Origin of the sequence: Maribacter thermophilus (assembly GCF_001020565.1) — a bacterium.
Classification (GTDB): domain Bacteria; phylum Bacteroidota; class Bacteroidia; order Flavobacteriales; family Flavobacteriaceae; genus Maribacter; species Maribacter thermophilus.
Genome location: NZ_LDAS01000001.1, coordinates 3,166,278 through 3,627,650, shown reverse-complemented (window position 1 = coordinate 3,627,650; position 461,373 = coordinate 3,166,278). Strand labels below are relative to the sequence as shown.

At 39.3% G+C, this 461,373-nt stretch carries 402 protein-coding genes and 2 tRNA genes (2 of these 404 running past the window's edge); 199 read left to right on the top strand and 205 right to left on the bottom strand.

The window, feature by feature from the left end; genetic code table 11:
* The 12 genes from AB657_RS15700 to AB657_RS15640 form a co-directional block, all read left to right on the top strand.
* A protein-coding gene (locus AB657_RS15700; protein ID WP_047247367.1) for a sensor histidine kinase crosses the window boundary here: on the top strand, positions 1-791 show its 3' portion. 142 nt of this gene lie to the left of the window's left edge; 791 of the gene's 933 nt are visible here — the last part of the coding sequence; its start codon lies off the left edge, out of view; its stop codon occupies positions 789-791.
* Between the two features lie 67 nt (positions 792-858).
* Entirely contained in the window at positions 859-1,377 is a 519-nt protein-coding gene (locus AB657_RS15695; RefSeq protein ID WP_047247366.1) for a DUF4442 domain-containing protein, read from the top strand.
* 152 nt (positions 1,378-1,529) lie between these two features.
* Positions 1,530-2,531, top strand: coding sequence for a succinylglutamate desuccinylase/aspartoacylase family protein (locus AB657_RS15690; protein ID WP_232304896.1), 1,002 nt, complete (start codon positions 1,530-1,532; stop codon positions 2,529-2,531).
* A gap of 123 nt (positions 2,532-2,654) precedes the next feature.
* A complete protein-coding gene (locus AB657_RS15685) occupies positions 2,655-3,203 on the top strand; it encodes a TetR/AcrR family transcriptional regulator (RefSeq protein ID WP_047247365.1) in 549 nt (182 codons plus the stop codon).
* Positions 3,204-3,253: 50 nt separating this feature from the next.
* Positions 3,254-4,114: an SDR family oxidoreductase gene (locus tag AB657_RS15680; protein WP_047247364.1), complete on the top strand. Its 861-nt coding sequence runs from the start codon at positions 3,254-3,256 to the stop codon at positions 4,112-4,114.
* A gap of 525 nt (positions 4,115-4,639) precedes the next feature.
* Complete coding sequence (locus tag AB657_RS15670) at positions 4,640-6,526, top strand: CocE/NonD family hydrolase (protein ID WP_047247362.1); 1,887 nt, start codon at positions 4,640-4,642, stop codon at positions 6,524-6,526.
* Between the two features lie 88 nt (positions 6,527-6,614).
* Complete coding sequence (locus AB657_RS15665) at positions 6,615-8,228, top strand: sulfatase (RefSeq protein ID WP_198146910.1); 1,614 nt, start codon at positions 6,615-6,617, stop codon at positions 8,226-8,228.
* A gap of 248 nt (positions 8,229-8,476) precedes the next feature.
* On the top strand, positions 8,477-10,846 hold the full coding sequence (locus AB657_RS15660; protein ID WP_047247361.1) for a TonB-dependent receptor: 2,370 nt from the start codon (positions 8,477-8,479) through the stop codon (positions 10,844-10,846).
* 50 nt (positions 10,847-10,896) lie between these two features.
* Positions 10,897-12,048 carry a PepSY-associated TM helix domain-containing protein gene (locus AB657_RS15655; protein ID WP_047248034.1) on the top strand — a complete coding sequence of 384 codons (1,152 nt, stop codon included), beginning with the start codon at positions 10,897-10,899 and terminating at the stop codon, positions 12,046-12,048.
* Positions 12,049-12,155: 107 nt separating this feature from the next.
* Positions 12,156-13,094: a carbon-nitrogen hydrolase family protein gene (locus AB657_RS15650; protein WP_047247360.1), complete on the top strand. Its 939-nt coding sequence runs from the start codon at positions 12,156-12,158 to the stop codon at positions 13,092-13,094.
* Positions 13,095-13,330: 236 nt separating this feature from the next.
* Positions 13,331-14,218, top strand: a complete 888-nt coding sequence (locus tag AB657_RS15645; protein WP_047247359.1) for a Shedu anti-phage system protein SduA domain-containing protein — start codon at positions 13,331-13,333, stop codon at positions 14,216-14,218.
* A gap of 139 nt (positions 14,219-14,357) precedes the next feature.
* A complete protein-coding gene (locus tag AB657_RS15640; RefSeq protein WP_047247358.1) occupies positions 14,358-15,023 on the top strand; it encodes a hypothetical protein in 666 nt (221 codons plus the stop codon).
* 79 nt (positions 15,024-15,102) lie between these two features.
* On the opposite strand, the gene AB657_RS15635 is transcribed toward AB657_RS15640, so the two are convergent.
* From AB657_RS15635 to AB657_RS15625, 3 genes are all read right to left on the bottom strand, one after another.
* A complete protein-coding gene (locus tag AB657_RS15635; RefSeq protein ID WP_047247357.1) occupies positions 15,103-15,693 on the bottom strand; it encodes a hypothetical protein in 591 nt (196 codons plus the stop codon).
* Between the two features lie 111 nt (positions 15,694-15,804).
* Positions 15,805-17,073, bottom strand: coding sequence for a hypothetical protein (locus AB657_RS15630; RefSeq protein WP_047247356.1), 1,269 nt, complete (start codon positions 17,071-17,073; stop codon positions 15,805-15,807).
* Positions 17,074-17,104: 31 nt separating this feature from the next.
* Positions 17,105-17,689, bottom strand: coding sequence for a YceI family protein (locus AB657_RS15625; RefSeq protein ID WP_047247355.1), 585 nt, complete (start codon positions 17,687-17,689; stop codon positions 17,105-17,107).
* Between the two features lie 647 nt (positions 17,690-18,336).
* Between AB657_RS15625 and AB657_RS15620 the strand changes: the two genes are divergently transcribed.
* From AB657_RS15620 to AB657_RS15550, 14 genes are all read left to right on the top strand, one after another.
* The gene (locus tag AB657_RS15620) at positions 18,337-21,243 is read left to right on the top strand and encodes an AsmA family protein (RefSeq protein ID WP_047247354.1); all 2,907 of its coding nucleotides are present in this window, start codon (positions 18,337-18,339) and stop codon (positions 21,241-21,243) included.
* A 94-nt stretch (positions 21,244-21,337) separates the two neighbouring features.
* Positions 21,338-22,306 carry a bile acid:sodium symporter family protein gene (locus AB657_RS15615; RefSeq protein ID WP_047247353.1) on the top strand — a complete coding sequence of 323 codons (969 nt, stop codon included), beginning with the start codon at positions 21,338-21,340 and terminating at the stop codon, positions 22,304-22,306.
* A gap of 152 nt (positions 22,307-22,458) precedes the next feature.
* A complete protein-coding gene (locus tag AB657_RS15610) occupies positions 22,459-24,162 on the top strand; it encodes a hypothetical protein (protein ID WP_047247352.1) in 1,704 nt (567 codons plus the stop codon).
* A 474-nt stretch (positions 24,163-24,636) separates the two neighbouring features.
* Positions 24,637-27,042: a T9SS type B sorting domain-containing protein gene (locus AB657_RS17745; RefSeq protein WP_052958721.1), complete on the top strand. Its 2,406-nt coding sequence runs from the start codon at positions 24,637-24,639 to the stop codon at positions 27,040-27,042.
* Positions 27,043-27,256: 214 nt separating this feature from the next.
* Positions 27,257-27,562, top strand: coding sequence for an ArsR/SmtB family transcription factor (locus tag AB657_RS15595; protein WP_047247350.1), 306 nt, complete (start codon positions 27,257-27,259; stop codon positions 27,560-27,562).
* 48 nt (positions 27,563-27,610) lie between these two features.
* Positions 27,611-27,847 carry a thioredoxin family protein gene (locus tag AB657_RS15590; RefSeq protein ID WP_013995769.1) on the top strand — a complete coding sequence of 79 codons (237 nt, stop codon included), beginning with the start codon at positions 27,611-27,613 and terminating at the stop codon, positions 27,845-27,847.
* Positions 27,848-27,857: 10 nt separating this feature from the next.
* Entirely contained in the window at positions 27,858-28,265 is a 408-nt protein-coding gene (locus AB657_RS15585) for an OsmC family protein (protein WP_047247349.1), read from the top strand.
* Positions 28,258-29,232, top strand: a complete 975-nt coding sequence (locus AB657_RS15580; RefSeq protein ID WP_047247348.1) for a permease — start codon at positions 28,258-28,260, stop codon at positions 29,230-29,232. Before AB657_RS15585 ends, AB657_RS15580 begins: the two co-directional genes overlap by 8 nt.
* Positions 29,233-29,244: 12 nt before the next feature.
* Entirely contained in the window at positions 29,245-30,570 is a 1,326-nt protein-coding gene (locus AB657_RS15575) for an FmdE family protein (protein ID WP_047247347.1), read from the top strand.
* A 322-nt stretch (positions 30,571-30,892) separates the two neighbouring features.
* A complete protein-coding gene (locus AB657_RS15570) occupies positions 30,893-31,429 on the top strand; it encodes a DUF4269 domain-containing protein (RefSeq protein WP_052958764.1) in 537 nt (178 codons plus the stop codon).
* Between the two features lie 90 nt (positions 31,430-31,519).
* Positions 31,520-32,920, top strand: a complete 1,401-nt coding sequence (locus tag AB657_RS15565; protein WP_047247345.1) for a pyridoxal phosphate-dependent decarboxylase family protein — start codon at positions 31,520-31,522, stop codon at positions 32,918-32,920.
* 189 nt (positions 32,921-33,109) lie between these two features.
* The gene (locus AB657_RS15560; RefSeq protein ID WP_047247344.1) at positions 33,110-34,162 is read left to right on the top strand and encodes an alpha/beta hydrolase; all 1,053 of its coding nucleotides are present in this window, start codon (positions 33,110-33,112) and stop codon (positions 34,160-34,162) included.
* Positions 34,163-34,250: 88 nt separating this feature from the next.
* Positions 34,251-35,018: an AraC family transcriptional regulator gene (locus AB657_RS15555; protein WP_198146909.1), complete on the top strand. Its 768-nt coding sequence runs from the start codon at positions 34,251-34,253 to the stop codon at positions 35,016-35,018.
* Between the two features lie 64 nt (positions 35,019-35,082).
* Positions 35,083-36,603, top strand: coding sequence for a S41 family peptidase (locus AB657_RS15550; RefSeq protein ID WP_047247342.1), 1,521 nt, complete (start codon positions 35,083-35,085; stop codon positions 36,601-36,603).
* Between the two features lie 23 nt (positions 36,604-36,626).
* Here the strand turns inward: AB657_RS15550 and AB657_RS15545 are convergent, their stop codons facing one another.
* Positions 36,627-36,905, bottom strand: coding sequence for a winged helix-turn-helix transcriptional regulator (locus tag AB657_RS15545; protein ID WP_047247341.1), 279 nt, complete (start codon positions 36,903-36,905; stop codon positions 36,627-36,629).
* Between the two features lie 156 nt (positions 36,906-37,061).
* Between AB657_RS15545 and AB657_RS15540 the strand changes: the two genes are divergently transcribed.
* A complete protein-coding gene (locus tag AB657_RS15540; RefSeq protein WP_047247340.1) occupies positions 37,062-37,574 on the top strand; it encodes a VOC family protein in 513 nt (170 codons plus the stop codon).
* 195 nt (positions 37,575-37,769) lie between these two features.
* Positions 37,770-38,771: an alpha/beta fold hydrolase gene (locus tag AB657_RS15535; protein ID WP_047247339.1), complete on the top strand. Its 1,002-nt coding sequence runs from the start codon at positions 37,770-37,772 to the stop codon at positions 38,769-38,771.
* A 43-nt stretch (positions 38,772-38,814) separates the two neighbouring features.
* Here AB657_RS15535 and AB657_RS15530 read toward each other — a convergent pair whose 3' ends face one another.
* From AB657_RS15530 to AB657_RS15515, 4 genes are read right to left on the bottom strand one after another with little or no spacing between them, the layout of a single operon-like run.
* Positions 38,815-40,068 (bottom strand): NAD(P)/FAD-dependent oxidoreductase, encoded by a 1,254-nt coding sequence (locus AB657_RS15530; RefSeq protein ID WP_047247338.1) that lies wholly within the window; start codon positions 40,066-40,068, stop codon positions 38,815-38,817.
* A gap of 5 nt (positions 40,069-40,073) precedes the next feature.
* On the bottom strand, positions 40,074-41,081 hold the full coding sequence (locus AB657_RS15525) for a 4-hydroxyproline epimerase (RefSeq protein ID WP_047247337.1): 1,008 nt from the start codon (positions 41,079-41,081) through the stop codon (positions 40,074-40,076).
* A 5-nt stretch (positions 41,082-41,086) separates the two neighbouring features.
* Positions 41,087-42,817, bottom strand: a complete 1,731-nt coding sequence (locus tag AB657_RS15520) for a DUF885 domain-containing protein (protein ID WP_047247336.1) — start codon at positions 42,815-42,817, stop codon at positions 41,087-41,089.
* A gap of 22 nt (positions 42,818-42,839) precedes the next feature.
* A complete protein-coding gene (locus tag AB657_RS15515; RefSeq protein WP_047247335.1) occupies positions 42,840-43,769 on the bottom strand; it encodes a dihydrodipicolinate synthase family protein in 930 nt (309 codons plus the stop codon).
* A gap of 395 nt (positions 43,770-44,164) precedes the next feature.
* Between AB657_RS15515 and AB657_RS15510 the strand changes: the two genes are divergently transcribed.
* Positions 44,165-44,845, top strand: a complete 681-nt coding sequence (locus AB657_RS15510) for a head GIN domain-containing protein (protein WP_047247334.1) — start codon at positions 44,165-44,167, stop codon at positions 44,843-44,845.
* Here the strand turns inward: AB657_RS15510 and AB657_RS17885 are convergent, their stop codons facing one another.
* From AB657_RS17885 to AB657_RS15480, 7 genes are all read right to left on the bottom strand, one after another.
* The gene (locus tag AB657_RS17885; protein WP_084696442.1) at positions 44,846-45,028 is read right to left on the bottom strand and encodes a CPXCG motif-containing cysteine-rich protein; all 183 of its coding nucleotides are present in this window, start codon (positions 45,026-45,028) and stop codon (positions 44,846-44,848) included.
* A gap of 15 nt (positions 45,029-45,043) precedes the next feature.
* The gene (locus AB657_RS15505) at positions 45,044-45,718 is read right to left on the bottom strand and encodes a hypothetical protein (protein ID WP_157491766.1); all 675 of its coding nucleotides are present in this window, start codon (positions 45,716-45,718) and stop codon (positions 45,044-45,046) included.
* A 28-nt stretch (positions 45,719-45,746) separates the two neighbouring features.
* Complete coding sequence (locus AB657_RS15500; protein WP_047247332.1) at positions 45,747-47,108, bottom strand: TolC family protein; 1,362 nt, start codon at positions 47,106-47,108, stop codon at positions 45,747-45,749.
* A 31-nt stretch (positions 47,109-47,139) separates the two neighbouring features.
* Complete coding sequence (locus AB657_RS15495; RefSeq protein WP_047247331.1) at positions 47,140-50,355, bottom strand: efflux RND transporter permease subunit; 3,216 nt, start codon at positions 50,353-50,355, stop codon at positions 47,140-47,142.
* A complete protein-coding gene (locus tag AB657_RS15490; protein ID WP_047247330.1) occupies positions 50,355-51,485 on the bottom strand; it encodes an efflux RND transporter periplasmic adaptor subunit in 1,131 nt (376 codons plus the stop codon). Before AB657_RS15490 ends, AB657_RS15495 begins: the two co-directional genes overlap by 1 nt.
* 491 nt (positions 51,486-51,976) lie before the next feature.
* A complete protein-coding gene (locus AB657_RS15485) occupies positions 51,977-52,852 on the bottom strand; it encodes a leucine-rich repeat domain-containing protein (RefSeq protein ID WP_047247329.1) in 876 nt (291 codons plus the stop codon).
* Between the two features lie 159 nt (positions 52,853-53,011).
* Positions 53,012-54,922, bottom strand: a complete 1,911-nt coding sequence (locus tag AB657_RS15480) for an ABC-F family ATP-binding cassette domain-containing protein (RefSeq protein ID WP_047247328.1) — start codon at positions 54,920-54,922, stop codon at positions 53,012-53,014.
* A gap of 117 nt (positions 54,923-55,039) precedes the next feature.
* Between AB657_RS15480 and AB657_RS15475 the strand changes: the two genes are divergently transcribed.
* Positions 55,040-55,420, top strand: a complete 381-nt coding sequence (locus AB657_RS15475) for a DUF983 domain-containing protein (RefSeq protein WP_047247327.1) — start codon at positions 55,040-55,042, stop codon at positions 55,418-55,420.
* Here AB657_RS15475 and AB657_RS15470 read toward each other — a convergent pair.
* From AB657_RS15470 to AB657_RS15435, 8 genes are all read right to left on the bottom strand, one after another.
* Complete coding sequence (locus tag AB657_RS15470) at positions 55,417-56,472, bottom strand: NAD(P)/FAD-dependent oxidoreductase (RefSeq protein WP_047247326.1); 1,056 nt, start codon at positions 56,470-56,472, stop codon at positions 55,417-55,419. The two genes, AB657_RS15475 and AB657_RS15470, sit on opposite strands and share 4 nt — an antisense overlap.
* A gap of 81 nt (positions 56,473-56,553) precedes the next feature.
* On the bottom strand, positions 56,554-57,441 hold the full coding sequence (porN, locus tag AB657_RS15465; RefSeq protein WP_047247325.1) for a type IX secretion system ring subunit PorN/GldN: 888 nt from the start codon (positions 57,439-57,441) through the stop codon (positions 56,554-56,556).
* A gap of 63 nt (positions 57,442-57,504) precedes the next feature.
* Complete coding sequence (gene porM / locus AB657_RS15460; RefSeq protein WP_047247324.1) at positions 57,505-59,061, bottom strand: type IX secretion system motor protein PorM/GldM; 1,557 nt, start codon at positions 59,059-59,061, stop codon at positions 57,505-57,507.
* 58 nt (positions 59,062-59,119) lie between these two features.
* Positions 59,120-59,773: a type IX secretion system motor protein PorL/GldL gene (gene porL / locus AB657_RS15455; RefSeq protein WP_047247323.1), complete on the bottom strand. Its 654-nt coding sequence runs from the start codon at positions 59,771-59,773 to the stop codon at positions 59,120-59,122.
* Positions 59,774-59,857: 84 nt separating this feature from the next.
* Complete coding sequence (gene porK / locus AB657_RS15450; protein ID WP_047247322.1) at positions 59,858-61,222, bottom strand: T9SS ring complex lipoprotein PorK/GldK; 1,365 nt, start codon at positions 61,220-61,222, stop codon at positions 59,858-59,860.
* A gap of 121 nt (positions 61,223-61,343) precedes the next feature.
* On the bottom strand, positions 61,344-62,501 hold the full coding sequence (locus tag AB657_RS15445) for a formimidoylglutamase (protein ID WP_047247321.1): 1,158 nt from the start codon (positions 62,499-62,501) through the stop codon (positions 61,344-61,346).
* A gap of 74 nt (positions 62,502-62,575) precedes the next feature.
* On the bottom strand, positions 62,576-65,065 hold the full coding sequence (gene topA / locus AB657_RS15440) for a type I DNA topoisomerase (protein ID WP_047247320.1): 2,490 nt from the start codon (positions 65,063-65,065) through the stop codon (positions 62,576-62,578).
* A 304-nt stretch (positions 65,066-65,369) separates the two neighbouring features.
* Positions 65,370-66,098 carry a hypothetical protein gene (locus tag AB657_RS15435; protein WP_047247319.1) on the bottom strand — a complete coding sequence of 243 codons (729 nt, stop codon included), beginning with the start codon at positions 66,096-66,098 and terminating at the stop codon, positions 65,370-65,372.
* A gap of 140 nt (positions 66,099-66,238) precedes the next feature.
* On the opposite strand from AB657_RS15435, the gene miaB reads away from it, so the two are divergent.
* The 7 genes from miaB to groL all read left to right on the top strand — a co-directional run bounded on the left by miaB (position 66,239) and on the right by groL (position 72,874).
* On the top strand, positions 66,239-67,684 hold the full coding sequence (miaB, locus tag AB657_RS15430; protein WP_047248032.1) for a tRNA (N6-isopentenyl adenosine(37)-C2)-methylthiotransferase MiaB: 1,446 nt from the start codon (positions 66,239-66,241) through the stop codon (positions 67,682-67,684).
* Between the two features lie 21 nt (positions 67,685-67,705).
* Positions 67,706-68,974, top strand: a complete 1,269-nt coding sequence (locus AB657_RS15425) for a sigma-54 interaction domain-containing protein (RefSeq protein ID WP_047247318.1) — start codon at positions 67,706-67,708, stop codon at positions 68,972-68,974.
* 20 nt (positions 68,975-68,994) lie between these two features.
* Complete coding sequence (locus tag AB657_RS15420; RefSeq protein ID WP_047247317.1) at positions 68,995-69,522, top strand: LptE family protein; 528 nt, start codon at positions 68,995-68,997, stop codon at positions 69,520-69,522.
* A 6-nt stretch (positions 69,523-69,528) separates the two neighbouring features.
* Positions 69,529-70,398: a hypothetical protein gene (locus tag AB657_RS15415; protein WP_047247316.1), complete on the top strand. Its 870-nt coding sequence runs from the start codon at positions 69,529-69,531 to the stop codon at positions 70,396-70,398.
* 5 nt (positions 70,399-70,403) lie between these two features.
* On the top strand, positions 70,404-70,763 hold the full coding sequence (gene secG, locus AB657_RS15410; RefSeq protein ID WP_047247315.1) for a preprotein translocase subunit SecG: 360 nt from the start codon (positions 70,404-70,406) through the stop codon (positions 70,761-70,763).
* Between the two features lie 142 nt (positions 70,764-70,905).
* Positions 70,906-71,184 carry a co-chaperone GroES gene (locus AB657_RS15405; protein ID WP_047247314.1) on the top strand — a complete coding sequence of 93 codons (279 nt, stop codon included), beginning with the start codon at positions 70,906-70,908 and terminating at the stop codon, positions 71,182-71,184.
* Between the two features lie 58 nt (positions 71,185-71,242).
* Entirely contained in the window at positions 71,243-72,874 is a 1,632-nt protein-coding gene (gene groL, locus AB657_RS15400) for a chaperonin GroEL (RefSeq protein WP_047247313.1), read from the top strand.
* A gap of 401 nt (positions 72,875-73,275) precedes the next feature.
* On the opposite strand, the gene AB657_RS15395 is transcribed toward groL, so the two are convergent.
* From AB657_RS15395 to AB657_RS15375, 5 genes are all read right to left on the bottom strand, one after another.
* Positions 73,276-73,638, bottom strand: a complete 363-nt coding sequence (locus AB657_RS15395) for a heavy-metal-associated domain-containing protein (RefSeq protein WP_047247312.1) — start codon at positions 73,636-73,638, stop codon at positions 73,276-73,278.
* 24 nt (positions 73,639-73,662) lie between these two features.
* Positions 73,663-75,900, bottom strand: coding sequence for a TonB-dependent receptor (locus AB657_RS15390; protein ID WP_047247311.1), 2,238 nt, complete (start codon positions 75,898-75,900; stop codon positions 73,663-73,665).
* A 21-nt stretch (positions 75,901-75,921) separates the two neighbouring features.
* The gene (locus tag AB657_RS15385; protein WP_047247310.1) at positions 75,922-78,414 is read right to left on the bottom strand and encodes a heavy metal translocating P-type ATPase; all 2,493 of its coding nucleotides are present in this window, start codon (positions 78,412-78,414) and stop codon (positions 75,922-75,924) included.
* A 73-nt stretch (positions 78,415-78,487) separates the two neighbouring features.
* A complete protein-coding gene (locus tag AB657_RS15380; RefSeq protein WP_047248031.1) occupies positions 78,488-79,054 on the bottom strand; it encodes an AraC family transcriptional regulator in 567 nt (188 codons plus the stop codon).
* A gap of 99 nt (positions 79,055-79,153) precedes the next feature.
* Positions 79,154-79,567 carry an HYC_CC_PP family protein gene (locus tag AB657_RS15375; protein WP_052958720.1) on the bottom strand — a complete coding sequence of 138 codons (414 nt, stop codon included), beginning with the start codon at positions 79,565-79,567 and terminating at the stop codon, positions 79,154-79,156.
* Positions 79,568-79,697: 130 nt separating this feature from the next.
* Between AB657_RS15375 and AB657_RS15370 the strand changes: the two genes are divergently transcribed.
* The 6 genes from AB657_RS15370 (at position 79,698) to rodA (ending at position 87,363) form a co-directional block, all read left to right on the top strand.
* Entirely contained in the window at positions 79,698-80,147 is a 450-nt protein-coding gene (locus tag AB657_RS15370) for a GAF domain-containing protein (protein WP_047247309.1), read from the top strand.
* A gap of 93 nt (positions 80,148-80,240) precedes the next feature.
* Positions 80,241-81,773 carry a bifunctional phosphoribosylaminoimidazolecarboxamide formyltransferase/IMP cyclohydrolase gene (purH, locus tag AB657_RS15365; protein ID WP_047247308.1) on the top strand — a complete coding sequence of 511 codons (1,533 nt, stop codon included), beginning with the start codon at positions 80,241-80,243 and terminating at the stop codon, positions 81,771-81,773.
* 55 nt (positions 81,774-81,828) lie between these two features.
* A complete protein-coding gene (locus AB657_RS15360) occupies positions 81,829-82,857 on the top strand; it encodes a rod shape-determining protein (protein ID WP_047247307.1) in 1,029 nt (342 codons plus the stop codon).
* A 41-nt stretch (positions 82,858-82,898) separates the two neighbouring features.
* Positions 82,899-83,729: a rod shape-determining protein MreC gene (gene mreC / locus AB657_RS15355; RefSeq protein WP_047247306.1), complete on the top strand. Its 831-nt coding sequence runs from the start codon at positions 82,899-82,901 to the stop codon at positions 83,727-83,729.
* A gap of 495 nt (positions 83,730-84,224) precedes the next feature.
* Complete coding sequence (mrdA, locus tag AB657_RS15345; protein ID WP_047247304.1) at positions 84,225-86,093, top strand: penicillin-binding protein 2; 1,869 nt, start codon at positions 84,225-84,227, stop codon at positions 86,091-86,093.
* Positions 86,083-87,363 (top strand): rod shape-determining protein RodA, encoded by a 1,281-nt coding sequence (gene rodA, locus AB657_RS15340; protein ID WP_047247303.1) that lies wholly within the window; start codon positions 86,083-86,085, stop codon positions 87,361-87,363. Before mrdA ends, rodA begins: the two co-directional genes overlap by 11 nt.
* Here rodA and AB657_RS15335 read toward each other — a convergent pair.
* The gene (locus AB657_RS15335; RefSeq protein ID WP_047247302.1) at positions 87,360-88,172 is read right to left on the bottom strand and encodes a DNA/RNA non-specific endonuclease; all 813 of its coding nucleotides are present in this window, start codon (positions 88,170-88,172) and stop codon (positions 87,360-87,362) included. The two genes, rodA and AB657_RS15335, sit on opposite strands and share 4 nt — an antisense overlap.
* 87 nt (positions 88,173-88,259) lie before the next feature.
* Between AB657_RS15335 and msrB the strand changes: the two genes are divergently transcribed.
* Together msrB and msrA are read left to right on the top strand one after the other, a co-directional pair.
* Positions 88,260-88,724, top strand: coding sequence for a peptide-methionine (R)-S-oxide reductase MsrB (gene msrB / locus AB657_RS15330; protein WP_047247301.1), 465 nt, complete (start codon positions 88,260-88,262; stop codon positions 88,722-88,724).
* Positions 88,714-89,253 carry a peptide-methionine (S)-S-oxide reductase MsrA gene (msrA, locus tag AB657_RS15325; protein WP_047247300.1) on the top strand — a complete coding sequence of 180 codons (540 nt, stop codon included), beginning with the start codon at positions 88,714-88,716 and terminating at the stop codon, positions 89,251-89,253. Before msrB ends, msrA begins: the two co-directional genes overlap by 11 nt.
* Positions 89,254-89,381: 128 nt before the next feature.
* Here the strand turns inward: msrA and AB657_RS15320 are convergent, their stop codons facing one another.
* Positions 89,382-91,523, bottom strand: coding sequence for a carboxy terminal-processing peptidase (locus tag AB657_RS15320; protein WP_047248029.1), 2,142 nt, complete (start codon positions 91,521-91,523; stop codon positions 89,382-89,384).
* A gap of 188 nt (positions 91,524-91,711) precedes the next feature.
* Here AB657_RS15320 and surE point away from each other — a divergent pair, with 188 nt between their 5' ends.
* From surE to AB657_RS15295, 5 genes are all read left to right on the top strand, one after another.
* Positions 91,712-92,494 carry a 5'/3'-nucleotidase SurE gene (surE, locus tag AB657_RS15315; RefSeq protein WP_047247299.1) on the top strand — a complete coding sequence of 261 codons (783 nt, stop codon included), beginning with the start codon at positions 91,712-91,714 and terminating at the stop codon, positions 92,492-92,494.
* Positions 92,484-92,768, top strand: coding sequence for a hypothetical protein (locus AB657_RS15310; protein ID WP_047247298.1), 285 nt, complete (start codon positions 92,484-92,486; stop codon positions 92,766-92,768). Before surE ends, AB657_RS15310 begins: the two co-directional genes overlap by 11 nt.
* 1 nt (position 92,769) lies before the next feature.
* Positions 92,770-93,888, top strand: a complete 1,119-nt coding sequence (gene lpxB / locus AB657_RS15305; protein ID WP_047247297.1) for a lipid-A-disaccharide synthase — start codon at positions 92,770-92,772, stop codon at positions 93,886-93,888.
* 69 nt (positions 93,889-93,957) lie between these two features.
* On the top strand, positions 93,958-94,521 hold the full coding sequence (locus tag AB657_RS15300) for a C40 family peptidase (RefSeq protein ID WP_047247296.1): 564 nt from the start codon (positions 93,958-93,960) through the stop codon (positions 94,519-94,521).
* A 1-nt stretch (position 94,522) separates the two neighbouring features.
* Entirely contained in the window at positions 94,523-96,541 is a 2,019-nt protein-coding gene (locus AB657_RS15295) for a ComEC/Rec2 family competence protein (protein ID WP_047247295.1), read from the top strand.
* Positions 96,542-96,585: 44 nt separating this feature from the next.
* Here the strand turns inward: AB657_RS15295 and AB657_RS15290 are convergent, their stop codons facing one another.
* Together AB657_RS15290 and AB657_RS15285 are read right to left on the bottom strand one after the other, a co-directional pair.
* Entirely contained in the window at positions 96,586-97,938 is a 1,353-nt protein-coding gene (locus tag AB657_RS15290) for a peptide MFS transporter (protein WP_047247294.1), read from the bottom strand.
* Positions 97,939-97,971: 33 nt separating this feature from the next.
* Entirely contained in the window at positions 97,972-100,137 is a 2,166-nt protein-coding gene (locus AB657_RS15285) for a S9 family peptidase (protein WP_047247293.1), read from the bottom strand.
* 207 nt (positions 100,138-100,344) lie between these two features.
* Here AB657_RS15285 and AB657_RS15280 point away from each other — a divergent pair, with 207 nt between their 5' ends.
* Positions 100,345-101,667, top strand: coding sequence for a hydroxymethylglutaryl-CoA reductase, degradative (locus AB657_RS15280; RefSeq protein ID WP_047247292.1), 1,323 nt, complete (start codon positions 100,345-100,347; stop codon positions 101,665-101,667).
* The gene (locus AB657_RS15275) at positions 101,664-102,569 is read left to right on the top strand and encodes a GYDIA family GHMP kinase (protein WP_047247291.1); all 906 of its coding nucleotides are present in this window, start codon (positions 101,664-101,666) and stop codon (positions 102,567-102,569) included. The genes AB657_RS15280 and AB657_RS15275 overlap by 4 nt, the downstream gene beginning before the upstream one ends.
* 50 nt (positions 102,570-102,619) lie before the next feature.
* On the opposite strand, the gene AB657_RS15270 is transcribed toward AB657_RS15275, so the two are convergent.
* The 14 genes from AB657_RS15270 to AB657_RS15200 form a co-directional block, all read right to left on the bottom strand.
* Entirely contained in the window at positions 102,620-104,740 is a 2,121-nt protein-coding gene (locus AB657_RS15270; protein ID WP_047247290.1) for a peptidylprolyl isomerase, read from the bottom strand.
* Positions 104,741-104,834: 94 nt separating this feature from the next.
* Positions 104,835-106,121 (bottom strand): hemolysin family protein, encoded by a 1,287-nt coding sequence (locus AB657_RS15265; protein WP_084696441.1) that lies wholly within the window; start codon positions 106,119-106,121, stop codon positions 104,835-104,837.
* 198 nt (positions 106,122-106,319) lie between these two features.
* Entirely contained in the window at positions 106,320-106,928 is a 609-nt protein-coding gene (lptC, locus tag AB657_RS15255; protein WP_047247287.1) for an LPS export ABC transporter periplasmic protein LptC, read from the bottom strand.
* 1 nt (position 106,929) lies between these two features.
* Positions 106,930-108,300 (bottom strand): tetratricopeptide repeat protein, encoded by a 1,371-nt coding sequence (locus AB657_RS15250; RefSeq protein ID WP_047247286.1) that lies wholly within the window; start codon positions 108,298-108,300, stop codon positions 106,930-106,932.
* 38 nt (positions 108,301-108,338) lie between these two features.
* Positions 108,339-109,625 carry a membrane protein gene (locus tag AB657_RS15245; protein WP_047247285.1) on the bottom strand — a complete coding sequence of 429 codons (1,287 nt, stop codon included), beginning with the start codon at positions 109,623-109,625 and terminating at the stop codon, positions 108,339-108,341.
* Positions 109,626-110,354, bottom strand: a complete 729-nt coding sequence (locus AB657_RS15240) for a type III pantothenate kinase (protein WP_047247284.1) — start codon at positions 110,352-110,354, stop codon at positions 109,626-109,628.
* Between the two features lie 48 nt (positions 110,355-110,402).
* On the bottom strand, positions 110,403-112,145 hold the full coding sequence (locus AB657_RS15235; protein WP_157491763.1) for a hypothetical protein: 1,743 nt from the start codon (positions 112,143-112,145) through the stop codon (positions 110,403-110,405).
* Positions 112,135-114,366 carry a hypothetical protein gene (locus AB657_RS15230; RefSeq protein ID WP_047247282.1) on the bottom strand — a complete coding sequence of 744 codons (2,232 nt, stop codon included), beginning with the start codon at positions 114,364-114,366 and terminating at the stop codon, positions 112,135-112,137. Before AB657_RS15230 ends, AB657_RS15235 begins: the two co-directional genes overlap by 11 nt.
* Positions 114,363-115,649 (bottom strand): BatA domain-containing protein, encoded by a 1,287-nt coding sequence (locus tag AB657_RS15225; protein WP_047247281.1) that lies wholly within the window; start codon positions 115,647-115,649, stop codon positions 114,363-114,365. The genes AB657_RS15230 and AB657_RS15225 overlap by 4 nt, the downstream gene beginning before the upstream one ends.
* A gap of 1 nt (position 115,650) precedes the next feature.
* The gene (locus AB657_RS15220; RefSeq protein WP_047247280.1) at positions 115,651-116,547 is read right to left on the bottom strand and encodes a DUF58 domain-containing protein; all 897 of its coding nucleotides are present in this window, start codon (positions 116,545-116,547) and stop codon (positions 115,651-115,653) included.
* A 4-nt stretch (positions 116,548-116,551) separates the two neighbouring features.
* On the bottom strand, positions 116,552-117,559 hold the full coding sequence (locus tag AB657_RS15215; RefSeq protein WP_047247279.1) for an AAA family ATPase: 1,008 nt from the start codon (positions 117,557-117,559) through the stop codon (positions 116,552-116,554).
* 9 nt (positions 117,560-117,568) lie between these two features.
* The gene (locus AB657_RS15210) at positions 117,569-118,189 is read right to left on the bottom strand and encodes a DUF4159 domain-containing protein (protein WP_047247278.1); all 621 of its coding nucleotides are present in this window, start codon (positions 118,187-118,189) and stop codon (positions 117,569-117,571) included.
* Between the two features lie 81 nt (positions 118,190-118,270).
* The gene (locus tag AB657_RS15205) at positions 118,271-119,587 is read right to left on the bottom strand and encodes a TldD/PmbA family protein (RefSeq protein WP_047247277.1); all 1,317 of its coding nucleotides are present in this window, start codon (positions 119,585-119,587) and stop codon (positions 118,271-118,273) included.
* Between the two features lie 27 nt (positions 119,588-119,614).
* Entirely contained in the window at positions 119,615-121,255 is a 1,641-nt protein-coding gene (locus tag AB657_RS15200; protein ID WP_047247276.1) for a TldD/PmbA family protein, read from the bottom strand.
* A gap of 413 nt (positions 121,256-121,668) precedes the next feature.
* Between AB657_RS15200 and AB657_RS15195 the strand changes: the two genes are divergently transcribed.
* Positions 121,669-121,741, top strand: a tRNA-Phe gene (locus AB657_RS15195).
* 90 nt (positions 121,742-121,831) lie between these two features.
* Here AB657_RS15195 and AB657_RS15190 read toward each other — a convergent pair.
* A complete protein-coding gene (locus AB657_RS15190) occupies positions 121,832-123,400 on the bottom strand; it encodes a glycoside hydrolase family 32 protein (RefSeq protein ID WP_047247275.1) in 1,569 nt (522 codons plus the stop codon).
* 64 nt (positions 123,401-123,464) lie between these two features.
* Here AB657_RS15190 and AB657_RS15185 point away from each other — a divergent pair, with 64 nt between their 5' ends.
* The 4 genes from AB657_RS15185 (at position 123,465) to AB657_RS15170 (ending at position 126,268) form a co-directional block, all read left to right on the top strand.
* A complete protein-coding gene (locus tag AB657_RS15185; protein WP_047247274.1) occupies positions 123,465-123,971 on the top strand; it encodes a rhodanese-like domain-containing protein in 507 nt (168 codons plus the stop codon).
* A gap of 74 nt (positions 123,972-124,045) precedes the next feature.
* A complete protein-coding gene (locus AB657_RS15180; protein ID WP_047247273.1) occupies positions 124,046-124,723 on the top strand; it encodes a TIGR04282 family arsenosugar biosynthesis glycosyltransferase in 678 nt (225 codons plus the stop codon).
* Complete coding sequence (locus AB657_RS15175) at positions 124,720-125,535, top strand: purine-nucleoside phosphorylase (protein ID WP_047247272.1); 816 nt, start codon at positions 124,720-124,722, stop codon at positions 125,533-125,535. The genes AB657_RS15180 and AB657_RS15175 overlap by 4 nt, the downstream gene beginning before the upstream one ends.
* A 40-nt stretch (positions 125,536-125,575) precedes the next feature.
* Positions 125,576-126,268, top strand: coding sequence for a TIGR04283 family arsenosugar biosynthesis glycosyltransferase (locus AB657_RS15170; protein WP_047247271.1), 693 nt, complete (start codon positions 125,576-125,578; stop codon positions 126,266-126,268).
* A 1-nt stretch (position 126,269) separates the two neighbouring features.
* On the opposite strand, the gene AB657_RS15165 is transcribed toward AB657_RS15170, so the two are convergent.
* The 4 genes from AB657_RS15165 to AB657_RS15150 form a co-directional block, all read right to left on the bottom strand.
* Positions 126,270-127,304 (bottom strand): N-acetylmuramoyl-L-alanine amidase family protein, encoded by a 1,035-nt coding sequence (locus tag AB657_RS15165; protein WP_047247270.1) that lies wholly within the window; start codon positions 127,302-127,304, stop codon positions 126,270-126,272.
* A gap of 51 nt (positions 127,305-127,355) precedes the next feature.
* The gene (locus AB657_RS15160) at positions 127,356-128,303 is read right to left on the bottom strand and encodes a hypothetical protein (RefSeq protein ID WP_047247269.1); all 948 of its coding nucleotides are present in this window, start codon (positions 128,301-128,303) and stop codon (positions 127,356-127,358) included.
* A gap of 97 nt (positions 128,304-128,400) precedes the next feature.
* Positions 128,401-129,408 carry a glycoside hydrolase family 113 gene (locus tag AB657_RS15155; protein ID WP_047247268.1) on the bottom strand — a complete coding sequence of 336 codons (1,008 nt, stop codon included), beginning with the start codon at positions 129,406-129,408 and terminating at the stop codon, positions 128,401-128,403.
* Between the two features lie 97 nt (positions 129,409-129,505).
* Positions 129,506-130,225, bottom strand: coding sequence for a DUF547 domain-containing protein (locus AB657_RS15150; RefSeq protein WP_047247267.1), 720 nt, complete (start codon positions 130,223-130,225; stop codon positions 129,506-129,508).
* A 166-nt stretch (positions 130,226-130,391) separates the two neighbouring features.
* On the opposite strand from AB657_RS15150, the gene AB657_RS15145 reads away from it, so the two are divergent.
* From AB657_RS15145 to AB657_RS15060, 18 genes are all read left to right on the top strand, one after another.
* Positions 130,392-131,738, top strand: a complete 1,347-nt coding sequence (locus AB657_RS15145; protein WP_047247266.1) for an NAD(P)/FAD-dependent oxidoreductase — start codon at positions 130,392-130,394, stop codon at positions 131,736-131,738.
* An 11-nt stretch (positions 131,739-131,749) separates the two neighbouring features.
* Positions 131,750-133,330 (top strand): 4Fe-4S binding protein, encoded by a 1,581-nt coding sequence (locus AB657_RS15140; protein WP_047247265.1) that lies wholly within the window; start codon positions 131,750-131,752, stop codon positions 133,328-133,330.
* Positions 133,331-133,435: 105 nt separating this feature from the next.
* Complete coding sequence (locus tag AB657_RS15135; protein ID WP_047247264.1) at positions 133,436-134,125, top strand: glycosyltransferase family 2 protein; 690 nt, start codon at positions 133,436-133,438, stop codon at positions 134,123-134,125.
* Between the two features lies 1 nt (position 134,126).
* On the top strand, positions 134,127-135,611 hold the full coding sequence (locus tag AB657_RS15130) for a cellulose synthase family protein (RefSeq protein ID WP_047247263.1): 1,485 nt from the start codon (positions 134,127-134,129) through the stop codon (positions 135,609-135,611).
* 375 nt (positions 135,612-135,986) lie between these two features.
* Positions 135,987-137,168, top strand: a complete 1,182-nt coding sequence (locus AB657_RS15125) for a mannosyltransferase (RefSeq protein WP_316933225.1) — start codon at positions 135,987-135,989, stop codon at positions 137,166-137,168.
* Between the two features lie 241 nt (positions 137,169-137,409).
* Positions 137,410-138,021, top strand: coding sequence for a GNAT family N-acetyltransferase (locus AB657_RS15120; RefSeq protein WP_047247261.1), 612 nt, complete (start codon positions 137,410-137,412; stop codon positions 138,019-138,021).
* 73 nt (positions 138,022-138,094) lie between these two features.
* Positions 138,095-139,285, top strand: coding sequence for an argininosuccinate synthase (argG, locus tag AB657_RS15115; RefSeq protein ID WP_047247260.1), 1,191 nt, complete (start codon positions 138,095-138,097; stop codon positions 139,283-139,285).
* A complete protein-coding gene (argC, locus tag AB657_RS15110; RefSeq protein ID WP_047247259.1) occupies positions 139,278-140,252 on the top strand; it encodes an N-acetyl-gamma-glutamyl-phosphate reductase in 975 nt (324 codons plus the stop codon). The genes argG and argC overlap by 8 nt, the downstream gene beginning before the upstream one ends.
* A 31-nt stretch (positions 140,253-140,283) precedes the next feature.
* Positions 140,284-141,078, top strand: coding sequence for a pyrroline-5-carboxylate reductase (gene proC / locus AB657_RS15105; protein WP_047247258.1), 795 nt, complete (start codon positions 140,284-140,286; stop codon positions 141,076-141,078).
* Complete coding sequence (locus tag AB657_RS15100) at positions 141,075-142,202, top strand: aspartate aminotransferase family protein (protein WP_047247257.1); 1,128 nt, start codon at positions 141,075-141,077, stop codon at positions 142,200-142,202. Before proC ends, AB657_RS15100 begins: the two co-directional genes overlap by 4 nt.
* Positions 142,199-143,398, top strand: a complete 1,200-nt coding sequence (locus AB657_RS15095) for a glutamate-5-semialdehyde dehydrogenase (protein WP_084696440.1) — start codon at positions 142,199-142,201, stop codon at positions 143,396-143,398. Before AB657_RS15100 ends, AB657_RS15095 begins: the two co-directional genes overlap by 4 nt.
* A gap of 28 nt (positions 143,399-143,426) precedes the next feature.
* Positions 143,427-144,203: a glutamate 5-kinase gene (gene proB / locus AB657_RS15090; RefSeq protein ID WP_047247256.1), complete on the top strand. Its 777-nt coding sequence runs from the start codon at positions 143,427-143,429 to the stop codon at positions 144,201-144,203.
* A gap of 55 nt (positions 144,204-144,258) precedes the next feature.
* The gene (locus AB657_RS15085; protein WP_047247255.1) at positions 144,259-145,197 is read left to right on the top strand and encodes a Rossmann-fold NAD(P)-binding domain-containing protein; all 939 of its coding nucleotides are present in this window, start codon (positions 144,259-144,261) and stop codon (positions 145,195-145,197) included.
* A gap of 12 nt (positions 145,198-145,209) precedes the next feature.
* Positions 145,210-145,956 carry an SDR family NAD(P)-dependent oxidoreductase gene (locus tag AB657_RS15080; protein WP_047247254.1) on the top strand — a complete coding sequence of 249 codons (747 nt, stop codon included), beginning with the start codon at positions 145,210-145,212 and terminating at the stop codon, positions 145,954-145,956.
* Between the two features lies 1 nt (position 145,957).
* On the top strand, positions 145,958-146,737 hold the full coding sequence (gene argB, locus AB657_RS15075) for an acetylglutamate kinase (protein ID WP_047247253.1): 780 nt from the start codon (positions 145,958-145,960) through the stop codon (positions 146,735-146,737).
* A 2-nt stretch (positions 146,738-146,739) separates the two neighbouring features.
* Complete coding sequence (locus tag AB657_RS15070; RefSeq protein WP_047247252.1) at positions 146,740-147,804, top strand: M20 family metallo-hydrolase; 1,065 nt, start codon at positions 146,740-146,742, stop codon at positions 147,802-147,804.
* Between the two features lie 62 nt (positions 147,805-147,866).
* Entirely contained in the window at positions 147,867-149,147 is a 1,281-nt protein-coding gene (gene argH, locus AB657_RS15065) for an argininosuccinate lyase (protein WP_047247251.1), read from the top strand.
* A gap of 31 nt (positions 149,148-149,178) precedes the next feature.
* On the top strand, positions 149,179-150,774 hold the full coding sequence (locus tag AB657_RS15060) for a M1 family metallopeptidase (RefSeq protein WP_084696439.1): 1,596 nt from the start codon (positions 149,179-149,181) through the stop codon (positions 150,772-150,774).
* A gap of 57 nt (positions 150,775-150,831) precedes the next feature.
* Here AB657_RS15060 and AB657_RS15055 read toward each other — a convergent pair whose 3' ends face one another.
* From AB657_RS15055 to AB657_RS15035, 5 genes are all read right to left on the bottom strand, one after another.
* Positions 150,832-151,674 carry a pseudouridine synthase gene (locus tag AB657_RS15055; RefSeq protein ID WP_047247249.1) on the bottom strand — a complete coding sequence of 281 codons (843 nt, stop codon included), beginning with the start codon at positions 151,672-151,674 and terminating at the stop codon, positions 150,832-150,834.
* 28 nt (positions 151,675-151,702) lie between these two features.
* Positions 151,703-152,653, bottom strand: coding sequence for a carbon-nitrogen hydrolase family protein (locus AB657_RS15050; protein WP_047247248.1), 951 nt, complete (start codon positions 152,651-152,653; stop codon positions 151,703-151,705).
* Positions 152,653-153,558 (bottom strand): geranylgeranylglycerol-phosphate geranylgeranyltransferase, encoded by a 906-nt coding sequence (locus tag AB657_RS15045; protein WP_047247247.1) that lies wholly within the window; start codon positions 153,556-153,558, stop codon positions 152,653-152,655. Before AB657_RS15045 ends, AB657_RS15050 begins: the two co-directional genes overlap by 1 nt.
* A gap of 12 nt (positions 153,559-153,570) precedes the next feature.
* A complete protein-coding gene (locus AB657_RS15040; protein WP_047247246.1) occupies positions 153,571-154,509 on the bottom strand; it encodes a mevalonate kinase family protein in 939 nt (312 codons plus the stop codon).
* A gap of 144 nt (positions 154,510-154,653) precedes the next feature.
* Entirely contained in the window at positions 154,654-155,742 is a 1,089-nt protein-coding gene (locus tag AB657_RS15035) for a diphosphomevalonate/mevalonate 3,5-bisphosphate decarboxylase family protein (RefSeq protein WP_047247245.1), read from the bottom strand.
* Between the two features lie 82 nt (positions 155,743-155,824).
* Here AB657_RS15035 and AB657_RS15030 point away from each other — a divergent pair, with 82 nt between their 5' ends.
* A complete protein-coding gene (locus AB657_RS15030; protein WP_047247244.1) occupies positions 155,825-156,298 on the top strand; it encodes a TspO/MBR family protein in 474 nt (157 codons plus the stop codon).
* Here AB657_RS15030 and AB657_RS15025 read toward each other — a convergent pair.
* From AB657_RS15025 to pgmB, 6 genes are read right to left on the bottom strand one after another with little or no spacing between them, the layout of a single operon-like run.
* Positions 156,295-156,840, bottom strand: coding sequence for a DUF1697 domain-containing protein (locus tag AB657_RS15025; RefSeq protein ID WP_047247243.1), 546 nt, complete (start codon positions 156,838-156,840; stop codon positions 156,295-156,297). The genes AB657_RS15030 and AB657_RS15025 overlap by 4 nt on opposite strands.
* Complete coding sequence (locus tag AB657_RS15020; RefSeq protein WP_047247242.1) at positions 156,841-158,121, bottom strand: BaiN/RdsA family NAD(P)/FAD-dependent oxidoreductase; 1,281 nt, start codon at positions 158,119-158,121, stop codon at positions 156,841-156,843.
* A complete protein-coding gene (locus tag AB657_RS15015; RefSeq protein WP_232304895.1) occupies positions 158,121-158,810 on the bottom strand; it encodes a glycerophosphodiester phosphodiesterase in 690 nt (229 codons plus the stop codon). The genes AB657_RS15020 and AB657_RS15015 overlap by 1 nt, the downstream gene beginning before the upstream one ends.
* Positions 158,811-158,866: 56 nt before the next feature.
* The gene (locus tag AB657_RS15010) at positions 158,867-160,636 is read right to left on the bottom strand and encodes an alpha-amylase family glycosyl hydrolase (protein WP_047247240.1); all 1,770 of its coding nucleotides are present in this window, start codon (positions 160,634-160,636) and stop codon (positions 158,867-158,869) included.
* Between the two features lie 47 nt (positions 160,637-160,683).
* Positions 160,684-162,999: a glycoside hydrolase family 65 protein gene (locus AB657_RS15005; protein WP_047247239.1), complete on the bottom strand. Its 2,316-nt coding sequence runs from the start codon at positions 162,997-162,999 to the stop codon at positions 160,684-160,686.
* Between the two features lie 56 nt (positions 163,000-163,055).
* Positions 163,056-163,706 (bottom strand): beta-phosphoglucomutase, encoded by a 651-nt coding sequence (gene pgmB, locus AB657_RS15000; RefSeq protein WP_047247238.1) that lies wholly within the window; start codon positions 163,704-163,706, stop codon positions 163,056-163,058.
* A 272-nt stretch (positions 163,707-163,978) separates the two neighbouring features.
* Between pgmB and AB657_RS14995 the strand changes: the two genes are divergently transcribed.
* Positions 163,979-165,337 (top strand): vanadium-dependent haloperoxidase, encoded by a 1,359-nt coding sequence (locus AB657_RS14995; RefSeq protein ID WP_084696485.1) that lies wholly within the window; start codon positions 163,979-163,981, stop codon positions 165,335-165,337.
* Positions 165,338-165,379: 42 nt separating this feature from the next.
* Positions 165,380-166,261: a hypothetical protein gene (locus AB657_RS14990; protein ID WP_047247236.1), complete on the top strand. Its 882-nt coding sequence runs from the start codon at positions 165,380-165,382 to the stop codon at positions 166,259-166,261.
* Here the strand turns inward: AB657_RS14990 and AB657_RS14985 are convergent.
* Positions 166,258-169,971 (bottom strand): metallophosphoesterase, encoded by a 3,714-nt coding sequence (locus tag AB657_RS14985; RefSeq protein ID WP_047247235.1) that lies wholly within the window; start codon positions 169,969-169,971, stop codon positions 166,258-166,260. The genes AB657_RS14990 and AB657_RS14985 overlap by 4 nt on opposite strands.
* A gap of 55 nt (positions 169,972-170,026) precedes the next feature.
* On the opposite strand from AB657_RS14985, the gene AB657_RS14980 reads away from it, so the two are divergent.
* The gene (locus tag AB657_RS14980; RefSeq protein WP_047247234.1) at positions 170,027-171,247 is read left to right on the top strand and encodes a Pycsar system effector family protein; all 1,221 of its coding nucleotides are present in this window, start codon (positions 170,027-170,029) and stop codon (positions 171,245-171,247) included.
* Here the strand turns inward: AB657_RS14980 and AB657_RS14975 are convergent.
* Positions 171,236-173,611, bottom strand: coding sequence for a GAF domain-containing protein (locus AB657_RS14975; protein WP_047247233.1), 2,376 nt, complete (start codon positions 173,609-173,611; stop codon positions 171,236-171,238). The two genes, AB657_RS14980 and AB657_RS14975, sit on opposite strands and share 12 nt — an antisense overlap.
* Positions 173,612-173,826: 215 nt before the next feature.
* On the opposite strand from AB657_RS14975, the gene AB657_RS14970 reads away from it, so the two are divergent.
* The 6 genes from AB657_RS14970 to AB657_RS14945 all read left to right on the top strand — a co-directional run bounded on the left by AB657_RS14970 (position 173,827) and on the right by AB657_RS14945 (position 179,606).
* Positions 173,827-174,729 (top strand): metallophosphoesterase, encoded by a 903-nt coding sequence (locus AB657_RS14970; RefSeq protein WP_047247232.1) that lies wholly within the window; start codon positions 173,827-173,829, stop codon positions 174,727-174,729.
* Between the two features lie 164 nt (positions 174,730-174,893).
* Complete coding sequence (locus AB657_RS14965) at positions 174,894-176,210, top strand: gluconate:H+ symporter (RefSeq protein WP_047247231.1); 1,317 nt, start codon at positions 174,894-174,896, stop codon at positions 176,208-176,210.
* Between the two features lie 9 nt (positions 176,211-176,219).
* Entirely contained in the window at positions 176,220-176,681 is a 462-nt protein-coding gene (locus AB657_RS14960; protein ID WP_047247230.1) for a RidA family protein, read from the top strand.
* A 5-nt stretch (positions 176,682-176,686) separates the two neighbouring features.
* Positions 176,687-177,796 (top strand): D-TA family PLP-dependent enzyme, encoded by a 1,110-nt coding sequence (locus AB657_RS14955; RefSeq protein ID WP_047247229.1) that lies wholly within the window; start codon positions 176,687-176,689, stop codon positions 177,794-177,796.
* Position 177,797: 1 nt separating this feature from the next.
* On the top strand, positions 177,798-178,865 hold the full coding sequence (locus AB657_RS14950) for a dipeptidase (protein ID WP_047247228.1): 1,068 nt from the start codon (positions 177,798-177,800) through the stop codon (positions 178,863-178,865).
* 93 nt (positions 178,866-178,958) lie between these two features.
* Complete coding sequence (locus AB657_RS14945) at positions 178,959-179,606, top strand: hypothetical protein (protein WP_047247227.1); 648 nt, start codon at positions 178,959-178,961, stop codon at positions 179,604-179,606.
* 6 nt (positions 179,607-179,612) lie between these two features.
* On the opposite strand, the gene AB657_RS14940 is transcribed toward AB657_RS14945, so the two are convergent.
* Positions 179,613-181,793 (bottom strand): acylase, encoded by a 2,181-nt coding sequence (locus AB657_RS14940; RefSeq protein WP_047247226.1) that lies wholly within the window; start codon positions 181,791-181,793, stop codon positions 179,613-179,615.
* Between the two features lie 45 nt (positions 181,794-181,838).
* Positions 181,839-182,897, bottom strand: a complete 1,059-nt coding sequence (locus AB657_RS14935) for a TPM domain-containing protein (RefSeq protein WP_047247225.1) — start codon at positions 182,895-182,897, stop codon at positions 181,839-181,841.
* 135 nt (positions 182,898-183,032) lie between these two features.
* Between AB657_RS14935 and AB657_RS14930 the strand changes: the two genes are divergently transcribed.
* Positions 183,033-184,772, top strand: a complete 1,740-nt coding sequence (locus AB657_RS14930; RefSeq protein WP_047247224.1) for an ABC transporter ATP-binding protein — start codon at positions 183,033-183,035, stop codon at positions 184,770-184,772.
* Between the two features lie 80 nt (positions 184,773-184,852).
* Here the strand turns inward: AB657_RS14930 and AB657_RS14925 are convergent, their stop codons facing one another.
* The 4 genes from AB657_RS14925 to AB657_RS14910 all read right to left on the bottom strand — a co-directional run bounded on the left by AB657_RS14925 (position 184,853) and on the right by AB657_RS14910 (position 187,712).
* Positions 184,853-185,185 (bottom strand): 2Fe-2S iron-sulfur cluster-binding family protein, encoded by a 333-nt coding sequence (locus tag AB657_RS14925; RefSeq protein ID WP_047247223.1) that lies wholly within the window; start codon positions 185,183-185,185, stop codon positions 184,853-184,855.
* A 1-nt stretch (position 185,186) separates the two neighbouring features.
* Positions 185,187-186,245, bottom strand: a complete 1,059-nt coding sequence (locus AB657_RS14920; protein ID WP_047247222.1) for an NAD(P)/FAD-dependent oxidoreductase — start codon at positions 186,243-186,245, stop codon at positions 185,187-185,189.
* Positions 186,246-186,315: 70 nt separating this feature from the next.
* A complete protein-coding gene (locus tag AB657_RS14915; protein ID WP_047247221.1) occupies positions 186,316-186,558 on the bottom strand; it encodes a NifU family protein in 243 nt (80 codons plus the stop codon).
* Between the two features lie 11 nt (positions 186,559-186,569).
* The gene (locus AB657_RS14910; protein ID WP_047247220.1) at positions 186,570-187,712 is read right to left on the bottom strand and encodes an Mrp/NBP35 family ATP-binding protein; all 1,143 of its coding nucleotides are present in this window, start codon (positions 187,710-187,712) and stop codon (positions 186,570-186,572) included.
* A 200-nt stretch (positions 187,713-187,912) separates the two neighbouring features.
* On the opposite strand from AB657_RS14910, the gene AB657_RS14905 reads away from it, so the two are divergent.
* On the top strand, positions 187,913-189,586 hold the full coding sequence (locus tag AB657_RS14905) for an amidase (RefSeq protein ID WP_047247219.1): 1,674 nt from the start codon (positions 187,913-187,915) through the stop codon (positions 189,584-189,586).
* On the opposite strand, the gene AB657_RS14900 is transcribed toward AB657_RS14905, so the two are convergent.
* The 11 genes from AB657_RS14900 to AB657_RS14850 all read right to left on the bottom strand — a co-directional run bounded on the left by AB657_RS14900 (position 189,583) and on the right by AB657_RS14850 (position 210,690).
* Positions 189,583-190,248: an ABC transporter ATP-binding protein gene (locus AB657_RS14900; RefSeq protein ID WP_047247218.1), complete on the bottom strand. Its 666-nt coding sequence runs from the start codon at positions 190,246-190,248 to the stop codon at positions 189,583-189,585. The two genes, AB657_RS14905 and AB657_RS14900, sit on opposite strands and share 4 nt — an antisense overlap.
* A 10-nt stretch (positions 190,249-190,258) precedes the next feature.
* Entirely contained in the window at positions 190,259-192,709 is a 2,451-nt protein-coding gene (locus AB657_RS14895) for an ABC transporter permease (protein ID WP_047247217.1), read from the bottom strand.
* Between the two features lie 11 nt (positions 192,710-192,720).
* Positions 192,721-195,129 carry an ABC transporter permease gene (locus AB657_RS14890; RefSeq protein ID WP_047247216.1) on the bottom strand — a complete coding sequence of 803 codons (2,409 nt, stop codon included), beginning with the start codon at positions 195,127-195,129 and terminating at the stop codon, positions 192,721-192,723.
* Between the two features lie 31 nt (positions 195,130-195,160).
* A complete protein-coding gene (locus tag AB657_RS14885) occupies positions 195,161-197,536 on the bottom strand; it encodes an ABC transporter permease (RefSeq protein ID WP_047247215.1) in 2,376 nt (791 codons plus the stop codon).
* A gap of 19 nt (positions 197,537-197,555) precedes the next feature.
* On the bottom strand, positions 197,556-199,955 hold the full coding sequence (locus AB657_RS14880; RefSeq protein ID WP_047247214.1) for an ABC transporter permease: 2,400 nt from the start codon (positions 199,953-199,955) through the stop codon (positions 197,556-197,558).
* A gap of 26 nt (positions 199,956-199,981) precedes the next feature.
* Positions 199,982-202,414, bottom strand: coding sequence for an ABC transporter permease (locus AB657_RS14875; RefSeq protein ID WP_047247213.1), 2,433 nt, complete (start codon positions 202,412-202,414; stop codon positions 199,982-199,984).
* 24 nt (positions 202,415-202,438) lie between these two features.
* Positions 202,439-204,787, bottom strand: a complete 2,349-nt coding sequence (locus AB657_RS14870; RefSeq protein ID WP_047247212.1) for an ABC transporter permease — start codon at positions 204,785-204,787, stop codon at positions 202,439-202,441.
* A 26-nt stretch (positions 204,788-204,813) separates the two neighbouring features.
* The gene (locus tag AB657_RS14865) at positions 204,814-207,195 is read right to left on the bottom strand and encodes an ABC transporter permease (protein ID WP_047247211.1); all 2,382 of its coding nucleotides are present in this window, start codon (positions 207,193-207,195) and stop codon (positions 204,814-204,816) included.
* Between the two features lie 114 nt (positions 207,196-207,309).
* Complete coding sequence (locus AB657_RS14860) at positions 207,310-208,005, bottom strand: ABC transporter ATP-binding protein (RefSeq protein WP_047247210.1); 696 nt, start codon at positions 208,003-208,005, stop codon at positions 207,310-207,312.
* A 68-nt stretch (positions 208,006-208,073) separates the two neighbouring features.
* On the bottom strand, positions 208,074-209,324 hold the full coding sequence (locus tag AB657_RS14855; RefSeq protein WP_047247209.1) for an efflux RND transporter periplasmic adaptor subunit: 1,251 nt from the start codon (positions 209,322-209,324) through the stop codon (positions 208,074-208,076).
* A 19-nt stretch (positions 209,325-209,343) separates the two neighbouring features.
* On the bottom strand, positions 209,344-210,690 hold the full coding sequence (locus tag AB657_RS14850; RefSeq protein ID WP_047247208.1) for a TolC family protein: 1,347 nt from the start codon (positions 210,688-210,690) through the stop codon (positions 209,344-209,346).
* Between the two features lie 210 nt (positions 210,691-210,900).
* Between AB657_RS14850 and AB657_RS14845 the strand changes: the two genes are divergently transcribed.
* Both AB657_RS14845 and AB657_RS14840 read left to right on the top strand, forming a co-directional pair.
* Complete coding sequence (locus AB657_RS14845; protein ID WP_047247207.1) at positions 210,901-212,265, top strand: sigma-54-dependent transcriptional regulator; 1,365 nt, start codon at positions 210,901-210,903, stop codon at positions 212,263-212,265.
* Positions 212,265-213,611, top strand: a complete 1,347-nt coding sequence (locus AB657_RS14840; protein ID WP_047247206.1) for a sensor histidine kinase — start codon at positions 212,265-212,267, stop codon at positions 213,609-213,611. Before AB657_RS14845 ends, AB657_RS14840 begins: the two co-directional genes overlap by 1 nt.
* Before the next feature lie 20 nt (positions 213,612-213,631).
* On the opposite strand, the gene AB657_RS14835 is transcribed toward AB657_RS14840, so the two are convergent.
* From AB657_RS14835 to AB657_RS14815, 5 genes are read right to left on the bottom strand one after another with little or no spacing between them, the layout of a single operon-like run.
* The gene (locus tag AB657_RS14835) at positions 213,632-213,970 is read right to left on the bottom strand and encodes an MGMT family protein (RefSeq protein ID WP_047247205.1); all 339 of its coding nucleotides are present in this window, start codon (positions 213,968-213,970) and stop codon (positions 213,632-213,634) included.
* Between the two features lie 11 nt (positions 213,971-213,981).
* Positions 213,982-214,611, bottom strand: coding sequence for a LysE family transporter (locus AB657_RS14830; RefSeq protein WP_047247204.1), 630 nt, complete (start codon positions 214,609-214,611; stop codon positions 213,982-213,984).
* A gap of 4 nt (positions 214,612-214,615) precedes the next feature.
* Positions 214,616-215,284: a tRNA (guanosine(46)-N7)-methyltransferase TrmB gene (trmB, locus tag AB657_RS14825; protein ID WP_047247203.1), complete on the bottom strand. Its 669-nt coding sequence runs from the start codon at positions 215,282-215,284 to the stop codon at positions 214,616-214,618.
* A gap of 54 nt (positions 215,285-215,338) precedes the next feature.
* The gene (locus AB657_RS14820) at positions 215,339-216,400 is read right to left on the bottom strand and encodes a sensor histidine kinase (RefSeq protein ID WP_047247202.1); all 1,062 of its coding nucleotides are present in this window, start codon (positions 216,398-216,400) and stop codon (positions 215,339-215,341) included.
* Entirely contained in the window at positions 216,400-217,086 is a 687-nt protein-coding gene (locus AB657_RS14815; RefSeq protein WP_047247201.1) for a response regulator transcription factor, read from the bottom strand. Before AB657_RS14815 ends, AB657_RS14820 begins: the two co-directional genes overlap by 1 nt.
* A 226-nt stretch (positions 217,087-217,312) precedes the next feature.
* Between AB657_RS14815 and AB657_RS14810 the strand changes: the two genes are divergently transcribed.
* The 5 genes from AB657_RS14810 to AB657_RS14790 all read left to right on the top strand — a co-directional run bounded on the left by AB657_RS14810 (position 217,313) and on the right by AB657_RS14790 (position 224,628).
* Positions 217,313-219,685 (top strand): autotransporter outer membrane beta-barrel domain-containing protein, encoded by a 2,373-nt coding sequence (locus AB657_RS14810; RefSeq protein WP_047247200.1) that lies wholly within the window; start codon positions 217,313-217,315, stop codon positions 219,683-219,685.
* Positions 219,686-219,787: 102 nt separating this feature from the next.
* On the top strand, positions 219,788-222,610 hold the full coding sequence (locus AB657_RS14805; protein WP_047247199.1) for a TonB-dependent receptor: 2,823 nt from the start codon (positions 219,788-219,790) through the stop codon (positions 222,608-222,610).
* A gap of 147 nt (positions 222,611-222,757) precedes the next feature.
* The gene (locus tag AB657_RS14800) at positions 222,758-223,066 is read left to right on the top strand and encodes a T9SS type A sorting domain-containing protein (RefSeq protein WP_047247198.1); all 309 of its coding nucleotides are present in this window, start codon (positions 222,758-222,760) and stop codon (positions 223,064-223,066) included.
* Positions 223,067-223,231: 165 nt separating this feature from the next.
* Positions 223,232-223,555, top strand: coding sequence for a T9SS type A sorting domain-containing protein (locus AB657_RS14795; protein WP_047248027.1), 324 nt, complete (start codon positions 223,232-223,234; stop codon positions 223,553-223,555).
* A 95-nt stretch (positions 223,556-223,650) separates the two neighbouring features.
* Positions 223,651-224,628 carry a LuxE/PaaK family acyltransferase gene (locus AB657_RS14790; protein WP_047247197.1) on the top strand — a complete coding sequence of 326 codons (978 nt, stop codon included), beginning with the start codon at positions 223,651-223,653 and terminating at the stop codon, positions 224,626-224,628.
* On the opposite strand, the gene AB657_RS14785 is transcribed toward AB657_RS14790, so the two are convergent.
* The 4 genes from AB657_RS14785 to tyrS all read right to left on the bottom strand — a co-directional run bounded on the left by AB657_RS14785 (position 224,625) and on the right by tyrS (position 227,468).
* On the bottom strand, positions 224,625-225,071 hold the full coding sequence (locus tag AB657_RS14785; protein WP_052958718.1) for a hypothetical protein: 447 nt from the start codon (positions 225,069-225,071) through the stop codon (positions 224,625-224,627). The two genes, AB657_RS14790 and AB657_RS14785, sit on opposite strands and share 4 nt — an antisense overlap.
* Positions 225,072-225,142: 71 nt before the next feature.
* Positions 225,143-225,676 carry a hypothetical protein gene (locus AB657_RS14780; protein ID WP_047247196.1) on the bottom strand — a complete coding sequence of 178 codons (534 nt, stop codon included), beginning with the start codon at positions 225,674-225,676 and terminating at the stop codon, positions 225,143-225,145.
* Positions 225,677-225,738: 62 nt separating this feature from the next.
* Positions 225,739-226,128: a hypothetical protein gene (locus AB657_RS14775; RefSeq protein ID WP_047247195.1), complete on the bottom strand. Its 390-nt coding sequence runs from the start codon at positions 226,126-226,128 to the stop codon at positions 225,739-225,741.
* A gap of 41 nt (positions 226,129-226,169) precedes the next feature.
* On the bottom strand, positions 226,170-227,468 hold the full coding sequence (gene tyrS / locus AB657_RS14770; RefSeq protein ID WP_047247194.1) for a tyrosine--tRNA ligase: 1,299 nt from the start codon (positions 227,466-227,468) through the stop codon (positions 226,170-226,172).
* 106 nt (positions 227,469-227,574) lie between these two features.
* Between tyrS and AB657_RS14765 the strand changes: the two genes are divergently transcribed.
* On the top strand, positions 227,575-228,591 hold the full coding sequence (locus AB657_RS14765; protein ID WP_047247193.1) for an NAD-dependent epimerase/dehydratase family protein: 1,017 nt from the start codon (positions 227,575-227,577) through the stop codon (positions 228,589-228,591).
* Here AB657_RS14765 and AB657_RS14760 read toward each other — a convergent pair.
* From AB657_RS14760 to AB657_RS14750, 3 genes are read right to left on the bottom strand one after another with little or no spacing between them, the layout of a single operon-like run.
* Positions 228,563-229,006 carry a DUF4296 domain-containing protein gene (locus AB657_RS14760; RefSeq protein WP_047247192.1) on the bottom strand — a complete coding sequence of 148 codons (444 nt, stop codon included), beginning with the start codon at positions 229,004-229,006 and terminating at the stop codon, positions 228,563-228,565. The genes AB657_RS14765 and AB657_RS14760 overlap by 29 nt on opposite strands.
* Positions 229,003-230,337 carry a dihydroorotase gene (locus AB657_RS14755; RefSeq protein ID WP_047247191.1) on the bottom strand — a complete coding sequence of 445 codons (1,335 nt, stop codon included), beginning with the start codon at positions 230,335-230,337 and terminating at the stop codon, positions 229,003-229,005. Before AB657_RS14755 ends, AB657_RS14760 begins: the two co-directional genes overlap by 4 nt.
* Before the next feature lie 2 nt (positions 230,338-230,339).
* Positions 230,340-231,068: a polyprenol monophosphomannose synthase gene (locus tag AB657_RS14750; RefSeq protein WP_047247190.1), complete on the bottom strand. Its 729-nt coding sequence runs from the start codon at positions 231,066-231,068 to the stop codon at positions 230,340-230,342.
* A 131-nt stretch (positions 231,069-231,199) separates the two neighbouring features.
* Here AB657_RS14750 and AB657_RS14745 point away from each other — a divergent pair, with 131 nt between their 5' ends.
* The 3 genes from AB657_RS14745 to AB657_RS14735 are packed head-to-tail and all read left to right on the top strand — an operon-like array spanning position 231,200 to position 234,278.
* Positions 231,200-232,870 (top strand): ArnT family glycosyltransferase, encoded by a 1,671-nt coding sequence (locus AB657_RS14745; protein WP_047247189.1) that lies wholly within the window; start codon positions 231,200-231,202, stop codon positions 232,868-232,870.
* Positions 232,870-233,523: a DUF4271 domain-containing protein gene (locus tag AB657_RS14740; RefSeq protein ID WP_047247188.1), complete on the top strand. Its 654-nt coding sequence runs from the start codon at positions 232,870-232,872 to the stop codon at positions 233,521-233,523. The genes AB657_RS14745 and AB657_RS14740 overlap by 1 nt, the downstream gene beginning before the upstream one ends.
* A gap of 8 nt (positions 233,524-233,531) precedes the next feature.
* Positions 233,532-234,278 carry a uroporphyrinogen-III synthase gene (locus AB657_RS14735; protein WP_047247187.1) on the top strand — a complete coding sequence of 249 codons (747 nt, stop codon included), beginning with the start codon at positions 233,532-233,534 and terminating at the stop codon, positions 234,276-234,278.
* 56 nt (positions 234,279-234,334) lie between these two features.
* On the opposite strand, the gene pckA is transcribed toward AB657_RS14735, so the two are convergent.
* The 3 genes from pckA to AB657_RS14720 form a co-directional block, all read right to left on the bottom strand.
* On the bottom strand, positions 234,335-235,951 hold the full coding sequence (gene pckA / locus AB657_RS14730) for a phosphoenolpyruvate carboxykinase (ATP) (RefSeq protein ID WP_047247186.1): 1,617 nt from the start codon (positions 235,949-235,951) through the stop codon (positions 234,335-234,337).
* A 396-nt stretch (positions 235,952-236,347) separates the two neighbouring features.
* Entirely contained in the window at positions 236,348-237,817 is a 1,470-nt protein-coding gene (locus AB657_RS14725; protein WP_047247185.1) for an SLC13 family permease, read from the bottom strand.
* 3 nt (positions 237,818-237,820) lie between these two features.
* A complete protein-coding gene (locus AB657_RS14720; RefSeq protein ID WP_047248025.1) occupies positions 237,821-238,204 on the bottom strand; it encodes a DUF423 domain-containing protein in 384 nt (127 codons plus the stop codon).
* Between the two features lie 81 nt (positions 238,205-238,285).
* Here AB657_RS14720 and AB657_RS14715 point away from each other — a divergent pair, with 81 nt between their 5' ends.
* From AB657_RS14715 to AB657_RS14700, 4 genes are all read left to right on the top strand, one after another.
* Complete coding sequence (locus AB657_RS14715) at positions 238,286-239,659, top strand: saccharopine dehydrogenase family protein (RefSeq protein ID WP_047247184.1); 1,374 nt, start codon at positions 238,286-238,288, stop codon at positions 239,657-239,659.
* Positions 239,660-239,712: 53 nt separating this feature from the next.
* Positions 239,713-240,183, top strand: a complete 471-nt coding sequence (locus AB657_RS14710) for an Lrp/AsnC ligand binding domain-containing protein (RefSeq protein ID WP_047247183.1) — start codon at positions 239,713-239,715, stop codon at positions 240,181-240,183.
* Positions 240,184-240,223: 40 nt separating this feature from the next.
* The gene (locus AB657_RS14705; protein WP_047247182.1) at positions 240,224-240,547 is read left to right on the top strand and encodes a hypothetical protein; all 324 of its coding nucleotides are present in this window, start codon (positions 240,224-240,226) and stop codon (positions 240,545-240,547) included.
* 101 nt (positions 240,548-240,648) lie between these two features.
* The gene (locus tag AB657_RS14700; RefSeq protein WP_047247181.1) at positions 240,649-241,161 is read left to right on the top strand and encodes a ferritin; all 513 of its coding nucleotides are present in this window, start codon (positions 240,649-240,651) and stop codon (positions 241,159-241,161) included.
* Positions 241,162-241,244: 83 nt separating this feature from the next.
* On the opposite strand, the gene AB657_RS14695 is transcribed toward AB657_RS14700, so the two are convergent.
* From AB657_RS14695 to AB657_RS14685, 3 genes are all read right to left on the bottom strand, one after another.
* Positions 241,245-241,940: a zinc metallopeptidase gene (locus tag AB657_RS14695; RefSeq protein ID WP_047247180.1), complete on the bottom strand. Its 696-nt coding sequence runs from the start codon at positions 241,938-241,940 to the stop codon at positions 241,245-241,247.
* A 143-nt stretch (positions 241,941-242,083) separates the two neighbouring features.
* Positions 242,084-243,184: an alanine dehydrogenase gene (gene ald, locus AB657_RS14690; RefSeq protein ID WP_047247179.1), complete on the bottom strand. Its 1,101-nt coding sequence runs from the start codon at positions 243,182-243,184 to the stop codon at positions 242,084-242,086.
* Positions 243,185-243,348: 164 nt separating this feature from the next.
* The gene (locus AB657_RS14685) at positions 243,349-246,309 is read right to left on the bottom strand and encodes a leucine--tRNA ligase (RefSeq protein WP_047247178.1); all 2,961 of its coding nucleotides are present in this window, start codon (positions 246,307-246,309) and stop codon (positions 243,349-243,351) included.
* A 265-nt stretch (positions 246,310-246,574) separates the two neighbouring features.
* On the opposite strand from AB657_RS14685, the gene AB657_RS14675 reads away from it, so the two are divergent.
* From AB657_RS14675 to AB657_RS14655, 5 genes are all read left to right on the top strand, one after another.
* Positions 246,575-247,453, top strand: a complete 879-nt coding sequence (locus tag AB657_RS14675) for a cell division protein FtsX (RefSeq protein ID WP_047247176.1) — start codon at positions 246,575-246,577, stop codon at positions 247,451-247,453.
* A gap of 10 nt (positions 247,454-247,463) precedes the next feature.
* Positions 247,464-247,724, top strand: coding sequence for a DUF3098 domain-containing protein (locus AB657_RS14670; protein ID WP_047247175.1), 261 nt, complete (start codon positions 247,464-247,466; stop codon positions 247,722-247,724).
* On the top strand, positions 247,725-248,522 hold the full coding sequence (locus tag AB657_RS14665; RefSeq protein ID WP_047247174.1) for an undecaprenyl-diphosphate phosphatase: 798 nt from the start codon (positions 247,725-247,727) through the stop codon (positions 248,520-248,522). It begins immediately after the preceding gene.
* Between the two features lie 26 nt (positions 248,523-248,548).
* Positions 248,549-249,250 (top strand): tRNA pseudouridine(55) synthase TruB, encoded by a 702-nt coding sequence (truB, locus tag AB657_RS14660; RefSeq protein WP_047247173.1) that lies wholly within the window; start codon positions 248,549-248,551, stop codon positions 249,248-249,250.
* Positions 249,251-249,327: 77 nt separating this feature from the next.
* On the top strand, positions 249,328-250,059 hold the full coding sequence (locus AB657_RS14655) for an energy transducer TonB (protein WP_047247172.1): 732 nt from the start codon (positions 249,328-249,330) through the stop codon (positions 250,057-250,059).
* Here the strand turns inward: AB657_RS14655 and AB657_RS14650 are convergent.
* A complete protein-coding gene (locus AB657_RS14650; protein WP_316933224.1) occupies positions 250,042-250,569 on the bottom strand; it encodes a thioredoxin family protein in 528 nt (175 codons plus the stop codon). The two genes, AB657_RS14655 and AB657_RS14650, sit on opposite strands and share 18 nt — an antisense overlap.
* Before the next feature lie 294 nt (positions 250,570-250,863).
* On the opposite strand from AB657_RS14650, the gene AB657_RS14645 reads away from it, so the two are divergent.
* A complete protein-coding gene (locus AB657_RS14645) occupies positions 250,864-251,427 on the top strand; it encodes a DNA-3-methyladenine glycosylase I (protein ID WP_047247171.1) in 564 nt (187 codons plus the stop codon).
* Positions 251,414-252,001 (top strand): hypothetical protein, encoded by a 588-nt coding sequence (locus AB657_RS14640; protein ID WP_232304894.1) that lies wholly within the window; start codon positions 251,414-251,416, stop codon positions 251,999-252,001. The genes AB657_RS14645 and AB657_RS14640 overlap by 14 nt, the downstream gene beginning before the upstream one ends.
* A gap of 78 nt (positions 252,002-252,079) precedes the next feature.
* Here AB657_RS14640 and aat read toward each other — a convergent pair whose 3' ends face one another.
* Positions 252,080-252,757 carry a leucyl/phenylalanyl-tRNA--protein transferase gene (gene aat / locus AB657_RS14635; RefSeq protein ID WP_232304893.1) on the bottom strand — a complete coding sequence of 226 codons (678 nt, stop codon included), beginning with the start codon at positions 252,755-252,757 and terminating at the stop codon, positions 252,080-252,082.
* Positions 252,758-252,882: 125 nt separating this feature from the next.
* On the bottom strand, positions 252,883-253,260 hold the full coding sequence (locus AB657_RS14630) for a DUF3127 domain-containing protein (protein WP_047247169.1): 378 nt from the start codon (positions 253,258-253,260) through the stop codon (positions 252,883-252,885).
* A 127-nt stretch (positions 253,261-253,387) separates the two neighbouring features.
* Here AB657_RS14630 and AB657_RS14625 point away from each other — a divergent pair, with 127 nt between their 5' ends.
* Positions 253,388-254,536 carry a sensor histidine kinase gene (locus tag AB657_RS14625; protein WP_047247168.1) on the top strand — a complete coding sequence of 383 codons (1,149 nt, stop codon included), beginning with the start codon at positions 253,388-253,390 and terminating at the stop codon, positions 254,534-254,536.
* A 2-nt stretch (positions 254,537-254,538) separates the two neighbouring features.
* Complete coding sequence (locus tag AB657_RS14620; RefSeq protein WP_047247167.1) at positions 254,539-254,895, top strand: hypothetical protein; 357 nt, start codon at positions 254,539-254,541, stop codon at positions 254,893-254,895.
* Here the strand turns inward: AB657_RS14620 and AB657_RS14615 are convergent.
* Together AB657_RS14615 and greA are read right to left on the bottom strand one after the other, a co-directional pair.
* Complete coding sequence (locus AB657_RS14615) at positions 254,885-255,274, bottom strand: HIT family protein (protein ID WP_047247166.1); 390 nt, start codon at positions 255,272-255,274, stop codon at positions 254,885-254,887. The two genes, AB657_RS14620 and AB657_RS14615, sit on opposite strands and share 11 nt — an antisense overlap.
* Before the next feature lie 75 nt (positions 255,275-255,349).
* Complete coding sequence (greA, locus tag AB657_RS14610; protein WP_047247165.1) at positions 255,350-255,826, bottom strand: transcription elongation factor GreA; 477 nt, start codon at positions 255,824-255,826, stop codon at positions 255,350-255,352.
* Between the two features lie 135 nt (positions 255,827-255,961).
* Here greA and AB657_RS14605 point away from each other — a divergent pair, with 135 nt between their 5' ends.
* On the top strand, positions 255,962-256,408 hold the full coding sequence (locus AB657_RS14605) for a Rieske (2Fe-2S) protein (protein ID WP_047247164.1): 447 nt from the start codon (positions 255,962-255,964) through the stop codon (positions 256,406-256,408).
* Between the two features lie 166 nt (positions 256,409-256,574).
* On the opposite strand, the gene AB657_RS14600 is transcribed toward AB657_RS14605, so the two are convergent.
* Entirely contained in the window at positions 256,575-258,785 is a 2,211-nt protein-coding gene (locus AB657_RS14600; protein WP_047247163.1) for a TonB-dependent receptor, read from the bottom strand.
* Between the two features lie 312 nt (positions 258,786-259,097).
* Here AB657_RS14600 and AB657_RS14595 point away from each other — a divergent pair, with 312 nt between their 5' ends.
* A complete protein-coding gene (locus AB657_RS14595; RefSeq protein ID WP_052958717.1) occupies positions 259,098-261,554 on the top strand; it encodes a hybrid sensor histidine kinase/response regulator in 2,457 nt (818 codons plus the stop codon).
* On the opposite strand, the gene AB657_RS14590 is transcribed toward AB657_RS14595, so the two are convergent.
* The 10 genes from AB657_RS14590 to AB657_RS14545 all read right to left on the bottom strand — a co-directional run bounded on the left by AB657_RS14590 (position 261,551) and on the right by AB657_RS14545 (position 268,619).
* On the bottom strand, positions 261,551-262,906 hold the full coding sequence (locus AB657_RS14590) for a sigma-54-dependent transcriptional regulator (RefSeq protein WP_047247162.1): 1,356 nt from the start codon (positions 262,904-262,906) through the stop codon (positions 261,551-261,553). The genes AB657_RS14595 and AB657_RS14590 overlap by 4 nt on opposite strands.
* A 177-nt stretch (positions 262,907-263,083) precedes the next feature.
* On the bottom strand, positions 263,084-263,383 hold the full coding sequence (locus AB657_RS14585) for a hypothetical protein (protein WP_047247161.1): 300 nt from the start codon (positions 263,381-263,383) through the stop codon (positions 263,084-263,086).
* A 326-nt stretch (positions 263,384-263,709) separates the two neighbouring features.
* Positions 263,710-263,919, bottom strand: a complete 210-nt coding sequence (locus AB657_RS14580) for a hypothetical protein (protein ID WP_157491761.1) — start codon at positions 263,917-263,919, stop codon at positions 263,710-263,712.
* Between the two features lie 159 nt (positions 263,920-264,078).
* Positions 264,079-264,384, bottom strand: coding sequence for a hypothetical protein (locus tag AB657_RS14575; RefSeq protein WP_047247159.1), 306 nt, complete (start codon positions 264,382-264,384; stop codon positions 264,079-264,081).
* A gap of 158 nt (positions 264,385-264,542) precedes the next feature.
* The gene (locus AB657_RS14570; protein ID WP_047247158.1) at positions 264,543-264,845 is read right to left on the bottom strand and encodes a hypothetical protein; all 303 of its coding nucleotides are present in this window, start codon (positions 264,843-264,845) and stop codon (positions 264,543-264,545) included.
* Between the two features lie 205 nt (positions 264,846-265,050).
* Positions 265,051-266,589 (bottom strand): DUF4301 family protein, encoded by a 1,539-nt coding sequence (locus tag AB657_RS14565; protein ID WP_047247157.1) that lies wholly within the window; start codon positions 266,587-266,589, stop codon positions 265,051-265,053.
* Positions 266,586-267,149 carry an AAA family ATPase gene (locus tag AB657_RS14560; RefSeq protein ID WP_047247156.1) on the bottom strand — a complete coding sequence of 188 codons (564 nt, stop codon included), beginning with the start codon at positions 267,147-267,149 and terminating at the stop codon, positions 266,586-266,588. Before AB657_RS14560 ends, AB657_RS14565 begins: the two co-directional genes overlap by 4 nt.
* On the bottom strand, positions 267,110-267,742 hold the full coding sequence (gene pnuC / locus AB657_RS14555; RefSeq protein ID WP_047248022.1) for a nicotinamide riboside transporter PnuC: 633 nt from the start codon (positions 267,740-267,742) through the stop codon (positions 267,110-267,112). The genes AB657_RS14560 and pnuC overlap by 40 nt, the downstream gene beginning before the upstream one ends.
* Before the next feature lie 8 nt (positions 267,743-267,750).
* The gene (locus AB657_RS14550) at positions 267,751-267,930 is read right to left on the bottom strand and encodes a hypothetical protein (RefSeq protein ID WP_047247155.1); all 180 of its coding nucleotides are present in this window, start codon (positions 267,928-267,930) and stop codon (positions 267,751-267,753) included.
* A 41-nt stretch (positions 267,931-267,971) separates the two neighbouring features.
* Positions 267,972-268,619: a 4'-phosphopantetheinyl transferase family protein gene (locus tag AB657_RS14545; protein ID WP_047247154.1), complete on the bottom strand. Its 648-nt coding sequence runs from the start codon at positions 268,617-268,619 to the stop codon at positions 267,972-267,974.
* Between the two features lie 81 nt (positions 268,620-268,700).
* Here AB657_RS14545 and ahcY point away from each other — a divergent pair, with 81 nt between their 5' ends.
* From ahcY to AB657_RS14530, 3 genes are all read left to right on the top strand, one after another.
* On the top strand, positions 268,701-270,017 hold the full coding sequence (gene ahcY, locus AB657_RS14540) for an adenosylhomocysteinase (RefSeq protein ID WP_047247153.1): 1,317 nt from the start codon (positions 268,701-268,703) through the stop codon (positions 270,015-270,017).
* Between the two features lie 126 nt (positions 270,018-270,143).
* Positions 270,144-271,448: a M20/M25/M40 family metallo-hydrolase gene (locus tag AB657_RS14535; RefSeq protein ID WP_047247152.1), complete on the top strand. Its 1,305-nt coding sequence runs from the start codon at positions 270,144-270,146 to the stop codon at positions 271,446-271,448.
* 167 nt (positions 271,449-271,615) lie between these two features.
* Positions 271,616-272,137 carry a 5' nucleotidase, NT5C type gene (locus tag AB657_RS14530; RefSeq protein ID WP_047247151.1) on the top strand — a complete coding sequence of 174 codons (522 nt, stop codon included), beginning with the start codon at positions 271,616-271,618 and terminating at the stop codon, positions 272,135-272,137.
* Here AB657_RS14530 and AB657_RS14525 read toward each other — a convergent pair.
* The 5 genes from AB657_RS14525 to AB657_RS14505 form a co-directional block, all read right to left on the bottom strand.
* Positions 272,129-273,142, bottom strand: coding sequence for a phytase (locus tag AB657_RS14525; protein WP_084696438.1), 1,014 nt, complete (start codon positions 273,140-273,142; stop codon positions 272,129-272,131). The two genes, AB657_RS14530 and AB657_RS14525, sit on opposite strands and share 9 nt — an antisense overlap.
* 56 nt (positions 273,143-273,198) lie before the next feature.
* Positions 273,199-276,084, bottom strand: coding sequence for a TonB-dependent receptor (locus AB657_RS14520; RefSeq protein ID WP_084696437.1), 2,886 nt, complete (start codon positions 276,082-276,084; stop codon positions 273,199-273,201).
* A 194-nt stretch (positions 276,085-276,278) separates the two neighbouring features.
* Complete coding sequence (gene rpmA, locus AB657_RS14515; protein ID WP_047247149.1) at positions 276,279-276,539, bottom strand: 50S ribosomal protein L27; 261 nt, start codon at positions 276,537-276,539, stop codon at positions 276,279-276,281.
* Between the two features lie 42 nt (positions 276,540-276,581).
* On the bottom strand, positions 276,582-277,241 hold the full coding sequence (gene rplU / locus AB657_RS14510; RefSeq protein ID WP_047247148.1) for a 50S ribosomal protein L21: 660 nt from the start codon (positions 277,239-277,241) through the stop codon (positions 276,582-276,584).
* A gap of 99 nt (positions 277,242-277,340) precedes the next feature.
* Positions 277,341-277,793 carry a DUF4199 domain-containing protein gene (locus tag AB657_RS14505; RefSeq protein ID WP_047247147.1) on the bottom strand — a complete coding sequence of 151 codons (453 nt, stop codon included), beginning with the start codon at positions 277,791-277,793 and terminating at the stop codon, positions 277,341-277,343.
* A gap of 170 nt (positions 277,794-277,963) precedes the next feature.
* On the opposite strand from AB657_RS14505, the gene AB657_RS14500 reads away from it, so the two are divergent.
* From AB657_RS14500 to AB657_RS14490, 3 genes are all read left to right on the top strand, one after another.
* Positions 277,964-279,286, top strand: a complete 1,323-nt coding sequence (locus AB657_RS14500; RefSeq protein WP_047247146.1) for a M16 family metallopeptidase — start codon at positions 277,964-277,966, stop codon at positions 279,284-279,286.
* Between the two features lie 8 nt (positions 279,287-279,294).
* Positions 279,295-281,367: a M16 family metallopeptidase gene (locus AB657_RS14495; RefSeq protein WP_047247145.1), complete on the top strand. Its 2,073-nt coding sequence runs from the start codon at positions 279,295-279,297 to the stop codon at positions 281,365-281,367.
* A 204-nt stretch (positions 281,368-281,571) separates the two neighbouring features.
* A complete protein-coding gene (locus tag AB657_RS14490; protein WP_047248020.1) occupies positions 281,572-282,012 on the top strand; it encodes a hypothetical protein in 441 nt (146 codons plus the stop codon).
* On the opposite strand, the gene AB657_RS14485 is transcribed toward AB657_RS14490, so the two are convergent.
* The 6 genes from AB657_RS14485 to mutY are packed head-to-tail and all read right to left on the bottom strand — an operon-like array spanning position 282,005 to position 287,532.
* On the bottom strand, positions 282,005-283,144 hold the full coding sequence (locus tag AB657_RS14485) for an MBL fold metallo-hydrolase (protein WP_232304892.1): 1,140 nt from the start codon (positions 283,142-283,144) through the stop codon (positions 282,005-282,007). The two genes, AB657_RS14490 and AB657_RS14485, sit on opposite strands and share 8 nt — an antisense overlap.
* Complete coding sequence (locus AB657_RS14480; RefSeq protein WP_047247144.1) at positions 283,145-284,092, bottom strand: pyridoxal-phosphate dependent enzyme; 948 nt, start codon at positions 284,090-284,092, stop codon at positions 283,145-283,147. It abuts the gene before it with no gap.
* Between the two features lie 13 nt (positions 284,093-284,105).
* On the bottom strand, positions 284,106-284,660 hold the full coding sequence (gene gldD / locus AB657_RS14475; protein WP_047247143.1) for a gliding motility lipoprotein GldD: 555 nt from the start codon (positions 284,658-284,660) through the stop codon (positions 284,106-284,108).
* Complete coding sequence (locus AB657_RS14470) at positions 284,650-285,978, bottom strand: gliding motility-associated protein GldE (protein ID WP_047247142.1); 1,329 nt, start codon at positions 285,976-285,978, stop codon at positions 284,650-284,652. The genes gldD and AB657_RS14470 overlap by 11 nt, the downstream gene beginning before the upstream one ends.
* Positions 285,979-285,998: 20 nt before the next feature.
* Complete coding sequence (locus tag AB657_RS14465) at positions 285,999-286,457, bottom strand: single-stranded DNA-binding protein (protein ID WP_047247141.1); 459 nt, start codon at positions 286,455-286,457, stop codon at positions 285,999-286,001.
* Between the two features lie 25 nt (positions 286,458-286,482).
* Positions 286,483-287,532 carry an A/G-specific adenine glycosylase gene (gene mutY, locus AB657_RS14460; RefSeq protein WP_047247140.1) on the bottom strand — a complete coding sequence of 350 codons (1,050 nt, stop codon included), beginning with the start codon at positions 287,530-287,532 and terminating at the stop codon, positions 286,483-286,485.
* A 126-nt stretch (positions 287,533-287,658) separates the two neighbouring features.
* Here mutY and AB657_RS14455 point away from each other — a divergent pair, with 126 nt between their 5' ends.
* From AB657_RS14455 to AB657_RS14440, 4 genes are all read left to right on the top strand, one after another.
* Complete coding sequence (locus tag AB657_RS14455) at positions 287,659-287,949, top strand: HU family DNA-binding protein (protein ID WP_013306152.1); 291 nt, start codon at positions 287,659-287,661, stop codon at positions 287,947-287,949.
* 259 nt (positions 287,950-288,208) lie between these two features.
* Positions 288,209-289,756 carry an Rne/Rng family ribonuclease gene (locus tag AB657_RS14450; protein ID WP_047247139.1) on the top strand — a complete coding sequence of 516 codons (1,548 nt, stop codon included), beginning with the start codon at positions 288,209-288,211 and terminating at the stop codon, positions 289,754-289,756.
* Between the two features lie 203 nt (positions 289,757-289,959).
* A complete protein-coding gene (locus AB657_RS14445; RefSeq protein ID WP_047247138.1) occupies positions 289,960-290,538 on the top strand; it encodes a PepSY-associated TM helix domain-containing protein in 579 nt (192 codons plus the stop codon).
* 2 nt (positions 290,539-290,540) lie between these two features.
* Positions 290,541-291,011, top strand: a complete 471-nt coding sequence (locus AB657_RS14440; RefSeq protein WP_394332525.1) for a regulatory protein RecX — start codon at positions 290,541-290,543, stop codon at positions 291,009-291,011.
* A 23-nt stretch (positions 291,012-291,034) separates the two neighbouring features.
* Here the strand turns inward: AB657_RS14440 and AB657_RS14435 are convergent, their stop codons facing one another.
* From AB657_RS14435 to bioA, 4 genes are all read right to left on the bottom strand, one after another.
* On the bottom strand, positions 291,035-291,892 hold the full coding sequence (locus AB657_RS14435; RefSeq protein WP_047247137.1) for a cupin-like domain-containing protein: 858 nt from the start codon (positions 291,890-291,892) through the stop codon (positions 291,035-291,037).
* A 76-nt stretch (positions 291,893-291,968) separates the two neighbouring features.
* A complete protein-coding gene (bioB, locus tag AB657_RS14430; RefSeq protein WP_047247136.1) occupies positions 291,969-293,063 on the bottom strand; it encodes a biotin synthase BioB in 1,095 nt (364 codons plus the stop codon).
* Positions 293,064-293,207: 144 nt separating this feature from the next.
* Positions 293,208-294,383, bottom strand: a complete 1,176-nt coding sequence (locus tag AB657_RS14425) for a beta-ketoacyl synthase N-terminal-like domain-containing protein (protein ID WP_047248017.1) — start codon at positions 294,381-294,383, stop codon at positions 293,208-293,210.
* 8 nt (positions 294,384-294,391) lie between these two features.
* On the bottom strand, positions 294,392-295,666 hold the full coding sequence (gene bioA, locus AB657_RS14420; RefSeq protein WP_047247135.1) for an adenosylmethionine--8-amino-7-oxononanoate transaminase: 1,275 nt from the start codon (positions 295,664-295,666) through the stop codon (positions 294,392-294,394).
* Positions 295,667-295,788: 122 nt separating this feature from the next.
* Here bioA and AB657_RS14415 point away from each other — a divergent pair, with 122 nt between their 5' ends.
* The gene (locus AB657_RS14415; protein WP_232304891.1) at positions 295,789-297,210 is read left to right on the top strand and encodes an ArnT family glycosyltransferase; all 1,422 of its coding nucleotides are present in this window, start codon (positions 295,789-295,791) and stop codon (positions 297,208-297,210) included.
* Here AB657_RS14415 and bioD read toward each other — a convergent pair.
* Genes bioD through AB657_RS14400 form a run of 3 tightly spaced genes read right to left on the bottom strand, consistent with a single transcriptional unit; the run spans position 297,205 to position 299,373 of the window.
* On the bottom strand, positions 297,205-297,822 hold the full coding sequence (gene bioD, locus AB657_RS14410) for a dethiobiotin synthase (RefSeq protein ID WP_047247133.1): 618 nt from the start codon (positions 297,820-297,822) through the stop codon (positions 297,205-297,207). The genes AB657_RS14415 and bioD overlap by 6 nt on opposite strands.
* The gene (locus AB657_RS14405; RefSeq protein WP_047247132.1) at positions 297,822-298,208 is read right to left on the bottom strand and encodes a putative signal transducing protein; all 387 of its coding nucleotides are present in this window, start codon (positions 298,206-298,208) and stop codon (positions 297,822-297,824) included. Before AB657_RS14405 ends, bioD begins: the two co-directional genes overlap by 1 nt.
* 4 nt (positions 298,209-298,212) lie before the next feature.
* Positions 298,213-299,373, bottom strand: a complete 1,161-nt coding sequence (locus tag AB657_RS14400) for an aminotransferase class I/II-fold pyridoxal phosphate-dependent enzyme (RefSeq protein ID WP_047248016.1) — start codon at positions 299,371-299,373, stop codon at positions 298,213-298,215.
* 194 nt (positions 299,374-299,567) lie between these two features.
* Here AB657_RS14400 and AB657_RS14395 point away from each other — a divergent pair, with 194 nt between their 5' ends.
* Complete coding sequence (locus tag AB657_RS14395) at positions 299,568-301,367, top strand: M61 family metallopeptidase (protein ID WP_047247131.1); 1,800 nt, start codon at positions 299,568-299,570, stop codon at positions 301,365-301,367.
* Positions 301,368-301,381: 14 nt separating this feature from the next.
* Here AB657_RS14395 and AB657_RS14390 read toward each other — a convergent pair whose 3' ends face one another.
* The 8 genes from AB657_RS14390 to AB657_RS14355 all read right to left on the bottom strand — a co-directional run bounded on the left by AB657_RS14390 (position 301,382) and on the right by AB657_RS14355 (position 313,599).
* Positions 301,382-302,074 carry a hypothetical protein gene (locus tag AB657_RS14390; protein ID WP_047247130.1) on the bottom strand — a complete coding sequence of 231 codons (693 nt, stop codon included), beginning with the start codon at positions 302,072-302,074 and terminating at the stop codon, positions 301,382-301,384.
* A gap of 171 nt (positions 302,075-302,245) precedes the next feature.
* Entirely contained in the window at positions 302,246-302,524 is a 279-nt protein-coding gene (locus AB657_RS14385) for a F0F1 ATP synthase subunit epsilon (protein ID WP_047247129.1), read from the bottom strand.
* 51 nt (positions 302,525-302,575) lie between these two features.
* Positions 302,576-304,084, bottom strand: a complete 1,509-nt coding sequence (atpD, locus tag AB657_RS14380; protein WP_047247128.1) for a F0F1 ATP synthase subunit beta — start codon at positions 304,082-304,084, stop codon at positions 302,576-302,578.
* A 168-nt stretch (positions 304,085-304,252) separates the two neighbouring features.
* Positions 304,253-305,893 (bottom strand): SGNH/GDSL hydrolase family protein, encoded by a 1,641-nt coding sequence (locus tag AB657_RS14375; RefSeq protein ID WP_047247127.1) that lies wholly within the window; start codon positions 305,891-305,893, stop codon positions 304,253-304,255.
* A gap of 24 nt (positions 305,894-305,917) precedes the next feature.
* On the bottom strand, positions 305,918-308,701 hold the full coding sequence (locus AB657_RS14370) for a TonB-dependent receptor (RefSeq protein WP_047247126.1): 2,784 nt from the start codon (positions 308,699-308,701) through the stop codon (positions 305,918-305,920).
* 200 nt (positions 308,702-308,901) lie between these two features.
* Positions 308,902-310,746 carry a glutamine--fructose-6-phosphate transaminase (isomerizing) gene (gene glmS, locus AB657_RS14365; protein WP_047247125.1) on the bottom strand — a complete coding sequence of 615 codons (1,845 nt, stop codon included), beginning with the start codon at positions 310,744-310,746 and terminating at the stop codon, positions 308,902-308,904.
* 148 nt (positions 310,747-310,894) lie between these two features.
* Positions 310,895-312,784, bottom strand: coding sequence for a DUF4270 family protein (locus AB657_RS14360; protein WP_047247124.1), 1,890 nt, complete (start codon positions 312,782-312,784; stop codon positions 310,895-310,897).
* A gap of 5 nt (positions 312,785-312,789) precedes the next feature.
* On the bottom strand, positions 312,790-313,599 hold the full coding sequence (locus tag AB657_RS14355) for a glycogen/starch synthase (RefSeq protein WP_047247123.1): 810 nt from the start codon (positions 313,597-313,599) through the stop codon (positions 312,790-312,792).
* Between the two features lie 103 nt (positions 313,600-313,702).
* Here AB657_RS14355 and panC point away from each other — a divergent pair, with 103 nt between their 5' ends.
* The 6 genes from panC (at position 313,703) to radA (ending at position 318,794) form a co-directional block, all read left to right on the top strand.
* The gene (panC, locus tag AB657_RS14350; RefSeq protein WP_047247122.1) at positions 313,703-314,548 is read left to right on the top strand and encodes a pantoate--beta-alanine ligase; all 846 of its coding nucleotides are present in this window, start codon (positions 313,703-313,705) and stop codon (positions 314,546-314,548) included.
* Between the two features lie 13 nt (positions 314,549-314,561).
* The gene (gene panD / locus AB657_RS14345) at positions 314,562-314,912 is read left to right on the top strand and encodes an aspartate 1-decarboxylase (RefSeq protein WP_047247121.1); all 351 of its coding nucleotides are present in this window, start codon (positions 314,562-314,564) and stop codon (positions 314,910-314,912) included.
* A 91-nt stretch (positions 314,913-315,003) separates the two neighbouring features.
* Positions 315,004-315,969 (top strand): lysylphosphatidylglycerol synthase transmembrane domain-containing protein, encoded by a 966-nt coding sequence (locus AB657_RS14340; RefSeq protein ID WP_047247120.1) that lies wholly within the window; start codon positions 315,004-315,006, stop codon positions 315,967-315,969.
* A gap of 26 nt (positions 315,970-315,995) precedes the next feature.
* A complete protein-coding gene (locus AB657_RS14335) occupies positions 315,996-317,138 on the top strand; it encodes an alpha/beta hydrolase (protein ID WP_047247119.1) in 1,143 nt (380 codons plus the stop codon).
* Between the two features lie 50 nt (positions 317,139-317,188).
* Positions 317,189-317,353, top strand: a complete 165-nt coding sequence (locus AB657_RS18020; RefSeq protein WP_157491759.1) for a hypothetical protein — start codon at positions 317,189-317,191, stop codon at positions 317,351-317,353.
* Positions 317,354-317,432: 79 nt separating this feature from the next.
* The gene (radA, locus tag AB657_RS14330; protein ID WP_047247118.1) at positions 317,433-318,794 is read left to right on the top strand and encodes a DNA repair protein RadA; all 1,362 of its coding nucleotides are present in this window, start codon (positions 317,433-317,435) and stop codon (positions 318,792-318,794) included.
* Positions 318,795-318,900: 106 nt separating this feature from the next.
* Here the strand turns inward: radA and AB657_RS14325 are convergent, their stop codons facing one another.
* Together AB657_RS14325 and AB657_RS14320 are read right to left on the bottom strand one after the other, a co-directional pair.
* A complete protein-coding gene (locus AB657_RS14325; RefSeq protein ID WP_047247117.1) occupies positions 318,901-319,941 on the bottom strand; it encodes an NADP(H)-dependent aldo-keto reductase in 1,041 nt (346 codons plus the stop codon).
* A 57-nt stretch (positions 319,942-319,998) separates the two neighbouring features.
* Positions 319,999-320,763 carry an exodeoxyribonuclease III gene (locus tag AB657_RS14320; RefSeq protein ID WP_047247116.1) on the bottom strand — a complete coding sequence of 255 codons (765 nt, stop codon included), beginning with the start codon at positions 320,761-320,763 and terminating at the stop codon, positions 319,999-320,001.
* Between the two features lie 129 nt (positions 320,764-320,892).
* On the opposite strand from AB657_RS14320, the gene AB657_RS14315 reads away from it, so the two are divergent.
* On the top strand, positions 320,893-321,414 hold the full coding sequence (locus AB657_RS14315) for a hypothetical protein (protein ID WP_047247115.1): 522 nt from the start codon (positions 320,893-320,895) through the stop codon (positions 321,412-321,414).
* A 30-nt stretch (positions 321,415-321,444) separates the two neighbouring features.
* Positions 321,445-323,526: a TonB-dependent receptor family protein gene (locus AB657_RS14310; protein WP_047247114.1), complete on the top strand. Its 2,082-nt coding sequence runs from the start codon at positions 321,445-321,447 to the stop codon at positions 323,524-323,526.
* 10 nt (positions 323,527-323,536) lie between these two features.
* Here the strand turns inward: AB657_RS14310 and AB657_RS14305 are convergent, their stop codons facing one another.
* Together AB657_RS14305 and AB657_RS14300 are read right to left on the bottom strand one after the other, a co-directional pair.
* Positions 323,537-325,078, bottom strand: coding sequence for a glycine--tRNA ligase (locus AB657_RS14305; protein ID WP_047247113.1), 1,542 nt, complete (start codon positions 325,076-325,078; stop codon positions 323,537-323,539).
* A gap of 37 nt (positions 325,079-325,115) precedes the next feature.
* Entirely contained in the window at positions 325,116-326,012 is an 897-nt protein-coding gene (locus AB657_RS14300; protein WP_047247112.1) for a hypothetical protein, read from the bottom strand.
* 173 nt (positions 326,013-326,185) lie between these two features.
* On the opposite strand from AB657_RS14300, the gene AB657_RS14295 reads away from it, so the two are divergent.
* Together AB657_RS14295 and AB657_RS14290 are read left to right on the top strand one after the other, a co-directional pair.
* Positions 326,186-326,770, top strand: coding sequence for a ComF family protein (locus AB657_RS14295; protein WP_232304890.1), 585 nt, complete (start codon positions 326,186-326,188; stop codon positions 326,768-326,770).
* A gap of 34 nt (positions 326,771-326,804) precedes the next feature.
* Entirely contained in the window at positions 326,805-328,421 is a 1,617-nt protein-coding gene (locus AB657_RS14290; RefSeq protein ID WP_047247111.1) for an Ig-like domain-containing protein, read from the top strand.
* Here the strand turns inward: AB657_RS14290 and AB657_RS14285 are convergent.
* Entirely contained in the window at positions 328,405-329,181 is a 777-nt protein-coding gene (locus tag AB657_RS14285) for an amidohydrolase (RefSeq protein WP_047247110.1), read from the bottom strand. The two genes, AB657_RS14290 and AB657_RS14285, sit on opposite strands and share 17 nt — an antisense overlap.
* A 37-nt stretch (positions 329,182-329,218) precedes the next feature.
* Positions 329,219-329,683 (bottom strand): ankyrin repeat domain-containing protein, encoded by a 465-nt coding sequence (locus AB657_RS14280; RefSeq protein WP_047247109.1) that lies wholly within the window; start codon positions 329,681-329,683, stop codon positions 329,219-329,221.
* Positions 329,684-329,822: 139 nt separating this feature from the next.
* Between AB657_RS14280 and AB657_RS17740 the strand changes: the two genes are divergently transcribed.
* The 3 genes from AB657_RS17740 (at position 329,823) to AB657_RS14265 (ending at position 333,807) form a co-directional block, all read left to right on the top strand.
* Complete coding sequence (locus tag AB657_RS17740) at positions 329,823-332,765, top strand: sensor histidine kinase (RefSeq protein ID WP_052958716.1); 2,943 nt, start codon at positions 329,823-329,825, stop codon at positions 332,763-332,765.
* 4 nt (positions 332,766-332,769) lie between these two features.
* Positions 332,770-333,180 carry a response regulator gene (locus AB657_RS14270; RefSeq protein WP_047247108.1) on the top strand — a complete coding sequence of 137 codons (411 nt, stop codon included), beginning with the start codon at positions 332,770-332,772 and terminating at the stop codon, positions 333,178-333,180.
* A 219-nt stretch (positions 333,181-333,399) separates the two neighbouring features.
* Complete coding sequence (locus AB657_RS14265; RefSeq protein WP_047247107.1) at positions 333,400-333,807, top strand: response regulator; 408 nt, start codon at positions 333,400-333,402, stop codon at positions 333,805-333,807.
* A 3-nt stretch (positions 333,808-333,810) separates the two neighbouring features.
* Here AB657_RS14265 and AB657_RS14260 read toward each other — a convergent pair whose 3' ends face one another.
* Positions 333,811-335,187, bottom strand: coding sequence for a DUF5689 domain-containing protein (locus AB657_RS14260; RefSeq protein WP_047247106.1), 1,377 nt, complete (start codon positions 335,185-335,187; stop codon positions 333,811-333,813).
* A gap of 12 nt (positions 335,188-335,199) precedes the next feature.
* A complete protein-coding gene (locus AB657_RS14255; RefSeq protein ID WP_047247105.1) occupies positions 335,200-337,941 on the bottom strand; it encodes a carboxypeptidase-like regulatory domain-containing protein in 2,742 nt (913 codons plus the stop codon).
* Positions 337,942-338,038: 97 nt separating this feature from the next.
* On the opposite strand from AB657_RS14255, the gene AB657_RS14250 reads away from it, so the two are divergent.
* Positions 338,039-339,079: an endonuclease/exonuclease/phosphatase family protein gene (locus AB657_RS14250; RefSeq protein ID WP_157491831.1), complete on the top strand. Its 1,041-nt coding sequence runs from the start codon at positions 338,039-338,041 to the stop codon at positions 339,077-339,079.
* 9 nt (positions 339,080-339,088) lie between these two features.
* On the opposite strand, the gene AB657_RS14245 is transcribed toward AB657_RS14250, so the two are convergent.
* From AB657_RS14245 to uvrC, 9 genes are all read right to left on the bottom strand, one after another.
* A complete protein-coding gene (locus AB657_RS14245; protein ID WP_047247103.1) occupies positions 339,089-339,646 on the bottom strand; it encodes a 3-keto-disaccharide hydrolase in 558 nt (185 codons plus the stop codon).
* A gap of 49 nt (positions 339,647-339,695) precedes the next feature.
* Positions 339,696-340,133 carry a hypothetical protein gene (locus AB657_RS14240; RefSeq protein WP_047247102.1) on the bottom strand — a complete coding sequence of 146 codons (438 nt, stop codon included), beginning with the start codon at positions 340,131-340,133 and terminating at the stop codon, positions 339,696-339,698.
* A 96-nt stretch (positions 340,134-340,229) separates the two neighbouring features.
* Positions 340,230-342,827: a TonB-dependent receptor gene (locus tag AB657_RS14235; protein WP_047247101.1), complete on the bottom strand. Its 2,598-nt coding sequence runs from the start codon at positions 342,825-342,827 to the stop codon at positions 340,230-340,232.
* 172 nt (positions 342,828-342,999) lie between these two features.
* Positions 343,000-344,637, bottom strand: coding sequence for a glucose-6-phosphate isomerase (gene pgi / locus AB657_RS14230; protein WP_047247100.1), 1,638 nt, complete (start codon positions 344,635-344,637; stop codon positions 343,000-343,002).
* Positions 344,624-345,913 carry a peptidoglycan DD-metalloendopeptidase family protein gene (locus AB657_RS14225; protein WP_047247099.1) on the bottom strand — a complete coding sequence of 430 codons (1,290 nt, stop codon included), beginning with the start codon at positions 345,911-345,913 and terminating at the stop codon, positions 344,624-344,626. The genes pgi and AB657_RS14225 overlap by 14 nt, the downstream gene beginning before the upstream one ends.
* Positions 345,914-345,915: 2 nt before the next feature.
* Positions 345,916-346,887, bottom strand: coding sequence for a tryptophan 2,3-dioxygenase family protein (locus tag AB657_RS14220; protein WP_047247098.1), 972 nt, complete (start codon positions 346,885-346,887; stop codon positions 345,916-345,918).
* A gap of 5 nt (positions 346,888-346,892) precedes the next feature.
* A complete protein-coding gene (locus AB657_RS14215) occupies positions 346,893-347,672 on the bottom strand; it encodes a DUF3108 domain-containing protein (RefSeq protein ID WP_047247097.1) in 780 nt (259 codons plus the stop codon).
* A gap of 333 nt (positions 347,673-348,005) precedes the next feature.
* Positions 348,006-350,309 carry a patatin-like phospholipase family protein gene (locus AB657_RS14210; protein WP_232304889.1) on the bottom strand — a complete coding sequence of 768 codons (2,304 nt, stop codon included), beginning with the start codon at positions 350,307-350,309 and terminating at the stop codon, positions 348,006-348,008.
* The gene (gene uvrC, locus AB657_RS14205) at positions 350,293-352,080 is read right to left on the bottom strand and encodes an excinuclease ABC subunit UvrC (RefSeq protein ID WP_047247096.1); all 1,788 of its coding nucleotides are present in this window, start codon (positions 352,078-352,080) and stop codon (positions 350,293-350,295) included. The genes AB657_RS14210 and uvrC overlap by 17 nt, the downstream gene beginning before the upstream one ends.
* 476 nt (positions 352,081-352,556) lie before the next feature.
* Between uvrC and AB657_RS14200 the strand changes: the two genes are divergently transcribed.
* Entirely contained in the window at positions 352,557-353,123 is a 567-nt protein-coding gene (locus tag AB657_RS14200) for a 5-formyltetrahydrofolate cyclo-ligase (RefSeq protein ID WP_047247095.1), read from the top strand.
* Here the strand turns inward: AB657_RS14200 and AB657_RS14195 are convergent.
* The 4 genes from AB657_RS14195 to ileS form a co-directional block, all read right to left on the bottom strand.
* Positions 353,102-353,773 carry a lipoprotein signal peptidase gene (locus tag AB657_RS14195; RefSeq protein WP_047247094.1) on the bottom strand — a complete coding sequence of 224 codons (672 nt, stop codon included), beginning with the start codon at positions 353,771-353,773 and terminating at the stop codon, positions 353,102-353,104. The two genes, AB657_RS14200 and AB657_RS14195, sit on opposite strands and share 22 nt — an antisense overlap.
* Positions 353,774-353,804: 31 nt before the next feature.
* Positions 353,805-354,401, bottom strand: a complete 597-nt coding sequence (locus AB657_RS14190) for a hypothetical protein (RefSeq protein WP_052958715.1) — start codon at positions 354,399-354,401, stop codon at positions 353,805-353,807.
* Positions 354,402-354,462: 61 nt separating this feature from the next.
* Complete coding sequence (locus tag AB657_RS14185; RefSeq protein ID WP_047247092.1) at positions 354,463-354,846, bottom strand: TraR/DksA family transcriptional regulator; 384 nt, start codon at positions 354,844-354,846, stop codon at positions 354,463-354,465.
* 4 nt (positions 354,847-354,850) lie between these two features.
* A complete protein-coding gene (ileS, locus tag AB657_RS14180) occupies positions 354,851-358,255 on the bottom strand; it encodes an isoleucine--tRNA ligase (RefSeq protein WP_047247091.1) in 3,405 nt (1,134 codons plus the stop codon).
* Positions 358,256-358,443: 188 nt separating this feature from the next.
* On the opposite strand from ileS, the gene AB657_RS14175 reads away from it, so the two are divergent.
* Positions 358,444-358,830, top strand: coding sequence for a hypothetical protein (locus AB657_RS14175; RefSeq protein ID WP_047247090.1), 387 nt, complete (start codon positions 358,444-358,446; stop codon positions 358,828-358,830).
* Between the two features lie 63 nt (positions 358,831-358,893).
* On the opposite strand, the gene AB657_RS14170 is transcribed toward AB657_RS14175, so the two are convergent.
* From AB657_RS14170 to AB657_RS14155, 4 genes are all read right to left on the bottom strand, one after another.
* Positions 358,894-361,323: a TonB-dependent receptor gene (locus AB657_RS14170; RefSeq protein WP_047247089.1), complete on the bottom strand. Its 2,430-nt coding sequence runs from the start codon at positions 361,321-361,323 to the stop codon at positions 358,894-358,896.
* Entirely contained in the window at positions 361,307-362,026 is a 720-nt protein-coding gene (recO, locus tag AB657_RS14165) for a DNA repair protein RecO (RefSeq protein WP_047247088.1), read from the bottom strand. Before recO ends, AB657_RS14170 begins: the two co-directional genes overlap by 17 nt.
* A gap of 127 nt (positions 362,027-362,153) precedes the next feature.
* Complete coding sequence (gene gdhA, locus AB657_RS14160; RefSeq protein WP_047247087.1) at positions 362,154-363,497, bottom strand: NADP-specific glutamate dehydrogenase; 1,344 nt, start codon at positions 363,495-363,497, stop codon at positions 362,154-362,156.
* Between the two features lie 180 nt (positions 363,498-363,677).
* The gene (locus AB657_RS14155; RefSeq protein ID WP_047247086.1) at positions 363,678-364,835 is read right to left on the bottom strand and encodes a cystathionine gamma-synthase; all 1,158 of its coding nucleotides are present in this window, start codon (positions 364,833-364,835) and stop codon (positions 363,678-363,680) included.
* Positions 364,836-364,920: 85 nt separating this feature from the next.
* Here AB657_RS14155 and AB657_RS14150 point away from each other — a divergent pair, with 85 nt between their 5' ends.
* The gene (locus tag AB657_RS14150; protein ID WP_047247085.1) at positions 364,921-365,664 is read left to right on the top strand and encodes a DUF3298 and DUF4163 domain-containing protein; all 744 of its coding nucleotides are present in this window, start codon (positions 364,921-364,923) and stop codon (positions 365,662-365,664) included.
* A gap of 2 nt (positions 365,665-365,666) precedes the next feature.
* Here AB657_RS14150 and AB657_RS14145 read toward each other — a convergent pair whose 3' ends face one another.
* The gene (locus AB657_RS14145; RefSeq protein WP_047247084.1) at positions 365,667-366,128 is read right to left on the bottom strand and encodes a DinB family protein; all 462 of its coding nucleotides are present in this window, start codon (positions 366,126-366,128) and stop codon (positions 365,667-365,669) included.
* An 84-nt stretch (positions 366,129-366,212) separates the two neighbouring features.
* Between AB657_RS14145 and AB657_RS14140 the strand changes: the two genes are divergently transcribed.
* Both AB657_RS14140 and AB657_RS14135 read left to right on the top strand, forming a co-directional pair.
* On the top strand, positions 366,213-366,566 hold the full coding sequence (locus AB657_RS14140; RefSeq protein ID WP_047247083.1) for an arsenate reductase family protein: 354 nt from the start codon (positions 366,213-366,215) through the stop codon (positions 366,564-366,566).
* On the top strand, positions 366,563-367,468 hold the full coding sequence (locus AB657_RS14135) for a DMT family transporter (RefSeq protein ID WP_047247082.1): 906 nt from the start codon (positions 366,563-366,565) through the stop codon (positions 367,466-367,468). Before AB657_RS14140 ends, AB657_RS14135 begins: the two co-directional genes overlap by 4 nt.
* A gap of 21 nt (positions 367,469-367,489) precedes the next feature.
* Here AB657_RS14135 and AB657_RS14130 read toward each other — a convergent pair whose 3' ends face one another.
* Positions 367,490-368,116: a GntR family transcriptional regulator gene (locus AB657_RS14130; protein ID WP_047247081.1), complete on the bottom strand. Its 627-nt coding sequence runs from the start codon at positions 368,114-368,116 to the stop codon at positions 367,490-367,492.
* A 53-nt stretch (positions 368,117-368,169) separates the two neighbouring features.
* Complete coding sequence (locus AB657_RS14125; RefSeq protein WP_047247080.1) at positions 368,170-368,643, bottom strand: acyl-CoA thioesterase; 474 nt, start codon at positions 368,641-368,643, stop codon at positions 368,170-368,172.
* 118 nt (positions 368,644-368,761) lie between these two features.
* On the opposite strand from AB657_RS14125, the gene AB657_RS14120 reads away from it, so the two are divergent.
* The 3 genes from AB657_RS14120 to AB657_RS14110 all read left to right on the top strand — a co-directional run bounded on the left by AB657_RS14120 (position 368,762) and on the right by AB657_RS14110 (position 371,274).
* Positions 368,762-369,736, top strand: a complete 975-nt coding sequence (locus AB657_RS14120; RefSeq protein WP_047247079.1) for an NAD(P)H-dependent flavin oxidoreductase — start codon at positions 368,762-368,764, stop codon at positions 369,734-369,736.
* A gap of 9 nt (positions 369,737-369,745) precedes the next feature.
* Positions 369,746-370,708, top strand: a complete 963-nt coding sequence (locus tag AB657_RS14115; protein ID WP_047247078.1) for a YheT family hydrolase — start codon at positions 369,746-369,748, stop codon at positions 370,706-370,708.
* A gap of 86 nt (positions 370,709-370,794) precedes the next feature.
* Positions 370,795-371,274, top strand: coding sequence for a c-type cytochrome (locus tag AB657_RS14110; RefSeq protein WP_047247077.1), 480 nt, complete (start codon positions 370,795-370,797; stop codon positions 371,272-371,274).
* Positions 371,275-371,329: 55 nt separating this feature from the next.
* On the opposite strand, the gene AB657_RS14105 is transcribed toward AB657_RS14110, so the two are convergent.
* The 3 genes from AB657_RS14105 to AB657_RS14095 form a co-directional block, all read right to left on the bottom strand.
* Complete coding sequence (locus tag AB657_RS14105; protein WP_047247076.1) at positions 371,330-371,914, bottom strand: TlpA family protein disulfide reductase; 585 nt, start codon at positions 371,912-371,914, stop codon at positions 371,330-371,332.
* Between the two features lie 64 nt (positions 371,915-371,978).
* Positions 371,979-373,556 carry a SulP family inorganic anion transporter gene (locus AB657_RS14100; protein WP_047247075.1) on the bottom strand — a complete coding sequence of 526 codons (1,578 nt, stop codon included), beginning with the start codon at positions 373,554-373,556 and terminating at the stop codon, positions 371,979-371,981.
* Between the two features lie 83 nt (positions 373,557-373,639).
* Entirely contained in the window at positions 373,640-374,614 is a 975-nt protein-coding gene (locus tag AB657_RS14095; RefSeq protein WP_047247074.1) for a phytanoyl-CoA dioxygenase family protein, read from the bottom strand.
* Positions 374,615-374,804: 190 nt separating this feature from the next.
* On the opposite strand from AB657_RS14095, the gene AB657_RS14090 reads away from it, so the two are divergent.
* Positions 374,805-375,653: an AraC family transcriptional regulator gene (locus AB657_RS14090; protein WP_047247073.1), complete on the top strand. Its 849-nt coding sequence runs from the start codon at positions 374,805-374,807 to the stop codon at positions 375,651-375,653.
* 129 nt (positions 375,654-375,782) lie between these two features.
* Here the strand turns inward: AB657_RS14090 and AB657_RS14085 are convergent, their stop codons facing one another.
* Positions 375,783-376,697 (bottom strand): hypothetical protein, encoded by a 915-nt coding sequence (locus tag AB657_RS14085; protein ID WP_047248012.1) that lies wholly within the window; start codon positions 376,695-376,697, stop codon positions 375,783-375,785.
* 124 nt (positions 376,698-376,821) lie between these two features.
* On the opposite strand from AB657_RS14085, the gene AB657_RS14080 reads away from it, so the two are divergent.
* Positions 376,822-377,823, top strand: a complete 1,002-nt coding sequence (locus tag AB657_RS14080; protein ID WP_047247072.1) for an NAD(P)H-dependent glycerol-3-phosphate dehydrogenase — start codon at positions 376,822-376,824, stop codon at positions 377,821-377,823.
* Here the strand turns inward: AB657_RS14080 and AB657_RS14075 are convergent.
* From AB657_RS14075 to AB657_RS14060, 4 genes are all read right to left on the bottom strand, one after another.
* On the bottom strand, positions 377,820-379,487 hold the full coding sequence (locus tag AB657_RS14075) for a glycerol-3-phosphate dehydrogenase/oxidase (protein WP_047247071.1): 1,668 nt from the start codon (positions 379,485-379,487) through the stop codon (positions 377,820-377,822). The genes AB657_RS14080 and AB657_RS14075 overlap by 4 nt on opposite strands.
* A gap of 85 nt (positions 379,488-379,572) precedes the next feature.
* Positions 379,573-381,057 (bottom strand): glycerol kinase GlpK, encoded by a 1,485-nt coding sequence (gene glpK / locus AB657_RS14070; RefSeq protein ID WP_047247070.1) that lies wholly within the window; start codon positions 381,055-381,057, stop codon positions 379,573-379,575.
* A gap of 120 nt (positions 381,058-381,177) precedes the next feature.
* Positions 381,178-381,483: an antibiotic biosynthesis monooxygenase family protein gene (locus AB657_RS14065; RefSeq protein WP_047247069.1), complete on the bottom strand. Its 306-nt coding sequence runs from the start codon at positions 381,481-381,483 to the stop codon at positions 381,178-381,180.
* Position 381,484: 1 nt separating this feature from the next.
* The gene (locus AB657_RS14060) at positions 381,485-381,841 is read right to left on the bottom strand and encodes a hypothetical protein (RefSeq protein WP_047247068.1); all 357 of its coding nucleotides are present in this window, start codon (positions 381,839-381,841) and stop codon (positions 381,485-381,487) included.
* An 84-nt stretch (positions 381,842-381,925) separates the two neighbouring features.
* Between AB657_RS14060 and AB657_RS14055 the strand changes: the two genes are divergently transcribed.
* The 7 genes from AB657_RS14055 (at position 381,926) to AB657_RS14025 (ending at position 387,880) form a co-directional block, all read left to right on the top strand.
* On the top strand, positions 381,926-382,432 hold the full coding sequence (locus tag AB657_RS14055) for a CvpA family protein (RefSeq protein ID WP_047248011.1): 507 nt from the start codon (positions 381,926-381,928) through the stop codon (positions 382,430-382,432).
* A 213-nt stretch (positions 382,433-382,645) separates the two neighbouring features.
* Entirely contained in the window at positions 382,646-383,125 is a 480-nt protein-coding gene (locus AB657_RS14050) for a CAP domain-containing protein (RefSeq protein ID WP_047247067.1), read from the top strand.
* Positions 383,126-383,239: 114 nt separating this feature from the next.
* Positions 383,240-383,782, top strand: coding sequence for a 3-hydroxyanthranilate 3,4-dioxygenase (locus AB657_RS14045; RefSeq protein ID WP_047247066.1), 543 nt, complete (start codon positions 383,240-383,242; stop codon positions 383,780-383,782).
* Entirely contained in the window at positions 383,779-384,156 is a 378-nt protein-coding gene (locus AB657_RS14040) for a DUF1304 domain-containing protein (protein WP_394332524.1), read from the top strand. Before AB657_RS14045 ends, AB657_RS14040 begins: the two co-directional genes overlap by 4 nt.
* A 79-nt stretch (positions 384,157-384,235) precedes the next feature.
* On the top strand, positions 384,236-385,789 hold the full coding sequence (gene amaB, locus AB657_RS14035; protein ID WP_047247065.1) for an L-piperidine-6-carboxylate dehydrogenase: 1,554 nt from the start codon (positions 384,236-384,238) through the stop codon (positions 385,787-385,789).
* 601 nt (positions 385,790-386,390) lie between these two features.
* Complete coding sequence (locus AB657_RS14030) at positions 386,391-387,296, top strand: OmpA family protein (RefSeq protein WP_047247064.1); 906 nt, start codon at positions 386,391-386,393, stop codon at positions 387,294-387,296.
* A 29-nt stretch (positions 387,297-387,325) separates the two neighbouring features.
* Positions 387,326-387,880 (top strand): hypothetical protein, encoded by a 555-nt coding sequence (locus tag AB657_RS14025; protein ID WP_047247063.1) that lies wholly within the window; start codon positions 387,326-387,328, stop codon positions 387,878-387,880.
* 79 nt (positions 387,881-387,959) lie between these two features.
* Here AB657_RS14025 and AB657_RS14020 read toward each other — a convergent pair whose 3' ends face one another.
* The 4 genes from AB657_RS14020 to AB657_RS14005 form a co-directional block, all read right to left on the bottom strand.
* The gene (locus AB657_RS14020; RefSeq protein ID WP_047247062.1) at positions 387,960-388,958 is read right to left on the bottom strand and encodes an acyl-ACP desaturase; all 999 of its coding nucleotides are present in this window, start codon (positions 388,956-388,958) and stop codon (positions 387,960-387,962) included.
* A gap of 64 nt (positions 388,959-389,022) precedes the next feature.
* Positions 389,023-389,757, bottom strand: coding sequence for a metallophosphoesterase family protein (locus AB657_RS14015; protein WP_047247061.1), 735 nt, complete (start codon positions 389,755-389,757; stop codon positions 389,023-389,025).
* The gene (locus AB657_RS14010; RefSeq protein WP_047247060.1) at positions 389,754-390,836 is read right to left on the bottom strand and encodes a hypothetical protein; all 1,083 of its coding nucleotides are present in this window, start codon (positions 390,834-390,836) and stop codon (positions 389,754-389,756) included. The genes AB657_RS14015 and AB657_RS14010 overlap by 4 nt, the downstream gene beginning before the upstream one ends.
* A 54-nt stretch (positions 390,837-390,890) precedes the next feature.
* Entirely contained in the window at positions 390,891-392,024 is a 1,134-nt protein-coding gene (locus AB657_RS14005; protein WP_047248009.1) for an SPFH domain-containing protein, read from the bottom strand.
* A 189-nt stretch (positions 392,025-392,213) separates the two neighbouring features.
* On the opposite strand from AB657_RS14005, the gene AB657_RS14000 reads away from it, so the two are divergent.
* Positions 392,214-393,158, top strand: a complete 945-nt coding sequence (locus tag AB657_RS14000; RefSeq protein WP_047247059.1) for a carbohydrate kinase family protein — start codon at positions 392,214-392,216, stop codon at positions 393,156-393,158.
* A 34-nt stretch (positions 393,159-393,192) separates the two neighbouring features.
* Here AB657_RS14000 and AB657_RS13995 read toward each other — a convergent pair whose 3' ends face one another.
* The 3 genes from AB657_RS13995 to AB657_RS13985 are packed head-to-tail and all read right to left on the bottom strand — an operon-like array spanning position 393,193 to position 395,969.
* Positions 393,193-394,329 carry an ATP-binding protein gene (locus AB657_RS13995; protein ID WP_047247058.1) on the bottom strand — a complete coding sequence of 379 codons (1,137 nt, stop codon included), beginning with the start codon at positions 394,327-394,329 and terminating at the stop codon, positions 393,193-393,195.
* Positions 394,326-395,081: an SDR family NAD(P)-dependent oxidoreductase gene (locus AB657_RS13990; RefSeq protein WP_047247057.1), complete on the bottom strand. Its 756-nt coding sequence runs from the start codon at positions 395,079-395,081 to the stop codon at positions 394,326-394,328. Before AB657_RS13990 ends, AB657_RS13995 begins: the two co-directional genes overlap by 4 nt.
* 12 nt (positions 395,082-395,093) lie before the next feature.
* On the bottom strand, positions 395,094-395,969 hold the full coding sequence (locus tag AB657_RS13985; RefSeq protein ID WP_047247056.1) for an aldo/keto reductase: 876 nt from the start codon (positions 395,967-395,969) through the stop codon (positions 395,094-395,096).
* A gap of 158 nt (positions 395,970-396,127) precedes the next feature.
* Here AB657_RS13985 and AB657_RS13980 point away from each other — a divergent pair, with 158 nt between their 5' ends.
* From AB657_RS13980 to AB657_RS13875, 22 genes are all read left to right on the top strand, one after another.
* The gene (locus AB657_RS13980; RefSeq protein ID WP_047247055.1) at positions 396,128-397,129 is read left to right on the top strand and encodes an AAA family ATPase; all 1,002 of its coding nucleotides are present in this window, start codon (positions 396,128-396,130) and stop codon (positions 397,127-397,129) included.
* Positions 397,130-397,229: 100 nt separating this feature from the next.
* A complete protein-coding gene (locus AB657_RS13975) occupies positions 397,230-398,096 on the top strand; it encodes a DUF58 domain-containing protein (protein WP_047247054.1) in 867 nt (288 codons plus the stop codon).
* A 62-nt stretch (positions 398,097-398,158) separates the two neighbouring features.
* Positions 398,159-399,757 (top strand): hypothetical protein, encoded by a 1,599-nt coding sequence (locus AB657_RS13970; protein WP_232304888.1) that lies wholly within the window; start codon positions 398,159-398,161, stop codon positions 399,755-399,757.
* Positions 399,758-400,756: a vWA domain-containing protein gene (locus AB657_RS13965; protein ID WP_047247052.1), complete on the top strand. Its 999-nt coding sequence runs from the start codon at positions 399,758-399,760 to the stop codon at positions 400,754-400,756.
* Positions 400,757-400,758: 2 nt separating this feature from the next.
* The gene (locus tag AB657_RS13960) at positions 400,759-401,805 is read left to right on the top strand and encodes a VWA domain-containing protein (RefSeq protein ID WP_047247051.1); all 1,047 of its coding nucleotides are present in this window, start codon (positions 400,759-400,761) and stop codon (positions 401,803-401,805) included.
* Positions 401,806-402,663 (top strand): tetratricopeptide repeat protein, encoded by an 858-nt coding sequence (locus tag AB657_RS13955; protein WP_047247050.1) that lies wholly within the window; start codon positions 401,806-401,808, stop codon positions 402,661-402,663.
* The gene (locus AB657_RS13950) at positions 402,647-404,452 is read left to right on the top strand and encodes a BatD family protein (RefSeq protein ID WP_157491756.1); all 1,806 of its coding nucleotides are present in this window, start codon (positions 402,647-402,649) and stop codon (positions 404,450-404,452) included. Before AB657_RS13955 ends, AB657_RS13950 begins: the two co-directional genes overlap by 17 nt.
* A gap of 2 nt (positions 404,453-404,454) precedes the next feature.
* Entirely contained in the window at positions 404,455-405,216 is a 762-nt protein-coding gene (locus tag AB657_RS13945; RefSeq protein WP_232304887.1) for a tetratricopeptide repeat protein, read from the top strand.
* Between the two features lie 57 nt (positions 405,217-405,273).
* Complete coding sequence (locus tag AB657_RS13940; protein ID WP_047247049.1) at positions 405,274-405,570, top strand: hypothetical protein; 297 nt, start codon at positions 405,274-405,276, stop codon at positions 405,568-405,570.
* 74 nt (positions 405,571-405,644) lie between these two features.
* Positions 405,645-407,237: a SulP family inorganic anion transporter gene (locus tag AB657_RS13935; RefSeq protein ID WP_047247048.1), complete on the top strand. Its 1,593-nt coding sequence runs from the start codon at positions 405,645-405,647 to the stop codon at positions 407,235-407,237.
* A gap of 39 nt (positions 407,238-407,276) precedes the next feature.
* Positions 407,277-408,104 carry a hypothetical protein gene (locus AB657_RS13930; RefSeq protein WP_047247047.1) on the top strand — a complete coding sequence of 276 codons (828 nt, stop codon included), beginning with the start codon at positions 407,277-407,279 and terminating at the stop codon, positions 408,102-408,104.
* Positions 408,105-408,131: 27 nt separating this feature from the next.
* The gene (locus tag AB657_RS13925; RefSeq protein ID WP_047247046.1) at positions 408,132-408,761 is read left to right on the top strand and encodes a carbonic anhydrase family protein; all 630 of its coding nucleotides are present in this window, start codon (positions 408,132-408,134) and stop codon (positions 408,759-408,761) included.
* A gap of 165 nt (positions 408,762-408,926) precedes the next feature.
* Complete coding sequence (locus AB657_RS13920; protein ID WP_047247045.1) at positions 408,927-410,792, top strand: SulP family inorganic anion transporter; 1,866 nt, start codon at positions 408,927-408,929, stop codon at positions 410,790-410,792.
* An 81-nt stretch (positions 410,793-410,873) separates the two neighbouring features.
* Positions 410,874-411,893: a phenylalanine--tRNA ligase subunit alpha gene (gene pheS, locus AB657_RS13915; RefSeq protein WP_047247044.1), complete on the top strand. Its 1,020-nt coding sequence runs from the start codon at positions 410,874-410,876 to the stop codon at positions 411,891-411,893.
* 30 nt (positions 411,894-411,923) lie between these two features.
* Positions 411,924-412,319 carry a hypothetical protein gene (locus AB657_RS13910; protein WP_047247043.1) on the top strand — a complete coding sequence of 132 codons (396 nt, stop codon included), beginning with the start codon at positions 411,924-411,926 and terminating at the stop codon, positions 412,317-412,319.
* Positions 412,320-412,477: 158 nt separating this feature from the next.
* On the top strand, positions 412,478-413,671 hold the full coding sequence (locus AB657_RS13905) for a pyridoxal phosphate-dependent aminotransferase (protein WP_047247042.1): 1,194 nt from the start codon (positions 412,478-412,480) through the stop codon (positions 413,669-413,671).
* Position 413,672: 1 nt separating this feature from the next.
* Positions 413,673-414,815, top strand: coding sequence for an AEC family transporter (locus AB657_RS13900; protein ID WP_047247041.1), 1,143 nt, complete (start codon positions 413,673-413,675; stop codon positions 414,813-414,815).
* A 211-nt stretch (positions 414,816-415,026) separates the two neighbouring features.
* Positions 415,027-415,509 carry a GbsR/MarR family transcriptional regulator gene (locus AB657_RS13895; RefSeq protein ID WP_047247040.1) on the top strand — a complete coding sequence of 161 codons (483 nt, stop codon included), beginning with the start codon at positions 415,027-415,029 and terminating at the stop codon, positions 415,507-415,509.
* Between the two features lie 96 nt (positions 415,510-415,605).
* A complete protein-coding gene (locus AB657_RS13890; protein ID WP_047247039.1) occupies positions 415,606-416,691 on the top strand; it encodes an efflux RND transporter periplasmic adaptor subunit in 1,086 nt (361 codons plus the stop codon).
* Between the two features lie 40 nt (positions 416,692-416,731).
* A complete protein-coding gene (locus tag AB657_RS13885; RefSeq protein WP_047247038.1) occupies positions 416,732-419,881 on the top strand; it encodes an efflux RND transporter permease subunit in 3,150 nt (1,049 codons plus the stop codon).
* 7 nt (positions 419,882-419,888) lie between these two features.
* Entirely contained in the window at positions 419,889-421,292 is a 1,404-nt protein-coding gene (locus AB657_RS13880) for a TolC family protein (RefSeq protein WP_047247037.1), read from the top strand.
* Positions 421,293-421,303: 11 nt separating this feature from the next.
* Positions 421,304-421,912 (top strand): TetR/AcrR family transcriptional regulator, encoded by a 609-nt coding sequence (locus AB657_RS13875; RefSeq protein WP_047247036.1) that lies wholly within the window; start codon positions 421,304-421,306, stop codon positions 421,910-421,912.
* Position 421,913: 1 nt separating this feature from the next.
* Here AB657_RS13875 and AB657_RS13870 read toward each other — a convergent pair whose 3' ends face one another.
* On the bottom strand, positions 421,914-422,381 hold the full coding sequence (locus AB657_RS13870; RefSeq protein ID WP_047247035.1) for a CYTH domain-containing protein: 468 nt from the start codon (positions 422,379-422,381) through the stop codon (positions 421,914-421,916).
* Entirely contained in the window at positions 422,368-423,045 is a 678-nt protein-coding gene (locus AB657_RS13865; RefSeq protein ID WP_047247034.1) for an NAD(P)H-binding protein, read from the bottom strand. Before AB657_RS13865 ends, AB657_RS13870 begins: the two co-directional genes overlap by 14 nt.
* Before the next feature lie 28 nt (positions 423,046-423,073).
* Here AB657_RS13865 and dinB point away from each other — a divergent pair, with 28 nt between their 5' ends.
* The gene (gene dinB, locus AB657_RS13860) at positions 423,074-424,174 is read left to right on the top strand and encodes a DNA polymerase IV (RefSeq protein ID WP_047247033.1); all 1,101 of its coding nucleotides are present in this window, start codon (positions 423,074-423,076) and stop codon (positions 424,172-424,174) included.
* Positions 424,175-424,236: 62 nt separating this feature from the next.
* Here dinB and AB657_RS13855 read toward each other — a convergent pair whose 3' ends face one another.
* The 4 genes from AB657_RS13855 to AB657_RS13845 form a co-directional block, all read right to left on the bottom strand.
* The gene (locus AB657_RS13855; RefSeq protein ID WP_047247032.1) at positions 424,237-424,626 is read right to left on the bottom strand and encodes a plastocyanin/azurin family copper-binding protein; all 390 of its coding nucleotides are present in this window, start codon (positions 424,624-424,626) and stop codon (positions 424,237-424,239) included.
* Between the two features lie 65 nt (positions 424,627-424,691).
* Positions 424,692-425,243 carry a carboxymuconolactone decarboxylase family protein gene (locus AB657_RS13850; protein WP_047247031.1) on the bottom strand — a complete coding sequence of 184 codons (552 nt, stop codon included), beginning with the start codon at positions 425,241-425,243 and terminating at the stop codon, positions 424,692-424,694.
* Positions 425,244-425,257: 14 nt separating this feature from the next.
* Positions 425,258-425,413, bottom strand: a complete 156-nt coding sequence (locus tag AB657_RS18015; protein WP_157491755.1) for a hypothetical protein — start codon at positions 425,411-425,413, stop codon at positions 425,258-425,260.
* 91 nt (positions 425,414-425,504) lie between these two features.
* Positions 425,505-426,353 (bottom strand): helix-turn-helix domain-containing protein, encoded by an 849-nt coding sequence (locus AB657_RS13845; protein WP_047247030.1) that lies wholly within the window; start codon positions 426,351-426,353, stop codon positions 425,505-425,507.
* Positions 426,354-426,534: 181 nt separating this feature from the next.
* On the opposite strand from AB657_RS13845, the gene AB657_RS13840 reads away from it, so the two are divergent.
* Positions 426,535-427,059, top strand: a complete 525-nt coding sequence (locus AB657_RS13840) for a PAS domain-containing protein (protein WP_047247029.1) — start codon at positions 426,535-426,537, stop codon at positions 427,057-427,059.
* A 73-nt stretch (positions 427,060-427,132) separates the two neighbouring features.
* Here the strand turns inward: AB657_RS13840 and pyk are convergent, their stop codons facing one another.
* The 5 genes from pyk to AB657_RS13815 form a co-directional block, all read right to left on the bottom strand.
* Positions 427,133-428,575, bottom strand: coding sequence for a pyruvate kinase (pyk, locus tag AB657_RS13835; protein ID WP_047247028.1), 1,443 nt, complete (start codon positions 428,573-428,575; stop codon positions 427,133-427,135).
* Between the two features lie 2 nt (positions 428,576-428,577).
* On the bottom strand, positions 428,578-429,045 hold the full coding sequence (locus tag AB657_RS13830; protein ID WP_047247027.1) for an IPExxxVDY family protein: 468 nt from the start codon (positions 429,043-429,045) through the stop codon (positions 428,578-428,580).
* A gap of 119 nt (positions 429,046-429,164) precedes the next feature.
* Positions 429,165-429,896, bottom strand: a complete 732-nt coding sequence (gene rnc, locus AB657_RS13825) for a ribonuclease III (RefSeq protein ID WP_047247026.1) — start codon at positions 429,894-429,896, stop codon at positions 429,165-429,167.
* A 7-nt stretch (positions 429,897-429,903) separates the two neighbouring features.
* The gene (fabF, locus tag AB657_RS13820) at positions 429,904-431,154 is read right to left on the bottom strand and encodes a beta-ketoacyl-ACP synthase II (RefSeq protein WP_047247025.1); all 1,251 of its coding nucleotides are present in this window, start codon (positions 431,152-431,154) and stop codon (positions 429,904-429,906) included.
* Between the two features lie 108 nt (positions 431,155-431,262).
* Positions 431,263-431,496, bottom strand: a complete 234-nt coding sequence (locus AB657_RS13815) for an acyl carrier protein (RefSeq protein ID WP_047247024.1) — start codon at positions 431,494-431,496, stop codon at positions 431,263-431,265.
* A gap of 261 nt (positions 431,497-431,757) precedes the next feature.
* Between AB657_RS13815 and purN the strand changes: the two genes are divergently transcribed.
* The 4 genes from purN to AB657_RS13795 all read left to right on the top strand — a co-directional run bounded on the left by purN (position 431,758) and on the right by AB657_RS13795 (position 436,003).
* On the top strand, positions 431,758-432,327 hold the full coding sequence (purN, locus tag AB657_RS13810; protein WP_047247023.1) for a phosphoribosylglycinamide formyltransferase: 570 nt from the start codon (positions 431,758-431,760) through the stop codon (positions 432,325-432,327).
* A 4-nt stretch (positions 432,328-432,331) separates the two neighbouring features.
* Positions 432,332-432,967: a ribonuclease H1 domain-containing protein gene (locus AB657_RS13805; protein WP_047247022.1), complete on the top strand. Its 636-nt coding sequence runs from the start codon at positions 432,332-432,334 to the stop codon at positions 432,965-432,967.
* Positions 432,968-433,136: 169 nt separating this feature from the next.
* The gene (locus AB657_RS13800; protein ID WP_047247021.1) at positions 433,137-434,063 is read left to right on the top strand and encodes a PfkB family carbohydrate kinase; all 927 of its coding nucleotides are present in this window, start codon (positions 433,137-433,139) and stop codon (positions 434,061-434,063) included.
* A gap of 41 nt (positions 434,064-434,104) precedes the next feature.
* Positions 434,105-436,003, top strand: coding sequence for an amidophosphoribosyltransferase (locus tag AB657_RS13795; RefSeq protein ID WP_047247020.1), 1,899 nt, complete (start codon positions 434,105-434,107; stop codon positions 436,001-436,003).
* Between the two features lie 673 nt (positions 436,004-436,676).
* Here the strand turns inward: AB657_RS13795 and AB657_RS13790 are convergent.
* Positions 436,677-437,285, bottom strand: a complete 609-nt coding sequence (locus AB657_RS13790) for a superoxide dismutase (RefSeq protein ID WP_047247019.1) — start codon at positions 437,283-437,285, stop codon at positions 436,677-436,679.
* Positions 437,286-437,405: 120 nt separating this feature from the next.
* On the opposite strand from AB657_RS13790, the gene AB657_RS13785 reads away from it, so the two are divergent.
* The 4 genes from AB657_RS13785 (at position 437,406) to AB657_RS13770 (ending at position 445,963) form a co-directional block, all read left to right on the top strand.
* Positions 437,406-440,501, top strand: coding sequence for a UvrD-helicase domain-containing protein (locus tag AB657_RS13785; protein WP_047247018.1), 3,096 nt, complete (start codon positions 437,406-437,408; stop codon positions 440,499-440,501).
* Position 440,502: 1 nt separating this feature from the next.
* Positions 440,503-441,696, top strand: coding sequence for a glycine C-acetyltransferase (gene kbl / locus AB657_RS13780; protein ID WP_047247017.1), 1,194 nt, complete (start codon positions 440,503-440,505; stop codon positions 441,694-441,696).
* A 113-nt stretch (positions 441,697-441,809) separates the two neighbouring features.
* Positions 441,810-443,153, top strand: coding sequence for an OmpA family protein (locus AB657_RS13775; RefSeq protein WP_047247016.1), 1,344 nt, complete (start codon positions 441,810-441,812; stop codon positions 443,151-443,153).
* 71 nt (positions 443,154-443,224) lie between these two features.
* Positions 443,225-445,963, top strand: a complete 2,739-nt coding sequence (locus AB657_RS13770; RefSeq protein ID WP_047247015.1) for a PD-(D/E)XK nuclease family protein — start codon at positions 443,225-443,227, stop codon at positions 445,961-445,963.
* A 1-nt stretch (position 445,964) separates the two neighbouring features.
* Here the strand turns inward: AB657_RS13770 and AB657_RS13765 are convergent, their stop codons facing one another.
* Positions 445,965-446,675 (bottom strand): SDR family oxidoreductase, encoded by a 711-nt coding sequence (locus tag AB657_RS13765; protein ID WP_047247014.1) that lies wholly within the window; start codon positions 446,673-446,675, stop codon positions 445,965-445,967.
* A 117-nt stretch (positions 446,676-446,792) separates the two neighbouring features.
* On the opposite strand from AB657_RS13765, the gene AB657_RS13760 reads away from it, so the two are divergent.
* The gene (locus AB657_RS13760; protein ID WP_047247013.1) at positions 446,793-448,109 is read left to right on the top strand and encodes a sugar porter family MFS transporter; all 1,317 of its coding nucleotides are present in this window, start codon (positions 446,793-446,795) and stop codon (positions 448,107-448,109) included.
* Between the two features lie 14 nt (positions 448,110-448,123).
* Here AB657_RS13760 and AB657_RS13755 read toward each other — a convergent pair whose 3' ends face one another.
* Positions 448,124-448,555 (bottom strand): RrF2 family transcriptional regulator, encoded by a 432-nt coding sequence (locus AB657_RS13755; RefSeq protein WP_047247012.1) that lies wholly within the window; start codon positions 448,553-448,555, stop codon positions 448,124-448,126.
* Between the two features lie 147 nt (positions 448,556-448,702).
* On the opposite strand from AB657_RS13755, the gene AB657_RS13750 reads away from it, so the two are divergent.
* The 9 genes from AB657_RS13750 (at position 448,703) to AB657_RS13710 (ending at position 457,958) form a co-directional block, all read left to right on the top strand.
* Positions 448,703-449,218, top strand: coding sequence for a c-type cytochrome (locus tag AB657_RS13750; RefSeq protein ID WP_047247011.1), 516 nt, complete (start codon positions 448,703-448,705; stop codon positions 449,216-449,218).
* Between the two features lie 63 nt (positions 449,219-449,281).
* Positions 449,282-451,243, top strand: a complete 1,962-nt coding sequence (gene nosZ / locus AB657_RS13745) for a Sec-dependent nitrous-oxide reductase (RefSeq protein WP_047247010.1) — start codon at positions 449,282-449,284, stop codon at positions 451,241-451,243.
* Between the two features lie 111 nt (positions 451,244-451,354).
* Positions 451,355-451,999, top strand: coding sequence for a hypothetical protein (locus AB657_RS13740; RefSeq protein ID WP_047247009.1), 645 nt, complete (start codon positions 451,355-451,357; stop codon positions 451,997-451,999).
* The gene (locus tag AB657_RS13735) at positions 451,996-452,439 is read left to right on the top strand and encodes a nitrous oxide reductase accessory protein NosL (RefSeq protein ID WP_047247008.1); all 444 of its coding nucleotides are present in this window, start codon (positions 451,996-451,998) and stop codon (positions 452,437-452,439) included. The genes AB657_RS13740 and AB657_RS13735 overlap by 4 nt, the downstream gene beginning before the upstream one ends.
* Positions 452,440-452,588: 149 nt before the next feature.
* Positions 452,589-453,977, top strand: coding sequence for a nitrous oxide reductase accessory protein NosL (locus tag AB657_RS13730; RefSeq protein WP_084696435.1), 1,389 nt, complete (start codon positions 452,589-452,591; stop codon positions 453,975-453,977).
* 12 nt (positions 453,978-453,989) lie between these two features.
* Positions 453,990-455,231: a nitrous oxide reductase family maturation protein NosD gene (locus AB657_RS13725; protein WP_084696434.1), complete on the top strand. Its 1,242-nt coding sequence runs from the start codon at positions 453,990-453,992 to the stop codon at positions 455,229-455,231.
* Entirely contained in the window at positions 455,228-455,938 is a 711-nt protein-coding gene (locus tag AB657_RS13720) for an ABC transporter ATP-binding protein (protein ID WP_047247007.1), read from the top strand. Before AB657_RS13725 ends, AB657_RS13720 begins: the two co-directional genes overlap by 4 nt.
* Complete coding sequence (locus AB657_RS13715) at positions 455,931-456,713, top strand: ABC transporter permease (protein WP_047247006.1); 783 nt, start codon at positions 455,931-455,933, stop codon at positions 456,711-456,713. The genes AB657_RS13720 and AB657_RS13715 overlap by 8 nt, the downstream gene beginning before the upstream one ends.
* A 27-nt stretch (positions 456,714-456,740) precedes the next feature.
* Positions 456,741-457,958 carry a hypothetical protein gene (locus tag AB657_RS13710; RefSeq protein ID WP_047247005.1) on the top strand — a complete coding sequence of 406 codons (1,218 nt, stop codon included), beginning with the start codon at positions 456,741-456,743 and terminating at the stop codon, positions 457,956-457,958.
* A 79-nt stretch (positions 457,959-458,037) separates the two neighbouring features.
* Here the strand turns inward: AB657_RS13710 and AB657_RS13705 are convergent, their stop codons facing one another.
* The 7 genes from AB657_RS13705 to AB657_RS13675 all read right to left on the bottom strand — a co-directional run.
* Complete coding sequence (locus AB657_RS13705; RefSeq protein WP_052958712.1) at positions 458,038-458,385, bottom strand: hypothetical protein; 348 nt, start codon at positions 458,383-458,385, stop codon at positions 458,038-458,040.
* A 52-nt stretch (positions 458,386-458,437) separates the two neighbouring features.
* Positions 458,438-459,163: an iron-sulfur cluster repair di-iron protein gene (ric, locus tag AB657_RS13700; protein ID WP_047247004.1), complete on the bottom strand. Its 726-nt coding sequence runs from the start codon at positions 459,161-459,163 to the stop codon at positions 458,438-458,440.
* A 66-nt stretch (positions 459,164-459,229) separates the two neighbouring features.
* A complete protein-coding gene (locus AB657_RS13695) occupies positions 459,230-459,664 on the bottom strand; it encodes an RrF2 family transcriptional regulator (protein WP_047247003.1) in 435 nt (144 codons plus the stop codon).
* Positions 459,665-459,822: 158 nt separating this feature from the next.
* Entirely contained in the window at positions 459,823-460,302 is a 480-nt protein-coding gene (locus AB657_RS13690) for a GNAT family N-acetyltransferase (protein WP_047248003.1), read from the bottom strand.
* Between the two features lie 195 nt (positions 460,303-460,497).
* A complete protein-coding gene (locus AB657_RS13685) occupies positions 460,498-460,968 on the bottom strand; it encodes a MarR family winged helix-turn-helix transcriptional regulator (protein WP_047247002.1) in 471 nt (156 codons plus the stop codon).
* Between the two features lie 260 nt (positions 460,969-461,228).
* Positions 461,229-461,302 (bottom strand) — tRNA-Ala (locus tag AB657_RS13680).
* Between the two features lie 52 nt (positions 461,303-461,354).
* On the bottom strand, positions 461,355-461,373 hold the 3' end of the coding sequence (locus AB657_RS13675; RefSeq protein WP_047247001.1) for a universal stress protein. 779 nt of this gene lie beyond the right edge of the window; only the last 19 of its 798 coding nucleotides appear in the window; its start codon lies beyond the right edge, outside the window; the stop codon is at positions 461,355-461,357.

Here is a 461,373-nt window from a genome sequence, read left to right as displayed (position 1 = left end):
TGGCCCTGGTAATGCCCATTATTATATCGTACCCAATATCTAAGATCGTTTTTGGATACACGCAAAAAATAAAAAAACAAAAACAGGAACTTGTCAAGTTGGACACCATCAATAAAAAACTTTTTACATTAATATCGCACGATATAAGAAGTCCCATCGCAACCCTACAGAGTTTGGTGTATTCGATGGCCTTCAACGATTTTGATGAAAAAACAGAGAAAGAATATTTAGGGCGGTTATCTAAACACATTGCCAACCTAGATATATTCTTAACAGATTTACTGCAATGGTCACAAGACCAGATTCAAGACAAACCGGTTAATTTCACCCTATTCAAGTGCAATGATATCTTAACGCAAATTGGAGGCTTGTTCGAAGGTTTGTTATTGGAAAAACAAATAGATTTTACCATTGGCGATTTAGACAGTACCATCTATGCCGATCAACAGAACTATGCTTTTATTGTTAGAAACGTTTTGCACAATGCCATCAAATTCACTCCTAAAAATGGTAAAATACATATTTGCCTAAAGGTAGATGGTGATGAAGTGCATACGATCATCAAAGATTCGGGTGTGGGTCTGTCCAAAGAGGAAATAGATACCATATTCGGAGGCGAACAACTCTTTACCCAACTGGGTACCTCCGAAGAAAAAGGTACTGGTTTTGGTCTAAAGGCCTGTATAGACTATCTAAAGAAAAACAACGGAAGATTGGCTATAGAAAGCACTCCAGAAAAGGGAACGAAAGTGGCCATAATACTACCCAACTCTTCTCTTAAAACCAAATAGGCATAAATACGGATTGCAAGTACATTCCCCTTGATGAGCGATATAAACCCCATAATAAAAACATAAAATGTCTGTTTATAAAAAAATTGCAAAAATAGGTTCAAAGCTATTTTCAGAGCACAAGCTATTTAAGTACGGGTTCAATTATTCTCCGATGTACAAAAGAAGTACAGCCAAAATAATTGAAGTATCACCTAATTTATTACATATAAGAATTAAGCTACCCATTAGTTACAAAAACAGAAATTACGTTAGTTCCATATTCGGTGGCAGCATGTTTTCGGCCGTAGACCCGATTCCGATGGTTCAGTTAATGAATTTGATCGGGGATGACTATGTAGTTTGGGACAAATCGGCCCAAATATTTTTCAAAAGGCCGGCAAAAGAAAACCTATATGCCGATTTTGATTATTCCGAAAAAGAACTGAAAGACATAAAGAACCAGGTTTCCGAAAAGAAAGAAATAGAAATAGTGAAAACAACGCAACTCACCAATAAGAATAGAAGCGTGATATATTGCGAAGTAAAAAAAACAATTTACGTAGCCGATAAAAAATTCTATAAACAGAAGCGTAAAAACAAATAAATTTGTTCTTTATCTCAAAAACATTACGGACCCAACAATATTGACCGTATAAGTTGGTATCCATGTTTCATGTACGAATCCATCGCAAAACCTATATCGCCATGTCAAAAACTTTGTTTTCGCTTTTATTCTTTTTCATAACAAACCTAATAGTGTCCCAAAACAGCTTTGAAAGTATTTACAAGGCCAGTGCAAGGCCACACAAAGAGAACATCCAGGTATATCTGAACGATGATGCCGGAAATTCAGGTTATATACCCATATCTATTATAAAAGGCAAAAACGAAGGTCCGGTATTTACCATTATTGCCGGGGTTCACGGTTTTGAATACCCGCCGATCGTGGCTACGCAAAAGCTAATGAAAGACATTGATGCGGACAAGCTTAGAGGTACATTGGTCATTATTCCGGTGGCCAATACGGCCTCCTTTTTTACCCGTACCCCCTTTATAAACCCTCAAGACCAAAAGAATCTGAACAATGCCTTCCCCGGAAAGGTCGATGGCACCATTACAGAACAAATAGCCCATTACATAACCACCAACATTATTCCCGTTAGCGATGTTCTTTTAGATGTACATGGGGGCGATGCCTGCGAGGACCTGATTCCGTTTGTTTGCTATTACGACAACAAACAAAAACCCGATCAAACGGCATTGGCAAAAAAACTTTCGGAAAATAGTGGTTTTGAACTTGTGGTTTCCTACGGTTACTCGCTATCCGATACCGACCCGGCAAAGTATGCCTTTAAACAAGCAGTACAAGATGGAAAAACGGCCTTGAGCATCGAATGTGGCAAAATGGGGAATGTACAGGAAGAGAACGTAGAGCTCATCTTAAAAGGAGTGTATAACATGTTGGCCACCATGAATATGTACGACCTTGGCAGTGGACCACACGAAAATATAATCTATGGTACCGACCAAGTATATATCAATGCCGGTGTACAAGGTATTTTTTACAGCGAGTACAAAGCTGGGGACCAAGTTAAAAAAGATGCCGTTGTCGGTTACACCACCGATGAGTTCGGTAAAGTCTTAGAAGAATACAAATCCCCAAAGGATGGCATTATTTTGTACAAACTGGCAACACCTCCCATTAATATAGATGATACGGTAATGTGCATCAGTTCTATTATAGAAAACAAAGAATAAAAAGACAAAGACCTTTACCGAGCATGTTTTAACAACGGAGCAATATGCAAAATATAAAGCCCTTCGAAAAAAATATTTAGTTATAGACTGGAATGATCATTCCATTTGTTCTATATTTGCAACGTGAACAAAAAAGAATCCATATTAGTATCGGCTTTACATCTTCTTGTAAACAATGGCGTACACAACACACCTATGTCCGCCATCGCCAAAGAAGCCGGTACCGGTATGGGGACCATTTATAATTATTTTAAAAACAAGGATGAACTGATCAATGAATTATACTTGTATATAAAAGAAAAGGAGAAAACGGTATTTGTACCCTTTGACGAAAATGAGCCGGTAAAAACCCAGTTCGAAAAATACTATTCCAATTTTATAGATTTTTTCGTGCAAAACCCCTCGTATTATGGGCTAATCGTACAGTTACAAGCTTCACCCATTATTACGGAAAACAGCAAGGAAGAAGGTAACAAATCGGTACAGCCGTTTATAGAATTACTGCTACACGGACAAAAAAATAGAATTATCAAAAACATTCCGGCAGACGAGCTTATCTTTTTTATAGGTGGAGCGGTACTCTCTTACCTAAGATGGTATTTTGACCGAAATGAAAAACAGATTTCCATCTCAAATCAATTGCAATTGGTATGGGATGCCATAAAGGAATAAAAAATTTATCAATAAACTGGAATGAACATTCGTTCCATAAATAAATTAAAATGAAACAAAATGTATTAATTACCGGCACATCTACCGGCGTAGGGTTCGAAAGCGCCCTACTATTGGCCAGAAACAATTACAAGGTGTATGCCACCATGCGTAACCTTAAAAAAGCAGATGCATTAAAACAGCGAATAAAAGAGGAGCACCTGGACATTGCGATTCTTCCGCTCGACGTAACCAAAATAGAATCCATTACATCTGCCGTGGACCACATTATTCAAAAAGACGGAAAAATAGATGTGCTCATCAATAATGCCGGAGCAGGCTTTGCAAAAACGACCGAGCAGGCAAGCGAAGAAGAAATACGCTGGGTAACCGAAGTCAACTATCATGGCGTGGTATTTTGTACAAAGGCCGTGCTACCACATATGAGAAAACAAAAATCGGGACAAATAATTAGCATAACATCGGTGGGTGGCCTTGTCGGACAGCCCTTTAACGAATTGTATTGTGGAGCCAAATTTGCCGTGGAAGGTTTTATGGAGTCCTTGGTGACCTATGTAAGCGACGCCTTCAACATTAAGATCAGCAACATTGAACCTGGTGGCATCAGCACCGAGTTTATGGCATCCGCTATTGGTAAGACGGCTGTAAACGGAACATTTGCCACCGGAGAATACGCCCCTATTTTTGAACAATATATGGCCGGAAATCAAAAAAGGGCCAGCGAAAGTACCGAGCAGGTATATCAAACCGGTGTCGAAGTGGCACAAGTGGTACTAGAAGTGGCACAGAGCAACAACCCTCCGTTAAGAATACGCACATCACAATGGGCAGAGAATTTTTGCGCCCTAAAGACAAAGGCCGACCCCGATGGCACCAAATTGATCCATCAAATAAGGGAGAGTTTTCTATAGAAAATGAAAACATATCTATAGCGCATTGATCCCGACCATCATGGTCTTTCTTAATCTTTGCCCCACCTCTTATATATTTGGCAAAAGCATTGACCCATCCTAATTAATTCGGTATTAATGCTTTTGCCTTTTGTTTTGCGAAGAACACTTACAAACGGCAACTACCAATATTTTGGTGTTGCCAATCAGAAAAAAAAGTCCCCTGTTACACCAATTTTGACAACCATCAAAAAATCTTTAAAGAGGTCGCTGGCAGACTTACTTTCTTCATCTAAACTTAAACACAAGAAACATCTTGATACAAACTGGTGCCCCGCAACTATATTTTTTTATAATGAAAACCCATAATTCATGGCAGATCGTCTATTTTTAGGGTACTTATCGCTTTATATATGATAATGAACAATGGTGCTACCGTTAAAAGCATAACACCTAGTACCAAGGATCAAGTGAGATACACTTTTCAAAAACGAACTATTAAAAAAACGACCGAACCTTATATACCAACCACAAACCAAAATTAAAATGACACAGCAGTCCATTAGAACCATCCTAACAGCAATCGTTTTTTTTATGAGCGGCCTAAGCCTTCTGGCACAGGACAATGTACTCGAAGAGCTGAAAGAAATTGCAATTATCGACCAGAAAATAATGATGCCAATGCGAGACGGCATACGTTTGGCCACGGACATTTATCGTCCTAAAACGGACAAAAAAGTACCCATTATTTTTTCTAGAACCCCATATAACTTTAATTCTTGGGGAGACGGCAAGCAAAGAACACGTACGGCCTCTAGGGCCCTTGAAGCGGTCAAAAGAGGGTATGCCTATGTGGTTCAAAATGAACGCGGAAGGTATTTCTCGGAAGGTGAATGGGATATTTTAGGTGTACCGTTGACCGATGGGTACGATGCCTTTACATGGATGAAGAACCAACCTTGGTCCAATGGCAAAATCGGTACTCTAGGATGTTCATCTACCGCAGAGTGGCAAATGGCGGTTGCCGCCTTAGACCACCCATCACATGCCGCCATGGTACCCCAAGGTTTCGGAGCAGGTGTTGGACGGGTCGGGGATATTAACGAGCAAGGCAACTGGTACCGGGGCGGAGCCGAACAGATGCTGTTTTTTTCTTGGCTATATGGTGTAGAGCACGATAAATTTAAACCTCGTATTCCGGCAGGTGCAACACAAGAAGACCTCATCAGAATTTCAAGGTTTTATGATTTGGCGCCAGAAAACCCACCAGTGGATATGGCCCAGGCACTAAAACACCTGCCTATTCAAGATATTTTAAAGAACATAAACGGTAAGCATGAGATTTTTGACAAAATGATCCGCCGTAAACCCAACGACGAAGATTGGTTCAAAGGTGGGCTGTACCATGACAATATGGATATAGGGGTTCCCAGTTTTTGGTTCGCCTCATGGTACGATGTCTCCATTACCCCAAATATTGCCCTTTTCAATCATGTTAGAAATAACGCAAAAGACAAAGAAATCAGGGACAATCAGTATTTGGTGATCGCACCAACCTTGCACTGTGCCTATACGCGTGCAACGGAAAACACCATTGTAGGCGAACGCAGCGTTGGCGATGCACGACTTAATTACGACGAGCAGATCTATGCCTGGTTCGATATGTGGCTAAAAGGTGAGAAAAATGATTTTAAGGAAAAGACACCAAGGGTGCAATATTATACTATGGGAAGCAACAAATGGCAGGCTTCGGAAACCTGGCCTCCCGAAAATGCAAAACCAACCACTTTTTATTTAAATAGTGGGGGTCATGCCAACAGTGCTTATGGCGACGGAGTTTTATCAACTAAAAAAGCTGGTTCCGACAACCCCGATAGCTTCACCTACGACCCAATGGTACCCGTACCCTCTTATGGCGGTAATGTATGTTGCACCGGTAATGCCGTCAAAGGCGGAGCCTATGACCAGCAGCAAATGGAAACCAGAAATGATATTTTGGTCTACACTTCCGATGTTTTAGACGAAGGTGTAGAGGTTTCCGGGTTTATAGAATCTACGTTATACGTATCTTCAGATGCAAAAGACACCGACTTTACCATTAAACTTATTGATGTATATCCTGATGGGCGAGCCTATAACCTAGACGAAACCATACAACGTGTAAGATATCGCGAAGGCTATGACAAAGAAGTTTTTATGGAAAAGGGGAAAGTCTACAAAGTAGACCTGACACCAATGTCTACCAGTAATTATTTTGAAAAAGGACACCGTATCCGCATAGAGGTTTCGAGCAGCAATTTTCCACGTTTTGCAAGAAATTTGAACACAGGCGGCAATAACTATGACGAAAAGGTCGGTGTGGTCGCGCATAACAAGGTGCACCATTCCAAAGAACATCCTTCACAGATTAAATTGCCTATTGTTTCTAAATAAGACCAAAGTAGATAAAAACACTGAAATTACTTTTTTCAGCTGTTTCATAACACTTAACATCTATCTAATTTCAATATTTAAAAATCTTATGAAATCTGAAACGGTTTTAAACAAAGAAACAAAAAGACCAATATTCAAACCTATAATATATCTGTTGACCTCTATCTTCCTAATCTTGGTAAGTTGCAAAGAAAAGGAAGGAAAAATTAAAAAACCGGCCAATGTATTATTTGTCTCGATTGATGATTTACGGCCCAATATAGGCGTATATGGTGATACTGTTGCCATTACCCCCCACTTGGACAAGTTAGCTTCAGAAGGTATTACTTTTATGGAGGCCTTCAGTCAAGTTGCTGTGTGCGCACCGTCTAGAGCTAGTGTTATGACTGGCGTTAGACCCGATTCTACAAGGGTGTGGCACCTTGGAGACAAATTCAGGAACATAAACCCCGATGCAGTTACCATGCCACAGTACTTTTCAAAATTTGGCTATCATACGGTCAATATTGGAAAAATCTTCCATAATTATATGCCAGATTCAGTTTCTTGGGACGAACCGGACCTTAGGCCATCTCAATACTTAAAAAAAGATTGGATAAATAGGGATGGGGAAACTTTTTATATCAGCGAGGAGATAAATAAATCTCAGGCTAGAAAAAGAGATTCACTCTTAAAATTAAAACCCATAAGATATGCCGACGGCTGGAACACTGGTCCTGCATGGGAAGCGGCGGATGTACATGATACTATGTACTACGATGGCGCACAGACCGAATTGGCCAAGAGAACATTGGATAGATTATCTAAAATGAACAAACCGTTTTATATGGGCCTTGGGTATTTTAGACCACACCTACCTTTTGCAGTCCCAAAAAAGTATTGGGATCTATACGACCGCAATGATATACCACTCCCCAACAATCCTAACATCCCCGAAGGCGCTCCCTTACATACAATGAACTCTATGTACGAACTAAGGCACTATGATGGTTTTGGACATATTGCACACCCTACGCAACCCTCTAACATAAGTGAGGATACCACCCGTATCTTAAGACAAGGGTACTATGCCAGTGTCAGCTATGTAGACGCCTTATTAGGTGATTTGGTTTCCCATTTAAAAAAATTAGATATCTACGATAATACGATTATCGTGATTTGGGGAGACCACGGTTGGAAATTGGGTGACCATAATAGTTGGGGAAAAATGACCAATTACAACATTGATTTAAAAGTACCTGTAATAGTCAGATACCCGAACCAAGAAAAAAGAGGCATCAAATCTAATGAAATTATAGAACTGGTAGATTTATTTCCATCGCTCTGCGAACTAGCAGGAATAGATGTTCCCGACTATATGCAAGGAACAAGTTTTGTTCCACTTACCAAAAATCCCAAGTTACCATGGAAAAATGCCGCCTTTAGCCAATTTCACCGCAGACCAAAAGTTTCTGCAGACGGCAAAAGATATATGGGCTACTCTATTAACACCGTAGAGTATCACTATATAGAATGGTACGATTGGAATTCTGAAATCGGTAAAAGGGGAGAACTAAAAGGCATTGAACTGTACGATAGGATCAATGACCCAAATGAAACCGTGAACCTTTCCAAAAAGAATGATATGACCCAAGTTATAGACGATTTATCTGTACAACTGGCCAGAGGATGGAAAAACGCCCGGCCCAAATTCAAAACATAAGAACCAATAAATTTGCTTCCCGGTTTTATTTACAAATCCACAGGCCCAAAATCATTTGATCAGTACCTTTCACATAAAAGACAATGCTACCACTACATATTTCTTTATTTAAAACCTTCTATTCTATGCACCCCACCCTCTCCTAAAATTTCTTATTTAGATTTAATACAAATAATTTGGATTACTTGTGATTGGGAAATACATTTGCCCAAAATTTACACTATTCATATTAAGTCTAAATAAATCTAATGAAATATTTTATATCTAGTTTCGCATTACTATTGCTGTCGCATGTTGTTTTTTCGCAAAGCGCTCAGGTAAGTGGAAAAGTAACAGACAACTACGGAAACCCCTTAATGGGCGTAAACATTCTTGTAAAAAAGACTACAAAAGGAACACAGACCAATGACATAGGTGCGTTTACGATTACCGGCCTGGCCAACGGAGACCATGTATTATCGCTCTCTTATCTAGGTTTTAAGACCCGCGAAGTATCTTTTACCGTTGCCAATGGCCAAAATGTAGATCTTGCCGAGATTATACTGTACGAGGGCAACGAAATATTGAGCGAAGTGATCGTAGAGGCAGAACGCCGCAATAAGTTCTCTAGAAAAGAGACCGCCTACGTGTCTAAAATGCCCTTAAAGAATATAGAGAACTCCCAAGTTTACAACACTATTACCAACCAGTTGTTGGTTTCACAGTCGGTAAATACCTTTAAAGATGCCTTGTCAAATGCAGCGGGTATTACGCAGTTGTGGTCCTCTACCGGTAGAAGTGGCGATGGCGCGGGTTATTACTCTAGCCGTGGTTTTGCGGTGCAACCACAATTGGTAAACGGCGTAGCCGGTATTACAAATGGTTTTATAAACCCTTCTAACGTAGAACGTGTAGAGGTGATCAAAGGGCCTTCGGGAACCTTGTTCGGTAGCGCGGTGACCTCTTATGGTGGTCTCATCAATATTGTTACAAAAAAACCATATAGCGGCACCGGGGGAGAAATTACGGTGTCTGGCGGATCGTACGATTTTGCAAAATTGAACGCCGATGTAAACGTGAGCCCTAACGACCAATTGTCGTTACGTTTTAATACAGGGTTTCAACAAGAACACAGTTTTCAGGATGCCGGTATAAAAAAATCGGTCTTTGTAGCGCCTTCTATTTCATACAAGGTAAATAACGACTTAACCCTTAACTTTTCGTACGAGGCCTCAGAAAACGAACAGACCAACGAAACCTTTTTGTTCTTAAACAGATATGCGCCCCTTACTTTTAACTCTATCGATGAGTTGGGCTATGACACCGATCTCTCTTTTACCAGCAACGATGTTACCATAGAGAACATTACCCAGAATTACCGTGGTGAAGTGGCCTGGAAAATTTCAGACCAATGGTCTTCACAAACATTGGTATCTGGAGGTATAGCAAAATCTTTAGGCTACTACACATACTTGTGGAACGGTGCCGAAGACACCTTTAGCCTATACGCACAAGATACCGACTCTAAGACCAAGACCCTTAATCTACAGCAAAACTTTACAGGAACCTTTAAAATAGGTAGCGTACAGAACAAATTGTTGGTAGGCGCCGATTATTTGGATTACAACATCATAGACAATAGCTCTAACTGGGGTTATTTACATACCATCGATATTACTGGAGACCTCATCTATGGCGAACCGGAAATCAATGCGGAAAACTTAAGTGCCGCCTTATCGGGGCTTGGATATTTAGATAGCGATATCCGTCAGAATATATTCGGGGCCTACGTATCGGATGTCATCAATATATTACCTTCCTTATCGGTTATGGGAAGCATTCGTTACGACCGATTTGATTATCAAGGCGATAGAAAAACCGATACCGATGACGATACCGAATACACAGAATCTACCCTATCCCCAAAATTCGGCATTGTTTTTCAGCCTATCCTTAACCAGCTATCTATTTTCGCCAACTACCAAAACGGATTTTCGTATGTAAATCCGCAGTACATTACAAATTACGAAACTGGTGAGGTTACCCTACAGGCGTATGACGTTGAAAAAGCAAATCAGTTAGAAATAGGGGCAAAATCTAACTTGTTCAACAGTAAGTTAGAAGCCACCTTAAGCTACTACAACATTAATGTGGACAATAAATATTACTGGGCCACACAGACCCAAGACCTTGAGATCAATAGCCAAGGTATAGAGCTAGAGGTAAACGCCAATCCGATAGAAGGCTTAAACATTCACTCTGGCTTTAGCTATAATGATTCTGAAATTACCGATTCTCCTTCAGCGGAACAATTGGAAGGAAACAGGTACGGTGAATCAGGACCAGAGATTACCTATAACTTTTGGACGGACTACAGGTTTTTGAAAAACTTTGGCGCCGGTGCCGGCTTTAACGGTCAAACGGAATACGATACTATGGTAGATTACAAGGCTACCACCGGAAGTTTTATGATTCCCGGGTACACCATTTTTAATGCATCGCTTTATTACGAAACCAATAAATTTAGAATTAGCATCAAAGGCAATAACCTGGCCGACAAAACCTATTACTCAGGATGGAGCACGGTTACGCCACAACAAAAAAGAACCATATTGGGTACTTTTACCTTTAAGTTTTAAAATGCATTTCACAAAGGCAACCCCTATGGGTTGCCTTTAAAATTATGGGCATGACTTTTAAAAAATTCGTATTTCAATTACATAAAATACTAGGCCTTAGCACGGGCCTTGTAGTCTTTATTGTGGCCATTACCGGTTGCTGTTGGTCTTTTAAGGAAGAGATTGAAAGTACGTACGATCACTATAAAAAAGTAGAGCCCCAGAGCACCCCGATTCTAACCCCTTCACAAGCAAAGGAAATTGCCAAGAACATTTTCCCCGAACACCATATACACGGCACCCTCTATAAAAAAGCGGACGATGCCATAGAGGTTATTTTTTATGACCCCGAACCCGAGTTTTACCAAAGCGTGTTCTTAAATCCCTATTCTGGTGAGGTGATACAGGTAGACGACCATCTTAGCGGATTTTTTGCCTTTATTTTAAAGGGACATATGCGATTATGGTTACCGGCAGGTATCGGCGAACAAGTAGTGGGCGTCTCCATCCTAGTTTTTATAGTCATTATTATTTCAGGTTTTATCATCTGGCTGCCCAAAAAACGAAAAAACCTAAAACAGCGTCTTAAGTTTGATTGGAAAAAGACCACCCGATGGAAAAGAAAGAACTTTGACCTACATACCGTAATCGGTTTTTACATCTGCTCCCTAGCATTAATATTAGCCTTTACCGGCTCTTTAATGTCTTACAATTGGCTGATGTACGGGGTATATAAATCTATAGGCGGCAAAAAGGAAGTGGCTTTTACCATTCCGCAAAACATAAGCGGCCCCTTAACCGACCCAAACGCACAACCTATGGATAAATTACTTTCCAAGTTGATGCAAGAATCCCCGAACGCCGAAGCCTACGAACTGCACTACCCTACTTACGAAAACGAAAGTATCTACGTAGAAATCTCTAATAGTAAAAGTCTATTTTACGATGCCGATTATCGGTTTTTCGACCAAAACACGTTAGAAGAAATAGAAACCCCCAGTGTGTACGGCAAATACAAAGATGGTAAAGTAGCAGATAAGATCATTCGTATGAACTACGATATCCATATCGGTGCCATTGGCGGTATCGCCGGTAAGATTATAGCCTTTCTGGTAAGTCTTTTGACCGCATCTTTACCCGTTACCGGTATGTTGTTGTGGTATGGCAGAACCTACAAGAAAAAGCCCGAAAGCGTTAAAATAACCTCTAAAAGAACTGTCTGATCAATTGTTCCAACAGAAAAATTCTTACTGTTTCTTAATCGGTACGTATTTACTACATTAGTTGCTTATCTCCGAACCACCGGAAAGAGAATTTGAAACCGAAACAGATGAAAATAAAAACATGCCTGATCCAAGACAGTCCCGTTTTTTTTGATAAGGACAAAACATTGGATAAAGTAGAACAACTGACCAAAAAGTACGCACAACAAGGTTGCGAACTCATAGTTTTTCCGGAGTCTTTTATACCGGGCTATCCCAGAGGATTTTCGTTTGGCGCCACTATAGGCAGTAGAACCGACGAAGGCAGAAAACTGTATTCGGAGTTTTACAAAAACAGCATAGACATAGAAAGTGACGATATAAAAAAGTTGGAAAAGCTCTCGAGGTCAGAACAGGTATATTTGGTTATCGGCGTCACCGAAAAACAACAGGTAAACGGAAGCCTATACTGCTCTATGCTGTACATTTCACCTTCCAACGGTTTGCTGGGCGTACACAGAAAAATAAAACCTACGGGCACCGAAAGGATCGTTTGGGGCGAGGCCGACGGTGAATCTTTGGTCACCTTCCATACCGAAATAGGCAAATTGGGCGGACTTATTTGTTGGGAAAATTTAATGCCCTTGGCAAGAATGGCCATGTATAAAAAAGGTGTGGAGATCTACATTGCACCCACGGCCGATTCTAGAAAGGAATGGACCGCCACCATGCAGCACATTGCCCTAGAGGGCCGCTGTTTTGTACTGGGCTGCAACCAGTTTTTTACAAAATCTATGTACCCCGAAAAATACCGTTCTTTGGTAGCGGACCAACCAGAAAACATGTGCCCCGGTGGCAGCGTGATCGTTTCGCCCATGGGCAAGATAATCGCAGGCCCCTTGTTTGGTGAAGCCGGTGCCTTGGTGGCCGAGTTGAATTTAGAAGAGATCGGCCTAAGCAAATTAGATTTTGACGTCATAGGCCATTATGCCAGAAACGATATTTTTGACTTTAACGTGGCCAAACAACCAGAAATGGTCAAAGAAAACCCTACACCAAAAAGATAACATACAAATTTGGTGTACGGCAGCTGGCCTTGGCGGGCACAAAAACCACACCCCTTCTTCCAATAACTTTTTGTTTTTCTACCAGTTACGCTTTTCTGTAAGAAAAAATCGTAAGAATTTTTAAATTGCAAATACGGACCTTGGTCCGCTTTCCCCGCAACGCATATTAGAGCTTGATACCTAGTATAAATATAGGTGTTAATGAGATAACAATTATAGTTTTTAACACTCAAAAAATGACCTACGAATTCACGAAAAACGCACCTAAAACTCTTTCGAATGAAGAATATATTTCTAAAGCAGAAAAAGAATTTCAGTATCTTTTACACAATTCTTCTCATGACGAAACTACCTTTCAAAAATTCTTCGAACGAAACCCCTGCTTTATGCCAGGAGCAAGAGATGAATTTTCCATATTGGGACAATCTGGTCACAACCCTCACTTAAATTGTCTAATTACACAACCTCAAATAACTGGTTTAATTAAAAGAGTTCCTGATTTTATGTGGTTAGCAAACGATAGCGTTTATTTTTCTCCAATAATTATAGAAATTGAAGCTCCTTCCAAGAAATATTTTAAAAAAGATGGTAATCCAACAAGTCATTTTTCACAAGCAAGAAACCAATTAGAAGAATGGCAAACAATATTAAAAAGGCCTGAAAATATTTTAAGTTTTTATCGAGACTTTTCAATCCCTCAAGATTTAACATCTTTAACATTTAAACCTAGATTTGTATTAATTTATGGCCGTCGGGAAGAATTTACAAATGATAGAATACTTACACAAAAACGTGGTTCATTATTTGACAATGACAAAATTCTAATGTCCTATGATAGGATTAAACCAAAGTTATTTAACAACTATGTTACTTGTAAAGTGAAAAATGGAAAATATTTTGCAAAATATTTAAATCCAACATTTAAAATTGGGCCCTTCGCCGATGAAATATTGGAATTGCAAAATTTAATACAAGCTGTTGATAATACAAGTTATTTAACAGACCAACGTAAAGCTTTTTTAAAAGATAAAATTCCATATTGCTTAGAGTATTTTAAAGTAGAAAAAAATGGGAAAACCGTTAAAATAAAGAACAATGGAACTAACTATCAAACAGAAGAATAATAAAAAATCACCCCTCCACAACCCCTAAACTATCCCCCATACAAAACCAAATACCCAACCTTGCACCTATTTTTCCGTAAGCACTTTCTCAATTTTATTTACCTTGGCAAAAAAACACTAACAAACCATACCGTACTTTATGAAATACCTATTCTTTTTGGTGGCCGTACTATCTACTGCCACCTCTTTTGGGCAAGCACCGCAAAAGGTAAACCTCACCGAATACATTAGGGAAATTCAAATCTGGGAAAAAGATAATAGCCAAATGACCCTTGCCTTCTGGATCCCAAAAAGTTATTGGAAAATTTCGTTGCAAGACAATCCACAAATACCCGCAGAAACGGTAGATCAACTAGTGGCTACTTTCGAAGATTACATCTTTGTATGTGGTCTGGATGTAGCGATCCATAACAACGGCACGGCATCTTTTACAGATGAGGCCGTTTTAAGAGAATCACTTTCGCTGGTAGATGACAAAGGCGACACCTACCTGCCGTTAGAGAACGATCAGATCGCACCCGACGCCGTAGCGCTCATGGAATCTATAAAACCCATGTTCCGCCAAATGTTGGGCCAAATGGGCGATGGTATGCATTTTTATCTTTTTAAGGTACAGGACGAAAACGGAAACAATACCATAGACGAATACAAAGAGGGTAGTTTTACCGTAAAACATTCCGATAAGGAGTTCAATTACACCTTGCCATTGGTAGCCCTTTTGCCGAGCAAAAAATGCCCTGTGGACAATGCCGAAATGAAAGGAAACTGGAAATACTGTCCGTTTCATGGCAACATACTTAAATAATAACAGGTAGAAAACGGTCTTTTACGGTTATAATGCAGGTAGCAAAATGTACCAATAACCCATACGAAGGACAGGCCAGCTAATTTCTAATCTCCTGGATCCCCAATTTAAAGGCGATCTCAACATTCTCGTGTATGTTTATAAGGCCGAACAGCTTGCTCGGAGCCTCTATATTATGATCGGGCAAACGCACGTTGAGGTCTCCTTGTATTAACAGGCTATTATCTTTTTCGACCTTTACGGGCACTTTGTACATATTGGTCTCACCTGCTATCTCTATATCCAACAGGGCCTCATAGGCCTCATGATCGGCAATAGGCCTGATCTCTTTTAAAGATAAAAGTATATGGGGCTCTTCTTCTGATTTTAATATTTCTCGAAAGTCCTTATTGATACCTCTTCCGCCGCAATCAAAACAATCCACGCTCAAGACCAGCACGGTTTCATCGAACTTTATTCGATCTCCCTCCATATGATAGTCCACACGCACCGGGTTATCTATATTTTCAACATCAAAAAGACAAGAAAAGGTGTTTACATTGGTAGTTCCCTTGATGTACAGAGAACTATCGGGAGTAATGGCTACATAGGTGCTTCTAATGGTTGCACCCGTTGTAAACGCCATGATGGCCATAACAGAAAAAAACAGTGTTACTTTTTTTAATATCATAGTACCAAATGATTTAATGTTATGATAAATAAAGCAAGTCTCAAAGTAACATCCAAAAATACGAGGAAAAGAACCGGGTACAATGAGACTTGCTTTTAACCCTATTAATAATTAAAAGCTTATGACTGCTTCTAGAATAAACCCGTCAAACTGACCGTCTTCAAAGAGGTCTCCGGTAGGGTAATCGTTATATTGTTGGTTTACATATTCCGCTTTTACAAGCACGTTCTTGGTCATAAACCAACCGCCTCCTAATTGAAACCTATCTATACTTACATCATCGCCACTGGCCAACTCTGCACTTACGGTATTGTAACGCCCACCTACAAAAAGGTTTTCATCTTTACCGAACCTATAAATAACTTCACCGGCGTATTGCTCTGCATTTCTTCTATCGGTTTCGGCCAAGCTTCTTCCCGAAGTAAGTTCTACGGTTCCGAAAAACTCAAGTCCTCCATATTTTACGAACGGGTTGATCATAACCGCTGTAATCTTATTGGTAAAGCCTGGATCAAAACGGCCCGCCCTAAAGTTATCGCTGGTAGCGGAAGCATCTTGCATAACATCGTAGTACCTAGCTCCGGCCCTATCGGCAGAGTATAGATATACATTGGGTGCATACCCAGTGTTGTACAAAGATCCCGTTAACCTAAATCTTAGGTCGTCTGAAAGTTGTTTGTCGTACCCCAATTTTGCCAAGAGGGCGGCACCTCCGGTAGACCCGTTATTTTTGGTGACACTTTGGTTTAATTTACCATTGGTAAACCCTAGCATACCAAAGAAGCCACTATTGGTTCTGTAATAGAGTTCGGCCCCTACCTCGGTAGTAAAAGAATCCATGATCAGGTTACCTACGAACGGATTATAAATAGCTTGCGCATTGTCGCTTCTTCTAAAATGAGCATCACCATAGTTGTTCTCCATATGCCCGATCTTAATGGTGGCGTGGTTCATAAAATCGCCCAAGAAACCTTCACTGATAAAATCTAACTTGTCTATTTGAAAATAACCTCCCTTTACATAAGGCTCATTGTGGTGCCTAGAGGACAAGTAAGTTCTCAAGTGCATGTTTACCCCATCGTAAAGTGCTACATCCAAATCCAAATTAGCAGTCGCCAAGTTAAAATTGCTTCCTACTTCCGCCAAGGGCACCACACCTGAATTTTCGTTGTCCAAAGACTGATATTGCAAGGCAAAAGACCCCCCGATCCTTACTTTTACATGATCAAAAGTGGTAATGGTGTCCTTTGGACTCTCAAATACGTTTACACCTCTCTTATCCGGTTGCCGATAATTGTCCAGTTGCCTGTTTTGGGCCGATAAACCAACACCCGCCAAAAGGGCTCCGAACAATATGACGTTTTTAAAAATTGATCTCATAATCTACTGTTTTAATAGTTGTTTTTATTTGTTATTGAAATATGGTATTGAATTTTATGGTCACCTCGTCACCGGTGGTAATGGTGCCCAACAATGCCTTTGGTGGCTCAATATTATAATCGGTCATATTGAACGATGTTTCTCCGGTAAGCGTAATTTTATCACCACTTATCTTTAGCGAAAATTGCAAGGGTATTCTCTTTTTTACTCCGGCAATAGTTAAGTCGCCTATTACGCTAACAGCATAGTTTCCGTTACCTTTATCGCTAGTTTTGGTAACTTCTGCCAAAACAAAGGAAATGTCTTTGTACTTGCTTGTTTTAAGGGCCTTATAAGTGTTTTTATCCATACCGGATTTACCACTTTTTAAACTTTCGGCCACAACCGTTACTTGGAGTTGACCAATTTCTGCCGCCTCTAAATCGCTGAACACGATCTTTCCGTTTTGCTCTTCGGCATCTATTTCCCAATCGTGTAAGCTAGAGGTTCCCAAAACGGTCAACGAAGAGGTGTTGTTCTTTAAATCGAACTCTTGGGCCAAGGCTATATTCGATATTATCAATAAAAAAATCAGTAACCCAAAGGTTGTTCTGTACGTGTTTTTATTTGCTGTCATACTGCAGGTTTTTGTTAGGTTATGGGGCAAAACTATGACCCAATTTTTTTCTTACTTATGACTTTTATCATAAGAAAAAATGGTTTTTATTAAGTTTTTCTTAGTAGTACCAACAAGAATAGAATCCAAACCGAATGGTTTATAGAATACGGGAAAAAGGCATATTACCTAACTGGGGCCACTCGTTATAAAAACCTTTGGATATGCAAAAAACATCCTTCGCATTGTTCTATTTAAGGTTTCCTTTCATAGGTGACGCGCTACTTTTTGCAGCATCCCAAAAATTTTGTTAGATAAAACTTGGGGCTTGGTCGATACAATTGCCATGACGGTTGATTTCGTTTTATATAGATTACATTTTTTAATATCTATGTAGCGATAAATGAATACCGCTACCGGTATTATCACTAACTACAATGATCAAACAAAGTGCTTAACGGAATGTTCTGTTTTTCATATTTCAAGTATTCTTTATCCCCCATTACTTTTTACCCGTTATATGAAGACTGAGCTTCCGTTGCACTTTTATACAACTTTAAGAGTAAAAATCCATTGATGTTAAAAAATCTTTCTATCACAAAGAGGTACGAAAGCAAAACATTTTAATTTAGCCAACCCCAAATCTTGGTAAAGAACCGATCGTATTCATGAAAAAAGAAAATACCCCTAAAAATAAAATGGTCAAATTGCTCAAATGGAGTTTGCTGGTCATAGGTATCTTACTTGTTTGTTTGTTCTGTATCCCTTCCATTTTTAGCGATACCATTTCCAACGAAATCAAAAAGGGCATCAACGCCAATTTAAAGACAGAACTGCAGTTCGAGAATTCCTCCATTTCATTCTTTAGGCATTTCCCTTCTCTTACTTTTTCTTTTGAAGAGGTAAACTTGGCCAGTCCGGAACCCTTTGAAAAGGAAACATTGGTCACTGCCCAAGAATTGGGATTCGGCATCAATGTTTTTAAACTCATTTTTTCTGATAAAGTGGTGGTCGAAGGAACTTATTTGACAGATGGCAACATTAAGCTTATAAAAGACAAGTTGGGCCGAAACAACTATGATGTATACAAGGCTACCGACACTGTGACTTCTTCTGAAAAAGACAGTAGTGACCAAGGGTTAAACTTAAATCTAAGGCGATTAAAAATAAAAAACGCGACCATCTTGTATAAAGATGAAGAAATAGGCATTTCCGTAAGTTCCAACGGCCTGGATTACAATGGCCGCGGCGGATTGGTGGACGGTAAACTGGAATTGGGTTCGCGATTGGATATCGATAATGTAAATGTTGTTTTTGATAATGTAGATTACCTGAACGGAAAAAAACTAAAGGCCCGGTCTTTTACGATCTATGACACGGAAAACTTATCCATAGAACTGGACAAGAACACCATTTCATTAAACGACCTAGAGGTGAACTTCCACGGCAATCTTGATATTTTTGATGAGGGAGTGGCCTATAACCTGATCGTTAACACCGAAAACGGAACCTTGGAAGATGTGGTCAGTGCCCTACCCCCAAAATACGTGGAATGGTCCAAAGAAATGAGCCTCAAGGGCGATATGGATGCTACCCTACGTTTGGCAGGTTACGCTGGTACAGTGCCCGATGACAAGAAAATAGACCAAACGGACCTGGAGGTCGATATCCGCGATGGAGCCATAAAGCACATCAATGCCAGTCAACCTATAGAGGACCTCTATATGCAACTAAAGGGCAGTCTAAATGGTGATGAAATAAGCTTTCGTTTAGACAGCCTCAACTTTACCCATAACAATGAAATTACCCAAGGACACTTGTTTGCTCAGGGCTTTTTGGATTCGCTTTACGTGAAGTCAAAAATAAAATCGAACATAAACCTCAGTCTTCTTAACGAAACCCTTAGTCTGCCAGACCTTGCGTTTAACGGCGTTTTGGAGACCGATCTGGATATTGACGGTATCTACAGACCGGAAACATCCAAACTGCCAAAAACCAAAAGTGTTTTTAAGCTGACCAATGGGTATTTGCAGACCTCCGGCCACCCCGAACCCATTAAAAACATAGAGCTTAACGCAGTACTGGAAAATGAGGGACAGACCTATGAGGCTTCTTCACTGACCATCAATGCCCTTAATTTCTCTTTTTTGGACAACCAGTTCACGAGCAAGGCCTCTTTTAAAAATTTTGATAATCCACAATACGATATACAGGCCAAGGGAAGCATCGACTTTACCGCCCTTAACCAAGTAGTAGACCTCCCGTTTTTGATCAAGGATGGGCAACTCAATGCCGATGCCGACCTAAAAGGACGTTTGGACAATGCCCTGGGAGAAAACAAGAACAGCGGTACCTTGGGCATTAAGAACATCAAGATAAAGACCGACCTGCTGCCGTACGAGGTATGGGTAAAAGAGGGGCAGTTTTTGTTCTTGAACGATAAGATGGCTTTTTCCAAATTGGACATTGAGCACCGTTCATCACAGATAAATATGGACGGTTATTTTACCGACTATTTAGATTATGCCCTTTCTTCCGAAGGTACCTTGCGTGGCGATGTAAATTTACGCTCGCCCAATATTGACATTACCGAATTTTTCCCTACCCAAGAAATACAACAACCGATGGACAGTTTGGGCAACGGCACCACCGAAGAAGTAGTAAGCGGGGTAATACAGGTGCCCGAAAATATAGATCTGGCACTAAAATTACATATAGATACCCTTACCTATGATAAATTGGACATTACGGACCTTTTAGGAAATTTGGGACTTAACAAAGAGGGACTTTTTCTAAAAAACGGACATCTAAAAATGGTGGACGGTACCGCTTCATTGTCCGGTGTTTACAAGCCGGTATCCACAAAAAAGGCCTTGTTTACCATGGACATTAAGGCGCAAGACCTGAACATAGAAAAAGGATACAACAGTATCGACCTTTTTCAGGAACTGGCGCCTGCGGCGGCACAGGCATCCGGTATAATGTCGGTAGATTATAATTTGGCCGGCACCCTCGACGACCAAATGCTACCGGTACTTCCGGAATTATCGGGCAAGGGAACCCTAAAAGTGCACAGCGTACAATTTAACGGCTATAAATTAATGGGCAAAGTGTCTGAAAAATCAGGATTTGAGGCCCTGAACGACCCCAAGGTATCGGAAATTACCATCAACTCCAGCCTAAGCAACAATGTCTTGGACATGGAACGTTTTAAGTTTAAGGTATCACCTTTTAAACTAAGGGCCGAAGGCCAAACCACCTTGGACGGAGAGCTAAGTCTTAAAATGCGGATAGGCCTACCTCCGTTCGGACTTTTGGGCATTCCCGTGGTCATAAAGGGAAACAGTGACGATTTTGACGTAAAACTCGGTACAAAATCGCCCGATCTTGATGCTTTGGAAGATACCGAAGGCAGTTTATCCGAAGAAGATATCCAACGAATGTCAATGCTCAAGGATTCCATTCGAGAAGGTATGTCCATAGACGACATAAATAAGCTTCAGTCGCAGATCCAAAATATACAACTAGATTCTATAAAGACCCAACCTGTAGACTCCCTCAACCTACTTCATTAAATAGGTAGGAAAAACTTTCGCACCGTCCCTATAAAATTATGGTCCGACAATCGAATGCCGTCCTTGTCATATACTATCTTTGCGCTGAAAAAATATGAAACTAAAGATAGATCGGTTTGTACTCTCGGTGATAGGGGTCATTGGCCTGGCCTACCTATTTCCCCAATGGGGACTGCCGGAAAGCAAATTTCCCGTAGATAGTATAAGTGGCATAGGTATTTCGCTTATATTCTTCTTCTACGGCCTTAAATTGAGTCCGACGAAATTAAGGGACGGGATTAAAAATTGGCGGTTGCACCTTTTGGTACAGGCTTCCACCTTTCTCATTTTTCCGTTGTTGGTATTGTTGTTCCACCCCCTCGTGCAAAATGAAGAACAGGAAATTATATGGCTGGCCTTTTTTTTCTTGGCGGCCCTACCGTCTACCGTTTCCTCTTCGGTGGTCATGGTATCCATTGCCAAGGGCAATATACCCGCCGCCATTTTCAATGCCAGTATTTCGGGCATTATCGGTGTGGTGCTTACCCCTTTATGGATGGGGCTCTTTGTTAAGAACGCGCAAACCGATTTTAACTTTGCTGATATTTACATTCAATTGATTGTACAGATCATTCTACCGGTCATGTTTGGGGTTGTCCTTCAACGATTTTTGGGAGATTATGCCCAGAAATACTCCAAACAACTGACCTTGTTCGACAAATCCATCATTCTATTGATCATCTACAAAAGTTTTGCAAGGTCTTTTGAAGAGAACATATTCAGTACTATCTCTGTGGTAGATATGCTCATCCTCTTTGTGGCCGTTTTAATCCTGTTCTGGCTGCTCTATTTTTTAACGGGTTTCTTGGCCAAGAAAATGAAGTTCAATACCGAAGACCAGATTACCGCCCAGTTTTGCGGAACCAAAAAATCGTTGGTGCACGGTACGGTGTTCGCTAAGATCATTTTTGGCAATGCGGCTACGATCGGTATTATTCTATTGCCCCTTATGCTCTTCCACGCCATACAGCTCTTGATCATAAGCGTAATGGCATCAAAAATGGGCGTTAGAAACCAAGGGTAAAACACCTATCTGTACAATCGTAAATTTCAATACCCGCTACGAATCCAAAAAGTCTTTTATACTGGTTTTCCGGTATTTACTCACGAGGTTCTATTCGATACATTTATCCGTAGAAAAAATACAGCCTGTATTTTCCGTAAAACGATAAAAAGATGAACTGGAGCCCCGTAGTTACAAACCGTATTTTCTTAGGTATACTAGTTTTTTGCACCGCCATTGTAAGCGGTCAGGAAAGCCTAAAGTCCAAAGTACGTGAAATACAACTTTCGACCCCGGCTACCGTGGCCTCCAGTAAACTGACCTTTGAACAAGACATGAAGGTAATCTCCCCTAGTTATTTACAGTTTTCGGTTACGGAGACCGACGATAAGGGGCGCGCCGAAAAAAGGGAGTACGCCTTTGGACTTTCCGATATAGACCAACGCAGTGTCCACTCCTACACCTATAAAGACCGGATCTTGGTGGAAATACGTACCAAGGGAAGGCAAAAATTGATCCAACGCTCCTTGGACGGGGGCAACAAAGTAGATTATGTGGGCGACCTTACCCTATTGGCCCGTAATGCCGCCAATGGACACAGTTTAAAGGAAGCTTTGGAAGAGGCTATTCCCGTGGCCGAGGAATACGATAAGAATGCCCTAAACCTACACACCTACACCGATCATTTGGATTGGTTGGAAAACAACATCGAAAGTGTATCCCTGCCCAAGGAAAGAATAGGACAAGAACTCATGGCCGATAAAGACCGGCCGGCCTATGTGCGTTTTGAACGTATGCGCGGTACCCGAGAAGAAAGCGCGGTTTTTAACCTTTCGCTCCTCAACCCTTCTTCGTTACGATATGAAATGTCGGGTAGCGAACTGTTTTTGGAAATTTGGACCAAAAACAACGTAAACGCCATCAAATATTTTGAAGGAGATAACCCTACCGGATTTAGGGACAAGCTGGTCATTTATGCCAAGAACATGCCCCACGCCAAAAAAATACACCAAGTACTAGAGGGAGTGGTTCCCTTGGCCGAAGTACACTTTGGGCACTATAGCCCCGACATCGGCACCATACCAAAGGCGGTGGACTATATAAACCCTAGAATTGGAAACGTGGTGATGCCCGAGGGCAACACCCGTCAAAAATTAGTATTGGAAGACAACCGGGCCATTCTTGAACGAAACGAGACCCGTGTAAAGGAGGCCATAAACAATGAATATATTTTTGATATCAATGATATTGACCCTAGAAAACTAATTCTCGACAACGACAAAACCCGTTTTATTCTAGAATTACATGTAAAAAACGGGCAACCCTTTATCCGACATATAGAAAATGGAAGGGCCCTGAATTTTAGAAAATACGTGCGCCTATTCTTTAACACCATAGACGATGCCCTGTTCTCTAAAGAGGCCCTGCAAACGATCTTGGACAAGAACGAGAACAAGCTACAGGTAAAACAGAACATCGACCGGATACCTTTTTACCAAGGCCTGGAAGCATTGGGCAATACCATAGGCAAAGTAGATAGGGACGATATTTCGTATCATCAAGAAGTAAAATTGTTCAATAGGGAAATGAGTGGCATTACCTTTAAAAAGGGGATTGACGAGCCTAAAAAAACAAGGGAGCTTGTGTACGAATTCAGCACCAGGGACCTGAACCGAAACCAGATGAACATAGAAGTTTCCGGAAATCGCATTTGGGTGGAACTATTTACCAAGAACAAGCAAAAATTGGTGAAGTTGTACGAAGACGGACAAGTACAAAACTACCAATACCGCATTGACATAGAGGCTACCGATGCCGTAAACGCAAAGGATATCATCGCTCTATTCAGAAAAATCGAAGACTTGGATACCGAATAAGGGAAAAGAAAGGGAAATATCCTGAGTGGTTTAAAAAAAAGGGACCAAGTAACCCTATAAAGATTCCATAACCATATATAAAAGCGGTTCGAGCGCAGGCTCGGACCGCTTTTTGTTTGCACCTATTCCAAGCCTGTTTCCAACCATCATCTTATCCCTTTCCTAAAAAATTTGGCTTTATGTGACTTTGGTGACATTATAGGTCATAGGCCCATTGTAATCTTACAAGAAGAAAAACAACGTAAGCTGAACCTATGTACAACTTTCTATAAAAAGCAAGTACTAAAAGATGAAAATAAACGCGGAACATATAGCGTATGCAACCCTATCCACAAAATCGAAGACCTGGATACCGAAAAGGAAGAAGAAGGGTTTATGTTCTTCGTCGTTTTTTTCATTATAACGAATTCATACGGGTTAAAATGATTTCCAAGCTATTTTACATTACTTTGTAATTCTTGTTAATTTTCGTTCATGAAAAACCCCCTATTATTCATAATCTTGTTTTTTTTAGGCAATTTTGTTTCATTGGCTCAAATTCCCGTATCCGAAATACAAGCTCTAAAGGCTTTTTATGATGCGACCGGGGGACCTGATTGGTTCAGCGAAACGGATGGTGACCCTACAAACGATTGGAATTTTGTGGTCCCCATAGAAAATACAATAGTAAACAATGATTGGTATGGGCTGACCTTATCACCAAATAACGTTACACGAATTAATATGAACATTACCGGTGATATAGCCGGGAGGAACAACCTGGTAGGAGTATTACCAGAAGAAATTGCAGATTTACCTTTTCTAGAGTATTTAAATGTAGAGCTTGGAGAGCTGTCAGGGTCCATACCCGCCAGTATAACCACATTAACGAATTTGACATCGCTTGACCTACGAGGAAATAATTTTACCGGAGGCATCCCTAACAATATTGGAGATTTGTCAAATCTTACAATGCTTGACCTAAGCCAGAACCAATTAACGGGCGAGATACCGCCCTCATTGCTTTTATTGAACAATTTGACTACTCTCTCATTACGTTTCAATGAGCTGACGGGCGAGATTCCCATTGGTATAACCAACTTAATAAATCTTCGTATTCTCTATTTGGGCACAAACAATTTTACGGGTTTTATCTACCCGGAATATGCCAATCTTATTAATTTGACGCACTTTGAGCTTGAGAATAATGAGCTAACAGGAGATATACCGGAAGAATTGGGAAATCTGGTGAACATGGTGGACTTTAGGATTGGCAGTCAAGAACTGACGGGAACGCTGCCTGCATCTTTAGGTAATTTTGAAAATATTCATACTTTTAATATCAGCAGTACCCTTATAGAAGGACCTATACCGCTTAGTTACGAAAATTGGTCCGACCCCAAATTAATTGTACTTGACCGCAATAATTTAACAGGTCAGGTTCCGCCACAGTTTACAAACTTCAATAATTTAGAATGGCTTGCTTTAAATGGTAATGAACTAGAGGGGGCCATACCTGATTTTAGTGGCATATCAACACTATGGAATTTTACTATAGCAAATAATCGTTTTCAATTTGGGGATTTCGAGGATCAGTTCTATAGCTATAGCTCCAATATTTTATATTTTGTGGACAACCCCCAGGCAAAGGTCGACGAGGTAGAGAACATTACCACCTGTACGGGAAACACAGTTACCCTCGAAACTACGGTAAGCGGTTCCGCCAATACCTATGAATGGTTTAAGGACGGCGTTGCCATCCCAGGTTCCGACAGTGCCAATTTGGAACTGGACAACCTCCAACCTTCAGATTCCGGGGTCTATACCTGTGTGATAACCAGTGGTATCGTTACCGATCTGGTATTGGAAAGAAACCCGATAACGCTTACCGTAAGTGACGAAGGCCCAACCGCCAACCCCATTGAGGATTTTTATGCATGTGACACGGACGGGGACGGTATTGCAACCTTTACCTTGGACCTGGCCCAGATGGAATCCCAAGTGATCGGCTCACAGACCGGGGTCACCGTGTCCTATTTCGACGACATGGGAAACCCCTTAAACTTAACGGCATCATATACCAATACCACTACCGTCCAACAGGATATTACGGTTAGGGTGACCAGTTCCTCGGGTTGTTACAACGAGACCGTTTTTACCCTTTTTGCCCAAGAAGCTCCAGTAGCGGATACCTTCGGGGATGTAGAGCGGTGCGATAATTTCACATTGCCGTCGTTGAGCACGAACAACTTTTATTATACGGGACCTAATAAAACGGGAACACAACTATATCCCGGGGATGTCATATCGGAAACGACCACCGTGTACGTATATGCAGAAAACGGTTCGGGATTGGATACCTGTACTGACGAAAGTAGCTTTACGGTTACCATCGATAGGGTGAACGACGTTACCCTGCTGGAAGATGTGACCGAATGCAAGGGCTATATTCTACCTATCCTACCTACAAGCGAAGGCTATTTTACAGAGAGCAATGGTGAAGGCCTGCAATTGTATCCTGGAGATGAAATCGTTGAAACGCAATTGATCTATATTCGCGCGGAATCCAATGGATGTGCCCGAGAAACTAGTTTTACCGTGACCATTGACACTGCCGCCTGCGACGATTCGGAATCTTTGGGGCTTCCAAAGTTCTTCACACCCAACAATGACGGAACCAACGATTATTGGGACACTTCCATTCTTGCGAGGGGAAACAGAACCTATATTTATGTGTTCGACCGCTACGGAAAATTGTTGGTGCAATTGGACCCCAAGAACAATGCCACTTGGGACGGCACCTATAATGGTCGACCAATGCCCCCCAGCGACTATTGGTTTAAATATGTAGATCAAGATACAGGAAAAACATGGTCCGGTCACTTTACTTTAAAAAGATAGGAATAGCGCATACTTAAAAAAGAGCCACGTAATTACAAAAAATCGTAACCGGTATATAAAAGCGGTTCGAGCGCAGGCTCGGACCGCTTTTTGTTTGCACCTATTCCAAGCCTGTTTCCAACCATCATCTTATCCCTTTCCTAAAAAATTTGGCTTTATGTGACTTTGGTGACATTATAGGTCAATCTTCCATCGTAATTTTACGATTAGAAAAATGAAAAGAAGCTTAGAACATATCGAATACAAGGATGATACCGAAACCTTGGCGAAATTTGCCAAAGCACTGGGGCATCCTACACGCATTGCCATTTTAAAGCATCTTGAAAGTCAGTCTTGCTGTTTTACAGGCGATTTGGTGGACGTGTTTCCCTTGGCGCAATCGACCATTTCCCAACATCTGAAAGAATTGAAAAATGCGGGACTTATCCAAGGAGAATTGAAACCGCCCAAAATAAAATACTGTATCAACCAAGAAAACTGGAAGATTGCAAAATCCTTGTTTCAGGATTTTTTTAAATAATTTTTTTAATAATCAAATCGTCTATTGGCGATAAACAAAGAAGTTGTCATGAGTAAAACAATTAAAATTTTAGGAACCGGTTGTCCCAAATGTCAATCATTGACAGGAGTTGTCAAAGACGTTGTATCCGAAAACAACATAGACGCCACTATTGAAAAAGTAGAGGATATCATGGAAATCATGAAATACAACGTAATGACCACCCCGGCATTGGTCATTGACGATGTGATCACGATAAAAGGCCGGGTGCCCTCAAAAGACGAAGTATTGGCATTGTTAAACTAATCTTGATACGATGGACTACCAAATCAAAGCTTCCTCGATGGCCAATGACGATGCCACTATCCATATCAAGGAATCGAACATCGATTTTGAAACTACTTCAAAAACCGCTGACAGTCTGCCCAATCCGGCCGAGTTGTTCCTAGGAGCCTTTGCTGCCTGTATGCTAAAAAACGTAGAGCGTTTTTCTACCATGATGCGATTCTCCTATACCAAAACCACATTGGAGGTACAGGCCACGCGTCTTGAGAGTCCTCCTAGAATGGATGCCATCGAATACAGCTTAACGATCTACAGCGATGATGACAAGTTGAACACGGCCCTATTGAAAAAGAACATCGAAAAGTTCGGCACCATTTACAACACCGTAAAGCTTTCATGTTCCATTTCGGGGACCATAAACACTGTTACAAATGTTTGATTGGTTGCAACATTTTGCCGATTGGTTGATCTATTCGGTGTTTGGAATAGGTGCGGATACCCATTTGGGTATCGCCTTGAATTTTTTTGTCTTCGACACCTTGAAAATTCTTATCCTCCTATTCTTTATTGTTTTCATCATGGGGATAGTGAACGCCTACTTCCCAATAGAGCGATTAAAAGACTACCTGAACAAGAAAAAGCTCTACGGGCTAGAGTACTTTTTTGCCTCTATTTTTGGTGCCATCACCCCTTTTTGTTCCTGTTCGTCCGTTCCGCTTTTTATCGGCTTTGTACAGGGAGGCATTCCCTTGGGGGTCACCTTTGCCTTTCTGATTACCTCCCCGCTGGTCAACGAAGTGGCCGTTGCCATGTTTCTGGGGATGTTCGGGGTAAAGGCCACCTTGATCTACGCCCTTTCGGGAATTCTCTTGGGCTCCCTTGGGGGCTGGCTCTTGGGCAAATTGAACTTGGAACATTTATTGTCCGATTGGGTCAAGGAAATACTTGAAAACAAAATGCAACAGGCCGAATTCCAAGGGGAGAAACGAAGCTTTCGCGATCGTTTGCCTGAGATTACCCGTGGCGCCTGGGATATTGTCAAGGGCGTGCTGCTGTACGTAATCATAGGTATTGCCATTGGCGCCGCCATGCACGGTTATGCGCCCGAGAACTTTTTTAACCAATACTTGGGCGGTGGCCAATGGTGGACCGTACCCCTAGCGGTGTTGGTGGCCGTACCCATGTACGCCAATGCCGCCGGTATTGTTCCCGTTATTCAGGTCTTTGTGGCCAAGGGAGTACCCCTAGGGACTGCCATTGCCTTTATGATGGCCACGGTAGGCCTTTCCATTCCCGAAGCTACCTTGCTCAAAAAAGTGATGTCACTAAAGCTAATCGCTATTTTCTTTGGGATCGTAACGCTGTGCATCATCCTATCGGGATATCTGTTTAACCTCATCTTGTAATTTTTAGCATCCATGAAAAAAGTCATTTTTATTCTCTCTATCATCGTTTTTACATCGCAGTCTCTCTTAGGGCAGACCGTACCCACCGTACATTCCGTTGGGGCGATGAAGGATATGGGCAACACCTACGACCTTAAGGTCTGGCTGGATACCCTTCCCCAGAAATCGCACCTATACGGCATGGGACCCTATGACCGTATGAAGGGTGAAATAACCGTTGTGGACGGCAAGCCCTTCCATGCCTCGGCTTTTGAGGATGGAAAAGCCGCTGTGGGTCAGGGTTGGGATATCCGTTCCCCTTTTTTTGTGTATAGCAATGTGCCCGAATGGGAGGTGTACCATGTTGACGGACCATTGAACAGCGTTGAGGACATTCAGCACAAAGTAGCATCCCTGGCCAAAGAAAAGGGCTACGACCTGAAGGAACCTTTTGCCTTTAAGGTCGCTGGAGAATATAACGAGCTTACCGTACATATCGTTACGCCGAGAAATCCGGAAGTGGAAGGATATAAACCTGATGTAAAATCACAAAAATTCACATCCGAAAACGAGAAAGGCCAATTGATAGGCTTTTATTCGGAACAACACCAAGGAATCTTTACAGGTTCCAAAAGCTTTGTGCATGTCCATTATTTAAGGAACGACCAAACCTTTATGGGCCATTTGGATAAAATTACCTCAGGTGACCGTTCTTTTAAGCTCTACCTTCCTAAAAAGAAAAATCGCCTAAAAACGGGAATGCGGGTCAATGATACCGATTTTTCCAAGGGGCGTATAGGCCATTTTCAAGATATAGACCTTGACGACCTTGTAAAATTTCACGGTCACCTTTGCGACGGCTTGGTAGTGGGCCATCTTGCCCTGCAAGAGGCCCTGAACGAACTGTATCCCGACGGACCCATAGACCGTACCAATACCCGTATCGTAAGCCAACCCTCACCCTGCTTGACCGATGCGGCCATATACACCACGGGGGGAAGGTATCAGTTCAACACCTTTTATGTTTCCAAGGATATTGACGGCCTTTTTACCGTGCAGCGTATGGATACGAAAAAGACCGTAACCGTGCATATGAACAAAGGGGTGAAACCCGAAGAAATAGACAAGCTGGGTGCCCTTGCCATAAAAGGGGAACTGCCGGCCTGCGACTTGGACAAGCTCAAAAAAATGGAAGACGATTTTACCGAAACCCTATTGTCTACCAACCCTAAGAACAATTTTACCGTTACAGAAGCCACCAATTTTAAATGGAAGCCTGTTTTAAGGAACGATTTTATAAAGACCGACATTCTTAACAAGGACAAAGAAAAATGCCTGGAAGGCGATCAGGGCAAGTAAATAAACCGATCACCTCCCGTTTTAAACCCGGTACAATGGAAAAGGCCATGAAGCTTATTCTCGATGTTAACTAACACTAGCGGCAAGAAGAGAGGGCCCGGTATACAAACCGGGCCTTTTTTTATAGGGCAATTTTCGAATGATTAAGTCCCAATACCCCTATATTGGAGCCGCCCCACTTATTTCATGTAAACGTATTCCTAAATAAAACCATCCTCTCTTTCTGTAGGACGCAGCTAAAGGATTGAAGGGCAATTAGTTCCCTTAGGCGTTGCTTAACCGAATGTAGTTAGCTCTATATTTGTATGAAAAAGAGTACGATTTGACCCATAGCTTTAAACATATAGACTACCTAAAACATGGCAATAAACGGCAAAAAATCGCCTATTACGAGATCAAGAAATACCAAGTCTATGACAAACTAAAAAATTATGACCCCATTGTAACGGGCACCATTCCCATAGCTATCGATTTACCAGAAAGTGATTTGGATATCATCTGTCAATGCCAAGACCACAAAGCCTTCTCAAAGCACCTACAGGAACAGTTTGGTGACCAGAATGAATTTAAGTTGGCCACTATTTCCCAAAACGGTGTTCTGGCGACCATCGCAAGTTTTAGCACGCCCCATTTTGAGTTCGAGATCTTTGGACAAAACGTTCCCGTCGAAAAACAAAATGCCTATCGCCATATGCTAATTGAGCACCTTATTCTACAACAAAAGGGAAGTGAATTTAGAAAAGCGATCGTGGAGCTAAAGGCTTCGGGACTCAAAACCGAGCCTGCCTTTGCCAAACTGTTGGGCCTCCCCGGAAATGCATACGAAGAGTTACTTAAACTGAACCTCGCCTCTTTTTAACCAAACCATGATTTTCTTCCTAAAATACCGGCCTCTAGAATAAGGATATACTTATTTACTATTTTAGCCGTGACCGAAAAAACTTCCTTTATGAACGAACAATTGAAATACGACCTGGAACATCTGAAAACCCTTCTTGAAGCTGTAAAACATCAAGGACTGGACTATTTAAACCACCTTAACGATCGGCCAACATCAAAAAAAGATTCAGAACTAGAATTTTCGGAACTAAGGGAAGCAGGGATAGGTGGATTGGAGGCCCTTAACCTGTTCAATAAGAAATTCGAAAACCTGATTGTTGGTGCGCCGGGACCAAGGTATTTGGGCTATGTCATCGGAGGAACCACTCCTGCCTCGATCATGGGAGACTGGTTGGCAACCGTCTACGACCAAAACCCACAAACCATTAATGCCCAAGGCGACATCTCTATGCTTATCGAAAAAGAGACTATCCGTTTGCTTTTAAACTTATTCAGGCTTCCCGATACATTTTTAGGAGGGTTCGTTACCGGAGCGACCATGTCCAATTTTACCTGCCTTGGTGTCGCCAGACAGTGGGTCGGAAAGGAAAAAGGCCTCGATTTTGCCAAAAATGGACTCTCCGGGGATATAAAAATACTTTCGGCCGTACCCCACTCTTCTTCCTTAAAAACATTGTCGATGTTGGGAATGGGAAGCACTAATTTTGAAAAGGTCAAAGTTGAAACAGGAAACAGGGAATCGATTTGTATGGAAGACCTATTGCTGAAAATGGAACAATTGAACGGACAGCCCTTTATACTGATTTCTAGTGCCGGGACCGTGAATACCGCCGATTATGATGATTTTAAGGCAATATCAAAATTGAGGAAAAAGCATAATTTCTGGTGGCATATCGATGGGGCCTTTGGTGCTTTTGCCGCCTGCTCCCCCAAATACCAACACTTGGTAAAAGGCTGGGAACACGCCGACAGTATAACCATTGACTGTCACAAATGGCTGAACGTACCTTATGACAGTGCCGTTTTTCTAATAAAGGAGCATCATAATGTGTTGCAAATGGAAACCTTTCAAAATTCGAATGCGCCCTATTTGGGAAATCCGAAGGAAGATTTTAATTATTTGAACTTTTTGCCCGAAAACTCAAGACGCCTTCGGGCCTTACCGGCATGGTTTTCCTTAACGGCCTATGGCAAAAACGGCTACCGAGACATCGTTGAAAATTCGGTAACCTTGGCCAAGCGTTTGGGCGAAGCCATTGACAAAAGTGAAGTGTTTGAACTATTGGCCCCGGTAAGGCTGAACAATGTTTGCTTCACCCTTAACGGAAAGGAAAAAAATGAGGTAGTCGGTTTTTTGAAACGATTGAACCAAGCTGGAAAAGTATATATGACACCGACCATGTACAACAATAGACATGCCATCAGGGCTTCATTTGTCAATTGGAGGACCACTTCGGAGGATGTTGAAATCATCATCGATGAATTGCAAAAAGCCCTTACGAATGATTAGATACCTTTTACCATTAGGAGCATTTTACTTACGATGCTTAAAAATGTTCCTGAATGGAGCTATTTCCCTTTGAAGAGCGTTGGACGTATTCTCGGTCACACTAATCACCTTTTATTACAACCGCTATCATATAATAAATACCCCAATCAAAACGTTCACACTAACCCAACCCCTTTAATAAAATTAGATATGAAAGCCCTAGCCCGTATGATTTTGGCTTTGCTCATCTTAAGCGCTTGTTCCGACGATGCCAAGGAAGACGATGACCCGACCCTACCTTCTGTTGTAGATGATCTGGAAGGCCCCATTAACAAACCCACAGAAGGTTATGGTAGCGATGGCACCTACACCGTGGCGAAAATCGCATTTGAAAGTCCCACCTACGAAGGAAAAGACGTGGAAGTCTTCTACCCCGAGGAAGCAACGGGCCCCCTACCTACCATTTTCTATTCGCACCCTTATGGCGGCGAGGAAAGTGAATACAACATTGGACTTTACGAATTTATCGCCAAGAAAGGCTACGCCGTGGTCTTTGCACCCTATCCGACCACAGGGGTTTCGGTAGAGGAACGCTACGAAACCTTATGGGAAAGTTTTAAAAAGGCGGTAAGCGATTACCCCGAAGTGGTAGCTACGGAAAAAGTGGGTTTTATGGGACATTCTTTTGGAGGAGGCGCTACCTTTTCTTTGGCCTATAAAGGCTTTGTGGAAGAAGGCTGGGGCGAAAACGGTCGCTTTATCTTTACCATGGCACAGTGGTTTTCATACGACCTGACCGATACGCAATTGCAAAATTTCCCCTCTAATACCAAACTCATTACCCAGGTCTATGATGATGATGTGACCAATGACCACCGTATGGCCATCGATATTTTTAAGAACATCAATATAGCGGACTCGGAGAAGGACTTTATTTTGATCAAAAGCAGCACGGTGGACGGCTATACCTATTCGGCCGAACATAACCTTCCCAATACACAGACGGCCTATGATGCCTACGACTATTATGGCATTTACCGCCTTTTGGATGCCCTGATCGATTATAGCTTTAACGGAAATTCCGCTGCAAAAAATGTGGCTCTGGGCAATGGTTCCGTGGAACAGATAACTATGCCCAGCTACGATGGCGAGGCTTTAGAGCCTTTGGTGGTCACGGACGACCCCACCCCCTTGTATGCACAATCGAACTACTTGTTCAAGTGCGGGGCGGCAAGCAACCCGAGAAGCGCCTATTGCGAATAGGGGGACGGTCACGTAGTAAAATTCGCTATCTTCACCCTACCATAGAAGGGGCTACTATGGGGTATGAAATAGAGAAACAACCATGTTTTTGGATAATTTAGAATATATCAACATCGATGGGCAAACGGCCGATTTCCCCATGCATTTTCATGAAACTTTTTGTATTTCGTTGATCCATCAAGGTATTGAACAGATCGAGTTTGAAGACCAAAGTTTTTTTAGTGAAAAGGGCAGCATATCTATTACCAACCCATATGAGATACACGCCAATCCCTTAAGCGAATCAAAGGTTGCCTTAAAATTCGACACCATCTATCTGTCAGGCGACCTGATGAAATACCTGTTCGAAGGAAAAAACATCACATTCGAAAACCGAAAGATCAATAACGAAAAGGCCAACCTATTATTCGTACAACTGACCAAAGCCATGGATACCGGCAATGCAAAAACAATCGAACTTGCTTTGCATCGGTTTGCAAATGCCATAAAATATCATTCACAGGAAAATATGGGGACCCACGGGAAGCCGCATTTTAGCGATTTCAATGAGATCGATCTCTATATTGAAAACAACATCCATGAAAAATTCAATTTGGACGACCTATCAAGAATGGCCAACATCAACAAATATGGTTTTGTCAAAAAATTCAAGGCCACAACGGGTATGACCCCAATGAACTATATTTTGATGAAAAAGGTTTTTTCGTGCAAAGAGCTCATAGACGCACATACCGAACTTACGGATGTTGCCTATCGATACAATTTTACCGATATGGCCCATTTTTCAAAAACCTTTAAACGCTTTGTCGGTGTTTCCCCAAAAAAATACCAAACACATCTTATCGAAATTTTATAATTGCCAATATCTTACAAGTGTCTGGACGGACAGAGATTTACTTTTGGAAAAAAATAATTTCCGAATGAAGAAAACCGTCTTTTTCCCGCTTCTTTTTTTTATGGTTTCATGTATCGGCCTTGCACAATCCGTTGACGACCCTTTTTCGCAAAAAAGGATGCGCAAAGACCTTGAAGTGTTTAAAAACATACGCCTGAAGGCCAATTCGGGACTGTACAAATACCGCACCAAGGAACAAATCGACAGCATCTACACCTGGGCGGACCGGGCAATCGACCGAGCGAATACTTATGGCGATTTTTACAACATCATTTGCCAACTGACCGATTTTGAGGGCAGTTTGCACAACGATACAAGGTTACCGGAGAGATATAACCAATCGATGAAAAAGGAACAAAACGGTTATTTCCCCTATCCCGTCAAATGGATAGAGGGTAAGTGGATCATAAATTTTGACAAGGGAGAAATACCGCTTGGGGCCGAAATTATATCGATCAACACTATAAAAATGTCCGATATCATAAAAAACCTATACAAATATTACACTACCGATGGTGTAAATACCACTGGAAAACGCATAGGAATAACATACAATTTTAGTAAATATTACCGATTGCACTATGGCCTATCTCCTGTATTTGAGGTTGCGTACAGGCCCCATAATTCAAATGAGGTCCAAAACGCTACCCTAAAGGGAATCGCCTATACGGATTATTACAAAAATGTAAGGCAAAGGCACTCCATAGCCTTTGATGAGGTCGATTACAAAGATTGGGAAGAAGGGGAAACCTACAGTTACAAGGACATAGATGGAGATACCGGCATACTAACGGTAAACAGTTTTTCTTTGGGAAACAAACAATCTTCGTCACATGGCAGGTACCTCACCTTTTTAGACAGTGTGTTTACCCATATAAAAAACAAGAGGATTAAAAACCTCATCGTTGATGTTCGTTACAATGGCGGTGGTACCGACCCCAACGACCTAGTAACCTATTCTTACCTTACCCAAAGGGATTTTAAGGAAAACAAACAAGCCTGGGTCAGCTTTAAAAAGCTCCCTTATCTTAAATATGCCTTTACAAAAATCCCCCGTTTTTTAAGGCCACTGGGCGCAGGCAAGTACAATAAAATGTTTAAAAATAATTTTCCGGAAGAGATAGATGGAAAGTTCTACCAAGACGAAAACAACGAAGACCACCAGATTAGAAAACCAAGGCCACATGCCTTTACCGGAAATATCTATTTATTGATAGGTCCGAGGGTGGCATCGGCAGGAAGTCTTTTTGCCGCAATGGTCGCCGGAAACGACAACACAACCGTAATAGGAGAGGAAACCATGGGCGGTTATTATGGGCACAACGGACATACCCCGATGGGATACATTTTGCCAAAATCAGGAATGGCCGTTTTCTTTTCGGTCGTAAATTTGGAACAGGATGTACCCCAGAAGTCGAACCAGTGGTACGACAGGGGCATTATTCCTGATTATGATGTACCGCAATCGTATAATGACTTTCTGCAAAACAGGGATACTCAAATGGATTTTACAATCGATCTTATAAGGAAGAACAAAAACCGGTAAAACCGCCGAAACAGACAAAAGGCTTACCGCCCCCGAACATCCTTGGAACCCCATTGGTCCAAGCTACGTAAAATGGGCCCCAAGGATTTTCCCCGTTCCGTAAGGCCGTACTCCACTTTTGGTGGAACCACGGGAAAGACCTTTCGCGATAGGAGTCCGTCTTTCTCCAACTCCCGTACGGTCTGCGTAAACATTTTGTTGGAAATGCCCGGGACTTTCTTTTGCAATACGCCCGACCGCAAAGGCCCCTCCAACAAATGAAACAAAACCAGAGGTTTCCATTTGGTACCGATCAAATTCATCGTGTAATGTAAGGGGCAACTATTATCTTTATTCAATTATAGTTTTTATTTTATTAATATTCAATATTTTACTCGTTTTGGTAACTATACTACTTTTTGGTAAGTTATTGCCTATGAAGCAAATATAAGCTAATCTTGCCCTCTAAAAAGAAACATATGGCAAGGAATACCAATTATCCTAAATCATTTTCACATATCGGAATAACGGTACCCGATATACACAAAGCCGTTAGCTTCTATTCGGAAGTAATGGGCTGGTACATTATTATGGAACCTTCCATGATCAAAAAGGAGAGAGAGACGGCCATTGGCCAAATGTGTATCGACGTATTTGGTGAGAATTGGACAGAGTTTGAAATTGCCCATTTGTCCACCTCCGACGGCATTGGGGTAGAGCTGTTCTCCTTTCCGAACGGTATCAAGGAAGCTCCTGAATTTAATCCCTTCAATACCGGTCTTTTCCATTTTTGCGTACAAGATCCCGATATTGAAAAACTCATTGACCAAATTGTGGCCCACGGCGGCAAACAAAGAATGCCGATCAGGGAATACTATCCAGAAGACAAACCTTTTAAAATGTGTTATGTGGAAGACCCCTTCGGAATCGTTTTTGAAATCTACACCCATAGTTACGAACTTACCTATTCCTCTGGGGCCTACGCAAAATAAGGTTTCGGGGTGCGAGTAAAGTCGGATATTTTGTTTTTGGGGATGGGTACGATTTTGAAGACCTTATAAAGATTGTTAACCATAAACGATTTTAACATCCCGTTAGAACAAAAAACAAGGAAAACACCCTAAAATTGGGGACTGAATACCACTACCGGTTCTGTGAACGAGTAGTCGTAACATTAAACAGAAAGCATGAAAAAAGTACTATGGGCCTTTTTATTGATTTTAGGTACCTTTCAACAGTCAAAAGCACAATCGGATAATTTACAATGGCTAGATATTGAATTGGCCAACTACCCCTACCCATATCCGGTCTCGGTTTTGGAGCTGCGTATTCAGAACCAAGATTTAAAAATGGCTTACATGGATGTGATACCAAAGAATTACAATGGCAAGAACATTGTATTGTTCCATGGCAAAAATTTTAATGGAGCCTACTGGAAAACAACCATAGAAGCGCTGTCAAACGAAGGGTTTCGTGTAATCGTACCCGACCAGATCGGCTTTGGAAAATCGTCCAAGCCCCATCATTTTCATTACACCTTTCAGCAGCTTGCCCAAAACACCAAAACATTACTCGACTCTTTAGACATAAAAAAGACGGCCATTTTAGGGCATTCTATGGGAGGTATGTTGGCCACACGTTTTGCCTTGATGTATCCAGACACTACAGAGAAACTTATTTTAGAAAACCCCATTGGTCTGGAAGATTGGAAATTAAAAGTGCCCTATAAACCGGTAGAATGGTGGTATAATAACGAACTTAAAAAGAACTACGAAAGCATTAAAAAGTATCAATTGGTAAGTTATTACGACAACCAATGGAAAGCGGAGTATGACCCATGGGTAAATTTATTGGCAGGGTGGACGCTAAACTCCGATTACAAAACCATTGCCTGGAATGCCGCATTGACCTACGACATGATCTTTACCCAGCCCGTCGTATACGAGTTTAAGCACGTTACCGCACCTACACTTTTAATAATCGGCACAAGGGACCGTACGGCCTTGGGAAAACCATTAGTTACTCCAGAAGTAAGAAAAACAATGGGTCTGTACAACGAACTGGGAAAAAGAACCCAAAAAGAAATACCCAATGCGCGCTTGGTAGAACTGGAAAATGTGGGCCATTTACCCCATATCGAAAAATTTAACGGTTTTATAAAACCTTTGATACAGTTTATGAAAGAGTAATCGATAAGTGTCTCTTTGTGAACCAAGATCTTCCTTGGCCTCACTATTTAAACGATCGGTGGGGGTCAAAGGCATCAATATTCATAGACGTCTCTTTATCATCAACAATCTCTGAAATCAATTTTCCGGTTGCAGGCCCCAAGCTCCATCCCATCATGGCATGCCCTGTAGCAACATAAAGATTGTTCAATGAATTGCTTCTGCCAATATACGGAAGCCCATCTGGCGATACCGGTCTCAGACCACATTCGGCATTGTTTATTTCCTCTTCGGTAATTCTAATCTGAGGATAGTATTTATGGACAGCATCGGCTATGGCCTGTACCCTGCCCTTATCAATTTTATAATCGACCCCAGAAAATTCCATAGTACCCGCAAAACGTGTAAATCCGTCCATTGGTGTTACCGCCACTTTGGCTTCCATTAAAATAGCCGGATACTCAATTCCCGTAGGTCTGTGTACATTGATACAATATCCTTTCCCCCCTTGTACCTGTAAATTGATTCCTAATTTTTTGGCTAAATTACCACTCCAAGAACCGGATGCAAGTACTACATTATCTGCCTTATAGGTATGGTTCTTTGTACGGACTGCATTTATTTTGCCATCTGTAATATCGAAACCGTCTACCTCTTCCTCATATATGATATTTACCCCGGCATGTTTTAGATATTCGTACATCTTTTTCATAAAAACGTTGGGTGTACTATGTGCATCGCAATGATAATGAACAGCACCATTGGCCACAACTTCAGTATTTCCGTGCAATGCCTTTAATTGGTCCTTATCCAACGTCCCTACCTCTAAACCCAATTGTTTGGCTTTATTGGCTACGCCCTTTTCCTCTTCTTCGGAAACCTCTGTTTGATATAACATTAATAGGCCCTTCTTCTCCAAATGAAATTCTCCCAGATCGCCAGAATTTCTGATCTCGTCATACAGACCACTACTTAGAAGGTTAATGTCTTTGAGGACCGGGGCCGCCTTTACCACTTTTTCTTTGGTCGAGGATGTATAAAAAGACCATGCCCATTTAAAAAAATCAAAATCCCATCGGGGTTTTATATAAAAAGGACTCTTACTATCCATCATCATAGATAGCCCTTTGGTAATAACGCCGGGGGCGGCCAACGGAATTATATGACTTGGGGTAAGATAGCCCGCATTTACAAAGGAAGCTCCCATTCCTCCTTTTGTTTTTTCGAGAACCGTTACCTCATGTCCGTTCTTATGAAGGTAGTACGCGGAACAAAGTCCTATAACACCACCTCCCACAACTACTATCTTTTTTCCCATAACAACTATATCACTTGAAAACCAAAAGCATAAGGGTCGTCTTCATGAATCGAAATTTCATTATAACCATATTGTCTTGCCCATCCCTTTATACTTGGTATAATACCGTTAAAATCACCTATTTTACATGTTGCTTCCGGTACTCCTACAAATTTGGAACCGATAAAACTCTCATGCACGAACTCATCACCCAACCCCAATTTTCCTTTGGCAAACCATTGCGCCATTCTTGCCGAGGTTCCCGTACCGCAAGGCGAACGGTCAATAGCCTTATCACCATAAAAAACGGCATTTCTGGCCGTGGCATCGGAAGAAATGGTTTTACCTGTCCATAAAATGTGGCTAACATCTTTGATAGAAGTATTTTCTGGGTGTATGAATTTGTTCGGATAGGTTTCGTTTATTTTTTGTCGAAGTTCCCTAGCCATTTCAATCAACTGCGAAGCGGTATAATCTTGTAAGCCCGAAAAATTTTCTTGGGGGTCTACTATGGCATAATAATTTCCTCCGTAGGAAACATCAATGGTCAGTTCCCCTAAAAACTTGGACGTGACCTTTAAATCGGAAGCAGCCAAGTAAGAACCTACGTTCATCAGCTTCACCCATTCTACCTTATGGCCGTTTTGATGATAGGTAACCTCCACCAATCCCGCAGGTGTTTCCATCCTAATTTTACCAGGCACTTTTGGCGTCACCACACCCTCTTCTATAGCCATGGTAACGGTTCCTATGCTACCATGTCCGCACATGGGCAGGCACCCACTGGTCTCTATAAAGAGAATTCCAAAATCATTATTGGGATCACTAGGCGGATACAAAAACGATCCGCTCATCATATCATGTCCGCGAGGTTCGAACATTAGTCCTTTTCGGATCCAATCGTACTCCTTCAGAAAATGGAGTCTTTTTTCGCTCATATTGGCCCCTTCTAGTTTAGGGGCTCCTTCGACTATTAACCTGACAGGATTGCCACAGGTATGGCCATCAACACACTTAAAGACATGTTTCTTCATTCAAATCAGCTCTTTTTAGCATTTTCAATATAGTTATGGACCCGTCTTTCAAGAATGGGCAAAGTAACCGTTCCCTGTCCTAAAATAACGTCATGAAATTTACGAATATCAAAATCGGGCCCCAATACCTTTTCTGCCTTTTTTCTTAGTTCCCTTATCTTTAATTCTCCCATCTTATAAGATAATGCCTGTCCGGGCCATGCAATGTACCGATCCGTTTCGGTATTGATCTCATGCAACGACAAGGCCGTGTTATTTTTCATAAAATCCAACACTTGTTGCTTTGTCCATCCTTTTGCATGAATACCCGTATCTACCACCAACCGGGCTGCACGCCACATCTCGTAGGTTAACTTACCAAACTTTTCATAAGGCGTTTTGTACATGCCCATTTCGTCACCCAAAAATTCGGTGTACAATGCCCAACCTTCACCAAAGGCAGACAAATACATATTTCTTCTAAACCTTGGAATACTATCGGACATTTCTTGATTTAGGCTCATTTGTAGATGATGGCCCGGTACCGCTTCATGTAAGGTAAGCGATGGCAACACATACAAGGGCCTGCTTTCCAGTTTATAGGTATTCACCAAATAATAACCAGGCTCTGTTGCACTTCGGGAACCGGAATACCTACCACCTGTATATTTGGGGGCAAGCGCATCTGGAACCTTCTTTACCCCATATGGCTTTCTGGGCAAGGTTGAGAAATAAGCGGGCAATTTTGCATCTATTTGCTTGGCAATATTTCTAGCTTCTTTTAAAAGATCTTCTCCTTCCGTTACATAAAATTGGGAGTCGGTTCTTAAAAACTCTAGAAAATCTACAAACTCCCCTTTAAACCCAACAGATGTTATAATCTCTTGCATCTCTTTTTTGATCCGGGCCACTTCCTTCAATCCTATTTCATGAATATCATTTGCCGTATATGAATGGGTGGTGGTGAAGTAATCAATCCGGTTCTGATAGGCCTCTTTACCACCAGGTGTATCGGAAATACCCAGAGTACTTCTTGTTTGGGGAAGATATTCCTTCTCAAAAAAAGTTTTGATCTTCTTAAAAGTTGGTACTACCGATTTTTCAATAGCAACCTTCGCCGCTTCCATAATAGAATCTTTCTGCGCACCGGTAAGCGTATTTGGCAAATTTTTGAAAGGTTCATAAAACTGGTTGTCTTCTATCCTATCCGTAATATGCTGGTTATAGGTAGACTCGTAGCCATCGAAAATAACCTTGGGTTGAGATACCCCTTTTTTCAAAGAACTTCTTAAAACAACAAAATGTTCATCTGCAAAACGGGGTATATCATTAAGAACACTCAGGTATCTTTTTGCATCCTCATAACTCCGTATAGGTCTTATGCGGTAATTGAGGCTTAAATGAAATCCCTGATCCGCCTGTATCGGATTTAAATATAGGCCATGTTTAAACCTGTCTACCCTATTGGTAAGACTAAAACGAAGCAATTCTAGTGAAATACCATCTGTTTCGGACAGGTGATTTACCTGAATTTCTTCTAGCTCCTTTAGCTTCTTTTCAGCAAATACAGCATCTTTCTTGTAAATTTCCGGTAGGTACCTGCCCAAAGGATATTTACTGGAATCGTACAATTTAAATTCCTCTACCTCTGCAATAATCTTATTTAAAAGTGCCGCACTGTTTTTGCTGTCTTGCGCAGAGACATGTACCGTTATAGGCAACAGCCATAGCAAGATAAGAAGCTTTCTAATGGTCATAATTATATATTCAGGTCTTTGATTAGGCTAATACTTCGGTTAAATTAAGGTACTCGGGCAAAACCGGCCTTGATGCAACACCTTCTTTTATTATTTTCAATACTCTTTCGCGTTCCGCTCCCTGCAATGGTAATCTTGGGGCACGTACGGTTTCTGTTCCTATCCCGGTAGCAACTTCGGCCAGCTTAATATTTTGTACCAACTGCGGGTTTATATCGAGTTCTAGCAACGGCAAGAACCATCTATAAATATCCAATGCTTCTTTAATTCTACCTGCCTTGGCAAGTTTATAGATAGCAACCGTTTCTGCAGGAAAAGCACATACCAAACCTGCTACCCAACCATCTGCACCCATGAGGATACTCTCTAACCCTAAGGTATCTACCCCGGTCAAGACCTTAAGGCGATCACCGAATCTATTTCTTATTCTGGTAACATTGGAAATATCCCTAGTACTCTCTTTTACTGCCTGTATATTCTCTTCTTTGATCAGGGTCTCGAACATATCCAAAGTAACCTCTATACCATAATCTATAGGGTTATTGTAAATCATGATCGGTAATTTGGTACTTCTGGCGATTTCTTGAAAATACGTTACGGTTTCGTAGTCATTTGCCTTGTACCTCATCGGGGGCAACACCATGAGGCCATTTGCACCGTTTGCCTCCGCTGTTTGCGCCACTTTAATGGCATCTTGTGTGGTTTGCTCCGCTATGTTCAAGATTACGGACACCTTACCTTCCACAATCTCTAAAGTCTTTTTAAGCAATGTTTCCTTTTCTTCAGTGGTAAGCGTGCTGGCCTCACCTAAAGTTCCTCCAAGAATAATTCCACTTACCCCTGCTGAAACCTGCGCTTCAATATTAACCTGAAACATTTCTAAATCTAATTTACCGTCTTTTGTAAATTTTGTAGTAACCGCAGGCATAACCCCGCTCCATGAAACTGCCATATTTTATATATTTTGTTTTGATAAAATTATGTAGAAGATAGAATACCTTGGTAATGATATTTTATCATTTACCTATACTATATTGCCCTATAAAGCAATCAAAAAAGCAATTACCTATCATTATATGCTAATCAGTAGACAAATACAGAATATCTACACCCTGTTAGCGACGCTAATACATTTTTACAATGACCATACAATGTAAGGGTTCTTAAAAACAGTTATAAGCATAAGCATAACCATCTTATCGATATCAATTAAATCACACAACATTTAAGTCCAGTAAAAACCACAGATAAACAAGGCATATTCCCCCAAATATTGTATAAATGGCCTAAAAATTGAATGATTTGTATTAATTTTCCCCTTTTAACCGCACTAAAGAATACTATAAAATGAAAAATATCCTTTCTGTCTTTGTCCTCATATTTATAAGCACCACCTGTCTTTCACAAAAAGTGAATACCAAAATGCTTGAAGGGTTTTCTGAACTTAAAGTGTACGACCGTATAACCGTATCCCTAAAAAAAAGTAACGAAAACAAACTTGTAATTACCGGGGACGACAAGGATGAAGTAAGTATTTCCAATAAGAACGGACTGCTTAAAATTAGGATGGAATTCGACAATTTTATGGACGGCGACGAAGCCCATGCTACTTTATATTACAATGGAGATATAACTCTTTTGGACGTAAACGAGAATGCCAAAATAATTTCGGACGAAACCTTTAAAGCCGATAAAGTGGATATAAGGGGCCAAGAGGGCGGTGTCATCAATTTAAAAGTTGACCTGAACGAGGTTTTTGTAAAGGCCGTATCGGGCAGTGAAATTACCCTTACAGGATCAAGTAAAAAGCAAGAAATCTCATTAAATACGGGCGGAAAAGCCTATAATGAAGAACTGGACACCTTAGAGACCATGGTAACCGTAATGGCAGGCGGAAGAGCGGATGTAAAAGCTTCTGAAGAGGTAAACGCAAAAGTTAAGGCAGGTGGGTCTATCTATATATATGGAAATCCAAAAAATATTACACGTGATAAGGTCTTTGGTGGAAAAATCAAGGAAATGAATTAGTTATTGACCTAATTCACGGGCTTCAAAAGAAATTAATTCATTGTTCAGAAAGCTTGAAACAACCTCTATGGGGTTGCAACATACTTCGCAATCCTCTACATATGTTTGTTCGGATACGGACGGATCCATGAGCATAGAAATATCTTCCCAACAGTAGGGACATTGAAAAAAATGCTCATACATATAATTATCCAGAATTTAGTTTGTCCTTAATTTTTTGACAAGTTCTTCCAAAGTCATTCTTTGGACAAGGTTATCGGCATTTGAAGTAAATATTGTTCTATCTCTAAGTTTCAATCCCAAATTATCTTCTTGTTGCTCCAATAACAACTCTGAAGCACTGCCCTTCATTTCTTCCAATTGTACATCAAAACGTTTCTTTAAGGTGATTACCCCTTCTAGATTTGACAGCTCAAACCCCCAATAATCCAACAAACGCCTTACACCGCTAAAAAAACTTATGGCTATAAAAATAAGTGAGGCCACGGCAAGTTTCATCGCTAGGGTAAATACATCTAGCTCATCTCCATTTATAAACGTAAAAACTAAGTCTATAACCCCATTTATACCAATAAAAAATAGTACCAATCCCAGAATTACCGAAAATATATCGGTTAATACAGCATTCTTTGATCTTTTGACTACAACACTCTCACCATTCGATGACGCATTAAAACCAAGATCTTTAAGATATTCTAAGTTCTTGATCCTTTGAAGCTTTTCGGATATGGCCCTTTCCAATCCGGACACATCCGCTTCGGACAGCTTTCTCTTTTCTATTTCAGTTTTTAAGATTAACTGCGATTCGAAAGTTAGCATAGAATACTGCTCCAACAACTCTAAAAGCTCCTTATCCGTTTTACTACTGTACATATCTAATACTTTTAAGTTGACCTCTATATTACAATTCAACATTTAACAACTGGCCCGTAAGTTGCAACAACTGTAGCTCGGCCAATTTAGCATCATACTTTGCCAAATTCTTGTTTGTTTGGGCATTCAACAGATTTATCTGCGCCTGTCTAAACTCTATAGAAGTAATTCTACCTAATTCAAATTGTTCTTTTGACCTTTCAAAATTGTTCTGGTTGGTTACTACGTTTTGCTCCTGTATTCTGTAAATCTTCAACATGTTCTCATAAATGGCCATAGCGTTTTGCATGTCCCTATTTACTTCAAGTGCCACTTGTTTTTTTAGCAGTTCTTGGTTTTCATAGGCAATTTTAGCATTTTTCACCCTTACCGTGGTACCGCCACCATCGAACAAATTCCATGTTAAGCTAGCTCCCAATGCCAAACTATAGCTGGTTCGGTTGCTACCGGGAATTATCTGCCCCGGAAGAAAAGAAGATGGCGCACTCTGGTTTAGGTTCCACCCATACGAACCGGTAAGCCCTATAGTCGGTAAATAGCCCGATTTGCTGACCTTAATATCATACTCATTTATCTGAAGGTTCTTCTCTGTCTGTAAAATCGCCACGTTATTAGACATGGCCTCCTCCATATATTCCACCAGCTTTATTCTTGGAATGAAATTTATCAACGTATCTACCGAAAAATTCTCATTAAGGTTTTGGTTCAATACCACATTGAGGTCTCTTTTGGCATTTGCCAATTGCTGTTCCGTATTCAATAAATTGATACTATCATTGGTGACATCTACCTGTGCGTTTAAAATATCCAACTTGGTATTCTGCCCGTATTCAAAAGAATACTCGGCCCTGGTTATTCGCTGTTTTGATATCTCCAAAGCCTGCATCTGTACGTTTCTATTTTCCGTTAAGCGCGCAACTTCAAAGTAAACACTAAACAATTGAAGCATGGTATTCTCTATAGTCTCACGTGCCTGTAGTTCACTTAAACGATATTGCTCTTTCAACTTTTTATAGTTGTACAGTCTTCCCAAACCATCGAACAATGTATAGTTTAATTGCACTGCCGAACTATATGTTTGCGACTCTGCATCGTCTATTACAATATCTGCCCTTGGTTCGCCGCTTTCTTCGAACTGGCCGGGATATTCTGTGGTGCTGTTCAAATTATTGTAGTTTGCCCCGGCAGTACCCGTAAGTGTGGGTAAATACCCTGAGTTTAAAATACCCGCATTGTTCTTTGCTATATCTATTTCGTTTTTGGCTATTTCTATTCCAAAATTACCTTCTAGCGCCTTGGCCACCGCTTCTTCTTTAGAAAGTACGTTTTCTTGAGCAATGACTAGAGCAGAAAACGCTAAAAGGAAACAGGTTAATCTAAACTTTATCATTATGATTTTTCTTCTAGTTCTTTATAATTCATCAATGGTGTTGTTCGCCTTCTAAATGAGCCGATTCCCTTTTTTCTATAATGGCACGTTCCACTTCTTCTTTGGTTATTTTATGCCCAGATGCCAACATCCTGTTTTTTGATTTTAGGGTATTGCTAAAAGACAAAAACAAGGGCAACATCAACAAAGTAAGTACGGTCGCTATTCCTATACCATAAGCTATAGAAATTGCCATCGGTTTTAAGAACTGGGCCTGTCTACTTGTTTCTGCCATCAACGGAGCCAAACCGGCTATAGTGGTAATAGAAGTTAGAAAAATAGCCCTGAACCTAGATTTTCCGGCTTCGAGAATGGCATTGTCAAAGGTCATACCTTCCCTTAAGTTGGTATTAAACTTACCAATGAGCACCAGACCATCGTTCACCATAATACCTATTAAGGCTATAATACCTAAAAGTGAAATTACATTTATAGGAAAGTCATGTATCCAATGCCCCCAAGCCACGGCCGTAAAACTAAATGGCACCAAAAGCAACAACATTAATGGTTGACTAAAGCTTCTAAATGTAAATGCTATGGTAATGTAAATAAGCATTAAAATAGATAACCCTACCAGTTTTAAGGACCCTGTTAACTTGTCAAGTTCCCTGTTCTGTCCCTCGTAAGATGGTGACACCGTTGGGTATCTAGATTGGATGTCGGGCATAATCACATTTTGAATCTCGGTCATTATTTCCGTAGGACTATCCTTTGCATCCTTCAAATCTGCCGAAACCTGAATTTCCCTACGCCCTTCCAGCCTATTAATGGCCACATCACCGCGTTCTATGGTATATTCGGCAATTTCCTTTAAAGGCACTCTTTCTCCTGTAGGGGTAATGATCCGCATATCGTCTAGATTTGTAATAGAAGACCTATTCTCGCGATCATATCGCACCCAAACCCTGATCTCATCTTGTGATCGCTGAAAACGCTGTGCCTGTACCCCAAAGAAACCGGCCCTCACCTGGCTCATTACCGTACTGAGGTCCAAGCCCAACAAATAGGCATTTTCTTTAAGTTGTAAACGTATTTCCTTAATACCTGCAGGGTCGTTATCGGAAATATCCTTTAACCTGCTATTGTTCTTTAATACCGTTTTCAGCTCTTCCTTGGCCGCCTTAAGTTCTTCTATATTATTACCTAACAGGGATACCGAAACCGGAGACCCTCCAAAATTGCCCCCAGATCCATAGATCAGACTTTCTACCCCAACAACTGGCCCTACCAGCTCTTCTAATCTACTGGTAATCATATCGGCAACGATTTCGTCGGGCCTTTCCTCTCCGGGCAATAGGTTAATAGAAAGTTGTGCTGTAGAAGAACCAGGACCAATGCGCCTGATCATATTTTCGAAAAGCACTTTATCGGTACCTTTCAAGTATTTCTCCGTTAGCTCTTGATTAACTATTTCAGCTTTTTCCTCGATAAAAGTGATGATTGAATCTGTAATCTTCTCGTTTGTACCATTAGGCATCTCTAGCTCTATACTTACCTGATCACTGGCCACTCTAGGAAAAAAGGCCGTTCTTATTATTCCACCCCCGACAGAGGCAAATGTCAATATCAACGCAACGGCGAAAAAACTAAAGGTCAGTATCTTATATTTCATGGCAAAATGAAGGGCGGGCGCATATAGTTTATCTCGCATCCACGACATAAACCTGTCTCCCGTTTCATTGATTACCCTAAGTTTGGCAAAAGCATTTGCCACCCCTTCTTTGGGTTTATCATCTATTGGCTGCAATGCTTTTGAATGCGCCAAGTGCGCCGGCAGAATTATCAAAGCCTCTACAAGTGAAACTACCAATGTTAAGATAACGATTACCGAAACCTCACCAAAGAACTCCCCAATTCTACTATCCAGAAAAAGGAAGATAGAGAAAGCCAGCAGGGTAGTTATAATGGCAGATATAATGGGAGGCAACACCTCCATAGTACCATCTACGGCGGCTTGTACAGGAGATTTCCCCTTCTCGTAATGCTGGTAAATATTTTCGGCGATCACAATACCATCATCTACCAAAATACCTATAACGATAATCATCCCGAACAAAGAAAGTACGTTGATGGTTACATTAAAAAATCCGGCAAAGACGAACATCCCCAAAAATGCGACCGGCAGGCCAAAAGCAACCCAAAACGCAAGTCTTGTATTTAAGAATAGGGAAAGAAACACCAATACCAAGATCATACCCATTATGGCATTTTCTGTCAATAATTGTGTTCTTTGAACCAATGTTTTGGATTGGTCCGAAACTATGTCCAGCTTAACGTTATTATGTTTTTGGTTGAACTCTTCTATGTATTCCTTTACATTTTCAGCGGACTGTATTAGGTCTTCCGTATTTGTACTTGTTATCGATGTATTTACGGATAGCTCCCCGTCAAAATAAGTGGCATTGGGGGTTTCCGAAAAACGGTCCCTAACAACGGCCACATCTTTTAAGCGAACGGTACTCCCCGAAGCATCTGCCCTAACGATCAAGTTAGAAAGCTCATCGCCATAATAAGAACGGTTGTTGGCCCTTATCAAATATTCCTCTGCCTCGGTCTTAATATTACCACCTGTAACCAAAATATTGGCATTCCCCACTGCGGCAGCCACCTCAGTAAACGAAATGCCGTAGGCAAGTAGGCTATTTTCATTTACCGCTATTTCTATTTCCTCGTCCGGAAAACCCGAAATCTCTATTTGAGAAATACCTTCGATGGCCCTTAGGTCATTTTCTATTTCCCTACCTACACTCTTTAAAGTCGCCAATGGTATATGATTTCCACTAATGGCAAAAGAGATGGTTTGACGCACCGCTTCCAACTTTGACACTATCAACGGTTCCATACCGGTAGGAAAGCTAGGTACACGATCCACAGCATTTTTAACCTCTAAGAGCATAAAATCGATATCTCTGCCCTTCTCTATCTCTACGTTAATAGTACCGCTATTTTCCCTTGAAGTAGAGGTAACCCTATCTACACCTTCCAACCCCTTAAGGTTGTCCTCTATTTTAAGCACAATACCTTCTTCCACCTCTAACGGAGAAGCTCCGGGATAGGTAATGGCAATGGAAATATTTTTAGAATCGGTTAACGGAAAGAAAGATGACTTAAGTGATTTTGCACCAACTATTCCAAAAAGCGCAAAAGAAATTACCACCACGTTTACTGCAACATGGTACCTGATAAAATATTCTATGATCTTACGCATTATTCCTCTGAGTTATCTGGTTGGTCCTTATACACTTTTACCGCCATTCCTTTATATGCCCCTACCAAAGGCTTGGACAATATGACCTCTCCGTCGGGAACGTTTTTTAGCACCACACTTTTTTCTGAAAAGTATACCGGTCTAACATCTATAAGATCTAATACAGAATCTCTTACAACAAATATTTTATTGCCCTCAAGTAATAAGCTTCTATCTATTTCTATGGCATTTTCTTCTTTTTTGGCATCCAAATCGGCCTCTAGGTACATACCCTCCCTAAGGTTTTTGTCTTTCACCTCGATATAGGCCTTAATGGTCTGGGAAGCTTGGTCCACCCTACCATTGATCCTGGCCACTTTGCCTTTATAAACGGTGTTGTCATCCAAATTGGTCAACGCTACTGACTCTCCCAACTTTAACAGATCTGAATATGATTTGCTTATGGACACTTCCAGTTCGTAAACATCGGGATTGATGAACTCTCCTAATTTTTGACCAGACCTAACCAATGTACCTTCTGTTACCAATGCTTCTGTAAGCACACCCGTAAATGGTGCCACTATACGATACTTAGAAAGGCGTTGTTCTAGATTTTTTACACTGTAGTAACTTGTTAATATGCCCCTTCCCGTAATAAAAAAACGTTCACTTTCAGAAGACATTTCCGGTAATGGAGGTACGTTTTTGGTCATATCAAAATTATTTAGATATGCCTGCCATTTGGGATAAAAATCAGGATAATCCAAACGCAAATCGGGCATTATGGAGGTTAACTCATTATATAAATTACTTTTGGCAGACTGTACACTGGCCGCATACTCGTCCGCATCGATACTTATTATAGTTTCTCCTTTACGATAGGTCTGCCCTTCTTTGAACAACTTACTACCTCTTTTGAACACACCTTGTACCTCGGCGTATAGTTCAACTCTTTGCTTGGCAGACAGATTACCGTTGGCGGTAACGACTATAGGTACGCTTTGGTTCTTAACTTCTTCGGTAAATACAGTCTTTACTACCTTCTCAACTTTTGGCTTAAAAGTTTTTTTGCTATCAATAATGATTTGGGCAAGAAAGAAGGAAACTACAATTAATACAATACCTAGTCCGGTAAAGATGATTTTTCGCATTTTAGTTTTGGTTTTTAAACTTAGTTTTTGCCTGAAAGGAACAAATATATTTGAATGGTTATTTGGATATTTTTATAATAAAGCGAAACGTCTTATTTAATATGTGAAACGACTTTCATTTTACTTTAACTTTTCTACAACAATAGCTTTTACAAGAGCTTAATCTGCAAACTTAAGACAACAAAGCTCAAACGAAAAAAATAGATCGACACAACTAATTATCTACCAAATAGATACATTGCACCAACGGTTATAACTGGGGCGAATCTACAAAAAAACAAGGTCTGCAAAAGGTGTCCCCAAGGTTAAAAATTTCATAAAAAAACTTTTTGATTTTGAAAAAAAAAGAAAAATATAAACAAATCATATTTACCCCTTTTTACAATGTAAAAGGCTTTTACATCGACTACCCCCTATTCAAAAAACAAAAAAGAGGCGCCTAACAACACCTCTTTTTTCACCAAACTAACTAAAAGTGTAAACTACTACTCTTATTCTTCAATATCCTCAAATTTTGTATCGGCCATTCTAGTCTTACTAAACTTAAGATCTTTGTACTCAAAATCTCTTTTATCACCGTCAAAATCAAAAACCAAAAACTCTCTATTTTCAAACATTTCCAAATTCTTAAAAGAATCGAACTTGTTATTCTGTATCTGAAATACTTCTAAACTGGCCAATTGACCAAATTCTTTTGGTATTTCTCCCTTAAAGCTATTATTCGCCAAGACCAACTCTTTAAGTTTTCTTAGGTTACCCATTTCTCCTGGGATCGCCCCTTCTAACGCATTCTCGAACAAACCCAATGTTTCCAATTCTGTTAACTCACCTAACGATTCGGGTATGGTTCCTTTTAGGGCATTACTCGATAGGTTTAAGACCTTAAGTTTTTTTATTTCACCAATACTCTCGGGTATACTACCTGAAATAAAATTATTAAAAGCAGTGAGCTCCTCTAAATTGGCAAGACTGCCTATGTTAGAAGGCAGACCACCCTTTATTCTGTTCATTTCCAACTTTAGCACCTTAAGATTGGGCAAATAGGCTATTTCTTCTGGTAACTGCCCCGTTATAGAATTAAAAGCCAAGTTCAATACCTTTAAATGCTCCAATTTGGAAAGATCTGCCGGTAAAGGACCCATTAAATTATTTCTGAACAAATTTATTTCTACAACCTTATCGTCTTCTACCTTTACACCATACCACTCTGAAACGGGCTGATTTAAATTCCACTTTTTTATCCAATGCGCGCCGTTGGTACTTGTATATAGGGATAAAAGTGCCTTTTTTTCCTTTTTTGAAACTTCGGCCATAGCAAAACTTGAAGTTAGCAGGGCAACGAATAAAAGAGTGTAAAGCTTTTTCATAACTATGTTAGTTTAAATTATGGACCTGGTGTATTTTTAAGAATTCTCCTACAAATTTGCATTAATAACGCCACAATGTCAAAATTTATCGTTGAAGTGATCTATTTTGTTGTAAAAACCTGAATAATTGTGGTGAAAACAAGGAAAAAGTGGGTTCTTCTACTTTAAACCCTCAATTTCTAATGTAAGGGTCTCCCATTTTTCCATATACTTTTCCAATTGAGATTTTTTAGCCTGATAATTATCAAAGAAATTAGGTTTGGCGATAGTGGCGTCATAATCTATTAACAAATCATGGTCTATTTCCTTTATCTTCTTCTCCAGGGACGATATCTTACTTTCTAAATTGCTCAACTGATTCTTAAGGCTTTTTAATCTTTTTTGCTCTTCAAAAGTATTATTGGTTTTCTCTGTCGGCTTTTCTACAACCACCTCCTGCTTTTTCTCTATACTCCTAAAGTTTTCTACCTTTCTTTGCTCTAAATAGAAATCAATGTCCCCTAAATATTCCTTTATTTTATGATCCTTGAATTCATACACCTTATTGGTTAAGCCTTGCAAGAAATCCCTGTCGTGTGATACCAATATAAGCGTACCTTCAAAATTAAGGCAAGCTTGTTTTAAAACATTCTTCGATTTTATGTCCAAATGGTTGGTTGGCTCATCCATTACCAACACGTTAAAAGGCTGAAGCAACATTTTGGCCAGGGCCAAACGGTTACGCTCCCCGCCCGAAAGCACCTTAACATACTTTTCTACATCATCTCCCCTAAACAAGAAAGACCCCAGAATATCACGAACCTTACTTCTATTAGATTCATTGGCCGCATCTATCATGGTATCCAAAATAGTTTTGTTTCCATCCAAATACTCGGCCTGGTTTTGGGCAAAATACCCTATCTGTACATTGTGCCCCAGTTTTAAATGACCTTCATACTCCAATTCTCCGACAATAATCTTGGCCAAGGTAGATTTTCCTTGTCCATTTTGACCTACAAATGCAGTTTTACTGTTTCTTTCCACTAACAGATTTATATCCTTCAGTACCTGCTTTTCGCCATAGGCCTTAGAAAGGTTCTCTATCTCTACAACAACCTTACCCGGTGTTACCGATACCGGAAACTTAAGGTTCATAACACTATTGTCATCTTCATCTACCTCTATACGTTCAATTTTATCCAATTTCTTAATAAGCGACTGGGCCATGGATGCCTTGGTAGATTTGGCCCTGAACTTTTCTATTAAACGTTCGGCCTGTTGAATTTCTTTCTCTTGGTTTTTCTGTGCGTTCAATTGTTGCTGGCGTATCTCGTCCCTAAGAACCAAATATTGCGAGTATGGTTTGTTATAATCATAAATTCGCCCCAAAGAAATTTCTATGGTTCTATTGGTTACATTATCCAAGAACATTTTATCGTGCGAAACAATTACCACCGCACCGGTATAGTTGTTCAGAAACTGCTCGAACCAAATAATAGATTCTATATCCAAGTGGTTGGTTGGCTCATCTAAAAGCAGCACGTCGTTGCTCTGCAAGAGCAATTTTGCCAATTCTATACGCATACGCCAACCACCGGAAAAAGTTTCGGTTTTTCTATTGAAATCTTCTCTGGTAAACCCGAGCCCCTGAAGAATTTTTTCAGTTTCCCCTTGATAGTTGTACCCTCCCAATATTTCGTAATGACTAGAAAGATCGCTTAAATCAACGATCAACTGATGGTAAGATTCGCTTTCATAATCCGTTCGTTCGGCTAACTGCTTATTTATGGCATCTATTTTTGCCTCTAAGGCCTTTATTTCCTCAAAGGCTTGGTACGCCTCTTCTAAAACGGTTCTGCCTAGTTCAAAATCTATATCTTGGCGCAAAAAACCAATCTTTATATCCTTCTCTATAGCAATAGTGCCAGAATCTATAGGCATATCTTTTGCCAATAGTTTTAGTAAGGTAGACTTACCAGCCCCATTTTTACCTACAAGGCCCACCCTGTTTCCGGCATTTAACCTAAATGATATTTCCTCAAATAAATATTCGCCCCCAAAAGAGACGGAAAGATTATGAATGTTCAGCATTGTTATAATCCAAATTTAAGAACCAATGGTAAAAAATAATATGGAAGCACCATTAATCCTAACTAAATTTACAGGCAAAATCACCTACATTATTTACTTTTGCACAAAGTTTTGCAAATGTTAAAAAAAGGAAACAAACTCTACAGCATTTTAACAGGAAGTTGCCCTAAATGCCATCAAGAGAATATGTACCTGGACAAAAACCCTTATCATATTTCAAAAATTTTTGACATGCACGAGCGGTGCAGCCATTGTAACACAAAATATAAAATAGAGCCTTCCTTTTTTTACGGAGCCATGTACGTAAGTTATGCCGTAGGTGTAGCTTTTGCCGTTGCGGCGTTTGTAATAAGCAAATTGTTTATAGGAGCCAGCCTTGTTAACACCTTTATTGCCATAGTGGTTACCTTGGTAGTATTCATGCCCATAATTATTCGGTTATCGAGAAACATCTGGATCAACTTTTTTATACACTACGATAAGGACAAAGCCTCTTAAACTTTTGGCAGCATTGCCGAAAACCTATTGATATCCAATTCCGGATCCAATGGTTTTCTTTCCTCTATGTGCCTATACAATTGCTCGGCAGCCCACGGAGCAACCATTATGCCATGTGACCCAAAACCATTTAAAAGGTTTATTCTCGTATGTTTCGGATGCCCGCCCACCAAAGGCCTTCTGTCTCTTACAGTTGGTCTAACACCGGCCACATGACCTTCTATATGGTAGTCTGCCAACAGTATGGCATCCAGTTTTTTTACAAGTTCATCTCTCGCGGACATCGAGGGCTCGTTATCTTTGTTCTTATTACTATACGTGGCCCCCACTTTATACAGGTCGTCACCAAGGGGAATTATAAATATGGAAGACTTTAAGGCCCTAAATTCTTTTAGTCCAGCAGATCTGATAATCAGATATTCTCCCTTTGAACCTTGCATTGGCAAATAATTAAAAAAGGGATTTTTAGTGAGCCCGTAACCTTCCGCAAAAACAATATGTTTGGCTTTTATGTCCTTATAGGAAACAGTATCGGATTGTTCCGCTAGACCCGAATACTCAAAAGTTTCGGTTCTTATCTTGTTTTCAGCCGATAAAAATTCTGCATACGAATTGATCATTAACCTGGCATCTAACCTAAAAGCCTTTAATACTTCACCAAAATCATATGGTGCGTTAATACTATTAGTGCTATTACGAACCAATTTGGGTGACAGATAGTCCTTTAACAGATTCTTGTCCGATGCCTCGAACCATAGGTTTTGTTCCTCTATAGAGCTTAGTATGCGCAAAACCGGTTGATCGTGTAGCAAGTCGACCTGCAATTCTTTGCCTAAACCTTCATAAAACTCTTTCGCCAGCGACATCAACTCATTGGCCTTCCAAGCCATGGTAAACCGCTTTAATATAACAGGGTTGGATAAGCCGCCCGCAACTACCGAAGACCTTTGGGAGGCATCGTTAAAAACAACGAAGGTTTTATTGTTTTTTCTAAGTTTTTCGCAAAAGGCGGTTCCGGCAAGGCCTAGACCTACAACAATATAATCTAACATGTTGCAAAAATAACCATAAACAAAAGCTCCGATATAATATATCGGAGCTTTAATACTTTTGAATTGGAATTTTCTAAGGCTCTAGTAAGCCCACATATCTTGCTCTCTGTCTCGAATAGTTTCTTTGATACGTTGAGCTTCTAGCAATTGAAACAGGGCATTGTCGGCAATATAATCGCTAACCTTCCTATCTCCATGTACATTATCTTCTTTATAGATAACAGCATTAAACCTTCTTGCATTCAACAGCATATCAAAAGAGATGGGTTGTGCGGAATTACGCTGATTAAAAACTTTTGCCTCGTGTAAAATTTCACGTGCATCGGGATACCAGATCCAGAACAATTCTACTTTATCGGGATTTTCGTCGTCGATAAAGTTTACATCTGGAGCAACAGGGGCAATACCTAATAAACGATATTTTAATTCTCCCTGTCTTTTATCAAAATACCACATGCCTTTAATATGATACTCTTCTATTTCCGCAGCGGTGATATTTCTACGGGTAATATACTCTTCAGAAACTTGCTCACCGGCATTCATTTGTTCGTATCCATAGTCCAAGGTATCAACAGTTTGCAAAGCACCTGAAAGGTCTTCGTACGTTCTTTTTTCCGTAAAATAGGAATCGGCGTAGGCCTCTAAATTTCCATTTTTAAGGTTTTTCAACAATACATGGTACAAAGATCTTCTGTTCTGACCTATATCCATTGTATCTGTTGGGTAATAAAGAGGAAAGTTCACCCTTTCATCCAAATCTATGGTCTCCCAAAGGGTTTTGGACCAAAGAATATCCCTATCGTCTACATAACCATATTCTAAAGGCGCATCGTTGTCCGCCTTTTTTTGGGCTTCTGTACGAACTCCAATTTCCTCAGGTTTTTTAGCGTTCAAGATATTGGCCTGTGCCATCATGGATACTGGTAACAATGTTACCGCTCCCATTACTAAAACATTTTTCCAATTCATTCTTATTAACTTTAAAATTAACCGGGCAACACTGTACGGTTACCCGGTATCATTCTATTTGTATTAATTTGTTAGCTCCACAACTACTGGAGATACTTTTTTCAACTTGTAACTTTTGTTATTGGTAATGTAAGCCTCGATATCGAATATCTGAACCACATCGCCTCTTTTGGCACGTTTAAGAGCAGACTTAGCTTTCGCATCTAGTTTACTACCTCTTACGCTAACCGTTGGTTGACCAGGTACTTTGAATTTGAAACCGCTAACCGCAAGGTTCAAGTCAAAATCAAAATCATCCAATTGAGCACTAATAGTACCGATCTCAACATTTCTTCTTGGTAATTTAACACTACCCGCTTGCTTGCTTATAGTACCTTCTGGTCTTGGAATATCTTTAATTCTGAACTCAGATTTAGAAGATATTGGCTGACCATCTGGCAAGGTTCCAGAAGCTGTAATAGTAACAGTTCTACCTTTTCCAGGGTTCATAACATATTTACTACCGCTAACCTGCTTAAGACCCGGTGCAGATGCACGTACCTTATTGTTTGGTATACCAGGAATAGAGATAGACATTGGGTTAGGTACCCCACGATAAACAACGTTCATCTTGTCTGCAGCGATCAAAGCCGAGTTTGGTTTAGAAATGGTGGCAAAAGAGTTCTTTACAGGAACTTCAATTTCTTCACCATCTTGCTTAAAGTAGATAGTACCGGCAACTTCATGGTCACCTGCCCCACCTGCTCCAATAAGCATTTTAACTCCACCGGCCTCTAACTTATAATCTTTGCCTTCTGTAAGTTTTCTTCCGTCAAGGGTCAATTCTGCCCTAACAGGAGTAGAAGAATTATCCGTTTTACTGATAATGATCTTACCATCATACTTTTCACCTGCATAGTACGCAGATTTTGAAGCTGACAAAGATGTTGCAAAGTTCTTTAAAGATACTTGGCTTGTTAACTCACCTTCCAACATAGATTTTAGAGCAGCTTCTTCGGTAGCCTTAACATCGGCTTGCAAAGAAGTCAATTTAGCTAAAGATGCTACTAAAGGATACCCTTCATAATGGTAGTTTATCCAGTCTTGCATACCGTCTTTTGCCTTTACCTTACCTTCTTCGTTACCTGTTTCAAATCTATCGATAACAGACTGTTTCAAAGAAGCAGGTACAATTGCAGCTACTTGATCTCTATACTCGGTAAGTCTTCTCATGAACTCTTCACCGCCTTCAGACAGCTTGTCGCCTTGAAAGAACTTTTGATCCAAGAAATCCGAATTATCCATACGTGCATAATCCTTTGGATCTTCTATACCTTCCATCATACCAGCCTTAAGAGTTTCTAGGTAATCATAATACTCTTGAGACATCGATTTAATTTTCTGTGCATTCTGGTACAGCTTTTCATATTTAGCTGCATCTTCAGATGCCTTGGTTTCTAGACTACTCAAGAACGCTTCGTTACTTGCGGTCGTCTTTGCGTTAGAAGTCTCTAGCTTTTCATTCATTATACCGAATGCCGCTAGCACCTCTTTACTCATGTTTAACGCCAGCATTGCGATGAAGATCAAATACATAAGGTTGATCATCTTCTGACGTGGTGTTGCTTTTCCTCCTGCCATGGTTTTTCTTTAAATTAGATTTTAATTAATACTTAAATTCGATTTGATTAAAATCCAATTAATTTCTTGTCATTGCAGATAACATTCCACCATATACACCATTCAAAGAAGAAAGGTTGGTAGAAAGAGAGGCCATTTGCTCTTTAAGCGCACTAGCATTTTGTACTACCTCTTCGTTAACGGAAGCTTGTCTGCTAGCACTTTCCAATTGTACTTTATAAAGACTGTTCAAAGACTCCATCTGAGCTGCTGCCTGAACCATTTCCTCAGAATATTTTCTGGTAGATTCCATTGCGTCAACTGTAGGGGCAATACCTTTGGCCGCACCTTCGAAGTTTTTGATACTTGTACCTAAGCTCTCCATAAGATTTGCATCTACGCCAGCTTCTTTTAATAAATCGTCTAATTTTTTAGACAAAGAAGTCTCTGCTTCTGCAACTTCGGCAGCCTGGGTTTTTCTAGAAGCACTAGCTTCTCCACCTGCTAATTCTGGGTATACCAAGGCCCAATCGTACTCATCGTCTACCGGTTCGAATGCACTAATTGCGAAGATAAGTGCCTCTGTAATAAGACCGATAGATAATAATAGACCACCTGTTAAAGGGCCGATTTCCCAGTGAAGGATCTTAAATAGAGCACCTATGATTACTACTGATGCTCCCAGCCCATAGGCCATGTTAAATAATTTCTTTGTTGATTTTGACTGTGCCATGATTTAATTTTAATTTAAGGTTTAATACTAAAGATTTGGTTAATAATTAATTTGTTAATGATATTTAATAGTTTGATGTAATTATTACTGTGTTGAATCTTCCTCACCCATATAATCCTGTACCGTTCTGAATCCTATATAACTTCTAGCAGAATCTGCATACTCATAATCCCTTGTACTTACTTGTAAGAAATAAGCAACATCTTTCCAAGAACCTCCTCTGATAACTTTTCTGTTATTAGATTGGTCGCCACCGTTAGGGTTCATTGTTGATACATATTCATAGGCGCTAGGATCATAACTGGAGTTTGTCCATTCAGATACGTTACCCGCCATGTTATACAGGTTAAAGTCGTTTGGCTCGTAAGATTTGGCCTCTACCGTATAGAGTGCCGCATCGGCCGCGTAATCTCCACGTTGTGGCTTAAAGTTGGCCATAAAACAACCTGTGTCGCTTATGACATAAGGGCCACCCCAAGGGTACGTTCCTCCTTCAATACCTCCTCTTGCTGCATATTCCCATTCTGCTTCGGTAGGCAACCTAAACTGGTTCACAAATTGTTTGCCACGACTTTTTTGATCATCGTTCTTGAACTTTGTTCTCCAGTTACAAAAAGCTTTTGCTTGTTGCCAAGTAATACCAACTACCGGATAATCGCTGTAAGCATCGTGCCAGAAATAATCGTTGTGCATTGGCTCGTTGTACGAGTATTCAAAATCTCTGATCCATACCGTGGTATCTGGATAAATCTCCAATTCTTCGTGACGGATAAAGTCTTTTCTACTTCCCTTACCTTTTTTAGCGGCGCGAGCGGCAGCCTCGATATCCATCCAGCTATATTTATATTTTAGTTTCGTAACATCTATGCTACGCTGACCATTATACGACTCTTCCTCTGGAATGTATAGGGAATCCATAACCTCTGCATAATATTCATCTGGATATTCGGAAGTATCCCAAATAAGGTCTTCATCTTTGTTAAGGGCACGACCTTCATAACCGGTCTCTCCCATACCAGAGTAGTTGTCCAGCATATATTTGTCATATACCGAAGCCCTTGTGGTATCCGCATCTTTAAATGCATAATCTCCAATACCACCATCTTCAGGTCCTATACCCAACTCGTCCGCCAAAATGGCCAACCTGGTTCTAACTATAGAATCCTTTACCCATTCGACAAATTGGCGATATTCGCTGTTCGTAATTTCCGTGTCGTCCATATAGAAAGAACGAACGGTTACTGTTTTCGTTGGAGCGTTGGATATTTTGGCTTGATCCTCTTCACTTTTACCCATAATGAAAGAACCTCTGGGTATAAGTTCCATTCCATATGGTTTTTCCGGATACCATTTCTTGCCCTGGACTCCGACTAGCTCTCCTTTAGTCTTTGACCCACAACTTGTGAGTAAAAAAACAAACGCTATAGATGATAACAATAGCTTCTTCATACTTTAGGTTAAATTTCGATTATGGTTATAAATGCAATACAATCTAATATTCTAACTTCTAAAACTAAGTTTTGATTAAAATATTGTATTGAAGTGTTTTATGCTTTAATTATTTTTTCAATTAATTAAAACCTTTCTTATAGGCTTTAAACCACCTTTCAGGAATGTTTTGATTACAAGCATCCAAATAATCCTTCTCGGTGCAAGGTAATAACGCAGGTGTTTCGTCTTTAGTATGTGAAGTGAAAATAGATGGTACCTCAACCCACCATCTTTCTGTTAAAAGACTCTTGTAGAAAACAAGTTCCCCTTCTTCATTGGGAACATTATATTTGGTAAAGTCTTCTGTTTTATTGTAGGGATCTTCTTTTATACGATAATTTATCCCCTCTATAAAGTACCATATTATCTGAGCAACCAATTGTTGTGATTGCATATTATTTTCCATCTCAAAAATTCCGAACGCGGCTACTTTCTCACTTATACCGGCATATCTGGCAATGGCACAAATCTCCCTTCCATCAAATCCGTTCGGAGAAAAATTTGGAGAAAGTCCCATCTCACTTGCTTTTATGGCCCTGGTATCCAAACTGACCATATGGGCGTTTCTAAGCACAGGCTCTGCCAAAGTTAGATCGTTTGCTATTTCACCTAGACGATAGGCATCAAAAAACAAACGTTCCATAAGATCCATTTCTTCTTGGGCATTAAAATAACTTTGGTAACCTATATTGGAAAAATTAAAAAGATTATTGGGCTTGTCGGTAATAATCTTGCTCATGTATGAATGAGAGGAGATAAGTTCGTCGTGTATGCCAAAATCAAATCGGCTATCTACCGCAACCAGATTGATCATATCCTTAATACCGTCAAAAGCCCTATACGCAGGATAGGTAATATCTTGGGTAGCACCCAAAATAAGGGGAATGATATTTTCTTCAAGAAGACCGGCCGCCACTTCTTTTACTACAAAGTAAGTGTCCTCTACTGTTTCACCTTCTTCTAAATCTCCCAAATCCACCAAGGTAACGTTCCAGTTACCCAACATTAATTTATATAGCTGCAGCCTTATCGCAGAAACATCTAACTTTTCGTTCTTTTTCTCGAATGCATTTCTAGATTCTCTCACCCCAAATATGGCCACCGTTGCGTTCGCCAAAACTGGCAGGCCGTCATTGGCCGTATGTATATATGTATTTCTGCCTATTGCCTGAGCCGGCAATAATTCGCAATGCGCAAGGACTTTATCTTCTACAGGAACTAAAAAGTCAAATGCCATATTGGTCTAGTGATGTTAATTTTGAAAATATGCAGCGAAAATTACTACTAAAATATCCTTATTTCAAAATTATACTACTTTTTTGATTTTGATTTTGCTTTTGTCTTTTTTTTGGGTGTCTTTTTTTCTATCAATGCCGAAGCTTCCTCGAGCGTCATTTTTGCGGCATCAACCGTTTTGGCCAATTCTACCTTAACCTTACCCTTTATAATGTTGTGTCTTCCCCATCGGGCTTTTTCTATTCGAATACCTTCTTCTGGCCAATTTTGAACTACTTTCTCGATCTCTTTTTGTTTCTTGGTTTCGATCAACTCAACAATATCTTCTTGTGAAAGGTTATCAAAATCATACTTCTTGTTCACGTTTATGAACATACCGTTCCATTTGATAAAGGGACCGAACCTTCCTACGCCCTTGGTAACATCTTTACCTTCATATGTGGTTATTGGGGCATCCGCTTTTTGTTTCTCCTTTATAAGCTCAATGGCCCGTTCCATCTCTACATCCATGGCACTCTCCCCTTTTGGCAACGAGATAAACTTTTTACCAAAACGCACATAGGGCCCAAAACGACCTACATTGGCCTCTACTTCTTCCCCTTCGTACACCCCTAGTTTACGAGGCAATTTAAACAACTCCATCGCCTCTTCATAGGTAATCGTATTTAAAGACTGATCGGGCAACAGACTTGCGAACAAAGGCTTGTCCTCATCATCTACAGTACCAATCTGTACCATAGGCCCGAACCTGCCCAAACGAACGGACACTTGTCTTCCTGTTTTTGGATCCGTACCCAGAATACGCTCACCACTTGCACGATCGGCATTCTCTTGCACGTCTAACACCGTAGGATGAAAATCTTTGTAAAAATTCTTCATCATTTTCTGCCAGTCTTCCTCTCCTGCAGCGATCTCATCAAAATCTTCTTCTACCTGTGCCGTAAAATTGTAATCCAGAATATTACCGAAATTGGCCACCAAGAAATCTGTTACGATCGTACCAATATCCGTCGGAACCATTTTACCTTTATCGGAACCAACATTTTCCGTTAGGCTCCTTTCTTTAATGGCATCGGCTTCCAATACCAATTGCGCATACTTTCTTTCTGTACCTTCTATAGTACCCTTTTCTACGTAACCTCTATTTAATATTGTAGAAATTGTAGGGGCATAGGTAGAAGGTCTTCCAATACCCAACTCTTCCAATTTTTTCACCAGTGAAGCTTCTGTGAAACGATATGGAGGTCTGGTAAAGCGTTCTGTGGCCGTTATATAGTTATTATACAATGTTTCGCCAACCTTCATTGCCGGCAACATTCCTTCCTGTTCCTCCGCTAGATCCTCATCGTCTACACCTTCCATGTACACTTTTAAAAAGCCATCAAAAGTGATAACTTCTCCGTTTGCAGTGAACTCCTCATTATGCTTATTGGACTTTATCCTCACATTGGTACGCTCTAATTGCGCATCGCTCATTTGTGATGCCACTGTACGTTTCCATATTAGGTCGTATAATTTGGCCTGGTCTCTTTCTAAAGAAGGAGACTGGTTGCCCATATCGGTAGGCCTTATGGCCTCATGTGCTTCTTGCGCTCCTTTAGACTTTCCGGTAAAGTTACGTACCTTACTATATTTCTCCCCATAGTTCTTTATTATCGCTTCTTTTGCAGCATTGATAGCTTCACCAGAAAGATTTACGCTATCTGTTCTCATATATGTTATAAGACCGGCCTCATACAAGCGTTGTGCTACCTGCATTGTTCTACCTACGGAGAAATACAATTTTCTTGATGCCTCTTGTTGCAGGGTAGAGGTCGTAAATGGTGCCGAAGGTGATTTTTTCGCAGGTTTTTTATCTAACTTGGCAACAGAAAAATCTGCCCCAATATTCTTTTGCAAGAAATCATTTGCCTCTTTCTTGGAAGCAAAGGCCTTATTCAATTTCGCTGTAAAAACACTTCCTGTAGTTGTTTTAAATTCAGCACTTATCTTAAAAGAGGCTTCTGGTGTAAATGCTTCGATTTCCCTTTCTCGCTCTACGATCAATCGTACCGCTACAGATTGTACACGACCCGCAGAAAGGCCGGGTTTTATCTTTTTCCATAATACCGGTGAGAGTTGATACCCCACCAACCGATCTAAAATCCTTCTGGCCTGCTGGGCATTTACCAGATTGTAGTTTATTTCTCTTGGATTCTCTATAGCCTTTTGTATCGCCCCTTTGGTTACCGAGTTAAAAACGATTCTTTTGGTCTTGTTTTTATCTAACCCCAATTCTTCTGCCAAATGCCATGAAATAGCCTCTCCTTCTCGGTCCTCATCACTTGCCAACCATATGGTTTCCGCTTTTTTGGCAAGATCCTTCAGTTTTTTCACCAAGGCTTTCTTTTCCTTGTCAACGATATACTTAGGCTCAAAACCATTCTCTACATCTACCCCTAATTCTTTGGACGGCAAATCTGCGATATGTCCAAAACTGGACTCCACCTTAAAATCTTTTCCTAGAAATTTTTCAATGGTCTTAGCTTTTGCCGGGGACTCAACTATTACTAAATTTTTGGCCATGCATTGGTTTTTATAAGCAACAAAAGTAGTCGATTTTTTTAATTTGCCTTTATTAAACGGTATATACCCCCAAAAAACACCTCTTTAAACAGAGATCTTTTCACGACAAAAAAGACATTTCCTATTCAAAACTCCTGTATTGTACCCATATTCCCTGTAGTACAGAAATCTATTTATAGGACCTACCGTTGTGCCCGGCCCATCAAACAATGACCTCACAAGACCAACTACCATCACAACTTAAAATAATACATATTAAAGCAATTGTACCTCGGTATTGTTCACCAACAGTACAAAACAGCTATTACTCGTCGTCTTCAAAACCTACCCCATACTTATACATAAAGTACATTGGCACCTTGGACAACATGGCCGTAAACAGTATCCCCACACAACATAACAGAATACCCAATTCGGCTATTAATGACACTATTATTATAAGACCGAATATGACCAACCAATTTTTATTGCCCAATGCAAAACCCGCCTTTACCACCTCTATGGCCGACAATTCTTCTTTGAACGCCAAAAATGCCGGAAACAATGACATCGGCACCACAAAATAAAGAAGCCCTATCCCACATGTCATTACTCCCACAAGGGAAAGCCCCAACATGACCAACGACACTACCAACACCTTACCAAGCCTGCCTTGTTTAAAGAAATAAAAATAGTCGCCATCCCCTGTACGACCCTGATCCTTCTGCCTACATATTCTTAAAAATGCGGCATTTAACGCCATAATAAAAGTCAGTACCCCCATGTACACTATAGGCATAATGATAGACATACTTATAACGACCATAATTGGCGGGTCTTCATTTCGCAACATATCCGGATCGGTTACCCCCATTGCTATCATCGGAATATAGATCATCACATAAAAGGGTAAAATAGTAGCAAAACCCAACAATAATATTACAAACCCCTGCAACCAAACTTTTTTAAACAGTTCTATTGTCTCCGAGAATATTGTTCCGAAATTCAAAGGAGGTCTATCCGCTATTTTTCTAAGTATGATTTCTAAGCCCATGGTCGATTTTTGATTTTTGGCAGTAAAGATAATTTATTTGAATGCTTAAAATTACGCTAAATTAAACTGTCAACTTGTCATATTTTTGAATATAATCCTATCTTTGCAAACCCGATATTTAAAGGCTAAATGGGATGAACATGGAGAAAACTATCGATGAGAGCATACAGGGATCTACCTTGAAAACCGAGGGCAAGACTCAAAACAAACGAAACTTATACATAGAAAGTTACGGCTGCGCCATGAATTTTTCTGACAGTGAAATCGTGGCATCCATCTTGGCAACAGAAGGCTTTAACACCACCCAACAACTGGCCGATGCAGATTTGGTACTGGTCAACACCTGCTCAATAAGGGACAAGGCTGAGCAGACTATCCGCAAACGCCTAAACGAATACAACAAGGTAAAGAAAACAAGGCCACATTTAAAAGTAGGTGTTTTAGGATGTATGGCAGAACGTCTTAAGGACAAATTGTTAGATGAGGAAAAAATCGTGGATATGGTTGTTGGCCCCGATGCCTATAAAGATCTTCCAAATCTAATAAAAGAAGTGGACTCGGGCAGAGACGCCGTTAATGTCATCTTATCGAAAGATGAAACTTATGGCGACATTGCACCTGTTAGGCTAAACACCAATGGCGTTACGGCATTTGTTTCCATTACCAGAGGCTGTGACAATATGTGTACCTTTTGCGTAGTACCTTTTACTAGAGGAAGAGAACGCAGTAGAGACCCACAGTCTATTTTGGAAGAAGTGAACGAACTATGGAACAACGGGTTCAAGGAAATTACACTTTTAGGACAAAATGTGGATAGTTACCTATGGTATGGAGGTGGCCTAAAAAAAGATTTCGAAAAGGCTTCGGATATGCAAAAGGCCACTGCCGTTAATTTTGCGAACTTATTGGAAATGGTTGCCTTGGCGCAACCCAAAATGCGTATTCGTTTCTCTACATCCAACCCTCAGGACATGACTTTGGATGTTATCAGAACCATGGCCAAATATGACAATATATGTAACCACATCCATCTCCCACTACAGAGCGGTAGCAACCGTATTCTAAAAAAAATGAACAGGTTACATACCATCGAAGAATATTTTAAGTTGATCGATGATATTAGAGATATCCTTCCTGAATGTGCCATTTCGCAAGATATTATTGCTGGATTTCCTACGGAAACCGAAGAAGACCATAAAGACACCCTAAAAGCTCTAGAATATGTAAAGTACGATTTTGGGTATATGTATGCTTATTCGGAAAGGCCAGGGACCCTCGCAGGAAGAAAAATGGAAGACGACATACCCGAACCCATAAAAAAAAGAAGGCTATCGGAAATTATAGCCCTTCAACGCGAACACTGCCAATATAGAACCGAACAGCATTTAGGGAAAGTTCAAGAAGTATTGATCGAAGGAACCTCTAAAAAATCTGAAAATGAATGGATGGGAAGAAACTCACAAAGTTCAGTAGTCGTTTTCCCCAAAGAACATTATAAGATCGGAGATTTTGTAAACGTACAAATAAACGATTGTACCTCTGCCACCCTAATCGGAAAAGCAATAGGGTACTCCGAAAACAACTAAGGCCTAAAGCATAGATTACAGATGGAAAGTATACAAAGTATAAAACAACGGTTTGAGATTATTGGTCAAGACCCAAAGCTCAATAGGGCTATAGAAAAAGCGATGCAAGTTGCGCCCACCGACATATCTGTATTGGTTACGGGGGAAAGTGGGGTAGGTAAAGAATCCATTCCTAAAATAATACATTCGCTATCGCACCGAAAACACTCAAAATATATCGCGGTAAACTGTGGAGCCATTCCTGAAGGAACCATAGACAGTGAACTTTTCGGCCACGAAAAAGGCGCCTTTACAGGAGCCACCCAGACCCGAAGCGGTTATTTTGAAGTAGCGGACGGAGGTACCATTTTTTTAGACGAAGTTGGCGAACTGCCACTTACGACCCAAGTAAGGCTTTTAAGGGTTTTGGAAAACGGCGAATTTCTAAAAGTAGGTTCTTCGCAGGTCCAAAAGACCAATGTACGGATCGTAGCGGCAACAAACGTAAACATGTTCGAGGCCATTAAGAAAGAAAAGTTTAGGGAAGACCTTTACTACCGCTTAAGCACGGTAGAAATAAACATTCCACCTTTACGGGAAAGACGTGAAGATATTCATTTGTTGTTTCGCAAATTCGCATCCGACTTTGGCCAAAAATATAAGATGCCCACAATACGTTTAGATGAGGATGCCGTAGAACTACTTGTAAAATATCGATGGCCCGGAAACATAAGACAGCTGCGCAACATTGCCGAACAAATCTCGGTACTGGAAGAGAACAGGTCTATTTCCGCCAGTACACTAAACAGCTACCTGCCCCATAACGTGGGCAATAATCTTCCGGCGGTCGTTAATGCGAAAAAAACTGAAGGTGATTTTAGTAACGAACGTGAAATTCTTTATAAAGTTCTTTTTGACATGAAGGGAGACCTGAACGACCTTAAAAAGTTGACTATGGAACTTTTAAAAAACAACGATTCGCAAAAGGTACAGGAAGAAAACAAAAACTTGATCCGCAAAATATATGGCGATAAAGATGAAGATATCGAAGATCACGACAGCTCTCCTTTAGAAGTCTTGCACCTACCGGAACCAACGGTAGAAAGAACCTTTACTCCCGCACCACCTGAAGACAAATATCATTTCGCCGAAGAAATTGAAGAAGAGGAAACGTTATCTTTACAAGAAAAAGAAATTGAACTGATCAAAAAATCGTTGGAAAGAAACAAAGGAAAGAGAAAAGCCGCTGCGTCCGAACTAGGAATATCGGAACGCACCCTTTACAGAAAAATAAAACAATACGATTTATAGACCCAAATAAAATTCTTAAATTGAAAACAAGGAAAGTTCTTATAGGTTTTGTCTTTTTGGCGATTACATTTTCGCTAAACGGTTGTGGCATATACAACTTTACGGGTGGTAACGTGGGGGATGCAAAAACATTCCAAGTAAATTACTTCCAGAACTATGCAACCCAAAGCCCAGGATCTACATTTGAACCTGGTATGGATCGCGATTTCACTATTGCACTGCAAGAAAGAATACGTGACCAAACTAGTTTAGATTTGGTAAACAACAACAACGCAGACCTATTGTACGAAGGTGAAATTACGGAATACAAAATATCCCCGATGTCCGCCACGGCCAATCAGACTGCTGCCCAAAACAGGCTTTCAGTAAGGGTAAAAGTGAGGTTTTACAATAAAACGGACCCGGACTCTGACTTTGACCAAAGCTTTTCTTTCTTTTATGACTATGATGCGGACACCGCTTTCTCCTCAATAAAGAGTGAAGCTCACGAGGTTATTTTTGAACGTATTACACAAGATATTTTTAATGCATCATTGGCAGATTGGTAAACTAAAATGACAGTAGCGGATTTTACATATTTTCTAGAACACCCTACCAAAGTGGTAGACCCGTTACAGACCAAACAGTTAGAGGATATTCTGGACGAGTACCCCTATTTTCAGGCTGCAAGGGCCCTTCATCTAAAAGGCTTAAAAAACCTAAACAGCTACAAATACAACAAGGCACTAAAAACCACGGCCGCCTACACAACGGATAGGGACGTACTTTTTGATTTTATAACATCAAAAGATTTTCTTCAGTACAACCCTCCCCATCCGTCAAAAGAGATCAACACCCCCACCCCTTCTATAGCTCCAGAGCCCCAAGAAGAGAAACCGTTGATAGAGAAATCGGAAGACGAACCCTTGCCACAAGACACCAAGGATGCAGAAAACATTTTAGACCCCAAACTCTTTATCTCAAAAGAACCCGAGAAGGACGAAACGGATGAACTGCAATTGGGAACCCCTCTTACCTTTGACAAAAAAGAAAAATATTCTTTTTCCGAATGGCTTCAACTAACCTCTAAAAAACCCATCCACAGAGAAAAAGAACCAGGAAAAGAAAAAGATTCCAAAAATACTTCGGCAGATAAAACCCTTCTTAAGAAAAAGAAATTTGACCGAATCGATGAGTTTATAGCCAAAAACCCTAAAATAGTCCCCAAAGAAAGCACAGCGTCACCGGTCAACATCAAAGACTCCATCAAAATCGATAAAAAAGAGTTGATGACAGAGACTTTGGCCAAAGTCTATTTAGAACAGAAAAAGTATAAAAAGGCGATACAAGCCTACAAAATTTTAAGTTTGAAATATCCGGAAAAAAGTGGTTTCTTTGCAGACCGAATTAAAGCGGTACAAAAAATTCAACAAGAAAACAAGTAAGTAAAATGAGTACATTTTCAATATTCCTGATACTGATCATCATCGTTTGTTTTTTATTGGTATTGGTAATCATGGTACAAAACCCAAAAGGTGGCGGACTTTCTTCTTCATTTGGTGGAGGAGGCAACCAAGTAGTAGGTGGTGTTAAGAAGACAGGTGACTTTTTGGATAAGAGTACTTGGACCTTAGCAGGATTATTGGTTATTCTAATTTTAGCTTCCAACATTGCACTAAAAGGTAATTTTGGAGATGCGGATTCAAAATTATTACAAGGTGACGATATAGAAACCACCGTTCCGGAAACACTTCCAGTGGAGACTACTCCACCTGCCACGAACGAAGCCACACCTTCCGACAGTTTATAATTGGAAGTTCAAAACAATATAAGAAATGCCAGCTTAGTGACAAGCTGGCATTTTTGTTTTACAATGTGTCAGTTTTTAGGCAATGGCATAATTTCTGCCCATAAAAAGCGAAACTTAAAAATCAATTTAAAATTTTAATATTATGGCTAAAGTTAACATCAAACCATTGGCTGACCGAGTTCTTATTGAGCCAATGGCCGCTGAAACAAAAACTGCGTCAGGAATTTATATTCCAGATACGGCTAAAGAAAAACCACAAAAAGGAAAAGTTGTTGCCGTAGGCCCTGGAACAAAAGACGAAGAGGTAACTGTTAAAGTTGGCGATACTGTTCTTTATGGAAAATATGCCGGTACGGAATTAAAGTTAGAAGGCACTGATTACTTGATGATGCGCGAAAGTGACATTTTAGCAATTATCTAAGTAAACCTATAGTCATTAGCACAAAACAACAAAGTTCAAAAAACAAAAAATAACAGAAATGGCAAAAGATATAAAATTTGATATTGATGCAAGAGATGGCCTTAAAAGAGGTGTCGATGCATTGGCAAACGCCGTAAAAGTAACCTTAGGACCAAAAGGAAGAAACGTTATCATCAGCAAATCTTTCGGTGCTCCACAAGTAACCAAAGACGGTGTTACCGTTGCAAAAGAGATAGAGTTGGAAAACGCCCTTGAAAACATGGGCGCCCAAATGGTAAAAGAAGTAGCTTCTAAAACCAATGACTTGGCCGGTGACGGTACTACTACCGCTACTGTTTTGGCACAAGCGATCGTAAAAGAAGGTCTAAAGAACGTTGCCGCAGGTGCCAACCCAATGGACCTAAAAAGAGGTATCGACAAAGCTGTTGACGCTATCGTTGAAAACCTTGCCAAACAATCTAAAAAAGTTGGTGACTCTTCTGAAAAAATTAAACAAGTTGCTTCTATATCGGCAAATAACGACGATACGATCGGTGATTTGATCGCACAGGCGTTTGACAAAGTGGGCAAAGAAGGTGTTATTACCGTTGAGGAAGCAAAAGGTACCGATACTTATGTAGACGTTGTAGAAGGTATGCAGTTCGACAGAGGTTACCTTTCTCCTTATTTTGTTACCGATTCGGAAAAAATGGTTACCGAACTGGACAACCCATACATCTTGTTGTTCGACAAGAAAATATCTTCCATGAAAGATTTGCTTCCTGTATTGGAACCAGTGGCACAATCAGGAAAACCTCTTTTGATCATTGCCGAGGATGTTGATGGTGAAGCATTGGCTACTTTAGTTGTAAACAAACTAAGAGGCTCTTTAAAAATTGCCGCCGTTAAAGCACCAGGTTTCGGTGATCGTAGAAAAGCAATGTTGGAAGACATCGCTATCTTAACAGGTGGTACGGTCATTTCTGAAGAAAGAGGTTTCTCTTTGGACAATACCACTATAGATATGCTAGGTACTTGTGAAAAAGTACAAATAGACAAAGACAATACAACTATCGTAAACGGTGGTGGTGTTGCAAAAGACATTAAAACAAGGGTTAATCAGATCAAATCTCAAATTGAGACCACTACATCTGATTATGACAAAGAAAAACTTCAAGAGCGTTTGGCCAAATTGGCCGGTGGTGTTGCCGTACTTTACGTAGGTGCCGCCTCTGAAGTTGAAATGAAAGAGAAAAAAGACCGTGTTGACGATGCTTTACACGCAACAAGAGCCGCAGTTGAAGAAGGTATCGTAGCTGGTGGTGGTGTTGCCTTGGTCAGAGCAAAATCTGTTCTTGCCAAAGTTTCTACCGAAAATGAGGACGAAGCTACAGGTCTACAAATTGTAGCTCGTGCCATAGAAGCACCATTAAGAACTATCGTTTCCAACGCTGGTGGCGAAGGCTCTGTTGTAATCGCCAAAATACTTGAAGGCAAAGGTGATTACGGATATGATGCCAAATCTGACCAGTATGTTGAAATGATGAAAGCAGGTATTATAGATCCTAAGAAAGTAACAAGGGTAGCATTAGAAAATGCAGCCTCTGTTTCTGGAATGATATTGACTACAGAATGTGCATTAACGGACATTAAAGAAGATGCTCCAGCTGCTCCTCCAATGGGTGGCGGCGGAATGCCAGGCATGATGTAAGACAGGCAGCGCCGACAAGCTATTATTAGCTTGTTTGCCCTACTAAAAATAAAACCGCTCTTGGAAAAATATCAAGAGCGGTTTTTTATGTTCGTACATCAACAAAAAAACCACCTTCTTTATTTACAGAAGATGGTTTCATTGTCCAAAAACGCCGGATCTATCTTATAGATCTATGCTACTACTTCTTTCTAGGAGCAGCTTTTGGAGCAGCCTTTTTTCCAGCTTTTGCCGGAGCGGGCTTCGCAGCTGGTTTCCCTGCTGATTTTGCTTGTGCCATTGATATCGAATTAAAATAAATCTACGCTAATGTATTTCAGATTTTGATCCGTGATAATTATATTGGCAAAAAATTAACTAAAATTTTTGAGCGCCCGTAAAAACCCTAACCAACTCACAGACTACATCTTATGCGTCGCGCCATCATCGGAATTATCCTCTCTGTACCTACAGCAAGGATGAACACTGTTATACGCTTCTTCCGTAGCCTTTAATTCTTTAGTGTCGTGGCCAACGGCAACAATTGCCGTTTTGATCTTCATGGCATCGGTCTTGCGTTCGTCCATAATTACGGACAATTGATGGCTAGGAATATCCCAATTGGCATATTTTACCCCCTTTACGTTCAAGGCAGCTTTTTCTATCCTCTCTTTACACATGGCACACTTGCCGTTTACATCAAATGTCAGTTTTTTATTCTTATCCTGAGCATATGTCAATACCGCAATAAACACCATCGCAATAGATAAAATCGTAGTTTTCATAGTTATTGTATTATTTATTGTTTGTTAAATTTTAATTCTGAACCCACCATAAAACATTCTTCCCATTATTGGCGCATACACGATTGCTGTATCAAAATTAGGGCCAAAAGGGTTATCCGCACCTATAACAGGGGTATTTTGTTGTACTTCACTAAGGTTTTCCCCTCCTATATATATTTCAAACTTCTCAGAAAACACCTTTGTTATCTGGGCATTCATGTGATTGTAAGGCGATGAATATTCTCCTAATTGGTATTGCACAGGGTTAGAGCTGGTATTCGGCAATCTCTTTTTACCCATACTGTGCAAGGTATAATCAAATTTCCACTGTGCCCCGTTATCCTTGGCCTTGGTTTCATACCCTAAGTTAACAAAAAATCGATGTTGCGCCAATAACGGCTTTTGCAAGTTTCCGCTTTTGTAATCGGTCGTGACATCGTAAAACTTGTAGGCAGTCCTGAGATGTAAACGAGCCAAAAGTTCATAGTTGAGTTCTACTTGAAAACTCTTGGCACTACTATCCCCTTCTAGATTATAAAAAGAGACTTCTAGCGGGTTCTCCCAATCTACCACTACCTGATTTCTGAAATCTGTAATATAATAATCCAACGAAATATCCCCTTTTTTGTTCAGAAAGGTAAACCCCTGTAAAAAGCTCACTCCGTAGTTCCATGCATCCTCAGGCTCCAAACCGTATACACTACCACCGGTATCGGCGATATTAATTACCCTTGCCGACGCAAACAACTGTTGGTTCTCCGCAAAAATATTGGCTGCTCTTTTACCTCTTCCGAAAGAACCTCGCAAACTCCCTCTTTCCCAAGGGGTATATCTAATATGAAACCTTGGCGTAACGAAAGTCCCTAACCTATTATGGTTATCCACACGAAGACCTGCCGTTAAACTTACCTTTTCAAGGTTTTCATAACTATACTCAAAAAAAGCGCCAACAGAAGCATCTTCCCTAGAATAGTCCGTCGCCGTTACCCTTTCATCATAACCATCATAGGCAAATGTAATACCCGTCTTAAACTTATTTCTGGTATCACCAATGATAGAATTAAAAATAAGGTTACTGTACAGGCTCTCATGATCAATATCGTACGTTCTAAAACCGAAGTACGAATCTTGCTTATGCAAACTATAAGAAGTCTGAAATCCGACGCTTTGAAACGGAAGTTCAGGAAAAACATATCCTAACTTTACCGATGTATCAAAACGGCGGGTATTTATTTCACTGCCCCATGCATTGGTCGTAAACTTATCGGTATCGGGGTTAAAATTTACCTGCCCTACCTGCTTCTCGTCATTTAAAAAGCGTACATTGAAGAAACTTACCCAGCCCTTTTCGGGATCTTGATACTGCCAACGATTCATGACATTGATCTGATCTGCCAACGGAGCATCTAAAAACCCATCATTATTACCATCCTCTTTTTGGGTTCTTTTGTTGCCATGAACATATAGTCCGGTACTCCACTTTTCGGTAAGCTTCTTGTTCAAATGTACATTTAGCTCATAACGTCCATTTTGATTTGCATATCCATTTACAAAAACAGCCTTATCCGTCAACGGTTTTACAAGTTCAGTGTTTATTTGTCCGGATATACTTTCGTACCCGTTCACCACACTACCCGCACCTTTGCTGATCTGAATGCTCTCTATCCAAGTACCCGGGGTAAAAGTTAAGCCATAGGCTTGGGAAGCACCCCGCACCATAGGAATATTCTCTTGGGTTATTAATAGGTACGGACTGGTCAACCCTAACATTTGTATTTGCTTGGTACCGGTTAACCCATCGGACATATTTACATCTATCGCCGGATTGGTCTCAAAACTTTCTGCCAGATTACAGCAGGCCGCCTTCAGCAATTCATCACTATTCACAGAGACTACGTTCTGCGGACTAAAATATGTTTTCTGGATAGCGTCCCGTTCTTGCTGTACCACTACCTCCTCCAACTCATTTGACGGTCTTAGACTAATGCGTAACTTCTTAGGGCCATTTACAACAAGCGTGTCGGGCTCAAAACCAACATAACTAATTATCAGCTTATTGAATTCCTTTAAATACGGTATAGAAAATTTACCATCAAAATCGGTCACCACGCCCGTCTGGGAATCTTGCCAATACACATTTGCGCCGGACAGCGGTAAGGCGTTACCTCCTTCAGAATCCAAAACCACCCCTTCTACTTTTTCCTGGGAAGAAGCAAACCAAGGCAGCGCCGTCACTATTAGTAATACTATATATTTATTCATCTATTTATTTCTTCAATTTTATTAATCAATTTTTGCAGCCCGTAACCGTAATGCATTTGCTATCACGGAAACCGAACTAAAACTCATGGCCAATGCTGCTATCATCGGCGATAACAACAACCCAAAAAAGGGAAACAGCACTCCTGCCGCAACCGGAATACCGACCGTATTATAGATCAAGGCAAAGAACAAATTCTGCTTAATATTTTTCATAACGGCATTGCTTAGGCGGTATGCCTTTACAATACCATGCAAATCACCCTTTACCAAAGTAATAGCCGCACTTTCGATGGCCACATCGGTACCAGTACCCATAGCAATGCCCACATCGCTTTTGGCCAATGCAGGGGCATCGTTAATTCCGTCGCCGGCAACAGCTACCTTTTTACCTTCCTCTTGTAAACGCCCTACCACTTCTAACTTGTCTTGAGGAAGCATTTCTGCCTTAAAACTGGATAGGTTCAGTTGCTCGGCCACTGCCTTGGCCGTATCATAATTATCACCTGTCAGCATTATCACCGATATGCCATATTTCTGAAGGTCCGCTATTGCCTTTTTACTGGTATCCTTGATCTTGTCAACTATAACCACATAACCTACCGCCATTTCACCAATTGCCAAATAGGATACTGTTTTTCCTTGTTTTTGATAGGAAACAACTTCTGATCTTAACGTATCCGGTACTGTGGCTTTCATCCGAGACATCATGTTTTCGTTACCAAGCGCAACAGAATTTCCATTGATATACCCCTTAACCCCCATACCGGTCACAGAATCAAAATCGTCTACCTTTATAAAGGCCACGTTCTTCTCTTTGCCATATTTCACCGTAGCGTCGGCCAAGGGATGTTCACTATACTGGTTCAAAGAAACAATGTACTGCAACACCTTTTTCGAATCAACATCGCCCACATTCCCAACCATTTCCACAGACGGCCTACCTTCGGTTATGGTGCCCGTTTTGTCTACAACCAAGGTGTTTATCTTATCCATACGTTCTAGAGCTTCGGCATTTTTGACCAAGACCCCCGATTGCGCCCCTTTACCTACACCGACCATTACCGACATTGGAGTTGCCAGACCTAAAGCACACGGGCATGCAATGATCAACACGGCAATAGCGTTCACCAAGGCGTACACATAAGCCGGTTCTGGCCCAAAAACAACCCAAACAATGAACGTAACTATCGCTATAAAAACCACAGCAGGCACAAAATAGCCAGAAATCTTATCTGCCAATTTTTGAATAGGAGCCTGACTTCTATTGGCCTTGTTTACCATATCCACAATCTGGGACAATAAAGTCTCGGCACCTACTTTTTCGGCTTTCATTACAAACGAACGTTTTCCGTTTATGGTTCCCGAACTCACATGGTCACCAACTACTTTATAAACCGGAACAGGCTCCCCGGTAATCATAGATTCGTCCACCGTACTTTCACCTTCCTCAATAACCCCATCTACCGGAATTTTATCTCCAGGTTTTACACGAAGTAAATCCCCTTTCGAAATTTTATCGATCGCAATGGTCTCTTCTCTACCGTCTATAATCCGCACAGCCCTGTTAGGCGCTAGTTTTAATAGCTCTTTTACGGCAGTATTTGTTTTACTATGGGCACGGGCCTCCAGCAACTGCCCAAAAAGCACCAACGTAAGAATCACGGTAGCGGCCTCAAAATACACATGTACCGTCCCCTGATCGGTTTTAAATTGAGAAGGAAAAAAATCGGGAACCAAAATAGCGAATACACTGAACAACCATGCAACTCCCGCCCCAATACCGATCAAGGTAAACATGTTCAAATTCCATGTTTTTACAGAACGGTAAGCCCTCTCAAAGAACATCCAAGTAGCATAAAATATGACAGGAACAGACAATACGAACTGCACCCAGTTCCAATGCTTTAAGCTTAAAATACCTTGAAGTGGCTTACCAGGTATCATCTCGGACATTGCAATAATGAAAATTGGCAAGGTAAAAGCAACGGCTATCTTAAACTTGCCCAATAACCTTCTATAGCTTTTCTCCTCTGCGGATACATCGGCCTGTTTAGCCACCAAATCCATACCACAAATAGGACAATCACCAGGTTCTTCGCTTACAACCTCAGGATGCATGGGGCATGTATATTCTTGGGGGCCACCGACCACCGAACCTACCTCTTCCACCAGATCCATACCGCAAACCGGACAGTCTCCGGGCTCTGTATACGTCTTATCACCTTCGCAGTGCATGGGGCAATAAAAAGTGCCGTTGCCATTTTCCGCTTTTTTAGGTTTGATAACTTCATGTTTATGTTCACCCAATTTATGAATGGAATAATGTCCGCCATCCGCTTTCATCGCTTCTTGCAAATCACCCAAAGACAACCGCTCATCCATCTCCAAAACTGCCTCGGCCTTTTCTAAATCTACCGAAACACCCTTCACTCCTTCAATATTGGACAAAGTCTGCTCCACATGCGTCCTACAGCCGTTACAGCTCATTCCGTGTATATGATATGTTTTCTTCATTACTACAATCTTTAAATACACTGCAAAATTACACCCCTAATACCCAGGGCTTTTGACTAGTTATGGTTAAGACTTATATAATTTGGTCCAAAGGTTTTCGATCCGGTTTCCGTAAACCTTTGTACTCGGTCATGGACAAACCGGTAACCGCCTTAAATTGCCTTGCCAAATGACTACTGCTTTTGTACCCCATAGTATAGGCCATCTCAGAAAAACTTAAGACATTCATCTGTATAAGCTCCTTCACCTTTTCTATTCTTAGGCCTATGACATATTTTTCTATAGAAACACCTTTCTTTTTACTAAATAGCTTACTCAAAAAAGAGTAATCCCGGTTCAGTCTTTTTGAAAGATAGACAGATACATTCTCCTCGTTGTCCTTCATTTGGGCATCTACAAAAGATAACAGTTCCGATTTTATCCTTTCTACGATAATTTCTTCCTTGTCGGTAATCAATTCAAAACCTTTACTTTCTAAAACAGTACGTACCCGCCCAAGATCCCAAGAAGGCTCGGAGGCAAGGGTAACAACACCCAAGTCCACATCCAGAAAAGAAACGCCGAGTTCCTGTAACGACTGGGAAACGATCATCTTACATCGGTCGCAGACCATATTTTTAACATGGAATTTAGTTGTCATTTGATGGTTTTTAGAAAATTGAAAACTATTAAAATACCATGGCATATAAACGCCAAAAGCACTTCAAAAAAGTGTAACAAGAACGAAACTAAAAACAAATCAAATTAGAAACACTTGGTGAAGAATATTTAGATCCTTATCCAGAAGAGGAGGAGGATAAGACCTAAAAACGGTATTCTTCAAAATAGGCTCTCTAAACAAACCTACGTAAGAACTGGTAAAGGATACCAAGAACACCTGTTGTGAAAAACTTACATCTGAAAAATTATGGGTCAAATTATCTTGACCCTGCATGGTAAAGGCCTCGTTATGGCAACAATGTTCTTTTTTTATGCCTTCGTCTTTCAAGGAAACAAAACCTATATCCGGACAACAGCTCTCCGCTTGATCGAACAAGGCGATGTCCATAATCCGCCCCATACACATATGTTTTTCTACCGTCCAAGATATAGTGGACAACAACAGCAACAATGCCATTGATACAGAAAACAATTTGTGAAGCAAATTTTTCATCGCTGCAAAGTTACAAAATATAAAAATTGGATTTTTAACCAAACCGCAATTCTTAACGAATATTTATACGCAAGGTATTGTAGATATAGGTTTTAAGCACCATTTTTGCATCAAATATAAATTTATTGCCATGTTTGATGCCTTACGCCCTCGCATAAGTTCTATTATAGAATCGAATAACGACCCAAAAACCATAATGCAGAAAATCTGTGACCTATTAAAATCTGAAGTACCACATTATGACTGGGTAGGCTTTTATTTTAAAAATGGCGACAAGCGCGAATTGAATCTAGGGCCTTATGCCGGTGAACCTACAGACCATACTACCATTCCATTCGGAAAAGGAATTTGCGGACAGGTAGCCGAAAGCAACCAAAACTTTGTAGTGCCCGATGTTAAGGCCCAAGACAATTATATAGCCTGCAGTATTACCGTTAAAGCCGAAATTGTTGTCCCTTTATTTGTAAATGGAGAAAACATTGGTCAAATAGACATTGACTCGAACACTCCAAACCCTTTTACGGAAGAAGACGAAAGCTTTTTAGAATTCGTAAACGAGGAGGTTGCCAAAATTCTTTAAAACTTTATTGTTTTTGTTGATAAACTCAGTGTTCTGCTACTTTTAAAAAAATTACTTTTGTTGCCTTAATAGTAAACTTTAAGCACCTTTAAAATGAGCAGCTCAAAAAAAGCCACTTCGGCTCTTATTTCCGTATTTCATAAAGATGGCCTAGAACCCATTGTCAAGAAGTTTCAAGAACTTGGTATCACCATATACTCTACGGGTGGTACAGAGAAATTCATCAAAGACCTGGGGATAGACGTGGTTCCGGTAGAAGAGGTGACCAGCTACCCTTCTATTTTAGGCGGAAGAGTAAAAACATTACACCCAAAGGTGTTTGGAGGTATTTTGAACAGACAGGACAATGAAAGTGATATGGCGCAGTTGACCGAGTTTGAAATTCCACAGATAGATATAGTCATCGTAGACCTTTATCCTTTTGAGAAAACAGTTGCAAGCGGAGCTTCGGAACAAGAGATCATAGAAAAAATAGATATCGGAGGAATATCATTGATACGCGCTGCAGCCAAAAACTTTAAAGATGTACTCTGCGTTTCTTCCATGGAAGATTATGCCGAGTTTTTAGAGATCATCTCTAACGGAAACGGTACTACCACTTTAGAAGAACGCAAACGTTTTGCCGCAAAGTCTTTTAACGTTTCATCTCACTATGACACGGCTATCTTCAATTATTTTAATCAAGACCATGATTTGGCCGCACTAAAAATAAGTGAGACCAACGGGAAGGTACTTCGATACGGGGAAAACCCTCACCAAAAAGGATTTTTCTTTGGGGATTTTGATGCCATGTTCTCAAAATTACACGGTAAGGAACTCTCATACAACAATCTATTGGATGTTGATGCTGCCGTAAACTTAATGAGTGAGTTTAAAAACGACGCCCCTACTTTCGCGATCCTAAAACACAACAATGCGTGCGGATTGGCTCAACGAGATACGCTACACCAAGCTTATATAGATGCCCTTGCAGGTGACCCTGTATCGGCTTTTGGGGGAGTACTCATTAGCAACAAAGAGATAGACAAGGCCACTGCCGAGGAAATTCACAAATTATTTTGCGAGGTAGTTATTGCGCCTAGCTATTCAGAAGAGGCCCTTGAGCTATTAAAAGGCAAAAAGAACAGGATTATCTTGATCCAAAACGATATCGAACTGCCTCACAACCAAGTACGCACATGCCTAAACGGTATATTGTTACAAGAAAAAGACGCAAAAACCGATACTCGCGAAGATTTAAAAACAGCGACCAAGCTTACGCCCTCGGATCAGGAAATAGAAGATTTGTTGTTTGCTTCCAAACTTTGCAAGCACACAAAATCAAACACGATCGTCTTGGCAAAGAACAAACAACTTTGTGCCAGTGGAACCGGACAAACCTCTAGGGTAGATGCCTTAAACCAAGCAATCCATAAAGCACAATCCTTTAATTTTGACCTAAAAGGAGCCGTAATGGCCAGTGACGCGTTTTTCCCTTTCCCCGATTGTGTAGAAATTGCGCATAAAGCAGGTATTACCAGCGTTATACAACCTGGAGGATCTATAAAAGATCAATTGAGTGTAGATTATTGCAATGAAAACGAAATTTCTATGGTGATGACGGGCACACGTCATTTTAAGCATTAATTTTACTACTTTTGTCGATGAATTACACCCCCTAATCCATAACCAAAATTATTATATGGGATTTTTTGATTTCTTAACCGAGGAGATAGCCATTGATTTAGGTACCGCTAACACGTTAATCATTCACATGGACAAAGTGGTTGTCGATAGCCCTTCCATTGTTGCCAGAGATAGAATTAGCGGAAAAATTATTGCAGTTGGCAAAGAGGCCAACATGATGCAAGGAAAGACCCATGAGAACATAAAAACCATTAGACCGCTAAAGGACGGTGTAATTGCCGATTTTGATGCATCTGAAAAGATGTTGATGATGTTCATCAAAAACATTCCGGCATTAAAGAAAAAATGGTTTCCACCAGCATTGCGCTTGGTAATATGCATTCCTAGCGGTATTACAGAAGTGGAAATGCGCGCGGTTAAAGAATCTGCAGAACGTGTAAACGGCAAAGAAGTATACTTGATCCACGAGCCTATGGCCGCGGCCATAGGTATTGGTTTGGATATTATGCAACCCAAGGGGAACATGATCGTAGATATAGGCGGTGGTACTACCGAAATAGCGGTAATTGCCCTTGGTGGTATCGTTTGTGATAAATCGGTGAAAATTGCGGGTGATGTATTTACCAACGATATTATCTACTACATGCGTACCCAACACAACCTTTATGTAGGGGAAAGCACGGCAGAAGCCATTAAGATCGAAATAGGATCTGCGACAGAAGATTTACAGTCTCCTCCGGACGAGAAATCCGTTCAAGGACGAGATCTTTTGACAGGAAAGCCAAAACAGGTACAGATTTCTTACAGAGAAATAGCCAAGGCCTTGGACAAATCCATTCTTCGTGTAGAGGATGCAGTAATGGAAACCCTATCACAAACTCCTCCAGAATTGGCTGCGGACATATACAATACAGGAATCTACTTGGCGGGCGGAGGATCTATGCTTCGTGGATTGGACAGAAGACTTTCACAAAAAACGGATTTACCCGTTTATATTGCCGAAGACCCCCTTAGAGCGGTTGTTCGAGGCACCGGAATAGCGTTAAAAAACTTGGAAAGGTATAAGAGCATCTTGATAAAGTAATTGCCCATTAGGAATTACCTACAATGAAAATTTAAAAGTGAATGCAACAGATTATCAATTTCCTTATTAGGTATAAAATCTTCTTGCTATATCTCTTTTTGCTTTTCGTTTCATTTATCTTCACTTTTCAATCACACTCGTACCACCAGTCTAAATTCCTAAATTCTGCCAACTATTTTTCTGGCAATATTTATGAATTTTTTGACAATACCACTTCTTATTTTGGTCTAAGGGAAGAAAACGAGAGTTTACTACAGGAAAACGAAAGGTTAAGGCATCAACTATATAACAAAAAAACAAACTTATCAGATATACCCGCGCCAATAGACTCGCTGGAAAAAAATTACTCCTTGGTAAGGGGAAGGGTTATAAAGAACAGCTTTTCGGACCTACGCAATTACATCACCATTAACAAAGGCCGTAAAGATAGCATAGAGCAAGATATGGGGGTGATAACGGCCAAAGGCATTCTTGGTATCATAGAAAATACTTCAGAAGGTTTTGCCACCGTTCAAAGCATTCTCAACGAGAAATCCAATATCAACGCCAAAATAAAAAACTCGAACCACTTTGGTTCTTTGGTCTGGGACACAAAAAACTACAACACGGTACAACTTGTAGATATCCCCAGATTAGTACCTCTTACCATAGGGGACACTATTGTTACCGGCGCCATGAGCAGTATCTTTCCTGAAAACATCCCCATAGGAACCATCAAAAAATTCGATCTGGACAAATCAAAAAGTTTTTATTATATAGACGTTTCTCTTTTTAATGACATGACAAACCTTAAGAATGTCTATATTATAAAGAACTTACACCGTCAAGAAATATTAGAACTACAAGAAGAAACCTTATCCAATGATCAATAGTTCTTTTTTTATAAATATCTTAAGGTTTACCTTGCTTATCCTGGTCCAGGTTCTTGTATTCAATAGACTAAATTTCTTTGGTTACATAAACCCTATGGTCTATGTACTTTTTATTTATTGGTACCCTATTAAAGAAAATAGGACCTCCTTTATTTTAACAAGCTTTTTATTGGGCTTTTTTATCGACATATTCTCTGACACCCTGGCCTTAAATGCTGCTGCAACGGTATCTATCGCCTATTTAAGACCTGCTATCATGAGATTCGTTTTCGGTGTAAACTATGAATTTCAAAGTTTTAAACTAAATAGCACCACCAAAGCACAACAATTCACCTTTTTAGCGTTATTAATTGTAATCCATCATGTTATTTATTTTACGCTAGAAATTTTTAGCATCGCGAATATCCTGTTAATTATTCAAAAAACTTTAACTATTGGACTCGCATCTATAATTTTGTGCTTATTGTTTAGTTCTTTATTCAGTACCAAGAAAGAATGAGAAAAATTCTTCTGTCATCTATAATAATAACCATAGGCATTACTTTTTTAAGTAGGTTGTCGTACCTTCAAATATTTAGCTTCTCACCGGACCAAGTTTTAGAGGACCCAAGTATTAAAAGGGTATATAGCTACCCTGAGAGAGGTTATATTTATGATAGAAACGGAAAATTACTTGTAGGCAACGACCCAGCCTACGATGTCATGGTAATACCACGAGAGGTTCAGCCATTGGACACCTTGGAGTTTTGCACATTGCTAGGAATAGAGAAAGAAAAGTTTATAGAGAAGTTAAGAAAGGCAAAAGTCTACTCCCCTAGGCTTCCTTCCGTTCTTGTGCCCCAATTATCGAAGACCGATTATGCTCGGTTACAAGAAAAGATGCGTAAATACAAAGGGTTCTACATCCAAAAACGTTCATTACGATATTACGACACCAAAAGTGCGGCAAATGTCTTAGGCTACATTAGCGAAGTAAACGAAGGAGACTTGGCCAAAAACAAGTACTATGTTCAAGGAGAATTAAAAGGAAGAACGGGCGTAGAGCGTTATTATGAAGATTTACTAAGAGGCAGAAAAGGTGTAAAATACATACAAAAAGACCGTTTTAACAGAGATATCGGTCCTTATAAAAATGGATCATTGGACACCTTGCCCGAACCTGGAAAACAGATAAGCATCACCCTAGACAAAACATTGCAAGAATATGGAGAGCGCCTAATGGTAGGAAAAAGAGGAGGCATTGTTGCAATAGAACCCAAAACCGGAGAAATTTTGACCATGATATCCGGCCCTACCTACGACCCCTCATTACTAGTAGGAAGACAAAGATCAAAAAACTATACCGCTCTTTATAACGACACCATAGCCAACCCAACTTGGGACCGCTCTATACATGCACAGCAACCACCAGGCTCCCCTTTTAAGACCTTAAATGCCCTTGTAGCCCTGCAAGAAGGGGTAATAGACGAAAATACCACAATAAGGTGCTATAATGGCTTCTATGTCGGAAAAACAAAAAGAGGTTGTCATTGTGGTGGTGGCCTTCGTAAATTGAACGATGGCATCTACAAATCCTGTAACGCTTATTTTGCCGGTGCCTTTCGAAAGATATTCGAAAAGTTCGACACCACCGACGAAGGAATGGATGTCTGGGAAAAGCATATAAAAAGTTTTGGATTGGGAGACTACCTTGGATACGATCTTCCTTTTGGACAAAAAGGAAGAATACCCAACAAAGAATATTACGATAAGTGGTACGGGGATAATAGATGGAGTTCCAGCTTTATTATTTCTAACTCTATTGGGCAAGGGGAAATATTGGCCACTCCCGTTCAATTGGCAAACATGACCGCCGCCATTGCCAACAGAGGGTACTACTACACCCCACATATCTTAAAAAAAGTCGAAGGAAAAGATATAACAAACCCAAAATACACAGAACCAAAACACACCACGATAGATCCCAAATATTTTGAACCAGTAATTGAGGGAATGGCCAATGTATATACCAAAGGAACCGCTAGATGGTTACAGATACCAGGTATCGAAATTGCAGGTAAAACAGGAACTGCCGAAAATTTCACCAGAATAAACGGCGTACGAACCCAACTTACCGACCATTCGGTCTTTGTAGCCTTTGCACCGGTGGAAGACCCTAAAATTGCAATTGCCGTTTATATAGAAAACGGTTACTTTGGATCAAGGTACGCAGGCCATATTGCATCTTTAATGATAGAAAAGTATTTAAAGGGCGAAATTACCAGAACAGACCTTGAAAAAAGGATGTTAGAAAAGACCTTGGAAGATGAATATGCCAAACCTTATAGCGGTAAAGAATTTAAAATAAACGAGCGTGTTTGGTAAGATTCTAAAAAGAATAGATTGGCTTACAATATTTATATACCTATCTCTTGTCACTATAGGATGGGTCAGCATCTATTCTACCACTTTTACCGAAGAAAATGCCTCTATTTTTGATTTTGGCACACTTCACGGCAAACAGCTCTTCTTCATTATAACAAGTCTGATCTCCATTTTTATAGTTTTAGGACTCGAAGCCAACTTTTACGAGCGGTTTGCTAGCCTATTTTACCTAATTTCGATTGCGCTGCTCCTGGGACTTTTTGCTTTTGGAAAAACAATTGCAGGGGCTACCTCATGGTACAGCCTTGGTTTTTTTAACCTACAGCCTTCAGAACTTGCCAAAGTGACAACGGCTTTGGCATTGGCAAAATACCTTAGCGATATACAAACAGACCTACGCAGAAGAAAAGATCAATTATATGCCTTATTAATAATTTTGCTACCTGCAATACTAATTATACCTCAACCCGACCCCGGAAGTGCCCTGGTGTTCTTTGCTTTGGTATTCGTGATTTTTAGGGAAGGTTTACCTTTATTTTATCTGGGTATAGGTTTTTCTTTAATCCTTATTTTTATCATTACCCTTATGTTCGGCACCACATGGCTCATCATAGGCCTTGCCCTGCTCATAGCCCTATTTTATCTATTAAAAAGAAAGTCGTTCAAATTACCGGTTATACCCCTTGTTCTAGGGGTTATCGCCATCATATTATTCTCTCTGTCGGTTGATTTTGTTTTTAACAACGTTTTTGAACAAAGGCATAGAGACCGTTTTAGTTTATGGTTACGTCTAGAAAAAGATCCGGACAAATTGGAAGAGATTCGCAAAACCATAGGCTACAACACCTACCAATCGGAAAAGGCCATTGAATCCGGTGGCTTTTTTGGTAAGGGTTTCTTGGAAGGAACAAGAACAAAAGGGAATTTTGTACCCGAACAACACACAGATTACATATTTAGCTCTGTAGGCGAAGAATGGGGCTTTATTGGTACGGCTACCGTTGTCTTCCTTTTTTCGATACTTTTTTTAAGGTTGATATATCTTGCAGAACGACAAAAAAATGCATTCTCCAGAATGTACGGTTATGGCGTAATTTCAATTTTATTGATTCATTATTTCATTAATATCGGAATGGTTATAGGTGTTCTACCTACCATCGGCATTCCGTTGCCCTTTTTTAGCTATGGGGGATCTGGGCTTCTTTTCTTTACCGTCTTATTGTTTATCTTTCTAAAGCTTGACACCAACAGGTTAAAAGAAAGTTTTTAGAATTTCCAATTATCAAGTGCTACACCAGACTCAAGAATCGCCTGTTTCTCTTTGTCCAATTTTTGAAAAAAATCGATTCCCGTCAATTGTTCTAAATGGTCTATCGATACTACAAATTTTTGCATGGGGGTATTTTGCTCCTTATTGGGCATTAAAAAAGCTATTGCTTTAACGGTCCCTTTATTTTTACGGGCCACTATCTTGTAAAAATAATCGGGAACGGCTACATCTTCACTCCCTATTTCTTTTAGGCCGGGCTGCAGTACACCGCCAGTAACCACATATAAAACACCATGTTTTTTTGCCCATTGCCGGGTCTTCTTCTCCAGCCTGTTCCAAAGACCGGCATTAAACTCCCTATTTTGAGGACTCACATTACTAGTATAGAAGGTTTCATTATATGCCTGTTCAGAAAACCTACGGTCGCCCGCCGGCACCAAATGCCCGCGATCATAACCAGAACCTTTATAATTTCTCCAGTCAGCAGATTTTGTCCTTACCCACGGATCTTCTATAAAATAAGGTCGCTTTCTATCGTCATAGGTCAAATGTTCTTTTTTAAGAATATATGCCACCCACTCTGCCTGCTCATAATCCTCATTATAAGAAAGTGTATAATAAGAATGGTTTACAACTTCTCCCGTAGTGGTATTCGGCAAGAAGACTGCCGGAAACTCGTTATTGGTACTTTCCTTATCAGATTCAGAATAAGTACTAGGGGTATAAAAATTATCGAATAACCAAAATCCAATAATACAAAACAGTATTAAAATGGAATAAATTGTTCTATTTTTACTAGGTATGCGCATTGTTCAAATTTAGTTCAAATTTGTAAGATTTAGACGCTTATATCGACTAAGGACTAATTCTGAAAACACTTTAAGAAAGACAAAAACATGGCTATAACTTGGAAAGATATTATTCATTATACGGTGAACGGCAATCCCGTTCCCGATAAAAGAGTTGAAAAAAGTGAAGTGGAATGGCAAGAGATATTAACTCCAGAGCAATATGGAATTACCCGAAAAAAGGGAACCGAAGCTCCACATTCAGGAGCCCTATGTAGTGCCCACGATGCAGGAAAATACGAATGTGTTTGTTGCGGTACACCTTTATTCGATTCGACCATAAAGTTTGAGTCGGGCACCGGTTGGCCCAGTTTTACACAACCCATAAAGGACAATGCCATAAAATACATTAAAGATTCCTCATTTGGAATGATCAGGGTAGAAGTACTTTGCAATACTTGTGACGCCCATTTGGGACATGTGTTCCCCGACGGCCCTCCCCCAAGTGGATTACGCTATTGTATCAACTCAGAATCTTTAAAAATGCAAAAAGAGACCACTAATGAACACTAACAACCCGGAAACCATCACCTTGGGTGGAGGATGCTTCTGGTGTACAGAAGCTGTATTCCAAAAGGTCAAGGGAGTCTCCTCGGTAATCTCTGGTTATACCGGGGGCACGGCACCTGGCAAACCCACCTATAGAGAAATATGCTCGGGACTAACCGGGCATGCCGAAGTGGTACAAATTACTTTTGACCCAAGCATAATCTCGTTAACCGACATATTGGAAATATTTATGACCACACACGACCCTACCACACTTAACAGGCAAGGGGCCGATGTTGGAACCCAATACCGTTCCGTAATCTATCACAACAACGAAGATCAACGGAAGACCGCAATAGAGGTCGTGAATAAAATGGCTTCTTTCTATCAAGACCCCATTGTTACTGAAATTAGTCCCTTAGGACCCTTTTACGAAGCTGAGGACTATCACCAAGATTATTACAAAAACAATTCGGAACAGGGTTATTGCCAAGTAGTAATCAATCCTAAATTGGCCAAATTAAGAAAACTTCATTACGAGAAATTGGCGTAAAACAATTATCGGCAACCGCTTATTGCGATCACACAAAAAACAACTTATTCCATAAGCCTAAAATTCATAGGTCATAAAAACAAAAAACCGCTCTTTCGAGCGGTTTTTTTATACGGTAACAACACTGTTTAGTTTTTAGCCCTACTGGCCAACTTAATGTTTTTAATGTTGTTCATTTTTAAATCCTCCAATACGTTCACAGCTTCCTCTACATAAATATCCTTCGCCAAATTCTTATGCCAACGATCTCTTTTCTCTCTTAACACAGAATCTTTGGTAAATAGCTCTTGCTCGTATTTCAATGACCCAAAAGTCAATTTAGAATCATATTCCGATAATTTCTTGTAATAATCCGATTGTTTTTTATCCTTTTCTTTTTCCTCTTTATAAGCGGTATAGTTTAAAGGAATCTCTGTTTCGTCTTGTTCAGATTTTATCCACTTGGCATTTTCTTCGATGAGTTTGATCTGTGGATTGTTCGCCATTCTCTTTTTACTGTTCTCTATAGTTTGCTCATAATCTATATAACCGTCCCAAGCTTCATACTCGGCAGGGGTAATCTTATCCCATTTTAAAGGGTTGGCTTGATCCTTTTCTCCTAAATCAATGTAACTGTACTTATCTGGTACAACAACATCACTCTTTACACCTTCTAACTGTGTAGAACCACCGTTGATTCGGTAAAATTTCTGAGTTGTCAATTTAATAGCTCCCAAATCACCATGCTCGTTACTTCTGAGCATATTTGCCAAGGGAATTACATTTTGTACCGTACCCTTACCAAAGGTCTGCTTACTACCAATAACTATGGCCCTTTTATAATCTTGCATTGCAGCTGCCAAAATCTCGGACGCCGAGGCCGAAAGCTCGTTCACCAATATTACCAAAGGTCCGTCCCATTGTATTCTTTCATCCTTATCATCATAGATCTCTTTTTCCTTGTTACCAGATCTTACCTGCACGATAGGTCCTTCTTTTATAAACAGACCCGCCATTTCCACGACTGTTTTCAATGATCCACCACCATTGTCCCTTAAATCCAAGATCAAACCTTCCGCACCTTCTTGTTTTAAACGCTCTACTTCCTTGGCAACATCGGTAGCGGCATTTCTTTCACTATAATCTTCAAAATCAACATAAAACTTAGGTAGGTTGATCAACCCAAATTTTTCATCGCCTTTAAGAATATAAGCCGATTTTGCATAAGATTCTTCTAGCTCCACTACATCCCTTACCAAAGAAATTTCCTCAAAGGAACCATCCACTTTTCTAACTGTCAAATCTACAACAGTACCTTGTGCTCCCTTTATTAATTTAATGGCATCGTCTAAACGCATACCAACAATGTCTATAGGTTCTTGTCCGTTTTGGCCTACTTTAACGATTTCATCCCCAACTTCCAATCTACCATCTCTCCATACAGGTCCCCCAGATATAATTTCTACTATCTTGGCCCCTTCAGGTTTCTTTTGAAGCCTTGCCCCTATACCCTCAAATTTACCCGACATACTAACATCGAATCTTTCTTTGTCTTCTGGAGCAAAATAAAATGTATGTGGATCAAACTCATCAACAATGGTATTAATGTACTGTACAAACCAATCTTTACGTTCTAGATCTTCTATAAAATCAAAGAATTCATCCAAAGTGGTCTCCGTAGATTTTCGGGCTTCCATTTCCGCCTCTTCAGGAGTGTGGGCCTCATGGTCATGGTCATCCGAAAAGTCCGATGCGGATTTTTCCAAATGGGACAATTTAGAGTCGTAAGTACCCAAGGTCGCATATTTTAACTGCTTTCGCCATCTTTCCTTCAACTCTTCCTTGTTACCGGCAAAAGGCTGTTCGTCGTACTTTATATTGATACTTTCGTTTTCATTGTAATCAAAGGGCCTTTCCAGAATTTCTTTATAAATAGACTTAACCTCGTCCATTCTTTGCATCAATCTTTCATAGACCACATTAAAGAAAGTAATATCGGTATTCTTGATCTGATCATCTATTTGAAACTTATACTGTTCAAATTCTTCGATATCAGATGCCAGAAAATAACGTTTTGTAGGATCAATGACATCTATAAAATCCTCAAAAACACTTACCGAAAAATCGTCATCTATGTCTTTGGGTTCGTAATGCCCCTTTTCTAATACATAGGTAATCAGATCTAGAAGTAACTTGTCCTTGTCGTCATTTTCAAAAGTTTTATTGGTGAAGCTACATGAGGCGACCGCTATAAGCATCACCGTTAAAACGTAGGCTAAATTTCTTTTCATAAAAATCATTTTAAATCTATTTTTCAAAATCTTGGAATTTGAAATTTCGAGGCCTTTTTACAAGCCATAATCCTCTAAGATAAAGAAAAAACCATGCCAACAGGGACACAGGAGATTAATTTTTTGTTAAACGCCGAAATCGTTCAATCCTATTTAAAAACGTATTTTTACCCTAGAAAGTATATCTGATGAAAAAACCTTTGATATTGGTCACCAATGATGACGGAATTACCGCTCCGGGAGTTCGGGCATTGGTATCGTATATGAAAGACTTGGGAGATGTAGTTGTCGTTGCCCCTGACAGTCCACAATCCGGTATGGGACATGCCATTACTCTCGACAGCACCATTTATTCAAAAAAAATGCTTGTTGACCTAAGCCATACGGGAACAGAAGAATATAGCTGTAGCGGCACGCCTGCCGATTGTGTAAAACTTGCCCTGCAAGAGCTGTTGGACAGAAAACCAGATATATGTGTCAGCGGCATAAACCATGGATCCAACTCATCAATCAACGTTATTTACTCAGGCACAATGAGCGCGGCAATAGAGGCCGGAATAGAAGGAGTGCCCGCCATCGGTTTTTCTTTGTGCGACTATAATTGGGATGCAGATTTTTCACAAGCGGAACAACATATTAAAAGTATTGTGAGAGAAGCTTTGAACAATGGCATGCCAAAAGGTGTAGTCTTGAACGTAAATATTCCCAACTTGGATAAATCACAAATCAAGGGAATTAAAATCTGTAGACAGGCAAAGGCGAATTGGAAAGAGAAATTCGACAAACGAACCAATCCAATGGGCAAAGATTACTATTGGCTCACGGGCGAGTTCGAACTACTGGACAAAGGTGAGGATACCGACGAATGGGCACTGGCCAACGGCTATGTTTCGGTTGTTCCCACTCAATTCGACCTTACGGCCCACCATGTTATACCTGATATTAATAATTGGAAACTAAATGAACACTAAAAAAGAATTGGCCATCGGCTTCATAGTAGGCGTCATCGCCAATACCATTGGCACATTGGCATATATATTGTTGTTCTCTGACATGAACATTCCAGAAACTTTTAGTGCTGCCATCGCCCAAGGTCATGTTGGAAGTCTTTTGGCTTTGGGGGCCATTTTAAACCTCGTAGCTTTTTTTGGTTTTTTAAGAATAAAAAGAGACCAAAGGGCCAAGGGGGTTCTTATTGCCACTATTTTGACCGCTTTTATAATTCTTTACTACAAGGTTTTTTAAGATGAAATATTACATCATCGCAGGTGAAGCTTCTGGAGACCTTCATGGTTCGAACCTTATAAAAGCATTAAAACTGCAAGACCCCGAAGCAAATATTAGATGTTGGGGAGGTGATTTAATGCAACAAGCAGGTGGCGACCTGGTCAAGCATTATAAAGAAATGGCCTTTATGGGATTCATAGAGGTATTGATGAACCTTAATGCCATTTTTAAGAATATAAGTTTTTGCAAGACTGACATTGCGAACTTTGACCCCGATATCATTGTTTTTATAGACTATTCCGGCTTTAATTTACGAATTGCCAAATGGGCCAAAGAAAACGGTTACAAGACAAATTACTACATCTCTCCACAAATATGGGCCTCTCGTGAGGGCCGAATCGAAAAAATTAAGAGAGACATCGATGCCATGCATGTAATTCTCCCCTTCGAAAAAGAATTCTATGAAGAAAAGCATGGTTTTCCCGTCAATTTTGTAGGGCATCCGTTAATAGATGCTATTTCCAATAGACCTACATTGGACGATGACAAGTTTAGGTCTACACATAACCTTGATCCGAACAAACCCATAATAGCACTTTTACCAGGAAGCAGAAAGCAAGAGGTACAGAAAATGTTGTCCATTATGCTTTCCATTACCTCTGATTTTTCCGATTATGAATTTGTAATTGCGGGTGCCCCAAGTTTGGATCTTGATTTTTACACTCCTTTTTTAAAGGACCAGAACGTAAAAATTGTATACAATTGTACCTACGACCTACTTACCCTAGCAAAAGCAGCCTTGGTAACAAGTGGTACCGCAACTCTGGAAACTGCCCTGTTCGAAGTGCCACAGGTTGTTTGCTACAAAGCCAATTGGATTTCATATCAAATTGCAAAACGCATTATTACATTGGAATACATTTCTTTGGTCAATTTAATCATGAAAAAAGAAGTAGTCAAAGAATTGATACAATCGGACCTGAACCATCATATGCTAAAACAAGAACTTTCTTCCATTTTAGAAGGTCCAAAAAGAGAAGAAATACTAAAAAATTACACCCTCTTAAAAACAAAATTGGGAGGGGAAGGAGCCAGTAAAAAAGCAGCTGCACACATTATAGAAAATGCCAAATCATAAACGAAATGAACAGGTTATAAAATAATTCTATAATTTTGATGTTCAAGTATAAGATACTACTTGATATACATGCGTACATTAACAGTTATTATTCTTCTTACTTTGGTTGCCAGTTGCGGAACCTCTAAAAAAAGTGTTTCAATAAAAGATCGCACGGTGTCGGTGGCTGCGGCCGACAAAGAACGCAGGGGAATAGATACGCCACCCAAAGAGAATACCAACCGAACAAAACCAAGATCCCCCAAGAAGACAAAGGCCGATGAAGTTATTAATACCGCCCTTACATTTTCTGGCGTGCGCTATAAGTTTGGGGGCACCACCAAAAAGGGAATGGACTGCTCTGGATTACTTTATGTTTCATTCGGTGAACATGACATACAATTGCCCAGAACTTCGGCTAGTATGGCACAGCAAGGCAAAAAAATAAGGATCAAAGATGTAGAAAAGGGCGATTTACTTTTCTTTAAAACCAGTAAAGGCGCCAAGCGCATCAACCATGTGGGTATGGTCGTAAAAGTAGAAAAGGACGAAATCAAATTTATTCATGCATCCACTTCAAGAGGTGTAACCATTTCTTCTCTAAGAGAAGGTTTTTGGAACCAAGCTTTTGTAAAAGCAACCAGAATACTATAAAATGAAACTACTGGCGTTCGTTCCGATCAAACTAACGCTATTACTCATTTTTGGAATATTAATAGGACACTTTTTTACAATACCCTTAAACCTATTGTTGGTCTTAACATTGGCCTTCCTTTGTTGTCTAGGAATCTTATTTAGGTTCTACGACCACAACAACAAATCTATACTGTTTGGTGCCATAGCTGCATGCACCACCATTTCTTTAGGAGCTTTTATCGGTACTTATGCACAACCTATAAACCACTCCTCTCACTACCGGCATCTAAATATTGAACAAGAAGCTACCTGGAAATTAACAATAACCGATGTTCTTAAACCCAATCAATTTTCACAAAACTATATTGCCTCTGTTATAAGTGTAAACGAACAACATGTTACCGGCAAAATTCTTCTTAGCGAAAAACCCGCTCCCGATTCTACAAGATTAAAGATCGATGACCAAGTCTTGGTCCATTCAAAATATATACCCATAAAACCCGCATTGAACCCACATCAGTTCAATTTTAAAAATTATATGAAAAAGTTGGGGGTTTACGACCAAATAAAACTTAACAACGCAAACCACTTTAAATCTGAGAATGGAACCAGAACCATTTTTGGATATGCCCAAAAAGCAAGAAATCATATTATTAAAAAGTTAAAATCGGCAGATTTCGAAAAAGAACAATTATCGATCATTCAAGCATTAATACTAGGACAAAGATCAGATATTTCCGAAGTTACCTATTCCGATTATAAAAATGCCGGTGCCGTACACATACTAGCTGTCTCCGGGCTACACGTGGGCGTTTTGTTATTATTAATTCAGTTTCTGTTGCGCCCGTTAAGAAATATGCCCAATGGTCGTACCATTATTCTGTGCTGTACGGTTCTCTTGCTTTGGGGATTCGCTTTCTTGGCAGGTTTTTCTCCCTCCATTATCCGCGCTTGCGCTATGTTTACATTCGTTGCCTACGCCCTATATCTAAACAGGCCGAGCAATACCTTTAACATTTTGGCCTTATCCATGTTCTTTTTATTGCTTTTTGTTGACCCCAACCTACTATTTCAAGTAGGGTTTCAAATGAGCTATGCGGCAGTTTTTGCCATTGTTTGGTGTTACCCCTTATTACAAAAACTTTGGACCCCAAAGAACAAGATTGTTCGTTATATATGGCAACTTTTATCGGTAAGCATTGCGGCGCAATTGGGTGTATTGCCCATAAGCCTGTTTTACTTTCATCAATTTCCAGGTCTTTTCTTTATATCCAACCTACTTATTGTACCCTTCTTAGGTTTGGTTTTAGGTACAGGTATACTGGTCATCTCATTATCACTTATTGATATGTTGCCCAAACCACTTGTATGGATATATAATGAAATGATAGGAATCATGAACAGTATAGTGGCTTGGGTAGCCGAACAAGAAGCCTTCCTTTTTACATCTATATCTTTTGACGGCGTACAACTTGTATTGAGCTATATCGCTATCGGGGCAATGATAGTTATGCTAACGAGCATAAGTTTTAAAAGAACAGTGCATTTTTTAGTGGCCGTGCTTTGTTTTCAGTCATGGACCATTTATTCAAACTACAAGGCAAGCACCACCAATGGTCTATTGATTTTTCATCAGACCAAAAATTCTATCGTCGCACATAAAGCAGGTAAACAACTGTATGTATATACTTCCAAACCTGAGCGTTCTGCTAAATTAATAGAAAACTACGCTGTTAAGGAAAGAATAGATATTATAAAATACGACGCACTTCAAAACAGCTATCATATCAACGATATATTATTTTCTAGAATAGACAGCTCTGGGTTATACCTAAAAGAAAATAAAGGGCACATTGTGCTGCTAACAGATTCTCCTAAAATAAACCTTGATCGTTTAATAACGGACACCATGCCACAAATAATAATTGCGGATGGCAGTAATTACCACAGTTATGTTCAAAGCTGGAAAGCAACCTGCCAAAAAAACAACATCCCTTTTCACCACACGGGCGAAAAGGGAGTTTATACTTTATATTGATTTTAAAAAAATAGAATCCTGTTACTTTAAGGACCTATGCTCTATTAGGCAATCTTAGTCTCGCCATCTTCCGCCCCGTGCGACAAACGTTTTAAAGGTTTTAGCAATAAAATAACCAAAATACCTATCAAGGACCATATTACGGCAATACCTGTGAATATTTCGAATTCTCCCATCTCTTGGGAAGCTTGCCCAATTAGACCGGCCACCTTATTACCTAGACCTGTTGCCGCCCAATAAAGTCCCATAATAATTGAAGCGTATTTCAACGGCGCCAACTTGGTTATGTAGGACAATGAAACGGGAGAGGCGCACAGTTCACCAATAGTATGGAGCAAATATGCCAAAATTAGCCAATACATGGCCGATGAGCCGTTTGCCTCATATTGTAATGACGCCGCACTCATAAACCCAAAACCTAATGCCATAATGATCATACCTACCGCAATTTTAAACATCGAGGACGATTCTTTCCCTTTTTTACGCCATTTTAACCAAAACGCGCCAACAGCTGTTGCAAGGGTTATAATAAAAAATGAGTTGACAGATTGAAATACCGAAGCAGGAATTTCAAACAGCCCGAAGAAATTACGATCTGTTTTTTGAGAAGCATACAGATTCATTAAACCACCGGCCTGTTCAAAAGCGGCCCAAAAAAGAATTATCAATAAAAAGGAGATCAGCAGAACTTTTATACGGTCTTTTTCTATTTTTGATAATGGTCTATCCAACAACTCCCTATCTTTTTCATTTTTACGGCTAATCAAGTTTCCTACGTGAACCAAATATTTTTGCCCCCACATATACACTGCCTGACCTATAAACATTCCAATGGCGGCAAGTCCAAATCCATAGTGCCAACTAATATTCTCACCTACATAACCACATAAGATAGGGGCTAAAAAACCACCAATATTAATACCCATATAAAAAATATAAAACCCTAAATCACGTCTTTCATCCTTAGGTTGGTAAAGTCCCCCGACCATAGACGAAATATTGGGCTTTAGGCACCCTACACCTAAAATGATAAAGAGACAACCAATATAAAAAGAAGTCTCAGAATTTAAGGCCAATACTGCGTGCCCTATACACAAGAGCGCCCCTCCAAGCATTACGGTTTTCTTTTGCCCCAATAATTTATCGGCCACCCATCCGCCAGGGATAGAAGACACATAAACCAACATGGTGTACCAACCGTACAATGCCAAGGCTTCATCGTTTGACCACCCAAAACCGGCGTTACTCGAAGTAGTTTCAGCAACCAAAAACAAGGTAAACAATGCACGCATTCCATAGTAAGAAAAGCGCTCCCACATTTCGGTAAAAAATAGTATATAAAGCCCTACAGGATGTCCAAAAAGTTGTTTTTGATTAGCTGGTATTGAATTTGTCATTATATATTTAGTTTGATTATCTAAAGATTTTTGTTACAGATTATCCTTTACAAAGTTTGTCATTTTATTAAAGAGGTGTACTCTGGTGTTACCACCATAAATACCATGGTTCTTATCTGGATAAATGGCCCATTCAAATTGTTTGTTCGCCTGTATCAAGGCTTCTACCATTCTCATTGTATTTTGCACATGTACATTATCATCTCCAGAACCATGTATCAACAAATACTTTCCTTTTAACATTTCAGGATAATTAAAGGGCGAATTGTCATCGTAACCACTTGGGTTTTCTTGTGGTGTCTGCATATAGCGTTCTGTATAGATCGTATCATAAAAAGCCCACGATGTTACCGGTGCTACCGCAATGGCCATTTCAAAGGTATCGTTTCCTTTTAATATACAGTTGGTAGACATAAAGCCTCCATAGCTCCAACCCCATATACCGGTTCTTTCCTCGTCGATATAGGGCAATTCACTTAATTTTTGGGCAGCGGCAATCTGGTCTTCCACTTCAAATTTACCCAACTCCTTTTGAGTGACTTTCTTGAAATCCCTTCCTTTAAATCCGGTTCCACGGCCATCTACGCAAGCAACAATATACCCTTGGGCCACTAAACTTTGGTGCCAGTAATCATTGGTGCCCATCCAACTATTCGAAACATTCTGAGAACCGGGACCACTGTACTGGTACATGAACAAGGGATATTTTTTTGAGGGGTCAAAATCTACAGGTTTGATCATATACATGTTTAGATCATTACCATTAACGGAAATCGTGGAGAATTCCTTAGCACTTATGGCGTAGCCCTTTAACTTATCCAATAAAGCAGAATTATCTTTGATATCCTTCACTTTTTTACCGCTCAATGCTTTGTGCAAAGTAAAAACGGGTGGTGTATCGGCACTGGAAAAAGTATTTATAAAATAGGTGAAATCTGAACTAAAAGAAGCTGAATTGGTTCCTGCGGATACCGCTAAGGCCTTTTTGTTCTCCCCATTGCTCTCTATACTATAGATACCACGGTTAATAGACCCGTTTTCGGTAGATTGATAGTATATCTTGTCTTCATTTTGATCATAACCATAGTACTTGGTCACCTCCCAATCACCTTTCGTAATCTGGTTCATTAATTTACCGTCCGAACCGTACAGGTATATATGGTTCCAACCATCCTTTTCACTCGTCCAGATAAAACTGTCATCTGCCAAAAAGGTAAGGTTATCGGTTACATCTACATAGGCCGCATCATTCTCTTCCAACAAAAGCTTTACAGCGTTTGTTTTCGCGTTCACCATATGAAGCTTTAAATGATTTTGATGCCTATTGATCGTCTGTACACTTAAAGAATTTGGATCGTTCATCCATTTGATTCGTGGCACATAATAAGCATCTCCCAAATCTATGTTCGAGATATTACCGGTCGCTACATCTAACATATGCAATGTTACCACCGCATTGTTCTCTCCAGCTTTTGGGTATTTAAAAACATGTTGTTGAGGGTACAGTTCGGTACCATATACATCCATCGAAAACTCGGGCACATCTGTTTCATCGAACCTTAAAAAGGCAATTTTAGTACCGTTGGAATTCCATTGAAAAGCTCTTACAAAAGCAAACTCTTCTTCGTACACCCAGTCGGTAATACCATTGATTATTTTATTTTTTTCACCATCGGTGGTTACTTGTTTTGTGCTATTACTTTTTAAGTCCATCACATGAAGGTTGTTATCCTTTACATACGCCACTTTTTCTCCATTGGGAGACAATGTAGGCTCTTGGATCTTTTCGTCACTGATCTTGGTCAATTTTTTAGACGCAATATCATACACATAGAAAATACCTAAGGTAGACCTTCTAAAAATAGGTTCTACTTCAGTGGATAAAATTATCTGCGATTCATCGTCACTAAACTGGTACGACATAAAATTATCTATGGCATCCAGATCTTCGGAAGAAACAATGGTCTCCACCTTTTTTAAGGTGCGATAATCGTACTTGTCAATAGATGTAGCCCTGGTCGCCCTATCAAAATTTAACACCGTATACTGCTTTCCATTGTTCATAGAACGTAGGGCTTCCATCCCTTCTGTCCTGAAGGCCCCTGCATAAATATCTTCAACGGTAACCTGCTTCTGTTGTGCAACCACTACAGGTTGAATAATCAAGAAAAATATTGCTAAAATGTATAATTTTCGCATAAATGAATGAAATTTGTTAAACCTGTCAAGTTTACCACTATTTCTGTAAAAAACCTCAATTCAGCGTAAAAAAGAGGGCAATTTTAACGATGCTTTCACGTTGATTTAGATTCTGCACAATATCCTTTATCTTTACCACTTGATACTTGTACGCTTAAATTTACAAGTACTAAAACATACCAACTTAAATTCGGAAACCTAATATAAATGACAAAGCCGATCAGTGGTTTTTCAAAACTTTCCAAAGAAGAAAAAATAGATTGGATAGTTAACAACTACACCCATAATCCCGAGCAGTCGAAACACGTTATCGAAGCCTATTGGAACTCCGATTCTCAATTACAAAAATTGCATGACGAGTTTATAGAAAATACCATCTCAAATCTTTATATGCCATTGGGGATCGCTCCAAATTTCTTGATAGACGAAAAACTTTATGCCATCCCAATGGCCATAGAAGAGAGTTCTGTAGTCGCGGCAGCAAGTAAGGCCGCTAAATTTTGGCTTAAAAAAGGAGGGTTTAAAACTACAGTGCTGGGTACTGAAAAAGTAGGACAAGTACATTTTATCTTTAAAGGATCTTATACAAGTCTATCCCAATTTTTCGACTTCGTAAAACCCAAATTATTATTGGAGACCGAAAGCTTGACAAAAAGCATGTCTGAACGAGGTGGAGGCATTCTGAATATAGAATTAAGGGACAAAACGGCCGATCTGGAAAACTATTTTCAATTGCACTGTACTTTTGACACGCAAGATGCCATGGGAGCGAATTTTATAAATAGTTGCCTAGAACAATTTGCGACCACTCTTAAAAGCGAAGCTCTCAAATATGCTTCTTTTACGGAAGAAGAACGAAACATAGAACTGATAATGAGCATATTATCAAATTATGTTCCCAATTGCCTAGTTCGTGCCGAAGTAAGTTGCCCTATAGAGGAGTTAAACATATCTACCGAGGTTTCGCCGAAAACCTTTGCGGAAAAAATGGTAAGGGCCATCGAAATAGCTAAAGTAGAACCCTACCGTGCCGTAACACATAACAAAGGCATCATGAATGGTATAGACGCTGTTGTTTTGGCCACAGGCAACGACTTTAGGGCCGTGGAAGCAGGTGTACATGCCTATGCATCCAAAAACGGTCGTTATAGTAGTCTCACACATGCAGAGATAACCAACGGTATTTTTAAATTTTGGATAGAGATCCCTCTTGCCCTGGGCACTGTAGGAGGACTCACCAAACTGCACCCTTTGGTAAAAATGAACTTAGAGATACTTCGTAACCCTTCTGCCAAAGAGTTAATGAGAATCATGGCCGTTGCCGGACTCGCCCAAAACTTTGCCGCAGTTAGTTCTTTAGTGACTACCGGTATACAAAAAGGCCACATGAAAATGCATTTAATGAACATCTTGAACCAGAACGGGGCCACCGAAGAAGAAAAAGCTAAGATCATTTCAATATTTAAAACACAAACGGTCACCCATAGAGGGGTTCTTAATGCTCTGGAAGATTTAAGAAAACAGCCATGAAAAAATTCTATAGCAATGGCAAACTATTACTATCTGGTGAATACGCCATTTTAGATGGCGCAGAAGGCTTGGCATTACCCACAAAATTTGGCCAATATCTTTCTATTAGAGATTCTGGCACAGGGGCTGTTAACTGGAGGAGTATAGACGAAACCAACACGGTCTGGTTTACTGCCGATTTTGACCTGCAAACCTTTAAAATTATAGAAACTTCCGATACAGCCATTGCACATAGATTGAGTGAAATTTTAAACGAGGCGAAAACGGCAAACCCAAAGTTTTTAGAAAAGTCAAAAGGGGTGTTCGCCGACAGCACATTAACGTTTCCAAAAAACTGGGGGCTAGGCTCTTCTTCTACCTTGATCAATAATATTTCTAAATGGGCCAACATTGACCCCTATAGGTTATTGGACGCCACTTTTGGCGGAAGTGGCTACGATATTGCATGCGCGCAGCATAATTCTGCAATAGTCTATAGCAAAAAACAAAACCAACCGTACATTCGGGAAGTAACGTTCAATCCTAAATTCAAGAATAGTATTTTCTTTATTTATCTAAACCAGAAAAAAAACAGTAGAGATGCCATTGATGCCTATCGGAAGCTTGCGCTAGACAAAGTGGATTTAATTTCGCAGATAAACCGGATCACTACCTCCATGCTCAACTGTAACAATCTTCCTGAATTTGAAAAGCTCATAGACACCCACGAATCATTGATTTCAGAAACATTGGGCATTGCCACGATCAAAGAAGAACTATTCCACCATTACCCTAATAGCATAAAAAGCTTGGGGGCATGGGGCGGAGATTTTGTAATGACAACCGGTAATATTGATAAGATGTCATATTTTAAGAACAAAGGATACACCACCATATTACCTTTTAGTGAAATGATACTATAAAAAAAGCCTCCTAAAAAAGGAGGCTTTTTTTTATATCTATCTTCTATATTTTAATAAAATACAGCTCTTTTATCCTCAATTTCAGAAGATTCCTTTAATGCATTGTACACCTCTATATTTACCCTATTAGCGGCATTGTTCTTTAAAGTATTGGCATAAGTACTATAGTTCTGCAATTTAGGCGCTTCTGTTCTTTTTGTAAGTTGGATCATGAACACACCCGTATTTCCTTCTATTAAATCTGATGTTTCCCCCTCTTTCATACCGCAAGCAGTACCTACTACAACAGGCTCACTACCCGCACCAGGAATGGTCGGTGATTTCACGGTTAACGCACTGGCAGTAGAAACGGAAACATTATTGCTTGAAGCAATGGCATCCATTGCCTTGCCCTTATTGGCCGCCATAATTTGAGCTGCCTTACGTTCTTTTCTAATTATTGGAAGTACGGTTGCCGATGCATCTTCAGGACTCATTAACCCTTCTTCATAGCTTCCCGTTACCTGAACCACGGCATAACCGTTGTTTACATTGAACCTTTTAATATCACCTACTTCGGTATCTTCGTTAAAGGCCCACTGAACAATACTACGTTGTGCACCAAGACCCGGAAGGTTTTCGTCCAACGCCTTGATCTTATTCACAGGTCTTACCAAGTAATCGCTCTTTTCTGCAATTTCAGAAAACGCACTTTCATTCTCCATGGTTTCCATTTCAAATTTAGTGGCATCGGTAAATAACTTGTTCGTAGTTTCCTCAGAAGCAATAATCTCTCTTGATAAGGTAGCAATTTGAACAATATCCTCTTTATCGTCAATTTTAATTACATGAAACCCAAAATCGGTTTCTACCATACCAATTGTTCCTACAGGATTTCCAAAAGCAAAATCATTGAACTTAGGAACCATTGTACCTTCCTGGAAATACCCAAGGTCTCCACCGTTTGGAGCAGATGGGCCATCTGAATTATCTCTTGCAAGTTCGGCAAAAACAACATCTGATTTTTTTGCTTCCCTCAACAACCTGTTCGCCTCTTCCCTCGCTTCTTCTTTTGTTCTTTTAACATCTGCACTAGCCCTTGTAGCCCCTTCGTAAGAGATAAGGATATGACTGGCCTTAACCGACCCGTTCGCTTTTCTTCCCATCATTTTAGAAATCTTATACGAACCGGCATCTTTATAGGGCCCATAAAATTCACCAACTTTCAAATTCATTAATGAATCTGCAACGCTAGATGGCAAGTTCTTTTTCGCTTTATAGATAGTATCAAATTTTACATCTGAATTTCTGTCTAAAAATGCAGCTACGTCCTTTGTATTCCTAAATCCTAGTATAGTATCGTTACGATCTGTTTGTGCATTGTACTCAACAGTATCGTCCAACAAATCGGTGATCGCTTTTTTAATGGCCAACTCATCGGCCTCAGAAGGTTTCTCATCAAAATAAACAAACCTAATATCCCTAGCGGGCTCTTGCTTGTAATCTTCTTTGTGCTTGCTTATATAATCGGCAATTTCACTTTTTGTAACCGTAATGGTGCTGTCTGGTATAGAAGAATAAGGTACGCGCACGTATTTAATATCCATCTTCTCATTGGCAAGTTTATAGTCCAATTCCCCTTCTTTTAAAGTAGCCCCTACACCTGCTTTTACAAGATTGAAATAAGTTTGCTCCTTGGCCAATTCAATTATCTCTTTTTCGGTTTCCAACCAAGCTTCATATTGCAATGGATTGTTTGTTTTCCAGTCCAGAACGGTCTGTCTAAACTTGTTAGCATCGAAAACACCGTTTTCATTTTGAAATTCAGGACTTTGAGCATACCCTGTAGTTCTTAGAAAATCGACTATTTGATCCTGTTCTATTCCTATTCCCAAATCTTCGAACTGTTCTCCTAAAATGGTATTTCTAACTTCATTTTCCCACACCTGATTCATTACTTGCATAGAAGATACCGTAGGACCTACTCTTCTAGAGGCAGTTTCTACCTTTTGCCTAAACTCATCAATGGAAATCTCATGTCCATTAATTTCCGCAACGGTAGTACCCACTTTACCTCCCGCTCCAAAATTACTACTGGTAAATACTCCGGAGATTACGAACGCAAAAAGGGCCAAACCTATAATCAGTATTAAAACCGTAGTACGTTTTCTTATATTTTCTAAAACTGCCATTCTATCAAAAAATTAAAATCAGTTGGCGAAATTACCATTTTTAATTGAAATAATAAAAACTAAAAACACTTGTAAATAATAGATAACAATGTAGTTAGTCTTCATCTAAAAGCTCTAATGAAACCAAATCTATTTTGGTGTTGGACACTTCTAAAACCATAAACTTAAAACGACCTATTACAATCTCTGAATCGCGTTCGGGTATCTCCCCTACGGTCTGTACCAGCAACCCTCCCAATGTTTCGTATTCATCACCACTAGGTAGGTTCAGTTTATAGTTTTCGTTAATATAATCTACCTCTAAACGGGCCGAGAACAAGAAATGGGTTTCGTCTATTTGTTCTTCTTTAAGGTCGGTGGTGTCATGTTCGTCCTCTATCTCCCCGAACAACTCCTCTACAATATCCTCGACCGTCATAAGGCCAGAAGTACCTCCGTATTCATCCAACACTACAGCCATACTTTTTCTTTTCTTTATAAGCACATTAAGTATATCCTGTATCAACATGGTCTCGGGCACAAACTCGACGGGCAACAGAATACTTTTAATCGTTTTTGGCTTTTTAAAAAGTTCGTAAGAGTGCACATACCCGATTATATTGTCTACCGTTTCTTTGTACACCAATATCTTGGAATACCCAGTCTCCGTAAATAGCTTTGCAAGGTTCTTTGGTGTCTCGTGCATTTCTACCGCCATAATCTCGGTTCTGGGCACCATAACCTCCCTCGCCTTAACCTCGGCAAATTCCAGAGCATTCTGAAAAATCTGAATTTCCGAATCCACTTCATCTTCTTCCTCTACGGTCTCCATCTGCTCACTTATATAATCGCCCAACTCAATTTTGGAAAAGGCCAACTGAACCTCGTCTCCCGAGGTTCTGAATATATATTTTAAAATAAAATCGGACACATAGATCACAAAATCGGAAATCAGGGAAAAAACCAAATAAAAGAAATAGGCCGGTATAGCTAAAAGTTTCAATAAACTATTGGCATAAATCTGAAAAAGGACCTTGGGCAAAAATTCTGCGGAGATTAGAATTACCAAGGTAGATATTATGGTTTGGGTAAGCAGACTAAAGTCTGTCAACAACATTCTAAACACATTGTTCTCGGGAGACAGACCAGAAAACCAGTTCATGAGCAACTCCCCCATAAAAAGACCATATACTACCAACGCTATATTGTTACCTATTAGCATGGTAGCAATAAACTTGGATGGTTTTTTGGTAAGCCTTGTCAAAACTTTCGCCAAAAAACCTATTTGTTTTTTTTCTATTTCGATATGGATCTTGTTCGCGGAAACAAAGGCTATTTCCATCCCTGAGAAAAAGGCTGAAAAGACAAGGGAGAGAACAATAATTAATACACTATGATCCACAACTAATTTTGATTATCCTTAACCCGTTGTTCAAATTTTTTACGATATTTTCTTCGAAAGAAAAACATACCCACCGAAATAACCGCAAAAAACACAAAAAGATATGCCATGTTCCTATCTGTATTCCAATCCGTAAAAATTCTATAAATAGAAAAAACAGCTACGATTAGGTATAGGTACTCGGTATATTTTAAAATTTTAATCATCTTTACTTTCTTTAATTAGCATTAAGCCATACGTTTTACGTGCATTTAAAAAGCTAAGGTCTTTTTTTATGTCCATTCCTTCACCATCCATCACCGTACCATCCTCAGGATTTGTAAACTTAAACTTTTCTTCGGTAAATGCCCATTCGTTTTCTCTATCGTAATATAATTGCGGGGCCTCTAATTTTTTTCCATCGTGCCCTTTAATTATAACATTGCCCTGTAGATCTATCAATGCCGTCGAGGCATAATAAATACCATAATCGGCCTCAATGGTCGTTTTTTTACTTTCTTCGTCAAAAATTTCAACCAACAGCCCTTCTGGAAAAGTTTGATACGGAAAATCGAGATTTTCAAAATCTTTACGCAAAGGTCCGGAAAGAACGGCCAATATTTTAGAATCAGATTCACCATCGGTCACTACCTTCTCCGGTGTTTCGGTATAGGTAAGCACAAAATTTTTAGCCACTCCCTGGGGAAAAACCTCTCTCTTTGCCTCTTCTCCGACTCTTTTATAATTGTCCTTACAAGAAAAAAAAAGCATTGCGATGGAAAAAACCATGGCAATGCCTTTTAATATTTCTAAAAAACGTTTGTTCATCTTATAAACTAGGAACCTTTACGCTACCACCTACCCAGCATGAAAAGGATACAGTTTTACCTGCCATTCCAGAACTAAAGATCATTTCTTTAGTAGGTGCTTTAGCTGAATAACTTGCCGCAGCCTGACTTGCCCTACTGCTCAATGCAGGATCAACCCTACCAGCTTGCCTTGCCAAGTTTTCAGCTTTCCAGTAAATAGCTCTCTTTTCAAAAGGAGTACTACCACAAGCATTGGCACTACTTGCATACAAACTGGCAATCAGCAAATAAGCTTTTCCGTTTGCAGGATTGGCATCTATCGCTTTTTGAGCAAAACTTCTAGCGCTTGATTTGCTTGTTTTAGCATAACTGGTCGCAATCTTATAAGCAATATTGGATTTCTTTTTAGGATCGGTCTCCAACTCCAAAGCTTTGTTGAAATCTTCAACGGCCCCTTTGGTATCACCAGCCTTTTTCTTTAAGGTACCGCCATAAACATACGCATCCGCGGATGGGTCTAAAGCTAACTGGGCTTCGAATAATTTTTTGAACATGGGGTCGTCCGTACATTCTTTGCTGAACATTCTTCCTACCGCTCTTTTTACCCAATTAACATCGTTCTTTTTCTCCTCAAAATTCTTTTCGTATAAAGGAATAAGGTTACTACAATCTGCCAAGGCCCCTAACTTAGAGTCTATACTACTGGATATTTTACCGTAGTTGACAGAATAAGAATTGTAAACCTTTAATGACCTTTTCTCTTTAGAGGTTAAAGTACCTGCCTCTTCTTTTGGAAGCAACTTGGCAATTTTATCGGTCAACTTATCATTCTCTTCCTCAATTTTACCGGTTACGTCATCATATACGTCAAACACCTCTTGCAAATCTTTTTTCCCGGCGTTGTGTAAATCTACCAAGCTCGAAAAATAGATATATAATGCCTTAGGATTGGTAAAGTTTTCTTTGTCCTTGGCAAAAGCCTCCGATAGCATTTCATACATTTCCGCATCATCGGCCATTTTATTGTCATACTTAACCAAAGCCTTGTCCACTATTGTTTCACCAAGGCTGGTTTTAGAAGAAAAGTACTTTAATTTATTATCGTACAGCCCCATTAGCTCATTAGCGTAACTTTCCTTTTCGCCTGCTCCAGCCTTCTCTATCTTATCCTTCAATATTCTTTCACCATATACATAGATGGCATTGTTAAGCTGAGGACAAGTCTCATAAGTCTTTTTCCATGGCTCATAAGCCGCATCATAGTTTTTAACTTTTGCATGTTCCGAGAAGATGGACAGATTGGTCATACATTCAGGGTTCTGTGCCTGTGCATTACTTACCCCCATCATTCCAAGGAACATTATTGCCGTGAAGTAAAGTTTCGTTTTCATTTTGCTATTTTTAAAGTGGTTAAAGTACTAAAATTTTATTAATCTACTTTTCGTTTTCGGAACCATCTGTCATTTAAAGACAAACCAAGGTTGATCTTATAGTAACTCTCCTCTATCAAATCTGCTTTGGTAGTACCTCTTCTTCCCATTTCAAAACCAATATTAAGATTTGAGAAACTACGTCCCAGTGGCAACCCTAGTCCAAAAGTTATGCCAAAGTTATTTATATCAACATCGTTAACGACCATTCCTGTCTTGTCCAAACGTAGGCCAGCCCTATAGGTAATTCTATTAAAATAACTATTAAAAGAGTTATAATTTGGCGTATAAAAACCTCCTAAAGCAAAAGAGCTTGCATCTTTATATTGCACGTTATCGACCCCCATAAAAGAGTTCTCAAAAGAGCTTAGGCCCTGATAACTGTATTCTGCACCTAAAAACCACTTTAAATCTTTACCGTACCCAAGACCAACAGTGGTAGTCGTAGGTATCTTAAGCTCGGTATTTGCAAGGTTTTGAGCATATAAATCCACTTCTATTTCTTCAATATTCACCCCGTTGACATTAGAAAAGGAACCTATTTTTCTTTCATTTTCAGAAACAAGGTTTCCTTGTGTGTTTACCCTTACCGAAGCATGCAACGTATAACCTTCTTTTATGGTAGGGGTATAATTAAGGGCATAGTTAAAATCGAAACCGTGAATTTCAGAACTTCTTCTATCAAAAGCACCAAATTGCACGTCGTCCGCTTGTTGAAGTCTTTCACTATTCAGAGTACCATAATTAAAATTGACAGTAGCCCCGATACTTAAATTTTCGATTATTTCATATCCAATGGAATAATAGACTCTATTTAACCCTCCATCACCGTTAAAATTGTTTGTAACCGTCTGACCATCAACCTCCCTTTCACTCAAAAAATTATAACCTACAGAAGAATAGGGCATAACACCAAAACCCATTCCCAGTCCTTTTCCCAAACTAAAGCCTAGTGACAAATAATCTAGTGTAGTAACTGAAGGGCTTTCTTCTTCGGTATAACTTTTTAACCTGTAATTGTTACGCGATATACCTGCAGTATACACTACCGTACCCACTTTATTTAAAACATCCATACCAAGTTCCCCATACGCGGCCGGGTTTTTTAAATTTACATGGATACTATCGGCATACATACCGATGCCCCCCATCATCTGATTTTCAACCGTGCCAGAGGCCCTAATGTCACCGATACCAAAAAAGGAATAGGGAGATATGGTGCCATTTTGAGCGCTCAAACCTAATGAGGCCATGAACACTAGTGCAATTACAATTTTTTTGATCATTTAGTGCTTGTTGTATTCCAGCAAATAATTAAGTCCTTTTAGAAGGAATTTGGAATCCGCAAAGATGGTATTTTTTAGCCGTTTAGACAAAAATTGTGTATCACCCCCTGTTAAAATAACTGTTAAATCTTCAAATCTGCTAGCATATTGTTCAATAACTCCGTTTATTTCACTGCACACACCATTGACAACACCACTGTGTATACAATTTTCTGTAGAGTTGCCAATAAGGTCTAATGGGTCTTGTTTTTTTAACAGTGGCAACCGAGCAGTTTGATCATGCATGGCATTGTACCTCATCTGTATACCAGGTGAAATGGCACCTCCTAAATATTCATCAAAATCATTGAGCATATCATATGTGATACAGGTACCGGCATCTATGACCAAGGTATTCTTATGTGGTCTACGATAGAAAGCAGCGGTTGCCAAAGCAATCCTATCATTCCCTAGGGTTTGGGGCGTTGCATAACTGTTCTTAAAAGGCACTTTAGAATCGGCGGACAATAAATGAACTTTGCAAAATAACGAAAGCACTGCCATTTCCGTTCTTTTTAATTCCCCAACGGAAGACACAATGGCCCTCTCTATTTTTGGATAGAGACCAAAAAACTCCTTTATTTTGACAACAAACAAGTCTTTTGAGAAACTATCATCAAAAACTATCTTGTTTTTTTCAAAAACCGCAGTCTTGACCAGTGTATTACCAATATCTATTACGAGATTCATACCGTAAAGTTATAAAACCAAACCTGTTTTTGCATCTATTTATCACCCTTAGTTTAAACTTCTTAGCTTTGGCGTTAACCATAAATACCCCATGCCCAAGATAAAAGCAACAAAAAACCATAGGGGATTTAATTCTTGGGAAAACTTTTTTATGGGTGCCTGCCCCGTAATATCATTAAAAAACAATTTATTATGCCTTAGCATCTTATTGTATGCCAGTGACTTCCATTCTGTAGTATCCAATACAAAATAATTCAACATCACCGTACTATCTTTGCTCGAATAGAGGGTTTGCCAACCCTTTTCTCTCGGATACGTGATGCCTTCCCAATCCTCTTTCATAATCAAACTTCTTTTTAAAGTAATTTGATACCCTTTAGAATGAATCGTCCCGGGATTTTCCGCATCCGTATTCAAGATAAATTTATAGGGTTCGTTCACATACACTGTGTAGTCTGGAGAACTAAAAGATGACGATTCTTTATATTTTTTGCCCATTTTATCTATTATAGTAGACCACACCCTTTCATACACATTGCTCTTGCCCTCTAAGACCAACTGATATGTATTCTTCAACAAACTGGTACCGAACTTACCTTTACCGTTCAACAAAACATACGCATAATTCTCTACCGGAACACCCCTTAACCGGCTATTATTAAAACGGTAGGGGTATTTTTCGAGATTACGGTCAGACCAAACTATAAACAACTCCCCCTTATTTTCTTTTTTAACATCAAAATCTACCATCGAATTTGATGAAGAAAACAATTGATCCCCTGGTTGCACAAAAACCCCCAAGCCATCTTCACTTACACTTTTTGATATCTCATTTTTTTCGGCCCTAGATAAGTTAAACAATGTAAGGTCATCCAAGACGAGTACATCGAACTTCTTTAAATTCTCTTGATTAAGCGATGCTACCGGTAAACGGTCGGTATTAAAATATTCGAACTTGTACTTTTGCTTGGTAAGTTTGCTTCTGACTACGATTTCATGTCCGTTCTCCGCCAAAAAGTTCTTTAAATACTTGGTCTCAAAAGAAGGGAACTCATTAACCATTAGTATTTTCATGACATCAACCCCTTTAACCGAGATTGGCAAAGGCTCTACATTGATTATTTTTCCGGTACTATCCTTTTCGGCAAGACTATAAACATACTTACCCTCTACTTTTAGGTTGGCCTTAAGTTGAAAAGTCTCAAATTTATTGTTCTCAAAAACAAGGGAGTCCAATCCCGATCCGCCCGAATTCCGCAACACCAATCTATTTTTTGGGGTAGGGCTTTCAAAGCGCCCTTGCACTACCAGTTCATTGCCTACCCTATTTTCCACTACATAATTTAACCTTGTAATACCTTTGGGTACTTTTGCAGCCTTGAACACCACTTCTTTGTTTCTTAATTGCCAAAGGTCATATCCCTTAAGTCCATAACCCAATACGACCACATTTGAGACGGAATCCAATGGAGCGGACAAATCCATACCGGGAAAGTATTTTATAAACTTTCGTCCCTTATTTAATTTTTTTACACTATCGAGCTGCTCTTTCTCAAAACCTTGGGTAATTAAAACGGCTTCCCCATTAATTTCTTTCTGTAAAGTAGGCTTCAAAAACAGACACAACAAAGAAACAAGTGCCACAAACCCAACTACAACGTTCACCATAAATCTTTTACCGAAACTACCGGACCACTCTTTCCAGATAAAAACAACAAAAACCAATATAGCCCCCGTTAATAGAGGCACAAGCCAATGGATATTTAAAAAATTCAAATCGCTAATCATCATTCAAGGCTTCTATAAAAAGTTCATTGATCTTATCGACCCCACTCTTTTTTGCACTGGGCAAAGGCTTTTGATCCGGCAAAACATTGTTTAACCCCCTTAATACGAGATTTATTTGCTCTACAGAAACCTTCCCCGACTCTGAAAGCCATTTAAGTTCTTGTAATGTACCAAGGTATTTTCCGGGCTGTGCAATGGCCTTTACTGCCAACTCGGACCCGGCTTTTGCAAAAAGCTCCCTATCACCGCTCACCAATACATCTGGGGAAAGACGCAATATTTCTAATCTGGCTATCGCCTTCTTTATATATGGATATGCCACATCACTTTTTAAGCTCTCGTTCTTGGTATAATTGTTTATCTCTTTTAAATCGCCCGTTAAACGTTTATCTTCCTTAATTGGAGGAGGGTCAAAACCGATGCGATGCACATATATACGAGCACTGTTCTTTATTTCCTGAATCAGTTTAAGTGCTTTGTATTGATACGGAAGTGATTTTTCTGGCTGAAAAAGTCTCAGATATAATTCGGCTTCCCACATTTCTGCCATCGCCTGCTTCAATTTACTTTTCAAAGAATTGGCAAACAGGGTAGAAGCTTCGGGGTCTTCATGATTATGTACATACGCCTCAAGAGGATCTTCTTGTTCTTCCGTATCACTATCACCTTCATGTTCATGCTCATGCTCATGGCCGTGATCTTCATCTGCCACCAGATTGTGTTCATTGTCACCATCATGATCGTGTGCATACCCGGCCAAAAGATTCCCTTCTTCCGATGACGTTTCGTTTATTTGGGCCGGCGCGGGCGCGGACTCTGACTCATCCCCCATAAATTCGCCATATTTTAACCGTAGCGCTTTTTGATCAAACCCCAGTTCGTTACTTCTAAAGTTAAATTCTTTCTTATCTATCTTAGATTTCTCGGATATCAGTTTTTCGGTATCTATTATCAATTGACGTTGACTGCGAAAATAATCGGGCATCAAATCGGCCCCCAATGTTCCTTCTACCGCAAAGAGATCGGTCACCGTATCTTTGATGACCGAGAAATAGGTTTCGGTTCTGGCGATATTTGGCTCGGGCCGTTTCGTATCGGTCGCTTCAATGTAAAAATAGAGCTCATCCCCAGGTTCCATCTTTAAATCGTGCAAGTCTAACTTTTTATACAACTCTTGGTTTTTCGAGTTCTTTTTAAAAGATGTGTCGAAACCTAACCTTTCTTCCCTAAACTTTACCGATTCTCCCGTACCCTTGCTAACCGTAGCCACAATAGCAACCTCAGACACCCCAAAATCGTCATTTAGCCCAGTACTAAACTCCAACAATTGCGGACCATCAAAATCAAAGGAGCTAAACTGCGGAAGTTCTTCTACCCTAATAATAGGGGGTTCATCTTTATAAACTTCCAACACATATAAATCGGATACATATTTATTTTCAACGGAGTCAAAAAATGTGAAGGTGTAAAAATCGGAATAATCGGGTGTTATAGAAACTGAATAAGTATTGCCATTTGAAACCATGGGCAAAGAATCACCTCCTTTTTGAAGCAACACTTGGTTTACCGTTTTATCGAACTGAATTTTCCAGTTGACCCGAGACCCTTCTAAAACCTCTATATTCATTTTAGAAGTCACCAAAGTTGATTTATTGGTATAATCGGGATATTGTACACTTACCTTTTGCTCTATAATTTTAGGAACTGTAACGGTCGAAGCAACCGAATCCAGCAATTGAAAATTGATCACCTCATCTTCTGGAATACCGTTGTTCTGAGAATTTGGCACTACAAGGCCCAATGAATACAAAAACACTCCAACAGCCGTACACCCCAAAGCAAAAAGAAACCATGAACCCAAATTATTTTTGAAGCGTACCTCCCCTTTATAATTGCCTAGTTCTTTACTTATTTTGGACTGTTGAATTTTGGCCAGGATACTAAGATCTTCTTTATTTTTAAGCAAAAGACCTGTACTGTTTTCCATCTGTGAGATATGTGCATCTACATAACCACACACGTCTTTTAAAGACATACGCCATGGTTTTGCTAGCACTAGACCAACCGCCAACAAGGTCAGTAAGACTGTAAAAGCCCCCCAAAAATTAAAAAAGATAAAATAGGACAATACGGACAGCCCTATACCAAACAAGAGTATCTCGGAGATTTTAATAGCCCTCCACTTCACTAAAAGTCGATATAGTATCTTCTTTGCCTCTGTCATTGTTTTTTCATTTTTGACAACATTCTTTCGAACAACAGCAGCAGCGCTATAAACGACCACAACCAAGGAGAAACATCCATAGTACCCATACGGACCGATGATCTATTTATATCTTCAAAGACGGGAACTATCTCTTCTTCGGCCAAAACCCTTAGATCGTATGAATCCACTAGGTTTTGAATACTATCATTTTTTAACAAGATATGAGCCAAATCCTTGGTCAGCCCCATGTCTATAGCAGATTCTATATTCAACCTTTGTGTAAGCGAGTATAAATTTTTTCTTTCTGTCGGCACTAGTAATTTGCCCGCTAAAGAATCGGGATTAAAAATAATGGTAACAGGGGTTTCTAAATGGGGGTCCACCCCCAACCACACCGAAAGGTCCATTACAGAATCAAAAGCCCTCACACTTTCCCCTTTTCTATAACTAACGATGTTTACCGCATGTCCACCATATGCCTCTACCGCTTTAAGAGCCGCTTCCATAAAGAACTTTTCTTTCTCAAAATCGGTATCAAAAAAGATACCTGCCCCAATGGTATCTTTTTTCCAAACAGGAATATTAAAGTGTCCTTTTTCCGAAGAAAAAAACAGACTATCATTATCCAATCTTTTAATTTCCTCATCAGCTTTAGAAATATTCCGTTTAGCTATATCCGTTAATCTATTATCGCTATTGACCTGAAGTAATTCCACAGAATCATTAACTACCCATGCCCCAACATATTTACTTTGTGCTTCCCCATCATCCAAGACCATCCAATTAATATGCTCAGAAATGGTAGGCCTTTTTCCTTTAACACCTCTGACCAGCCCTTTTGAGAAGACTACGATACTATCTGACCCCAACACGGGCATCTCTTGTGCCAATTTCCAATAATTTGTCTCTTCATTACCCCCACCATAATCTTCAATATCGGGAAAACCGTCGGCCAATAATTTTAAATCGGAAGACGGCAAAGAATCCAATAAAGACTTTATTTGTGCATTTTGAAGTAAAGAAGGCTCTATTAAATAAGTTATAGATGTATTATTCGACGGCGTTTTCCATTTTGGTCCGGCCATCACCAATACCACAAGTACTAGCAAAAGCAAACGAAGAATCAACAATAAAATCTCATTGATCTTTATTTTTCTAGATTGCTTTGTATCATGCTCAGAAAGATATTTGATACTACCAACTTTGAGCGTTATTACATCGCCTTGGTTTAAAAGGTGAATTATTATTGGCAACAATAACGAAAATAACCCCCAGAGATATGTTGGATGTGTAAATGTCATATCAACTTAAACGTGCTCTTTTCTTTAAAAAAAACTGCAATGCCTCTTCTATGGGGCGGTCCAATCTAAAGAGTTCATACCCGACATCTTTGGTCAAAAAAGCTTCTTTAATTTCCTTTAAGCTGCCTTGCATAGCCTTAAGGTAGGCTTCCTTTGCATTTTTTGCATTTACTTTTACCTTCTCCCCGGTTTCCAGGTCCTCAAAAACAATGGCTCCCTTATAATCGAACGCTATTTCATTTTTACCTAACACATGTAACACACAAACTTCGTTTTTTGAAGTCTTTAGGCTAAGCACCCAATTGGTCAACTCCGCATTGTTCTCGTGCATATCGGTCACAAGAAACAATAGCTCTTTTTGGGTTCTTTGATGAATTTTATCCAAATCGTTCTGATCGGAAGGCCACACCCCCCCCACCTTCATATGGATAAGTTCATGCAATAAACGATTGTAATGCTTTCTATTTGAAGAAGGAAAAAGGCTTTGCAAATTAATATTATTCAATGCAAAAAGACCCACCGAATCCCCTTGATTTTGCGATAAGTAAGCCAGCGACGCCACCAGTACACGCACATAATCCATTTTCTTAAGACCATCTTCTTCATGTAACATTGAGGCGCTGGTATCTACAATAAACTTAACAGTGACATGGGTGTCTATATCGGACTCTTTTATGTAGTACCTACCGGATCGCGCCAACATTTTCCAATCCAACAGCCTCATGTCATCCCCTGGCTGATACCCTCTATATTGGCTAAATTCCAATCCGGTACCGATCCTTCTACTTTGATGCGACCCGGCCAGAAAAGTATCTACGACCACACGGGCAATCAATGCCAAACCAGACACACTATTGATAATTTGAGGTTGTAGTAATTGCCTATAATCGTTTTTCAATGGGTCAGCGCTTAATGTTCACTTTTATATTTTCTAATAAGTTTTCCGTTACCTTATCGGAAGTTATGCCCTCTGCCTCGGCTCTAAAATTGACTATAATTCGATGTCTTAATACGGGGTAAGCCACTCTTTTTATGTCCTCTAGGGTAACTGAAAAACGTCCTTCTTGCAAAGCCCTGGCCTTTGCCGTTAATATCATTGCCTGTCCGGCTCTTGGCCCTGCTCCCCAACTCACCCAATTCTTCACAAATTCATTTGTAGAAGTTTCTGGTCTAGTAGCTCTTACTATATCACTTACATAAGCGATAAGATCATCGCTGATAGGTACATCGCGCACCAATGTTTGTAGCTTTATAATTTCCGGGCCACCGATTATCTTTTCTATTTTTGGTTTATTGGAGCCTGTAGTACTTTTTAAAATAGTGACTTCTTCCGATGCGGAAGGATAGGATATTTTTATGTAAAACAGAAAACGGTCTTGTTGTGCCTCTGGTAATGGAAAAGTGCCCGATTGCTCAATGGGGTTTTGGGTCGCCAAAATAAAAAACGGCCTGTCCATCTTATATGTTTTACCAGAGTACGTTACCTCAAATTCTTGCATTGCCTCCAATAGTGCGGCTTGGGTCTTGGGCGGCGTTCTATTGATCTCATCGGCCAGTACTATGTTCGCAAATATGGGCCCCTTGTTAAATTTAAAATACTTATTGCCAGTAGTATGGTCTTCTTCCAATATCTCGGTACCCACAATATCAGAAGGCATTAGGTCCGGGGTAAATTGAATTCTATTGAACTTTAGGTCAATAGCTTGCGAAATTGTCTTTATCAATAAGGTTTTTGCCAGACCGGGCACACCTTCCAAAAGCGCATGGCCACCTGCCAAGAAAGTAATCAACAAATGTTCAATGGTCTCTTCTTGCCCAATGATCACCTTGCCTATTTCCTTTTTTAATAACGGTAGTTTATCCGTTAATGCCTTTATCTCCTTTTCGGCCGTTGCCAAATTATTATCCATTTTATGTATTTAAGAAGTTAATGCGTACATCACAATATTTACTCCAAATCTTGTATTATCTATCTTATACCATCTTTTGTTTCTAAAGTCATAGTCCCATTCACAACCATAATCCTTATTACTGTACAAAACACCAATTCTACCCTTTACTTCAATAGCTTTCAAATATTCGTGCACCAAATCATCGCCCCAACCATTGAGTTCTTGTGAGGTCGTAGGCGGACCATCTTCAAAATCGAAGAAAACAGAATACAATTCGTGATCGTTAGGTATTTTTTTAAGAGCTTCACTACCGAACAACTCTTCCATTTGCCGCTCAAAAGACTTTGCAAAAAGACCGTCTATATCGTGGTTACAATCATCTACAAAAACAAACCCACCGTTATCCACATATTTTTTAAAATTCTCTTTTTCCTTTTTTGAAAACTGCACCAGCTTATGGCCCGACAAATAACAAAAAGGACATTTAAAAATATCGTCACTGGCCAGTGGCACTATATTCTCAACAGTGTTCACTTGCAACGTGGTATACTCTACCAAAGAGTTCAGCAGATTAGAGGGCATTCGCTGATCTACATCCCAATCGCCGGATTCGTATTGAAGACGGGTAAAAAAAAAGGCATTGCTCAACGGTATACTATTCTATTATGTTAAAAGAAAAACTGGTTACAACCATCTTCAATTGCAACCAGTTTATAAAATTACTATCCTTTAAACTGCATCAGACAAACTGGTGAATGTAAAGTCCCTGATTTTCATGTACGGTATTAGGTTACCATTGATCCTTACTTGCTTACCTAGGGTTTCCAAATTATTCAACATGATAATAGGACTTTCGTTAAAGCGGAAATTTTTAACAGGGTGTTTAATTTTTCCGTTTTCGATATAGAAAGTTCCATCCCTTGTTAAACCTGTGTAGAGCAATGTTTGGGGATCTACCGAGCGTATGTACCATAATCTGGTCACTAAAATCCCCTTTTTGGTGCCCTTGATCAAATCTTCCAATGAAGCATCTCCACCGCTCATGATCAGGTTACTTGGAAAAGGAACAGGCTCTACTCCTTTCTGCTCTGCCCAATATCTACTGTACGCCAAATTTTTGACTACACCGTTCTCTATCCAAGTAGTTTTTTTAAGAGGCTGCCCTGCACCGTTCCATGTGGAGGTCGGCACTTCGGGATGTAATGGATCGGACCAAATATTGACCCTCTCATCTAAAATCTTCTCTCCCATTTTTGTACCACCGCCTTCTTTGGACATAAAGCTACGACCTTCATCCGCTGTACGTGCATTTAAAGACCGCCCCATGTTTCTTATAAGATTTTCGGCAGCCGCAGGCTCTAAAATAACTGTATATTTACCTGGCTCTATTGCCTTTGCCTCTCTGGACATTACGGCTTTGTCTATTGCTATCTTAGAAGCTTCCGCGGCATTAAATTTGGTAACATCGTTATAATCACGGGATACCCAACCAGATCCGGTACCATCGTTGGTTCTCATGGTCACCGTAAAATCAACATTTGAAAACTTGTTATAGGCAAACAACCCTTTAGAGTTAAGCATGGCACTAAAACCATACGAATCATCTAAAAACCCTGCTGCGGTAACATCTTGTTTGGTAGCCGGCTCAATACTGTCATTGGCCACAGACGCTCTGTATTCAGGTGTAATATTTGCCGTTGCCTCCACATAATTTATTGCCTTGTCATAGGTTTGCGGACCTAAGGGATCCATAAATTCGGGGTTTTCGGGCGATAACTTTGCCAACTCCTCTGCCCTTTTTACCACTTTTTCCAAAGAGGCATCGTCAAACTCGTCAATTGTTGCCGTTCCCGATTTTTTTCCAAAACTGGACTGTACTGCCAATGTCTGGTTTGATCTATGACCCGATGTGGAAACGGAATTTCTTGCATAACGGATATTACCACTTTCACTACCGCTCAAATTTATTTCGCAGATGTCGGCTGTGGAAAAGCTTAGGGCTTTTTCCATTATTTTTCTAGCTTCTTCTTCTGTATATATTGCCATTTTCGAATTTTTTGAATTGCGTATCCTTTAAATGGAACGACCAGTATTAATTACATTAATATCATTGAATCTTGAAGTAGCACTACCGTGTGATACCGCACTTACCTGAGAAGGCTGCCCCTTTCCATCAAAGAAAGAACCAAACAAACGATAGTCGTTCTCGTCACATATTTTTACACAAGAATTCCAAAACTCTTGGGTATTGGATTGATATGCAACATCGTTCAACATACCTACGATCTCGCCATTCTTTATCTCATAAAAAATAGTTCCCCCAAATTGGAAGTTATAACGCTGCTGATCTATGGAGTAGGATCCACGACCTGCAATATATATCCCTTTTTCAACATCTTTGATCATCTCGGCAATGGAGTATTTCTCTTTACCCGGTTCTAACGAAACGTTAGGCATACGCTGAAACTGAACGTCGTTCCAGCTTTGAGCATAACAACAGCCATGCGATTCATTTTGGCCAAGAATATTCACTTGATCTCTAATTGCTTGGTAGTTTACCAAGGTTCCGTTCCTTACCAAGTCCCATTTCTTACATTTAACCCCTTCATCGTCATAACCAACCGCACCTAAACTACCTACTTGGGTCTTATCGGCCACTAGGTTAACAATCTCACTACCGTAGTTAAAGTTACCCGATTTCCATTTATCAAGGGTTGCAAAACTTGTTCCTGCATAATTAGCTTCATAGCCCAATACACGATCCAGTTCTAATGGATGACCAACAGATTCATGAATGGTAAGCCCCAAATGATTAGGTTCTAATACCAAGTCATATTTGCCTGGATCTACAGATTTTGCGGTCAGCATTTCTTTTGCCTGTTTGGCCGCTTGCACGGCATCCTCGACAATATCATAACTTTTGCTGTAAAGGGTTATTCCGGCCGGACCTTCCTTTTTTTCAGAGGCAAGACCGTCCATATACTCATACCCCATTCCCATGGGGGCACTCATGGCCTGTCGGGTCTTAAACTTACCAGCACCCCTATCTACGGCCGTAACGCTAAACGTTGGCCAGATACGATGCACATCTTGATCTATATACGAACCGTCGGTAGAAGCAAAGTATTTTTGCTCATTTACCATAAACAGGGCAGAATTCACAAAATTGGCACCACTTTCCATTGCAGCGGCATTGGCACTCAATAATAAATCTACCTTTTCTGAAACGGGTACTTCCTTAAAGTCTTTTTTAATGGGTGTTTTCCAAGATACTTCACCGTACGATGGAACAGGCGCAAGTTTCACCGGTTCTTTTTGAATTTTAGAGTTTGCCTTTGCTATTGCCACTGCCTGTTGAGTGGCTTTTTTGATTCCGTCTTCGGTAACACTGTTGGTAGAGGCAAATCCCCAAGTGCCATTGGCTATAACCCGTATACCAATACCAAAAGATTCGGTATTAACCACGTTTTGCACTTTGTCTTCCCTTGTAAAGACATATTGGTTCAAATACCTTCCAATACGGGCGTCTGCGTAGGTGGCCCCTAAAGATTTGGCTGTGTTCAAGGCAACATCGGCCATTCGTTTTTTTACAACAACATCCATCCCTGGAGCTAACAGGGCTTCTGTCGGAATCGTATTCCCCATCATGCTCGCAGGCACCAACAAGGATGCTGCACCCATTCCGGATAATTGTACAAAGTCTCTTCTTTTCATGTATTAGTATTTATATTTTGGTCAGTATTATCTAGCTTAAAACACTTTTACCAAGGTTTTCACTAGACTTTAAAATTTATGCACACTATTAATCACATGTTTCAAACAAAAAATATGATGGACATATTTCACCCGTGATGCTCTTAAAAATACAGAATTATACACATACATCATATCCGTATTTAGATTTTATTAAGAAGATTTTATGATATTCACAATTTAGAAACACTTTTAATCCGAAAAAGAAAAATAATTCCTCGAAAAAAGAACATAACCTTCTATTTTTTAAACCTCTACAACCATATACCTTAGTCTAACCCTATCTGTAAGGAACAAAAAAACATGCTTTTTTTAAATTTTAGTTGGTATATCTCAAATTTGAAATTATATTTGCAGCCGCTTACAGAGCATCTGGTACCTTAGCTCAGTTGGTAGAGCAACGGACTGAAAATCCGTGTGTCCCTGGTTCGATTCCTGGAGGTACCACAAAAAATCCTTACCTAACGGTAAGGATTTTTTTGTTCTACGGTATTCGCAAACACTATTGCTTAACTTATTACATGTTTAAAAAGAGCATCAATCCCAAATTCGTTCTACTTCGCCTTCGGTAAAACTCTTTATTTCAAGTACCCCGTCCGACAAATTTTCTATGGTCAATTTGGTATACGCACTGGTAGGAAAAATTTGATTGGTCATTACATATTGTCCTTTATTAAAAAACAGCTCTAAAGACGAGTGATCGAGTATCATGCGCACTTCTATATTACCATCTTTAAGGTTTGGAATATTCATCTCTTGTAAGCCGTCGCTAAATTTCGGACTAAAATCTGTAAGGCCGGACTTAGAACGATCCAATAACACCTTTTTATTTTTAATATCCACTGAGACCTTTAAGCTATCACCCTGTTCATTACTAAAAACCCAATTGGCATTATGTGCTCCCATATTGAATTTTATTTCCGATCTATTTCCAAATTGCAGGTCTAGCTGTTTTAGTTCATTTTTCTTTAGTGAGATGAGAGGCTGTTCATAAGACTTACCAACAATCTTATCAAAGTTTTCCAATGGATAATTGTACAGCTCCAATTGCCCATTATTTCTATGTAAAGATAATTTTCTGGGCAAGGTCATAGCACTTCTCCAAACTTTTGTAGGTGTATCGGCAGCATAATCCCAGTTGCTCATCCAACCAATAAAAATTCTATCTTGGTTCGGTACATTGTTATACGTTACCCCGGCATAATTGTCCCTTCCCAGATCTATCCATTTTGTCTCCTCTTGGTCTGTAGTAAAAGTATCCCCATCAAACTCTCCAATAAAATATTGGGTACCACTACCCCCGTTTGGGGCACCTGGATTTATACTGATAAGTAATACCCACTTCTCCTCATCATGCCCTTCTACTTTTAGTTTAAATAAATCGGGGCATTCCCAAACACCCCCATGGGCACCCTTGTCACGGCCAAATTCACTTACTTTTTCCCACTTCTTCAAATCATCGGATTCCCATATTTGCAAATGGTCTCCGGCCACCAATAACATGGTCCAATTATTTTTAATATCGTTCCAAAAAACCTTTGGATCCCTAAAATCCTTGATTCCCGTGTTTCCCACTACCGGGTTCCCCTCATATACCGTCCAACTATCGCCATTATCCAAACTATATGCAATACCCTGGGTCTGAAAATTATTTTCGCCCTTCTTCAGAAGTGTATCGTCATGGTATGTAAAAACGGCCACCATAGCCGGATTTTCCGCTGTTCCAAAACCAGAAGTATTTTCTGTATCCACAACCGCACTTCCCGAAAAAATGTACCCGTGCCGGTCCGGATATAGCGCAATAGGTTTATGTTGCCAATGTATCATATCTTCACTTACCGCGTGCCCCCAATGCATTGGCCCCCAAACAATATCTTCAGGATAATGTTGATAAAACAAATGATACTTTCCTCCGTGATATACCAACCCATTGGGATCGTTCATCCATTTCTCTTTAGGCGAAAAATGAAACTGGGGCCTATATTCTTCTGTATAATAGACCACCTCATTTTTTTTATCCATTGCCTTTTCCGTCGATTTTTCTTTGCATCCAATACTGCCCAACACAATAAAAACAATTACACTTCTTACTATATGTTTTAACATTTTATAACTTTTATCAAGGTTTTACATAAAGAGCTTCCTCTTTAAAAATACTACATTTACACCTATGTTTCGTTTTTCTTTACCCATTATTTACCTCATAGCTAGCACAGTACTATTTACGCAACCCACAGTAGCACAACGTAGTATAGAAAAAACCCTAAAAAAATGGAACAAAGAATCGGTACCCTATGTGTATCCACAAAATTTAAAAATGAATGGGCTATTAATACTATTGGACACCAGAAAAAAGGAAGAATTTGAAGTAAGCCATTTAAAAGGGGCCATATGGGTGGGGCACAAAAAATTTGACGAACAAAGGGTCCTTGATACTATTATGAACAAGGCAACGCCCATCGTTGTTTATTGCTCTATAGGGGTGCGTTCAGAGCATATTGGAGAAAAACTCTTAAAACTGGGCTACACCAATGTAAAAAACCTTTTTGGTGGTATTTTTGAATGGAAAAATCTAGACGGGGAGGTTTACAACCTCAAAGGCGTTGCCACCGATAGTGTACACGCGTATAACAAACATTGGAGCAAATTTTTGAAAAAAGGGATTATAGTATATTAAGGACACCTAATTATATACGACCAATAAAAGCATTGAACCTTTCGCAAGAAACAATAAACTAAACTTCTTTTACCTTGGGAATATTACAGACCAATAAGACAGAAAAAGACGAAAAAACGATAGATTTTACATTGGCAAGTTCTAAAAACCTATTGCTCATCTTTACCCGAAACCCAGAATTGGGTAAAGGGAAAAGACGTTTGGCGGCAACCGTTGGTGATGAATGTGCCCTGAACATCTACAAATTTCTGTTAGAGCATACGGTCAGTATAACCTCAAAACTCTATGCTGAGAAAACAGTATATTATTCTGAAGAAATTTGGGAGAACGATATTTGGAAAAATACCATATACGACAAGAAAGTACAACAGGGCAAAGATCTAGGCCAACGTATGGCCAATGCTTTTAAGGATGGTTTTGAAAGAGGATTTGAAAAAATCATTATTATTGGCAGCGACATGTACGACCTAGATCAAGAGGATTTGGAAAACGCCTTTAAACAGCTCACCCAAAACGATTTTGTAATAGGCCCCGCAGAAGATGGCGGGTATTATTTACTTGGCATGAAGAAATTAAAGCCCGAGCTTTTTGAAAACAAAAATTGGGGCACCGACAGTGTGCTAAAAGACACTCTTGCCGACCTAAAAAACGAAAAGACGGAGTTATTGGAAACTAGAAACGATATAGATTATTATGAGGACATCAAAGACGTACCCGTTTTTGCTCCTTTTTTAAAACATATAACAAAATGATAAAAGAACAACTTGAAGAATCAGTAGCATATTTAGTATCAAAAGGATTTGATAAACCTGAAATAGGAATTGTACTTGGCACCGGCCTGGGGAGATTGGTAGACGAAATCAAAAACCCCATAGATGCATATTACAACCATATTCCTTTCTTTCCATTGGCCACGGTAGAATTTCACACCGGTAAATTGGTCTTCGGTACCATAGAGGACAAAAAGGTGGTGGTAATGCAGGGCCGTTTTCATTTGTACGAAGGATACGATTTTCTAGATATTACCTACCCCATTAGAGTAATGCACATGCTGGGCATTACCAAATTATTCATATCCAACGCCGCAGGGGCCATCAACACCAATTTTAAAAAAGGTGATATGATGTTGATAGAGGACCACATTAACCTTCAAGGTGGGTCTCCATTGGCATTTAAAAATGTCTCCGAATTTGGTGAGCGGTTTGTAGACATGTCGGAGCCTTACGACCAAAACATGAGAAACAAGCTTATTGAGATAGCTAAAGATAATGGCATTTCATTAAAATCGGGAATCTATGCCTCTGTCGTAGGGCCACAATTAGAAACAAAAGCTGAATACCGTATGCTAAAGATATTGGGTGCAGATGCGGTAGGAATGAGCACCGTACCCGAAGTAATTGTGGCAAATCACCTGAACCTTCCCATGATAGCGGTATCCGTTTTAACGGACGAGTGCGACCCGGCCAATCTTAAGCCGGTAGATATTAACGAAATTATCTCCATTGCAGAGAAAACAGAACCAAAAATGGTAAAATTGTTCAAAGAATTGATAAAACAGATATAAATCAATATTGGTAACAACAATAGGTTCTAGTAGTTTTTCAATGGCCAGCATTAGCATTATTATCCCCGTACTAAATGAAGAAGCATACATTGAAAAGCTACTTAGAACCATCTTGAAACATTCAACCTCAAACCAAATAAAGGAAATATTGGTAGTGGATGGTGGCAGTACCGACAACACTTTGTCCATTGCCAAAAAGTTTGGTGTCAAAACAATATCATGCCCCTCGGGCAGGGCCAAACAAATGAATATAGGCACCCAAAAAGCTACGGGTGAAATTCTTTATTTTTTACATGTTGACAGCCTTCCTCCTTTGGGTTTTGACCAAAAGATCGTTCAATCTTATAATGAAGGGTATAAAACAGGATGCTTCCGGCTTAAATTTGACACCCAAAGCTATTTTCTAGGGTTCTTTGCTTGGTTCACAAAGATCAACCAACCTATATGCCGTGGTGGAGACCAGTCCTTGTTCATAACAAAAGAACTTTTTAAAAAATTGAAAGGATTTAATGAGGAGTTCGTAATTTATGAGGACAATGAGTTTATTCGACGTATCTATAAAGTGACCTCTTTCAAGGTCATAGACGACTTTATCGAAACTTCCACTAGAAGATATAAAAAGCACGGAAATGTAAGGTTACAGTACCATTTTGCAATGATACACCTAAAGTATTATTTGGGCAGTGGACCACAAACCTTGTTCAACTATTACAAAAAGCATATCGCCCTTTAACCTACCTTTCTTCATAATCCAGTATTACCCCTTCAGATATCCATTTGGCCAATGCCTGCCTATTGTCAGGTTCCAAAATTCTGCGTTGATCTTTCTTGTTGCGTATGTTGCCTATTTCTATAAAGGTCATGGCAGGATGTGTTTTTTTAACCAAGTACAAAGAGGTACGATCTTCAAAAGTACCCGAATAGGTCCGGTTGGGCTGATACTTTTTATATTTGGACTGAAAGGTCTTGTGAATGTTCTCGGCCAACCGTTTTCCATTTTTACTTTTTTCGTGGTGGTAGAAAAACACATCTATATTTTGCCCCTTGCTTCTACTATCTACATGGGTTACGATCAACCGTTGGTAAGCTCCTTTGTTCTTTTTATAAAGATTATTAACGATATCTACCCTTTGTCGCAATCTGGCCAATTGGTTTAAGGGTATGGTCTTGTCAGGGTAAGCAACCTCATCGTTATCCAAATCCAAAATCCGTTCTTCTCGGATACCATCGTTTTCATCCCTTATAATGATGTATACCTTAGCACCATGGGCCAACAGCTCTTTTGCCAAACGCAACGTTATATCATAGGCGTACTCGTCTTCGGCAATAGGTTTACCTTTATACACTGCCATAGCACCGGGGTCGGGACCTCCGTGACCCGAAACCAGATAATAAACGGCCTCTTTTAACCGCTCACTTTTTGGTAAGACCGTCTTATGGTCCTCTCCAAAAATATCATAGGTCTTGCCTTCTATTTTCTTTATTTCCTTAGACTGTTCTTGCAAAGAACTTTCAATGGGCACGGTATCCAATGTTACTTTCGGAATCGCATAGGTTTGCCCTTCGTACAGGTGGACACTATCTCTAAGGTTATCTATATTAACATTTACAAACTCATCATAATATTGGTAAGGGTCCACACCATGTTTTCTTAACAGCGATAAAATACCGTCTCCCTTTTCTGCCGTTACGGTAGCCAATGTATCTTGAGAGCATACCACATGGATCTGCCCTAAACACAAAAAACAAATTATAAAAAGTTTATACATCACAAAAAATTGAAAACAAAGTTCATGCCGAACAAAAGGGCAAAAAATATATTATTTTTCAAAATTTAAACTCGCATGGTCTTGCAGAATACCATCTTTTAAAATATCTACCAACGACTTCTTGTCGGTCTTTACCTTAATGCCCTTTTCAGACGGGTTAGAAGACTCTTTAAAACCTAAAGTTATAACCGGAGGAAGTACATTCTTAGCAAAAAAAACACGTACCCCATCATTAAAAGAAGAGATGCCGTCTTTGGCCTCCGAACTTTTCATGGCATTTTTTCTTATCACCTTTTGAAGGTTCTTGGCCAGTTTCTCCCCTTGTTCGCTTTCATTGAAATAGTGCACCGAAACGTTCATGTTCTTTTCATTTTTAAGTTGATCTTCGAACAACAACAAGCGCTGATAACTACCATTATGCTTTATATATTTTTTATTTACGATGCTGGAATACTCCCCATACATGGTCTTTTTACTATTAGGGTCCATACTATCCCCTTCAATACTTTCTTCTAAAGGATCGTTCTCTAACACATATACCCTTGCCCCTCTCTCTAACAGATCTTTTGACAAATGTTGCACCAGACCCTCAAAACTATCTTCACCCTCTCTTTTACTAGAGTTTACCAAGTAATAAACTGTGTTTTTTAAGCTACTGTCCTTAACTTTCATCAACATTAGCCTGTTTTTATCGAATATTGGCTCTTCTTGCAAGTTATTGACCGATATTTTTATACCCATATTTTTGAACGAATCTGGGGCGGAAGGCAATAAGTACTTTTTACCAACAATCAATTCACTACCATTTTTAATATTGTCTTCGTTTAGCAGCAAGAATTTTTCGTAATACTTTACGGGGTCCATACCAGATTTCCTCAGGATAGAGAAAATACCGTCTCCTTTTTCGGCCACAATAGTATCATTAGAAAATTGGGCAGAAATGGAGTTTAAAACAAATAGAAAAATAAAAAAAGGGTGGCGAAAAATTTTAATGTACATAGTATAGTGTTCCTTATACAAATATTACCAAAAATTATATCGTCAACAAAAAAGAAACCACACTTTAAACAAATGGCAACGACCAAATACGACCATATTAATTCATGTAAGAACCATAATGTTCCTGTATTACCTGTTGTGCCGGTTTGTTCTGGGGCGTAAACCTATTATCGGAAGCACCACCGGACTTCTCATGTTTTATGAACCATTTCCACACATAACCACCAGCAAACCATTCTTCGCCCCAAAATTCTTCGAAAATCGCCTTTTTGGCATTGGTCTGCCCTTTTAGGTTAACCCCTTCCTCTTTCCTATCTACCAACCACGGTTTTTTCGCCGTATAGTCCATACTGCGATAACCGTATTCGGTAAACAAAACCGGCCTTTCAAACTTTGTAGAAATCGCTATAATCTTCTTTTTCCACGGTTGCCAACCCTCTTTCAACTCATTAACAGAGGGTGTTTTTGACTCCGATAAAGGAAAATAAGCATCTATACCAATATAATCCAGTTCTTTCCAGAACGGTGTTTTTCCGAACTCGTCCCAGTTAGAGGCATAGGTTAATTTTCCTTTATACATCTTTCGAATCTTTTTTATCAACGATTGCCAATATTCAGGTCTATTGGCAATAAAGGTTTCCAATTCGGTACCAATACAAAAAATGGGCACTGCCGTTTCATGGGCAAGCTCCGCATAACTCAATATAAATTTGCTATATGAAGACTCCAATTGCCTCCAACTTTCTTCCGATTCTATTTTTATAGCACCTGTGAATTGACCATGACCTATCCATATTTGAGGCTTTAACATCACATTTACTCCATTTTTCTGAAGCATTTTTATATACTGTTCGGCACCCTTTCTTGTTTCTCCAAACCACTGCCGTTCTGTATCAAAAATGATTTCTGGGGAATCTAGGTCTCTTATAAAACCAAAGGGCATAACGGCGGCACTGTTCGCATTTATCTTTATAATCTCATCTACATGGGACTGTGCCACTTCTTCTCTTGATGCCACAAAACTTACCCCGTTTATTTTTTTCTGTGCCTTTCCTGAACAACAAAATTGGATACAGCATAAAAAAAGAAGTCCTAACCTTTTCATACTAAAACATTATGCCTTCTAAAATAGCCTTTTTTCAAATGCCTTTTTACGACAAAAAAGAGAATACTATGTTAAACTTGCCACAAGACATAAAGGTTCAATGCAGTTCGTTTAGACTCCAATCGTACGTATAGTAAGACAGTACGCTATTTTCTGGAAGCTGTTCTTTTCTATAGAGATTGATAAAGTCTTTTAAAGAAAAGGCGTTTTTAACAAAATCATCATGGTACCATTCAAAAATTTGTGATACCTGCACTTGGTTATTATCCACTTTTATAAAATTGGGGTCATTGAGCGCCTTTACCGTTTGTTCTTGCAATTGTTCTTTTAATAATAATGGCTTGTACGCCCCACTCTTTATAGGTGGGCAACCCAACCCGGCACATACCAGAACAAAATGAAATCTTGCTTCGTCCGGAAAATTGTCTCTAAGCATTGTGTTTTCTATATCGTTCAAGGTAAAGTATGTTCCTCCCGCATTATATATTATCTTATCAAAAAAACCAGGAACGTCCAAAGGGGATTTTAGAGGGTAATTTTTTACAATACCATCAATAACCAATAAGTTATAGGTATTGATCCAGAATGCCTGATAATTGTACTTCTCCGATTTTGAAACAGAAATTACACTTGCCATTTCCAATAAGTTTAGTAACTCCCTAGGATCTTTTTTAATGTCGGCATACTTCACCCTACCGTCCTTTACATGTGTTTTTAAGAATTTATCGGCATGGTCAATATAGTCCGTTAGTTCTTGCCCCCTAACAATACAACCGATCATGAACACGCAAATACTACTACATAAAAATTTAACCATGCCCTTTAATTTAAGTTACCATTTAATTCTAGGTCGCAAATAGCCTTCCAAACCTACTTTAGGAACAAAAAAATTAAACGGTAACGTATTTAAAATCATTCTAAATAAACTATGATTGTTAAGTAACTACCTTTATAATCGACACATGATGTATTAAAATTAATCTATGGAGCACGTTCTAATAATTGGAAATGGTATATCTGGCATTACTCTGGCAAGACACGTAAGAAAGTTATCCGACAAACAAATTACGGTCATATCATCAGAAACCGATTACTTTTTCTCCCGTACGGCACTAATGTATGTCTACATGGGCCATATGAAATTTGAACATACACAACCTTACGAAAACTGGTTTTGGAAAAAAAATAGGATCCATTTGGTTAAGGGATTTGTGCAAAAGGTACATACTTCCGATAAAAAGGTGGAACTCTCCAACGGAACATTCGTTGCCTATGACAAATTAGTAATCGCAACAGGTTCCAAACCCAATAAGTTTGGTTGGCCCGGTCAAGACCTAAAAGCAGTACAAGGTCTATATTCGAAGCAAGACCTAGATAACTTAGAGAAATACGCCCCAAACAACAAGCAGTGCAAAAGAGCGGTTATCGTAGGTGGTGGACTTATAGGTATAGAAATGGCCGAAATGTTGAGAAGCCGAAAAATTCCGGTTACGTTTCTAGTGCGTGAAACCAGTTTTTGGAATGGCGTTTTACCGGCCGGCGAATCTCAAATGATCAACGAGCATATTGCCGAACACCATATAGATCTTCGATTAAACACCAATTTAAAAGAAATATTGGCTGATGAAAACGGGCAGGCCAAAGCCGTTGTTACGGACAAGGGAGACACTATACCATGCAATGTAGTAGGCTTAACCGCAGGTGTAACCCCAAATGTCGATTTTTTAAAAGATTCGAGCATCGAGATAGGCAGAGGTGTCAAGGTCAATAGATTTTTAGAAACCAATATTTCTGATGTATACGCTATTGGAGATTGTGCGGAACAGCATGAGGCAATTGGTAATCGCAGGCCTATAGAAGCGGTATGGTACACCGGAAGAATGATGGGGGAAACCTTGGCGCAGACCCTATGTGGAAACCCTATGGAATACAACCCCGGACATTGGTTCAACTCCGCAAAGTTTCTTGATATTGAATATCAAACCTACGGTTGGGTCTTTAGTGAACGTAACAAAAAAGATTATGAAGAACATTTTCATTGGCGCCACGCAAAGGAAAATATCTGTATTACGGTAGCCTATCATAAAGACACCAAGAAATTCCTCGGTATCAATACCTTCGGTGTTCGTATGCGACATGCGATATTTGATCGCTGGCTGACAGAAGAACGTGATGTAGATTATGTGATGCAACACCTTAAAGACGCCAATTTTGATCCCGAATTCTATTCGCACTACGAAAAACAGATTATTTCAAAATACAACTCGGTTATGCATACCAGCTTATCCGTTAAGAAAAAAAGTTGGAAACGAATTTTTAGCAAAGCTTAACCAAATACAAAATGAAAGCAATAAAAAATATAGGACTGGTCATCTTCTTAATAGGACTGGCTACTTTTACGGTCATTCCGGTTATAGGCACTTACCAATTAGACCAAAACACATTCGAAGAAATAATTAAGGAGAAAAACATTAAAAGTGATGCTTTTATCCAAGCTGTTGAGCAAAATGTAGTGGACAAAGAATTCAATGGCATGTTAAGTTTATCCCCTGCCATTACTACGGCCTTGGAAAACGCCAACGCCCAACACAAAAAAAACAAGGAATACAAAAAGGTAATTTACACCAGTGGTCATGATATGGCCGCCTTGGTCGGAAAAAAGTCGGGCACAGGTTTTATAGCCCAAAACAAAGGCCTAATGTGGTTCTTTACCTTTGGCCTTGGTATCATTGGAGCATTAATGTTTATTCTGCCCAATGTTATCCTACTGGGCAAAAAAGGCATCAAAAATGACGGCATCTATCATGAGAGTACCACCAATAGGGGTTGGATCGCCTGGTTGGTATTCATATTTCTGGTTTCTTTTTATTTGGTCTTATACTTTAGCCCCGAATATGCCGTAAACTGGACATTCCTGGTCGACCCCATAAGCGAAAGTCTTAGCGGCAACCCCGCCGGCCACTGGTTTGTATATGGTTTTATGTACTGTGTAGTAATGACTGTAATGGCCATACGTATGTATATTAAATACCGCCATAACGCATACCAAATGGTACGTACCACATCGGTACTGTTCTTCCAGATAGTGTTTGCCTTCTTAATTCCTGAAATAATGGTGCGCTTACAAATGCCCTATTATGATTTTAAGAACGCGTTTCCTTTAGACTATGATTTCTTTTTTCAGTGGAATCTAAAATCATTGCTCAACAGTGGCGGAATAGGATTGTTTATTCTCGTATGGGGTATTGTTCTTACCTTGGTAATTGTGCCGGTTATGGTCTATTTCTTTGGAAAAAGATGGTACTGTTCATGGGTTTGTGGTTGTGGAGGTCTGGCCGAAACACTTGGCGACCCCTACCGTCAACACTCAAGCAAATCATTATTCTCTTGGAAAGTAGAACGTTGGTTAATACATGGGGTACTGCTTTTTGCCGTGATTATGACAAGCATGACCTTATACAGTTTCTTTACCGAATCCGGTACGGTATTGGGCATCAAGACTCAAAGTGTTCAAAACACCTATAGTTTACTAATTGGCGCCGTCTTTGCAGGCGTAATCGGAACTGGGTTCTATCCTATTTTCGGTAACCGGGTATGGTGTAGATTTGGGTGCCCATTGGCTGCTTACCTTGGTTTTGTGCAACGTTTCAAATCTCGATTTAGAATTACTACCAATGGCGGACAATGTATTTCTTGCGGTAACTGCTCTACCTATTGTGAGCAAGGTATTGATGTTCGTGCGTATGCCCAAAAAGGAGAGAACATTATACGATCCAGCTGCGTTGGTTGCGGTGTATGTTCTGCCGTGTGCCCAAGAGGGGTTCTTAAGCTAGAGAACGGCCCTGAGGAAGGAAGAATTAACCCTACCGAAGTTTTGTTAGGAAACGATGTTGACCTTATGCAACTGATGAACAAAAAGTAGATTGTCATAAAAACAGAGATACGTTCTCATTTAAATTCATAAACTTTGCCCACAATTTTGCTATGGATATTCTCATGGTAAAAGGTATTACCCCTTATCAGGATTATGGTAGATATTATAGTTATTATTCCCGCTTACAACGAGGCAGATTCTATTGCCCACGTCATAAACGAACTCCCTAAAACGGTTTCCGAGATTATTGTAGTAAACAATAATTCTTCCGACGAAACGGCAAAGAACGCCCGATTAGCAGGGGCAACCGTATTAACAGAAAACAGAAAAGGGTATGGCTATGCCTGTCTTTGTGGTATGGATTATGTCGCCAAACAATCCAAACAACCCGATATTATCGTATTTATCGACGGAGATTATTCCGATTATCCAGAAGAATTAGACAAAGTAGTCGCCCCTATTACAGAAAATGACTTTGATTTTGTTGTGGGCGCCAGAAAAAAAAGTTTGCGAGAAGAAGGATCCATGACCCCGCAACAAGTTTTTGGCAACTGGTTGGCCACTTTCTTAATGCGATTGTTTTTTAGGGCAAATTTTACGGATTTAGGACCTTTTAGAGCCATAAAATACGAAAAGCTCAAAGAATTGGAAATGGAGGACAAAACTTATGGATGGACGGTAGAAATGCAATTGAAAATTTTACGAAAAAAAATGACATATACCGAAGTACCAGTGCGTTACAAAAAAAGAATTGGAGTCTCCAAAGTGTCTGGTACGGTAAAAGGTAGTATCTTTGCGGGTATCAAAATATTGGGTTGGATCTTTAAATACAGTATAAAATAATATGACATTGATAATATCTTACATCATTATTGCCATTTACAGTATTTCCCTATTGTTGATCTTTTTTTACAGCTTGGCCCAATTGAACTTATTGATCAATTACCTAAGCCAAAAAAGAAAGAATCAAACAGCTCCCAAATTCAATCTAATGGACCCAAAGGAGATTCCGTTCGTCACCATTCAACTTCCGGTATACAACGAACAATATGTAATGGAACGTCTTTTGGACAATATTGCCAAAATAGAGTACCCAAAAAGCAAATTGGAAATTCAAGTTTTAGACGATTCTACAGATGACTCCGTTGAGTTAACAGCAAAACGAATCGCGGAACTACAAGAAACCGGCCTAGATATACAACATATTAGAAGAGAGGACAGAACCGGTTTTAAGGCGGGTGCCTTAAAAGAAGGCCTCAAAATAGCCAAAGGAGAGTTCATAGCTATCTTTGATGCGGATTTCATGCCTGCATCGGACTGGTTGAAAAAAACGGTCATCTACTTTAAAGACGAAGAAATCGGAGTGGTACAGACCCGTTGGGGCCACCTAAACCGTGATTATTCTACCTTGACCAAAATACAGGCCTTTGCCTTGGATGCCCACTTTACACTGGAACAAGTAGGCAGAAACAGTAAAGGACATTTTATCAACTTTAACGGCACCGCAGGTATCTGGCGTAAAGAATGTATCATAGATGCAGGCAACTGGGAAGGCGATACATTGACAGAAGATTTGGATCTAAGCTATAGGGCCCAATTAAAGAATTGGAAATTTAAATACTTGGAAGACGTAGAAACGCCTGCCGAACTTCCTGTTGTAATCAGTGCCGCACGCTCACAACAATTTAGATGGAACAAAGGAGGGGCCGAAAACTTTAGAAAAACTGTTTGGAGCGTTATTACCGCAAAGAACATTCCTTTTAGAACAAAATTTCATGGTGTAATGCACTTATTGAACAGCTCTATGTTCCTATGTGTCTTCTTGGTCGCACTACTAAGTATCCCATCGTTATACATAAAGAATACATATGGCCACTTAGACTGGGTCTTTTCTTTACTGAGCCTCTTTACGATCAGTACGGTCATCTTGTTCATCTGTTATTGGTTTACCTATAAGAGCATTCAAGGAAGTAGCTTTGATAATTTTGTGGATTATATAAAACTCTTTTTTACCTTCTTCTCCGTAGCCCTAGGGTTTTCATTACACAATTCTATTGCCGTATTAGAAGGTCATATGGGAAAAAGGAGTGAATTTGTACGTACCCCAAAATTCAACATCAACAATTTGACCGAAAGTTGGAAAGGCAACAAATACCTAGCAAAGAAATTGTCACCGAACATGATACTTGAGTTTGCCTTGATGTTATACTTCTTGTTTGGAATGTACAGTGCGGTACCCCTAAACGATTTCGGATTGTTCCCGTTTCACTTTATGCTGTTCTTGGGCTTTAGTTTCGTTTTCTTTAAATCGTTAACCTCCAGAGCATAAATATTCTTAAAAAACCTATTAAAAAAGGATGGCACAAATGCCATCCTTTTTTTGTACATTAATTTACACCGCCCTCACAAGCAACTTACTATCACTAAGTTCTAACAGGTTGATAAAAAAGAATTCTTTCATAAAACACCAATTAAGCCCCCTCTTCAAATCAATGCCATAAAAATCGCTTAAATTCGCACACTTACATATGTAAACTATAAAATGTCTACCAGGTTAACAACGTACCTTAAACTTCATAAATTCTCCATACTATTTGTGTTGCTATCACTGGTGTTTTACTACACCCTTGCATACCGGACAGAGCGCACAGATTTTATTAAACTACTAACCTTATTTCTTGCTCTTTTTTTCTTTTACCTAAAATTGATACAATTCGAAAAATGGAATTTTAGGTTTCTCTTGGCAGCAGGTATTTTGGCCAGATTCGTGTTCTTGCCTTTAGAACCTCACTTATCGCAAGATTTTTATCGTTTTATTTGGGATGGCGAATTGGTGCGCAATTTCATAAACCCGTATGTAGAAGTACCAAACATACTGATCCAACAATCCGACCACATAATACCCAATGCCCAAGAACTATATATGGGTATGGGAGAACTAAGCGCCAAGCATTATAGTAACTATCCACCTTTGAACCAATTGATTTTTGCCATGGCAGCCCTATGGGGCGGAAAAACGATTTTAGGTTCTATAATTGCGATGAGAAGTTTTATTATTCTCGCAGATATCGGAATTTTTTATTTTGGAAGAAAGTTCTTAAAAAAACTGAACTGTTCTCCCCATCTCATCTTTTGGTATTTTCTAAACCCACTGGTTATAGTGGAACTAACGGGCAATCTTCATTTTGAAGGTGTAATGTTGTTCTTTTTCGTGTGGTCCATGTATTTACTATCCGTTAAAAAATGGCAATGGGCCGCAGTAATGCTGGGGTGTTCCATTTCTATCAAATTGGTGCCTTTGTTATTTTTACCTCTTTTTTTAAAATACTTCGGACTTAAAAGAAGTATCCTGTTTTACATGATCGTCTTAAGTACCCTGGCGCTGTCTTTTGCCCCATTTTATACTTTAGAGTTTGTTTCAAATTATTCACAAACCCTTAGTTTGTGGTTTTCTAATTTTGAGTTCAATGCCAGCCTCTACAACCTTATTAAACAAATAGCTGTTTATTTAGATCAAAAACCATGGGAGTTCATTAAGATCTATGGTAAAATAACACCCATTATTACTGTTTCTGTGATATTGCTACTAACTTTTTTTGGAAAAAACAGCACCCTTTTAGGACTCTTAAAATCCATGATGTGGGCATTGACCATTTATTATTTGATCTCTACCACCGTTCACCCATGGTATATAATTTTCTTGGTTTTGTTATCCTCTTTTACCACATATAGATATGCGATCATATGGTCCGCAGCCATCGTTTTAAGTTATTTCGCCTATTCTCAGGTAGATTTTAAAGAAAATCTCGTACTACTGGCCATTGAATATATTTCAGTGATAGGTTTTATGAGTTACGATTTTTTTGTACATCCTAACAAAAATTAAAGTTTTTGTAAAAAAAATTCCATCTATTAGGTCGGTCCAATATTATTTGTACATTTACCCCCACAATGAACGAACAAAACTACATATCAACTACTATGGGCATTTCTACTCCCGTACGTCGTCCGTTCGCACTTCGCCGCCGTCGCCCGTAAGGGTAGGGTATATTTTATGGAATTAGGTGAGTCCATTTCCGCACAAGCAAAATCAATTATTTCTTTATTTTCTTAAAATCTAAATAGCAATGAAGCTAGTTGTTGCTAACGAATCACATTTTAAATACGCACAGATTATTTGCAATACCATCGCGGAATCGGCAAAAGTACGTGGAACAGGAATCGCAAAGCGTACTCCTGAATATATTCAGAAAAAGTTATCTAACGGTAATGCCATAATTGCCTTGGACGGGGATACTTTTGCCGGCTTCTGTTATATAGAAGTTTGGGGACACGAAAAATTTGTAGCCAATTCGGGTTTAATCGTACATCCGGATTATAGAGGGCAAGGCTTGGCAAAAAAAATCAAAAAAAGAATCTTTGAACTGAGCAAAGAGAAATTTCCAGGTGCCAAGATATTTGGTATCACCACAGGCCTAGCCGTCATGAAAATAAATTATGAACTAGGCTACCAACCCGTAACCTTTTCTGAACTAACCGATGACCCAGAGTTTTGGAAGGGTTGCCAAACCTGTAAAAATTTCGATATCCTAACTAGAACCGAACGTAAAATGTGCCTATGTACCGGTATGTTACATGATCCCGAAAGAGAGAGAAAAGAAAAAAAGAGCATCGACAAGAAGTCGTTTAGAAGATTAAAAAGCATAAAAGAATCTTTGTTCTTAAAAAAGAAAAAATAGAAAAATAATCATTCTAAGGGGCATGACAACCTGCCCTATAAACCATATTCCGATTAGGAAAACAAAATAAAGCATCATGAAATTAGTATTAGCATACAGTGGAGGATTGGACACCTCATATTGCGCCAAATATTTATCAAAAGAAAAAGGATTTGAAGTACATGCAGTAAGTGTAAACACCGGCGGTTTTTCTCCTGAAGAAATTAAGACCATCGAGGAAAAAGCCTTAGAACTGGGAGCTTCTTCGTATACCTCTATAGATGCGGTGCAGACTTTTTACGACAAGGTGGTAAAATACCTGATCTTTGGAAACGTACTTAAAAACAACACTTACCCCCTTTCTGTAAGTGCCGAAAGAATTGTACAGGCAATTGAAATTGTAAACTACGCAAAAAAGATTGGCGCCAAATACATTGCCCATGGTAGTACCGGAGCAGGAAACGACCAAGTACGGTTCGATATGATCTTCCAAATCATAGCTCCTGAAATAGAAATCATAACCCCTATCAGGGACAACAAACTTGCCCGGGAAACAGAAATCGAATATCTAAAAGAAAACGGTATCGAATATTCTTGGGAAAAGGCAAAATACTCTATCAACAGAGGTCTTTGGGGAACATCTGTTGGTGGCGACGAAACATTGACTTCCGACAAACCATTGCCAGACAGTGCATACCCCAGCCAGTTAGAAGAAAAAAATCCAACGGATGTAAAACTTACCTTTAACCAAGGGGAGTTGATTGCCATAAATGGCGTAAAGGACACACCGGTAAACAACATTGAAAAATTGGAAGCCATGGCCTCTAAATACGCCATAGGTAGAGATATTCACGTAGGTGACACCATTATCGGCATAAAGGGCAGGGTAGGTTTTGAAGCGGCCGCGGCACTGATCATTATCAAAGCACACCACTTATTGGAAAAACATACTTTGACAAAATGGCAACAGTTTCAAAAAGAACAACAGGCAAATTTCTACGGTATGCTTTTACATGAAGGCAATTATCTAGATGCTGTAATGAGAAATATAGAGGCCTTTTTGACCGACACCCAAAAAACAGTATCCGGTGATGTATTCGTTACACTGTATCCATTTCAGTTTAGGTTAAACGGTATATCGTCTCCGCATGACCTAATGAACGCCGCCTTTGGAAGTTATGGTGAAATGAACAAAGGTTGGACGGCCGATGAAGCCAAAGGCTTTATAAAAATACAGTCAAATGCAGGTAAAATATATAACCATGTAAACAATAGCGATGATTAAAGCAGGAATTATTGGAGGCTCTGGCTATACCGGGGGAGAACTTATCAGAATTCTATTGAACCATCCTGGTATGCAAATCGATTTTGTATATTCCACCACCAGGGCAGGCAAACCTTTGACCTCTGCACACCCCGACTTGTTGGGCATTACAGATCTACAGTTTACAGGGGAAGTACATTTGAATGTTGATATTGTTTTTTTGTGCCTAGGTCATGGCAACTCGTCCAAATTCTTAAAAGAACACGATTTTTCATCGAACACTAAAATTATTGATCTTAGCAATGATTTTAGACTAGAGGCCGACGCCAATTTCAACGGCAAAGAATTTGTGTACGGACTGCCAGAGCTTAATAAACCACAAATTGAAAATGCCGAATTTATAGCGAATCCGGGGTGCTTCGCCACAGCGATACAATTGGCCCTGTTGCCTCTGGCCAAAGCAGGCAAACTTAATTCGGCCGTACACATCAACGCGGTAACTGGAAGTACCGGGGCCGGTGTTAGTCCGTCTGCCACATCACATTTTAGTTGGAGAAACAACAATGTAAGCTGGTACAAGCCATTTACCCACCAGCATCTTGGTGAAATAAACGAAAGCTTACACAGATTGCAACCAGATACGGGAGAACTATTTTTTCTTCCTAACCGAGGAAATTTCACAAGGGGTATTCTAGCAACTGCCTATACCCATTTTGAAGGTAGTTTAGAAAATGCGCAAAAATTGTACAGCGATTTTTACACCGACGCCGTCTTTACACAAGTCTCGGAAGACCCCGTTAATTTAAAGCAAGTGGTAAACACCAATCAATGTCATATTCACTTGCACAAACATGAGGACACCCTTTTAATAACATCGGCAATAGATAATTTATTAAAAGGAGCTTCAGGACAAGCAGTACAGAACATGAACTTGATTTTTGGATTCGAGGAAGATCTTGGACTAAACCTCAAGGCAAGTGTATTTTAACAAAAACCATTATTAACCAATACTATAAGATATGAAAATCGCAATAATAGGAGCCGGTAATTTGGGACTTTCCATTGCCAAAGGTATTTTAAATACCAATGGAGCCACCAAAATGTTCCTCACCAAAAGAAATACGGAAGCTATCTCCAAATACGAAAACTATGGTAATGTTACCGTTACTTCCGATAACCGTGAGGCCGTTTCTAACTCCGACATTCTAATCTTTGCGGTACAACCTGGCCATTTTTCGAAAATTTTGGAAGATGTTAAAGATTTGTTGAACGACAACCATGTGATTATTTCGACCATTACGGGATTTGAGATTTATAAAATCGAAAACATTATAGGGCCAGACAACTATATTATTAGAAGTATGCCCAATACTGCTATTTCGGTAGAAGCATCCATGACTTGTTTATGCAGTAACAAAAAAGGCCAAAAAAGAATTGAATTGGCAAAATCCATTTTTAATAGAATGGGACATTCCATGGAAATACCCGAAGCTCAAATGCAAGCAGCAACAGTAATCTGCGCAAGTGGCATTGCTTTCTGGATGCGACTTATAAGAGCTACTACACAAGGGGCCATACAATTAGGTTTCGATGCCAAAGAAGCCCAAGAATTGGCCATGCACACCTGCAATGGTGCCGCTAAACTCTTGATTCAATCCGGCAATCATCCCGAAGAAGAAATAGACAGGGTGACCACTCCTATGGGCTGTACCATACAAGGTTTAAACGAAATGGAACATCAAGGACTCAGCTCTTCCCTTATTCAAGGCATAGTGGCTTCGTATGATAAAATAACAGAATTCAAAAAGAAATGAAACTATTCGATGTATACCCCTTATATGACGTAACACCTGTTTCCGCCAAAGGAATCATAGTAATAGATGATAAAGGTCAAGAATATCTTGATTTTTATGGAGGCCATGCCGTCATATCAATCGGACACTCCCATCCACATTATATTAAAAGAATCTCTGACCAGTTGAACAAAATTGGTTTCTATAGCAATGCAGTCCAAAACCCTTTACAAAAAGAACTTGCTACAAAATTAGGCACTCTATCGGGCTGTGAAAACTATAACCTCTTTCTCTGTAACTCTGGTGCCGAAGCCAACGAAAACGCCTTAAAAATGGCTTCCTTCGTGACCGGAAAATCTAGAGTGATCGCTTTTAAAAACAGTTTTCACGGAAGAACTTCCGCCGCTGTTGCCGCAACGGACAATGCGACCATTAATGCTCCCATAAACAAGCAACAAGCCGTTACTTTCCTAGATTTTAACGATATCAATAACCTTCAAAAAGAATTGGAGAAAGGCGATGTATGTGCCGTAATAATAGAACCGATACAAGGTGTAGGTGGTCTGGATGAACCGACCAAGGATTTTTTTAAAGAAACGGAAACCCTGTGCAAACAAAACAACACCCTGCTCATTGCAGACGAAGTACAATCCGGTTTTGGAAGAAGCGGTAAGTTTTTCGCATTTCAACACCATAACATTTTACCAGATATCATAAGTGTTGCCAAAGGAATGGGAAACGGCTTTCCGATCGGAGGTATTTTAATTCATGAAGATATAAAGGCAAGTTATGGCCTATTGGGAACTACCTTTGGAGGAAACCACTTGGCTTGTGCAGCTTCTTTGGCTGTTTTAGAGGTACTGGAAAAAGAAAACCTTATTGAGAACGCTGCCAAAATAGGTGCCTATTTCAAAGAAAAAGCAAAAGAAATTCCACAGGTAAAAAAAGTAAAAGGCCAAGGGTTAATGCTAGGTCTTGAATTTGATTTCGAAGTAGCCGAACTTAGAAAAAAACTAATATATGACCAGCATTTGTTTACCGGTGGGGCAAAAAACAAAAAGTTATTAAGAATATTACCCGCCCTAAATATTACCGAAAAACACATCGATATATTCTTTAATGCACTAAAAGCACAACTACCGTGAACAAGCAACTCAACATAAAAGTGCGCAATGCTGTTTTAATGACCATGGCCGAACTAATCGCCGAAAAAAAACAAGCCTTAATGGTCGCAAACCATATGGACCTTGAAAAATATGAGGGTGATGACTTGGCCATGAGAGATCGCCTAAAGGTCGACCAAGCAAAAATAGAGGGCATGGTCTTGAGCTTGCAACAACTTGCGACACAAAAAGACCCATTGAGCGTGGAACGTTTTAGCTTTACCCATGACAATGGTATTCAGGTAAGCAATAAAACGGCACCTTTCGGAACCATTCTTATCATATATGAATCTAGGCCCGATGTAACTATCGAAGCGGCCGGTATCGCTTTTAAATCAGGCAACAAAATACTTTTAAAAGGCGGTAAGGAATCATTGCACAGTAATTTGTTCCTGGTGGATCTATGGCACAAGGCTCTAGAAGCAAACGAAGCCGACACGAATTGGGTCACCTACCTACAATTTAGTAGAACTGAAACACAGGCTTTTCTTGAAAAACCCTCGCAGAAAATAGATCTAATTGTACCTAGGGGAGGAGAAAGGCTAATTGCCTTTGTAAAACAACATGCCTCATGTCCGGTAATTGTTAGTGGACGAGGAAACAATTTTTTATACATAGACGATGAGGCAGATTTAGAAATGGCCGCGGATATTATTATTAACGGCAAAACCTCAAAAATATCAGCATGCAATGCTTTGGATAAAGTTCTTGTTTCAAGAAACTTACCTAGAAAACAAGAATTTTTGCAACATCTTGTAAAAGCATTGAAAAGACATAATGTCGAAATTTTAACGGATAAAAAATTGGAAGGCCTAGAAGGCACATCACTTATGGGCAGTAATGCGGTTTGGTTCGAAGAATTCTTGGATTATAAAATTCTGTTAGGCCAAGTGCCCGATTTAAAAGAAGCGATACAATTGATAAATACCTATGGAGGCGGTCATTCTGCAGCTATCATTACCAACAATAATGAAAAAGCGGATGAATTTATGACCTCTATAGACGCTGCGGCCGTATATCATAACGCATCAACGCGTTTTACCGATGGAGGCCAATTTGGCCTAGGTGGAGAACTGGCCATCAGCACCGATAAATTGCACCAACGAGGCCCTATAGGCTTACAACATTTGGTAACCAATAAATGGTACGTAAAAGGGAACGGGCAAACAAGAAATTAAAACCTTCTTTAGCTTAGATCAAAATACTATGTCTAAAAAAAGAATATTACTAAAAATTGGCTCCAATACACTTACCAAGGAAACAAATCAGATTTCTCGGGGAAAGATAGAGGATATCGGTAGGCAGATTGCCTCCCTTAAAGACGACTATGAGTTTATCATCGTAAGCTCAGGTGCCATAGCCGCTGCCAAGCAGTTTGTAAAATTGGAGCACAATGGTGAGGACATTAACGTAAAACAAGCCTTAGCAGCCATTGGACAGCCCCATTTAATGCGAATGTTTCAAGAAAGTTTTCGTGAACTTGGCCTGTTTGCGGCCCAGTGTCTTTTGTCTTACTCCGATTTTGAGAATCAGAAATCAAAGGCCAACATTAAGAACACGATAGATATTTTGATCAGCAATAACTTTATTCCCATCATCAACGAAAATGATACGGTAGCTGCAGATGAGATCCAGTTTGGTGACAATGATAAGTTGGCCGCATTAACAGCTACCTTGCTCAACGCCGACCTGTTGATGATTGCCACCAATACCGATGGTATATACACCAAAATCTCTATCGAAAAAGGACAACCGGAAACTATTTATGAAGTTCTGGGGGTCCATGACCTACAACACCAGATCAGTTCACAAAAATCATCGCACGGTACCGGGGGCATGCAATCAAAAGTTGAAGCGGCCACTATTGCCCAGCAAGCGAACATTGAAACATGGATCGTAAACGGTCTTAACGACAGCTTTATCACCGATGCTTTTAAAGGGTTGGGAAAACACACTAAGATCAAGACCAAAGACAGCCTTTAAAAAACGATTAGGACATCTAAATTAAAACAAAAATAGCCAGAGAAATAAAACAGCAATGAAGCATTACCTCTCCGTACAGGACATAGACTCATTACCTAATTGGGTAGAAGAAGCCCGAGACCTAAAAAAGAACCCTAAAAAACACAGGAACCTAGGTACCGACAAAACCATTGGGCTGTTGTTTTTCAACAACAGTCTCCGTACCCGCCTAAGCACCCAAAAGGCAGCCATGAACCTAGGCCTAGAGGTTATCGTCATGAATTTTGGTAGTGAAGGTTGGGCCTTGGAATACGCTGACGGAACCATTATGGACCAAGGCACCTCGGAACACATCAAAGAGGCCGCCCAGGTTATTTCGCAATACTGTGATATTATCGCCATTAGGGCTTTCGCCGGATTAAAGGACAAGGAGGAGGATGAATCGGAAAAAGTATTGAACGGATTTAAAAAGTACGCCTCCGTACCCATCGTAAACATGGAAAGTTCGGTAGGTCACCCTTTACAGGCCCTTGCAGATGCCATTACCCTGGCCGAACAAAACACAAAGAAACGGCCCAAAGTGGTACTGTCATGGGCCCCGCATCCGAAGGCCCTGCCGCATGCCGTAGCCAATTCATTCGTAGAAATGATGCAGTTGCAGGATGCCGACTTTGTGATCACCCACCCCGAAGGCTATGAGCTCAATGCCGAGATCACCCGAGGAACGCCCATTGAATACGACCAGAAAAAGGCATGTGAAAATGCCGATTTCATCTATGTAAAGAACTGGAGCAGTTATACCGACTACGGAAAAGTACTGAACCAAGATAAAAGCTGGACCATGACCCCGGAAAAAGTAGGCAAGGCCAAATTTATGCACTGCCTACCGGTACGAAGAAACGTGGTGGTTTCAGATGATGTGTTGGACAGCGACCAATCCCTCGTCATAGAGCAGGCCAACAACCGAACCTATGCGGCGCAGGTGGTACTCAAGAAAATTCTGGAAAACAATTAAAAACAACTAGCCATCAAAAAACTAGGGAACAAGGTATGCATTATTACGGGGGCCACGAGTGGAATGGGCAAGGCCATAGCCGAGCAGTTTTCTGCCGAAGGGGCCCAATTGGTGCTTTCGGGTAGAAACCAAGAACGGGGCATCGCACTGTCCGAACAATTGCCCCACTCCATATTCGTAGCAGGCGATGTTAAGGATGCCTCCTATAACGAAAGCTTGGTCTCCAGCGCCCTAGAAAATTTTGGAAAGCTAGATATCGTATCACTTAATGCCGGTATACTCGGATTGGGCAATGTTGTCAATCTCTCGGATGCACTTTGGAACGAAACCCTGGCAACCAATTTGACGAGTATTTTTTCACTCTCCAAGTTTGCCCTTCCCCATTTACAAAAAGAAAAAGGAAGTATATTGATCAACGCATCCATTGCGGCCTTCAAGAGCTTCCCCAACCACCCTGCCTACTGTGCCTCAAAAGCAGGGGCCGTGGCACTGATGAAGCAAATGGCCGTAGAGTACGCACCCGACATCAGGGTGAACGCCATGTGTCCGGGCCCGGTGGACACCCCTTTGCTATGGAATTCGGCACAAGCCTTCAAAAACCCGGACAAGGCCGTTGAAAATGCAGCCGAATCCACCTTGTTAAATCGATTGGGCACGCCCGAAGATATCGCCAAACTGGCCCTTTTTCTGGTGTCCGAAGATGCGTCATGGATCACCGGTACGGCTATGACCATTGACGGAGGAATCATAAATTCGTAACATGAAAAAGAAATTATCCATCATAAAGATCGGCGGCAACGTCATCGAAAACAAAGAAGAACTTTCTAAGTTCCTAAAGGCGTTTTCCGAACTGGAAGGCCCAAAAATATTGGTCCACGGCGGCGGAAAACTGGCCACCCAACTGGGCAAAAAACTCGGAATAGAATCAAAACTCATCGGCGGACGCCGCATTACCGACGCCCAAAGCCTCGAACTCATTACCATGGTCTATGGCGGACTCGTAAACAAGAACATCGTGGCCGAACTGCAGTCGCTCAACTGTAATGCGATTGGACTCAGTGGTGCCGACGGCAATACCATTCAGGCCCATAAACGACCGGTAAAGGAGATCGATTACGGCTTTGCCGGGGATGTTGACGGCGTAAGCGCCCCAACGGTATCCAAACTCTTAGAAGCCGGCCTTACCCCCGTTTTCTGTGCCATGACGCATGACGGCAAAGGACAATTACTGAACACCAATGCCGACACCATTGCCTCGGAACTCGCCATAGGTATGAGCAAAAATTACGAGACCACCCTCTACTATTGTTTTGAGAAAAAGGGGGTTTTGATGGATGTAAACGATGACACATCGGTGGTAAAACATATCGATAGCCAATCGTACCAAAGCCTACTTGAGCAAAAGATCATCGCCGACGGCATGCTTCCCAAAATGGAGAATTGTTTTCATGCCCTTCACAAAAACGTACACCAGGTACGCATTGGGGATATTGGCATGCTCGACCCCAAAGCTACCTTATTCACGACCCTTACCCTATAAAAATGGAACAAGCAGCATTAACGCAAAAAGCAATAGAATTACTAAAGGAACTGATCTCGATCCAGTCGTTCTCATCGGAGGAGGACAAGACCGCCGATGCCATTGAAAACTGGTTCAAGGCTTTCGGCATTCCGTGCAAACGCCACATCAACAACGTATATGCGGTGAACAAGCATTTTGACGAAAACAAGCCCACGCTTCTTCTCAATTCGCACCACGATACCGTAAAACCGAATTCGGCCTATACAAGAGATCCCTTTCTCCCCCATATCGAAGATGGTAAACTGTATGGTTTGGGAAGCAACGATGCCGGCGGAGCCTTGGTTTCCCTCATGGCTACCTTTACCCATTACTACGCCGAACAGAACCTCAACCACAATATTTTGATGGTGGCCTCTATGGAAGAAGAAAGTGCCGGCCCCAATAGTTTAAGGGGACTTTTACCCTTGCTTCCCAAAATTGATGTGGCCATCGTCGGGGAACCTACCCTACTCGATTTGGCCATTGCCGAAAAGGGCCTCATTGTTTTCGATGCCGTGGTAAAAGGTATGCCTTCACACGCCGCACACCCGAACGACAACAACTCCATTTACAACACCATTGAGGTTTTAGAGTGGTTTAAAAACTATAAATTCCCGAAAGTATCAGACGTTCTGGGACCTGTGAAAATGACCGTTACGCAAATAAACGCGGGAACCCAACATAATGTGGTACCTGCCAAGGTAGAATTGGTCGTAGACGTTCGGGTAAACGACAAATACACCAATGCCGAAATTGCCGAACTGTTAAAAAAGGAAGCTCCCTGTGAATTAAAGGAACGTTCGCTACGGTTAAACTCCTCGTCCATATCCAAAGACCATCCCCTTGTGCAGTCGGGGATCGCATTGGGAAGAAAGACCTACGGTTCGCCCACCTTGTCGGACCAAGCGGCCTTAAACTGCCAATCGTTGAAATTGGGCCCTGGCGACAGTACCCGTTCGCATTCTGCAGATGAGTATATTTACATTCACGAAATTGAAGAGGGAATTGACCTGTACATTAACTTATTAAAAGGATTTTTACAATAAACAATAATCAGTAAACAAAAATCGATGGATAATTGTTTATTGATCAATGCAAACTTACAATTATGAAACTCTGGGACAAAGGCTTTAGCACAGACAAAAAAATAGACCATTTCACTGTAGGTAACGACCGCGAACTGGATCTGCACTTGGCGAAATACGACGTAATCGCCTCGCAGGCCCATGCCAAGATGCTGGGCAAAATAGGATTGTTGACCGAAGAGGAAACTTCTGCCTTGGTGACAGAACTGGATGCCATTGCCGAAACCATTGAAAAAGGAGAATTTACCATCGAGGATTCCTTTGAGGACATGCACTCGAAAATCGAATACGTACTCACGGAAAAATTGGGCGATACCGGAAAAAAAATACACACCGCACGGTCAAGAAACGACCAGGTTTTGGTCGCCATGCACCTATACTTGAAAAACGAACTTTCAGAAATAAAATCAGGTACCAAAGAACTTTTTGATCTGCTATTGCAACTGGCCGAAAAATATAAAGATGTTCTGTTGCCCGGATATACGCACTTACAAATTGCCATGCCGTCCTCATTTGGCCTGTGGTTATCGGCCTATGCCGAAAGCCTTATCGACGATTTGTATTTTGTCGATGCCGCCTATAAAGTAGCGGACCAGAATCCGTTGGGGAGTGCCGCAGGTTATGGAAGCTCCTTTCCAATAGACCGAAGTTTCACGACCCAAGAAATGGGCTTTAAGACCTTAAAATATAATGTAGTGGCCGCACAAATGGGCCGTGGCAAGGTAGAGAAAGCCACTGCATTTGGAATGGCGAACATTGCCGCTACCCTATCAAAACTGTCCATGGATATTTGCCTGTACATGAGCCAGAATTTCAACTTTGTATCCTTCCCGGACGAATTGACTACCGGCAGCAGTATTATGCCACATAAAAAGAACCCCGATGTTTTTGAATTGGTACGGGGCAAATGCAACAAGCTACAAGGCATTCCCAATCAGTTGACCTTGGTCATCAACAACCTTCCCAGTGGCTACCATAGGGACCTGCAATTGGTGAAGGAAATTATTGTTCCCGCTATTCAAGATATGAAAGCGTGTTTGGAAATATTGACTTTTAGCCTTAAGGAAATGCAGGTAAACAAGGGTATACTGGAAGACCCCAAATACGACTACCTTTTTAGTGTCGACACCCTAAACGAGCTGGTACAGAGCGGCATGCCCTTTAGGGACGCCTATAAAAAAATGGGAATGGAGATTCAGGAAGGCACCTTTACCCCTAAACGCGACATCCACCATACCCACGAAGGCAGTCTGGGAAATTTATGCCTAGAGGAAATCAGGGCCAAGATGGAGAAGATTTCATAAATTAGCACAACTACCGCCGAAAAACCGATTCATGAAAAAACAAGCGCATTACCAACATTTCATTTTCTTTCTTTTTTTAATGATCGGGTTATGCTTAAAAGCCCAAGACACTTACCTAAGAAATACGTCTGCCGACGTACAGAACTATGTCTTTGGTCTTACTTTAAACGATGAATCGAACAAGATAAAAGGCGAGGCCGAAATTACGGTCGACTTTAAAAACGGTACCACCCCATTTGCCCTGGATCTCATTGCCAAATCGGGTACCTATGGTATGAACGTTTCCGGTGTTTTTGAGGGAGACCAACCTGCAAACTATAGTTATGAAGGCAATAAAATAAAAATTGTACCCACTCCATCCGAAGAAAAAAATCGGACTTACAAAGTGGTTTATGAGGGTATACCCGAGAGGGGACTCGTTATCGATACCACCAAATTCGGACAACGTTCTTTCTTTGGCGATAACTGGCCCAACTTGGCAAGGCATTGGCTTCCTTCGGTAGACCACCCGTACGACAAGGCAACAATTGAATTCCGGATTAAGGCTCCAGCCCATTACGACGTGGTGGCTACTGGCGAAAAAATAGAGGAAAGCTACTTAGGCAACGGATTAAAGCTTACCACGTACAAAGAGCCGGCCCCTGTGGCCATGAAAGTGGTGACCATCGGTGTTACGAAATTCGCCAGTAAACTGCTTGACGAGGTCTACGATATTCCTGTTTCGGCCTGGGTATACCCCGAAAACCGACTCGAGGGCTTTTCCGATTACGGGGTGGCCACCAAAGTATTAAAATATTTTATAGACAACATTGGTCCGTATTCATACGCCAAACTGGCGAATATGCAGGCCAAGACCCAATGGGGCGGACTGGAAAATGCGGGCACTATTGCTTATTTTGAAAATTCGGTCAACGGAAAAAATGAGGTAGAAGGACTGATCGCCCACGAAATTGCCCACCAGTGGTTTGGAAACTCCGCCAGTGAAAACGACTGGAACCACGTGTGGCTCAGCGAAGGTTTTGCTACCTACTTCGCTATACTCTATCAGGAAAGTGTATACGGCAATGAGAAGCGAAAAGAGGAATTAGAGCTAGACCGTAAGCAGATTATCGACTATTATCTAAAGAACCCCTCACCCATTGTAGACCCAAGCATTACAGATCCTATGAATGTCTTAAGTGTCAACACCTACCAAAAAGGCGGTTGGGTCTTGAACATGCTACGCCATGAAATAGGGGATGAAAAATTCTGGGAAGGTATACGAGCCTATTACAAAGCCTTCCGAAACTCGAACGCCCTTACCTTTGATTTTCGAAAAATCATGGAAGAGGTCTCCGGCGAAGATTTAAAAGCCTTTTTCCAACAATGGATCTTTACCAAAGGGCATCCGGAGATCAAATGGAACTGGAGCTACAACAAGAAGCGACTACAGATCAATCTAGAGCAGCTTCAAAAACACCACATATTTAAGTTTCCCTTGGAAATAGGGGTCAAAAAAGATGGAAAAATCACCATCTACCAAACGGAAATGGATGCTGCCTTAAAAAACTTTACGATCAAACTCGACGATAAACCCGATGATGTGGTACTGGACCCCGAATCTTGGCTATTGTTCGAAGAAAAATAAGATACCTAGCACCTATGGTACATAAATTTTATGTATCATATGACCGTTGGAGCCTATTTACTTGATCATCTTAAAATTGATGATTTCTTGCTCCGTTAAATAGCGCCAATGACCTCTGGGTAAATCTTTTTTTGTGAGTCCACCATACACAACGCGGTCCAATTTTACGACTTTGTAGCCCAAATGTTCGAACAACCGTTGTACAATTTTGTTTCTAGAGCTATAGATTTCTATACCTACTTCCCTTTTTGGTGCATTATCAATATAACTGATGTCGTGGACCCTCACCACTTTTTCATCAACGATGACTCCTTCTTCTATTTTTTTGAGATCGGCACTGCTCAAATCTTGGTCCAAGACCAAGTGATATATTTTTCGCAATCCGTTTATAGGGCTCTTTAGGCGCTTGGTCAAATCACCATCATTGGTAAAAACCAATAATCCGGTATCTTCTTTATCTAACTTATCTACGGGTAACAGCTTTGATTTGGACGCATTGGAAATTAAGCCCGAAACATGTCTTTTTCCTTTTTCATCCCTAATGGTGGTCGTAAAATCTTTTGGTTTGTTGAGTACAACGTATTCCTTTTTGACCGGATTCAATATTTGTCCGTCAAACTTCACCTCATCGGTCAATTTTACCTTGTACCCCATTTCGGTAACAGGTTTTCCATTTACGGTAACACTGCCTGCCGCAATATATATATCTGCATCTCGCCTAGAACAAACTCCTGAGTTGGCGACATACTTGTTCAAGCGAATTGAGTTGGGGTCGCTAGGTTGCTTTGGGGCCGTATTCTTCTTTATGGGAGCATTGCCACGCGCATAGCTCTTCTTTCTGAAATTACCTCCTTGCCTACCTGATACTCTTTTATCCTTCTTGGAATCATCCCTGCTCATAACTTCCTGATTTTATACAAAGGTAGCTTTAATCTTTGATCTCTATAGTAGATTGTCTTTCTCTATTTACGATTAACTTGGTAACATCGGGTCTTGAATAGTGACCTACAGGATCAAAATTTTGGCGTTCTGCATAAACCCGGTTAAAATCGAGGTTATGGTACAGCAAGCCTTCCTTATCTATCACAGGCTCTACCAACCATTCCCCATCCGGACCCGCTATACAGGATCCTCCATTGGCCATTACTGCCGGTGCTTTTTTTAATATTTCGTCTAAATGCGGCGTTGTTTCAGGAAAATCATCTCTCTTCATCAACGAGGAAACCGAAATTACAAAACTCCGAGACTCGCGAGCAATAAAACGTGTAATATCCTTTGTATTGTAATCGCTGCCGGGCCAAACGGCAATATGTAGATTCTCACCTTGACCATACAAGGCAGTTCTGGGCAAAGGCATCCAATTTTCCCAACAGTTGAGCCCGCCAACGGTGAACTTTTTAAGGCTATGCACTTGAAGTCCGTTTCCATCACCGGGAGCCCACGTTAAACGCTCATCATAAGTAGGCTGTAACTTACGGTGTACGGACTTGATTTTTCCATTGGCATCAATATATACCAAAGAACAGTATAAACTGTGCCCTCCACGATTTTGGGCCCTTTCTATAATTCCTAAATAAATAGCGATTTTGTTCTTTTGTGCAAGTTTACACACCGAATCCAGTTCGCCCATTTCAATCTGTATGGCATTACGGGCGTAGTGAGCGTGTAATTCTTTATTGACCTTAGTGTTCCAAGCAGCACCATCGGTCAATGACAACCAAAATGGATAACCTGGCAAAAGGGCCTCACCAAAAACCAAAAGCTCTGCATTCTCTTGCCCCGCTTCTTTAATAGCAGTTTCTATCTTTTTTAAAGTAGCATCCTTATTCAACCATACCGGTGAAATTTGAGCCATGGCCACTTTCAATATATTCTCCATTATAAAATTCTATTCAACACTAAATTTACATTAATCAATAAAATACTAAAGACGCCTACCACTATAATCAATTTTATAATATTATGTAGCCAAACGTATTGCTTCTTTGTATTGGACTTAAATAATATAAACAAGAATAAGATCAACAAAACAATACAACCTGCAAAGTAGTAATGCATATAACCTATATCGAACTTAAAAATCAACAACAAAGAGGGTATAAGAGTCAACAATATTAAAATGGTTATCAGTATTTTAGACACCCCGACCCCATAGATAATAGGAATGGTTCTATAATTCTGTGCCATATCGCCGGACATATTTTCCAAATCCTTTATTATTTCCCTCGACAAAATAAGCAAGAAGAGAAATACGGCATGCACAAAGATTACGGTCTCGAAATTTTTATAATAAACGAAAACGGCAAAAAAAGGTGTAATAGCCAAGGTCGCCGAAACAAAATTACCCACAAAGGGTATTTTCTTTAGTTTATGTGAATAAAACCAAATACCGAATATATAGGCAGAAAAAAATAATACCGCCTTAAAGGACACATAACTAGCGGCAAAAACAGCAAAAAAATTCAACACAAAATAGGTGGTCAACTTAAAACGTTGGCTCACCAAGCGATCCAACATACTTTTTGTGGGTTTGTTAATCAGGTCTTTTTCGGCATCGTAGAAGTTATTTATTATATATCCTCCGGCAATAACCAATATTGAAGCAAATACGATTACAAAAAGATCCACATCGAAAATTACCTTTCTTAGCGGTAAATGTGGTGCAAGAATATAGATAGACGCCAAATACTGGGCCAAAACGATGATCAAAAGATTGTAACCTCTTACTACAGAAAATAGACTCAATACCTTTAATAGTAAGAGTTTATTTTTTCTGTTGAGCATTGTTGGAAGATCCTAGAAGTTATACACCACCTCTAATTTATAATCTTTAAGAGCTTCTTTTGCTTTTTCAAAATCTTCGGTAAACCCTAAAAAATAGCCACCACCACCAGAACCACATAGTTTTAGATAATACTCGTTGGTTTCTATACCTTTTTTCCATAGATCGTGGAACTTTACGGGTATCATCGGCTTAAAGTTGTCCAGTACCACATGCGATAACTGTTTTAAATTTCTGAACAACGATTTTACATTACCATTCACAAAATCTTCTACACAGGCATCTGTATGTTTAATAAACTGATCTTTTATCATTTTTCTGAATCCTTCATTCTTCATTTGATCCATAAAAATCTGTATCATGGGGGCGGTTTCACCTGTAGAACCGCTATCCAGTAAAAATACGGCTCCTTTTCCTTCCATGTTTTGAGATGGAATACTGGTAGACTCTATGTTATCTTTTGAATTGATCAGAATAGGCAAGCTCAAATAACTGTTCAAAGGATCCAAACCAGAAGATTTACCATGAAAAAAGGATTCCATGTGACCAAAAATGGTCTTAAGCCTTAATAACTTTTCACGGGTAAGGTTCTCTAAGACCGTAATCTTATCTTCGGCATACTTATCATAGATGGCGGCCACCAAAGCACCACTACTACCTACACCATAGCCCTGTGGAATAGAACTGTCAAAATACATACCATTAGCAACATCTTCCTTTAAACGCTCTAGATCAAAAGAAACCAAAGTAGGTTCTTTCTCCGTTAATTCTTCTAAATATTCTGCAAAACCGGCCAATGCCCTATTAGATTCCTTTGCTTCCGGTGAGTTGTTTTTATTGCGCTTTAACGCACCCTTAAAAAAATTATAGGGTATAGAGAGCCCCTTGGAATCTTTAATGATCCCGTATTCTCCAAACAGAAGAATCTTAGAGTAAAATAATGGTCCTTTCATCTGCAAATATCAATGGATAATGATGTTTAGTACTTTAAAGATAACCAACAAAGGTGCAAATTTTACAATTTTTACCTTAAATAGTTATGCTTTTTGATTAAAAGATTACTTCAAAAACGTAATATACAAGTCTTAAGTATATAATTATACCGTTAACTTTTTTGCTCCAAATCCAATTCGGTCGCAAATATACTGTTGGTTTTGACAGTATACAACCAACTCATCCTTAATAAATTGATGAACTATTTCCTTTTCATTTTCCGGATATAGCACGTGTACGTTGGCCCCTGCATCCAAAGTAAAGCACACATGTGTCTTCGAGGTTTCCCTAAAAGCCCATATTTTATTAATAATCTCCAAAGTATTCGGCTTCATCAATATAAAATAGGGCATGCTCGTCATCATCATGGCGTGCAATGTCAAGGCTTCACTTTCTACTATTTTGACAAACCCATCCAAGTCTCCTATCTTAAAGGCATTCATCAGTTGTTCTAAATTACGATGCGCTTGCTCAAAACGTTGGGCCGCAAACGGATGGTCGTGCATTAAATTATGCCCTACCGTACTACTCACCTGTTTTTCTCCTTTATCTACCAGTAATATAGTGTCATGATAGTTGTTAAAAACTGGGTGTACTTCACGGGAGTATTTTATACCGTACAAATCTGTACTATCGGCAATACCCTTATGTTCTCCCCATTGCACTATACTACCTTCAATGCTTCTACAAGCACTACCAGAACCCAAACGGGCTAAAAAAGAAGCTTTTTTAAGAAAAAAATCATCGTCCATTTCTGGATGATGCTCCCTTTCTATCTCCATTATGCACAAGGCCAAAGCAGACATTCCACTAGCGGAAGACGCTATACCGCTACTATGGGGAAATGAATTACCGGTATTGATCACGAAATGATATTCTTTAAGAAAAGGCACATACAGAGATATTCTATTAAAAAAGGTTTCGATCTTGGGTTTAAAATCCGGTTTGGGCTCTCCTTCAAAATATAGTTCGAACGAGAATTTTTCGGTTGGTTTTCCAAGCCGTTCAAACGACATGGTAGTTTGAGTCGCACATGCATCCAATGTAAAACTGACCGAAGGATTGGCCGGAATCTGATCTGCACGCTTTCCCCAATATTTTATCAAAGCAATATTACTTGGAGATTTATAACCTACCTTTCCTTCTTTCTTTAAATCTTGATATCCTGAAAGGATAAAATCTTTCTCGGTCATTCATACATTGTTTGGTACAAAGATAGTTTTTAGCAACACCAATTAAAATAAATCGTTATTTTAGAGAATAAACAATAAAGCATTGAAAAAGAAAATAACCTATATTTCCGTATGTGTTATTACCTGCCTAATTATTGGCTTTCTATCTAGTATTGTTACCCAAAGTTCTGTCAACGACTGGTATCTAACCTTGAACAAACCCAACTTTAACCCTCCAAACTGGTTATTTGCACCTGTATGGACCATGCTTTATATTCTCATGGGTATTTCTGCAGGTTTGGTATGGGCAAAAGGATTTCACCATAAATGGGTAAAAACGGCCCTCTATCATTTTGGATTTCAACTTCTTTTAAATGCCCTATGGAGTATTGTTTTCTTTGGCCTTAAATCTCCATTTTGGGCATTATTGGTCATACTTGGGCTATTGACCATGCTTTTGTTAACTATAAAATGGTTTAAAGTAGTAAGCAAATTAGCGGCCCTTCTTTTAATTCCCTATTTAATATGGGTGTGCTTTGCGACACTTCTGAACTATAAAATTTGGGAACTAAATTAAAGCTCCTCAGCTAGGCCCGCCATTTTGGCCATAGTTCTATAATTTCTTGTAGTGGCTTTTACCTGTAGTTTACGCTCCACTAAATTATTGTTCAATTTTGCCTTTCCATATCCCTGTCCACAACACAGATAAACACAGTTTTTTGCAACCTTAAATTCTTCGTTGCCATACTCTCCTTTTTCCAATACAATCATAGCCTCTTTTGTGGGTTCTGCAAAAAGCAGCACAAAATACACCTTATTGGCACTTATATCTTCTTGATCATTATAAGGATTCTGCGCCAAGATATCCACAACCTCTGAAACCGATTTTAACAGTACCGGAACCTTAAACCCATACCTATCAAATATAGATTTGCCCATTAAAGCATTCAGTTCCTCAATGGAGCCAGCATTGCTGTCAAAAACAACATTACCGCTCTGAATGTATGTTTTTACATTTTGTAGGCCAACCCCCATTAATAGTGTTCGCAGCTCGGACATCGGAACTTTTTTCTGCCCTCCCACATTTATTCCCCTCAAAAAACCGATATACCTTTTCATCTACAACGAAGTATTGTTCAAACTATTTACGATACCCCTTGCCGATAGGTAGCCACTGGTCCATGCATTTTGAAAATTGAACCCCCCGGTAATGGCATCTACATTAATAATTTCACCCGCTAAATATAGGCCACCTAGAATTTTGCTTTCAAAAGTCTTAAAATTGATTTCCTTTAAATCAACACCGCCCGCGGTAACAAATTCTTCCTTAAAGGTGCTTTTTCCGTTTACAATAAAAACACAATTGGTCAACTCCGAAGCCAACCTTATTAGCTGATCCTTACTTGCTTCTGGCCAAGTAAGGGTGTCATTTATATCAGCAGCCCTCACTAAATTACCCCATAACCTTTTTGGAAGGTCTACGGCCTTTGTTCTTAGAATGGTTTTTTTTTCTTCCTGCTTTATTTTTAAAAATAATTGCAAAAGCCCTTCTTGGTGGTACTCTGGTACCCAATTCACTTTAATTTTAAATTGATAGTTATATGACTCCAACAGCCTAGCTCCCCAAGCCGACAATTTTAATATGGCCGGTCCGCTCATACCCCAGTGGGTTATTAAAAGTGGCCCATCGGAGAAAAGAACTCCTTGGACATTTGACCCGTTCTTAAAATTTCTTCGGGATTTATTTTTGTCCAAGATAGAAACTTCGGCATATGTACTTATACCTGGAATCTTATTGATTCTTTCGTCATTTATATTAAAAGTAAACAAGGAGGGTACGGGCGGTACAATCGTATGCCCCATTTGGCCCAACATTTCCCATATTTTAGGGTTACTGCCCGTTGCCAACAATAGTTTTTTGGAACTAAAAACATCTTTAGTCGTTTTTATCTGCCAAATATTGTTGCCATTGTTGTTCGAACGTTCTATACCGGTGACGGAACACAACTTAAAAACCTGTACTCCTAAACGTTCGGCCTCGTCGGTAAAACAATCTATAATTGTTTGTGAGGAATCGGTAACGGGAAACATTCTACCATCCTCTTCGATTTTTAGGCTTACTCCCTTTTTTTCAAAAAAATCTACGGTATCGCCACTACTAAACTGGTGAAAAGGCCCTAAGAGCTCTTTTTCTCCACGTGGATAATTGGACACCAACGCCTTTGGGTCGAATTCTGCATGGGTTACATTACATCTTCCGCCCCCCGAAACCTTTACTTTTGTAAGAACTTCTTTGCCCCTTTCTAGAATTGCAATTTTTGACGATGGTCTTTGGGCCGCAATCTGGATGGCCGAGAAAAAGCCTGCAGCGCCCCCGCCAACAACAATAACGTCGTACATTAATTTACTCTTTCGGGATAATTGGTAATAATACCGTCTACCCCAATATCTTTCATCGCTTCAATGTCTTCAGGTTCATTTACCGTCCAAACATAAATTTTTAATCCTTCCTTTTTTATTTGGTCGGCCGTTTCCAAATCAAGTTTTTTGAAATAGGGATTAATGGCCACGGCGTTCAATTCTTTAGCTATGGGTATGGCATCTATTGGATCGTCTTCTGTAAGGACCGCTATTTTAACATCAGAATTGATTTTTCTCATTTCTTTGAGCTCATCCCAATCAAAGCTGGATATTACAAAATTATCTTTCGACCATCCCTTTTTTTCTATATAATAATTCATGGCGTGGTTTACCCTGTCGGCCGTACCGCCCCCCTTTAGTTCAATATTTAGGGCCACTTTGTTGTCTATGAGCTTTAAGACTTCTTGGAGCATAGGTATCTTATGTCCTCCATCAAGGGTCAGTTGTAGCAAGTCTACATAATTATATTCTTCAATCTTTCCCGGACCATTGGTGAGCCTATCAACTGTTTCATCATGAAAAACCACAATTTCACCACTTTTCACCTTAAAAACATCAATTTCTATCATATCTACCCCTAAATCCATTGCCTTTTGAACAGATGCCAATGTATTTTCCGTTTCGTGCCCCATGGCTCCTCGGTGTCCTATAACTAATGGTTGTTTCATATTACATGAGATTAACAATATGGTGATACCCAATACTAATAAAGTTTTTTTCATATTCAATAAATTTCAAAAATATACGATTGTAACGGGGCTAGGTCAACCGCCACATGACCTTCCCTATTTATTATGTTCAACTCATTTTCTGCACCGTAAAGAGCATCTAACAACTTATATGGACCTTCCTTCATTCTCCATTCTTCTATAAGGTCTACCGGTAATTTTAGATCAAAAGAGAAAGACTCATGCACATCAAAATTAACGACAATTATCAATTTTTGATCTTTGGACCAACGCACAAACGACAGTACCCTGTGATTATAGTTCTCGGTAAGTTCTTTATTATAAAAATGGATTTCACGATAATGGCCCATCAAGGCTTTACTGTTATTGGTAAAGTTCAACAATTTTTTGTAAAAATGCCTTAAGGACTTCTCTTCCTTGCTTAATTGGCCCCCATCAAACTTTTTATTGTTTACCCATCTTTGAAAATGGGGTACTCCTATATAATCGAAGATAGATGTTCTAGAAGCACTTCCAAATCCCGCATCTTCAGCTGCGGGCTCCCCTACTTCCTGACCAAAATATATCATGGTAGGAGACGTGCTTATGGTCGCCGACACCACCATCGCAGGTTTTGCAATTTCGGCATTGCCCACAAACTCGGGACTGGCAATACGCTGCTCGTCATGATTTTCTAAAAAATGGAGCATATGGTGTTCTATATCTTGCAGTCCTTTTTGTACTACAGGAATATGATCGGACCAGCCATAGCCCTTCATAATATGTTTTAACCCGTCGTAAAAATCCACTTTATCATATAGATAATCCATCTTACCCTTATGAATATAGGTTCTATACAAATCTGGGTTATACACCTCTGCCATTAGAAAGGCTTCCTTATTTTTCATTTTGATGGAAGAGTTCATATAACTCCAAAACTCTACAGGCACCATCTCTGCCATATCATACCTAAATCCATCAACTCCAAAATCTAACCAGTACAGGGCAATGTTCTTAAACTTGACCCAAGAATCCGGTACGTCTTTGTGTTTCCAAAATTTAAAATGTTCTTCATAATCCCTTTCTCCAAAATCATGCGGAAGCAAGTCAAAATCGACACTACCATCTGGTCTTACGCCATAATTTACCCGCACGGTCTCGTACCAATCGTTCATATTGGGCTTGGGGCTTCTAGATCCATTACCGGTCCATTTGGCAGGTTTTTCTATGAAAGTGCCAATGGTTTCATTTTCTTCTCCCCCTAAAGGCTTATAACCTTCTTGCCAGTCCGGCACTTCAAAATCGGATCCAGGTATATAATAAAAGTTATTGTTTTTTTTATAGGTAACGGTAACATCATCGTCAGCACCAAAACTTTTGCCTCCTTTTGGATTTGTAATACTCTCATAGGCCCTTGACACATGATTGGGAACAATATCTATAATAACTTTCATGCCTTGTTCATGAGTTCTATCTATCAAGGCCTTGAACTCTTCCAACCTGTTGGCCGGATCGATGGCCAAATCAGGATTTACGTTGTAATAATCTTTAACGGCATAGGGAGAACCCGCCCTGCCCTTCACTATATTTGGATCGTCATTAGAAATACCATATGCCGTATAATCCCTTATTACCGCATGATGGAGCACCCCTGTATACCAAATATGGGTTACTCCCAAATCCTTTATTTCCGACAAAGCCTTATCAGAAAAATCGGCAAATTTACCTACTCCGTTTTCCTCAATGGTCCCCCAAGGTTTATTGGAGGTATTCGTGTTACCAAAAAGTCTTGTAAAGACATGGTAAACAACTATTTTACTGTTCATATTCCATTAATCCTAATTCGTAAAAAACACGATTATCTTTTGTTAATTTAATGTTTTACCTCTATACCCACTGGCTTATTCGGTGTCAATTTCACCTCTTTGCCTACTACTCTTATATCGATTTCCTCTTTTCCGGTCAACTCGAACATTAGTTCATTGGACGACACCGTAACCTTAATTATCCTGTTTCTGAAGTTTACCTTAAATGAATATAGCTCCCATTGTTTTGGAATGCGTGGTTCAAATGACAACATGCCCTTAATGACCCGCATACCTCCAAAACCTTCGACAATGCTCATCCAAGTACCGACCATAGACGTTATATGCAACCCCTCTTCCACTTCTTTGTTATAATCATCTAGATCCAATCTAGATGTTCTTAAATAAAATTGGTACGCTTGTTCCATCCTACCCAATTTTGCAGCCAAAATACTATGCACACAAGGTGATAACGAAGACTCATGCACCGTAAAAGGCTCATAAAAATCAAAGTGTTTTTCTAAATCTTCGGTAGAAAAATTTTCCTCGAAGAAATAAAAGCCTTGAAGAACATCGGCCTGCTTAATGTAGGGCGACCGTAATATGCGGTCCCAGCTCCATTTTTGGTTTATGGGACGTTGGTCTTTTTTCAAATCACTAACACGAACCAACTCTTTATCCAAAAATCCGTCTTGTTGCAAAAAGACTCCGTGCTCCTCTGAATAAGGAAAATACATATTGTCCGCTACTTTTTCCCATTCGTCACATTCTTTATGGGTAAGATTTGTTTTCCCCAATACCCTGTTATAATCTTTTGGATACCCTTCTTTAACTTTTTTAATCTGTTCTATCGTAAAACGAATACACCATTGGGCCAAATAATTAGTGTACCAGTTATTATTTACATTGTTCTCGTATTCATTAGGGCCCGTAACGCCCAGTATCATATATTTACCCTTACTGGTAGAGAAATTGGCCCGTTGATACCAAAATCTTGCTATACCGATCAATACTTCCAACCCCATCTCAGGTATATAGCTATAATCACCGGTATATCTATAATAATTATAGATAGCAAAGACAATAGCTCCGTTTCTATGGATTTCCTCAAAGGTAATTTCCCACTCATTATGGCACTCCTCCCCGTTCATGGTTACCATAGGATATAATGCCGCACCATTTGAAAATCCTAATTTTTCAGCATTTTCAATAGCTTTACCCAGATGATTGTACCTGTACTTTAACAGATTTCTGGCAACCTTCTCGTCTTTGGTCGCCATGTAAAATGGAATGCAATAGGCCTCCGTATCCCAATAGGTACTACCGCCATACTTTTCTCCCGTAAAACCTTTGGGACCAATATTTAATCGAGAATCGGTACCCAAATACGTTTGGTTGAGCTGAAAAATATTAAATCGGATACCTTGCTGGGCCTTTATATCGCCTTCAATGACGATATCGCTCATTTCCCATATAGATGCCCATGCTTCTTTTTGTTTCTGCAACAATTGTTCAAAACCCATGGTCGATGCCTTATCCAAAGCTTTATTGGCGGCATCTATCAACTTATTTTCCGGATGGTTTCTAGATACGGTATACCCTCCGAATTTTGTTAATGTAAGCTCTTCTCCGGCCTTGACCTTTTGAGAAAAGCTCATTGAAACATATGTTTCAGAACCTGTACCGAAAGTACCTTTTATACTTTGTCCGTTATAATCCAAAGAAGCCTGCATAAAGGTACATGTGCTAAAATTGGTCTTCATGGTATGGGCCTCTATAAAAGCACGGTTTTCTGCTGTAGCCATATGGGTCGTATTCCAAAATTTATCGTCCCAATTACTATCCTCATTGGTAATACCACTATCCAGATAGGGCTCAAAAACCACCGTAGCATCCGTATTTAATACATGTACTTTATAAGAAATGGCCCCAACCTCGTCTAAATATAGGCTCAAGAACCTTACTACTTCTACAGATATTTCCACGTTGTTAGGAAGCAAGGCATTGAAACTACGTTTATACCAACCTTCTTTCATATCGAGTTCACGTCTAAAATCCGATACCTTTTTACAGGTAGCCAAATCTAACTCGGTATCGTTCACAAAAAGCTTTATACCGATCCAATTAGGTGCGTTCAAAACTTTGGCAAAGTACTCGGGGTATCCGTTTTTCCACCACCCTACCCGGGTTTTATCGGGATAATAGACCCCGGCTATATAACTACCTTGAAATGACGGCCCCGTATATGTTTCCTCAAAATTGGCGCGTTGCCCCATGGCACCGTTTCCTAGACTAAAAAGGCTTTCGGAAGATTTTACCCTATCGGTATCAAAGCCTTCTTCTATAATGGACCATTTGTTCGCTTTTATATAGTCTTGATTCATTTATTATCTGATGTTCAAATTTAATCGGTCCCTTAAAGTAATGCCTTTGGGCATTATTACAGAAGTGATTCTAAAAAATCATCTCCAATTTCGGTAAAATCATTGAAATTATATTTGGCTTCGTTAAGAATATCACTATCGCCGATTCCAATACTTACCATTTTTGCATTATTTGCCGCTTGAATACCGGCCACAGCATCCTCAAAAACCACGCAATCCATAGGATCTACATGTAAGTTCTTGGCCGCTATCAAAAATACTTGGGGGTCGGGCTTCGCCTTTGACACATCGTTGCCATCAACAATGCTGTCAAAATAAGGGAGCAATTCTACTTTTTCTAAAATTGTACGGGCATTTTTACTGGCAGAGCCTAAAGCGATCTTAACGTTCCTATTCTTAAGAAATGAAAGCACCCTTGGTACATCGGGCAAAATTTCCGATTTGCCCATCTTTTCTATGTAGGCCAAGTAATCTTCATTTTTCTCCTTCATCCATTTATCGAATTGTTCTTGGTTGGCCTTTATGTTTCCGATCTCTAGTAAAATTTCAAGACATCTTTTTCTACTTACACCCTTAAACAGTTCATTTTGCTCTTCGGTAAACACAAACCCCAATTCACCGGCCAATTTTTTCCAAGCCAGATAATGGTACTTGGCCGTATCTACTATTACCCCGTCTAAATCAAATACAAATCCTTTTTTTCCCATACCAACAAAAGTACTAATTGATAGTGGATCTATATACCACCCGAATAGCTGAAATACTTGGCATAACTTACACCTTATCGCCCTTTTACGTTAACGGCTTGCCAAACGCCCAAAATTCCCCAAGAAAACATTAATGAAACTTAACGAAAGTTTAATATGTTTAAGTTAATTCCATATTTAACGGTAAAGCCTTGAATCGCAGGTAAAATAATGTAATTTTGTTTCTTCTGTTATAATTCCAACCACCTAGGATGAAAATAAAACCACAAGATATGTTTAAACGAATTTCAGTTTTAATACTTCTGTTTATTGTATTTTCATGTGCCGAAACGACAACGAAAGAAGAACCGATCATTGTAACCCCCGAAGACCTGCATACCTCTATTGATAAGGTCGTGGATATTATGGTCCATGATATATTCTCTCCACCAGTGGCAAGTAGAATATTTGCCTATCCAAATATTGCGGCTTACGAAATTGTGGCACAGGTGAATCCTGAATACCAATCTTTGGCCGGACAAGTGAATGAACTTACCCCGATTCCAAAACTAGATTCGATTGCAGGTGTAAACCCAAATTTAGCGGCCATCATAGCCCATATGAACATTAGTAAGCAACTTATTTTCTCTGAGGACAAGTTTAACGTATTTCAAGATAGCCTTTTTAATAAGTGGAAATCTACCAACGAAAAAGAATTTGAAGCATCCATGGCTTACGGTACAAAGGTTGCCGAACACATAAAAAAATGGATGAACAACGATAAATATAACGAGACCCGCACCATGCCCAAATTTACGGTGGACACCAATGACCCAGCTAGATGGCAACCCACACCACCGGCATACATGGACGGCATTGAACCCCATTGGGACAAGATCAGACCTTTTTTCTTGGATTCGGCATCTCAATTTAAACCTGTTCCCCCTCCTCCTTTTTCTATGGAAGAAGGTTCCGACTTTTACAAAGAGGTCAAAGAAATCTATGACATTAGTAACAGAATTACCGCTAATGGCGATGAATCGGAAGAAGTGGCAATGGCCAAATTCTGGGACTGTAACCCTTATGTGTCCGTAACGAGGGGACATCTAATGTTCGCTACCAAAAAAATTACACCGGGTGCCCATTGGATCGGTATTACAAAAATAGCTTGTAAAAAAACCGGTAGCGATTTTGCAAAAACCGTATTTGCCTATACAAAAACATCGATGGCCATTGCAGATGCTTTTATTAGCTGTTGGGACGAAAAATATAGAAGCAACCTTATTAGACCAGAAACGTTGATCAATTTACATATTGATGAAGACTGGGTACCCATATTACAAACCCCTCCTTTTCCAGAATACACAAGTGGTCATAGTGTAGTATCAGGTGCCGCCAGTACAGCATTGACAGATATTTTTGGTGACGGATTTGCTTTTGACGACGATACCGAATTACCATATGGGCTTCCGGTACGATCTTTCCCATCTTTTAACGAAGCTGCCAAAGAAGCTGCTTTTAGTAGAATGTATGGAGGAATCCATTACCGCTCCGCAGTAGAAGTAGGTGTTGACCAAGGCAAAAATGTTGGCGCCTACCTAAACAAAAAAATTAAAATGTTGAAAAATGACCAAGTAGTTACCACCGAGTAAATATTATCTTCTTGTTCATAACATTAAGCACATGGCACTTGTATGATCTTAAAAACCAATTTATGGCTCAAAACCTATTTGTTCCTATTCATTACAACGGCGATATCTTGTAACAACTATGGGCAACTTAAGGTAATTACGGACCTACCCAAGAGTTTAAAGGAGAATTCTGGCATGGTAAGCCTCAAGGACTCTACAGTTTGGCTTATTGAAGATAGTGGAAACAAAGACGAAATTTACAAGGTTGATTTCCATGGAAAAATCGTTAAGACCTTAAAAGTAAAAAACGCAAAAAACAAGGATTGGGAAGATTTAGCGAAAGACGACCAAGGCAATGTTTATATAGGCGATATAGGAAACAACGCTAATGAACGGAAGCGCCTTACCATTTATAAGGTCCCCAATCCTGAAATTGAACCGGGAGACAAAATAGATGCAGAGAAAATAACCTTCAGCTACCCGGAACAAACAGAGTTTCCTCCCCACAAAGCTGAAAGACTTTATGATGCAGAAGCTCTTTTTCATCATGGCAGCCAACTTTATATTATTACAAAAAACCGTTCAAACCCTTTTACGGGCGAGGCATTGGTATACACCGTGCCTGATTCTGAAGGGTCTTACGAAGCCAAATTGATATCTCGCCTAAAACTATGCAACACATGGAAAACATGCCAGATCACAGGTATGGACATTTCTCCAAAAGGTGACAGAATTGTGGCTCTCAGCTATGGAAAGCTTTTTGTTTTTTCAGAATTTTCATGGGACGATTTCACCAAAGGAAAAATTGAAGAAATTGACCTAGGCACTAGAACACAACTAGAATCGGTATTCTTTATGAACGAAAACACTTTATTGTTATCCGATGAACGCTCGCACGGCAGAGGTGGCAATCTCTATTATTATAACCTCCCTAAAGAGAACTAAAAAGCAAAGCCCAGACCAAAAGTGAATCTTGCTCCGTCCACACTGTTGAACAAGGCAAGATTAACAGACAAAATATCAGAACCGTTTATAAAGAACCCTCCCCCATATGAGGTATGCCACTCATTCGATTCGATTAACGGAGACCATACCTTACCATAATCGAAACCGGCAAAAAGCCCCATTGATGTTGGCAAGATCCTAGTTTTCATTCTTCTTAGGCTATATCTTATATCCGTGTTCTGATAGTAAGCGGTTTTACCTGTAAACCTTTGGTTTCTAAATCCTCTTAATCCATCTATCCCCCCTATACTTGCAGCTTGGTAAAATTCATACCCATTTCCTATGTTCAAATGCCCTTTCCATTTGGTAGCCAATACCAGACGTCCGTTAGGTATCAACTTATAATTAAAAGATAGACTGGGAACAAGGTAACCAAAACTTTTACCATCGCCGTTGGTATTATTTTTATAACCTACCTCAATGGCAGTAGCCATTCCCATCGTCGGAAAACCGGTATTATCATAGTTTTCGTACGTATACTCACCATGTACCCCAATGAAACTGTTTACCGTTTCTGCCCCATTTTCTTGGTAAAAAGTGTTTATAAACCTGTTATCCGTTTCCTCTACCTCGATAGTTTCATATGAAATTCCTGTTCTGAACTTTGCTCCCATTTGGCTTCTCCAAACCAATGACGGGGATACTTCAAAATTTTGAATACGGACCCTATTGTAATCCATGCCCAGTTCATCGTCATTGTTTTCGGTATTATTTCCATATCCAAAAAAATTGATCGCAAAATTCGGAGTGGTAAATCTGGTTTTTAACTCTAGGTTCCAGTTTTCGAACAAATTGGCCAACTCTCCCTTATACTCGAGTTCTACACCACTGGTCGCAAAATAATAAGAAGCCTTCAATGTATGTTGTTGGGTAAAAGGATTTTGCCTAAAACCATTATAAGTATAGGTATCCATAAAACCTATCTTAATACCATCGTCGGGGTTAAACCCTATGGTAGGCAAGGCTTGGTTTGTACTGCTTCTAATGTTCAACGGATCATACGTGTTTACACCATAGTCATCCGTTAGCCTTACCTTGGCCCCCTCAACCTTATCAAAGGTGTTTTTCTTGCTCTTATAATCATAAACCACCACGCCTTTACCATTTTCAATGGTATACACATCGTTATTTTGTCCTCCTATGATGCGTACTTTCATCCCCTTATGGCCTGCTTCATTTTTAACTTCGAAAACATCATCATCGTCCAAACCGTAAATCCAGATTTCCTTTGTAATGGATCGGTAAAAAATCTTGCTAAAAAACAGCCTCTTCTTTTCCCCTTTTATAATTCTATAGACCTTCACCTCTGTCCTTTCATCATCTAAACGTGTAACCTCGAACCAGTCGTCCTTATCAGTACCTATTACCGTGGCAAATTTGTTTAAAATATCAAAGTACTCGTTCGCGGTCTCCTCTATATGGCTGGCCCTGGCAAGCAAAATCTTTTTTATTTCCCCTATACCTTCTTCATCCCTTACTTCTTCCGGAAACATTTTTAAGGCTTCGTCTATTGCCTTCTCGTCCAAATTTTCCCTTAAGAAAGAGGCTTGTTCCATCCATTCCTCCTTTGCGGTCTGGGACAGCAAGGCCAAATCTAACGCATATGTCTTTGGTGATGAATTAAATCCTTTTACACTCCTTATTTCTTCTTTAAACCCCTCCATTAAACGTAGGCCCGGAATTATTCTCGTTGCCAGCCCCATAAGTAGGCCATCTCCCATTTTAGAAAATACCTGATCACGATCCCTTGGCACCGGTCTATATATGACCTTTTTATTTTCTTTGAACTCCGCCCAACGCCATTGATCTACATGGCGGTCCCAATCACCAATTATCATATCGAACAACCTGGCTCTTATGTAGGCTTGGGCGTCTACCGCATATTTTTCATCGTCCCTTAAATTTTCTAGCATGGCATCGGAACTCTTCAACTCATTGGAATAACCAAAACTCTTTAAATCTCCATGACCATCACCTGCATGTTCCTCTATCATATATAGCTCATCTCCAAAAACATCGTTATACTTACCAAGAGCCTTTTGCTTGGGAACATAGTAAAGTACTGGATTGGTGTGGTAGATTCCGACCGCATCGGAAAGTTTACCGACCGTAAACGGGGCGTACGGATGCGAACCTGTATAAAAATCTTCCAACAACTCTTGTGTATAGGTTTCCTGTAGGTCTTCTAGAACGTATTGATCCTTAAAGGCCATTGACTGCAAATAGAGCTCCGCGCTCTTTTTCAGTGCCCTCATAACATACTCTTTTCCACTGGCATCTCGCAACCTCAACGATTTTGATTGATGCCCTCCCCCTTTTTTTACAGGAGTAAGCCCACCATACAAAGTATCTAACAATACAACTGGTGCCGTTACTTCCTTACCGTAATATTTTCTATAACGATCTCCCCAAATGGCCTTAAAAAAACCTGTTTTATCCACTGCTTCCTTGGAGTAAACAGATGCCTTTACTTTATCTGGAAAGGTATTGGTATAAACCCCATCGGGTTCTTGCGCATCTGGCGACAAAACTTCGGATGTAAAAAGAAAAACCTCTTCTCCTTTTTCATCTATTCCATAAAACCGCACTCTTGAAGAACCGTCTTTGTATACTTCTAAGGTAGCGTACCCTCTTCTTCCTGTAGAAAAACGGGAACCGTTCAACAGCCTCGTACTTCCCTCTTTTGATCCGGCCCCACTAACAATTTGAGGTATATTGTTCTCTTCTATATACTGCAACGTATGTTCGTGCCCCGAAGCAAAAACTATCTTATCTGAAGATTGGGACAAAGTGGTTACCCTTTTTATCAATTCCAAATATCTTTTGTTCTGCAAATCTTCGGTCGATGCCCCGGTGGTTTTTCTAAGAACATTTATAAACGTTCCCAATACTGGTAACGGTATCGGCAACTCTTTCGGATACAATTGTTTTCTTAAAGAATATTGCCCGCCATGAATGCCATAACTGCTCATAGGATGGTGCATGGCTATAATCGTCGTTTTTTCGCGATGGTCCTTTATGGCATCTTCCAGTTCCAAAAAAAACTTTTCCCTACTTTTTATATCACATTTATCGTTGATACCCGGTTTTTTGTTCCAATTGGTCAAATACCATTCTGTATCCAAAACAATAATAGCTATATCGTCGTTAACCTCCACCACATCAATGGGGCAGCCATTTTTAGGCAAAAAGGCATCTTTATCGTCCAGTATTTTCTGTATATATTTCTGCTCTCGCTTAAGACCTTGTAAACCATCGGTATACCAATCGTGATTACCTGGAATAAATAACTTAGATCCTTTAAAGCCCGTCAATGTATTCAATTGAGCATCTAAATGGTTCTTGGCCGTTAAATAGGCAACGGTAGAATCTTTGGGATCTGGAAAACCTGCCGGGTAAATATTATCCCCAAGAAATATAGCGGTGCTATTTTTATCGGCCTCATCAAGTCTTCTCTTAAAGCTCTTTAAAACAGGGTTCATATCTCCTATAGGGGAAAGACCAGCGTCGCCGATAAGGTAAAAGGTATGCAACACCTCTTTTTTGTTAGCGACATCAACGGCATCGCCATCATCCGCATATTTACTTTTATACGTTGCACACCCGCTAAAAAATAAAATTAATAAAATATAGGAGTAATATTTTTTCATGTAAATGCCCTAATATTCAAAATTTCGTAATTTGGCCTTTCTAACCCATTTTCCTATGCCTGATATTCTTCAGAAAACCGAGAACTACGTAGTAGCACTTTTATCGGAAAAACTCAGTCCCGATTATTTATACCATAACCTAAGGCATACTCAGCGGGTTGTCAAAAGTACTAAAGAATTATCTAATGCATATGAGTTGTCGGAACAAGAGTCAGAAGTCTTACAACTTGCTGCTTGGCTGCACGATACGGGCTATACCATGGGCTCTAAAAACCATGAAAAAAACAGTTGTAAAATTGCCACTTCTTTTTTAAATGAACAAAAATACGACCCCAAGTTAATTGCCAAGGTGAACGAATGTATTATGGCAACGGCCAAAGATGCCCAACCCGATACACTACAAGAGAAAATACTTAGAGATGCCGACGCATCGCACTTTGCCCAAAAAAGTTATTTAGAAACCTCCGATTTCTTGCGGGAAGAGCTGCGTTTATTGAATATAGCCGATTACAGCTTAAAAGAATGGATCAACATCAACATTAAAATGTTGGGATCCCAACATAGATATTATACAGATTATGCAAAGGAAAATTGGCAAAAAGAAAAGGAAAAGAATATTAAAAGGCTGATCAAGGAGAAAAAAAACATTAAGGAAATAGAAAAAAAGGAAGCCCTTAAGGCCAAGTACAAAAGTGAAAGTCCCGATAGAGGTATTCAAACGCTGTTTCGGGTAACCCTTAAAAACCATATTACCTTAAGTGATATTGCCGACACCAAGGCAAACATCCTTTTGTCCGTTAATGCCATTATCATCTCTTTGGCCTTGTCAAATCTGATTCCAAAATTGGACAACCCGTCAAATGACTATTTAATTTACCCTACTGTAATTTTTGTAATGTTCAGTGTAATATCTATGGTCTTGGCCGTATTGGCCACCAGACCTAACGTAACCAGTGGGGAGTTTACAAAAGAGGATGTAAAGCAAAAAAAGGTCAACTTACTCTTTTTCGGCAATTTTCATAAAATGAGCTTATCGGATTACCAATGGGCGATCGACGAGTTGATTTCCGACAAAGATTACATATACAGTTCGTTAACCAAAGACCTTTATTATCTGGGCCTTGTACTCAATAGAAAATATCGGTTGTTACGATGGACCTATACCATTTTCATGATAGGGATGGTACTTTCTGTAATCGCCTTCGCCGTGTCTTTTAAACTTTACGGTGCCGACAGGCAAGCAGAATCATTGATATCACAGTTGCTACTCTTTTAAGGTTTCCATAAGGTCATCAAAGGTATAGGTCTTTTCCTCCGCCTTATCAACCTTTTTATACAGAATATCGGCACGTATGGCCTTAAGACCAGACACGCCCTGTAAGCCCTCTAGCTCAACAATTTCTACCTTACCGGTAAAATACCCTTTTGACTTTAAGAACTTGATATAGCGCAGATACTCTAACTCGTCCTTTTTCTGAGAATAAACAATTGTCATTTTACCCGGTTGGGTAAGCCTTTCATTGGTACCCTTGATAAATGATTTGTCTATTCGTTTTTTGATAACCTCGTAACGGGCATTATAGGTGCCGTCCACATCGAACCGTTTCTCGTCCATTCGAAAACGAATCGACAGAGAGGTATTATAGACCAGTATCAATGAGGCCACATCAAGAGGCACCAGTAATTCGGGCTTAAGTTTATAGTGTGCATTTTCCATTTCGCACATTACCTGTAACTGCCATAAACGTAGGTTGTTCAAGTAAATAGGTTCAAACTCCAAATCACCAGCTATTGAGTCCCCTATATACATATTGTGTTCTACGCCATCGGTCTTATATCGCTCAAAATAATGTGGAAACATGGCCTGCGCATCTCGCTGTTTTCTATCGATAAGTGCCGCCAACCGTTTGTTGATCAGCATTACACTTTCATCATAATTTCTTCTATGATCGTAATAGGAGTCCGTTCCCTTGTCTATAGAAGATTCATACTCCATTATCAGATTTCGCATTTCGGGATCTATCTTTTTCAAATGCGAAAATATAGGATGGACCTCATCGGCCATAAAATCAAAAATAGATTGTTCACTATTTGCGTGGAGTATGTCTTTAATACTCTCTATATGATCATTTACCCTAAACATTAACTCTTCGTAAATGGGCAACTTTCTTTTTTGCCAAGCATGGCCCAAGACCTTGTTAGCCGCAGAGAGCTGAATCATCAAATCTCGCTGAATGGCCGCGTTTCGGGCATTAGAAGAATTTTTGATATCTATTTGCCCATACAAGGGATATACTTCTTTAAAAACAATTTCTTTAAAGGTGGGTTGTATCCCATCAAGTTCATCTTTTATAAAACGTTTGGCCTCTTCTTGAAAACGCCAATAAACAGATTCGTGCACCGAAGTACATTCATTCTGTATAATTGCATCTATAAGATTTTCCTCTTCTGTTTTTGAACGTAGCACGGCAGATACGATGTAAGGCATAATATCTTCCAACTTATTGGCATTGACACTGTTCAGAGCGTTCTTTTTGGTAGACACCAGTTCTAAGATACCCAACAATTCTTCATTATGTGCAATAGGAGCAAAAATAGCGCTCTTAATACCTTGTTCTTTTAGCCTTTTATATAACAGAGCATCAGATCTTTTTGTGTAATGTTCAATATCCGATATGGCAAAATAAGTGTTCTTTTGTAACAATTTTTCATAAGAATATCCACAAAGAATCTCTTTACAGCTTGCCGTTTCCTTATCTCTAAGAATAAAGCTGTCCATACCGTCACCATATACAGGCTCAAAACTATCGTTTTTCTCATTATAGGTCATGAAGCCTGCCCGAAGGTTCGCTTGGTTGAAAAAAGATCTAAAAGTATCTTGAAGACCTTCCATAAACCCTTCATCGTTTCTTTTTGTACTTGCGATCAAACTCGATTTTATTTCCGAAATCGAATGTTCTGTAGATACATCGAACATGTTAGAAATCACAAAACCTTTTGAGATAAAGCTATTGGGCGGAATTTTCTCTTTCCATAAATCGATATTATCAAAATTGGCCAACAATTCGTCCAAATCTTCGGTAGTAAGCTCCTTTGCCTTATCGGTTGGCACAAGCTCTATAAAATCGGCATTATAAAGAATACGATAATGTCTTATTACACCGTTGGCGTCAGGTATATCGTAAAAAATAGGGCGTTTAAAATCTAACGAAAAGCCATAATAGAAATTAAGTATCACGGCACAGGCCATTACATACATCTCATCGTGCGGCATGCTTCGCATTTCAAGAACAAAATCCTTTCCCCCGGCCTGCTCCAAAATTCTCTTAAACCGTTTAGAGGAATTAAAGATGACATCGTTGTAAGGAAGCGAAGCCGCCTTAATTTCATTATCCGTAAGTACTTCCGAGAAAACATCCTGTAAAATAATCTGAATTACATCTTTGTGCTTCTCCAATAAAGAAATATCGGTAAACCCTTCCCGAAGTTCTGGATATGGTGCTTGCGCAGCCAAAATACGACGGGCTTTACTGGCCAAGAACTCATCGTCACTTTCGGCCAACACCTCATACTTCTGCAACAACTTGTTAAAGCTAATAAGTTGCATCAATGGAAGCTCTTTACCTTTCTCTACTTTCATACCCAATATCAGTCGTGTTCTTGGGCGTAAAATTACAAAATAAATAGCCTCTCGGCAGTTAAACATCTCTTTGTACATCTTAATAAACGCTCCTCTTACCGAATTGTTTGACCCCGCCCCCTTGTATACCAATAGAATTGGCACTCCCCATAGCGTATTTTTTTTCAGGGTTACGAATAACTGTTTAAATTAGCAAACACGTTTCAATCAAAAATATGTCTTCGTCCCAAAGGTTATCAAGAGCATACGAGAATGCAAAAAAAGTTATGTTCGACGACCGATCCAAGTTTATATTATTTAGCGATTGCCATAGGGGCGACAATAGCTTTGCAGATGAGTTCGCCAATAACAGAAATATTTATTTTCATGCCCTAAACCACTACTATAACGAAGGTTTTGATTATTGTGAACTGGGCGATGGAGATGAATTATGGGAGAATATGAACTTTGAATCCATATTCGAAGCCCATAAAAACATTTATCAATTATTACGCAAGTTTCATTTAGAGAAACGACTTCATATGATTTGGGGCAATCATGATATGGTATACAAAGACAAGGCCTATGTAGAAAAGAACCTGTCCAGTTATTTTGAACCTATAGACAACACGGATAAAGAACTTTTTGAAGATATTACCTATACAGAAGCCATAATATTGCAACATAGCGAGACCCAACAAGAAATTTTCTTGACCCATGGCCACCAAGCCGATTGGTGGAACTACACCTTCTGGCGTTTGGGAAGGTTTTTAGTCAGGGTATTATGGAAACCGTTGCAAGTGTGGGGCATAGCGGATCCTACGAGTCCGGCCAAAAATTACAAGGAACTTATAAAAATGGAACGTAGGATCAAAAAATGGATCTTAAAAAATAATTTATTGGTCACCATTGTAGGTCACACCCACAGACCTAGATTTCCAGAACCTGGAGATATCCCCTTATTTAACGATGGTAGCTGTGTACATCCTAGAAGCATTACCGGTATAGAAATCGAAAATGGTCAAATTTCCCTCATCAAATGGCATATAGATACCACTACCGATGGCACCTTGAAAGTAGTAAGGGTACTGCTAGAGGGTCCTGAAAAACTATCTGACTACATACAAAAAGAACAGTAAACCTTGCTTTTTAAACAATAGCACCAAAGCCCTAAAAACACAATAAAGGCTTTCTTTCTTAGTCCTCATGGTAGATTATCGAAATCGTAAAAAACAATTCGCTATGTTACGAATCTGTAAATTATGGTATATTTAAAGCTCCATTCTAATACAACCAAAACCATATGCCACTTATTATCGTAATCATAGGAATTCTTCTTTTATTCCTTTTAGTCGCAAAGTTCAAACTCAATGGCTTTATAGCTTTTATTCTTGTTTCTCTTTTTGTTGGAATAGCGGAAGGTATGGAGCCGGTCGCCGTAGTTGAATCTATACAGAAAGGTATCGGAAACATTTTAGGTTTTCTTGTACTTATTTTGGGCCTTGGGGCCATGTTAGGAAAACTCGTCGCCGAAAGTGGTGCAGCACAAAGAATCACGACCAAACTTGTAGAGAAGTTCGGTAAAAAGAATATTCAGTGGGCCGTGGTCTTAACCGGTTTTATTGTCGGCATACCTATGTTCTATTCGGTCGGTTTCGTAATTCTGGTGCCCTTAGTCTTCACCATTGCGGCAGCAACCGGGCTACCTTTACTATATGTTGGACTTCCAATGTTGGCATCATTGTCTGTTACCCATGGTTACCTTCCTCCTCATCCGGCCCCCACGGCAATTGCCTCTACTTTCAATGCCAATATCAGCAAAACATTACTATACGGAATTATTATAGCCATTCCTGCCATTATAGTAGCCGGACCGTTACTATCAAGAACAATGAAAAACATTAAAGCATCCCCCTTAAAAGAGTTTCTAAACCCAAAAATTTTAAAAGAGGATGAAATGCCAGGAACGGCCGTTAGTATTTTTACCGCCCTTTTACCGGTAATTCTCATGGCAATTGCTGCTGCTGCCGAGCTTTTTATAACCGAAGGTTCTTTGATTAAAACAATTTTAGTCTTCGCAGGCAACCCTGTCATGGCCATGCTCATATCTGTACTGGTAGCCATTTATACACTAGGCTTGGCACGTGGAAAAAAAATGAAGGAGGTTATGAATACCGTTGCCGGTGCCGTGACCGGCATTACCATGGTACTTCTTATAATAGCTGGCGCCGGTGCCTTAAAACAGGTATTAATAGATAGCGGTGTTAGCGTCTACATAGGTGAAGCCTTAAAGGATTCCTCTATTTCTCCCCTAATATTGGCATGGCTGATCGCCACCATAATAAGGGTTTGTGTGGGATCCGCCACCGTTGCGGGCCTCACTGCGGCCGGTATTGTATTGCCCCTTATAGAGGGTACGGGTGCCAGTGCAGAATTAATGGTACTTGCCATTGGTTCTGGCAGTTTAATGCTCTCACATGTGAACGACAGTGGTTTTTGGTTATTTAAGGAGTATTTTAACCTATCTATAAAAGACACGCTGAAATCTTGGACCGTAATGGAAACTACGGTCGGCATTATGGGTTTACTGGGTGTATTGGTATTGAATCAATTCATTTAAAAACATCGAATGAAAGCTTCAGAAAAAATAAAAGAACTTGGTCTACAATTACCGCCCGCCCCTCCTCCTGCAGGTTTGTACCGGCCCATTCTGGTCATAGACAACTTTTTGTATGTTTCGGGGCAGGGCCCTGTTTTAAATGACGGGTCATTGTACACGGGCAGGGTCGGGGACGATTTGGATCTATCGCAAGGCAAGATGGGAGCAAGACACGTAGGGCTCACCATGTTGGCCACCATTACCACCCATTTTGGCGATTTAGACCGCATAAAAAGACTGGTAAAAACCTTGGGCATGGTAAATTGCACGCCAGATTTTAAAGACCACCCATTGGTAATAAATGGTTTTAGCGAGTTAATGTCCGATGTTTTCGGGCCTGAAAACGGTGTAGGTGTAAGAAGTGCCGTAGGCATGATGCTTCCCGGAAATATTGCCGTTGAAATAGAGGCTATGTTTGAACTTCACAAATAAAAAAAATGGAACAGAACTGGTATACAGTAAACAATACCGAAGAAATTATCTCCCCTTCTCTATTGGTCTTCAAAGACAGGGTCGTACATAATATTAAGACAATGGTTCGTATGGCCAACGGTCCCGATAATTTAAGACCCCATATAAAAACCCATAAAACTGCAGAGATCATACAATTACAAATGGATCATGGTATCCACAAATTTAAATGTGCTACCATAGCCGAGGCTGAACTTTTGGCTATTTGCAAGGCCCCCGATGTTCTATTGGCCATGCAGCCCGTAGGTGCTAACATGAAAAGGTTCATATCATTGATCCATACATTTTCCGATGTCCGTTTTTCTGCTTTAGTGGACAATATGGAAACCGCCGACCTACTGGGAGGTCTAGCGGCAAAAAACAATCTAAAAATACATTTGTACATTGATTTAAACGTAGGGATGAACCGAACCGGTATTGCCCCCAATAATGAAGCCCTACTATTATACAAATACATTACTGAACACCCCTCTCTAGAAATCGAAGGCTTACACGCCTATGACGGTCACCTTAGAAGCCCAAACCCGGAAACAAGAAAAAAAGATTGTGACGAGGCTTTTGATAAAGTATTGAAATTACAGCACCGTATTGCACAAGAAAATTTACCAACCCCTAAAATAATTGCTGGAGGCTCACCTACGTTCCCCTATCATTGCAAACGCAAGAATATAATTGCCAGTCCGGGTACCACCTTGCTTTGGGATGCCGGTTATGGAAACCTGTTTCCCGAAATGGACTTTCTTCCCGCGGCTGTTTTGTTTACAAGGATAATCAGCAAACCTAAAGCCGGAATTTTATGCTTTGATCTAGGGCATAAATCCATAGCTCCCGAAATGCCATTCCCTCGAGTAGATTTTCTGAGCTTGGAACATGGCAAACAGCTTAGTCAATCCGAAGAGCATTTAGTTGTGGAATACGACGATCTAAAAGCCGAAAAGGTAGGTACAGAACACTATGCGATACCCAAACACATTTGTCCGACGGTTGCTAAATATGACCACCTATCGGTAGTAGAAAACGGAAACATTACGGCCCATTGGAAAGTAGCTGCCCGCAACAATAAAATCACTATTTAAGATGTTTATTTTTGATGCCCATCTAGACCTTTCCATGAACGCCATGGAATGGAACCGCGACCTTACCCTGCCCGTATCGGAAATTAGAAAAAAAGAAAAAGGCATGGTCGACAAACCCGACCGTGGGAAAAACACAGTTTCCTTAGATGCCATGAGAAAAGGAAACATCGGCCTCTGCGTTGCTACCCAAATAGCAAGATATGTAAAACCTGGCAATAAATTGCCCGGTTGGCATTCACCCCAACAGGCTTGGGCACAGACCCAAGGGCAATTGGCATGGTACAAAGCCATGGAAGATGCCGGTGAAATGATTCAGGTATCCAATAAAAAGGAATTAACAGCTCATTTAAAAGCATGGAAAAACGATAAAGAAAACACACCTATAGGATACATTTTAAGTTTGGAAGGTGCAGATTCCATCATCGATTTATCTTACTTACAGAAATCTTATGACCAAGGGTTACGAGCTATTGGCCCTGCACATTACGGCCCGGGAACATATGCCTTTGGAACGGACTCTATAGGCGGTATCGGCAAAAAGGGTAAAGAACTACTTAAAGAAATAGAGGGCCTTCGACTTATTCTGGATGCTACGCATTTATGCGACCAAAGTTTTTGGGAAACAATGGATGTTTATGAAGGTGCTATCTGGGCAAGCCATAATAATTGCAGAAAATTTGTGGATCATAACCGTCAGTTTTCCGATGATCAACTAAAAGAACTTATAAATAGAAATGCGGTTATAGGTATGGCCTTAGATGCTTGGATGATGGTACCCAACTGGGTACGCGGCAAATCTACCCCTGAAAGCACCGGGGTATCATTACTCCATATGATACAGAACATAGACCATGTATGCCAATTGGCAGGAAACTCGCTACATGTTGGTATTGGCACCGACTTGGATGGCGGCTTTGGTCTGGAGCAATCCCCAAAAGACCTGGATACGATAGCCGATTTACAGAAAATTCCAGGGTTATTAAAAGATAAAGGGTATCGAAAAGAGGATATAGAAAATATAATGAGCAATAACTTTATTCGCTTTCTAGAGAAAAACTTACCCAACTAAGCGCAAGAAGTTTCATTAATCGATTTTAACAACCTGTTAAGTAGCAGTGGCAGGGTATTTGTTATCTTTATTCTATCAGTATAGATAATACCAATGAATAAAAACCATTATTTATTTATAGTTTTTTGTCTTCTTTCTTTTGGATGGATCAGTGCCCAAGGTGATTTACCCACCCAAAAACCCTTAAAGATCGAAACTGCCAATAAACTGGATAATAAGGGCACGTCGACTACAGGTACGGTATTAAATATACCATCGGTAATAAAAGAGCAGCCCAAATTGGATATGACCAAGGGCAATCCCGTAAAAATGCTACCGGATGAAGAATTGGTACCTGCAGGAACAGGGCTAAAGATAGACCCTCGTATTGGGCCGGGCGAAAGGTACGGAGGCTCCGGTCAATTTTTCGGGGACCAATATCTGGGAGACCTTAAAAGCAACGGAAAATTTATAGGTATTGTTTGTAGGGACCATGAATTTGTAGATGGCGATAGGGTCAAAATTTATGTGAACGATGTGGTAGTGGAAGCAAATTTATTGCTTACCGGTGCCTTCAAGGGCATCAATGTAGATCTACAACCCGGTTTTAACAAAATAGATTTTGAAGCGCTCAACCACGGTTCTTCTGCTCCTAACACAGCACAAGTAGATGTCTATGATGATAAAGGAGAGTTACTATATTCCAACAAATGGCTTCTTTCCTCTGGATCAAAGGCCACATTGATAGTCACCAAAGAATAAAACCACCTATTTTCTACTACCCGGATTGTAAATTTCTACGGCACGTTTTAATACATCTTCGCGATAATAAGCCGCATCTTTCCAATCGATATTGATATATTTTTGTGTCTGGTCATCAAAATGGGGCGATTTTGGATCTCCACTTTGTCCCCCTGCCAAAATAGTTTTTGCCTTTACCTTATCGCCAAACTCAACGGCCGCCACAAAGCTATTGCCCCTTGTGCCGTATATCTTTTTAGCGCCGGGTGCCGTATACCTTGCACCATATGCCGCCAAAGCCCCCCAAGTACCCGAAGCAAAACCTACCCCTACACTGGGCAAACTATCGTTAAAGGCTTGTTTTATATCACCGTTTAATCTTTGATACCTATTGACCTCTCCCCATGGAATTTCCCATGAACCAAAATCAGTTTCTAAATTGCCCACTACTTCTTCGAATAAACCAAGTTTTTCGCTATCGGGCGAATCGCTTCCCCAAAATTCTATCAACTCCATACTACTTAGCCCCTCTGGTCTTTTTGCCTTTTGGTAACTAATAGTACCATAAAAATGGGCCAAGGTCATGGCTACGGACTCTTTCGATGTTCTATAATCCCATTCGCGCAACACCTCAATAGGTTCCTTTAGGTTTGGTTTCTGATGAGCGTCGTACGCTTTTACCAACCCAGGAATCAGGGCCTCAAAAGCAGGCAAGTAGGGGTCGTGGGCCAATTGTATCAAACTGTCCAATGTATATCCTTGTTTATCGGTCAATAATGCTATGGCATGTACCCCCCTAAAATTCTCTTGATCACGGGACATGTAATACGGGTAATCCTCTTTTTTAGGGCTAAACTCGGCTGCCGAGGTAAACGGTGTGGAATTGCAGTTTTGAATCCAACCGTTTTCCGGATTCAACACCAAAATATTCTCATCCACCGTATGCAGCCCTTTCCAATCGGTTCTAGGGTCGCTGCCATCTACTGGCTCAGAATAGTTAAACTGTACATCTCGTTTAGGAACAAAGTTCCCATGAAAGTAGGCAATATTGCCTTCGGCATCGGCATATACCGTATTATTGGAAGAATTTGTTCTAATGTCCATCATTTCCCTAAAGCCTTTATACCCATCTTGTTTGGTTCTAATATAGGATTGTTCCAAGGCCTTTACCGGTTCCCACATCATGGCAGAAGCCGTCCATTGGCCATCTTCTAAATGGGTAATGGGACCATGGTGGGTTCGGTAAGCGGGAAAGGATTTTTCCTTTAAGGAATCTCCGTCCTTATACTTTAAAACAATTTCATATGATTCTACTTCGCGTAATTCTTCCCCATATTGATATAACAGCTTATCCTCCTTTTTTACAATGGTTTCCTTAAACTCGTCCATCACATCGGTATAGGTAGAAGTGTGCATCCAGCCGGTCTTTTCATTAAACCCTTGATACACAAAAAACTGCCCCCAAGTAACCGCACCATAGGCATTTAGCCCTTCTTCGCTTACCACATGCACCTCGCCCCTAAAATAAAACGAAGTATGCGGATTTATGAGCAACATGGTATTACCGGACTGCGTTAATTCTCCTGAAATGGCAATGCCGTTAGAACCCTGGGGCTCTTCCATTTCCTCTTTTTTCTTCATTTCCAAAAGCTCCATTTCCGGTAGCTCCATCCCACTTTCGTAAAAAGCCTTTATTTTTTTGGTAGCTATTCTTTCAATATCCCCACCAATACTGCCTTCGCTAAAATACATGGGCATCCAAGGCTCAAAACGGTCCAATAACCTGGGTTTTACCTCTGGGTGAGTGTACAAATAATAATTTATGCCGTCCGCAAAGGCATCGCAAAGCTCTTGCAACCATTTGGGACTTTTTTCATAATTGGCTTTCGCCTCTTCTTCGGTCATGAACAATTTAGCCCTTAGATCGCTGTAAATTGCTTCTTCCCCTTCTACCTCTGCCAATCTTCCGGTAGCCCATATATAATTTTGCTCTACCCTATTAAAATCATCTTCGCATTGGGCGTACAAGAGGCCAAAAACGGCATCGGCATCCGTTTTACCATATATATGCGGTACCCCAAAATCATCCCTTATAATTTCGACATTAGATGCCCGTGTCTTCCATTTTTCCAATTCTGAAGTATCATTGGTTTCGGACTTACAGGCGAAAATCAGTAAAAAAGCAAAAAAATATAGAATGCGTTTCATCGAAATGGTTTTATAAGGTTTGAAGTTACACTTTTGCGATTAATTTTACCAGCTTCCGCTAGCTCCACCTCCTCCAGAACTTCCACCCCCTCCAGAGAACGAACTAGAACTTCCACCAGAAGAACCACTACCAGAACTTAGGGCATGGGTTCCCGAAGAAGAGAATGTTCTTCTATAGTAGACCTCATCATTTTTGACCCACGATATCTTTAAATCTTCCTTTCCCTTTAGCTTTAGTTGTATTAAGGCTATTCCTGCGGCTATTCCATAAAAGGGTACTAATCCCCACCACAAATTATACGGATTGTCCATACCCCCTTCTAAAATATTATCGATATGGTTACTAGAAGTATAGACACTATAGCCAACACCCAATGGAATAACCACAAATGCCAGTGCAAATAAAGATGAGAAAGAACTGGAGATAAGCATAAAAAACCCAGGTATAACTCCTAACTTCCCCATAAAAACACCCCTGAACACCTCAACCAGCACCCTGTAACCATTATAAAAGAGAAACCCGCCTACCCCTACAAACACCAATACAAATATCCCCATGAAAATAAATCCAATAATTTCTCCCTTGCGTTCACTTGCCGCGATATCATTTTTAAATTCTGCTATGGCCTCCGGATTGTTTAAAAACTCAATTATTTGATCTACACCGTCATCTATTCCCTCGTAGTAACGTTCCTTTTTAAAAAGGGGAATCATTGTATTTCTAATAATCCTCGAGGCCACAGCATCTGTAATATAGGGTTCTAAGCCATAGCCTACTTCAATGCGCACTTCTCTGTCCGATTCCGCGAATAATATTAAGAGTCCATTGTCTTTTCCACTATCACCTACACCATTTTGGTTAAAAAGACCATTGGCATACCCCTCTATGGTTTCAAAACCCAACTGCTCTATGGTAACGACCACCACTTGATTTGTGGTTTCCTTTTCAAAATCCAACAATTTTTGATTTAATCTTCGTGCTTCTTCGCTAGAGAATATATGGGCACTATCGGTGACAAAATCGCGTAGTTCGTAATACTGTTGTTGTCCACGTGTACACATGAAACTCAGCAAAAAAAGAATGATAAAGTTTTTTTTGTACATGGTCGTATGTTATAATACTGTTCCTCAAATATAAAAAACCCTTTATCAGAACATAGAATCAATTTTAAAACTACAGGAAGAAACTTTTGTTTCCTCAGATTTAAAGTAACTTGCAACCTTATTACGAAGTGCCCTATGTCAGAAAAAAAAGTTAGTATCCTTACCGCGTTCAAAACCATTATTTGGCCCAGGCGAAAGCTTGTTTTTATTGGACTTTTATTGATAGTCATTAGCAAGGCGGCCAGTTTTGTGGCCCCTGTTTCCCTACGTTACTTTTTAGATGATATCGTACCCAACAAAAACTACGATTTACTAAAAGTATTGGTAGGCGTTGTTATATTTTCTTTTTTGGTCCAAGGCATTATGTCTTTTTTATTGACGAAGGTACTCAGCATACAAGCACAATTTATGATTTCTGAACTTAGGGCCCAGGTGCAAAAACAAGTATTGGCCCTGCCCATCCGATTTTTCGACAACACTAAATCTGGAGGGTTGGTATCACGTATTATGAGTGATGTTGAAGGCGTACGAAACCTCATCGGCACAGGACTGGTACAATTGGTAGGGGGTACTATTACCGCCATCGTCTCTTTAATATTATTATTGCGGATAAGCCCCACCATGACCTTATTGACCTTTATTCCCTTACTCTTATTTGCCTTTATCGCCCTAAAGGCCTTTAAGATCATACGCCCCGTATTTAGGGAACGGGGTAAGATAAATGCCGAAGTAAAAGGTCGCTTAACCGAAACTTTGGGAGGCATACGTGTTATAAAAGGATTTAATGCCGAAAAACAAGAAGCAAAGGTTTTTGAAGAAGGGGTACATAAATTATACAAGAACGTAAAAAAGAGTTTGACCGCCACGGCAATAATGACCAGTTCGTCCACCTTTTTATTGGGACTTGCCACAACTGGCATCATGATGGGGTTTGGCGGATACAAAATGATGCAGGGTGAACTAACGACCGGTGAATATTTTGAATTTACATTTTTGTTGGCCCTAATGGTAGCGCCCATTGTTCAAATGAGCAATATTGGAAGTCAACTCACAGAGGCCTTGGCAGGTTTGGACCGTACCGAAGAGCTAATGAACCAAATAACCGAAGCCGATGAAAAAGACCGCACCATTGTTCTTGAAAATATAAAAGGTGACGTCATCTTTAAAGATGTTTCTTTTGCCTATGAGGAAGACAAAGATGTCTTGCACAACATAAGCTTTGAGGCAAAATCCGGCGATGTAATCGCCCTTGTCGGAAGTTCTGGTTCTGGGAAATCTACAATTGCAGGTTTGGCAGCTAGTTTTTTAAATCCGGATTCGGGGACCATTACCATTGACGGGCATGATCTGACCAAGGTAGACCTCACAAGTTTCCGTCAGTTTTTAGGAGTGGTTCTTCAAGATGATTTTTTATTCGAAGGCACCATACGCGACAATATTCTTTTTCCAAGGCCCAATGCCTCGGAAGAAGAACTACGAGAAGCCGTAAAGGCTGCCTATGTAGATGAATTTACCGACAGGTTCGATGATGGATTGGATACCTTGATCGGAGAACGTGGCGTAAAACTATCGGGCGGCCAGCGTCAACGTATCGCCATTGCCCGGGCCGTACTAGCGGATCCCAGAATTTTAATATTGGACGAGGCCACCTCTAATCTTGATACAGAAAGTGAAGCCCTAATTCAAAAAAGTTTGGCCGAACTCACAAAGGGAAGAACCACCTTTGTTATTGCACACCGCTTAAGTACCATTAGAAAAGCCCATCAGATTTTGGTTATTGAGAATGGCCGAATTGCCGAACAAGGCACCCACGAAGAACTGATCGCCAAAGAAGGCAGGTACTACAATCTATTTACCTACCAAGCAAGAATATAACAGGTAGCCAATAATTATTGGGAACGGTCTAAAAAGAACTTACGTATTCCTTATAATACCTAAACCCTTACAAACCGACCTTAAAGTTCTTCCGGAGCCAGCTCTACTTCGAGTCCGTCCATTTCTTCCGAGATATGTAACTGACAACCCAAACGGCTATTTTCTTTTACATTAAAAGCCTCGGCAAGCATTGCTTCTTCATCATCCGACTTTTCGGGAAGCTCATGATCCGATAAAACATAGCATTGGCAAGAGGCACACATGGCCATACCGCCACAGATACCTATGGTGCCTTCGGGAGCCAATTCGTACGAACGTACCACCTCCATAAGGTTCATGTTCATATCGGTCGGAGCCTCTATCTCATGCATTACCCCGTCACGGTCCGTAATCTTTAATTTAATATCGGTCATTTTAATCTATCGCTTTTATTACGGCTTTTGGCGCCTCTTTCTTAGTTCCGTCGAAACCACTGACCCCACCTACGGTCGTGTATTTCATTACATATTTTTTGTCGGGGAATATTCGTTGGTAAGCACTTTGGCACATTAAGGTAGCCTCATGAAAACCACACAAAATTAATTTCAACTTACCGGGATACGTATTTACGTCACCAATAGCATATATACCAGGCACATTGGTCTGATAATCGAAAGTATCTACCTTAATGGCATTTTTCTCAATCTCGAGACCCCAGTTGGCAATGGGCCCCAATTTTGGGGAAAGTCCGAACAATGGGATAAAGTTATCTACCTCCAATGTTATATGCTCTACCTCTGCAGCCGATTTTTTGATCGTTACCGATTCTAATTTGTCTTCACCGTGTAGACCAACAATTTCTGCAGGAGTAATCAGGTTTATTTTACCTTCGTTCTTTAATTGCTGTACTTTTTCTACGGAATCCAAGGCACCCCTGAACTCGTTTCTTCTATGTACCAAGGTGACCTCACTGGCAACATCGGTCAAAAAGATACTCCAATCCAAGGCAGAATCTCCACCACCGGCAATAACCACCTTTTTGTCCCTATAAATTTCAGGGTCTTTTATCATGTAGGCAATACCGTTATCCTCGTACTGGGCAAGATTCTCTAACAATGGTTTTCTAGGCTCAAAACTACCCAATCCGCCAGCGATGGCAACCACGGGAGCATTGTGCTTTGTTCCTTTGTTGGTGGTAACCACAAAAGTACCATCCTCTAACTTATCAATAGTCTCCGCTCTTTCACCGAGGGTAAAGGTCGGTTGAAAAGGCTTTATCTGCTCCATTAAATTATCCACTAGATCACCTGCCAATACTTCAGGAAAACCGGGTATATCGTAGATGGGTTTTTTAGGATATATTTCCGAACACTGTCCGCCTGGTTGCGGCAACGCATCTATAAGATGGCATTTTAACTTTAATAATCCTGCTTCAAAAACTGCGAAAAGTCCTGTGGGGCCAGCCCCAATAATTAGAATATCTGTCTTAATCATCAAAAAGCGCTATTAAATCTGGCTAAATTACTATCGGGTAGATTAAAATTTTATGATTTTTATCAAGTTATTATTCTTGAACGTTGATTACCTCTACCACTTGCGGGGCGTATTTTTTAATGGTCATTTCCACGCCACTTTTCAAGGTCATCTGATTAACGCTGCAACCCACACATGCGCCATGAAGCTTTACTTTGACCGAATTGTCGTTATCAATGGATATCAATGATATATCACCGCCGTCACTTTGTAAAAAAGGGCGTATTTCTTCCAACGCTTTTTCTACTTTTTCTCTTAGATCACCTGAAGTCATTGTCGTCATAGTTACTTCTTTTTAACGGCGGCACAGCCAGCCATTGTTGTTATTTTAATCGCCTCTGTGGGGGGTATGTTCTTATTTCTGTTTACGACCTCTTGTACTACCTTTTTGGTAAGTTCCTCAAAAGCCGCCTCGATAGGGGTCGCAGTTTGCAGTGCTGCAGGCCTACCCACGTCACCGGCTTCCCTTATACTCTGTACCAAAGGTATTTCGCCTAAAAAGGGAACGTTCAAATCTTCTGACAAATGCTTGGCCCCTTCTTTTCCGAAAATATAATATTTGTTGTCCGGAAGCTCTGCAGGAGTAAAATAGGCCATATTTTCCACAATTCCTAGGACAGGCACATTGATGGAGTCTTGTTGGAACATAGCCACCCCCTTTCGGGCATCGGCCAAGGCAACCTCTTGCGGAGTACTTACGACAACCGCTCCAGTTACGGGCATTGCCTGCATTATACTTAGATGTATATCTCCCGTACCTGGTGGTAGATCTATCAACATAAAATCCAACTCTTCCCAATGTGCATCAAAAATCATCTGGTTCAATGCCTTCGATGCCATGGGCCCTCTCCATATAACCGCTTGGTTGGGTTGGGTAAAAAATCCTATCGATAATAATTTTACGCCATAACTCTCTATGGGTTTCATCTTCGACTTACCATCAACATTGACCGCCAAGGGTTTTTCATGGGCAACATCGAACATTATGGGCATGGACGGACCATAGATGTCAGCATCCAACAAACCTACCTTGAAACCCATTTTGGCCAAGGTAACAGCAATGTTTGCCGTAACGGTCGACTTACCAACGCCTCCTTTACCCGACGCCACTGCAATTATGTTCTGAATTCCCGGAATCGGTTTTCCTTTTATCTCATTCACTTTTGGCTTGGCAGCAGGTGCATCTACTTTAATGTTCACCTTTATTTTTGCCTTCTCATAGACCTCTTTGTGGATTACCTTTAGAATCTCTACCTCGGTCTTTTTACGGGCCTGCAAACTAGGGTTGCCAATGGTAACGTCTATCTCTACCTCATCACCAAAAATCTGAACGTTTTTTACCGCTCCGCTCTCTACCATGTTTTGGCCTTCTCCAGGAACCGTAATATACTTTAATGCCTCTAAAACTTGTTTTCTATCTATCTTCATTATGTATACTCATTCTAAACAACAAAGATAGTTCTTAGGCTCGAGATTATGAAGCTATAACATTGAAATTGAACATGAATGAATAAACTAAACCTATAAATTACTTTTTCTCTAGAGTCTACAGGAAATTTTTCCTAAAAACCTTAACAAAAAAAGCCGTATTTGTAGTAAATTCGAACTTACCAACTAAACCAAATCAGATGTTCCCAACACTTAAGACAAAATATCCTGTCTTTGTTTCCTTTATTGTTGTTCTTTTAATGAGTTCATGTGCAGGAACCAATAAAAAATTTTCAAAAAAAGATGTAAAACACTCACAAAACCTTATTGGGCTATCCTTTACGGACAAGCAGGTAGATACGATCTATCCGTATCTATTAAGAAATAGAAAAGGGTTCGATTCCCTTAGAACCTATTCTTTGGACCCCAATGTTTTTCCGGCCGTAAAGTTTGACCCTTTACCGCTCAATTTTAACCAAAAACCTCAAGGAAGCATACCGGACTGGGAAATTCCGAACAATATAGAAATGCCCAACAACAAATCGGAACTTGCTTTTTATACCATACCCCAGCTGGCCTCTTTGATCAAAAACAAAAAAATAAGCTGTGTTGAGCTGACAAGATTTTTTATCGATAGAATAAAAAAGTATGATGACGTTTTGCAATCTACCATTACCATTACAGAGAAAATGGCCTTGGAGCAAGCAAAGAAACTGGATGACGAACTGGCCAATGGAAAGTACCGAGGCATATTGCACGGTATACCCTATGGCGTTAAAGATCTTATGTCGGTAAAAGGATATAAAACTACCTGGGGAGCAGCCCCTTATAAAGACCAGCAATTTGATGTAACGGCCACTGCTGTAGAAAAATTGCAGAACGCTGGGGGCGTGTTGATCGCCAAACTCGTATCTGGATCTCTTGCAAGAGGTGATGTTTGGTTTGGTGGAAAAACAAAAAACCCATGGGACACAGCACAAGGGGCCACAGGTTCGTCCGCAGGTTCGGGCGCGGCCACATCAGCAGGACTGGTACCCTTTGCTTTAGGGACCGAAACATTGGGAAGTATCACCTCACCAAGTACAAGAACCGGCATTACAGGACTACGCCCCACTTATGGCAGGGTAAGTAGATATGGGGTAATGAGCCTTAGCTGGTCTATGGACAAAGTAGGCCCCATGGCACGTTCGGCCCAAGATTGTGCTATTGTTTACAGTATTATTTCAGGAAAAGACCCTAAAGACCCTACAACCACAGATTTTTCTGTTGGTATTGACCTTAACAGAGATATAAAAACACTTAAGGTCGGGTATTTGAAGGAAGATATCGAAAAAGATTCTTCAAAATCAAAGGACAATATGGTGAAGGCTTTGGAGACATTCAAGAAAATGGGCATTGAGCCAGAAGCATTAAAACTGCCCGAAGACCTACCCTATAATAGTTTTGATGTTATTTTAAGGGCAGAGGCCGGTGCATTCTTCGATGATTTGGTGCGTTCTGGTGACGTAGATAAAATGGTGGAGCAAGACCAGCGATCAAGAGCTAATTCTTTGCGTCAGGCGCGTTTTATTCCCGCAGTGGAATATTTACAGGCAAACAGGCATAGAGCGGTACTAATAGAGAAAATGAACGAGCTTATCAAAGAGTATGATGTAGTTATTTCCCCTACTTCAGGTAACCGCCAACTGATAATTACCAATCTGACCGGGCATCCTGTAATCTCCATACCTACCGGCTTGGATAAAGACAAGCACCCTACCAGTATAACATTGGTGGGCAACCTTTATGACGAGGCCAGTATTCTTGTATTGGCGAAAGCCTTTCAAGAGCAAACAGAGTTTGATGAAATGCATCCTAGCGGTTATCTAGATTAAACTTTTCTGCCATCTAAAAGGTTGATCACCCTAGAACCATAGGCCGCATTTTTTTCTGAATGAGTTACCTGAATAATGGTAACACCGTCCTCTTTGTTCAGTTTTTTAAAGAGCTCCATGATCTCTTCGCTTTGCTGGGAATTTAAATTTCCGGTGGGCTCATCTGCCAAAATTAATTTGGGACTAGCGATCAAGGCCCTCGCCACGCCCACCAATTGTTGCTGACCACCACTTAATTGGGAAGGAAAAAGATCTTTCTTGCCCACAATGTTAAACCGATCCAATATATCGGCGACCAAGGCCTTTCGTTCAGACCCCTTCACTTTTTTGTACAACAACGGCATCTCTAAATTCTCGGCAACGGTAAGGTCGTCGAGCAGATGATAGGATTGAAAGACAAACCCTATATACTCTTTATACAAATTAGAACGATACTTCTCTTTTAGGGTATGTACACTTTCATCCAAAAAGTGATATTCTCCCTCATCAAAAGTATCGAGCATTCCGATAACGTTTAGCAACGTGGATTTACCGGACCCCGAAGGCCCCATTACCGAAATGAATTCACCTTCCTCGACTTCCAAATTAATATCCTTCAACAAGAAGATTCGCTGCCCACCTGTATTTACCCATTTAAAAACATTCTTTAATTGTAGTAGCATATATATTGTATTATTCTGTTCGTAAACTTTTTACCGGATCTGCATTGGCCGACCCAACTGTCTTTATAGCAATTATCAGAAGGGCGATAAGGATCATTGCCACACCGCTCAAAACAAAAATCCACCAGCTTAAGGCTGTTTTATTGGCAAAACCCTCTAGCCAATAACTCAGGGCGTACCATGAGACAGGGGCCGCTATCAAAAAGGCTATCAATACCAATTTTAAAAACTCTTTCGACAACAATAGGTTCAACTGAAGTACCGTAGCGCCCAAAATTTTTCGCACTCCTATTTCTTTTGTTCTTCTTTCCGTAGTATATATCACCAAGCCTAACAGCCCTAGACAGCTGATAAAAATGGCCAGACCGGTGGCCCACTTTAAAAGAATGGACGTTTTTTGTTCACTTTCATAAAAGCTTTTAATGGTATCGTCCATAAACCGATATTCAAAAACTTCCTCTGGGTAGGTATTTTTCCAAATCTCTTCAATCTTAGCCAGTGTATGGGACCAATTATCGGTATCCATATTTTTAAACTTAAAATGAATGGTCTTAAACTGTGTATGTTTTCCACTATATGACCCTCCTGTAAAAGCCATAGGTGATACTCCGTACCTTAAGGAATGTTGATTAAAATCATCCATTACACCAACGATAGGCAAATTTTGGTCACCTGACTTTAGAGATTTTCCTATTATTTTTTCCGGATCATCGATACCCACAACTTTTAAGTAGGACCTATTTACCACAAATTCTTTTACACTATCGTTTAGGGGCAACCTGCCCGCTAGTAGTTTTAAATGATATAAATTAAAATAATCGGCGTTTCCATATAATAATTGCAGGTAAGAATTCACTTCTTTTTCCCCATCGGCAAACAAAACACCCATAGACATCGTTGTAAACGAAGCAGGCGGGTTACCGGAAAGAACAGTTTTGGACAAGCCCGGTATGGTTTCCATTTCACGTACAAACCTTGCCCTCTTAACCGACGAGGTATCTTGCCATGGCGTTCTAAAATAAGCGATCGCCTCTGTCTTAAAGCCCATGTCTTTTTTCATAATATAATTTAACTGCTTACCCACCAACAAGGTGGCTATGATAAAAACCTGTGCAATTACAAATTGAAAAACAGTTAGATACTTTCTTAAGGTTCCTTTGTCCGAATTGGGTACAACCTGTTGTTTAAACACAGAAACGGGTTTGTATTTGGATAATACCAAGGCTGGATAAAAACCCGACAACAATGTGACCGACAATAACAATAGTACCATGCCCACAATTACCCAAGGATTGTAGAAAAGCTCAAAATTGAGTCCTTCTGGAATAAAGTCCACAAACAAATGCAACAACCATTTTGCCAACAACACAGAAAGTATGGCCGCCGCCAAGGTCAATAAAAATGTCTCGCCCAAAAATTGAAACACCAATTGTGTTCTAGAGCTGCCCAAGGTTTTTCTAATTCCGATTTCCTTGGCCCGTTGTATGGCCTGTGCCGTATTAAGATTAATAAAGTTTATACAACCTAGCAATACCAAAATACCTGCTAACAAAAGCAAGCTGTTTAAGGTTGCCATAGTGGTACGACTATCGTTAAAATCAAAAGTACCGTAATCTTGGTTCAAATGAAGATCGGCCAAAGGTTGAATATTGTACGTATTGCTTCTGCCGATGGCAACCATCTTGGGGTCATCGTGTTCTTTTGCAATTTGCGCCAGTGTTTCTTGAACCTTGGTCGGGTCCGCTTTTTCCGACAGTTTAACGAACAATTGCGACGCCGAGTTGGTATTGTCCCAATTTGCTTCGTTCACCGCATTGGTCATATCTTGTGTGCCAGCGGTTTTTAAAGAGATAAACTCTTCGAACACAATATCCGTTCTATCCTTAAAATTGGCCACTACCCCAGAAATCACAGTACGAATACTATCATTGTACACCACCGATTTCCCCATTATCTCGGACAACTGTTGATCAGGAAAATATTTTCGTGCCCTATTCTCTGACAATACAACGGTATTAGGTTCTTCTAAAGCAGTATTTTTATCCCCCACGAGCCAGTCGTACTCAAATGTTCGGAAATAGGATCCATCGGTATAGATTACGAACTCAGGATCCTTAAAACGACTCTCGGTCTCCTGGTTTTCTACATGAAGGGGATAGGCGGTAAAAAAAGGCGCCACCGTTTCCAATTCTTCCATCTTAAGGTCTTTGAGTGCTTGTGCCAAGGGAACCGTTACCCCTGCATTATAAAAATTGCCTTCCGGACTTTTAAACGCCGTGGTTATCCTATAAATTCTATCTCCATCCGGATGGAACTTATCAAAAGAAAGGTCATAAAATACCATGGCCCCGATAACAAAAGCGGCACTAAGACCAACGGAAAGTCCTAAAATATTTATGAGGGAAAACACTTTGTTCTTCCAAACATTACGAAAAGCGATCTTTAAATAATTACGTAGCATAGCAATCTATTTTATTCGGTTCGTAAACTCTTTACGGGATTCACCCTTGCCGCCCTAATGGTTCTCGTTCCAATCGTCAATAAGGCTATAAGTACGGCTATAGCGCCAGCAGCAACAAAAAACCAAATACTAAGTTCTATCCTATATGCATAGTTCTGAAGCCATTCTCCCATAATCCACCATGCAACGGGCGATGCAATCAAAAATGCCAACAGCACCAATTTTAGAAAATCTTTGGTAAGTATATAGGTGATAGAAGCCACACTGGCCCCAACCACTTTGCGAATCCCTATTTCTTTGGTACGTTGTGAAACGATCAACAACGACATGGCAAAAAGCCCCATACAACTTAGAATAATGGACAAAACAGAACCACTGGCCACCATTTTGGCGGTGGTCTTCTCCCTATTAAAGGTTCTATCTACATTCTCATCTAAAAAAGAACCTAAAAAAGCGGCGTTCGGCTCTATTTTTTTCCAAGTATTCTCAAGTGCCTCATACGAACTGGCCATATTATGGGGGGCAACCTTGGCAAAGGCATAAGAAAGGCCCCATTCTTTACTCATATAAAATGTGATCGGTTCAATGGCCCTATCCAGGTCTTTAAAATTATAATCTTTCACTACCCCAAGAACAGGAATATGAACTCCGTTACTTATTTCCAGTTGTGCTGATAAAGGATCTTCCTCTCCTAACTCCCGGGCCATGGCTTCATTGATGACCACTCCTAAACTATCGGAGGCATTCTTAAAATTTCTGCCCAAGACCATCTCTATGCCCAACGTTTGTACAAACTCATGATCGACTACCAAAAAATTAGTGGTCACGGAACGTCCTTTATATTCAAAACCAATTTTACTGGAAGACCTGCTGCCATCTCGTCCCAGCCCTAAATTAATATCGGCACCGCTAATAGAGACGATATCCGGGTTGCCCTTTAGCTCTTCCCGAAGTAATTCTATAACATCATTGCTATTGCGCTTACCGTTTAATGGAAAGGAAACCACTTGTTCTTTGTCGTACCCCAGATCTTTGTTTCGCATGTAATCTATTTGCCCCCACAACACCAAAGTTCCTGTAATCAACGCTATGGCGATACCAAATTGAAATACCATCAATACATCCCTTACCTTATTGTTTCCGGTTGACTGCAGTTTACCCTTTAAAGATTGAATGGTACCCAGACGGCTCATTAATATCGCCGGGTAGCCCCCAACAAAAACGGTTATGAGCATCACCATTGCCAGCAAGCCTACTAGAAATGATGGCCTTAATAACATGTCTACAGAAACCTGTGTATTAAAAATAGTCTTAAAATCATTTACAAAAACAAAACTTAAGATTACCCCAATACCCATTGATATTAAAAAGATGAAAAGACTCTCGGTCCAAAATTGGAAAAACAACTGTTTCTTTTGGGCTCCCAAGGTTTTACGCATCCCTATTTCCTTAAGCCTTTTGGCAGATTTGGCAATGCTCATATTAATGTAGTTGACACAGGCTATGAACAGTATTAAAAAGGCAACGCCCAGAATTAGATAAGGCAAGCTTCTACTAACCGACACGTATCCATTTTTAAGACTTGTAAAATGAACGTCTGCCAACGGCACCAATTCCAAGTTTACATAACGTCCATTCTCATCGGCCGAAGCCCCATCCCTTTTTAGCATTTCTATAGCGTCCTTAAAATGAAGGTCCACAAAACCCCTGCTGCCGCTTTCAAAACTATTGGAACTCACCCCTTTTTCAAGCTCTACATATACATCGTGGTATTGCGAATCCCATTGTTCTTTATTGTCAAGGTAATCGGCATGACTCTCGAAACGCCCGGCTATTTGAAAATCCAAATTGGTTTCCGCAACCATATCGTCCGCTATGGCGCTTACCGTAAAGGGAACTTCTTTTCCCTTTACCAACAGATGGAACGTTTTTCCGACAACATCGGTAGAACCGAACAGATTGTTTGCCGCTTTTTTGGTCAACACTACCGATGACAACTGCGCTAGAGGTGTATTCCCATCTCCCTTAATTATCGGAAAACTGAACATAGAAAAGAAATCTTCATCCACCCAAATGATATCCATATCTATTTCCTTATCCCCTTGTATGGCCAATGCACCATCTTGCAAGAACCTGGTTATACGCTTTACACCGGGCACTTCCGCTTCCAACGAAGGAGCCAAAGGAGCCGGCTGAACCGTACCTGCCTCCGGTCCTCTTGGGGTTTGTTGGGTTTTTACAATTTTATAAATAGACGCTCCATTTTCATGAAAACCATCAAACGAAAGCTGAAACAATGCGGCCATTCCCAATAATATGGCTACGGCAAAAGCTACCGACAAGCCTATCACATTTAAGCTAGTGTTCATTTTATCCTTTACTAAATTCCTCCAGGCAATTTTTAAATAGTTCTTAAACATGGTGTTCGCTTTTTTTGATGAATTGATGTGATTATTCTGTTCGTAAACTCTTTACTGGATTTGCTCTCGCTGCTTTTATAGCCTGAAAGCTAATTGTGAACAAGGTAATGGCCAAGGCAACCAAACCGGTCAAGGCAAATACCCACCAGTAAATTTCAATATGATAGGCAAATTCTTGCAACCATCGGTCGGATAACCAGTATGCAATCGGAAAAGCAATGACCAAGGCCAAAACCACCAATTTCACAAAATCCGTAGATAGCATTTTAAACACATTAAAAATACTGGCCCCCAACACCTTACGAATTCCTATTTCTTTTTTTCGTTGTTCTGCCATGAAAGCGGCCAAACCAAAAAGCCCCAAACAGGCCACCAATATGGCCAGACCACAGAAAATGAGCCCTACACGAATAGTCCGCTGTTCCCTTTCGTACAACTTTTCTATGTTCCTATCCAAAAAAGAATAATCAAAAACAGTTTCAGGAGCCACTACTTTAAAAGTACGTTCCAACTGATTCAAAAAATCCGGTGAATAATTACCGAACCTTACCAGTGCATATCCCTTATATTCGGTATCATTGTTAGTAAAGGCATAGGCTCCTATTGGAGTGTGCAAAGAGGTAAAGTTAAAATCGTCCACTACCCCAACTATACGAACCTCTCTATTTATAAAAACCTTTTTGTTGATCGCTTCCTCTGGTGTATAGCCCAAATAGTCAACAGCCGTTTTGTTCAGTACTACCTCTATCAACGTATCGTTCTCCTGCTTGTTTTTTGGCAAGGTAGTACCGGCCAAAAGCCGAAGTCCCAAAACATCCAATACCTCGGGATCGGATACATTGGTCTGTATGTCTAGCCCCTTTCTATCTTCCCTATCTTTAAACAATGTATTTAGACTTACCCCTGTTCCTGGAAAACCCTGTGCTAGGGCAACATCGGTAACTTGCCCCAACCCCTTAAATTCTTGGGCAACTTCATCCAATCCTGTTTGACTATTGATGCCCGCTACGGAGACAACAACAATATTATCCGGTTCAAACCCCAAATTTTGATTTCCTATAAAACGTATTTGTTGATATATTATCAAAATTCCCACAATAAGAATGGCCGAAGCGGCAAACTGTACCACTACCAAGCCTTTGCGCACCAATATAGCCGTACCGCCTTGTTTATAAGAAGGTGAAAATGCCGATTTTGGAGAAAATCCAGAAAGATACAGCGCAGGATAAGAACCTGATAATAAAGTGGTTACCGCCCAAATCACCAGAAAGGCTAAAAATGACATAGGCTCTAAAAGCAAACTGGGATCAAGCTCTTGATTTGACAAATAATTGAACCATGGGAGTGCCAATACTGCCAACACAACGCCCATTATCATGGCAATCAGGGTTATTAATGCTGTTTCTATATAAAAACGCACGACCAATGTTCTCTTTACCGCCCCCAAGGTTTTGTTGATCCCCACTTCCTTTGAGCGTTTTTGCGAACGTGCCGTTGTAAGGTTCATATAATTAATGCAGGCAATAACCAATATTAGTATCGCTAATAACGATAGGTTTTTAATCTCTTGGATATCTCCCAAACGAGCCGCATACGAATCTGAATATTCGGCTGAATATAAATGGATACGTTCTAGAGGTTGTAAGGAGAAAGAAAACCATTGATTTTCTTTTTCTACATTTTTATCCACCAATTGTTGTATTTGCCTTTCTACTTCGGGTACCGAAATATTGGTGTTAAACTGAACCAAAGTTTCGTAGCTGGCATTGCTCCAATACAAATTCTTTGCATAAGTAGCTTTGGGGGATGCAATCACATTAAACTTATAACTACTATTTTTTGGCATATCCTTATAAATGGCCACCACTTCCATTTTTTGCCTGTTGTCTATCTCTATCGTCTTTCCAATGGCCTCCATATTTCCGAAGTATTGTTTTGCCGTTTTTTGGGAAAGGGCAACACTATTTGGGACATTTATATCTGAACGGTTACCCAGTACAATTTCAATCTTTAAAAGATCAAAAATATCGGCATCCGCCCAATAGAGTTCTTTTTCCAAAAAAATGTTGTTACCCACCTTTACATTGGCATTTGTTCCAAAACCATGTTTTAAAATACGGGCCGTATATTTAATATTCGGAATATCCGTCTTCATTGCAGGCGCCAATGCATTTGGAGCTCCTGCCCATGTTTCTTGAGAAAAACTATCTCCGTCCGTATTCAGTAAAATTCTATATACGTTCGACTCCCCCTTATATAAATTATCAAAACTTAATTCATGGCCAATAAACAAATAGAGTACCAAGGCAATGGCCATGCCTAAAGAAAGTCCCAAAATATTGATGATAGAAAACAGGGGGTTAGCCCATAAATTACGCCATGCCACCTTTATATGATTTTTAAACATGTCAGAAAATTTTAAAATATTATTCTGTTCGTAAACTCTTTACTGGATTTGCCCTCGCTGCTTTTATAGCCTGAAAACTGACCGTAAGAACCGTTACCAACATGGCCCCGGCCATTGCCAAAGCAAAGATCCACCATTTTAAAATGACGCGGTACGGATACTCTTGCAACCATCCGTTCATTATATAATAGGCTATGGGAACCGCAATAAAGCATGAGATGATCACCAGTTTCAAAAAATCTTTGGAAAGCATGTTCCATACGTTGAATACCGATGCCCCCAAGACTTTTCTAACACCAATTTCCTTTGTACGCTGTTCGGCCACGAAGGAGGTTAAGCCAAAGAGGCCAAGGCAACTGATCAAAATGGCCAGAGCCGTGAATATGCCCGACAATCTTCCTATTCTTTCTTCGGCCGCAAACTTTTCGCCATACTGGTCATCTACAAATTCATATTCGAAGGGAATATCGGGAAAGTGCTCTTTAAAAACATTTTCAACAATTTCTAAATTTTGTGTAGCACTTTGATTCGGGTTTAAGCGTAGATTATAATAACTGCCATTGTTATACCTATCGTACACATACACCCCTTGTTTAACCGGTTCGTAGGGCGATTGTGTGATCATGTCCTGTACTACACCGATTATTTTTAAAGGCGGATTGGGATCCTCCTCATCATCGTCACGTAAAAGTTGCCCTACGGGGTTCTCCATTCCTAAATACTTCTTTGCCGTCTCGTTGATCAGTACCGCCAGCGAATCGGTCGCATAATCCCTTGAAAAATCCCTGCCCTCCATTATTTTAAGGTTCAATGATTTTGCATACTCTGGGGAAACCTCTGTCCAGGCCAAATCTTCTTGAAAACCTTCTGGTTTTCCTTCCCAAACAAAACCACTTCTATTGGACCATATTTGGGTTGTAGGGCTACTGGAAGTCGACATTTCTACCACTGCCCCGGACCCTATAAACTCGGTACGCATTAGATCGTATTTTCCATTAAAGTCTTGGCTAAACGTAGGAATCTGAATAAGCCCCTCCTTATCATACCCCACCGGACGGTTTTTAGCAAAATTGATCTGCTGCATTACGATAACCGTACCAATAATGAAAGCTACTGAAACCGTAAATTGTAGCACTACCAAAATTTTTCGTGGCAACCCTGCATATCTACCCGTTTTAAAAGTTCCTTTTAAAACGTCTACCGGCCTAAATGACGACAAGTACAATGCAGGATAACTACCCGCCAAAAGTGAAGTGAAAATCACGAACGCGAACGACAACAGCCAAAAGCTAGCATTGCTCCAAGGAAACCCTATTTCCTTTCTGGCCAAATCGTTAAAGCCGTTCAAAGAAAACAACACAATCAGCAAGGCCATAAAAAACGCAAAAACAACAACCAAGAAAGACTCACTTAAAAACTGATAGATCAGCTGTCCTCTTTGCGAACCTATAGATTTTCTGATACCCACTTCCTTGGCACGCTTTTCTGACCGGGCCGTACTCAGGTTCATAAAGTTGATACAGGCCAATAAGAGGACGAAGGCACCGATAATACCGAACAACCATACGTATTTGATCCGTCCGCCCACCTGTTTCCCATTTTCAAAATTGCTGCGCAAATGCCAGTCTTTCATTGGAAACAAGAAAATCTGCGGATTAAATTCGGCGGAGTCTTCGTTCAGGGTCTTCTTTACATCTTTTATGGTATTCGTAACCTTTTCGAACGAGGTATTATCAACCAACTGTACAAACATTTGAAAAGAGTTGTTGCCCCAAGAATCTTCGGCATTGCGTATCCATTCATTATTGGCTACGTACATATCCCACGGAATTATATATTCCGTATCGTTAAAGGAATTATTGAAAGGTATATCCTTATAAATAGCACTTACGTTTAATTTATGTTCGTTGCTTACGGTGACGGTTTTGCCTATAGGGTCTTCGTTTCCAAAAAGTGCTTCGGCAGTAGACTCCGAAAGCATGATGGAATTTACCTCCCTTAAACCGTCTTTTTCCCCTTTTATAACTTCTAGGCCAAAAAGTTCAGGGCCTTCCCTTTGCATGTAGTTTCCAGGTCTGGAAATACTTTTTTCGCCATATTTTAAGTAATGATCATTGGTCCATGAACACATAATCAAATACTTAAAGTTATCGCCATAACCATCTCTTAAGGCCTTCTCCAAAGGCCTGGGAATAGCCGGCCCCGTTCCCGTTTCACCATTAAAAGTCTGGGATTGAAACACTTGGGCAATTTTATCCTTGTTCTTGAAATAACTGTTATACGACAGTTCATCCTGGATCCAAAGTCCTATAATCAATGTTACCGCCATACCCAAAGCAAGCCCACCAACATTTATAAGGGAATACCCCTTGTTCTTTAAGAGGTTTCGCCAGGCAATTTTTAAATAGTTTTTAAACATGATGTTCGCTTTTGATGATTGATGTTTTATTCTGACCGCAAACTTTTTACGGGATTCACTGTTGCCGCTTTTATACTTTGATAACTAACCGTTACTATAGCCACGACAATGGCCAACAAGGCCGCGACTACGAAAATTTCCCATCCAATATCTATTCGATATGAGAAGTCTTCGAGCCATTTGTTCATGATAAACCAACCTATAGGCAATGAAACCAAAATGGATACTCCTACCAATTTTAGAAAATCTACTGTAAGCCGGTATGAAATTTGACTTACAGTAGCTCCCAATACTTTTCTAACGCCGATTTCTTTAGTACGCTTCTCGGCATTAAAGGCAGCTAATCCAAATAATCCCAAACAAGCAATGAAAATGGAAAGAAGAGTAAAAATGAAAAATATCTGACCCAGCTTCTGCTCAGCCTCGTAGGTTGTATTAAAGGCATCGTCCATAAAACGATAATCAAATGGTTGACCAAGAGCCATCTCATTCCACTTATTTTCTATCTCGGCAATGGTACTGGCATAATTTCCACCACTTATTCTTACCGCCATATTTTCTGCGGTATTATCCAGATACATCCCCAATGCCCCAATATTTTCGCGTAACGATTTAAAATGAAAATTCTTTACCACCCCAATAATGGTATAATACCTAGGGTTTTCAATTTCTATTTCTTCGGTGACCCTTACACCCAAAGCTTCGGCTGCCGTTAGGTTTAATATGGGCAACGTAGCCTCGTTGATAATCATGGCGGTTGAATCGGAAGCATATTGTTTATTGAAATCTCGCCCGGCAACAATATCCATCTGCAGGGTCTTTAAATAATCTGTATCTACCGCCCACTCCTGCATTTGTATGGCGTTTTCCTGATCTTTGGCCCCTTCTTGAAAAAAGGAACTGTCGGAACGCCAAGAAGGGGTTGGATAGTAGTTACTTAAGGTAACGCTCTCCACATTGCCCATTTTAAGAATCTCTTCTTTAAATGCGTTGGATTTAGTACCCAATGGACCAATTTCATTGATCAATAATACTTGGTCTTTTGTAAAACCTAAATCTTTGCTCTGTATATAATTAAGTTGTTGAAATACCACCAAAGTACTCACGATGAGAAGTACCGAAATCGAAAATTGAAAAATCACCAAAGCATTACGTACCCGGCCACTACCTACACTTTCGGCTCCTGCACCCTTTAGGGTTTCTACTGGCATAAATCTTGACATAAAAAAAGCGGGATAGCTTCCAGAAAACAGTCCTAGCACCAATGTTGCTGCCAATAAGGCCAGCCAGAACAATGGTTGTGAATACGGAATCGAAATTGATTTTCCGGTAAAATCGTTAAAAAACGGCAATGCGATCAAAGTCAATACCAATGCCGCGACCAAAGAAACAAAAGCTATTAATCCGGATTCTGTTAAAAATTGGAAAATCAAGTTTCTTTTATTAGACCCCAAGGTTTTGCGCACCCCAACTTCTTTGGCTCTTTTAAGGGAGTGGGCGGTAGATAGGTTCATAAAATTAACGCTTGCCAGAATTATCAAAAACAACCCGATAAAAGAAAGAATATATATGTTTTGAATACTGCTGGTCGCACTCATTTCATTATTTCTATTGGAATGTAAATGAATATCGGTCAAGGGCATGGTATGGTACCGAATATAATTACCGGAAGCTTCGAAAGTTTCTGCCGTCATCCCCGGAAAATACTTTTGGGCCCATGGCAGCATATACCTTTCCAACATACTTTGTAAGGGTTCCTTAAAATCCTCCGCAGATACTCCCGGTATTAATTTTATGAACGTAAAATAGTTGTTGCTACCCCATAGTTCCTCTCTTGAGGCAACATTACCCGCCATTGCCAAAAAGACACTGTAATCATTAAAATAAGAGTTCTTTGGCATATCATCCACAACCCCTGTAACCGTATAAACATCCGAATTGTCCAAGAGTAAATCTTCGCCGACAATATCTATAGAACCAAAATGTTTCTCTGCTGCAGATTTGGTCAACACCAATGAGTTTGTACCCGTTAATGCAGTTTTTGGGTTACCTGCCAATAAATCGATTCCAAAAAATTCGAAAAATGTGGAGTCGGCATAGGTTACATATGTTTCTTTAGCAGCTTTGTCGCCACCCACTTTTTTTACGTACATGCCCCCGATAGTTCTAAAACGAACCGTAGATTCTACCTGTGAAAAATCTCTTTTTAATGTCGCCGCCATTGGCGGTGCGGTTTCTGCCGCTTTTGTTTCCGCTCCTCCAAACTTAATATCCGTATCTATTCTGTAAATACGGTCTGCATCCGCGAACATTTTATCATAACTAAACTCGTCGTAGATATACAACGATACAATTAATGCCCCAGCCATACCAATAGCAAGTCCAAAAGTATTTAGGAACGTAAAAAAGGCTTGTTTCTTTAAACTCCTCCAGGCTATTTTCAAATAATTTTTAAACATGGTTCTCGATTTTTGATTGATGTTTTATTCTGAGCGCAAACTTTCTACAGGGTTTACCCTAGCTGCATTAATGGCCTGAAAACTAATGGTCAACAAAGCTATTATTATGGCAATGGCCCCAGCTATCACAAATGCCCATGCATTTATGGAAATGCGATAGGCATAGCCCTCCAACCAATTTTGCATAAGCAACCATGCAATAGGAATGGCAATGAGAATGGCCAGAAGCACCAATCGCATAAAATCTTTGGACAGTAAGCCTACAATGCCCGTAATACTAGACCCCAGTACCTTACGCACCCCGATCTCCTTTCTCCGTTGGTCTGCAGTAAATGCCGACAGCCCAAACAACCCCAAACAGGAAATGAGAATGGCCAGCAAGGCGAAAATTTGAGAAAGGCTTCCTATCAGTTTCTCGCTCTTAAACTTGGCATCGTACGCATCGTCCACAAATTCATACTCAAAAGGAAATGCAGGATTGAACTTTTTCAATGATGCCTCCATAGCGGCCAATGCAGATGCCGTTGCGCTACCCGATTTGGCCTTCACATACATAAAACGGGCTTCGCTTGGGTCGTTAAAAAATATGACAGGGTCACTAGATCCGTACATATCATCGTATAAATAATCTTTCACCACCCCGATTACGGGATAATCTTCTTCCACCGTTTTGCCAATGGCACTGCCACTCCCCATCAATTTGGCAAAAGATTCGCTTACAATGATGTTGGTGCTATCCTGGGCGGGATTTTCACTAAACCCTCTTCCTTCAATAATTTCCATTCCTGCGGTATTGAAAAAACCCGATGTAATATTCCTGACCGAAACCAGCACGCTCTCGGTATCTACACCGCCTTGCCATTCCAACCCCGATGTATTGTTACCCCCGGAAAGGATGTCCGAATTATTTAACCCGATGCTCTCTATCAATCCCGATGCCTTCATATCCTCTTCGATCGGAACGTAATTTTTGATCATATCCCCGGTTACGGGTATTTTAACCAGGTTTTCCTTGTTATAACCCAAATCGCGCCCCTTTACGTGCTGTACCTGTTGATAGACGATAATGGTACTGATGATAAACACGATGGAAACCACAAATTGCGCGGCTACCAAGCCTTTTCTAATGAACGCGGCACTTCCTTTTGTTCTACGTGCCCCTTTTAGCACCTCTACCGGCTTAAAAGAGGACAAATAAAAAGCGGGATACCATCCTGCAACAATGCCACAGACCAAGGTGACGCCCACCAAGGTCAACAGATGGACAGGATCGGACAAACTTAATTCCAGATTTTTATCAATGAGCAAATTGAACTGGGGCACCAATAATTTTAGCAGCAGTACGCTCACGAAGGCCGACAATACCGCGGTTATTACAGCTTCTACCATAAATTGGGAAATCAAGCCCTTTCTTCCCGATCCCAATACTTTTCGCACGCCAACTTCATTGGCCCGTTTTTCGCTACGGGCAGTAGCCAAGTTCATAAAGTTGATACAGGCGATCAATAAAATAATGATCGCAATTAGACTGAACAGCCTAACGTATGTAATTTGGCCACCTACATTTTTTCCTCCTTCAAAAGTTGACCTTAAATGCCAATCTTTCATGGGAAACAAAAAGGCAACAGTTTCATCGTCTTCTGTTTTCTCGGGAAGTATTTGCTTCACTCTCTGATTAACAACATCGAAATTTGCTTCAGGGGAAAGTTCCACGAAAGTATCGGAAAAATTGGCCCCATACTCCTTCATCCATTCTTTACCGGCTGCAAATCGTTCAAAAGGAGCCACCCAATCAAAACTGTAGGTCACGTTGTTCGGCAAGTCTTCGAACACCCCTGAAATGGTATAATTGGCTTCATTATTAATTTTAACTATTTTACCAATAGCTGATGTGTTTTCACCAAATAATTGTTGGGCGGTTTCTTGTGAAACGACAATGGCATCTACCTCTTTGAAAGCGGTTTCCAAGTTGCCTTCCACAAAGGTTAGACTGAACATGCTTAAAAAATCAGGGTCTGCAAACCTTCCATTCTTATTGATCGATATTTCATTTGCCCTAAATAAAAGGTCTTCTCCTTTTGTTCTGGCGGCACCTACAATACCGGGAACTTCCTCTTTCAAAACCTCGGCCAACGGACCGGGAGTAGCTTGAAAAAATGTTCTCCACTCGCCATCGTACTGCTGATTGGTGGGAACGTAATACACCACATCCTGTTTGTCAAAATTCTTGTCATACCCTACTTCATCCTCTACCCAGAGCAAGATCATGGCGGCACACGTAATACCGATAGCCAGGCCAAAAATATTTAGCATGCTGTAACCCTTATTTTTCCATAGGTTCCGCCAAGCTATTTTGATATTGTTTTTTAACATGGTTCTCCGTTTTTTGATTGATTTTTTTATTCCGTTCTCAAGCTTTTGGCGGGATTGGTCAACGCTGCCCGTACAGACTGAAAACTTACCGTTATCAGCGCAATCCCCAGAGCTATGATTCCTGCAATGGCAAATACCCACCATTGAATATCAATTCTATAAGCGAAACCTTGCAGCCAATTTTCCATAAAAAAGTAGGCCACCGGAAAACCGATCATCAGTGCGATCAAGACCAGTTTTGCAAAATCTTTGGAAAGCATTTGATTGATCTTGGCCACCGATGCGCCAAGAACTTTTCTAATCCCAATTTCCTTTTTGCGTTGTTCCGCGGTATAAGCTGCTAGCCCGAAAAGCCCCAGCGCTGCGACAAAAACAGCCAAAAGACAAAACACAATGCTTATTTGTCCTGCTCTTTTCTCTCGGGCATATAATGTCTCTAAACTTTGATCTAAAAATGTGTAATTGAAATCAATATCCGGTGCTACTTTATTAAATGCCGTTTTTAAATTGTTTACCGTGTTTACCAGGTTAACAGAATTAAAACGGACCAGCATAAATGATTTTCCTTCGGTCGGTGCATTATGAAAGGCATAGGCCCCAATGGGTTGGTGAAGGGATTCGTAATTAAAATTATCCACGACCCCAACAATAGTATACATATTCCCCATATAAACTTCCTTGCCGATGGCCTCCTCAGGGGTATATCCTAAATAATCTATTGCCTTTTTGTTAAGGAGAACCTCAACCAAAGTATCGTTTTTTGCTTTGTTCTCTGGAAGACCGGAACCTGCCAAAAGTTTCAGTTTTAGTGCATCAATTATACCTGCATCGGTAACGTTGGTCTGAATATTCAAGCCTTGTTCTTCCGAATTGTTTTTTCTTAGGGAACGGCCGCTGACATCCATGCTTGGATATCCCTGTACCATGGATATAGCAGTAACTTCAGAGAAATTCTTAAGTTCTTGTGTTAATGCATCCCTATTTTCATTACCTCTTAAGCCCCCTATTGAAATGGCCATTACATTGTCCGCAACAAAACCGAGATCTTTGTTCTGAATATAGTCCGTTTGTTGGTAAATTACCATTACCCCTACGATCAAAGCGGTAGAAGCTGCAAACTGCATCACTACCAATCCTTTTCTGATCAAAATATTACCCATACCTCGCTTAAGGGACGGGGATAATATCTCTTTGGGCAAAAACCTAGAAAGATATAACGAAGGGTACAGACCAGAGAACAATGTAGTAATTAACCATACAACAATGGTAACTATTAAAAAAGTAGGGGTCAGCAGAAGGTCTAGGCCAAGGTTTTGGTTGGTTAAACCATTAAAACTGGGAAGCAGCAGTATCGTGAAAACTATACCCAATAAAATCGAAATAGCGGCAATAAGGCCTGTTTCCATATAAAATCTGCCAACCAGAGATTTTGAGGTCGCCCCGAGTGTTTTGCTAATGCCTACCTCTTTAGACCGTTTTTGTGAACGAGCGGTAGTAAGGTTCATATAGTTGATGCATGCGATCAAAAGAATCAAAATGGCCAAATAGGTCAAATTGCGTACTTCGTTGATATCGCCAATACGCGAAGTATAGGAGTTTCCATAAGAAGCGGAATATAGATGTACCTTTTCCAACGGTTGTAACGCAAATGAAAACCATCTGCTATCTGCATCGACATTTGCCTCAAATACTTTGTTTAGTTGCTCTTGGGCTGCCTGAGATGATACATTTTGCTTTAACAAACAATAGGTCTCAAAGCTGGCATTGGACCACGATCTGCGATCATAAAACCAAGACCCGTTGCTAGAAGCCAACATATCTGCATCGAGGGTGCTATTTTCTGGAAAATCTTTGTACACCCCGGTAACTTCCAACTCATTATCATTATCCACTAAAATGGTCTTGCCTATAGGGTTTTCACCATTAAAATAGGTCTGGGCCGCTTTTTCCGATAGAATAACGGTGCCCGGTCTGTCCAAAACAGTTGCTCCATCTCCACGGATCAATGCAATATCGAATATGGAAACTAATTCCCTGTCGGTCCAATAAAGCATATCTTCGGTATAATTCTGGTTGTTGATCCGTAAAGAAGCGGGTCTACCAAAATTATGTTTTAACAACCTCGCAGCACTTTCTACATGGGTAACTTCTTCCTTCATAGCCAAACTGGTAATCGGGGGTACGGTGGCCCATGTATCAAAACCAAAATCACCATTGGTTTTAATTATAGCCCTGTGAATACGATCTTTTTTCGGGAACATAGAATCGAAGCTCCGTTCGTGGGAAATAAACAAAAACAACAACATTACGATGGTGAGCCCAATAGAAAGCCCAACAATATTAATGATAGAAAACAGTCTGTTGAACCTAAGGTTCCTCCAAGCAATTTTAATATAGTTTCTGAACATGGCCTTCGTTTTTTGATTGATTCCCTAAAACAATTTATCCGTGATTAAAGGATAAGTTTGGTTGGTTTGGTCTGGTTTTGGTTGGTTATTTGTTGATTAATGAATAAACTCCCCCTACATCATGGCCCCTATGGCCCTGTTCTGACTTTCGGTAACGATCTGACCATCGAATAGGTTTACTACTCTATGGGCATAGTGAGAATCCCTATCGGAGTGTGTTACCATTACAATGGTAGTACCTTCTTGGTTCAGTTCTGTTAACAGGTTCATTACCTCGATTCCGTTCTTGGAATCCAGGTTACCCGTAGGCTCATCGGCCAATATTAGTTTTGGGTTTGTAACCACTGCCCTTGAGATGGCCACACGTTGCTGTTGCCCACCCGACAACTGTTGTGGAAAGTGCTTCTCTCTATGGGCGATCTTCATTCGCTCCAACACCTTCATCACCTTTTCTTTTCGCTCTGCTTTACCCATTTTCAAATAGATAAGCGGCAGCTCCACATTTTCGTAGACCGTAAGCTCATCGATCAGGTTAAAGCTTTGAAAGACGAACCCTAGGTTTCCCTTTCTCAACTGTGTGCGTTGGCTTTCTTTTAGACCCCCGACTTCATGTCCGGCAAAGTTGTAACTACCTTCTGTTGGGTTGTCGAGCATACCAATAATATTCAGTAAGGTGGATTTACCACACCCGGACGGCCCCATAATGGCCACAAATTCACCATCTTCCACTTTAAGGTTCACATTGTTCAAGGCCAAGGTCTCCACCTCTTCCGTTCGAAAGCTCTTTTTTAAATTTTGGATCGTTATCATCTTGTTCTGTTTGATTTTAATGGGTTGATATAATGACACCTAAATAAGCTAGATGTGACACTTTTATGTTATTTTAATACAATTCTTTCCGCTTCGCCAAAACTATCATAGTTGCTCGTAATCACCTTTTCACCAGCATCAAGGCCCTCGAGCACCTCATAGTACCTAGAGTTCTGTTTTCCGATTCGGATCGGTCTTTTTAAGGCCTCTCCACCATCGGCACCTACTACAAAGATCCATTGACCGCCCGTACTCTGGAAAAAACTTCCCTTTGGCACCAGCAAGGCATCGTTAGATTCGCCCAGCTGCAGTTTTATATTGTAACTCTGCCCTGTACGTATGGTTTCGGGTTTGTTTTCTGTAAAGACAAGATCTACGCGAAACCTTCCGCTACGTACTTCGGGGTATACCTTTCTGACCCGCAAGGCATATTCCTTTCCATTACGTTCCAAAACGGCACTTAAGTCGCGTTTTACCCGGTCTATATAATGTTCGTCTATATCGGCTTCAATTTTGTAATCGGTCAGCACGTTGATCTGCCCTATTCGCTGGCCTTGCGATATACTCTGGCCTATTTCGGCATCAAGATAGCCCAATTGCCCGTCGGCAGGTGCCCGCACATTTAAATGATCCAGACGCTGGTACACCATACCGAGTGTTTTTTGCATACGCGCCAAATCGGTATCCAAGCCTTTTAAGGATGTTTCGCGCAGCTCATCATCGTTTTCGGTCTGCTTCTTTATTATTTCGTACTGCTTTTTCGAAAGCTCGTAATCTTCCTTTGATTTTAAATAGACTTCCCTCGATATGAGCTCATCATCATAAAGCGCTTGGTTTTGCTCAAAGTTCCTTTTTAATCGCTGAAGGTCCGTACTGGCCGTAGCCAAAGAACGACGCCCTTCCACTTGGCGCGAATCGAAGGTCAATTTTGTGGACCGTAGATCGTTCTGCTTCAATGCCAAGTTACTTTCACTGGCCAATATTTGCTCGTAAAGGTTCATATTCTCCAATTTTAGGATGATGTCCCCTTTCTTTACCATAGCGCCTTCCTCTATCAACTTCTCGGTAACACGCCCCCCTTCGTAAGCATCCATATAAATGGTGGTAATAGGTGCCACATTACCGTTGATGGTTATGTAGTCGTCAAATTTGCCGTGGGTCACCTCGGCGATCGAAAGTTTGTCTTTCTCTGTTCTAAAGGTAGCCACCGAACTGGCGAACAACAGCTGATAGCCCACAAAAAGCACCAACAACCCTATTGCTATATACCCATAATGTTTGGGACGTAACCCTTTTTTCTTTTCTAATTGTATATCCATCGTATCTATTGATCTATCTCTAATTTATGTTAAACACAGGAAGTCCTCTATAAAAGTCCAAGGTGCTTTTATTGATTTCCGCTTTAAGTCGTACTTGTAAATTCTCGTTCTGGGCACTGGCGAACAAATTTTTCGCCGTAAACAGCTCCAAGGCGCTGACCAAGCCTTTTTCGTATCGTTTTTGCGCAATGGTAAAGGCCAAGTTTTGCGCCTCTACCTTTTTATCGCTCTGTGCCAATTCTACCAATAGCGAATTGTAATCCTGTACCAATTGCCGAATGGTCTGAAAAAGCACTTGCTCTTGGGTCTTTAAATTATTTTCCGCTCTAAGCTTCTCTATCTTAGCCTGTTTTATGTTAGACCATGCCGACCCACCATTACTTATGGGAACACTAAGGCTAACACCTATATATTGCGAAGTGTTGTCCCTAAACTGCTCCCTAAAGGGCAATGTTTTACCTAGGGAATCGCGTGTGGTCTCGAAGTATCCGGTACCTACACCGGCAAAAAGGGATAGGGAGGGATAAAGCTTACCTCGTGATACGGCCAACTGTTTTTTGGCTGCTTTGGCCCTAAGTTCCTGCGCCTTTATCAACGGAAGAAAATCCCTGGCCTCGTTATACACCGAATCCGATTTTATTGCCTCATTATCAAAATCAAACGAAACATCCTCCAACGATTCTTGAATATCGATGTCGGAGGTATTCTCTAGGTTCATTTCTTGAATCAAGGTCAACTTGGCGGTCGCCAACTGATTTTTGCTCTGGGTAAGGTTCAGCTCATCGGTCAACAATAAAGATTCTGCCTCATATAGGTCGGCCCCTGCCTTTAGCCCCAACTCTATCTGTTTTTTCACCAACTCATAATTCGACTTCGAAACGGCCAACTGCTCTTGGGAAATAGCCACCAAACCCTCAAAAAACTGAATATCATAAAAGGCCTGCATTACCCTAAAGGCCAAAAGAAACTTCTGCTGCAATACCTCTTCTTGGGTAGCCTTGTATAAAAACTTCGATGCCTTTATCGAATTTATTTTTTGAAAGCCCTGAAACAGGTCTATCGAAGATTCCAACGAATAGTTATTGGTGAAAAAATCGGTGGTCACAATATCATTGGTAAAGGGATCGGTACTACGCCCAAAATTGATATAGTAATTAGAAGACCCATTGATGGTTGGCAACAGGTTACGAATAGATTGTGCGTAGGTTTCTTTATTGGATAGATTGGTGTACTCATAATCGTTGAGCTGTAAATTGTTTTGCAGCGCATAAGTAACACATGCATCCAGTGTCCATTTTTCCTGGGCGCTAAGACCGGCCCCCAGGACAAGCAGAAAAAAGAGCGATATTTTAATTTTTTGATTCATACGTAAACATTGGTATGCCAAACTATTTACTATTAATGTGCCATAAATACATATTATTGATTTACAGATAGTTACAAAATAACATTTATTACACCCCTGATACAACTGTAAAATACTTGTACAGATATTGTAAAAATATTTGACACATGTAAAATCGTGTTACTTTCTATTTGTAGCTTTATCTACAACACTTGATAATTACCTCATATCATGAACGATGCGAAAATTTTAGTTATAGATGACAATAAAAGTGTACTGAGCGCTTTAGAGATTCTTTTACAGTTCGAATATAAAAGTGTACAAACAATCTCTAACCCGAACCAGATAACATCGTTTCCCGATTTTTTGAACATAGATATTATTCTGTTGGACATGAATTTTTCGGCCGGGGTAAACACAGGAAATGAAGGATTGTATTGGTTACGGGAAATAAAAAAAAGAGCGCCCCATATCTCTGTTATAATGATGACAGCCTATGGTGCTATAGATTTAGCCGTAGAGGCTCTTAAGGAAGGAGCCTCAGATTTCATCTTAAAACCGTGGAACAATGAACGATTGCTAACCACCGTAAAAGCCGCCTATGAGCTTAGAAAAACAAAAAAAGAGGTTACCCAATTAAAAGAAAAACAAAACAACCTGAAACAGGTAATCAACCAAAACAAGAATTACATCATAGGTAACTCAAAAGCTTTAAATTCGGTGCTAAACCTTGTTCAAAAAGTGGCCAAAACAGATGTAAATGTATTGGTTACAGGGGAAAACGGTACCGGAAAAGAATTGATCGCTAGGGAGCTCCACAGATTATCGATCAGAAAGAACGAGGTTTTTATATCGGTAGATATGGGCTCTATTTCAGAAAACCTGTTCGAAAGTGAACTTTTCGGACATGTAAAAGGGTCTTTTACAGATGCGAAGGAAGACCGCGCAGGAAAATTCGAGGCCGCCAATGGCGGAACACTTTTTTTGGACGAGATAGGAAACCTGTCATTACAGATGCAAGCAAAACTGCTGTCTGCCATACAAAACAGGGTGATTGTACGGGTGGGCTCCAACAAACCCATACTTATAAACATCAGATTAATATGCGCAACGAATTGTAACTTGGACAAAATGGTGGCGGACGGACTTTTTAGGGAAGATCTATTATATCGCATCAATACCATTCGTGTAGAAGTGCCACCACTCAGGGAAAGGGACAACGATATACTGGTCTTGGCAGATTTTTATTTAAAAAAGTTTGTCAATAAATATGGAAAACAAGGTTTAAAAATGAACCAAGCGGCCCAAGAAAAACTAATGTCGTACAGTTGGCCCGGAAATGTAAGGGAGCTATTGCACACCATAGAGCGAGCGGTAATACTTTGTGAAGGGAATGTTTTAAAGCCCACCGACTTTCTTTTAGAAGTAAAAAATTCTGTTTCCGTAGAAAACGGGCCAAGTACATTGGAAGAGATGGAACTGATGATGATTACCAACGCCCTAAATCAGCATAATGGTAATTATAGCGCGGCAGCGGAACAATTGGGGGTTTCTAGGCAAACCTTATATAACAAGTTAAAAAAGTTAGAAAAATAATGGTAAGCCGTAACATTTATTTACAGTTGGTTTTTCGCATTGTGCTCATGGTATTGACCATTGTGGCTTCCACCTACTTTTTCTTTAAGGGGCAATACATTGTCTGTGCCATTGGTATACTGATCATAATTGCGCAAACTTCTGCCCTGATCAGCCATGTGAACCAGACCAATAGAAAAATAGCCTATTTTTTCGATGCCATTAAAAATGAAGATTTTACGTTGCGCTTTCCAGAAAAATTAAGCGTAAAATCTTTGGAGGAATTAAATCATAGCCTCAATATGCTCAATAGCATGATCCAAGATATCCATCTAAAAAAGCAGGCCCAAGAGCAGTACTACCAAGAAATATTAAAGCAAGCGGATATCGGTATTTTCACTATAAACGACAAAGGACATATTCTTTTTGCCAATCCGACGGTACAGCACTTATTGAATTATAGGCCCCTTAACCATATAAAACAATTAATTCAGGTAGATCAAGAGCTATACAACCTTTTTAAAGACCTGCAACCTTTTGACAATACCATTTACCAATTAGGAAATGAAAGAGGAAAGAGAGACCTAAGTTTAAAATGTACTCCCATTACTATTGAGGAAGAAAAATTATTGTTAGTGGTGGTACATGACATCCATAAAGAACTAGATCAAAAAGAAACAGATTCGTGGGTAAAATTGATACGGGTATTAACCCATGAGATCATGAATACGATTACCCCTATCACTTCCATTTCAGAATCCATTCTTAGATATTACAAAAAGGGAAACGTGTTATTAGCACCTTCAGATTTTGGAGAAGACCAAATTAAAAACACCGTAAAAGGCCTGGAGGTCATAAAAGACCAAGGATCCGACCTTATGAGTTTTGTAAAATCTTACCGTACCTTCTTAAGTGTTCCGGAACCGGACAAAGAACTGATTCCTGCCCACAAACTACTTGAAAGGGTGAAACTGTTACTTCTAGAACAAACCGACCCCGAAAACCTAAAAATCGAAATTTTGGTTGCTCCAGAAGATTTGGAACTCTATGTGGATCAAAAACAAATATCGCAAGTGCTCTTAAACCTTGGAAAAAATGCAAAACAATCTTTAGAAGGGCAAGAAAACGGAACCATCAGGCTTATTGCTGGTATTAATGAAATGAACAAGAAATTTATTCAGGTCTACGATAACGGAGCTGGTATACCTCAAGAATTGATAAACGAAATCTTTGTTCCGTTCTTTACCACCAAAAACACAGGTACGGGTATTGGGCTAAGCTTGTCTAAACAGATCATGAGACTGCACGGAGGAAATATTCATGTAATATCAGAAAAAAACACCGTGTTTACACTTACTTTTGAGTAGTAAGCACCTATAAGAAAGGGTTATTTATTTAGCTCTACAAACGGATCCCAGAAATATCTTTCCAAATGTTGTACTTGGTTGTCGATTACTTCGACACCTTCACTTTCTAACAGTTGTTGCATTAGACTGGTACCTTCAAAATGATGTTTTCCAGTGAGCAATCCTGCTTTGTTCACAACTCTATGGGCAGGTACATCCTCCTTTTTTTTTGAACCGTTCAATGCCCATCCCACCATTCTTGCACTACGGGCAGCCCCTAAATATTTAGCTATGGCCCCATATGAAGTTACACGACCTTCGGGTATCAACCTTGCTACCTGATATACTTTTTCGAAGAAATTTTCATTTTCAGGTTTCATGGTCTTCTTTACTAACGATTAAAAAATCTTATACAGGTAATTACGAACAAAAGCACCATCAAAGCACTTAAAATATAATTACTGTTTTTAGAGAATGTACTGGTCTTTTTTTCCATTTTATCAAAATAGAAGACATAAAGATACATAGCCAAAAAAGTACCGCCCCCTGCAGCAAGTATAAATACGACCTCATCCTCTAAGGCATAGGTCATAAAACCTTGCCCGTGAAATACCGTGTTCAACCCGCTATAATAAGGTATTGCCAATAAATTTATAAGCGCCAAAAAAACGCCTCTGGAGAAGCTGTTACGTTTTTTTCCCTCTACCAAAACTATTTCTCTCTGACGTTGCTTTCTTCCCTTTATAAAAAAGAAAATAGCCAGTACAAAAAACAATACGATGGCTATTTGCAGCAATACTTCTACAACATGCTGGTTTCTTAATATGTATTTTGCGATTCTAACGGCTACATAGGTCTGCATCATTACGGCGACAGCGACCCCAAGACCGAACATAACTCCGTTCGCTTTTCCTTTCTCCACACTGGCTTTGGCGGCATTCAGATTTAGTAGGCCAGGTGGTAACGATGCCAAAAAAGCAGCACCAAAAGTAAAAAAGAGCAAAGTTAGTATCTGTTGCATAAAATCAGTTTACCTTAAACTTGACATAGGTTATAGGCTTCCCTTTTTCAAGATACTGATTTTCATAGAAAGTTTGAATTTCAAGAACTTCTTTAGGACTCCCTTCGTTCTTGTACACATCATGGTTGGCATAGATAACCTCTAGACCAAGACCGTGCAAAAGTCCTAGGGTATACCCGTGCATAAACTCACTATCGGTTTTTAGGTTGACCGTTCCTGCAGGGTTCAGTATTTTTTTATACTTACTTAAAAACTCTTTATTGGTCATTCTATGCTTGGTACGTTTGTACTTGATTTGTGGATCCGGAAAGGTTATCCATATTTCGGACACCTCGTTTTCGCCGAACAAAAGGTCTACCAATTCTATTTGCGTTCTCAAAAAAGCAACATTTGGCAAATTTTCTTCCAAAGCTGTCTTTGCACCTCTCCAGAACCTGGCCCCTTTAATATCTATACCAATAAAATTCTTATCCTTGTTTTTTCTTGCCAGGCCTACCGTATATTCACCTTTTCCACAGCCCAACTCTAAAACAATCGGATGGTCGTTTTTAAAATGTTCGCGCCAACGACCCTTCAACGAAAAACCTTTTTGAATTTCTTCCCTGGTAGGTTGAATTACATTCTTAAAGGTTTCGTTTTCCTTAAATCTCTTAAGCTTATTTTTACTTCCCACTTTAGTACCGTTCTAAAACGGCAAATCTAAGAAAATTGCAGAGTGTACTTATTGTTATGTCGCAGTATTTTGGGTTTTGCTTTTTTCGAGGGTAAAGGAAAATTCAGAACCTACGTCTTCTGAACTTTCTACATATATTTTTTCTCCGTGTGCCTCTATTACATGTTTAACAATGGAGAGGCCCAAGCCAGACCCTCCTTCTTTTCGATTACCACTTGGGTCTACCCTATAAAAACGTTCGAACAAACGGTGAATGTGCTGTGCCGGAATTCCTTCTCCATTATCGGTCACCCGTACGATCACCTTGTTCTTTATCAAGTTTTCTACACTTACCTCGGTCGTACCATTATTATTACCATACTTAATGGAATTTACCAAAAGGTTGGTCAATACTTGTTGAATTTTTTCCTTATCGGCATAGACCATAATGGGATCTTTATATGCAAGATCAAAAGTCAATACTATATTTTTCTTGGCCGCCTTCATTTCCAGAAGGTCAAACACATTTTGGATCAATTCGATAATATTAAAATCTTCTTTTTGCAAGCTCAGTTCACCTACCTCTAACTTGGTAATGAGATCTAGATCCTTAACAATATAGATAAGTCTGTCTACTGCCTTATTGGCTCTTGAAATGTATTTTTTTCTAATATTCTTGTCCTCGATGGCACCGTCCAAAAGTGTTTCAAGATAACCTTGTGCCGTAAACAACGGTGTTTTTAATTCGTGAGATACATTGCCTAAAAAATCCTTTCTATACTCCTCTCTAATTTTTAGGGTATCTATTTCTATTTTTTTGTCCTGGGCGAATTTTTCGATCTCCGCAGTAAGGGTGCGCATATCTGTAGTTATGGGATCGGGGGCCAGGGAACTGGACTCCAACAAAGCTACATCATCGTAAATTTTTCTAATACGCTTATATATAAAACGCTCTATCCGAAACTGTAAAAAAACAAAAGCCCCTAGAAAAACCAGCACGGTAGCCAATACCAACAATGGCCAATTTAGGAATTGAAATTGCCATAGCAGTATTCCAAAAACGAAAAAAGTCAAGAAACCGATGAACAATGCCGAACGAAAGGCAAACCTATATGATTTTCTTGAACGTACCGCCATTAAAGAACAAACTTATACCCTACACCCTTAACCGTTTTAAAGTGGTCTTCCCCGATCTTCTCGCGTAATTTTCTAATGTGTACATCAATGGTACGACCACCAACCACTACTTCATTGCCCCAAACCTTGTCCAAGATTACCTCTCTCTTAAACACTTTGCTTGGTTTTGATGTAAGTAATGCCAAAAGCTCAAACTCTTTTCGAGGAAGAATTATTTCCTCTCCTTTGTTAATTATCTTGTACTCCTCTCTGTTGATCACAATATCACCTACTTTGGTTATATCTTCTTGTGGAGCATCACCCTTTACCATTCTTCTGAGTAAGGCATTTACCTTGCTTACCAAAACTTTTGGCTTAATAGGTTTTGTAATATAATCGTCTGCCCCCGCATCAAAACCGGCTACTTGGGAGTAATCTTCGCCCCTAGCCGTTAAAAAGGTAATAATAGAATGTTCAAGGCCCGGTGTTTTACGCATGATCTCGCAAGCTTCTATACCGTCCATTTCTGGCATCATTACATCCAATATAATAAGATGGGGCTGCTTTTTTTTCGCCTTGGCAACACCATCCGCACCATTTTTGGCCGTGATTACTTCGTAGCCTTCTGCAGATAGGTTATAACTAACAATTTCTAGAATATCTGGCTCATCATCAACCAATAATATCTTAATATCCTTCTTTTTCATGGTTTAAAGTGTGAGGTTATTTTATCAAAAGTACAGATAATCCAATTACTACAAAGTGGCTTAACATTGATTTAATGTAGTAACGTTTAGGTAACATTAATAAAATAAAGGTTTAATATGGACGTAACCCCACATTTACCTTCTACCAGTTTCTTTGCGTTGTTCAACAAACGGGTATTTCACAAATGCCCAAAACATACAATTAATGAAACTAAGTAGTAACACAATGAAAAAATTAATTTTCTCTTTATTGACAATTGCGTCATTTGCTCTCGTCTCATGTAGTAGTGATGATAATGATCCTATTATAACGGATGACGATCCAGGAGAACCTACTGGAGAAGTAATAACCTTAACTGGCGTTTTAACAGAAGACCAAACATGGGAAGCCGAGAATATTTACATATTAGACGGCAGGGTAGTTGTAGATGAAGGTGTTACTCTTACCATCGAGGCCGGTACCATAATTAAAGGTGAAGAAGGGTTGGAGTCTCTTGCATCTGCCCTAGTAATCGACCAAGGAGGTAAACTGATAGCGGAAGGTACTGCCAGTCAACCAATTATATTCACTTCTGTATTGGACGGTATCTCTCAAGGTGAGACCACAGGTACTCTAGGTACCGGCGATACCGGTCTTTGGGGAGGGATCATCATCTTAGGAAAAGCCCCTATATCAGTTAACGGAGACTTGGAAACGGCACAGATAGAAGGGTTGCCTGCCGATGAATCTTACGGACAGTACGGTGGTACGGATCCTGCGGACAACTCCGGTATCCTTAAATACATATCTATTCGTCATGGTGGTATCACCATAGGACAGGACAACGAAATCAACGGTTTGACCCTTGGTGGTGTAGGTTCCGGTACAGTAATAGAAAACATTGAAGTTGTTGCCAACCAAGATGACGGTATCGAATGGTTCGGTGGAACCGTAGATGTTACCAACGCTTTGGTATGGTCACAGGGCGATGACGGTTTCGATGCCGATCAGGCATGGAGCGGTACTCTTTCTAACGGTGTTGTCGTAATGGGCACCGAATCCGGTACAGGTCTGGAACTTGACGGCCCCGAAGGTAGTGCCACAACCGAAGGTGGATTCACTATGGAGAACATTACCCTTATCGGTGCGGAAACTTCTAGTAAGTACGCCGACCTAAGGGACGGACTAATCGCTAACCTAAACAATGTATTCGCTTACGGATTTTCAGAAGAATCAACCGTAAGTATCAGTGGTGAAGATTCAGCTACCGAACTTGCTGCCGACCGTATCACATTCTCTAACTGGGAAATGATTCTTCCGGAAGGAATGGTTATCGGTGATGTTTTTGCCGGAGATTATAACGAAGGTGACGAAACTAAGTTTACCGACAATGCTACTGCCGTAGGAACAGGAACTACAGGTGCCAATATCGATGCATTTTCATGGACTTTGGCCGCTAGTAAACAAGCAATCCCTGTTACCCCAACAGGAATCAGTATTACAAAAACAGGCGTTATCAACTCTGATGAAACCTGGACAGCTGAAAACATTTACATATTAGACGGTAGGGTAGTTGTAAACGAAGGTGTAACCCTTACCATAGAGGCCGGTACCATAATTAAAGGTGAAGAAGGGTTGGAGTCTCTTGCATCTGCCCTAGTAATCGACCAAGGAGCTAAACTGATAGCGGAAGGAACCGCCAGCAATCCAATTATATTCACTTCTGTATTGGACGGTATCTCTCAAGGTGAGACCACAGGCACCCTTGGAGCTAGTGACACAGGTCTTTGGGGAGGTGTTATCGTTTTAGGCAAAGCCCCTATATCGGTAAACGGAGACTTGGAAACGGCACAAATAGAAGGGTTGCCTGCCGATGAAGCATACGGACAGTACGGTGGTACGGATCCTGCGGACAACTCCGGTATCCTTAAATACATATCTATTCGTCATGGTGGTATTACCATAGGACAGGATAACGAAATCAACGGTTTGACCCTTGGTGGTGTTGGTTCCGGTACGGTAATAGAAAACATAGAAGTTGTTGCCAACCAAGATGACGGTATCGAATGGTTCGGTGGAACCGTAGATGTTACCAATGCCATCGTTTGGTCACAGGGCGATGACGGTTTCGATGCCGATCAGGCATGGAGCGGTACCCTATCCAACGGTGTTGTAATCATGGGCGGCGAATCCGGTACAGGTCTTGAGCTTGACGGTCCGGAAGGAAGTGCTACAACCGAAGGTGGATTCACTATGGAGAACATTACCCTTATCGGTGCGCAAACTTCTAGTAAGTACGCCGACCTAAGAGACGGACTAATCGCCAACCTAAACAATGTTTTGGCATACGGATTCTCAGCAGAATCAACCGTGAATATCAGTGGCGCAGATTCGGCTACCGAACTTACTGCCGATCGTATCTCTTTCTCTAACTGGGAAATAGTTCTTCCAGAAGGAGCTACACTAGCAGGTACTTTTGCCGGTGATTATACTGCCGGAGACGAAACCAAATTCACAGATAACGCTAGCGCAATAACAAGTGCTGCAGAAGCAAGCGAAGGTGTAGGTGCCGACCTATCGGTATTCTCATGGGCTTTGTCTTCTAGTGAATTAGAATAGTAATACCGTAAAAATTACTCAAAAAAAAATATTGTCCAAAGGCTTAGAAATAAGCCTTTGGACTATTTTATTAAATAATTGAGTCTCATAAACTTAAACAAAATGCTGAAAAAAATTCTTTTTGCAACTTCCCTTGTTCTTTCACAATGGTGCCTTGCTCAAACCGGGACCATATCGGGAAAAATGATGGACGGTGAATTTAACGATGTACTCCCATTTGCCAATGTATTAATAAAAGGCACCACCGTAGGTGCTTCTTCCGACTTTGACGGAATCTACTCTTTAGAAGTGGAGCCCGGCACATATACCGTAGTATTTTCTTATCTTGGTTATACATCAAAAGAAATTACAGGCGTTGTAGTGGAAGCCGATAAAACGGTCGAAGTCAATGTAACCTTAGAACCGGCATCTTCGCAGTTAGACGAAGTTGTCGTAACAACGACGGTAAGTAAAAATACGGAGGCTTCCGTTTTAAACCTTCAAAAAAATTCGGTAACCTTAATGGACGGCCTATCATTGGAAGCTATAAAAACTACAGGCGCAAGCAACATTGCCTCTGCTATTAAAAGCGTTCCCGGGGTATCGGTACAAGATGGAAAATACGTGTTTGTCAGAGGTTTGGGAGACCGTTATACCAAATCTATTTTGAACGGAATGGACATACCTGGACTAGACCCGGACAAGAACACCGTTCAGATGGATATTTTTCCGACCAATATTCTAGAAAATATAATAGTGCTTAAATCTGCCGCAGCAGAATTACCTGCCGACTTTACCGGTGGTGTGGTCAATATTGTTACCAAAGATTTTCCTACCCAGAAACAAATGTCCATTTCGGCATCTGTTGGGTACAGTCCTAAAATGCACTTTAACGACAATTATGTTTCCTACGAAGGTAGCGGAACCGATTTCTTAGGTTTTGACGATGGAACAAGAGAATTACCTATTTCAAAAAACACCGATATTCCAAACCCTGCCAATTCTGCAGAAAATGGTAGCTTAGAAGCCATTACCCGTTCTTTTGACCAAACATTGGGCACCGAACGCAAAAGCTCTAAACCCGATTTTAGCTTAGGTTTCAGCTATGGCAATCAGTTTAATGTAGGCGAGGACAACAAACTTGGGTTTATCGCTTCTATAGATTATAAGAACTCAACTACCTTTTATGAAGGTTTTGAAAATGGTATCTATCAAAAAAGTCCTGACAGCGATGTCTATGAATTACGATTCGACAGAAAACAACTAGGCGACCTAGGTTCTAACAATGTGTTGGCCTCTATATTGACAGGGCTATCGTATAAAACAGGAAAATCAAAGTATAAACTAAACCTGTTACATATTCAAAACGGCGAATCAAAAGCCGCCTTTTTTAATCAAGAAACACAACTTTCGAACGATATAGATGTAATTAAGGACAACTTGGAGTATTATCAACGTTCGGTATCTAACATTCTGCTTTCAGGAAAACACACTTCTGAAGACGCTTCTTTTATTACCGAATGGAGCCTTTCGCCTACCTTGGCCAATGTACAGGACAAAGATGTAAGGCTAACTACTTTTATTATAGAACCCGACGGTTTCTCTATAAGTTCCGATGCCGGGTTTCCACAACGTCTTTGGAGAGATCTTAAAGAAGTGAACGCCGTTGGAAAAATCGATTTCTCTAAGAGTTATGAAATGTTCGGAAATAGATCTATGCTCAAGTTCGGAGGCCTTTATAGTTACAAACAAAGAGAATACGATATACAAAACTACAACATTGCCTTCCGTAATTTTACCACCGCAGATCTAAACGGTGACCCTAATGCAATTTTGGCAGATGAAAATATATGGACACTAGACAACAATTCAGGGTCATATATTAGAGGTAATTTTCAACCGGCCAACAGCTATGACTCTGACCAGAATACCATAGCGGCCTACCTTTCCAACGAATTTAAATTTTCTGAGAAATTCCGTGCCATCCTAGGTGTAAGGGCAGAACAGTTTACTACGCACTTTACTGGCCAGAACAATACCGGTACCGAGATATACGACAATGTAAAGACCATAGACAAACTGGATTTCTTTCCTTCAGCTAATTTAATCTATGGGTTTAAAGAAAATACTAACTTTAGGCTCTCATATTCAAAAACTACGGCTAGACCAAGTTTTAAAGAATTATCCGTTGTACAGATTACAGACTTATTAACGGGCAGACTCTTTATTGGTAATACAGACCTGACACCTACCTATATAGACAACTTTGACTTTAGATTCGAGGTTTTCGGCGATAGGGCACAAATGGTAGCTTTCAGTAGTTTTTACAAAAGATTTAAAGATCCTATAGAGATCGTTGCCTATAGCAATGTGGCACCAAATCAAATTACGCCCCGTAACTCCCCCTCTGCCGATGTATTCGGATTTGAACTGGAGGGCCGTAAAAACTTTGGGTTTATTTCCGAGGGCCTTAGAGACCTTAGCCTTAACTTAAACATCTCTATCATAGATTCTAAAATCGAGATGGCCAAAGGAGAAGACCAAGAATATGAAACGAGACAGATTTTCGCAAGAGACGGCGAAACTATCGATGATACAAGACAATTACAAGGACAGTCTCCTTACTTGGTAAACGTAGGCCTTAACTACAACAATAGGGTAACGGGGTTTGAAACAGGATTGTTCTACAATGTTCAGGGCAAAACATTGGAAATTATTGGTTTTGGACAAAATGCAGATGTGTTTACGCAACCCTTCAACAGTTTAAATTTTAATATTTCCAAAACTTTTGGAGAGGAACAGCGTTCTAAAGTGAGCTTTAAGGCCAACAACCTGCTTGGGGACACCCGTGAAAGCCTGTACGAGTCTTATGGAGGTATCACCAACCGTTCTTCTTATAGAGACCCAGGAATGGCCTTCTCTTTAGGCTATAGCCTCTCTTTTTAATAAATACCTTCTTTTATTATAAAAAAGCCCGCCCAAAGCGGGCTTTTTCACCTTTTGTCGAAAAATTGTAAGAAAGCACTGTATCCTATTGACTTTCAGACTTTATAATTCCTATATTTGTGGCATAGCATTTGTAACCAGCTATATATGAAGCATATTTACCTCATCATTTCCTTTTTCTTTTTTTCTTTTAGCTATGGGCAAAGTACCCATAACAAAGGGGATATAGATGGTTTTAGTATGTATCCGAATCCTGTTACAAACGGCAAGGTATACATTTCTACAGCCACCAATAACCCGAAAGAAATCTTGATCTATGATGTTTTGGGTACCCTAGTATTAAAGACCACTATTCTTGGTAAAGAATTACGCCTTTCTGATTTGGATGCCGGAGTGTACGTGCTTAGGGTATTTGAAAAGGACAAAATGATTACTCGCAAACTAATTATCAAATAGTTAGCCCTCATATCTTCCACATACCACATCGATAATCGGCAAATAAAATCGATGAAACGCCTGTTCTAAATTATTGACATACAAAATTTTATCATTCACAACATTTTTGGGTACATGGTATAACAAATGGATACTTTTATGGTGTTGATCCCAAATCAATACCCAATGAAAAAACTCTACTTTATCCTACTTATGGGTCTCACCGTTTCTGTCTACGGGCAAGATTCCATCGATTTTCGAAATTTAAAAAATGAAGAGATTTCAGGTTTCAAGCTATATCCCAATCCGGTCACGGCCGACATCGTACACATAACTACAGAAAAAAACGACCTCAAGACCGTACGTATTTATGATGTCTTTGGAGAACTGGTACTCACAGATAGAATAGCAAACAAATCATTGGATATATCACGTCTTTCACCAGGTGTATATGTTGTACAGGTAACCGAAAATCAAAAATCCATCAATCGGAAATTAGTGGTCAAATAGCATGACCAAAAACGCACCTAAATCTTGGCGAGACTATGATAATTACCTTTGAATTTCTTTAGCGTTCTGTACCTTTGCTACAACTTGTAGCATACATGAACAACAAAGATATTTTTAGCATTGATTCGGAAAAAGATTTCTTGTCCATAACCATGGACACCTTTCTGCATCAATATTCCCACAATACCGTTTACAGAAAATATTGCGACCTTCTTAAGGTAGACCCAAAAAAAGTTAACGGTTTAAAAGATATCCCCTTTCTTCCCATACAATTTTTTAAAGACCATAAAATCGTTAGCGGCACCAATACTCCCGAAGTCACGTTTACAAGTAGCGGCACCACGGGAAGCACTACCAGCAAACATTTTGTTACGGATCTTTCTCTATACGAAGAAAGTTATCTAAAAGCTTTTACCAAATTCTACGGATCACCAAAAGACTATTGCATACTAGCTCTTTTGCCCTCGTATTTAGAACGTACGGGATCTTCTTTAATATATATGGTGAACGACCTAATAAAGCGATCAGAACACCCTAAAAGCGGCTTTTTTCTTAACGATTTTGATAAGCTGAAAGATTATTTGACAGCATTGAACGACCGACAAGAAAAAACCTTGTTGATAGGAGTATCTTTTGGCCTTTTGGATTTTTGCGAACAACACCGATTAAAGCTTGACAATACCATAATTATGGAAACCGGTGGCATGAAGGGCAGAAGAAAAGAATTGATACGACAAGAACTGCATGAGATACTACAGCAAGGGTTCGGTGTAGATCATATACACTCCGAATACGGGATGACAGAGCTTCTTTCACAAGCTTACTCAAAGGGAAACAGCCTTTTTGAATGCCCGCCTTGGATGAGAATTATGATGAGGGATACCGAAGACCCCTTAACTATTTTGCCGAACGGCAAAGTTGGCGGAATCAACGTAATTGATCTGGCAAACAAGAATTCTTGTTCTTTTATCGCCACCCAAGACCTAGGAAAAATATACGATTCGGGGAAATTTGAAATTCTTGGAAGATACGACCATTCAGATATCAGAGGCTGTAACTTAATGGCGCTCTAGTCTGTTACCAGACCGTAATAGAGACCTGGGCCATCACAGGCCATCCAAGTATTGGATATTAATGTATTGGAGACAAACATCAATACTTCTTTATTGTCAGCCGCACAGCTTCCTGCCAATTCTTGACCCGTGGTGTAGTTAAGCTCCAGATAATCCGTTTCATCGTTATCGTACTCCACCATTTGAAAGGTACCGCTAGCTTCAATGGCTATACTGTCTCTCACCGACCTTTTATAAAAAGAACCATCAGGATTAAAAATATAATATTCTTGCCATTCCATTTCATCCCCCATGGCAACCGAATCGACCATACTACCGACCATTTGCTGCAGCTCCCATTTTTGGCTTGTAAAACTCAACTTAGCCTCTTTCAAGACCAAATCATCGCTAGTACACCCAAACAGGACCAAAACGGCCAATAATATCAATGGTATATTCTTCACAATCGAATTTCGATAATTCAACTATAAGATACCAAAATAATTTGACAGTTGCGTTAAGTGAACGTGAAGATTTATAGCCCCAATATTTTGGCATCTACAAAAAAGGTAGAATTCACTTCCAATTCATGGTCCGACCCCAATAGTTCATCGGTAACGGTATTTAAACGCAACATAAACTCGTCTTGTTTAATATATTCCTTTAAATCTGTGTCTACCGTATCCAATTCAAGGGTGTTTCCAGCGTTCTCAGGGACTTCGTTTAAAGAAGCAATTTTAATTTCTTCCAACCCGTCCGCAGAAATAAATACCTCTATAGAATTTAAAAAACTAAAATCGGCACCTTCCGGTGACGTAATTATCAATTCCAGTTCCGTAAGTTTGATCTCTTCTATAAGATCTTTTCTTGTATCATTTACCTCAAATTTAGATTCTGAGTTGGTCTCTGTCTCTGGGGTAAATACATCAAAAGGCAGATCTATACCGGTTGAGGAAGGTATGGTTACATTTTGACTGTAGTTTATATCGAATTTTGTAAGCTCGTCCAGCTTATCACAAGCCGAAAAACCGATGATAAAAAACAACAACAAAAGAACATTTTTGTACATAGCATATTTTTAAAGTCATATAACGTGCTTAATGCAACTATATTTGACCATGAGCAAAAAATCTATGGCCTGGTAAAATAATAAGTTACCTCATCGTCGGCAATATCGGGATCATCAAGATAAACAAGTATCAATTGATTGCCCCGTACATTGAACTGATAAGCGGTATCATCGGCGAAGTCCAATATAAAACCTTGTCCGCCATAATAGTACACCCCTTCTTTTTTAAACAAATTATATTCAGAATTATGGGTAACCGTAAGCGAATCTTCTTCGGTATCGAAAAAAATATGGGTCTGGGTAAAATCTATTTCCTCGGAAAAAAAGCAATAGCACATCACATCCGACAAAACCCATTCACCTTCAAGGGCAATATCGTCCACGGCAGGGCCATCATCCTCAACACAGGCAACAAAAAGACATAACATGGCGAACAGCAATATTTTTTTCATAGGCTTTTATATAAAAGATACCTTATGCCAAAATTGGTTGCCTAACGTTTTACTTTTAAAACAAAATAGTTCTTTTTACCACGTTGCAGCAATACAAACTTATTGTTGATCAAATCATCTTTTTTAATAAGGTAATCCTCTTTTACCTTTTCTTTGTTTACCGATATGGAATTCTGCTTCAATTCACGTCTTGCTTCCCCGTTTGAGCCTAAAAAGCCCGTTTGCGCAGCCAATGCGGCTATCATATCCAGACCTTCGTCCAAAGCGGACATAGAAACTTCTGCCTGAGGAACCCCCTCGAATATGTCTAAAAAGTTTTTTTCGTCCAACCCTTTTAAATCTTCTGAAGTAGATTTTCCAAATAAAATACCGCTTGCTTTAACGGCATTGTCCAAATCTTCTTGCGAATGCACCATTACAGTGATTTCCTCGGCCAACTTTTTCTGTAGCAATCTCATATGTGGTGCTTCTGAATGCTGGGCTATTAACGAATCTATCTCTTCTTTTGACAGAAAGGTAAATATCTTAATGTATTTTTCTGCATCTTGATCAGAAGTGTTCAACCAATATTGATAAAATTTATAGGGCGATGTTCTTTCGGCATCTAACCAAACGTTACCACCTTCCGTTTTCCCGAATTTGGTGCCGTCTGCCTTGGTTATCAAAGGGCAGGTAAGGGCATATCCCTTTCCTCCTTCTATTCTTCTGATCAACTCTGTACCTGTAGTTATATTCCCCCATTGGTCGCTACCGCCCATCTGCAATGTACAATTATGCTTTCTGTACAAGTGAAGAAAATCGTATCCCTGCACCAACTGGTATGTAAACTCGGTAAAAGACATTCCTTCTTTCGCTTCTGAGGAAAGTCTCTTTTTAACAGAGTCTTTAGCCATCATATAATTGACCGTAATATGTTTGCCCACATCTCTGATGAACTCTAGAAAGGTAAAATCTTTCATCCAATCATAATTGTTTACCAGTACTGCGGCATTAGCGGCATCACTTTCAAAATCAAGAAACCTCGACAATTGCTTTTTTAGGGCCTCTTGGTTATGTCTCAAGGTCTCTTCGTCCAAAAGGTTTCTTTCGGCAGATTTTCCCGAAGGATCCCCGATCATACCCGTTGCACCACCTACCAGAGCATAAGGTTTATGGCCCGCCAATTGAAAATGCCGTAACATCATTACACCCACCAAATGGCCAATATGTAAAGAATCTGCAGTAGGGTCGATTCCTACATAAGCGGATTGCATTCCTTCCATAAGATATTCTTCGGTGCCCGGCATTGCATCGTGCAACATTCCTCTCCATTCCAATTCTTTGACAAAATTTGAAGCCATTTCGTATGAGTATTTTAAATTTAAGTGCAAATATAAAAGGAAAAATGCCGCCCATGGTCGTGAATTAATCATGAATTTATCCATCTGTATTTCCTAAATTTGATTTATGGTTCTAGTTACCGGTAGTACAGGGTTGGTGGGCGCACATCTGTTGTTCAGTTTGGTTATGGCCAAAAACAAGGTCAAGGCTATTTACAGGAGCGAAACCAAACGGCAACAAGTAAAAAAGGTTTTTTCTTATTACAGCAAAGAGGCCAACGCCCTTTTTGACCAAATTAGTTGGATAAAAGCGGATATACTTGACATTCCCGCATTGGACAATGCCTTTAAAGACGTACAATACGTGTACCACGCCGCGGCACTTATATCTTTTGACCCCCGTGATTTTAAAAAACTGAAAAAAATAAATGAGGAGGGCACTGCAAATATTGTAAACCTATGCCTTGAGCACAACATTAAAAAATTATGCCATGTAAGCAGTATTGGCACCATAGGCCGAAGTACGCTTGGCAGCGAAGCTACCGAGGACAATGAATGGACAGGGCAACATAGTAATGTATATGCGCTCACAAAACGAGGTGCAGAAATGGAAGTTTGGAGGGGATCACAAGAAAGTCTACCTGTTGTAATCGTAAACCCAGGCGTAATCATAGGCCCTGGTTTTTGGAATTCGGGAAGCGGAAAACTTTTTAGTACGGCAAACAAAGGGCACTCTTTTTACCCACCGGGGGGCACCGGTTTTGTGGCCGTATCGGATGTGGTGAATAGCATGATACAACTAATGGAGTCTTCCGTTACCAACGAACGATTCATCATAGTGGCAGAAAACCTTACCTATCAACAGATTCTAGAAAAAATAGCACATTATCTAGAAAAAAAGCCTCCTGTCAAAAAACTTAAGGTTTGGCAATTGCATATAGGAAGGTATTTCGACTTTTTTAAGAGTCTATTTACGGGTAGCCCAAGAACTATTACAAAAAACGCTATCTACTCTCTTCAACATCCTGAAATTTATAATAGCGATAAAATAAAAAACACTATACATTTTGAGTTTGAGCCACTTCAAAACACCATAAAATTCAGTTCCGAAAAGTTTATTGACGAGTGTCTTTCTTCAGATTAGAGGAAGATTTTAAGCTATCGTTCTTTGGAAGATTGTTCTTTTTTTCTACTAGCTCTAAACTATCCTTTATTTTTTTCTTTTCTTCCATTAAGGTTTTCTGCTCATCTAAAAGAGATTCCACCTGGGTATAGATAGACTCATATTCCACCGGCAAGGAAGCATAGTACCTATCACTTTCTACAAATTGGATGCTGTCTATTTTGTATTTTTCAAATATATAGGCGGTCGGTTCTATCTCATGATCCTTTAAAATACCCATATTGGTACTCTTTGCGGCATTTAGAATCGCCATATCCTTTAAGATAAGCACCATTTCATCTTTAGGGATCAGATTTTCAGGTTTATCTATCAATTTTTCTCCGCAAGAATAGAAGACAACCAATAGTACCAATAACAAGGTTATGAGCTTTTTCATCTAGTAAAGGTTAATCTTTTTGCATTTTTCTTTTCTGAATAGGTTCCGTTTTCATACGCCAAATGCCCGTTCACAAAAGTGTGGCTAACACTTGATCTAAAACCAGTACCCTCAAATGGGGACCATCCACATTTATATGCGATGTTGTCTTTGGAAACTATCCAAGGAGCCTGTAGATCTACTACGGCCAAATCGGCAAAATACCCTTCTCTTATATAGCCACGTTTTTCAATTTGAAACAATATAGCAGGGTTATGGCACATCTTTTCAACAATCTTCTCTATACTCAGCACTCCTTCCAGATGTTTCTCTAGCATAGCTGGCAGGGCGTGTTGTACTAAAGGCCCACCACTTGGTGCCTTGGTATAGACATTTTCTTTTTCCGATAGCAAATGCGGCGCATGATCGGTAGCGATCACATCTATTCTATCATCCAATAATGCCTGCCAAAGCATTTCTCTGTCATTTGCCGTCTTAACCGCCGGATTCCATTTTATCAAAGTACCCTTGTCTTTATAATCCTCGTCTGAAAACCATAAATGGTGAATACAGGCTTCTGCCGTTATTTTCTTTTCGTTCAACGGAATATCGTTTCTGAACAAATTGGTTTCCTTTCCGGTAGATAGATGAAACACATGTAATCTGGCGCCAGTTTTTTTCGCCAACTCAATAGCCCTGGACGAGGACAGGTAACATGCCTCTTCACTTCGGATCAACGGGTGATACTCCACAGGAATATCTTCACCGTATTTTGATCTATATTTTTCCAAATTCTCACGAATTGTAGTCTCATCTTCGCAATGTGCAGAAATTACCATTTCTGTACTCCTAAAAATATTCTCTATGACCGCTTCATCGTCTACCAACATATTTCCGGTCGATGACCCCAAAAAGAGTTTTATACCAGAACAGGCATTCTTGTCTAAACGCTTTAATTCTTCCAAATTATCGTTGGTACCCCCAAACAAAAAAGAATAATTGGCAAACGACGACTCTTTTGCCAGTGCAAATTTCGCTTCCAATTTTTCTATGGTCGTGGTTTGCGGATTTGTATTGGGCTGCTCCATAAATGTGGTTACGCCACCGGCCACTGCTGCCCTACTTTCAGATGCAATATTGCCTTTGTGGGTTAAACCTGGTTCCCTAAAATGGACCTGATCGTCTATAACACCTGGTAAAATATATTTTCCTTCTATATCTATAACCGTTGCCGAAGCATCGGAAATATCTTTATCGATCTTTAAAATATGATCGCCCTCTAAAAGAATATCGGTCTCTACAATAGTTCCCTCATTGACAGCTTTTCCGTTTTTTAATAGAATTTTACCCATTGCTAAAATTTGTTTTTTTGAAAAAGACTGCGCAACTTCATCGCCAAGACACCCCAAATAGCTTCACTGATAATACTGGAACTCATTTTTGATTTACCCTTGACCCTATCTCTAAATATTATGGAGACTTCTTCTATTTTATACTTCTTTAAATATGCCCTGAACTTCATTTCGATTTGAAATGCATAGCCCACAAAACGCACCGAATCCAAATTTATACTCTCTAGAACGTGCCTTCTATAACAAACAAAACCGGCCGTAGGATCGTGAACGCGCATACCAGTAATCATTTTTACGTAAAAAGATGCCCCATATGACAACAATACCCTATGCAGTGGCCAATCTACAACATTCACCCCTTTTTTATACCTGGACCCCACGGAAACGTCCGCTCCGTTCTCACATGCTTTCAATAGACGAAGAAGATCTGTTGGGTTATGTGAGAAATCTGCGTCCATTTCAAAAATATAATCATATTTTTTTTCAATGGCCCATTTAAATCCGTGAATATAAGCGGTTCCCAAACCCGATTTCTCCTTTCTTACTTCTAAAAAAAGTTGTCCGGGAAATTCTTCCTGTAATTTTTCGACTATGGCACCGGTACCATCGGGCGAATTGTCATCTACGACCAATATGTGAAAATTCTTGGGTAATTGAAAAACTGCTCTAACAATCGAATCAATATTCTCAATTTCATTGTAAGTAGGAATAATCACAACACTGTTGGACATAGAAGAAAGCTAAATTTTCACAAAAGTAATGTTTTAAAAATGGTGAAAAAACTGTCATTACAGGCTTTATGATTTTTTTTAAAAATAGATAATGCCTATAATTTGTAATTTTGTCCGAATAAATACCAAGAATGTCTAAAAAATTTCCCAAGCAATTTTATTATTTTCTTGCTGCTTTTTTTATTCTAAACGTAATTCAGTCTTCGTTCACAGAACTAATTTTTGACGAAGCCTATTATTGGTACTATAGCCAGAACATGGCTTGGGGTTATTTTGACCACCCTCCCATGGTCGCCTTGCTCATAAAGATCAGCAGTTTATTTTTTAACGGGGAACTGGGCGTACGATTTATGAGCTGTGTACTTTCTTCAGCCAACCTAATAGTGCTGTGGTTACTGGTAGACAACCCTAAAAAGAACCAATACATACCTCATTTTTTCTTATTGGCCTTCTCCATGACATTATTAAATGCCTATGGTTTCTTTACTTTGCCCGACACCCCTCTACTGTTCTTTACTTCTTGTTTTTTGTTGGCCTACAAACACTTCTTAAAAAAATCGGATTGGAGCACGGCCATTGTCTTGGGTATATTAATGGCCTGTTTAATGTACAGTAAATACCACGCTGTATTGGTAATCTTATTTGTACTACTTTCCAATTTAAAACTAGTTAAGAATAAATACGCATGGGCATCCGTGTTGATTGCACTTTTATGTTACGCCCCTCACTTTTATTGGTTGTACGCGAACGATTACGTAAGTATAAAATACCATCTGTACGAACGACCAAACGATGCATATCAATTTGAAAAATACACCCTCGGGTTCTTTGTAAACCTAATTTCTATTTTCGGATTTACCTTTCCGTTTGTTTATTATGCCTTGTTTAAGACCAAATCTACCGATCTTTTTAAAAGAGCGCTTTTGTTCTTAACGTACGGTGTTATTATTTTCTTCTTTATTTCTAGTTTCAATAGAAGGGTGCAGACACAATGGATCATTGTTATATGTATTCCGTTGGTCGTAATCGTCTACAACTTTATGCTGCAGCATAAAACGTCCTTAAAATGGATTATAAGGCTGGGGCTTGTAAACGCCGTGTTAATACTTTACTTACGTGCCGGACTCGTTTACCAACCCTTGCTTTTCAATTTTTACTACGAAAGTCATGGAAACAAAGAGTGGGTGAATAAAATTCGCCAAGAAGTAGGTGATATTCCCGTGGTTTTCGAAAACTCATATCGCAATGCGCCCATGTACGAGTTTTACTCCAATGGTATCCCGTCCTTTTCCCTAAACAACATAATGTACCGAAAAAACCAATATTCCATTGATGACTCAGAAGAGCGTGTTAGAGGTAAAAAGGTGGCTTACATATCTAAGTATACCAACAAAGGAACTTTTTCTTTTACGAAAGCCAATGGCCAAACCTACAGCGGCAAGTACATTTCTAATTTTAATTCTTACAGAAAACTAGAATGTGTTCTTGATGCAGATAAAATATCATTGAATAAAGAAGACTACTCCCTAAAGGTGGTAAACCCTTATGATTTTGACATAGACCTCTCTAAATTGAAGTTTTCGATCGCCTATTTGGACCATTATAAGAACACTATGAACTTAAAACCCGTGCACCCACGCACCTCTGAACCAAACGTTACCGTGCTCAAGGCGAAGGACACTGTCGATTATAACATAAAAATACCTTTTCCAAAAAACGAAAATGTTGGTTACATTAGGGTCGTGATCTCTGAAAATAATCTATATTCCGGACTCAATGGAAAACCCATACCGCTAGAATAATGGAACCTATTGCCCGAATAACGGAGAATGCCGATTGGATCACCCTTATTATTTTTGGTAGCCTAATACTGTTAATAGCTGCTAAATCCCTATTCTATTCGCGCTTTTTGAACTTTATGATCTTACCGTTCAACAACAAGTATATTCTTATGTACAATAAGAAAGAAAAGTTGTTCAATTGGTTTCATATTCTTCTGATGGTTTTTCAAATCATAAATACTTCTATGTTTCTGTTTCTTTCGTGGAAGGCTTACACAAAACCAGTAACGAAAGAATATGAATACACCTTCATTATTATACTGGCATCACTTTTTATTTTTTTGTTCTTAAAGATTTCCTTACAGCTGGTAAACGGCTTTATTTTTGATGCCTATAACTTGACCAACGAATTTGTTTTCAAAAAAATTTCGTATCTAAATTATGGCAGCTTAGTACTGTTTATTGCCAATATTTTATTGAGTTTCGTTTTTAAAGATTCCCTTATTTTGATCTACATAGCCGCAACCTTATTTTTAATAATAAATATTATCGGCTGGATCACAGTAATTAAAGTTCACCAAAAATTTATTGCCTCTTACTTTTTCTATTTTATTTTGTACCTTTGCACTCTCGAAATTGCACCCCTAATTATAATGGGAAGCTTTCTAAAATAGAGTACCATATGAAAGTAAAAACTATTTTGGTCTCTCAACCTGAGCCAAAAATGGAAAATTCTCCCTATTCCAGGCTTATTGACAAAGAAAAAGTAAAGGTTGACTTTAGGCCTTTTATTCATGTTGAAGGTGTTGATGCGAAAAGTGTTCGCCAACAAAAGATCGATTTAAAAGAACATACTGCGATTATCCTTACTAGCCGTAATGCTGTGGACCATTTTTTCAGATTGGCCGAAGAAATGCGATTTAAGGTTCCGGACAGTATGAAATATTTTTGCCAGAGTGAAGCTGTTGCATACTATCTTCAGAAATATGTAGTTTACAGAAAACGTAAAATATATGTTGGTAAAAGACTTTTTTCAGATTTAGTTCCTTTGATCAAAAAATATAAGGATGAAAAATTCTTACTTCCTTCATCGGATGTCTTAAAACCAGAAGTTCCTAAAACTTTGGATGAATTGGACATTAACTGGAAACGAGGCATCTTTTATAAAACAGTGATCAGCGACCTTTCTGATTTGCGTGATGTTTATTATGACATACTCGTATTTTTTAGTCCTTCGGGCATAGAGTCGTTATTGCACAATTTTCCCGATTTTAAACAGAACGATACAAGAATAGCCGTTTTTGGCAATTCGACCGTTGAAGCAGCTACCGGAGCTGGCCTAAGAATAGATATTAAAGCCCCAACACCAGAAACGCCTTCTATGACAATGGCATTACAAAAATATATTACCAGTGTAAACAAACAATAACATCTGGTCGTAAGACAAAAAAAAGGCCTTGCTAAAAGCAAGGCCTTTTTTATTATCTAAAATCCATAACGCTGTGGTCCTCCACGTCTTATCTCCTCATTCGCATAACCTTCGAATTGTTTAAAGTTCTCACGGAAGGCATTTGCCAATTTAAAGGCAGTTGTGTAATACTTTTCATCATTGTTCCAAGTAGCTCTCGGACTCAACACACTTGTTGGTACACCCGGACATTCTCTTGGTTGTGCCACTCCAAAAACAGAGTGTATATGGTAGGTATCATAAGAATACAACCCTAAGTCCCCTCTAAGTGCCGCATTGATCATTGCCCTGGTATACTTAAGCTTCATTCTTGTACCCACACCGTAGGGGCCTCCTGTCCAACCGGTATTTACCAGCCACACATTTACTCCGGCCTCTTTCATTTTTTTACTCAACATATCCGCATATTTTGTAGGATGCAATGGCATAAACGGTGCTCCAAAACAAGCAGAAAAAGAAGGTTGTGGCTCTACAACACCTGCTTCGGTACCCGCGACTTTTGCCGTGTAACCAGATATAAAGTGATATGCTGCCTGGCTTGGTGTAAGTTTGGATATCGGAGGCAATACACCAAAGGCGTCCGCTGTTAAGAAGAATATGTTCTTTACGTTCTTGCCGATCGATGGTTGCTGAATATTTTCTATGTGATATATAGGATAACTAACTCTTGTATTTTGGGTAATGGAAGTATCTGAATAATCTACATTACCATCTTTGTCCAACACCACATTTTCTAATATGGCACCGGGCTTTATAGCTCCATAAATCTCCGGTTCCTGCTCCTCTGAAAGGTTGATCACCTTGGCATAACACCCACCTTCAAAATTAAAAACAGTATTTCTACTTGTCCACCCATGTTCGTCATCTCCTATCAATTTTCTATTTGGATCGGTGGATAAAGTTGTTTTTCCTGTTCCAGAAAGACCAAAGAAAATAGCAGTATCACCTTCTTTACCAACATTGGCGGAGCAATGCATAGGCAAGGTTTCTTTATAAACGGGCAAAATAAAGTTCAATGCAGAAAATATACCTTTCTTTATCTCACCGGTATAACCGGTACCGCCGATCAAAACCACTTTTTCGGTAAAATTAAGAATGGCAAAATTATGTTGCCTTGTACCATCTATCTTGGCATCTGCCATAAAACCAGGAGCGTTGATAACCGTCCATTCGGGAGTAAAGTCTTCCAACTCCTCTTCGGTAGGTCTTAAGAACATATTGTAAGCAAACATGTTGGACCATGGATATTCGGTAATAACCCTTAAATTGAGTTTATATTCAGGATCGGCGCAAGCATAACTATCACGCACATAAATCTCCTTTTTATTTAGGTAGTCAATCACCTTATCGTACAGTGCCTTAAACTTGTCCTGTTCAAAAGGAATATTAACAGGTCCCCACCAAACTTTATCCTTGGTTATTTCATCTTTTACAATAAACCGGTCCAAAGGTGATCTACCGGTAAACTCTCCAGTATTGACCGCAATGGTACCGTTACTTGTTTCTACGCCCATCCCTAAGTCTAGAGTGGCCTTTTGAAGTTCTTCCGGACTCTCTTGATAATGAAAATTATCATGATCAATACCGTAATTTTTTAATGAAATCATTTTTTCTTTTGAAGATGAATTATTCATAAGACTAATTATTTGTACTCCAAAGCTATAAAAATTACGGCTCAAGCCCTGAAAATCAACACTTAATTAAGCATTCTACCCTCAGAAATATGAAATTGACGAAATAATATCCATATTACAGAAGATATGAAACACACTAAGGGTTATTCACTAAATAATATCTACTTATTTAACTTAATAAATAAATAATTGATAATTTTATATCATTTTTTTATCAAATTGATAAAAATCATACCGGTTTATACACTAAAATCACTAATTTTGTAATCTTTGCTGTAATGTAGCAAAACCTTTTTTAATGTAACCCGATGGTGTACATATCTACTCATTAAAAAGTATATCTACTTCTTTTTAAATCACTTTCGCCTCTATAGAACTAATAGAAATAGTTACGCCCTACTTTTTTAGATTTTCAGGAAATCCATTAATTACAATACCCCATAATTCTGGCAGCACAAAATACACAAATAAGGTAAGCACCAGGATAGATACTACATTCATTAACAATCCTTTTTTTACCATATCGGGTATTCGCAGATAACCGGAACCGAACACCACTGCATTAGGTGGGGTTGCGACCGGAAGCATAAATGCACAAGATGCGGCCACGGCTGCACCGACCATTAATACGAACGGATGCACATCTATGGACAAAGCCATTGGGGCCAATACCGGCAATAGCATAGCAGTAGTCGCTAAGTTTGACGTAATCTCGGTTAAAAAATTTACCGAAGCTATCAATATCAGCACTAAAAAAATAATTGGCAATCCGGAAAGGGAAGTCATTTGACTACCGACCCAAACCGCAAGACCGCTCACATCAAACCCTTTTGCCAGGGCCATACCACCCCCAAAAAGCAAAATAATGCCCCATGGTAATTTTACCGCCTCATTCCATTTCAATAATGGCTCCCTTTTATTTTTCGAGGGAATCAAAAACATTAAAATGGCGAAAAATATAGCAATGATCGTATCATCCAGATCTGGCAATATCTTTTGCAGCAAAAAAGACCTTGTAATCCAGCAAAAAGCAGTAGCTCCAAACACTAAACCGATCATTTTCTCCTCGTATGAAATTTTTCCCAGTTGGTTCTTTAACCTTGATATTTCAGCTTTACCTCCCGGAAACTCTACCTGCTTAAAAGTGAAAGCATATCGGGTCAAATATTTCCAACAAATAAAAATAAGGATTATAGATATGGGCAACCCGAACATAAACCATTGCATAAAGGTAATCTCATAACCATAGGTATCTAAGATCACCCCGGCCAAAACCAAGTTCGGAGGGGTACCTATAAGGGTTGCCATACCACCGATTGACGCACTATAAGCAATTGAAAGCATTAAAGATTTTCCAAAAAGAAGATTCTCGTCCGCTATGGTTTCAGGATTGTCCTTTAACTGTTTAACAATCGCCAAACCTATTGGCAACATCATTACAGAAGTTGCGGTATTTGAAATCCACATAGACAAAAAGGCGGTAGCGACCATAAAGCCCAAAATAATTTTGCGAATATCGGCCCCTATAAAGTGAATAATATTCAAGGCGATCCTTTTGTGTAAATTCCATTTTTCTATAGTGATGGCAATAATAAAGCCCCCCATATACAAAAAGACATATTTATGACCAAAAGAACTAGAGGTCGTTGATAGATCCAATCCTCCGGACAATGGAAACAACACCAATGGCAAAAGTGCGGTAACAGCAATGGGTATGGCCTCTGTAATCCACCAAATGGCAATCCAAATAGTGGATGCTAATACAGCGTTCGCCTCTTTTGATAACCCTTCGGGGTGAAAGAAAAGAAGTATCAAAATAAATGAAAAAGGCCCCAAAAACAGCCCCAACCGCTTTGTTTTGCTCATAGTCTATATCTCCTTAAACACTCGATAGCCCAAATATCCCCAAGACATTAATAAAAAGACTCCTCCTATAGGGGTAATTATTCCAATGGTCTTAAAATCGAATGTAGTAATATCGTTTAGAGCCAAAAGATAAATAGAAAATGAGAACAAGACTATTCCTATAACTACCAAGGTATATACAATTTGTCTCGTTTTTTTAGAAAGACCCGGCAATAACCCAACTACAAACAGAAAAAACGCGTGATACATTTGGTACCGTACACCCGTTTCAAAGGTAGCAACAGCGTCTGTGGTCACCATTTTTTCCAACCCATGAGCACCAAACGCTCCGAGTATTACCGCTAAAAGCCCAAAGACACTAGCTGTGATAAAAATTGTTTTTTTCATAACTTTATGACTGTATATTTTTATAAATGTAACAATTTGATACCTTAGTACCCCGTTATCTAACAAAAGTAAGTAATAAGCATGGTGCGAAAAATTTTGGTTGTAGGCGCTGGTAAATCTACCGCATATTTATTGGACTATTTATTGGAAAAGTCTTCAACAGAAAGACTACACATTACCATAGGGGACTTAACTACGGCCGCCATCGCCGAACACATTAAAAATCATGAAAATTGCACCGTTCTTACCCTCGATATTTTTAAGGACGACCAAAGAAAAAACGCCGTTAAAGCCTCTGACATAGTTATTTCTATGTTGCCGGCCCGTTTCCACATAAAAATAGCAGAAGACTGCCTTGCTTTTAAAAAACATCTGGTTACCGCTTCTTATGTTAGTTCAGAGATTAAGGCATTGAACAATGAAGTAAAGAAAAACAATCTCATATTCATGAACGAAATCGGTCTAGATCCTGGTATAGACCATATGAGTGCTATGCAGGCAATAGACAGAATACGAGACCAAGGAGGAAGAATATTACTGTTCGAGTCGTTTTGTGGAGGCTTGGTGGCTCCCGAACACGACAACAACCTTTGGAATTATAAGTTTACATGGAACCCCAGAAATGTTGTACTTGCCGGACAAGGAGGCACCGCAAAATTTATACAGGAAGGTACTTACAAATACATACCATACCATAGGCTCTTTAGACGTACCGAATTTTTTGAAGTGGAAGGCTATGGAAAATTTGAAGGGTATGCCAATAGAGATTCATTAAACTATAGAGAGGCCTATGGCCTACAGAATGCCTTAACCATATATAGGGGAACCATGAGGCGTGTTGGGTTTTCGAAAGCTTGGAACATTTTTGTACAACTAGGGGCCACGGATGACTCCTATACTATCGAAAACTCGGAAAATATGAGTTATAGAGAATTTATAAACCTTTTTCTACCCTATTCACCCACTGATTCTGTAGAACTAAAACTTCGTCATTACCTAAAAATAGACCAAGACGATAATATCTGGGAAAAACTACTGGAACTGAACCTATTCGACAACAGTAAACATATCGGTATTCCGAACGCCACCCCTGCACAGGCATTACAGAAAATTTTGGAAGACAAATGGACTCTGGGAGAACATGAAAAGGACATGATAGTTATGTATCACAAGTTTGGTTATGAACTTAATGGCAAGAAAAAACAAATAGATTCTAAATTAGTGGTCATCGGCAAAAATCGCACACATACGGCAATGTCCAAGACCGTAGGATTGCCGGTGGCCATAGCCGCCCTGCAAATTTTAAATGATAAAATATCGACACCGGGCGTACAGATTCCCATTTCAAAAGAAGTTTACGAACCTATTTTGACCGAACTACAAAGGCTGGGCATCAATTTTAAGGAGTACGAAGTTCCGTATGTTGGCTACAATGAAAATTCTGTACTGAGCTAAATATCTTTTCTATACAAAATCGTTATTTTTACTTTCATATTGAAACTCTATATATGAAATCGAATAACAATAACATCAAAATTGATGGCATTGATAAAAAAATTCTAAGATTTTTAATGGAAGACGCCCGAAAACCAGTGCTGGAAATCGCCAGAAGCATAGGTATATCGGGAGCTGCCATACATCAACGTTTACGAAAGCTGGAAGCCTCGGGGCTACTGGCCGGTTCAAAGTTCATTATCAACCCTAGAGCCATGGGATACACTACCATGGCCTACATCGGCATTTATTTGGATAAGGCAATGAGCAACCCTAAAGCCGTAAAGCAACTGGAAAGGATACCCGAAGTTTTGGAGTGCCACTACACTACCGGAAACTGGTCTATCTTGATCAAAGTACTCTGTCGCGACAACGAGCACTTAATGCATGTTCTTAACAAAGAAATTCAACAAATCGAAGGTGTTTCAAGAACAGAGACCTTTATCTCCCTAGCCCAACAGATCGACCGACAAATTCAGATATAATATTTGTATTAAATCTAAATAAGAATTATTTTTGTTCCCAATGGAACGTATTCATTCATCGCAATACTATACATTTTTTCAGTCGAAGACGGAAAAATGTTTTTACATAGACTTTGGCCAAAAAGTTGTGGGTTTTCGTTTTTGCGAACTGCTTTCACTACGCCAAAAGATATGGGCCATTAATATCGAAACCCATTTTGACGGTGCCAATATACATGGTTTCGAAATTCTTTCGCTTTGCAACAAAGAGCATTTTTTTATTTTGAACACCTTAGAAGTTTTAGACCTAAAAGATCTGCTTTCGGGTGCTTTTTACATTCTCGGTATCGGAACCCAAGACTCAGTACTAGCCACAAAAGCCTGATTCCCCTATTTTTAATCAATCTAAAATCAACTATAAATAAGGCTCTTAACTAGCCTTGTACGTACTTTTGCAATAACTTTACGTTAAGTAAAGAAAAGACAATGAAAGACATAGCGAGACAACAGATGAGTATGAAGGTCGAAAGCATGGATATGCTGAACGCCCAAATTCAAATGGAAGGTAGAGCATCTGCTTCTTATTTGGCCATGGCCTCTTGGTGCGATCAACGAGGTTATACCAGAAGTGCAGAGTTTTTGTACCGCCAATCAGCCGAGGAAAGGGAACATATGATGAAAATATTCAAATTCGTCAACGATTGTGGTGGTAACGCCCTATCTCCCGAAATTAAAAATATTGAGCACGATTTTACATCGTTGGAAGAAATTTTTGAAACAGCTCTGGCCCAAGAGATAGAGGTAACCAGATCTATAAACAACATAATCGCTTTTGCAAGGAAGAACAACGACTTTGGCGTTGAAAACTTCTTACAATGGTTTGTTAGCGAACAATTGGAAGAAGAAAAAAACATGCGCGATATATTGGACCTATTCGAACTAATGGGTAGCGAAGGCGTTGCGCTAAAACTAATAGACGAACGTATTCCGGTCGAATAAGAGAGATATTACACAAGTTTAAACAACAAAAAAAGCTGTCCATCAAAAAACGGACAGCTTTTTTTTATACCGTTTCTTTATTACTAATCTCTACTTCCAAGCACCTGAAGCCCCCAATAAACCAGGGTTGCCAAAGAACCTATGGCCGCTACCAAATAAGTTCTTGCCGCCCATTTTAAGGCATCTTCAGAACCTTTATACTCAGCCTGTGTAACCACATTTTTAGCCTTTAACCAAGCCAATGCCCTATTACTCGCATCGTACTCCACAGGCAATGTAATAAAACTGAACAACGTTGCCATACCCATCATTATCAGCCCGGCTACGGCGACCCAATATCCGAACCCTACTCCCGCAGCGGCACCTAGGGCCAAGCCCCCAAATACTACCCATGTAGACATACTAGAGGTTACACTAACTATAGGCACCAATTTAGAACGCATGGTAAGCCACTCATAAGCCTGTGCATGCTGTACGGCATGCCCACATTCGTGAGCTGCGACTGCCGCAGCGGCCGCATTTCGTTGACTATATACACCCTCACTTAGGTTTACCGTTTTATTTGCTGGGTTATAATGGTCTGTAAGCATGCCAGGGGTAGAGACCACCTTTACATCACGAATGCCATGATCCGCCAACATCTTCTCGGCAATTTCGGCACCGCTCATACCATTTTGCAAATGTACTTTTGAGTAATGCTTAAACTTACTTTTTAACCTGCTACTAACCAACCAACTTACCAAGGCAATAGCACCAATTAATATATAATATCCCATCATAGCTTTTCAATTTTTAAATTCAATAAATATAATAAAGATTCTATTTGTTACAGAATCATTAATTGAAAAGCAAAAACCCCGCCAAACCTTCTAAAATGCATAGAAGGTTCGAAGGGGTAACTTTTTACTGACAAAATGTACTTTTAAGCGAAGGCTTCTTCCCAGCCAAAAGCTTCTATTATTTCATTGTAAACCACTTTTCCAGACACGATATTCAGTCCCTTTTCTAGTGCAGTATCTTTTTTACAAGCTTCCTCCCAACCTAAATTTGCCAACTTTAAGACATAGGGCAACGTAACATTGGTAAGTGCCATAGTGGAGGTATAAGGTACCGCACCCGGCATATTGGCCACGGAATAATGTACCACATCATCTATAATATAAACAGGATCTTCGTGTGTGGTAGGCCTGGTTGTTTCTACACATCCGCCTTGATCTACCGCTACATCCACTATTACCGTTCCCGGTCTCATTTCTTTCAACATATCCCTTGTAATAAGGTTAGGCGCCTTGGCACCTTTTAAAAGAACTCCCCCAATAATTAGGTCATGTGTCTTTATATGTTTTCTAATATTAAATTCATTCGAAAATTCTGTAACAACATGTGGAGGCATCACATCGTTTACATACCTCAAACGCTTCATGTTAATATCCAATATGGTTACATGAGCACCTAGGCCCGCTGCCATTTTTGCAGCCTGAATACCCACTACACCGGCCCCTAAGACCAATACCCTACCTGGGGCCACACCAGGAACACCTCCTAAAAGTACCCCACGGCCTTTTACAGGTTTTTCTAAATATTTAGCCCCTTGTTGAATGGCCATTCTACCGGCGACCTCAGACATTGGTGTCAACAATGGCAATGTACCTTCTTCATCTTCTACCGTCTCATAAGCAATACAAATCGCCTTTTTCTTGATCATCGCCTTTGTTAGCTCTTCACTGGAAGCAAAATGAAAATAGGTGAACAAAATTTGCCCCTCTTGTATAAGCTCATATTCTTCCGCAATAGGCTCCTTTACCTTAACGATCATTTCGCTCATAGAATATACCTGCCCAATGGTATCTAAAATAATGGCTCCCGCCTGTTGATAATCACCATTATAAAAACCGCTCCCTTCACCTGCTCCAGACTGCACATATACGGTATGGTTGTTCTTTACCAATTCAAAAACTCCGGCTGGCGTCATACCAACCCGACTTTCGTTGTTCTTAATTTCTGTGGGAATACCAACAATCATGATTATTTATTTAAAATTATGGTGCTAAGTTCCGATAATTTAAACTTTAAATAAACAAATAATCGATAAAATGAGGGGTTAATCACTCAAAAAAGTGATTTTTTGAATACACACCCCCTTAAAAAATAGGGGTGTGTTCTATTTTTTTATCAAAAACTAAATATCTACCCTACAATATTTACAATCTTACCAGGCACCACGATTACCTTTTTAGGGGTTCTACCCTGTAATTGTTGTTGGGTCTTTTCATGAGCCATTACCGCCGCCTCTATATCTTCTTTACCAAGATCTAAGGGAAGCTCTAGCTTAAAGCGCATCTTACCATTAAAGGATATAGGATACTCCTTAGTACTTTCAACTAGGTATTTTTCCTCGAATTCTGGAAACGGTGCCGTAGCTATAGATTCTGAATGCCCCAGCTTTTCCCATAGTTCCTCGGCAATATGTGGCGCATAAGGTGACACCAAAATAGCCAATGGTTCTAACACGGCCCTACTGTTACATTTTTGCGAGCTTAGCTCGTTTACACAGATCATAAACGTAGAAACCGATGTATTAAAACTAAAGTTCTCTATATCTTCCTCCACCTTTTTAATGGTTTTGTGCAGGGTCTTCCAAGAATCTTTGGACGGCTCGTCCTCCGAAACTTCAAAAGCCCCATTGGCACCGGAATGGTACAAACGCCACATCTTTTTTAAGAAACCATGTGCCCCGGTTATACCAGCGGTATTCCAAGGCTTGGATTGCTCCAAGGGCCCTAAGAACATTTCGTACAAACGCAAACTATCTGCCCCGTACTCTTCGCAAATGGCATCGGGATTTACGACATTGTATTTGGACTTGGACATTTTTTCGACTTCGCGGCCTACTTTGAACGTTCCATCTTCTTCAGTTATAAATACTGCCTCAGCGTATTCCGATCTCCATTCTTTAAAAGCATTAACATCTAATTCATCAGAAGCGTTTACAAGAGAGACATCAACATGAATTGGATTAAAATGTTCCCAAGATGTTTCGCCTTGCGTCCTACCGTCTCCCTTAGATTTTGAATCCGAAAACATAGAATCCAATTCTTTAGAATAATCAAAAAGAAATCCATTATTCGATATAGCCTTTTCTATTAATGATTTAGAAACAACAACTGGTTTATCTTGATATTTTTGGGACCATACATAAACAAAAGCACTTGTTCCGGTAATCATCCCTTGGTTAATCAGCTTCTTCGCAAACTCATCTTTGGGTACCAAGCCTTTATCGAACATAAACTTTTGCCAAAAACGACTGTACAGCAAATGCCCGGTAGCGTGTTCGCTTCCACCGATATATAGGTCCACATCTTGCCAATAATTAATGGCTTCTTGAGAGAATATTTCGTCCTCGTTATGTGGATCCATGTACCGGTTAAAGTACTGCGAACTTCCGGCCCAGCCAGGCATGGTATTCAATTCTAACGGAAAAACAGTAGTGTTGTTTATGTTGTCATTCGCCACTACCTCGTTCTTTTCGGTATCCCAAGCCCATACGGTAGCATTCCCCAAAGGTGGCTCACCGGTTTCTGTAGGCAGGTATTTATCTACCTCCGGTAGTTTTATAGGCAAATGTTCCTCTGCTATCATCTGCGGCATTCCGTCCGCATCATAATACACAGGAAAAGGTTCGCCCCAGTAACGCTGTCTGCTAAAAACGGCATCCCGTAAACGATAATTTACTTTTCCTTCTCCCTGTCCTAGCTTTTCCAACTCAAAAATAGCACGCTTTACGGCCTTTTTATACGGTAGCCCGTTCAAGAAATCGGAATTGGCTATTATCGTTTTTTCCTTATCGGCAAAAGCTTCCTCGGAAATATCCACTCCCTCGAAAATATTAGGAATGGGAATATTGAAATGTTTTGCAAAATCATAATCGCGCTGATCACCACATGGCACGGACATGACCGCCCCGGTTCCATAACCGGCCAACACATAATCGCCAATCCAAATCGGAACGGGCTCTTTGGTAAACGGATGCTCTGCATATGCCCCCGTGAAGGCTCCGGAAATGGTTTTTACGTCGGCCATTCTTTCCCTTTCTGACCGTTTTGCCGTTGCTTCTATATAAGCTTCTACTGCCGCCTTCTGTTCTGGAGTGGTAATTTTTGAAACCAACTCATGCTCTGGCGCCAAGGTCATAAAACTAACTCCGAAAATAGTATCGGGCCTGGTAGTAAAAACCTCTATGGGAAATGATTCTTCTTCTGGTGTCGAGGGCACTGTATAAAATGTAACCGATGCTCCCTCTGATCTACCGATCCAGTTGGTCTGCGAATCTTTAAGGGGCTGAGGCCAATCTACCTTTTCCAGACCATCCAACAAACGCTGGGCATACGCGGTAATGCGCATGCTCCATTGCGTCATCTTTTTTCGGATAACAGGGTGCCCCCCACGTTCCGATACACCATTTACAATCTCATCGTTGGCCAAAACAGTTCCTAGAGCGGGACACCAGTTCACCTCGCTCTCTGCCAAATAGGTCAACCTATATTTTAATAATATATCTTGTTGCTCTTTGCTACTGTACGCTTTCCATTCTTCTGCAGAAAAAACGGCAATATCATCATCGCAAACGGCATCTACACCCGCATTGCCCTCTTTTTCAAATACAGATATCAGACTTGTAATGTCTTCTGCCTTATCGGTAGTTTTATTGTACCACGAATTGAACAGCTGAATAAATATCCACTGCGTCCATTTGTAATATTTAGGATCGGATGTGCGTACCTCACGGCTCCAATCAAAAGAAAAGCCCAATTGATCAAGCTGTCTTCTGTAGGTCTTGATGTTCTCCTCTGTAGTAATGGCGGGGTGCTGCCCGGTCTGTATTGCATATTGCTCCGCAGGCAACCCAAAAGAGTCGTACCCTTGAGGATGCAAGACATTATACCCTTTGTGCCTTTTGTACCGCGCATAAATATCGCTGGCGATATACCCTAAAGGATGCCCTACATGTAAACCCGCTCCCGAAGGATACGGAAACATGTCCAACACATAGAATTTTTCTTTGTCACTATTGTTCTCGGCCTTGAAAGTTTGTTTGTCCGCCCAATATTTTTGCCACTTGGCTTCAATTTCGTTGAAATTGTATTGCATGATATTCGCTTCTTTGCTGTAAGCGACAAAAATAGGTCGAATCGATGAAAGTTAAAAAGATATTGGCGATTAACGGTCCTTGGCCCGATCGCCTCAAAAAACGACACTCTTTTGCAAGAAAAACTCATCCACATAAAGAAAATTCCAAAAAATTAACTTTAGTAGTTTTCCCGGTCCTTTTTACACCTAAAAATCAGGGGTGTTTTATTTTTTTTAAGATTCATTTCACATTACTTTCCTATTTTTACAATTACGATAGACCTATATGAGCAACTCTTTTGAAAATTATCAAAGACGGAAACTAATTTCTTCCTATTTTTCCGTGGTACTGAGCATTGCCTTAGTTCTCTTTTTATTGGGTATTCTAGGGCTTTTGGTATTGAACACCAAGAAGATGGCCGATCGCTCTAAAGAGCAGATTACCATTTCTATCTTTTTAAAGGAAAACGCAAAAGAGATAGAAGTAGAGCAGCTTCAAAAAACCTTGGCAATGTCGGAGTATACCAAATCTGCCACTTATGTATCAAAAGAGGAGGCGGCGGAACAGCATAGCAAAGAAATCGGGGAAGACTTTGTAGATTATTTAGGATACAACCCATTAAAAAATTCGATAGACGTAAAACTTAACGCTGATTTTGTCACGGCCGAAAAAGTGGGCGAGATCGCTGCCGATCTAGAAGAACGAAGTTTTGTGGACGAGGTAAGCTACGATAAGGTATTGGTAAGCATGGTAGCCAAAAGCGTAGAGAAAATAGGTTTTTGGATTTTAGTGGCCAGTGCCGTTTTTACCTTTATTGCCGTACTGTTGATCAATAGCTCCATTAGACTGTCCATTTACTCAAAAAGATTTATCATAAAGACCATGCAAATGGTGGGTGCCACCAAAACCTTTATACGCAAGCCCTTTATTTGGCAAAATATTAAATTGGGAATGTTGGGCGCGTTATTGGCCCTTGCAGCCATTGCCGGTGTCATCTATTATGTAAACACCAATTTTGAGGATTTGGGACTGTTAGAGGACCCTTCCATAATTATTATCCTATTCGTAGGCGTGTTTCTTTTGGGCATCCTAATCTCTTTTTTAAGCACTTACTTTGCTACACAACGTTTCCTTAACTTAAGAACAGACGAATTATATTACTAAATTTGCCCCTATGAGCAAAAAAACTAAAGTGGAACAATCTTCAAAACAGGAGTTCATTTTTCAAAAGAAAAATTACCTATTCATGTTCATAGGGTTGGCCTTTATTGCCCTTGGCTTTATTTTGATGAGCGGTGGCGGCAGTGACGACCCTAACGTTTTTAACCCTGAAATTTATAATTTTAGAAGAATACGTTTGGCTCCTACCTTGGTTCTTATTGGACTCGGAATAGAGGTCTACGCTATTTTATTAAACCCGCACAAAAAGAAATAATTGGAGACTATAGACGCCATTATACTCGGCATTATTCAAGGATTAACCGAGTTTCTTCCCGTTTCTTCCAGTGGTCACTTGGAACTGGGAAAGGCAATTTTAGGAGACCACTCCATTCCTGAAGAGAGTTTATTATTTACCGTTGTCCTACACTTTGCTACGGCCCTAAGTACCATCGTTGTTTTTAGAAAGGATATTTGGGAAATAATTAGCGGGCTTTTACAATTTAAATGGAACGAAGAAAGCCAGTTTTCGGTCAAGATTATCATATCTATGTTACCTGCCGTATTCATAGGACTTTTCTTTGAAGAGCAGTTAGAGGCATTTTTTGGTGGCAATATCAGGTTTGTAGGTTTTATGTTATTAATTACCGCCGCGCTACTATATTTCGCCGACAAAGCAGAAGATACGGGTAAAAAAGTAAGTTTCGGAAATGCTCTTATTGTTGGGGTCTCACAAGCTATTGCCATGCTACCCGGCATTTCCCGTAGTGGAGCCACCATTTCTACTTCTGTACTTTTGGGGGTAGACAAATCAAAAGCGGCCAGGTTCTCTTTTTTAATGGTAGTTCCGCTAATATTTGGTAAGATCGCCAAAGACCTTATGAGTGGTGAACTAAATTTTAACGGAGATAACAATTTTGCTATGGGCGCAGGATTTATCGCTGCTTTTGTTGCCGGTTTGGCGGCCTGTACATGGATGATCCAATTGGTACGCAAGAGTAAACTTTCCTATTTTGCCATATATTGCCTTATTGTTGGGCTGATCGCTATTGTTTATGGGTTTGTAAACCCATAACATGCCCTTAACGTAACCCAAAATCTATGGAAAATTTGACCAAAGATGATTTTTTAAACGGTCAGTTGTTATTGATCGATAAGCCTTTGGGTTGGTCATCGTTTCAGGCAGTGAACAAACTTAAATGGGCCATTCGAAAAAAATTCGATCTAAAAAAAATAAAAATAGGGCATGCCGGCACGCTTGACCCTCTGGCAACCGGTCTACTTATCATCTGCACGGGAAAGTTTACCAAGAAAATTCCCGAATATCAAGGACAGGCCAAAGAATATACGGGCACGATCACTTTGGGCGCCACCACCCCTTCGTACGACCAGGAGACCGAGATAGACCAAACCTTTTCAACGGCCCACATTACCGATGAGCTTATTCATGAGACTACGGCGGAATTTATTGGAGAAATAGAACAGGCCCCACCCGTTTTTTCAGCTCTAAAAAAAGATGGTAAACGTTTATACGAGTACGCAAGAGAAGGAAAAGATGTTGAAATAAAAAAGCGCAATGTTCATATTCTAGAATTTGAAATCACCAAAATAACAATGCCAGAGGTAGCGTTCAGAATTAAATGTAGCAAAGGAACCTACATACGTTCCATTGCCCATGATTTTGGAAGATCGTTAGACTCTGGAGGGCACCTGACGGGCCTTAGAAGAACCAAAATAGGTAATTTTAACGTAGATAATGCCATAGACCCATTGGTCTTTACCGAAGAGTTATTACAGAAATAATTACACCCAATCGTATTTAACAAGACACAATTTGAAGATTTACTGTAATATTTTCTGAAAATAAATGTTATATATCAATGAATCTGAACAGACAACAACTATCTCTGATAATCACCATTTTTTCAATGGCGATCGTTGTTTTGGTTCTATATAATATTCAATTAGGCGCACAAACAGAAGACGAAGAGGATTATGTAGTTGAAATGGTATTGGAAGATGAGCCCGAGGAAGAGCTCACCCAAGAAGAGGAAGAACTGCTCGAAAAACTCTCAAAATCTGACCCCGTTAAAAGTCATATGGCCTATAACGAAACTGCAAAACCCAGTTTTGGCAACCCCGAACCCCTAAAAACATTGGATGAGATTATGGAAGAAAAGGCCGCTATGGCCAACGAAGAAGCTTCGAACGATCTTATTGCCGATTCAGAATATGCCGCACGTGTAAAGGAACTTGCCAAAAAACGCGAGCAAATGAAACAAATGCTTGGTGAAAAAGAAGCTCAAAAAGAAGAGTACACCAACAATCTTGCCGCGAAAAGAACCTCTATCTCCTATTCATTGGTAAACCGTAATAGTTATCATTTACCTCCACCGATATACACCTGTATAGAGGGCGGTAAGGTAGTGATCAACATAGAAGTAGATGAAACTGGAAGTGTTATCGAAGCCAACTTTAACGAAAAAAGTTCGGGCACCTCTAATGGCTGTCTGGTAGACAATGCCATAGCATATGCCTATAAGGCAAGGTTCAGTTCTTCTGACAAAGCTCTACAAAAGGGAACTATTACCTATCTATTTCAAAGAAAGTAGTTCCAATAGATCCGCTACAATACTTTGACCTTTATCTTTATTGTACCAAACCTGTAGGTCTTGTTTAAATTCTTTACTGAGAGAACCGTGTGCCGCCTTATAACTATCCACCAAATCGGTAGCATTTTTTGACCTTGGCCCCCAATCCCCGATTACCTCATTGCTTTGGGCATCTATCATAATAAGTTTGGGTATGGACATACTGCCACGGGTTAAAAATTGGTTCATTAACTCTAAGTTCTCGTCCCTTAAAACAATTTTGAGAGAAATGTTCGAGTTCAACTCACTTATCTTGTTCATAACGGGCAATGCAGGTGATGCATCACCACACCAACTTTCTGTAAGTACCAACCATATTATTTTCTTGTTTACAGATCCGATTTTTTCAATTACCGTTTCGTCAAATTTCAGTGTTTTGTCCCAACGCTTCATTCTACGATCGTTCAATTGGGTATAATCGGCAAGTGCACCGGTCTGTTCCGGACCAGTAGATTTACCCTCAACAGACAATTAATGTACTAGGTCACGATACTCTTGGTACGACATTGCCTTGTCTAAACTTTGCTTTATCAAACTATCGGAATGTGTTTCTTTTAACCCCATTGCTCTGCGTTACTATTATTATATTTCGACTTAGTTGAGCTCTTGTTAAAAACCTTACAAATGCTCCACAACTACAACGTTCATAAATCATATTTAGCCTAATGCAACCTCATTTATTATATCGACCGACATTGATATAATACCGCACAATTAACTCTACAAATCATATTCCCGATCTGCATTAGTTCTTTATATTTGATTATGGAAAAACATCGATGTGGTTGGTGCAAAGGTGATGCACTCTACGAAAAGTATCATGACGAAGAATGGGGCGTTCCCGTAAAGGACGATAAAACCTTGTTCGAATTCTTGACCTTGGAAACCTTTCAGGCAGGACTTAGCTGGATTACCATTCTGCGTAAGCGTGAAAATTTCAGAAAGGCTTTTGATAATTTTGACTACAAAAAAATAGCTCTTTACGATCAAGAGAAAATAAATTGTTTATTGCAAGATCCTGGTATCATACGAAATAAACTAAAAATAAACTCCACGGTTTCAAATGCCATTTCCTTTATGGAGGTTCAAAAAGAATTTGGAAGTTTTAGCAATTATATATGGAAATTTGTAGACCATAAACCTATTAAAAATTCTATCGTCGATTATAAGAAAGCCCCCGGCAACACCGCCCTTTCCGATAAAGTCAGCAAAGACCTAAAAAAGAGAGGTTTTAAATTTGTGGGCAGCACGGTCATATATGCACACATGCAGGCCACAGGCATGGTTAATGATCACGAGGTAAATTGTTTCAGATATGATGAAGTATAAGATAGCTCTAGTTTCCTTATTGTTTTTTGGAGGGTTCTTCGCCAATGCCCAATACAAATACGAACGCGAGCACAGAATTAAAAAAAGTCAGTTTCCCCCAGCTGCATTACAGCTTATAGAAAACAACATTAGTGATGTAAAAAGGTTTAAATATTACAAAGAAACGGACAGCATCAAAACCAGTTTTGAAGCTAAATTAAAGAAAGACAAACTATGGTACAGCATGGGGTTCGACGAAAATGGTATTCTGAACGATATCAAAATCGTAATTAAACCTGTTGATATACCCTCGGAAACCTTACAGCGTATAAACGCCTATTTAGAAAATTCATTTACAAAATACAAGGTAAAGAGGCTAATGCAACAATACCCTTATGATGCCAATGAAGAACTTGAAGCAACCTTGAGAAATGCTTTTCAGAACTTATTATTGCCTTCGATCAATTATAAATATATGGTGAAGGGTAAAAAAGAAAAAGGATACTTGGATTACGAAATATTATTTGATGCTGAAGGAAATTTTAAGAACCATAGAAAAATGCCCCCTCCAAATTTTGACCATGTTCTTTATTAATAGACCACCGTTTACGCAAACGGTTTAAGAGCATTAAACATATTTGTAGTTTTCTTTAACAACCATCTGTTTGCGCCCTTACAAACCGTTCTTTCCCTTTAACTTGGATATAAATTCTTGTCTTGTTATTTCTTCGGCACCAAGGCTGGCCAAATGATCGGTGTACATTTGACAATCTATGAACAGATAATTTTTTTGCTGTAGTTCTCTGGCCAATTCTATAAAGGCAAATTTTGATGCATTCGACCTAAGGCTGAACATACTTTCCCCGCAAAAAACATGACCTAAGTCTACACCGTACAAGCCCCCGACCAAATCGTCACCTTCCCAAACTTCATATGACTTTGCATAGCCTTTTTTATGAAGATCAAGATACGCCCATTGCATGGCCTCCGTGATCCATGTACCTTCTTGCTCTTCACGTTTTACCGTTGAACAATGTTTAATAACTTTCTGAAAACACCGATTTACGGTTAACCTGAATTTCTGGTCCCTTATAACTTTACGCATACTCTTCGATACTTTTATCTTCCCTGGATACAGGATCATGCGAGGATCGGGGCTCCACCATAAAATAATGGAATCATCATCATTATACCATGGAAAAATACCGTTCCTATAAGCAAGTAAAAGTCTCTCTGCCGACAGATCGCCCCCTACGGCCAAAAGCCCCTCTGAAGTAGCATTTTCTACCGGCGGAAAGTAAAGCTCTTCGGTAAGAAAATAAATAGGATTCCGTTGATTTGACTCTTTCAATACTTTTTGTCTTTAAGTTAACCAAATACACCTAAAACAAAAAACTTGTTCAACACTGTGGCCGAACAAGTTTTCCCTTCTTCTTATGAAGATAATATTATGATGTTACTACTTGATAATTAGTATTAAAACGGAAGATCGTCATGATCTTCTTCGTTTAAATTGTCCGCTGGTTCAAAAGCCTCCATAGGAGGTACCGGTGGCATACCTTCGGGCTGCGCCGCTGGTTGTAAATTTTCTATACGCCAACCTTGAATAGAGTTAAAGTATTTAACCTCGCCTTGTGGGTTTGTCCATTCCCTACCCCTAAGGTTAATACTTATTTTTACATCTTGGCCCACATTATAACTGTTCAACAAATCACATTTGTCTTGAACAAATTCTACCATTATAGTTTGTGGATATTGTTCATCTGTGGTAATAACAACTTCTCTTTTGCGAAATCCGTTATTGCCAAATGTCTTTGTTTCACCTATTAATTTTATTTTCCCTTCTATTTCCATCTTGTGTTCACTTTTGCTTCAAAAACCAAAAATACGCAAAATGAACGGGGTATAAAATAATGAGTTGCGATTATAGCACAACAATTATTTACATTTAGGGTTATATTTATTAGTACAAAACCATTGGATGAACTTTAGTCCTAAAAACAAAATTACCAACATCTTCCTGGTAATCGGGGCCTTCATAGTCGTGAGCCTGATTCTATGGAACACGAATAGTTTTTTTAAAAAATTTAAAGAGGAAGAACGCCTTAAAATGGAAATTTGGGCAACGGCCCAATCCGAATTTTTACAGTCATCGGAAGATGTAGATTTGGGAAGTCTACATTTAAAGGTTTTTCAGAACAACACCTCTACCCCTATGATCTTAATAAACAAGGACAGTTCCATAAGGGTAAACAACATTCCGGCAGAAATGGCGTCCGATTCCGTTTATATTGCAAAAAAACTACGTCAGTTTCAAGATGAGAACACCCCCATTTCCATAGATCAGCAAGGCGAGCATTTGGCTACGTTGTATTACGGAAACTCAGAGGTTTTGAACAAATTAAAATTCTACCCAATAGCTCTTTTATTGATCATATTTCTTTTTGGGGCCGTAATCTTCTTTTTGTTCAGAACCAACAAAGCAGCCGAACAAAACAAGCTATGGGCAGGCATGGCCAAAGAAACCGCTCATCAAATAGGCACGCCGCTATCCTCACTTCTAGGATGGAACGAATTGCTAAAGACCGAAAGTATAAACCCTGACATTACCAAAGAAATAGATAAGGATATAGATAGGTTAAAAACGATTACAGAACGATTTTCAAAAATTGGATCGTTGCCCAAATTAAACGAAGCCGATATCGTGGCCGAGACCAAGGACGCCTTTGACTATCTAAAAAGAAGAAGCTCTAAACTAATTCACTTTTCTTTTAAGTCGAATATAGAGTATGCCCCTGTCCTATTGAACAGTTCTCTTTATAACTGGACTATTGAAAACTTGGTCAAAAATGGTATAGATGCCATGAAAGGAAAAGGAACCATTGCTATTGAGATAGTTCCCCAAGGAAAATTCGTATCCATTTTAATTGCAGATACGGGTCACGGTATCCCCAAAAGTAATTTTAATACTATTTTTGCCCCTGGAGTTACTTCCAAAAAAAGAGGATGGGGTTTAGGACTATCTCTGGTAAAAAGAATTATAGAAGAATACCACAACGGTAAAATAAAAGTACTTTCTTCTGGAAAAGAAGGTACTATAATGCAAATTTCCCTTAAAGTACACCAATAGTTATGGCAAAGGAAAAACTGGTTATAATCAAAGAAGCGGACCTAAAGAACAATTGTCCCGAGTGCTTTAATCAAGACCTAAAGCTTACCTTTTATCAAAAACACAGTTATGGGCCTTTTTTCCATAAAACTACCAACGAAATAACCAATCAGATCGTTTGTAGAAAATGTAGCTCTATGATCTATCCAGTAAAATGGACAGATGATATAGAACGAATGTTCGACTATTACCAAAAGACCGTAGTGCCCGAAAAAAAATCTACGCGCCCAACTTTTTTGTTCTATATACTACTACTGCTAATTATCGCCCTAGTAGCTACCGGTGTATATTTTTACTTGGGAGGCACTATTAAAGTTTAGCGCTAATTTTCGAAGCTATCTCTTTAAATTCGGCATCCGACAACTGTACCTTTGATTGAAAGGTAGCATCTTTCATACTGTTCAAAGGAATTAGATGTACATGCACATGCGGCACCTCTAACCCGATTACGGCCATACCGACCCTATTACAGTCTATAGCTTCTTCTATAGCTTTCCCCACTTTTCTGGAAAAGCTCATTAAGCCACTATATGTGCCTTCATCCAAATCCAAAAGTTTATCCACCTCCTTTTTCGGAATACAGAGCGTATGCCCTTTGGCATTAGGATTAATATCGAGAAAAGCCAAAAAATTATCGTCTTCAGCTACTTTATAACAAGGTATTTCCCCTGCGATTATTTTGGTAAAAATGGTTGCCATGGTCTTATATATTTAAAAAAAATCCCATCAAAACAAATTGAATGATGAGATTAAAATTAGTTAATTATCTAATAACTACTCTCTGGTAATTTCTAGAATTTCAAATTTTAAAGTACCATTTGGAACCTTAATTTCTGCCACATCGCCCACACTTTTGCCAAGCAATCCTTTTCCTATAGGTGAGCTAACGGAAATTTTTCCTGATTTTAGGTCTGCCTCACTTTCGGCCACTAAAGTATATTTCATCTCCATTCCGTTATTCTGATTCTTTAACCTTACCGTAGATAGCACAAGAACCTTTGATGTATCTAACTGAGACTCATCTATTAAACGGGCATTGGCCAAGGTTTCTTCCATTTTAGAAATTTTCATTTCCAACAAACCTTGGGCCTCTTTGGCCGCATCGTATTCGGCATTTTCAGATAAATCTCCCTTATCACGGGCTTCTGCTATAGCCTGTGAAGCCTTTGGGCGCTCAACATCCCTTAAATAATTTAATTCTTCTTTCAGTTTTTTTAAACCCTCTGCTGTATAATATGATACGTTACTCATAGTGTCATCGTTTTATAAATAGCAAAATCCTCTTAAATAGCCACTTTACATGACTTTTTTTAGAGAGGATTTAACACAAATATATATAATTTTACGCACATTTGCCTATCAAAAAATAACAAACGACAATTGATTATGAGACGTATATATGCTATTTTGCTTTTATTGAATATATGTGCCTGCAGCAACGATAGCTCCAATAGAAACCCGTTCTTACAGGAAATTAATTTTCGTTTCGATGCCAACCTGAACTTACCCACCTATAGCCCTTTAAGTAACACGGGGAGTGCTGTTTGGGTACCTACACAAGGTGTTGGTTTACGTGGTGTGTTCATAATCAATGTCGGCTTTGATCAATTTAGGGCCTTTGAAGCAAGTTGCCCCAATCATGTGCCCAACGATTGCTCTACAATGATTTTGGACGGGCAGTTGGTAACATGCGCATGTGAAGATTACCAATATAGTTTATTTACAGGCCAGTTACTAAATAGGCCCGATGACGATGATGGCGACACGCGTTATTATGACATGTTAGAATACAGGGCAAGTTTTAATGGTAGCAGTGTAACCGTATCTAATTAAGGTTTAGCTCTATACCATTTTCTGTTTCTTAGTATAGCTATCTCTCTCGGATTGAACCTCTGAAACGGTTTAAAGAAACTACACAGAATGGCTCATAAAAAAGCAAGAACCCATAATTTAAATAATTATAAATCATAGGTTCTTGCTCAGCACACAAAGTCTTTATTTAGAAGTTTAAGGTGGCTCCCAACAAAAAGTTGATACCCGCCTGAGGATAGTATCCCGCCCCCTCTATGGTGGTAATTACCCCAGGATTAGAGTAATCGTCGTCATAGGTGTAAAAATATCCATTCGATTCAAATTTGGCATCGAATATATTGTTCAACAAGCCAGAAAACACAATACTCTTTAAAAACCCATTACATGGCATTTCATATTGAAAATTCAGGTCGGTTTGTGAATATGCATCTAAAATAGAAGCTTCCGAATCTATATTGCCCATATATTGTTTGCCCACATATTTAGATAACAAGGACACCTGAAGGTTTTGTGTGGGGTTATAGGTAATAATATTTCCAATAATGACTTCTGGCGAAAAAGAAATATTGGTCTCCCCTAAATCTTCTAAGACACCATCTCTTTGAAAAACAAAATCTTTGTTCTTATTGGTGCTTAGAGCCATATTAGGTCGCCACAAAAATTTATCGCCCAGAGCTACTTGTGCGTCTACCTCTAATCCTAATCTATAGCTATCGCCTACGTTGGCCCTCAAGGGAGCCCCTACATCATTTAACTCGCCGGTCAAGACCAACTGATCTTTATAGTTCATGTAATACACATTGGTATTTACCTGCACATCTGCAGAAACATATCTCCAGCCCAACTCCCAATCATTAAGTTTTTCCGGCTTTGGGTTGCCATTTTCATAATCGTTTCTATTAGGCTCCCTATTGGCAACCGCAAACGACAGATAAAGATTGTTGTTGGTGTTTAAATCATAGGTTATGCCCGCCTTTGGGTTAAAAAAGTCAAAAGTATCATCGACCAAACCCGTCTCTTCTCCGTTGGCAGAATAACCAATGGTCCTATATTGTAAGTCTCCATAAAGTGACCATTTACTATTTAAATTGTAATTGGCCTTGGCGTATATATTAAAATCGGTTTTTGTAGAGTTGTCATCGTAATAGCGATCTCTATACTCGCTATTACTGGCATAACGAGCCCAGATTACCTCTCCAAAATGATCGCCTTCATATTTGTTATAACCGCCCCCAAAAATAAGATCTAGTTTATCTTTTTTATAATTGGCTGAAAATACCGTACCATAGAAATCGTTGACCAACCATCTTCTACGGATCAAATCTGTGGTATTCACTTCTTCGCCATTTACCACTATAGGCTCAAAATTATAGGTGCTAAAATCATCATCTTCCCTATACTGCTCAAAAAACCCTCGTCCATGAGTATAATGCAATGCTATATTGGTACTCCAGTTATTTGAAATCTCTTGGTTCCAGAGCAATTGCGCATGGTTTTGCTTATAATCGTCTACCTCGTTATCGTAGGTATAATAATTATAGCGCCTATCGGAATTACGTAGGTTCTCTGCCTCGGATTCCGATAAGTAATTGTCAGCAATGAACTTTTCTATACCTGCCTCATCATTGTTAATTCTCGCCAATGGCGTTCCGTACCATGCTTGATAGGTAACTTCATGCCCTCCAAAAAACAATGCTTTAACGAGTGTATTGTCATCTTTATAGGCACCTTGTAAAAAATAGGAATCCAAATCCGATGATGCCCTATCAATATAACCATCGGATATGATTCTAGAAAGTCTTCCAGAAATCTCTACATGATCGTTCAACAGCCCGGTGCTAAATTTAAAGTTGTTCTTAAACGTATTAAAGCTTCCTATAGAAGACGAAATCTGCGCATAGGGATCTTCAGAAAAGCCATCGGTCAACAAGTTGAGACTGGCCCCAAAAGCACCTGCTCCGTTGGTAGAAGTACCTACACCTCTCTGCAATTGCAAGCTCTCGGTAGAAGAGGCGAAATCTGGCATGTTCACCCAAAAGGTGCCTTGCGATTCCGCATCGTTATAAGGTATGCCGTTAATGGTCACGTTTACCCGAGTAGCATCGCTGCCACGCACCCTTATGCTAGTGTAACCCACACCGGCACCGGCATCTGTAGTAGTTACTACAGAGGGCATAAAACTCATTAAAACAGGAATATCCTGTCCTAAGTTTCTTGTTTTGACCTCTTCTTTTGTTAGGTTCGAAAAGGTAACGGGAGACTCTTTGGTTACACGTACCGCAGAGACAAAGACCTCATCAAGTACTACTTTTTTTCCTTCCAAGGAATCTGTTGGTTGTTGGGCCCTAAGACCCATTGTTACCAGAAAGGCAACAGAAATTGTGAAAATAGTTTTCATCCGTAATAAATGTTACGAATAAAAGGGGCTATTATTCTAAGTTAAAAATTGATTTTTGCCCATCTAAGGACGTAGAAATTCCAAATTATAGCTTTCGCCTTCCCTTGGCGGCATTACCCGCCCAGGTTCATTGGGTATAATCTCAGCTTCTTCTCGATAGTTCAAGAATCGGCACCCCTTTGAGATGGCGCAAATGTAAGACACGAAAATTTATCCCACAATAGAAAAATGAAAAAGTAACCATCCCCGCCAAACAAAACATTTAACACCGTATTAAAACTATAAACACCCTATAATACGTACATATTACCAATGGAAAAACCTAAAAACAAGTTTACCCTCAAAATCATTATAAGCTACCTATTGCTACTGATATTGGCCGGTATAGCCGCCTTTTATATCTATTCGGAAATAGGCAGGTACCTCACAAAGGACCTCATCGGCGAAAACGATTCAAAGTTATTAAAGACCGGTTCACTATTGACCCAATTGTACGAGGCGGAAGGCCTATCTAAACACGCCCTACAATCAAAAAAAAGAAGGGATTTTGACAGTTACGTTACAAAAATAGACTCTATTTACGAGGATATTAAACAACTTAAGACCGCTACGAAAAACGAATATCAAAAGAACCTTTTAGATAGTTTAAAAATACTTCTGCAGAAAAAGGTAGATAATAACAGTGTGCTTAGAAAACTAAAAACCCAAGATCAAACCAGTGCCGCTATAGATCAAGCCTTAAACAAATTTGATAAGTTAGAAAAATCGCTAGGTGTAATTACCCCTGAAGGTATATCCCCAAATTTTAAAGACCTTTCGCCCAAGGCCCAAGATGTAATAAAAAAACTGGCGCAATACCTTAATGAAAATATTCCACCAGAAGAATCGGACGGACAAAATGCCGTTAAGGCCGATAGCGTTCTACAAGCCTCAAAAGCCTTGCTCAAAGAAGTACAAAAAGAGAACACCATAAACGTAAACTCGCTAGCGGCCAGAGAAATTGCCATTAACAAGACAGATATGGAGCTATCACAGCAACTAAGAAGTATACTGTCTTCGTTCGAGCAAGAAATTATAATGAACACTATAGACGAAAACATAAAAAGAGAAGCTGCCCTTAAAAGAAGTATCCGTTTGGCCATCATAGCGGCCTTACTAGGTTTCTTAGTGGTCGGTATTTTTATTTTTATCCTTAATAGAGATTTCTGGAAAGCTAACCTATTTCGTAAAAAACTTGAAAAAGAAAAGAAATATTCCGAAACATTATTAAAAAGCAGGGAACAGCTGATAGGCACGGTAAGTCATGACCTAAGAACTCCTTTAAATGCCATAACAGGTTATACCGATCTTTTAGAAAACTCGAAGATTACCCCTAAGCAGGCGCAGCATCTTTCGCATATAAAATCGGCCACGGATTACGTGAACAACCTCGTAAACGACCTTTTGGACTTTTCACAATTGGAAGCGGGTAAAATGGTACCTGAAAAAACCTCTTTTTCTTTATTCGACCTATTGCATGAAACGGTCAAAGATTTTGAAACCACTCAAAACAACGGCAAGGTAACCACCAAGACCTATATTGATGACGCCTTAAAAAAACCAATGATCAACGACCCATTGCGCATACGTCAAATTGTATCTAATCTTTTAGGAAATGCCTATAAATTTACAAAAGAGGGGAGTGTAATTTTAAAAGCTTCATTAGTATCGAAAGGCCCGCACACCACCAAGGTCAAAATTACGGTATCTGATACCGGTATTGGTATTTCACCAGAAGAGCAGCAACTTATCTTTAACGAGTTTACCCAGGCAAAAGACCAAGACATAAAAAGATATGGGGGCTACGGTCTAGGGTTGACGATATCAAAAAAACTGACAGAACTCTTAGGTGGCACGATAACCTTGGAGAGCGAAGTGGCCCAGGGAAGTTCTTTTACTTTAGAGCTCCCGATGCTGTTTTCTTCCGAAACAATATTGCAAAAAAAGAAGCCCGCTTTAAACCTACCCAACAAACCCCTAAAAATATTGGTAATTGATGATGACCCCGCCTTTTTGCACATGTTGGGAGAAATGATGAAAACAGCAAATATTGACACTATTCTGTATTCAGATTTTGAAAAAATAAGGAAAGACACGCCGCTAAAATATGATATTGTCTTGACCGACATAGAAATGCCAAATGCTTCTGGATTCGATGTTGTAAAAAGCTTATTGAATCTTGATTACGGCCATTTTCTACAACAACCCATTATTGCCATGACCGGCAGAAGAGATTTTCCCAAAGATCATTTTGTTTCCCTAGGGTTCGCAGGCGTTATAAGAAAACCATTTTCGAAACGAGAAATCTTAGATCTCATCTTTTCCTTTTTTAAGGAATACAATGTTCAAAGCGAAAGCATTAGAGAAGGTTCCCTTTTAGGTGAAGATGAAACAACCCTATACAACCTATCACAAATAAAATTGTTCTTGGGCGATGATGAACAAGCTATCAACGAATTGCTACATACTTTTTATACTGACACTAAAGAAAATAAAGAACACCTAGAAAAATCGGTACAAACAAAAAACATTAAAGAACTAAATAGGGTCGCCCATAAAATGCTTCCTATGTTTAGACAAATGGCAATTGAAAGTTGCGTGCCTATCTTGGTAGAATTTGAACTTGCCACTTTAGAAAATACTTCGTGGTCACAAATCAAATCTGACTTTTTAATCTTACGTAAAAAATTGGAGAAACTGCTTTCTGCAATAAGGGAAAGAATTATTTAAACATCCAACTTGTAATAACCAATTCTATTATACAAGGTTTTTCTGGTAATCTGCAGTAGTTTGGCAGCTTTAGATTTATTGTAATTGGTTCGCTTTAATGCTTTTATTATCCGATCTTTTTCAAACTCTTCCTTTGTCATGTTCACAGAACTTGTCTTCTGCGATGGTTCTAAAATATCGGGAGGTAAGGCAGAAGGCTGTATATCTCCGTTTTCGGAAAGTAAAACGGCCCTTTGAACAACATTTTGCAGCTGCCGTATATTTCCCGGCCAACTGTAAGACTTGAATATGTCCCATACCTCATTGGAAAAACCGTCAACTTGTTTTCCCAATTTCTCATTGGAAACTTTTAAAAAATGATCGGCAAATATGGGCAAATCTTCAGGCCTATCTACCAATGAAGGTATTTTTAACGAAAATTCGTTCAACCTGTGATATAGATCTTCCCTAAAACTTCCACGTTCCACGGCCAATTTTAAATCCTCGTTGGTGGCAGAAATTATACGTACATCGACTTTAATTTCGGCATTGCTTCCTATACGCTTTATTTTTCGCTCTTGTAAGGCCCTTAAAAGTTGTACTTGGTTTTCATAAGAAAGGTTGCCTACCTCATCTAAAAACAAAGTACCGCCATTGGCCGCTTCGAAACTACCTATCTTGTCTGAGATCGCACCGGTAAAACTACCTTTTAAATGTCCGAAAAATTCACTGGCGGCCAACTCTTTCGGAATGGCCCCACAATCAAGGGCCATAAAGGCCTTGCCTTTTCTTTTACTATTGTTATGGATAGATTTTGCGGTCACTTCCTTGCCCGTACCGCTCTCTCCGGTAATTAAAACCGACATATTTGTTGGGGCCACCAAAGAGATATATTGTTTTAATTTATCTGAAGCCTCACTAATAAACTTTAATTCTTCTTTTTCCAGAACCTCATTGCCCTCTATAGATAAGTTCGATGGTCCGTTATTTCGAACTTTATCCTTTTTTTCTGTTATATCCTCTTTTTTATTGAGAGCACTCTCGATTATGTCCAAAATTTGGTCAGGGGCAAAAGGTTTAGAAATATAATCATATGCCCCTTCTTTCATGGCCAGTACGGCCGTAGGAACTTCAGCATAGCTGGTCATAACAATTATTGGAACCTTACGGTTCGATTGCGATATTAATTTGATACCGTCATAGTCTGGAAGTCGCAGATCTGTAATGATAAGGTCAAAGATAGATTCCTTAATTTTTTTTTCACCATCCAATCCAGTAGGACTGTGGGTTACTTCATACCCTTTCTTATCCAAAAATTTGGATAGCATTTGGGCAAAAGAGGTATCATCTTCAACTATAAGGATTTTAGCCATAAAAGTCCTACGTATTCTTTAAGATTTTATATATGTAAAAATAGCACAAGACAGCTATTTAAGTTCTAAAATTATCATAAAGATAGTGCTTTGAACAGATCATATATAAATAGGAAGAGGTAGCATAATGCTACCTCTTCCTGACCAAACCAACTTGTGATACAAACAAGTTATCTTTTACATATCCAACCAATTACCTTCTTCATCGGCATATAGGGTACCTTGGGTACCGTCTTCCAAGGATACTTCCAACTTATACTGTTTTTCTTCGTTCACATAGGCCTTGTTTATGGTAGCAGTTGGGTAGTTCGTTGCTACCGCATTGCTAACCGCCTCCGGAAGATCGGAAGTTGCTATTTCTGTAAATTCGCTTACGGTCACAACAATGGTCTCATCCACCTGTGCCATATCTGCTTCTTGGGCAGTTATAGATAAACTTCCTATTGCCAATGCTCCTAATAAAAATAACTTTTTCATGTCTTCTTAATTTTGTAGTTAATAATTAATCTTTAAAATCATTTTGTATAGTAGCAAAACAGTGCCAATCTATATAATAACCACAAAATATTGACTATAAGTTATTTACATACATTTCATTATATCTTATAATGGGTAATTGTGTATACTTTGCCCATAAACGAGTAAGAATTACACAAAAAAAAGGAGCCACCGAAGCAACTCCCTTCCCAACCAACCAAAAAAAACGTTTTGTTATACTATTTTATCAAACATGCACGTAACAACTAAATAAACCATGTTCAATTTCAATTTTCGGGGAATCAAGGTATAACTAATGTTCTCGATTATTCGGCTGTTCCTTCATAGTTAATGGTTAGTGTTTCCACGAAGGTTTTTTTATTGTCTTTTACGCTTCTAATATCAACATCGCTCACATCATCATTCTTAGCTTCTATCTTTGATTCATTAATTATTACTGATGCAAATACCCAAGTACCTATGGTTATAATCCCCAACAGTAATGATTTATTGAAATGTGTCATATTCGTCTTCAAAATAAGAGTAGTGATCATAAACCAAACCGTTATAAAAACTACCGATACATTTTAAAATTCTTGCTTTACACTTATTAAGACACACATTTTTTAGATAGGTCACTCTTTGACATAAAAAAAAACCGCAAAAGCAGCTTTTTTTTAAAAGCGATTCTGGAACTACTTCCTATTCAACCAATTACCGTAAGAATCTATATAAACAATTCTTCGGGTACCACTTTTAAGTATCATTATCAACTTAAATTCCCCTTTAGAATTTTTATAGGCAGCTCCCAATTTTGATGTTGGATATTGTTTTAACAATTCTTCTACCACCGGAGGTGTTAGTTCGCTAGAGGAAATTTTTTTGAACTCATCGGTAACTATTACAGTATCTTCCATATTTATATTTCCTGAACGATCCATTGCTTTGGCACTAATTACCATGCCCAATGCTATTGTGGCAAATACCAAGTATTTTTTCATGCTTAAGTTTTAATGCTTGTTAAATATCTTTTCCTACATATGTACGAAGACGAACGGAACATGGATGTTTTATTGTATGATTTTCCTAAAATTTCCTACAAACGACAAAAGCTGCCTAGGCAGCTTTTGTTATCCAATCAACAAACTATAAAAAGTATTTACATTTGAATCCAATTGCCTTCGGCATCTGCATATAGCTCCAAGCTACTGCCTTCTGCAGTAGATACTTCCAATTTGTATTGTTCTTCTCCGTTTACATAGGCTTTATTGAGAGTGGCACCAGGATAATCTGTTTCTAAAGCCGTGATTACGGCAGAAGGAACATCCGATACGGCAATTTCCTTAAAATCTTGAACGATCAACTCTTCCATAATGCCATCATGGAATATAATAGGGGTTGCAGCGGTTCCCAATGTAAATCCTCCTATTGCTATAGCTGTGGCAAAAACTAATTTTTTCATCTTAAGTCTATTTTAGTTAAACATTCTTGACTCAACTACTGAAAAAAGGATACCATTCCTGCGCTTTTAACCAATTACCCATATAATAAACTGAAAATCAATTATTTGAAGCAACATTATTAATTGAACGCGATGTGTAATTGTGTACACAAACAAAAAAAGTGTGTAACTATTTACACACTTTTTTTGTCAAATATTCTATTTTTTAAACCTGATGTGAATCTTTTAAAAGATCTGTCACTGTTTTTACAGGATTAAAGGTAACCAATGGCACCTCTACGAATATGGTGTTCCAATGTGCCATTGCCCCGTTCCAAAGTCCTGGCAATTCCAAAGCCTTTAATTCTTTACCGTCCTTGGTCTTATCTGTTATAAACCCCTGTTTCGGATCTACAAATTTCATAAGGTCATATTTACGGCCCTTATAGTCTCTAATTCCACAGACCAAATCCACCGGATTAAAATGCGTAGCATTCTTCAAGATTTCTACCTGTGCCTTATTTTGCATATCGATCTGTGCCGATTCTACTATTTGCAAAGAGACCTCCCCTTCAGAGTTTTTTATCCAAAAAGGACCTCCGCCCGGTTCACCTTCATTTTTTACCATTCCGCAAACTCGAATGGGCCGGTTAATCTTATCCTTTAAGAAAGCTACTTTTTCTTTCTTTGTCAATTTATTAAATCCGTTATTGAACTTCACGTTCAATTTTGTTTCCAAGAAAGTGGCAATGGTAGCTATCTCTTCTTCGGTCACATCTTCTTTATCCAATTTTTCGGCATAAGAAAATGCCTGTTCTTGAACTTTGAGCAATATGCCGGCCAACACTTTTTTACTATTGGCAACAGCCTCCGCATCTTTCATCACTGAGACATTATCGATATTCTTTATAAAAATGATATCGGCGTCTTGCTCGTTTAAATTTTCAATAAGCGCCCCATGACCCCCTGGTCTAAACAATACCGTACCATCTTGGTTGCGAAAAGGCTTATTCTCCATATCCACCGCAATGGTGTCGGTTGAGGGTTTTTGAAAACTATAATCAACAGTATAGGTAACTCCCGTATCTTTTGAAACTCTTTCCCCCACGTTCTTCAATTCGGATTTGAACATTTCTTCATGCTGTTCGGAAATCGTAAAATGGAGTTTTGCCTTTTTTGACGAGCTTGCATACGAGGCACTCTCTTTTAAATGCTCCTCAAAGGGGGTTGCAGTATGTTCGCCATACTTATGAAACGGCAATAGACCTTTAGGATAAAAACCATAGTTCATGGTCTCTTCGCCCAACAGTTCTGCAACGAACATATAGACCTTCTGCCCCTTACTTTTAAAGTCTTTTGCCAATCTTTTCATGACACTCTCATAAAAGGGCATACGCTCAAGACCATCGGACAGTTTCTTAATATCGTTGTTTCCTGTACGTTCAAGGTAAGATTCCAACGTTTCTTTCTCAGGGTCATAGGCGTTTAAAAATGCAAACAAGGCCTTGAACATACGTGATGCAGCACCCGACGCCGGCACAAATTTTAAGACCTCCAGACCCTGCAATCTTGTTTCGTACAACTTGATCAATTCTTTTTCTTCATCTTCGGTAAAACGATAAATACCATTGCCAACCACGGCGGCATTTTGCAAATCGACAAACGGTATACCTTCTTTAAACGTATTGATCTGATCTAAAACCTTCTCTTTGGCAATGCCTTTGCTTGCCATCTGCTCTAGATCTTGACTTGTAAATTCTATCATTTTTTCAGCAATTTATCTATATGTTCTATTGCGCAATTGAGACGCTCTTTCTTATTCCCTTTTAAGGTAATAAAATTGCGCTCATATTTTTCTAAAGTTTCTTTAAAATACCCAAACATTTCTTCCCTTTCGTTCGGTTTGTCCCGTAAATCATCAGCTTCCCAAGGTATATCAATATAAGTAAGCAAATAAAGATCATAGGTGTTGGCAAGTGCGTATTTCTCTAAAATAGGATCACAGTCGCCTACATAATAAGCTTCGGAATACACCTTGGTCTCCAAGAGGTCGGTATCGCAAATTAAGAGGTCGGTCGCTTTTTTTGTAAGTTCGTTCTCCAACTTCATTTGTCCGGCGGCAATGGGCAATAGGTCTTTGGGTTCACAAGTCTTTCGTTCGTTGTTCCACTTGTTTTGGAGATATTCGCGCGCATATTCTGGCACCCAAACAGTGTTATAGTACCTTGCCAATTGTTGTGATAACGTAGTCTTTCCTGTAGATTCGGGCCCAAAAAGAACAACCTTTATGATATTTGAAGGTTGTTGTTTATATTTTTCTTCCATGCATTATAACCGTAAACGGCCAGTATTGTAAAAATGAGATATTGAAAACTTGTAAATGTAAATCCTTTGTAAAAATAGAGCGGTACAGAGATAATATCCCCGATAATCCAATATACCCAATTTTCCACTTTTCGTTTGGCCATAAGCCACATACCCACAAAAAAAACAGCGGTTGTTATAGTATCAACATAAGCGGTCCAACTATTCCACTTATCAAAAGCTTGATAGACCACAAAAACGAAAACTATGGTCGCAAAAAAAATAATGACCGAAATTTTATGTTCCTTTTGGGTAACTCGGGTAATCGGCGTTACATTTTCTTCGTCCACTTTTCTGGTCCAAACATACCAACCATAAACGCTCATTGAAAAGTAATAGATGTTTATAAGCATGTCTCCGATCAATCCCCATTTAAGCAAGAGGTAAACAAAAATAGAGGTGCTGATCATTCCGGTAGGGTATACCCAAATATTGTTTTGTTTGGAAAACCAAACCGACAATAGACCAAAAAATACCGCAATAATCTCCAATACCGTATCTACCGTATCGTAATCGCTATATTGACCAAAGAGATAATCAAACATTGAACTCATAGTAGCTTTTATTGGGTTGCACAAACTTCACGTATGGCAACCTTCACATAAGAACCATAAACTTGAATGTGTAAAGGGCTTTCTAAAACTGCTAAACCCAAATTTTCAAGTTTTTTTATAAAACAGATTATATTGTTTTGAAAATTATCCGGTAAAGAAGAAAAAGTAAGTGCTTCCGATATTTTCATTATTAAATTTTAATGGGCGATAAAGATATTTGTTACAAGTATCATAAACTATTTACAGCTTTCTTAATGGCATAAACACAGGTAAAATTCTCAAATTCCATAAAATTGACAGTATAGTCGGTATGATCGCCCTTGTATAGAATTTCTGCAGTGGTCTTGCCGTCTGCAAACGAAAAATCGGCAACAATAATGTGGTGCAAAAAGCTAATTCCCTGTTGACCGTAGATTTTGTAAAGAGATTCTTTTGCCCCCCAAACAATAGTAAGCTTACGAATAACAGCTTCTACATTTGCCAAACTTTTATATTCCTCAAAAGGTGTGAACTTATGTGCTATTCTTAGAATTTTTTCTCGCTGCATTTCTATATCAATACCTACCTCTTCCCTTTTACTAATGATTATTGCAGTAAAATTATGGGAATGGGTAATGGATATAAAATTTCCGTCCCTCAAATGAGGTTTGCCCACCTCATCGTAGAATAAATCATGATCCACATAACCATATAATGCCAGTAAATGCCGGATGCTCAAAAACGCCCTACGATGCATTTCAGACTTCATTCCATCATAACGTATTTGACATTTTTTACACAACCGAATACCTTTTGACAAAAATTCTTCTGTCTCCTCTACCTTCCAAATTGCAATGGAGGTATCCTTATTTACTGTTATAGTTTTATAAACCGGCATGATTACTTGTGTATTTTGTACCTTTGCAGCACAATAAAAAAAGCTAAACGCTTATAAACGAAAGTAAAAAGAAAAAAACATATGAGCACCACAACCATACCATTTGTACCTTATAAAGTAAAGGATATTAGCTTAGCGGCATGGGGCAGAAAAGAAATAGAACTGGCAGAGGCAGAAATGCCGGGCCTAATGTCTCTAAGAGAAGAATACAAAGAAGAGCAGCCTTTAAAAGGTGCCCGCATTGCCGGATGTTTGCATATGACCATACAAACTGCGGTCTTAATAGAAACTTTGGTAGCCTTAGGGGCAGAAGTTACCTGGAGTTCTTGCAACATATTCTCTACCCAAGACCAAGCGGCCGCAGCCATTGCTGCAGCAGGTATTCCCGTTTATGCATGGAAAGGTATGAACGAAGAAGAGTTTGATTGGTGTATAGAACAAACCTTGTTTTTTGGTGAAGAAAGAAAACCCTTGAACATGATTTTAGACGATGGTGGTGACCTGACCAATATGGTATTGGACAAATACCCAGAATTGGCAGCAGGTGTAAAAGGGCTTTCAGAAGAGACCACTACTGGTGTACATAGATTATATGAGCGTGTTAAAAAAGGTACATTGCCCATGCCCGCCATTAATGTAAACGACTCCGTAACCAAATCAAAGTTCGACAACAAGTATGGTTGTAGGGAAAGTGCTGTGGATGCCATTAGAAGAGCTACAGATACCATGCTTGCCGGCAAAAGAGTAGTAGTAGCTGGTTATGGTGATGTTGGTAAAGGAACTGCCGCTTCTTTTAAAGGGGCCGGTTCTATTGTTACGGTTACCGAAATCGACCCCATATGTGCGCTACAAGCCTGTATGGACGGTTTTGAGGTAAAAAAATTGGAAACGGTGATCGCAAATGCCGACATTGTAATTACTACCACAGGAAATAAAGATATTATCAGAGCCGAGCATTTTGAAGCTATGAAAGATAAGGCCATCGTATGCAACATTGGCCATTTCGACAATGAAATAGACATGGCGTGGTTAAATAAAAATTATGGTGATACCAAGGATGAGATAAAACCCCAAGTTGACAAATACACCATAAACGGAAAAGACATTATCGTTTTGGCCGAAGGCCGATTGGTAAACCTAGGCTGTGCCACCGGTCACCCAAGTTTTGTAATGAGTAACTCTTTTACCAACCAAACATTGGCACAGATCGAGTTATGGAACCATAGCGACAAGTACAAAAATGACGTTTATATGCTACCCAAGCATTTAGATGAAAAGGTTGCCAAATTACACTTATCGCGTTTAGGTGCCGAACTTACAGAACTTAAACCCGATCAAGCAGCTTATATAGGTGTTACGGTCGAAGGTCCTTTTAAACCTGATTACTACAGATACTAAGAAGTATTCATCTTATTATAAAAAAAACCCTTACATATTCGTAAGGGTTTTTTATTTTTATAAACACCTAAGAAATAAATACCCCACCATAGCTTTGAACAAACCTATTTTAACCTCTATCAAATTATGAGCATAAAAAAAGTACTACTAGGCCTTATTACGGTATTCGGACTATTATTCAATAATGCCATTGCGCAGGAAAGCACTGTAATCGAGAAAAAATATAGTAAAGAAATAGCCCGTTTGGCAAAGTCAAAAAAAGTGGAGACGGCCTTTGCATATATCGAAGAGCTAAAAGACCAAACCACAAAAGACCACATTACATTGACAGAGATTTTGGCTCCGCCGTTCAAAGAAGATCAAAGAGGGGTGGTTTTTAAGAATATGCTTAAAGAAGCAGGGGTCGACAGCATCTGGACAGATAAAGTGGGTAATGTTTTAGGCTTAAGAAAGGGTACTTCCGAAACATCGGGCTATGTGGGTATCGACGCCCATTTAGATGTAGTCTTCCCAGAAGGAACCAATGTAACGGTAAAAAAAATGGGAGACACCCTAAAGGCGCCTGGTATCGGAGATGACACACGTGCCCTGGCCAACCTTATATCAATGGTAAAGGCGATGAACAAGGCCGATATAAAAACCGAAAAAGACCTACTGATCGTGGGTACCGTAGGCGAAGAAGGTCTTGGAGACCTACGTGGAATGAAATACATATTCAACGAATCGGGGTTGGATATAGATTCTTGGATTGCTATTGACGGGGGCAGTATGGGAAGAATAAGTAATGCAGGATTGGGCTCTAAACGTTACAAAGTGCTTGTAAAAGGAAAAGGAGGACATTCTTGGGGCGCTTTTGGACTTGCCAACCCCCACCATGCCCTAGGCAAGATAATTGATGAATTTTCTGAGGCAGCCTGGAGCTATACCTCGGGCGATATTCCAAAAACAAGCTTTAATGTGGGGCGTATAGGCGGTGGAACTTCGGTAAACTCTATTCCGTTCGAATCTTGGATGGAAGTAGACATGCGTGCCATTAGCCCAAAAAACCTGGATGAGATCGAGGAAATCTTAAAAACATCGGTAAAAAAGGCCATTGCGGAATACAATGCCAGCGGGGTAAAAGGCGAAGTCACCTATGAACTTATCAAGATCGGCGACCGTCCGTCAGGTGAGCTCTCTCCTACAATTCCATTAGTACAAAGAAGTATGGCCGCCACAGAATACTTTGGCGCAACCCCATCATTGGGCAGGGGCTCTACAAATATAAATATACCTGTTTCCAAAGGTATTCCAGCCGTATGTATCGGTCGGGGAGGCAGTGGCGGAGGCGCCCACTCTTTACACGAATGGTACGTAAACGATGAGCCTGGCGACGAATCCGTTAAATTGGCGCTTTTGATAACCTTGGCACAAGCAGGACTGGAAAAGTAAAGGGTTATCACAAAAATACCCATAGCATAACATCAAGAAAAAATATTTATCAGAACCCACAATAAACATCATATCCCCATTAAAAAAAATTAAGAAACGTTCGTTTCCACCGAAAGATTCTTGATCTTTGCACCGAAGAACACAACAACAGTTTTAACCCATACTATATGATCATTTACGTGGATATGGACGAGGTAATTGCAGATACCTATGGTGCCCATATAGAGATATACAACAAAGAATTCAATGCCAACCTTACCAAGGAGGCCTGTATGGGATCTGAAGTATGGAAAATGGTTCCGGAAGCGCATCAAGAAAGTGTACGAAAACATGCTACCAGAAGAGGCTTTTTCAGAAACCTGAAACCCATTGAGCACAGTATTGAAGTTCTTTCTAAAATAAACGAAGTACACGAACTTTATATCGCCTCAGCGGCCATGCAATTTCCCAATTCTTTAGAAGAAAAAAGTGACTGGTTAGACGAATATTTTCCTTTTATCCCATGGCAAAATAGAATTCTATGTGGCCATAAGCACATCTTAAAAGGAGACGTGCTTATTGATGACAGAAATTACAACCTAGAGAGATTTGATGGTCGCAGTTTACAATTTACCTCACCCCACAATGTAAATACCAACGGGTTTGAACGTGTGGATACTTGGTTAGAAGTTGCCGAAAAACTATTGTAGCCCTAAACGCTCCAAATCATAGAAATAAAAATTCTTTTCGTCGTTCATAGCCACGAAAAGACCACTTTTAAAAGTGCTGTTCAAGGGCACTGTAACCACTTCACAACCATCGGTTTCCAAGGTACCTAAGTTTATAGCCTTTACAAAAGTGTTATCCGTTCTTGAAAAAACGTTGAACTCCCCTTTTTGTTGATTGGAGACTATTATAGCGCCCTCACCGTTCTTATAGGTTGCAATAGCTATACCCTCTATATCCTCTAAAAAATACTCGCCTCCAAAACAAGACAATTCTTCATTGCCCATAGCGGGCTCCGCATAATATTTTTTTATACAAACCCCTTCATCCGAATAGTACACATAACCAGCCTCATCATCTACAGCAATGGCCTCTATTTCCTTTTTTCCACTGAAGGAGCCAAATTTGCGTACCAATTTGGCTGTTACCCCCAAACTATCCATAGACAAGACATATTGATACAAATAATCATCGGTTGGCCCCGTTTTTCTTCCTACAATGGCGTAGATAGATGAATCTTTGGGTGATTTGTACAGACTTACCCCCATTGGCAATCTATTCTCCAATAGTTCTTCATCTTCAAAAACTGGAAAACCACCCCCATCCAACGGTTTCATATCGGGTACCGAAAACATTCTTATTTGTTGTTTCTCTCTTTCGGTAAAGACCAAAATATCGGTAGTTGTGGAATCATTTAACCGAAACCCGTACTCTACATCCACATTATTAGGGCGTTGTATGTTTTTAATCGTCTTATTCTCGATAATCTTCCCCTCCAGATCAAAAGCATATATGGCACCATTGGTTTCCTTATCGGTACCGAACACAATACTTTTAGAAGCATCCTCCGGATGTACCCAAATCGCAGGATCATCCGTATCATTTAGGGTAAACTCGGTAATGACATCGGGGGCTATCGGTGGTAATTTACTATTGTTGCAAGAACATAATACCACTAGTAAACTATATATATAAATACTATTTTTCATTTTCGTCGAATTAAGATAAAACCATTTTATTGTTACCATAAGAGTACTCTTAAAGCTTATTGTTTTTTGAACAGGTCGTACTTTAATCCGAATGTTAAACGCTGACCGTAAAACTCTACTTGTTGGGTACGTTCCTTAACTCCTTGGAAGTATCTTAAAGGTTGATTTGTTATATTATTCAAATCTGCGTAAACACTAATGTTTTTACTTATTTGATACGATGCGTTAAAATCTAAAAACAATTGGGTATCGTAGTACCTGTCTTCAAAATCGTTTCCTCCGATCTCATCTATATAACTATCGGAAAAATTTGCGGATAATCTGGCACTGAACTTTCTATCCGCATACCCTAAAGATCCATTGAACATATTTGGTGCCGTATTAGGCAGATCCAGATCATCTCTCTCATCACCATCCTCATTACGTATACCCTCTGCAGAAGAAGTAAGGTAGGTATAATTAAGATAAAGGCTAAAGTTTTTTGCAAAGCCGGGAAGAAAATCCAACTGACGCTGAAAAGCTAGTTCCACTCCAAAAATAGTGGCATTATCCCCATTTAAAGGCTGAAAAACATCATACCCCTGCGTATCCGCACCAAAAGAATCATCGGGTGCCTCGTAAATAAATGTGTATATAAAGTCTTTAATATCCTTATAGAAAAGCCCTCCAGATATGATTCCTACACTTTGAAAATAATGCTCTGCCATTACATCAAAACCCATAGAGATCGTAGGGTCCAAATCGGCATTGCCCAGTACGATCTCGCTGTCCTCGTTCACTATCTCCGCCCTTGGTATAATATCCACATAATTGGGTCTAGCCAAAGTGTTTGTCCATGCAAATCTAAGAATGGTGTTATTCGACACATCGTACTTAAGATGAAGTCCCGGCAATATATTGGTATATGAGTTTTCTCCGTTTACCCCTTCTACAATAATATCTTCCTCTATTCCTGCATCCTCGTCTTCTTCTATAAAGGTGACCCTATTGCCCTTAGAGTTAAGCTTGGTATTCTCTATCCTTAATCCGGCCAGCACACTAAACTTATCCGATAATTTTTGGTTTATCATAAAATACCCAGCCAATACATCTTCATTGACATCAAAATTACCTGGAGCAAATTCATCAACTACCAACTCTCCATTGTCACCATTCAAATCTAGGCCTCCCAACCATTCTTTCGTTGCAAAAGACCCTATCAAATACTGGCTTCCTGCCATAAAATCGGGATCGTCATAGTTCTTTACCGGCACACTGGCCAATGTAGGGTAGGCATCTTCTAGGTCATGCTCATAGAAATCATTGTCCCTTAATTTGGATTTGAATCTGCCCCGTGCTCCGAATTTGATGCTTCCGTCCCCTTTTCCGAAAATGTCTGCCGGGATTTCAAAATTGAGAAACACGTTTACATCCTCCTCTTGGGTATATTGATTTTCTTCGGTAATCTCCCCATATTCAAAATTACCAAGGGCCGCATCGTTTACATCGGCTACCGAAAACCGTGGGTATCTCGTATTATAAGTATCATTATTGACTATATATTCTGTTTCAAATTCTGCATAACGCTCATTAAGGCGTTCTTCAGAGGCTTTTGCATAGGAGGTCATCCAATCTACTTTTAAACTGCCCCATAAGTGATTTCCTCCCAAACTATAGTTCTGCATGCGTTGGTCCTCCAATCGACGGTTTTTACTCCTATTATTATCAATTCCTCCTTTTGATTGTCTTTTTACCTCTACCGGAAATCTTGTCGGCACACCGTTACTTATGGTAAAATCGCCTATTTCTATATCTTCCGCATCTAATATCTCATGCTCTAAACGAAATCTATTCTCCCTATCATCTCGCCAGTTATACATGGTTTTAAGAAAAATAGTATTGTTCGCATTAAACTTATAGTCCAAATTGGCCGAAAAACTTCTTCTTATACGTTGCACCAAATATTCTCTTTGTTCAAAAACATTGACATAAGGGTCTACGTCCACTTCTTCCAAAATTGGTTCTCCTTCTGCATCCGATACCCCCGTGTTGTACTCGAACTCGTCTGTCCATTCGGCTTCAATATTGTCCGACCCAAAGTCATTATCGTTTATGGAAGCCGAGACCATCCATCCGAACTTATCGTTCTTACTGCGGTCCCCAATTAAAAAAGAGCCATTTAAGATGGGTTTATCGGTAATAAAGTTAACTCCAGATCCCAAGGTCGCAGAAACCCTAAAGCCCTGTGGAGATGTTCTGGTAATAAGATTTACGGAACCCCCAAGCGCATCTGCATCCATATCGGGCGTTACCGCTTTACTCACCTGTATAGACTGTATCATGTCTGCCGGAATCAAATCCATCTGAACATTCCTATTATCACTTTCTGCAGAAGGAACCCTACTACCATTGAGGGTTACCGAATTTAATTGTGGAGACAACCCCCTAACAATTATATTTCTTGCTTCGCCCTGATCTACCTGCATAGTAATACCAGGTATTCTTTTTACTGCATCACCAATATTAACATCAGGAAATTTTCCTATTTGATCTGTAGATACAACATTGGTAATATTCAAATTCGTCCTTTGCGTGTTCAAAGCCTTTGATTGCCCACTTAACCCATAAGCGGAAACTTCTACACCGTCCAGCTCCATACTCTTAGGTTCTATAGAAATAACCACACTTGTGGTCTTACCAGCCTCAACAGTTACCTCTTGTGACAGATCCGAATATCCTAAATAAGATATTTCTAAAGTATAGGTGCCGGCCGGTACATCTACAATAGTAAACTTACCGTCAAAATCGGTAATGGCCCCTTTCGTCAACGACCCGATAATTGCATTGGCACCTGGAAGATACAGACCATTTTCATCGGATACAGTTCCTTGTATATTTCCTGTTTGGGCGTAAGAAAAAAACAGACCCGCGAACAGGGTCATAATTGGCAATAACGATTTCATCTTATAGTTAGTTTGGTTCAAGGCCACAAAGAAATTGGATACTTAACTAAAAGATGTTATCTAAAATTAAAGGATATATGATGTTTTGCCCGTTTTAAACAGGCTTTTTCACATTCTTTACCATTAATTAACTTTCTGGAAACAAAAAAGCCTTTGCAAATCTGCAAAGGCTTTTTAAAATATTAATTCTTATACTAAGCTTCAAAAGGCTCAATGGAAACATAAGATTTTCCACCAGCTTTCTTTTCAAACTTTACAAGACCGTCTACACGGGCATGTAATGTATGGTCTTTTCCTGCGTATACATTCTCACCAGGATTATGTTTTGTTCCACGCTGTCTTACTATAATGTTACCAGCGACTGCAGCCTGACCACCATAAATCTTAACGCCTAATCGTTTCGATTCTGACTCTCTACCGTTTTTAGAACTACCTACACCTTTTTTGTGTGCCATTTTTTTCCGGTTTTATTTTGTTATACTTAGATGGCATCGCAATTAAGCTTTACCACCGTCTAATTCGTCTTGCCATTTTTTAAGCTCGTCCCACTTACCTTCGGCAGCCAATTTAGCTTGTGCCGGCCAAGTATCGGTAACATGATTACCACGAACGTCTGCAATAATTTCAGAGATTTTCTCTGATTTAGTTTTCGCTAGGTCGGCATAGGTAGCAATACCTGATGCAACAAGCGTTTCTGCAATTTTTGGCCCAATACCTTCGATCTTTTTAAGATCATCGGCTTTTGCTGTTTTAGGGGCTGCCTTTTTTGTAGCTGGTTTTGCAGGTGCTGCTTTTTTAGCTTCTGGCTTTGCCTCTTTTTTTGCCGGTGCAGCTTTCTTAGCACCTTTGGCAACAATAGACTCAATTACAATCTCGGTCAACGACTGGCGATGTCCGTTTTTCTTTCTGTAACCTTTACGTCTTTTCTTGTGAAAGACGATTACCTTATCACCTCTAAGGTGCTTAATGACTTTAGCCTCTACTGCGGCTCCATCTATAGCCGGGGCGCCAACTGTAACGTTCTTACCGTCATCTAAAAGAAGTACATTGTCAAAAGTTACCTTTTTTCCTTCTTCTACCTGTAAACGGTGAACGTACACTTTTTGGTCTTTCGCAACTTTAAATTGCTGCCCTGCCATCTCTACAATTGCGTACATATCGTTAAAAATGTATTATTAAAACCTGTTGGATTTTTTCCAAAGGCGGGTGCAAATATACTGCTTATTAGCTAATCTACAAGGGTTTTTGAAGAAATTTCACCTACTTTCCCTTAAATTATTGGAAGTTTTAAAAAGTTGCATAAAAGACAGCGTCAACACCAAGCTTGTAGTAAACCCCATGGTCGCAACGATTAAGAAAACAATGGCCTCGAAATTGGCAAATTCATTGGCCCATTGTGCCGAAAGTTTTTCTAAAAACCCAGGATTCAACTCTGTAGAATACAAGGCAAAAAAAATGGTGAAGACCAAGGTAGCAACACCACCGGTGACCAGACCGGCAACAAAACCCGTGCTGTACCCAAAATCATTCGCCTTCTTTATCTTAAAATACTTTATGGCCTCATATATTCCAAAACCGGTAATAACCCCGTTAAAAAGACTATAAAAAATGTTGGTGTGAAGGCCCAAAAGTGATAAAAGCAAAAAATAGGCAATTAAACATCCACTAGTGGCTATTCCAAATCGAATGGGTAATGCATAATTTTTCATAATCACCTTTTTTTCAGTTATTTAAGTTAATAAATTTTTGGCAATAATGAAATTTCTGAGTTACAAAACCACCCAGTTTTTTAAGATTACACTTACAAAACCTTAAATTCGTGTAACAATTATCATAAATACCATACTATTATTTTAATGAACACTAAACACTATTTAAAATGAAGAAAAAATTATTAACGGGCACGGCTCTGCTTTTTTCTTGCCTTATTATGACAGCGCAAGAAGTAAAGTACGAAGAATATGACCTTGAAAACGGTCTGCATGTGATCCTTCACCAAGACAACAGTGCCCCTTTGGTCACCACATCGGTAATGTACCATGTTGGAGGAAAGGACAGATCTGAAGGCAGAACCGGTTTTGCACATTTCTTTGAACATTTATTGTTCGAGGGAACTAAAAATATTGAAAAAGGAAAATGGTTCGAGATCGTATCGTCTAACGGAGGCAAAAACAACGCCAACACATCGCAGGACAGAACTTATTATTACGAGGTTTTCCCTTCCAACAACTTAAAACTTGGTCTTTGGATGGAATCTGAACGTATGTTGCACCCTGTTATCAACCAAGACGGGGTAGACACGCAAAACGAAGTAGTTAAAGAGGAAAAAAGATTGCGTTACGACAATTCTCCATACGGAAAAATTCTATTCACCGTTGGAGAAAACCTATTTGAAAAGCACCCTTACAAAGACCCGAACATTGGTTACATGAAGGATCTCGATGCCGCTTCGCTAGAAGAGTTCATTGCTTACAAAAACAAATATTACGTACCTAACAATGCGGTGCTAGTGGTGGCCGGTGACTTTGATACCGACCAGACAAAAAAATGGATTTCGGAATATTTCAAAGACATTCCAAGAGGAGCGGATGTAACAAGAAACTATCCAAAGGAAGACCCTATAACCACAGAAAGAAAAGCAAAGACCTACGACGCCAATATTCAAATACCAGCGACCATAATTGCATACAGAACCCCTGGTTTTGCAGATAGGGACGCCTATGTTCTAGATATGTTATCCACCTATTTGAGCGATGGACCAACATCTAAACTATATAAAAAAATGGTAGACGACAAAAAAGAGGCACTTCAGGTAGGTGCTTTTAATATAGGCCAAGAAGACTACGGAATGTATTTGGTATTTGCCCTTCCAGTAGGTGAAACCTCTTTAGAAACCTTGAACAAATCTATTGAGGAAGAAATTGAAAAAGTAAGAACTACCCTTATTTCCGAAAAAGATTATCAAAAGCTACAAAACAAGTTTGAAAACAGGTATGTAAACTCTAATTCCAGCATAGAAGGTATCGCTGGATCATTGGCGACCAATTATATGCTATATGGCGATACTTCATTGATCAACAAAGAAATAGAAATCTATCGCTCCATAACCAGAGAAGAAATCATGGAAATAGCGAACAAATATTTGAAACCTAACCAACGTGTACAAATAGATTACCTACCTGAAGAAAAACCAGCAAATTAAAAAACACTATGAAAAAGCTATATATAATATTTTTTGTTGTCTTTGCCACTTTTACGGCACAGGCACAAGTAGATAGGTCGGTTATGCCAAAACCCGGACCTGCCCCGGAAATTAACCTGAAAGAACCACAAAGTTTCCACCTTAACAACGGTTTAAAAGTTCTGGTCGTGGAAAATCATAAATTGCCAAGGGTATCGATTCAGTTAACCATAGACAATCCTCCTATTTTAGAAGGAAAAAAAGCAGGCGTATCAAGTTTGACCGGTGCGCTATTGGGCAAAGGAACCAAAAACATTGACAAAGACGAGTTTAACGAAGAAATAGACTTTTTAGGTGCAAGAATGAGTTTTGGCCCCCAAAGTGCCTATGCAAGCTCCCTTTCCAAGTATTTTCCAAGGATAATGGAATTGTTGGCCGATGCCGCGATCAACCCCAATTTTTCTCAAGAAGAATTCGAAAAAGAAAAAGAAAAATTGATTACAGCCCTTAAGACCGAAGAAAAAGATGTTCCGGCCATAGCCGAGAGGGTACAACGAGCACTCGTCTACGGTAAAAACCACCCTTATGGCGAGTTTACGACCATAGAAACCGTCAACAATGTTAGCCTAAGTGATGTAGAAGGGTTTTACAGGGATTATTTTGTACCTGCCAATGCCTATTTGGTCGTAATCGGAGATATAGATTTTGACACCGTAAAAGAATTAACGGAAAAACACTTTACTTCCTGGACCAAAGCCGTGCCCCCAACTTTCACATATTCAACCCCACAAAATGTTTATAATACCCAAATAAATTTTGTGGATATGCCAAATGCGGTACAATCAGAAATAGCGGTACAAAACATTGTTACCCTTAAAAAGAAGGATGAAGACTATTTACCTGCCTTGATCGCCAATCAAATTTTAGGCGGAGGTGGCGAAGGACGTCTTTTCTTGAACCTAAGAGAGGACAAAGCCTATACATACGGATCTTATTCCTCTATTGGAAACGACAAATACGAAGTCTCTAGATTTGTAGCCACTGCCAGCGTAAGAAATGCGGTAACCGATAGCTCTGTGGTGGAAATACTAAAAGAAATAGATCGTATTATAGCACAACCCGTTTCTGAAAAAGAATTAAAGAACACAAAAGCAAAGTATGCAGGTAGATTTATAATGGCTCTGGAGCAACCACAAACCATTGCGAACTATGCTTTGAATATAGAAAAAGAAGGTTTGCCAAAAGATTTTTACAAGACCTACCTGGAACGCCTTGAAAAAATCACCATCGAAGATGTACAGAATGCCGCAAAAAAATACTTTAGTTCCTCCAATGCCCGTGTAGTTGTTGTAGGAAAAGGAAGTGAGGTTTTAGAAAACCTGGAGAACATTCAGTTTAAGGGAAAAACACTTCCTGTTCATTTTTACACCAAAACAGCGGATAAAACGGAAAAGCCGAATTACGAGTCAGAAATTCCTGCCGGAATGACGGCTAAAAGCATTTTAGAAAAATATATAGAGGCCATCGGCGGCAAGACCAAATTAGAAAGTATAGAATCGTTTGCAATGGATGCCAGTGCAGAAATGCAAGGAATGAAATTAGAGCTACAATTGAAAAAAACAGCTAAGAACCAGCTTATGCAAGACATAAAAATGATGGGCAATTCTATGACAAAACAGGTTTTGAACAATGACAAAGGTTATGTGGTAATGCAAGGTCAGCGTAAGGACCTCTCAGAAGAAGAAGTTCAAAAAATAAAAGAAGAGGCTGCTCTTTTTCCAGAACTAAACTTCTTGTCATCCGATACTATCTCTTTGGAGGGCTCTGAAATGGTAGGTGACAAAAAGGCCTACAAAATTAAAGCTACCGACAACAAAACAATCTTTTACGACGCAGAGACCGGCCTTAAACTAAAAGAAGTGAACGTTGCCGAAATGCAAGGTCAACAAATGCAGCAAACACTGATCTATGACGATTATAAAGAAGTATCCGGGGTATTGTTTCCTTTTAAGCTTTCACAAAGCATGGGACCCCAGAACATTGATTTTACGGTCACTGAAATAAAGGTAAATAGCGGAGTTTCTTCTGCAGATTTTGAATAATCTTTAAACAAATATTAAAAAAAGCCCACTTAAAAAGTGGGCTTTTTTGTTTTAACAACAAAACACCCTATCTACAATAGATGCTACAAATATTTATGCCATAAAAAGGCTTCATAATTTTTGTAATTGACACTTTATGACATTTTTAATATTTGGTATCTTTACCAACACAAACAATTTTTTCCTCACATAAAAGACAAGAAAATGACACCAAAAAATAAAATAGTTTCCTTCTTCTTCATTTTAGCAGTTTTGCTTACCTCATGTAAAGAACAAAAAGAAGAGAAACAAACCGAAGGCCCTACCCAAATGGAGCAAGTAATGGCCATTCATGATGAAGTTATGCCTAAAATGGGGCAGTTAGGTAAGTTAGTAGGCCAGTTAAAACCGTTTGCAGATTCTTTAGGCCCCGAATCGCCACAGGCAAAAGCTGTTAGAGATTTACAGGAGGCCAATAGGTCTATGATGGATTGGATGCAGTCTTTCGGAGATCGTTTTGACGCCGAAGAGATTTTAGAAGGTAAAGCCTTAAGCGACGAAAAAAAGGCTTGGCTGAACGAAGAGGAGGCAAAAGTAAAAGAGGTAAAAGAAAAAATAAATACCAGCATCAAAAATGCTGAAGCTATTCTTTCAGAATCTAATTAAAATCTTTCCACCATTCTTCATTGGAAATAGCAGTACTGTCCAAATAAAAGATTTCTCCTATTCTAGGGGTAGTGACGGGTACACCTAATTCTTTTGCTTTTTTAAACACTCTTTGCACGGGCTCTGTCCACGGATGCATTGCCAATTTAAAAGCTCCCCAATGAATAGGCATAATTTTATTTGCCCTTACATCTAGCCCAGCTTGGGCCGTTTGCTCCGGCATCATATGTATTTCTTTCCACAGTTCGTTGTATTGCCCACACTCTAACATAGCAAAATCAAACGGACCGTATTTTTCTCCAATCTCTTTAAAATGGCTTCCATAACCACTATCACCACTAAAGAAAATATTGGAACTATCGGATTGTATGACCCAACCGCTCCACAGGGTTTTTCCACGATCGGACAATCCCCTACCAGAAAAATGTTGCGCGGGCGTACATTTTAACCTTATGTCATCGAACTGCACTTCGTCCCACCAGTCCAATTCAACAATCCGATTTTCTTTTACTCCCCACTCCATTAAATGCGCCCCAACACCCAATGGCGTGTAAAACATTTTTACCCTATTCTTTAAGAGTTGTACAGAACCATAATCAAGATGGTCGTAATGGTCATGTGAAAAAATGACCGCATCAATTTCTGGCAAGCGCTCAATATCTATTGGTAAATTTTCGCTGAATCTCTTACCTCCCAACATAGGGTTCGGCGCAGGAACACTACCCAGCATAGGATCTAACAATATGTTCTTGCCTTGCAATTGCAAAAGAAATGTAGAGTGCCCAAACCAAACCAATCTGGCTGCCCCTGTATACCTTGCTACTTCTAAAGAATCTATTTTTGAGACGGAAACATTTTTAGAGGGAATAGCATTGGGCTGCGGAGAAAAATATCCTTTAATACCTTTTAAATAGGCATCAAACCCCATTTTCATCTTAACATCACCAAGGTTGACAAACACACCGTCCTTAAAATTATCGGACTTCTTAAACCTCTCTTTTTGAGCCTTGGTGGGCGAACCTCCAAATTCTGGGCTCAGATTTACGAACAGCACCCCAACCAATACCAAAACCACCAAAATCGCAACCACCGTCAGTACCATCTTCTTTAAAACACTCTTGAGTTTTTTCATTTAAAAAGGCAATTGACCCAGATCTACATTACCTCCAGAAATTATTACTCCTATTTTTTTTCCACTAAAAAAATCAGAGTCTCTTCTTGACTCATGGATCAATGCTGCCACCGCAACGGCACTTGATGGCTCTATTATAATTTTCATTCGCTCCCAGACCAACTTCATGGCAGCTATGATCTCGTCTTCCTTAACTCTCACAATCTTTGAAACAAGCTCTTTGATTATAGGAAAGTTCTTATCCCCCAAATTTGTTTTTAAACCATCGGCTATTGTATTTACGGTTTCATTCCCTTCGATTTTTCCACTTAACATGGACCTATAGGCATCGTCCGCTTCAAAAGGCTCACCTGCAATTACTTTACAATTACCACCAAAATACTTTGCCGCCAAGGCAGAACCCGCTATAAGCCCTCCTCCACCGATTGGACAAAAAAGCATATTCAAATCCGGTTGTTCAGCCAAAAGCTCCATAGTGGCCGTACCTTGACCTATAATCACATCCATATCATTGGAAGGGTGTAAAAAAACAGCTCCGGTTTCTTTAGCTATACGATCTGCGGTCGCCTGTCTAGCCTCTAATGTAGACTCACATTCATGAATAATGCCGCCATATTCTAAAACCCCGTTCTTTTTTACCTTCGGAGCAGACTCGGGCATTACTATATGCGCAGTCACGCCTAAACTTTCGGCCGCCAAAGAAACAGCCTGTGCGAAATTGCCCGAAGAATGGGTAACCACCCCTTTTGCCCTTTGCTCGTCGGACAATTGCAATATGGCATTGGTAGCACCCCTGATTTTAAAGGCCCCGGCCCGTTGAAAATTTTCTGTTTTAAAATAAACTTCCGCCCCTACTATCTTATTAATCAACCTAGAGGTTAAAACCGGGGTATTATGGATATATGGACTTATTCTTTTATGGCTATCCAACAATACTTTTTTATCCATAATCAACACTTTATTATTTCCACTCCAACGTCTCTATAATTCTACGCATATCATTTTGAAGGTATGCGGCTGCCGGTAAAATTGAATCGTAATTGGGCTTGGCATAAAAATATACCGAGCCGGTCAAAAAATGCTCTGTACTATCGGTAACAAAAAACTGTGATTGCGAAGCTGCGTTACCCTGCACTTCGAACAAAGCCCCATACACCTTTTTATCCGGATTTATATAGGGTTGTTCTACAATATTATCCGCCTTTATCGCATGCTCATAACTAAGTTTTTTGGCATCTATGATCAATTTATCTATGTCGCCCTCCACTTTCTTGTAGCTTAAGAAAATAGCCCCTTTCATTTCAGGATATTCTAAGGTAAAAGCACTGTTTTTATTGATATCGGCCCTGGCAAACTCGTTGTACTCAAATTTAAAATTCTCTGTTTCCAAAGGTACATTCTTACCTTCTGGGTATTCTAGTCGTATTTGCGCCTTGGGCTTAGGGATAGCTTCTTCGTTACAACTATAAACAATAGATAAAAGGCACACAAATAGTATAACTGGTCTAAGCTTCATGTGGTAATGTTACTTTAATTTGTTTTAGTCTTTTCTTATCAAAACTTTCCACTACAAATCTATAATTCTCAAACGTTATTTCTTCTCCTCTTTTAGGAAAACTACCCGCCATTTCCAGAACAAAACCTGCAATAGTTTCTGACTCTCCTTTATTGTTTTCAAAAATATCCTCGTCTTCTAATTTTATGACCCTGTAAAAGTCCTTTAAGGTAGTTTTACCTTCGAACACATAATTATAATCGTCCAATTTGGAAAAAACCAAGTCCTCATCATCGAACTCATCACTGATATCACCAACAATCTCCTCTATAATATCTTCTAAGGAAACAATACCCGAAGTACCCCCATATTCGTCCACAACAATAGCCAAATGGTTTTTCTTGGCCTGAAAATCGGCCAATAGATCATCTAGTTTTTTGTTCTCGGGAACAAAATAAGGTTCTCTTATCAAGGTTAACCAATTAAAGGATTTACGGTCTAAATAGGGTAAAAGATCCTTGACGTACAGAACACCCAGAACATTATCTATATTCTCTGAAAATACAGGAATTCTAGAATATCCGTGCTTTTTTATCTCTTCTAGAACCTCTGAAAACTTCATTTGGTCATTTAGTGAAAAAATATCGATCCGCGGGCACATTACCTGCTTGGTATCGGTGTTTCCAAAGGATACAATACCCTCGAGAATTTTTTGCTCTTCCTTGGTCGTATCACCATCGGAGGTAAGCTCTAAAGCCTGCGATAATTGATCCACACTTAAACTGGATTTTTCTTTACCTAACTTTTTGTACAAAAAAATAGTACCGGAGCGCATGGGCAGGCTCAACGGCGAAAACAAAAAGTCCAATACTTTTATGGGGTAGGCCATAAAATAAGAAAAGCTCAATCTATTTCTATTGGCATACACTTTTGGCAGAATCTCACCGAACATCAATATTAAAAAGGTAGCGACGACGACCTCCAGTAAAAATCGCACCGATACAATATTGAACAACACCTTGTCTATATTAGAGAACAAGGTGTCGCCAATAAGGTTAAAAAGTAATACGACCCCGATATTAATGGCATTATTGGCGATTAATATGGTCGCCAATAATTTTTTGGGGCGTTCTAAGAGTTTAATTAAAATACCGCTTTTGTCCGTCTTTTCTTCACGAATCTTATTTATTTCTGTGACAGACAAGCCAAAAAGAGCCACTTCAGCACCAGAAATAAGGGCAGAGCACAAGAGTAAAACTATAAGCATGGCAATATTGAGCGCAAAAGCTCCGTCCATCGCCATAAAATTTAAAACCAAACTATAGGGGCCAGGGTCCAATTATTCTTCTTTATAAAATGTTAGAATGGTAAATCGTCATCTTCCGGCTGATTTAACGGTGGGGTAGTTTTCGCGGGGGTTCTTTCTTCACCGGTATTCTGTGGCTGCGATGGTTGGGGCCCACTATTGGACATGCTCTCCTTTTTTGTACTTAAAAAAGTGAAGTCTTGTACATGTACTTCGGTGGTATACCTTGTGTTACCGTCCTCGCCCTGCCATTGCCTGTTTTTAAGCCTTCCTTCCACATATACCTTATCTCCCTTGCTCAAATATTTTTCACATATTTCGGCAGCCTTGTTCCTTACTACGATATTATGCCAATCTGTATTGGTAACACGTTCTCCTGTCTGCTTGTTCGTATAGGTTTCGTTGGTAGCTAAAGGAAACCGACCAATACTGCCGCCACCCTCAAAATAATGCATCTTGACCTCATCTCCCAGATGCCCAATTAGCATCACTTTATTTAATGTACCGCTCATAATTTTTGTCTAATGTTCAAAAGTACTAAAATTTAAATGTTTTCATAAAATCTGCAAGTAAAACAGGTACCGCATAATTGTCAAGTTCAGAAACATTTATTCCTTCTTTAAGCCTATCCGTGCCTTCTAAAACCCAAAATTTGGTATACAAATGTTGGTGCGACAGTTTGTGTACAATAAAACTATCATTGTACAATGTTATTTTATGCACCCCAGAAGTTTCTACAACTTCGCTATATTTTTCTTCTATACTCGCTAATCCTATTTCCCGATCGGATTCCAGTAATGGAAACTCCCACAAATTTTGCCATATACCTTTTCCACGCCGCTGCCTAAGCAAGGTATATCTTTCATTATTACCATCCTTATATATAGGTATTAAATAATTAAAGTATCGCTTCCTTATTTTTGTCTTTTTAATTTTAACAGGCAATTCTTTAACCTTTTCATCTTTTAAAGCAATACAACTATCGTTTAAAGGACAAGAGTTACAAGTGGGGCTTTGAGGTGTACATTGTATGGCCCCAAACTCCATAACACCTTGGTTATAGTCCCTTATATTGGTCTCATGAAGCAACTCCTGGGCCAGTTCTTTAAAATACCTTATCCCCGAAGTACTGTTTATGGGTGTTTCAACACCAAAATATCGTGCTAGCACCCTATATACATTGCCATCTACAACCGCATGTGGGGCATTGTAACAAATAGAAGCTATGGCACTGGCAGTATAATCGCCCACCCCTTTTAAGGTTATGAGTTCTTTATAAGAAGTGGGAAAAACACCATTGAACTCCTCAACGACCATTTTAGCCGCCGCATGTAAATTTCTGGCGCGGGAATAGTAACCAAGACCCTGCCATAATTTTAATACCTCCTCTTCTTTTGCTGCGGACAAATCATATACCGTTGGAAAAGCATCTACAAACTTATTGTAATACGGTATTCCTTGTGCGACCCTTGTTTGCTGAAGCATAATTTCGGACAACCATATTTTATAAGGATCTATAGTGTTTCGCCAAGGCAATTCCCTTTTATTTTGGCGATACCAAGCCAAGATTTTCTCTGAAAAAGACATCTACTTTAATACTAAGTGATAAATGTAGCAGTTTATATACTTAAAATTAGTCCTTTAGAAAGAAAGATTGAATTTAATTTATATATTTGCAACCCGAAAAAAATACAGAAAACCTAATATTGTAAGATGACGAAAGCGGAAATTGTATCGAAGATCTCAGACAAACTGGGAATTGAAAAAGGAGATGTACAGGCAACAGTAGAATCCTTTATGGAAGAAGTTAAAACTTCTTTGGAGAGTGGAGACAATGTATATTTAAGAGGTTTTGGCAGTTTTATCATTAAGACCAGAGCAGAAAAAACTGGCAGGAACATCTCTAAGAATACTACGATTAAGATCCCCGCACACAACATTCCTGCATTTAAACCTGCCAAGGTTTTTGTTGAAGGAGTAAAGAGTAATGTACAAGTTAAGTAATAATTTAAAAAAAGAACTTTATGCCGAGCGGTAAGAAAAGAAAAAGACATAAGGTAGCTACACACAAGCGCAAGAAGCGCAGAAGAGCTAACCGACACAAGAAAAAGTAGTTTTAAAAACTACTTTTTCTCTTTAATACGTTCATTGACATAGAGATCTCTAAGACAGATCTCGGCAGATTTGTACAAATCTGTTTCTAGCATTGTTTAATCAATTTATCTGCTTTTTCACAAAGTCGGATAGATATAAATACATTCAGGTGAATAGAGAATTAATCGTAAGATCTAGTTCCGATGCCGTTGATTTTGCTTTATTAAAAGACGGAAAACTCACTGAACTGCATAAAGAGGAGGACAACAACAATTTTTCCGTTGGCGATATATTTTTGGCCAAAATACGGAAACCCGTTACCGGTCTGAACGCCGCATTTGTAAATGTGGGTTACGAGAAAGATGCTTTCTTGCATTATCACGACCTAGGACCGCAGTTATCCTCAATGCTTAAGTTCGTAAAACAAGTGAGCTCAGGAAAACTAAGAGATTATTCCTTAAAGAACTTTCCGTTTGAAAAAGATATTGATAAGAATGGAGTTATAACAGATGTTATAAAAGCCAATCAATCACTTTTGGTTCAAATAGTAAAAGAACCCATTTCCACCAAAGGACCAAGAATAAGTTCAGAGCTTTCGATAGCGGGGCGTTATTTGGTTATGGTCCCTTTTTCCGATCGTGTTTCGGTATCTCAAAAGATAGCCAGCAAAGAAGAAAAAGATAGGTTAAAAAGACTCGTAAAAAGTATTAAACCTAAAGGATTCGGGGTAATTATCAGAACCGTAGCAGAAGGCAAAAAAGTAGCGGAGCTCGACAAAGATCTAGAAAACTTGCTGAACAAATGGTCAGCAATGTGTAAAAAATTATATCGTGCACAAACACCTTCTAAAGTGCTAGTGGAGCTCAATAGGGCCTCTTCTATACTAAGAGATGTTTTTAACGATAGTTTTACCGGAATTTATGTTGACGACGCCAACCTGTTTACGGAAATAAAAGACTACGTAGCTGAGATAGCTCCAAGCAAAGAGTCTATTGTAAAACATTATACGACCAATGTTCCGATTTTTGAGAAATTCGGAATCGACCGACAAATAAAAACGTCGTTCGGTCGCACGGCAACAATGAGCAAAGGTGCCTATCTAATAATAGAGCATACCGAAGCTTTACATGTTGTAGACGTAAACAGTGGTAACCGATCAAACAAGGCAAAAAATCAAGAAGACACGGCCCTTGAAGTAAACTTATTGGCCGCTTCAGAAATTGCCAGACAATTACGCCTCCGAGATATGGGGGGTATTATCGTCGTTGATTTTATTGATATGGTGAAATCACAACATAGAAAAAAGCTCTTCGAACATCTCAGGGACGAGATGAAGGACGATCGAGCAAAACACAAAATTTTACCTCCAAGTAAATTTGGTCTGATACAGATTACAAGACAACGTGTTAGACCCGAAATGAATATCAAAACAACTGAAAAAAATCCAAATAACGCTGGACAGGAGGTAGAAGCTCCTATAGTTTTGATAGACAAAATAAATGTAGACCTAGAACGTCTCTTGAAAGGACCTGCCAAAGACAATAGTATAACACTAAATTTACATCCTTTCATTGCAGCCTACATTACCAAAGGATTCCCTTCTATTCGTTTCAAGTGGTTCTTGGAACACAAAAGATGGATCAGAATTCAACCTAGAGATGCGTATACGTATCTAGAATACCGTTTTAAGAATAAAGACGGCAAAACAATATATTAATAAAAAAAGCGACTCTTAAACGGAGTCGCTTTTTTTGTTTTATATAACCATATATAGAAATAGCGATAAAATCACCATCAAAATGACCAAAAACCGGTAAAAAGCACACTTTAACAATGCAATTTTCTTAAAAATATGCAAAGCTATTTTCCTAAATCTACACTTCTATTATCTTTACTGAACTGTCATATTTGAGCGATTTAATGGGAAAAACCAAAAAAAGAAAACAACAAGCCAAAATTCTACGAGATTTTAGAAAAGTACATCGTTTAACCGGAGCATGGTTATTTATTTTTTTCTTATTTATTTCTATCACCGGACTACTTCTAGGGTGGAAAAAAAATACCAACGGACTTATTTTGGCAAATACAGAAACAGGGACCACCACTGAAATAGCTGAATGGCTTCCGTTGGACGACCTACGCCAAAATGCACAACAGATATTCGAAGATTCTATCTCAACAAAACTTTCATCGGAAATAGACCGTATAGACGTAAGACCCAATAAGGGTATTTTGAAGTTTAAATTCAAGGATAATTTTTATGGAATTCAACTTGACGGTGCCACCGGAAAACTTTTAAAGATCGAAAGAAGAAGATCCGACATTATAGAACAGATACACGATGGTTCTATTTTAGACCGTTACCTAGGCACTTCCAATACGCCCATAAAACTAGTTTACACTACTATAACAGGTCTTGCACTACTCATATTTACCGTTACCGGATTTTGGCTATGGTATGGACCAAAACAAATGAAAAAGACCTCAAAAAGCGCATGAATATGCATCGTGCGAACTATACTTTAACAGAGGCAAAAAAGAAATTGGAAAGCTATTGTGCCTACCAAGACCGATGCCATAAAGAGGTTGTTACCAAACTAAAGCAAATGGGCATGATCCCCATGGCCATAGATACGATTGTTTCTGACCTGATCAAAGAAAATTATTTAAACGAGGAACGATTTGCCAAAAGTTTTGCCAGAGGCAAGTTCAACATTAAAAAATGGGGCAAAAACAGAATCGTAAACGAGCTGAAGCAGCGCGAAATTTCAAAATACAACATTAATACCGCACTCAAAGAGATAGATGAAAACGATTATTTGGACACTCTAGACAAACTGGCAAAAAAAAGACTATCGCAGATTACCGAGACAAACAAACAAAAGAGAAAGAAGAAGTTAGCCGACTATCTTCTGTATAGAGGCTGGGAAAGTCATTTAGTGTACCAAAAACTAAACGAGCTAATAGAATAGCTACCCAACCGTAAATTATATAATTAACTGTTATATCGATTTGTGCGAACAATCGCCTTTTGGTTTTTTTCATCGATCCACTTCTGACCTTTTATTTTACGCATAAACACATCAAAAAACCTCATAAAAAGTATGTTATAAAATGCCTTTGCCAAATTCTTAGGGTTTCTTGGTATGGCCCTTAAGCTCATAGAAAAGCCGGGCGTTACATATTTCATATAATGCCAATATCCTTCGGGCATATATAAAACATCACCATGCGACAAACTGGCCTTAAATCCTTTCGCATTCTTTAAAGCCGGCCACTTTTCATAATCCGGATCAGAAAAATCGATTTCCTCATGGGTAATCAACGAATGTGGCACCTTGTATAGATATTTAGTTTCCGACTGCGGAAAAAGAATGCATTCCTTTTCTCCTTCAAAGTGAAAATGAAAGATATTTCCCAAATCAATATCATAATGCATAAAGGTGTAAGAATCTCGTCCCCCAAAAAACAACATGGGCAGTTTTTTCATAAGTTTTATACCAAAATCCGGATAGGTATAGTCTTTTTGAAGCTCTGGTACCTCCTTTAATACATTCCAAAGAAAAATTCGAAATCTGGTAGGCTCTCTCTGTAGCAGATCAATATAATCCCGCATTTTCATCTTTGCATGGGGCTCATTAAAACCATCTTCGTGCTGAACAGGTCTATCATCGTACAAGGGAACTATCTTATCACCGGCCACGGCTTTCATATAATCCAAGTTCCACTTGGTAAAAGCAGGCCAATCTTCAATAGCCCTACTTATAACCACAGGTTTTTGGGGCTTAAAATAATGCGCTATAAAATCTTCCTTGGTAATCTTATCTACCTTAGGAACTTCTGTTAACTTCAATGTACGCTCGTTTTTTGGAGCTCCAAAGTTAATTAACGTAAATAAAACATTATACTAAAATATTGATAATGTAGGACTAGTCTGTCAATTTAGCTTTTTGTTTGGCCAGCTCATTACGTTCTATCTTATGCTCTGGTCTAGACCATTTTGGCTTTTCGTTCAAAGACGTATATTCCGATTCAGAAGCTTCTACCGTTTTAGGCTGCGACACCTTGGTAAATGGTTTTTGAGGAATTAGCCCCAAAGTTTTGAACATCTCCATATCCTCGTTTACGTCCGGGTTTGGCGTAGTTAATAACTTATCGCCCGCAAAAATTGAGTTGGCTCCGGCAAAAAAGCACATCGCCTGCCCTTCTCTACTCATTTGTGTACGGCCTGCCGATAAACGCACTTGGGTTTCTGGCATTACAATTCTGGTGGTGGCGACCATACGTATCATATCCCAAATAGGAATAGGCTCTATATCTTCCATAGGCGTACCCTCTACGGCCACCAACGCATTGATCGGTACAGATTCTGGCTGTGGGTTCAAAGAAGCCAAGGCAACCAACATACCTGCCCTATCTTCCAACTTTTCCCCCATACCTATAATACCACCACTACAAACGGTTACATTACTTTTTCTAACATTGTCAATGGTCTCCAACCTATCTTTAAAGGCACGGGTAGAGATAACATCCTTATAATAATCCTCAGAGGTATCCAAATTGTGGTTGTATGCGTACAGACCGGCCTCGGCCAATCTCTTGGCCTGATTCTCGGTTAGCATACCAAGTGTACAACAGACCTCCATGTCCAGTTTGTTGATAGTACGGACCATTTCCAACACTTGATCAAATTCAGGTCCGTCCTTTACATTTCTCCATGCTGCACCCATACACACCCTGGAGCTACCAGATGCCTTGGCCCGCAATGCTTGCGCCTTAACATGAGAAACGGTCATTAAATCGTTTCCTTCAATATCGGTATGATAACGAGCCGCTTGTGGACAATAACCGCAATCTTCTGGACAACCACCGGTTTTAATGGAAAGTAACGTAGATACCTGAACCGTATTGGGGTCGTGGTGTTTACGGTGAATCGTTGCAGCCTCGTACAGAAGCTCCATCATGGGTTTATTATAAATATCTAAAATTTCTTCCTTGGTCCAATCGTGTCTTACTTCGCTCATAAATATCGGGTTATTACCAGTTGTCAAAAATAGCTGAATTCAATTAAAAAATGGGCTTAATGAATTTATAAATGCTGAAACATAAACCACCTCTTATAGTCCGTTTTATAAAAAATCACTAAATCACGGCCTTACAAAACAAGATTAAGTACTTGGCCTAGAAAGTAAAATACTAACGGCATTGCCCCCAAAACCAACAGCATTTACCATTACTGTATTTATCTTTTTTGGAATGTTTTCATACTCAAGATAAGGAACCTTGATCACTTTTTGACGGTTTAACATCAACACGGCCATTTCTATACTTAACATTCCAGAAGAGCCAAACGTATGGCCCACTTTCCATTTATTAGTGGTTAAAAAGGGTATTTCGTCTCTAAAAACCTTCTTAATGGCATTAAACTCCGTTTGATCCCCTTTAATGGTTCCTGGCGCATGCATTACGATTACATCTATTTCGGAAGGTGCCATATCTCCGAGAGCCATTTTCATGGATTGCTGAAAACATTCGGCATCGGCAGAGATAGAAACATTGTGCCTTAAAGCTTCCGTGGCATACCCGACCCCTTTTACGAGGGCCAAAGAATTTTTACTTACTCCCGTTTCCAAACAGGCCATAGAGGCAGCCTCACCGAGCACCATTGTATTTTTCGTTTTTTCTAAATCCAAGGCCATGGACGGATAACGGGATGTTTCTTTGCTATAAATCTTCAACGCCTTCATCTGGGCGATGGTAAATGGTGTTAACGGCGCCTCGCTACCGCCTACCAAAAACTTATTTGCCATTCCACTTTTTAGCCAGGCGATACCGTTCAACATGGCATGCAATGCCGTAGAACAAGTAATGGAATGCGAGAACACCGGACCCTCTGTTTGCAGATCATGCGCTACCCAAGAGGCAATATTGCCCAAAGTAGTGGTTGGGGAAGCCAATGAAGCAACCTTATTCTTTTCAAGAAACTCCGCATGGTATTTTTCAAATAATTCCGTTGCCCCACGAGAAGACCCGATATTTATTCCAAAATTGACCTTCTGATCGGTGTCTTGGATCCAACCTGCCATTCTAACGGCGTTCCGCGAAGCGAACAAAGCATAGATTACCGAGTTATCCAATTTTTTATATTTAACATCCGACCCTCTAAGTTCTTCTATGTTCTTTATTGAGCTACTCTTAAACCTGCCGACCCAAGTTTTCTCATTACTAAAATCCTCTTCTTTTAAGAAATGATTTTCATTTTGATAGCTATTCCATGATTCCTCCAATGATTCGCCCAACGGTGAAATTGATGAGATGGCGGTAATGGAAATTTTTTCATTTATCATCTTACCTATAAGCTTTCTAAAAGTTCTCCTATTACGTTGTATATCTTTTGTAGTTCTTCATCCTTTATAACATAGGGAGGCAAAACATATACGGTACTCCCTAACGGACGCAGCATTACCCCCCTTTCAAGAAAAAAATTATACAGCTGATTCCGTAAATTGCCATAACGCTCCATTTCCACCTGTAGGTCAATTGCCAAAATGACTCCTTTCGACCGAACTTCCTTTACTTTAGGATGGTTCTCAATCTTATTCTTGAAGGTTTTATGAGCTAACGCTATGTACCTTCTTCTTTCTATAATTTCATCGGAATTTAGCAATTGTAAACCTGCCAAAGCTGCGGCACACCCCAAAGGATGCGCACTATATGTGTGGGAATGAAAAAAACCCTTTGAAACATCATCGCTTAAAAAGGCATCGTACACTTTTTGCGAGCAACTGGTAATGCTCAAAGGAAACATACCCGCTGTTAGTGCTTTACTTAAACAAATAATATCTGGTTTGTTCTCTAAATAATCGGATGCGAAATTTTTTCCCGTTTTACCAAAACCTGTCATGACCTCATCGGCAACACATAGAATATCTGCCTCTTGACACTTTTTAATAAGGGCATCCAACCCTTTGGTTGAATGAAATTTCATACCGGCAGCACCTTGAACCAAAGGTTCAAAAACAAAGGCCGCACATTTATTGTTTTCGATAATAGCATTCAATTGCGCAACCACCTCATCTAGATTATCTTCTTGCGGTGTGGGTATTCTTTCCACTTTAAGCAAAAAATCTTCGAAAGGACCATTGTAAGAAGAGATTCCGGAGGCACTCATCGCCCCAAAAGTATCCCCATGAAATCCACCTTCAAATGCAATTAAGGTATCTCTTTCATCATTATTATTGTGATAAAACTGAAGTGCAATCTTTATTGCCGCTTCAACGGCAGTAGACCCATTATCGTTGAAGAATATTTTAGTTTGATTGTCGGGCAAGATATGTATTAGCTCTTCAGACAATTTAACGGCGGGCTCATGGGTGAATCCGCTAAATATCACAAAATCCAATTGTTCCATTTGTGCTGTCATGGCTGATATTATGCGTTTGTTACCATGACCATACATTGCTGTGTACCAAGAGGCGATTCCGTCAATATATGAATTACCTTCCTCATCCCAGAACAACGCACCTTCCGCTTTCGATATTCCTATACGTGACGCTGCTGTTTTGTGCTGGGTCAATGGGTGCCATAGATATTTTTCATCCCTATCGGCCAGATTTTTCTCTTTCATAGAATTTAATAATCCTCAATTTATCTATCTTGCAAAGATGAGGAATAAAGTTAAACTTACGGATGAATCATAGGGCCAGACAAAAACCATTATTAAATTATGCCTCCCTAAAAAACACAAGTGTGTTTTTGATTTTATCCTTAGTCACTTTGTTCATCCGCCTTCCCTTCTTTTTTAGGGATTATATAGACAGAGACGAGAGCACCTTTATACTGCTTGGACAATCTTGGGTAGACGGCAACCTACCGTACAGCGTACTTTGGGACCTAAAACCCCCTCTAACTTTCGCTTTCTTTGCCCTAATTATTTCTATTTTCGGAAAAAGCTTTATTGCTATCCGTCTCTTTGGGGCTCTATTGGTAATCGTTACGGCATTTTTCACTTATAAGATCGGTTTACGTATAAGCACAAAAAAAGTGTCCTTTTGGGCTTCTTTGCTATGTGTTGCGTTATTAAGCTTGTTTGGCAGCGTACAAGGGGTAATGTCAGAGCACATCTGTATGGCTTTCTTTATTCCTGCACTTTATTTAATCGCAACAAAAACCAATGGCTACTGGTTTTTAATAGCCGGAGGGTTAATGGGCATATGCCTCATGACAAAGCTAAACATGGCCTATCCTGCTCTCATACTGGGGCTGTACTTATGTTATAGTTTATTGAAAGACAAAAAAACAAATTCTTTGTGGAAAGTTTTTATGTACCTGCTAGGCATATTGATCATTATCTCACTGACTATACTTCCTTATTATTTAAAAGGAGAATCTTTACTATGGTGGAATTCTGTAATAATGGCCCCTCTGGAATATATAGAAGCAAGAAGATATTCGATCACAAAACTGGCTCCTTCTTTTATCTTGATCGGAAGCCTTATTTTTCTTGCTTGGAAAAAAGAAATTATCTCATTTAAAAACAAGACCACCTTATTATTGGTACTGTCAATTACGGGCGTAATGCTATCCTTTTTAAAAGGAGGTAGGATCAACGGACATTACTTAATTCAAGTATACCCTATGTTAGCCCTTATCTTTGTCCTGCTTGTAAAGCATTACATCACCATATACAGACCCAAAATACCCAAAGCTCTCTTTCTTCTACTTTTACTAGCGCCTGTAGAAAGTTACTTGGAGTACATTAACATTATAAAAAACAAACTAGAACAAGGTACTTTTTATAACGGGGAAGGATTTAGTATTCCTAGATACATTATGGAAAACAACCTTGAGACCAAAAATATTTTTTTTCTAGGATACCATATCGGATATTGGCCTCTTGATAAACTTCCACCATCTAAGGCGGCTACCCATCCGAGCAATATATATAGAGACGAACTATACCCTTTTTATAACACTTCTCGCAAAAATTCAATGGATGAACTTCGTTATATCATGGAAGAGCTACAACCAAAAACGATAGTCATCAGAAAGAACAAGCGTATTTTCGATAAAAAAGAAATAGAAGAGAACGAATATATTGAGGCTTACTTAAAAAAACACTACAAAGTCTCAGCAAACGTTGAAAACGCTACAATATTACAGCGTTTATAAACTCTCTAATATATGCTTAAATTTACCAGCATACTTAGCTACCACTTCTTTGTCTATCCTTGACTCATCTTCGATCCTACCTATAAGTGACACCCCTGTTTTATGAAGTATAATATTTTCTGTATGTCTGTTTTCATTTCCGTTGAACAGAACGGAAACATCATACCCCTTGTTTTGAAGCCATCCTATGGTCAGTAATGTATGGTTTATACTTCCTAAATAATGCTTGGATACAACGACCACTTTGTACTCGGGCATAATTATATCGAACATAGTATCTTCATTGTTCAAAGGCACCAAGAGACCACCGGCTCCTTCAATTACCAAATGATTTTCAGTAGCCGGTTCGTTTATATGAAAACGATCTATGAGAACACCATCGATATCTGCCGCAGCATGTGGACTCATCGCCGCATTCAACTCATAACTGCTCGGATGAATTACCGTTCTATCGTTGGAGATAAGGTTTCTTACCGTATCACTATCGGTGTTATCCAAATCACCAGATTGTACCGGTTTCCAATAGTCAGCTTTTAAGGCCTCTGTTATTATGGCCGAAGCCAACGTTTTGCCTACACCCGTTGAGATACCTGCAACAAAAATCTTTTGCATTATGTAATTGATTTAGTGATTATTCCACAATTTAAGCACTTGTATTTTCTTTTTTCAAAGAAAGGAAAAAGTTTATAGAAAATTCCTTTTTCGTTATAATATACTTCAGATTTTGCAGCTTTACAATTGGGACAGATAACAGGATTATTATTTTTGTCCAAAGCATAGGCCCTTACATCATTGTATATTTCAATTGCCCTATCCTTGTCTTTAGAATAGACTTGTAGCTTTACCCCTCCAATAGCATTACTGATCAAAGGGTCGGAGTTCAGCGTGTTTTCGTCCCTGAGAAAAACCTGAATACCCTCAGACTCCAATTTACCCTTTAAAATCTGCACATCGGCCACATATTCGAAAGAAGCAAGAAGATAAAATTTTTCAGCCATGTCTTTAAATATAATCAGATAATAATTGTAAAACGAGCCCTAATTCCTCTTTTGAATTATAACTATGGATACAGAACCTTAATCTTTCGGCACCTTTTGGGACCGTAGGAGACAAAATCGCCTTTACATCAAATCCTTTTAAGGCCAATTTACCGGACACCAATTTTACCGTATCGTTATTTGGAAGAACACAACACTGTATGGCCGAATCGCTTTCTATAAAATGCGTGTCCAGTTTTTTCTTTTTAAGCCCTTCCTTAAAAAAAACAATATTTTCTTTTAATTGTTGCCTTTCTCTATTTCCCTCGTTCATTAAGAAATTATAGGCCGATAGAATACTAACACTACCATGAGGAGGTAAAGCTGTTGAATAAATAAAACTTCGAGCAAAATTAACCAAGTAATCCTTTAACCGATTTTCTCCTAAAATTGCGGCCCCGTGAACACCCATAGCCTTGCCAAACGTAACAAGCCTTGCAAAAACATCCTCCTGTAACCCTAATTCTTGGACCAATCCCTGACCCTTGTTTCCAAATACCCCAACGGCATGGGCCTCATCTATTACCAAACGCCATCCATTGGTTTTACATAGGTGGACCAATTCATGTATATCAGGAGAATCTCCATCCATTGAAAATACAGATTCTGTAACTACGTATATTTCAGAATCTACATGGTCAGTTTTTGAATGTAAGATGGTTGCTATTTTCTTTTTTAGGTCAGTAAGATCGTTATGTAAAAATTTATAACTTTTCGCATGGCTCATAAGCAAGCCGTCCCTGATACTGGCATGAATCCATTCATCATAAAAAACAAAATCTCCCCGCTGGGGCACAGCCCCAAAAAAACCAATATTGGCATCATACCCCGAATTGAACACCAAAGCATTTTCTACATTGTGAAATTCAGCCAACATTTGTTCCAATTCGGAAAACAACGGATAATTACCTGTTAAAAGACGTGATCCCGTTGCCCCATTTTGGGCTATATTCTTACTCAATAGAAGTTGAAAGGTCTTTGAAAACAATTCTTCATTTCTTGCAAATCCCAAATAATCATTGGATGAAAAATCGACCAATGACGTCGATTTCCCCAACTGGCGAATCGAATTTTCGTTATACCTTTTATCCAGCTTGTGCTGTAATTTATTGGGAAAATCAGACATACTCCCAAATTTAGTTTCTATTGATCCATAAATCCAATGTATTTCAACAATTTTATATAAAATGTATTTTAAAAAATGTTCGGCCGTGAAGTTTCTAAAAGAATTTATTGTAATTAACACTTAATTTTCTGGCCGCACAAAATATCTTTGTTTGAAATCCATATATTTAATTACTAATTAAATAATTTTTTTGCATGAAGGCTTACCAATACTTAATAGTCCTATTTTTTTGTTCTTTTATTGCCAAGGCACAGACCAACTCATATGTTATTTCGTTTGAGAACGCTGTTCATCATGAAGCAAACATTAAAGTAAGCTTTCCGAATGTTACATCAGACACATTGTCCGTTCGTATGAGCAGAACCTCTCCGGGAAGGTACGCCTTGCACGAATTTGCTAAAAATGTATACGGCTTAACTGCAACGGACAGTAAAGGCAAAAGACTAAAAGTATTGCGCCCAGACCCTTATCAATGGCAGATAACAGGCCATGACGGAACCATTAATATAGAATATACCTTGTTTGCCAATCGTGGTGGAGGCACATATTCTCAAATAGATGAAACCCATGCCCATTTAAATATTCCGGCAACTTTCTTATACGCCCCTTCTTTAAGCGATAGAAAAATAATGGTGGATTTTAAGGTCCGAAAAGATTTAAACTGGAAGGTAGCTACTCAATTGCCTTTGGTTTCTGGCACTACTTACACAGCGCCCAACCTGTATTATTTTATGGATAGCCCAACAGAAATCAGTGCTTTTAAGCTACGAGAGTTTCAGGTAAACGGACAAACAATTCAACTAGTACTACATGATCCAGGTACCGAAGAAGAGGCAGACACCTATTTTGAAAAGGTAAAAAAAGTAGTTTTGGCCGAGAAAGAGGTTTATGGAGAACTACCCAAGTTCGATTATAACAAATACACCTTTTTAGCCTGTTACATGCCCAATGCATCGGGTGATGGTATGGAACATAGAAACTCTACCATACTAACCAGTACACGAAGTCTGGCAAAAGGAGGAATGGAACGTAACATAGGTACTGTATCCCATGAGTTTTTTCATGCGTGGAACGTAGAGCGTATACGCCCAAAATCATTGGAACCTTTCAACTTTGAAAAAGCGAATATGAGCGGTGCCTTATGGTTTGCAGAAGGTTTCACGAGTTACTACACAAACTTGATTCTATGTAGGGCCGGTTTAATTTCGCCCCAAGAGTATATTGAAGGACTCACGGGTACGTTCAATTATGTTTGGAACTCCCCTGCCCGTCAGTTTTTTAACCCAATAGAAATGAGCTACCAAGCTCCCTTTGTAGATGCGGCCACCTCAGTAGACCCTGTGAATAGGGAAAACACATTTATTTCCTATTATTCCTATGGTAGTGTACTAGGGTTGGCCTTGGACCTATCCCTAAGAAAAAAAGACCTTAACCTAGATGACTATATGAAGTTGGTCTGGAAAAAATATGGTAAAACCGAAAAATCTTACATCATAGAAAATCTTCAGCAAACACTATCCGAATATGCGGGCGATGACTTTGCCAATACTTTTTTCAATAACTATATTTATAAAAGTGAAATGCCCAACTACAATGAATTGTTAAATTCTGTGGGGGTCACGTTGAAACAAAACTTAGAAGCTCCTTATGTTGGAGTAAGCGTGTCTTTGGACGGTGATGGTCACGGAAAAATACAATCGAACCCTAAAAAAGGCACACCCGCCTATATTGCAGGGTTAGACAAAGGAGACGTGATTACCTCCATAAACGGCCAAGACTTTCCTAAGGATATTCAATTCAATGAGTTTTTATCCCAATTTAAACCAAACGATGTAATTTCGGTTAATTTTGAACGCTTCGAAAACACAAAGACCACTGAAGTCAAGTTACTGCCCGACCCAACTTATACAATAGAATTACAAGAAAAACATGGTGACATGCCTACAAAAAAACAACTTAACAACAGAAAAGATTGGTTAAAATACAAACTATAAAGACTATGTCTTAACTAGCTGTAAAGTGTATTTATATATGTAATGACCTTTTTTATGTCCGATTCTTTGGATAAATTGATTTTATGATCACTAAGATATTTTTTAACAGCACCTTCGTTTTCTTTAAATAGTTTTATGAAAGATTTTTTTCTTTTAGGAAGTTCCTGAATCTTCCCATTTGGTTCAAGCTGAACAAAGAAAATATTTTCAGGGTCTGTAAAATATGGTTTTTTGTACAGGCCATAATTTTCAGACGGTTTTTTTCCTTCAACAAATTTCTTAATCTGTTTCTTAAACACGGATACGTTATTTCCATTTACCACTTCTACATAATAACCTGGCATTTTAACACCTTCAGAATATACTGTCTGATATGTAGTTCCTATTTCTTTTATAACAACCCTATAATCGACATGTCGATTATCCAATGATAAAAACTCATCTTTCTTTAATTGAACTTCTATTTCATCATCTTTGGCGTTATACCTAACCAAAAAAGTTTTATTATCCGGATAGATTATTGCAGGTCTAAATTTATCGTTTATATAAGGGGACCCGTCCGCTTCAAGGGAAGCTTCTTTAACTCTGTGAATAAGTCGTAAATTACCTTCATAACCATTCATAAGAGCAGGACTATCGTTATCTCCCTGAGACATTACCATAAATGAACAACCTAAAATAAAAACTAAAAAAACAACCTTCTTCATATCAAAATAATTAAACGCTCAATAAAATAAACAAAAAACACCTCAATATCAAAATAACATCTTTAGCCTATTTATTTCTTTTGATTAGGCTCTTAATATCATATTCAACTACCGGCAATAAAAAAAGCCGCACTGTAAAAATGCGGCTTTTTCTAATATTTCTAATATTGACTAATCTGCCAATACGATTACTTTGTTATCCTTAAGTTCTACCGTACCACTAGAAATCTCCAATACGGTGTTCCCACTTTGATCTTTAGTGAATTTAGAAGCATAATCCTCATCTATTGCAATATTGCCTTCCACTTTCACCTTGCCCTCTTGCAGCAAAGAAACAATAGGTGCGTGATTATGTAACATTTGAAACTCACCATTGATACCAGGTACAGTGACAGATGTTACTTCTCCAGAAAATAAAGTAGCCTCAGGCGATACAATTTCTAAATACATTTTTTTAGTATTAAGTAGTTAGTATAAAGTTTATAGCACTTTGCACTAAAATTATGCTTCAGCCAACATTTTCTCTCCAGCCTCGATAGCTTCTTCGATAGTACCTTTAAGGTTAAAAGCAGATTCTGGCAAGTGATCTAACTCACCGTCCATAATCATATTGAATCCTTTAATAGTTTCCTTAATATCTACCAATACACCGGGAATACCGGTAAATTGCTCTGCAACGTGGAAAGGTTGAGATAAGAAACGTTGTACACGTCTTGCTCTACCAACCGCCAATTTATCTTCTTCCGATAATTCTTCCATACCCAAAATGGCGATAATATCCTGTAACTCCTTATAACGTTGTAACAACTCTTTTACACGCTGTGCACAAGCATAGTGATCCTCGCCCAAAATTTCAGGGGTCAAGATCCTAGAAGTAGAATCTAATGGGTCCACCGCTGGATATATACCCAACTCTGCGATCTTACGTGAAAGTACTGTAGTTGCATCCAAGTGGGCAAATGTTGTCGCTGGCGCTGGATCCGTTAAATCATCCGCAGGTACATATACTGCCTGTACAGAAGTAATAGAACCTCTTTTTGTAGAGGTAATACGTTCTTGCATAGCTCCCATCTCTGTCGCCAAGGTAGGTTGATAACCAACCGCAGAAGGCATACGGCCCAATAATGCGGATACCTCAGAACCTGCCTGTGTAAAACGGAATATATTATCTACGAAAAATAGTACGTCTTTACCTTGACCTTCGCCGGCACCGTCACGGAAATACTCCGCAATAGTCAATCCTGAAAGCGCCACACGTGCACGTGCTCCCGGTGGTTCGTTCATTTGTCCAAAAACGAATGTCGCTTTTGAATCTTTCATAGCTTCTTTATCTACTTTTGACAAGTCCCATCCGCCTTCTTCCATAGAATGGATGAAATCGTCACCGTATTTAATAATACCAGATTCCAACATTTCGCGAAGCAAATCGTTTCCTTCACGAGTTCTTTCTCCAACACCGGCAAATACCGAAAGACCACCATGACCCTTGGCTATGTTATTGATCAGCTCCTGTATCAATACGGTTTTACCAACACCGGCACCACCAAATAATCCAATCTTACCTCCTTTTGCATAAGGCTCTATCAAATCTATAACCTTAATACCTGTAAAAAGTACTTCGGTAGAAGTGGATAAATCTTCGAATTTTGGAGCTTCTCTGTGAATAGGCAAACCATCTTTACCTGCCTTTGGTAAATTACCAAGACCATCGATAGCATCACCGATTACATTAAAAAGACGACCATATACATCATCACCTACAGGCATTTGTATTGCAGCACCGGTAGCAACTACCTCGGTACCCCTACTCAATCCATCGGTCGAATCCATAGAAATGGTTCGAACAGTGTTTTCACCAACATGTGATTGTACTTCCAAAACCAATTTTGATTGATCCTTATTGGTTATTTCCAATGAGTCATAGATTTTTGGAAGACTATCTCCTGACTGAAATTCTACATCAACCACTGGTCCAATGATTTGCGAAACTTTACCTGTAACTTTTGACATTACTATTTTGTTTATATATTACTTTTAAAATATCTTAAAAAATGCTCTGATTTTCAGGCTGCAAAGATATACCTTTCCATTTTAAACAAAAATTGTTTTTTAGGGTTTTTTAAAAAACAAAAAAGATGCACAGAATGCACCTTTTTTATTTTTTCCATATTATGGTTTTTATTGTAATGTAGGAGAATAGTTTGTAGGATAGTCCCCAACATTTACAAAATTTCCAGATGCCTCAAAATTAGAGCCATAGGTCGCATCTATTGTCTTCATAAATTCGTTTGCAATAAGAGCGTATCCTCTTGCGGTAGGGTGAACGCCATCCAAAGAAAAAGCGCCTCCAGTTACAAGACTGGCGGTCAATGTAAACTCTTCACTTGTTATACCTCCATTGGCCAATTGATCCATTAAGGCATTGGCATCAACCAAAGCCAAACCAGCCTGACTGGCAGTAGAGGCTATGATCGAATTAAAACTAGCCGTTGCATTGGCTATTTCCTCTTGCTCACTCGGAATAAGCACCCATTTATCGGCCAAGGGCAAGGTAATACCTTCTACAGAAAACTGACCTGCCAATTCTTGTGACAACCCTTGCTCCATTAAAGCCACTACAGATGAGGTATTTACCGTACCTATTACCGATGAGCTGGACAATACAAATAAATCATCTTCTGTTGCCTCTCTCGTTTGTCCGTATGTATTACCTAATAAAGTTGCTACTAAAGGAGCTGCTTCGGCAGGCAACCCAAATGTTTGAACAAATGCGGGAAAAGTGGGGCTAGCATTTAAGACTCCAGTTATTTGAGCGGATAAATCCGTTAAGGTTTCATCCCATATAACCACTTCACTGGCCTCAGTTTCAGAAAATTCGATTTTTCGTTCAGGGGCTCCCAAAAAGTCATACACTTGATTTAATTGCCCAAATATTCCATTTAACGTGGGAATTAAAGGTCCGAAAGACTCGTTGGTCGGGTCCAATGGATTATGGGGAACTGTAGTAAAATGAGGAATACTGGTTACATTCGGAATATTGGCGACCACTCCTTTTGCTCCACCACTGGTAAGTGTTGCGATCAATGCTCCATATGTACCATCGAACCCAACCCCCGGAGCACCTGAAACCGGGGTGATCGGATCTGAACCATCCCCTCCCGACAATGCATACCCTAAAACATCATTATTACCGATCCACAATGTAAAGAATGTTGGAGATTGCGCCATGGCCGATTCCAAAACACTTATATCCGGTGTTGTACCGGTCATTCTAACGAAATACGGATTTGCAAGTCCCAAACTTAGGTTTGCAAGATTTCCATATCCCGGAGCCAACAAATGAAAACTTTTTGCCCCAGGCACCCCAAGGTTATTAAAAGGCCCCGTAGGATTGTTTAAAGCAATATCGGTAGTTACGGTGACAGGTCCTACAACAGACTCTAAAGACACCGGAGCAGACCCGCCAAATACAAGCCTCGGGTCAAAACCCGGTATTCTATCGCCCGCAACTGCAAGTCCACCAAGATTGTCGTTCGTAAGTGGTTGTGTAAAATTACCACCTCCTGCCAACGCAAATTTCTGCGACAGCATATTGGGCAAAGAGTTTATTTGACCGGCTTGAAACAAAGCACCGTCGGTATACCCCGCGGTCAATGAATTTCCTATGGAAACATAGGTAGAAAAATCAGCGGAACCTGCTGTTAACTCTGGAAGTTCCTCCACTATAACCTCTTCGGCAAGATCTACATCCTCTTCATCGTTACAGGCAAAAAAACAGAACGCTGCAAAAAAGAGAACTATATATTTTATTTTTTTCATTTTAAAGCTAGATTAAATTTTAAATTAGTTATTTATGGTCCATGATAAATAGTACATCGACCCAATAAACCCAGTACCGAATGCAGTATAGTACTCCTCTCCCAATAAATTGCTGCCTCCAATTTTAAAGGTAGATTTAATACTCGGCACAGAATAGTTAATTTGGGCATCTACAACGTGAAACTCTGGAATTACGCCATTACCAAAGGTAGCCTCCCAATAATAATCATCACTAAATCTATAATTTATATTGAAGCCGAAATTTTTAAAAAGTTCCTCATTTCCAAAAGATGCTTTAAACTGATGTTCTGGAGTATTGAACTGCACTTGAAAATCTGGATTCGCGGCTCTGTCAAAATCCAATTTTGTAAACGTATAGCTACCTCCTAAATCAAAATTGCCCAACACTTTAGCCCTTAACCCAATAGAAGCTCCATAAGAATTTATGTCCGCATCAGAATTTGTATAGGCCTGATAGACTTTATAATCACCATTGGCTATGGCCGCCAATGAAAGAGACCCGTCACCTACCGTTCCATATAATGGTGCCACTACATTTTCAGGTGATTGAAAGCCATCATACATATTATAGTAAGTACTAAAATCTATGACCAACTTATCTACCTTACCGCGATATCCTATTTCAACAGAAGTAACCTGTTCCGGCTCTACCAAACCAGGATTTCCTATCTCTAGATCTGCAGGATTTTCTGTTTCGGCAAAACGTAGTACTGATTCTGCCGAATATGAATTGGTGTAAGCTGCCCTACCTGTTTGTGTAATGCTTTCTGGCTGCCCCAATAACTGGCCACCACCACTCACAGTATACTCTCTGGAGTAACGATCCAAATTATCCGGTGCTGCACCAACCAAAATTGCACTACCTGCATCCAATCCAATAAACAAGTCTTGTGTGGTAGGGTTTCTAAAACCTGTTTGTACGGAAGCCCTTATATTATGATCTCTGTTAATGGTATAACCTGCAGACACTCTTGGAGAAAAGAAACCATCAAAAAAATCTTGCTTGTCATATCGTATTGACCCCGTAAGTTTAAGACTTTGGTCTCCTTTTAGGTCTATTTTCTTTTGCACCTGTGTATACAAGCCATATTCCGAATAATCGATAGCACTATCAAAATCGGTGTATATAGTACCAAATGAATTTAATTTATATTTTCTGTAAGAGCCTCCCACCTGTATTTCTGCCCAATCTATCAATTTGCTGAAATTATAATTGGCATCTGCATGATAATACTTGGAGGCATCCCTAAATTGCGAGCCTTCAGAAAGGTCTGGATTTTTTATTACACGCTCAAAAGCAGATTTAAATTCTGGCGACCCTGGTTCATACCTACCTGATTCTGCTTGTGCCCTTGCTGCAGCATGTGCCTCTTCATCAGTAGCCCCGGCCAATGTCGCCTGTACATAGGTTCCGGTATACTCACCAAACCAAGTGCTATCATCTTTCCAAGCTCTATTGATATTTATTCCGGTAAACACCATATCATATGAGTCACCCGCTTTATCGGCAACTAAATATCCTCTTACAAAAAAGTTGTCGTCCCTAATCTCCAACTTATGCTGTTCTTGAAAAAAGTTGGCTATGTTATATCGATTGGTCCCCTGATAAATCGTATTTCCGGTACCTATCTTACCTACATATGAAAATTCTAGGTTACTACCTTCTATAGGTCTATAATAAAGACCCCAATCAGATTTAATACTCCTTGCCGTATAGTTGGTAAGATCCCTTTCGTTATAACCGGTTCTACTAACATTAACAGATGGCACCAAAGCATTTGCACCCGCTGGCAATATCCCTAAGCCTTCTAAAGTAAGGGCTACATCCTTAATATTGGTGACCACTTCGTCTCCATATACGTTAATACCATTATAGTCCAAATCTGCCCTAGTTCGGGTTGGATCAAATTTATCTACTTCACTGGTAGCGGCCCAATCGGTACCATCTAAATAGCCAAAGTTCCATTTTATAGCGAATTTATCATTGAACTTATGTGCCGTCCTTATACCGATATCTGTATAGGAATTGGTACCCGCGGCTTCTTGAGAAGTAACCCCTTGTTTTACCGATACGCTTATACCCTGATAATCGAACGGATTTTTACTGCGCATAAATAAAATACCATTAAAGGCATTTGCACCATACAATGCGGAGGATGCCCCTGGCAATAATTCTACACTAAGCACATCTGGTTCCACCAAACCTACCAAATTTCCTATTGGAAAGTTCAAAGCAGGAGTAGAATTATCCATTCCGTCTACCAATTGCATAAACCTGGTATTGGCGAAGGTTGCAAAACCTCTGGTATTTACCGATTTAAATGTTAAACTGTTCGTGTTTACATCTACTCCTTTTAAATTTTCCAGTCCACCATAAAAATCGGCAGAAGCCGTGTTCTTAATATCCGAAAGACCAACTCTTTCTACCGTAACCGGTGATTCAAAAATTCTTTCGGGTGTTCTTGAAGCCGATATGACAACTTCATCCAAAAAGGTCTCGGACTCGGCCAACACTACGGTAATAGTCTGGTTATTGGATGTAATGTTTTCTAGACCATCCGTATAACCAATACTGGTAATGCTCAACTGAAAAGGGGGCTCTTCAGATGTTTGCAACACAAAATTACCATCAAAATCTGTAGTTGTGCCTATTGCCTTACCTACAATTACAATATTTGCTCCGGGAATGGGTTCGTTGTTCTGGTCAACAACATGCCCATTAATCGTAGTTTGAGAAAAACCTGCGGTCCCGAACAAAATCAATGTTATCAATAATAATGCTCTCATTCTAAATTTAAGTTAAAGTTTGTTTGGTCTCAAGTTACAGATAATTTTTGTTCAAAAATAGTAATTTGAAAAAAATTATGCATGCATAGTATTATTATGGCAATAATAACCAACAAAAACAACTATATCCTCAAAACTAATCAACAAAAAAAGGGATGCCTTAAAAGACATCCCTTTGTTTATTTAACTTCATCTTAACTTTATTCCACAGTAACCGATTTTGCAAGGTTTCTGGGCTGGTCTACATTACAACCCCTCATTACTGCAATATGGTACGATAATAATTGAAGTGGAATTGTAGTTAACAAAGGTGTTAAACTCTCTAAGGTCTCAGGAACCTCTATAACATGATCCGCCAATTCGGTCACTTGTTCATCTCCTTCTGTCACAATTGCGATAATCTTTCCTTTTCTAGATTTAATCTCTTGGATGTTACTTACCACTTTCTCATAATGTCCTTTTTTGGTAGCAATCACGAAAACAGGCATCTGATCGTCGATCAAGGCAATTGGACCATGCTTCATCTCAGCTGCCGGGTACCCCTCGGCATGGATATAACTGATCTCTTTTAATTTTAAAGCTCCTTCCAATGCCACAGGAAAGTTATACCCTCTTCCTAAATACAAGCAATTTGTAGATTCCTTATATACATCGGAAATAATCTCAATTAACGGATTTGATTCCAAAGCCTTTTCCACTTTACTCGGAATAGTTTCCAATTCAGTTAAAAACTCATGGAATTGGGTTTGTGAAAAAGTACCTTTCTCTTTTGCCAATTTTAACGCCAACAAAGTCAATACAGTAATTTGTGTAGTAAAGGCCTTGGTAGATGCGACCCCAATTTCAGGACCGGCATGCGTGTACGCACCTGCATGCGATTCTCTTGCTATTGAAGAACCTACCACATTACAAACACCGAATACAAAAGCTCCTTTCTCTTTGGCCAGTTTAATTGCTGCCAATGTATCGGCCGTTTCTCCAGATTGCGAAATGGCTATTAAAACATCTTTATCGGTTATTACCGGGTTTCTATATCTAAACTCAGAAGCATATTCTACCTCTACAGGTATTCTGGCCAGGTCTTCAAAAATATATTCCGCGACAAGACCGGCATGCCAAGAAGTTCCACAGGCAACTATAATAATTCTATTGGCATTCATGAATTTTTCTAAATTCTGATCGATCCCAGCCATGCGGATCAAGCCCTGCTCTGCCAAAAGTCTCCCCCTGTATGTGTCTTTAATTGCCCTAGGTTGCTCATATATTTCCTTTAACATAAAGTGGTCGTACCCTCCTTTTTCTATCTCCTCAAGATTCATTTGCAATTCCATGATTCTTGGATATGCAACGGCATCGTTCTTTATTTTTCTTAATTTTATCTCTTTACCTAGTCTAACAATGGCCATTTCTTCATCTTCGAGGTACACGGCATTATTGGTAAATTCTATAAAAGGTGATGCATCGGAGGCTATAAAAAACTCATTTTCCCCTATTCCGATCGCCAAGGGACTCCCCAATTTGGCAACCACTATCTCATCTGGTTTATTTCTATCGAAAACCGCTATAGCATACGCCCCTACAACCTGATTCAAAGCTATTTGAACCGCTTGCCCCAACTTTACATCTTCGGTCTTTTTGACCTCTTCAATAAGGTTTACCAACACTTCGGTATCGGTATCAGAAGTAAACGTATACCCCCTTTTTATCAATTCTTTCTTAATGGACTCATAATTTTCAATGATCCCATTATGTATAATAACCAAATCTCCGGAGTTGGAGTAGTGCGGATGAGAATTCACATCATTAGGTATACCATGCGTAGCCCATCTTGTATGCCCTATTCCGATTTTACCTTCTTGAGATATATTCTTGGCCTTATTTTTTAAATCTTCCACCTTACCCTTGGTCTTGGCTAAATTAATGCTTGTTCCATCAAACAAAGCAATACCGGCACTATCGTATCCACGATACTCCAAGCGTTGTAATCCTTTTATTATAATAGGAAAAGCGTCTCTATGACCAATGTAACCTACAATTCCACACATATTATATTGTTATTTAGGGTATTATATTAATAATTAAAGTGTAAAAATAGTCTAATATCCAATAACTATACACTTCTTTGGATGTAGAACGTATAAAATCCTTGAATTGTATAAACGGTAAGAATTTGATATTACAATCTGATCTAAATTAGTCGGTTTTGGTATAACTGATCTCCAACCTTAATCTTTTATCATAATTGGGGTCTCCCTCAGGAATATTACTCCCATATAAAACAGTACCAAGAGGAGTAATGGTAGAGGCCGTAGGAATATCTTTTTCCCCTTCGGTCAACAAAGCATTTGCTACACTTATATTCTGAATATCAGAAGTCAACGTCAATCCTAAAGTACTGTTGACAGAATCCCTAACGATCATATTATTTAAATGTTCCGTAATTCTAACGGTATACTTAACGCCCTTGTCGGATTCTTTTTCTATAACACCCCCGTAATTTAAAAACAAGCCGTATAGGTTATCGGCAGAGCTTTGCTCGGTATTCACATTGAACAGCTGTTCATTTGTCTCAGCATTGTAAAGGTACAGTCTAGGTGGCTCGGCAGCACCTTCAGACATACCAGGATAATCACGATCAATATAAAACACCAACTCAGCTTCATTGATGATCCAGTTTTCGGCCCTTATTTGCTCTATTATATCTTCTCCGTTATCAGGTTCAAAAAGATTTATATTGGCCGTAATACCAGCACCTCCTTTGAGATAAATTCGCGAAGCATCCTCGCCATTGTCCAAAGATTGTGCAATATTTGCCGGATAAGCTTCATTAATAAAAGTATTTACGGCATTTCCGGTATAACCTGTTGTACTGGAACCTGTTAACAAGTTCAAAACAAACTCTCCTTCTTTCTCTTCTATTTCGCTATCTGTAGTATTGTAGGATTGATAGGTATACGAAATTGTAATATTTGCCTGCGTCAAATCAAGAAGAACCATTATATCTTCACTACTCACCGATTCCAATGACAAATGGATACCACGTATAAATTCTATAAAATTAGCTTGGCTCAAAAGCTCAGAACTTCCCTCCTTGTCCAAAATATTCTGTTGAAAGAACTCTTTGTTCAAAGGGATCCTTATTCCCGGACTCAACTTGGTAAAGGTCAAAGACTCATCCACATCCTCTGTTGTATCGTTGTCTTCGTTCGGAATCAAAATTTCTTTATTATCTATGGTAATATTTCCATCTACCTCAGAATCGAATAGGACATCAGAAACAAACGACGGGGAAAATTCCTGCGAAGAAAAATATTGTTGAGATTCTTGAAAATTGGTGTTTGGATCTAAATCTCTTAGGTAGTAAGTAGAACGCTCCACTTTAAGTTTAAAGGCCGGAGCCTCTCCTCCAAGTTCATCGTAATTTTTTCCGTTTACATAAATACTATCCAAATCTACCTGCTTAGCAAAGTTGTTAGTTACAATGGTAACATCATCCGTATCGTTTATACCATCTCCATCCGCATCTACACTATTAGAGTCTAAAGGATCTGTCCCTGCTGCAGTTTCCAGATAGTTGGCAACACCATCGTTATCACTATCGTTGGTAGGGTCTTCAGGATCTGAATCGAACTTATCTTCAACTCCATCCGCATCCGTATCCCTAGATCCACTTTCTGTCAAATAGGGAATATAGAGGTAGACCTCTTTAACGGTTTCATTCTCTTCTATGGTACTTTCACTGTCATCGGTGTCGGCCCCATCTTCCACACTTTGTCTTAATGCCCCAAAAGTAGGGTTTGCCGTAGACAATCTTATCTGCGAGGTAATTGAAGCCTCTGTTTTTCCGTATACCGGATCATTAAAAGTACCCAACTGGTAAACAGGTAGTTTATTGGTTCTAACAGCTTCAATGTTCTTATTATAAGCATACACATCGTACACTTTTTTTCCAGTGCTAAAAGTATTTCCCTTTACGACACCGGAACCGACCGTGGTTAAATCCTCTTCACAAGAAGAAAAAAAAACAAACATAAAAACCAAACCCAATACCGTGGGAAAAGCGCCTTTTTTACAAATACTCATTCAGTTTATTTTAAAACTTCGGTGTTATAAAAATTAGCATATGCTTCTTCGAATTCTTGCACAGGAACATATGGTAACACTGGTTTTTGAAGGTTGGAAATATGGGTCGTAATTTCTTCTGGAATTTCCTCCGAAGCTAAAATAATGGCATCCGAATAATCCACGGCCACTTTTAACAAATTATTATAGGTGGGGTGCGCCAAGGGCGCTATTTTTTCTTCGGGGATTCCATCGAAAGCAATTCTTTTGATCATATCCTTGTCCAACTCACCGTCAAAAGTTTTGCCGTAAACGGATAAAACAATTTTACTATCGGCAAAAAGAGGTTCGTCCGCATAGTACTTTTTCAAATACAAAGGCAACAAACTTGCCATCCAACCATGAACATGGATAATATCTGGAGACCAATTCAATTTCTTTACCGTCTCCATTACACCTTTCGCAAAGAATATGGCTCTTTGGTCATTATCTGGAAACAACTCTCCTTTTTTATCGGTAAAGGTGGCTTTTCTTTTAAAATACTCTTCGTTATCTATAAAATATACCTGTATACGCTCTCTAGGAATGGAGGCCACCTTTATAATCAAAGGCATATCCATGTCATTGATCACAAGGTTCATGCCCGATAACCGGATTACTTCATGCAACTGATGCCTTCTTTCATTGATGTTACCATAACGTGGCATAAAAATCCTGATTTGCCCTCCATTGCTGTTAACCATTCTGGGGGCCTCATATGACATATGTGAAACTTCATTTTCGGGGAGGTATGGAACTAATTCAGAAGATACAAACAATACCTTTTTACCATTCATAAAAGCTATTTTTTATTTTTCGCAGAAACGCAGATGCAAAATTACAAAAAATATAGAGATTACCAGTATTTATAGTAAGTTTGCTCGCTAATTACAATTATACATGCACGCAATTAACACCAAAAAGGAGCTTATTGAAAGGTTAAGGGACATAAGGCCCTCCAATAGCTTAGGACTTGTTCCTACAATGGGCGCCCTGCATAAAGGCCATCTGGAATTAATAAAAAAAGCGGCTTCAGAAAACAAATATGTGGTTGTAAGTATTTTTGTCAATCCCACGCAGTTCAACAACATAGACGACCTTAACAAATACCCAAAAACCTTGGCAAAAGATCTAGAGCTTATAAGCAAGGTAGATATGGATATTCTTGTTTTTGCCCCTTCTGTCGAAGAAATCTATGATGATTCGGTAAAGGCCAAAAACTATGATTTTGGTGGTTTGGACAAAGTTATGGAAGGTAAATTTAGAGAAGACCACTTTAATGGGGTAGGAACCATTGTAGAACAATTATTTTCCATAATAAAACCAAATCGTGCCTATTTTGGCGAAAAAGACTTTCAACAATTACGAATTATCGAAAAATTAGTTGAGTCCCAGGATATACCCGTTCAAATCGTACCATGCCCTATAGTGCGCGAAGACCACGGATTGGCCATGAGCTCCAGAAATGAAAGGTTAAGCAACGAAACAAGACTAAAGGCCGGATTTATCTATAAAACTTTACAAACTGCCAAAGAACAATTTGGCACGAAAAGTGCTTTAGATATTAAAGAGTGGGTAAAAAACCAGTTTCTAGAAAATGATGATTTTGAATTGGAATATTTTGAAATTATGGACGTTGAAACGTTAACACCCATAAAAAGTAAAACAACAAATGTAAAATATAGAGCATTTGTGGCCGTTTATGCCAACGAGGTAAGACTTATTGACAATATAGCGCTCAATTGATTAATTTTGTCCCATGCAAGTACAAGTAGTAAAGTCTAAGATTCATAGAGTAAAAGTAACAGGAGCAGACCTAAATTATATAGGCAGCATCACCATAGATGAAGATTTAATGGATGCCGCCAATATTGTACAGGGTGAAAAAGTGCAGATCGTGAACAATAACAATGGTGAAAGACTAGAAACATATGCCATACCCGGACCAAGAAAAAGTGGTGAAATCACTTTAAACGGTGCTGCAGCCAGAAAAGTGGCCGTCGGCGATGTCTTAATTTTGATCACCTATGCATGGATGCCCATAGAGGACGCTAAAAAATTTAATCCTGCCTTGGTTTTTCCAAACGAGGAGAACAACTTGTTGAACTAAGACCATTGCCATAGCTTCGAAATTATTTTCCCATATCCTTAATAATGACAATAACTTGATTAATTTCGGTGTCAAACATAGTTAGTTTATTGTGACCTATTCATTAAAAAAGACGCTCAAATTAATTTTACCTATTGCCATTGGTGTCTTTTTGGTTCTTTATTGGTACCACAAAACATCTCCGGCAGACAGAGAAGACATTCTTTTTTACATAAAGGAGGCCGATCTTTTCTGGGTAACACTATCACTTTTACTAGGAATCATAGGTCACGTCTCAAGAGCTATTCGATGGAATTATTTATTGGAACCGCTCGGGTACAAACCAAAATTAACGAATAACATATTTATGATATTCATGGCTTATTTGGCCAATTTGGGCGTACCAAGAACAGGTGAGATCCTAAGGGCAACTGCCTTGACCACTTACGAAGGAGTACCCTTTGAAAAAGGTTTCGGAACCATTGTTACAGAAAGGGTGGTAGATGTGTTTATGCTGCTAGTTGTAGTGGTTATAACGCTCTTGCTACAGACCGATATTATCATTTCTTTTTTTGAACAAAGAGGGTTCGACCTAAACGGAATTCTTCTTCTATTGGCCGCGGGCCTCATTGCCGTGCTCATCTTCTTCATTTTCGTAAAAAAATCGAACTCCTCCATTGCATTGAAAATTAAGCATTTCATAAAGGGCCTTATGGACGGTGTTTTTAGCATTTTTAAAATGAAAAGAAAATGGGCCTTTGTCTTCCACACCCTACTCATCTGGGTATGCTATATCGGAATGATGTGGGTCATAAAATTCACGGTCCCCGAAACGGCCAGCCTTTCCCTTAACGAAATTATGGTAGCCTTTGTCTTTGGGGCCTTTGCCATGGCGACGACCAATGGCGGTGTAGGCCTATTTCCAATCCTCGTAAGCAAGGCCTTGGTACTTTTCGGAATTAGTTCTGTTTCTGGAGATGCCTTTGGGTGGATTATGTGGATCGCACAAACCTTGATGAACGTCGTTTTTGGTGCAATATCTTTTCTCCTATTACCGTTATTGAACAGATACAAGTAGTACATCTACTATTTAAATTCAAATTTATGCGCCATTTTCTTTTTCCATTGACCCTGTTCATGGTGTTCGCTATAAAAGCACAAACTACCCAAGAAATTTTCGAATCTTTTAAATTACAGGAAAGACGTGATGTTCAATATTACTTTCCGCCAGAACTCGACGAATCTAAAAAATACCCCCTAATCGTTGTACTGGACGCAAATTATCTTTTTGACCAAGTGGTCGCAACTTCTAAATATTATAGTCGTTTCCACGGAATGCCCGAAAGTATAATCGTAGGCGTCAACCAAAGTGAAAACAATATACGATACGAAGATTGTGCCTTTGACCCAAATAGCGGTCTCCCCAGTGAAAAGGGCAAAAAATTCTATGAGTTTATTGGTATGGAACTTATTCCGTACCTAGACCTAAATTATAGTACCGCCCCTTTTAGAATGATATTGGGATACGACATTACCGCCAACTTTCAGAATTACTGGCTGTTTAAAGACAACTCCATTTTTGACGCCTATGTGAGTATTTCGCCCACTCTTGCCCCAGAAATGGAGAGCAGGGTACCAATGAGACTCAACTCCTTTGACAAACAAATGTTCTATCAGTTAATTGTGGAAGGAGAACAATCTAACGACACTAAAAAAATTGCAGCTCTTGATAAAGGCATCAAAGCCCTGGACAAGGAAACCCTTCATTATTTCTATGACGAGTATCAAAAGGCAGATCATATTTCTGTAGCCACTTACGGAATAGGAAAAGCATTTGATAATGTTTTCGGCATATTTAAACCAATAAGCCCCAAAGAATACAGAACACAGATATTAACTTCGGAAGAACCCGTTTATCAATACCTAGAGAACAAATATCAAGGAATTGTAGATCTTTTCGGATTTAGTAAACCCGTAGCACTGAACGATATTATGGCAATCTATGCGGCATCAAGAAAAAAAGAGGATTTTGAATCATTGAAACCCTTATCAGACCTATGCAAAAAAGAATACCCCGAGACAATGCTCGGTTTCTACTTTGAAGGTGAGTACTACGAGCAACTCGGAGAACCAAAAAAAGCTTTAAAAACTTTTGAAAAGGCTTTTCAGATGGAAGAGATAGATTTCTTGACAAAAGAAATGGCATTGGAAAAAATCGATGCCTTAAAAGCCGATTTCGGATTTTAAAGGACCCCAAATCCCTATATTCCCAAAATCTTAACCTAACCTACATTATTATGATCAAAGGCATTTTCAAGTACTATGTTTGCGCTGGTATCTATTTTACATACTATGGCCTAAAAGGTGATCTGGCACTTGCCCTAAGCGCTCTTTCGCTCTTCTTGGCATGGGCCTCTTTCTTTCTTGCCATACTTGAGTATAAAAAGAAAAAATCGGAATAGATATAACATATCAATAAAATCGTTGCCCAAAATTTTTGAAACTTCTTACTACCTTTAGCACAAATCTGAAAAGCTAAAGATGGCCAAAACTAAAACCGCTTTTTTTTGTCAAAATTGCGGAACGCAATATGCCAAATGGGTCGGACAATGTTCTGCCTGTAAAGAATGGAATACCGTTGTTGAGGAAGTGGTTCAGAAAGAAGAAAAATCTAGCTGGAAACCTTCATCCGACAGAACAAAAAGGATTTCAAAACCATTATTGGTCCATGAGATAAGTACCGAGAAAGAAATTAGGATAAACACCTTTGACCAAGAATTCAATCGGGTCTTAGGTGGTGGTTTGGTGCCGGGGGCGCTTGTTCTCTTGGGGGGTGAGCCTGGTGTCGGAAAAAGCACCTTACTATTACAGATCGCCCTAAAACTACCCTACAAGACCTTATATGTTTCTGGAGAAGAAAGCCAGAAACAGATTAAGATGAGGGCCGATCGTATTCACCCGAACAGTGAGACCTGTTTTATTCTTACTGAAACAAAGACCCAAAACATATTTAAACAGATAGAGGCCACAGAACCCGATATTGTCGTTATAGATTCTATACAGACATTACATTCAGATTATATAGAATCCGCAGCAGGAAGTATCTCACAGATCAGGGAATGTACGGCAGAACTAATCAAATTTGCCAAGGAGACCCACACACCGGTCATACTCATTGGCCATATCACTAAAGATGGCTCTATTGCCGGCCCCAAGATCTTAGAGCACATGGTAGATACCGTTTTACAGTTCGAAGGTGACCGTAATTATGTATACAGGCTATTAAGATCTTTAAAAAACAGGTTTGGATCCACTGCCGAATTGGGCATTTACGAAATGCAAGGAAGCGGGCTCAGGGAAGTAAACAACCCATCTGAAGTACTTATTAGCAAAAATGATGAGGGCTTAAGTGGTACGGCAATTGCTTCGACCGTTGAGGGCATGCGCCCGTTACTGATAGAAATACAGGCCTTGGTGAGTACTGCAGTTTATGGCACCCCTCAAAGATCTACGACCGGTTACAATGCAAAACGTCTGAACATGCTTTTAGCCGTTTTGGAAAAAAGGGCCGGTTTTAAATTAGGTGCCAAAGATGTATTCTTAAATATTACAGGTGGCATATCTGTAGATGACCCCGCTATTGACCTTGCCGTAATTGTCGCTATACTTTCCAGTAACGAGGATATCCCGATCGAAAAAGGAATCTGCTTTGCCGCCGAAGTTGGTTTAGCTGGAGAAATAAGACCCGTACAACGGGTAGAACAACGTATTGTTGAGGCTGAAAAATTGGGTTACACCACTATAATTGTATCCAAAAACAATAAAATTGGGCTTAAAAACACCAAAATCAATATTCAATTGGCGTCAAAAATAGAAGATGTAGTCGCTAGCCTATTTGGTTAGCGCCTGTCTCTCATAATCCTGGCAAAGACCAATATGATCACTATAACCAAAATGATCAATACCATTTGCCAAAAACCTATTTTAAGAAAAATCAACGATGTTATGCTCATGGCGCGGGATTTGGATGTTGGTTATGTATATTCTCTATGCCCTTTAAAACCTCATCGGACAGCGTTACATGTATACTTTCTATATTTTCCTTTAACTGTTTCATACTAGTGGCCCCTATAATGTTACTGGTTAAAAAGGGTCTTGAATTCACAAAGGCCAAAGCCATCTGAGCCAAAGAAATATCATGGGCCATGGCCAATTCATAATATTTCTGTGTTGCCTCTACGGCTGTTTGTGAACTATATCTTTTATAATTGGGAAACAAAGTGATTCTAGAGCCCTCTGGAGACCTACCCCCCAAATATTTACCGCTTAACACCCCAAACCCTAAGGGCGAATAAGCCAATAGACCTATCTGTTCTCTCATCGATATTTCAGAAAGTCCTACTTCGAACAATCTATTAAGTAGATTATATGGATTTTGAATGGTAATGGCCCTGGGCAAGGTAGCATGCACTTTGCTCTCTTCTAAAAATCGCATTGTACCCCAAGGTGTTTCATTTGAAATGCCCACATGTCTAATTTTTCCTTCCCGAATCAAATCTCGCAAGGTTTCCAATACTTGATGTATGTTGTCTTCCCAAGGATCGGAAATATCGTGCGTGTATCCCCTTTTGCCAAAATAATTGGTGTTACGCTCTGGCCAGTGCAATTGATAAATATCTATATAATCGGTTTTCAACCTTTTTAAGCTACCTTCTACCGCCTCGATAATGGATTCTCTACTAAAACCAGTAGTTCTAATGAATTTGCACATTTCCGCCCTTCCTACAATTTTTGAGGCCAGTACAATCTTATCCCTATTTCCATTTTTTTTGAACCAAGTACCTATAATCTTCTCTGTAAGCGAATGCCGGTCCGGATGGGCAGGTATGGGATACAATTCTGCCGTATCAAAAAAATTGACCCCCTGATCAACGGCATAATCCATTTGCTCATGCCCTTCTTGCTCTGTGTTTTGATTTCCCCAGGTCATTGTGCCAAGGCAAATTTTACTTACTTCGATATCAGTATGTGGAAGGTAGGTATATTTCATTTAATAAGGCGTTTAAAAAAAGGCGAAATTACAAAAATAAAGGTGTTTCTATTTTGCCTAATCTTTAAGTTCGAGTAAAATCGGACAATGGTCGCTATGCTTTGCTTCGGACAAGATTACCGAACGCTGCAAACGCTCTTCTAAAGACTCGGCCACCATACCATAATCCAATCTCCACCCCTTATTATTATTCCTCGCATTGGCCCTATAGCTCCACCACGTGTAATTATCCGGTTCTTTATTAAAATGACGAAAACTGTCTATGAATCCGCTCTTTATAAAATTTCCTATCCACTCTCTTTCAACGGGTAAAAATCCGGATACATTTTTTAAACCTACGGGATTATGAATATCTATTGCTTGGTGACAAATATTATAATCACCCAAAACAACAAGGTTCGGACTCGTTTTTCTGAGCTCATCGGTATATTTTTGAAAGTCTGACATATAGGTTAGTTTATGCTCTAACCTGGCCAAATTGGTGCCTGAGGGCAAGTACATACTCATAACGGAGATATCCCCAAAATCGGCTCTGATGTTTCTTCCTTCAAAGTCCATATAATCGATACCCGTTCCAAATGCAATGTTGTCGGGCTCTTTCTTTGTCAGTATGGCCACACCACTGTATCCTTTCTTTTGGGCACTGTACCAGTAGCCATAAGGATATCCGGCCTCCTCAAAAAGGGAAAGTTCCAATTGATCTTTATTGGCCTTTATTTCTTGAAGACATACCACATCGGGGTCAACCGCCTTCAACCATTCCAACAAACCTTTTTTTATAGCGGCTCTTACACCATTTACATTATAAGAAACAATCTTCATTGGGTCTATGTTTGGTCCAAAAATAGAAAAGGACTACCTAAAACCAGGTTAAGTTGCTTATTAATATCCTAATTTTGTATCCTTGGAACAAACTTTGTATTGATTTTTATCAATCATCAACAACACAAAATGAAAAAGCCTTTTATCTTATTATTTATTATCATCTCCTCTTTTAAACTCACCGGGCAAGCCTATCCCAGATTAGAAAACGACCATGAGATAAAGTTCAATATCGGCCAGTTTTTGGTTACTTCTTCCGTGGAGGCGTCCTACGAATATTATATAAACGAGGACACCAGTATTGGAGGAACCATCTATGCGGACAATGACGCTACGGACTATAACGGTAACTTTGGAATTGGGCCAAACCTACGCGCCTATTTCGGATACGCTCCGAGAAGTGGCTTTTTTGCCGAAGCCTTTGGCCTGTATTATACGGGAGAAGACGAATTTGATTCCGATGACTTAGGAACTCGAAACAATGACTACAACACTATAGCTCTTGGTTTGGGCGCAGGTGCCAAGTGGGCAACAAGGAGCGAACGTTTTACCCTAGAAATAAACGGTGGCCTTGGACGAAACGTAAATCCGAAAGATTTTCAAAATATGTTCATGTACAGGGCCGGACTCTCTATAGGGTTTAGGTTTTAAACCTTAAATTTGACATATTAACACTCTTCAATGAAATACATCTGGATATTATTAGTCTTTGCCTCCCTACATTCTTTTTCTCAAACAACCATAAACAAAGATAGCATCACACAATTGGAAGAGGTTATTCTAATTGACGCACTTAAAAGCAAGGCTGCTACCGGTATTACCCCTTCAGAAGTTATTTCCGCAAAGACATTTCAAAATTACAGCCCTGTGGACATGGTCTCATCCATCAACCAGATTCCTGGTGTATATATTCTATCGGGTGCTTTAAATACCAACAGAATTACCATACGGGGCATTGGAGCAAGAACACTTTACGGTACCGATAAATTACGAATGTACTACAACAACATTCCGGTAACCAATGGTACTGGATCTTCTACCATAGAGTCATTCGATTTGGAGAACCTTGCCCAAATAGAGGTAATAAAAGGCCCCAAAGGCACTTCATACGGGGCAAATTTGGGCGGGACCATTATTTTAACAGCCAAAGAGGCCTTAGGCAAATCCACTAATTTTTCAAACAACTTTACCCTCGGCTCTTACAATATGATTAAAAATAATTTTTCCTTTAATCATAATGACGGAAAGCTTAAAATGAACCTTCAATATGGACATCTAGAAACTGATGGCTACCGAGAGAACAATAGTTTTGAAAGAGATGGTTTTCTACTGAACACCTCTTACCAATTAGATGAAACAAACAAAATCTCCCTTTTATTAAACCATATAGACTACACGGCTCAAATACCTAGTTCTCTGGGGATATCGGACTTTACCGAAGATCCTGAACAGGCTACCTATACCTGGAGAGCATCCCGCGGTTTTGAAACAAACAACCAAACCCTTGTAGGCCTCTCTTTAGAACACAGATTCAATGCAGGTCTTAAAAATACTACCAGTATTTTTTATAATTATTTGGATAAACATGAAGCCCGTCCTTTTGGTATTTTAGAGGAAATAACCAAAGGCTATGGTTTCAGAACCAATTTTGAAGGTTCGCTACATATAACAAACAAAGATATCTTATACACCTTTGGAGCCGAACTATATAAAGACGAATATGATTGGGACGAATTTGAAAATCTATATGAAGAGAATAACGGCAACGGCAGTTTAAAGGGAAGTTTATTTGCCCGCAACAAGGAGTTTCGAAGCCAATGGAACGTATTTACTACGCTACTCTATCCTATTACGAACCACTTTTCCGCACAACTAGGCCTCAATATCAATAAAACAGACTTTGACCTGCAGGATCGTTTTAACCAAGGCGACCTTAATAAAAGCGGAAGTAGAGATTTTAATGCCATATTGCTACCCAGTTTAGAATTAAACTATAGAGTTAATGACAACCAAGAATTTTTTGCCAACATTAGTAGAGGGTACACCAACCCAAGCCTTGAAAGAACATTGACACCGGAAGGGGTCATCAACCCCGACATTAAACAAGAAACAGGAACCAATTATGAGTTTGGCACCCAGTTATTTCTTCTTAGAAACAAGAACTTAAAATTTGGAATTACCGCGTACCAAATGGATATTAGAAATCTTTTGATCAGGGAACAGGTAGGAGAAGATCAGTTTATAGAAAAGAATGCAGGAAAATCAAAACATCAAGGCCTAGAAATTGCAACGGACTATAAAATTTTACACTCTTCTTCCCGTTTTCAGATAAGCCCCTTTATCAACTACAACCTTAACCATCATAAATTTGTTGATTTTGTAGATAATGGAAACGACTATTCTGGTAATGAACTAACCGGGGTACCAAAACATAAAATTACGGCAGGACTACAAAATCAGCTTTTTTCGAACTATTATATAAATGTGGTATACCAGTATGTAGAACAAATTCCCTTGACAGACTCAAATGACCTTTACAGTGATGCTTATAGTTTGGTAAACTTAAGGGCTGGCTACCGAAAAAAAATGTCCGATAGATTTACCCTTGGCTTTGATTTGGGCGTAAACAACATTTTCGATGCACTATACGCACGATCCGTACTTATAAACACCACAGGTTTTGGAGGTTCGGAACCACGTTATTATTATCCAGGCAATGGAATAAATTACTACGGAAGCTTTAATATCGCCTACGCCCTTTAGGCTCTTACACTTAAATCTTCTTTAACCAATTACGCATATCTACGGCATCGGAAATAATTCTCCTAAGATCCGATATTGAAACACGTTCCTGTTCCATTGAATCTCTATGGCGAATAGTGACCGTTTGATCTTCTTTGGTTTGATGATCCACCGTTATACAAAATGGTGTTCCGTTCGCATCTTGTCTGCGATACCTTCTTCCTACGGCATCTTTCTCGTCATAAGTAACATTGAAATCCCATTTTAAATCATCTATAACCTCTTTGGCTATCTCTGGCAAACCATCCTTTTTTACCAAAGGCAAAATAGCTGCCTTTACAGGTGATAGTACAGCGGGTAATTTTAAAACCGTTCTTGTAGTACCGTTTTCCAATTCTTCCTCTTGCAAAGAATTAGAAAAAACTGCCAAGAACATACGATCAAGACCTATAGAGGTTTCCAATACATATGGGACATAGTTTCTATTGGTCTCATGGTCAAAATATTGCAGTTTCTTACCAGAAAATTTTTCGTGGCTACCTAAATCAAAATCGGTTCTAGAGTGGATTCCTTCCAATTCTTTAAAGCCAAATGGAAAACGGAATTCTATATCTGCCGCGGCATCCGCATAATGTGCCAACTTCTCATGGTCATGGAATCTGTAATTATCCTCTCCCATACCTAAAGAAAGGTGCCATCGCATTCTATTTTCTTTCCAATGCTCATACCACTCTTTCTGTGTTCCTGGCTGAATAAAAAACTGCATTTCCATCTGTTCAAACTCACGCATTCTAAAAATAAACTGTCTTGCCACAATTTCATTTCTAAATGCTTTTCCTGTTTGAGCTATGCCAAACGGAATTTTCATTCTCCCAGATTTCTGTACGTTCAAGAAGTTTAAGAATATCCCTTGTGCAGTTTCTGGTCGCAAGTATAGATCCATGGCATTTTCTGCACTGGCCCCCAACTTGGTTCCGAACATTAAATTAAATTGCTTAACGTCCGTCCAGTTTTTTGAACCCGACATGGGGCATGCAATATCTAACTCCTCTATTAACGCCTTCACATCCGCTAAATCCTCTTTTTCCAAGGATCTTGCCATACGGCTTAATATAGACTTGCCTTGCTCTTGGTATTCAACAACCCTTTGGTTGGTCTCTAAAAATTTTTTCTTATTAAAAGAGTCCCCAAAACGTTTTTCGGCCTTTTTAACCTCTTTTTCTATTTTGGCATCGATTTTGGCAACATAGTCCTCTATTAGAACATCTGCCCTATATCGTTTTTTGGAATCTTTATTATCTATCAAAGGATCATTAAACGCATCTATATGACCTGAAGCCTTCCAAGTAGTCGGATGCATAAAAATTGCAGCATCAATACCAACAATGTTGTCGTTGAGCTGCACCATGGCTTTCCACCAGTAGTCACGAATATTTTTCTTAAGCTCCACCCCGTTCTGACCATAGTCATAAACAGCGCTTAAACCATCATAAATTTCACTTGATTGGAACACATATCCGTATTCCTTTGCGTGGGATATAACCTTCTTAAAATTATCTTCTTGATTCGCCATGTGGCAAAAATAGAATTTTAGCCTAAAAGATAGGTAATTATTTTAATTGAAATTCTGAAGATGTGATAAGGCGTTCATCCTCAAAAACATTTAAGGTATAGGTGCCTTCTTTCAACGAACCTTCTGGTACCGTAACCACCTCACAAACCGAAGTTTCTACCCCTGTATACTCAAACTCAACTCTTTTACTGTAAACATTACCGTTTACCGTGATGGTATTGGCATTATCCTCCACAATTTGTTTGTCCGGATCTAAAAATTGCAGGTATATCACCTTTTGTGATTCTGTGACATTCGGATCCGCCAAGACCGTAACACAACCTCTCAGTTTTTCTATGGTCGAAGCTTTATTGGTACTAACCGGGCGCGTACCCCTTAATCTAAAACCTCTACCTTCTGAATAATCCAGTTTTAGGTAATTTTTGGTTTTGAGCCGTTGGTTCAATTCCAATATTTTTTTGCGCTGTAAGGCCTCGGCTTCGGCCAACGAATTTCTATTGGCCCTAAGTTCTTCTATTTGTTTACGTGCCTCATCGTATTTATCGCTCAACAGCATATTGTTGTAACGAAGAAAATTGTTCTTTAACTTAAGACTATCATTTTTGGCCTCCAACCTTCTTAATACGGTCTTAAACTCCCTTAATCTAGCAACGGTGAAATTTAATCTTCCTACCGAATCTTTCAATTGTTGTACTTCGAACTTTGCATCTTGAAGCTCAATATCGTTCATTTCGTTCAATGCAGACAGGCGATCCAATTCTGCCTTCATAATAGTAAGATCCTTTACCAAAACCTCTTTTTGCTGTTCCAAAAAGTTGATTTCGGTCTTAGACTGGGCATAACTATAATAAAAGGCAATAAGAATCCCTATTATAACAGCGGCCAAAGCAGCAAGTATAATTTTATAATTGAATTTAGTATCTTGACTCTCCATCCAAAGAATTGGCCATTTAGTAGGTTAATATAATAAGCACAATATTGTTACTCACTAAGCTTTCAAATATAGCAAACGATATAAACACCCTCCTATTGCCTAGGGCATGTTTTGGATGTAATGCTAAAATAAATAGAGGAGAGAAGCTTTTGTGTACCGTTTGTCGACATCAATTGCCACTCACCGAATATAACTTTAACGTAGAAAACAGTGTCGACCGTATCTTTTATGGTAGAATTAACATAAAAAAAGCCAGTTCGTTCTTATATTTTGCGGAACAAGGAATCGTAAAAACCCTAATTCATAATCTTAAATACAAAAACCAAGAGCAGATCGGGAGTTTTTTAGGTAATTGGTACGGACAGTTGATAAAAGAAAACAACCACCTTCCACCAATAGACTATATTATTCCTGTTCCATTACACAAAAAGAAACTAAAGAAAAGAGGATACAACCAAAATACACTGTTCGCAAAAAAATTGGCATATCATTTACAAAGTGACTTTTTAGAAAATATTCTTGTTAAAACGGCGAATACCAGAACCCAAACAAAAAAGACAAGATTGGGCCGTTGGTACGACAATAGATCATTATATGAGGTTAAGAATAAAGAAATACTCACCAATAAAACTATTTTATTGGTAGACGATGTGATAACAACGGGGGCTACCATAGAAATCTGTGCCCAAGCATTAAAAAATATTGAGGGTACCGAAATATATGTTGCAAGCATGGCCATAGTTGCCAAAATTCTATAAAATATGTCGTTTCTTTGCTCTAGATATTTAAACCATGTTACGTAGATTTCTAGCTTATATTTTTGTTTTTATTATTGTTTTCTCATGTTTTCAATGTGCTAGAAAAGGCAGCCCTACAGGTGGCCCGAAGGATGTTACACCCCCTGTCTTGACCAAAGCGGAGCCAGAGAACATGTCTACTAATTTCAAGGCCAATAAAATTAGGTTGTATTTTGATGAGCTAGTGAAATTAAAAGATGTTCAAGAGCAACTCATTGTGTCTCCCCCTTTAAAATACCAACCGACATTAACACCACAGGGTAGCGCAAGCAGGTATGTAGAAATTACGCTAAAAGACACTTTGTTGGAAAACACTACCTATACCTTAAATTTTGGTCAAAGCATAGTGGATAATAACGAAGAAAACCCTAACAGCTTTTTTACCTATGTATTTTCTACGGGCAGTTATATAGATTCTCTTGAATTAAGAGGGGTGGTTAAAGACGCCTTTAATAAAAAAGCAGACGATTTTATCAGTGTTATGCTATATAACATAGATTCTACCTATACCGATTCTACAATTTTTAAAAGGCCACCCAATTATATTACCAACACCCTGGACAGCACTATCATCTTTAATTTAAAAAATCTAAAAGAAGGCAAATATGCCTTATTTGGACTAAAAGACGCTTCTAAAAACAACATTTTCGACCAAAAATCGGATAAAATCGCGTTTATAAAGGACACTATCAACCTTCCTACAGATTCGATATATCTTCTTACCCTTTTTAAAGAAGTACCCGATTATGCTGTTAACGTACCCTCATTGGCATCAAAAAACAAAATCAGCTTTGGTTATTATGGAAAAGGTGAGGAGATTAAGATATCCCCCATTTCAAAAATTCCAGATACGGTAAAAACTACTATTCTTAAAGAGCGCGATAAAGACACGCTAAATTTTTGGTTTACACCTTATGAAATGGACTCTATCGTTTTTACGGTAACCAATGAAAATTTAAAAGTCATAGACACATTTACGATCAAAAACAGAAAAGCGGGTATAGATTCACTTAAACTTAGCCCGACTCAAAAAAGCACGTTACATTTTGAGGACAAGGTATCCATTGTCGCAAACACTCCCCTAGTTTCTATAGATAGTTCTATGATAGATATTATGAACAAAGACTCGCTATTGATCGATTATAGCGTTTCTTTAGATTCCATAAAAAATAAATTGGATTTCGATTTCAAGGTGGAGCCCAACCAAGTTTATCAAATGCAACTATTACCTGGTGCGGTACTCGATTTTTTTGGTACTACCAACGATACCATCAATTATTCCCTGGCAACCAAGAGTTTCGCCGATTATGGTGATCTAACGGTAAATTTAAGTGGCAACAATATAGCCTATCCTCTGATTGTTCAATTGACCAATGACAAAGAAGAACTGCAAAGAGAGATATTCGCCAATGAACCCCAACTGTTTGAATTTAATAATTTACCTCCGGGAAATTATATGATACGGGTTATTTTTGACCAAAATAACAACCAAAAATGGGATACCGGTAACTATCTAAAAAAGATACAGCCAGAAAAAGTATCTCATTATCCGAACATTATAGAAATGAGGGCCAACTGGATAGAAAACGTAACTTTTAATATTTTAGATTAAAATCATCCCTATCTTCCAAAAACCTTAATTTAGACCGGATTTCTTTCACGTAGGTTTTGCTTACGGTAGTTTCAACAATCCCCTCTTTTTCTGAAAATGCCTGCCTTTCTCCCAAAGGATCGTATACCGCCGAGTGTCCGTCATATTCAAGTCCTTTTTCATCCGTTCCTATTCTGTTAACACCAACACAATATGCCATGTTCTCAATGGCCCTTGCTTTTAGCAAGGCATCCCATGCCGTAATTCGTGGTTTAGGCCAATTGGCCACATAAACAAGAATATCGTACCCACTTACATTTCTACTCCAAACTGGAAAACGTAGATCGTAACAAATCAACGGAGTTATTCGAAACCCTTTGTAATCGATGGTTTCTATGCTTTTTCCAGAAGTATATTTTTTGTGTTCTCCCGCCAAAGTGAACGTGTGTCTTTTATTGTAACTGGATACTTCACCATCGGGTTTCACAAAAAGCAACCTATTGTAATACTTTTCATTTTCATAAAAAACACTACTGCCTACCAAAGCCATATTCCTACTAACAGCTTCGTTCACCATCCAATCCACCGTCTTCTTAGATTGGTCCGCACCCAGTTTTTCAGGCGACATCGTAAACCCCGAAGTAAACATTTCGGGCAAGATTGCCAAATCTACATCATTTGACACTAAGTCCAATTTCTTTGAAAAATGTGCCCTGTTAGCTTCTGGGTCTTCCCAAACCAGCGATGATTGCACTAGGGCAATTTTAAGTATTTCCTCCATTATTTATTGTAGAACGATCTTATGACCATTGTGAACATTACTCTATGAACAGTTCAATTAATTCGGGGGCTTCCTTAAGCTTTGCATGATCTAGGGCCGTATTTCCCCTAGCATCCCTAATAGATTTATCCGCCCCATTGTTTAAAAGCACACGGGCAATTTCATACTTGCCGAACATGGCTGCATATATAAGTGCCGTAGCTCCCATTGTGTTTTTCTCGTTAAGATCGGCCTCGTTTTCTATCAACATTTCGGCCAGTTCTTTATACCCTTTAAAGCAAACGCCCATTAAAGGCGTGTTGCCAGCACCGTCCTTCTGATTTATATCTGCTCCTTGACTTAACAAAAAAGCCGCTATATCCCCTTGGTTATAATAAGTGGCCAAAATAAGTGGAGAAGACCCTCTACCATCTTTTATATTTACGAAACCCGGAGTTTTAGCCAATATCTCTTGAACTTGTTGAAGATTTCCGTTTCTTATGTTTTCGAACAGGTCGCCCATATTCTTCTATATTAAATTATATGGAAATATACTCTTTCATCCATTAATTTTCAAAATTATATCTGGATTCCCCCGTATTGGACATTTTCTTCATATTAAAATACTATCTTTATTACAAACACTATTCCATTTGAAGACCATGTCCTTAGAATCTTTTATAAAGGGTTCCCCGCACGCTATCGCCATTTTAGATCCAGAGCTGAGAGTAATGGCCAGTTCAGAAACATTACGATCCAATTATATTACACCAAATAAAGACATAATTGGTGAAAAGTTTTTGGATGTCCTGAACGACGTTCCTTCGGAGCTAAAACAAGACCTTGTTCTTAGTTTAAAAAAAGGAAGAATCGTTAATACTGGAATTAAATATTTTCTTAAAAACAACCAACCAAAGTGGTTAAAATGGAGTCTTGACCCATCAAAAAATGATGATGGCACCTTTATAGGGCTCATGGTACATATAGAAGATATTACAGACCAAAAAAGAGAGCAAGAGCTTTTTTTAAAAGCGGAAGAGGTATCCAGAACAGGGAGTTGGGAGCTAGACCTATTGACCAACGATGTATACTGGAGTCCCATGACCAAGAAAATTCATGGTGTTCCCCCGGATTATTCACCCATTCTTGAAAAAGCATTAAATTTCTATAAGGAAGGAGAATGCAGGAACAAGATAACCAAGGCAGTAAACAATACCATCGCTACGGGTGTTCCTTGGGACCTAGAGCTGATTATCGTAACCAATAAAGGACAAGAACTTTGGATAAGGGCAAGGGGACAGGCAGAAATGGTCGACGGAACATGCAAACGCCTCTTTGGTACTTTTCAAGATATAGACAGAAAAAAGAAAGCCGAATTAAAATTTAGAGAAACTTCGGAGCGTCTTAAGATTGCGACAAAAACGGCAAAAATAGGCGTCTTCCAGTACGACATTCATGAGAAAAACCTTATTTGGGACCAAAGCATGTATGACTTATATGAGATACATGAAAACGAATTAATGGCCGATACCGATTTTTGGATGTCTATGTTACACCCCGAGGATAAGGATTACATGATTCAAGAAGTGACCCTGACCCTTAAAGGGCAAAAAGAACTGGATGTCGAATTTAGAATAATATGCCCCAACGGAACTACCAAACATATCAAAGGCTATGGCATAGGCAAGAAGAACGAACAGGGTGAAGTAGTACAAATTGTAGGGGCAAACTTTGACATTACAGAATTAAAAACCACACAGTTAAACTTAAACCAAAGCGAAGTATCTTTAAAAGCCTCGTTCGATAATTCCGTTACAGGAATGGCGATAGTAGGTGCCGATCAGCGATGGAAGAAGGTAAATATAAGTCTCTGTAATTTATTGGGATATACGGAAAAAGAGTTGTTACAATTATCTATTAAAGACATAACCCACCCAGACGACATGGATAGCCTGACCTTGCTGGACAAAGCCCACAAAAGCAAGAAGGATAGTTTTCAAACAGAGAAAAGGTATGTTCATAAACTGGGAAAAACAATACATGCCATATTAACCGTGACCATTGTTAAAGAATCCAATGGGCAGGTCTCCCATTTCATTGCCCAGTTAATGGATATTACTCCAAGAATAGAAGCCGAAATTAAATTAAAAGAGGCTTCCCACCGGTTGAACGTTGCAACCAGGGTCGCCAATGTAGGGGTATGGGACCTAAAAGTACCTGAGAACATTGTTTTGGTCAATGACAACATGTACACCATGCACAACATACCCAAAGAATCATCTAACTTATTGGAAGATTGGCTGTTAAGAATGCATGAAGACGACAGGGAAGCATTATCCGAAAAACTGGATGCCATCGTAAAAAATGGTGATACTTTTTCTACCCAATTTAGGGGCTATAAACCTAATGGTGACGTTATTCACCTACTTTCCTTTGCAGAAGCCCAAAAAGACCGGGATGGGCGGGTAACCAATATAATTGGCGCAAACTTTGACATTACAGAATTAAGGCATGCCAAGCTTAAATTGGAAATAAGCAAGGAATCTTTTTCTGAAACCTTTGAAAATTCGGCAATCGGCATGGCGTTGGTGGGCACGGATTATCACTGGAAAAAAGTCAATAAAAGTTTATGTAAAAGTTTAGGTTATACAGAAGCGGAGTTGCTAAAGCTATCTATTAAAGACATTACACATCCTGATGATAAAGACAGCCTAACTCTTTTAGAAAAGGCACGTAAAAACAACCAGGACAGTTATCAAATAGAAAAAAGATATTTTCATAAAAACGGCGGAATAGTATATGCTCTTATCGCTGTTACCATAGTCAGGGATATCGACGGAAACATTTCACACGCCATTACACAAATTTTAGATTTAACAGATCGTATAGAAGCTTCAAAAAAACTCAATACCCTAGTGGAGGTTACAAAAAAGCAAAATGAAAGTTTATTGAATTTTGCCCATATCGTATCACATAATTTACGATCACATTCTACCAACATGGCCATGCTTACCAATTTTTTGGCCTCTGAAAAAGATGAACAAGAACGTGATAACCTTGTAAAGATGCTCATGAATGCATCTAATGGCCTTACCGACACCATACATCACCTTAATGAGGTTGTACAGGTTAAAACGGGCACTTTTGAAGAGATGCAAAGCATTAGCATTCTTAAAACCATTACAAATACTCAAAAAAACATTAAAGGTTTAATAAATGAAAAAGAGGTTATTTCTAAAATAGATGTGCCTAAATCGCATTTTGTAATGGGTATACCTGCATATATTGAAAGTATTTTCCTTAATTTGTATACGAATTCATTGAAATATTCTTCGCCAGAACGAAAACCTATCATCGAAATCTCTTCTAAGATAAAGAACGACACCGTTATAATATCTTTTAAGGACAACGGTCAGGGAATAGATTTGGAAAGACATGGAGACAAAATTTTTGGTATGTACAAAACCTTTCACAAACATAAAGACGCGAAAGGAATAGGATTGTTCATTACCAAAAACCAAATAGAGACGATGGGAGGAAGCATTTCTGTAAAAAGTAAAATAGACAAAGGTGCTACCTTTTTTATAACCTTAAAAAAAGCTTGAAAAAATGGTCAAAAGAAAAATAGATAGTTGTTGTATCATAGACGATGACCCAATTTTTATATATGGCACTAAGCGTATAATGAAAGACGTTGATTTTTGTGATTCCATTCTTGTATATAACAATGGCCAAGAAGCGTATGACGGACTTCGGGAAATTTCGGACCAAGGAAAAAAAGTGCCCCCCATTATATTTCTTGACTTAAATATGCCCATAATGAACGGATGGGAATTTCTTGACATGTTCACTAAAGTTCCTTCGAACAGTAGTGAAAATACCGTTATTTATATTATTAGTTCATCGGTAGATCCCAGAGACTTGGAAAGGGTAAAAAATTATAAGTCGGTTCATAACTATATATTAAAACCTATTACCCCCAATGATCTAGAAAATGTATTAAACGATATTCTAAAATAGGCCATATTCCACAATATATCTTTTAACACATAAAAGTACTGAACAACACATTTTTTGAAAAGATTCTAAACTTTCAACATTCAAGAAAAAACCATCGATATTACATTACTTCTCTCCAACCAATAAGAACTAGTTTTATTTTTCAACTTTTTTGTATCAATTAGTAATAATTGATATTACTTTCGTACCTAATTATTATAATCAGAATAAAAAAATTTCATGAGTAAATTTGAGAGTTGCTGCATAATTGATGACGATGAGTTTTTTGCTTTTAATTCCAAAAAACTAATGAAAGAGATGGATTTTTGTGAAAATGTTCTTTGGTACTCAGATGGGCAAGAAGCCATTGACAGCATTGTAGGCCTTTTGATCGAAAATATAAAAATCCCCGAAATAATTCTTTTGGATTTAAATATGCCAAAAAAAGATGGCTGGGCCTTTTTGGAAGAGTTTAATAAAATTCCGGAAAATCAAAGATCGGGTGTAAAAATTTTTATCGTTAGCTCTTTTATAAGCCCTGAAAACATGGCAAAAGCAAAATCGTTTACAATGGTAGAACAGTACATGGTAAAACCATTGACACAAGAATCATTGGAACAAATCAAGGAAACTACAAAAGGTAGCTAAAACTTACCTAATGCCGGGTGTAAAGTCTGCAGGGGCCTCTTTTGGAGCGTTAATAGTACCTTCTGACCCCGTATCATTATAAACAAGCCATTCAGAAAAATCATATGTAGCGTTGGCAACAGCAATCTCTATTTTTCTCAATGCCCTACCGTCCTCAAATTCATGGTCCGTACCAGAACCCTTTTCGCCAATAACACCGAATGTATCTATTACCGTACCAAAAGGGTCTATTAATTGTAGGTTATCATCCCCATTGGAATCGGCCGGCGAATTTGTTCCTACAGCTATATCGGGAGCAAAACCATACACCCTTTCAAATTCTTCTTTGTTCGGTGAAATCACCAAGGTACTTTCTGCCCCAATGGTATTTCCGGTCAAATCTATGGTAGAACTTATTTCTGAACTAGCGTTTGTATATCTTACCAATTTCCATCCTTTTAAAGAAAGTGGTTCTTTAGCTACATTATATATTTCCACAAATCTTGCCCCTGCGTTGTTGTCAGGGTCGGCAAGTTCGGTTAAGAGTATGGATCGGGAAGTAAACTCATCTACAAAATCTTCACACCGCTCATTTTGCAACTGTATGTCATTCAAATTACGTATTACCAGCTTATACCCATCATCTTTGGTCAAAATACCTGTAATATTTCCGCTTCCCTCCGGTAACAATTCGGACCAAAAGTCCGAATAGCCACTATTGACCAATAAAAGCTCATTATCGTTACAGTCCAATAAGGTCCGCTCGGTTTCTTCCTCTTGTTCCGCAAAGGTTTGGTCCAGATATTCTAATGAAAATTCCACTTCTTCGATTTCGACCAACGTGTTTACCATTTCATCTTTCAGTCCTGTAATCGATGTTCTTGTGGGTATTATTTCCCCCTGGTTGTCGCATGACACAAGAATATGTTCAAAAACGGTTTTTGACGGAATTCTTCCTACCGATAAATTCCCAAAAGAATTAAATACCCCTCCTAGTTTAAAAACTTCCTTTGTTTTTCCAAGATATAGGCCTTTGAGCCTAACTAGCACCTTATCACCTACACTATAGAATAAATGCGAATCCCTTAGATCTATTTCAATCCGAAATCCATCAGTAGGGTTTTCCAGTGTATTCTGAAAAAAAAGTACACCGAAAAAATTACCTTCCCTATCCGATGAACCTATGTACCCCTCAATAATCAAATCTTCTTGTATCTGAACAGTTTTGTTGTCATACAAACGTTTTACTTCTGCAAAGGTGGCCGTTGCCTTTATTTCGTCTTCACATACTATTTCTGGAATTTCAAAATTTTTATCTTTTACACAACCTTGCAGCAGTATAATAACAAGAAGGGGCATTTTTAAAATAAACGAACTTGTTTTTATATGTGATGAAATCATTTTTAAAATATTTTAAAAGCTAATGGCCACGTTCAAAAAATAGGTTCTGCCATAGCCGTACCAATATTTTGGTGCAAATGATGGAGAACCGCTTAGGTTATCCTGTTTTAATTGCCCAAAATTTCCATTTCTACTTTGTTCGTAACCTCCCGTTTTAAAACGGGTATCAAAGAGATTGTTGATACTGACAAAAACACCTATATATTTTCCCTTTTTTAACCAAGATTTACCTCCTATGGCATTAAGTAGGTAAAAATTGTCCAACTTTTTTTGCGTTAGAACCTCCGCCACATTCTCTGGTGTGGCATCTAAAAATCTTGCCCCCGTTTCGGGGTCTAACAAAAAGCTACTCGTTCTGGTTATAGTGGATATATTGGCATAATTGTTCGCTATATAATTAGCGGTCATACCTACCCACCAATATTTAGGGGCACGGTATTCGATACCAAAAGCCATTGCTTTTTGCGGACCCTGGGCCAGTTTATAGTCTTTGATCATGGCTGGCCCCAAATCCTTTACCCCACTTATATCTATTAAATCGTCCTCTGCAGAAGCGGTATCGAAATTGATGGTCACCAAAGGATTACTGGCATATAGGTACTTTCCAACAGATGCAACGGCAGATAGTTTCACAGAAGGTGAAAGTTGGTACTCTAACCCTAACTCTATACCCATGTGCAACTTATCCAAATCTGTCAGAACTTCTTGTACAAAATCTGAACCTACCCCAGCATCCACAAAGAAAAAATTAACATCCGTCGTATTCTGAAACCTTGTGTAAAACCCTGTCAAACGTCCGGTAAGTTTTGGCATTCTTAAAAAGTAATTTAAATCGACCGTGGAAATGGTCTCATTTTGTAGGTCGGGTACAACGGCATTGGATTCCCTTGGGTTAACAAAGATGTTCTGTAACACTGGAGGTCTTTTCATATACGCCGTATGTGCAGTAATCCAATGTCTCCCTGTAACCTTATATGTGAGCCCCGCCTTAAGACCCAAATTAGAAAACCTTATCTCTTCTCCCTTTCCATAAGAAATATCCGGAAAACGCTCGTTCATGAACAGACCGTTCCTCTGAAACGAATTTGAACTATAATACCCTCCTATAAAACCTTTCCATTGGTTCAGATTTACACCAAGCTGGGCAAACACCTTGTATTGTTGTGCGATAAACTCATAATTATAATTAAAAACATCCCCTTCTCCTTTGTTTATATTGCCATCAACATCATTTTTGGTGTTTGAAAACGTATCTAGGTCTTCATGAAAATCGGCACCTAACAGATCATTTATTTCTGCATAGTTCTTAGAGTTTAAATACCTTCCCATAAGACCAAAATCCATTTTAAAAATATCGGAGAACCTCAGATTAGCATTAACGTTACCGGTTATCTGGGTGTCTGAAACAGTATCGTCATATAATACATAGGCCGCCTTGCCATTTTGTGACACAGCAGTATTAGCGGTGTATATCTTTTGCCAATTCACTTGTGGATCGTTCAAAAAACTTGTCTTGGCAACTTCTGCGCTAATAAAATTTGCCCCTATCGGACTATTGATATAAAAACTTGGTAAATATCTATAATAGGTTGGATCTGGATTAGGAGCGTTATAATATCCCAATCTACTTTTAGCATATTTTCCGGTCTGGTAAACAACACCTACTGCCAAATTAAACTTTTCAGTTTCATGAAAATAGTTCAACATTAACATTGGCTCGGCAATGGCCCTTTCACGCGAATTTCTGATCTTACCGCCCTGTTTTCCCCAATACGGGTTATAGTTGTTTCCTATTAAATTATAAACTTCCTCAGTAAGTGCCGAGGATCTACCCCTTCTGTTAGAAGCAAATATCGATGTTAGAAGTAAACTGTTTCTTTTGTCCATTTTATATTCTAAGGCCCCATAGAACGAATAGGCATCGTACAGGGTTCCATCTATATACCCTTCTTTTGCCCAACGTCTGGAGGTTGAGAACATATAGGCCAGTCCATTTTTCTGCATTCCAGAATTATAGGTTGCCATTATTCTTCCTGTATACGTTCTATTGGAAGCAGATGACGAAACGCGAAAACCCGGGCGTAGACCCGAGGGTCTCAAATCAATATTCGTATTGCCCAGTATACCACCGAATGTATGGTTAGATGAAGCTAGCCCATTTGTAAATTGTTGATTTCTTACCACGTCGTTTAGGCCTCCCCAATTGTTCCATTGAGGTCGGCCATCTACGATTTTGTTCATTAAAATTCCGTTTATTAGTACCTCACCGTTTTTTGCATCGTAGCCACGTACCCTAAAAAATGCCTGTCCAAAATCAAATGCCGCCCTATTTAGATAAATATCCCTTGTGGATTGTAACAGACCTAAAGAATTGGCATTGGCCCCATCGTCTAAAAGTTCAGCCTCTGTTAACGTAATAAGATTATTTTGCTTCTCTAAAGAAATATCGTGCTGTAAGTATATTTTACCTAATTGAAGTGAGACGTTATCCACACTTATAGGAATACGCTTGATGCCATAATCTTGAAATGAAACTCTTAAAATGAATTCATTTGTTAAGTTCACATTTAATATAAAATAGCCCGAATCGTTAGTTTTAGTTTCAAGGTTTTCTCCCTCGATCGTAATTATGGCCCCTGAAATAGGTATTCTATCCAATGCGTTTACAACAACTCCCGAAACAGGAGTAGTCTCTTGGCCAATACATACTTTAAAACATAGAAAAACGAGTATAAATAGAATTTTTCTATGCATACAATGGTTAGTGTTCTCTATTAATGGTATTGTAATATATTAAAAAACAACAACTTATACATTCGTTTAATCTAAAAAATCATATATTTCCATTATGTTGAAACCCATTATCTATTTGCTGATTCTTCTTAGCCCTTTAATAATACAGGCACAAGAGAAGAACAAATATCAGGTGCGTACGATAGCCTTTTATAATCTAGAGAACCTTTTTGATACCAAAAACGACACTTTAATATTTGATGACGACAGAACACCAGAAGGAAAAGATGGATGGACACAAGAACGGTATTTAAAAAAAATAGAAAATCTGTCGAAGGTTATAGTGCAAATAGGTAAGATTAACACCAATGCTACGCCGGACATTATTGGTGTTTGTGAGGTTGAGAACAAGAGTGTACTTATAGATTTGACAAACCACCCCAACCTAAAAGAAAAGAATTATGGTATTGTGCATTTTGATTCTCCCGACGAAAGAGGTATAGATGTTGGCTTACTATATTCCAAATCAGCTTTTATACCAACCTCCTTTGCCAGTCATAGACTATTATTGTTCAATGATGATGGTGAACGAGATTATACTAGGGACCAACTAGTGGTCGAAGGTATGCTAGATACTGAAAAGATGTATTTCATCATAAACCACTGGCCTTCTAGAAGTGGAGGAGAGCTTCGTAGTAGACCTTTTAGGTTAGAGGCTGCCAAGTTGAACAAAAGAATCATAGACTCTTTAAAAAGATATGACCCCAATGCAAAAATTATCGCGATGGGAGATTTTAACGATGACCCTGTAGATCATAGCTTCAAAAAAATTCTTAAAGTCAAAGGAAAAATAAAACAACTTGATTCTATGAGTCTTTTTGGACCTATGGAAAAAATGTATAAAAAAGGAATGGGTTCTTTAGCGTACCGCGACAAGTGGAATATCTTTGACCAAATCTATTTTACATCCAACTTTGTACAACCACCCGAAGGTTCATATGCCTATTGGAAAGCCGGTATATACACGCCCTCTTATATTATTGACCCAAAAGGCAAATACAAAGGCTACCCTCTAAGAACATATGCCGGAGGCAATTATGTTGGCGGTTATAGCGATCACTTTCCCGTTTATATGCACCTTATAAAAAAGGTCTACTAAAAACTATTGTTAATCTAATGGTGTCAGCATTATATTTTTCCACTTTACCTTTATACCTCCACCATCGTGGATCTGAAGTAAAATAGCCCCTTCTCCCTTACCTATTATCTCATCTTTCAGGGCAATCATTTCGGTACCATTTAGCCAAGAGGTGATATTATCGCCATCTACCTTTATTTTCATATGGTTCCAGTCCCCAAACTTCAGTGCTTTGTCCTTTTCTTCTTCAGGCTTAATCAGCCAATGACGTCCATAGGATTCGTACACCCCACCGGTATAATAACCTGGCGGCGCCACTTCTACCTGCCATCCGCTTACGGTAGTACCTTCTACCGACGACCTGATGAAAACACCGCTATTTCCATCGGCCTTTTGTTTAAAATCCAACTCTACAATAAAGTTCTTGTAATGTTCGTCGGTTGCCAAATAACCGTAACCCGCATCTGGTCCACTTTCACAAATCAAGAGACCATCTTCTACATACCATTTTTCGGTTCCGTAGATTTTCCATCCATCTAAATTTTCTCCATTGAACAGTGCCTTGGTCTGGGCTTTTACTCCAATCATTAAAAGCAAGGTAAAAAGCAAGTTTATACTTTGTTTCACTATAACTTGCTTAAAACCATTGGCTCCATGGTATTCTACTTAAGATCAGCACCAAACCTACACCATAGAAAATGGCTATGCTCTTAAATTTTTTGTCCCCTTCAACAAATTTCTTATGTCTAGACCAACCAATAGTTATCGAAGCAATTGCCAATATGTTTATAAATGGGTGTTCTACAGCCAACAATCTGGCTGCGGAGGTCAGCCCTCCCATACCAAATTCCTGTATGGCGTTTAACCCACTTGGCGAGACGAAATATAAAACAAGACCGACCAACAATTGTATGTGACAAAGAATTAAGGCAAAAAGACTAATTCTTAAATCTTTGTCCATAGTAAAGATTCTTTTACCCACTAATCCTGAAACAGCGTTTATTACGGCTATTATCAGCATTGCCAATGCTACATAGGCCAAATAGGAATGTAGCACCTGAATTGTTTCGTACATAATATCGGTTTTAATTGGTTTTAAAAATAGTGATTTTTAAGCATAAAAAAGCCCTGATGTTACCATCAGGGCTTAAATATTTAATTCTGTTATGGATTAGAATTTGTAGCGTAAGCTAAAGTTCCATGTGGTTCCATTACCAAAGTATACATAATTACTTGTATTGATACCTTTGTATGTATCATCACCTGGAGCAGCTTCGATATTAGAAGTCATTTTAGAAATATACTCCTCATCAAGTACGTTGTTTACGTTAAATCTGAACAATAGAGACTTATCGTCATTTTTACCTAATAGCATTCTGTAGCTAACACCTGCATCCAACAATCCAAAGCTTGGTAATTCGATGTTGCTTTTTACAGCACCTACATCTGCATAAAGTTTATCATAATATCTGTAGTTTGCATCCAAGGATACTCTTTCTACAAATTCGTAGTCAAATCCTAATCCGAATGTTGTTTGTGCGGCACCACCTACTTCTCCACCATCAACATCTTCAACGTCGGATGAAAGAACATTTCTATCCTCATCTCTTGTAGTAGTGACAGCATCACCTACATATTTCCAATCACCTACAGACAAGAACCCTGTAAGTTTTAATGTTGGTAAAGGCCTAGCGTCCATTGATAATTCTACACCACTGTGCAATTGTTCTACTCCCTCATCGGTTTCAAAGGTAATCGCTCCAAAATCATCGGTATCCGATGAACTTACGACCCTGTCTTTCCATGAAGTTCTATAAACGTCCAATCTAGCACTAAAGTTAGGTGCACTAAAAGTATAACCTGCTTCTAAACCAAGAATTTTTTCGTTCTCTGTTAATGGGTTTACGTCGTTCGTATAGTTCAAATAAATGTTATCATGGTAGGGTTGACGAGAATAGTAACCGGCATTAACATAAAACTTGTTTTGATTGTTGATAGCGTAGCTACCACCACCTTTAATATTGAAACCTGTATTGGTAACTTTTTCTGACTTTTCTTCAGCCTCTGTATACTGATATCTGTCCCATCTTTGGTGGCTTTGGCTAGATACTGAACCTTGCATAAAAAGAGATACGGCGTTTTTAACATACTCTACCTGTCCAAAAACACCACCATAGTTGATTCTCTCGTCATAATCATAATCTATTCTCTCATCTTCATCTGCATAATTGAACAAAGAAGACCAACCGCTAGGCTTAAATGTAGAGCTAACGATATAACCATCAGGATACTGTAGGCTTTCACTTTCATCAAAACCATTCAATCCCAACAAGTTAACAAGTTGCCTGAAGTGTGTTCCTTTATAAGTTCTTAAATCTGCCCCAACATTAAATGTAAGGTTTTCATTTAACTCGTTGCTATAATTGGTAACCAAACCATACCAGCCATGGTTGTTGGCAGAAGCTCTAATCCCTGAACCATAATAAGAACCACCAACACCTATACCATCTGTAATACCTTTATTATACTCAACAACGGCATTCCAATCAATTAAACCTTCATTAGTAATACTATTAGGGATGTAACCAGGTCCATCACCGTAGCTACCCGTTCCACCTCCACGGCCCCAAGAAGCGTAAAGCACTGTAGAAAGGTTAGAAGACTCATTTATTGTCCAGTCCCAGTTTAAGTTGGCAACTGGTTTATGGTAGTAGTTAGTTCTTTGGGAAAGATACTCTCCATTAAGAAAACCGTAGTTACCGTTATAAAGCATTCCATATTCTAAATACTCAGAAATTTTTTCTGTGTAATGTTGGTCGTGAGTCTGTGGTGCACCGGTAACCAAAAAGTTAAAGTTGTGGGCATCGTTAAGTTTGTACCCCAAAGAAATAAAATAAGTCTGACCTTCGCCAAAGGTACCATTACTATACCCATCACCTTGCCAGTGAGACAACATTACTGTGGCACCAAAACCTTTTTCACTTACTCCAGTACTATATCCTACTGTAGTTTTTAGATAGTTGTCATTTGCAATACCTGCAGAAACAAAACCACCCTGTCTCATATCAGTAGTTTTTGTAACAAAGTTAACCGTACCACCCACAGATGAAATAGCAAGTTTGGAAGAACCTAGACCTCTCTGAATCTGGATACCGTTAGCGATATCAGAAATACCAGACCAGTTAGACCAGTACATTTTACCATCTTCCATACCATTGATCGGTTGACCGTTTAAAAGGAAAGCCGTGTTATCTTGCTCAAAACCACGAACCCTAATCTCCGTATCACCAAAACCACCGGATTGACCAGCAACATATACAGAAGGTGTATTTACCATAGTCATGGTAACATCCTGCGCCCCTACTTTCTCTTGTATTTCCGCTACCCCTATAGTAGATACCGCTATGGGTGTTTGCCTGTCGTTAGCAAGGTCGATAATTCCAGACCCGACCACAATAACCTCATTTAATTGTTCAGCGTCTGGCTGTAAAGAAATAGTACCGATACTACCAGCACTTGTAAAAGGTACATTTTTAGATATATACCCCATATAAGAAATAAGTAAGGTTCCCGAACCTTCTGTTACATTTAGAGAAAAATTACCGTCAAAATCTGTTGTGGTACCCTTTGTTGTACCTTTAACAACAATACTAGCCCCTGGCAGTGGGTCTCCCGTTTCCCCATCTTTGACCACACCGGTAATTGTCTCTTGTGAAAAAGCCGTTACGGTCATTAAAAATGCCGCAATTGCGAAATAGATGTTTTTCATTTTTTCAAGTATTTGTTAGTTTTTTAACCTTCTGCAAAAGTCCTTCATTTTTGGACCTTGAACGTTAAGGTAACGTTAAATCAATACTGCAAAAATACCTGAATTTTTTTGAAAATAGAACTGAGAATGAATGTGTTATACCTATTTTTAATAAGTTTATAAATATTCTAAATTATTTCTTAAAATATTGAAGAAGTCGCAATGTGGAGCTATCGTGATTTCCAATATTCTCACTTTCAATATCCTTTAATATAGCCCCGGCCAGTTGTTTCCCAAGCTCTACACCCCATTGATCATAACTAAAAATGTTCCAAACCACACCTTGAACAAATATTTTATGTTCATACAAGGCAATTAATGCCCCCAAACTTTCTGGTGTCAATTTATCTATCAATAACGTATTTGTAGGCTTGTTACCATCAAAGACTTTGTAAGGCGCAAGTTTCTCTATTTCTTCATTAGAGGCCCCTTTTTCTCTCAACTCGGCCTCTACTTCCTCTTGGGTCTTTCCGTTCATCAAAGCTTCGGTCTGTGCAAAAAAATTGGCCATCAGCTTATTATGATGGTCTTGATCACCATGCAAAGAATACTTAAACCCGATAAAATCGGTAGGAATCAATTTTGTACCCTGATGTATCAACTGAAAAAAGGCATGTTGAGAATTTGTTCCTGGTTCTCCCCAGATTATAGTACCCGTTTCGTAACTCACCTTATTACCGTTACGATCCACGCTTTTCCCATTACTTTCCATTATCCCTTGCTGCAAATAGGCAGAGAATCTACTCAAGTATTGAGTGTATGGAATTATAGCTTCTGTCTCCGCACCATAAAAATTGTTATACCAGACACTTACCAAGGCCATTAATACTGGAAGATTGTCCTTAATATCGGTATTTTTAAAATGCTCATCCATATTATTCGCGCCTTGCAACATGGCTTCAAAATTTTCGTAGCCCACGGCAAGTGCAATAGAAAGTCCTACGGCGCTCCATAGAGAGAATCTACCTCCGACCCAATCCCACATCGGGAATACATTTTCGGACGCAATACCAAATTCTGCTATTTTTTCGGTATTCGTAGATACCGCGGCAAAATGCTTTGCGATATCTTCTTGTGTTCCATAATTTAAAAACCATTTTTTTATGGTCGTTGCATTGCTCAATGTTTCTTGCGTAGTAAACGTTTTCGAAACAACTACAAACAAAGTAGTTTCTGGATTTAAACCCTTTAACACCTCGTGTACATGGTCACCATCTACATTACTTACAAAATGCACGTTCAAATGGTTCTTGTAAAACTTTAATGCTTCGGTCACCATGGCAGGCCCTAGGTCGGAACCCCCGATACCTATATTTACAACATCTGTAAACGGTTTGCCGGTATACCCTTTGCTTTCTCCTTTTATTATGGCTTCGGAAAATTCTTTTATATGTTTTTTTACCTCATAAACCTCTGCAACAACGTTCTTACCATCAACAAAGACCTCATCGGTTTCCTTCGCTCTTAAAGCAGTGTGCAAAACAGCCCTACCTTCTGTTCGGTTTATTTTGTCTCCAGAAAAATATTTTTCAACGGCATCTTTTAGCTTTACCTCGTTTGCCAAATCTATTAGTAACCCCAATGTTTCGTCCGTAATTCTGTTCTTGGAAAAGTCTAACAGAAAATTGTTCCATTTCTTACTGAACTTCTCAGCTCTTTGGTCGTCCGAAGAAAAAAGCTCTTTTAAGTGAAGGTTTTTAGTGTTCTTATAATGCTCGGACAATTTTGCCCAAGCCTCGGTTGTTGTAGGGTTAATATTATTTAGTGCCATCTATTTCATTAAGTGTTAACAAATCTTCTTCAATTTTCTCTGGATAGGCTATGCAGTCCAATTGATCTTTTAAAGGATTGATATATGCGAAATAATCAGGTCTCAACTTTTCGTCAAGCGGCTCTGCCAATGGCAGGTCTTCCTTTAAAGGGTCTACCTGTTTTCCATTTTTCCAAAAACGGTAACAAACGTGCGGCCCCCCGGTATTACCCGTCATGCCGATCCAACCAATAATGTCGCCCTGTCTCACATAGTCTCCTTTTTTTACGTTCTGCGCCTTCATATGCAAATATTGAGTAGAATACGTACCATTGTGCCTAATCTTAACAAACTTTCCGTTTCCTCCCCTTCGGGTAGATTCAACCACCGTTCCATCTGCCGTTGCCATGATAGGTGTGCCGATCGGTGCGGCATAGTCCGTTCCCTTATGTGGCCTAACTTTATAACCGTAATAACGAATTCGTCTTTTAAGGTTATAGCGAGATGATATTCTACTGAATTTAACCGGGGCCCTTAGAAAAGTTCTCCTCAAATTATTGGCCTCCTCGTCATAATAATCTATTACCCCTCCTTTTAAAGAATCGTTTTCATAGGCAAAAGCGTATACCGGCCTTCCGTTATGCTCAAAATAAGCGGCCTCTATAGGTCCTGCGCCTGCATAAATAGAATCGTTTATATATTTTTCTTTGTATATGACCTTAAACTTGTCCCCTTTTTGAAGTCTAAAGAAATCAATGGTCCAAGCGTATATTTCAGACAGGTTATTAGTAACGTTATAATCTATACCTTGATCTAAAATAGCTTCTGACAAAGATGTTTCTATAACACCCGAAGCCTCGCGTTCTACATATTTTACTTCTTTCTTTCGCTTGTAGGCCAAAACGCTGTCCCTAAAATCTACCACCGTATAATTTATAGGGTCGTTTTCATATATAAAAACTTCTGCCTTCTCTGTGGTATCCTTTGATTTTAATATCAGATAAGGTTTGCCCACCCTTATTTTTCTTACATCAAAAGTGTCTTTGAAATCTTCCGATATTTTTGCGATTTTCGGATAATCTACCTTGTTCTCCAACATTAATTCTCCAAAACTATCGCCCCTTTTAACGGTATCTCTCTTAACTTTAAACTCGTCTAGGTTAAAACCGAAATGTGTAATCACAGGGGTTTCTACCTGAGCTACTTTCGCCTCTTCATTTTGCACCAAAGTGCTCTTATCTTCTTTACAGGCCCCTAAAAGGACCAATGCAAATATGACGCCCCAATACTTTTGCATTCTTATTCTATATTTACTTTGTTAGGATTATAAATGTGGTCTACCCATTGTTTGCCCCATTCCTCTTTTTCTTTTTCGCTATATATGTTCGGAAAGAAAATCACTTTCTGAAAACTTGGCGGAAGGTACTCTTTCCAATTGGTACCCCCTGTGGCCTCTATATCTCCCGTATCACGGCTTAAATAACGATGCGCAGACCCCATATGCATCAACGGCCAATTTACATTAGCGTTCATATCCATCGTTTTCATCGCCTCTATCAACTCTTTGTTCTGCCGATGCCCTAGAGGCAACCCTAAATACTTATGATAGATGGTATTGTTCTTTAATTGTTTGGCTATACGTATAAACCTTGGTGTATACCTATATTCAAATTGCTTTAACGTAAGTGTTTTTTCGCCCGTTGCCATATCGGTGGCGCCTCTTTTCCAATAGATATGTTCGTAAAGTGTCTCTATATCGTCTTCGGAAGAAAATTCTTCTCTTTTAGAAGCGTGCACCAAATTCTCTAACGGTGTGGCATAAATTTCTATCATTCTGTACTGTGCCGACTGAAAACCACTCGCGGGCAACAATGCCATTCTATATTGAAGAAACTGCTCTTTCTCCATTCCCTTTATCATGATGCCAAAAGAAGAAATCAGAGCGGTATAGTAACTATTTATACGCCTTAGTTTTTCGATAAAAAAATCAAGATCTTGCGATTTATCGTCCACCAACTGCTTTTGCTCGTGTAGTATAAGCTTAAAGTATAGCTCGGTGATCTGATGGTACATGATGAATATTTCCTCGTCCGGAAAATGTGTTCTTGGAACCTGTAGGCTCAACAAGGTATCTAAATGAATATAATCCCAATAGGTTAAATAACGTTGGTATAAAAGCCCGTCCAAATATGAGCTAAGGTCTTGGCCCGAATTTTTATACTTTTCCTCCAGTTTTGAAATCTGCGATTTGACCCGCTCTTTATCCGTCATTATATCTAATCCATTAATATCTTAAATTGATGCTTTAGACCATTGTAACCATCAAGATCCGCCTTTATAGATCCTACGGCCAAATCTGCCTTTATACGAATGGGTATTCTGTTTTCATCATTGGATACCCATAGAGACAGGCTTTCCTCTTCTTTGAAAACCCGTCCGGACTGTACCAAAGGTCTAAATTTAAGACACTCTACCTTACCAAATTTTGTTTTAACTATTTCTTTGCCAAGATACTTTAGTTTAAAGTTAAAAATACCATCGTCATCATATAGCATTTTCAAATTTATGGACTTGCCTACTTCTAGATCTTTTGGCTCATAGTTGTTTCTAAGATAGTAAAATGCAGAAATTAAATCCTGTATACCGTCTTCAAGGGTAAAATTAAGCTTTTTCTTGTTTTTTTTATCATTTAGATAAGCTTTGTCCTTTTCATAGTCAAAATTTATTTCAACATCCTTTTTATAACCTCCTTCATTTATTTTTCTTATGAATCTATATGGTCGCCCGTCGGTTTTATCAAAATAGCTCTCATAAGTATCGTCGACTTTAAAGAATATACTTGCAAAACCTGTTGTTTCTCCATGGCCCACAACATGATAAACCGGTGTATCACCTATTGTAGCATTCTTTACATGAAGCGTTGCATAGCTCGCATTCAGAAAACCATAGTGCATTCTAAATTTTAGCCATTCTCCGGTTTTAAAGGCAGACTTCTTGTTTTGGGCAAAAAGATTACTTGCAACCATTAAAAAAACAACAATAAAAGTCTTTTTCATAAACCGGATTTTAAATCTAAAATACCATAAGATTCTTTACAAAAAGCCATCTTACAATATCTTAAACAAAATTTGTTCCAAAGTATTGTATAAAAAAAGCCCAGTCTTATAACTGGGCTTTTCCTAAATAACCAACCAAACTTTAAATTATGAAAAACCAATACTTAAAGCTGTAAGGGAACCACCCCTTACATGGACAAAATTAATACATACTTTTATTTTTCATATAGCTTTTAACTTACTTTAACTTACTACTTAACAGTAATTCACACTTACACGATTTAATTAGCAATTTCTTAAGAATTATACGTTTTCTTAAAGCATTTTTTTGTCTCAAAACCAATAGCCGATACTGAAGAAAAATCTAGAATTATCATTTTCTGGAGACCAAGAATACATTACCTGAACAGGGCCTATAAATGACTCCCAACCGTAACCTATACCATACCCCGAAAAATTCGGGGACGTAAACCACTCTCCGGTCCTGAACAAATCGTCATCTACATTGGCAAAGTTTGCCGACAGCAATAAATGGTTCTTTTTGGCAAATTCATAATCCAACCTACCATATGCCTTTACATAGCTATTTCCTGGAAGGCTCAAAAAGTCGTACCCTATGAACGGAACAAAATTATTGATCAGATCCGTACCATAGCCGCCAAGCACAAAATCGAACGTAGTTACGTTGGAAGTTCCTAATTTAAAACCACCTTCTGTTTCCAAATTGAAAGAAAGTTTGTTCGTAATCGGCAAGGCCAACCCTGCCCTGAGCTTTGACACCGAAAAGTCTTTAAAATTCTTGTTATAATCCGAGGATAAAAGGTAATAATGTAGGTCTCCCTCAAAAAACAATCCTCTGGTCGGAAAATATTTATCGTCGTAAGTATCCAACTTTAAATTCGAAAAAACACTAAAATAGCCACTTTTTTCAAAGAAAGTTCTTCCGTCCGAAACATTTGAGGAGGTGCCCGAGTCTGAATCTGAAAGATCGCCCAGGGTAGTAGTACTATACTTTAGATATTTATATTCGGCACCTATGGTAAACGCAAACTCTTCTTGTAAAACGGTCTGCAAATAAAATTGATTTGTAAAGTCCGATATATCAAAGTTTATGGTCTTAAGGCTCTCTGTTACCGAGACATCAAAATTGTCTCTTATCACATCAAAATTTATATCCTTTTCAAATGAGTTAAACCTAGAGTTTAATCCAATGCTCCAGTAGCTTCCCTTATCTATAAAATATTTAAAATTATACCTGATATTATCACCAAGAATAAGATCGAACGAGACAACATCGTCTTGAAAGGCCAGATTCTTTTTTGTCAGATTAATGATTGCGGCACTTTTATAAAGATCGTCATAATGGGCCCCCAACTTAATAAAGGAGGTATTGGCAACCTCATCTAGATTAAGAATCAAGTCTTCTCCAAGCCCATTGGAAACCAATTTATACCTGTTCGTCGAAAAATTACCTGTAGCCGTAAGGTTACTTATACCTTGTTGCAACTTTTTAAATGTGATGGGCTCCGCAAGTTTAAACCTTAATTTTCCTTTTACATATCCTCTGGTGTGTTTATGGTTTCCGTTTATTACCAATCTATTTATGGTAATGGTATCATTAAGGCTTACCGTGCTTATAGGTTTTTTTAAATACCTTGGCATGGTGGCCACTTTTTGCAGTTCTGCGAATTTTTCTTTGGCAGCGATTTCTCCCTTTTCTATAATTTCATCGGTCTTATCAAACTCTATTACCGTATAATTTTCTATATCTGGCTTGATATAAATATCGGTTTTCTTCGATTTTTCCTCCATATCCTTTACGGTCCTATAATTATTGATCTGTAAAAGAATTTCAGTTGCCGACAACAGGGCATCACGACTGGAAAGCCCGTGCTGCACGTCTACACCAATAACTATATCAGCCCCCATGGCCCTAACTTTATCAATAGGATAATTGTTTACGATACCACCATCTATAAGCACTTTATCCCCTATACTCGATGGTTCAAAAAGAGAAGGCAAGGTACCGCTTGCCATAATGGCCTCTGGCAGATAACCAGAATCCAACACCACCTCTTGACCTGTCTCTATATCGGTAGCAATACACACAAACGGAATGGGCAATTTAGAAAAGTCGTTCACGTCCTTTACATGGTACAAAAGGCGAACCAATTCGTTATAGACGTTCTGCCCCCCGGAGAAGGCCCGTGGAACACTTACCTTGAAATTATCGAAAGGCAATGTCAACGCATATGTTTCAGAATTTTCCTTTTCATAAAAAGTCTTGGCGCTTCTTGGTAGGTTGTCTTGAATTAGATTTATAAAATCTGTTGCCCTAAAAATAGAATCAAGCTCTGACCCAGAATAACCGGCGGCGTACAATGCCCCAACAATGGCCCCCATACTTGTTCCACCGACATAATCTACCTTTACGCCCGCTTCCTCTATCACTTTTATGGCCCCAATATGAGCAAGGCCCTTAGCCCCACCACCACTGAGAACAAGGCCTATTTTTTTATCCTTTACCTCTAGGGTAGCCTGTGCATTGACTTTTAGAAAGAAGAAAAACAAACTTATTATTGCAATGGCAAACCTCATAATTTTAAAACCGAGCTTATATTTAATGAAATGAGTCATATATCTTTTTTGCCTTGGACAAACCTACCACTTTGCTAAGATCTTCTATAGCTGTCTCTTTAATTCTTTTCACCGACTTAAACCTCTTTAATAGTTCTTTTGCCGTTTTTTCGCCGATACCGTCTATACCTTCCAGTTCTGAGTTGATAGCTGCTTTGCTTCTTTTGTTTCTGTGGAATGTTATTCCAAAACGGTGCGCTTCGTTTCTTAGGTGTTGAATTATTTTTAGACTTTCTGATTTCTTATCTAGATAAAGGGGAACAGAGTCTCCCGGGAAATAAATTTCTTCCAACCTTTTGGCAATACCAACAATGGCGATCTTACCCCTCAACCCCAGAACATCAAGACTTTTTAGAGCAGAGGACAACTGACCTTTGCCCCCATCTATAACGATCAACTGCGGCAATGGCTCGTCTTCTTCCAAAAGTCGTTTGTACCTTCTAAAGACCACTTCTTCCATCGATGCAAAATCATCAGGGCCCACCACCGTTTTTATATTATAGTGCCTGTATTCTTTTTTACTGGGCTTTCCATTTCTAAATACAACACATGCCGCGACCGGATTACTCCCTTGAATATTACTATTGTCAAAACATTCTATATGCCTTGGTTCTTTAGACAACCTTAGGTCTATCTTCATTTGGGCCATAATTCTATTGGTGTGGCGGTCAGGGTCCAATATCTTGATCTGATTAAACCTTTCTTGTCTAAAAAACTTGGCATTACGTTCAGAAAGCTCTATCAATCTTTTTTTATCGCCAAGCTTAGGTATTGTCATTTTTAGGCTAGGATCTACAAGTACCCTAAACGGAAGATAAATTTCTTTGGAATGGGAATTAAAACGTTGTCGTATTTCTACAATCGCCAACTGCAGCAACTCCTCATCTTTCTCGTCCAATTTCTTCTTTATCTCCATCGTATGCGACCTAATTATAGAACCGTGCGAAAGCTTAAGAAAATTTACATAGGCATAGGTGTCGTCCGATACAATGGAAAAAACGTCTACATCATCTATCTTGGGGTTTACTATCGTAGATTTTACCTGATAATTTTCCAATACCTCTATTTTTTCCTTTATTCTTTGCGCCTCCTCATATCGCATCTCAGAAGCCAATGCCTTCATCTCGTTCTTAAAGTAATGAAGAGAAGATTTAAAATCACCTTTTATAATTTCACGAATTTCAGAGATTTGACGATCATAATCCTCTGTAGACTGCAAACCTTCACATGGCCCTTTACAATTACCTAAATGATATTCTAAGCACACCTTATATTTACCGTTCTCTATTTTCTCTTTTGAAAGGTCGTAATTGCAAGTTCTTAAAGGATATACACTCTTAATGATCTCTAGCAAGGTCCTCACCGTCTTCATACTAGTATACGGACCAAAATACTCAGATCCATCCTTTATAACCCTTCTTGTTAGAAACAACCTCGGAAAACGTTCGTTCTTTATACATAACCAAGGGTAAGATTTATCATCTTTTAGCAATACATTATAGCGCGGCCTATACTCTTTGATCAGGTTGTTCTCCAACAAAAGAGCATCTGTTTCCGTAGGAACTACAATATGCTTTATTGAATTAATTTTTTTAACCAAAACCCTCGTTTTACCGTACTCATGGTTTTTGTTAAAATAAGAGGACACCCTTTTCTTTAAATTCTTGGCTTTCCCAACATACAATATCTTACCGTCCTTATCATAGAACTGGTATACACCAGGACTATTAGGAAGAGAGCTTAATTGAATATTTAAGGGAACTTCGGACATTCGTGCGGAATTTTTTATCAAAAATAAGACGATTCAAAATACTTGTTTTTGCCAAGAACACTAAATATTTTATAATTATTAACTAAAAAAACAATCTTTCTATTGGTTGCCAGGGCATGTAGAGAACGTTAAAAAAAGAGTATATGCGACCTTTAAAAATAAAAAGTACAAAAAAAACAGACTAATCAACTGATTATCAGATAGATAAAACTATACTAAATTTCAAAACTTTCCTTTGTATGTTAATTTTTACATAAAAAAGTGCTTTTTAACGATAAAAGTGTGCTTTTCATGGATAATTAATGATTTTTTTACTTACATTTAACTTGAATCTAAACCCCGGATATTATAATGGAAAGCTATATCATAACACTTGGGACATATTTAATTCTAATGCTATTTTTCAAGGTTTTCTTTGCGGTTGCAGGAAAAGAGTAATTTAAATACCTATATATTAACCTTATCATTTTTCAACAATGTTGAAAAAAGATTTACGAGAAAAATACGCCCTGCTCAGAAGTGAGCTTTCTTTTAGCGAACTATCATCTAAAAGCCTTTCCATTTCAAACAAAGTTTTAGGCCTTCCCATCTGGTCAAAGGAATTTTACCACATTTTTTTACCCATTGAATCAAAAAAGGAAATCGACACCATTAATCTATTGTCGGTTCTTCAAGGTAAAGACAAAAATATTATAGTTCCCAAAGTACACGGAGATACCTTAAAGCATTATCTTCTTACGGATAATACAAAATTCATTAAAAGCAAATGGGGCGTTCCAGAACCTATAGATGGTATCACCATAGAACCCATTAAAATAGATGTTGTGTTCATACCCTTATTGGCCTTTGACGAAAAAGGCAACCGTGTAGGTTATGGAAAAGGGTTCTACGACAACTTTTTAAAGCAATGCAGGACCGATGTTATTAAAGTAGGATTAAGTTTGTTCGAAGCGGAAAAAGAGATTTCGGACGTCTATAAAAATGATATTCCTCTGGACTACTGCGTAACGCCGAAAAAAAACTACTCTTTTAAAGATTCTTGATTTTCTGTCTCCTCAACCGAACCCGAAGCCTCTTCATCGTGGTGCTTAAAAGCTTTTTTATTAAAAACCAATAAAATACCCACCCCTGTACTTATAGCCGTATCGGCTATATTGAAAACAGGTTCAAAAAAGCGAAAATTGTTTCCTCCAACAAATGGGACCCAATCTGGCCATGTGGTATCTATCAAAGGAAAATAAAGCATATCCACCACTTTACCATGAAACAGGCCTCCATAAGGCTCACTGGAGAACAACGTAGCCACCTCGTTATAACTCTCGTTAAAAATTAACCCATAAAAAACGGAATCCAATATATTGCCCAAAGCCCCGGCAAAAATCAGCGAAACGGCAACTATTAATGTTTTTGAAGATTTCTTTTTTATAACATCATTCAACCAATACCCTATTCCAAAGATTGCGAACAACCTAAAAATGGTCAAGATCAACTTACCCGAACGATCGGTTATAGGAAAAATATCGCTCAACTTTGCCCCCCAAGCAGCACCTTCATTCTCTATAAAGAGAATCTTGAACCAATTGAACACATCGACCGATTCGCCCAACACAAAATTGGTCTTTATATATATTTTGCTCCATTGATCTATAACAAGTATCAAAAGAATTAATAAGGCAGACTTTTTTAAATTCATATATTTTGTCAAAGAGTCAAAAATAGAAATATTATTCGGTTTTATGTAGTTCGATATTTCCGGTAACCGAATGTAATGTATACCGGTTTAAACCACCGGAAATGGGATTGTCACTCAACTGACCATATTTGGTTCGTGCGATTATTTCTGCCCTATCGGCATTAACAACGATATTACCGCTCTGTGTCTTTACTTCTACATTCTGCGAAACGTTGTTAAGCTCACATGTCCCATCCGAAAGAACCACATCTAAATTGTTATAATCACCATAAACAACCACCCGTGCATTGGTGCCATAGACCTCTACATTCTTCCACATTGGCACTATAATATCCAAAGCTATGGATACCACTTTGTGGGCACTAAGTTTATCGTTAGGATTTATGAATATTGGCTGAAACCCAGCTCCTAATACCAAGGTATTACCGGTTTCTGCCATTGTAAGTTCCAAATCATCGCTATACTCACCATCCATACGCGCATCTACTTCAACCATATTTTCTTTACTGGTATGAAGCATTATTACATAGCAATTGGTGGCATCTATCTGTATGGCTTTGATAGATTGGTCCAACACTGCTTTTTTTACTCTTTTCTGTGCAGTTGCACCAAGAGTTATAAATAACACTATTAAGAAAGAGTATACCCTCAAGCTTATCTATTAAAAAACGCCCCTAAAGGCGTTTTAATTACTTTTGCATGTTCTTGGCCTCAATACTCAAGGTAGCATGCGGAACCAATTTTAGCCGCTCTTTATTTATAAGCTTACCCGTAACACGACAAATTCCGTATGTTTTGTTTTCTATTCGTAAAAGGGCGTTTTTTAAATCCCTGATAAATTTCTCCTGTCTTATGGCCAATTGGGTATTGGCTTCCTTACTCATGGTTTCAGAGCCTTCTTCAAAGGCTTTAAACGTTGGCGAGGTATCATCCGTACCATTGTTACCATCGTTCATGTAAGAACTTTTAAGTAATTCTAAATGACTCTTTGCTTTCTCTATTTTTTCTTCGATCAAGACTTTAAATTCAGCCAAATCCTTGTCCGAATATCTAACTTTTAAATCTTCTGCCATCGTGTTAATGTTTTTGAATAAACAATTTAGTGTTCACCTCATCAAAGGCAACTTTTGTACCATTTTCCAGAGTTTCTTCAAAACTAAGTTCGGCCGTCAAGGTTTCAGTTTTGATATAGCTAAGGTTACTTGTAACGGCCTGCTCCACAAAGCCGTCCTTTAGCATTTTTATATCTATCCTGTCCGTAACGTCGAACCCAGATTCTTTTCTCAAGTTCTGGATCCTATTTACCAGCTCTCTGGCGATACCTTCTTTTTTAAGGTCTTCGTTGATCGTTACATCCAGTGCCACCGTAGTTTTACCTGAAGTTGCAACCAACCAACCTTCAATATCTTGAGAACTGATCTCTACATCCTGTAACTGTAAAATAATATTTTTATTTTCAATTTGAACAGATAATTCGCCTTCTTGTTCAATTTTTTGGATATCCTCTTGATTTAGAGCATTTACGGCATTGGCTATTTGTTTCATATCCTTACCGTATTTAGGGCCCAAGGTCTTAAAATTAGGTTTTATGCGCTTTACAAGAATACCAGAGGCATCATCCAAAAGTTGAATTTCCTTTACATTTACTTCTGATTTTATCAGTTCGGATACTGCTAAGATATCCGCTTTGTCTTGATCGTCCAATACCGGTATCATGATTTTTTGCAGTGGCTGCCTTACCTTGATTTTTTCTTTTTGGCGGATAGATAGTACCAATGAAGAAATTGTTTGGGCCTTGCTCATTTTTTTCTCCAGACCGGCATCGATCAAACTAGTGTCCACTACCGGAAAATCTGCCAAATGAACACTTTCAAAAGGTTCTCCTTTCGTTGTCGCCATCAGATCCCTGTACAGCTGATCCATAAAAAACGGTGCTACCGGTGCAGATAATTTAGATACTGTTACCAAACAAGTATATAGTGTTTGGTATGCGGCTATCTTATCTTTCTGATAATCGCCTTTCCAAAACCTTCTTCTACATAGGCGAACATACCAGTTACTTAAATTTTCCTGTACAAAGTCAGAAATTGCCCTGGTGGCCCTTGTAGGCTCATAATCGGCATACGCCTCATCTACCAAACCAATAAGTGAATTGAGTTCAGATAAGATCCAACGGTCTATCTCTGGTCGTTCGTTCACAGGTATGTTTTCTTCTTTATATGCAAACTCATCAATATTTGCATAAAGGGCAAAAAACGAATACGTATTGTACAAAGTGCCAAAAAACTTTCGCTTTACCTCGACAATACCGTCCGTGTCAAATTTTAGATTGTCCCATGGGTTCGCGTTGCTGATCATGTACCAACGGGTAGCGTCGGCCCCATGTTCTTTCATAGTATCAAAAGGATCTATGGCATTGCCAAGACGTTTCGACATTTTCTTCCCTTCTTTGTCGAGCACCAAACCGTTGGAAACCACATTTTTATAGGCAACAGAATCAAATACCATAGTGGCTATGGCATGAAGCGTATAAAACCAACCTCGTGTTTGGTCTACCCCTTCTGCTATAAAATCTGCAGGAAAAGTCTTGCCCTCATCGATCAGGTCTTTGTTTTCAAATGGGTAATGCCATTGTGCATAAGGCATAGAACCGCTATCGAACCAAACATCGATCAAATCACTTTCGCGCTTCATGGGTTTACCGGATGGTGACACCAAGGTAATGGTGTCCACGATATTCTTATGTAAATCTATTTTTTCATAATTCTCCTCCGACATATCACCTACCGAAAAGTCTTGGAAAACATCTTTTTCCATAACCCCCGCATCAATGGCCTTCTTTATTTCCGATTTAAGTTCGGCCACCGATCCGATCATCAGTTCTTCTTTTCCATCCTCGGTTCTCCATATAGGCAAAGGTATGCCCCAATATCTAGAACGCGATAGATTCCAATCGTTGGCATTGGCCAACCAATTACCAAAACGACCCTCTCCGGTGGCTTTTGGTTTCCAATTTATTGTTTGGTTCAATTCAAACATCCGATCTTTTATATCGGTCACTTTTATGAACCAAGAGTCTAATGGATAATACAGTATAGGCTTATCGGTACGCCAACAGTTAGGGTAACTGTGCATATATTTTTCAACCTTAAAAGCCTTGTTTTCTTCTTTTAGTTTAATGGCAATTTCAACATCTACCGAACGTTCTGGAGCCTCCCCATCTTCATAATACTCATTCTTTACGTACTTACCGCCCAATTCTCCCAATTCGGGCCTAAATTTTCCTTGTAAATCTACCAAAGGCACAAGGTTGGCATTTTCATCTAGCACCAACATAGGTGGAACTTCCGGTACCGCTTGTTTGGCCACAAGGGCATCGTCCGCTCCAAATGTCGGGGCGGTATGTACAATACCTGTACCATCTTCGGTAGTTACGAAATCACCTGCGATAATTCTAAAAGCATTTTCCGCATTTTCATAAGGAAGTACATAATCCAATAATTGCTCGTACCGTATTCCGACCAGATCTTCCCCTTTAAACTCTTTGCCTTTAACTATATAAAAAGGAATTTTCTTGTCTCCTGCCTCATAACCGATCAAATCGGATTTCTCGTCTACCTGATAATATTTACCAGAGAACTGTTTGCCTACCAGACTTTTGGCAAGCACTACGTTCATGGGTTTATAGGTATACTGGTTATATGTTTCTACGAGTACATAATCTATTTTTGGTCCAACTGTTAATGCAGTATTCGAAGGTAGGGTCCAAGGTGTGGTTGTCCATGCCAAAAAGTAAATGGTTCCTTCGTTCTGCAAAAATTCCGGCAACGTTTCCTCCACTGCCTTAAATTGGGCTGTTACCGTTGTATCCGTAACATCTTGGTAAGTACCCGGCTGATTTAATTCATGCGAACTAAGTCCGGTACCGGCCTTTGGCGAATATGGTTGTATGGTATAGCCTTTATATATAAGGCCTTGATCGTAAATCTGTTTTAGCAACCACCAAACAGATTCCATATACTTGGATTTATAGGTGATATATGGATCGTCCATATCTACCCAATACCCAACCTGTTCGGTCATTGCGTTCCAGACATCGGTATACCTCATTACCGCCTTTTTACATGCGGCATTGTATTCCTCTACCGATATTTTAGTACCAATATCCTCTTTTGTTATACCCAGTTCCTTTTCTACCCCAAGCTCAACAGGAAGACCATGGGTATCCCACCCGGCCTTTCTTTTTACCTGAAAACCTTTCATCGTTTTATATCTCGGAAAGATATCTTTTATGGTACGGGCCATTACATGGTGAATGCCCGGCATACCATTTGCCGATGGCGGACCTTCAAAAAAAACGTAACTCTCTTTACCTTCTCTGGCGGATATACTTTTTTCAAAAATTCCTTCTGTTTTCCAGTAGTTTAAAACTTCTTCGGCAACTTTTGGTAAATCTAATCCCTTATATTCTGCGAACTTCATACGAAATGCTTATGGTACTGGGTTTTAAAGGCTGCAAAATTATAAAATTTAGTTTGATTTGGAGACTAATAGGGCTACGGAAATACCCCCAAACAAACTTATCCGTTAAAAATAATTTAGTTTTTCACATCCATTTGCCAATTTTCCTCGTATATGACTGTATAAACAAACACTAAAAATTAACAAAAATGAAAAAATTAGTACTAAGTTCAATTCTAATGCTTGCCCTAAGTATCTCATTTGTTTCTTGTAGAGAAACCGCGGACAAAGCAAAAGACGCCGCTTCTCAAGCAGGTGAAGCAATAGAAGAAGCAGGTGACGATCTTAAAGAAGCAGGTTCTGAAGCTATGGATTCTGCCAAAGAAGTAGTTGATGAGGCTGCAGATGCCACAGAAAATGCTGTCGATGCAGTTAAAGAAACCGGTGAAGACGCTATGGATGCCGTTAAAGAAACAGGTGAAGATGCCATCAACAAGGCCAAAGAAGCAGGAAAAGATGTAAAAGATGCTACAAAAGAAGCAGCTGACAATGTTGCCAAGAAGGCAAAAGCGGTAAAAGACTCTATTAAACTATAAGGTTTATAGGTTTTTTTTATTTTTTTCGAATGAACAAGGTCCTTTTTAAAGGGCCTTTTTTTATTAAAAATAGTACCCCAGTCCCAATACCAGATTTCTACCAGCTGCCACTATGCCCGATGAATAAGTTCTATATCGCTGATCTGTAATGTTTTCAAGACTCAATGTAGCATTAAGATTATTGGAAATCGTATACTGAGAGCGTAGGTTTAGGGTATACCAAGAAGGTGAATAGGGATTACCGTTTTCGTCCACCGCATACATATAGTCCTTAGACTGTTCGGACAAAGCTAGATCTGCATTGGAAACTTCACCGTTATAATTGACAAAAAGGTCCATTTTCAATTTCTGGTTTTTCCATTTTACATGAAAATCGCCAAAGGTCGGGGCAGCATGCCTTGCCGAGGTATCGGTACCATCATCCTCTTCTTCAATACCTTCGGTTATGGTCAGATTGGAAGATAAAGACCAATGATCGTCCAAAAAGGCATCGGCCCCAAATTCGAAACCGTACACATAGGCTTTTGCGGCATTTTGTATGGCCTGTACATTGCTTAACTCTCCCTCATACTCTATTTCGGACATGCCATTGAAACTAAAATCCCTTCTGACCAGTGCATCCACCAAATACGTGTAAAATGTAGCCCCTTTTAATAGTAACCTATCATTGTAATTTTTTTGAACCCCCAATTCTATATTGTAGGCATATTCAGATTCTAAATCTGGATTTGGCACTACTACAGAGCCTGGTTCCGAATCAAAAATCTTACCTACATCATCAATGTTAGGCGCCCTAAAACCAGTGGAACCATTAAGGGTAATTTGAAGGTCTTCTTTAGGGAACCAACTAAAACCAAGGCTACCCGTTAACGCACCCGTGCTCAAATTAGCATCGTTAAAAGGGAAGGAATAAAAGGTTTGATCAAATTCTGCATCGATCCAAACATGGCTGTATCGCAAACCGGACATTAGAATAAAATTAGGTTTTGCCTTATATTCCGCATTTATGTACCCGGCCAAACTTTTCCATGTAGATCCATCGGGATACCTAGACGCCGCATTTGCCAAATCTCCTGTTTCTATATTTAAGTCGCTACCGACAGAGCCTACCTTGTTGTAAATAAATTCGCCCCCATAATACAGTTTAAAGTTACCGATTTTCTTGTTTTCCAAATCAAGATTAAAGTTAAGCGCATCCACTTTTTCCTCGGTACTGTTCAATACCACGTCCTGAAAATCCCTATCGTGCCTACTTTCCTCAAAATGTTGGTAAGCAGCCGTCAATTTTAAACCGTCATATAATTTTCCCTTTCCCTTTCTCTTTAGTTGGGCATTTCCCATAAACCACTTTTGGGGACCATAATACCACTCGGCAGATCTTAATCCTTCGCCATCACTACTGGGCCTTATTAACCTGTCGTACCTAGAGTAATCAGAAGTTTCTGAATAGTAGACCCCTAAATTTAAGTCCCAAACAGCGTTGGGACTATAAAGAAACTTCTGCATAAAATTTATCTGATCATACCCTGTGGTCACCTGTTTCTTGGGATCGCCGTTAACCACCAGTACATCTTCGCCATCTATTCTTTGCACATAATTGTTTCGTAAATAAGAATCGGGGCCATGGCTGCCCATTTTCAAATCTTGAAAATCGTTATACGAAAAACTGGTAAGGGCCGCCCAATGTTCTTTTCCATAATTTATATCCGCATGAACGGTATTTTCTGTATTGGCAGAAGAAAAGCGATAATTTGCACTGCCCGAAACGTAAGCCTCTTGGTTTTGGCTCAAAATAGGTGTTTTTGTATAAAAGTTCATAACCCCACCTATGGCATCACTCCCGTAAATAACGGAACCCGGACCAAAAATAATTTCTGTATTCTTTACCGTGAAGGGGTCTATGGATATTACATTTTGCAAATTCCCCCCTCTAAATATGGCATTGTTCATTCGAACACCATCTACGGAGAGTACCAACCTATTGGTCGCAAAACCCCTTATCATAGGACTGCCTCCACCTAACTGACTTTTTTGAACAAACACTTGTCCGCTACTTTGCAAAAGATCGGCAGAGGTCTGGGGAGCGTTCATGAAAATCTCTTTGGCAGAAATTGAAACGATCTTATTCGGAATTTCTTTTTTTTGTTGTTCCCATTTAGAAATAGACATGACCACTTCGTTTAATTCCTCTGGCCTTATCTCTAGATATACTTTTTGCTTAAGCTTTAAAATTTGAGATTTGCCAATACTCTTAACCTCGTAGCTAATATGCTTAAAGGTAATACGGTCTTGGTCAGAAAAAATCGATGCGTCAAAATTACCTTCTAAATCCGTTAAGGCAATTTTTGTTTTGTCCGAATTAAAAACGGCAACATTGGCAATAGGTTCACGGGTGTCCGCATCCAAAACGGTAACCTGTTGAGACCACCCTAAAAAAGAAAGAAAAAGAACATTAAGCAACAATAATTTATGCATACTAACTAAAAACTTCATTTAAAACCGCAAGTGATTTAGGTTTTCTAAACCCCTCTAGGTGTAATTCATAATAAAGAACAAGAGATCTTAGCAACTCTTGCCGGTTGGTTTTTTTCATTTTTATTGTATGTATTGCCTCAAAATTTATGCCCAAAAACGATTTAAAGAATAAAAGATTCTCTCCACTAATAATCGGGTTCAATGAAGCGGCGGACACAAATTCCCCTTCCAGCAAATCAAAAAAGGGTCTGTCCGTATTATTAACATCGGGATAAAAACCAAAATACTTGGTCAGTACCAATAAAAAATAAAGATGAAAATTAGCTATTTCGGTATGTATGTCCAACCATTGTAGCGAAGCTTCCAAAAAATTGAACATTTCTTTATTGGGTTCTTCCTCATGAATACTGTTGCTTAACATTTCTGCCAAGAACATGACCATGGCGTTCTTGGCAATATGGGTGTGCATCGTTTGGTAATTATAGCTTACCTTGGCTTCTTTTATACTTTCCAAGGTGCCTTTGTTTCTATGGTTGCACACTAGCTCCAGTTGGGTCAATGGCTGAAAAAGTGCTTTTTTTACCTTTCCCTTTTTTGAGGCCAAAATTCCTCTGAGCAAATATGATTTTAACCCGTCCGATTCGGTAAATGCCTTTACGATCAGATTGGTATCCCCATATTTAATAGATGTAAGAATTATCGCCTTGGTGGTTACCTGCATTAAATAAACAAAGTTTCAACAAATATAGTTGATGTAAGCTTTTGAATTCATCTATTGTACAGGTAAAACAAAAGTGCGCAGTATTTGAACAAATACTGCGCACTTAACTATACTAATTTAGAAATTTCTAAATGACCCCTTGGGCCAACATGGCATCGGCAACTTTTACAAAACCGGCAATATTTGCGCCTTTTACGTAGTTACAATATCCATCTTCTTCTTTTCCGTACGCTATACAAGAATCATGTATATCGGCCATAATACCTTTTAAGCGCTCATCGACTTCCTCACGAGTCCAGCTGATACGCAAAGAGTTTTGAGACATTTCCAATCCTGATGTTGCAACCCCGCCTGCGTTGGATGCTTTTCCGGGAGCAAAAAGAATTTTTGCCTGATGGAATGCATGTACTGCCTCTGCGGTACAGGGCATGTTCGCACCTTCTGCAACACAGATACAACCGTTGTTCAGAAGTTTTTTGGCGCCTTTTTCATCAAGCTCGTTCTGGGTAGCACAGGGTAATGCGATATCACATTTAACATCCCATGGTGTTTTGCCCTTATAAAAAGTAGCTGAAGAATATTTATCCGCATATTCAGATATACGCCCTCTTTTGTTATTCTTTAAATCCATAACAAACTCAAGCTTTTCGGCATCAATACCTTCTGGGTCATGTACATAACCACTAGAATCTGAAAGGGTAACGACCTTACCCCCTAACTGTATTACCTTTTCTGCCGCATATTGTGCCACATTTCCTGAGCCGGATATTACCACGGTCTTTTTGTTAAAATCCTTTTCTTTTGTTTTCAACATACTTTGTGCAAAGTATACCGTTCCATACCCTGTTGCTTCCGGGCGAATTTTTGAACCTCCCCAAGAAAGTCCCTTTCCGGTAAGTACCCCTGTAAACTCGTTTCGGATCTTCTTGTACATACCAAACAAAAAGCCTATTTCTCTGGCTCCAACACCTATATCTCCGGCAGGCACATCTGTATTGGGCCCCACATGTCTGTTCAATTCTAACATAAAGGCATGGCAAAAACGCATAACCTCATCGTCGGATTTACCTTTTGGGTCAAAATCGGAACCTCCTTTTCCTCCCCCCATTGGCAGTGTAGTCAAACTGTTTTTAAACACTTGCTCAAAAGCCAAAAATTTAAGAATACTCGCATTTACCGTTGGATGAAAACGCAATCCTCCTTTATAAGGGCCAATGGCTGAATTCATTTGAATCCGGTATCCTCTGTTCACATGTATTTCACCCTTGTCATCTACCCATGCTACTCTAAAAGATATAAGCCTTTCTGGCTCTACCATTCTTAATAGAATATTTTTGCCATTGTATATTTCATTTTTGGCAATGTAGGGAATTACGGTGTCGGCCACTTCTTGTACCGCTTGGATAAATTCTGGTTCGTGACCATTTCTAGCCTTCACCTCATCCATAAATGCTTCTATCTTTGCTTTCATAGAACTAATGAATATCTATTCGATTTATTAAATTCAAAATTTATCTGCAAAAATATGTCATTAATATAATTTAAACCTTCATTTTATTATAATTCATCAAAAAATTACGTTTTTAATGACGTTTTTTTAATTTCATCGAAAAATAAATATGCTTTTAGCCCAAACCATACAATAATCTCTCTATTTCTCAAGTGATTGCTCTAAATCTTCAATTAGATCATCTACATCCTCGATACCAACACTTAATCTGATTAGGGCGTCTACAATTCCACTTTTCTCCCGTTCTTCTTTGGGTATACTGGCATGCGTCATACTCGCCGGGTGGCCCGCCAAACTTTCAACACCTCCCAAAGACTCCGCTAAAGTAAAAATCTTGAGCCTTTCGACTATCTTAATGGCATCTTCGTAACACCCTCCTTTAGGAACAAAAGAAATCATAGCACCAAAACCGTTCATTTGATCCTTGGCCACCCCATGGTTCGGATGATCTTCAAAACCAGGCCAAAAGACCTTGTCTACTTTTGAGTGCTTCTTAAGAAACCGGGCTATTTTTTCTCCATTCTCACAATGTCGCTGCATACGTACATGAAGTGTTTTTATACCTCTTAACACCAAAAAACTATCCATTGGCCCACTTACCGCACCACTGGCATTCTGTATAAAATAAAGTTTATTGGCCAGCTCTTCTTCTTTTACCACCAACGCCCCCAAAACAACATCGCTATGCCCCCCAAGATATTTAGTGGCCGAATGCATGACAATATCTGCCCCCAAGTCTAAAGGGGTTTGAAGATATGGAGTAGCAAACGTATTGTCTACCGCCAACAAGACCTTTTCTTTTTTCGCTATGTTTGAAATGGCCTTGATATCAATAATGTTCATCATCGGGTTGGTAGGTGTTTCTACCCAAATCAATTTTGTATTGTCGTTAATATACTCCCTAATATTATTGGCCTCTTGCATACCAATAAAACGAAAAACAATGCCGTAGCCTTCAAAGACCTGTTTAAACAACCTATAACTACCCCCATATAGATCATTGGTGGAAATTACCTCGTCTCCAGGTCTTAATAATTTTAAAACCGCATCTATAGCAGCCAGACCACTGGCGAATGCCAGACCATATTTTCCATTTTCTATACTTGCCAATGATTTTTCGAGTGCCGTTCTAGTCGGATTTGCACTTCTAGAATACTCATAACCCAAGTGCTTCCCCGGTGAGGTCTGTGCATATGTGGATGTTTGATAAATTGGAGGCATCACAGCACCATATGCCTTGTCCGGTTGCTGACCTCCGTGTATGGTTTTACTATTAAACCTTAAGTCTTTGTTATCCATAAAAAATAATTATGAACACAAATGTATCGTTATCTTTTTGGTATTACAACGAAGCCGTACTTTTGTAATAAATGCATCCTACCACATGAAAGTTAGATTTTCTTTTCTGATTCTTGTTTTGTTTTTTTTGAGCTGTGAAAAAGACACCAAAATTACCTTTGAACCTTTTTCCCTTAAAAAAGAGACCTGTGAAGAATGTCCTTTGATAGAAGTATCCATACCCAAAGCAATAGGAAACACCAAGCTAGACCAAGTCATTAATACCGCACTCAGGGAAGAGATCATTTCTATATTAAAGTTTGATGATGAAATCAATGTGGCAACTATTGAGGAAGCCATTGCTTCTTTTGAATCTGAGAACAAAAAATTAAAAGAAAAATTTCCTGAAGAAACTACACAATGGGAAGCCAAGCTCGAAGGCGAAGTCACCTACGAGGACAAACATATTTTAACCATACGTTTAAACTCTTATTTGTTTACGGGGGGCGCCCATGGTTACAGTACCGTAAGATTTTTGAATTTTGACAAGTCAAAAGCTATAGAACTAGAGCAATCCGAACTCTTTAAGAACATGGCTTCTTTTACAGAATTTGCAGAAACAAATTTTCGTTCCCAAGAGAACATACCTAACAATGCTCCCATAAACAGTACAGGTTTTATGTTTGAAAACGATGCCTTTTATCTTCCTGAAAACATAGGATATACAAAAGAAGGGTTACAATTGTTTTACGAACAGTACGAAATCGCCTCGTATGCAGACGGACCAATAATTATTACCTTGGCCTACCCCGCTGTACAAAAATTTTTGGCCAGGCCCATTGAACCATAAACCTAATTTTTCAACATTTTTCTTAGCGATATAATCGCTGCCATATGCAGGCCTTCATGGTATAGATTAAAACTAATGGCATCTTCTAAACTATTTAGGTAGAATCCGGCACTTGTCTTATACGCCTTATAGCCCTTAAAAAGCCCCGCATCAAGATCTTGCCCGGTCCAATCCACGGTATCTATCAACAAATCTGAAACAATCTTGATTTCTTCATCCGTAGCGGTACCATCGGGCACCGTGCCTTTCATAAACTTAGCGACCATTTCATCAGGTATGCGCATCTGTAGACCTCCAAATTTATAAACCAATATTTGTTGGGTGACGACCACATGGGCAATATTCCACCATACATTATTTCTGAATTCCTTAGGAATCTTCAATAAAGATTCTTTATCCATCGAGGTTAAAACATCCTGTAGGTTCTTTCTACTCTGAAGGGTCAGTTCTAATTGGTTTTTCAAAATAACAGCTTTTTAATGAAGCCTAAAAATAGCACATTTAAAGAGATTTGGGTTTCTTTGTGCTTTAATTTAAAGGCGCCCGTCATGAAAAAAATATATCATTTAAGTACCTGCAACACCTGCCAAAGAATTATAAAGGAACTACACCCATTGCAAGGTTTTGATTTACAGGACATAAAAACACAACCGATTACCGAAGAACAGTTAGAGGAAATGAGAACTTTGACAGATAGCTACGAATCATTATTTAGTAGAAGGGCCATGCTCTTTCGGCAGCGGGGTTTAAACAAAAAAGAATTAAACGAAAAAGACTACAAGAATTTGATCTTGGAGCATTATACTTTTTTAAAGCGCCCTGTTATCCTCTTCAATGACAAAATATTTATTGGTAACAGCAAGAAGGTTGTTGAAGCGGCCAAAGAAGCCATTCATTCGTGAATAAAAGAACACTCGCCATACTTGCCGCTTTCGGAGCTACGGCCATCTACGGCCTAAACCATACCATTGCGAAAGGTGTTATGCCCAATTACGTACAGCCTTTTGGCTTTATAATGCTTCGTGTCTCGGGAGCGGCGTTGTTGTTCTGGGTTTTTTCTTTTTTTGGACCAAAGGAAAAAATCGAAAAAAGGGACTGGGGCCGTCTTTTTATTTGCTCTATTTTTGGTATGGCCACGAACATGTTGGCCTTTTTTAAGGGACTTGAATTATCGACCCCCATAAATAGTGCCGTGCTGGTGACCATGACGCCTATAATTGTGGTCGTACTTTCCGCACTATTGATCAAAGAGAAAATTACATGGCAAAAAGCATGTGGTATTCTTTTGGGATTTATAGGGGCTGTTTTATTGATTTTACTTGGATCCGAAGTTCGGCAAGATGCCCCTAACATTCCTTTGGGAAACATTCTTTTTATAGTTAATGCATTCTCTTATGGGGTTTATTTGATATTGATAAAGAAACTTATAGAAAAGTATCATCCATTTACCTTGATGAAATGGCTGTTTACTATTGCCATCATAATAAACTTACCAATTACCTATCATGAACTTATGGCAATCGAATGGTCTAATTTACCAAAAGATGCCTACCTGGCTATTGCATTTGTTATTGTCGGCACCACTTTTCTAACCTATCTGTTCAATGCGTTTGCCTTAACGCAATTAAAGGCTTCTACCGTAAGTGCCTTTACCTACATGCAACCTCTTATAGGTATTCTCTTTGCCATGTTAATGGGAAAAGATCAACTAAGCTTAACCAAAGGGTTTGCCGCGCTTTTGGTGTTCGCCGGGGTATATTTGGCCAGTAGAAAACCTTCGCCCCCCAAATTAAAAACCAAATAGATACCTAAAAACACATTTTTTCTAACCGAACAACGATTTTTTACAATTCGCCAAGTGTTCGTTCATTAAAGAGACCGCCCTGTTAACATCTCTTTGGTGAATGGCAGAAATAATATTCAGGTGTTCTTGTAAAATATCGTTTAAAGGCCTTGTTGGGGCCACAAGATCCATAATAGACCAAAAATTGCCCTTCTTGTATAGGTTTAACAATGTCTCATTACCACAATTAGTTACTATTATTTCATGAAAATGTCTGTCAATTTTTTGAAATACGTAACTGTTTTTGGGGCCTTTTTCAAAGGGAACCATTAAATCGCGAAGATCATCTATTTTTTGTTGTGGCGCACGAAGGGTAAAGAACTTTACCGCCGAGGTCTCTAAGGCTATTCTACAATCCAAGATATCAATAACTTCACTGGTACTTACTTCACGTACACTTACACTTTGATCCGGTTCATAAACGATGAGGCTTTCTTTAGAAAGCCTTTTGAAGGCATGCTCCAAGCAATCGTCCTTTGCCCTTAATTTTCGGGAAAGTTGTTCTTGATCAAGTGGCTCCCCCCTCTTCAGTTCCTTTGTTAATATTAGCTTATGCAATTGCACATAAACTTCTTCACAAGATTCTTTTAATTGCTCAGAGTAGTACATACTATTTTTTATAAATTGTATAAATAAACAGGGGGAAGCAATATCTAAATAACTTACAGGTCTTTGGGTGTTTTTGAAAATTTTCGTGTATCTTCTTTTGTCAGTACACGAAAGTTCTTTCCTTTTTCGACATCCGTAAACATTTTAAGAAAATCATCGGGCAAGCCAATAAGCTTTCTGGTTTTTAGATCCATCCAGGCCCCCATCATCTCACAATGTGCAAAATTTTCCCCTTTGTGGTTGTAAAAATTGTGATGAAACTCAAAGAACTTACCATCTTCGCTCATTCCCATTATCTCCATAGAGACCTTAACAGGTTTGCCCGGAAAAGCCTCCTTAAAGTAATACATATGCTCATAAAAGACCACAGGTCCTATTTGATGTTGTGCCAATAACCTATGATCAACTCCTATTTCCATCAAAAAGGCCATACGGGTATGGCTCATATAATTAAGATAAGCAGAGTTGGCCAAATGACGGTTTGCATCAACGTCGCTCCATCGTATTTCAAATTCTTTTAAATACATCGTAAATCATTTTTTTGCTATGCATGCATAATACTTAATAAAAATAGCATAGTTTTGAAAAAGCAAGTAGCTTTTTTAATGTTTTTTTACTTAAATTATTAACTCAATATTCTGCACCATGTCTACCAAAGCATCTTTTATAAACAACCTTTCTCTTCCTATTGTTGCCGCCCCAATGTTTTTGATATCTGGGCCTCAACTAGTTATAGAGTGTTGTAAAAATGGCATTGTAGGAACTTTTCCTGCATTGAACCAACGTACCAGTGAAAGATTTGAAGAATGGCTTATTGAAATTAAAACGGCCTTGTCGGATTTTGAAAAGAAAACAGGAAAAAAACCGGCACCCTTTGGTGTAAACTTAATAGTACACCCAACAAACCCCAGATTGGAGGCAGACCTAAAACTTTGTGTTAAGCACAAGGTTCCATTGATCATTACCTCTTTAGGTGCCGTATCTCAAATTGTAGATGCCATACACAGCTACGGCGGATTGGTATTTCATGATATCATCAAAAAAAGACATGCAGAAAAAGCGGCAGAAGCCGGGGTAGACGGGCTTATTCTTGTTGCTGCCGGTGCAGGTGGCCACGGGGGCACCATTAACCCCATGACCCTAGTTGCTGAAATTAAAAAATTTTACGACAAGACCATTCTTTTATCTGGATGCATTAGTACAGGACGCGATGTTGCTTCCGCCCTACAAATGGGAGCCGATCTAGCCTATATGGGCACACGCTTTATCAATACAGAAGAAAGCAAAGCCACCAAAGAATACAGGCAAATGATCATTGATGCAGGCGCTACCGATGTCGTATACACTGCCTCTATCTCTGGGGTTCATGCCAATTTCTTGGCTGCCAGTCTAAAGGCTGCAGGAATAACCGAAGAAGATCTAAAAAAAGACACTAAAATTGATTTTGGTAAAGAGTTGAACACAGAGGCCAAAGCATGGAAAACCATCTGGTCTGCAGGCCAAGGTGTTGCCACGATAGAAAATACTTTGCCCGTATCGGAACTAGTTTCAAATCTAAAATCGGAATTCAAAAATGCTATAGAACAACAAACAAAAGTATTGGAAGTTTTTCCTAAATAAACAGACCGCATGCCTCTTGTAAGTTCTAGTTACAAACCTCCCGTATTTTTTAGATCGGGCCATTTTTCTACGGTGTACTCCGGTCTTGTACGCAAAATAGAGGGGGTACAACAAAAAAGGGAGCGACTTATACTCCCCGATGGTGATTTTTTGGACTTGGATTGGAGTTTCTCTCCCGAGGTTACCAAAAAAGTGGTCATTATAATACACGGACTGGAAGGTAGTGCCCAGCGTGCCTATATTAAAGGTAGCTCCAAAGTTCTTATCGCAGATGGTTACGATGTCTGTTCCATTAACCTAAGAGGCTGCAGCGGAGCGCCCAACAAACTATACAAATCATATCATTCAGGTGCTACCGAAGACTTGGATGCGATTGTTCAACATATCTTACAACAACAAAAATATAGTCAGGTCTTCTTACACGGCTATAGTCTAGGAGGCAACCTTTTATTAAAATATCTAGGAGAAGATAGGTTATTGCCCACAGAAATGGTTGCGGCAGTAGCCGTTTCCGTGCCATGCCAATTGGCAGATTCGCTTCAACAATTAATGAAGCTCAAAAATGTGCTATATGCCGAAAGGTTTCGCAAAAACCTGGTCAGTAAACTAAAGATAAAACAACAACAATTTCCAGATAAAATATCGACCCAAGACATAAAACGGGTAAAGACATTAAAAGACTTTGACGATATTTATACCAGTAGGGCACATGGCTTTAAAGACGCCATGGACTATTACCAAAAATGCAGTTGTTTACAGTTTTTGCCCAACATTAAAATTCCGAGCTTAATAATAAATGCCAAAAACGATTCTTTTTTAGGAGAAGCTTGCTATCCTATCAAAGAAGCGGAACATAACAAAAATCTATTTCTGGAAACACCTAAATATGGTGGGCATGTGGGTTTTTATGGGCCTGACAACATCACCTATACAGAAAGTCGTACCGTTCAGTTTTTCAATACCATAAATTAGTACTCTTCATTATTAAAAAGCAATGCCTACGGATAAATTTTTATATCTTAGTCTCTCCAATTTTATTCAAGATTAAATTTAAAAAAATGCAAAAACTATTCACCCTGTTATTTCTAGGCGCCTTGGTGGTTGGCTGTGGAGAAAAAAAAGAAGAAAAGAAGGAGGGTTTTGAAATGAACCGTACCAAAAAAGAAGTTAAAGCGGCCGCCTCCACCGAAGGTGTTCCAGTTGACTTGGACAACAAAGGAGTAGGGCCTTTTAAAAATGTTGATTTTGGAGATGAGATCGATGATGATTTGGCAGCGGCCGGAAAAGAAAAATTTCAAGCTATCTGTACGGCTTGCCATATGGTAGACCAGCGTATGATAGGTCCGGCATTAAAAGGTGTGTATGAGCGTAGAAGTCCTGAATGGGTTATGAACATGATCATAAACCCTGATGTAATGTTAAAGGAAGATCCTATCGCCAAGGCATTATTAAAAGAATATAACAATGCAATAATGCTTAACCAAAATTTAAGCGAAGAAGATACAAGAGCTGTCGCAGAATATCTACGTACCTTATAATTGCCATATTATATAATCTTTAAAAAAAGCCCTTTCAAAAATTGAAAGGGCTTTTTTATTCCGATGATGGTACCGTAGTACCCAATAACACATCTAAAAGACCTCTAATTTTTTGACTGTTCCAATCTGAAGCTCCTTTTTCCTTAACAACGATTTTTCCTTCTTTGTCTATAATATAATTGGTAGGAATGGTTCTCTCAAATAGGTCGTAGGGTGCATTCATTCGAGCTACATATGCCGGAATATCAAATTGCTTCTTTTCTAAAAAACCGGAAATAACTTCGGGATCTTCGTTTGATATAAGCAAAAAGTCTACCTTATCTCCATAATCCTCATACAAACTCTGAATACTGGGCATCTCTGCAATACATGGTGGGCACCATGTTGCCCAGTAGCTTATAAAAGTAATGTTGCCTTTCCCTATTTCTTTTTCAATATATGTCCCATCCAGTGAGGTCAGCTTATAGGTGAACGGTTCTAATTGATCCTGTTTCTCCCTACCTAAAACAGCAGGCGAAAACACCAGTACCCTAACTTTGTTGATCGCGACCATAATAGGACTTCTGGTCTGGGGTACAATCATTAAAACTATAAATACCCAGAACAGTACGTTCCCTATTTTTATTTTTTTGTAATCCATTTGCCTAAAAAAAGAAGCATTTGACTAAATGGCAATGTACGAATTATACATACACCTTTTTTCTTTAGACCTTATCTACGGCAACCTTATAGGTAGGATCTTCCATAACGTTTACATCTATGATCTTGTCCGCATTTTTTAATAGACGAATACAGTCTTTGCTCAAGTGTCTTAAGTGGACTTTTTTACCAACCTTAGAATAGCGTTCGGTCAATTTATTCAATGCTTCTATACCCGACATGTCGGCCACACGGCTTTCTTTAAAATCGATAATAATTTCATCGGGATCATTTGTTACATCGAATTTTTCGGCAAAAAGAGCCGTTGAGCCAAAAAATAATGGTCCATAAATCTCATAATGTTTCACCCCGTTTTCATCAATATGCTTTCTGGCTCTAATACGCTTTGCATTTTCCCAAGAATATGCCAATGCCGATATAATCACCCCTAATAAAACAGCGACCGCCAAATTGTGTGTAATGGCCGTGATCAGCGTTACCAATACCATTACGATCACATCAGATTTAGGCATTTTACCAAATGTTTTAAAACTTGCCCATTCAAAAGTCCCTATGGCCACCATAAACATTAGCCCTACCAATGCGGCCATAGGCAAACGTTCTATTAAACTAGAACCGAACATGATAAAAACCAAAAGCATAATAGCCGCCGTAATACCCGATAGGCGTGCCCTTGCCCCAGCCGAAGTATTGATCAAACTTTGCCCTATCATTGCACAACCGCCCATACCCGAGAAAAAACCTGAAAGAATGTTCGCAGTACCTTGAGCTACACATTCTTTGTTGCCACTACCACGGGTATCGGTAATTTCATCTATAATGTTCAGGGTCAACAAACTTTCTATTAATCCAACACCGGCTACAATAGCGGCATACGGAATTATTATTTTAAATGTTTCTAAGGTAAATGGTAATTGAGGAATGGATAAAGGAGGGAAACCTCCTTTGATACTCTCACCCTCTCTCATAGTATCGGCCACGGTCAAAGTATCTATGCCAAACCCTAAAACTATCGCGGACACCACTATAATGGCCACTAACGAAGAGGGTACTACCTTTGTTAATTTTGGTAGCCCCCAGATAATGACCATGGTCAATAACGTAAGTCCCAACATAATATAAAGAGAAGATCCGCTTAATAAAGTATCGGTTCCCTTTTCATAAAAATTAGGAAACTGTGCCATAAAGATAATTATGGCCAAGCCGTTCACAAATCCGAACATGACCGGGTGGGGCACCAAACGAATAAATTTACCCAGGCGTAAAATGCCTGCTATTATCTGTAATATACCCGCAATAATAACGGTAGCGAACACATAGTTCAGAATGGTTTCTGGCTCTATTCCGGGGAAGTTTCTTTTTAATTCCAATATCAGCCCAATATATATAACCGCCACAGCTCCGGTTGCTCCGGAAATCATACCAGGGCGACCTCCTAAAATAGAAGTAACCAAGGCCAAAACAAAAGCGGCATACAGTCCCGTTAAAGGGGAAAAACCTGGAATAAGAGCAAATGCAATGGCTTCTGGCACCAATGCAAGAGCCACTGTCAACCCAGACAAAATTTCAGTTTTGTAATCTACTTTTTGTTTAAAATCGAATAAATTAAAATACTTGCGCACAGCTCTTTTATTTTAAGGGCGCAAAAATAGTACTATTTCCTCTACACCACCAGAAAGTAGCGCATTATTAACGATTTCATATATTACCAAGGTTTTAGCCCTAATAGTCTCTCTCCCAGTCCATTTAATTTGGCTTTTTCATATTTTGTCTGCTCCCAATTTCTAGGATCGCCAGGAAATGCGTACCCTTCCGGTGCTACACGGTTTTCCCAAGAATTGATACGCCACTTTCTCAATGCCTCATTATTCTCTTCTGCCGGCATCATAGATATGTATTGAGCAATACGCACCTTATCTACCGATTTGTTGGGGCGTATGCCATGTGGTTGTGTACTATTGAAAATAAGTAGGTCACCGGCCTTCATCTTTACCTTTACAGTTTTATCTTCTAGGCCAGTTATATCTGGCTGAAAATGATCCCGGTCTTGAGGCTGGGTCAATTTCCATGTGTCATAATTTCTATATAACCATGGTATACACTGAAAACCACCCATATTTTCATCCTCTTGATCTGCCAAGGCCAACACTCCCTGCACATTTTGCGGTCGTGTCTCCGGATCATAATCCCAATGGATAAATCCTTTTTTATCAACTCCGGGAGGTAATGGGAAATTTAAATTAGCACGATCAATGGTAACCCATAACTTCTCTGTTCCCCAGACATCTACAAAAGCATCGTACACACGTTGTGCCTGCCTATTGTTCCATAAATATTGATGATTGTATACCTCTACCATTCCCGTACCGGTCAATTCTTTCATTTTCATCTCGGCACGTGGCGCCTTGTACCACGTACTTTTATCATTTGGGTCCTTTTCATCGAACTCCCATAAAAAATCGGCAGTTTCTTTTGCTTGTTCTGCAGGTATTGCATTTTTAATAACGATATAACCATTGTGCATCCAAAACTGCCAATCCTCTTCGCTTAAAACACGTAAAGGTTTACCGTTCGAACGGTCGTTCAATTTTTGTTTGCTACTAGTTGCCGTAGAAGGATTCCCCGGAATTTCTGTATGTGCCTTATTGGCCATTTCTACTTTTTTAGATATTTTTTGCATGGCTTATAGTTTTATAATATTTAAGTTATAACATTCCAAAACTAGAAACTAACTGAAGTCACGACTACCGTAATATTGACCTATTTTTGAACAATATTAACTTTATAACACTTTATGTAGCACATTAATATCAATTTAGGTAAATTTATACCCCAATCAACATAATCGATAGGGTTTTATTAAAAACAAAATGAAAGTAGAGTTAGAAACCATATTGCCAGAATCTAAAAGTCCTTTTAGGCTATTGCACAACCCCAAACTAAACCATCTATTTTATTGGCATTTTCATCCAGAATTGGAGTTGGTATATATAGAGGGCGCCAATGCAAAAAGGCATGTAGGGGACCATATTTCCAATTATGAGGAAAGTGACTTGGTATTGATAGGCTCAAACATTCCACATTTAAATTTTGACCATGGGGTAACCACCACTTATAGAAAAGAGGTGTTACACATAAAACCAAGTTTTAAAGAAAACGTTTTAAACGATTACCCCGAACTAAAACAATTGGACAGACTTTTGGAACTTTCGAAATACGGTGTGGCATTTTATGGGGAAACCAAAAAAGAAGTGGGCGCGCTTCTAAAAAAATTACACACTTTACAGCCATTCGATTTTTTTATGAGCGTTATGAATATACTTAAACGCCTATCGCAAAGCAAAGAGTTTGAGTTGCTGCATAAAACACCGTTCGTAAATCGGTTCAAACAAAAAGAACAGGAACGAATCAGAAAAATATATGCTTTTATTGATGAGCATTACCAAGAGAAAATAGCATTAGAGGAAGTATCGGAAATCTGCAACCTTACAAAACCCGCTTTTTGTCGGTATTTTAAAAAAGCTACAGGCAATACTTTTGTTTCCTTTTTAAATCAATACCGTATCAGCCAAGCAAAAAGACTCTTATTAATGGGTAAAAATGTAAGTGAAACAGCCTTCGAATGTGGTTTTGAGAGTCTTTCTTATTTTAACAGGAGCTTTAAAAAGATAACAGGCGAAAACCCATCAGCTTTCAAAAAAAACTACGTGTCCGTGTAAGACACCTAAATCATCATCTACAATAATCCTTGTTATTGCACACATTTACGTATAATGGTTTAATGCCTATTTGAAGAACAAAAACCGCCAAGATTTGTTTCTTGACGGTTTATTAAACTAACTCAAACTTTATTTTTCCCTTTTTCGAACCACATTCATGGTAGGGTTAGAAGATTTTGTCCGTTTTTTGTCCACCGTACCCTTAGACGACTTTAAATATTGTTGATAGCCCCTTCCCCTAAATTCATAAACAGTACCACTAGCTGGATGATATAACTCTATGGTAGCATCGTTAATGACATACAATTCGAAATAGTCGTTCCCAAAAAAGTCATAATCTAAAGTCAGTGCTTTCAACGTTTCATCGTTAGGTATATCATATATTTGGTAATCCCCTTCAAAATCCCATTGCAAGTTTGCCAACGATGTACCGGGAGCGTCTATGGAAGACCTAAAAAATGAATATGAAAATTGTAAAAAGTTTTCATTGTCAAAATCGTTCAATGCCCCCTCTATACTAGTATATGATTTTTCCCAGGCATCGTATTCCTGAATAAAATAACCGATGTTATCGTAAAATACCTGGTCATAATCAAAGTTGTTACGTTGATATCCTCTTAAGACATACGACGTATCTGAACTGGTATCATAAAGCTCTATGGTTCTTCCGTCCAACGCATAAACTTCCAACAACCAATTACCGTCCACATCATGATCTATCTCTACCTGCCCTCTGTAAGTATTATAATATCCCACATCTATTCCCAGGCCGTTGCCCGTTTTACCTATACCCACAATATTGTTGTTGGCATAAAAAACACCTTGATCGAACGAAACTGTAAACGCCCTTTGTAAAAAAGGAACCTCCCCATTTCCACGGGTCTCATTTATATCTACATACCATAGTTCATATGATCGTAGCACTTGATCGGTATTGAACGCAGAGGTTTCTATATACTCATCATCCACGATTACCTCCGCATAACAAGAAACCAACAAAGTTGCCATAAGGGTATATCCAAAAAGTAGTTTTACAGTTTTCATATCTTTCGGTTTTATATTCCCTTTGTAGAAAACAAGCACCATGCCACAAAAGTTAACATACTGGTTATAAGCAAATAACATCGTCCATTTTATTTGGTAATTTTGTATCTATATTTTTACCATAATGAACAAGAAAGTGAAATTTGCTGTGTTGGGTGGCGGAAGTTGGGCCACGGCAATTGTTAAGATGTTGACCACCAATCAAGAAGAGGTGGGCTGGTATATGCGCAATTCTGATGCCATAGGTTATCTTAAGATCCAAAAACACAACCCAAATTACCTTACATCGGTAGAGTTTAAAACAGAACAACTGTTCTTAACAGATGACATCAATGAAATTGTTGCTTACGGTGATATTCTCATTTTCGCCATTCCATCTGCCTTTTTAAACAGTGAACTAAAAAAGCTTAGTGCGCCATTGACGGGCAAAATTATATTTTCGGCCATTAAAGGTATTGTGCCAGAATCGGGTAAGATCGTTGGACAACACTTTCATGATGAATACAACATACCTTATGAAAATATCGGGGTTATTACAGGACCGTGCCATGCAGAGGAAGTTGCAATGGAAAGACTTTCTTATTTGACCATTGCCTGTTCGGATAGCAAAAAGGCGAAAATGGTAGCAAAAAACTTGTCCAGCAATTTTATAAAGACCAAAATATCAAAAGATATCATAGGCGCGGAATATGCCGCAGTGCTCAAAAACATCTATGCTATTGCGGCCGGTATTGCACATGGTCTAGGATATGGTGATAATTTTCAAAGTGTTCTGATGAGCAATGCCATTCGTGAAATGAAACGTTTTACCAAACGCATTCATAATATAGACCGTAATATAAACCAGTCTGCCTATCTAGGTGATCTTTTAGTTACCGGATACTCTACTTTTAGTCGAAATAGAATGTTTGGCAATATGATAGGTAAAGGGTATACCGTAAAAAGTGCACAAATGGAAATGAGCATGGTAGCAGAAGGGTATTATGCCGCCAAAAGTGCCTATAAAATCAAAGAAAATTTCAAAAAAAAGGTAAAAACACCGATTATCGATGCGGTTTATGAAATTTTATATGAGCATAAAAACCCTAAAAAAGTATTTGCTGCCTTAACGGAAAAACTGAATTAAGACCTAGTCAGTGAAAAATCAGAATGGTCCTTGATTTCATTTTCCAATGTTTCTTTCCATTGCAAAACCTGTTCATCGTCCGATTTAAATACGCGTTTAAATTCATTTAGAACAGGTTCCATATAGGTTCTAACAGCGTCGATATCAAAATAAAGCCTTCCGGTTCTTCTTATAAAGAAATCCATAGGGGTAAGAACCATTTCATACTTAATACCGTACTCTAACTCCGCCAACACCAATTTAACGGCATTGTCGGGCTCGGTTCTGTTTTGATAATAGTCTAAAATAGTTTCGGTCTGCTCACCATAGTTGGTAACCAAAAACCAGGCATCGTGCTTATCAAAACCATCTGCCCTAATGCGTTCATAGATTTCCTTAATATACTTTTTAACGTTTTTAAACTTTTTAAAATCGTTATTCCCACAAAGAAATATTTTCTCGGTATAACAATTCTTTACTTCCGTATCGTATTCTTCTTTCAGCTTTTCGGCAATTTTGTTCACTACGCGTTCGGCCATTTTTCTATAACCTGTAAGTTTACCTCCTGCAATACTTACCAGTCCCGTATCAGAAACAAAAATCTCATCCTTTCTGGAAAGTTCAGAAGCCGATTTACCCTCTTCATGAATAAGAGGACGTAGACCCGCCCATGAAGAAACAATGTCGTCCAACTCCAAATTAATATCGGGAAACATATTATTTACCGCTGAGATAAGATAAATGGCATCGGCAAGATCTGTTCTTACCCTGTCCTTATTATCATTATAATTGGTATCGGTAGTACCGATATAGGTAACCTTGCCCCTTGGTATGGCAAACATCATACGACCATCGGGAATATCGAAATAGACAGATTGTTTAACAGGTAATTTTTGGAACGGAAATACCAAGTGTACTCCTTTGGTCAAATGCAACTGTTTGCCTTTTTTAGAATTGTTCAAGCTTCTTAGTTCATCTACCCATGGCCCGGCCGCACTAATTACATATTTGGACTTGATTTCAAATTCATTATCCGAAATAACATCTTTCACCTTAACTCCGGACACTTTGTTATTAGTATATAAAAAGTCTGAAACCGATGCATAATTTATGGCCTGGGCCCCGAACAACAAACTTGTTTTTATGTTTTCGATAGTTAAACGGGCATCATCTGTACGGTATTCTGCATAATACCCGGCACCATTCAATATGTTCTTGGGCAATAACGGCTCTAATTTAAGTGCTTCCTTTTTTTTCAACATTTGGCGTTTGTCCTCGCCAGTAACCTGAGCCAGAATATCATATACCTTAAGCCCTACCGATGTTAACCATTTACCATAAGAACCGTTTTCTATCAAGGGCAAAAGCATTTTTTCGGGTAATACCAAATGAGGCGCCAATTTATGTACTATGGCCCTCTCGGAACCCACCTCTTTTACCAACCAAAAATCGAACTGCTTTAAATAGCGAAGCCCTCCATGAATAAGTTTTGTAGATTTACTACTGGTACCGGACGCAAAGTCGTTCTTCTCCAACAAAGCCACTTTTAACCCTCTAGATGCGGCATCCAAAGCTATACCGCCCCCAGTTATACCTCCTCCGATAACAACAAGGTCAAACTTCTCTTTTTTTAGCTTTTCTATAGATTTGGCCCTGTCTAAATTGGTAAACTCTATGTTTTTCATAACTCATTATTCTTATGCAAAGGTATTAGGTCGTCTCTATCTATCCATATCAATAAAAGAGAAATTAACGATAAAATAATGAGAACTATTCCTCTTCCCAACCTTTTGACCGTTCTACGGCTTTTTTCCATTTGGCATACAAACGTTTTCTCTTTACACGGTTAAAAGTGGGTTTAAAAATCCGGTCCATAGGCCTATTCTGATCAATATCGGCTTGACTCCAAAGACCTACCTGAATACCTGCAAGAAACGCCGCTCCCATGGCCGTAGATTCTATGACCTCTGGCCTATGTACCTCAGTATCCAATATATTGGCCTGAAACTGCATTAAGTAATTATTGGCACATGCACCACCATCTACCTTTAAATCTTCTAATTGAATACCCGAATCGTCTTCCATCGCCTTTAATATATCTTTGGTCTGATATGCCAAAGATTCCAATGTTGCCTTAGCCAAATGGGCTTTTCCGGTATCTCTGGAGAGTCCAAAAATGGCTCCTCTTGCATACATATCCCAATAAGGTGCCCCCAAGCCCGCAAAGGCGGGAACAACGTATACCGAACTATCGCCCTCTACCGAACCTGCCAAAGCTTCTGTTTCTTCCGCACTTTCTATCAATTCCAGACCATCTCGCAACCATTGTATTGCAGCACCGGCAATAAAAATACTTCCTTCAAGAGCATAGTTTACTTTACCATCCAAGCCATATGCTATGGTCGTTAACAATCCATTTTTAGAAAACTGAGGTTTTTTTCCTGTATTCATCAACATAAAACACCCAGTGCCATAGGTGTTTTTGGCCGTTCCTTTCTTAAAGCATCCTTGCCCGAACAGAGCGGCCTGCTGATCACCTGCAATGCCAGCTATGGGAATACGGACCCCATCTATCTCATAATCGCCAAAATGATAGGCCGAAGGTTTTACTTCGGGCAACATAGTTTTAGGAATGTCCAAAACCTCTAAAAGTCTTTTGTCCCACTTAAGGTTAACAATATCGTACAACATGGTTCTAGAAGCATTCGTGTAATCGGTATAGTGATTTTTATCAGAGGTCATATTCCATACCAACCAAGTATCTATGGTACCCATGAGCAAATCTCCTTTCGCCGCCTTTTCTTTTGCTCCTTTTACATTGTCTAATATCCATTTTACTTTAGTGCCGGAAAAATAGGAATCTATAACCAATCCGGTTGTTTGTTTTACGTGTTCGGTAAGCCCCTCTCTTTTAAGATGCTGGCAAATATCAGCGGTACGTTTGTCTTGCCAAACAATGGCATTGTAAACCGGCTCCCCTGTTACTTTATCCCAGACCACCGTAGTTTCCCTTTGGTTGGTAATACCTATTGCCTTAATATCTGAAGGGTTTACATTGTTCTCTAAAATCAATTGTTTTAAAACGTCCAGTTGTGAATCTAAAATTTCTTTTGGATCGTGCTCCACCCAACCTGATTTAGGAAAAATCTGTTTGAATTCCTCTTGCACCATTCCTTGGATCTTTCCTTTGTCATCAACTAAAAGCGCCCTTGAGCTGGTTGTTCCCTGATCCAGGGCAATTATATATGTTCCCATAAGTAAAATTGAATATTGCAGGTCTATACTGTTACCAATAGACTACATTTTCTAAGTAATATAACCTGATCTACCGAGTTTTCAAAAAAACAGGCTATTTAAGCTCTTGCTATACCAAGATTAAAATTCCCATGAATATTCTCGCTCTACACAACATATTCTAACATGGTAATAGCTATACCAATCTTTGATTCCCTTAGATTGCGCCACTAAATGTTGAGAGTTGTTCTTCCAGGCAGCTATAGCCTCTAGGCTCTCCCAATAACTCACCGTAATACCTATATCTTGCCTTGCACTTTCTATACCCAGATATCCGGGTTGGTTTTTGGCCAATTCCACCATTTCTTCCGCCATGGCTTCATATCCATTGTCTCCTTCCCTTCGTTTAGAAGTAAATATTACGGCATAATAAGGTGTATTGTTCATCTTATTCTATAAATTCCTTTTCTAAAAAATACTCTACGATCGCCTCTTTCATCAAAACTGTTTGTTCTCCGGCCTTTAAAGGGGGCAACGCTTCTTTAACACTGTAATGGGGCCAACCTTCCTCGTCAAAAAACTCGAACTTATAATATCCGTATGGCTCCAACAGACGACAAATGGCGATGTGCATAAGGTCTAACTTGTCGTCTTTCTTATACTTTCTATGATATTGTCCCAATTCCTGTACACCTACTAAATATATAATGGCATCCAATTCTAATGGATCCCCGTCAGAAAACCGTTGAGACAACTTTTCTACCAAAACCTCCCATCTTTCTTTAAGTTGTATATCTCTTGCCATAATGCTATATCGTTCTTCGCCTGATATTTTTTACAGGTATAAAGGTACTAATCAATGTTCTATATTTGTCAAAACACCCATGAAATGAATATTTTGGATATTGTTATTGGAATATTGCTGGCCTATGGTCTTTGGAAAGGTCTAAAAAATGGTCTTCTCGTAGAAATAGCTTCCATAGTTGCATTGATCGCCGGTATCTTTGGGACCATTCACTTTTCTTATATAACGGGCAATTATCTTTCGGAGCGAATGGACTGGAATGAAAAATACATCAATATCACTGCCTTTATAATCACTTTTTCAATTATCGTAATAATAGTACATATGGCAGGTAAATTGTTGACGAAAATTGCAGATTTTGCCATGTTGGGCCTTTTGAACAAAATAGCCGGAGGTTTGTTCGGTGCCCTTAAAGTAGCCGTAATCATTGGTGCCCTTTTGATCTTCTTTGAACGATTGAACGCCAATTTAAACCTAATAAGCGAAGAAACTAAAAGCGAATCGTTGTTTTACACACCACTATCAGAGATAGGATCTTTTGTTTTCGAAAAAGTGCTGGAAAGAAACGCAATAAACGAGGAAAATATTTGATGGATTAATGACAAAAATCATGGTTTAAAAATATTATTTTCATAAAAAACAGGTATTTTGTCGAAAAAAGATAAAATTTTACCGACATAAAAATCATTTTTCATTATCATTACGGCGTCAATTCCCCAATTGACATAGAACACATAAGATACCCCAATCTTATTCTTTCCTACGAGTGCTGTTAGAACGGCCTACTTACAAATAAGACACTATATGAAAATGAGATTACGTTACGTAGTCCCTGTTTTATTTGTAATAGTTTTAGGTTCCTGTACCAGCGAGTCTCTAGACGAAACAACGGCACATGAAGCGGAAAATGTATTTACAGTAGAACAGGAGCTTTTGGAGATTGTGAACGATTACAGATCGTCTGTGGGTGCGGTTCCATTGAAGTTTAGTGAAATAGCTTATAAATATGCTAATTCACATACCGATTACATGATTGAAAAAGGAAGTATAAACCACGATAATTTTAGCGCTAGGGCCTCTAGCATTAATTCAGAGGTCGGGGTAGAAATAGTAGCCGAGAACGTAGCCAAAGATTACGATACTGCCATGGAGGCCTTTAACGGGTGGTATGATAGTAATAACCACAAAAAAACAATGGAAGGTGATTTTACCCATACGGCCGTAAGCGTAAAAACAGACCCCTCGGGCAATTTTTATTACACTCAATTGTTTTATAAGGAATAACCAGACCAATTATATTCAAACCAATAAAAAAGCCTTTGTATTCCAAAGGTTTTTTTATTGGCCCTATTCAAGCATAAGATCGTTGTTTTTTATAACTTTCGATAAAGTTATAATATGAAAATTAGAGCACCTTTTAACCTCAACAAATGGATCCAAGAAAACAGGGACACCCTAAAACCCCCTGTTGGCAACAGAAACCTATATAAAGATGCCGGCGATTATATTGTCATGATCGTGGCCGGACCAAATGCCAGAAAAGACTACCATTACAACGAGACCGAAGAACTTTTTTATCAACTAGAAGGAAATATCGAGGTACATATACAAGAAGATGGGCAAAAAAAAACAATGAAACTAGGGCCTGGCGATATGTACTTACACCCAGCCAAAGTACCCCATTCCCCTGTAAGGCACGAAAACTCCATAGGGTTGGTTATAGAGCGTAAAAGAGTGGATTTAGACGCTAAAGATGGCCTGCTCTGGTTTTGCGATAACTGTAACAATAAACTATATGAAACCTATTTTAAACTGAACGATATAGAAAAAGACTTTTTGGGCCATTTTAAACATTTCTATGGTTCAGAAGATTTAAGAACATGTGATAAGTGCGGCACTGTAATGCCGGTCGATGATCGCTTCATAGCCAAAGAAGAATGATCGTGCTCGTACTTGCCAAAATAGTTAGTATCATAGTCGCCTTAATGCATCTATATTTTCTATGGCTAGAAATGTTCGTATGGACCACGAAAGGGAAAAAAGTTTTTAGAAACTTTCCCGAAGACCTATTTGAACCTACCAAAAGTATGGCGGCAAATCAAGGTCTTTACAATGGATTTCTTTCCGCGGGCCTTATTTGGTCCGTTCTAATAGATGACCTCTTGTGGGCCGCCAATATTTCATTGTTCTTTTTAGCCTGCGTTCTAATGGCTGGAATATATGGAGGACTGTCCGTCTCAAAAAAAATATTCTTTATTCAAGGTATTCCTCCGATCATAGGCATAATACTTTGGTTAACAATAAGATTAACTTAAAACCACGTGGTTTGTATTAAGCAGGTTATTCTTTGTATTTTTGTTTAAATATAACAATTTGGTTTAAAAAAGTTACAAAATGTCAAAAATCGCTATAGAATTTGGAATAGAAGAAGCTTTGAAAGCTTTAGGTATTAAAGATATTAATGACGGGTCTTCCACTGGGTCCTATAGTTTTTCATCCGGTGAAACTATAGAATCATTTTCTCCCGTAGACGGATCTTTGATCAGCAGTGTTAAAGGTACTACAGCATCAGATTACGAAAAAGTAGTGCAAACTGCCCAAAAGGCATTTCTAACATGGCGCAAAAAACCCGCTCCACAACGTGGTGAAATAGTACGTCAATTTGGAGAAAGGTTAAGAGAGTTAAAGGAACCCTTAGGCAAACTGGTTTCCTACGAAATGGGAAAAAGTTACCAAGAAGGTCTAGGCGAGGTACAGGAAATGATAGATATCTGTGATTTCGCGGTCGGTCTTTCGCGTCAATTGCACGGCCTTACCATGCATTCTGAGCGTCCTGGACATAGAATGTACGAACAATACCACTCTTTAGGAATCGTAGGAATCATCTCTGCATTTAATTTTCCCGTAGCGGTATGGGCCTGGAATACGGCTTTGGCTTGGATCTGTGGAGATGTATGCATTTGGAAACCTTCTGAAAAAACTCCTTTGTGCGGAATAGCCTGCCAAAATATAGCTGCAGAAGTTTTCAGAAAAAACAATCTACCCGAAGGTATTTCTTGTCTAATAAATGGAGACTATAAAGTGGGTGAAATGATGACCCACGATAAACGAGTACCCCTGATTTCTGCGACCGGTTCAATTAGAATGGGAAAAATCGTTGCCCAAGCCGTTGCCGCTCGCTTAGGCAAGTCGTTACTGGAACTGGGAGGTAACAATGCGATCATAGTTACCCCCGATGCCGACATTAAAATGACCGTAATCGGTGCCGTATTCGGTGCAGTAGGTACGGCTGGCCAACGTTGTACTTCTACCAGAAGGTTAATTATTCACGAATCTATTTACAACAAGGTAAAAGAGGCTTTAGTAGCCGCTTACAAACAACTTAGAATAGGAAACCCCTTGGACGAAAACAATCATGTGGGTCCCTTGATAGATACAGATGCCGTAGCCCTTTACGAACAAGCATTACAAAAAGTGGTAGAAGAAGGAGGCAAGATCATTGTAGAGGGAGGCGTACTCTCTGGAGAAGGCTATGAAAGTGGATGCTATGTAAAACCCGCCATTGCAGAGGCACAGAACAACTTTGAAATAGTACAGCACGAAACTTTTGCTCCTGTACTTTACCTTCTAAAATATAAAGGGGATGTCGAAAATGCCATAGCCATTCAAAATGGAGTAGTACAAGGGCTTTCATCCGCCATTATGACAAACAATTTAAGGGAAGCGGAGACATTTCTTTCCGTAGCCGGCAGCGACTGCGGTATTGCCAATGTGAACATCGGAACCTCAGGAGCTGAAATCGGGGGAGCCTTTGGTGGTGAAAAAGAAACCGGTGGTGGCCGTGAAAGTGGCTCAGATGCATGGAAAGTGTATATGAGAAGACAAACCAACACCATTAATTACACTACCGACCTTCCCCTTGCCCAAGGCATTAAATTCGATTTGTAATATTTACTACCAAGAAACGGCCTAAAACCTACAACTTTAGGCCGTTTTTTGATTTGGGTTTTCAGTGGTCCAGCTTCCGGTCACCAAATTCTGCAAACCAAGCACAACTACCATACATAAAAACCGAAATAAACTAAGTATTTTCTTTTTTACAGTTTTCATATTCTTATGATTCTACAATCAAGATAAAGCATAGTTGCCAAAAGAGGTCTCTATTCTGTATATTTCGTTTTAAAAACTGTACGAACTGTATTCTGATATTCTACCCTAAACCGTCGCAAAGAAAAAGCTCCATAAATGTATTAATGGAGCTCATTCCTAAAACCAACTAACTCAAATTTTTTAACTATGCCTATCTCAATGCCGGAACTTCGTCGGGAGAGATAGTAAGCTCTTTTATTTGTCCCTGCAATTTCCTATTTAATATCCTTAAAGAAAAATCGATTTATGTCTACTATACCATAACCTGTATAAATGACATTGAACCTTGTATAACTGGATATCGTTTTTACCTGATTATTAGCAATTAAGACTCATTTTTTATCATAATTTTAAGATTTTTTTAATACATTGTACGCTAAACACTAAACATATATGAACAATGACTAAAACAACAACAAATCTACTGCTGATGTTGATTACCATTCTGGCAGGTACCTATTTCTACATTACCTGTTGTAGTGAATGTGGAGACAGCACGGTAGAAGAACCCCCGAAAGAAGTGGCCACCCCCGTTGTTCCCGAGACAACATCCTATCCCTTTGCCCTGCAAGACGGCTCATTTTCTTACAACACAAATGACAATTATAATTTTAACATTTCATCTTCCGATATTCTAATGCCATTGGCAAGCAGCTTGGAAACTGGCATTGATACCTTAAAATCGTTTTTTCAGGTAAATCCAGCAAAGGTAGTGGATATAACAGGTTACTACACCAGTGAAGAAACCAATACCTCCGCTTATCCAAATCTTGGTATCGCAAGGGCAAATGCGGTGAAAAATAACTTTGTCTCAAAAGGAATATCTTCTGCAAGTATTAACACTTATGGTAAATTGATGGACGAAATGGTACCGGAAAACAACATTTACCTTGGGCCCATTACTTATGCCCTTGGTGAACAAACGGAAAATGCAGCGGAAGAACTTTCTGCCCTGTATGAAAAAATAAAAGCCGATCCTTTAGTACTATATTTTAACACCGCGGAAGCATCCATTAACCTAAATTCCGAACAACGCCAGAAAGTGGCCGATATATCTAGATATCTGGATAAGGTCGAAGGTGCCGCCGTAAATGTAATCGGACATACAGATAATACCGGACAAGCCGCCACCAACATGAACTTAGGGCTGGACAGGGCAAATTTTGCGAAGAACTATTTGATGCAAAACGGCATCTCCGAAACAAAAATAAATACTTCTTCCAAAGGTCAAACAGAACCTATAGCCGATAACTCAACAGAGGAAGGAAGAGCTCAAAACAGACGAACTGTAGTAACCCTTAATTAATTATTAAATAACAATTAAAACAGTAAAAAATGAATTTTGAAAATATGAACATCTGGTGTTGGCTTATTCCACTTTTAGTTGGTGTAATTTGTGGAATCTTAGGGTACCTTATCGGTAAGGGAAGTAGTACCACCATTGATAATTCTGCCGAATTAAATATATTGAAGGACAAAAACTCAAAATTACAAGCAGATTTGGATGCCTGTAACAAGAAAGTTTCCACAAACACAAACCTAGGTGCTTCAGCAGCCTCTTTTGCCGCCGGAGCCGTAGCAGCTTCTATTCCTTTTGATGGCGCTGCAGCAAAAGCCGTGTTCGGAAAGACCATAAAACAAGACGACCTAAAAGTGGTAGAAGGTATTGGACCTAAAATTGAGGCAATGTTCAAGGAAGCAGGTATAAAAACCTGGAAAGCTTTATCTGAAGCCTCTGTCGCCGATTGCCAAAAAATACTGGATGGCGGTGGAAAACGTTACCAAATACACGACCCTGCATCTTGGCCAATGCAAGCTAAAATGTGCTACGAGGGTAAATGGGAAGATCTTTCGAAGTGGCAAGACGAACATGACCACGGTAAACTATAACCAATAACAAACTGACCAAACGAAAACCCCGATCTATGTAAGATCGGGGTTTTGCATTTTTATAGATAAAATTTAATTTTTATAATGCTCCATTAGGTTCAACCCATTTAAAATGGTATTGGTCTTCAGGAAACTTCATGCGTTCCGCAATACGTTCTAACCTAGCAGGAAGTTTTAACAGATAGTCGCGCGCCTTTTCAGCTTCCTCGCTCAAAGACCTAATAGTCTCTAGCTCCCAATACGTATTTAATTTTCTTAGTATATCAACATAATCCTGTGCAGTATACACCCCTAAACGCTGGGCACAATTGGAAAAATTCTCAAATGCCGTACCTATGGTACCTCCAGATTCGCGTAAGAAATGTGCCGGCATTACAATTTTTTTCTTCATCATGTCGGCAAAGGCCAACATCATCCCAGAAGGATCCTCGCCGAATATTGTTTTAACAAACTCCCTATAGGCCAAATGATGCCTCATTTCATCACCTGCGATGATCGTACACATTTTACCCAATAAGGCGTTTCCTTTTTTCTTGGCCATCTGCCCCACACGCTTATGTGAAATGTTGGTGGCCAGTTCTTGAAAAGAAGTGTACACAAAGTTCTTATAAGGGTCGCGGTCGGTACCAATATCAAAACCATCGGAAATTAAATGTTGGGTCGTAATTTCAATTTCCCTCATATTTACCCGTCCGGACAAGTATAAATATTTGTTCAACACATCGCCATGTCTATTTTCCTCACCTGTCCAAGCTCTTACCCATTTGGCCCAACCATTGGTTTTATAATCCCCGTGCTGGTCAATTCCAACAACATCCATTAACCATGATTCATAGGTGGGCAGTGCTTCCTCGGTAATGGTATCGGCTACCATGGTTACCCAAAAATCATATCCCAAATCTTTCGATTCTTCCCGTATTTCCTTTACCTTTTCTATAAAATCATCCTGTTCAGAATCTGGCAAAAAGTCACTAGGTTGCCAAATCTTTTCTACAGGAATAAGAAAAGAATCCATAAAACCAGCTACTTTAGGTTCTAAGGCTTGCATTACCTCTAGTCTTATATTTTTTTCTGCCATAATTATATTTTTAATCAAAGTTCGCCAATAATATAATGAATTGAACTTAAATAAATCTCTTTTTTTAATTTCTCCCTGTTTCGCCCGGATAATAAGTATGTACGGGCTCGCTCTGCCAATATTCTTTTGTATCTACATTCATTGCCGTTAATGGCCCTTTAAAAGCTGCTCCCGTATCTATGTTCCAAACATTTGCAGCATTTTGCGGGGTGGTTTCCCCTATGCGGGTCACCGGGGTATGACCAATATATATTTCTTTATATAAAGTTAACCGTTTTGGATAGATAACGGCATCTTTCTTTAACTCTGGGTTTAAGGCCAGGGCCAACTCCCAAAGGGTGCGATCCCAATAAAACGTTTTGGTAAAATATTCATGATCAATACCCTTTAGATTAGTGAACCCTGCATGTAAAAAAAGTCTGTTTTCATCATCCAAATAATAATTTCGGAGATTTTTGTAAAAGGCGATATGACCTCTTTTTGTTGCTTCGTCAATGTTACTGTACGAAGCCACCGTGGCGTTGCCCCCGTGCATAAACCATGTGGGGTTGTCTTTGCCCTTGGCAAGCCATTCATAACACAACTCATCATGATTGCCCCTTAAAAAAATGCAATTATGGGATGATTTTAACTCTATTAGAAAGTTAATGGTTTCAACGGCATCGCTCCAACCATCTATATAATCTCCCAAAAATATGAGTGTATCCGTTTCTGTAACACCAACTTTTGCCAATAAATCTTGTAATGCCTTTAATCCCGAATGTATGTCTCCTATAACAAATGTTCTATCTGAATTCATTTAGCAAAAATCGCAATTACCCCAATTACAACAATAATAAAAAGGATTAAAAAGAAGATTTTCCAAAAAGAATAAGGTCTGCTTCCGCTTACTGCACCCGTTTGTCCATTGATATAAAAATTAAACTCCTTTCCGTCATATCTGTAAGAACTAATGTAAACGGGCAGCAACACATGTTTAAAAGTTTCATCGGTGAGTTTAATATCCGCGTTGGTTATACGTTGTGTGTCTCCCCCTATATCTTTCCTAATCCAATCATAGGCAATATTCTTAGCTTTCTGAAACGATTGGCGATGCCCCTCCTTCAAGGAAACCGTGTATTTTTCGGTCACAAAGCCTGATAAATATTTTGAATTAAAAGGCACTAGATCTTTTAAATTCCAAAATGCGATCTTCGTTGGAATAAGGTTTCTTTTTCTCTGTGAGGCGTTGACCAGAATATCATCGACAAAACCATTTACATTGCCCGAAGCACTTGACCATCTTGTTTTTCTAACTTGCCTTGTTCGTTTTCCTTTACTGGTATTATAGGTTTGTGTTTCGTAATAATAATCTCCTCTCTGCCCTTGGTACGATGCAAAAAGATTCGCATCAAAAGTCCAATATGGCAGATACAACCCATGCATTCCTTCTGGATCTAAGGCAGCTCTTTTTAGTTTATTGGGCGCAAACCAAAGATTACCTACCCATGTCTTGAATATGTTTCGCGCCTTTTTAGCATCTAACTGAAAAGGAACCAAGGCACCAGGCAGAATCCACCCCTCTGTTTCCGCATCTTCAAGAATCAAAGGTTCCCCACAGTATACACAGTCCAATGATTTATAATGCTCTTCAACATGTTGGTTGGCCCCACAATTCTTGCAATGCAATAATTCTATGGTATTGGTATGGGCATTTTCTCCTACCACTTTAAGATAATGCTCTAACTCCAGCTCCTCAAAACTGCTTTTAGATTGCTCTATAAATTCCTCATATCCACAATATTCACAGGTAAGTTGATTTGAACCAGGTTTAAACTTTAGCTCAGCGCCACAATTGGCACAGGCTTTCTTCTGTTCTGATGCTTTAATATCTTCCATAGAAATAACTACCACCTTTACACAAAGTGAACAACTTTCTTGCTTTTATATTTATTAAACCGTTGGCAACGGTGGTGGTGTATTGCCTCCCAAAAAGGATTTTAGTTCCTCTATGTCTTTTAAGGCACTCCAGTTGGCCATGCCTTGTTTCCAAATTAAAGAATCTCTATTTATGGTTCTACTCGCAAAAAGTTCTTTTAACCTTTCAAAGGATACGGGCCCCATTTGTTGCCCGTTTACGGCATAATAATAATTTACCTGGACAGGAACCGGGGGAGGTGCCATAGAAGCTTGTTGAGGTTGCGTTGGTTGCCCTATAGCTTGGCCTCCCATTAAACCGCCCATTTGTTGGGCCAAGACAAAGCCCATACCCATGCCCATACCTGCACCTGCAGTTCCGCCTTCGTTCTTGGCCGCAGCTTCCATTGCTTTTGCCGCTTTGAACTGGGCTAGCTTGCTCATATCCAACTTGTCTAAACGACTATACTCGAAAATTTCCTTTTTAAGCTCTTCCGGCATCGATACATTCTCTATATAGAATTTTTCCAGTTCTATACCTACCCTGTTAAATTCTGGCTGCATCACCTCTTGGCAGGTTTCAGAAAGTTCGCTTGTGTTGGCGGCATATAACTCTATAGGTAGGTTTGCCTCGCCCACAGTATCCGTAAAACGCGTAACGATCAAACTTTTTAAATGTTCGTTTATTTCAAAATTGGTGAAATTGCCATCCGTTCCAACAACATCTACGATAAATTTACCCGGATCGTTAATTCTAAAACTATACGTACCAAAAGCTCTTATCTCTACCAAGCCAAAACGGTCATCGCTTAACATAAACGGGTTTTTAGTTCCCCATTTCTCATCGGTAAAAAGTCTTGTGTTCACAAAATAAACTTCGGCCTTAAAAGGGCTGTCAAAACCATATTTCCACCCTTTTAAAGTCGTAAGTATCGGCAAGTTTTTTGTGTTCAATGTGTAGGTGCCAGGTTTAAAGACATCTGCCAGTTGGCCTTCGTTTACGAAAACGGCCATTTGACCTTCCCTTACAATTAACTGGGCATTGTTCTTTATTTCGTTCTGATATCTTTCAAATCTATGTACTATTGTATCGTTCGAGGCATCCAACCATTCTACGATATCTATAAATTCATTACTTAATTTCTTCTTTATCTCATCAAATATGCTCATTTTTCTATCTTTTTTAATTGTCCTAAAAAGGTAGGGAATTCCATCATACCCAACAAAAAATGTGGTTACCAAACCATTAAAAATAAAATATCCCCACTATTCGAATATTTAGACTTCCAATAATCCACAACAAAGTTTATATTGGCCCTTTTTTCTGATTATCTTAGAAAATCTAATTTTACCTTTTGTATGAAAAAAGTCTTTTGCATTGGAGAGCTGTTGATCGATTTTGTTGCCGAAAACCAAGGAAAAAATTTATCTGAAGCCAAAGAATTTACAAAAAAAGCCGGCGGTGCACCGGCAAACGTTGCTTGTGCCATTAGCAAGCTAAACGGCAAAAGCGCCTTTTTAGGATGTGTGGGAAATGATCCGTTCGGTGCTTTCTTGCTTACTATTCTTAAAAATGAAAATGTGGATATCTCTTCGGCACAGCTTTCGGATACTTTTACGACCCTAGCTTTTGTTTCTATAGACGAAGATGGGGAACGAGACTTTGTCTTTAGCAGGGGGGCCGACAAAAAACTAAAATATGACCCTGCTTTGAAAAAAGAGTTTCACAACAATATTGTTCATTTTGGTGCCGCCACGGCCATGCTCGGTGGAGAGCTGGAAGAGGCCTACGGCAGGTACTTGTTCGATGCACTGACCCAAAATTCATTTATAAGCTTCGATCCCAATTATAGAATGGACCTCTGGAAGAACAAAGAAGAATTGTTTATAAAAAAATGCACCCCTTTTATTGAAAAATCACATTTATGTAAGTTCAGTTTAGAGGAGGCCCAATTACTATCCAACAAAGAAAACTTGGAAGAGGCCTGTAAGGTATTTCATGAAATGGGCGTACCTATAATCGTTGTTACCCTTGGAAAGGAAGGAACCTTGTTAAGCACCCCAAAATTTTCAAAAACAATTGAGAGCATACAGGTGAACCCTGTGGATACCACGGGTGCCGGCGATGCTTTTATTGGGTGCTTGCTTAAACAATTTTCCATGCACGATAATCTTGACAAAGTGTTGGAAGACGAAAGCCAACTTACACAAATGATCGCCTTGGCCAATAAAGCGGGCGCCATTACCACTACAAACTTTGGTGCCATAGAGTCTCTACCGACACCCGAACAATTGGAGGCTTAACACGGTAAGGCCGTAAATAAAAATGGTCGAAGGCTTAGTTATATTTTACCTTTCTTAAAACCCTTAAAGCCTCTTTCATAGAGCTATATGTTTCAGGAAATTTTTTCTTGGTCAAATTTTTGGCAAGTTCCATCTGGGACTTGGCCTCTTCGAACCCGTTTAGGTAGCATATGAGATAGGTATCCGCCATATGTTTCATGTCTTCCTTTTCCCTCGGTTTTAAAGGTATATTGGTTTTTATTTTTGCCAAAAGGGAATTGTTGTTGTTATAGACATGGAACAAAGTTTTTTTGTCATATTGAGGCGCCTCGAACAATAACTCCGATTCTATCTTATAAGTGCCGTTATCTTGAAAGTTAATGACTACTTTTTCTAACGGAAAATATTTCTGTTTTGTCCCCAAGCCCAATTGCACATACTCTATGGTTGTAAAAGAATCTTCATCAAAGGTAATTGTAACCTCATCAAGGTTAGAGTAAAAGAGTTTTACCTGTTCGTTTATAAGCTCTATATCTACCCTGTAATAATACGTTTGATCTTTCACAGTTTTAGTATTGCCTGCCCAACAAACTACGAACTGCTCTTTAAAAACTTTATAGTGGCTGTCCAGATCCCTATGTCTGTTATTCAAAAAATCTATGACACCGTCCAGTGTAAGTTCTATATTATTTCTGGCATGCTGTTCTATGGTGGCTACAGTTTCTGAATTGAGGTCCTTTAATTGTATACCGTAGGCTTTTGGCAAACTTATACTGCCTTCCCTAAAGAATACCATGCCCCCATAGTATTTCCAAATATTCTTGCGCAGGGCACAAACCTTACCTATGGACCTAATGGTAACCAGCCCTACCACCTTACCTTCGGGTAAATGCGGAAAGGGTATGTTCTCATATGAAATTAAGGGAGGGTTGTCCAGATAGGCATTTACCAAGTTCTGGATCTTACTGTCATCAAAAAAATCTACGCCAACAATTTTATTGTCCTCGTCCTCTACCCCCACCACAATAAAAGAATTATTGTCAGGGTTACTATTGGCCAAGGCACATACGTGTTTTAAAAACTTGGCTTTTCCCTCTTTCTCGCCGATAGAGATAAAACGTTTTTTGTCGTAAAAACTATTTTCGTCATTATGGGCGAGCAAGTTTTTGACAAGAAGACGTTTATTGATCATACCTTCTTATTCACAATTGTTGAAGAGGCCTGTGCTGTAGGCATTACCACTAAATCGGCAATATTCACATGGTATGGCCTGGTAACTACAAAATAAATAACATCTGCAATATCTTCTGGTTTTAACGGTGTAAAACCTTTGTACACATCATTGGCCCGTTCATCGTCCCCCTTAAAACGAACATTACTGAACTCGGTCTCGACCAACCCCGGGTTTACGGCACCAACCCTTATTCCATATTGATTTAGATCTATACGCATGCCTTGGTTTATGGCATCTACCGCATGTTTGCTTGCACAATATACGTTTCCTTTAGGGTATACTTCTTTGCCAGCGGTAGATCCAATATTTATAATATGCCCCTCTTTTCTTTTTATCATTTGTGGCAAAATTGCCTTTGAAACGTATAACAAACCTTTAACGTTGATATCAAGCATGGCATCCCAATCATCTAGATTGCCTTCTTCAATTGGATCAAGACCATGGGCGTTGCCAGCATTATTTACCAGCATATCGATCTTGGAAAACTCTTCGGGCAAAGAAGCCACTGCCTGTTGAACGGATGCTTTGTTTCTCACATCAAAGTTCAAAGTAAAGACCCTAACCCTTTTTTCCAATTTGTTCTTAAGATCGTCCAACCTTTCTTGCCGCCTACCACATAAAATAAGATTTATGCCATTTTTAGCAAAAAGTTCTGCCGTAGCTTTTCCTATACCACTGGTGGCCCCTGTTATAAAAGCAGTTTTACTCATACTCAAAATATTTTAAGGTACTTCATGACCATTGCTTGCCTCTAACAACAAAAACCAATCTTCCAATTCTAACTGTAACATAGTGGACCTTATAGCGGACTCTAACCTCTTGGGAGTGGTCGTACCTACAACAGGATATACCTTGGACGGATGTCTTAATATCCATGAAAGCAACAATTGATCCTCTGTTACGCCATATTTGTCACATAGTTTATGAAGTACGGTTTTTATTCTTTTGGTCTGTTCGGTATTTTCTTTAAAATAAACTCCCAACGGACTCCAAGACATTGCCAATCTATTGTTTGACATACAATCGTCTAACGTGCCATCGTACATTACAGAGTTGGAAGTTAACGAATATTCCACTTGGTTTCCTTCGACCGGCACGACCGTTTCTAAGAGCCTAATTTGCGATGGCGTAAAATTCGACACCCCAAAATGCCGGATCTTTCCTTCTTTTTTTAATCGGGTAATTGCTTCCAACACCTCATTGGGATCCATTAAAGGGCTGGGCCTATGCAAAAGCAGCATGTCCAAATATTCTGTCCGTAGTTTCCGCAAAGACCTCTCGACAGACCAAACAATATAATCTTTGCCGTAATCATAATGCTTTACCTTGTTATCCCTGGTTTCAGCTTTAAATTGAATACCGCATTTACTGATCAATTGAATATCTTCCCTTTTAATGCCACTTTTAGAAAAAGCGTTCCCGAACTGATCTTCATTGGTATAATCACCATATATATCGGCATGGTCAAAAGTGGTAACCCCTAACGCCAAACAGTGGTTCATAAGGGATATCATCTCTTCTACCGAAAAATCTTTGCCCCATTTGCCCCAAGTCATGGTGCCAGCTATAATTCGCGAATACATAGAGGTTCTTTCCATAAAGAAGTTAAATTAAAAATAAATCCCTTAAATACTTCATAAAAATAAGGGACTTTGGCTTTTTTTAACCAATCGTTAACAGCGACTCAGTGAATTAATTTTCAATTTGCGTAACTGTTAATTTTTTAAGCTAAATTACGCCAAAAACAAGCTGATACATGGAAGAAAATACTACTGTTGATATAAGTGCGGTAAATGAGAAGATTGCTCAGGAAAGCGCATTTATAGATTTACTTGTTCTTGAAATGAACAAGGTCATTGTTGGTCAAAAGCACATGGTCGAAAGATTGTTGATCGGGCTTTTGGGCCAGGGCCACATACTTTTGGAAGGTGTTCCGGGTTTAGCTAAAACATTGGCAATTAATACGTTGGCCAAAGCCGTAAAAGGAAGTTTTAGTAGAATACAATTTACACCGGATCTTTTGCCTGCTGATGTTGTGGGAACGTTGATCTATAACATGAAAGAAAATGATTTCTCCATTAAAAAAGGCCCAATTTTTGCAAATTTTGTCTTAGCGGATGAGATTAACAGAGCCCCTGCCAAAGTACAATCGGCTTTATTGGAAGCTATGCAGGAAAAACAAGTTACCATCGGCGACGAAACTTTTGTGTTGGACAAACCATTTCTGGTAATGGCAACCCAAAACCCTGTTGAACAAGAAGGTACCTACCCATTGCCCGAAGCACAGGTAGACCGTTTTATGCTAAAAACGGTTATAGATTATCCCAAAATGAACGAGGAGCAACTTATAATGCGCCAAAATCTTTTGGGGACCTATGAAACCGTAAAACCAGTGGTATCGCTAAAACAGATTCTTAGTGCACAAAAGGCGGTGCGCGAAGTTTACATGGACGAAAAAATAGAAAAATACATTCTTGATATTATTTTCGCTACCAGATATCCCGAAAAATATAATCTAGAAAATCTAAAACCCCTAATAAGTTTTGGGGCATCTCCACGTGGTAGTATCAATTTGGGTACGGCCGCAAAATGTTATGCTTTCATAAAAAGAAGGGGTTATGTGGTTCCGGAAGATGTTAGGGCCGTGGTACATGACGTGCTAAGACATAGAATAGGCATTACGTACGAGGCCGAAGCGGAAAACATTACCTCTGAAGAAATTATCAATAAGATCGTTAACGAGATAGAAGTGCCATAAATCAGTTCACAGTTGTCACTAAAGGTTCATGACCCGTTCAAAGAATAGAAGATGACCTTCTCACCGACTTCTGCTTGATAATCACTGTTAACTGAAACAAATGGATACCAAAGAATTACTCAAAAAAGTTCGTAAGATTGAAATTAAGACACGCCGTCTGTCCGACCATGTATTTGGTGGGGAATACCATTCTACGTTCAAGGGTAGAGGTATGACATTCAGTGAGGTGAGACAATATCAATTTGGCGATGATGTACGTAGTATAGATTGGAACGTTACCGCCAGATATAATGAACCATATGTAAAGGTTTTTGAAGAAGAAAGAGAGCTTACCATGATGCTAATGGTAGATGTGAGCGGATCGGAATTTTTTGGTACCAAAAACCAGTTTAAGAACGAAATTCTGACCGAAATATCGGCAACCCTAGCCTTTAGCGCCCTACAAAACCATGACAAGGTAGGGGTCATCTTGTTCTCTGATCAGGTAGAATTATTTATTCCACCTAAAAAAGGAAAAACCCACGTTCTTCGAATAATACGGGAACTATTGGAGTTTAAACCCGTTAGCAATAAGACCAATATAGCAGAGGCCTTAAAATACCTCACCAACGTAATGAAGAAAAAAGCCATTGTTTTTATGCTGTCCGATTTTATTGCTTCCGATTACGAACGAACATTAAAGATCATTGGAAACAAACACGATGTTACCGGAATAAGGGTATATGATGAACGCGAAGAATATATTCCCAATCTTGGAATGGTTCAGATGATGGATGCCGAAACGGGAAAATTACAACTGATCAACACCCAATCTAAAAAGGTCCGCAACTCGTACACAGAGTTTTATCGTGAGCGAGTTGATTATTTTAGGGATACCTTTACAAAAGCGGGATGTGGCGTGTTGGATTGCAGAGTGGACGAAAGCTATGTCAGAAAACTTTTAGGGTATTTTAAAAGAAGAGCTTAATGCAAATTAAAAGAGTACATTTTAAAGTCAATACCATTTTACCTTCTGTAAAATGGATACTTATGACGTGCTTATTTCTTTTTTCACTTGTAGGTTTTTCTCAACAAAAGCCCATCATCTCCACAGAGATAGACACTACCTATATTAGAATTGGAGAACAGATTCACTGGAAAGTTTTGGTGGATGTAGACTCTACCGACCAAGTTATTTTTCCTGAGGGACAAACATTCTCCCCTCTAGAAATGGTAGAGGCATTTGCTACCGATACCACCCGAAAAAAAGATAGACTCACCCTTCATAAAATATATGCCCTTACACAATTCGATTCTGGCGCATACAAACTTCCCGCACAAAGAATAGACATTAATGGCATCGGTTATTTTACGGACTCTATGATGATCAATGTAGAAACCGTACCGGTAGATACCATTGCCCAGAAAATGTATGATATAAAACCGTTCATCAATGTGGACAAGGTGCCTACAGAAAGATGGAAGTATGTAACCATCGCTTTATTGGCCTTATTGTTATTGGGCGGCATATTTTATTGGTTCTTTATTCGCAAAAAGCCTTTAACACAAGAAGAAAAAGAAGCCTTATTGCCCCCATATGATCGTGCCCTCTTAGAGTTAAAGCGATTGGAAAACTCTAAATACTTGATCCAAGATGAATACAAGCAATATTATTCAGAGCTAACCACCATCGTAAGGTCTTATTTGGAAGAAGACGTCAATGTATCCGCCTTGGAAAGTACTACAGGACAGCTAATAGAAAAGCTAGAGTTACTAAGTGATTCGGGAGAACTGGAATTGGAGAAAGACACGATCAATCAATTCAAAAATATCTTACAAACAGCAGATTTGGTAAAATTCGCCAAATCAAAACCTTCTACCTCTAAGGCGGAACAAGATAGAAAACTGGTAGAACAAATTGTCGTAAAGACCCATGATGCCCTGCCAGAACCTACAGAGGAAGAACTTCTGCAACAAGAGGAATACAAAGAAGAACTGAGCCGCAGAAAACAAAAGAAAAAGCTTATCATAGGGCTGTCCTCTTTGGCAGGTATACTTGTCCTCGCCATTTTGATCGCAGGACTAAAAATAGGTTTTGCACAGTTAAAGGACACCGTTTTCGGACATCCTACCAAAGAATTGTTGGAAGGTGATTGGATATCAAGTGCATACGGGTATCCGCCTATTATATTGGAAACCCCTAAGGTATTGGTAAGAAACGAAGTAAAATTGCCTCCCGAGGCCAAAGCAAACATTCAAGAGATTCAAGCTTTTAGCTATCGAAGTCCCGAAAGTTTGTTCACCGTGGGAACGACTTCCATTACCATGAACCAAGAAGCCCAGGCCGCCTTTGACCAAACTATTGAACAGATAATTGAAGGGTTCGAAAAACAGGGGGCCAAAAATATTATTACCAAACAAGAAGAATTTACCACTATTGGTGGCGTAAAAGGCATCAAGGTATACGGTAGTGGAGATTTTGCCGTTCCCGACTCCGAAGAATTGGTCAAAGGAAAATACACCGTTTTATTATTTGGAGGAAAAGGCTTTCAGCAAAATGTAATTATTACTTGGTTAGATGAAGATATGTACGCACAAGAAATGGTAGATAGAATTTTAACCAGTGTTGAGGTAAAAACCGATGTTTAAATGTTAGAGAATATATCATTCGCAAATCCTGATTTCTTTTGGCTATTTCTCTTATTGCCATTGGCTATCCTTTGGTATATCTTTAAGAATAAAGAAGAAACCGCCGCCCTTAGGATCTCTACCCTTCAGGGTTTTCGGCACAATAGTTTGTTACCCAAATTAAAACCTGCACTGTTCTTGCTCAGGTTGCTGGCCCTAAGTGCCATTATAGTCGCCATGGCCAGACCACAGACCGAAGATATTTCTACCCGTACCAAAACGACCAAAGGTATAGATATTGTTATGGCCATCGATGTATCTTCAAGTATGTTGGCCCGTGACTTAAAACCAAATCGGCTCTCGGCCCTTAAAAAAGTGGCATCCGATTTTATCAAAAAAAGACCCAATGACAGAATAGGGCTCGTAGTCTACGCAGGTGAAAGTTATACAAAAACACCGATAACTACCGACAAAGGCATTGTGCTAAACGCATTACGTGATATTTCATATGGCCAATTAGAAGACGGTACCGCTATTGGTATGGGACTGGCAACCTCGGTAAACAGACTTAAAGAAAGTAAGGCCAAAAGTAAAATTATTATTCTTTTGACCGATGGGGTAAACAACTCTGGTTTTATAGAGCCCCAAACCGCCGCAGACCTTGCTACCGAATATGGAATAAAAACATACACCATAGGCCTTGGCACCAATGGCAATGCCCTTACACCCATTAACTATAATGCCGATGGGTCTTTTAGGTACGGTATGCGCCAGGTAGAAATCGACGAAGAACTGTTGGAAAGTATAGCAGAGGTGACCGGGGGCAAATACTTTAGGGCCACCAACAACGAAACATTGGAAGAGATCTATGACGAAATAAACAAGCTGGAGAAAACAGAGATAGAAGAGTTTAAATATTACAGATATGAAGAAAAATTTAGACCTTGGGTTTTATTGGCCGGGGTATTTCTTCTATTAGAATGGGTTTTGCGAAATACCTTATTTAGAAGTTTTATATAGTTATGATACAGTTAGACGAAAAAATATATTTCTATTTGCTGTTCATCATTCCGGTGATAGTGGTGCTATTTCTGCTTTTATTGATCTGGAAAAAGCGTACCCAGAAAAAATTTGCCGACAGCACCTTATTAAAAAGGTTAACGCCTACGAGGTCCTATTATAAAAGCACCTTAAAACTGATAATTTTTCTATTGGGCCTTTCGTCTTTGATCATTGCCTTGGTAAACCCAAAAATCGGCACAAAATTGGAGACCGTAAAACGAGAAGGCGTAGATATCGTATTTGCCGTAGATGTCTCTAAAAGTATGTTGGCGGAAGACATTGCACCCAACAGATTAGAAAAGGCAAAACGTATCGTCTCTGAAATAATCAACCAATTGGCAAGTGACCGTATTGGTATTATCGCCTATGCCGGCCAAGCATTTCCACAATTGCCCATTACTACAGATTATGGGGCCGCAAAAATGTTTTTGCAAAGCATGAATACCGATATGCTCTCGTCACAAGGTACCGCCATTAACGAAGCCATAGAACTGGCCACGACCTTCTATGATGATGAAGACCAGACCAATAGAGTTCTTTTTATCATCTCTGACGGGGAAGACCATTCTGAAGGTACTACCTTGGATGCGGTGGAAGAAGCGGTGGATGAAGGCATAAAAATTTACACCATTGGTGTAGGTAAACCAAAAGGTGCTCCTATTCCAATCAAAAGAAACGGTATCTTGGAAACCTTAAAAAAAGATGCCCAGGGCGAAGTGGTTATAACAAAGCTCAACCCAGAAGTATTGGCAGAAATCTCAGAGGAGGGCGAAGGCCTTTACATAGATGGCACCAATACCGAAGAAGCCGTATCTATCATAAAGGAAGAATTGCTTCGAATGGACAAAACAGAGTTCGAGGCCAAGCAGTTTGCAGAATTTAAAGATCAGTTTCAATGGTTTCTTGCCGCAGGTCTCTTGTTCTTATTTTTAGAAATCTTTATCTTGGACAGGAAGACAAAATGGCTAAAAAAATTGAATTTATTTAATGACAAACAGCCTGAGTAAATGAAAAATATAGCAATCACATTTTTTTTTCTTTTTATTACGGGCTTAAGTGTTGCCCAAGAAAAAAAAGAGGCCAAACAAAAAGAAAAAGCTCTTAAAGACGCTACGAATCTTACATGGAACGGAAACAAAAACTTATCGGAAGATAATTTTGTTCAAGCCGAGGTAGATTATAGAATGGCCATAGCCAAAGATCCAGAAAATGCGATTGCCCCATACAATCTGGGCACTGCTTATTACAATAAAGAAACCTTCAGCGAAGCTTTCGGAAGATTCAAACAGGCTGGTGAAACTGCCACTACCAAAGATGAAAAACATAAGGCCTACCACAATATGGGCAATGTTTTCATGAAACGTAAAGAATATGCCAAAGCCGTAGAAGCATACAAAGAAGCCCTTAGAAACGACCCCACTGACGAAGAGACCAGGTACAACCTCGCCCTTGCAAAAGAAATGCAAAAGAAAGAAGACCAGAACAAGGACCAGAACAAGGACGATCAAAATAAGGAAGACCAAAAAGACAACAAAGACCAAGACAAGGAAGGCGACAATAAAGAAGACCAAAACCAGGACAAAAAAGATCAAGGGGACAAAGGGGACAAGGGCGATGAAGGTGATGATCAAAAAGACGAGAACAAAGAAGGTGATGGCGACAAAAAAGAAGAGCAAAAGAAAAAACCCGAACCAGGGGACGGAGACAAACCCAAGGATCAACCTGAACGAAAACCAAACCAGTTAAGTAAACAACAGGTAGAAAATCTTTTGAGGGCCATGCAAAATGCCGAGAAGAAAGTACAGGAAAAAATTGATGCAAAAAAAGTAAAGGGGGCTAAAGTAAAGAATGAAAAAGATTGGTAACATATTCATGAAGAACAAAAAGCTCTTCTTATTAGGGCCACTTTTGTTGTTCGCATTCATCTTACATGCTCAAGATGAGGATGCGGTTACTTTTGAAATGCGATTGAGCAAACCCAAACTGGGACTTAACGAGCGATTAAGAGTTGATTTCACCATGAATAAGGATGGGGACAATTTTAACCCTCCAGACTTTGAAGGTTTCAGGGTTCTTATGGGGCCATCGCAATCCATTAGCTCTTCATGGATCAATGGCGTTAGAAGTTATTCAAAAACATATTCATATACTTTGGCACCAACTGCCAAAGGAAAATTTACCATAAAGCAGGCCACTATTGTCATAGATGGGGTCACCTATAAATCATTACCTAAAGAAGTTGAGGTTACTGCTGCCGTAGACAAGCCCAGTGATCAGATGACAGCCGACGATATCGCAGATGAAAACCTTCACTTGGTCGCAGAGGTATCAAAGACAGACCCTTATCTAAATGAAGCTATAAGCGTTGTTTATAAATTATATGTAAGTCCCAACATCAGTGTTTCAAACTATCAACCACTGGACAACCCCAAATACAATAATTTTTGGAGCCAAGACATAAGGGTGTCCAGATTAAGTGCACAAAATGGAACATACCAGGGCAAACCATATAGATATGTTGTACTAAAAAGAGTAGTTCTATATCCGCAGAAAACAGGAAAACTGGAGATAGAACCACTTTCTTTGGACGTTACCGTAGATGTACCTACCAACAGACGAGACTTTTTTGGAGGAAGAATCTATTCACAAACCAACAAAACGGTTTCTGCAGGTAAACGGACCATCAATGTAAAAAGTCTGCCCACAGCCAACCAGCCAGCTAATTTTACTGGTGCCGTAGGTGATTTTGACTTCTCTGTCACTACCAGTAAAACCAGTTTAAACGCTTCGGAATCTTTACAAGCGGTTGTTGAAGTTAGCGGCAAGGGAAACTTAAAGTTGTTTAAATTACCAGAACCTGAGCTTCCGAGCTCTTTAGAGGTATTTGAGCCAGAATTTACTGAAAATGTACGTACAACTTTAAGTGGTATGCAAGGCAAAGTGAGCAATAGCTACACCATAGTACCGGCGTATAGGGGAAAATACCCTGTTCCTCCCATATCGTTCAGCTATTTTAACCCTGATACAAAAAAATACCACACCCTTAATTCCGATGAAATTCTAATTAACGTATTGGAAGGCCCTACGAGTGCTTCTAACACAATCTCCAATAACGGTGTGGTCGCTAACAAGCAAAAGGTTATTGCCAGTGGAAACCAGTTCAATTTTATAAAATTGAAACCAAACCTATCATCAAAAAGTATTTCTTACTTTTTTGGTTCCGACCTTTATTATCTGTTATTGCTAGGACCGTTACTTCTAATCCCCTTAGCTATATTCCTCAGAAAAAAGAGAGATGCCATTGCAAGTGATGTCATAGGTAACAAAGTTAAAAAGGCGAATAAGTTGGCAAGAAAATATCTTTCGGCAGCCAAAAAGCAACTTGGCGACAAAGATTCTTTTTATGTTGCCCTTGAAAAAGCCCTGCATAACTATTTAAAGGCAAAACTGAAAATAGAGACCTCGGAATTTAGCAAGGACAAAATTTCGGAATTACTTATTAAAAAGGAAATCGAAGAAGCTACCGTAACAGATTTTATAGGTCTTTTACAAAATTGTGAAGCGGCAAGGTACAGCCCCTTCTCAGATGTAGAAATGCAACGTGATTATGAAAAGGCCAGTGAAGTGATTTCATTAATGGATAAAGAATTATAGCCATGATCAAAAAGTTCACTTTAATTCTAGGTTTGCTATTTATGTTCATTGCCTCTGCGCAGAACGACAAATTATTCGATCAAGCCACCGAAGCCTATAACAATGGCGATTTCGAAAAGGCCATTGAACTATATAATTCCATACTGGAAAGTGGCGAGCATTCCGCCGCCCTTTATTATAATCTGGGAAACGCCTATTATAAATTGAACAATATTGCGGAAAGCATCTATTACTACGAAAAATCGTTACTTCTAAACCCAAACGACGAAGAGGTAAAGACAAATCTAAGTTTTGCACAAAATATGACCTTAGATGCAATAGATACGCTTCCCCAAACCGGATTGGCCCGTATTTACAAAAATGTGACCAGTGTACTAACGTTTGATCAATGGGCCTACATTTCCATTATTTTCATGGTTTTGTTCGTATTGCTGTACATTGCTTTTTATTACTTTAAATTCTCCACTAGAAAAAGATGGGCGTTCATCAGTAGTCTAATCGCCTTGTTCCTGTGTATTATAAGCATAACGTTCGCCGCCATAGGCAAAAGGGATTACAACCTAGACAACCCTGCCATTATATTTGCGGAAGAAATTGCGGTAAATACCGAGCCAAACAATACTAGCGAAACTATTTTTACCTTACATTCGGGCACAAAAGTTAACGTACTGGAAACCCTGAACAATTGGAAAAAAATAAGGCTTTCGGACGGAAAAACAGGTTGGGTTCCCCAAACAGAATTAAAATTGTTAAAGGATTTTTAAAAATACATTAACAATTTTTGAAACAATGAGTTGTATATTTGTGTTTCACATTGCAATATGAAACAATTTGCACGTTTTACCTTGTTATTTTTGTGGCTTTTTGCAATTGTTGCACCAAGTGTGGCTACGCTGTGCAATCCAGACAAACCTATTGTTGTTACAAATCTTAACGAAGAAGAGCAGCAAGAGTCTGGCAAAAAATCTTTTTGTGAAGAAAAATTTGTCAAAGAAAACCTTTTAAACTTCTCCCTGATCTGTTTCATCGACAAATCAAAAACAAATGATTACCAAGGTATGGCTTGTTTTGACCATACATTGGAAGTTTTATCGCCTCCCCCAGAACGCACCTGTTAGTTTTTTCGGTTTTTATTTATTTCAATCAACTAACACGTGTTGCATTTAGATGCAAGACATAACACTTTATTATTATGTTTAAATATATTAAAAACGATATTCCATCGAGTATCGTAGTTTTCTTTGTTGCCCTTCCTTTATGTTTAGGAATAGCACTTGCAAGTGGGGCCCCCTTATTTTCTGGTCTAATTGCAGGTATTGTCGGTGGTATTGTTGTTGGAGCTTTAAGTGGTTCCAAAATCGGCGTAAGTGGACCCGCCGCTGGTTTGGCGGCTATAGTACTTACCGCCATTGGTGCCTTGGGAGGTTACCAAAACTTTTTGGTCGCCGTTGTTCTAGGTGGAATTATTCAGCTAATTTTTGGGTTCTTAAAAGCCGGTGTTATCGGTTACTACTTTCCTTCATCGGTAATAAAAGGAATGCTTACGGGTATAGGTATCATTATCATTTTAAAGCAAATACCTCATTTTTTTGGTTATGACCCCGATCCAGAAGGAGACTGGGCCTTTTTTCAAGTAGATGGAGAAAACACCTTTTCGGAAATACTCAATACCATTAATAACATTAGCCCTGGAGCAACCTTAATAGCACTCATTGGCCTTTCAATACTATTGCTATGGGACAAGGTTCTCTCTAAAAAAGGGAAAATATTTCAACTTGTACAAGGCCCCTTAGTGGCCGTGGCCGTAGGTATTATTTACTACGTGCTAACTAAAGACAATGAAGTATTGGGTATATCACAAGAACATTTGGTCAGCGTTCCGGTACCGGAAGATGCCGCTTCGTTTTTTGGTCAATTCAGCTTTCCAAATTTTGCAGCTATTAGCAATCCCCAAGTTTGGGTTACCGCATTTACGATCGCATTGGTCGCCAGTTTGGAGACCCTGCTGTGTGTGGAAGCGACAGATAAGATCGACCCACATAAAAACGTTACACCCACCAATCGTGAATTATTGGCCCAAGGTACAGGAAACATTATTTCAGGAATGATCGGAGGGTTACCCATCACGCAGGTAATTGTTAGAAGTTCAGCCAACATACAATCTGGTGGTAGAACCAAGCTTTCCGCTATTATTCATGGTTTTTTACTACTCATCTCCGTGGTCCTAATACCTCGGTTGTTGAATTTGATTCCGTTATCGGTCTTAGCGGCTATTCTATTTATTGTAGGCTATAAATTGGCAAAACCCGCTCTCTTTAAAAAGATGTACAAACTTGGTTGGAAACAATCAGTTCCATTTTTTGTTACGGTAGCTGGAATCATTTTCACCGATTTATTAGTAGGCATAAGCCTAGGTCTAGCGGTAGGTATCGTTGTCATACTTTTAAAGAGTTACCAAAACTCGCACTTTCTTCATATTGAAGACAATAGCAATGGCAAACATAAGATTAAAATGACTTTGGCAGAAGAGGTTACTTTTTTTAACAAAGGAGCCATCTTAAAAGAATTAGAAAACTTGCCCAGAAATACTTATCTAGAATTAGATATTCTTAAAACAAGATACTTGGATTATGATATAATCGAAATTTTAGAGGACTTCGCATTTAAGGCGAAAGAAAGAAATATTGATATTAAGCTACTCTCAAAACGTGGAATAATTGAAAATCCCCCAAGTTTTACTGAATTCTTTGAGCAGAGACCAAAATCAAAATTGAGTTTAAGCTAGTCTTTCTTTCTGGTATATCAATAATAAAAAAACATCGAGATGAAAAAAGACAAATATAAAATAGTAATATTCTCGCATTCCACGAAATACCTGGACAAGACACTCAAAAGCACCGTTAATCTCGCCAATATAGTTAACGGGGAAATTACCCTGTTCCTTATTAAGAAACCTTTTGATGTCGTTAGAGAAGAAAGCCAATTATCGGCAATTCGGGCCCTGAGCCATGAATACATAGAAACCGACAAAAAAATCAGGGACATTATACATGAATATTCCAAAGATTTTGGGGTACCCATTTCATATTCCTGCTCCGTCGGAAACATAAAGAACGAGACTAAAAAATATATAAAGGATAATTGTCCCGATTTTGTAGTTCTTGAAAAAAGAAAATCCACAATGTTCGATTTTCTTGAGGATAATGCCATGAATTGTGTTCTTCAACATCACAGAGGCTCTATCTTTATAGCCAATAATGATATAACTCTAGAATCAAAAAAGCTATCAATGGCATTCTTGAACACAGGTGAAAAAATAAAGGATGTTCAATTTGCAGATAGTCTGCTCACGCACACCCAAGAACCTATTAAAATGTTCACTATCACTAAAAACTGTGACGAACTTGACTCCCATAACGTATTCAAGGGAACAAAAACGATTGACTTTGTCTTTGAGAAACGAGACGATTCTTTTAAAAATTTATCGAATTATCTTTCTATAAACAACGTAAACCTTCTTTGCGTTAACAGAACAAAAGATAATTTCAATAAAAAAAACAAGCATTCTACAGAGATGTTGAATGTTAAGGATATTATAGCTAATCTGAACGTTCCCATGTTATTTACCAGCGAACATAACTATACATCATAACAATCCAACAATTAAAATAAAAATACAATGAAAGCACATACAAGAGAAACACAAGCAACCATGACCCCCGAAAAATCGTTACAATTCTTAAAGGAAGGTAACGAGAGGTTTCAAAACAATCTAAAGGCAAACCGTAATTTACTTGAACAAGTAAACGATACAAGTGACGGACAGTTTCCTTTTGCGACCATATTAAGCTGTATAGACTCCAGGGTATCCGCAGAATTAGTATTTGACCAAGGTTTAGGCGATATCTTTAGTATACGTATCGCCGGAAACTTCGTAAACGAAGATATTTTAGGAAGTATGGAATTTGGTTGTAAGCTGGCTGGCACTAAATTGATCGTAGTGCTGGGCCACACCAGTTGTGGCGCCATTAAGGGAGCTTGCGACCATGCGAGATTGGGCAACCTTACCTCATTGATAAACAAAATAGAACCTGCAGTAGCAGCAGTCAAAGAGCCTACCGATGAGAGTTTAAGAAATTCTAAAAACTTAGAATTTGTAGATTCCGTAGCCGAAAAAAACGTTCAAATGACACTAGAAAACATTAGAAAAAGAAGTAGTGTTTTGGCCGAAATGGAAGAAAAAAAGGAAATTATGATTGTTGGGGCCATGTACGACATTTCAACCGGTGCAGTAAAATTTTATGAATAAAAGTAATATTGGAAAAAAGCCGTTGTAAAACAGCGGCTTTTACATCATTTTATAACGTATTATAGCCTATCATTAAAATGCCCTCCATAACTTTACCCATTAGTTCATTTATAATGATCAATCGAAAAAAATAGATTTAAAATTATTATTGGTTACTCTAAGATTATGAAAAAACTTTTCTCAAACTTCAAAGGTGATTTGTTTGGTGGTATTACGGCAGGTATTGTTGCCTTGCCCTTAGCCTTGGCTTTTGGTGTAAGTTCTGGAATGGGACCAAGTGCGGGCCTTTATGGAGCTATATTTTTAAGTTTTTTCGCAGCATTGTTCGGTGGCACCAACACTCAGATTTCTGGCCCTACGGCACCCATGACCGCCGTAAGTATGGTAGTAATTGCAGGTTTGGTGGCCGTAAACGATGGAAATTTGGAAAAGGCATTGCCCAGTATTCTTCTTGTATTTCTTTTAGCTGGTCTAATGCAAGTGGGGCTTGGGTTGTTGGGAATAGGCAAATACATAAGATATATACCATATCCCGTAGTATCTGGTTTTATGACCGCGATCGGGGTCATTATCTTAATAACACAAATATTACCTGCCATAGGTTATTATCCAAAAGAGGATCTGGATTATGTGAACGAGTATAAACCGATGGCCGAGGAAATAATTCTGGAAAACATCTTAAAAGAAGAGGCGGGCGAAGGTATTTTGGTCTTGGAGGATTTTAAAGAAACCATTGTAAGGGCAGAAAAAATTACCGAAGAGGAAATTCTCAAAGAGGCCAAAACGCTTGCCAACACAAATGCCTCTGGAGTTATCGGTGCAATAAAAATTCTACCAAGAGCTTTAAAAAACATAAATTGGTTAGAGTTGTCCCTTGCCCTTTCTACCATAATAATCATTTACGGATTTAAAAGAATAACCACCAAAATACCAAGTGCCCTAGTAGCGTTGGTCGTAGTTTCAGGAGTCGCCTACGGTTTTGGATTGGACTATAGACCCATAGAACAAATACCCAGCGGTTTTCCTGTACCCAACCTAAATATTTTTACAGAATTTAAATTAGGAGCCATATCACCTTATGTATTTACAGCACTTACCTTGGCTTTATTGGGTGCAATAGACTCGCTTTTAACATCGGTAGTTGCCGACAATATGACCAAGACCAAGCACAAACCCAACAAAGAACTGATTGGCCAAGGAATCGGAAATAGTATGGCCGCTATATTTGGCGGTCTGCCCGGAGCAGGTGCTACCATTAGAACGGTAGTTAACATCAATGCCGGCGGTAAGACAAAATTATCGGGTATGGCCGCAGGTGTTCTACTCTTAATAGTTTTATTGGCACTTGGGCCGATCGCATCGCAGATTCCTGCAGCTGTATTGGCCGGTATTTTAGTAACAGTAGGTATTGGTGTAATGGATTATAAAGGACTAAAAGCCATTCCTAGCTTACCAAAGGATGTAAGCCTAGGCCCTGTTAAATTTAGTTCGGAAGTGGTTATAATGTTGGTTGTTCTTGTATTGTCCTCTGTCTGGAACCTTGTTTATGCAGTTGGTATAGGGCTGGTAATAGCGTCTCTAATGTTCATGAAAAAAATGGGAGACCTTACGGCAGAACGTTCCGATGTTAAATCTTTGGAAAAAGAAGCCAATTGGCCAGATGAAGCAACATTTCCCCAGAACCTAAAAGAAGAGGTTTTTATAAAACACCTAAAGGGCCCACTATTTTTTGGCTCGACCAGCGAATTTCTACAATTGGCCGATCAAATACCGAGAACGGCCTCTACAGTTGTCATTAGAATGGGGCGTATGCAATATATGGACCAATCTGGCCTATACACATTAGAAGATGTTTTAATAGACCTAAAAAGATCGGGAATCACCGTATTATTGGTAGATGTATTGAAACAACCAAGATATATGATGGAGCGTGTAGACGTTATACCCGATTTAATACCCGAAGAACATATTTTTAAAACTTTTAAAGAATGTCTGAATTGGATAAAGGAAAATGTAAAAGACAAGTTCTAGACGGTACAACAGATCAAAACCGACAAAAACATCCCCCTACCTTTTTTAAAAGTTTTAAATTTGCCTCTTTAATCAATTCTGATGATAGATAAGATAAAGGAACATATAGCTGAAGTAGAAGCTTTTAACGCAACTGATTTAGACGCAGTAGAAGCTTTCAGAATTAAATATTTAGGAAAAAAAGGAATCTTAAACGATTTTTTCGCCGAGTTTAAAAATGTTCCGAACGAACAAAAGAAAGATTTTGGCCAAACTATAAACCAGTTAAAAAATGCAGCCACCGAAAAGGTCGATCAATTAAAACGATCTCTAGAGAACAGTAGCTCTCAAGAAAAATTATTCGGTGACCTCACACGTCCGGGAAATCCTATAGAACTTGGCGCCCGACATCCTATTTCTATCGTAAAAAATAAGATTATAGATATTTTTTCTCGAATAGGCTTCAATGTCTCCGAAGGACCCGAGATAGAGGATGATTGGCATAATTTTACCGCTTTGAACCTTCCGGAATATCACCCGGCAAGGGATATGCAAGACACTTTTTTTGTTCAAACAAATCCGGATATACTTTTACGTACACATACATCGTCTGTTCAAGTGCGTTACATGGAAAACAACGAACCTCCCATTAGAACCATTTCTCCGGGAAGAGTTTATAGAAACGAGGCAATTTCCGCTAGGTCCCATTGCTTTTTTCACCAAGTAGAAGGTTTGTATATTGACAAGGATGTTTCGTTTGCCGATCTAAAACAAACACTTCAATATTTTACTACAGAGCTTTTTGGGAAATCGAAAATTAGACTTCGCCCTTCCTATTTCCCATTCACGGAACCTAGTGCCGAAGTTGATGTTTATTGGGGACTGGAAACAGAAGCCGATTACAGAATTACAAAAGGTACTGGATGGTTAGAGATAGGAGGTTGCGGTATGGTAGACCCAAATGTACTTACCAATTGTAAAATAGATCCCGAAGAATACTCTGGTTTTGCCTTTGGTGTAGGAATAGACCGTATTGCAATGCTTCTATATCAAATAACCGACATACGCTTGTTGAGCGAAAACGATGTTCGCTTTTTAGAACAGTTCAAAAGCTCTTTATAAGGGGGGATGAATTGAAAAATTCGAAAAATTTTGAAAAAAGACATAGATATACCAGTTTCTAAAGACGTGTATGTGGCATTGGTTCTAGAATGGAACGATGAATTCTTATCCAAAGATTGGAATGCCTACATCATAAACAATAGAACAACACCGATAGAAATGGTATTAATTGTCTCTAAAGGTTATGATGAGAAGGTAAAAACTTCCACTATGCGCCATGCCATAGGCGTGGTCGCTGCCAAATCATATGAAAAAATTGAGTTGGTACAAGAGGATGTTCTTCGCCTAAACAATGAGTTTTACGTCACTTATTACGCTGATAATAAACTATTTGAAAGAAAATTCATTTTTAAAAAACATTCCGTTAACGAGGCAAATACAATTACAATACCCATCATAGAAAAGGATGGGATTTTCGCAAAATAACCCCTTTTTTTAACACTCTAATTGCGATATTGACAATTATAATCATCAATTAATTCTCAATACCTATTATAACTATCTGATTTTTACATTATTCAGATAGGTTTTTGCGTTCTCTGGTTTTACTTTTAGTAACTATAGCAATTAAACCAGAAGAACTAATGGAAACAAGTAAATTAAATCGTAGGGATTGGATACGAACAGGACTACTAACCGCAGGTGGAATTACGCTATTGCCGCATTTGGGCATTGCGGAGACCACGAAAGCGTCTATACCATTAGATATGGACGGAAATGCCTTGTACAGTCCCTTCTTTAAAGAATATCTTCCCGAAAAATTTCCTGAAGAGTCAAAATTATTGGCAAAATTGAATGCCAACGAAAACCCATACGGTCCTTCGCCAAAAGCTATTGATGCCTTAAAAAAAGTAGCGACAAAAGGAAATAGGTACGCTTGGAAAGAACTTTTTGCCCTTATTGATAAAATTGCGACAAAAGAAGGCGTAGAAGCCAAAAACATTATGATGGGCCCTGGCTCTTCCGACCTATTGGAAAAGACCGCCATGGTTCTATTTATGGATGGTGGCAATGTAGTCTCTGCCGACCCTTCCTATATGTCCCTAATTCGTGTAGCAGAGGCCACCGGAGCTAACTGGAAACCCGTTCCTCTAAAAAAAGATTGGTCGCACGACCTTAAAGGTATGGAAGCTGCCATTGATAAAGACACCAAGCTAGTTTATATATGTAACCCCAATAACCCTACCGGAAGCCTAACCGATAGTAAAGAACTATTGGACTTTTGTTCCCGTGTTTCAGAAAAAGTACCTGTGTTTGTAGACGAGGCATATCTAGACTTCTTAGAAGACGCAACCAAACAAAGTATGGTCGGATTGATCAATGAGGGTAAAAATGTAATCATAGCCCGTACTTTCTCAAAAATTCATGGTATGGCCGGTTTAAGGGTAGGGTATATTGTGGCACAAGAGACTACCTTAAACAAAATACAAAAAATTACACGTGGCGGTATGGGTATCTCGTATACTTCCATATATGCGGCATTAGCCAGTATGGACGATCCTGATTTTCAAAATTCCTCTAGATCCAAAAATGCCGAATCACGGGAATATGTCTATAAAAGCTTAAAACAATTAGGCTATGACTATGTTACCTCTTACACTAGTTTTATCATTTTTCCCATAGAAATGGACGGCAAACTATTTTTGGAAAAAATGACAGAAAAAAAGGTAGGGGTTAGAGCATTCGAGTTTATGGGCAAGAATTGGTGCAGGGTAAGTATGGGAACCATGGACGAAATGAAAATTTTTACGGCAGCGTTAACCGACGTTCTTGCATAAGATGGATCTAACCCTACAAAAGACAATTACCTTTATCGTTTTTATTGGTATCGGTTTTCTTTTAAAAATAAAGTTCAACTCAAAAGAGGAGCTTTCCGGTATCAAGAAAATCATACTCAACCTTGCCTTACCGGCAACAATATTTATTGCATTGATAGGGGTTAAGATAGATGGTGCTTTACTTTCTTTACCATTTTTGGCACTTACCTTAAACATTATTCTTTTTTCACTGTTTCCGTATTTAATGCCTCTAACGGGCATTAAACATAATTCACCAGAATATAGAACAGCAAGGCTACTCGTGCCTTCTTTAGCCCCCGGTCTTTCATGTTTCCCTTTTGTACTGGAGTTTTTAGGAGAAGATTATTTGGCAAAGGCGGCAATGGCAGACTTGGGCAACAAGGTATTTGTACTTATCATCTTATATCTGGTGGCCATGAATTGGTTTTATAGCAAGAGAGCTATTAAAGCCAAATCAAAAGCCGGAAAATTAAAATCCCTAACAGTGGCAATGATCTCCGAACCTGTAAATATCTTTATAGTCATTGCCTTGATTTTGGTATTTTTCGGTTTTAATATGGAGTCATTGCCATTATTTATCAGCGATACCATTACTAGACTAAGTGTAATAATGACTCCTTTGGTGCTTCTTTTTATTGGCCTTGCCGTAAAAATCAAAAAGCAACAGATCTATAAAATATTTTCTCTTTTGTTCTTAAGGGCAGGGTTTGTGGCCATGCTTTCAGGGATTTTTGTCGTTATGGCAAATATTACGGTGCAACAAGACATCCTGGTGCTTCTATGTTTTGGGCTCAGTGCTTGTAGCTTTTGGCCGTTTTCCCATATATCTGTTGTCGATGCCCAGGAAAAAGGTATAAAAAAGAAGAAAAAAACTTTCAATTCAACGTTCGGGGTAAATATTCTTGCCCTTTCCTTTCCCCTATCTACCATATTTATATTGGCCATCCTATCCAGTGGAGAGTTATTCTCAAATGGTTACACCATAATGGCATTGGGCTCTATTTTTCTTTTAGTGGGAACTACCCCTTTCGCACTGAAAAAGGTATTTCAATTAAAAAAGAAAGAACGTGGCAAAAAACCCAATTTAATTCTCTACAAAACCTCAAGTACCGAAACCTCTTAACTTCATTAAAACTACCCCAAATCAAAAGCGGCACTAAACGGGTTCTACATCATATAAAACAGACTTGATCCAACACTTTTTATAAGATAAAATCGGATAGTTTCTATTATATGACAAAACAATTTTAATATCCTTTAATAAAATTTAAGTTCTTTTGGTTTGTTTATTTCCGAACTAACTGTACCTTTGTGTCTTCAATTATTTCATAATTATGAATAAAGAAGAAGCCAAACAGCAGTTAATAGAAGAGCTAGGGGTTCATTTTGAATCGGAATATTCCCTTCCTCCATTGGCTGCAAGAATTTTTGCCAATTTGGTAATTACTGAAGAGGACGGACTTACTTTTGAAGATTGCCTAACAAAACAATGTGCCAGTAAAAGCTCGGTTTCCACATCGCTTAACTTACTGTTACAAATGGATTTTATTAAATATTTTACCAAGTCGGGAGACAGAAAAAGATATTTCAAGATTGCCAACAAAGACGCTTTTTTTATCGGAAAACTGAATGCCGTGCTCAAAAAATTGGAAAAAGAGTTGGAAATGATAAAAAAGGTTGAAAGCTATAACATAGTACATAATCCACAAAAACATGAAGCCAACAAAGAAAAGAAGAAGATATACATGAAATGCGTTGAAGATACGAAAGCAATATATAGAAAGGCTATTGAAGATTTAAAGAATACACAGGAATAATTTTTTTGTCTTTATAGTTCGTTTATTTCCGAACATTCAGAATTAACAAAACCTTAACAGATACATATTAATCAAATACAAACATCCATCTAAAAAATGAAGAAATTATCAATCATAGGACTATTAAGTGCAGGTCTTCTTTTAAGTTCCTGTTTTGGAACCACCCCTGAAAAGCAGGCAGGAGCCGCTGCTCCACCGCCACCAAGTTTAAAGGTGGGCGAACTGCAAAAGAAGGACATCACTATCTATAACGAATTTGCAACAACTCTAGAAGGCAAGCAAAATGTTGAAATATGGCCAAAAGTAAGCGGCTTTATACAAGAAGTATATGTTGAAGAAGGTCAGAAAATTAAAAAAGGACAATTGCTTTTTAAATTGGAGACCCAAACCCTTAACCAAGATGCAAACGCTGCCAAAGCAGCGGTAAACGTCGCCCAGGTAGAGGTAGATAAACTTAAGCCCCTCGTTGAAAAAAACATCATCAGTGAGGTACAACTGGAAACGGCGAAAGCACAGCTCGCCCAGGCCAAGGCCAATTATGAGAGTATTGCATCTAACATTGGCTATTCGCGAATTACCAGTCCGGTAGATGGTTACATCGGTGAAATTCCCTATAAAACAGGAGCTTTGGTAAGTTCAACTATGACCCAGCCCTTAACTACCGTATCGGATGTGAGTGAGGTACGTGCTTATTTTTCATTGAACGAAAAAGAGCTTTTGGCCCTAAAGGAGTCTATGCCAAAAAACGAGAATAACGGTATTGACCTTAAAAACGCACCCGAAGTAACCCTTGTTATGATCAATGGTCAAGAATATCCCGAACCCGGAAAAATAGCCATGATCAATTCTATAATCAACAGCACTACCGGAAGTGTAACGGCAAGGGCCGATTTTAAAAACAAAAACAATTTGTTAAGCAGTGGTAGTACCGGAAAGATCAAGATGCCGGTTGTTTATGGAGGTGCCTATGAAATTCCACAGGAGGCCACCATAGACCTTCAAGGCAAAAAACTGGTCTATGTACTAAAAGACGACAATACCATCACTACAATGCCCATAAACATAGTGGCGAACACCCAAAAAGGGTTTATTGTAGAAAAGGGAATTGAGGAAGGAACCAAAATAGTTCTTGAAGGTGTTGCCAAATTAAGGGACGGAATGACCATAAACCCTGTCCAATAACAACCACTACATACATTCCATAATCCATAAATAGAGAACAATGTTTCAAAAATTTATAGATCGTCCCGTACTATCTACGGTGATATCGATCATTATTGCCATTCTGGGTATTTTAGGACTGACCTCCCTACCCGTTGAACAGTATCCTGAAATTGCACCGCCTACGGTACAGGTTTCAGCTACCTATACCGGTGCAAACGCCGAAACGGTGCTCAATAGTGTTGTTACCCCATTGGAGGAGCAGATCAATGGGGTAGAAGGCATGTTGTACATGACTTCTACCGCCAGTAACGATGGATCCGCCAATATAAACGTATTTTTTAAACTGGGTACCGACCCCGATATTGCCGCCGTAAACGTTCAGAACAGGGTGGCCCGCGCCAATAGTGTACTGCCAGAGGCCGTAATAAACACCGGGGTAATTACCCAAAAGGCACAGACAAGTGCCCTAATGTTCTTCTCCCTATTTTCGGAGAACGAAAACTACGACGCCACCTTTGTCGAAAACTATGCCCGAATCAATTTGGTGCCCAAGTTGCAACGTATAGAAGGGGTAGGAAACGTTACCGTGTTCGGTGCCAAGGATTACTCGATGCGTATTTGGTTGAACCCCGAAAAAATGGCGGCCTATAAACTTATGCCATCCGATATTCAAGCGGCATTGCGCGAGCAAAACCTTGAGGCGGCCACAGGTAAAATCGGTGAAAATGCCGATGGTATTTACGAATACGTACTTAAATACAAGGGCCGTCTTTCCGAAGAGGCCGAATATGAGAACATCATCATCAAAGCACAGGATAACGGACAATATTTACGTCTTGGTGATGTGGCCGAAATTGAAATGGGCGCCTACAGTTACAGTACCCTGAACGAAGGTATGGGAAAACCCGGTACCGCCGTGGGTATCTTTCAGACCTCGGGTTCGAACGCCAACCAGATCATCGACGCCATCCAGGATATCCTACAGGAAAGTAAGGAGGATTTTCCACAAGGAATCGACTATGTAATCCCGTACAACACCAAAGACTTCTTGGATGCCTCTATCGATCATGTGGTACAGACCCTTATCGAAGCCTTCTTGCTAGTATTTGTCGTCGTGTTCCTTTTCCTACAGGATTTTAGGTCTACCCTAATACCTGCGATTGCCGTGCCAGTGGCCATTATCGGTACTTTCTTCTTCCTCTCGCTATTTGGGTACTCCATCAACATGTTGACCCTTTTTGCCATGATCCTAGCCATTGGTATTGTGGTAGATGATGCCATTGTGGTGGTAGAAGCGGTACATGCCAAAATGGAAGAAGGTGCGGAAAACGCCAAAACGGCTACTAAGTCGGCCATGTCGGAAATATCCGGAGCCATTATATCCATTACCTTGGTTATGTCGGCGGTATTTATTCCCGTATCCTTTATCAGTGGTTCTTCGGGTGTGTTCTACCAACAATTCGGTATTACCCTGGCCATTGCCATTCTTATTTCCGCGGTAAACGCCCTAACCCTGAGTCCTGCCTTGGCAGCACTTTTCCTTAAGCCCCACAACCCGTCGGAAGAACACAAGAAAAAGGGGATTTCGAAACGTTTCTTCACCGCATTTAATACGGCATTTGATGCGATGACGGATAAATATATCGGTTCTGTAAAGTTCTTTTCAAACAAAAAATGGTTAACAGTTTTATCCTTGGTTGTCTTTTCTGCCATCGCCGTAGCCCTATTTAGGTCTACACCAACCGGTTTTATACCGAATGAAGATCAAGGTATTATCTTTACCGACGTATCATTGGCTCCGGGTACCACTTTGGAAAAAACCCAGAAAACGGTTAAGAAATTGGATTCTATTTACCAATCCATGGATGTTATCAAATCTAGGATGAACATTGCCGGTAGAAGTTTCTTGAACGGGGTAAACGGTGGCTCATACGCCTTTTCCGTACTAAAACTACAGGACTTTGATGACCGCAAAGCCGATTCTCTTTCGGTAGATGCGACCATTAAAACCCTATTTGCCAAAGCATCGGCCATTAAAGAGGCCAACATTATCTTTATCGCCCCGCCCAGTGTTCGAGGTTTCGGAAACTCCGCAGGTTTTGAACTTAATCTACAGAGTAAGGATGCCGACGATTGGCTGACCATAGGGCAAACCACAAACGAATTCTTGGCCGCATTGAACGCAAGACCAGAGGTACAATACGCCATCACGTCGTTCAATCCGAATTTCCCACAATACGAATTGCAGGTCGATATCGAAAAAATAAAATCGGCCGGATTGGCCGTTACCGATATTTTCAACGCCATGCAAGGATATTATGGTGGATTGTATACAACCGACTTTAACAAGTTCGGTAAGCAATACCGTGTCATGATCCAGGCCAAACCCGAAGATAGGGCCAACGAAAATTCGTTGAACCATATTTTTGTAACCAACGGCAATGGCGAATCGGTAGCTGTATCGCAATTCGTATCCTTAAAGAAAATTTACGGTCCAGAGGTGGTAAGTAGATTCAACCTGTTGAGCTCGGTGAAGATCAACGGTGCCATGAACCCAGGTTATTCTACGGGTGATGCCATTAAGGCCATCGAAGAAGTTGCCGCCCAGGTATTGCCCACCAATTACACCTATGAATATTCCGGGCTTACCAAAGAGGAAAACAGTGCAGGTAGCCAAACCGTACTCATCTTCCTGTTGAGTTTGGTATTCGTTTATTTCTTGTTAAGCGCCCAGTACGAATCGTACATATTGCCCTTGTCGATCATACTGTCGCTACCTATTGGTATTGCCGGGGCTATCGGATTTATCAACCTGGCAGGACTTGAAAACAACATTTACTTCCAGATCGCCTTGATCATGTTGATAGGTCTGCTTTCTAAAAACGCCATTCTTATCGTAGAATTTGCCTTGCAGCGTAGAAAGCATGGCATGTCTATCATCGACTCGGCCATTGACGGTGCAAAAGCGCGACTTAGACCTATATTAATGACGTCTTTCGCCTTTATCCTTGGTCTATTGCCATTGGCCCTATCATCGGGTATCGGTGCCGTAGGTAACCGATCTATAGGTATGAGTGCCGTTGGGGGTATGTTAATCGGTACCGTGTTCGGTGTCTTTGTTATACCGGCATTGTACGTTATTTTCCAATCCATTCAAGAAAAGGTGAGCGGTGCTCCCCAAGAAACAATCGAAGAAATAAAGAACTAGAGAAATCATGAAGAAATTAGCTATAAATAAATTCTTGTTGGTGGCCATGCTTCCGCTCTTGTTAGAATCTTGCTTTACGGCAAAAACCTATGAGCGGCCGCAGGTCGAAACCGAAAACTTGTACCGTACCGACCAACTGCCCCAAGACAGTATCTCTTTTGCCTCGGTATCATACAAAGACCTTTTTACCGATCCCTATCTGAAAGGTTATATCGAAAAAGGTTTGGAGAACAATCTCGACATCCGTATTGCCCTGCAGAACATCGCAGCGGCAGAGGCCTATGTAAAACAGGGGAAAGCAGGTTACCTGCCCACCATTAACGGGGCGGCCACGGCAACCAGAACGGCAAAAACCAGTAAAAACGGTCAGTTCGGAAGTATTTTTTCACAGCCCTATAATCAATTTGAAGCCTCGGGAACCCTATCATGGGAGGCCGATATCTGGGGAAAAATAAGAAGTACCAAACGGGCAAGCGACGCCAGTTACTTGCAGACAGTGGCCGCACACAAAGCGGTTAAAACGAGCTTGGTGGCACAAATAGCGTCCATATACTACCAATTGTTGGCCCTGGACAAGCAAATTGCCGTAACCGAGGAAACCATTGAAAACCGTATGAGGAGCTTGGAGACCATTACCGCCCTGAAAGAGGCAGGGCAGGCGAACCAAGTCGGGGTAGATCAAACGGCCGCACAGTTGTACAGTGCCCAAAGCCAGTTGTTAGACCTTAAAAACTCGCTTTTTAAGACCGAGACCACCTTGAGTATTCTTTTGGGAGAGCAACCACAGACCTATACCCGTGGTTCCCTTGACGACCAAGACTTGGCAAGCGATATGCAACTGGGGGTTCCTGCGCTATTGTTGCGCAACCGACCCGATATTATGCAGGCCGAGTTCGGTTTGGTTAACAGCTTTGAGCTAACCAATGTGGCCCGTAGCAACTTCTACCCTTCCATTACCCTATCGGCCCAAGCCGGTTTTCAAAGTCTGGAGATCGACAATTGGATCGATGCCAGTTCTGTTTTCGCCAACCTTGTAGGTGGCCTTACACAGCCCATCTTTAACGGCCGTAAGGTCAGAACGGCCTACGAGGTGGCCAAGGCCCAGCAAGAGCAGGCGCTCCTTACCTTTAAAAAGACCCTGCTTACTGCAGGCAAGGAGGTTTCGGATGCCTTGAACGAATACAACACAGCGGTTGAAAAAGAAGCCTATATTACCAAGCAAGTGGTCGCCCTAAAAAGGGCCGAAACCAACTCGGAAGAACTATTAAATAGTGGATACTTAACCTATTTGGATCTGTTGACCGCAAGGGAAAACTCATTGAACGCCGAACTTAGCTTGGTAGACAACAAATTGTCCCAATTATCTGCTACAGTAGAGTTGTACCGTTCCCTAGGTGGTGGATGGCACTAATATAACGACCTATGTTCAACAAGGACCGCTTTTTGGAATTTGCCCTTTCGAAGTTTGCAATATTTGGAAGCAAGCGCTTTACGCTGGACGACCTGGCCCAAGAGCTCGGTATATCAAAAAAAACGATATACGAGAACTTTAAGGGCAAGGAAGAGATTATTCAGGAAAGTTTGGCGGCTCTTATGAACAAGTTAAGGTCTGAAATAAACGACTGTGTAGAAAAGGAAAAATCTGACCCTATCCGAGCTGTAATAGGTATTTACAGGATAGGGTTGGATACCTTTAAATCTTTCAGTCCCAATTTTTTGAGAAGCCTAAAAAAATACTATCCCAATGTCTACCGTGTGTTCAATGATTTTCGTGAAAAAGAGGTTTCCGTTCTTGTGAAAGACCTGCTATTAAGTGGGCAGGAGAAAGGCCAGATCAGAAAAGACGTCAATATTGACCTTACCTATGAACTTTATTACAATCGTATGGAATACATTGTGCACGCCGAAAACAAGAACTTCTATGAAAAATTTACTCCCGAAGAGCTCTTGAACCATATCATAATCAATAATTTAAGGGGTATATCTACCAAAAGCTATCTAGACCAAAACGACTCGGCCTTTCAATTGTAGGCTACCACGATTTAAACGGTTTTTTACCCAATTGCGAATTGTAGTATCTTACTTCGCCCGTTACCTCTTTCCCCAACCATTCCGGTTTTTTAAAATTTTCTTCCTCTTCCCGTAGTTCCACTTCGGCCACGACCAAGCCTTCATTGTCGCCATAAAACTCGTCTACTTCAAAAATATGTTGCCCCACGGGTACATTATAGCGCACCTTATCGATAACGCCTGGTTCACAAATAAGCAATAACTGTTCGGCATCGGATATTGGAATCTCCTTTTCCCATTCAAACCGTATGGTTCCGGCATCGTTCGATTTTCCCTTTACGGTTAAAAAACCTGAATCTGCCTTGATCCTGACCCTAACCGTTCGCTCCGGATGCGTATTCAAAAAGCCTTGAACTATTCGCTCTTTCGAAGTGGCCTGTTCTTGATACGCTGAGGAGGTAACCAAAAATTTACGTTCAATCTCTATCACCTGATGCTATTTTATGTATTTTGTCCGATTCTATGATCGGTCTTGTATACCCTGTATTCGCTACCATTATCATAGCTTTTGCTATGGTCTCCGGGTCTATGGAGCGATATTTCCGCAAGGGGCCGGCCAAGACCAAATTTACACCTTTCATAAGTTGTTTGAACACCCATTCACCCAAACGTTTTTCTTCACGTTTGCCCCCTATCAACGAAGGTCTAAAGATATAGGTGTTCTTTAGGTCTTCACGGAGTACCGCTTCTTCCATTTCACCCTTTAAACGATTGTAAAAAACGCGGCTCTTGGCATTGGCACCCATTGAAGATATCACCAAGAAGCCCGAAATACCATTTTGGGCACAGAGCTTGGCTGCCGCTACGGGAATACCGTAATCAATCTTGCGGTACATTTCTTTTTGTGGTGTTTTCGACTTGGTGGTACCGATGCAACAGAACACCTCATCACCGGTAAAATCGGCTTCAAATTCTTCCAATTGCATCAAATCGCCCAAATGCTCCTCTATCTTTTTATCTACAAGGCCCATGCTTGAACGGGAGAACAATTTTATCTTTTCATAACGATCGTCCTGTAACAAAAGCCGTAATAAAATACCCCCTGTCAACCCGGTCGCCCCAAGCACTATCGCCGTTTTTCTTTGTGTTTCCATCCAACTAAATATACCTTAATTTTACAGCATGTCCAACGATTTTCCAAGACGAAAGATCATTCATGTAGACATGGATGCCTTCTACGCATCGGTTGAGCAGCTAGACCATCCGGAACTGCGCGGAAAGCCCATTGCCGTTGGAGGAAGCTCAAAGCGCGGCGTAGTAGCCGCCGCCAGTTACGAAGCACGAAAATTTGGGGTCAGGAGTGCCATGAGCAGTGTTATCGCCCAACGCAATTGCCCCGAACTCATTTTCGTAAAACCCCGTTTTGATCGTTACCGAGAAATATCACATCAAATCAGAAACATATTCTACGAGTATACCGATCTGGTAGAGCCCCTATCACTGGACGAGGCCTATCTAGATGTAACGGTGAACAAAAAGGGGAACCCCTCGGCCACTTTGATCGCCCAAGAAATACGCCAAAGGATTTTCGATACCACGGGCCTGAATGCCTCTGCGGGTATCAGCATCAACAAATTTATCGCCAAAGTGGCCAGCGACGTGAACAAGCCCAACGGACAAAAGACCGTAAACCCAGAGGAGGTTCTGCAATTTCTGGAGGACTTGGAAATCAGAAAATTTTATGGCGTGGGAAAGGTGACCGCTGAAAAAATGTACAAACTGGGCATTTTTACGGGCAAAGACCTAAAACAAAAAACAGAACAGTTTTTAGAAGAACACTTTGGCAAAAGTGGCCGATACTATTACCATGTGGTCAGGGGCATACACACCAGTCCCGTAAAACCGCACCGTATTCCCAAATCGGTAGGGGCCGAGCGCACCTTCAGCGAAAACCTGAGCAGCGAAATCTTTATGCTGGAACGGCTGGACCACATTGCATCGGAATTGGAACGACGCCTAAAAAAATCGAAGATTGCCGGAAAAACGGTCACCCTTAAAATAAAGTACAGCGACTTTACCCTGAATACACGAAGCAAGACCCTGCCCTACTATATTGCCGAAAAAGGATTGATCCTCGAAACCGCAAAGGAGCTTCTATACCAAGAAAAACTGCAAAATTCGGTGCGCTTGCTGGGCATTTCCCTGGCCAACCTCAACACCGAAAAAGACACAAAAACCCAAAAAAAGGAGACCGTTTCGGTACAGTTGAAATTTGATTTTTAACTAAAAAAAGCCACTGGGGTACAATTATTCCAGCGGCTTTAAAGACTCCTATTTTAAAACTATTATTTTACTGTTAATGTATTATCTGTAGCCGTTGGATTCAAAGGACAAAAATAAACATACTCACCTTTCTCCAACACGGTAGGCTTGGAGGATTCTGTTTTACCCGTCTCAACCTGTTTTTTTACATAGGCTGTTTTAATATGATTCTCGGGCTTCGAAATATCCTGTCCTTTTTTTACCAAAACAAAACCGACGTTGTGCCCTACATTATTATTGGAAATCTCAAAAATGTACGTTCCTTCAGATACCGTTATTTGTTTCTGGGTAAACTCTCCCGGTACCTGCTCTAGCGCAATAACCTCTGTAGAACCTTTCATTGTTTTGTCTTGAGCGTTCGCTGAGAATATCGCCCCTATTACCAATACCATTATTATAACTAATCTTTTCATAATTCTTGTTTTTAAAATTTGTTCTCCCACTATTGGGACTAATGTTATGTATTATTTGTTTTTATCTAGAATGTCTCTACTGTTTCCAAAGGTTTTGCTTCTGGAAAATCTACCGGTACGTTGGTAGTTTTATGTAGATAATTTGATATGGTCTTGTCGCCCACCAACACAATGGTATCCACTAAATTTTCCTTGGTCCAACCGGCTTTCAAAAAATTATCTATAACCGATTGATCCGTTGCTCCTCTGTTCTCCGTGATATTTTTGGCCAGTTTGGCCAATGCATCCAACTGGGTATCAAAAGAGGCATGCCCCTTTCTAAGTTCCAATATTTGGTCGTCGGTAAAACCGTTCATTTTTCCTATTGCCGTATGTGCTGCCAAGCAATAATTACAATCGTTTACTTGGCTTACAGCCAGGTTCACCACCTCTTTCTGCTTTGCGCTAAGGGATGTTTTTGCATTACTCAATGCCAAATAATTTGCCAATGCATTCTCAGAATGTGCATAGGTGGCATATAAATTTGGAACAAAGCCTACAGCTTTTTCAAGATTGTCGAAAATTTCCTGGTTTTCGTTTGATACTTCTTCTCTTTTAGGTACATTAAATATGCTCATAACTGTTTTTTTGATTATAATGATATGTATGGCTTTTCTGCATCACAGTAAAAATCGTGATGGTGCTTTTGCTCGCAATGTGTTTTGGCACTTAAGGTTGTTTTTACCTCTTTTTTAGACTGCCCGAATATTTCGATTAAATTGAAAATAGACTTGATATGTGTCTTCATCTTTCTTTGTTTTTAATTACACTGCAAAGATGCGACCGTAAGAAGGGTATTTGTTAGGAGCCATTGCCCGACTACTTGTACAATTTTCCCTTTATGAACCTAACACTTGTGTTTGTTTGTATTTAGAAGGAGAATAGCCCGTCATTTTTTTGAAGAATTTGCTAAAATGTGCCGGGTCGTTAAAACCTAATTCAAAAGCTATTTCTTGATGTTGCTTGTCGGTAAAGCTAATAAGTCGCTTTGCTTCCAATGCCAAACGTTCCAAAATAATTTGTTGTGGAGATTTTTGGTTATAGATCGCAAAAAGATTGGAGAGGGTCTTAGGACTCTTAAAAAGAAGCTCGGCATATTCGCTTACCTTTCTTTTTGTTTTAAAATGGGTATCCACAAGAACATTGAATTTTCGCATTATTTCTATCTGCTCGTTATTCAAAGATTTTAAAAAGTGTTGTTCTTTTGCCAAACGTGTACATATAATTATTAAACGCTTTAATAGCATTTGCAACATATCTCCCTGTATTTGGTCCGATGTGTCAAATTCCTCTTTAAACACTTCAAATAGTATAGTAAACTTATGCTCTTGTTCTGGTGGAATAGTTATGATCGGCAAATCTTGGGTACCAAAAAACAGTATCCCATTACATGAAACCTCACTGTCGTGATCATTGATGCAGTAAAAGGCCCTATTAAAAAGAAAACTTATCAAAGGAGCTTCCGTATTCGAGAAACTTACATGTTGTAAGTATGTAGTAGTCACAAGTTGATTTGGCCGTAAAGTAATGGTAAGACCATCTATACACAAAAATACCGGTACCTTGTTCCTATTCCAAAGAATTTGTATGTTCCCAGAATTGATAGAAAAGCTATTTTGATACTTTTTAATATCATCGGTAAACCCAAAAAGAGATCCCAATTTGGGATCATGAAATTCGAATTTCATATTCTTTGTTTCTTTAATTGGCCTTGTTCTATTCTTTTAGTCTCCGTTCCTGTTCATCCTTTACAAGCCAAAAGATATTTTATTAGCCCTTTTGTTAAACAAAAGAGTTAATCGATATTAAATATTTTAATCGGACCTTCTATTTTTATAGTTTTATGGTTACTAAGAAGTAACGTGTTCTATGTCTGACCTGATTAATTACGATGCTGCCGTTGATAGATTTCAAAAGACACTAAAAATCAACACCCTACCTTTAAACTCTTGGGATTTTTACGGTACTTGTTTCGATAAAATTTTAAACTCGAACAATGATATAAAGTTGCTGTTAAACCTGGCCGAAAGCAATCGCTGGAATTTTAATACCTTAAATTTTGAAGAAGAGCTAATAGATAAAGAACATACTATCGTTGTAACGGATGTTGATTTGCATATCGTGTATGCCTCTCAAAATATATGGGAAATGAACAGATACAGACCTGAGGAAATAATAGGACAGAAACCAAAAATTTTTCAGGGAGAAAAGACCTGTAAAAAAGCGCTTAAGGTTGTATCCGATAGTATAAAAAACCAAAAGCCATTCGAGGTTATAATCGTAAATTATAGAAAAGACGGTACTACCTATAATTGTCATATTCAAGGACAGCCCATATTTAACAAAACCGGAAAGATCATAAACTTTATTGCCTTTGAAAAGGAAGTCGCCTAGTTGGACACAAATAAAAACAGAAAGACCCACTTAAAATTAAGTGGGTCTTCTATTTACAATAGATCGTACTTTTTTAAAAATTACAGTTTTCTATCTCAGAAACCCTTAAGGTGTTTACCATGCCTTTTTCTTTTATTGGCATGGCCGCTAGACTGACCAACATATCACCTACCTCTAAAAAGCCTTTTTTACAAGCAATGGCATTCACGTCTTCTATAGTTTGATCTGTAGAAACAAACTTATCGTAATAAAACGCTTGCACTCCCCAAAGTAAATTTAGCTGGGTAAGAATTCTTTTGTTAGAAGTAAATACCAAAATATGTGCACTGGGCCTCCATGCAGAAATTTGAAATGCCGTGTACCCACTATTTGTTAAAGTTGAAATGGCCTTGGCCTTTATTTCATTGGCCATTAATGCCGCATGATAACAAATAGATTTGGTAATATACCTTTTGGTGCGTACATGTGGCGGTTCGTGCGGAACCTTAATAAGTTCCGATCCCTCTACACTTTCCAAAATACTTGCCATTTTCTCTATAACCTGTACAGGATAGTTCCCCACAGAGGTTTCTCCAGAAAGCATTACAGCATCGGCACCATCCATTACCGAATTGGCGACATCGTTCACCTCTGCCCTAGTTGGGGTAAGACTTGTAATCATAGTCTCCATCATTTGGGTGGCTATAATTACAGGTATTCTCGCTTTTTTGGCCCTAAGAACTAATTTTTTCTGAATTAAGGGTACTTCTTGCGCTGGAACCTCTACCCCTAAATCACCCCTGGCGACCATTAATCCATCACAATAGGCAACTATCTTGTCTATATTCTCAACTGCTTCTGGTTTTTCAATCTTTGCAATGATAGGAATCTTGTGATCTGAATGCTTTTTGATAATATTCTGAAGATCTATTAGGTCTTGGCTGAACCTAACAAACGAAAGTGCGATCCAATCTACTTCCAATGAAATTGCAAATTCGGCATCCTTAATATCTTTGGGAGTCAGTGCCGGTAATGAAATATTGGTATTGGGTAGGTTAACCCCTTTCTTGGATTTTAAGGGCCCGCCTTGAATTACTTTTGCTTTTACCTCGGTTTCACCGTTCGTGGATATGGCCTCGAACATAAGCTTACCGTCGTCTAGAAGTATACGCTCGCCGGGCTTTACATCTCTTGGAAACTCTTTGTAATTCATATAAACACGTTCGTTGGTACCTTCAAAAGGCTCACCGGTAACGAAGGTTATTTCGTCGCCAGGACTCACAACAACCTCTCCGGCCATAACACCAACCCTTAATTTTGGTCCTTGTAAATCGGCCAAAATAGAAGTGTTTATTTCCAATTCTTCATTCAATTCACGAATCATTTTGACCCGTTCCTTTACATCTTCATAATCGGCATGGGAAAAGTTGATCCTAAAGACATCTACTCCTGCCTGCATCATGCTTCTTAGCACGTCTTTCTTACTTGTAGCCGGCCCCAAGGTCGCTACGATTTTTGTCTTCTTGTTAGTTGGCATTCTTAAAAAATTAAATTATTCTTCGATTTTAGTTTGTCGGCATCAACTTCATATGCCGCCATTATTCTTGGCATACCCAATAAAAGTTTGATGATCTCTTCGCAATCGATACTTTCGTCATCCTCGATCTTCAAAAAGTAATCCACCTCTTTAAGTTCTGGAATAAGACGGGGAGTACTGTAAGTAGATTCGTTCTGGAACAAATCGTTCGTATTGGCCACCAATTCTTTTTTTGTGCTGTGATTAGCAACTAACGCCCAATAACGATCGTTAAGTTCATCTTGCCATTCATAAAAAGGGAATGAACTGTTCTTTGCCAATTCAAAGTTCACTTTGGCCCTTTTTAAGTTTGATTTTAATACACGGTTTAATCCGTATGCGATTGCGTAATCCTCTAAAGTGCTATGCAAAGCAATTAAAAAAAAGGAGTCATCGTAAAAATCATCGTTTATTTTATATACTGATGCCATAAGCACGGAAAAACCGTAAATATAGAACTATTAAAGAATAAAGCCTAACAAGGAAATAAGTTTAAGATATCCTTATTGTTATCAAAAAGTTAGTCTTTTGTTTCAATTATAACTAAACGTTATTTTATTTTGTCTTGAAGGGCAAAAAATGCTCTTTTTGAGGCTCTTTCTTCTGCTTTCTTTTTAGAGGTTGCCCTGGCCTTTGCCACTACATTGCCCCCGATCGACAGTTTTACCGCAAAATGTTTTAGGGTATCGTTACCTGTATCTTCATAAACATTATAATTGAAAGTCTTCTTCTGTTTTTGACACCATTCTATAATCAAGCTTTTATAGCTGATTACCTTGCCTTCCAATTGTTCTATATCTACATAAGGTTCTATAACCCGTTTATTAATGAACTTTTCGCAATAGGCATATCCCCTATCTAAATAAATAGCACCTACCAGGGCCTCGAAAACATTACCATGAATGTTTTCTCCAAAGTGTGTTTTAGGAATCCTACTTTCAACAAATTTTATTAGTTCCAGATCCTTGCCCAGCTCGTTCAAATGTTCTCGACTGACTATTTTAGACCTCATCTTGGTCAAATAGCCTTCATCTCCTTCAGGTACTTCGTTGTAGAGGTATTTGGATATAATGGTCCCCAACATAGAATCTCCCAAAAACTCCAGTCTTTCATAGTTCATAGGATTTCCATTCCCGTCCTTTTGATTCATGGACCTATGCAGGAAAGCCTTTTTATAAAACTTGATTTCTTTGGGTTTAAATCCTATTATTTTTTTGATCCCTAAAAAAAAATCCCCATCCTGTTTAGAATGGGAATTGAATATATTCTTAGGAAATGTCATAAATATCTTAATCTATTTTTTTAAAGACAACACAAGCATTATGTCCTCCAAACCCGAACGTATTGCTCATGGCCACTTTAACATCTCTTTTCTGCGCCTTGTTTAAAGTAAGGTTTAAACTCGGATCAATATTTTCGTCCACCGTGGCATGGTTTATCGTTGGCGGCACAATACCATGTTCCATGGCCAATATCGATGCTATCGCCTCAATGGCACCGGCGGCGCCCAAAAGGTGCCCGGTCATTGATTTTGTAGAGTTTATATTGATATTCTTGGCGTGCTCACCAAAAACTTCTGAAATTGCCTTTAGTTCTGCAACGTCACCCAAAGGCGTAGAGGTACCATGTGTATTAATGGCATCTACATCTTCTATACTTAACCCGGCATCCCGTAAACAATTTTCCATTACTTTAACCACCCCTATTCCATCTGGGTGCGGAGCTGTCATATGATATGCATCACTTGAAAGGCCACCTCCTGCGACCTCGGCATATATTTTTGCTCCCCTGGCCTTTGCATGTTCGTATTCTTCCAATACCAATGCTCCCGCGCCTTCACCAAGTACAAACCCGTCTCTGGTAGCATCAAAAGGTCTTGAGGCCGTTTCGGGACTATCGTTTCTGGTCGAAAGTGCATGCATTGCTCCAAAACCTCCCATACCCGCAATGGTTACGGCCGCCTCACTACCGCCGGTCACGACTACATCGCAATGGCCCAGACGTATATAGTTAAGAGCATCGATCATTGCGTTGGCAGATGATGCACAGGCTGAGACCGTTGTATAGTTAGGCCCCATAAAACCGTGTTTTATAGAAATGTTTCCTGGCGCAATATCAGCAATCATTTTAGGTATAAAAAAAGGATTGAAACGTGGTGTACCATCTCCTTGGGCAAAGTTCATTACCTCGTTTTGAAATGTTTCCAAACCTCCAATACCTGCTCCCCAAATAACACCTACCCTGAACTTGTCAACTACATCCAAATCCAATTTGGAGTCTTTTATAGCCTCATCGGATGAAACCAAGGCATACTGCGCAAACTTATCCAGCTTACGGCCTTCCTTACGCTCAAAATAATCCTCTGTTTTGTAATTTTTTAGCTCACAGGCGAATTTTACCTTGAATTTTTCAGTATCATAATAGGTAATAGGTGCAGAACCACTTTTGCCATTTACCAAACCGTCCCAATACTCCTCAATATTATTACCGATGGGTGTAAGTGCACCCAATCCTGTAACCACAACTCGCTTTAATTGCATTGAACTTATTTTTAGTTTAAATAAAAACCGGATGTAAATTAAAAAAAATTATCCATGCGGAGAATTTACCACATGGATAATTTGAATTCTATTTAAGAAATAATCAAATTACTTTGCTTCTTCTATATAGCTAATGGCCTGGCCAACTGTTGCGATGTTCTCAGCTTGATCATCAGGGATCTGAATATCGAATTCTTTTTCGAACTCCATAATCAATTCAACAGTATCCAATGAATCTGCCCCTAAATCGTTGGTAAAGCTAGCTTCTGATACCACTTCGTTTTCATCAACTCCTAATTTATCAACAATGATAGCTTTAACTCTTGATGCAATGTCTGACATAATAATATTGGTTTTAAAAATTTAAATTGAAGGCAAAAATAAAAAACTTTGGATTAATTACACTAAATGTCGTTAAAATGTACCGTAATTTAATAAAATTAAACACAGGTTTCCTTATTTCAGCTTAGAAAATTTCAGGGTTGGTCCAAGAATTTTGTTTTATTCTTTTACCGTAAAACCTTTGGCTATTCCTTAATTTCTATTTTCTTTTGCCCTGTATTTGTGAGGTAAACGGCTTATCTAACTTAAAATCTATTTCTTTTGAACACCAAACGAATTGTGCTTTTCGCATCCGGTTCTGGCTCTAATGTTGAGAACATTGTAAACTATTTTAGTGACAAGACCCATGTTACGGTCACCGCCGTACTTACCAACAAAAGAGATGCCAAAGTACTGGATAGGTGCAACAGACTTAATATTAGCGGGTTGTTTTTTAACAGACACTCCTTTATTAATAGTGATTGCGTTCTAAACATTCTTAAAGGTCTAGATCCCGATTTGATCGTTCTTGCCGGTTTTTTATGGAAAATTCCAGATTCCATTATCGAGGCTTTTCCAAATAAGATTATTAATATACACCCGGCATTGTTACCAAAATACGGCGGCAAAGGCATGTACGGCATGAATGTTCACCAGGCGGTAAAGGACAATAACGAGACCGAGACCGGTATCACTATACATATGGTCAACTCTAATTATGACGAGGGCGCCATTCTACACCAAGCCAAAACAACAGTACTGCCAAGCGATAGCCCTGAAGATATTGCCGATAAAGTACACCAATTAGAATACGAGCATTTTCCTAAAGTGATAGATAAACTTTTGTCGTAATGTAATGGCCAAAAAGCAAAAATTTTATGTGGTTTGGAAAGGCAAAAAACCAGGTATTTATGATACTTGGAAAGATTGTAAGGCTGCCATTACCGGTTTTAAGGGAGCCCAATACAAGTCTTTCGAAACTTTTGATATGGCAAAAAAAGCCTATAACGGAAACTTTGAAGATTTTAAGGGAAAGAAAAAAGAAACAACAAGACTTTCTTCTGCCGAACTTAAAAAAATTGGTCAACCTAATTATCATTCCATTGCGGTGGATGCCGCCTCTAGCGGTAACCCGGGAGTAATGGAATACCAAGGAGTAGACACTAAAACAGGCAAAAAACTTTTTAAACAGGGCCCTTTTGAACAAGGCACCAACAACATTGGTGAATTTTTGGCCATCGTTCACGGCCTAGCGTATTTAAAAGAAAGAAAAAGTGACCGTATCATTTATACCGACTCACGTACCGCAATGAGCTGGGTGAAGAAGAAAAAATGCAATACCAAGTTAGTGGAGACCGAAAAGAACAAAGACCTGTTCAACTTGGTGAGGCGAGCCATTGATTGGCTAAACAAAAACCATTACGACACCCCTGTTGTAAAATGGGAAACGAAAGCTTGGGGAGAAATACCCGCAGATTTTGGAAGAAAATAATACTTGGCATCTATTATAGGACACAACTTCCCATTACCTTATACCTTATATAATTATTAAAAACCAAGGAGTGGGCGCAACTTGTGAAAAGTATTTATAAACACCAAAAAAACTAGTTTTCAATGGGCAATGAAAACCTTATATTTGCAACTTCATTTTTATACACCGTATGGGTAAATTAGTTATAGTCGGTACCGTTGCTTTTGATGCTATAGAAACCCCTTTTGGGAAAACCGATAAAATATTGGGTGGCGCCGCCACGTTTATCGGTTTGGCCGCTTCACAGTTTCAAGTAGATTCCGCAATCGTATCTGTCGTAGGAGAGGATTTCCCTCAAGAATATTTAGATCTTCTTTCTAAAAGAAATATTGACATATCGTCTCTTGAGGTGGTAAAAGGAGGAAAAACCTTTTTTTGGAAAGGAAAATATCACAACGACCTTAACTCTCGGGATACCTTGGCAACAGAGTTAAACGTACTGGCAGATTTTAATCCGGTGGTGCCAAGCGGGTACAAAAATGCAGAGGTAGTTATGCTGGGCAATTTGCACCCGAATATTCAAATGAGCGTTATAGACCAAATGGAGAAACGACCCAAACTTATTGTGTTGGACACCATGAACTTTTGGATGGACAATGCTTTGGGCGAACTAATGGAGGTCATTAAAAGAATAGATGTTCTTACCATTAACGATGAAGAAGCTAGACAGCTTACAGGGGAATATTCTTTGGTAAAGGCAGCCCAGAAAATATTTAAGATGGGCCCTAAATATGTGGTCATAAAGAAAGGGGAGCATGGTGCTTTGTTGTTCCATGAAGAACAAGTTTTCTTTGCACCGGCCTTGCCCCTGGAAGATGTATTCGACCCTACGGGCGCCGGAGACACCTTTGCCGGAGGATTTACGGGATATCTGGCCGCATCCGACAATATCTCTTTTGACAATTTGAAGAAAGCCGTTATACATGGATCCAACCTGGCCTCTTTTTCGGTCGAAAAATTTGGCACAGAACGAATGCTGGACCTTGACCGAGACGACATTAACAGTAGATTACACCAATTTAAAGCACTAACCCAGTTTGAAATTGAATTACAATAACCCCACGCCCCTTTCTTGGGGTTTTTTTAATACCTATAATAATGAGTGACGCTATTAAGCACGAGTGTGGTATCTCCGTTATCCGATTGCTCAAGCCCCTTGAATACTATAAGGAAAAATACGGATCGGCATTTTATGGAGTAAATAAAATGTACCTAATGATGGAAAAACAGCACAACCGTGGTCAGGATGGTGCCGGTTTTGCCAGTATAAAACTAGACGTAGAGGCCGGACAGCGTTACATAAGTAGGGTAAGATCTTGCCAACAACAGCCTATTCAAGATATTTTTGCCCAGATAAACGAACGTATCAACTACGAGCTAAAAGAACATCCGGAGTACGAGGATGACGTTGACCTACAAAAAAAGAATATTCCCTACATAGGAGAATTGCTCTTGGGCCATGTACGCTACGGTACCTTTGGAAAAAACAGCATTGAAAGTGTTCATCCGTTTTTAAGACAGAACAACTGGATGCACCGTAACCTTATTGTTGCCGGAAACTTTAACATGACCAATGTCAACGAACTGTTCGACAACCTTATTCAGCTAGGCCAGCACCCTAAAGAAATGGCGGATACCGTGACCGTTATGGAAAAAATAGGTCATTTTTTGGACGATGCCGTTGCCAAATTATACAAACAGATAAAAAAAGAAGGCTACACCAAACAACAGGCATCTCCTTTAATTGCGGAACGATTAAAAGTTGCCAAAATATTAAGAAGGGCCGCAAAGAACTTTGATGGCGGTTATACCATGGCCGGCCTTCTTGGGCACGGTGACGCATTTGTTCTTCGTGATCCCGCCGGTATTAGGCCAGCATATTATTATAAGGATGAAGAAATAGTGGTGGTTGCCTCAGAAAGACCCGCCATACAAACGGTCTTTAACGTTCCTTTTGAAAAAGTACAGGAACTTGAACCAGGTAATGCCATCATAGTAAAGAAAAACGGAAACACCCAGATCAAACAGATCTTAGAGCCTACAGAGCGCAAGGCATGTTCTTTTGAACGTATCTATTTTTCTAGGGGCAGTGACAAAGAAATTTATCAAGAAAGAAAAAAACTGGGCAAACTGGTATTTCCGCAAATACTTAAGGCCATTGACAACGACATAAAAAATACGGTTTTCTCTTATATTCCAAATACTGCGGAGACATCCTTTTTCGGAATGGTCAAAGAAGCCCAAAACTATTTGAACAAGAAAAAGGAAGAGCAAATTCTCTCGATAGGCTCTAAAATAACAAGCAAGCAATTGCACGAGATTTTGGAGGTTAGGCCCAGAATTGAGAAGGTTGCCATCAAAGACGCTAAATTAAGGACCTTTATTACCCAAGACGACAGTAGAGACGACCTTGTAGCCCATGTATACGACATCTCTTATGGATCTGTAAGAAAGGGCGACAATCTTGTTATAATAGACGATAGTATTGTCAGGGGCACAACTCTGAAAAAAAGTATTTTAAAAATTTTAGATCGCCTGTCTCCGAAAAAAATAATCGTAGTCTCCTCCGCTCCACAGATTAGATACCCAGACTGCTATGGGATAGATATGGCCAAGCTAGAAGATTTTATAGCTTTTAAAGCGGCACTTGCCCTACATAAAGAAAATAATACGATGCATGTCATAGAGGATATCTACAAAAAATGTATTGACCAGGTCAAAACAAAAGATAAAGATGTCATTAATTATGTAAAAGAAATATACAGTCCGTTTACGCCAGATCAAATATCTGCGAAAATTGGTGAACTTTTGAGCCCTCCGGACATTAAAGCCGAAGTGCAAATTATATACCAGAGCGTATCTAGCTTGCACGAAGCTTGTCCTAAAAATCTTGGCGATTGGTATTTTACTGGAAATTACCCCACCCCTGGAGGAAACAGGGTCGTAAATAGGGCGTTCATTAATTTTTATGAAGGTAAAAATGAACGCGCCTACTAAACCACAAAGTACCTTTCAACGTATAAATCGTGAACTTCATCGACAAAACAGGTATTTCATCGATGAAACAAATCTTTAGGCCCACGGTAACCATATTTTTAGGCTTGCCATAGCATAAGTAGGTTAAGTTCATGGTAAGATTTGGGGAAAAAAGGTGGAGCTTTGCTCTGCCTTTTTTATTTCATATTCCTTTTTACAGAAAGCACTTCTTTCCTTATTTGTAAGAGAATAAAACAACTAGGGTATTTCAACCAAGGTTTAAGTCTTTTGGCTAATACCTTTTTGCCTAGGACATACAAGCTATATCTTTGAAGGACCATAGCATAAGTAGGTTAAGTTCATGGTAAGATTTGGGGAAAAAAGGTGGAGCTTTGCTCCGCCTTTTTTATTTTAATACTAAACATGCCTACATTCAGATAGTTACATTATTAAACGAAAATATCTTCATTAGGGAAAAGGAATTTTTTTTAACATTTCTTTTTTTATTTCCCACAATACCAGTATTTTAGTATCGCCATAGCATAAGTAGGTTAAGTTTATGGTAAGATTTGGGACGAAAAGGGTGGAGATTTCTCCGCCCTTTTCTATTTTCCTAGAAACAAAAAAACCACCTATAGATTTCCCTATAAGTGGTCCTTTTCCTGTAAAAGATCAGGGTTTTACAAATATTCTATTATTTGTTCTCCGCGTACAACCTAGAAACTTCGTCCCAGTTAATGATATTAAAGAACGCACTAATATAATCTGGTCTCTTATTTTGATAATTTAGATAGTAGGCATGTTCCCATACATCTAGCCCAAGAATAGGTTGGCCTCCACAACCAACACCTGGCATAATTGGAGTATCTTGGTTCGGTGTAGAGCAGATTTCCAGTTTACCGCCTTTATGAACACACAACCATGCCCAACCAGAACCAAATCTAGTAGCTGCCGCAGCGCTAAATTTTTCTTTAAACCCTTCAAAAGAACCAAAGGCGCTATTTATGGCATCTGCCAACTCTCCTGCCGGGGTTCCTCCTCCATTAGGAGATAACATGGTCCAGAACAAAGAGTGATTGTAAAAACCACCTCCATTATTTCTCACCGCACTGTTGCTCATGTCCAATCCGGTTAAAATATCTTCAATGGATTTTCCTTCCAATTCTGTTCCTTCAATAGCGGCGTTCAGTTTAGTGGTATATCCATTGTGATGTTTTGTATGATGTATTTCCATCGTCCTTGCATCTATGTGCGGTTCTAAAGCATCATATGCATAAGGCAATTTTGGTAATTCAAAAGCCATAATTTTATTGTTTTTAGATTAATAATAATTCCAACTCAAATTTAAGTATTTTAACATTTATATTAACCCAATAATTTGTTAAGAACTGTTGTATAATCCTTATTTTGCAAGTAAAAACCAGTGCGAGAAAGTTCTTTTAAGATATATAACGCATCTGCCGGATCCGGTAAGACCTATGCTCTTTCCAAAGCTTATCTAAAGATTGTACTTTCTTCTTCGAACAGCTTTAGAAGAATTTTGGCCATTACCTTTACAAACAAAGCGGTAAACGAGATGAAAAGCCGTATTCTTCAAAATCTCTTTCAGTTTAGCCAGGTAACGTCATTGGAAAAAGCCCCTCCCTTATTCAAGGAAATTATGAGCGATTTGAACCTGACCGATTCTACTCTAAGAAACTTGAGCAAAATTCGGTTAAAGGAGATTCTTCATAATTATGCTTTTTTTGACGTCTCTACCATAGACAAGTTTACACATAGGGTAATACGCACTTTTGCCCGCGACCTTAAAATACCTCAAAATTTTGAAGTGGTATTGGATGTGGATCTCCTCTTGGACGAAGCTGTATCAAGGGTCATAGCCAGGGCCGGTGAAGATATCGAGCTCACAAAGGTTCTGATGGACTTTGCCCTTGAAAAAATAGATGATGACAGAAGTTGGGATATTACCTATGACCTAACGAATATTGGAAAACTACTGTTCGATGAGAACAATGCAAAACATATACATGCTTTCTCGGATAAAACTATTTCCGACTTTCAGAAATTGCAGAAAAAGGTTTTGTCAAAAATTAAGGAAACTGAAAAAAAAGCCACAACGACCGCGGAAGAAACACTATCATACATCTCCTCTACCGGTCTAGATGACACCGATTTCCCAAGACAAACATTGCCCAATCATTTTAAAAAAATACGCGATGGCCAATTCTTGCCCTCACAACTATACAACAACAACCTAGAAGAAAATCTGAAAGCACAAAAAATTGTCAAGGCCAATGTTTCGCCCCCTTCCGAAGATATAGCCGTTAATTTATTGCATTACTACCAAAACACAAAAAAACTTATATATACCAGAAGTTTCTTTCAGAATATTTATAGAAACCTAGTTCCCTTAACCTTATTAAATGAAATAGAAAACGAGATAAAGAAAATACAACAAGAAAAAGACCAGCTTTCCATTTCCGAATTTAACGCAATTATCTCAAAAGAGATCAAGAATCAACCCGCACCATTTATATACGAACGTTTGGGCGAAAAATACCGTCATTATTTTATAGACGAATTTCAAGACACCTCCGAAATGCAATGGAGCAACCTTTTACCCCTTATTGGTAATGCCCTCGAAGGGGAAGATGAACAGGGAAACACTGGTTCTCTATTTCTGGTAGGCGATGCCAAACAAGCCATTTATAGGTGGCGAGGCGGAAAAGCAGAGCAATTTTTAAATCTAGTCACCCAAAGCTCACAGCCATTCTCAATAACGGCGGACACCCATATTCTACCAAGAAATTATAGAAGTTTTGATGAAATTGTTCGTTTTAACAACAGTTTTTTTCAAAGTGTAAGTCCATTTTTAGAGAACCCTGTTTATAGGGCTTTCTTCGAAGAAGGAAACAAACAAGAGACCAATCAAAAAGAGGGTGGTTATGTAAAGCTTGCTTTTTTAGAAGAAGAAGACGATGAGCACTACGCCTTAAAGACATTAGAGGCCATCACAGAATCTTTGCAAAATGGTTTTAAATATGAGGATATCTGCATCATCATCCGCAAAAAGAAACATGCGGCCATTATAGCGGATTATTTGATGAAGAATCAAGTTCCAGTGATCTCTTCCGAATCACTATTACTTTCTGCTAGTCCTAAGGTTCAGTTTTTAATATCACTTTCCCTACATGCCCTATTTCCCATGGAGGCAGAATATAGTTATCAAATTCTTCGTTTCCTATCCGACAACACAGAAACCGAACATGATTTTATAAATAAGAACCTAGGCAATGTAGATAGTTTTCTAGAAGAAGGATACAACTTTAACCTCAAAAAATTTATGCGTAATTCTGTGCTGGATGCCATGGAATATGCCATTAAAGCTTTTGAATTAGGGATAGACTCGGATGCCCACTTGCTTTCTTTTATGGACTTGGTTTTTGAAGTGGAACAACAGAAAGGGGCCGATATACAATCTTTTCTAAATTATTGGGAAAAGAAGGGTGACAGTCTAAGCATAAGTACGCCCGACAATGTTTCGGCCGTACAGATAATGACCATACACAAGGCTAAAGGATTGGAATTCCCCGTGGTGATTTTCCCTTATGCCAACTCGAACATCTTTGAAGAGATCGACCCCAAACTATGGATGCCCGTAGACCGCGAAACTTTTTTAGGTTTTAAAGAATTATTGATAAGCAAAAAGAAAGAAGTGGCCGAATATGGCACTACAGAAGCTTCTTTATTCAGCGAAGAACATAATAAATTACAGTTAGACGCTTTTAACCTATTGTATGTGGCATTGACCAGGGCCGTTCAATCCCTATACATTATAAGCTTTAAACATCTTAGCAAGGATGGTAATTACAAAACAGATTACTACTCGGGTCTTTTTATACATTTCTTAAGTGGCCTAGGGCTCTGGAACCCTAATAAGTTAGAATATGAATTTGGTGCTGTTCCCGTAAATAGCTCCCAGTCGACAAAACAGACATCCACTGTTGATATACCTTATATATACACCCACAAAGACAATGCTGATTTTAGAATACACACAAAAGCCGGTATGCTTTGGGACACCGAAAGAGAAGAGGCCATAAAACAAGGGAACATCATACATTATATATTAAGCGACATTAAACAAGAACACGATTTGACCCCTGCCATGGACAAAGCTGTACAAAACGGTATTCTTAGTAGCACAGAATATAATATAGTACAACAAAAACTTTTAAAATTGGTGCGACACCCAAACTTAAAAGAGTATTTTTCCGCTGGTTATAATGTATTGAACGAAAAAGACATTTTAATGCAGGATGGAACTATCTTGAGACCGGATAGAGTAAATATCAAAGACAATTTAGTTTCTATCATAGATTACAAAACAGGTCAAAAAAACAACAAATATTACGAACAATTAGACTCTTATGCCAACGCTTTTATGGATATGGGTTATGAAATTCGCGATAAAATCATAGTTTATATTAATCAAAACATAACAGTAGAATCAATCTAAAATGTACGGAAAAATCAAGGAGCATTTACAGCAAGAGCTGAACCAAATCAAAGAAGACGGTCTTTTTAAGGAAGAACGCATCATTGTTACACCACAAGATGCCGTAATTAAAATATCTACCGGTGAAGAAGTGATAAATTTTTGTGCCAATAATTATTTGGGACTTTCCTCTCACCCAGATGTAATACAGGCCGCTAAGGATACCATGGACACCCATGGTTTTGGCATGTCATCGGTGCGGTTTATATGTGGCACACAGGATATACATAAAGAACTGGAAAAAAAGATAGCCGAGTTTTACGAAACAGAGGACACCATATTATATGCAGCTGCCTTTGATGCCAACGGCGGTGTCTTTGAACCTTTATTGACCGCTGAAGATGCCATTATATCAGATTCTTTAAACCACGCTTCTATCATAGACGGGGTTAGGCTTTGTAAGGCAAAACGCTATCGCTATGCCAATAGTGACATGGCGGACCTGGAAAAGCAATTGCAACAGGCCAATGCGGACAATGCCCGTTTTAAAATAATTGTTACGGATGGTGTCTTTTCTATGGACGGCCTTGTAGCTCCATTGGACAAAATTTGTGACCTAGCGGACAAATACGATGCCCTTGTAATGATAGATGAGTGCCATGCCGCAGGTTTTATAGGCCCAAAAGGCAAGGGAACCTTGGAAGAAAAAAATGTTATGGGCCGTATAGACATTATAACAGGCACCTTGGGCAAAGCCCTTGGCGGTGCAATGGGCGGATATACTACTGGTAAAAAGGAAATAATAGAACTGTTAAGACAACGCTCAAGACCTTACCTATTTTCAAACTCGCTGGCTCCCGCCATAGTTGGTGCCTCTATCAAGGTTTTTGACATGTTATCCAACGATACCTCTTTGAGGGACACCTTACAGAAAAACACCGAATACTTTAAAAAAGGCATGAAAGATGCCGGCTTCGATATCATTGATGGCGACTCGGCAATAGTTCCGGTAATGCTATATGACGCCAAACTCTCACAAACAATGGCGAATAAACTTCTAGAGAAAGGTATTTACGTTATCGGATTCTTTTACCCCGTAGTTCCTAAAGGTAAGGCACGGATAAGAGTACAACTCTCAGCCGCTCACAAAAAGGAACATTTAGATGCCGCGATCAAAGCTTTTACGGATGTCGGAAAAGAGTTAAAAATCGTTTAAATGCATGTTTTACAGCATTAAATGCGTTAAAAAAAATAGGAAATTGATTTTGTTAATAATATTTAACAACTTACATTTGCAGCTAATAAACACTTAAACTTAAAAATTTGAACATGAAACATCTTAGCAAATTATTAGTTGTTGTCCTACTTGTAGTAGGTTATAACAACATACAAGCGCAAGACGAGAATAATCCTTGGCAAGTACAGTTCGGGGTTAACGCTATTGACGTATATCCAACTGGGGATGTAAGTTCTTTCGGTAATGAATTCTTCAATGCGAACGATCACTGGAACATTTTGCCTTCTATCTCTTATGTAGGAGTTTCTAGAAGTGTTGGTGAAGGATTTTCTATAGGAGCAAGAGGTTCCTTGAACAAAATCAGCAAATTAGGTGACGTTAGCGTTGATGACCTTTCTCACTATGCTATAGATGGTACAATAAAATATGACTTCATCAAGAGACATACTGTTATCGATCCTTTTGTTGAAATCGGTGGTGGTTATACTTGGATCGATGAAATCGGTGCCGGTACTGTAAACGGTGGTCTTGGTTTGAACATCTGGTTCACTGAAAACCTAGGTCTTACCCTTCAATCTTCTTACAAGCATGCTTTTGAAGATTACGGTTATCAGCATTTCCAACACTTAGCCGGTATCTCTGTTAAGTTTGGTGGTACTGATACTGATGGTGACGGTATATATGACAAAGACGACGCTTGTCCAGAAGTTGCTGGTCTTGAAGCTTTCAACGGTTGTCCAGATTCTGACGGTGACGGTATAGAAGATAGCAAAGATAGCTGTCCTAACGAAGCTGGTTCTAAAGAAATGAACGGTTGTCCAGATGCTGACGGTGACGGTGTTGCCGATAAAGACGATGCTTGTCCTAACGAAGCTGGTCTTGCTGCCCTTGCTGGTTGTCCAGATGCTGACGGTGACGGTGTTGCCGATAAAGACGATGCTTGTCCTAACGAAGCTGGTCCTTCTGAAAACAAAGGATGCCCATGGCCTGATACTGACGGTGACGGTGTTCTTGACAAAGATGATCAATGTCCAGAAGTTGCTGGTACTGTAGCCAACGCTGGTTGTCCAGAAGTAACTGAAGAAGTTCAAAAACAATTGAACGACTATGCTAGAACTATCTTGTTCGATACTGGTAAATCTTCTATCAAAGCTGAGTCAACTTCAGTAATGGTTGATATCATCACGATCTTGAAAGAATATCCAAACGCTAAGTTCACCGTAGAAGGTCACACTGATAGCGTAGGTAGTGCTAAATTAAACCAAAGTCTTTCTGAGTCTAGAGCTCTTGCTGTAAAAGAATTCTTAGTAGAAAAAGGTATTGAAGAGTTTAGATTATCTGCTGTAGGATACGGTGAAGATAAGCCAATAGCTACTAACAACACTAGAGCTGGTAGAGCTCAAAACAGAAGGGTAGAAATCAATTTAGTAAAATAAGAGGACAAAACCTTAAGTGTTTTAATAAAGTAAAAGCTCCGCAAATTGCGGAGCTTTTTTATTTTTACACAATGCAAAGTTTTCTAGAAGAAGTTATAGACGATCTAATAGGGCAAAAACGTAATATAACAGAATATATTTACGTGCTTCCCAGCAAACGCGCCGGTACGTTCCTTAGAAACGCCATATCAAAAAAACTTGGCAAAACAATTATATCACCAGATATATACAGTATAGAGGAGTTTATAGAAAAAATTTCCGGCTTATCGTATGCTAGCCAAACACAACAAATATTCGAACTTTACAACTCTTACCTAAAGGCTGGTCCTGAAGAAAAAGAACCGTTCGATTCTTATCTAAACTGGGCACAGACCCTGTTACAAGATTTCAATGAAATAGACAGGTACCTAATAGACGCTAGTGATTTATTCTCTGGCTTATCGGCCATTCAAGAAGTAAACCATTGGTCATTAAAAAGTGAAAAAACGACCCTAATGGAGAACTATCTCCATTTTTGGAAAAACCTCAATAGCTTATATACACACTTTAACAATAACCTATTAAGCAAGCGATTAGGTCACCAAGGTTTGGTATATAGAAAAGCGGCAGAAAATATAGATTCTTACGTAAAACACGAAAAACAAAAACACGTTTTTCTTGGTTTTAATGCCCTTAATACTGCTGAAAGTAAAATCATACAAACAATTTTGACATCCGGTGGTTCTCATATATACTGGGATATAGACCCCTACTTTTTAAATGATAAGATACATGACGCAGGGTTTTTCATTAGAAAACACAAGACTACATGGTCATATTTCGCTTCCAACGATATTAAGGGCACGAGCCATCATTATCTTTCTAAAAAACACATTGAAATAGTCGGTGTTCCCAAAAATATAGCCCAAGCAAAATATGTAGGATCGTTACTTAAAAAACTACAAGCAGAAAAACCGGAATCTCTTAAAAATACTGCAATAGTACTCGGGGATGAATCATTGTTAAACCCGCTTATTAATTCTTTACCGTCAACTATTCCGTCTGTTAATATAACCATGGGGCAAAAACTGGCCCTTTCAGGTTTGGCCAGCTTTTTCGATTCTTACTTGGACCTACATCTGACGAAAACCTCAAAAGGATGGTTCTATAAAGATTTTATATCCTTTCTCTCCCACTCCAATACCGGCTTGCTCTTAACCCATGTTGGCATAGAAACCAACAAATTGGTCACCACTATCAATTTAAAAAACTGGACCTATATTAAAGACATCCATTTGGATATCTTATTTGCAAACAATGAGGAAATTAGATCCGTATTGTTCGACTCCTACCAAAACCCAAAGCAATTGATCGATCGGTGCAACTATCTAATTGAAAACTTCAAAGATGAGTTCATGTCCACTTCAAATAAAATAGAATTAGAACACTTGTACAAGTTTCACAAATTGTTCAACCAAATAGAAGAACTCACCACACAGTACCATTTTTTGACCACGTTAAAAGCTTTTCATAATCTATACAAACAATTGCTTTCTACCGAAACAATGGATTTTCAAGGCGACCCCCTCGAAGGTCTACAGGTAATGGGAATGCTCGAGAGCAGAAATATAGATTTTGAAACCATTATATTAACCTCGGTAAACGAAGGTATTCTACCCTCTGGAAAATCGAACAATTCGTTTATACCCTTCGATTTAAAAACCGAATACGGCCTACCCACGTACAAAGAAAAAGATGCGGTGTATACCTATCACTTTTATAGACTATTACAACGGGCAAAAAACATATACCTACTATATAATACAGAACCCGATGTTTTAGAAGGAGGCGAAAAAAGTAGGTTGATCACCCAATTATTGACGGATGAAAACCGCACTGATATTGTTGAAAAAATAGCGGCCCCCAAAATAGCGGTCATACCTACAGAAAAACAAAAAATAAGCAAAACACCAGATTTAGTGGAGCTTATAAACAGTTATACCCTAAGAGGTTTTTCTCCAAGTTCTTTGAGCAATTATATTAGGAATCCGATAGATTTTTACAAACAAAATCTAATGAATATTGCCGAAACCAACTCGGTAGAGGAACATGTGGCCGCAAATACCTTTGGCACCATTGTACATGATACCTTAGAAGAACTATATACTCCCTTTATTGGTAAGGAACTACGTATAGAAAACTTACAAAATGCCAAAAAACAAATAAAAGGACTGGTCAAAATAAATTTTGAAAAGACCTACTTGGACGGCAATATAACCACAGGAAAAAACTTGATTGCCCATAATGTCATCATAAAGTATATCGAAAATTTCATTGATGCCGAGATCAAAGAACTAAAGACCCAAAATATAAAGATCGTTGCCCTGGAAGAGAAACTGAAAGTAGAACTGCGTATACCCGGCATAGAGCAAACAGTTATACTTAAAGGCAAGTTGGACAGGGTAGACATCGCCAACGGCATTACCCGAATCATAGATTTTAAAACCGGAAAAGTAGAACGTAGAAATGTAGAAGTAACAGATTGGAATACATTAATTGATGATTATGGTTACAGCAAGGCGTTTCAGCTACTCTGCTACTCGTACATGTTTTTAAAGACCCGAACAGATACAAACGAACTAAATGCGGGAATTATAAGCCTTAAGAACCTGAAATCAGGACTATTACAATTTGCTCAAAAAGAATCGTCTCGTAGTAAAAAGAACATACTTATTAACCACGAGACGATAACTCTCTTCGAGGAAAAACTCTTTTTGCTCATCAAAGAAATTTGCAACGCCGATATTCCGTTTATAGAAAAAGAAGTTTAACCTATTTCTTATCTGGTCTGGTAGGTCGCACCTCAATCTTACTAGGTAAGGTTCTTGGATGCATTTTTAAAAGATCTAGCACCAATTCACCTATATCTTCGGGTTGAATTTTCCACGCATCCTTTTCATCGGGTATATGGTGGTTAAAATTGGTAGCAACAGAACCTGGCATAATGGTAGATACCTTAATATCATACTTTCTTAAATCTAGCATAACGGCCTGCGTAAAACCTACTACTCCAAATTTAGAGGCATTATACCCTGCCCCTGAAGCAAAAAAATTGGTTCCTGCCAAACTTGCCAGTGTCATATAATACCCTTTCGTTTTTTTAAGCTCCTCTACAGAGGCCTTTAAAGTATGAAACGCACCGGTAAGGTTGGTATCTATCATTTGATGCCAAGCCTCTTCCGTCATCTCATCAATCGGAGCAAAATTACCGACCCCTGCATTCGCCAATACAACATCTAGCTGTCCCCAAGTTTCCACAATTCTTGAAACGGCTTTCTTCTCCTCTTCCATTTTGGCCACGTCGGAAACGATACCCAGAACCGAATCATCGTTGAAATTCTTTAAGGCTTGATCCACACTTTTTTGGGACCTTCCGCTAATAGCCACTTTCATACCTTGTGACAACAATGTTTTAGCAACGGCAAAGCCAATACCTTTAGTGCCACCTGTAATGTAGGCTACTCTATTTTTCAAATCTTTCATAAGTCCAATATTAAAATTATTGCAAGTTACTACTTCTTCAATTTTAATGTTGTTGTTATGGATTACAAATTAACGGATATGATTTACTATATTTAAGACACACTAAAAACAAGCAACATGAACAGAATAGTCCTATGGTCCATTACGGTAGCTTTGGCCGGTTTTTTATTCGGATTTGACACCGTCGTAATTTCTGGAGCAGATAAACAACTACAGGCCCTATGGGACAGTTCAGATTCTTTTCATGGTTGGGTGGTTATTTCCAGTGCTTTGTGGGGCACTGTACTTGGGGCATTGTTCGCTGGTATACCTACCAATAAATTCGGCAGAAAAAACACCCTTATTTGGATCGGTATTCTTTTTACTGTTTCGGCCATAGGATCTGCCTTGTCCAACGACCCTATAACCTTTGCGATTTTTAGGTTTATAGGTGGTATAGGTGTGGGTGTATCTACCATAGCGGCTCCTGCCTATATTTCTGAAATATCGCCCGCAAACAAAAGAGGGAAATTGGTCGGTTTTTACCAATTTAGTTTGGTTTTCGGAATTTTGATCGCGTTCGTTTCCAACTTTATGCTTAGTGGTCTAGGAGAAAATGCATGGCGATGGATGGTAGGTGTAGAAGGCATTCCAGCCATTATATACACCCTATTCGTACTCACCGTACCAAAAAGCCCCCGATGGTTAATTACCCAGGGCAGAACTGAAGAAGCTAAAAAAGTGCTTCGTACGATAGATCCCGACGAAGATGTGGATGCCACGGTAGCCTTGATCCAACAAGACGATAAAAACAATGTAAGTGGAGAATCTATTTTTATGAAAAAATATAGATTTCCCTTAATATTAGCCTTCTTAATTGCCTTTTTCAACCAAGTTTCCGGTATTAACGCATTTTTATATTATGCTCCCCGTATATTCGAAGAAGCAGGTTTAGGAGAAAGTACCGCTCTTTTAAGTAGTGTAGGTATTGGGATTACCAATATGTTGTTTACTCTTTTGGGCATTAATCTTATAGACCGTTTAGGGCGTAAGCAGTTAATGTATATAGGCTCTTTTGGCTATATAATTTCATTGACCTTGGTCGCCTGTGCCTTCTTTTTGGAATGGGAAGGATTGGCGGTGCCTATTTTCCTATTTATATTCATAGCCGCACATGCTGTTGGCCAAGGCAGTGTTATCTGGGTGTTTATCTCTGAAGTGTTCCCCAACCATCTAAGGGGAAGCGGCCAAGCATTCGGGTGCTCTGTGCACTGGATATTGGCGGCGGCCATACCAGCGGCAATTCCATTCCTGTTTTCTACAATCGGGGCCGGAACAGTATTCCTCTTCTTTGCCATTATGATGGTATTGCAACTTTTATGGGTGCATTTTATGATGCCGGAAACCAAAGGGGTGTCGTTAGAGGAACTGAGTAAAAAATTGGTGAAGGAGTAGTTTTACATTTTGCACTAAATGGACAGGAAGCTATTACCCAGCTTAATGTCCTGTACCAAGTCTTGAATTCTGGTTTCTTTTAACCTTTTTACAAAGTCATTTTTAGAATCACTAACTAGATTATGTAAAGGGCAAGGATGTTTTGCATCACATTTATGTAGTGAAAGTACACACGTCTCTAACCTATATCCCCCATCAATTGCCGTAATAATATCTATTAAAAACCTATTACATTCTTCCTCGGTCATATAAAACCCGCCGTTGGGTCCACGTGTGGACGAAATTAAATTTTCACGTGTTAATTCTTGCATCAATTTGGAGAGATACGCCTTTGGCACACCTGTCTGCTCACTTAAATCTTTGGCCAATATTTTATTTTCTTCCGAAGAGTTGGCAGCAAGATACAATACAGCGATCAATGCATACTTGGCAGAATTAGAAATCATATTACAATTTTATCAAATTTAAAAATCTTTCCCTTTATCAATAATTAAAGATTAAAAGACTTTTTTATCCTTAATATGACTAATGTCATATTTAATCGTAATCATGGGAGATAAATTTGTTGTTATTAATTCGTAAATAACAATCCCATGAAAAAAGTCTCAAAAAGTATATTGGCAATCCTTACCCTAGTTCTACTAAGTTGCGGAGGTAAGGAAGAAAAGAAAAAAGAAGGTTTCAGCGTTACACGTGAAAAAGCCAAGACCGAAAAGCCGGCCGAAGCTACGCCAACAACCAATACCACAACAGCATCTGAACGTATCGATTTAGACAACAAGGGTGTAGGCCCCATACAATCTGTGACATTGGCTCCAGAGATTGATCAGGATCTCGCTAAAAAAGGTGAAGAACTTTATAATCAAATGTGCTTGGCTTGCCATAGACCAAACAAAAAATTTATTGGTCCAGCACCCACTGGCATTTTAAAAAGACGTAGCCCCGAATGGGTCATGAACATGATTCTTAATCCTGAGGTTATGGTCAAAGAAGACCCCTTGGCAAAAGACCTTATGGCAGAATTTAATGGTGCCCCAATGTCTAACCAAGGTCTGACCGAAGAACAGGCAAGAAGTATTCTAGAGTTTTTTAGAACACTGGATCAATAAATAAGAAAAGTCCAACTATAAAAACTGTCATCGACAGATATAATAACCACAAATACAATTCCAATGAAAAAATATTCAATTTATCTAAGTGCTATCCTAGGGTCGCTACTGACTCTTTCGGGATGTGGCAACCAAGACGGAAAAACGACGTCGAACGGAGCTCTCGCTTCAAATAATGCGGAAAAAGTATATGTTGCACCAGGTGAACAAGACGAGTTTTACGCCTTTATGTCCGGAGGATATAGCGGTAACCTCACCGTTTACGGCCTTCCATCTGGGCGAATGTTCAAGGAAATTCCTGTTTTTTCGCAATTTCCAACTTCTGGTTATGGCTATTCTGAAGAAACCAAACCCATGCTCAACACCTCTTTTGGCTTTATTCCCGCTGATGATGCCCACCACCCCGATATTTCACAGACCGACGGAGAACTAGATGGCAGATGGATTTTTATCAACGGTAACAACACCCCTAGAATTGCCAGAATAAGCTTGAGTACTTTTGAGACCGAGGAGATTATCGAAATACCAAATAGTGCGGGTAACCACAGTTCTTCTTTCATCACCGAAAATACCGAGTATGTAGTGGCCGGTACTCGTTTTTCTGTACCGATTCCCCAACGAGATATGCCGATTAAAGATTACAAAGGTAATTTTAAAGGATCTTTATCTTTTATCAGTGTTGATCCGGAAGATGGTAGAATGGACCTTAAGTTTCAAGTATTGATGCCTGGTTTCAACTATGATCTTTCGCATCCAGGCCGTGGAAAATCTCATGGATGGTTCTTTTTTACAACCTATAATACGGAAGAAGCAAATTCTCTGTTAGAGGTTAACGCATCTCAAAACGATAAGGATTTTATTGCCGCCATTAACTGGAAAAAAATTGAAGAATATATAGCAAATGGAGGCGGTACGACCATGCCGACAAATTACGCCCACAACGTTTACGACGAAACAACGCATACAGCTACTTCTACCATGAAAAAAGAGGTGTTGACCATAGATCCGACAAAAGTACCGGGTGCCGTATACTTTTTACCTACACCAAAATCTCCTCATGGGGTAGATGTTGACCCAACGGGAGAATACATTATAGGTAACGGAAAACTTTCTGCCGACCTTACCATTCACTCGTTCGATAAAATGATAGTGGCAATTGAGAACAAAAAATTTGATGGCGAGGCATACGGTATTCCTATCTTAAAGTTCGAAGATGTACTTGCCGGAACTGTAAAAAGTGGAGGATTAGGACCCTTACATACAGAATTTGATGGCGAAGGAAATGCGTATACCACATTCTTTATCTCTTCTGAGGTTGTTATGTGGAAACTTGGAACTTGGGAAGTTATTGATAGAAAACCAACATTCTATTCCGTAGGACATTTAATGATTCCTGGTGGAAACTCTAAAAAGCCCTTTGGTAAATACGTAGTGGCAATGAACAAGATTACCAAAGACAGATACTTGCCAACTGGACCAGAATTAGAGCATTCTGCTCAGTTATACGATATTTCAGGCGATAAGATGGAGCTTATTTATGATTTTCCAACTCACGGAGAACCACATTATGCTGCGGGTATTCCTGCATCACTTTTGGCTCCTAAATCACAAAAAATCTATAAACTGGCAGAAAACGAACATCCATTTGCAGTGAAAAATATTCCGGATGCAAAAGTCGTAAGAGATGGTAATACGGTTCATGTATACATGGCAATGATCCGCAGCCACTTTACCCCTGACAATATTGAGGGCATTAAGGTTGGCGATAAGGTCTATTTTCATATTACCAACCATGAGCAAGATTTTGATGTACCACACGGCTTTATGATGATCGGTGCCAATACTTCAGGATTGTTGATTATGCCAGGGCAGACCAAAACAACCCTTTGGGAACCCAAACAAGAAGGTGTATGGCCATTCTATTGTACCGATTTCTGTTCCGCTTTGCACCAAGAGATGCAAGGTTACGTAAGAGTTTCTCCCGCCAATTCCAATATAGATCTTTCATGGTCTGTAGGAGAATAGTTTAATGGGGTTATCTATAGACCCAACCAAAAAGCAGGTCGCTTAAAGGACCGGCCTGCTTTTTATTCTCAACAAGGTATTTCGAAAGATTTAATTTTAAGATAATTTAAGATGAAAAGGGCTAGTATAATAATGATCGTGGGTTCTTTATGTTTATTGGGGTTGTTTGCATTTCCTCTTTGGAACATAATGTTGGGAGCTCCACAATATCCCGACCCCTTAGGTATGAACATTCATATTACGGGTATTCAGGGAGTTTCTGAATTTGACCTACAAAATATAGATGGCCTTAACCATTACATTGGCATGAAAACCATCCCCAAAGCCGATGAAATGTGGGAGTTCAATGTTTTCCCCATAGTAATTATCGCAATGGTCATTTTAGGCCTATTACTAGGTGGCTTGGGATTCATTGGTAAAATCGATCATAGGTATTTTCTAGGTTGGTTTGTATTAATGTCGGTCTTGGGAATTATGGGGATGTATGATTTTAACCTCTGGTTAACCGACTATGGATCTAACCTAGACCCACATGCCATCATAAAAGTAATTAATGAAGATGGAACCCCTATGACCTATAAACCGCCCCTTTTTGGTTACAAAAAGTTGCTGAATTTTGATGTAAGTTCAATGCCCGCTACAGGAGCATGGTTAATGTTCATAGGTATGACCCTTACCCTAGTTGCATTTTTTATAGGGTGGAAAAGTAAACAGTCCAGCTCATCCGACACAAATCATAAACCGGCAACACCATGAAAAATTCAACAATCATTATAGGTATTCTGATCTTTCTCATGTTGGGCGCCTGCAATAATGGGCCCAAACCCATTGACTACGGGGCCGAAGGGTGTCATTTTTGTAGCATGACCATTGTAGATAAACAACATGCCGCACAGTTCGTAACCAAAAAAGGCAGAACCTATTCGTTCGACGCCTCTGAGTGTATGTTAAACCACTTAAAAGAAATAGATCGCACGACAGTAGCTCAATACTTGGTAAACGATTATAGCCATCCAGGTACGTTCGTAGATGCCACTATCGCCACCTATCTGATCAGTAATAACATACCAAGCCCTATGGGCGAATATCTAACCGCTTTCAACAGCTTAGAATCGGCAAGCAAAGCAAAAGAAGACAACGGCGGAGAACTGTTTACCTGGCCACAATTGTTAGCTAGGTTTGGGGTAACAAATTAAAAAATATCTTGCTATTGTTCCTTAAGGGTTCAGTAATCGCAGATGCTGTTTTTATGGCAACAATGGCCATAAGCTATTATTTCAACTCCCGTAAAATACGGCAGCCCCTATAAATGGCACTCAAATATTCATAAAAAAGACCATTTCAGATGAAACTCATAAAATTACATATTACAACCATACTATTTTTATTGTTTACCCAAATAGGTCTATCGCAGACACACTCTTGCACCCATTGCAATATGGTTATAAAGAATAAGGCGTTTAAGGCCAAAATAGAAACCAAAACAGGTAAAACCCTGCATTTTGATGCGATTGAATGTTTGGTCAATTATCTCAACTCTAAAAATGAAAAAACATTTAACAAGTTGTATGTAACCGATTATGACCAGCAACGGTATATCAACGCTGAAAATGCCTTTTATTTAAAAAGTGACGCCATTAAAAGCCCCATGGGAGCCAATCTTTCCGCGTATGGATCTTTAGAAGAGCCGACCAAAAAACAAGAAGAAAAAGAGGGAGAAATATTCACTTGGCTGCAATTAAGAGAGCGTTTTGTTTCTTCTGGTTTGGGTGCTACAAACCATTTGCACCATCATAACGCCAATTCGTATGCTCCCGTAGGTATTATGGGAGACCACTTGCATCCTCAGGGAGGTCTAATGGTATCATTACGATACATGAATATGAATATGGACGGTAACCGAGAAGGAAGCGACAAAATTTCCAACGACGCCATTTATGAAAATTATATGGTGGCACCGCAAAAAATGACCATGCAAATGTATATGCTCGGGATCATGTATGCTCCTTCAGATAACTTAACGTTGATGCTGATGCAAAATTTCATATCCAAAAATATGGACCTTACCGCCCAAATGACAATGGATAACGGCATGCCAATGCTTACCGATTTTTCTACCTCATCTTCTGGTATTGGTGATCTAAAAGCAGGCTTTTTATACGGCCTTATATCTCATGAAAAATTTTCCTTACACTCCAACTTCACCCTTAATATTCCAATAGGTGATATCGAAAATAGGGATGATACCCCAATGATGGTTGATGCAAAACTACCATATGCAATGCAGTTGGGTTCCGGCACTTTTGATCTTACTATCGGTGCTACCCTTAAAGGAAACTTCGGTGATTTTTCTTGGGGGATACAGCCTCTGGCAACTATTAGAACCGGTGAGAATAGCCAAGATTATCGGTTTGGGAATCTATTTGAGCTCAACAGTTGGTTAGGATATGGTTTCTCTAAAACCATAAGTTCCTCATTAAGGTTGAGCGGCAGTACGGAAGGTGAGATTCACAATGTCGATTCCGACCTAAACCCTATGATGGTGACCACAGCTGACACCAATAATTATGGCGGTGAACTTGTTAGGGGAGCGTTGGGGCTAAACGTTCTTTTATTAAAGAGCAAATTGGTGTTTAGTGCTGAAATTGTTTCGCCTTTGTACCAAAATTATAATGGCGTGTTCATGAACGAAAAACTAACCCTAAATGGTGCGTTGAAATATACCATATTATAAACGATAACGACCATGAAACAAGTAGTGTTCTTATTAATTTTGATTTTCAACCTTCTTTCAGGGGTGTCGCAACAGCCAAAAAGAATTACTGTATGTGAAACTTGTGAATTAAAATCTATTACCGAGGCAATTAAAACAGCTTCCGACCACGATACTCTTGTTATTAAAAAGGCGACCTATAAAGAATATAACATCTTGGTAGATAAACCGCTGACCATTATTGGGGAAAACTACCCCGTGATAGATGGTGAGGACAAAGGGGAAATTATTCGCATAGTGTCGGACAATGTCACCATAGACGGACTCTTCATTATCAACGTAGGTACAAGTTACACATCAGATTATGCCGCTATACGCGTGGTAAAGAGCGAAAACTTTGTGATACAGAACGTAGTGCTCGAAAAATTGTTTTTCGGCATCTATCTAGAAAAATCCAACCACGGTAAAGTGTATCACAACAAAATTGTTGGTGATGCCCAAGATGAATATAATTCGGGCAATGGTATTCAACTTTGGTACTCCCATAATATTGAGGTAAGCAATAACATTGTTCAAGGCGCAAGAGATGGTATCTACTTGGAATTTTCCCATAATGTTAAGATCCATAATAATAAAAGCACCGATAATCTACGGTATGGTCTTCATTTTATGTTTTCAGATGATGATGTCTATACGGACAATGTCTTTGAGAACAATGGGGCCGGAGTGGCCGTAATGTTCTCTAAAAGAATTACCATGAAAGGCAATACTTTTAGAAAAAACTGGGGAACAGCTGCCTTTGGTGTATTGCTAAAAGAAATTAACGATGCCGAAATAATCGAAAATACGTTTGAGGAAAACACTATTGGCATCCATATAGAAGGCTCTAACCGAATCACTTATAAAGGAAACAATTTTATAAAAAACGGATGGGGCATTAAAGTGCTTGGGGCCTGTTATACCAACACCTTTAGTGCTAATAATTTTCTTTACAACAGTTTTGACATCTCTTATAACAGTAAGTTGAACGACAATGTTTTTGATGGTAATTATTGGAGCAATTATACAGGTTATGATCTAGACAAGAACGGTATTGGCGATGTTCCGTACCGGCCAGTAAAACTTTTTTCCTATGTAGTAAACCAAACCCCCGAAGCTATTATTTTACTACGGAGTCTATTTATGGACATCATAGATTTTTCTGAAAAAGTTTCTCCCGTTTTTACCCCTGATAATTTAATGGATATTAACCCCCTAATGACAAAAGTACAATGATTCATATAAAAGGTTTATGTAAGAAGTTTGGTAAAAACAAGGTGCTTTCCGACCTTGACCTAAACATAGAAGAAGGTGGTGTTTTTGCCGTTCTTGGGCCCAATGGTTCTGGCAAAACTACCTTGATCAAAAGTGTGCTGGGCATGGTGGTACCAGATAAGGGCCGTATTTCTGTAATGGGAGAACCCATTAAAAAAAACTGGAAATACCGCAAAAAAATAGATTATCTGCCGCAAATAGCAAACTTTCCGGGCAACCTAAGGGTTAAAGAACTAATACGAATGATCAAAGACCTTAGGCAGGGCGAAAGCAATGAAGAAAAGCTAATAACCTTGTTTAAACTAGAGCCTTTTTTAGACAAAAAACTTTCCACCCTTTCTGGTGGTACCAAACAAAAAGTGAACATAGTTTTGGCCTTTATGTTCGATAGTCCTTTGCTTATACTGGACGAGCCCACTACAGGGCTGGATCCCGCTTCCTTGATACACCTTAAAGAATTGATCCGTGAACAAAGACTAAAGAAGAAAACTATTTTGATCACCTCTCATATTATGCAGTTCGTTGCAGAGGTTTCTGATATAATCATCTATTTGTTAGAAGGCGATATCTACTTTAAAGGAACCATTGCCGAACTAAAAGCAAAGACTGCACAAACCGATTTAGAACATGCTATCGCAAGCATAGCAACTACACCAGCCCATGTTTAAAATATTAAAATATAGTTTTTACGACCTTATACGTAGCCGTTGGAGCTATGTATACTTCCTCTTTTATCTATTATTAGGTTTTGTATTGCTGTTTTTGAACAACGATATTTCTAAGGCAATCATTACCTTAATGAACGTTATTATTATTCTAGTGCCCTTGATCAGTACTATTTTTGGCATAATGTATTTCTACAATTCAAAAGAGTTTACCGAGTTGTTACTGGCCCAACCGATCAAACGATCCTCTATTTTCTTGGGGCAATATTTTGGTGTAGCCGGTTCTTTAACATTAAGTCTTGTTTTTGGCCTCGGTATTCCGTTTGTACTATATGGTCTCTTTAAAAGTGATGCCATTTTCGACTTTACCCTCCTCTTGGTTACCGGAGCTTTCTTAACCTTGATCTTTACGGTATTATCATTTAATATTGCCCTTTCTAATGAGAATAAGATTAAAGGTTTTGGGTATGCCGTTTTGTTATGGCTATTTTTAGCGGTAATATATGATGGTCTGTTTCTTATGTCTTTAATCGTTTTTAAAGAATACCCTTTAGATGGTTTTTCTTTGGCGGCAACTATGTTCAACCCCATAGATCTTTCTAGAACCCTAATTCTTTTAAAATTGGATATTTCTGCCCTTTTGGGATATACCGGAGCTGTTTTTAAAAAGTTTTTTGGTACGGACCAAGGTCTTTTTATTTCTATGTTCATGCTTGTTTTATGGACCGTTCTACCTATTTGGCGATTGGTGATAATCTCTAAGAAAAAAGATTTCTAATTTAGTACCCATAAAATGGTAAGACATATGGTACATCTTAAGAACCACACCCGAACGGCGCTGGTGTATTTTGTCTTGGCCGCTTTTCTTGGTTGTGTTCTAAGGTTTTTTAGAGTCTTGGAAATTCCCGTAACCTATAAGTTTATTGTTCATACCCATTCGCACATAGCTCTGTTAGGCTGGGTATACATGGCACTAACCACATTGCTCTACAAACTCTATTTAAGCAAATCGGGAGTTGATAAAAAATACAATAGAATTTATTGGTTTACACAGCTTACCATGGTTGGCATGCTACTGACCTTCCCTTTTCAGGGATATGCTTTTTTTTCCATTGTTTTCTCCACTCTTTTTTTATTTGCCTCCTATTGGTTCTCTTGGTTTTTTTATAGAAACATCCCCGCGAATCTTAAATCTTCCAAGTCCATAAGGTGTGCCATGGCCGCCATATTCTATTTACTGATCTCTAGTATTGGCCCGTGGGCATTGGGGGCAATTATGAGTATTCTTGGAAGCGAATCTGTCTGGTATCGCTTGGCCATTTATTTCTACCTTCATTTTCTATATAACGGATGGATGATCATGGCATTGGTAGCCATCTTTATCTTCATTTTAGAAAAACACCGTATTAACATCCCTACAAAGAGATTCAACCGATTCTTTTGGTTATTAAATATAGGAATTGTTCTCTCCTTTTTTCTGTCTACCTTATTCGCCGAGCCTTCTATAACCTATTATATTTTTGGTGGTGTGGGAGCTCTTCTACAACTATTGGCATTTTACGATTTATTGCAGTTTATAATGGGCGTTCGTAAACAATTTACCGTATTATTTTCTAGGTTTCATCAAAACACATTAAAGTTGGTTGTTGTATTGTGGGGTATAAAAATGCTCTTGCAATTATTGACGGCCATACCATATTTTACTCATTTGACAGTCACGTATCTAGATTTTACCATCGGCTATTTACACTGGACATTTTTAGGGGTGGTTACAATCTCATTGATGTTGTTTTTAAACCGATGTAAACTTCTGATTCTAAACAAGGGCTTTTTTTATTTGTATGTGGTAGGTTTTGCCTTTACAGAAACATTAATTTTCTATAAGGCCATTACATCTTGGTTATCTACACCCTTGTTTTCTTCGTACTATTTGATTTTGGCCCTTGCGAGTACACTTATTCTTGTTGCTCTTTTTGGATTATGGATAAAAAATAAACCAAACACGATACTTAATAAAACTTAAACGTCCTCAACTATTGATATACCAAAACCTGAGGACGTTTAAACTAATGACCCAAAATATCATTGTACCTGAAATTGCTTTAAATCAGGTATACTATGATAATTAAAGCACTAAAAAGTAAGCTTATCAATAAGAGATTAAACGTAATTTTAGACTTTAACTGGGCCAGTACCGTAGCATTGTAGGCCATGCACAAAATTGTTACGAAGAAAACCAATATCATTTTAAAAAGATCTTGCATATTGGACATAAGTAACAGCATTGCAGCAGCCGAACCTAAACAGCTTTGTGCAATAATGGCTATTGTAGAGTATCCGGTCTGCCGGCTTTTAAACTCTTCTAAGAGATTATTGTACACCTGAACTATTTTACTCCTTTTCCGATTTTTGTCGGAATATTCTATGGAATGCGGTGCCGATGTTTTCATGACAATCAATTTTCCGTTTTTTTTGATGCTTAAAAAGAATAGGCTTTGGTGTTTAGACCATAGCCTTCATTTGTTTTTCCAATTCGTTCGCTTTGGTGAAAAGTATGTTGTTCTCTAGGTGAATGTGACGGTGCAGGTCTTCTTCAAACTCTTGTAATAACGAATATGCAACCTTATAAGTGGTACAGGCATCCGCTGGTGGAGTATAGTCATTGCTTAATTCTGCAATCGTCCTAAAACGTTCTCCTTCGTGATCATGTTCGTCCATCATAGTTTGGATGGGGTTTAAAACACTTCCAAAACGGGGTGTTCCCAAGTTTTGTCTAGATTGTTTGGCCTCTACCATCTTACGTATAAAGGGGAAGAGCACCAATTCTTCTTTTTTCATATGCATGGCAAGTTCCCCTGCAGAAATATTAAAAAGGTCTCTGATCCTAAAAAGTTCAGGATGTTTTTGCCCATGAACCCGACAAAGCTTGTCTAAATATTGTTTTAATACAGTGCTTTGTTTTTCAACATATCTATGATGTTTTTTCTCAATATAGTCAACAAGAAGGTCTAACGACCATGATTTAAAATCAATGGCGTCATTTGCCCGTTTTTGTACAACAGCATTCAATTCATTGATCAATGTATCTACATTTAGATTGTTTTTTGTGGCAACCTCTTCGAGTGTGCGGTTACCCCGACAGCAAAAATCAATTTTGTGATTTTTAAAAACTTCGGCAGCTCTATAATCTTCAGCTACTATTTCACCTATGGTCTGGGTCTCTCTCATAATCTGTCTATTTATTGTTAGTACATAAACTAGGACAATTTTGTCCGATTTAATTTTAAATTTTTTTTAGCGTCGCAAATAGGTTAGTCCTTGCTCTAGCCCCATGGTCATATCATATAAGGTGGTGCTTTCCAACATATTCTTTAACTCGGCACGAATCTCAACAAACCTATTGTGAACAGGGCAAGGTTCTTTAGCATTACATCTCTTGAGTCCTAGCCCACAACCTTCGTACACATTGTTACCGTCTATGGCATATACAATTTGAGAAAGTTTTATACGTAAAATATTATTTTTTGAAATCTCAAAACCGCCAGACGATCCCTTTACGGACTCTATAATTTTATTTTTAGATAACTGTTGTAAAACTTTGGCCGTAAAAGCCACTGGAGAATCAATTTTTTCGGCAATTTCCTTTAAACTCACACGTGTACCCTCTAGCGATTGTGATGCTATATAGATTGATGCCCTAATACCGTACTCACATGCTTTTGAAAACATACATTCTCTAGGTTTTACATTACAAAGATATACTATTTTTTAATTCGGACTAATTTGTCCTAATTAATTTTAACATCGAACTCATTAAAAAATATCTATCTCGATCCCAAAACAGCATCAAATCTCGTTTGTGTAAGCGCCCCCTTTTCAGATATAATTTATAACGGCTTGTACATAATATAGGTGTCTACCAAGCCCAGTGTACTATGTCTAAATCCATTGGGTGTAGTTCCTATAATTTTAAAGCCATACTTTTTCCAAAGTTCGACGGCACTTTTATTGGTGCTTACTACAATGTTAAACTGAATGGCCAAAAAGTTATTCTCTTTGGCAAACTTCAACGAATGTTCGCATAATTGTCTTCCTATTCCTTTTCCTTGCGCATTGGGGTGTACCATATAACTGCAATTGGCAATATGGTTTCCTAGATCTATCTGATTAGGTTTTATTATATAAGTACCCAAAATTTTGCCGTTCTCTTCAAATACGAACGTATTCATATAATCGGCAAACCAATGTTCCTGAATATCTTTTTCAGCGGTGTCAGGGCTAAATACATAGGTGTCACCAGTAGCGATCACCTGCGAGAATATTTCCCATACTGCCTTATAATCATTTCTCGTCGCCTTTCTTATCATTGTGTAAGTTTTTTTATTGTAGATATGATAACCGTGAATAAAACAATACAAAACGGCTCCGACCACAACAGACATGGCGCCTATTGCAAAACAATATACATAACACTGGAAATAAAGTGCCATGTTCTTAACTTTATAATGTTCTTATTGGATAAAGCATATAAAGCAACGCCAAGAGCCGAAAAACCAAATAGATTAACCATTCTTTAAATGAATTAAAGTTCTGTCCTTATAATTCGATTCGGCGATAGCATTCTCTATTTTATCCAATTGGTCAAATATATCAGTATTGTTATCCAACAGTTCTTTAATTGTTTTTTCTCCGGCAAACCAAACCTTATCGAGCTTGGGTAATTCTTTTTTCGCTTTTGTCGTAAGTTTAAGTAACTGTATTCGGTGGTCTCTTTTATCCGTTTCGGCTTTTAGGTAGTCTTTCGCCTTCATCTTGTTTACAATTTTGATAACCCCAGGTTGTGATATTTTAATATTCTCCGCTATTTCGGTAATCGTAAGGGTGTTTTTTTCTTTAAATAAAAGAAATACCAAGTGCCAATTTGGTTCTATTTCAAGGTTCAAGGTTTTGTATAGGTCCTTTGCTCCATACAGTAAACTGTCACTTATTCTTTTTAGACGTGCTGTAAAAGTTAGGTATTGATATTGTTCCATATTTACATAACTGGTTATGTAAATATATAAATTTATAATAAATAATTAACCGGTTATGTTTTTAAGTCCTAATTAATATCTCTCTTTTTGTTAAATTATAGTATTAAAGGATAAAACAGCTAAGGCAGGTCTACTATAGATGTTGATACGAGAAATAAAATAAATAGTCTTGTTTAAAACGAATATACTGTCTTATAAAGTGTATGTGCAACGAACAAAGACAAAACAAAAAGGCTCCCAATTTCTTGGAAGCCTTTACGTGGAGAATACCGGATTCGAACCGGTGACCTCTTGCCTGCCAGGCAAGCGCTCTAGCCAACTGAGCTAATCCCCCTTTTTTTGGAACGTCAAAGGAAATACATTTTTTGAACCTATCAAAATACATCTTAATCTTTCTTCGTACTT

Bases quoted from the DNA above. Each gene is read 5' to 3' on its own strand.
- AB657_RS15695 (WP_047247366.1), top strand. From the start codon at position 859: ATGTCTGTTTATAAAAAAATTGCAAAAATAGGTTCAAAGCTATTTTCA.
- AB657_RS15680 (WP_047247364.1), top strand. From the start codon at position 3,254: ATGAAACAAAATGTATTAATTACCGGCACATCTACCGGCGTAGGGTTC.
- AB657_RS15670 (WP_047247362.1), top strand. From the start codon at position 4,640: ATGACACAGCAGTCCATTAGAACCATCCTAACAGCAATCGTTTTTTTT.
- AB657_RS15665 (WP_198146910.1), top strand. From the start codon at position 6,615: ATGAAATCTGAAACGGTTTTAAACAAAGAAACAAAAAGACCAATATTC.
- AB657_RS15660 (WP_047247361.1), top strand. From the start codon at position 8,477: ATGAAATATTTTATATCTAGTTTCGCATTACTATTGCTGTCGCATGTT.
- AB657_RS15655 (WP_047248034.1), top strand. From the start codon at position 10,897: ATGACTTTTAAAAAATTCGTATTTCAATTACATAAAATACTAGGCCTT.
- AB657_RS15650 (WP_047247360.1), top strand. From the start codon at position 12,156: ATGAAAATAAAAACATGCCTGATCCAAGACAGTCCCGTTTTTTTTGAT.
- AB657_RS15645 (WP_047247359.1), top strand. From the start codon at position 13,331: ATGACCTACGAATTCACGAAAAACGCACCTAAAACTCTTTCGAATGAA.
- AB657_RS15640 (WP_047247358.1), top strand. From the start codon at position 14,358: ATGAAATACCTATTCTTTTTGGTGGCCGTACTATCTACTGCCACCTCT.
- AB657_RS15635 (WP_047247357.1), bottom strand. From the start codon at position 15,693: ATGATATTAAAAAAAGTAACACTGTTTTTTTCTGTTATGGCCATCATG.
- AB657_RS15630 (WP_047247356.1), bottom strand. From the start codon at position 17,073: ATGAGATCAATTTTTAAAAACGTCATATTGTTCGGAGCCCTTTTGGCG.
- AB657_RS15625 (WP_047247355.1), bottom strand. From the start codon at position 17,689: ATGACAGCAAATAAAAACACGTACAGAACAACCTTTGGGTTACTGATT.
- AB657_RS15620 (WP_047247354.1), top strand. From the start codon at position 18,337: ATGAAAAAAGAAAATACCCCTAAAAATAAAATGGTCAAATTGCTCAAA.
- AB657_RS15615 (WP_047247353.1), top strand. From the start codon at position 21,338: ATGAAACTAAAGATAGATCGGTTTGTACTCTCGGTGATAGGGGTCATT.
- AB657_RS15610 (WP_047247352.1), top strand. From the start codon at position 22,459: ATGAACTGGAGCCCCGTAGTTACAAACCGTATTTTCTTAGGTATACTA.
- AB657_RS17745 (WP_052958721.1), top strand. From the start codon at position 24,637: ATGAAAAACCCCCTATTATTCATAATCTTGTTTTTTTTAGGCAATTTT.
- AB657_RS15595 (WP_047247350.1), top strand. From the start codon at position 27,257: ATGAAAAGAAGCTTAGAACATATCGAATACAAGGATGATACCGAAACC.
- AB657_RS15590 (WP_013995769.1), top strand. From the start codon at position 27,611: ATGAGTAAAACAATTAAAATTTTAGGAACCGGTTGTCCCAAATGTCAA.
- AB657_RS15585 (WP_047247349.1), top strand. From the start codon at position 27,858: ATGGACTACCAAATCAAAGCTTCCTCGATGGCCAATGACGATGCCACT.
- AB657_RS15580 (WP_047247348.1), top strand. From the start codon at position 28,258: ATGTTTGATTGGTTGCAACATTTTGCCGATTGGTTGATCTATTCGGTG.
- AB657_RS15575 (WP_047247347.1), top strand. From the start codon at position 29,245: ATGAAAAAAGTCATTTTTATTCTCTCTATCATCGTTTTTACATCGCAG.
- AB657_RS15565 (WP_047247345.1), top strand. From the start codon at position 31,520: ATGAACGAACAATTGAAATACGACCTGGAACATCTGAAAACCCTTCTT.
- AB657_RS15560 (WP_047247344.1), top strand. From the start codon at position 33,110: ATGAAAGCCCTAGCCCGTATGATTTTGGCTTTGCTCATCTTAAGCGCT.
- AB657_RS15550 (WP_047247342.1), top strand. From the start codon at position 35,083: ATGAAGAAAACCGTCTTTTTCCCGCTTCTTTTTTTTATGGTTTCATGT.
- AB657_RS15545 (WP_047247341.1), bottom strand. From the start codon at position 36,905: ATGAATTTGATCGGTACCAAATGGAAACCTCTGGTTTTGTTTCATTTG.
- AB657_RS15540 (WP_047247340.1), top strand. From the start codon at position 37,062: ATGGCAAGGAATACCAATTATCCTAAATCATTTTCACATATCGGAATA.
- AB657_RS15535 (WP_047247339.1), top strand. From the start codon at position 37,770: ATGAAAAAAGTACTATGGGCCTTTTTATTGATTTTAGGTACCTTTCAA.
- AB657_RS15530 (WP_047247338.1), bottom strand. From the start codon at position 40,068: ATGGGAAAAAAGATAGTAGTTGTGGGAGGTGGTGTTATAGGACTTTGT.
- AB657_RS15525 (WP_047247337.1), bottom strand. From the start codon at position 41,081: ATGAAGAAACATGTCTTTAAGTGTGTTGATGGCCATACCTGTGGCAAT.
- AB657_RS15520 (WP_047247336.1), bottom strand. From the start codon at position 42,817: ATGACCATTAGAAAGCTTCTTATCTTGCTATGGCTGTTGCCTATAACG.
- AB657_RS15515 (WP_047247335.1), bottom strand. From the start codon at position 43,769: ATGGCAGTTTCATGGAGCGGGGTTATGCCTGCGGTTACTACAAAATTT.
- AB657_RS15510 (WP_047247334.1), top strand. From the start codon at position 44,165: ATGAAAAATATCCTTTCTGTCTTTGTCCTCATATTTATAAGCACCACC.
- AB657_RS17885 (WP_084696442.1), bottom strand. From the start codon at position 45,028: ATGTATGAGCATTTTTTTCAATGTCCCTACTGTTGGGAAGATATTTCT.
- AB657_RS15505 (WP_157491766.1), bottom strand. From the start codon at position 45,718: ATGTACAGTAGTAAAACGGATAAGGAGCTTTTAGAGTTGTTGGAGCAG.
- AB657_RS15500 (WP_047247332.1), bottom strand. From the start codon at position 47,108: ATGATAAAGTTTAGATTAACCTGTTTCCTTTTAGCGTTTTCTGCTCTA.
- AB657_RS15495 (WP_047247331.1), bottom strand. From the start codon at position 50,355: ATGCGTAAGATCATAGAATATTTTATCAGGTACCATGTTGCAGTAAAC.
- AB657_RS15490 (WP_047247330.1), bottom strand. From the start codon at position 51,485: ATGCGAAAAATCATCTTTACCGGACTAGGTATTGTATTAATTGTAGTT.
- AB657_RS15485 (WP_047247329.1), bottom strand. From the start codon at position 52,852: ATGAAAAAGCTTTACACTCTTTTATTCGTTGCCCTGCTAACTTCAAGT.
- AB657_RS15480 (WP_047247328.1), bottom strand. From the start codon at position 54,922: ATGCTGAACATTCATAATCTTTCCGTCTCTTTTGGGGGCGAATATTTA.
- AB657_RS15475 (WP_047247327.1), top strand. From the start codon at position 55,040: ATGTTAAAAAAAGGAAACAAACTCTACAGCATTTTAACAGGAAGTTGC.
- AB657_RS15470 (WP_047247326.1), bottom strand. From the start codon at position 56,472: ATGTTAGATTATATTGTTGTAGGTCTAGGCCTTGCCGGAACCGCCTTT.
- porN (WP_047247325.1), bottom strand. From the start codon at position 57,441: ATGAATTGGAAAAATGTTTTAGTAATGGGAGCGGTAACATTGTTACCA.
- porM (WP_047247324.1), bottom strand. From the start codon at position 59,061: ATGGCAGGAGGAAAAGCAACACCACGTCAGAAGATGATCAACCTTATG.
- porL (WP_047247323.1), bottom strand. From the start codon at position 59,773: ATGGCACAGTCAAAATCAACAAAGAAATTATTTAACATGGCCTATGGG.
- porK (WP_047247322.1), bottom strand. From the start codon at position 61,222: ATGAAGAAGCTATTGTTATCATCTATAGCGTTTGTTTTTTTACTCACA.
- AB657_RS15445 (WP_047247321.1), bottom strand. From the start codon at position 62,501: ATGGCATTTGACTTTTTAGTTCCTGTAGAAGATAAAGTCCTTGCGCAT.
- topA (WP_047247320.1), bottom strand. From the start codon at position 65,065: ATGGCCAAAAATTTAGTAATAGTTGAGTCCCCGGCAAAAGCTAAGACC.
- AB657_RS15435 (WP_047247319.1), bottom strand. From the start codon at position 66,098: ATGGGCTTAGAAATCATACTTAGAAAAATAGCGGATAGACCTCCTTTG.
- miaB (WP_047248032.1), top strand. From the start codon at position 66,239: ATGGAGAAAACTATCGATGAGAGCATACAGGGATCTACCTTGAAAACC.
- AB657_RS15425 (WP_047247318.1), top strand. From the start codon at position 67,706: ATGGAAAGTATACAAAGTATAAAACAACGGTTTGAGATTATTGGTCAA.
- AB657_RS15415 (WP_047247316.1), top strand. From the start codon at position 69,529: ATGACAGTAGCGGATTTTACATATTTTCTAGAACACCCTACCAAAGTG.
- secG (WP_047247315.1), top strand. From the start codon at position 70,404: ATGAGTACATTTTCAATATTCCTGATACTGATCATCATCGTTTGTTTT.
- AB657_RS15405 (WP_047247314.1), top strand. From the start codon at position 70,906: ATGGCTAAAGTTAACATCAAACCATTGGCTGACCGAGTTCTTATTGAG.
- groL (WP_047247313.1), top strand. From the start codon at position 71,243: ATGGCAAAAGATATAAAATTTGATATTGATGCAAGAGATGGCCTTAAA.
- AB657_RS15395 (WP_047247312.1), bottom strand. From the start codon at position 73,638: ATGAAAACTACGATTTTATCTATTGCGATGGTGTTTATTGCGGTATTG.
- AB657_RS15390 (WP_047247311.1), bottom strand. From the start codon at position 75,900: ATGAATAAATATATAGTATTACTAATAGTGACGGCGCTGCCTTGGTTT.
- AB657_RS15385 (WP_047247310.1), bottom strand. From the start codon at position 78,414: ATGAAGAAAACATATCATATACACGGAATGAGCTGTAACGGCTGTAGG.
- AB657_RS15380 (WP_047248031.1), bottom strand. From the start codon at position 79,054: ATGACAACTAAATTCCATGTTAAAAATATGGTCTGCGACCGATGTAAG.
- AB657_RS15375 (WP_052958720.1), bottom strand. From the start codon at position 79,567: ATGAAAAATTTGCTTCACAAATTGTTTTCTGTATCAATGGCATTGTTG.
- AB657_RS15370 (WP_047247309.1), top strand. From the start codon at position 79,698: ATGTTTGATGCCTTACGCCCTCGCATAAGTTCTATTATAGAATCGAAT.
- purH (WP_047247308.1), top strand. From the start codon at position 80,241: ATGAGCAGCTCAAAAAAAGCCACTTCGGCTCTTATTTCCGTATTTCAT.
- AB657_RS15360 (WP_047247307.1), top strand. From the start codon at position 81,829: ATGGGATTTTTTGATTTCTTAACCGAGGAGATAGCCATTGATTTAGGT.
- mreC (WP_047247306.1), top strand. From the start codon at position 82,899: ATGCAACAGATTATCAATTTCCTTATTAGGTATAAAATCTTCTTGCTA.
- mrdA (WP_047247304.1), top strand. From the start codon at position 84,225: ATGAGAAAAATTCTTCTGTCATCTATAATAATAACCATAGGCATTACT.
- AB657_RS15335 (WP_047247302.1), bottom strand. From the start codon at position 88,172: ATGCGCATACCTAGTAAAAATAGAACAATTTATTCCATTTTAATACTG.
- msrB (WP_047247301.1), top strand. From the start codon at position 88,260: ATGGCTATAACTTGGAAAGATATTATTCATTATACGGTGAACGGCAAT.
- msrA (WP_047247300.1), top strand. From the start codon at position 88,714: ATGAACACTAACAACCCGGAAACCATCACCTTGGGTGGAGGATGCTTC.
- AB657_RS15320 (WP_047248029.1), bottom strand. From the start codon at position 91,523: ATGAAAAGAAATTTAGCCTACGTTTTAACGGTGATGCTTATAGCGGTC.
- surE (WP_047247299.1), top strand. From the start codon at position 91,712: ATGAAAAAACCTTTGATATTGGTCACCAATGATGACGGAATTACCGCT.
- AB657_RS15310 (WP_047247298.1), top strand. From the start codon at position 92,484: ATGAACACTAAAAAAGAATTGGCCATCGGCTTCATAGTAGGCGTCATC.
- lpxB (WP_047247297.1), top strand. From the start codon at position 92,770: ATGAAATATTACATCATCGCAGGTGAAGCTTCTGGAGACCTTCATGGT.
- AB657_RS15300 (WP_047247296.1), top strand. From the start codon at position 93,958: ATGCGTACATTAACAGTTATTATTCTTCTTACTTTGGTTGCCAGTTGC.
- AB657_RS15295 (WP_047247295.1), top strand. From the start codon at position 94,523: ATGAAACTACTGGCGTTCGTTCCGATCAAACTAACGCTATTACTCATT.
- AB657_RS15290 (WP_047247294.1), bottom strand. From the start codon at position 97,938: ATGACAAATTCAATACCAGCTAATCAAAAACAACTTTTTGGACATCCT.
- AB657_RS15285 (WP_047247293.1), bottom strand. From the start codon at position 100,137: ATGCGAAAATTATACATTTTAGCAATATTTTTCTTGATTATTCAACCT.
- AB657_RS15280 (WP_047247292.1), top strand. From the start codon at position 100,345: ATGACAAAGCCGATCAGTGGTTTTTCAAAACTTTCCAAAGAAGAAAAA.
- AB657_RS15275 (WP_047247291.1), top strand. From the start codon at position 101,664: ATGAAAAAATTCTATAGCAATGGCAAACTATTACTATCTGGTGAATAC.
- AB657_RS15270 (WP_047247290.1), bottom strand. From the start codon at position 104,740: ATGGCAGTTTTAGAAAATATAAGAAAACGTACTACGGTTTTAATACTG.
- lptC (WP_047247287.1), bottom strand. From the start codon at position 106,928: ATGAACAAACGTTTTTTAGAAATATTAAAAGGCATTGCCATGGTTTTT.
- AB657_RS15250 (WP_047247286.1), bottom strand. From the start codon at position 108,300: ATGAAAACGAAACTTTACTTCACGGCAATAATGTTCCTTGGAATGATG.
- AB657_RS15245 (WP_047247285.1), bottom strand. From the start codon at position 109,625: ATGATCAAAAAAATTGTAATTGCACTAGTGTTCATGGCCTCATTAGGT.
- AB657_RS15240 (WP_047247284.1), bottom strand. From the start codon at position 110,354: ATGAATCTCGTAATAGATATTGGTAATACACTGGTCAAGACTGCGGTT.
- AB657_RS15235 (WP_157491763.1), bottom strand. From the start codon at position 112,145: ATGATGATTAGCGATTTGAATTTTTTAAATATCCATTGGCTTGTGCCT.
- AB657_RS15230 (WP_047247282.1), bottom strand. From the start codon at position 114,366: ATGACAGAGGCAAAGAAGATACTATATCGACTTTTAGTGAAGTGGAGG.
- AB657_RS15225 (WP_047247281.1), bottom strand. From the start codon at position 115,649: ATGACATTTACACATCCAACATATCTCTGGGGGTTATTTTCGTTATTG.
- AB657_RS15215 (WP_047247279.1), bottom strand. From the start codon at position 117,559: ATGGATAATAATTTGGCAACGGCCGAAAAGGAGATAAAGGCATTAACG.
- AB657_RS15205 (WP_047247277.1), bottom strand. From the start codon at position 119,587: ATGGCAATATATACAGAAGAAGAAGCTAGAAAAATAATGGAAAAAGCC.
- AB657_RS15200 (WP_047247276.1), bottom strand. From the start codon at position 121,255: ATGAAAAGAAGAGACTTTGTACAATTATCCGGAATGGGTGCAGCATCC.
- AB657_RS15190 (WP_047247275.1), bottom strand. From the start codon at position 123,400: ATGTTAAAACATATAGTAAGAAGTGTAATTGTTTTTATTGTGTTGGGC.
- AB657_RS15185 (WP_047247274.1), top strand. From the start codon at position 123,465: ATGTTTCGTTTTTCTTTACCCATTATTTACCTCATAGCTAGCACAGTA.
- AB657_RS15175 (WP_047247272.1), top strand. From the start codon at position 124,720: ATGATAAAAGAACAACTTGAAGAATCAGTAGCATATTTAGTATCAAAA.
- AB657_RS15170 (WP_047247271.1), top strand. From the start codon at position 125,576: ATGGCCAGCATTAGCATTATTATCCCCGTACTAAATGAAGAAGCATAC.
- AB657_RS15165 (WP_047247270.1), bottom strand. From the start codon at position 127,304: ATGTATAAACTTTTTATAATTTGTTTTTTGTGTTTAGGGCAGATCCAT.
- AB657_RS15160 (WP_047247269.1), bottom strand. From the start codon at position 128,303: ATGTACATTAAAATTTTTCGCCACCCTTTTTTTATTTTTCTATTTGTT.
- AB657_RS15155 (WP_047247268.1), bottom strand. From the start codon at position 129,408: ATGAAAAGGTTAGGACTTCTTTTTTTATGCTGTATCCAATTTTGTTGT.
- AB657_RS15150 (WP_047247267.1), bottom strand. From the start codon at position 130,225: ATGGTTAAATTTTTATGTAGTAGTATTTGCGTGTTCATGATCGGTTGT.
- AB657_RS15145 (WP_047247266.1), top strand. From the start codon at position 130,392: ATGGAGCACGTTCTAATAATTGGAAATGGTATATCTGGCATTACTCTG.
- AB657_RS15140 (WP_047247265.1), top strand. From the start codon at position 131,750: ATGAAAGCAATAAAAAATATAGGACTGGTCATCTTCTTAATAGGACTG.
- AB657_RS15135 (WP_047247264.1), top strand. From the start codon at position 133,436: ATGGTAGATATTATAGTTATTATTCCCGCTTACAACGAGGCAGATTCT.
- AB657_RS15130 (WP_047247263.1), top strand. From the start codon at position 134,127: ATGACATTGATAATATCTTACATCATTATTGCCATTTACAGTATTTCC.
- AB657_RS15120 (WP_047247261.1), top strand. From the start codon at position 137,410: ATGAAGCTAGTTGTTGCTAACGAATCACATTTTAAATACGCACAGATT.
- argC (WP_047247259.1), top strand. From the start codon at position 139,278: ATGATTAAAGCAGGAATTATTGGAGGCTCTGGCTATACCGGGGGAGAA.
- proC (WP_047247258.1), top strand. From the start codon at position 140,284: ATGAAAATCGCAATAATAGGAGCCGGTAATTTGGGACTTTCCATTGCC.
- AB657_RS15100 (WP_047247257.1), top strand. From the start codon at position 141,075: ATGAAACTATTCGATGTATACCCCTTATATGACGTAACACCTGTTTCC.
- proB (WP_047247256.1), top strand. From the start codon at position 143,427: ATGTCTAAAAAAAGAATATTACTAAAAATTGGCTCCAATACACTTACC.
- AB657_RS15085 (WP_047247255.1), top strand. From the start codon at position 144,259: ATGAAGCATTACCTCTCCGTACAGGACATAGACTCATTACCTAATTGG.
- argB (WP_047247253.1), top strand. From the start codon at position 145,958: ATGAAAAAGAAATTATCCATCATAAAGATCGGCGGCAACGTCATCGAA.
- AB657_RS15070 (WP_047247252.1), top strand. From the start codon at position 146,740: ATGGAACAAGCAGCATTAACGCAAAAAGCAATAGAATTACTAAAGGAA.
- argH (WP_047247251.1), top strand. From the start codon at position 147,867: ATGAAACTCTGGGACAAAGGCTTTAGCACAGACAAAAAAATAGACCAT.
- AB657_RS15060 (WP_084696439.1), top strand. From the start codon at position 149,179: ATGAAAAAACAAGCGCATTACCAACATTTCATTTTCTTTCTTTTTTTA.
- AB657_RS15055 (WP_047247249.1), bottom strand. From the start codon at position 151,674: ATGAGCAGGGATGATTCCAAGAAGGATAAAAGAGTATCAGGTAGGCAA.
- AB657_RS15050 (WP_047247248.1), bottom strand. From the start codon at position 152,653: ATGGAGAATATATTGAAAGTGGCCATGGCTCAAATTTCACCGGTATGG.
- AB657_RS15045 (WP_047247247.1), bottom strand. From the start codon at position 153,558: ATGCTCAACAGAAAAAATAAACTCTTACTATTAAAGGTATTGAGTCTA.
- AB657_RS15040 (WP_047247246.1), bottom strand. From the start codon at position 154,509: ATGAAAGGACCATTATTTTACTCTAAGATTCTTCTGTTTGGAGAATAC.
- AB657_RS15035 (WP_047247245.1), bottom strand. From the start codon at position 155,742: ATGACCGAGAAAGATTTTATCCTTTCAGGATATCAAGATTTAAAGAAA.
- AB657_RS15025 (WP_047247243.1), bottom strand. From the start codon at position 156,840: ATGAAAAGGTATATCGGTTTTTTGAGGGGAATAAATGTGGGAGGGCAG.
- AB657_RS15020 (WP_047247242.1), bottom strand. From the start codon at position 158,121: ATGTACGACGTTATTGTTGTTGGCGGGGGCGCTGCAGGCTTTTTCTCG.
- AB657_RS15015 (WP_232304895.1), bottom strand. From the start codon at position 158,810: ATGAAACAACCATTAGTTATAGGACACCGAGGAGCCATGGGGCACGAA.
- AB657_RS15010 (WP_047247240.1), bottom strand. From the start codon at position 160,636: ATGAACAGTAAAATAGTTGTTTACCATGTCTTTACAAGACTTTTTGGT.
- AB657_RS15005 (WP_047247239.1), bottom strand. From the start codon at position 162,999: ATGAATCAAGACTATATAAAAGCGAACAAATGGTCCATTATAGAAGAA.
- pgmB (WP_047247238.1), bottom strand. From the start codon at position 163,706: ATGGGAAAAAAAGGATTTGTATTTGATTTAGACGGGGTAATAGTAGAT.
- AB657_RS14995 (WP_084696485.1), top strand. From the start codon at position 163,979: ATGTTTAAACGAATTTCAGTTTTAATACTTCTGTTTATTGTATTTTCA.
- AB657_RS14990 (WP_047247236.1), top strand. From the start codon at position 165,380: ATGATCTTAAAAACCAATTTATGGCTCAAAACCTATTTGTTCCTATTC.
- AB657_RS14985 (WP_047247235.1), bottom strand. From the start codon at position 169,971: ATGAAAAAATATTACTCCTATATTTTATTAATTTTATTTTTTAGCGGG.
- AB657_RS14980 (WP_047247234.1), top strand. From the start codon at position 170,027: ATGCCTGATATTCTTCAGAAAACCGAGAACTACGTAGTAGCACTTTTA.
- AB657_RS14975 (WP_047247233.1), bottom strand. From the start codon at position 173,611: ATGAAAGTAGAGAAAGGTAAAGAGCTTCCATTGATGCAACTTATTAGC.
- AB657_RS14970 (WP_047247232.1), top strand. From the start codon at position 173,827: ATGTCTTCGTCCCAAAGGTTATCAAGAGCATACGAGAATGCAAAAAAA.
- AB657_RS14965 (WP_047247231.1), top strand. From the start codon at position 174,894: ATGCCACTTATTATCGTAATCATAGGAATTCTTCTTTTATTCCTTTTA.
- AB657_RS14960 (WP_047247230.1), top strand. From the start codon at position 176,220: ATGAAAGCTTCAGAAAAAATAAAAGAACTTGGTCTACAATTACCGCCC.
- AB657_RS14955 (WP_047247229.1), top strand. From the start codon at position 176,687: ATGGAACAGAACTGGTATACAGTAAACAATACCGAAGAAATTATCTCC.
- AB657_RS14950 (WP_047247228.1), top strand. From the start codon at position 177,798: ATGTTTATTTTTGATGCCCATCTAGACCTTTCCATGAACGCCATGGAA.
- AB657_RS14945 (WP_047247227.1), top strand. From the start codon at position 178,959: ATGAATAAAAACCATTATTTATTTATAGTTTTTTGTCTTCTTTCTTTT.
- AB657_RS14940 (WP_047247226.1), bottom strand. From the start codon at position 181,793: ATGAAACGCATTCTATATTTTTTTGCTTTTTTACTGATTTTCGCCTGT.
- AB657_RS14935 (WP_047247225.1), bottom strand. From the start codon at position 182,897: ATGTACAAAAAAAACTTTATCATTCTTTTTTTGCTGAGTTTCATGTGT.
- AB657_RS14930 (WP_047247224.1), top strand. From the start codon at position 183,033: ATGTCAGAAAAAAAAGTTAGTATCCTTACCGCGTTCAAAACCATTATT.
- AB657_RS14925 (WP_047247223.1), bottom strand. From the start codon at position 185,185: ATGACCGATATTAAATTAAAGATTACGGACCGTGACGGGGTAATGCAT.
- AB657_RS14920 (WP_047247222.1), bottom strand. From the start codon at position 186,245: ATGATTAAGACAGATATTCTAATTATTGGGGCTGGCCCCACAGGACTT.
- AB657_RS14915 (WP_047247221.1), bottom strand. From the start codon at position 186,558: ATGACTTCAGGTGATCTAAGAGAAAAAGTAGAAAAAGCGTTGGAAGAA.
- AB657_RS14910 (WP_047247220.1), bottom strand. From the start codon at position 187,712: ATGAAGATAGATAGAAAACAAGTTTTAGAGGCATTAAAGTATATTACG.
- AB657_RS14905 (WP_047247219.1), top strand. From the start codon at position 187,913: ATGTTCCCAACACTTAAGACAAAATATCCTGTCTTTGTTTCCTTTATT.
- AB657_RS14900 (WP_047247218.1), bottom strand. From the start codon at position 190,248: ATGCTACTACAATTAAAGAATGTTTTTAAATGGGTAAATACAGGTGGG.
- AB657_RS14895 (WP_047247217.1), bottom strand. From the start codon at position 192,709: ATGCTACGTAATTATTTAAAGATCGCTTTTCGTAATGTTTGGAAGAAC.
- AB657_RS14890 (WP_047247216.1), bottom strand. From the start codon at position 195,129: ATGTTTAAGAACTATTTAAAAATTGCCTGGAGGAATTTAGTAAAGGAT.
- AB657_RS14885 (WP_047247215.1), bottom strand. From the start codon at position 197,536: ATGTTTAAAAATCATATAAAGGTGGCATGGCGTAATTTATGGGCTAAC.
- AB657_RS14880 (WP_047247214.1), bottom strand. From the start codon at position 199,955: ATGTTTAAAAACTATTTAAAAATTGCCTGGCGAAACCTCTTAAAGAAC.
- AB657_RS14875 (WP_047247213.1), bottom strand. From the start codon at position 202,414: ATGTTTAAAAATTATTTGAAAATAGCCTGGAGGAGTTTAAAGAAACAA.
- AB657_RS14870 (WP_047247212.1), bottom strand. From the start codon at position 204,787: ATGTTAAAAAACAATATCAAAATAGCTTGGCGGAACCTATGGAAAAAT.
- AB657_RS14865 (WP_047247211.1), bottom strand. From the start codon at position 207,195: ATGTTCAGAAACTATATTAAAATTGCTTGGAGGAACCTTAGGTTCAAC.
- AB657_RS14860 (WP_047247210.1), bottom strand. From the start codon at position 208,005: ATGATAACGATCCAAAATTTAAAAAAGAGCTTTCGAACGGAAGAGGTG.
- AB657_RS14855 (WP_047247209.1), bottom strand. From the start codon at position 209,324: ATGGATATACAATTAGAAAAGAAAAAAGGGTTACGTCCCAAACATTAT.
- AB657_RS14850 (WP_047247208.1), bottom strand. From the start codon at position 210,690: ATGAATCAAAAAATTAAAATATCGCTCTTTTTTCTGCTTGTCCTGGGG.
- AB657_RS14845 (WP_047247207.1), top strand. From the start codon at position 210,901: ATGAACGATGCGAAAATTTTAGTTATAGATGACAATAAAAGTGTACTG.
- AB657_RS14840 (WP_047247206.1), top strand. From the start codon at position 212,265: ATGGTAAGCCGTAACATTTATTTACAGTTGGTTTTTCGCATTGTGCTC.
- AB657_RS14835 (WP_047247205.1), bottom strand. From the start codon at position 213,970: ATGAAACCTGAAAATGAAAATTTCTTCGAAAAAGTATATCAGGTAGCA.
- AB657_RS14830 (WP_047247204.1), bottom strand. From the start codon at position 214,611: ATGCAACAGATACTAACTTTGCTCTTTTTTACTTTTGGTGCTGCTTTT.
- AB657_RS14820 (WP_047247202.1), bottom strand. From the start codon at position 216,400: ATGGCGGTACGTTCAAGAAAATCATATAGGTTTGCCTTTCGTTCGGCA.
- AB657_RS14815 (WP_047247201.1), bottom strand. From the start codon at position 217,086: ATGAAAAAGAAGGATATTAAGATATTATTGGTTGATGATGAGCCAGAT.
- AB657_RS14810 (WP_047247200.1), top strand. From the start codon at position 217,313: ATGAAAAAATTAATTTTCTCTTTATTGACAATTGCGTCATTTGCTCTC.
- AB657_RS14805 (WP_047247199.1), top strand. From the start codon at position 219,788: ATGCTGAAAAAAATTCTTTTTGCAACTTCCCTTGTTCTTTCACAATGG.
- AB657_RS14800 (WP_047247198.1), top strand. From the start codon at position 222,758: ATGAAGCATATTTACCTCATCATTTCCTTTTTCTTTTTTTCTTTTAGC.
- AB657_RS14795 (WP_047248027.1), top strand. From the start codon at position 223,232: ATGAAAAAACTCTACTTTATCCTACTTATGGGTCTCACCGTTTCTGTC.
- AB657_RS14790 (WP_047247197.1), top strand. From the start codon at position 223,651: ATGAACAACAAAGATATTTTTAGCATTGATTCGGAAAAAGATTTCTTG.
- AB657_RS14780 (WP_047247196.1), bottom strand. From the start codon at position 225,676: ATGTACAAAAATGTTCTTTTGTTGTTGTTTTTTATCATCGGTTTTTCG.
- AB657_RS14775 (WP_047247195.1), bottom strand. From the start codon at position 226,128: ATGAAAAAAATATTGCTGTTCGCCATGTTATGTCTTTTTGTTGCCTGT.
- tyrS (WP_047247194.1), bottom strand. From the start codon at position 227,468: ATGGCTTCAAATTTTGTCAAAGAATTGGAATGGAGAGGAATGTTGCAC.
- AB657_RS14765 (WP_047247193.1), top strand. From the start codon at position 227,575: ATGGTTCTAGTTACCGGTAGTACAGGGTTGGTGGGCGCACATCTGTTG.
- AB657_RS14760 (WP_047247192.1), bottom strand. From the start codon at position 229,006: ATGAAAAAGCTCATAACCTTGTTATTGGTACTATTGGTTGTCTTCTAT.
- AB657_RS14755 (WP_047247191.1), bottom strand. From the start codon at position 230,337: ATGGGTAAAATTCTATTAAAAAACGGAAAAGCTGTCAATGAGGGAACT.
- AB657_RS14750 (WP_047247190.1), bottom strand. From the start codon at position 231,068: ATGTCCAACAGTGTTGTGATTATTCCTACTTACAATGAAATTGAGAAT.
- AB657_RS14745 (WP_047247189.1), top strand. From the start codon at position 231,200: ATGTCTAAAAAATTTCCCAAGCAATTTTATTATTTTCTTGCTGCTTTT.
- AB657_RS14740 (WP_047247188.1), top strand. From the start codon at position 232,870: ATGGAACCTATTGCCCGAATAACGGAGAATGCCGATTGGATCACCCTT.
- AB657_RS14735 (WP_047247187.1), top strand. From the start codon at position 233,532: ATGAAAGTAAAAACTATTTTGGTCTCTCAACCTGAGCCAAAAATGGAA.
- pckA (WP_047247186.1), bottom strand. From the start codon at position 235,951: ATGAATAATTCATCTTCAAAAGAAAAAATGATTTCATTAAAAAATTAC.
- AB657_RS14725 (WP_047247185.1), bottom strand. From the start codon at position 237,817: ATGAGCAAAACAAAGCGGTTGGGGCTGTTTTTGGGGCCTTTTTCATTT.
- AB657_RS14720 (WP_047248025.1), bottom strand. From the start codon at position 238,204: ATGAAAAAAACAATTTTTATCACAGCTAGTGTCTTTGGGCTTTTAGCG.
- AB657_RS14715 (WP_047247184.1), top strand. From the start codon at position 238,286: ATGGTGCGAAAAATTTTGGTTGTAGGCGCTGGTAAATCTACCGCATAT.
- AB657_RS14710 (WP_047247183.1), top strand. From the start codon at position 239,713: ATGAAATCGAATAACAATAACATCAAAATTGATGGCATTGATAAAAAA.
- AB657_RS14705 (WP_047247182.1), top strand. From the start codon at position 240,224: ATGGAACGTATTCATTCATCGCAATACTATACATTTTTTCAGTCGAAG.
- AB657_RS14700 (WP_047247181.1), top strand. From the start codon at position 240,649: ATGAAAGACATAGCGAGACAACAGATGAGTATGAAGGTCGAAAGCATG.
- AB657_RS14695 (WP_047247180.1), bottom strand. From the start codon at position 241,940: ATGATGGGATATTATATATTAATTGGTGCTATTGCCTTGGTAAGTTGG.
- ald (WP_047247179.1), bottom strand. From the start codon at position 243,184: ATGATTGTTGGTATTCCCACAGAAATTAAGAACAACGAAAGTCGGGTT.
- AB657_RS14685 (WP_047247178.1), bottom strand. From the start codon at position 246,309: ATGCAATACAATTTCAACGAAATTGAAGCCAAGTGGCAAAAATATTGG.
- AB657_RS14675 (WP_047247176.1), top strand. From the start codon at position 246,575: ATGAGCAACTCTTTTGAAAATTATCAAAGACGGAAACTAATTTCTTCC.
- AB657_RS14670 (WP_047247175.1), top strand. From the start codon at position 247,464: ATGAGCAAAAAAACTAAAGTGGAACAATCTTCAAAACAGGAGTTCATT.
- truB (WP_047247173.1), top strand. From the start codon at position 248,549: ATGGAAAATTTGACCAAAGATGATTTTTTAAACGGTCAGTTGTTATTG.
- AB657_RS14655 (WP_047247172.1), top strand. From the start codon at position 249,328: ATGAATCTGAACAGACAACAACTATCTCTGATAATCACCATTTTTTCA.
- AB657_RS14645 (WP_047247171.1), top strand. From the start codon at position 250,864: ATGGAAAAACATCGATGTGGTTGGTGCAAAGGTGATGCACTCTACGAA.
- AB657_RS14640 (WP_232304894.1), top strand. From the start codon at position 251,414: ATGATGAAGTATAAGATAGCTCTAGTTTCCTTATTGTTTTTTGGAGGG.
- AB657_RS14630 (WP_047247169.1), bottom strand. From the start codon at position 253,260: ATGGAAATAGAAGGGAAAATAAAATTAATAGGTGAAACAAAGACATTT.
- AB657_RS14625 (WP_047247168.1), top strand. From the start codon at position 253,388: ATGAACTTTAGTCCTAAAAACAAAATTACCAACATCTTCCTGGTAATC.
- AB657_RS14620 (WP_047247167.1), top strand. From the start codon at position 254,539: ATGGCAAAGGAAAAACTGGTTATAATCAAAGAAGCGGACCTAAAGAAC.
- AB657_RS14615 (WP_047247166.1), bottom strand. From the start codon at position 255,274: ATGGCAACCATTTTTACCAAAATAATCGCAGGGGAAATACCTTGTTAT.
- greA (WP_047247165.1), bottom strand. From the start codon at position 255,826: ATGAGTAACGTATCATATTATACAGCAGAGGGTTTAAAAAAACTGAAA.
- AB657_RS14605 (WP_047247164.1), top strand. From the start codon at position 255,962: ATGAGACGTATATATGCTATTTTGCTTTTATTGAATATATGTGCCTGC.
- AB657_RS14600 (WP_047247163.1), bottom strand. From the start codon at position 258,785: ATGAAAACTATTTTCACAATTTCTGTTGCCTTTCTGGTAACAATGGGT.
- AB657_RS14595 (WP_052958717.1), top strand. From the start codon at position 259,098: ATGGAAAAACCTAAAAACAAGTTTACCCTCAAAATCATTATAAGCTAC.
- AB657_RS14590 (WP_047247162.1), bottom strand. From the start codon at position 262,906: ATGGCTAAAATCCTTATAGTTGAAGATGATACCTCTTTTGCCCAAATG.
- AB657_RS14585 (WP_047247161.1), bottom strand. From the start codon at position 263,383: ATGAAAAAGTTATTTTTATTAGGAGCATTGGCAATAGGAAGTTTATCT.
- AB657_RS14575 (WP_047247159.1), bottom strand. From the start codon at position 264,384: ATGAAAAAATACTTGGTATTTGCCACAATAGCATTGGGCATGGTAATT.
- AB657_RS14570 (WP_047247158.1), bottom strand. From the start codon at position 264,845: ATGAAAAAATTAGTTTTTGCCACAGCTATAGCAATAGGAGGATTTACA.
- AB657_RS14565 (WP_047247157.1), bottom strand. From the start codon at position 266,589: ATGATAGAATTTACAAGTCAAGATCTAGAGCAGATGGCAAGCAAAGGC.
- AB657_RS14560 (WP_047247156.1), bottom strand. From the start codon at position 267,149: ATGGAAGAAAAATATAAACAACAACCTTCAAATATCATAAAGGTTGTT.
- pnuC (WP_047248022.1), bottom strand. From the start codon at position 267,742: ATGAGTTCAATGTTTGATTATCTCTTTGGTCAATATAGCGATTACGAT.
- AB657_RS14550 (WP_047247155.1), bottom strand. From the start codon at position 267,930: ATGAAAATATCGGAAGCACTTACTTTTTCTTCTTTACCGGATAATTTT.
- AB657_RS14545 (WP_047247154.1), bottom strand. From the start codon at position 268,619: ATGCCGGTTTATAAAACTATAACAGTAAATAAGGATACCTCCATTGCA.
- ahcY (WP_047247153.1), top strand. From the start codon at position 268,701: ATGAGCACCACAACCATACCATTTGTACCTTATAAAGTAAAGGATATT.
- AB657_RS14535 (WP_047247152.1), top strand. From the start codon at position 270,144: ATGAGCATAAAAAAAGTACTACTAGGCCTTATTACGGTATTCGGACTA.
- AB657_RS14530 (WP_047247151.1), top strand. From the start codon at position 271,616: ATGATCATTTACGTGGATATGGACGAGGTAATTGCAGATACCTATGGT.
- AB657_RS14525 (WP_084696438.1), bottom strand. From the start codon at position 273,142: ATGAAAAATAGTATTTATATATATAGTTTACTAGTGGTATTATGTTCT.
- AB657_RS14520 (WP_084696437.1), bottom strand. From the start codon at position 276,084: ATGAAATCGTTATTGCCAATTATGACCCTGTTCGCGGGTCTGTTTTTT.
- rpmA (WP_047247149.1), bottom strand. From the start codon at position 276,539: ATGGCACACAAAAAAGGTGTAGGTAGTTCTAAAAACGGTAGAGAGTCA.
- rplU (WP_047247148.1), bottom strand. From the start codon at position 277,241: ATGTACGCAATTGTAGAGATGGCAGGGCAGCAATTTAAAGTTGCGAAA.
- AB657_RS14505 (WP_047247147.1), bottom strand. From the start codon at position 277,793: ATGAAAAATTATGCATTACCCATTCGATTTGGAATAGCCACTAGTGGA.
- AB657_RS14500 (WP_047247146.1), top strand. From the start codon at position 277,964: ATGAAGAAAAAATTATTAACGGGCACGGCTCTGCTTTTTTCTTGCCTT.
- AB657_RS14495 (WP_047247145.1), top strand. From the start codon at position 279,295: ATGAAAAAGCTATATATAATATTTTTTGTTGTCTTTGCCACTTTTACG.
- AB657_RS14490 (WP_047248020.1), top strand. From the start codon at position 281,572: ATGACACCAAAAAATAAAATAGTTTCCTTCTTCTTCATTTTAGCAGTT.
- AB657_RS14485 (WP_232304892.1), bottom strand. From the start codon at position 283,144: ATGAAAAAACTCAAGAGTGTTTTAAAGAAGATGGTACTGACGGTGGTT.
- AB657_RS14480 (WP_047247144.1), bottom strand. From the start codon at position 284,092: ATGGATAAAAAAGTATTGTTGGATAGCCATAAAAGAATAAGTCCATAT.
- gldD (WP_047247143.1), bottom strand. From the start codon at position 284,660: ATGAAGCTTAGACCAGTTATACTATTTGTGTGCCTTTTATCTATTGTT.
- AB657_RS14465 (WP_047247141.1), bottom strand. From the start codon at position 286,457: ATGAGCGGTACATTAAATAAAGTGATGCTAATTGGGCATCTGGGAGAT.
- mutY (WP_047247140.1), bottom strand. From the start codon at position 287,532: ATGTCTTTTTCAGAGAAAATCTTGGCTTGGTATCGCCAAAATAAAAGG.
- AB657_RS14455 (WP_013306152.1), top strand. From the start codon at position 287,659: ATGACGAAAGCGGAAATTGTATCGAAGATCTCAGACAAACTGGGAATT.
- AB657_RS14445 (WP_047247138.1), top strand. From the start codon at position 289,960: ATGGGAAAAACCAAAAAAAGAAAACAACAAGCCAAAATTCTACGAGAT.
- AB657_RS14440 (WP_394332525.1), top strand. From the start codon at position 290,541: ATGCATCGTGCGAACTATACTTTAACAGAGGCAAAAAAGAAATTGGAA.
- bioB (WP_047247136.1), bottom strand. From the start codon at position 293,063: ATGAGCGAAGTAAGACACGATTGGACCAAGGAAGAAATTTTAGATATT.
- bioA (WP_047247135.1), bottom strand. From the start codon at position 295,666: ATGAAAGAGAAAAATCTGGCCGATAGGGATGAAAAATATCTATGGCAC.
- bioD (WP_047247133.1), bottom strand. From the start codon at position 297,822: ATGCAAAAGATTTTTGTTGCAGGTATCTCAACGGGTGTAGGCAAAACG.
- AB657_RS14405 (WP_047247132.1), bottom strand. From the start codon at position 298,208: ATGGCTGAAAAATTTTATCTTCTTGCTTCTTTCGAATATGTGGCCGAT.
- AB657_RS14400 (WP_047248016.1), bottom strand. From the start codon at position 299,373: ATGTCTGATTTTCCCAATAAATTACAGCACAAGCTGGATAAAAGGTAT.
- AB657_RS14395 (WP_047247131.1), top strand. From the start codon at position 299,568: ATGAAGGCTTACCAATACTTAATAGTCCTATTTTTTTGTTCTTTTATT.
- AB657_RS14390 (WP_047247130.1), bottom strand. From the start codon at position 302,074: ATGAAGAAGGTTGTTTTTTTAGTTTTTATTTTAGGTTGTTCATTTATG.
- AB657_RS14385 (WP_047247129.1), bottom strand. From the start codon at position 302,524: ATGTATTTAGAAATTGTATCGCCTGAGGCTACTTTATTTTCTGGAGAA.
- atpD (WP_047247128.1), bottom strand. From the start codon at position 304,084: ATGTCAAAAGTTACAGGTAAAGTTTCGCAAATCATTGGACCAGTGGTT.
- AB657_RS14375 (WP_047247127.1), bottom strand. From the start codon at position 305,893: ATGAAAAAAATAAAATATATAGTTCTCTTTTTTGCAGCGTTCTGTTTT.
- AB657_RS14370 (WP_047247126.1), bottom strand. From the start codon at position 308,701: ATGAGAGCATTATTATTGATAACATTGATTTTGTTCGGGACCGCAGGT.
- glmS (WP_047247125.1), bottom strand. From the start codon at position 310,746: ATGTGTGGAATTGTAGGTTACATTGGTCATAGAGACGCTTTTCCTATT.
- AB657_RS14360 (WP_047247124.1), bottom strand. From the start codon at position 312,784: ATGAGTATTTGTAAAAAAGGCGCTTTTCCCACGGTATTGGGTTTGGTT.
- AB657_RS14355 (WP_047247123.1), bottom strand. From the start codon at position 313,599: ATGAATGGTAAAAAGGTATTGTTTGTATCTTCTGAATTAGTTCCATAC.
- panC (WP_047247122.1), top strand. From the start codon at position 313,703: ATGCACGCAATTAACACCAAAAAGGAGCTTATTGAAAGGTTAAGGGAC.
- panD (WP_047247121.1), top strand. From the start codon at position 314,562: ATGCAAGTACAAGTAGTAAAGTCTAAGATTCATAGAGTAAAAGTAACA.
- AB657_RS14335 (WP_047247119.1), top strand. From the start codon at position 315,996: ATGCGCCATTTTCTTTTTCCATTGACCCTGTTCATGGTGTTCGCTATA.
- AB657_RS18020 (WP_157491759.1), top strand. From the start codon at position 317,189: ATGATCAAAGGCATTTTCAAGTACTATGTTTGCGCTGGTATCTATTTT.
- radA (WP_047247118.1), top strand. From the start codon at position 317,433: ATGGCCAAAACTAAAACCGCTTTTTTTTGTCAAAATTGCGGAACGCAA.
- AB657_RS14325 (WP_047247117.1), bottom strand. From the start codon at position 319,941: ATGAAATATACCTACCTTCCACATACTGATATCGAAGTAAGTAAAATT.
- AB657_RS14320 (WP_047247116.1), bottom strand. From the start codon at position 320,763: ATGAAGATTGTTTCTTATAATGTAAATGGTGTAAGAGCCGCTATAAAA.
- AB657_RS14315 (WP_047247115.1), top strand. From the start codon at position 320,893: ATGAAAAAGCCTTTTATCTTATTATTTATTATCATCTCCTCTTTTAAA.
- AB657_RS14310 (WP_047247114.1), top strand. From the start codon at position 321,445: ATGAAATACATCTGGATATTATTAGTCTTTGCCTCCCTACATTCTTTT.
- AB657_RS14305 (WP_047247113.1), bottom strand. From the start codon at position 325,078: ATGGCGAATCAAGAAGATAATTTTAAGAAGGTTATATCCCACGCAAAG.
- AB657_RS14300 (WP_047247112.1), bottom strand. From the start codon at position 326,012: ATGGAGAGTCAAGATACTAAATTCAATTATAAAATTATACTTGCTGCT.
- AB657_RS14290 (WP_047247111.1), top strand. From the start codon at position 326,805: ATGTTACGTAGATTTCTAGCTTATATTTTTGTTTTTATTATTGTTTTC.
- AB657_RS14285 (WP_047247110.1), bottom strand. From the start codon at position 329,181: ATGGAGGAAATACTTAAAATTGCCCTAGTGCAATCATCGCTGGTTTGG.
- AB657_RS14280 (WP_047247109.1), bottom strand. From the start codon at position 329,683: ATGGGCGACCTGTTCGAAAACATAAGAAACGGAAATCTTCAACAAGTT.
- AB657_RS17740 (WP_052958716.1), top strand. From the start codon at position 329,823: ATGTCCTTAGAATCTTTTATAAAGGGTTCCCCGCACGCTATCGCCATT.
- AB657_RS14270 (WP_047247108.1), top strand. From the start codon at position 332,770: ATGGTCAAAAGAAAAATAGATAGTTGTTGTATCATAGACGATGACCCA.
- AB657_RS14265 (WP_047247107.1), top strand. From the start codon at position 333,400: ATGAGTAAATTTGAGAGTTGCTGCATAATTGATGACGATGAGTTTTTT.
- AB657_RS14260 (WP_047247106.1), bottom strand. From the start codon at position 335,187: ATGATTTCATCACATATAAAAACAAGTTCGTTTATTTTAAAAATGCCC.
- AB657_RS14255 (WP_047247105.1), bottom strand. From the start codon at position 337,941: ATGCATAGAAAAATTCTATTTATACTCGTTTTTCTATGTTTTAAAGTA.
- AB657_RS14245 (WP_047247103.1), bottom strand. From the start codon at position 339,646: ATGATTGGAGTAAAAGCCCAGACCAAGGCACTGTTCAATGGAGAAAAT.
- AB657_RS14240 (WP_047247102.1), bottom strand. From the start codon at position 340,133: ATGTACGAAACAATTCAGGTGCTACATTCCTATTTGGCCTATGTAGCA.
- AB657_RS14235 (WP_047247101.1), bottom strand. From the start codon at position 342,827: ATGAAAAACATCTATTTCGCAATTGCGGCATTTTTAATGACCGTAACG.
- pgi (WP_047247100.1), bottom strand. From the start codon at position 344,637: ATGGCACTAAATAATATTAACCCTACAACAACCGAGGCTTGGGCAAAA.
- AB657_RS14225 (WP_047247099.1), bottom strand. From the start codon at position 345,913: ATGCAAAAGTATTGGGGCGTCATATTTGCATTGGTCCTTTTAGGGGCC.
- AB657_RS14220 (WP_047247098.1), bottom strand. From the start codon at position 346,887: ATGACGGATAAAGAGCGGGTCAAATCGCAGATTTCAAAACTGGAGGAA.
- AB657_RS14215 (WP_047247097.1), bottom strand. From the start codon at position 347,672: ATGAAAAAGACTTTTATTGTTGTTTTTTTAATGGTTGCAAGTAATCTT.
- AB657_RS14210 (WP_232304889.1), bottom strand. From the start codon at position 350,309: ATGACTCATTTCATTAAATATAAGCTCGGTTTTAAAATTATGAGGTTT.
- uvrC (WP_047247096.1), bottom strand. From the start codon at position 352,080: ATGTCCGAAGTTCCCTTAAATATTCAATTAAGCTCTCTTCCTAATAGT.
- AB657_RS14200 (WP_047247095.1), top strand. From the start codon at position 352,557: ATGTTGAAAAAAGATTTACGAGAAAAATACGCCCTGCTCAGAAGTGAG.
- AB657_RS14195 (WP_047247094.1), bottom strand. From the start codon at position 353,773: ATGAATTTAAAAAAGTCTGCCTTATTAATTCTTTTGATACTTGTTATA.
- AB657_RS14185 (WP_047247092.1), bottom strand. From the start codon at position 354,846: ATGGCAGAAGATTTAAAAGTTAGATATTCGGACAAGGATTTGGCTGAA.
- ileS (WP_047247091.1), bottom strand. From the start codon at position 358,255: ATGAAGTTCGCAGAATATAAGGGATTAGATTTACCAAAAGTTGCCGAA.
- AB657_RS14175 (WP_047247090.1), top strand. From the start codon at position 358,444: ATGAAAAAATTAGTACTAAGTTCAATTCTAATGCTTGCCCTAAGTATC.
- AB657_RS14170 (WP_047247089.1), bottom strand. From the start codon at position 361,323: ATGAAGTTTTTAGTTAGTATGCATAAATTATTGTTGCTTAATGTTCTT.
- recO (WP_047247088.1), bottom strand. From the start codon at position 362,026: ATGCAGGTAACCACCAAGGCGATAATTCTTACATCTATTAAATATGGG.
- gdhA (WP_047247087.1), bottom strand. From the start codon at position 363,497: ATGAAAGCAAAGATAGAAGCATTTATGGATGAGGTGAAGGCTAGAAAT.
- AB657_RS14155 (WP_047247086.1), bottom strand. From the start codon at position 364,835: ATGGATAACAAAGACTTAAGGTTTAATAGTAAAACCATACACGGAGGT.
- AB657_RS14150 (WP_047247085.1), top strand. From the start codon at position 364,921: ATGAAAGTTAGATTTTCTTTTCTGATTCTTGTTTTGTTTTTTTTGAGC.
- AB657_RS14140 (WP_047247083.1), top strand. From the start codon at position 366,213: ATGAAAAAAATATATCATTTAAGTACCTGCAACACCTGCCAAAGAATT.
- AB657_RS14130 (WP_047247081.1), bottom strand. From the start codon at position 368,116: ATGTACTACTCTGAGCAATTAAAAGAATCTTGTGAAGAAGTTTATGTG.
- AB657_RS14125 (WP_047247080.1), bottom strand. From the start codon at position 368,643: ATGTATTTAAAAGAATTTGAAATACGATGGAGCGACGTTGATGCAAAC.
- AB657_RS14120 (WP_047247079.1), top strand. From the start codon at position 368,762: ATGTCTACCAAAGCATCTTTTATAAACAACCTTTCTCTTCCTATTGTT.
- AB657_RS14115 (WP_047247078.1), top strand. From the start codon at position 369,746: ATGCCTCTTGTAAGTTCTAGTTACAAACCTCCCGTATTTTTTAGATCG.
- AB657_RS14110 (WP_047247077.1), top strand. From the start codon at position 370,795: ATGCAAAAACTATTCACCCTGTTATTTCTAGGCGCCTTGGTGGTTGGC.
- AB657_RS14105 (WP_047247076.1), bottom strand. From the start codon at position 371,914: ATGGATTACAAAAAAATAAAAATAGGGAACGTACTGTTCTGGGTATTT.
- AB657_RS14095 (WP_047247074.1), bottom strand. From the start codon at position 374,614: ATGCAAAAAATATCTAAAAAAGTAGAAATGGCCAATAAGGCACATACA.
- AB657_RS14090 (WP_047247073.1), top strand. From the start codon at position 374,805: ATGAAAGTAGAGTTAGAAACCATATTGCCAGAATCTAAAAGTCCTTTT.
- AB657_RS14085 (WP_047248012.1), bottom strand. From the start codon at position 376,697: ATGAAAACTGTAAAACTACTTTTTGGATATACCCTTATGGCAACTTTG.
- AB657_RS14080 (WP_047247072.1), top strand. From the start codon at position 376,822: ATGAACAAGAAAGTGAAATTTGCTGTGTTGGGTGGCGGAAGTTGGGCC.
- AB657_RS14075 (WP_047247071.1), bottom strand. From the start codon at position 379,487: ATGAAAAACATAGAGTTTACCAATTTAGACAGGGCCAAATCTATAGAA.
- glpK (WP_047247070.1), bottom strand. From the start codon at position 381,057: ATGGGAACATATATAATTGCCCTGGATCAGGGAACAACCAGCTCAAGG.
- AB657_RS14065 (WP_047247069.1), bottom strand. From the start codon at position 381,483: ATGAACAATACACCTTATTATGCCGTAATATTTACTTCTAAACGAAGG.
- AB657_RS14060 (WP_047247068.1), bottom strand. From the start codon at position 381,841: ATGGCAAGAGATATACAACTTAAAGAAAGATGGGAGGTTTTGGTAGAA.
- AB657_RS14055 (WP_047248011.1), top strand. From the start codon at position 381,926: ATGAATATTTTGGATATTGTTATTGGAATATTGCTGGCCTATGGTCTT.
- AB657_RS14050 (WP_047247067.1), top strand. From the start codon at position 382,646: ATGAAAATGAGATTACGTTACGTAGTCCCTGTTTTATTTGTAATAGTT.
- AB657_RS14045 (WP_047247066.1), top strand. From the start codon at position 383,240: ATGAAAATTAGAGCACCTTTTAACCTCAACAAATGGATCCAAGAAAAC.
- AB657_RS14040 (WP_394332524.1), top strand. From the start codon at position 383,779: ATGATCGTGCTCGTACTTGCCAAAATAGTTAGTATCATAGTCGCCTTA.
- amaB (WP_047247065.1), top strand. From the start codon at position 384,236: ATGTCAAAAATCGCTATAGAATTTGGAATAGAAGAAGCTTTGAAAGCT.
- AB657_RS14030 (WP_047247064.1), top strand. From the start codon at position 386,391: ATGACTAAAACAACAACAAATCTACTGCTGATGTTGATTACCATTCTG.
- AB657_RS14025 (WP_047247063.1), top strand. From the start codon at position 387,326: ATGAATTTTGAAAATATGAACATCTGGTGTTGGCTTATTCCACTTTTA.
- AB657_RS14020 (WP_047247062.1), bottom strand. From the start codon at position 388,958: ATGGCAGAAAAAAATATAAGACTAGAGGTAATGCAAGCCTTAGAACCT.
- AB657_RS14015 (WP_047247061.1), bottom strand. From the start codon at position 389,757: ATGAATTCAGATAGAACATTTGTTATAGGAGACATACATTCGGGATTA.
- AB657_RS14010 (WP_047247060.1), bottom strand. From the start codon at position 390,836: ATGGAAGATATTAAAGCATCAGAACAGAAGAAAGCCTGTGCCAATTGT.
- AB657_RS14005 (WP_047248009.1), bottom strand. From the start codon at position 392,024: ATGAGCATATTTGATGAGATAAAGAAGAAATTAAGTAATGAATTTATA.
- AB657_RS14000 (WP_047247059.1), top strand. From the start codon at position 392,214: ATGAAAAAAGTCTTTTGCATTGGAGAGCTGTTGATCGATTTTGTTGCC.
- AB657_RS13995 (WP_047247058.1), bottom strand. From the start codon at position 394,329: ATGATCAATAAACGTCTTCTTGTCAAAAACTTGCTCGCCCATAATGAC.
- AB657_RS13990 (WP_047247057.1), bottom strand. From the start codon at position 395,081: ATGAGTAAAACTGCTTTTATAACAGGGGCCACCAGTGGTATAGGAAAA.
- AB657_RS13985 (WP_047247056.1), bottom strand. From the start codon at position 395,969: ATGGAAAGAACCTCTATGTATTCGCGAATTATAGCTGGCACCATGACT.
- AB657_RS13980 (WP_047247055.1), top strand. From the start codon at position 396,128: ATGGAAGAAAATACTACTGTTGATATAAGTGCGGTAAATGAGAAGATT.
- AB657_RS13975 (WP_047247054.1), top strand. From the start codon at position 397,230: ATGGATACCAAAGAATTACTCAAAAAAGTTCGTAAGATTGAAATTAAG.
- AB657_RS13970 (WP_232304888.1), top strand. From the start codon at position 398,159: ATGACGTGCTTATTTCTTTTTTCACTTGTAGGTTTTTCTCAACAAAAG.
- AB657_RS13965 (WP_047247052.1), top strand. From the start codon at position 399,758: ATGTTAGAGAATATATCATTCGCAAATCCTGATTTCTTTTGGCTATTT.
- AB657_RS13960 (WP_047247051.1), top strand. From the start codon at position 400,759: ATGATACAGTTAGACGAAAAAATATATTTCTATTTGCTGTTCATCATT.
- AB657_RS13955 (WP_047247050.1), top strand. From the start codon at position 401,806: ATGAAAAATATAGCAATCACATTTTTTTTTCTTTTTATTACGGGCTTA.
- AB657_RS13950 (WP_157491756.1), top strand. From the start codon at position 402,647: ATGAAAAAGATTGGTAACATATTCATGAAGAACAAAAAGCTCTTCTTA.
- AB657_RS13945 (WP_232304887.1), top strand. From the start codon at position 404,455: ATGATCAAAAAGTTCACTTTAATTCTAGGTTTGCTATTTATGTTCATT.
- AB657_RS13940 (WP_047247049.1), top strand. From the start codon at position 405,274: ATGAAACAATTTGCACGTTTTACCTTGTTATTTTTGTGGCTTTTTGCA.
- AB657_RS13935 (WP_047247048.1), top strand. From the start codon at position 405,645: ATGTTTAAATATATTAAAAACGATATTCCATCGAGTATCGTAGTTTTC.
- AB657_RS13930 (WP_047247047.1), top strand. From the start codon at position 407,277: ATGAAAAAAGACAAATATAAAATAGTAATATTCTCGCATTCCACGAAA.
- AB657_RS13925 (WP_047247046.1), top strand. From the start codon at position 408,132: ATGAAAGCACATACAAGAGAAACACAAGCAACCATGACCCCCGAAAAA.
- AB657_RS13920 (WP_047247045.1), top strand. From the start codon at position 408,927: ATGAAAAAACTTTTCTCAAACTTCAAAGGTGATTTGTTTGGTGGTATT.
- pheS (WP_047247044.1), top strand. From the start codon at position 410,874: ATGATAGATAAGATAAAGGAACATATAGCTGAAGTAGAAGCTTTTAAC.
- AB657_RS13905 (WP_047247042.1), top strand. From the start codon at position 412,478: ATGGAAACAAGTAAATTAAATCGTAGGGATTGGATACGAACAGGACTA.
- AB657_RS13900 (WP_047247041.1), top strand. From the start codon at position 413,673: ATGGATCTAACCCTACAAAAGACAATTACCTTTATCGTTTTTATTGGT.
- AB657_RS13895 (WP_047247040.1), top strand. From the start codon at position 415,027: ATGAATAAAGAAGAAGCCAAACAGCAGTTAATAGAAGAGCTAGGGGTT.
- AB657_RS13890 (WP_047247039.1), top strand. From the start codon at position 415,606: ATGAAGAAATTATCAATCATAGGACTATTAAGTGCAGGTCTTCTTTTA.
- AB657_RS13885 (WP_047247038.1), top strand. From the start codon at position 416,732: ATGTTTCAAAAATTTATAGATCGTCCCGTACTATCTACGGTGATATCG.
- AB657_RS13880 (WP_047247037.1), top strand. From the start codon at position 419,889: ATGAAGAAATTAGCTATAAATAAATTCTTGTTGGTGGCCATGCTTCCG.
- AB657_RS13875 (WP_047247036.1), top strand. From the start codon at position 421,304: ATGTTCAACAAGGACCGCTTTTTGGAATTTGCCCTTTCGAAGTTTGCA.
- AB657_RS13865 (WP_047247034.1), bottom strand. From the start codon at position 423,045: ATGGAAACACAAAGAAAAACGGCGATAGTGCTTGGGGCGACCGGGTTG.
- dinB (WP_047247033.1), top strand. From the start codon at position 423,074: ATGTCCAACGATTTTCCAAGACGAAAGATCATTCATGTAGACATGGAT.
- AB657_RS13855 (WP_047247032.1), bottom strand. From the start codon at position 424,626: ATGAAAAGATTAGTTATAATAATGGTATTGGTAATAGGGGCGATATTC.
- AB657_RS13850 (WP_047247031.1), bottom strand. From the start codon at position 425,243: ATGAGCATATTTAATGTACCTAAAAGAGAAGAAGTATCAAACGAAAAC.
- AB657_RS18015 (WP_157491755.1), bottom strand. From the start codon at position 425,413: ATGAAGACACATATCAAGTCTATTTTCAATTTAATCGAAATATTCGGG.
- AB657_RS13845 (WP_047247030.1), bottom strand. From the start codon at position 426,353: ATGAAATTCGAATTTCATGATCCCAAATTGGGATCTCTTTTTGGGTTT.
- AB657_RS13840 (WP_047247029.1), top strand. From the start codon at position 426,535: ATGTCTGACCTGATTAATTACGATGCTGCCGTTGATAGATTTCAAAAG.
- pyk (WP_047247028.1), bottom strand. From the start codon at position 428,575: ATGCCAACTAACAAGAAGACAAAAATCGTAGCGACCTTGGGGCCGGCT.
- AB657_RS13830 (WP_047247027.1), bottom strand. From the start codon at position 429,045: ATGGCATCAGTATATAAAATAAACGATGATTTTTACGATGACTCCTTT.
- rnc (WP_047247026.1), bottom strand. From the start codon at position 429,896: ATGACATTTCCTAAGAATATATTCAATTCCCATTCTAAACAGGATGGG.
- fabF (WP_047247025.1), bottom strand. From the start codon at position 431,154: ATGCAATTAAAGCGAGTTGTGGTTACAGGATTGGGTGCACTTACACCC.
- AB657_RS13815 (WP_047247024.1), bottom strand. From the start codon at position 431,496: ATGTCAGACATTGCATCAAGAGTTAAAGCTATCATTGTTGATAAATTA.
- AB657_RS13805 (WP_047247022.1), top strand. From the start codon at position 432,332: ATGGCCAAAAAGCAAAAATTTTATGTGGTTTGGAAAGGCAAAAAACCA.
- AB657_RS13800 (WP_047247021.1), top strand. From the start codon at position 433,137: ATGGGTAAATTAGTTATAGTCGGTACCGTTGCTTTTGATGCTATAGAA.
- AB657_RS13795 (WP_047247020.1), top strand. From the start codon at position 434,105: ATGAGTGACGCTATTAAGCACGAGTGTGGTATCTCCGTTATCCGATTG.
- AB657_RS13790 (WP_047247019.1), bottom strand. From the start codon at position 437,285: ATGGCTTTTGAATTACCAAAATTGCCTTATGCATATGATGCTTTAGAA.
- kbl (WP_047247017.1), top strand. From the start codon at position 440,503: ATGTACGGAAAAATCAAGGAGCATTTACAGCAAGAGCTGAACCAAATC.
- AB657_RS13775 (WP_047247016.1), top strand. From the start codon at position 441,810: ATGAAACATCTTAGCAAATTATTAGTTGTTGTCCTACTTGTAGTAGGT.
- AB657_RS13770 (WP_047247015.1), top strand. From the start codon at position 443,225: ATGCAAAGTTTTCTAGAAGAAGTTATAGACGATCTAATAGGGCAAAAA.
- AB657_RS13765 (WP_047247014.1), bottom strand. From the start codon at position 446,675: ATGAAAGATTTGAAAAATAGAGTAGCCTACATTACAGGTGGCACTAAA.
- AB657_RS13760 (WP_047247013.1), top strand. From the start codon at position 446,793: ATGAACAGAATAGTCCTATGGTCCATTACGGTAGCTTTGGCCGGTTTT.
- AB657_RS13755 (WP_047247012.1), bottom strand. From the start codon at position 448,555: ATGATTTCTAATTCTGCCAAGTATGCATTGATCGCTGTATTGTATCTT.
- AB657_RS13750 (WP_047247011.1), top strand. From the start codon at position 448,703: ATGAAAAAAGTCTCAAAAAGTATATTGGCAATCCTTACCCTAGTTCTA.
- nosZ (WP_047247010.1), top strand. From the start codon at position 449,282: ATGAAAAAATATTCAATTTATCTAAGTGCTATCCTAGGGTCGCTACTG.
- AB657_RS13740 (WP_047247009.1), top strand. From the start codon at position 451,355: ATGAAAAGGGCTAGTATAATAATGATCGTGGGTTCTTTATGTTTATTG.
- AB657_RS13735 (WP_047247008.1), top strand. From the start codon at position 451,996: ATGAAAAATTCAACAATCATTATAGGTATTCTGATCTTTCTCATGTTG.
- AB657_RS13730 (WP_084696435.1), top strand. From the start codon at position 452,589: ATGAAACTCATAAAATTACATATTACAACCATACTATTTTTATTGTTT.
- AB657_RS13725 (WP_084696434.1), top strand. From the start codon at position 453,990: ATGAAACAAGTAGTGTTCTTATTAATTTTGATTTTCAACCTTCTTTCA.
- AB657_RS13720 (WP_047247007.1), top strand. From the start codon at position 455,228: ATGATTCATATAAAAGGTTTATGTAAGAAGTTTGGTAAAAACAAGGTG.
- AB657_RS13715 (WP_047247006.1), top strand. From the start codon at position 455,931: ATGTTTAAAATATTAAAATATAGTTTTTACGACCTTATACGTAGCCGT.
- AB657_RS13710 (WP_047247005.1), top strand. From the start codon at position 456,741: ATGGTACATCTTAAGAACCACACCCGAACGGCGCTGGTGTATTTTGTC.
- AB657_RS13705 (WP_052958712.1), bottom strand. From the start codon at position 458,385: ATGAAAACATCGGCACCGCATTCCATAGAATATTCCGACAAAAATCGG.
- ric (WP_047247004.1), bottom strand. From the start codon at position 459,163: ATGAGAGAGACCCAGACCATAGGTGAAATAGTAGCTGAAGATTATAGA.
- AB657_RS13695 (WP_047247003.1), bottom strand. From the start codon at position 459,664: ATGTTTTCAAAAGCATGTGAGTACGGTATTAGGGCATCAATCTATATA.
- AB657_RS13690 (WP_047248003.1), bottom strand. From the start codon at position 460,302: ATGATAAGAAAGGCGACGAGAAATGATTATAAGGCAGTATGGGAAATA.
- AB657_RS13685 (WP_047247002.1), bottom strand. From the start codon at position 460,968: ATGGAACAATATCAATACCTAACTTTTACAGCACGTCTAAAAAGAATA.